This window comes from Lysobacter helvus (assembly GCF_018406645.1).
GTDB classification, from domain to species: domain Bacteria; phylum Pseudomonadota; class Gammaproteobacteria; order Xanthomonadales; family Xanthomonadaceae; genus Noviluteimonas; species Noviluteimonas caseinilytica.
This window is the reverse complement of record NZ_AP024546.1, coordinates 724264-1174839: the sequence shown is the minus strand read 5'-3', so window position 1 is coordinate 1174839 and position 450576 is coordinate 724264. Positions and strand designations below refer to the sequence as shown.

The following is a 450576-nucleotide window of genomic DNA, read 5'->3' as shown; positions in this document are numbered from 1 at the left end:
GTTCGCGCAAACCCCCGCGCGCGTCACCGAAGCGGACTACGCCCGCGCCGAGCGCATGCTCGGCCAGAACACCGGCCCGCTCGTGGACCACGCCGTCACCGGCGTGAAGTGGCTCGACGACGGCCACTTCGTCTACTTCGAATCCGATGCCAACGGCATGCACCTGCAGCGCATGGATGCGGCCACCGGCAAGGCCGCGCCCGCGTTCGACCACGTGCGCATGGGCAAGGCGCTCTCCGCCGCCACCGGCAAGCCGGTGGACGCGCGTCGCCTCGACCGGGTGATCTCGGGCATCGACGGCACCGCCGACGGCCGCCTCGACATCGCCGTGCGCGACACGCATTACCTGTGCGACGCGGTGAAGCCGCACTGCGTGGCCAAGCCCGCGCCGAAGGCGAAGGACGGCGACGGCCCCGGCAATGCCTCGCCGGACGGCAAGCGCGAAGCCTTCATCCGCGACTGGAACCTGTGGGTGCGCGAGTTGCCGAGCGGCAAGGAAACGCAGCTCACCACCGACGGCATCAAGGATTTCGGCTACGCGACCAACAACGCGGGCTGGGTGCACGACGACAGCGCGATCCTGGTGTGGTCGCCGGATTCGTCGAAGATCGCCACGTTCCAGCAGGACCAGCGCAAGACGGGCGAGATGACGCTCGTGTCGACGAAGGTCGGCCATCCGGACGTGCAGACCTGGAAGTACCCGCTGGTCGGCGACAAGGACGTCACGATGATCGAGCGCGTCGTCATCGACGTGCCCACGCATTCGGTGCTGCGCCTGAAGACGCCGCCGGACCAGCATCGTTCGACGCAGTGCGACGACGTGAGCTGCTTCGGCGGCTGGGAAGACGTACAGTGGGCGAAGGACGGCAAGACGATCGCCTTCGCCTCCACCTCGCGCGACCACACCAAGACCTGGGTGCGCATCGCCGACGTCGCCACGGGCGCCGTGCGCGACGTGTTCCAGGAAGACGCGAAGAACTGGTTCGAGTCCGGCATCAACGCGATCAACTGGCGTTACCTGTCGGAGAGCAACGAGATCCTGTGGTGGAGCCAACGCAGCAACTGGGGCCATCTCTATGTGTATGACGCGACCAACGGCAAGCTGAAGCACCAGGTGACGAAGGGCGACTGGAACGTCGCCGAACTGCTGCGCCTCGACACCGCCACGCGCACCGCGTGGTTCACCGGCGTCGGCCGCGAAGAAGGCCACCATCCGTACCACCAGCACCTGTATCGCGTGAACCTGGATTCGGGCGAGCCCGTGCTGCTGTCGCCGGAAGACGCGCAGCACACGTTCCGCCTGTCGCCCGATGGCACGCGCGTGGTCGATACGTATTCCACCACCGCCGTCGCGCCGGTCACCGTGTTGCGGGATGCCAACGACGGCAAGGTGCTCGCGCAGGTCGCGCAGGCCGACCTCGCCCGCCTGAAGCTGAGCGGCTGGGTCGCCCCGGAACCGATCGTGGTGAAGGCGCGCGACGGCAAGACCGACCTGTACGGGATGCTGTTCAAGCCGTCCAACTTCGACCCGAACAAGAAGTACCCGATCATCAACTACGTCTATCCGGGCCCGCAGGTGGGTTCGGTGCGCAGCTACGGGTTCCTGTCGGCGCACGGCGACAACCAGGCCCTGGCCGAACTGGGCTTCGTGGTCGTAGCGATCGACGGCATGGGCACGCCGTACCGCTCCAAGGCGTTCCACGACGGTTACGCGAAGAACATCGGCGACAACACGCTGCCCGACCAGGTCGCCGGCATGAAGCAGCTCGCCGCGCGCTATCCGTGGATCGACTTGTCGCGCGTGGGCATCTGGGGCCATTCCGGCGGCGGCAACGCCACGGGCACGGCGATGTTCCGCTATGGCGACTTCTTCAAGGTCGGCATCGCCGAGAGCGGCAACCACGACAACCGCAACTACGAAGACGACTGGGCGGAGAAGTGGCAGGGCCTGCTGGTGTCGGGCAAGGACGGCAAGTCCAACTACGACGACCAGGCCAACCAGAACCATGCGTCCGGCCTGAAGGGCCACCTGCTGCTCATCCATGGCCTGATGGACGACAACGTGCCGCCGTCGAGCACGCTGCTGGTCGTGGATGCGCTGATCAAGGCCAACAAGGACTTCGACCTGTTGCTGCTGCCGAACGCCCGCCACGGTTACGGCGAGTACTCGCTGTACGTGATGCGCAAGCGCTGGGATTACTTCGTCGACCACTTGCTGGGCGCTGAACATCCGGCCGCATACGCCATCAAACCGGCGAAATAATCCGCCGGTCAGCGACGGTGTAGGTCGGTGAAGAACGGGTCATCGGCGTGGTGTAAATTGCGCGCCGATGACGCCAGCAGCCGACAACGGATATCGCGATCGACTGCGCGGAGCCACCGGCACCGCGCATGTGCGCCTCGACGCACGATTCGCCCATGGCCTGCGCACCGCGCAGGAATACCGCACGTACCTGGTCGGCATGCAGGCGTTCCTCGCCAATGCCGAGCGGGCGCTGTCGGCCGCCAACCTCGGCCCGACGTGGCGCGCATGGTGCGATCCGGTGCGCACGCCCTGGATCGATGCGGATCTTGAAGCCCTCGGCCTGTCGCCGCTCGAACCCGGCCCTGCGCTCGTGGTGTCCAGCGATGCGGAAGCCGCGGGCCTGATGTACGTGATCGAAGGCTCCGCGCTGGGCGCCACGCAGCTGGTCGTGCATGCGCAGGCGCTGGGGCACACCGCCGGCGCGGGCGCCAACTTCCTGCATCGCCACGGCGGCCTCGGTGTCGGCGTGCGCTGGCGCGCCTTCGTGCGGTGCCTCGAGAACGCCGCGTTCGAAGCCAGCGACGAGAGCGCGATGATGATTGCCGCGGCACGCACGTTCGCGTCCGCCGAACACGAATTCCACCGGGCCGAACTGTCCGCACGGCCCGCCTGCTGAGGAAGCGTCCTTGGACCACGATCAAGCCACCGCGGCCGCCGCCGCCGGCGCCGCCGAATGCGCGCGGGAACCGATCCACCTGAGCGGCGCGATCCAGCCGCACGGCTACCTGCTCAGTTGCACGCTGCCGGACTGGACCATCCGCCAGGCCTCGGCCAACGTCGCCGAACTGCTCGACGTTCCGCCGGATGAAGTGCTCGGCCACAGCCTGCGCGAACACGTCGCGGACGATGTGCTGGAGCCGCTGCTCGAAGTAATCGAAATGATCGAACCGGGCGCGACGCCGCAACGCGCCGCGGTCGGCAACATCGGCGCGCTGGCGCACATGTGCGACATCGGCGTGCACGTCGCCAATGGCCTGGTGCACCTGGAGCTGGAGCCGCGCGCGGGATCGGGCAATCGGCAGACGCCCACGGTGATGGCGCAGCGCATGATCGCGCGCGTCAGCGTGGCGCCCGACATGCGCGGGTTCCACCAGCGCACCGCGGAAGAGATCCGCCGCCTCACGGGCTACGACCGCGTGATGGTGTATCGCTTCCGCCACGACGATGCGGGCGAGGTGATCGCCGAATCGCGCGCGGACGACCTCGAGCCGTTCCTCGGCCTGCGCTTCCCCGCCTCCGACATCCCCGTGCAGGCGCGCACGCTGTACGTGCGCAACCGCATCCGCGTGATCCCCGACGCCAACTACGTCGCGGTGCCGATCCTGCCGGGCGTCGATGCATCCGGTGCACCGCTCGACCTGAGCCAGCACGCGTTGCGCAGCGTCTCGCCCGTGCATTGCGAATACCTCCGCAACATGGGCGTGGCGGCGTCGATGTCGTTGTCGATCGTGAGCGGCGGGCGCCTGTGGGGCCTGATCGCCTGCCACCACCGCGAACCGCGCCTGGTGCCGCCGTCGGTGCGCGCCGCGGCCGACATGTTCAGCCTGTTCGTTTCGATGCGCGTGGCCGTGGACGAGCAGTCCATCGCCTCGCGCCAGGACGACCGCGCGCGCGACACGCGCGAACACCTCGCACTGCGGCTGTCGGCGGGCGTGGGCGAACTAGGCGCGTCGCTTGCGAACGCGCTCGATCTCGTCGTATCGATGCTGCCCTGCGATGGCGTGGCGCTGCGCAGCGACGGACAGTGGACGACGCACGGCCGCACGCCGGAGCCCGATGGCCTGGCGCACGCCGTGGGCTGGGCGCGCGCGCACGGCACCGAACGCGTGCCGACCACCGACATCGCCAGCGAATGGACGATGCCCGGTGCGCAGCACGGACTGGCCGGCGTGCTCGCGCTGTCGTTCGGGCGTCGCGATGACTGGTTGTTGTTCTTCCGCGCAGAGCAGGTGGAAGACGTGGTGTGGGCGGGCGATCCGCACAAGTCGATGGTGGCCACCGACGATGGCGTGCGCATCGCACCGCGCAAGAGTTTCGCCAGCTGGCGCGAAACCGTGCGCGGCCGCAGCCTGCCGTGGTCCGACGCCGAACGCGCGGCCGCCGATCGCCTGCGCTGGCTGCTGCAGGAACGCCTGTGGCAGCCGCTGCCGGACGAAGCCGACAACGTGAGCGACATGCGCGCGTTCCGCCGTCGCCACGTGATTGCGGAACAAAAGTCGCGCCTCGACCAGCTCAGTGGTCTGCTCGACGGCCTCGGTCACCTGGAAGACGCGGAGACCGCGCGCATCGGTGCGCGCATCGCCGAACTCGAAGCGGAGCTTCGTGCATTGCTATTGGGGCATTCCGTTACTTGACGGGAATCCTCCGCGCGTTTGGATTCCGTCCCGCGGGGACGTGATTCGCGTTGCACCCGTTGGAACTTCGGCGTAACTTCCGCGCCGTCCCCGGCCATCCCGGGCTCCAAGTCCTCCGGCCAGGTACGTCCCCCGGAGGCAGGCCAGAAGCAGCGTACGCCAGCTGCTCGCTGGCCTAGGACAACAAGCCGCCTGCAAGGGCGGCTTTCTTTTTGCAGCGCGACTCGGCACCCTCGCCGGCTGTCCCCCACGCAGGTCCCCCATGGCGAACGTCCCGCACCACAGCACGCTCAATCCCTTGTCCGCGCTGATCTTCTCGTCGCGCTGGCTGCAGTTGCCGTTGTACCTGGGGCTGATCGTGGCGCAGGGCGTGTACGTGTTCCTGTTCGCGAAGGAACTGATCCATCTCATCCACGAAACGCCGCGCCTGGGCGAGCAGCAGATCATGCTGATCGTGCTGGGCCTGATCGACGTGGTGATGATCTCCAACCTGCTGATGATGGTGATCGTGGGCGGCTACGAGACGTTCGTGTCGCGCCTGCGGCTGGAGGGCCACCCGGACCAGCCGGAGTGGCTGAGCCACGTCAACGCGAGCGTGCTGAAGGTGAAGCTGGCGATGGCGATCATCGGCATCTCCTCGATCCACCTGCTCAAGAGCTTCATCGAAGTCGGCATGGTCGACGGCTTGCCGCTGTGCAGTTCGCAGGCCGGCATCGCGGCGATGGTGGCGATGAAGCCGCTGATCGACGCGGGCGAGAACCTCAAGGCCTGCACCACCATCACCGCCACGGGCGTGCTGTGGCAGACGATCATCCACACCGTGTTCATCCTCTCGGCGATCGGCATCGCCTGGACCGACAAGCTGATGGCGGGCACGACGGTGAAGCGCGAGAAGGAAGCACACGCGCACTGATTGCCCGCGTCCACCGCAGGACCGCGCGCGCGCCCGTAAAATGCGCGCATGGATGTCTCCCACCTGCTCGACGCGCTCAACCCCGCCCAACGCGAGGCCGTGACCGCGGCCGCCGGCCACTACCTCGTGCTGGCCGGCGCGGGCAGCGGCAAGACCCGCGTGCTGATGCACCGCATCGCATGGTTGAACGAAGTGATGGGCGTGCCGCCGCACGGCATCCTCGCGGTCACCTTCACCAACAAGGCCGCCGGCGAGCTGAGACATCGCGCAGAGCACCTGCTGCGCAACGGATCGCGCGGCATGTGGATCGGCACCTTCCACGGCCTCGCCCATCGCCTGCTGCGCCTGCACTGGCAGGACGCCGGTTTGCCGGAAGGCTTCCAGGTGCTGGATTCGGACGACCAGCTGCGCCTCGTCAAGCGCGTGGTGCAACAGCTGGAACTCGACGACACGCGGTTTCCGCCGCGGCAGATCGCGTGGTGGATCAACGCGCAGAAGGATGAAGGCCGGCGCGCCGAGAACATCCAGCCGGGCAGCGACTGGTTCATGGACACGATGCGCAAGGCGTACGCGGCCTACCAGGAGCGTTGCGAACGCGCGGGCCTGGTGGATTTCGCGGAGCTGCTGCTGCGCGCGCACGAACTGCTGCGCGACAACGCGGGCTTGCTGGCGCATTACCGGCACCGGTTCGGCGAAGTGCTGGTCGACGAATTCCAGGACACCAATGCGATCCAGTACGGCTTCGTGCGCCTGCTGGCGGGCGAGACGGGCCACGTGTTCGTGGTCGGCGACGACGACCAGGCGATCTACGGCTGGCGTGGCGCGAAGGTCGAGAACGTGCAGCGTTTCCTGCGCGACTACCCGGGCGCGACCACGCTGCGCCTGGAACAGAACTACCGCTCCACGTCCAACATCCTCAACGCCGCCAACGCGGTGATCGCGCACAACCCCGATCGCCTCGGCAAACAGCTGTGGACCGACGCCGGCGAAGGCGAGCCGATCGACCTGTACGCGGCGTACAACGAAATCGACGAAGCCCGCTTCGTCGTCGAACGCATCCGCGCCTGGGTGCGCGACGGCGGCAGCCACGGCGAGTGCGCGATCCTCTATCGCAGCAACGCGCAGTCGCGTGCGTTCGAAGAAGCCTTGCTCGGCGAACAGATCCCGTACCGCGTGTACGGCGGGCAGCGCTTCTTCGAGCGCGCGGAAATCAAGGACACGCTGGCGTACCTGCGCCTGGTGACCAATCGCGCGGACGATGCCGCCTTCGAGCGCGCGGTGAACACCCCGACCCGCGGCATCGGCGAGCGCACGCTGGACGAAGTGCGTCGTCGCGCGCGCGAAGAGGCGATCTCGTTGTGGGAAGCGGCCAAGCGCGTCTCCGAAGGCACGGGCCTGGCGGCGCGCGCGCGCAACGCGATCGCGGGGTTCCTGCTGCTGGTCGAAGGCCTGCAGGTGGAAACCGACGCCTTGCCGCTGCAGGAGAAGATCGACCACGTGCTGGTGCGCAGCGGCCTGCGCGAGCACTACGCGAACGAATCACGCGGCCAGCTGGATTCGCGCACCGACAACCTCGACGAACTCGTGTCGGTCGCCTCGCGCTTCGTGCATGGCGACGACGAGGAATCGGCGGCGTTGAGCGAGCTCGTCGCGTTCCTCAGCTACGCCGCGCTGGAAGCGGGCGAGGGCCAGGCGCAATCCGGCGAGGACGGCGTGCAGCTGATGACGCTGCACAGCGCGAAGGGGCTGGAATTCCCGCTGGTGTTCCTCGCCGGCCTGGAAGAAGGCCTGTTCCCCAACACGAAGTCCTCCGAGGAGCCCGGTCGCCTCGAGGAAGAACGGCGCCTGGCGTACGTCGGCATCACGCGTGCGCGGCAGAAGCTCGTACTCACGTATGCCGAGGCGCGGCGCATCCACGGCTCGGACATGTACGGGATCCCCTCGCGCTTCCTGCGCGAGATCCCCGGCCCGCTGGTGAACGAAGTGCGGCCGCGCGTGCAGGTCTCGCGTCCCTACATGCCGCAGGGGCGGCGCAACGCGGCGATGCCGGCGATGGATCCGGCGCCCGTGAAGCTCGGCGCCAACGTGCGCCATCCGACGTTCGGTACTGGCGTGGTCATCGATTACGAAGGCACCGGCGCGCACGCACGCGTGCAGGTCAATTTCGACGACGCCGGTTCGAAATGGCTGGTGCTGGCCTACGCCAACCTGCAGCCGGCCTGACGGTCGCTTACGGTGCGTCGGCCACCGACGCCTGCAACGCGCTGGCGAGCGCGGCATCGCCGCTGACCAGCGCCGACCAGGCGAGCTCGAGGCCCTTGCGGCGTCCCTTTTCCACGAGCTTCAGGCCATCGGGACCGATGGTGAGCGTGTACACCTGGTCTCCGATCTGCAGTTCGCGGCGCATGGGTTTGTCGAGCTTGGTCATCGTGGTCCTCCGGGGGGAAGGCGGCGGGGGTCACCAGCCATAGAGCTTGAAGTAGACGGGCGCGTCGCGCGTGCCCTGGGGCGTGCGGTCCAGGCGGCCGTCGCCATCGGAATCGGTGAGGTAATACGTGGGGCCATGCGGCGGCACGATGCGGACCATCGAGATGGCGCCACCGACGCGGTACTCGGTGACGACGTCGCCGTTGGTTTCGGTCCGCGTGCTGGCCACGGCATCGGGCGGGATGGGAGGCCCACCGGCATCGGCCCCGCCATAGGTACTGCAGCCGGCGACGAGCGCGCCGGTGAAAACCGCGGCGATCGACAGCACGAGCGCGACTTGTCGCGCGGGGCGGGGAAACGCGTCCATCCGACACCTCCTGCCTGGCTCCATCCGGTCCGGATTATGCGCCCGGGATGTTGTGGCGACGTGGTCGGGGCGGGCGCGATGCGGGCGTAGAATCCCCGGATGCCAAGACTGGTCCTGATCGACGGGTCCTCGTACCTGTATCGCGCGTTCCACGCGCTTCCCCCTCTCACCAACAGCGCCGGCGAGCCCACGGGCGCCCTGTTCGGCGTCGTGAACATGCTGCGCGCCACGCTGGCCGAGCAGCCGGACTGCGCCGCCTTCGTCGTCGACGCGCCCGGCAAGACGTTCCGTGACGACCTCTATCCCGAATACAAGGCCAATCGCGCCGCGATGCCGGACGACCTGCGCGCGCAGATCGCGCCCATGTGCGAGATCGTGCAGGCGCTCGGCTTCCCCATCCTGCGCGTGGATGGCGTGGAAGCGGACGACGTGATCGGCACGCTCGCGCTGGAAGCCGCGCGCGACGGCGCGGACGTCACGATCTCCACCGGCGACAAGGACTTCGCGCAGCTGGTGCGCGTGCAGGGCGGCGGCCTCGGCGCGATCTCCCTCGTCAACACGATGAGCGGCAGCGTGCTCGACAACGACGGCAAGGTGTTCGACAAGTTCGGCGTGCACGCGCACCAGATCGTCGACATGCTCGCGCTGATGGGCGATGCGGTCGACAACGTGCCCGGCGTCGACAAGTGCGGCCCCAAGACGGCGGCGAAGTGGCTCGCCGAATACGGCTCGCTCGACGGCGTGATGGAAAACGCGGCGAAGATCGGCGGCAAGATCGGCGAGAACCTGCGCGCGGCGTTGCCGCGGCTGCCGCTGAATCGCGAACTGGTGACGATCAAGACCGACGTTGCGCTGGAATTGCCCGCAAAGGCGCTCAAGCTGCGCGCACGCGACGTCGATGCGCTGCGCGTGCTGTACGCCCGCTACGGGTTCAACGCGGCCTTGCGCGAACTCGACGGCACGCCCGCGCCCGCGGCGGCGCGCAAGACCTCGATGCGCGGCACCGAAGCTGGATACGCGCGCACGGGATCCGCGGCGCCCGACGGTGCGATCGATCCGAAGCTGTCGGAACCGGGCGAATACGAAACCATCCTCACGCGCGATCGCCTGGACGCGTGGATCGCGCAGGTGCAGGCCGCCGAGGCCTTCGCGTTCGATACGGAAACCGATTCGCTCGACGCGTTGTGCGCCAACCTGGTGGGCATCAGCCTGGCGGTGGAAGCCGGGCGCGCGTGCTACATCCCGCTCGGCCACACCTATCCGGGCGCGCCGGCGCAGTTGCCGCTCGCCGACACGCTGGATGCATTGCGTCCGCTGTTCGCGGACGCGAACAGGCGCAAGATCGGGCAGCACGGCAAGTACGACCTGCACGTCCTGCGTTGCCACGGCATGGACGTGCACGGTTACGCCGAGGACACGATGCTGGAAAGCTTCGTGTGGAACGCGGGCGCGAGCCGCCACGACATGGATTCGCTCGCCAAGCGCTACCTCGGCTACGACGCGGTCAAGTACGAAGACGTCGCGGGCAAGGGCGCCAAGCAGATCCTGTTCTCGCAGGTGTCGCTGGAAGACGGCACGCGCTACGCGGCGGAAGACGCCGACATCACCCTGCGCCTGCATTCGGTGCTGCGCCCGAAGGTGGCGTCGGAACCCACGCTCGATCGCGTCTATCGCGAAATCGAAATGCCGCTCGTGCCCGTGCTGGAGCGCGTGGAAGCCAACGGCGTGTTGGTCGACGTCGTGGAGCTCAAGCGCCAGTCCGCGGACCTCGGCAAGCGCATGCTCGACGCGCAGCAGCGCGCGACCGAACTCGCCGGCCGCACCTTCAGCCTGGACTCGCCGAAGCAGGTGGGCCAGTTGCTGTTCGAGGAATTGAAGCTGCCCGTGCAGGTGAAGACGCCGAGCGGCCAGCCCAGCGTCAACGAAGAAGCGCTGGAGGCCATCGCGGACATGCACGAGCTGCCGCGCATCATCCTGGAGTACCGCGGCCTGGCGAAGCTGCGCAGCACGTACACCGACAAGCTGCCGGACATGGTCAACCGCAACACCGGCCGCGTGCACACCAGCTACCACCAGGCGGGCGCCGCGACGGGCCGGTTGGCGTCCTCCGATCCCAACCTGCAGAACATCCCGATCCGCACCGAGGACGGCCGCCGCATCCGCCGCGCATTCATCGCCCCGGCGGGGCGCAGCATCGTGGCGTGCGACTACTCGCAGATCGAGTTGCGGATCATGGCGCACCTGTCGGAAGACGAGAACCTGCTGCGCGCATTCACCTCCGGCGCCGACATCCATCGCGCGACCGCGGCGGAAGTGTTCGGCAAGACCATCGAAGAGGTCTCCGGCAACGAGCGTCGCGCCGCGAAGGCGATCAATTTCGGCCTGATGTACGGTATGAGCGCATTCGGTTTAGCGCGCCAACTCGGCATCGGGCGCGGCGAAGCGCAGGACTACATCGCCTTGTATTTCTCGCGCTATCCGGGCGTGCGCGATTTCATGGAGCGCACGCGGCAGGAAGCGCGCGAGCGCGGCTTCGTCGAAACGGTGTTCGGGCGCCGGCTGCACCTGGAAAACATCGCCTCGCGCAACCAGGGCCTGCGCGCGGGCGCCGAACGCGCGGCGATCAACGCGCCGATGCAGGGGACTGCGGCGGATATCGTGAAGCGGGCGATGATCGAGATCGATCGCTGGCTCGCGGGCCTCGGCGGGCGCGCGCTGATGATCCTGCAGGTGCACGACGAACTCGTGTTCGACGTGGAGGACGGATTCGTGGACGATCTGGTCGATGGCGCGAAGGCGCGCATGGCCGCCGCCGCCGACTTGCGCGTGCCCCTCGTGGTCGATGCAGGCAAGGGCGCCAATTGGGATGAAGCCCACTGATGAGTCGCGGTTTGTGAGGGCGCTCCGGGCGCGATGAATTCATCCTGAATCCAACGAGTTCTTAACTGAAATCTTCACGAACCATCCATGCTTCGGGTGGTCTCATAGCCCGCGTCAGATGCAAGGTCTGACGCAGATCATCTCCCTCCCCTGGAGTGATCCCGAAGCGAAGACTCCTCCCCAAGTCCCGCTTCCCAGCCCCGCCGGTCTCCCCCTGGCCTGCGGGGCTTTTTATTGCCTTCGTTTTCATGCCCACGCGTTAAAGTCGCGCCACGCGGCCACGCAGCCTTGGGGAACCCGATGACCGACCTGTTCGACCTCGCCATGCCGTGGTGGGAATTCATCCTGCGCGCCGTGGTGGTCTACGTCGTGCTGCTGGCGATGATCCGGATCTCGGGCAAGCGGACGATGGGCCAGTTCACGCCCTTCGACGTCCTGCTGATCGTGCTGCTCGGCAACGCGGTGCAGAACTCGCTGCTCGGCGAGGACACCTCGCTGATGGGCGGGCTGTTCCTGGCGGCGATCCTGATCAGCCTGAATTGGCTCGTGGGCTACGTCAGTTCCCGCAGCCGGCGCGCCGAACGGCTGATCGAAGGCGAGCCCGTCCTGCTGGCGCGCGACGGCAAGCTGTTCAAGCGGGTCCTGCGCCGCGAACTCGTCAGCGAGAACGACTTCGACGAAGCCCTGCGCCAGAACGGCGAGCTGACGATGGAAGACGTCGCCTTCGCGCTGCTCGAGACCGACGGCCGGATCAGCGTGGTGCCGAAGAAGAAGGACTAGCCTTCGGCCAGCCAGTCGCGCGGGCGCAGGTAATCCGCCAGGCGCGCTTCCGGGCTGCCCGGTTCCGGCGCAAAGCCGTATTCCCAGCGCACCAGCGGCGGCAGGCTCATCAGGATGGATTCGGTGCGCCCGCCGCTCTGCAGGCCGAACAGCGTGCCGCGATCCAGCACCAGGTTGAATTCCACGTAGCGCCCGCGGCGATACAGCTGGAAGTCGCGCTCGCGTTCGCCCCAGGGCGTGTCGCGGCGGCGCTCGACGATCGGCAGGTAGGCGTCGAGGAACCCGTCGCCCACCGCGCGCATATAGGCGAAGTCGCGTTCGAAATCCTCGTGCAGGTCGTCGAAGAACAACCCGCCGACGCCGCGCGTCTCGTCCCGGTGCTTCAGGAAGAAGTACTCGTCGCACCAGCGCTTGTGCGCCGCGTACCGCGCTTCGCCGCCGAACGGCTCGCACAGCGCGCGTGCCGTCGCGTGCCAATGCCGCACGTCCTCGTCGACGGGATAGAACGGCGTGAGGTCGAAGCCGCCGCCGAACCACCACGCCACCGTCTTCCCGTCGCGCTGCGCCCGGAAGTGCCGCACGTTCGCATGCGTGGTGGGGATGTGCGGATTGCGCGGATGGAAGACGAGCGACATGCCGACAGCGCGCCAGGTGGCGCCGGCCAGTTCGGGGCGCGCGGCGGTCGCCGAGGGCGGGAGCTTCGATCCGGAGACATCGGAGAACCCGATGCCCGCCTGCTCGAACACCGCCCCGTCGCGCAGGATCCGCGTGCGCCCGCCGCCGCCTTCCGCGCGCTGCCAGCGGTCCTCGACGAAACGCGCGCCGCCGTCGGCGTGTTCGATCGCCGCGCAGATGCGGTCCTGCAGGTCGGTCAGGTAATCGCGGACGCGGGCAAAGCCAGCGTCGTCTTCGGTCGTCGCGTCGGTCATGCGCGGCATTCTAGCGAGGGTGCCGCGTGCGGCCCGCCGCCCCGGTCATTCGCGGAGGCGGGGCAGGCCGTGTTCGTCGCGGACCTCGATGGCGGCCTCGTCCACGATCTGTTGGCGCAGGTCGCGGTTGGGCAGCGGCTGGGGCGCTTCACCGCGCGTGGCGCGCAGCGCGTTGGCGTAGCAGCGGCGCGCGGTCTCGGGATCGCCCGCGGCGGCGTAACCCTCGCCGAGCGCTTCCCACGCCTGCGCCCCGCCCCCCTGGGCCACCGCGCGGTGCAGCGTGCCTTCCGCCACCGGCCACGGCGCGCTGGCGCGCTGGACTTGCGCGAGGGCGAGCAGGGCGGCGGGAGATTCCGGATGCGCCTGCAACCAGCGTTCGATCTGCGCGCGCCGCGCATCGGGCGTCGTCGTCGGCAACTTGCCGTACATCGCGACGAGGCCTTCGTCCCAGCGCGTCGCCAATGCCTGTTCGAGATTGCGTGCGGCCGCATCGTCCCAGCGCATCGCCGACGCGCGCGTGGCGTAGGCGCCGACGACCGACGGCTCCGATTGCAGCGGCTTGGGCAGGCTGTCCCAGCGATCGGCGAGCGCGTTGGCATCGGCCGATTCCGCCAGCGACGCCGCGGCCCAGCGCGCCTGCAGCGCATCGAGCGCCGCGGTGGGGAGCGCCTGCTGCTGGCGCAACGCACCGAGCATCCCGTAGGCCTCGTGGGAACGTCCCAGCGCCGCCAATGCATTCGCGCGGAGCACGAGGCCACGCGGCGGCAGGGGTTGCGCCGCGGGTGCGTCGAGCAACGCGAGCGTCGCCGCGGCATCGCCCGCGGCCCACGTGCGCTCGGCGCGCGCCAGCGCCGACGCGACCGGATAACGATCGCCCAATAACTCCAGCTGCCGGCTCGCCGCCGCCACATCGCCGCGCGCTTCCGCCGCCTGCGCCGCGGCCACGCGCGCCACCGGCGCCGAGGCGTCGCGCTCGGCCGCCATGTCGAGCAGCTTTTCCGCGCGCGACCAATGTCCCTGGTGCAACGCCGACATCCCGTCGACCAAACGCGCGCGCGCCTGCCTGCGTTTGAAACCCCGCCACCCGCGGAAGGGCAGCGCCAGCACCGTCCACGCCAACCACAATCCCAACAGCCCCGCGACGACCAGCAACAACGCGACGACCAGCGTGCTGCGGTAGTCGTGCCCGTGGAAGCGCACCAGCACCAGGCCCGGATCCTCCACCAGCCGCTGCGCCACCAGCGCACCGACCAGCGCGAGCACGAGCAGGAACAACAGGTTCCGGAACAGGTTCATGGCGCCTCCGTGCGGGCGCGCATCGCGCGCAATTGCGTGAGCGAACTGCCGAGCACCGGCGACCGCAACGCCAGCGACTGCGCGCGCAGCGCCTGCAACGCGCGACGTTGCGCACGCAGCGCATCGGTGTCCGGCCACAACCGCGGCAGCCACGCATCGGCGCGGCCGAGCGACGCACGCCACGTGGGCAGGTCGCGACGTTCCAGCGCGGCGCGCGCCAGCGTGAACTCGATGGCGAGCGCTTCCATGCCCGCGCTGCGATCGCTCGTCGCGCGCAGTTGCGCACGATCGCTCGGCTGGACGTCGATCAGGCGCGACGCGACGCGTTCCCACCACGAACGCTGCGACGCCTCGCGCGCATCGCGCACGAGCGGCAACGTGGGCAGGCGCGTTTCGATCGCATCGAGCTTCGCGGCCGCGGCGTGCGCCGGATCCACGCCGACGGCTTCCAGCGCCGCGCGCTCCTGCGCGAGCGTCTGGCGCAGGCTGAGGTACGCCGGATCGTCGATACCGTCGAGCATGCCCGAGGCCAACGCATACGCGCGGCGCGCACCGTCGAGGTCCGATGCGATGTCCAGGCGATTGCGCGCCATCGACAACAGCATCTCGACTTCATCCAGGCGCAGCGCCTGCGCGCCATGGCGATCGGGATCGGCGAGCTTCGACACGCTGTCTTCCAGCAGCGCCGCGCGCTGGCCGACGCCGAGCAGTTCGTCGCGCAGCACGCGGTTCGTCGCATCGGCCTGTTGCAGGCGACCGGCCTGCGCGCGCTGTTCGCGGCGCAAGGATTCCATGCGCGCTTCCAGCGCTTCGACGCGCTGTTGCGCATCGATTTCCATCGCGCGCGCGGCGGATTGGCGCTGCGTCCAGGCGTGCCAGCCCCATGCGGCGGCCAGCGCGAACAACAGCAGCACCAGCCACGCGAGCGGGGCGCGGCGGCGCGAGGGGAGGGCAGGCGATGCGTCGGGTTCGATCACGGTGTCGCCGATGACGCGGGGGGTGCGCAGATGCTACCGGATGGACCGTCGTGGGCCGCCATCACGCGCCGCGGCGACCAGCTCGGCCGGGCGCACGCCGGCCGCGATCCGCACGCGCCGGAAGCCGAGGGCCCGCGCCTCGTCCGCGAGCCGCGCGCTGCCGGCCGCGACGTCCCAGTCGAGCACCCGCGCCCGGAGATCGACCGGCGCGTGCTCGACCAACCCGCGCAGCGCATCGACGCTGCTCATCGCGATGCACGGCCGCGACGCCAGCGTGCGCAACGCAGTCCAGGCGCGCGGCGAAGGGGCGATCGGCACGCGGGCGTACACATCGGCACGCGCAAGCTTCGCGCCGCGCGCCTGCAGGCCGGGTGCCAGACGATCGCGCCCGCCGGGCGCGGTCACCAATCCCACCGTGCGGCCGGCGACATCCCGCAGCGCCGGCAGTGCCAGCACGCCTTCGCTGTCCGCGCGCGCCGGCACCACCACCTCGGACAGCCCGGCACGCCGCAACGCCGCGGCCGTTCCCGCACCGATCGCGCACACGACTTGTCCGCGCCGCGGCCGCAGCGGCGACAACATCGCCGCGCACCGCACGGCATTCGGACTGGTGAACACGACGACCGGCGCCGCCAGCGCTGCACGCAACGCTGCGCGCGTCGCCTTGTCGTTCCGCGGTGCGATGCGTGTCGTCGACACCGCGATGCATTGCGCGCCCGCATTCGCCGCCGCACGGCGCAACGCGCCATGCTGGCCGACCGGCCGCAGGGAGATCACGTACCATGCCGCGGTCCCGCGTTGGGTGTTCGGACGCATGGCGCGCAGCTTGTGGCGTGCCGCCCCGCGCCGCAACCGCTCATCGATGCGCACCGCCATGACCGATTCCCTCGCCGATCGCCTCGCCCACCTCGACGCCCACTACCAGGGCATGCCCCCGGTGGCGGCGATGGCGGTGTCGATCCACCACTTCGACGAAGAACGCCTCTCGCTCCTCGCCCCGCTGGATCGCAACGTCAACGACAAGGGCTGCGCGTTCGGCGGCAGCCTGTCGTCCCTGATGACGCTCGCCTGCTGGGGCCTCGCGACGATGCGCATCCAGGGCGCGGGCATGGAAGCCGACGTCTTCGTCGCCGACAGCCAGGTGCGCTACCTCGCGCCGCTGTACGCCGACCTGGACGCCGAAGCGCACGCCGCGCCCGACAGCGACTGGCAGGTGTTCCTGTCCACCCTCGCCGACCGCGGTCGCGCCCGCATCGAACTGCTGGCCCGCGTCCGCCTCCCCGACGGCGCCGACGCAGCGACACTGCGCGCACGTTTCGTCGCCTTCCGAAAAGGCTAGGATTCGCCGTCGCCCGAGGAGAACGGCATGTCGAACCGCAATGCAACGCTGCGCACCTGGTCCGGCGCTTTCGTGCTGGCGCTGTGCGTCCTGCTCGCCGGCTGCGCCGCCGACATCAAGCGCAACTCCATCGACCGCGTGCAGTACGCCTATTCCGCCGCCATCCGCTGGGGCGATTTCGAAGGCGCATGGCAGCTGGCCGACCCCGAATACCGCAAGGCCCACCCGATGACCGACCTGGAACTGGAGCGCTACAACCAGATCCAGGTCACCGCGTACCACGACCTCGCCTCGCAGACCCTGCCCGACGGCGACATCGTCCGCGAGGTCGAGATCAACCTGGTCAACCGCCACACCCTCGTGGAGCGCACCACGCGCTACACCGAGCGCTGGCGCTTCGACCCGGTCGCCGGGACCTGGTGGCTGGTCGGCGGCCTGCCGGATTTCTGGCAGGGCGGCTGACTGCCCGGAAGGGCCTTTTGCGCGCAGCAGCCGGGCGGGCGACAATCCCCGCCCGTTTCAAAGCAGTCCCCCACACGTGAATTTCGAAACCCTGCTGGATTTCGCCGGCCGCCACGCCATGCTCTCGATGGCCCTGGTGGGCCTGACCATCGCGCTCATCTACATGGAAGTCGCGCGCCTGTTCCGCAGCTACAAGGCGCTGCGCCCGGCTGCGCTGACCGCGCTGATCAACCGCGAGAACGCGCTGGTGGTGGACCTGTCCTCGACGGCGGAATTCGAGAAGGGCCACATCCCCGGCAGCAAGAACGTGCAGCCGAGCCAGTTCGATCCCGAGAACAAGCAGCTCGCCAACGCGAAGTCGCTGCCGGTCGTCGCGGTGTGCCGCACCGGCCAGGCGTCGGCGGCGGCGGCCAAGCGGCTGAAGCAGGCCGGCTTCGAGCAGGTGTACTGGCTGGACGGCGGCATCGCCGCCTGGCAACAGGCCGACCTGCCGCTCGTCAAAGGCCGCTGATCCGCCCTTGATTCACACACCGCGCGCCACCCGGGACGCCCCGGGTCGCGTGCCATAATCGCCCTCTTTTCCAAGCTTTCCGGAGTTGCAGCACCATGGCCGACGACATCATCAACGACACCACCCCGGCCCCGGCCGGCGCGACGTTCACCGTCGAAAAGATCTACGTCAAGGACGTGTCCTTCGAAGCGCCCGGCGCGCCGCAGGTGTTCAACGAGCAGGGCGCGCCCGAGCTGCAGATGAACCTCAACCAGAAGGTGCAGCGCCTGAGCGAAAGCGCGTTCGAAGTCATCCTCGGCATCACGCTCACCTGCAACGTCGCGGGCAAGACCGCGTACCTGGCCGAAGTGCAGCAGGCCGGCGTGTTCACGCTGGCGGGCTTCGAAGACGCCGGCATCGACGCGATGCTCGGCACGCAGTGCCCCAACCTGCTGTACCCGTACGCCGCCGCCAACGTGTCGCAGCTGATCCAGTCCGGTGGTTTCCCGCCGTTCTTCATGCAGCCGATCAACTTCGACGGCCTGTACGCCGAAAACCTGCGCCAGCGCGCCGCGCAGCAGGCGGGCGCCCTGTCGGGCGGCACCGACCTGGGCGGCACGGAGACGGTCGGGAACGCCTGACCGCCCATGGCGACCGCAGACCCGGCGCAACTGCCCGCCATCGCGGTCCTCGGCGCGGGCTCCTGGGGCACCGCGCTGGCCGCGCTGATCGCGCGGCACGGGCATCGCACGGTGTTGTGGGGCCGCGACGCGCAAGCGGTCGCGGCCATCGACGCCACGCACGAAAACGCACGCTACCTGCCCGGCATCGCATTGCCGGCGTCGTTGCGCGCCACGCACGACCTCGGCGATGCCTTGCGGCATTGCGACCTCGTGCTGGTCGTCGTGCCTTCGCACGCCTTCGCTGAAACGCTGCGTTCGCTCGCGCCGCACCGGCCCGCGCACGCGGGCGTGGCGTGGGCGACGAAGGGTTTCGAACCGGGCTCCGGGCGTTTCCTGCACGAAGTCGCGAACGAAGTCCTCGGCGACGGCGTGCCGCTCGCCGTCGTCACCGGGCCGTCGTTCGCGAAGGAAGTCGCGCAGGGATTGCCCACCGCGCTCACCGTGCACGGCGCCGATCCCGACTTCGCGCAACAAGTGGCCGACGCATTGCACGGCCCCGCATTCCGCGCCTACACGGGCGACGACATGCTGGGCGCCGAACTCGGCGGTGCGATGAAGAACGTGCTCGCGGTGGCCACCGGTGTCGCCGATGGCATGCAACTCGGCCTCAATGCGCGCGCGGGCATGATCACGCGCGGGCTCAACGAAATGCTGCGCCTGAACGCCGCGATCGGCGGCAAGGCGGAAACGCTGATGGGCCTCGCGGGCCTGGGCGACCTGGTGCTCACGTGCACCGGCGACCTGTCGCGCAATCGCCGGCTGGGCCTCGCGCTCGGGCGCGGGCAGAGCATCGAGGACGCCGTGCGCGAGATCGGGCAGGTCGTCGAATCGATCCAGACCGCGGACGAAGTGATCCGCCAGGCGGACCGGCACGGCATCGAACTGCCGATCTCCAGCGCGGTGCGTGCGGTGTTGCACGGCGAAATCACGCCGGCGGAGGGACTGCAGCGCCTGTTGTCGCGCGACCAGAAACCCGAATATCCCGACGGCCTGTTCGGCTGACGAAAAAAAAGCCCGGCATGCCGGGCTTTTTCTTTCATCGGGACGACGCGATCAGAAGTTCGCGCGCAGGCCGATCGAGTACATCTTGTTGCCGTTGCCGACTTCGGCATCGGCGACCGCGCTGAACATCGGGGTGAACTTCACTTCCACGCCGAAGCTCGGGGTGAACTCGCTCTTGAAGTCCGAACCGTCGGTGTAGTTCACCTTGAAGGTGCCGTTGACGTGTTCGTTGAACGCGCCGCGGAAACCGGCCGAAGCGCGGTAGCCGTCAGCGTGGTCGTCGGCGCTCACGCCGAGCAGCGACACGTCGACGCCCTGGCGCAGCCAGCTCAGCTCGACGATCGCGTCGGCATTGTCGGCGACCGACTTGTGCCAGCCGAAGCCGAGCTGCGTTTCGTCGAGGTCGATGTCGATGAAGTCGTTGTTGCTGGTCTTGTTGTACGCACCGAACACGTGGAACTGGTCGGCGATTTCGTACGAGCCCTTGACGCCCCAGCCCTTGAAATCGATGTCGGTGTTCATGTCCACGTCCATGTTGCGGGCAACGTAGTCGCCTTCGACGTAGGTGTAGCTGATGCCGTTGGTGTTGGCGGTGTTCTCGGCGGCAGAGGCGCCGAAGGAGGCGGCGGCCAAAACGGCGGCCGCGAGAAGCGTCTTCTTCATTTAGGTACTAAATCCTTGATTTGATTGGAACCGTCTTTTAGGCGGCGGGCGCACGGTAACAAAAAGTTCACAAGAACAAACATGCCCTTCGGCCTAGTGCCGGAACTCCGTTCAGCGTGCGCAAAAAAAGAACCCGGCCGAAGCCGGGTTCCGTTCGCGACCCCGCAGGGGGGAGGGAGCAGTGTCGCGAATCCCGTGGGTGCGATTACCAGCTCAGGCGCGGGCCGACGAACCACTGCGTGTCGCCGCTGACGAACTTGACGTCGCCGGCGATGCCCCAGTTCTGGTTGAACTTCACCTGCGTGCCGAGCTTGGCGTAGAACTCGCCGTTGCTGTGTTCCAGGTCGCCGTAGCCCGCGCCCGCATAGCCTTCGAGCATCGGCGTCAGTGCGGCGCGCACGCCGACTTCGGCGGTGTAGCCATCGTGCTTCTGCGACATGCCGCCGAAGTCGACCGATTGGTAGGCGACCTGCGAAACGAGGTCCACCTTCTGCGACAGCGTGTGGTTGTAGCCGACGCCCAGGTGCCACTGGTCGAAATCGGCGCCGTAGATGTTGTCCACGTTCTGGTCGGTGTAACCGCCGAAGACATGGAAGCTGGGGTGGAAGGCCCACGAACCATTGACCGCCCAACCATCGGCGTCGCCGCCGGTGTCGGTCTTCATGTAACCGCCTTCCACGTAGTTGTAGGAAATGCCGTCGGCGGCGGACGCAGCGAACGGCACGGCAGCAAGCAGCATCAGGGCAAGCAGGGAACGCTTCATTCGGAACCTCTTTTTTGTGGGGACTCGGCGCGAAGCGTCGAGCGGCGGCGATTCTGCGCAAGGGCACGCAACACGTGATGAACCTCACCAACGCGCTGTGCGGAACTTTCGAAACCCCTGCAGGTCGGTGGCGCTCGCTGCTCTCGGCACGTGGCGCGATGACACCACGCAGCCCCCGCGCCTCCCATGCGCCCTTGAGGCGAGAAAGTTCGTACCGGAACGCAAGCCATCCCGGCACCCGACTTCCGGCACGTTCGCATTGACGCCTGCATCGCCATCCTCCGCGCATGCCTCCGAATTCCCTGAAGGGCGCGCGCCTGCTCGCCCTGTTCATCGCGGTCGTGCCCGCGTTTTCGTCCACCGCCCTCGCCCAGGCCGCGTCCGCGCCGGCGGGCACGCCGCCCGTGGGCGAGAAAGTCGTGCGCGCGATCCCGCGCGTTGCCACGGACATCGTCGTGGACGGCGTGCTGGACGACGCCGCCTGGGCGCAGGCCGCGACCATCGACCTGCCGTTCGAGGTGACGCCCAACGACAACACGCCCGCGCCGGTGAAAACGACGGTGCGCGTCGCGTACACCACCGACGCGCTGGTCATCGCCTTCCACGCCGAGGATCCGGATCCGTCGAAAGTGCGCGCGTTCCTGCGCGATCGCGATTCGCTGTACAGCGACGACTTCGTCGGCGTGATGCTGGATACGTTCGACGACCAGCGCCGCGCGTACGAATTCTTCGTCAACCCGCTGGGCGTGCAGGCCGACCTGATCAAGGAAGAAGCCACCGGCAACGAAGACGACAGCTGGGACGGCCTGTGGACCAGCGCCGCGCGCATCACGGACCAGGGCTACGACGCCGAGATCCGCATCCCCTTCGCCACGCTGCGCTTCCGCGACACCGACGACGTGCGCCGCTGGGGCGCGACGTTCCTGCGCATCCGCCCGCGCGACTTCCGCTACCAGTACTTCAGCAATCGCGTCGAACGCGGTTCGCGCTGCCTGACCTGCACCTTCGACAAGGTGGAAGGCTTCGAAGGCGTGAAGCAGGGCAGGAACCTCGAAATCACGCCGACGCTGACGATCATCGACGCCGAAGAACGCGATCGCCCGAACGGCGAATGGCATGGCGACGGCACCAGCTTCGAACCCGGCGTCGACGTGGCGTGGGCGCCGAGCCCCAACCTCACGCTCAACGGCACGATCAATCCCGACTTCTCGCAGGTTGAAACCGACCAGGCGCAGCTCGACCTCAACACGAGTTTCGCGTTGTTCTTCCCGGAGAAGCGCCCGTTCTTCCTCGAAGGCGCGGATTACTTCACCACGCCGCTGCAGGTGCTCTACACGCGCCAGATCGCCGATCCAGACTACGGCGTGCGCGTCACCGGGCGCAACGGATCGCAGGCCTACGGCGTGATCGCCGCGCAGGACGCGACGACGCAGTTGCTGGTGCCGGGCGTGCTCGGTTCGTCGTTCCGGTTCCTCGACCAGGAAGCCACCGACTTCGTCGGCCGCTATCGCTACGACCTCGACGCGCACACCAGCATCGGCGCCGTGGCCACGTACCGCGGCGGCGACGATTACCACAATGCCGTCGGCGGCGTGGATGCGCGTTACCAGAAGGACGAACACACGCTGCGCGGCCAGTGGCTGCGCAGCGAATCCGAATATCCCGACGGCCACGCGCTACCCGACACCGCACCGAAGGGCGACGCGCTGTACCTCAACTACAGCTACGGCAACCGCACGTGGCGCGGCAACGCGACTCACGTGGCGATCGATCCGGGCTTCCGGTCGGACCTGGGCTTCATCACGCAGGTCGGATACGACAAGTCGACGATCGGCGGCGGCCACACGTGGTTCCTGCCGAAGGGCAGCACCGTCAGCCGCATCGAGTTCAACGGCGACTGGGACATCACGCATCGCTACGACGGCCAGCTGCTGGAACGCGAAGTCGAGGGCTACCTGTCCGCGCGCGCGTCGCGCCAGGGCTACTACGAACTCGGTGGCGGTTCGCGCGTGCGCTTCTGGAACGACCAGCTGTTCGACGAGGATTTCTGGTCGTTCTATTTCGAAGTGACGCCGTGGCCGTCGCTGAAGGTGGGCGGCACGTACGAAGGCGGCGATCGCCTCGACCTGGTCGCTTCGCGCGAAGGGCGCGTGTTCGAGATCGAACCGTTCGTGGAAGTCGACATCGGCCGCGGCATCAACCTCAACCTCAACTACACGCAGCAGCGCCTGCGTCGCGACGGCGGCACCGCGTTCGATGCGCGCGTCGTCGACGGCCGCGTGAGCTGGCAGTTCGATCCGCGCCAGCGCCTGCGCCTGTCGGTGCAGGGCAGCCAGGTCGATCGCAACCAAGGCCTGTACACCGTGCGCGTGCCGCAGCGCGGGCGCGACGTCGCGGGCCAGTTGCTGTATTCGTACAAGCTCAACCCGCGCAGCGCGTTGTACGCGGGCTATTCCGAAGGCGGTTACTCGGACGACGAGATCCGCGACATCTTCGACAATTCCCGCAGTCTCTTCTTCAAGGTGAGCTACGCATGGCAACCCGGCGCGTGAAGTGGATCGTGTGGTGCGGCTTGCTCGCCAGCGTCTCCGCCGGCGCGCAGGGGCAACACGCGCCCGTCGCCGCGCCGGCACCCGCCGCGCTGCCCGCCGTCACCGTGCGCGCGTTGCCGCAGGCGGTGCCGGTGTGGGAGTTCGAGCGCAACGGCAAGACGCTGCGCATCCTCGGCACGCTTTCGCCCGCGCTGCCCGACAAGCAATTGCCTAAGGAAGCGATCACGCGCGAAGTCGCGCGCGCGCAGGCCGTGCTGACGCCGATCGGATTGCGCATCACCGCCAACCCCGGCTTGTTCCAGATGGCGCTGATGCTGCCCGGCATGCGCAAGGTGGACTACAACCCCGACGACAAGACGCTGGCGGACATCCTGCCGCCCGCCGACCTCGCGCGCTGGAATGCGCTGCGCGATGCGTTCCTGAAAGGCGATCGCAACGCGGACCGCTTCCGCCCCGTGGTGGCGTCCGACAAGTTGTTCGAAGCGGCGGCGAAGCGCACCGGCCTCACCGCGTCGCACACCATCGAACGCGCCGTGTTCGACATCGCCAAGGATCGCGACATCCCGATCGAAAGCGCCGCCTATAACCTCACGCTCGACAAGCCGCGCGAAGCGCTGAAGGCGTACAACGCCAGCACCATGGATGACGTGGCGTGCCTGCGCATGGTGATGGGCCGCGTCGAGCGCGAATTGCCCACGCTGGCCGATCGCGCGGACGCGTGGGCCGTCGGCGATCTCGAAACGCTGCGCACGTTGCCGGTGCAGGACCACTTCCTCACCTGCATGAAGCCGTGGCTGGACAGCGCGGTGGCGAAGTTCGTGGACCTGAAGGACGTGGAAGCGAAGGTCGACGACACCTGGCACGCGATGGTGCTGAAGTCGCTGGCGAAGCACGATCGCGTGCTGGCGCTCGTGCCGATCGATCGCATGCTGGACAACACGGCGCTCGCCGATCGCCTGGCGCGCGAGGGGTTCAAGCTCGTGTCGGCGCCGACGCCGGCGCCCTGATCGATCAGACCTTGTAGCCGGTGTGGATCGCGACGATCCCGCCGTTGAGGTTCTTGTAGGACGTGCGCACGAAGCCCGCGGTGTCCATCATCGCTTTCAGCTGGTCCTGCGGCGGATGCTTGCGGATGGATTCGGCGAGGTACTGGTAGCTCGACGCATCCTGCGCGAACAACTGCCCGAGCTTCGGCAACACCTTGAACGAGTGGAAGTCGTAGAGCGGCTTGAACCACTGCGCCTGCACTTCGGAAAACTCGAGCACGCGCGCCTGGCCGCCGACCTTCAGCACGCGGTGCATCTCGCGCAGCGCGGCGTCCTTGTCGGTCACGTTGCGCAGGCCGAAGGCGATGGTGACGAGATCGAAGCTCGCGTCGGGGAACGGCAGCGACTCGGCATTGCATTGCACGTACGACAGGCCGCGCACGCTGCCGCGGTCGATCATGCGGTCGCGGCCCACGCGCAGCATCGCGCCGTTGATGTCGCCCAGCACCACTTCGCCCGCGTCGCCGACGCGATCGCGCAGCAACGCGGCGATGTCGCCGGTGCCACCGGCGAGGTCCAGCACGCGATCGCCAGGCGCGACTTGCGCAGTGCCGACGAAGTAGCGCTTCCACGCGCGGTGGATGCCGAGCGACATGAGGTCGTTCATCAGGTCGTACTTGCCGGCCACCGACGAGAACACCTCACCGACGAGCTTCTGCTTCTCGCCGGTGGGGACTTCGCGGAAGCCGAAGTGGGTGGTGCCGCGCGAATCGCTGGGTTCGTTCATGCGGCGGATTATCGCCCGCGGCCGGTCGTCTGCGCGTGCTGCGTTGATCCGCACACCCCACCCCGGAGGAGGAACGCCGTGAAACCGTCGATGCTCTTCACCGCCGCGCTGGTGCCGGCGCTCGCCCTGGCCCAGTCCACGCCCCCCGAGCCGCCGCCGCCCGACAAGCCCGCGATGGCCGACGCCGCCAACACGCACGCGATGGTCCATGCCGCCGACACCAAGTGGGGCCCGGCGCCGCCGGCCCTGCCGAAGGGCACGCAGGCCGCCGTGCTCTACGGCGACCCCGGCAAGGCCGGGCCGTTCACGATCCGCCTGAAATTCCCGGCCGGCGGCAAGGTGCCGCGTCACTGGCATCCCACGGATGAGCAGGTCACGGTGATCGAAGGCGACTTCGCCCTGTCGATGGGCGAGGGCGCGAACGTGCATGACGGCGCCTTCGTCGCCGGCGACTACGTCAACCTGCCCGCGAAGATGCAGCACGCCGCGTCGACGAAGGGCGGCGCTGTCGTGCAGGTGGTCTCGACTGGACCGTTCCAGATCACCTACGTCGATCCGAAGGACGATCCGCGCAACGCCAAGCCCTGAGTCAGCCCACCGGCTTGGCGATCATCAACCAGAAGATCGCCATGACCGACGCGAACGCAGGCCATCCCAGCCAGAACCACCACCGCATCGCGCGGTGGTAGGCCGGCGGCAGCGGCGCGTCGTGTTGCGCGGCGTGCCGCGCGAGATCGCGCGCGCGCACCTGCAACCACAACACCGGCAACCAGCACGCGCCGACCAACACGAACAGGAACAGGGCGCTGCGCACCCAGTACACCGACAGCGGCATGCCCAGCGCATGCGCGAGCCACAGGCCGCTCGCGAGTTGCACGACGACGGCGGGCGCGGTGAAGCACGCGTCGGCGATGACCACCGTGCGTGCGGTGTCGGCGATGGCCTTCGCATCGCCGCGCCGGTGCGCCATCCAGAAGAAGAACGCGATGCCGAGGCCCGTGCCGAAGAGCAGCGTGGACGACAGCACGTGGATCCATTTCACGAGCAGGTAGGCCGTCATGTCATCTCCGGTCCGCCAGCACCCACGCGACCGCGAGCGCAGGCAGGACGACAAGGTTCTTCGCGAGGCCGCCCAGCGGTTCGAGCCACAGCGCGGGCAGGGCGATGCCGAACACGAGCGTGTAAGCGAGCACGCTGAGCCCCATCAACCCGAGGGCGAGGCGCGGCCGCCAGCCGATCGCGAGCCAGGCCGCGAGGATCAAGTCGAGCCACGCACTCGCGCGCGCCAGCGAGACGGCGTCGCCCAGCCACGACCCCGACGCCATCGCATGGAGCTGTGCGTCGGTGGCGCGCAATCCCGCGATCCCCGACAGCACCCACAGCGCGATGATCGACGCGCGCAATGTGGGCGCCAGGAAATACAACTGCGCCTGCCAGCGATCCTGCACCTGGCTGGCCGCGCCCGCGAGCACGACATCGAGCGCGCGCGGCGCCACGCCGAAAGCATCGCGCACGTGTGCATGCGCATCCGGCTGCGTGACGTTCCCGCGCCGGAGCATGCGCCACATGGTCTCGCCCACCGGCCCGCGGCCGAGGCGTTCCCACAACCAGACCTGCGCGCTGACCAGGCCCCCGGGAACATGCACTTCGCGCGTGCCGGGAATGCGCAACCAGCGACGCCACGTCGCCTGGTAATCGGCGAGCCGCATCGGAACAGGGCCGCCGACTTCGAAGACACCTCGCACGGTGTTGCCTGCCGCCGCGACGACAAGTTCGGCGAGATCGTCCATCGCCACCGGTTGGATCGCCCATTCGCCACGCCCGGGCAACCATTGCGCGCCGGGGAAGGCGGCCAGCGCGCGCAGCAACGACGTCCCGCCATACGAACCCGCCGCTGCATACACGATGGACGGTCGCAGCACGACGGCATCGAGCGGCAACGCCAGCAATGCGTCATCGAAGGCGTGTTTCGACGCGATGAACGCGCCGTCTTCCGGCGCCCCCAGCGCGGACACCTGCACGAAGCGCCGCACGCCGCACGCGACGCAGGCTTCCGCGAGCGCCAACGGCCCGCGCACGTGCAAGGCATCGAAGGTCTGCGGCCCGGCTTCGCGCAGGATGCCGGCCGCGTTGACCACGATATCGACGCCGGCCAGCACCGGCACCCAATCTTCCGGGCGCGTCATGGTGGCGAGGTCGATGGGGCGTTCGTCCGCGGCGGGTGCGCGACCGCTGACCCGCACGCCGAGCACCACGCCGAACCCCGCGCGCCGCAGCGCCGCGGCCACGTGGCCACCCAGGAATCCATTGGCGCCGATCACCAGGACGGTGCGGCGCGGGCCCGCTTCGGGAAAGGACATGCGCGAACGCTAGCAGCGATCGCGCAGGTTGCGAAGCTCAGAGGATGTAACGCGACAGGTCCGGGTCGAGCACCAGTTCGCCCAAGTGCTGGTCCACGTAGGCGCGGTCGATCGTCAGCGACGTGCCGTCCTTGTCCGGCGCCTCGAAGCTCAGCGTGTCCAGCAAGCGCTCCAGCACGGTGTGCAGGCGGCGCGCGCCGATATTTTCCTGGCGATCGTTCACCTGTTCGGCGATGTCGGCCAGGCGCTCGATGGCATCGTCGGAGAACGTCAGTGCCACGCCTTCCGTCTTCAGCAGCTCCACGTACTGGCGCGTCAGCGCGGCGCGCGGTTCGGTCAGGATGCGCACGAAGTCGTTCTTGCTCAGCGCCGACAACTCGACGCGGATCGGGAAGCGGCCCTGCATTTCCGGAATGAGATCGCTCGGCTTGGCCAGGTGGAACGCACCGGAGGCGATGAACAGGATGTGGTCCGTCTTCACCGGCCCGTACTTGGTGCTCACCGTCGAACCTTCGACCAGCGGCAGCAGGTCGCGCTGCACGCCTTCGCGCGAGACATCCGCGCCGTAGCCTTCCGAACGCTTGGCCACCTTGTCGATCTCGTCGATGAAGACGATGCCGTGCTGTTCGCACGCGTCGATCGCGGCGGCGCGCACATCGTCTTCGTTGACCAGCTTGCCGGCTTCCTCTTCGATCAGCAGCGGGCGCGCGGCCTTGATGGTCAGGCGCTTGGCGTGCGTCTTGCCGCCCGCCACCTGCGAGAACATCTGGCGGAGCTGCTGGCCCATTTCCTCCATGCCGGGCGGCGCCATGATGTCGACGCCGACGTTCACCGCGACTTCCAGTTCGATCTCGCGCTCGTCCAGCGCACCGGAACGCAGCTGCTTGCGCAGCTTGGCGCGCGTGGCATTTTCTTCCGGCGAGACTTCCTCGGCGTGCTCGTCGTTGGTGAACCCGAACACCGTGGCGACCTGGCGCTTCGGCAGCAGCGCGGACAGCAGGCGGTCTTCCGCGCGCTCTTCGGCCTGCGTGCGCACGCGCTGCTTGGCCTGTTCGCGATACATCTTCACCGCGGTGTCGGCCAGGTCGCGCACGATCTGTTCGACGTCCTTGCCCACGTAGCCGACTTCGGTGAAGCGCGTGGCTTCCACTTTCACGAAGGGCGCGTTGGCGAGCGTCGCCAGGCGGCGCGCGATCTCGGTCTTGCCGACGCCCGTGGGACCGATCATCAGGATGTTCTTCGGCATCACTTCATCGCGCAGGTCGGGCTCCAGCTGCATGCGGCGCCAGCGATTGCGCAGCGCGATGGCGACGGCGCGCTTGGCGGCCTGCTGGCCGATGATGTGGCGGTCGAGTTCCTGCACGATCTCGCGCGGCGTCATGGTGGAGGAGGTGTGCGCAGCGAGGTTGTTCATCAGAGTTCTTCCACCACGATGTTGCGGTTCGTGTAGATGCACACGTCGCCGGCGATGTTGAGCGATTCGGTGACGATGGATTTCGCGTCCAGCGTCGTGTGGCCGACCAGCGCGCGCGCCGCGGACAGCGCGTAGGGGCCGCCGGAACCGATCGCGATGATCCCGTCCTCGGGCTCGATGACATCGCCGGTGCCGGAGATGATCAGCGAGGTTTCCTTGTCGGCCACGGCCAGCAGCGCTTCGAGCTTCCCGAGGCGACGCTCGGTGCGCCAGTCCTTGGCCAATTCCACCGCGGCGCGGGTGAGTTGCCCGTGTTTTTCGAGTTTCGATTCGAACAGTTCGAACAACGTGAACGCGTCGGCGGCCGCGCCTGCAAAACCGGCGAGCACCTGGCCGTCGCGCCCCAGGCGGCGCACCTTGCGGGCGTTCGCCTTCATCACAGTGTTGCCGAGCGTGACCTGGCCATCGCCACCGACGGCGACCTTGCCGTCGCGGCGGACGGACACGATCGTGGTGGCGTGGAAGCGGGTGGGGTCCATGGGGGGTGGGCTCCAGTGGGGGTCTGCCTGAGTTGGGGACGGGCGCGAGGGGATCAAGCGGCCACGGTCGCTTGCGCCCAGGCCTGGGTAGGGACGATTCCGATATCCGCGACGGAAAAATTGACGAAAAGCCGCCAACCGCTCGGCGTAAATTCCGCGAGGCAGGCCGGGACGGGTCCCGCAAACTTTTTCGCATGCCCACTTCCACGCCCTTGCGCCATCCCTGGCGCAGCATTGCTGCGGCCGCGCTCCTGCTCGGCGGCTGCATTGCAACTGCCGTCGCCGCGCCTCCCGGTGAAGACGACGCCCGCGCGCTGCCCGACAAGGCCGCGTCGGGCGGCCTTGTCCCGGGTGCAAAGCCGGTGGTCGATCTCGTGCAATCCCTGCTGGCGATGCCGCTCGAAGTTGCGCGCGTGACTTCAGGTTTCGCGATGCGTCGCCACCCGATCAAGAAGCATCGCCACCATCACGCCGGCGTGGACTTCGCCGCGCGACACGGCGCGCCGGTCCGCACGGTGGGCGATGGCGTGGTGGCGTTCGCGGGCACGCAGTCCGGCTACGGCAACGTCATCTACATCGAGCATGGTCTTGGTGGTCGCACCACCGTGTACGCGCACCTGGATCGCATCGACGTGCGCAAGGGCCAGCACCTCAGGCAGGGCGACACGATCGGCACGGTCGGCAGCACGGGCCTGGCCACCGGCCCGCACCTGCATTTCGAAGTGCGCGAAGGCGGCAAGCCGATCGATCCGATGTCGCTGGCCTACGAGGCCGTGATGGATCCGCGCACGCCGATGCCGCAAGCACACGACGCAATGGCGCAAGCGCTGCCCGACACACACGCAATGTCGGCGCAATGCGTCGGCCTGCTGCAGAAGGCCTCGCTCGAGGCCCTGGATTCCGACGAACTCGATCTCTTGAGACAGGGGTGTATCCGATGAAAACGATGTCCGTGAATTACGTATTCGCACTGCTGGTCATGCTGTTGTTGTCCGCGTGCGCGACGAAACCCGTTGCACCCGCGACACCGCTGCCCTTTCCGCAAGCCGTGACACAGGCGACCGATGCCCTCATGGCGCAAGCCCAGTCCGGCCCCGCGTTCCTGTCGTTCGGATCGCGCGGGGTCGTCCACGACCCGACGCTGGACGCAGAAAGCGGCCAGCAGACCGGCGTGACGCGCCAGCTCGACACCGCCATCGCCGCGCACATCGGTGCGCGCTACAAGCAATTCGACGTGCTGCCGTTCCGCTCGGCCAACCTCGCTCGCGCGGATTACCTGCTCACCAGCACGATGGCACGCGCCGCGCACGCCAGCGGCCCCGCGTTGCGCTTGGAACTCGCGCTCGTCGAACTGAAGACCGGCACCGTCGTCGCGCAGACCTCGATCCTCGCGCAGGACGCAGCCCTCGACCACGCCCCGCTGCCGTACTACCGCGACAGCCCGGTGCTGGTGAAGGACCAGGTCATCGAAGGCTACGTGCGCACCGCGTCCACGCCGCGCGGGCAACGCGGCGACGCGTACTACCTCGATCGCATCGCGACCGCCACGCAGGTGGAAGAAGCCACCGACCTCTACAACCAGGCGCGCTATCGCGAAGCGCTGGGCGAATACCGCAGCGCGCTCGCGGCCCCGGCGGGCGAACAGCTCCGCGTGCTCAACGGCATCTACCTGGCGACGGCGAAGCTGGGCCGCGCGGAAGAAGCGGAACAGGCCTTCGGCCGCGTGGTCGCCATGGGCATCGCGTATCGCCAGCTCAGCGTGAAGTTCCTCTTCAGCCCGGGCACCACGCAGTTCTGGATCGATCCGCGCATCAACAGCCCGTATCCGATGTGGTTGCGCCAGATCGCGCGCGAAAGCACCGAGGCGAAGGTGTGCATGGACATCGTCGGCCACACCAGCCGCACCGGGAAGGCGTCGGTCAACGACGCGCTGTCTTTGCGTCGCGCGAAGGACATCCAGCGCCGCCTGGTCGCCGAGTCGCGCGAGCTCGCCGCGCGCACGCACGTCAGCGGCATGGGATCGCGGCACAACCTCATCGGCAGCGGGACCGACGATGCCATCGACGTGCTGGACCGCCGCGTCGAGTTCCGCATCGTTCCCTGCAAGTAACGGGCTTACTTCTTCCGCTTCGCCCGCGGATGCGCCCCGTCGTACACCTTCGCCAGGTGCTGGAAATCCAGGTGCGTGTAGATCTGCGTCGTCGAGATGTCTGCGTGGCCGAGCAGTTCCTGGACGCCACGCAGGTCACCCGAAGACTCCAGCACGTGGCTCGCGAAACTATGTCGCAGCAGATGCGGGTGCACGCGCTTGAACAACCCTTGTCGCTGCGCGAGCGTGCGCAACCGTGCCTGCACGCCGCGCGGCGACATCCCGCCGTTGCGGCCGGGGAAGACATGCGTGTCGCCATCCGCGCGTTGATCCGCCTTCCACTCGGACAACGCCGTGCGCGCGAATGAGCCCACCGGCACGCTGCGCTGCTTGTTGCCCTTGCCGAGCACGGTGACGAGCCCGACGGTCAGATCGAGGTCGCGCCAGCGCAACGCGCACAGTTCCGACAGGCGCAGGCCGGACGAATAGAACAGCTCCAGCAACGCGCGATCGCGCAGCCCGAGCGGCGCATCGGTCGGTACTTCGACCAGCGCCTTCGCTTCGTCCGGATCCAGCACCTGCGGCAACTTGCGCGGCGCCTTCGGCGCACGGATCGGTTGCGCGGGATTCGCCTGGATGCGCCCATGCTTCAGCAACCAGCGATAGAAACTCCGGCACGCCGACAACCGCCGCTGCAAACTCTTCGGCGACAGCCCGCGGCGATGCTCGCTCGCGATGAACGCGCGCAATTGTTCCGTGTGCAGGGTCTGGACCTCCGCGCCCTGCGCGTCCGCCCACGCCTTCAGTCCATCGAGGTCGCGGCGATACCCGTCCAGCGTGTGCGGCGACATGCGCCGCTCCACTTGCAGGTGCGCGAGGTAGTCGTCGATCGACATGGCGGCGTGCGCCGCGTCAGCCCGGGTAGCGTTGCAGCGCGACCGCGAGTGCGTCGCCCATCATGCGCAGGAACAGCGTGCCCATGCCCGGGAAGAAGCGGTTGGCGTCGCGGCTGCCTACGGCGATCAGGCCGATGCCGTCGATCGACAGCAACGCGCTCGACTGTACGTCGTCCGCACGCATGCCGTACAGCAACGCGTGCTTGTCGGGGTGCAGGCGCCCGCAGATCGGTTCGCCTGCGCTGATCGCATCGCGGAACGGCGCAAGGCGCACGTCATCCGCCGGCAACACCTGCAACCAGTCCGCGTCGTCCAGTCCGGCGACCGGCTTGAACAACACCACGCGCACCAGGTCGCCCTGGAAATCTTCCTGCAACGCCGCCGCCATCGCGCGCAAAGTACCGGCCGCGCTGTCCTGCCGCATCAAGCCCAGCGCGAGCTGGTGCGTGCGCACGGCGAGGCGTTCGTTCTCCTGCGCGTTCGCGAAGAGTTCCTGCAGGCGGCGTGCGAGTTCGCGGTTCTTGTCGCGCAGCACTTCCAGCTGGTAACTGGCGAGCGACGCCGCGGGGCCTTCCTCGCGCGGCACCACCAGGCTCAGCGCCAGGTCGGGGAACTGCTTGAGGAACGTCGGATGCCGGCGCAGCCAGGCGGCGACTTCGTGCGCGCCGAGTTTCTCGGTCGTGTCGATCATGGCAACCACTCCCCTTCGAAGACGAACGTGGCCGGACCGGCCATGAAAATCGGGCCCGTTTCATCGGGCCACGCCACCTGCAACTCGCCGCCGGGCAGCGACACCACGACGTCGCGATCCACGCGCCCGCGGCGCATCAGGATCGCCGCCGCCGCGCACGCGCCGCTGCCGCACGCGAGGGTTTCGCCCACGCCGCGCTCGTACACGCGCAGGCGGATGCGGTCGCGCGATTCGATCTGCGCGAAGCCCACGTTCACCGATTCCGGGAACAACGCTTCGCGCTGCAACGCCGGCCCCTGGATGCCCACGCGCGCGGTGTCGACATCGTCGACCACGAGCAACGCATGCGGATTGCCCATCGACGCCGCGCCGATGTGCAGCGCCTGTCCGTCGAGGTGCACCGCATATTCGTCGGCGGCCTGGGCCACGCCGTGCATCGGGATGCGCGCGGGCTCGAAGTCCGGCACGCCCATCGCGATGCGATAGCGCCCGTCGGGCAACACATCGACTGCATGCGTCCCGGCCGGGCTGTCCACTTCGAACCGCGGCGCACGCGCGACACCATCGCGCACCAGCCACGCCGCAACGCAACGCGCGCCGTTGCCGCATTGCTGCGCCTGCGAGCCGTCCGCATTCCAGATGCGGTAGCTCGCCGCGGCGTTCGCGCTGCGCGGCGGCTCGATGGTGAGGATCTGGTCGCAGCCGACGCCCGCGTGCCGATCGGCGAGGCGCCGGCACAGCGCCGCATCGGGCGCCGGCTGGCCGTGGCGGAGGTCGACCACGACGAAGTCGTTGCCGGCCCCGTGCATCTTGCTGAAACGCAGGCCGTGCCCGCCTGCCGCGTGCGGTTGCGTCATCGGTGCGGGCTCAGCGGGGCTTGCCGGGGGTCCCATCGTCGTCTTCGGCGGACGGCGGTGTCGCCGGCATCGTGGTCGCGGGGGCCGCCGGCATCGTGCTCGCCGATTCGGCGGGCATGGTGCTCGCCGCTTCCGCGGGCATCGACTGGACCGGCGTTTCCGGTGGGGTCTGCGGTTTGGGCACCGGGATCAACGGCCCCTTGTTGCCGCACGCAGCGAGCGGCAACACGAGGAGCAGCAGGGAAGCGAGTCGGATCGGTTTCATGACGCGCAGTGTGTCATTTCGTGGCGGCGGCGTGTTGGGCGGGCGCCTCGGCCACGCCCAGCTGGTCGAGCAGGAACGCGTACATCTCCGACTGTTCCTTGTACCGGCGGAACCGCCCCGACTTGCCGCCATGCCCCGCATCCATGTTGATGCGGAACAGCACCGGGTGCTCCGGACCGGAGGTGTCCAGGTCGCGCAGGCGCGCCACGTACTTGGCCGGTTCGAAATACTGCACCTGCGAATCCCACAGCCCCGTGCCCACGAACATCGCCGGATACGCTTGCTTGCTCAGGTTGTCGTACGGCGAGTACGACAGCATGTAGTCGTAGTAGTCCTTCTTCTCCGGGTTGCCCCACTCGTCGTATTCGTTCGTCGTGAGCGGGATGCTCGGGTCGAGCATCGTGGTCACCACGTCGACGAAGGGCACCTGCGACAGGATCACGCGATAGCGGTCCGGCGCCATGTTCGCGATCGCGCCCATCAGCAGGCCACCGGCGCTGCCGCCGTAGGCCGCCACGCGGTCCTTCGACGCATAGCCTTCCTTGACCAGGAAATCGGTGACGTCGATGAAGTCGGTGAACGTGTTCTTCTTCTTGAACAGGTGCCCGTCGTCGTACCACTGGCGCCCCATTTCCTGGCCGCCGCGGATGTGCGCGAGCACGTACACCATACCGCGGTCGAGCAGGCTCACCACCGGCAGGTTGAAGCCCGGATCGGTCGACGAGCCATAGCTGCCGTACGCGTACTGCAACAGCGCCGCCGTGCCGTCCTTCTTGAAACCTTTCTTGTAGACGACCGACACCGGCACCTTCGTGCCGTCGCGCGCCGTCGCCCACAGGCGTTCGGTCGTGTACAGCGACGGGTCGTAGCCGATCACCGGATCGCGCTTGAGCTGCTTGCGCTCGCCGGTCTTCGTGTTGAGTTCGTACACCGTGGCCGGCGTGGTCATCGACGTGTAGGTGTAACGCAGCCAATCGGTGTTGGGCTCCGCGTTGACCGACAGGCCCATGCCGTACGCGGGTTCGTCGGCCTTCACGTATTCGGACTTGCCGTCGGCGCGCAGGAGGCGCAGGCGCTCCAGGCCGTCGCTGCGTTCGGAAATCGCGGCGAAATCGTCGAACAGCTCGAAGCTGTCGATGAACACCTTGTCGCTGTGCGGGATCCAGTCCTTCCAGTCCTTGCGCGACGTCGACCCGTCCGGTGCGGTGACGAGCTTGTAGTTCTTCGCGCCGTCGGCGTTGGTGCGGATCACCCAGCGGCCGCCATGGTGGTCGGCTTCGTATTCCACGTCGCGCTGGCGCGGGGCGAGCACGACGAATTCCTTCGGATCGGCGGCCGGCGCGCAGCGCGCTTCGCTCGACACCGTGCTGTCCACGCTGATGCACAGGTACTTGTCGTCGCGCGTGCGGCCAACGCCCATGTAGAAGCTGTCGTCCTTCTCCTCGTACACCAGCACGTCGTCCTTCGCCGGCGTGCCGACCACGTGCTTCTTCACCTTGGTGGTGAGCAGCGTGGTGGGATCGTTCTCGACGTAGAACAGCGTCCTGTTGTCGTCCGCCCAGACCAGGTTGGGCGACACGCCCGGCACTTCGTCGCTGAAGGTTTCGCCGGTGGCGAGGTTGCGGAACTTGATGACGTACTGGCGGCGGCCCACGGCGTCTTCGGCCCAGGCGAGCATCGTGTTGTCCTGGCTGACTTCCCAGTCGCCCACGCTGAAGTAGTTCTTGCCCGCGGCCATCACGTTGACGTCGAGCAGGACTTCCTCCGGCGCATCCATCGTGCCCTTGCGACGCGCGTAGATCGGATAGTCCTTGCCGGTCTCGAAGCGCGAGTAGTACCACCAGCCGCGCTCGTGGTACGGCACCGAGCTGTCGTCCTGCTTGATGCGGCCCACGATCTCCTCGTACACCTTTTCCTGCACGGGCTTCAGGCGCGCCATGTACGCGTCGGTGTACGCGTTCTCGGCGTTGAGGTACGCGAGCATCTCCGGGTTCTTGCGCGTGTCGTCGCGCAGCCAGTAGTACTCGTCATTGCGCTCCGCGCCGTGCGGCGCCTTCACGACATGCGGTTTCTTCGCCACGTCGGGCGGTTGCGGGAGGTCGGCGGCGTGCAGTTGGCTGGTTGTCATGAGGGCGATCGAAAGCAGGCAGGGGGCGATTTTCATGCGGGCTCCGTTAGCACGGGATCAGCAGCGGAAAAGACGGATCACTTCGAGAGGGTCTGCCACAGGAAGGTGTAGGCCAGCGCGTTCATGTGCGCGGACTGCGCGTTGTTCGCCGCGCCGCCATGGCCGCCTTCGATGTTCTCGAAGTAGCGCACGTCCTTCTTCGCTTCCAGCATCTTCGCCATCATCTTGCGCGCGTGCGCCGGATGGACGCGGTCGTCGGCGGTAGAGGTGAGGAAGAGCGTCGGCGGGTAATCCTTCGCCGGATCGAACAGCTGGTACGGCGAGAAGGTCTTGATGTACTCCCAGTCCGCCGTGTCCGGATCGCCGTATTCGGCCATCCACGACGCGCCGGCCAGCAGGTGGCTGTAACGCTTCATGTCGAGCAGCGGCACCTGCACCACGATCGCGCCGAACAGCTGCGGATACTGCGTGAGCATGTTGCCCATCAGCAGGCCGCCGTTGCTGCCGCCCATGATGCCGAGGCGCTTGCTGTCGGCCACGCCGGTCTTGGCGAGGTCTTCGGCCACCGCGGCGAAATCTTCGTACGCCTTGTGGCGGTTGGCCTTCAGCGCCGCCTGGTGCCAGCGCGGGCCGTACTCGCCGCCGCCGCGGATGTTGGCGACCGCATACGCGCCGCCCATCTCCAGCCAGCCCTTGCCGACGCTGCCCGAATAGGCGGGCGTCATCGAGACTTCGAAGCCGCCGTAACCGTAGAGCAGCGTCGGCGTCGAGCCATCCGCCTTCATCGCCTTCGGGCGCACGAGGAAGTACGGGATCTTCGTGCCGTCCTTCGACGTGGCGAAGTGCTGTTCGATGACGTGCGTGTCGGCGTTGAAGAACTGCGGGTTGGACTTGAGGACTTCCGGCGGCGTGTTCGTCGACACGTCGGCAAGCATCAGGCTGGTGGGCGTGAGGTAATCAGTGGAGGTGATCCACACCGCATCGCTGGTGTCGGAATCGACCGCGGAAACGCTGACCGTGCCGAGCGTCGGGGCGCCAGCGAGCGGATGGGAAATGAATCCTTCGTCGAGGTCGCGCGCGCCCGGAGCGAACCGGAACACGCTCAATTCATTGCGCACATCACGCATGACGTTCAACACCAGCGCGTTCTTCGTCCACGCATACCCGGCGAGCGAGCTGTGCTCATCGGGCGTGAACAGCTGGAAGAAACCGCGCTTGCCCGCCATGAAGTCGTCGAACTTCGTCGCGATCAGCGCGCCCGCGGGATACGTTTGGCCACCGGCTTCATAGGGATCGCGCAGTTCAAGCAACAACCACGCTCCGTGCACGGATTTATTCGCCGAATTCGGCGCATCGATCTTGACCAGCTTCCCGTCGCTGCCGCGCAGGTACAGCTCGTCGTTGTAGAACGCGATCGTGCGGCTGACGAAATCGCGCTTGAACCCCGGCGTCTGGTCGCGGAAGCCGGAGATATACATGTCTTCCGGCTGGCCCTCGTACACCTTCGTCGCGGCGGCCATCGGCGTGCCGCGCGACCACTGCTTCACGATGCGCGGATAGCCCGAGGGCGTCATGCTGTTGCCGCCGAAGTCGGTGAAGACGTACACCGTGTCCTTGTCGATCCAGCCCAGGCCGCCCTTCGCTTCGGGACGGAAGAAGCCGTCGCGGACGAACTGCTTCGTCGACAGGTCGAACTCGCGCGTCACGTCCGCATCCGAGCCGCCGTTCGACAGCGCCACGAGGCACCGCGTGTAGTCGGGCTTCAGGCAATCCGCGCCGTGCCACACCCACGCCTTGCCCTCGGCCTTGTTGAGCGCATCGAGGTCGAGCACCGTTTCCCACTGCGGGTCCGGCTTGCGGTATTCGGCCAGGGTCGTGCGACGCCACAGGCCGCGCGCGTGGTCCTTGTCCTTCCACAGGTTGTAGTAGAAGTCGCCGATCTTCTCGACGCCCGGGATCTTCGCGGTCGAATCGAGGATGGCGAGGATGTCGCGCTCGAGTTTGCGGAATTCCGGCTTGGTCGCGAGTTCCGCTTCGCTGTGCGCGTTCTGCTCGCGGACCCAGGCGATCGGCTTGTCGCCGTGCACGTCCTCGAGCCATTGATAGGGATCGTTGGCCACGGCGTCCTCCTTGGCGGGCGTGCCGTCCGCCGCGAAGGCTGCGCCACCGATCGAAACCAGGCCAAGGCCGAGCACGGCCCCGAGGACGAGACGATCAGGCGACACCTTCGGCATGCGCGACTCCGGCGACAAAAAAAGAGTCGCCAACGCTAGCACGCCACCTGCGGGGCGGACCCCTGCCGGAGGCCCGCCGGAGGGGTCAGGCCGCGCGCAGCCCGCGCAGCGCACGCGCGCCGCGATCCCGGCGGCGCATGGCCTGCGCCCCGGTGCGACGACGCTTGTACTGGCCGCCCCGCGCGACGGCCGCCGGCCAATGCGGCAGTGCAAAACGATGCAGCGCCCACAGCGCCATCGCCGGCATGGCGACGAGCCACATCGGCAGGTAGCCGAACCACGTGGTGTTTTCACGCGCGAAGGGCAGCAGGATCACGGCGGCGGCGCCCCATGCGAGCCAGGTGCGGAGGACGCGGGCGATGCGGGGGTTGGCGAGCGAGGCGTCGGTGCGGTGCATGGCGATGGCTCCGTTGGGCTTGCGACGGAGCATTGCGTGGGGTCATCTCACGGGCTGCGACCCTGCGAGGAACTCAGTACCCGGCCGCGTCGAGCGCCTTGTCCGCTTCCTGCCGCCCCACCCCGATCAATTCCTTCGCCCGCCAGAATTCGTAGAACTGGCACGCATCCCGCGGAATGCGGATCACCAGCTCCGGCGGATCCAGCGCCAGCTGCACGCGCGAGATCTGCGCCTGCATCAGGTCGAGCGAACGCGCCATCAGGTCCGTGAAGCCCAGGCGCGAGCGCGCGACGTCCGCCGTCGACGTCGCATCGTCGCTGCGCAACCACGCGCGGAACCACGAGGGCCCCCCGGATTTCGGCATGTCGCCGGACGGCGCACCTTCCTGCGCCGGCTCGCCCGGCGGACGCTGCGGCCAGCCATGCATGTCGACCGCGATCAACCGATGCGCATCCGACAGCCGCGTGGCCGCGATCGGCAACGGCGCCAGCAACCCGCCATCCACCAGCGCGCGCCCGTGGATCATGTGCGGCGTGAACAAGCCGGGGATCGCGAACGACGCGCGGATCGCATCCCACATGTCGCCCTCGCGCAACCACACCTCGCGCTGGCGCATGACATCCACCGCCACCGCGGTGAAATCGATCGGCAGGTCTTCGATCCGCGGCGAGCCCGCGATCTCGCGCAGCGCCTCGATCAGCCGCGCGCCTTCGAACAGGGCCGAACGCCCGAAGCCCGGATCGAGCAACCGCAGCATCGCGCGCCGGTCAAGCGTGAGCAGCCAGTCGCGATACGCCGGCAACTTGCCGCTCGCGTGCAGCCCGCCGACCAGCGCGCCGCTCGACGATCCCGCGATCGCGACGATGTGGATGCCGCGGGCTTCCAGCGCCTCGATCACGCCGATCTGCGCCAACCCGCGCGCGCCGCCGGCGCCGAGGACGAGCGCGACCTTCTCTTCCGGGCGGATCCTGGGTGCGTCGGCGGGCGGCGTCATCGATCGTAGTTCGAGATCGCCAGCGACAGCAGCGAACGCGCCTGTTCGCGCAGCACCGGCGGCTCGACGATCTCCGCGTCCGAGCCGTAGTGCAGCACGTCCATCAGCAGCTCGCGCGCATTGCTGTACGGGATCTTGAGTTCGTAGCGCCCGTCCGGCAGGAACCGCCCCTGCTGCTGCGAATGCCAGCGTTCGTCCGCCACCCAGCGCGCGGCCTTGGCGCTGAACAGGATGGTCGCCCAGTTCTTCGGCGGGCCGGAGAAGATGCCGTAGCTGGAGGCCAGGTGTTCGTCGAGGTCGGCGTCGCCGATGTCGCGCGCCGTGCCGTCGAGCAGCTTGGCCGCGCCGATGCGGTCCACCGCGAAGCTGCGCAGGCCCTCGCGATCCTCGTCCCAGGCATCCAGGTACCAGTTGTCGCGGTAATGGGTGATGCGCTGCGGCGACACCGTGCGGCGCGTCTTCTCGTCCGTGGAGCGCGCGCGGTAATCGAAGGACAGCTTGCGCCGCCCCAGCACCGAGGAGGCGACGACGCGGAACACATGCTCATCCAGGCGGCGCGGGCGGCTGGCGATCACGCGCACGCGCTCCACCGGCCACTTCTTGCCGCCGGCCTGTTCCTCGAGCAGCTTTTCCACGCGCTGCTGCAGCGGCGCCAGCGCCGTGGCCAGCAGGCCGCCACCGCTGCGCGCCAGCAACTGCTGCGCGGCGAGCAGCGCATGCAGCTCTTCCGAGTTCAGCCACAGGCCCGGCAGTTCGAAGCGGTCGTTCTCGGCGGCGTCGTAGCGGAAGCCGGCCTCGCCGTCGCCGATCACCGGCGCCATCAGCCCGTCGCGGAGGAAGGCCAGGTCGCGGTAGGCAGTGGCGCGCGAGCAGCCCAGTTCCTCCTGCAGCCGCGCGACGGTGACCGGATAGCGCGCCGCCTTGAGCAGGCGGTGCAGGGCGTTGATGCGTTCGTAGCGGTCCATGGCCGGGATTATGCAAGACCGCCGCTACAATGCGCCGCATGCGCGAGCCCACGCTCAATCCTTCGCCGTCGCCCGGCGACGCCGTCCACGCGACGACCTGCTACATGTGCGCGTGCCGTTGCGGCATCAAGGTGTGGACGCTCGAAGGCCGCATCCGCTACATCCAGGGCAATCCCGACCACCCCGTGAACCGCGGCGTGCTCTGCGCGAAGGGCTCGGCGGGGATCATGCAGCACTACTCGCCGGCGCGGTTGTCGCGCCCGTTGCTGCGGACGGGCGAGCGCGGCTCGGGCGAATTCAAGGAAATCAGCTGGGACGAGGCGATGGAACTCGCCACGTCGTGGCTCGCGCCCATCCGCGCACGCAACCCCGACGAACTGGCGTTCTTCACGGGGCGCGACCAGTCGCAGGCGCTCACCGGCTGGTGGGCGCAGCAGTTCGGCACGATCAACTACGCGGCGCACGGCGGCTTCTGCTCCGTGAACATGGCCGCGGGCGGGCTGTACACGCTGGGCGGTTCGTTCTGGGAATTCGGCGAACCGGACTGGGACCACACGCAATACCTGATGCTGTGGGGCGTGGCCGAAGACCACGACTCCAATCCGATCAAGCTCGGCCTCGGCAAGCTGAAGGCGCGCGGCGCCAAGGTGGTCGCGGTCAATCCGGTGCGCACGGGGTACGGCGCGATCGCGGATGAATGGATCGGGATCCGGCCCGGCACCGACGGCCTGTTCGCGTTCGCGCTGATCCACGAATTGCTGCGCAGCGACCGCATCGACCTGGAGTACCTGGTGCGCTACGCGAACGCGCACTGGCTGGTGGTGCGCAATCCGGGCGGCGCGGACGATGGCTTGTTCGCGCGCGACGGCGAAGGCCGCGCGCTGTGCTGGGATCGCGAACGCGGCGCGGTGGATGCGAACGCCGTGGACGTGGCGCCCGTCGTCATCGGCGAATACACCTTGCCCGACGGCCGCACCGCCGTCCCCGTCTTCCACCTGGTCGCCGACCGCTACCTCGATCCGCAATACGCGCCCGACGCCGTCGCCGAACGCTGCGGCATCCCCGCCGACACCATCCGCCGCATCGCGCGCGAACTGGCCGCCGCCGCCTTCGATACGAAACTCTCGCTGCCGATCGCCTGGACCGACAGCTGGGGCCGCGAACACGCGTCGATGGAAGGCCGCGCGGTGTCGATGCATGCCATGCGCGGCATCAGCGCGCATTCCAACGGCTTCCACACTTGCCGCGCGCTGCACCTGCTGCAGTTGCTGCTGGGCGCGGTGGACGTGCCGGGCTCGTTCCGCTTCCAGCCGCCGTTCCCGAAGCCGATCCCGCCGGCGAATCGCCCCGGCAAGACGCGTCGGCCCGATGGTGGCCTCGACGCCGCACCGCTCGGTTTCGTGCACACGCCCGAAGACCTCGTCGTCGACGCGCAAGGCGCCCCGCGCCGCATCGACCACGCATATTCCTGGGCGTACCCGCTCGCCGCGCACGGCATGCTGCACACCGTCATCCGCAACGCGTGGGCGGGCGACCCGTACAAGATCGACACGCTGCTGATGTTCATGGCGAACATGAGCTGGAACTCGGCGATGAACACCTCCGAGACCATGCAGTGGCTCACCGACAAGGACGAGAGCGGCGAGTACCGCATCCCGCGCATCATCTACAGCGATGCGTATGCGTCGGAAATGGTCGCCTACGCGGACCTCGTGTTGCCCGACACCACGTATCTCGAACGCTTTGATGCGATCTCGTTGCTCGATCGCCCGATCTCCGACGCCGACGGCGCGAGCGACGCGATCCGCCATCCGATCTTCGATGCGGCGACGCAACCCACCGACGACAACCGCCCGCGCGACGTGCGCGGCTTCCAGTCGGTGCTGCTCGATCTCGGCGCGCGCCTCGGATTACCCGGCTTGGTGCACGCCGATGGTTCGCCGCAATATCGCGACTACGCCGATTACATCGTCCGCCACGAGCGCGCGCCCGGCGTGGGCCTGCTGGCGGGTTGGCGCGGCGAAGATGGTACGCAGGAAGGCAAGGGCGCGCCGAATCCCGACCAGCTCAAGCGCTACATCGAACACGGCGGTTTCTGGCACACGCCGGTCCCGGAGGCGGGGCGCTATTACAAGATGGCGAATCGCGACTACCTGCAGTGGGCGCACAAGCTCGGCTTCGTCGCCAACGACCAGCCGATCGTGATGCAGCTGTATTCGGAGACGTTGCAGAAGTTCCGCCTCGCCGCGCAAGGGCACGGCACCATGCAACCGCCGGATCGCCATCGCACGCGCGTCGCCACGTATTTCGATCCGCTGCCGATCTGGTACGAACCGTTCGAGCACGACGAGACCTCGCGCGAGGCCTTCCCGCTGAGCGCGATCACGCAGCGCCCGATGTACATGTACCACGCGTGGGGATCGCAAAACGCGTGGCTGCGGCAGATCCAGGCGCGCAACGCGCTGTACGTACATCCGGCCACGGGCGCGAAATACGGTCTGGCCGAAGGCGACTGGGCCGAAGTCGATTCGCACCACGGCACGATCACCGTCGAAGTGCGTTTCGCGAAGAACGTGCAGCCCGACACCGTGTGGAGCTGGAACGCGATCGGCAAGCGGCGCGGCGCGTGGCGCCTGGCGAAGGACGCACCGGAAGGCACGAAGGGCTTCCTGCTCAATCACCTGATTTCCGACGTGACGCCGAAGGGCGATTACGCGAACGCCGATCCGGTGACCGGGCAGGCCGCGTGGTTCGACCTGCGCGTGCGCATCCGCAAGAGCGACCAGGCCGGCGAAAGCGCGCCGCAATTCCCGCCGCTGCCGTACCGCGAAGCCGACGAACGCCCGCTGCGCTACGGCGCCGCGCTGCGCAACCTCGAACATCCCGGCAAGAGCAAGCCGAACGCGAGCAAGACATGACGCAGCTGCCGCCCCCGTCGACGAAGAAGCTCGGCCTCGTCATCGATCTCGATACGTGCGTCGGGTGCCAGGCCTGCGCCGTCGGCTGCAAGCAATGGAACAGCGGCGGCATGGCCGGCCCGGTGACGGACGAACAGCCGTACGCCAAGGATCCGTCGGGCGTGTGGTTCAACCGCGTGCACAGCTACGAACTCGAGCAGGTGCCCGCCGCGGACGGCGCGCCCGCGCAACCGGCGATGACGCTGCACTTCCCGCGTTCGTGCCTGCATTGTGAAACGCCCGCGTGCGTCACCGTGTGCCCGACCGGTGCGAGCTACAAGCGCGCGTCCGACGGCATCGTGCTCGTCGACGAAGACAAGTGCATCGGCTGCAAGCTGTGTTCGTGGGCCTGCCCGTACGGCGCGCGCGAGTACAGCGAAGTAGAAGGCGTGATGAAGAAATGCACGCTGTGCGTCGACCGTATCTACAACGAGAACCTGCCCGAATCCGAGCGCGAGCCCGCGTGCGTGCAGGTGTGCCCGACGCGCGCGCGCCACTTCGGCGACCTGGGCGATCCGGAATCGGCGGTGTCCAAGCTCGTCGCCGAGCGCGGCGGCCTGCCGCTGCTGCCCGAACTCGGCTATGCGCCCGTCAATCGTTACCTGCCGCCGCGGCCGCGTCGCGCCGGCGGCGAAGAAACCGTCGTCGTTGCAGAACCCGAAGTCGATGCCACGCCGAAACGCTGGCTCGATCGCCTCCTCCGTCGCTAAGGAATCGCCATGGCCGATGAAACCCCCATCCTCGTCACCACCACGAACACCTTCGAAGGCCGCCGCATCGTGGCCTACAAGGGGCTCGTCGGCGGCGACGCGATCCTCGGCGCCAACATGTTCCGCGACTTCTTCGCCGGCATCCGCGACATCCTGGGCGGCCGCTCGGGGTCGTACGAAAAAGTGCTGCGCAAGGCGAAGACCGAAGCCGTCAACGACATGATGGAGCAGGCGCGCGAAGCGGGCGCCAACGCGGTCGTCGGCGTGGACCTCGACTACGAGACCATCCAGATCCAGGACGGCGGCAGCATGCTGATGGTGAGCGCGTCCGGCACCGCGGTCGTGCTGGAGTAACGCCGCACATGCATCCCGCGCTGTCGGTCATCTTCTTCACCACGCTGTCGGGCGCGGGATACGGGTTGTTGTTCTGGGCGGCGTGGCATGCGCTGACGGGCGTCAGTTCGGCGCGCACGCTCCTGGTGAGCATCGCGGTGTCGATCGTGCTGTCGACGATCGGGCTGCTCAGCTCGACGCTGCACCTCGGCAAGCCGATGCGCGCATGGCGCGCGTTCTCGCAGTGGCGGACCTCGTGGTTGTCGCGCGAAGGCGTCGCCGCAATGTTGACATTCGGAATCGCCCTGTTGCTCGGCGCAGCCGCGTTGCCCGGCATGCTCGATGCCAACGCAACGGGTTCGGCCGTGCAGCTGGGAATCGCAGGCATGGGCGTCGCCGCCCTCTCGATCATCGCCGCGCTCGTGACTGTCTACTGCACCGCCATGATCTACGCGTCCCTCAAGCCGATCCCCGCGTGGGGCCATCGCCTGGTGCCACGCGTGTACGTGCTGTTCGCGCTGTTCACCGGCGGCCTGTTGTTCTGCGCCATCGCCACGCTGCTGGGGCGCGAAGTCCGCAACGTCGCCGCGCTCGTCGCCATCGTTGCCGCACTGCTGCTGTGGGACCAGAAGCGTCGTTACTGGCGCGACATCGATGCGCCGCTGCCTGCAACGCGCGGCGACGCCATCGGCCTCCCGAACCGCACCGCCACCGTCTTCGAACGCCCGCACACCGAGGCGAACTACCTCACGAAGGAAATGGGCTTCGTCGTCGCGCGCAAGCACGCGAAGACGTTGCGACGTCTGGCCATCGTGCTGTTCGCCGTGCTGCCGATCCTGGCGTTGCTGCCGGTGTTCGTCTTCGTGCACCTGGACACCGCGCCCTGGTACACGGCCGCCGCGCTGTCCGCGCTGGCCGGCGCCTTCGTCGAACGTTGGCTGTTCTTCGCCGAAGCGAAGCACATGGTGACGCTCTATTACTGAGCGTCGATGAGTTCGCGGGCGCCCTGCGAGAGCAGGCGCTCGGCGACTTCGATCCCCAGCGCTTCCGGATCCGTGCCTTCGCTGGCCGCGCGCACCAGGCGCCCGTCGAGCGACGAGCCCACCAGCCCCTGCAGGTCCAGCTGCGTGCCTTCGCGTCGCGCGAACGCCGCGACCGGCACGTGGCAGCTGCCATGCAACGCACGATTCATCGCGCGCTCGGCTTCCACGCAGATGCGCGTCTCCGCATCGTCGAGCGCGGCGCACAACGCGTGGATCTCCGGCGCGTCGTCGCGGCATTCGATCGCGATCGCGCCCTGCGCGGGTGCGGGCAACCACGCCGGCGCATCCAGCCGCGCACGAATGCGCGATTCGAAGCCGAGCCGCGCAAGCCCCGCGCACGCCAGCACGATCGCGTCGTACTCGCCCGCATCGAGTTTCGCGAGCCGCGTGTTGACGTTGCCGCGCAGGTCGCGCAACACCAGGTCCGGCCGCCGCGCGCGCAACTGCGCCTGGCGACGCAACGACGACGTGCCCACCATCGCGCCCTGCGGCAACGCGTCGAGGTCGTCGTAGTGGTTGCTCACGAACGCATCGGCGTGGTCCGCGCGCGCCAGGATCGCCGGCAGCATGAAGCCCGGCTCGAGCACCATCGGCACGTCCTTCAGCGAATGCACCGCGCAATCGGCTTCGCCGCGCTGCATCGCGATCTCGAGTTCCTTGAGGAACAGGCCCTTCCCGCCGATGGCGGCCAGCGACCGGTCGAGCACTTCGTCCCCGCGCGTGCTCATGGGCACGAGGATGACGTCGAGCCCCGGATGCGCGGCGCGCAGGCGGTCGGCGACGTGTTCGCTCTGCCAGAGGGCGAGGGGGGACTTGCGGGTGGCGATGCGGAGGGGGTGATTCATGGCGGGATTATCGCCGATGGAAAAGCGGGAACAGGGAATGGGGAACAGGGAGACAGCATTCGATGCGACGGCCCCCGCGCGAGCCGAAGTCCGCCCTCAAGCTATTCGAAGCGCAACGCATCGACCTTCGGCCGGTGGGGCTGAAGCGCGGCAGCAAGCCGGTTTTCCCCGTTCCCCGTTCCCGCCGTTGCCCTACAGGTGCTTCACCGTCTCGCGCAAATGCGCCACGCACCGCCGGCTCACCTCGAGCGGATGGTTGCCGTGCCGCAGCACGGCCTGCACGTGCCCGTCGGGCGCGCGCTTGAGTTCGACGATTTCATGCCGCGCGACCAGGCAGTTGCGATGGATGCGCACGAAGCGGTCGCCGAATTCCTCTTCCAGCGACTTCAGCGATTCCTCGATCAGGTCTTCGCCGCGCGCGTGGTGCACGACCACGTATTTCTCTTCGGCCTGCAGGTAATGCACGTCCTCGACCGGGATCAGGCGCAGGCTGCCGCGCAGGCGCGCGCACAGGTGCGTGCGCAACTGGTCGCTGGCGGGCGCGCCGTCGCCGTTGGTGCGGCCGGCGGCGAAGGTGCGCGCGCGTTCGATCGCGGCGGCCAGGCGTTCGGCCCGCACGGGCTTGACGAGGTAATCGATGGCGGCCGCTTCGAACGCCGACAACGCATGCGCGTCGTACGCGGTGCAGAACACCACCGCAGGCCGTGGTTCGAATGCAGCGAGATGTCGCGCCGCTTCGAGGCCATCGATGCCGGGCATCGCGATGTCGAGCAGCACGAGGTCGGGATGATGCTGTGCGCAGGCATGCAGCGCTTCGCGCCCGTCGCCTGCTTCGGCGACCAGCTCGACGCCGGGTTGCGCGGCGAGCAGATCGCGCAGGCGTTCGCGCGCGAGGGGTTCGTCGTCGGCGATCAGCACTCTCACGATCGACCTCCTGCAGGGAGCGGGACTCGAAGCTCAGCCAGATAGTAGCCCTCGTGCCAACGCCCGTGCACGCGCGCCTTGGGTCCGAAGGTATACGCAAGGCGATGGGCGATGTTGGTTTGCGCGTGCCCGCTGCCCGCGCGGGGCTCCAGCGGCCCCCCGCCGGACATGTCGCGCTCCCGGGGCGCGGGGGCCGGATTGTGGATGCTGACCTGCAGGTGTTCGTGGTCGCAGGTCACCTCGATGTCGATGGTGCCGCCCGCGGGGAGCCTTGAAATCCCGTGCAAAACCGCGTTTTCGACGAGGGGCTGCAACACCAGGCGGGGCAACGGCAGCTGCCAGGGCAGGGGTTCGGCCTTGCGCCAGCGGACCTGCAGGCGGTCGCCCAGGCGCAGTTGTTCGATCGACAGGTAGCGCTCGGCCAGTTCCACTTCCTCGGCCAGGCTCGATTCGCCCTTGCCGGCGCCCAGGGCCGCGCGGAACAGGTCCGACAGGTCCAGCACCGCGCGCTCGGCCACGTCCGGGTCCCGGCGTACCAGGCCGACGATGGTGTTCATGCTGTTGAAAAGGAAATGCGGCTTGATGCGGGCCTGCAGCGCGTCGGCCTCGGCGCGCGCGCTGGCGCGCACCTGCGCCTGCCAGCCGTCCACCGCGTACAGGTAACGCAGCACCACGCCCACGATCAGCGAGGTGATGGCCGCGCTGCCCAGCACGAAGCGATGCAGCGTGACCGAGGTGGGCACCAGGTCCGACCCGAGGCCGTGGTCGACCGCGTGCACGAGCGCGGCACCGGAGGCAGCGATCAGCGCCGCCAGCACCACCGCGCCGGGCCCGCCGACCCAACGGCGCAAGGTCGAGAGCTTGCGACGGGACACGCACAGCACCACCGACACCGTGAGCGCGAGCCACAACGCGAACCCGCTCGCCGAGGCGAAGCGGGCCAGGGTCCATTCGGCTTCGGCCGAGGGCGAGAGCGCGATGACGGCGACCACGAGTTCGGCCACCGCGAGCACGGTGGCCAGCCGCCCGAGGCGGCACAGGTCCGGCAACCAGGGTTCGCCGGGGGCGGCCTCCATCGTCAGCCCGCGAGCCTGCGCTCGAGCCAGTCCCCGAGATCGCGGATTTCCTCCGGGCACACCGCATGCGGCATCGCATACGTGCGCCACGTGACATCGAAGCCCTGGCCCGTCAGCAGCGATGCGGTGGCATGCCCCGCCTGCACCGGGATCACCGGGTCCGCATCGCCGTGCGCGAGGAACACCGGTTGGCGCTTGGCCGCATCGGTGACCGATTCGCGCGCCATCTGCTCGGACATCGGCAGGTACGTGGACAGCGCGATGAGGCCGGCGAGGGGATGCGTGCGCTTGAGGCCCGCGGCCAGCGTGATCGCGCCGCCTTGCGAGAACCCGGCGAGGAACGTGCGTTCCGGCGGGATGCCGCGTGCATGTTCGCGATCGAGCAGCGCGCCCACCTGCGCGGACGAGACCATCACGCCATCGGCGTCGGCGCGGTTGGCCAGGTCGAAATCGCGGATGTCGTACCAGGCGCGCATGCGCATGCCGGCATTGATCGTCACCGCGCGCACCGGCGCATGCGGGAACACGAAGCGGATCGACGGCCAGCCATGGCGCACCAGTTCGGGCACCAGCGGGACGAAATCATGTCCGTCCGCGCCCAGCCCGTGCAGCCAGAGCACGCTCCAGCGCGGATCCGGCCCGGTCTCTTCCTCGATGGTTTCCAGCAGGTCGATCGCTTCCATCCGCATGCTCCTCCGAACGGCCGGAGTCTATGCCAACCGGGACCGGACGGGCCGGGAAAGCGGCAGTGTCCGTTCGCCGGCGCGCGGCACGTTGGCCCGGGGATCGACGCTGCATTCGCACGGGGAGACGGTTCGATGCTCGCGGGCCTGTTCGCCGAACTCCGCCGACGCCGCGTCTTCCGCGTTGCCCTCGTCTACGCGGTCGCGGGCTGGCTGGTGATCCAGGTGGCGGCCACGGTGCTGCCGAGCCTGCACCTGCCGTCCTGGACCGTCACCCTCGTCATCGTGCTGGTGGTGCTGGGGTTCCCGATCGCCTTCGCGATGGCGTGGATGTTCGATGCCGGCCCGCGCGGGCTGGAGCGCACGCTGCCGTTGCAGGAAGTCCCGGTCGCCGTGCCCGCGCCGGTCGCGCCGATGGCGCCGATCGCATCGCCTTCGCCCGAACCCGAAACGCCCGTCGCCGCAACGCCCGATCCGCCGCCGCAACGCGCCATCCTGCGCGACGACCGCCGCACCATCGCCGTGCTGCCCTTCGTCAACATGAGCGGCGATGCGGAGAACGAATACTTCAGCGACGGCATCGCCGAGGAAATCCTCAACCTGCTCACGCAACTGCCGCAGCTCAAAGTGGCTTCGCGCACCTCGTCGTTCGCCTACAAGGGCAAGGACGCCGCGATCCCGGTGGTCGCGCGCGAACTCGGCGTCACCACGTTGCTGGAAGGCAGCGTGCGCCGCGCCGGCGACCGCGTGCGCATCACCGCGCAGCTGATCGACACCGACAGCGATTCGCACCTGTGGTCGGAAACCTACGATCGCGAACTGAAAGACGTATTCGCGATCCAGGACGACATCGCGCACAGCATCGTCAAGGCGCTGCAGGTGACGCTGACGCCGCAGGAGCGGCGCGCGATCCAGTCGGTCGCCACCTCCGACCCCGAAGCCTACGACTACTACCTGCGCGGCCGCAGCTACATGTATTCGATGGCGCGGCGCGATTACGAACACGCGATCCGGATGTTCGAGCAGGCGATCGCGGTGGACTCGAAATACGCGCTGGCCTATGCCGGCATGGCCGACGCCTACGCCAACCTGTATCGCTACGCCGAAGCCACCACCGAGAACGTGGAGCGCGCCAACCGCGCCAGCGAACAGGCCGTCGTGCTGGATCGCGAATCCGCAGAAGCCCACGCCTCGCGCGGCCTGGCGTTGCTGATCAGCGAGCGCTACGACGAGGCCGAGGTCGAATTCGAAACCGCGACCACCAAAAACCCGAACCTCTTCGACGCGTGGCACTACCACGGCCTAGCCAGCTCCTCGCGCGGCGACTTCGAAAAAGCCGCACGCCTGTACGCGCGCGCCGCGGAAGTGAACCCGGACGACTTCCAGGTGCCAATGTTCCTGGCCATGTCGCTGGCGTCGCTGGGCCGCAAGCAGGACGAGATGCGCGTGCGCCTGGGTGCGCTCGGCACGCTGGAACGGCACATCAAGCTCAATCCGCACGACACGCGCGCGTTGTATTTCGCGGCGCAGAACCTCTACCGCGTCGGCGAGAACGAAAAGGCCCGCGCGATGGCCGAGCAGGCGCTCAAGCAGGCGCAGGATGAGCCCGTCGTGCTCTACAACGTGGCGTGCTTCTATGTCGGACAGGGCGACCTGGAGCGTGCGATCGACCTGCTCGAACGCGCCGTCAGCCTCGGCTGGGGCGACCGCGCCTGGATGGAACACGACAGCGACCTCGACCCCCTGCACGACCATCCCCGCTTCAACGCCCTGCTCGCGCGAATTCACTAGGCCGGGCCTATCCTCGGCCTCATGCGTCCTTCCCGGCGACTCCAGCGGATCGTCCTCGTCGCCTTCGTGGTGACCTTCGCCTGCACGCGGCTGCTCGTGCTGCTGATCATGGCGCGCAAGCTGCCGGACCTGTACGTGCACGTCGGCGGCACGCACGTGCACCACCTCAACTTCGGGATCGTGGTGCTCGCGGTTGTCGGCGCTGCGTTGTTGTTCGCGCAACCGCGCGGGCGATGGCGCGACGTGGTAGCGGCGGGTTACGGGATCGGGTTGGCGCTGACGTTCGATGAATTCGGCATGTGGCTGCACCTGGGCGGGAGCTACTGGCAGCGCGCCAGTTTTGATGCGATCACGATCGTGGGCGGGTTGTTGCTGCTCGCGGCCTGGGTGCCGCCGCCCGTGGAATGGACGCGGCGCGGCATCACCGCGGCGGGCCTGATGCTGGCGCTGCTGGCTGTGTTCTTCTGGCGCCTGTCGCTATCGTTGTCCCCGATCGAACAACGCGCGCTGCCGGCGCTGGAGCGGATCGAGCAACAAGGTCCGCACTGACGCCCGCGCACCCAACGACGAGGTTTGCATGCACGCCACCATCTTCACCGAACTGCGGTTCTGGCTGCTCATCGTCTTCTCGGCCGTGGTGCCGACCTGGATCTACGTCGCGCTGCTGCGCAAGCGCGCGATCTCGCGCGCCACGGTGCTGCTGTTCGGCTTCGTGCTCGTGCTGATCTCGGGGCTCGACGTGTACCTGTTGCAGAGCCTGGCCAACGCCGCCGGCAGCAGTCCGTCGCTGCAGGACGACAAGATCTTCCGGTCCGAAGTGTCGCTGGCGCTCTACCTGTTCCCGGTGATGTTCGGTGGCATCGGCATCAACATCATGTCGCACATCCTGGTGAGCCATTTGCTGGATGCGGAGGCGCGGTTCAAGCGCGGGTCGCCGGAGGAGTGAGGCGCCGGCTGCCTGGGTCCTGACCGGAGGCGGTCAGGGCGCGCCCGCGTCCTTGCAAGCCGGGTCCGACGCCGCCGAGGGCTTGTTCTCCACGAGCAATGCATGCGACGGCGTCTTGCCGGTGTTTTCGCCGGTGTGCGTCTGCGCCGGCGACCAGAGCACGTCGCCCTGCTTGAAGCTGCGATGGATCACCTTGCCGTCCGGCAAGTGGATGTCGCGTTCGAAGGGCGCAAGCGCATAGAGCACGAACGAGGGATGGTGGTGCGGGTGCGTCATCTGCCCGGGCGTGTCCTGGTAATCCAGCACGCGCACGCACGCATTCTCGAGGAGCACCTTGTACTTGTCGCCGTCGGTGACGACGGCATCCTGCGCGTGCGCGGGAAGGGCGACGAGTGCGGTGACCAACGCAACAATCCACTTGAATTGCATGTCAGGCTCCTAGGGCGCGTCGCGCACGATCTTGCCCTGCTTCATGACGAACCGCGGATGCTCGGTCGCCCGCACGTTGTCGAGCACGTTGCCCGGCACCGCCACGATGTCGGCGAACTTGCCGGCTTCCAGCGTGCCGGTCTCCGCGTCGATGCCCAGCAGCGTCGCCGCGCCCACGCTGCTGGTCATCAGCGCCTTCGCCGGGTCCATGCCCAGGTCGACGTAGTCGCCGAACTCGCGCGCGTTCTCGCCATGCGGATACACGCCGGCATCGGTGCCGTAGGCCATCCGCACGCCGATGCGCATCGCGTCGTGCATCATCCGGCCGTGCGAACCGGCCGCGGCGCGCGCCTTGTCGCCGACCTTCGGCGGATACGTGCCCGCCTGCTTCAGCACGAAGTTCACCGCCATGCGCGTCGGCACCAGGTACGTGCCCTTGCGCTGCATCAGCTGCAGTGTCTCCGGTGTGAGGAAGCTGCCGTGTTCGATGGAATCGACGCCGGCTTCCACCGCCAGCCGCGCCGCGAGATCGCCGTGCGCATGCGCAGCCACCTTGCGGCGCCAGGCGTGCGCTTCGTCGACGATGGCCGACAGTTCCGCGGGCGTGAGCTGCGGCACGTCGACCGGATCGGATTCGGACAGCACGCCGCCGGAGGCGCAGATCTTGATGACGTCCGCGCCGTACTTGAGTTGCTCGCGCACCGCGCGGCGACAGGAATCGGCGCCGTTGCACACGCCGTCCGCTTCGCCGAACGTGCGCACGGTGCCGGGCGGGAAGGCAGGTGCATCGCAATGGCCGCCGGTCGAGCCGATCGCGTGCACGGCGACGAGCATGCGCGGCCCGTCTTCGAGGCCGGCGTTGATGGCGTTGCGCAACGCGACGTCGATCAGGTCCGCGGCGCCGACTTCGCGCACGGTGGTCACGCCGGCCTGCAAGGTCGCGCGTGCATTGCGCGCGGCGTAGTACGACTGTTCCACCGGCAGCCGCATCATCGAATTGTAGAAACCGTTGGTCCAGCTGGCGTCGTAGTCGCCGGCGATGTGCGTGTGCGCATCGATGATGCCGGGCATGAGCGTGGCGTCGCCGAGGTCGATCACGCGTGCGCCGGCGGGTGCGGGCGCATCGCTGCCGATGGATTCGATCTTCGTGCCGCGCACCACGATGCGGCCGGGCGAGACAAGCTTGCCGCTGCGTCCGTCGAAGAGGTGCGCGGCCTGCAACACGATGGGCGGCGCGGCCGGCGGTGCAGGAGGATCGGATTGCGCGTGGGTGGCGAGCGCGCCCCCCAGGCAAGCCGCGAAACACACCAGGCCTCCGGCAAGACGACGCATGCGGTTCCCCTCGTGGCGCCGGCGGGCGCGGATTGGCGAATCCTACGCCGCCGGCGGTGCGATGGGCTCAGTCCGCGCGCACGGGCGCGAACTGCAGGTCCTGGTAGTCGAAGCTGAAGTCCGCGATCGGCGAGATGGCCTTCATCGTCACGCGGTCGATCTTGCCGTCGGCACCGAGGCCGAAGGTGACATAGGCCGGTTCGATGTTCGGGTCGTCCCAGATCGCGCGGAAGGTGTCGTGGTGCGCGTGTTCGAGGCGCCCGACCATGCCCGGCGTGCGCGTGAAGTCGATGCGCAGGCCGCCCTTCTCGTTGCGGATGTCGATCGGGCCGTACCAGGCGTCCTTGTAGCGGCCCGCGTAGTCGGCGATCGGCAACGAGGCCTTGCCCGGCGCGGCGCCTTGTTCCTTCGCGCTGGCATCGAGCGCGGCGACGCCACCCTGCATGCGCGTGTTGGCGAATTCGTCGAACGCCGCCATCCAGTCGGTATCCGGTGCGTCGAGGTAATGATCGACCAGCTCCATCGCGATCGCGCGCATCACCTGGAAGTCTTCGGCGTTGATCTGCACGGTGATGCCGATGTTGCGCTCCGGGATCAGCACGACGTAGGTCTGCACGCCGAACACCGCGCCGCCGTGGTCGATGAGCTTCGCGCCGCGATAGTCGCGCACGCTCCAGCCCAGCGCGTAGGACGAGAACTTCGGCGAGAACGGCGCGAGCTTGCCGGGGTACGCCGGCGTGGGCGTGAGGACCGCGGGCGTCCACATCTGCTGCGACTGCGCTTCGCTGAAGACCTTCACCTGCTTGCCGTTGGCGTCGGTCCACGTGCCGTGGCCGAGCTGCACCAGCATCCAGTGCGCCATGTCGTTGGCGCTCGACGACAGGCCACCGGCCGGCGCGGCGTTGTCGCCGAGCGTCTTGCGTTCGTCGAGCACGCGCTGCTCGCCGAGGCCGCGCACGCGGCCGCCCAGGCGCGCATGCGGCCACGCGCGGTTGGGATTGGCGAAGCGCGCGGACTGCTCGGTCACCGAACTCGTCATGCCCGCGGGCTTCAGCACGCGCTCGCGCACGAACACTTCCCACGTCTGCCCGCTCACTTCCTCGATCAGCTGGCCGGCAACGGCGTACAGCAGGTTGTCGTACGCATAGCCGCTGCGGAAACTCGTCGCGGGCTTGATGTAGCGCAACGCACGCACCGTGTCGGCGCGGCTGCGCGAGGAGCTCGGCACGAACATCAGGTCACCCGCGCCCAGGCCCAGGCCGCTGCGATGCGTGAGCAGGTCGCGCACCGTCATTTCGTTGGTGACCCACGGGTCGTACATGCGGAACCACGGCATGTGGTCGATGATCTTGTCGTCCCACTTCAGCTTGCCGTCGTCGACCAGCACCGCGATCGCCGCGGTGGTGATCGCCTTGCCGGTCGAGCCGGTGGGGAAGATCGTGTCGGCGTCCACGCGCTCGGGCGAGCCGAGCTTGCGCACGCCGTAGCCCTTGGCGAGGACGACCTTGCCGTCCTCGACGATCGCGATCGCCATGCCGGGCACGCCGTGCGACTGCATCGCGGTCTGCACTTGTGCATCGAGGTCGGCCGGCTGCGCGGCAAAACTCGCGTTGGCGACCACCAGCATGGCGGCCATCGCGAGCGCGGTCGGGACGAGACGTCGAAGCATCACGGCGTTTCCTTTCATTGGAGTGTTGGGATCAGGATTGCGGCGCGGGTACGACGCGCGGCGCGCGCTGGCGCAGGCGCCAGAGGCCGACGGTCAGCAACGGCACCACGTAAACGACGAGGAACAGCCACGCGAGCGCGCGATACCCGCGCGCGATGAGGTCGACCAGGCCGAAGCGTGCCGCGATGAAGATGGAGCCCACGAGCAGCGCGCCCGAGATGGCGAGCCGCGCGCGCTTCGGCAAATCGCTTGCGCGCCGCGCCTGCCACGCCACCGCGATGCGCTCGTTCATCGCATGCACGCAGGCGGTGCCGCTTTCCAGCAGCGCGCTGAAGATCATGGCCTGGAAGCACAGGTGGAACAGCGGCATGCCAAGCTGCCGCAGCATGAAATCCGACGGCAGCGCTTCTGCGCCGATCGCCGGGTACCACGCGATCATGCAGGTGAAGAACAGCAGGCCCGGCAGCATCGCGAGCGGGCCGGCGAGCACGCCCGCGACCACGGCATCGCGCCGCGTCAGGAAATGGCGCGCCAGCGGCAGGATCATCACCGCGCCGACGATGTTGTAGCCCGCGTACGTCAGGCCGCCCGACAGCCACCCGTCCGTGGGCACCGGCGTGGCGAATTGCTGCGACGCCTGGTGTCCGAACTTGAGGATCGTGAACAGGAAGAACAACACGTACACGCCGTACAGGAAGAACGACACCCACTTGAACAGGCGCTCGACCGACTCGTTGCCGTACGCGGTGAACGCGCCGATGCCCGCCACCAGCAGCAAGGTGCCCACCAGCGTGTGCCACCCGAACATCGCTTGCCCGATCGCGCCGGCCGCCGCGCCGAAGACGGCGAGGATCAGCACGATGAAGATGAGATAGGCCAGTTCGAACACGAACGCGAACGGCCCGAGCAGCGACGCGAAGAAGCTGCGGTAGTCATGACTGCGCGTCGCATGCGCGAACGCGAAGGTGAGCGCGCACAACGTACTCCACGCCAGCATCGCGACGACGATGCCCGCCATGCCGCCCTGCGGCCCGCTCGGGATGAAGTACTCCGCGAGTTCGCGGCCCGTCGCATAACCGCCACCGATCACCGCGGCCTTGAACGCCAGCCCCGGCAGGATCCAGCGCTGGAAGCGGGAGCTCATGCGAGGCAGGCTTTGACGAGGCGTTCGAACGCCTTGCCGCCGCGCATCGGATCGCCGACCGGCATGCCGAGGCGTTCGCTTTCGCGATCGAACAGGCGCAACGCCGCACCGGTGTCCATCTTCGCGGTGTTGAGGCTGACGCCGGCACAGCGGATGTGCGGCGACGTGCGCGATCCCAAGCGGATCGTGAGATCGATGACGTCGAGCACGTCGGGCACCGCGAAGTCCGGATGCCCTAGCACGCGATCGCGTCCCGGTTCGTGGCACACGACGAACACGTCGGGCTGGCTGCCATGCAGCAACGCGAGCGACACGCCTGCGTACGCCGGATGCAGCAACGAGCCCTGGCCTTCGATCACGTCCCAGTGCGTCGGGTCTGCATCCGGCGTCAGCAGTTCCGCCGCCCCCGCGGCGAAATCGGCCACCACCGCATCCATCGGAATGCCACCGCCGGCGATGAGGATGCCGGTCTGTCCCGTGGCACGGAACGTCGCGGCTTCGCCATGCGCCTGGAAGGCGCGCGCGAGTGCGAGCGCCGTGTACTTCTTGCCGAGCGCGCAGTCGGTGCCGACCGTCAGCAAGCGCCGACCCGTGCGTCGCCGGCCCGAGGCCACCGGGATCTTCGCGGGTGGTTCGCGCACATCGATCAGGCGCCGCCCGTATTGCATCGCGGCATCGCGCAGCACCGGGATGTCGCGCAGGCGGGCGTGCATGCCGCCGACGAGATCGAGCCCGGCCTGCATCGCTTCGAGCAGGGCGCCGATCCAGGTTTGCGGGATGAACCCGCCCGCATTCGCCACGCCGATCACCATGGCCCGTGCGCCGGCGTTGCGCGCCTGCACGGGGGTCAGGAACGGCAGGCCCGTGCTGACCGTGGCGCCCGGCAGCGAGAACTCGCCGAGGCAACGTTGCGGGGACCAGTCGCGAAGACCGAAAGCGGTCTTCGCATAGCCGGGTTCCGTGGTTTCGCCGAGGAACAACAGGTAAGGCTGGGGCAACAGGACGTTCATGCGGCGATCTTCTTCGAGGCTCAGAAGCGGTAGTCGACCTCGAGCCCGTAGGTGCGCGGCATGATCGGCGTGGCCGCGGTGTGGTGCGTGACGCCGGTGACCTGGTTGGTGATGTCGCTCATCGTCGAATACGCGCGTTCGTCCGTTGCGTTCTTCATGTAGCCGCGGATCGACCAGTGCTGGTTGGAGAAGGACAGGTAGAGGTCCAGCGCCGAGTAGCTGTCGATGTCGAGGCCGGGCGTGATTTCGGTGTCGAGCACCGTGCTGCCCACCGCGACGACCTGGCGCTGCGTGGTGGCCGTGACGCGATCGTCGACGTAGCGGAAACCGCCGCCGACGTTCATGCCCCAGTCGCCGGAGAGCGGAAGGTAGTAATCCGCCGTCGCCGACCACGTGAGGTCCGGCACGTAGGGCATGCGATCGCCCTTCAGGCCCGTGTTGATCAGCACGTTGGCGCCGCCGCCGGCGGGCACGGTGATGAGCGGGAAGTCTTCGTCGATCTTCGAATCGTTGTACGCCGCGTTGACGCCGAGCGTGAGGCCGTCGATCGGGCGGAACATCGCCGCCACTTCCAGGCCCTGGCTCGTCGCTTCGCCGCCGTTGACCAGGCCGCTGACGCCGTTGACGAGCGAGGCGACCTGGATGTCCTGCCAATGGATCTGGTAGGCCACGACATCCAGCAGCACGCGGTTGTCGTCGAACGCGGACTTCATGCCGAGCTCGTAGCTGGTAAGCGTGGAGGAATCGACCTGGCGCGGCAGGCCGTTGGCGACGATGTTCGGGCCGCCGGGCTGGTAGCCCGTCGAAACCTTGCCGTACACCATCACGTCCTTGTTGACCTGGAACTGCGGCGTGAGGCTCCAGGTGAACACGTCTTCGCTGGAGGTGTTGAACTCGGTGCCGATCGGCGCGAGCAGGCCGGCCACGACGTCCTGCGTGAACTCCTGGTCGTTCGACGCCCAGCGCACGCCCGCGCCCAGCTTGAACTGGTCGGTGAACTTGTACGCGCCGTTGGCGAACACCGCCTTCTCTTCGTACGTGCTCGGCAGGTACAGGTCGCCCAGCGAACCCACGGCCGCGGCGAACGGCGGCGGCAGCGGCTGGCCGTTGCGCTGGTTGAGCGGCACGAACTGGTGGTTGTCGCCGCGCTCGTCGTCGTAGAAGCCGCCGACCAGCCATTCTAACGCGCCATCGCCCTTCGACATCAGGCGGAATTCCTGCGTGAACTGCTTCAGCTGCAGGTCGTTGGTGAGGTACGCGCTGCCGGGCGGCAGGCCGAACAGCGTGGTGAAGTCGCCGTAGGTCAGCGTCTGGTCGGTGGTGATCGAGGTCTTGACGTCGGAGTAGCTGGTGGCCGACAGGAAGTCCGCGAAGCCGGCGTCGTAGTCGACGGTGAGCGCGTAGTTCTCGATGTTCTTCTTGAACTTTTCATCGACGAACACGAAGTTGGAAAGGCCCGAGATCGGCTCGTGCGACACCGGATCCAGCGCGATGATCGCGTTGTTCGGGCTGTCGATCTGCTGCTTCATCACGCTGAACTGCACGCTGGCCTTGTCGTTCTTCCAGAGGAACGAGGCGCGGCCGCTGCCCTGCGAGGAATCGTTGATGTCCTTGCGGCCGTCGACGAAGTTGTCGACGTAGCCGTTGGGCTCGTTGCTGGCGAAGCTGGCGCGCAGCGCGACGCTGTCCTGCGCGAGCACCAGGTTGCCGCCGATGCGCCAGTTGATCGACGCGCCGTCCGCGCCCTGCGTGTCGGCGATGCCCATGCCGACGCGGAATTCGTTCTGCGTGGTGTCGGGCTTCTTCATCACGTACTTGATCAGGCCGCCCATCGCGCCGGCGCCGTACAGCGTGCCCTGCGGACCGCGCAGCACTTCGATGCTGTCCACGTCGTAGGGCAGCAGGTCGAGCGCGAACAGCGTGGCCTGCTGGTAGAGGTTGTTGGAACCGATCGGCGTTTCGTCGACGTAGGTGCCGACGGTGGACCCCGACGACAGCGGCGCGATGCCGCGCATCGACACCTGCGTCTGGCCCGGCGAACCCGAATCCTGGACCTGCAGGCCCGGCACGTAGTTGGCGTAGTCCGACATCTGCGTGGCGTTGATGTTTTCCAGCTGCTGGTCGGTCAGCTTGGTCACGGCGACGGCGACTTCGCGGATGTTTTCCTCGCGCTTGTTCGCGGTGACGGTGACGACGTCCAGTTCCTGCGGCGTGGCCGTCGGCTGCTGCGCGGTGGCGGGCGCGGCCTGCTGCGCCAGGGCCGGCCCGGCGATGCCGAAGGCCAGCGTGAGTGCGATCGCGGACGTGAGCGTGTGGCGGCGCATCGGCGCGCGGTGGTGGTGCATGTGCATTCCCTATCTCCCCAGAAGGTGTGCTGTGACCTTTTCAGGATGTAAGCATCCTGATCGGAAAATTGTCAATCCATCAAGGATCGTTATTGCGACCGCTCGTCGGGGCTGCGGCCATTCATCACTTCGGCACGCACGACGGCGGGATGGAGCAGGCGCAACAGGACGCCCGCGAGTGCGGCGACGCCGGCCATGACGCCGAAGAACGCGCTGTGCGTCATCGCGCTCCACAACGTGCCCAGGCCGCCGGCCAGCAGGTTTCCGCCGAAGGACGCGAAGTACCAGGCGGCGATCGACGTCGCGGCATAACCCGCGGGTGCGAGGCGCGCGAACAGGCTCAGCCCGATCGGCAGGATGAAGAGCTCGCCCGCGGTGAACAGGACGAAGAACGCGGCCAGCCACACCCAGTGCGCGTGGCCTTGCGCGCTCGCATCGACGAGCGCGAGCAGCAGGAACGCGATCGATACGCCGAACGCGCCCATCGCCATCTTCTTCGCGGGCGCGGGTTCGTGGCCGGCGCGCGCCTGCTTCGTCCACAACGCAACGAGCAACGGCGTGAGGAAAATGACGAGCAGCGGATTGAGCGACTGGAACCACGTCATCGGGATGAGGAAATTCCCGGCGTGGCGATCCAGCCCCACGTCCGCCCACAACGCGATCGTGTTGCCCGATTGTTCGTAGGCGCCGCGGAAGACCATCACGCAGATCGCCACGGCCGACAGCGTGAGGATGCGTTGCTTCATCGCGGCGAAGGGCATGCGTTCGGCGGGCGCAAGGTCCTGCGCCTTCGGGCGTTCCGGCGGCAACCACTTGCCGCCGAGCGTGTAGATCGCCAGGCCCGCCAGCATGCCGACGCCCGCCGCGCCGAAGCCGTAATGCCATCCGTACAGTTCGCCCAGCGTGCCGCACACCAGCGGCGCGAGCAGTCCGCCGACATTGATGCCGACGTAGTAGAAGTTGTAGGCCGAACCGCGGCGCGGATCGTCCTTCGCATACAAATCGTCGATCTGGCTCGGCAGGCTCGGCAGGAACAGGCCGTTGCCCAACGCGATCGCCGCGAGCGCGAAATACAGCAGCGATTCGGACGCCATCAGGAAATGGCCGAGCGACATGATCGCCGCGCCGATGATCACCGACCGCTTGCGCCCCAGCCAGCGGTCGGACACCAGGCCGCCGAGGATCGGCGTGAAGTAGAACGTCGCGATGTACGCGCCGTACACCATCGAAGCATGCTGCTGCGAGAACAGCAGCTGCTTCGTCATGTAGTACACCAGCAGCGTCCGCATGCCGTAGTAGGAGAAGATCTCCCACATCTGCGTGAGGAACAGGATCGCCAGGCCCGGCGGCTGTTTCAGCCAGCTGGCCCCGGCGACCCGCTGCGTCGTTGCATTCACAGCAGCACGTCCGGCGAACCCCACACCGACGCGGGGCAATCGACGTAGCCGTCGAAATACACCACGCCCGGCGAACGGTCGCGTTGCAGGAACAACGGGCCGTCCAGGTCGACGATGTCGCAGAACTGGCCGAGCAGGAACGCCGGCGCCATCGCCAGGCTCGTGCCCACCATGTTGCCGACCATCACCTTCAGGCCCATCTCCCGTGCGCGCTGCGCCATCAACAGGCCTTCGGTTAGGCCGCCGCACTTGTCGAGCTTGATGTTGACGACATCGAACCACTGCGCGCGTTCTTCCAGCTCGGCGAGCGACAGGATGCTTTCGTCCGCGGCGATGGGCACGACGCGATCGATGCCGTCGAGCTCGCGTTCGCGGCCGCGGCGGCAGGGTTGTTCGAGCAGTGACACCTTCGCCTCGACCAGCGCGGGCAACAGGCGTTGCAGCGTGTCGGGCACGTAGCCCTGGTTGGCGTCGACGCCGATCCAGGTGTCGGGACGCACGGCGCGCACGGCCTGCAGGCGCGCGATGTCGAGGTCGACGTCGCCGGTGAGTTTCAGCTTGATGGCGCGTGCGTGCGTGTAGCCGAGCGACTTCTGCGCCATCACCTCGGGCGCATCGGCGCCGACGGTGAAAGTGGTGGTCAGCGGCTTCGGCTTGCCCATGCCGGCGAGTTGCCACGCGGGCATGCCGGCCACGCGTGCTTCGAGTTCCCACAAGGCGCAGTCGAGCGCATTGCGCGCGCCGCCGGGTGGGAGGAGTTCGAGGAGGTCTTCGCGCGTGAGGCCGTCCTCGATGCGATCGCGCATCGATTCGAGCGTGCGGAGCATGTCGCTGGGTTCGTCGCGCGTGTAGTACACGCCGGACGCTTCGCCGCGGCCGATCGCGTGGCCCTGTTGCAGGCTGACGAGCGTGACGGGCGAGGCTTCGAACACATGGCCGGAGATGCGGAAGGGTTCTGACAGGCGCAGCAGTTCATTCCGCAGCACCAGCTTGACGCGGTCGGTCTGGATCACGATGGAGTCCCGGAAAAAATGCGCGGCGGCGTGAACCGCCGCGCGGGGGTACGTCAATAGTCGGCGGAGAAGCCGAAGACGTGGCAAGCGAATCCGATGAACAGCAGCGAGAGGAAGGCGGCTGCGACCACGACGGCCCACAGCTTCGCCCACTTCCTGCGCGTGCTGGTCAGCACCTTCCAGGCATTCCACACCGCGATGACGGCGCCGATCGGCAACAGGATCGTGGTGAGCGAGCGCAGCGCGACGATCATGCCGTCCTGCGCGGGCGTCATCAGGTCGAAGTTCGACAGCATGGCGACGACCAGGCCGAACATCGCGCCGAACGAGGCGAGCACCGCGAGCGAGGCGATGCGGATCCAGCGATGCGCGCGCGCATCCTGGCCCGCCAGCGCGTAACGCACGCCATAGTGGCGACGCACCATCGCCGACACCGGCCAGGCGAGCACGGTGAGCAGCAGCACGACGAGGCTGCCGACGAGCATCGTCAGGAACACCGGCGGCGTCTGCCAGAACGCAGCGCGCTGGAACACCATGATCGAGGCATACGGTTCGGCGCTGAAGCGTGTCACCTTGCCGTCGACGACGTCGGCCGCGAGGCGATCGCCGCCGTTGGTGTCCTGCCACAGGAACGGGCTGATCTCGCGCCACTTCTTCGGGGCGCCGCTGTAGCTGGCGAACATCGGGACGCTGATGGTGCCGTCTTCGTTGGCGGTGACCTTCGTCTGGCCAAGCATGTAGACGAGATTCATGAAGTTGGAGTCGGCGCGGCGGCTGCTGTTGTACGAGCCGGCCATCATCTGTGCGTGCTGCTTGGCGGTCTTTTCATCGACGCCAGCGGCTTCCGGGGCCGGGGTCTTCGGCGGCAGGTAGCGGTTGACGAAGGCGGTGACCAGGCCGTCGCGGATCAGGCGGGCGTGGCCTTCCTTGCCGGAGCTGTTGGTCGAGACGTAGATGCCGATGTTGTCGTCGAGGAACAGCTGCAGGTCGCTGTGGAACCACTGCGTGTCGCCGCCGTGCGCGATCGCGCGGTGGCCGTTGGCGGTGGTTTCGTAGAAGCCGAGCATCATCTTGTTGAGCGGGCCGACCGACTGCTGGCCGGTTTCGTGCATCTCGCGCGCGGTGTCTTCGCGGAGGATGCGCTGGTCGCCGAACGCGCCGTTCTGCAGGTGCGCGATCATGAAGTTGCCCATGTCCGCGCCGCTGGACGTCAGGCTGCCGGCGGGGGCGAGGTTGATGTACTCGTAGGGCTTGGCCTTGCCGTCGGAGGCGGTGTCGTAGCCCTTCGACGTCATGTCGTGGAAGTTCTTCTGCACCGGCTGGCTGAAGGACGAATGCTGCATGCCCAGCGGCGCGAAGATGTGGTTGGCCACGTACTTGTCGAACGGTTCGCCCGACACGCGCTGCACGATGTAGCCGGCGATGGCGGTGGCGTAGTTGGAATACGCGGGCGTGGTGCCGGGCGCGTAGATGCGCGCGGGGATCCAGTGCTTGAGCGTGGCGTCGAGCGGCAGGATCTCGCTTTCGTTGTTGGCGATCAGGCCGCGGATCACCTCTTCCATGCCGGAGGTGTGGGTCATGATGTTGCGCAGCGTGACCGGCTTGCCTTCGTACGGCGGGATCTTGAAGTCGATGTACTGGTTGACGTCGGCGTCCAGGTCCAGCTTGCCCTGCTCGACGAGCTGCATCACCGAGGTCCAGGTGAACAGCTTGGAGATCGAACCGGGGCGGAAGAGCGTGTTGTCGGCGTCCACCGGCGTGCGCTTGGCGACGTCCGAGAAGCCGTAGCCCTTCTTCAGCAGCACCTTGCCGTCCTTGACGACGACCACCACGGAGCCGGCGACGTCGGTCTGCTCCAGCGCGTAGGGCATGAAGCCATCGAGCCAGGCTTCCAGGTCGGTCGCATTCAGGCGCTCGGCCGGCGCGGGCATGGCGTCGGCCGGCGGCGGTGCGGCGGACGTGGCCGGTGCCTGCGGCACCACCGGCGTTGCGGCGGGCTGGACCACGGGCGACTGCTGCGCCATGGCGGTCGTACACGCGAGCCCGAACGCAAGCAGCGCGGCGGACAGCGGACCTCGTTTGATCGGGTGCATCTGGTTCCTCTCCCCTCGAAAATGTCGGTGGCCCCGGGCGCCCCCTGCGCCCAATGAGCCGTTCAGGAGAATAACCATCCTGATCGGAGAATTGTCAACCTACTTTGGTCATGTAGACCTAGAATCTCCCCGAAGCTGTACTTTTGTGGCGCCCCAGGAAGGGGCCCTCTTACCAGGAGCAATGACCGGCATGACCCGACAGCACCCCACCATCGGCAGCCTCCTCAAGTCCCTGCGCGCCAGGAACGACTGGACGCTCAAGGAGATGAGCCAGCGCTGCGGGATCCCGCTGTCCACGCTGTCGAAGGTCGAGCACGACCGCCTCAGCCTCACCTACGACAAGCTGCTGCAGATCAGCCAGCGGTTGAACCTGCGCATGTCGGAGTTGTTCGCCGAAGACGAAGACGTGCACGAACAGGCGATCACCGCGCGCCGCAGCATCGGCCGCATCGACGACGCCGTGCGCGTCACCACGCCGAACTACGACTACTTCTATCTCTGCCCGGAACTGCGCCGCAAACGCATGATCCCCGTGCTCACGCGCGTGCGCGCCAAGAGCATCGAGGAGTTCGGCGAACTCGTGCGCCACCCGGGCGAGGAATACATCCACGTGCTCGAAGGTCGCGCGGAAGTGCACACCGAGTTCTACGACCCGATCGTGCTCGAGGCCGGCGAATCGGTGTACATCGATTCCAACATGGGCCATGCGTACATCGCCGCCGAAGGCTGCGAGGAAGCGCTGCTGCTGGGTGTGTGCTCCAGCGCGGACGAGCAGTTGCTGGAGTCGCTGATGAACATCCACCACGAAGAGACGGTGAAGCTGTCGGTGGTGAAGTAATCGCACCAGCTCAGAGGTGGCGCGGTACCTTCGTTTGCAACAGCGCCACCAGCGCCGGATCCATGTGGGCGTAGTCGTCCGGGATGTCCAGGCACACGATGCGCTTGCCGCCGATGTGCGCGCGGAAGCGGGTCGAGAGCTTCGCGCGATGCATGCGTTCCATGACGAACACGACGTCGGCCCACTGCAGCAACTCGGGCGACAGCGGCGTGTCCGCGTCGTGGTCCAGGCCGGCGGACGCGGTTTCGACGCCGGGCCAGTCGGCGAACACGTGTTCCGCCGTCGGGCTACGCAGCCGGTTGCGGCTGCAGACGAACAGGACGTTGCGGGTCACTAGAACTTTTCACCCGCCGGCAGGTAACGCCAATCGCCGACCGGCATCTTCGCCAGCGGCACCTTGCCGATGCGGATGCGGCGGATTGCCACGACCTCCAGCCCCACTTGCCTGCACATGTCGCGCAGCTGCCCGGACTCCGGGTTCTTGATCGCGAAGCGCAGGCGGATTTCGTTCTGCCAGCTCACCTTGCACGGCGGCAGTTCGCGGCGGCCGAAACGCAGGCCATGGTTGAGCTTGATGAGCCCGTAGGGCGCGATCTCGCCGTCGACTTCGACGATGAATTCCTGCTCGATCCGCTCGATGTCCTCGGTGAGGTGGCGCCAGATGCGCCCGTCCTGCGTGAAGACCATCAGGCCGCTGTCTTCGGTATCCAGCGGCACCAGCGGCGTGAGGCGATGGAAATGCTGGTCCAGCAGTTCGATGCCGGTGGGGTCTTCGCTCCAGCGCGCCGCGGGCTTCACGAGCCCCGCCGCCTGGCGTCGGCCTTCGATGGCATCGAAGCCAACGGGCTTGTGCAGCAGGATCGTGGCGGGGGTGGGGCGCGTGTCGTCTTGCATGGACGGAGCCTGGAGATCGGTGCGTGTAGTGTGGCGGACAACGGATCGGAGGTGATGCGATGACACGTGCGGGCCGCGCGCGACTCCCGGCCGGCGCCCTGCTGTTCGCCTGCCCGCTGGCGGCCTTCGCGCAGGCGACGACGGCGCCCACGCCCGCGATGCTCGATACGGTGGTCGTCACCGCGACGAAGCGCGCCGAACGCAGCTTCGATGTGCCCGCGTCCATCGACGTCGTCGACGGCGCCACGATCCGCGACGGCCAACCCGGCATCAATCTCTCCGAACCGCTGGTGCGCGTGTCCGGCGTGTTCGCGGCCAACCGCAACAACTACGCGCAGGACATCCAGGTCAGTTCGCGCGGTTACGGCGGGCGCGCGACGTTCGGCGTGCGCGGCGTGCGGCTGTACCAGGACTTCATTCCCGCGACGATGCCCGACGGGCAGGGCCAGACGGGGAGTTTCAGCCTGCTGTCGGCGAAAAGCATCGAAGTGCTGCGCGGTCCGTTTTCCACGCTGTATGGCAATGCGTCGGGTGGCGTCATTTCGGTGTTCACCGAAGATCCCGGCGCGTCGCCGGTGGCCGGGTTTGCGCTGAGTGCGGGCAGCGACGCGACCTACAACGCTGAGCTCAAGGCCAACGGTACCGCGGGCAAGCTTGGGTACGTGGTTGCGGCGAATCATTTCGACACCGATGGGTACCGCGAGCATTCCGCGGCGACGCGCGACGTGGTCAACGCGAAGTTCACATTCGCGCCCTCCGCGCGCACGCGCATCACGGTCATCGGAAGTTCGCAGCACCAGCCGGAATCGCAGGATCCACTCGGGCTCACGCAAGCGCAGGTCGATGCGGATCCGCGACAGGCGACATCGGTCGCAACCTTGTTCGACACGCGTAAGAGCGTGGACATGGTGCAGGGCGGCGTCGCGCTGGAGCAGGACCTGCCGGGCGATGGAATGTTGCGCGTCACTGGTTACGACGGACGACGCGAGATCCGGCAGTTCCTCGCGTTGACGGGCGTGGGGGCGACATCGTCGGGCGGCGTGGTGGACCTCGATCGTGATTTCGGCGGGCTGGGCGCGCGCTTGATCCTGCGCGGTGCCCTGGCCGACCGGCCGTGGGTACTGACGCTCGGCGTCGACGCCGACCGCATGCGCGAGACGCGCCTGGGCTTCGTCAACAATTTCGGCGTGCAGGGCGAGTTGCGGCGCAACGAAGACGACACCGTGAAGAGCACCGACGCCTACGCCGAGCTGACGTGGGATGCATTGCACGCGCTGTCGCTTACGCTGGGACTGCGCACCAGTCGCGTGGACTACGACTCGGAGGATCACTACATCGTCGGCGCCAATCCCGACGACAGCGGATCGCGCACGTACCGCGACACCAGCCCGATCGCCGGCCTCGTGTGGCATGCGAGCGATACGCTCAACGTATACGCGAGTTACGGGCAGGGCTTCGAAACGCCGACGCTCGCCGAGCTCGCGTACCGGCCGACGGGGGCGGGCTTGAACCTCGGGCTCGATTCGGCGACGTCGACGTCGTTGGAAGCCGGCATCAAGTGGCTGCCGACGGCGACGCAGCGCCTCAACCTAGCCGTGTTCGGTGCGGACACCGACCAGGAAATCGTCGTCGACACCGCGACCGGCGGCCGCACGACGTATCGCAACGCAGGCAAGACGCGACGGCGAGGATTCGAGGCCGCGTGGGACGCGGACTTCGGCACGCACTTCAACCTGCACGCCAACTATTCGTGGCTTGATGCGACCTTCAGCGAAAGCTTCTCCACCGGATCACCGCCCGTCGTCGTGCCCGCCGGCACGCGGCTGCCCGGCGTGCCGCCGAAACAGGCTTTCGGCGTGGTGACGTGGACGCCGGGGGGTTGGGCCGGCTTCAGCGCCGCGGCCGAAGTGCAGTACGTCGGGCGCTTGCAGGCCAACGATCGCAACACCGATGCCGCGCCGGCGTACACGCTCGGCAACCTGCGCGTCGGCTTCGCGCAGACCGCGGGCAAGTGGACGTGGCGCGAGTACGTGCGCGTCGACAACATCGCCGACGTGGGCTACATCGGGTCGGTCATCGTGGGCGACACGAACGGGCGCTACTTCGAGCCGGCACCGGGGCGGAACTGGTTCGCTGGCGTGAACGTCGCGCTCGCCTTCTAGCGAAAGACGGCCTTGTGCCACCATGCGCCGCATCGGGCGTGGCAGGAGCGGGCGCATGGCGACGATGTGGCGACGCGTGGCCTTCGGTCTCGGCAGGTTGGTGCGCAAGGGCGTCGTGGTGGTGGCGCTGGTCGTGCTGGTGCTGGTGGGACTGCGCGCCTGGCATTCGACGCAGGGGCCGCCACTGCGGCCGTGGCATACCTTCGCGCCGGACGAACCGAGCGCCGATGTCATCGCGCAAGATTCCTGGCAGGCGTACATCGCGGCCGAGAACGCAACGTTCGACCAGGTGCATCGCCGCCTGCAGCGCGAGATGCAACCTGCCGATCGCACGCCGCTGAATCGCTACAACGATGCGAGCAAGGCCTCGCCGCTCGCCTACGACCGCGACTGGAACCGCTCCTTCGTGCTCGAACCCGCGGGCCCGGTGCGCGGTGTGGTGGTGCTGCTGCACGGATTGTCCGATTCGCCGTACAGCATGCGCAGCCTCGCCGAGTTGTATCGACGGCAGGGCTTCGTCGCGTTCGCGCCACGCATGCCCGGCCATGGCACCGTGCCGGCGGGGCTCACGCACGAAGGCCGCGACGAATGGAACGCGGCGGTGGACATGGCGATGGCCGAAGCGCGTCGTCGCGCGGGTGGTCGCGTGCCCGTGCACCTCGTCGGCTATTCGAACGGCGGCGCGCTCGCGCTGCTGCACGTGATGCGCCGCATCGGGCGCGGCGAGGCGAGCGACGCGGACCGCATCGTGCTGCTCTCGCCGATGATCGAAGTCAGCGGCTTCGCGCGCTATGCGGGCGTGGCGGGATGGCCGTCGATGTTCGGGCGCTACGCGCGGTCGGCGTGGCTCGACCAGCTGCCCGAGTACAACCCGTTCAAGTACAACTCGTTCCCCGTGCGCGCGGCGCGCGAGTCGTACCTGGTGACCGACGACCTGCGCGTGGCGATGGACGCGGTGGCGAAGCAGCAACGCATGGACAAGGTGCCGCCGATCCTGGCGTTCCAGTCGGTGGTGGACGACACGGTGACCGCGCAAGGCGTGATGACGCAGTTGTTCGACAGGTTGCCGGACAACCGCAGCGAGCTCGTGTTGTTCGACGTCAACCACAACCGCGTGCTCGGGCCGATGCTGCGTACGGCCGGCAACGAATGGGCGCAGGCAGCGATGCAGGGGCCGGCGCATGCGTACACGCTGACGCTGGTAGGTGCGGCGTCGGATGACGATGCAAACGTGGTGGAACGCACGCGACCGGCCGGTGCGAACGCCGTGCAGGTGCAGCCAATCGGGCTCGCGTATCCGAAGGACGTGTACTCGTTGTCGCACGTCGCGTTGCCGTTTCCGGAGGACGATCCGCTCTATGGGCGGATTCCTTCGGGGCGGAACGTGCTGCAGCTGGGGGCGATCGCGGTGCGGGGCGAGCGCAATGCGCTGGTGATGTCGGAGGCGAGCTTGACGCGGCTGACGTGGAATCCGTTTTACGGATACATGGCGAAGCGCATCGCGGCGGATTTGGTGGGCCACCAGCAACCAAATTGATGGCCCTAAGCTATTGAAACACCGAGATTGAATGAACTCGGAGAATTGGACGTTACTCGCATCCTTACTCGTATCCTTCAACCTACAACAATGGATCGTTGCCTGAGTCCATTGGATCCGTTTCACACGCTACGGAGAAACGCCTCAATTTTTCCGGCCTCGTCGGCCTTGCGTGCGCCAAGAGCGCAGCTTACGGCGCGCCCTCCGCGGTGGCATTTCGGGCGGGTACTCAAGCCTGAATTGATCGCGAAGATGCCGAAAGGAAGACCTCGGCATCCCCTGCCTCAGTTTATCGAGCACAAATCGGTATCGGCACCGTCCCAAACGAACCCTGCAGCCACATGGGCACGAAAGCTTGTTCGCCTCACGCCGACGCCGCGCCAAGGCCTCCAGTGCCTGGAGAACCGCTGCGGAGCGCTCGACGCCCAGAATGGATGAGTAGTCATCCAGAAGCCCGGCCCGCCCGTGGGGCAGTTCGGCGAACGGGTACTCATTGTTTCCCTGCGCACGCCATGTGGCCGCATAAAAGAAGGGGACGACGCAACGCTCCACCAAGGCGACAAGGGACACCGGACGACCGAGAAGCTGCTGAACTCGCCACGGCGATCCAAGGCACAGCGCGCCATTCGGATTAACGTGGTGATCAGAGTCCCGAGGAATTCGCCGCCCTGTTTCGAACACTTCCGGAACGCTTTCCGTAGGACCCAGAGGCACTTCGATGCGAACCGAGTAGCAGTCGTCGACAGGTGGGAATCCGGGCGGCTCGAGTACGAACTCAAGCCGCCCCTCCAGTACGGTCGCATCAGCGCGCATGCTGGGTACGCGACGCAAGCTAGGCCATGCGTTCAGCAGGTCATCAACATTGTCCTGCGAAAAACGCACTACTCAGCGCGCCCACGGCCTGGGCGGCGCCTCGGCAGCCGCAACCACACGGACAGGCGCTTGGGCAGGCGCGGCCCCGTAGCCCAGACGCCGCAACGTGTCATCCGACAGCTTGACCGCAAGCGCGTCCTCGGCAACCTCCACCATCCGCTGCCGCGACGCATCGCTCATCACCTTAGTGAAGTCGCTGTTCGCCTGCCTCACCCAGTCATGAAAGTTCTTCTTCAACTGGAGGTGAGCGCAGTCCTGCCACCCCCAGCGATCGGCAAAGTTCTCCGCCGGGTTCACCGGGTTGAGAATCTTGTCCGTATCCGAGACCCGGATGCGCTCAAGCTCATCGAGCACGCGCCTCATCGTCTGCGAGAGGGAGTCGCCCACCTGATACACGTGGCCCGCCACGGTAGTCAGGATGATCGATGCCGGCTTGGCGTCCACCAAGTCCTTGAACATCTTGTCCCGGTGGCGCTTGAGCAGCTGCACGACCTGCTGGAGCGGACTCTTGCTGCGATACACAGGTACCGGGTCCACCTGCGCCTCCGCCAGCATGCGCTTCTCGAGAGCCCGCATCCGCGATCTGAACCAGAGCTGGTACCCGCCGGGGTTGCTCGAAGGCCACGCCGCACCGAGTGCGCGATAAGCGGGATTCCGGATGTCCGTGATCCACAAGGCCCGCCTCGCAGCCTCCTGCGCGATGGGACCTTCAACACCCTTCTGCTCCATCAGTTCGCGCAGTTCGCGCCGGCGGAGCTCGTCCGCCCGAATGCCAGGCACCACGTCCATGTGGAAAGGCATGTCATCCCGGTAGCCCAAGCGCCAGCACCGCCTCTTTTCATCAAGCCGCTTCTGGATCTGGCGCGCTACGCGGTAGGCCTCCAGTTCGCCGCCAAGCACAGCTTTAACCTGAGCCTGGCTTTGCGTGTCCCTGGAGATGCCACGCCTCAGCTTGCAGGTGAAGTCGAGGTCGTACTCCTCGCCGTCGTTCACGGGACGGATCGCGGTCCCCAGGGCGAATGAGCCTTGAACGAAGATGTGCGAGTCGTACGGCGCAAGCGCCGACCCGGGACGCCCGATCCACTCGGCGAGATCTTCATAGCGATTCTCCGCGAGCTCGTAGGCGCGCTCGGGGAGATCCACTTCTTCCAGCAATGCGGCAAGGCGGGCGTCGGCGGCGGTAGTTGTGGCGGATGTATCCATGTTGACTCCTAAGGTGAAGGGGCGTCAGCGGCGTGGACCGAGATCCATCATCGGAACAAAGCGGTTGCCGTCGCCCCGGTCATAGATTCGATAGGGATGGGCATGCTGGGTTGAGAGCAAAGCCCCAAACTCGATGGCGATCGCCGCCGGCACGGCCGCGAACAGATGGATGGGCTCGAATGTGCTCGCTTCCAGCTGGCTGAGCTGCGGCTGGAGGGCGCTGCGGAACGAGTCGATCGTGTTCCGGTTCCGCACAAGGGCATATTCCGGCAGCGGCACGGTGAACCGTGCGATGCGCGCGCCGGGCAGCGCCTGGAGAATTGCGTCGTCAGCCAGTTCCGCGGACAGCGCGAGAACAAGCGCGAGTGGTCCGTCGCCGCTCGGTGCCGGCGTGTAGGTCCAGGTCGGAGGCGGTGCATCCGGATCGGTCCAACGCAAGCCTCCGCTGCGATCCTTCGAATACAAGAAGCGATTGCTGCGGTCGCCCAGCTGGCGCCCCACCCGAATCAACGATGGGATGTCCGCGAGCCCGACAACGGCCAGGCTGAGGGGATCGCCATCGGCGCTCGTGCGCTTGCTCAGACGGTCCCGCAGCTCCTCGTCGATATCCTGTTCAACCGCACACCAGTACAGATCGTCGCGACCACGGTCACCTGGCCGGCGAAGCTTAAGAACATGGATCGGTCCTTCGGCCCATAGCCCTTCGGACAACATCGCATCCGCGAGATCCCTGGCCCGAACGACGTTCTCCGTCGCGAAATGGCCGCCCAACACGACCAAACCGGTAGCGCGCTGGGTTTCTCCCCGCCGTGCCGCAAATCGGACCCGCTCCACGTGATCCCGGTGCTGGCGCGACAAGTCCTCCAGCGGATACCCATCCGCGTCGATATCGATTTTTTCGTGACACGACGGGCACAGCAGCATCAGGTTGCCCGGGTCTGCCGTAAGGCGCTTGGCAGCGTCTTCGTCGTGGCCCAGCGTCGCGCGCGGGCCCTGAGGACTGGCCGGCAGAACATGGGCAACTTCGGCCCAGCGGAAGTTCTTGCCGGTTCGGAAATCCTGGGTGACGTCCGCGCCACACTGCTCGCAATGGCCTGCGGCCCGAACCCAAACCAACTGCCGGACCGGCTCAGGGGTCGAGAACCGTCCGGCCTTCTTATCGGCTTTCTTCACAGGCGCCACTGCACTTTCCTTGCATCATCGGCAATGGCGCATTTGTACTTGACAGCGATCGGTCGTGTCAAGCAATCTGCGCATCATGGCAAATGATGCTCTTCTAAACGAGATCGCTGACGTCCGGCTGGGGCACCCATTCCGAGGAGCGGTGCCGCAGGTCGAGGGGGGCAGCGCCCGCGTGGTTCAGATACGTGACTTAAGCCGCCACGGTCTCAGAGACTGCGACGCCCTCCTTCGCACCGAACTGGAAGGCCGAAAGGATCCTGACTGGCTGAAGGACGAAGACGTGCTCTTCGTGGCTAAGGGCTCCAATGCCTATGCCGCCCCGGTCCTTCGCGCGCCCGAGCGAACGGTCTGCTCTCAACACATCTACGTAGTGCGGGTGAAAGAACCCGGCTACGTGCTTCCGGCGTTCCTGGCCTGGCAACTCAATCAGCCACCGGCCCAGCGCTACCTCCGCCAATCGGCGGAAGGCAGCCACCAGCTCAGCGTGCGTCGCTCGGTACTCGATGCAACACAAATCCGAATTCCTCCGCTCGAGCAGCAACGTGTTGTTGTCGACCTCGAACGGCTAGCGCGCGCGGAGCGCGAAGCAATGCAATCACTCATCAAGAACCGGGAAATGGAGCTGGCGATCCTCGCCGAGCGCCTCCTCGCCTAACGACATGGAAACCCGAATGAACACGACCGACCTCACCCAGGACACCATCAACGCCGCCGTCTGGTCCGCATGCGACACCTTCCGCGGGACGGTGGACCCCAGCATCTATAAGGACTACGTCCTGACGATGCTGTTCCTCAAATATGTATCCGACGTCTGGCAGGACCATTACGACGAATACAAGGCGCAGTACGGCGACCACCCGGAGCTGATCGAGGAGATGCTCAAGAACGAGCGCTTTGTCCTGCCAGCCAGCGCCAACTTCTACGCGCTTTACGACAAGCGCCACAGCCCCGGAAACGGCGAGCGCATCGACAAGGCGCTGCACGCCATCGAGGACGCCAACATCGGCAAGCTGCGTGACGTTTTCCAGGACATCAGCTTCAACTCCAACAAGCTCGGTGAGGAGCAGCAGAAGAACGACATCCTTCGCCACCTGCTGGAGGACTTCGCCAAGCCCGAGCTCAACCTTCGACCCAGTCGCGTCGGCCAGCTGGACATCATCGGCAACGCATATGAGTTCCTGATCAAGAATTTCGCTTCCACCAGCGGCAAGAAGGCCGGCGAGTTCTACACCCCGCCCGAAGTTTCCACCCTGATGGCGCGGCTGATGACACCTCAGGAGGGCGACGAGATCTGCGATCCCGCGTGTGGCTCCGGCTCATTGCTGATGAAATGTGGCCGCCTGGTCCGCGAGCGCACGGGCTCCCGCAAGTATTCGCTCCATGGGCAGGAGGCGATCGGCAGCACCTGGGCGCTGGCTAAAATGAACATGTTCCTCCACGGCGAGGACAACCACCGCATCGAGTGGGGCGACACCATCCGCAATCCCAAGTTGCTCGACGGCGCAAACGGCCTGAAGCACTTCGACATCGTCGTAGCCAATCCCCCTTTCTCGCTGGAGAAGTGGGGCCACGAAGCTGCCGATGCCGACCCGTTCGGTCGTTTCCGTCGCGGCGTGCCGCCGCGGACCAAGGGCGACTACGCCTTCATCCTGCACATGATAGAAACCATGAAGCCGCGTAGCGGCCGCATGGCCGTGGTCGTGCCGCACGGTGTGCTGTTCCGCGGCGCCGCCGAAGGCCGTATCCGCAAGCAGCTGATCGACGAAAACCTTCTCGACATAGTGATCGGCCTGCCGGAGAAGCTGTTTTACGGCACCGGCATTCCCGCCGCTATCCTGGTTTTCCGCAAGAAGAAAGCGGACGACAACGTGCTGTTTATCGACGCAAGCCACGACTACCAAGACGGCAAGAACCAGAACTTCCTGCGCGAGACGGACCTGCAGCGAATCCTTCACACCGTTGAGGCGCGTAAGAGCGTCGATAAGTACGCCTACCTTGCGAGTTCAGACGAGGTCGCGGAGAACGACTACAACCTCAACATCCCGCGCTACGTCGACACGTTCGAGGAAGAGAAGGAGATCGACCTGATGGCTGTGCGCCGCGAGCGCTCGCAGCTCAAGGCCGAGTTAACTAGGCTGGAGGAGCGGATGGCCGGCTACCTGAAGGAACTCGGCTATGAGTGACCGGGCGCCGCTGCGCAAAGATCAGGAGGCAAGAATACTTCCTGAAGGTTGGCGCAGTCTCTTGCTCGAAACTGTTGCCAGGCGCAAAAGCGGCCACACACCGGACAAGGAGTCCCCCGCGTACTGGAACGGCGGGATCAAATGGGTGTCTCTTGCCGACTCATCGCGCCTGGACAAAGGCCTAATTTACGAAACTAACAAGGAGATTTCCGAAGAAGGCATCAAGAATTCTTCGGCTGTTTTGTTGCCAGAAGGCACTGTCGTTCTCTCGCGAGACGCGGGTGTTGGAAAGAGCGGTGTCCTTGCGTCATCGATGGCTGTGAGCCAGCATTTCATCGCGTGGGATTGCTCCAAGTCAAAGGACATCCACAACTGGTATCTGTATCACTGGCTGCAAAGGAGAAAGCCGGAATTCGAACGCGTTGCGGTGGGGTCCACAATCAAGACGATCGGACTGCCTTACTTCAAAAAGCTAGCAATTACCGCGCCTTCTATTTGGGAACAAGAGCGAATCGCGGAAATTCTGACGACGTGGGATTCCGCGATCGCCACTTCCGAGCTCTTGCTTTCCAATAGCAAAAAGCAGAAAAAAGCACTGATCGAACAATTTGTGCGCAGATCGGATGGGTGGAAATCAGAGCGACTGGACGAGATCGCCACACGGGTTCAACGCGCGTCAGATGGTAGCGACAACCCGGTGCTGATGATTTCTGCCGCCACAGGCTTTATTCCTCAAAGTGAGATGTATAGCCGGTTTATGGCGGGAAAGAGCTTGGAGAGCTACATCCTTCTGCAGCAGGGTGAGTTCGCCTATAACAAAGGGAACTCCAAGACCTACGAATTTGGCTGTATCTACCCTCTTGATGGCTTCAAGCAAGGGCTCGTTCCTCACGTCTATATTTGTTTCGTAATGGACGAACGTGCTTGCTTTCGCCCGTTCTACAAATACCTGTTCGAGTCCGACTATCTTCATGACCAGCTTGGATCTTTGGTCAACACAGGCGTTCGAAATAATGGATTGCTCAACATTCGCCCGACAGATTTCATGAGCATGACCGTTCCTGTACCGCCCATGTCGGAGCAAAAACGCATTGCGGACATTCTTGATACAGCGAGCGCGACCGTCCGAGAACTTGAACTGAGCATCGAAAGACTTAAAGTTGAAAAGGCGGCGTTGATGCAGCAACTCCTCACCGGCAAGCGTCGCGTACGCGTGCCGCTTCCCACGGAGGCACAGCCTGCATGAACGACAGCGCTCCCGACACGCGCGAGCAGGCCAGCGCGCAGATCCCCGCGCTGCACCTGCTGGCCAACCTCGGCTGGCGGTATTTGGGCGCCGCCGACTGCCTAGCCCTGCGCGGCAGCACTCGAGACGTTCTTTTAAAGCCGCGGCTGATCGAGGCACTGAAGGCGCGCCGCTTCGAATACAAGGGCGAGCAGTACCCGCTCTCGCCCAGCGCGATCGATCAAATGGTCCGCGAGCTGTCCGCCCTGCCGTTGGGCGAGGGGCTGCTGGTAGCGAACGAGCGCCTGTACCAATTGCTGATTCTTGGTATCACAGTCACCGAGTTCATGCCGGACGGCAAAAAGCATCTGCCGACTATTCCGGTGATCGACTGGACCGACCCCGCCACCAACCTGTGGGACGTCACCGAGGAATGCGAGGTGCTGTCCACCCAGGGCACGCACCACCGCACGCCGGACATCGTCTGCTACGTCAATGGCCTGCCACTCGTAGTGATCGAAGCCAAGCGCCCCGAGTCCGGTCACGCTGGCAAGGCCATGGTGACCGAGGGCATCAGCCAGCACCTACGCAACCAGCGCCAGGACGAGATTCCACAACTGTTCGCCTACGCGCAGCTACTGCTCTCGATCAGCCTGACCGACGGACGCTACGGCACCACCCATACGCCAGCCAAGTTTTGGGCGCGTTGGCGCGAAGAGGAGTTCGACGAAGCACACCTCACGGCAATCAAGAACTACACCCTACCGAGCAGCACCCTGGACGCAATACTCCGCGATAAGCCGGGCCGGGTGCGCGGCTACTGTGAGTCACTGTGGTCCCAACCCTTGCTGCCTACCGACCAAGACCGCCTGCTGGTGGGCCTGTTGACTCGCGCGAGGCTCCTCGAGTACCTGCGCTGCTTCGTTCTGTTCGACCGCAAGGTCGGCAAGGTCGTCGCGCGCTATCAGCAGTTCTTCGGCATCCGCGCGCTGCTGGCGCGGATCAGCCAGATCCGCCCAGATGGAGGTCGAGAGGGCGGCGTGCTCTGGCACACCACCGGCTCAGGCAAAAGCTTCACCATGGTTTTCCTGACCAAGGCGTTGCTGCTGGATACGGCTCTGAAGGAGTGCCGCGTCGTCGTGGTGACCGACCGCGTCGACCTGGAGACGCAGTTGTCGCGCAATTTCATCAGCGGCGGGGCGTTCGGCTCAGCCATCGCCACAAAGAAGGAAGGCGAGCGCAGCAAGGCGACGACCGGGCGCGACTTGGCCCGCCGTATCGGCCATGGAACCGAACGAATCACGTTCTCACTGGTGCAGAAGTTCAACACTGCATCGAAGCTGCCCGAGTGCCGCAATGAATCGGCTGACCTGATCGTGCTGGTGGACGAGGGTCATCGCAGCCACGGCGGCGAGACCCACGAGCGCATGCGGAGGGCTCTGCCCAAGGCCGCGTATCTTGCATTCACCGGCACGCCGCTACTCAAGGACGAAAAGACCGCCAACAAGTTTGGCCCCATCGTCCACGCTTACTCGATGCAGCGCGCGGTCGAGGACGAGACCGTCGCGCCGCTTCTGTACGAAGAGCGCGTACCCGAGCTCGACATCAACGAGGCGGCAGTTAACCGTTGGTTCGACAAGATCACTGCCGGTCTGTCCGACGCGCAGAGTTCAGATCTCAAGAAGAAGTTCGCCAGCAAGCGCGCCATCTACGGCGCGGCGAACCGCATCGAGTTGATCGCCTGGGACATCGCCACGCATTTCAACGAGAACATCAAGCAACTCGGCATGGGACTGAAGGGGCAGATTGCCACCGACAGCAAACTAGACGCCATCCGCTACAAGCGGGCGCTCGACGAAACCGGACTCGTCAGTACTGCGGTCGTCATCTCTCCACCCGACACCCGAGAGGGCAACACCGAGGTGGACGAGGAATCATTGCCCGAGGTGCAGCGGTGGTGGAAGCAGAACATCATCGACCGCAAGCTTGACCCGGAGGGCTATGAGAAGGACGTCATCCGAGACTTCGGCAGCGACGACGCGCCCGACCTCCTGATCGTCGTCGACAAACTGCTCACCGGCTTCGACGAACCGCGCAACACGGTTCTCTACATCGACAAGCCCTTGAAGGGCCACAACCTGATCCAAGCCGTTGCTCGGGTCAACCGACTGCATGATGCCAAGCGCTATGGCGTCCTGGTGGATTACCGCGGCATTCTCCCGGAGCTCGACACGGCCGTTCGGGCATACCAAGACCTGGAAGCCCAGACCCAGGCCGGCTTCGATCTGGCCGATCTCGAAGGGCTCTATCAATCCATCAGCACCGAGTACAAGCGCCTTCCGGGCCTGCATGACCGCGTCTGGTCCTACTTTAAGGGCGTTTCCAACCGCAAGGATCTCGAGCAGTACCGACAGGTCCTGAGTCCCCGCTTCGTCACAGGCGAGGACGGCGAGGAGTACGACGAGCGCCAGAAGCTGCGCGATGACTTCTCCATAGCCTTGACCGAGTTCGGCCTGTGCCTGCAGATGGCCCTGTCGTCGCGCGGCTTCTTCGAGGACGCTAGCTTCTCCGAGACAACCATTCGTCGGTACAAAGACGATCTGCGCTTCTTCTCCAGCCTTCGTCGGATCGCCCGGCAAGATGCCATGGAGACGGTCGACTACAGCGTCTATGAAGAACAGATCCGGCGACTGGTCGACAAGCAGGTCATCGGTACCGAAGTTCGGGAACCGGAAGGCGTGTACCTGGTGCATGAGTTGGGCAAGCCCGAGGATCCAGAGGGCTGGACCGAGGAAAAGACTCGCAACGAGACCGATCTGATCCGGACGCGTATCCGCAAGACCATCGAGCAGGATCTCGCTGGCGATCCCTACGCACAGAAGGTGTTCGGTGAACTGCTACGCCAAGCGATCGCTGAAGCCGAAGCGATGTTCGATCACCCGCTGAAGCAATACGCCCTGTTCAAGAAATTCGAGGATCGCCTGGAAGCCTTGCAGGTACCCGGGATACCGAATGGTCTGGAGACCAATCGGCAGGCCAAGGCCTACTACGGCGCTATCCGTCTTGAGCTTGGCGACGAAAAGATTGGCGCCATGTCTGAGGCCGAGCGCGCCAGTCTGACTGATCTCTCGCTGGAGATCGACACCGTCGTCCGTGACGCAGTCGCCGAGAACTCCCTTAATCCGCAGAGCATCGAGTCCGCGATCCGTAAGAATCTGCTGCCCAGGCTGTTCCAGTTGATCGGGCTTGATCATGCCCGCGCCGTGGTGGAGCAGGTGGTGCAAATCACCCGGATCGGGCTCAGCCGCGCATGAAGGAGGCGCAGACCAGCACCCGCTTGGTACTTCCTTACGGCGACAGTCGCATTCGCTGTGAGGTTCGGCGTTCGAAGCAACGCGTGAAGCGCAGCATCGCTATCCATGTCGAACCGGACGGGCGCGTGGTGGTCGATGCCCCCCTGCAGGCGGCCGACCCTGACATCCGCTTGGCAGTAGCGCGCCGATTGGCTTGGATCCACCGACGGATGGTGGAAGTCGAAAATCGCCAGCTAGTGGTCACCCCGCGCGAGTACGTCAGCGGAGAGACCGCGGTTTACTTGGGCCGCCGCTATCGCCTTAAGGTCGTAAGCGCCCAAGGCGGAAACCAGGTTCGCCTTCGGGCCGGCTACCTGGAGGTGGCCGTGAGCAACAGGTCTCCGGAGACCGTAAGACACGAACTCGAGCAGTGGTTCCAAGCCAGGGCAAAAGAGTTCCTGCCGACACGTCTGGCGATGATGTCAGAGCGCCTGAGATGGGTGAAGGCGATTCCACCGCTGTCGATCAGGCGCATGAGCAGGCAGTGGGGTAGTTGTTCTCCCCAAGGACGCATTTCCCTCAACGTGGGCCTAGTGCGCGTGCCTCGAGAATGCATCGACTATGTGCTGCTCCACGAGCTGACTCACCTCAGGGAGCACAACCATGGACCAGCGTTCTATCGACTACTTGACCGACACCTGCCCAATTGGAAGCGAACCAAGGCGCGGCTGGACGGGCTAGCCGAGGTAGCCCTGATTCGATAGAACGGCTGAAATGCTTTGAGACGCGCTTGAGCTTGAGCAATTCTTCGAGTGGTCGCGAGGTTGCTGGTACGTCGCAAGGGAATCCGTGAGACACGATGGATCACACTTTGCACCAGCGAATGGGTGCATTAAGGGTCTGCAGATTGTGGGCCCACCAGGACTCGAACCTGGAACCAAAGGATTATGAGTCCTCTGCTCTAACCATTGAGCTATAGGCCCGTCGCGACGCGCATCTTAGCCGTGGTTGCGACGTCAGCCTATTCGCCACCAGGCCAGGCACAACACCCCGGCAAGGGGCCACAGCACCCACGGCGACACGATCCGCCGGACCCACGCCCGATCCGGCAGATACCCGATCCCGTGGACGACCAACGCGCATACCAGGAACAACGTCGGCGTCAGCAGTCCATGTTCCGCCGACGTGAGTTCGCGCCCCCGCATCGCAGGCAACACCAGCAACGCCGCGACTGCCGCGAACGCCAGGACCAGCGACACCGCCTTCGCCATCAACGCTCCCGGTGCGGTGGCGCGTCGTCGCGCGTCCTGTCGTCGTGGATTTCGTACCACATGGCATTGAGGATCGCGAACGCGCTGGCGAACGCCAATCCCAGGATCCAGGTGAAATACCACATCTCAGTAACCCTCCTCGGACTCTTCGACATGCGCGCGCGTGACCTGCCCGCGCATCACCCGGAACGCCCACGTGCTGTACGCCAGCACCAGCGGCAGCAACACGACGGTGGCGAACAACATCGTGCCCAGCGTGCTCTTGCTCGACGACGCATCCCACACCGTCAGGCCTTGCGAGGGATCGGTGGCGGACGGCAGCAGGAACGGGAACAACGCGAAGCCGCCGGTGAACACGATCGCTGCCACCGCGATCGCGCTCGCCACGAATGCGAGACGACGCGCGCGCAACACGACGACGCCGACGAGGCCGAGGCCCGCGATCACCGCGGCGGGCCACGCCCACGGCAAGCGGCCCGCGCCGGTCATCCATCCGCCGGCGACCACGCTCACCTGCTTGTGAAGCGGATTCGACGGCCCGTTGCCATCCACCACGCTCGCGAGCACGTGCCCGGGCAGCGACGTCAGCCACAGCCCGCAGCCGATGAAGGCGACGAGCGCCACGATCGCCGCGATGCGTGCGATCCGCTGCGCGCGTGCGCCGACCGGATCCTCGATCTTCATCGCGGCAAACGTCCCGCCATGCGCCACCAGCATCGACAGGCTCAACACGCCGCACAGCAACGCGAACGGATGGAACAACCCGATGAAGCTGCCGTCGTACACCGAGCGCAGCGAGTCGGTGTAATGGAACGGCACGCCGAGGAACAGGTTGCCGAACGCCACGCCGAACACCAGCGACGGCACCGCCCCCGCGATCGTGAGCGCCCAGTCCCACGCGCCGCGCCATTGCAGCGACGTCAGCTTGTTCCGGAACGCGAAGCCCACGGGACGCAGGATCAACGCGAGCAACACCAGCAACATCGCGAAATAGAAGCCGGAGAACGCGGCCCCGTACAACAGGGGCCACGCCGCGAATACCGCGCCGCCGCCCAGCACGAACCACACCTGGTGGCCTTCCCAGTGCGGCTCGATCGCTTCGATCGCCATGCGCCGCTCGACGTCGTCGCGCGCGATCAATCGCAGGATCGCGCCGACGCCAAGGTCGTAGCCGTCGGTGACGGCGAAGCCCGCCAGCAACACGCCCAGCAGCAGCCACCACATCAGTCGCAGGGTTTCGTAGTCGAACATGACCGACTCCTCAGGCGTGCGGCAGGGTGGGCGTGCGGCGATGCGGCAGCGGCCACATCGACAATCCGTCGGGTCCGGCCATGATCGTGCGTCGCATCAACATGACGTCGAAGATCGCCAGGCCCGTGTACAGCACGACGAAGCCGATCAGGCTGCCCATCACCTGCCCCGAGCTGGTGGACGACACGCCGAGGAAGGTGGGCAGCACGCCGTCGATCGCCCAAGGCTGGCGCCCGTATTCGGCGACGATCCAGCCCAGTTCGATCGCGATCCACGGCAGCGGCAGGCTCCAGAGCGCGATGCGCAGGAACCAGGGTTTGTCGAGCTTGCGCGTGCTCGCCAGGTAGAACGCGTAGCCGAACAGGCCGATGAAGAACAACCCCAGCGCGACCATGATGCGGAACGAGAAGAACAGCACGGGCACGTTCGGCACCGTGCTCCACGCGGCGCGTTCGATCACCGATTCGTCGGCTTTCGATGGATCGCTCACGTAGCGCAAGGCCAGCAGGCCGAAGCCGAGGTCGCCTTGCAGCGCCTCGAAGGCGGCGCGTTTCTCCGGGTTCTTCGGATCCACGCGCACCGCCTGCAACGCCGAATACGCGGCGATGCCGTTGCGGATGCGTTGCCGATTGGCTTCCACCAGTTCGTGGATGCCGGGCACTTCCTCATCGAGCGAACGTGTTGCGATCAATCCCAGCGCCCACGGCACGCGGAGCGCCGGGGACGTCTCGCGCCGTTCCATGCTCGGCACGCCGATGACGGTGAACGAGGCCGGCGCTTCGTGCGTGTGCCACTCGGCTTCGATCGCGGCGACTTTCATCTTCTGGTTTTCCGACGCGGTGTAACCGCTCTCGTCGCCGAGCACGACCACCGACAACGCCGACGCCAGCCCGAAGCTCGCCGCCACCGTGAGCGAGCGCTTCGCGAACTCGATGTTGCGCCCGCGCAGCAGGTACCACGCGCTGATCGAGAGCACGAACATCGCGCCGGTCACGTAGCCCGCGCTCACCGTGTGCACGAACTTCGCCTGCGCCACCGGGTTGAACAGCACCGCCGGGAAGTCGGTGACTTCCATGCGCATGGTTTCGAAGTTGAACTTCGCGCCGACCGGGTTCTGCATCCAGCCGTTGGCTATCAGGATCCACAGCGCCGACAGGTTGGCGCCCAGGGCCGTCAGCCACGTCACGACCAGGTGCTGCAGCTTCGAGAGCTTGTTCCAGCCGAGGAAGAACAGGCCGACGAACGTGCTTTCGAGGAAGAACGCCATCAGCCCTTCGATCGCCAGCGGCGCGCCGAAGATGTCGCCGACGTAGTGCGAGTAGTACGCCCAGTTGGTGCCGAACTGGAACTCCATCGTGATGCCGGTCGCCACGCCCATCGCGAAGTTGATGCCGAACAGCACGCCCCAGAACTTCGTCATCTGCTTCCAGATCGCGCGCCCGGTCATGACGTACACGCTTTCCATGATCGCCATCATCAGCGCCAGGCCCAGCGTGAGCGGCACGAACAGGAAGTGGTACAGCGCGGTGACGGCGAACTGCAGGCGTGAGAGATCCACGACATGGAAGTCGGGCATGGGCGTCAACTCGGCAAGTGGAGGAGGTCGGACACGTCGTCGGGACCGGGCGAAGGCCGGTGCGCGGCGGAGAAGAAGAGGAAGAACAGCAGCGCGATCAGCGCCAGCTTGATGGCGATCACCGCGGCCAGGTGCCGCCGCAGCAATGCGAGCCAACCCGGAGCCCCGGGATCGGCGGATGGGTGCTGGTGGGGTCCGGGCACGCCGCGCACGATACGCCGAATCGCGGCGCAAAGAAAAAGCCCCGCGTTGGCGGGGCTTTTCCGGGTGTTGCGTGCGGCCTCGATCAATCGATGTCGAGGAAGCTCCGCAGCTGCTCCGAACGGCTCGGGTGGCGCAGCTTGCGCAGGGCCTTGGCTTCGATCTGGCGGATGCGCTCGCGGGTGACGTCGAACTGCTTGCCGACTTCCTCGAGGGTGTGGTCGGTATTCATGTCGATGCCGAAGCGCATGCGCAGCACCTTGGCTTCCCGCGGGGTCAGGCCGGCGAGGACGTCGCGCACGGTTTCCGACAGGTTGATGTTGGTGGTGGATTCGATCGGGGACTCGACGTTGGTGTCTTCGATGAAATCGCCGAGGTGCGAATCCTCGTCGTCGCCGATCGGCGTCTCCATCGAGATCGGTTCCTTGGCGATCTTCATGACCTTCCGGATCTTGTCTTCCGGCATGTCCATTTCCTTCGCAAGCTCCTCCGGCGTGGCCTCGCGGCCGAACTGCTGGAGCATCTGGCGGGAAATGCGGTTGAGCTTGTTGATCGTCTCGATCATGTGCACCGGGATGCGGATGGTGCGCGCCTGGTCGGCGATCGAACGCGTGATGGCCTGGCGGATCCACCAGGTGGCATACGTGGAGAACTTGTAGCCGCGGCGATATTCGAACTTGTCCACCGCCTTCATCAGGCCGATGTTGCCTTCCTGGATGAGGTCGAGGAACTGCAGGCCGCGGTTGGTGTACTTCTTGGCGATGGAGATCACGAGGCGCAGGTTGGCCTCCACCATTTCCTTCTTCGCCTTGCGCGCCTTGGCTTCGCCGTAGGCCATCGTGCGGCTGATGTCCTTGATGTCGGCCAGCGTCAGGTACAACGCGGATTCCACGGCGATCGTGGCTTCCTGCTCGGCGACGATCTGGTCCTTGACGTCGCGCAGGCCCGACGACCACTTCTGCTTGCGCTTGAGGACTTCATCCACCCAGCCCAGGTTGGTCTGGTTGCCTTCCCAGGCGCGCAGGAAATCCTTGCGGGGCATCTTCGCCACGCGCGTGGCGAGGTCGAGGATGCGGCGCTCGTGGTCCTTGATCTCGCCCACGACGTCGCGCAGCTTGCGCACCAGCGTGTCGGTGAGCGGCAGCGGGAGCTTGAAGGTCATGAAGACCTCGGCCATCTCCTCGCGCAGCTTGGCGACCGGCTTGGCGACGGGGCCGTTCTTCGCGTACGACTTCTGGAACTTCTGGTACAGCGCGGCCATGTTGTCCATGCGGCGCAGCACTTCGGCCGGGTCCGGGCCGGTGGGGCCGGTTTCTTCGGCTTCCTCGGCGGCGGCTTCCTCGACTTCTTCTTCTTCGGTCTCGGCGGCGTCGTCGGCCACTTCGGCCACGGCCGGGATTTCCGGCACGGGTTCCTCGATGTCGTTGAAGCCCGCGACGATTTCCGCCAGGCGCTTCTTGCCGCCCTTGTGCAGGTCGTATTCCTCCAGCAGCAGCTGGATGGACCACGGGAAGCTCGCCAGTGCGCCGAGCATCTGGTTGAGGCCTTCCTCGATGCGCTTGGCGATGGCGATTTCGCCTTCGCGCGTCAGCAGCTCGACCGTGCCCATCTCGCGCATGTACATGCGCACGGGGTCGGTGGTGCGGCCGCCTTCGGAATCCAGCGCGGTGAGCGCGGCGGCGGCTTCTTCGGCCGCGGTGTCGTCGACTTCGCGGCCGCCGCCGGACGAGCCGGCGAGGAGCAGGGTTTCAGCGTCGGGCGCAACTTCGTGCACCTCGATGCCCATGCCGTTGATCATGCCGATGATGTCTTCGATCTGTTCGGGATCGACGACGTCGTCGGGCAGGTGATCGTTGACTTCGGCGTAGGTCAGGTAACCCTGTTCCAGGCCCTTGCTGATCAGCTGCTTGATGTCGGACTGGGGGGCCTGGCGTTCGGTTGCCATGTAGGTGCGCCACCATGATGAGGGTTTGAAAGAACCCGGCATTATACGCCCGGGGGTGTCGATTCCGTCCTGACGATGACGGGTTCGAACGATCGGGTCAGGGCCGGAGGAGGAAGGTGACCGGTCCGTCGTTCACCAATCGAACGGTCATATGGGCCCCGAACCGGCCGCTTTCCACCCTGCCCGCATGCTTTTCGCGGCAGATTGCCAGCAAGCGGTTGAAGCCGGGTTCAGCGTCCGAAGGCGCGGCGGCCGTGCTGAAGCCGGGGCGCATCCCGGACCGGGTATCGGCCGCCAGGGTGAACTGGCTGACCAGCAGCAGCCCGCCGCCGGTATCGGTCACCGAGCGGTTCATCCGGCCTTCCCCGTCGTCGAACACCCGGTAGCCCAGGAGCCGATCGGCCATGCGGGCGATCTGGGCGTCGGTGTCGCCGGGCTCCATGCCGACCAGAGCCAGCAGGCCGCCATCGATGGCGCCCACCACCTGGCCCTCGACTTCCACGCTCGCGGCGGTGACGCGCTGGATCAGGACGAGCATGTCGGGGTCTCGATGTGTGGCCGCAAAACGCTAGCAGAAGCCGGGACCAGGGACCGGGGACCAGGGACCAGGCGCGGCGCTTGCTGTTGGTCCCCGGTCCCTGGTCCCCGGTCCCGGCGTCACGCAACGCTAGACTCCGCCGGTGACCGACCTTGCCGCGCGCTTCCTCCATTTCCTCGCCACCACCGTTGCCCGCCTGCCGTGGCCGCTGCTGCGCGGGTGCGCCGATGCCTTCGCCGCCCTGCAGGCGCGGGGGCAGGGCCGCATGGGCAAGGTGGTGCGGCGCAACCTCGAACTCGCCTATCCCGACCAGCTGCCCGGCCAGCGCGAAGGCCTGCGCGCCCGGGTGCTGCGCACGACCGCGCGACAACTCTTCGAAACCCTGCGCTTCTGGACGCGCCCGCATGCGAAGAACCTCGCCGCGATCCGCGAATCACACGGCGTGGACCTGTTCGATGCGGCGATCGCGTCCGGCAAGGGCGTCATCGTCGCCGCGCCGCATTACGGCAGCTGGGAATTGCTCAACCAGTGGCTCGCTGCGCGCACGCCGCTGGCGATCCTCTATGCACCGCCGGAATCGCGCATCGGCGAAGGCTTCCTGCGCCGCGTGCGCGCCGCGCACGGCGATGCCGATCGCGTGACGCAGGTGCGCGCCGAAGGCCCCGCGATCCGCCAGTTGTTCAAGCTGCTGCAGGGCGGCGGCGTGATCGGGATCCTGCCGGACCAGCAACCGAAGGCGGGCGATGGGGAGTTCGCGCCGTTCTTCGGCATTCCCGCATTGACGATGACGTTGCTGACGCGCCTCGCGCAGCGCACCGGCGCGATCGTGTTGCTGGGATATTGCGAGCGCATCGCCGAATCCGACGACGGCCCGCTGTTCGCGTTGCGCTTCGAACCGGTGCCCGATGCCGCCGACGGCGTCGCGGCCCTCAACGCCGCGGTGGAACGCGTCGCGCGCCGCGACCCTGCGCAATACCAGTGGACCTACAAGCGCTTTTCGATCCCTGCGCCCGGCTCGACGCTCGGCAATCCGTACTGGCCCGACTGCTACCCTGCGCGGGCGCAACGCGACGCGCTCAAACGACAAGCCCCGCCATGACCGACGCCGTGCCCGAAGCAGATCCCGCAGCGCACCCCGTCCTCGCCGACTGGCGCCCGCTGCCGCCGCGCGCACGTTCGCTCTTCATGCTCTCGCACGCCACGATGGGATTGGCGCTCGCCGTTCCCGTCGCAATCGTGTCGGCCTCGACGCACTACGTCCCGATGATTCCCGCCGTGCTCGGCGCGCTGGTCATCGGCGCGGGCCTCGGTGCGTGGCTCGGCGCGAAACGCTTCCGCTCCCGGGCGTGGCGGCTGGACGAGGACGGCTTCGGCTATCGCAGCGGACGCCTGTTCCATCGCGAAACCCGCGTGCCCGCCTCGCGCGTGCAGCACCTGGACCTCAGGCACGGCCCGTTCGAACGCCACTGGAAGCTCGCCACGCTCGTCATCCACACCGCGGGCAGCAAGATGAGCGCCGTGTCGGTGACGGGCCTGGACGCCGACGACGCTGAAGTCCTCCGCGACCGCCTCGCACGCCAGCTCGAAACCGATGACGCCCTCTGAATCGCGGCGCCTGCATCCGTGGTCGTGGCTGTTCGTGCTGCTGCACCAGATGCGGCAGTTCATCCTGCCGCTCATCGCCACGTTTTTCTTCAAGGGCGACCGCGACGAACTGTGGCCGCTGATCGGCGTCGGCATCCTCACGCTCACCTCGGCGCTGCAATACCTGACGTATCGCTGGCAGGTCGGCACCGACGGCCTGACGATCCGCAGCGGTTGGCTCAATCGCCAGCGGCGCGAGATTCCGTTCGCGCGCATCCATAACGTCGTCGTCGAGCAGTCGATGCTGCATCGCGTGTTCGGCGTGGCGGAAGTGCGGCTGGAATCGGCCGGCGGCGACAAGCCCGAAGCGAGCATGCGCGTCCTGCGCCTGGACGATGCGCTCGCGCTGGAACGCCTGGTGCGCCATCGCGGCGCCACGCAATCGACGGAAGCCGCGAACGTCGAAGCCACTGCGCCCGCACCGACCACGCTGCTCGCCATGGATGTGCGCGAGGTCCTGCGCTACGGCCTGATCTCCAACCGCGGCCTGCTGCTGCTCGCCGGCGCGTACGCCGCGTCGATGCAGTTCAGCCCGCGCCTGCTCGAGAACCTCTTCGAATCCTGGGTGCGCAGCCTGTTCGGCTTCGCCGATGCGCATCACTTCGGTGCGCCGACGTACGCGCTCGCCCTCGTGTCGCTGGCGGTCGTGCTCATCGCGTTGCTGCGCATGCTGTCGATCGGCTCGGCGCTGCTGCAGTACTACGGCTTCCGCCTGAGCGAAGACGGCCCGCGCCTCACGGTGGAACGCGGCCTGCTCGCGCGCACGCGCAGCAGTGCATCGCGCCGCCGCCTGCAGGCGTGGACGATGCAGGAAGGCCTGCTGCATCGCTTGCTGCATCGACGCACGTTGAAAGTGGACACCGCCGGCGCGGGCACCAGCGAACACGGCCAGCGACGCCAGCGCGCCTTCCGCGAACTCGCGCCCATCGCGACGCCCGAGAAGTGCGATGCCCTGATCGAACACCTGTTGCCGCCGGACGCGGGCTGGGGCCAGCTCGACTGGCATGGCACGCATTGGAGTACGTGGGTGCGCGCGTTCCTGCCGGGCGTCTTCATCCCGATCGCGATCGCGACGGCCCTGACCTGGAACGTCGGGCCCATCGGCCTGCTCGTGCTGCTCTGGCTCCCGTGGGCCGCGTTCGTGGCGCGCAAGCACGCCTCGCATTCGGCCTACGCGATCAACGACCGCATCGTCGCCGTGCGCGGCGGCTGGTGGTCGAAGCACTGGCGCTTCGCCGAACTCGACAAGTTGCAGGCCTTGTCGCTGTCGCGCTCGCCGTTCGACCGGCCGTGGGGCACGGCGTCGGTGTGGCTGGATACGGCGGGGGCGGGATCGTCGACGCCATTGCGCGTTGCGTGCCTGCCGGAAGCCGAAGCACGCGCCCTCGTCGATCGCCTTGCGCACGTGCTGGCGCGCCGCAAGTTGCGCTGGTGACGCCTCAGGCGTTGCGTGCGAGCGTCAGGAAGAGGTTTTCGTAGCGCGTGTGCATCAGCTCGCGGCCGTGGTCCTCGAATGCCACGCGTCGCGCCGCCGCACCCATGCCCGCGGCCAGCACGTCGTCGCGCAGCAATTGTTCGAACGCATCGGCCATCGCCACCGGATCGGATTCGGCGACCAGCCGCCCGTCGTGCCCATCCTCGATCACTTCGCGCACGCCCGGCACATCGCTGCCCACCACCGCGCAGCCCGCCGCCATGCCTTCCAGCAACGCGAGCGGCATGCCTTCGTAATGCGTGCTCAACGCGGCGATGCGATGCGACATCAGCAACTCGGGCACGTTGCGCGCGACGCCGAGGAACGACACTTGCGACGCGATGCCGAGCTCGGCGGCGAGGTTTTCGAGCGGCTTGCGATGCATCGCCTTGCCACCGCCCGCGAACAGGACCGGCGGCGTGAGGCCGCGTTCGCGCAGCAATCCCACGGCGCGCAGCAGCGTCGCGTGGTCCTTCTGCTTGGAGAAGCGCGCGACCATCACGATGCCGGGGATGCGTCCGGCGAGCGGCTGCGCTTCGGCGTCGGCGAACGGATCCAGCCGGATCCCGTTCGGGATCGCGATCGTCTTCTCCGCCGGCATGCCCATCTCCAGCAGCACGCGTCGCACGCCTTCGGAACAGCCGACGATGCGATCCGTGCGCGCGGCCAGCCAGCGCGTCTGTCGCAGCCGCCAGCGCGTGTAGCGTTCGCGCGTGTTGTGCTCGACGTGCACCAGGTGCGGCACCTGCGCCAGCAGGCCCGCGTAACGGCCCCACAGGTGTTCGCTGAAGCCGTGCGCGACCAGCACGTCGGGCTGGAACGCGCGGCACGCCTGCACGAGCGCGAAGATCGTCGCGGCATGCGACCAGCCCGGCACCACGTCCACGGGCACGCCGGCCTGTTCGAGTTCGGCGATGCGGCGCGGATCGGTGCGGCGCTTGCGGCGCAGGACCAGCAGCGGCTCGATCGCGGGGCTCGCCATGCCGGCCTGGACCAGCGCGATGGCGACCTGCGTGGCGCCGCCGGAGAACCCGCCGGTCACGAAATGCAGCACGCGGACGGGGCGCGGGTCGGGTGCGGTCGTTGGCATGCAGGGAGTCTAGCGCGGCGGCCGCGGGCATAATCCCGCGCATGCCTGAGTCCTTGCCCCTGTCCGGCGTCGTCATCACGAAGAACGAAGCCGACCGCATCGAACGCTGCGTGGCCTCGATGCGCGCGCTGTGCAGCGAAGTGATCGTGCTCGATTCCGGTTCGACCGACGACACCGTGCACCTCGCCGCGGCCGCCGGTGCGCGCGTGGAATCGATGGAATGGCAGGGCTTCGCGCTGCAGAAGAACGCGGCGATCGCGATGGCGCGCGAACCCTGGGTGTTGCTGCTGGACGCGGACGAATGGCTGGAAGCGCCGGCGCAACGCGAAGTGCGCGCGCTGTTCGCGGGCGACCTCGAGCAGGCGGACGTCTGGTTGCTGCTGCGTCGCACGCATTTCCTCGGCCACGCGCTGCGCGGCGGCAGCTTCGCGCGCGAGCCGGTGCATCGCCTGTTCCGTTCGACGCTGCGCCACGGCCTGCGCGCCGTGCACGAATACCTGGACGTCGCCGGCCGCACCGTGCGCACCTCGCGCATCGTGCTGGAACACGACACCGCGCGCAGCGCGGAGGAATACTGGTTGAAGCTCCAGCGTTACGCAGCGTTGTGGGCGGGCGAGCAGCGCGCGAAGGGGCGCAGCGCGGGCCCGATGCGCGGCGTGTTCGCCGCGACGGCGTACCTGCTCAAGAACCTCGTGCTGCGCGGCGGCTTCGTCGACGGTGCCGCCGGCCTGCGCTTCCACTGGCTGCACGCGAAGTATTCGAAGCTGAAATACGACCTGCTGGCGCGCGCTGCGTAGTCAGCGGCAACCCGCGACGGCGTTCGCGTCCACCACCCACCATGCGCGGCGGTTCGCCGTGCCGACGGGTTGCGCCTTGCTGCGATCCACGCACTTGTCGAGCGCTTCATCCAGCACGAACAGGCGCCGATGCGCGGGATCCATGCGCAACCAGGTCAAGCCCGCCGCGAACTGCACGTCGAACGGCTGGCGGAACCCGAAGTCTTCCGTCGGCCCGACCGCTTGCAGCAGGTTCTGTTCCTTCCACCCGACCAGGCCCAGCGTGGCATCGCCGGCGAGGGCACGGCCGCGTTCCATCACCGCGCGCGACGAGTTCTCCGGATCCAGCAACACCGCGGTGCCGCTGAACAACACGATCACCAGCAACGACAGCGCGACCGCAGACCCGCGCAGCGCATCGCGCCGCCACCACGCCATCGCCGCGAGCATCGCCGCACCGCAGGCGGCGAGCAGCCACCACAATGCATCGCTGGCCGGATCGAGCCCGCGCTCGCTTTCGATGCGCACCTCGAACGACGGATCGCGCAGCACGGCGAACAGGCCCGCACCGAGGAACACCAGCCCCAGCACGACGACCAGCGCGACCAGGCACGCGCGGAACCCGCGTTTGCCGACGACGTCCGCCAGGTAAGGCCCCGCCGCCAGCGCCACCATCGGCAGCATCGGCAGGATGTACATGTCGCGCTTGCCGGGACTGGCGCTGAAGAACACCAGTACCAGCACTGCCCACGCCAGCGGCAGCCACACGCGGGCATCGCGCGCGCGCCACGCATCGCGCCAGCGCGGCGCGACCCACGGCAGCGCGAGCGCGAACGGCATCCAGAAGCCCGCGATGATCGGCAGGAAATACCAGAACGGCTGCGTGTGGTGCCACGCGCTCGCATAGCGGGTGGCCGTCTGCTTGAACAGCAACTCGTGCAGGTAGGCGCGGTGTTCGGCGTCGCCGCTGGTCATCGCCGTGATCACCATCGGCGCGAACCACAGCGCGATCGCCGCGAGGAACGCCAGCGCGCCCGCACTCCAGCGCCACGCGTTGTGCGAACCGAGCTGCGCCAATCCGTCCCACTTGCGCCAGCGCATCCACGCGTACGGAACCAACATCAGCAACGCGAGGAAGCCGACGCCCTTGCTGATCACGCCCAGGCCCGCCGCGAAGCACCCGATCCAGTACCAGCGCCACGCCGGCCCGCCGTGCGACGGCCCGCGCAACACGTGCCGCGCGATCCCGTACACGCCCAGCGTGATGAAGCACACCACCGTGGGATCGATCTGCGCGCGCTTGGCCTGGTAGAGGAACTGCGCGCACGCCAGCACGCCGATCGCCGCCCACAGGCCCGCACGATGCGAGAACAAGCGCCGGCCCAAGTCGTAGGTGAGCCACAGCGTGGCCATCGCCGCGATGAGCGAGGGCAGCAGGAAGGCGATGTTCCAGTTGCGCACCACCGCGTAGCAGGCGCCGATCAGCCAGAAGAACAGGGGCGGCTTGTCCGCGTACAACTCGTGGCCGCGATGCGGGAACAACCACTGGCCCGAGTCCCACATCTGCTTGGCGACGAGCGCGAAGCGCGGTTCGTCCGCGGGCCACGGCGCGCGCAGGCCGATGCCCGCGGCCAGCACCACGAAGGCGATCGCGAGGAACCAGAAGAGTTCGCGGCGTTGGCGGGCGTCATCCATGCGGCACGCACCTTACCGGAAGCCGGTGCGGTCGAGCGTCAGGCCTTGCGCAACCTTGCGTAGAAAAAGCCGTCCATGCCGTCGTCGCCGGGGAAGCGCTGGCGGCCGGGGCCATCGAGGCGACCGAAGGCGTCGGGCAACGCATCCACCTGCGCGCCCGGCGTGCGGGCGAGGAAGGCCTCGACCTGCACGGCGTTCTCCGCGCGCAGGATCGAACACGTGGCATAGAGCAGCACGCCGCCGGGGGCGAGCATCGTCCAGCACGCATCGAACAACCCGGCCTGCGTGGCGCACAGGGCGTCGAGGTCGGACTCGCGGCGATGGAGGAGGACATCGGGCTGGCGGCGCACCACGCCGGTCGCCGAGCACGGTGCATCGAGCAGGACCGCATCGAAGGGCACGCCGTCCCACCACGCATCGGGCGTGGCGGCATCGGCCGCGCGCAACGTGGCGCGGCCCGCGAGGCCGAGGCGCGCGAGCGTGTCGCCGACGCGGCGCAGGCGCCGGGCATCGATGTCGAGCGCGAGCAGGCGCAGCGTCGGATCGCGTTCCAGCAAATGCGCGGCCTTGCCGCCCGGGGCGGCGCACGCGTCGAGCACGTGCGCGCCGGCGGCGGGCGACAACGCTTCGGCCACGGCCTGCGCGCTGCCGTCCTGCACGGAGACATCGCCCGCGTCGAAGCCGGGCAACTCGTGCACGGGCAGCGGCACGGGCAGCACGATCGCTTCGGCGAGCGCGGGCGCGGCGTGGGCTTCGATGCCCTGCGCGGTGAGCAACGCGAGATACGCATCGCGCGAGGTGCGTGCGCGATTGACGCGCAACCACATCGGCGCCGGCGTGCTGCCTGCGGCGAAGATGCGCTCGGCCTCGTCGGCCCAGTCGTGGCGCACGCGTTCGCGCAACCACTTCGGCCACGCGGCGTCGGCGGCGACCGGCGGGAAACCATCGCGCACGGCGCGCCGCAGCAACGCGTTCACCATGCCGGCCTGGTGCGCACGGCCGAGCACGCGCGCGGCTTCCACCGTGGCATCGACGGCCGCATGCGGCGGCAATTGCATGTCGATCTGCGCGAAGCCTGCATAGAGCAGCGCGCGCAAGGGTGCATCGCGTCGCCCGAGCGGGCGCGGCGTCCACGCATCGAGCGCGGCTTCGAACCGCGCGCGCTGGCGCAACGCGGTGAACGCGATCGCTTCGAGCAGCGCGCGGTCGCGCGAATCGGGAATGCCGGGCAGCACCTGCCCGAGTTCGGCCTTCAGCGAACGCCCGTGGTGCAGCACTTCGTCGAGCGAACGTGCGACCAGGACGCGCAACGCGACGCCGGGTGCGGCGTTCATGCGGTTTGCAGGTCGCGGCGGGCGTTGAGGTAATCGGCGGCGGTGATGGCCTTGCCGCCCGCGCGCTGCAGCACGCGCACGCGCAACGCGCCGGTGCCGCAGGCGATGTCGATGCCTTCGCGGCCGGTGCGCACGATGGTGCCCGGCGCGGCGTCGACGTCGCGGCCGATCGCGATCGCACCATGGATGCGCACGCGTTCGCCGGCGATGTCGCCTTCGGCGATCGGCCACGGATCGAACGCGCGCACCTTGCGGGCGAGGGCGATCGCGGGCTGCGCCCAGTCGAGCAGCGCTTCGGCCTTTTCGAGCTTGCGCGCGTACGTCGCTCCTTCGGCAGGCTGCGGGCGCGCGACCGGGCGCATGCCGGCGCGCAGCAGACCCAGTCCGTCCGCGAGCGTCTGCGCCCCGAGCGCGGCCAGGCGATCGTGCAGCTGGCCGGCGGTTTCGTCCGCGCCGATGGCCATGCGTTGTTCGAGTAGCACCGGGCCGGTGTCCAGGCCCTTTTCCATCTGCATCAGGCACGCGCCGGTTTCGGTGTCGCCGGCTTCGATCGCGCGCTGGATCGGCGCGGCGCCGCGCCAGCGCGGCAGCAGCGACGCGTGCACGTTCCAGCAGCCCAGGCGCGGGATGTCGAGGATCGATTGCGGGAGCAGCAGGCCGTAGGCGACGACGACGAGCAGGTCCGGTTGCAGCGCGCGCAAGGCATCGCGCGAGATCTGCGTCTTCAAGGTTTCCGGTTGCAGCACCGGCAGGCCGCGCTTGAGCGCTTCGAGCTTGACGGGCGAGGGCGTCAGCGCGCGGCCGCGCCCGGCGGGGCGATCGGGCTGCGTGTAGACGGCGACGACTTCATTGCGCTGCGCGGCGGCGCGCAACGACGGCACGGCGAATTCCGGCGTGCCGGCGAAGACGATGCGGAGCGACATCGGGCCGGGCGTCAGGCCGCGGCCTGGCGCTTCGCCTTCGCGAGCTTCTTGCGCACCATCTCGCGCTTGAGCGGCGAGAGGTAATCGACGAACAGCTTGCCTTCGAGGTGGTCCATCTCGTGCTGGATGCACACCGCGAGCAGGCCGTCGACGTGCATCTCGAAGGACTTGCCGTGGCGGTCCAGTGCGCGCACCGTGATCTCGTTGGCCCGCGTGACGTCCGCGAAGATGTTCGGGACGGACAGGCAGCCTTCCTGGTACACCTGCTCGCCGGCGCGCTCGAGGATCTCCGGGTTCACGAACACCAGCGGCCGGTTCTTTTCCTCCGACACGTCTATGACCATGAAGCGCTGGTGCACGTCGACCTGGCTGGCGGCCAGCCCGATGCCCGGTGCCTCGTACATGGTCTCGAACATGTCGTCGACCAGGCGCTGGAACGCGGGATCGGCCAGTTGCGCGGGTTCGAGCGTGGCGGCCTTGGTGCGCAGGCGCGGGTCGGGGAATTCGAGGATGGGGAGCAGGGCCATGGCGGGGATGTTCGAGGGCGACACGAAATGGGGGCGCCGGTCACAGGCGCAACAAAGGGGGCGTTCGACGGTCGCGATTGTAACGCCGTGCGCTTGCAAAGGCCCGCATCTTGTGGGCTATAGTGCCCCGGCTTTTAGGGGAAAAACTCAAGGGGAGCGGATACATGGCCGCCATGCTTAAACGGCTTAGTACGGTTTGTGCGGTCGCCTGCCTGACCGTTGCCACATACGCGGCCGCCGTGGAAATGCGCGGCGACCATCCGGACACCTACGTCGTCAAGAAGGGTGACACGCTGTGGGACATCTCGGGCCGCTTCCTCAAGCGCCCGTGGCTGTGGCCGGAAATCTGGCAGGCCAACCCGCAGATCCAGAACCCGCACCTGATCTATCCAGGCGACGTGATCTCGCTGGCCTACCTCGACCGCGTCGCGGTCCAGCAGGGTCCGCGCACGGAGGCCCCGGTCACCGGCGTCCCGCTGTCGGAAGTCGAGCCGTTCCTGAAGAACCTCTCGGTGGTCGACCAGTTCGACCAGCTGCCGTACGTGGTCGGCCTGGAAGACGATCGCCTGCGCGGCACGCAGGGCCAGGTCGCCTACGTGAAGGGCCTGGAGGGCGCGCAGCCCGGCCAGCGCTACGCCGTGGTGCGCCCGACCACCAAGTACACGCGCCTGGACCGCCAGGCCTGCTGCGACATCTTCTTCAATGAAGACCTCGACTTCAGCGGCCGCCAGACGGTGGACTCGGTCAACTTCTGGACCGCGGCCGTCGTCGGCGACAACGGCAGCGAAGTGCTGGGCTACGAGCTGATGCAGCAGAACGTCGGCACGGTCACGCGCGGCGAAGTGGGTGGCATCGAAGCCACCACGCTCGTGCTGGACGTGGAAGGCCGCGAAGTGCGCACCGGCGATCGCCTGGTGCCGGTGCAGATGCAGCCCTACGACCTGCAGTTCTTCCCGCACGCGCCGAAGCAACAGTTCGAGTATGGCCGCGCGCGCATCCTCGCCGTGGCGGACGCGTTGCACTACAGCGGCCCGCACGACGTGGTGGCCCTGTCGGTCGGCGCGCGCGACGGCGTCGACAACGGCACGGTGTTCTCGATCTGGCGCGTCGGCAGCGAAGTCACCGATCGCGTGAAGTTCGGCATGAACCGCGACGACGACCTGTTCTCGAAGGCCGACAAGATCCGCCTGCCCGACGAATACGCCGGCCACGTCATGGTGTTCCGCACCTTCGACAAGGTCAGCTACGGCCTGGTGATGGAAAGCATCAAGCCCTCGCGCGTCGGGTACGAACTGAAGCATCCGGACGCGCCCTACTGATCGTGTAGGGTTCTCCCGACAGCACAACGCGACGGCGCCCGAGGGCGCCGTCGTCGTTTGCGGCGCACGCTGCTGCGATGAACGCCGACGACGCGCTGCTCGCCCTGGCCCTCGACGGGGCATCCGAAAAAATCCGGCACCGCACGCACGCGTGGCTCGCACGCGACGGCCATGCGCTGCTGGGAATCCACCATCCCGACTACCCACCGCTGCTCAAGCGCAGCCCGTCGCCGCCGCAGTGGCTGTTCGTCGACGGGGACGCCAGCACGTTGTGGCATCCGGGCATCGCCATCGTCGGCACGCGCCTGCCCACGCCCGACGGGCGCGACAACGCGCGCGAGTTCGCGGCGTCGTTCGTGCAGGGCGGGCTGTGCGTCACCAGCGGGATGGCGGCGGGCATCGATTCGGCCGCGCACATCGGCGCGCTGGATGCGAAGGGCCCCACCGTCGCGGTGCTGGGCACCGGCATCGACATCGCCTTCCCGCCGGGCAACCGCCGGCTGATGGAACGCATCTCGCAGGAAGGCGTGGTGGTCAGCGAATACCCCCCGGGCACGCAAGGGCAAACGTTCACCTTTCCGCATCGCAACCGCATCGTCGCCGGGCTGTCCCTCGGTACGCTGGTGATCGAAGCGGCCTACCGTTCCGGCGCGCTCATCACCGCGCGCCTGGCCGCCGACGCCGGCCGCGAGGTGTTCGCCACCCCCGGCTCGATCCGCAACCCCATGGCCCGCGGCTGCCATCGCCTGCTGCGCGAAGGCGTCACGCTGGTGGAAACCCCGCAGGAAGTCCTGGACGCACTGGCCCCGGTCGCGACCGCCTTCGCCGACGACTTGCGCGCGCGCCTGGACGTCCCCACTTCGTCACGCATCGCGTTGCAACATTCCTTGCCCGACATGGATGTCGATACCCAGCGCTTGTGGGATGCGATCGGCCATGACCCAACCCCTATGGAAACCCTTGTCATGCGAACTGGATTGACGGCTGCGAAAGTTGCCTCCATCCTGCTGTCCATGGAGCTTGGAGGGCGTGTGGTTTCCCAGCACGGCCGCGTTACCCGCAAGTCATCCTGAACCTCCACAGCGCCCGTCGTGGCGCAGGCCGAGGGAAATGAAAGAGAGCATCCTGGACGTCCTGCTTTACCTGTTCGAGCACTACTTCACCAACGACACCGTCCCACCGGTCGGCGACCGCGACACTCTCCAGAACACCCCGCTGTTCTCCGAACTCACCGACGCCGGCTTCAGCCCGGCCGAGATCACCAAAGCCTTCGACTGGCTCGACGCCCTGGCCGAACAACGGCCGCAGACCACGGCGCCGCGCACCAACGGCCCGACCCGCGTCTTCCATGGCCCCGAACTCGAGAAGCTCGATGTCGAGAGCCGCGGGTTCCTGTTGTTCCTCGAACAGCACGGCGTCCTGGACGCCGACCAGCGCGAGCTGGTGCTGGACCGCGCGATCGCCCTGGACCAGGACGAGCTGGAGATGGACGACCTGAAATGGGTGGTCCTGATGGTCCTGTTCAACCAGCCGGGGTCCGAAGCGGCCTATGCGTGGATGGAAACGCAGATGTTCCTGGACGAGCCCGAGCCCGTGCACTGAACCCTGAATACGTGCGCCAGCGCACCCGGCGGGTGCCGGACCCGTCGGGATTCGGTCCCGGCGGGGGCAGGCGAGGGTTGACAGCGCCGCCAGCGGCGTGACACCACTAAAAAAGGAATCCATACCAACGCCCGTGGCCCCCGGCCCCGGGCGTTGCCTTCTCTGCCGGCCTTCGACGTTGGTCCTTCCAGCATCAGGTCCCCCCACCGCGCAGGCTCCATGGCCAAGAATCTCCTCATCGTCGAGTCGCCCGCCAAGGCCAAGACGATCAACAAGTACCTCGGCAAGGACTTCACCGTCCTGGCCTCCTATGGCCACGTGCGCGACCTGGTCCCGAAGGAAGGCGCGGTCGATCCCGAGAACGGGTTCGCCATGCGCTACGACCTCATCGAGAAGAACGAAAAGCACGTCGATGCGATCGCCAAGGCCGCCAAGGGCGCCGACGCGCTGTTCCTCGCGACCGACCCGGATCGCGAGGGCGAGGCCATCAGCTGGCACATCGCGGAGATCCTGCGCGAACGCGGCCTGCTGAAGGACAAGACGCTGCAGCGCGTGGTCTTCACCGAGATCACGCCGCGCGCCATCAAGGAAGCGATGACGCAGCCGCGCCAGATCGCCACGGACCTGGTCGATGCGCAGCAGGCGCGCCGCGCGCTGGATTACCTCGTCGGCTTCAACCTCTCGCCCGTGTTGTGGCGCAAGGTGCAGCGCGGCCTGTCCGCGGGCCGCGTGCAGTCGCCGGCGCTGCGCATGATCGTGGAGCGCGAGGAAGAGATCGAAGCGTTCATCGCGCGCGAGTACTGGAGCATCGAAGCCGAGCTCGCGCACGCCTCGCAGGCCTTCACCGCGAAGCTGACGAAACTCGACGGCAAGAAGTTCGAACAGTTCACCGTCACCGACGGCGACACCGCCGAAGCCGCGCGCGAACGCATCCTCAAGGCCGCCAGCGGCGCGCTGCATGTCACCGACGTGGCGAGCAAGGAGCGCAAGCGCCGTCCCGCGCCGCCGTTCACCACCTCCACGCTGCAGCAGGAAGCCGCGCGCAAGCTCGGGTTCACCACCAAGCGCACGATGCAGGTCGCGCAGAAGCTCTATGAAGGCGTGGCCATCGGCGACGAAGGCACCGTCGGCCTCATCAGCTACATGCGTACCGACTCGGTGCACCTGTCGGTGGACGCGCTGGGCGAACTGCGCGACGTGATCGCGCGCGACTTCGGCACGCGTGCGTTGCCGGACAAGCCCAATTTCTACCAGACCAAGTCGAAGAACGCGCAGGAAGCGCACGAAGCCGTGCGTCCCACCTCCGCGCTGCGCACGCCCTCGCAGGTGTCGCGCTACCTCACCGACGACGAGCGCCGCCTGTACGAACTGGTGTGGAAGCGCACCGTCGCCTCGCAGATGGTGCCGGCGATCCTCAACACCGTCAGCGTCGACCTGGCCGCCGGCAGCGAACACAGCTTCCGCGCCAGCGGCACGACCGTGATCGATCCGGGCTTCCTCGCCGTGTACGAGGAAGGCAAGGACACCAAGACCAGCGACGACGAAGACGAAGGCCGCAAGCTGCCGGCGATGAAGCCCGGCGAGCGCGTGCCGCTCGATCGCGTTCACGCCGACCAGCATTTCACCCAGCCGCCGCCGCGCTTCACCGAAGCCGCGCTGGTGAAGGCGCTCGAGGAATACGGCATCGGCCGTCCGTCCACGTACGCCTCGATCATCCAGACGCTGCTGTTCCGCAAGTACGTCGAGATGGAAAGCCGCAGCTTCCGTCCGAGCGACGTCGGCCGCGCGGTGTCCAACTTCCTCAGCAGCCACTTCACCCGCTACGTCGATTACGACTTCACCGCCAAGCTCGAAGACGAGCTGGATGCGGTGTCGCGCGGCGAGGAAAACTGGGTGCCGCTGATGGAGAAGTTCTGGGGCCCGTTCAAGGAACTGGTGGACGACAAGACCGAGAGCGTCGATCGCTCCGAGGCCACCGGCGCCCGCGAACTCGGCACCGATCCGAAATCCGGCAAGCCGGTCAGCGTGCGCCTCGGCCGTTACGGGCCGTACGCGCAGATCGGCACGGCGGACGACGAAGACAAGCCGACGTTCGCGTCGCTCCGTCCCGGCCAGAGCATGCACACGATCTCGCTCGAGGATTCGCTGGAGCTGTTCAAGCTGCCGCGCAAGCTCGGGCAGGACAAGGAAGAAGAGGTGAGCGTCGGCATCGGCCGCTTCGGCGCGTTCGCCAAGCGCGGCGCGGTGTATGCCTCGCTCAAGAAGGAAGACGATCCGTACACGATCGACCTGGCGCGCGCGGTGTTCCTGATCGAAGAGAAGGAAGAGATCGCGCGCAACCGCGTCATCAAGGCCTTCGACGGCAGCGACATCCAGGTGCTCAACGGGCGCTACGGTCCGTACATCAGCGACGGCCGCCTCAACGGGCGCATCCCGAAGGATCGCGAGCCGAGCTCGTTGACGCTCGACGAAGTGATCAAGCTGATGGAAGAAACCGGCAAGCCGATGCGCGGGCGTTTCGGGAAGAAGGTCGCCAAGAAGGCGCCGGCGAAGAAGGCCGCGGTCGCGAAGGCGCCGGCGGCGAAGAAGGCGCCTGCGAAGAAGGCCGCCAAGAAAGCCACGAAGAAGATCGCGAAGAAGTCGGCGAAGAAGGCGACCAAGAAGGTCGCGAAGAAAGCGGTCGCGAAGCAGGCCGCCGCCAACCCGGTCTGAGCGCGATGGCATCGCGCCTCACGCCATCCGCCGCCGCCGCGTTGTTGCGCGACGGCGGCGTCGTCGCCTATCCCACCGAAGCGGTGTGGGGCCTGGGTTGCGATCCGTTCGACGAAGCCGCGGTGACGCGATTGCTCGCGATCAAGCGTCGCCCGGTGGACAAGGGCGTGATCCTCATCGCCGCGTCGCTCGCGCAATTCGACGGCCTGCTCGACTGGGACGCGTTGCCACGCGATCGCGCCGAGGCCGTGCGCGCGCAATGGCCCGGCCCGCGCACCTGGACCGTGCCGGCCACCGCGCGCGTGCCGGCGTGGATCACGGGCGTGCATGCGAGTGTCGCGGTGCGCGTGACCGACCATCCCGGCGTCATCGCGTTGTGCGAGGCCTTCGGCGGACCGCTCGTCTCGACCAGCGCCAACCTCGCCGGCGAACCGCCCGCGTTCTCCCTCGACGCGTTGTCCGCGCAGGTCCTGGCCCTGGTGGACGGCTTGCTGGAAGGCGACACCGGCGGCCTGCGCGCGCCCACCGCCATCCGTGACGCCCTGACCGGCGACGAACTGCGCGCCGGCTGAGCCACGCGCCACCCCCTGTTGCACGGCCATCGGCAGGCGCAAGATGCGCGCATGCAGTCGACCCCCCGCCTCGTCGCCGCCCTGGTCCTCGCAGGCCTTGCGAGCGCCGTCCCCGTGCGCGCCTTCGCCGCCGACGTGACGATCTACCGCTGCATCGACGCCAAGGGCCACGTCACCCTGCGCGATTCGCCATGCGCGGCGGGCGAGAAACAGGAAACACGCACGATGGCCCGCCCGGTCGACGCCGCACCGCGCGCACCGCAAGCGCGCCCCGCACCCGTGGAAGCGCCCGCGCCCCGCGAACGCACCACCGTCATCTACCAGCCGCGCCCGTTGTACGAATGCATCACGCCGGACAACGTGCGTTACACCAGCGAAACCGACGAGGGCAATCCGCGCTGGGTGCCGCTGTGGACGCTCGGCTATCCCGTCTATGCGATTCCCGGCCACCATTCCGGTGCGGGGTTCGCGTTGAGCAACGGCAACATGTCGATCTCCGGCGGATCGCATTCCGTGTCCGGCCCGTACATCTCGCCCGCGGCCTACGGCGCCGGCACGTACGTGCAGGACACCTGCTACGCGTTGCCGCAGGCCGACGTGTGCGACCGCATCCGAGACCGCCGCGAGGAAATCCGTACCCGCTTCTTCAACGCGATGCCCAGCGAACGCGATGTGCTGCGCGTCGAAGAACGCAGCCTCAACGCGCGCATCGAGCAGGACTGCAGCGCGCACTGACCGCGCTTGCGCTAGGCTCCGCGCATGCCCCGCCTCCCCCTGTTCATCGTTGCTTCGTGCCTCGCGCTGTGCAGCGTCACCGCGCGCGCCACCACCATCTATCGCTGCACCGACGCCAAGGGCGCGGTCACGATGCAGAACGACGTGCCCTGCGGCCCGGGCATGAAGCAGGAAATCCGCAAGATCGGCGAGGTGCCCACCGCCGCGCCGCCGCCAAAACGCGCCGCTGCAGAGCCGCCGAAGAGCCTCCCGCCGCCGGGCGCGCAGTTCGAACTGGTGCGCGGCCCCGTCAGCGAACAATTGCCGGAACCCACCGTCCCCGTCGCAGAACGCAAGCCCCCGCCGCCCCTGTTCGAATGCAAGACGTGGGAATCGGAGGTCTACCTCAGCGACACCGCCGAACCTGAAGCGCGTTGCGCGCCCCTGAACACGACGGGCCTGGACGGCAATCCCTCCTTCGGCGCGGGCGCCGCGTGCGAAGTCAAGCGCGATACGTGCACCGCGATCGAAGGAGACGCCCTGTGCGCCGCGTGGTCGCGTCGCGTGGATGAAGCGCGCTTCCGCATGACCTACGCGGCACCGTCGGAGAAGACCGCACGCAAGGCCGAATATGACAAGCGCCTCGCCGATTACGTGGACAGCAGTTGTCGCTGAACGCGTTGCGCGAAGTTTGATGAATTGCGCCGCGTTACTTTTTCTTGACCTCGTCCAAGCATTTGCCTAACCGACGGTTCCCTATGGTCGCCATTCCCTCCACCAACCCCCGAGGTGAAGACGCATGGCGAACCAGACTCCCGGCACCACCACCAACAACAACATCAGCCGCACGAGCAATCGCGGATTCGCGAGCATGGATCCGGAAACGCAGCGCAAGATCGCGCAGAAGGGCGGCGAAGCGGTGAGCCGAGATCGTGAACACATGTCGGCGATCGGCCGCAAGGGTGGCGAAGCCTCCGGCGGCGGCAACCGCAAACTCACTCCCGAAGAACCCCAGAACCCCTGAGCGGCAGGCCAGGTTGGTTCAAAGGAAACGCCCGCATCGCGGGCGTTTTCATGTGCGCATCCCGCTATTCAGTCACGTGGCTGCGCTTGCGCGCGCATTGCTTCGTAATGCTTCCGCACGCAGGCGAAGCCTTCGCCGCCGAGGATCATGGTCTGTCCCGCCCAGCGCACGGTGCGCCCGTTCCAGGCTTCCACGCAGAAATGGCGCGCCGGTGCCTGCGCCGCGGTGCGTGGCGTGCGTGACGCGCGCGCGCTTTGCAAGGGCGAGGTCACGGGCGGTGCGGCTTCGAGGACGAAGATGTCGCCGTCGAGGTCGACGAAGTACACGTTCCCCGCCTGGTCCGTGCCGAACGAGGCGATGTTGTTGAAGGCGCCCACGTCCGGCGCGAAGTCCGTGTTGCGCACGGTGAATGCGTCGCTCGGCAGCGTCGTGCCGGGGATCAGGGAATCGACCGGCACCGACCACACGTTCGGCCGGATGAAGTCCGCGAAGATGTATTGCCCGCGCAATGAATCCACCGGCCCGCGATACACCACGCCGCCGATCACCGTCGACCCTTCGCGCGTGCCGGTGCCGTGCGAATACCGCGCGACCGGTGGCACGAGCCCGGCGGACGCGCTGCCCTTGAACGGTTGCGTGCCTTCCAGCAACGACCAGCCGAAATTCGCGCCGCCATCGGTGGGCCGCATCAGGTCCACTTCCTCGATCGCATCTTCGCCGACGTCGCCGATGAACAGATTCCCGGTCTGCGCATCGAAGCTGTTGCGGAACGGATTGCGCAAGCCGTACGCCCAGATTTCCGGCGCGCCGCCCACGCCCGCGAACGGATTGCCCGCCGGGATGCCGTAGTTGCGCGTGGGATCGCCCGGGAACTGGTCCACCGACACATCCACGCGCAGGATCTTGCCGAGCCAGGTATTGCGGTCCTGCCCGTTGTTGTCGGGATCGCCGGAGCCGCCACCGTCGCCGATTGCGATGTACAGCATCCCGTCGGGCCCGAAGCCGAGCCAGCCGCCGTTGTGGTTGGAGCGCGGGTGCGGCTGGCGCAGCACAAGTTGCATCGAGGTCGGGTCCGCGATGTCGCGATCCGCCGCGGTCGTGCGATAGCGCCGCACTTCGATGGTGCCGACCGGATCGGTCACGAACACGTAGAACACGCCCGTCGTCGCGAAGTCCGGCGCGGTCGCGAAGCCCAGCAGGCCGCGTTCGCCGTTGGTGGAGAGCTGCCCGCGCAGGTCGAGGAAATCCACCGCATCGAACGTGCCGTTGGACGGCTGCAGGATGCGGATGCGCCCCGCGAGCTCGCCGACGAACACGCGGCCCGAGTTGTCGGGCACCGGCGCGAGCAACACCGGCGAGGCCATGCCCGTCACCACGCGGCGCACGCGGAAGGCCACGCTCTCGCGATCGGTGACGCTGATCGACACGGTGAGCGTGGTCGTCGAGATCCCATCGCTCGCGCCGATCGTCACGACGTACACATTGTTGCCATCGCTGTCGGTGGGCGCTTCGAAATTGGGCGGCGTGATGAACGACAGCGCGCCTGCGGCCGTCAGGTTGAACAACGCCGCGTCCGCGCCGCCCACCTTCGAGAACGTCACCGGGTTGCCGTCCATGTCGCTCGCGGTCGCGGTGTAGATCGTGCCCGCCGAGTCTTCGAGCACGGCGACCGCGGCCGCGGAGGTGAACACCGGGGGCTGGTTACCCACGCTCACCATCAGCCCGCTGCTGGTCGCGCTGCCACTGCCGGGACAACCGGCGAGCATCGTCACCAGGCACGCGAGCGCCGCGGCCTGGAGGAGGTTCGCGATGCGGGGAAACCGATCGGACAACCGCAGCATGGCGTCACTCCGCGCGGGGGCCCGGCGATCGTGCGACGCGCACCGGCAGCGGCGGGTGAAACCGCGCGACCGTTCGTCAGGTCGGGCCGCGGCTCAGAAGCCGTAGCGCAGGAAACCCCCGTCCACCGCGATGCATTCGCCGGTGACGTAACTCGACGCGGGCAGGCACAGGAACGCGACCGCGCCCGCGACTTCCTCCGGTTCGCCGATGCGCCCGATGGGCGTGCGCAGCAGCACTTCGTCCAGGTAATCCGGATCGGAGAGCTTGGTTTGCGTGCGGCGCGTGCGGATGTACCAGGGCGCGACCGCGTTGACGCGCACGCCGTCCTCGGCCCATTCCACCGCGAGGTTGCGCGTCATCTGGTGCATCGCCGCCTTGGCCATGCCGTAGGGCGCGCCGCTGCGCACGTGCGTGCTGCCCGATACGCTGCCGACATTCACGATGGCGGACGCGGCGTGCTTCGTCAGCAGCGGGTGCGCGTAGCGCGAGAGTTCGAAGGCGGAGAACAGGTTGATCTCGAAGATCTGCCGCCATTCCTCTTCGGTGTATTCCACTGCCGCGCGCGTGAGGTTGCCGCCGGCGTTGTTGACCAGGATGTGCAGGCCTTCGCCGAAGTCTTCGACCCAGTCGAGCAATTCGCGGCGTTGCTCGTCCTCGGCCACGTCGGCGACGAAGCCTTGCACGTCGCGTTCCGGGAAATCCTCGGCCAGTTCCATGCGGGCCGATTCCAGCGCGGTGGCGTCGCGCGCGGCGAGCAGCACGTCGGCGCCGAAGCCGAGCAGTTCGCGCGCGATGGCGCGGCCGATGCCCGCGCTGCCGCCCGTCACCAGGGCCAGCTGTCCGTCCAGCCGCCAGCGCTTGGGATCCATGCGTGTTGCCCCGCGATTCCGAGTCCGGCGTAGCATAGCCGCGCCCGCCCACCGGATGCCTGCAATGAAGCGACCTGCTGTCCCGATGTTCGCCGCGCTTTGCCTGGTACTGGCCTGCACCGCGTGCTCCAAGCCCGCGCCGCCGGACAAGGACCGCCCGCCGGAACCCACCGCGCAGGCCGAACGTCCCTACGGCAACCCGCACGCGTTGCGCGATTCGATCCAGGCGCCGATCAACAAGGCGAAGTCGGCCGAAGCCGTGACGCTGGAAGCGGCGAAGCAACAGCAGGCCTCGATCGACGCGCAGATGGCGGGCGAGGATCCGGCGGCGGCGACGACGCAGTAAGCGTCGTCGCGTTGCGATCAGCGTTGCCGGCTCAGAGGCGGCAGAAGCAGTACGCCAGCGCCTTCACCGGCGCGCCGGGGCGACGCTGCATCGCGGCGTCCAGCAGTTTCAGGTCCGCATCCACGTTCGGCAGGCTGCGCGCGACCATCGTGCGCGCCACGCCCTGCGCGAACGAAGACTCGCGCAACCACGCCGCACCGGCGCGGCTTTCGACCATGCTGGCGAAGAAGCGCTCGAACGGCGTGACTTCGCGTTCGATGTAGCGCACGCGGTACGCATCGGGCTTGCCGAGCTTCGCGCGCTTGGCGGCATCGTCGATCGCGGTCTGCAAGCCACCGAAATCATCGACGAGCCCGCGTTCCTTCGCCTGCGCGCCGGTCCACACGCGACCGCGCGCGATGGCGTCGATCTCCTCGACGCTCTGCTTGCGCGCCTGCGCGACGCGGCCGGTGAAATCGCGATAGCCCTTGTCGATGACCGACTGGATGACGTCGCCGACGGCCGGGTCCAGCGGACGCGTGATGTCGAAGGCGCCCGCGAAACGCGTGGTGCCGACGCCATCGGTATGCACGCCGATCTTGTCGAGCGCGCGCGGCAGCGTGGGGATGAGGCCGAAGATGCCGATGGAGCCGGTGATCGTCGAGGGATCGGCGTAGATGCGATCGGCGTTCATCGAGATCCAGTAGCCGCCCGACGCGGCCAGGTCGCCCATCGAGACGACGACGGGCTTGCCGGCTTCCTTGAGCGCGACGATTTCGCGACGGATCTGCTCGGACGCGAACACTTCGCCGCCGGGCGAATCCACGCGCAGCACGAGCGCCTTGACGTTCTCGTCGTCGCGCGCTTCGCGTAGCAACGCCGCGGTGGACACGCCACCGATGCTGCCCGGCGGTTGTTCGCCGCCGCTGATTTCGCCCGCGGCCACGACCACGGCCACCTGCGGACGCGGATCGGTGGACGGCAGGCCCGGATCGATGTGGCGCAGGTACGTGTCGAGCGACACCTGGCGGAATCCGCCTTCGGCATCCGCGTCGGCGACGCCGCGTTGGATCAGCAGGTCGTCGACGTCTTCCTGCGTCTTCAACCCGTCGACGAGCTTCTGCTGCAACGCGTAGCGCGCCAGGTCGCCGCGCGCGGCGGCGATGCCTTCGGGCATCGTGTCGATGCCGGCGGCGAGGTCCTTCGGCGACAGCTTGCGCGCCTTGGCGACGTCGGACAGATACCGCTGCCACACGTCGTTCATCCAGAACAGGTCGGCTTCCTTCGCCTGCGGCGAGGCGGCATCGAGCACGTAGGGTTCGGCCGCCGACTTGAATTCGCCGACCTTGAACAGGTGCACGTCGACGCCGAGTTTTTCCTGCAGGCCTTCGCGGTAGTACTGGCGATAGCGATCGAGGCCTTCGAGCACCAGGCCGCCCATCGGATCCAGGTACACCTCGTCGGCCTGCGCGGCGAGCAAATACTGCTCCTGCACGAAGCTCTCGCCGAACGCGACGACGGGCTTGCCCGACGCGCGCAGGCGCGCGAGCGCCGCGGCGACTTCGCGCATCGACGCATAGCCGGACGGCTGCAGGCGATCCACGCGCAGGAACACGCGTTCGATGCGCTTGTCGGTGCGGGCCGCATCGAGCGCGCGCAGCAGGTCGCGCAGCTGGATTTCCTCGTCGCGGTCGTCGCCCAGCGCATGCGCGAGCGCGCGGCTGGCGGTGTCGCTGCTGAACTGCTCGACCAGGCGGCCTTCCGGCGCGATGACGAGCGTGGTGCGCGACTCGAGCGGGCGCAGCCCGCCGCCGGAGAACAACAACACGATCAGCAGGAACGCCAGGCTGAAGAAGACGATGTTGAAGACGAGGCGGCGGGTGAAGTTCATCGCATCCCACAGCCACACGAACAGGCTGGCGATGGGACCGCGGCGACGCACTTCGTTCATGGCAAGGCTCCGGGGCGGGCGCGTGCGCCCGTGGGACAACGTTGGACCGCCAGCCTAACGGGTGGCGTGTGTGCGATTCATGCGCCGTCGGTCATGGCGACGGGGGATGGCGTCCCTGCTTCCATGGGGATGCGGCGCGAACTGCGCAAGAAGCGGGCCGACAGGAGGAGGGCCGCGACGGACAGGCCCACGATCAGGCCGATCCACATGCCCTGCGGTCCCCAGCCCAGGCCCAGCCCGAGCCCGGCGCCCAGCGGCATGCCGACGCCCCAGTACGCGAACGCGGCGAGCAGCATCGGGCGCTGCGTGTCGCGCAGGCCGCGCAGCGCGCCGGCCGACAACACCTGCACGCCGTCGGGGAACTGGAACGCCGCTGCATACAACAACAGGTTGGCCGCGAGCATCGCCACCGCCGTGTCGCGCGTGTAGAGCCCCGCGAGCGCGTGGTTGCCCGACAGCAGCAACACGCCCGACAGCGCCTGCGTCGCGAACATCAGCGCATACCCCGCGAACGCCGCGCGCCGCACGCCCTCGCGATCGCCGCGGCCCATTGCATGCCCGACGCGCACGGTGGTGGCTTCGGCCAGGCCGAACGGGATCATGAAACACAGGCTCGCCACGTTGATCGCGATCTGGTGCGCGGCCACCGGCACGCCGCCGAGGCGACCGATGAGCAACGCGGTCGCGATGAACAAGCCGCCTTCCATCAGCACCGTCACGCCGATCGGCAGGCCCGTGCGCAACAGCGTGCGCAGCGTGTCCCATCGCGGCGGATCGAATTGCGCGAACAGGTGCAGCGGTGCGAAACGCTTCGAACGCAGCAGGTACAGCGCGAACGCGATTGCCTGGCACCACATCATCACGGCCGAGGCGATGCCGAGCCCGCCCGCGCCGAGTTCCGGCAATCCGCCCACGCCCCAGGTCAGCGCGTAGCCCAGCGGCACGAGCACGACGAGGCCGCCGAAGCCGAGCACCATCGTCGGCAGCGTCCAGTGCAGGCCGTCGCTGAGGTAGCGCATGCACAGGTACAGCGTCAGCGCGGGCACGCCCCAGCGGATGCCGTGCAGGAAGGCGATGGCCCCGGGGCGGATGTCCGGGGCGATGCCCATCGGCGCGAGCGCATGGGTCACGACCGTGAGGAACAGCGCCAATACGAGGCCCAGCGCCGCCGCCAGCCACAACGCCTGGCGGAACAGCGGGGCGATCTCGTCGCGGCGTCCGGCGCCGTCCAGCTGCGACACGGAGGGCGGCAACGCCATCAGCGTGCCCATCGGCACCATCATCGGCAGCCAGAACAACGCGGTGCCCACGGCCACCGCCGCCAGCGTGTCGGTCCCGTGGTGGCCCGCGATCACGCTGTCCACGAACCCGATCAGGCCGGTCGACAGGTGCCCGAGCACCAGCGGCGCGGCAAGCGTCGCGCTGGTGCGCAGTTCACGCGCAAAGCGCGGCGGCGGGGGTGGGGAAGCCATGCGGAAGAGCTTGATCCGGAAGGGGCAGGCGCGATCGAGGTGGCGCCGGGTCGCGCTGCGTCGCTATCTTACCGGCCAGCAAGGGGACCCAATGAGCGACACCACCATCACCGCCACGCCCGACGAAGGCATGCGACCGGAACCGCAGCAGGCCGCGTGCCAGAACTGCGGCACCCCGTTGCTGGGCGAGCACTGCTACCGGTGCGGCCAGCCGGTGAAGGGCCTGGTGCGCCATTTCAGCAGCATCATCGGGGACTTCCTGGACAGCGTGCTCAACATCGACGCGCGCGTCTTCCGCACGCTGTGGCCGCTGTTCTCCAAGCCCGGGTACCTGAGCCACGAGTATTTCGAAGGCCGCCGCGTCCGCTATGTCAGCCCGGTGCGGCTGTTCGTGTTCCTCAGCATCGTCACGTTCTTCGTCGCGCAGTTCACGCTCGACTTCAGCGGCGTGAAGATGGACGGCGACGGCAACAACGACGCCATCGCCTCGGCGAAGACGGTGCAGGAGGTCGTCCGCAACCGCGACGCCACGCTGGCCGAGCTGCAGAAAGCCCATCGCGACACCGGCGACGTGCCGGGCGTATCCGTGGGCCTGGATGCCGCCGCCACCGCCATCCGCGCCAAGGCCGACCGCCGCATCGCGGAACTCAAGGCCGTCAAGCCGGGCGATGCCGCCAGGAACAAGGCGCCCGAGCAGGACAACGATGAGGATTTGTCCTTCAACGGCAAGCCGTGGGACGCCAGGACCAACCCCATCAAGGTCCCCTGGTTCCCGGACTTCGCCAACCGCAAGCTCAACGAGATGGCCGGGCACGCGAAGGAAAACGTCCATCGCATGCAGCGCGACCCCAACCTGCTGAAGGACGCGGTCCTCAGCGTGGTGCCGTCCACGCTGTTCGTGCTGATGCCGATCTTCGCGCTGATGCTGAAGATCGTGTACGCATTCAGGCGGCGGCTCTACATGGAGCACCTGATCGTGGCGCTGCACAGCCACGCCTTCCTGTGCCTGTCGCTCCTGCTGGTATTCCTGCTGATGGCGCTGGAAGATGCGCTCGCGCCGGCCCTGCACGGAGTCTTCAAGTTCCTCCAGGTCCTGTTGTGGGTCTGGATGCCGGTGTACCTGCTGCTCATGCAGAAGCGTGTCTATGGTCAAGGCTGGGCCATGACCGTGCTGAAATACTGCCTGCTCGGTTTTTGCTACTTCATTCTGTTGTCTTTCGGTGCCGCCTTCACGATGTTGGCGGGCCTGGTCTGGATGTGAACATGGTCGTGTACGAAGTCAACCTGGAATTCGACGTGGCGATCGCCGCCGCGTATCGCGCGTGGCTGGAAGAGCACATCACCGAAATGCTGGCGCTGCCCGGGTTCGTGTCGGCGCAGGTGCACGAGGTGGTGGATCCGCTCCCCACCGCGGGTCGCCAGGGCTTGTGCGTGCGTTACCAGGTCGCCGACCTCGGTGCGCTGGAAACCTACCAGCGCGAACATGCGCCGCGCCTGCGCGCTGACGGCCTGCAGCGCTTCGGCGACGAAGGCGTGCGCACGCGCCGCCGCGTGTTGCGGGACGCCAGCTGATCTATTGATCGAGCCGCGCGTGCAGCCACGCCGCGCGGTTGTCGTCGGACGTGGATAGCAGCGTCCGCACCAGGTCTTCGCGCCCCTGCGGGGGAACGCGTTGCGCGAGCACCGCCAGGTCCGCGCGTTCGCCCGCGGTCATGCGTCGCAGCGCGCGCAGCATCGGCGCGTGCTGCGCTTCGGGCAATTGCGCCAGCAACGGTTGCAGGCGCGGATAGTCGGCGCCGATCGCGGGGCCAAGCAGCCAGCCGCGTTGCGCGATCGCATCCTGCAATTCGAATTGCGCCTGCAGGCGCGACTGGTCCATCGGCGACAGTGCATGGAAGTGCGCTGCGGCCGCCACGATCGCGTCGACGGCCACCGCGTCCAGGCGCTGCCACGCCGCGTAATCCTCGCGCAGGCGTGCGCGTTCGGAAGGATCACGCTGGTGCCATTGCGCGGCGCGTTGCACGAAGGCAGCGCGATGCGCGGCGGTCCACGCAAACCAGGCCTGGGCCTGGCGGCGCAGGTCGGGCTGCAATGCGGCGGGGAGGCGCGCGATCGCGGTTTCCGCGGTCGGCGGCAATGGCGTGCCGGCCGCGACCTGCAAGGGATCGGCGCGTTGCATCGACGGCGGCAACGGATTCGTCGGTTCGGCCAGCACGGCCGCCGGCACGATCGCGGTCGCGGCGGGGGCCACCGACGCATCGGAGGCCGGCGCGACGGCGAGTTGCGCGGCATGCCACGCGAACAACGGGAAGGATTCGGCCTGGCGCAGGCCTTCGGGATCGGCGAGGAGCTGGAAATCGCGATCGGTCCACGCGGCGAAGTCGGCGTCGTAACGCGCGACGGGATCGTCGGCGGGCGGCAGGTCGCGGACGCGCGCGCGTTCGGAATCGCGGCCGCGGACCTGGTCGATCCACTGCGGGCGCAACGTGAACACGCCGATGCCGACCCCGACGACGCTCGCGAGGGCGACGGCGAGGAGCGAGGCGATGACGATGCGCTTGCGTCCGCGTCGCGGCGGTTCCGTCGCGAACGTCGGCGCAGGCGTTGCCGCGATCGCGACGGGCGTGCGCAACGGCATGGCGGCAGGCTGCGTGCTGGCCAACGGCGCTGCGACGACCACGGGCGCGGCCTCCTGCGCCGCTTCGCGCACCGGGCGCTCGCCGGACAACCGCGCGCGCACCTCGCCCACCCAGCGTTGCCAGGCGTCGCGATCGGGCGTGTCGTCGTCGCGGTAGGGGATCGCGCGCTGCAGCGCGGCGCGGTAGGTGTCTTCGGAGACGCCGAGGGCGGCCGCGGCGGGCGCCATGTCCAGCACGGCTACCAGGCGGAGCAGCAGGGCCGCGCGCGGGCCGTTGCCCAGCGTCGCCAGCGATTCCCAGGGCGCGGGCCACGTCCCGGACGGCGAGGACCGTCGCATCGCCGGGGCCGCGAGCAGCAATCCCCAGTAGCGCGCGGGCCAGTCGGCCATCGCCTGCGCCGGCGCGACCTGCGTGAAGACGTGCGAGGTGGCCGCCACGGTCGACTCGGCGAGCGTCGGATCGCCGCACTGGAGTTCGGCGAAGAGGGTGGCGCGGCGTTCGATGCCTCGCACGAAAGCGGCGGTTGCGCCGCCCTGGAGGCTGCTGTCGGAGGTCATGCGGCAAACGTGATCATCGTCGCGATCATAGACGTGGAAGGCGTTCGAAAAACCTCTTGACCGAATGCGTTTCTCCTGCTCCGCCAAGCGCCGCAAGGCTTCCGCCGAAAATCGGTTGTGCACAGCGACAACATCTCCGTCACATGGCGTGCCACGAACGGGGGACGAGCCGGTGTTGCAAGTTTGTTTCACGCCCAAGTGATTGATTCGACAGCGTTGTTGGCTGATGGCACTTTTTTCACCAACGCGGAGCTAACACGTGTTTTTACCCTTGCGGGCAGCGCTGGAATCGCGCAATGCACAGATTTATCCACAGATCGTGTGGATAAGGCCGAAACCCGTTTCATTCCGGTGACTTGCGTTACTTTCGTCACGAAACCGGCAGCTTGTGCGCGCAAACCTTCACCACGCCGAATGCGGGCTCCGCAAAGCTCGTCGCCACGGTCGCTAGACTGCCGCGGATGTCCTCCGATCGCGCCGTTCTCCGTGTTGCCTTGCCCGTGCCGCTGGCGCGGTTGTTCGACTATCGCGCGCCGGGTGGCGCGCACGCCGAACACGCGGCCGTCGGCGGGCGCGTGCGCGTCCCGTTCGGATCGCGCGAACTCATCGGCGTGGTAGCGGAGGTGGGCGACGGCGATCCGTCGGCGCGCGAGACGCGCGAGGCGCTCGACCTCCTGGACGTCGCACCGCTGCTGCACGGCGAACTGCTCGGTTCGCTGCAATGGCTGAGCCGGTACGTGCACGCCCCGCTGGGCGAAGTGCTGGCGACGGCGCTACCCGCCGACCTGCGCCAGGGCCAGCCGCTGCCGGATACGCACATCGCCGGCTGGCGCGCGATGGCGGGTGCGCTCGAACGCGTGACGCGCGACGGTGCGCCGCGCCGGTTGCTCGCGTTGCTCGCGCAGGGCGCGTTGTCGGAAGACGCGCTCGATGACCTGCAGCCGGGCTGGCGCACGGCGGCGCGCGGATTGGCCAAGCGCGGGCTCGTCGAGGAACTCCGGATCGACGCGACCGCCGCGCCGGTCGCCACGCAACCCGCACCTGTCCTCAACGACGAACAACGCGCGGCGGCCGAGGCGATCGCCGGCATCGACGGCTTCGGCGCCGTGCTGCTCGATGGCGTGACCGGCAGCGGCAAGACCGAGGTCTACCTGCACGCGATCGCGCAATGCCTGGCGCGCGGACGGCAGGCGCTGGTGCTGGTGCCGGAAATCGGCCTTGCGCCGCAGACGCTCGCGCGCTTCCGCGCGCGCCTCGGCGTGCCGGTGCACGCGCTGCATTCGGGCTTGAACGACACCGAGCGCGCGCGCGTGTGGACGGCGGCGTGGCGCGGCGAAGCGCGCGTCATCGTCGGCACGCGTTCGGCGATCTTCACCCCGTTGCCGCACGCGGGCCTGATCGTCGTCGACGAAGAACACGACGGCAGCTACAAGCAACAGGATGGCATCCGTTACCACGCGCGGGACTTCGCGCTCGTGCGCGGCAAGGCGCTGGGCGTGCCGGTGGTGCTGGGCAGCGCGACGCCGTCGCTGGAGTCCTTGCAGAACGCGCACGCGGGCCGCTACGCGCACCTGCGCCTGATGCAACGCGCGGGCAACGCGAAGCCGCCGAGCGTGCGCGTCCTCGACATCCGCAAGCGCCAGCTCGACGCTGGGTTGTCGAACGAATTGATCGCGAAACTCGAAGCGACGCTGCAAGCCGGCGGCCAGGCGCTCGTGTTCAAGAACCGCCGCGGCTACGCACCGGTGCTGCTCTGCCACGACTGCGGCTGGAGCGCGCAATGCAAGCGTTGCGAAGCGCCGATGACGGTGCATGCGGCGGGCCGTCGCCTGCAATGCCATCACTGTGGCGCGCGGCAACCGGCGCCGCAGGCGTGCCCGGATTGCGGCGGGCTGGCGTTGCAGCCGCAAGGCGTGGGCACCGAGCGCCTGGAAGAGCGACTGATCGAACGCTTCCCGGATTTCAACGTGTTGCGTGTCGATCGCGGCAGCACGCGGCGTCGCGATGCGCTGGAAACGCTGCTCGGCGAGCTGGGTGCGCAACCCGGCGTGCTCGTCGGCACGCAGATGCTCGCGAAAGGACACGACCTGCCGAACCTCACGCTCGTCGCGGTGGTCGGCATCGACGAGGGTTTGTTTTCAGCCGATTTCCGCGCGGGCGAAAAACTCGCGCAACTGTTGATCCAGGTCGCGGGGCGCGCGGGGCGCGCCGAACGCCCGGGCGAGGTGTGGTTGCAGACGCACCATCCCGAACATCCGTTGCTGCAGACGCTGATCAACGGCGGCTACCACGCATTCGCCGATGCGGAGCTCGCGTTGCGCGAAGCCGCCGGCTTCCCGCCGTTCGCGCACCTCGCGCTGGTGCGCGCCGAAGCGAAGGACGCGGCGTCGCCGCTGGCGTTCCTCGAAGTGGCGAAGGCGGCCTTCCGCGAATGCGGTGTCGCAGGCCTTGAAGTGCACGGCCCGTTGCCTGCGCCGATGCCGCGCCGCGCGGGCTTCCAGCGATCGCAGTTGCTGGTGTCGAGCCCGCAACGCCGCGCGCTGCAGGCGGCGCTCGACATGGCGATGCCCGTGCTGCGCGACGCACCCGAAGCACGCCGCCTGCGCTGGTCGCTCGACGTGGATCCGGTCGACCTCTACTGACGCCGCAGCGCGCATGCGCGAGAATGCGCACGTTCGCAACGACCCGGGATGGAGCGCGCGATGCCAGGCAACACACCGCACGTCGTGGTCGTCGGCGGGGGATTCGCCGGCTTGTGGGCCACGCGCGCGCTCGCGTCGGCGGATGTCCGCATCACGTTGCTCGATCGCGGCAACCATCATCTCTTCCAGCCGCTGCTGTACCAGGTCGCCACCGCGGGCCTGTCGGCGCCCGACATCGCCGCGCCGCTGCGCCACATCCTGCGCAGGCAAGGCAATGCCACGGTGTTGATGGCCGAAGCGGCCGCGATCGACAAGGACGCGCGCCGCGTGCAACTGGCCAGCGGCGACGCGATCGACTACGACGCGCTGATCGTCTGCACCGGCGCCACGCACGCGTATTTCGGCAACGATGCGTGGGCGCCGTTCGCGCCGGGGTTGAAGACGCTCGACGATGCGCTCGCGATCCGCCGGCGCATCCTCACGGCATTCGAGCGCGCGGAAGCCGAGCGCGACCCGGCCGCACGCGCGGCGTGGCTGACGTTCTGCGTGGTGGGCGGCGGTCCGACCGGTGTGGAACTCGCCGGCACGCTGGCCGAAATCGCGCGCCACACCTTGCGCAAGGAATTCCGCAACATCGATCCGGGCGACTCGCGCGTGTTGCTGCTCGAAGCGGGTCCGCGCGTGCTGTCGACGTTCCCCGATGCGCTCGCGGCGAAGGCCCGTGCTTCGCTCGCACGCCTGGGCGTCGACGTGCGCACCGGCACGCCGGTCTCGCGCATCGATGCCGACGGCGTGTCGCTGGGCGAGGAACACATCGCCGCGCGCACGGTGCTGTGGGCCGCGGGCGTCGCGGCCTCACCGCTCGCGCGCACGCTCGACGTGCCGCTGGATCGCGCCGGCCGCGTGGCGGTGCAACCCGATCTCACGTTGCCCGGGCATCCGGAAGTCTTCGTCGCCGGCGACCTCGCCACGTTGCAGCGCGCCGACGGCAGGCCCGTCCCCGGCGTCGCGCCCGCGGCGAAGCAGATGGGGGCGTACATCGCGCAGGTGTTGCGCGCGCGCTTTGCAGGACGCAGCGCGCCGGCGCCGTTCCGCTACCGCGATTACGGCAACCTCGCGACGATCGGGCGTCGCGCCGCGGTCGTCGACCTGCACGGCTTCCGCTTCTCGGGCTTCCCGGCGTGGACGTTCTGGCTGCTCGCGCACGTGTTCTTCCTGATCGGCTTCCGCAACCGCGTCGTCGTGATGCTCGACTGGGCGATGGCGTACTGGACCTACCAGCGCAACGCGCGGATCGTGCTCGGGAAGGATCCAACGAAGTAAGCGCACACGAAAAGGCCCGGACATGCCGGGCCTTTCGTTGGATCCAGGGCTGCCGTGTTAGGCGGCGAACAACGCCCGCATCTTCTTGAGCGCGTTGGCTTCGACCTGGCGGATGCGTTCGGCGCTGACGCCGTATTCGTCCGCCAGTTCCTGCAACGTGACCTTGCTGTCCGGATCGAGCCAGCGGCGCTTGATGATGTCGCGCGAGCGGGCGTCGAGGCGGCCGAGGCCGGCGCGCAGCAGTTCGAGCTCGTTGTCTTCGCTGTCGGCGCGCTCGTAGGCCTGCGACGGATCTTCGTCGTTGGCCATCAGGTACGCGACCGGCGCGGGCGGGCCGAGGTCTTCGTCCTGGTCGGCGGGCGCATCGAAGCCGATGTCGCGACCCGACAGGCGCGATTCCATTTCCAGCACTTCGCGCTCGGACACGTTGAGGTCCTGCGCGACCGCGCGCACCTCTTCGGCGTTCATCCAGCCCAGGCGCGTCTTGCTCTTGCGCAGGTTGAAGAACAGCTTGCGCTGCGCCTTGGTGGTGGCGACCTTCACGATGCGCCAGTTCTTGAGGATGAACTCGTGCATCTCGGCGCGGATCCAGTGCACGGCGAAACTCACCAGGCGCACGCCGACGGTGGGATCGAAACGCTTCACCGCCTTCATCAGGCCGATGTTGCCTTCCTGGATCAGGTCGCCGATCTGCAGGCCATAGCCGTTGTAGCCACGGGCCACGTGCACGACGAAGCGCAGGTGCGAGAGCACCAGGTGCTTGGCGGCATCGAGGTCGTCGCTGTCGCGGAACGCGCGGGCGAGCGATTGTTCTTCTTCCGCCGTGAGCACCGGGATCTGGTGCACCGCACCGATGTACGCATCCAGCGAACCGAGCGCGCTCGGGATCGGGAGGTTGTTGGCGATGAGGGGGAGGGGGGAACGGATTTCGGACATGGGCGCGATTCTAGCGATGGCCATCTGTGACATGTAAGACCCCCAAAAAGTTCTGAGCGTTGCATTCATGCAACAGTCGGGGTTTGCGCACCACGCGCGACCCCGGACTGTGCCGGACTGGGCGTCTTCGAATCGTCATCGCCCCCTGGGTTCCCTGATCGGGGCGGGCCCGCACCAACACAAGGGGGTCGGTTCAGGGACGGACCGCACGCGCCGGCCTCGCGCGCCGCCGATTACACTCGGCCCCCTTTCGTCCCACACCCGGTTCCGAGGATCCCCTGCCCATGCGCCACCCGAATGCCGTGCTGACCATGACCGCCCTGGCCCTCGCCACCACGCTGGCCCTGGGCGCCTGCAAGCGCACCGAAACGCCGGCCGCCCCGGCCGCTTCGGCCACCGCCGCTTCCGCCGCCACCACCCAAGCCCCCGCGCAGGTCGCCGCCGTGAACGACGAACACTCCTACGCGCAGCCGGACAAGGTGCGCACCACCGACCTCGCGCTGGACCTGGCGGTCGACTTCGACAAGAAGACGCTGTCCGGCACCTCGACATACACCCTAGACTGGATCGATCCGGCCGCCACGCAGCTCGTCCTCGACACGCGCGACCTCACGATCGCCAAGATCGAAGGGCAGGGCGCCGACGGCCAGTGGGCGCCGCTGCAGTTCGCGCTCGCCGAAGCCGACAAGACCCTCGGCAGCAAGCTGACGATCGAAACGCCGAACCGCCCGAAGCAGGTCCGCATCACGTACACGACGTCGCCGAACGCCTCGGGCCTGCAGTGGCTCGAGCCGTCGATGACGGCGGGCAAGCAGCAGCCCTTCATGTTCAGCCAGTCGCAGCAGATCCACGCGCGTTCGTGGGTGCCGCTGCAGGACACGCCGATGGTGCGCTTCACGTATTCGGCGCACGTCACCGCGCCGAAGAACGCGATGGTGCTGATGAGCGCGGACAACGATCCGAAGGCCGCGCGCGACGGCGACTACACCTTCAAGATGCCGCAGAAGATCCCGTCGTACCTGCTTGCGATCGCGGCGGGCGACCTGGTGTTCCAGCCGATCACCGGCAACGCCGGCGTGTGGGCCGAGCCGTCGGTGGTGAAGTCGGCGGCGAAGGAATTCGACGACACCGGCAAGATGATCTCCACCGCCGAAGGCCTGTACGGCCCGTACCGCTGGGGCCGCTACGACATCCTCGTGCTGCCGCCCTCGTTCCCGTACGGCGGCATGGAAAACCCGCGCCTCACCTTCGCCACGCCCACCGTGATCGTCGGCGACAAGTCGCTCGTCTCGCTGGTCGCGCATGAACTGGCGCACAGCTGGTCGGGCAACCTGGTGACGTTCTCCACAGCGAAGGACGCGTGGTTGAACGAAGGCGTCACCAGCTACGTCGAGAACCGCATCGTCGAAGCGCTGTACGGCAAGGAACGCGCCGACATGGAGCGCGTCATCGCGCGCAACGAGCTGAAGGGCGAGTTCAACGATTCGAACAAGGCGTTGCAGCAGCTCGCGGTGAAGCCCGGCACGCTGCACGATCCCGACGACAACCTCAGCTCCACGGTCTACACGAAGGGCGCGTGGTTCATGCAGTTCCTGGAAGACCGCATCGGCCGCAAGGATTTCGATGCGTTCCTGCGCGGCTACTTCGACCACTTCGCGTTCCAGTCGATTTCGTCGGAGCAGTTCCGCGAGTACGCCAAGGCCAACCTGCTCGACAAGTACCCGGGCAAGGTGACGCAGGACGAGTTCGATGCGTGGCTGTACCAGCCGGGCGTGCCGACGACGGCGCCGCAGGTGGCCTCGCCGCGCTTCGATGCGGTCGATGCCTCGCGCAAGGCGTGGCTGGAAGACGGCACGCTGCCGGCGAAGGACGCCACCGCGAAGTGGACCACGCAGGAATGGGTGCACTTCATCGAAGGCATGCCGGAGACGCTCAACACCAAGCAGCTCGCCGAACTCGACGCCGCGTACAAGTTCACCGGCACGCCGAACGCCGAGATCGCGCAGCGCTGGTATCCGCTCGCCGTGCGCAGCGGTTACACGCAGGCCAACGATGCGATCGCCGCGTTCCTGGAGAAGATCGGCCGTCGCAAGCTGATCATGCCGACGTACAACGCGCTGGTGAAAACGCCGGAAGGCCTGAAGCTCGCCGAAGCGGTGTTCGCGAAGGCGAAGCCGGGCTACCACCCGATCACCACGGGTTCGGTGCAGGGCGTGATCGACGCGGCGAAGGCCGCGCCGCAGGAAGCACCGAAGCAGTAAGCCAATGCGCTTGCGCAACAAGCTCGCAATCGCGGCCGCCCTCGTGGCGGCCGCATTGCTTGTGGTCGTTGCGTGGATTGCGTACGACACCGACGTGCTGGTGCGTGGGGAATTCGCGCGCCAGTTGCACGCCGCGGGATTGACGAAGCAAACGCGCACCGTCGCCGGCCATCGCTGGGTGTACGCCGAACGCGCCGGCAGCGATGCGAATGCGCCCACGCTCGTCCTCGTCCATGGCTTCACCGGCAGCAAGGAAAACTTCTACCCGCTGGCACGCGCGCTCGATAGTCGCTATCGCCTGGTGATTCCCGATCTCCCCGGCTGGGGCGAAAGCGAACGCCTCCCGCGCGAAAACTACGGTTACCTCGCGCAAAGCGAGCGCCTCGCCGCGTTCATTCATGCCGTGTCGTCCGACAAGCCCGTCGTGCTCGTCGGCCATTCGATGGGCGGCGGCATCGTCGCGCTCGTCGCGGCCGGTCATCCCGAACGCGTCTCGCGCGTCGCGCTGCTCGACGCCTCCGGCGTGCGCTTCAAGGACAACCGCTTCGGCGAACAAGTCCTCGCTGGCCACAACCCGTTCGGCGTGCACGATCGCAAGAGCCTCGACGGTTACCTGCACATCCTCTTCCACGACGAAGCCAAGCAGCCCGGCATCCCGTGGCCCGCCGACACCGCGTACATCGCGCGCCGCACGCACGACGCGGCGTTCGAACAATCGGTGCTCGATCACATCGGCCGCGGCCCCGAACGCTTCCTCCCCGGCGACGAAGCCGCGCGCATCCGCCAGCCCGCGTTGCTGCTGTGGTGCCGGCAGGACCAGGTGATCGATCCCAGCGCGCTCGCGCTGTACGCTGCGCGCATCCCGCAGGCGCGGCGCGTCATGCTCGACGGCTGCGGACACATGTCGCTGGTGGAACGGCCCGACGCCGTCGCGGCCGCCATTCAATCGCTCATTGCAGAAGGTCGCCCACGATGACTGCTCGCACGCTCCCGTTGTTCATCGCCATCGCCCTGCTCGCCGCGTGTGGCCCGAAAGAGGATCCGCAGGCCGCCGCGCAAGCCGCCGCCGCGCAACAGGCGCAGGCCGAACAGGCCGCCGAAGCGCAGGCGAAGCAATTCGACGAAGCCTTCGCGAAGGAAGACTGGAAGGCCGCGCGCGGTTACGGCGACATCCTCGAACTCGACCATCCGCAATCGGCCGCCGCCAAGCGCATCCACGACAAGTTGCTGGAAGCGAAGACGCGGATCGCCGCGCAGGACGAGCAACGTCGCATGGCCGCGTTGTGGGCCTACCAGACGCAACCGGCGAAGGGCGGCAACCAGGTGTCGGCCGCGTTGTATTCGAAGGATGAAGTCGACACCGACGGCAAGGGCAAGCACCCCGTGCGCCTGATCTTCCGTGACCATCCCGAGTGGGGCCGCAGCGCCTACCTCGTGCTCGAAGCGGGCGACTTCAATTGCTACGCCGGGTGCAAGGTGAAGGTGCGCGTCGACGACGAGGCGCCGAAGACGTTCACGGGCGATCGTCCGAAGACCGACGAGGCCATCGCCATGTTCATCAAGAACGAAGGCGCCCTGTGGCGCCTGGCGAAAACGGCGAAGAACCTGACCATCGAATTCCCCGTGAAGGCCGGCGGCACGCGCACCGCGGTGTTCGTGACCGGGGGCGTGGACGCCACGAAGATGCCGAAGTGGTAACGCGCGGGTTGCCGACGAACGCTCACGCCATCTGAGCGCCCCGGGCGTACAGTCGCGTCACCCCACGGCGCGACGCAGGACGCGCGCGCAGTCCACCCGCGACGTCACGCCCCACGGGACGGAGGCCGGCGCCGAGCGGAGGCGACCATGCTGTCACCGCGCCTGCATAACTTCCTGGACCAGGAACACACGCCCTACACGACGCTGACGCACAGCCGCACCGTCACCGCGGACGAAACCGCGCACGCCACGCACCTGAGCCGGCAGCTGTTCGCCAAGACCGTGATGCTGAAGGTCGATGGCGCGCTCGCGATGATGGTGATGCCGGCCGCGTATCGCATCGACCTGGTGCGCCTGTCGCGCGCGCTCGGCGGCCCGGTCGTCGAACTCGCCGAAGAAACCGACTTCAAGGACGCCTTCCCCGACTGCGAGACCGGTGCGATGCCGCCCTTCGGCCATCTCTACGGCATGCCGGTGTACGTGGATTCGCGCCTGGCGGGGCAACCGGACATCGCGTTCAACGCCGGCACGCACACCGATGCGGTGCGCATGCCGTACGCGGAATTCGAACGCCTCGCGAAGCCCGAGCTGCTATGGCTCGCGCACGTCATGTGAATCGACGTCGCCCTTCGGGGCGGGCGGGGGCGCGTCGTCGCCGAAGACCGTGAGCGCCGCCAATGCGGCGCCCACCAGCCCGCATTTCCACCAGCCGCCGTCGAACACCAGCCATGACCAGGTCTCGTGCGGCGAACAATACCGGCGACCTGCAGGCGCGCAAAAGCGCGACACCATGTTGCATGCGAGGAAGAGCACGATCGGCGTCAGCCACCAGCGCGACAGTCCGATCTTTTCGCTCATCGCGTATTACAACGCGTAGCCGAACTGCTGCTTGAACTGTTCGGTGAACTCTTCGTGGTCGAAGCGCTGGTTCTGCGTGCCCGGATGCTCGACCTTCAGCGCGCCCATCAGGTTGCCGATGCGCCCGATCGTCATCCAGTCGTAGCCGCCCTTCTCGATGCCGAAGATCAGGCCGGCGCGGAACGCATCGCCGCAGCCCGTCGGATCGGTGACGCGGCGCTCGTGCGCCGGCGCGACGTCGTAGACCTTGCCCGGCGTGTGGATCTGCGCGCCCTGCGGGCCGCGCGTGCAGATGTAGGCCTTCACGCGCGAGACGATGTCCTTCTCGCTCCAGCCCGTGCGCTCCTGCAGCAGGTTGGACTCGTAGTCGTTCACGGTGACGTAGTCGGCCAGCTCGATGAAGTCGCGCAGCTCCTGCCCGTTGAACAGCGGCATGGCCTGGCCCGGATCGAAGATGAAGGGAATGCCGGCTTCGGCGAATTCCTTCGCGTTCTGCATCATCCCTTCGCGCCCGTCGGGGCTGACGATGCCGAACGTGACGCCCTTGACGTCCTTCACGTGGTTCTCGTACGACCGCATCATCGCGCCGGGATGGAAGGCGGTGATCTGGTTGTTGTCCAGGTCGGTCGTGATGAACGCCTGCGGCGTGAACAGCTCCTCGATCACCTTGACCTGGTCCAGGCGGATGCCCTGCTCGGTGAACCAGTCCTTGTACGGCCCGAAGTCCTGGCCCACGGTGGCCATCGGGATCGGATCGCCGCCCAGCAGCTTGAGGTTGTAGGCGATGTTGCCCGCGCAGCCGCCGAACTCGCGGCGCATGCGCGGCACCAGGAACGACACATTCAGGATGTGCACCTTGTCCGGGAGGATGTGGTTCTTGAACTGGTCGGGGAACACCATGATGGTGTCGTAGGCCAAGGAACCGCAGATCAACGCAGACATCGGGAACAGCCTCGGGTGTGGTCCGGGCCGGGGGCCCGCGGCCGCACAGGGTAGCGACCGGCGGGGCCCCAAGCCAGCGATCCTCGTGTTTTGCCCGAATTTCCCGGGGGAAAACGCGACGAGCGTGCTTGCTCGACCCCGTTGTTGAGTCTAGGCTAGCGACCCTCTGCTGCACCCTTTCCCCCGCACTTCTCTCCCAGGCGCCCCGCACGCATGTTCAAGTTCCTCGGCCGCTATTTCTCCAGCGATCTGTCCATCGACCTGGGCACGGCCAACACCCTCATCTACGTCCGCGGACAGGGCATCGTGCTGAACGAGCCGTCCGTGGTCGCCGTGCGCCAGGACCGGTTGGTCGGCGGGCAGAAGTCCGTGGCCGCCGTCGGCGCCGAAGCCAAGCAGATGCTGGGCCGCACGCCGGGCCACATCACCACCATCCGCCCGATGAAGGATGGCGTCATCGCCGACTTCACCTACACGGAAGAAATGCTCAAGCACTTCATCCGCAAGGTGCACAAGTCGCGCCTGATGCGCCCCAGCCCGCGCGTGCTGGTCTGCGTGCCCTGCGGCTCCACCCAGGTCGAGCGCCGCGCGATCAAGGAATCGGCCGAAGAAGCCGGTGCCCGCGAGGTGTACCTGATCGAAGAACCCATGGCGGCCGCGATCGGCGCCGGCATGCCGGTCACCGAGGCGCGCGGTTCGATGGTGGTCGACATCGGCGGCGGCACCACGGAAGTGGCGGTCATCGCGCTGAACGGCATCGTCTACTCGCAGTCCGTGCGCATCGGCGGCGACCGCTTCGACGAAGCGATCATCGCCTACGTCCGCCGCACGCAGGGCATGCTGATCGGCGACGCCACGGCCGAGCGCATCAAGCTCGAGATCGGCTGCGCCTACCCGCAGAAGGACGTCCGCACGCTGGAGATCTCCGGTCGCCACCTCGCCGAAGGCGTGCCGAAGATGATCACCATCACCTCCAACGAAGTGCTCGAAGCCCTGCGCGAACCGCTCGCCGGCATCGTGGCCGCGGTGAAGCAGGCGCTGGAACAGACCCCGCCGGAACTGTGCGCCGACGTCGCCGAGCGCGGCATCGTGCTCACCGGTGGCGGCGCGCTGCTGCGCGACCTGGACCGCCTGTTGAGCGAAGAAACTGGTCTGCACGTGCAGGTCGCCGACGATCCGCTCACCTGCGTCGCCCGTGGCGGCGGTCGTGCGCTCGAGTTGGTCGACATGCACGGCAACGAATTCTTCGCCCCGGAATAAGAAAGACCACCCAGCCGCGAGCCCCGCACCGTGCCCGCCTACGCCGGACCTGCCGCCGCCCGACCGGGCGACATTGCCGGCACGCTCAAGTTGCTGGCGTACCTCGGGCTCGCGTGCGTGCTGATCGTGCTCGACCACCGCGGCGGCTGGCTCACGCGCGGGCGTGAGCAGGCCCAGGTGTTCGTGCAGCCGCTGTGGGCGGTCGCGGGCTGGCCGGGCAAGGTCGTGGATTCCATCAGCGACGACGCCGGCACCCGCAGCTCGCTGATCGCCGAGAACCGCCGCTTGCGCAACGCCCTCCTCGTGAGCGGCGCGCGCATCGCGCGCCTGCAGGCCGCCACGGCGGATAACGAACGCATGCGCGGCCTGCTCGGCGCCGTCGAACGCGGCGGCCTCGACGTGCAGCTCGCCCCCGTCCTCGACATCGACCTCGATCCCACGCGCCAGCGCTTGGTGCTCGATGCCGGCGCTGGCGACGGCGTGCGCGTCGGCCAGGTCGTCATCGATGCGGGCGGTGTCGTCGGCCAGATCATTTCCGTCAACGCGATGCACGCCACCGCGCTGCTGCTCACCGATCCCGACCACGCGCTCCCCGTTGCCGTGCTGCGCAACGGCGTGCGCCTCGTGGCGTACGGCACGGGTCGCACCGATCGCCTCACGCTCGCGAGCATCCCGTTGTCGAGCGACGTGAAAGTGGGCGATGTCGTCGTCACCTCGGGTCTTGGCGAACGCTTCCCCGCCGGCTTCCCGGTGGGCACGATCTCCGCGCTGCGGCCCGACGAAAGCCGCGCGTTCCTGGTCGGCGACGTGAAGCCCGCCGCGCAATTCGATCGCGGCCGCGACGTGCTGCTGCTGCGCAGCGCACCGCAACGGCCGGTGATCGGGCCCGCGCCGGACACGACGTCCGCGCTCGCCCCGTCGGTCAGCGTCGCGCCGCCCGCCAGCGTGCGCACGACCCCTGCGGTGAAAACAGCCGCCGCGACGACCGCTGCGACGCCGCCGGCCGCCGCCACCACCACGGCGCGCGCGCCCCGCATCGAGGCCCCGCGCCCATGAGCCGCGAACGCGCCGCGTGGGTGTTGCCCGTCAGCCTGCTGGTCGCACTGGTGCTCGCGCTGTTGCCGATGCCCGCGAGCCTCGCGCCACTGCGCCCGTATTTCCTCGGCCTGGCGGTGGCGTACTGGGTGCTCGAAGAACCCGACAAAGTCGGCCTGGGCTTCGCGTTCTCGATGGGCCTGCTGGCCGACCTCGTCGTCGGCGGCCTGTTCGGCGAACAGGCCCTGCGCCTGACGATCCTCGCCTTCATCCTGCAGCGCTTCCGCGCACGCCTGCGCTTCTTCCCGATGTCGCAACAGGCGCTTGCGATCGGCGCGTTGCTGTTCAACGATCGCATCGTCGCCAGCGCCGTGCACGTGGCGCTCGGCGAACCTGCCTTCCCGCTGCTTGCGTGGGTGTCGCCCGTGATCGGCATGTTGCTGTGGGCGCCGATGTTCCTGCTCTTCGACACGTTGCGGTTGCGCACGTGGCGCCATCGTTGACGCCATGGGTCCGCGCCGCCGCCATCTGAAGAATGCGGCTGCCGAAGGGCAGCAGTTCCGGCGACGCGCGATCATCGCCTTCCTCGCCGTGCTCGGCGCGCTCGGCGGCCTGGCGAGCTGGTACTTCCGCCTGCAGGTGGTCGAGCACGCCGAATACGCCACGCGCTCGGAAGCCAACCGCATCAAGCCGCGTCCGGTGGTGCCGGGCCGCGGGCTGATCCTGGATCGCAAGGGCCGCGTGCTCGCCGACAACGTGCCCGCGTACCGCCTCGACGTCGTGCCCGACCAGGCCGGCGACATCAAGCAGACGATCGCCGCGCTCTCGCACGTCGTCGCGCTCTCGCAGGAAGACCTCGAACGCTTCGAACAACAGCGTCGCGCCGCGCGCGGGTTCCGCGCCGTCACGCTCAAGCTGCGCGTCGGCGAAGAAGAAGCCGCGCGCTTCGCGGTGGATCGCTGGCGCTTCCCCGGCGTCGAACTCGTCCCCTACCTCAACCGCCGCTACCCCTACGGTCCGTTGCTCGCGCACGTGATCGGCTACGTCGGCCGCATCGACGAAGCGGACCTGGCGAAGATGGGCGAGGTGGACGCCGCGCTCACGCACACCGGCAAGACGGGCCTGGAGCGCTATTACGAAGACGCGCTGCGCGGCAAGGTCGGCTACGAAAAGATCGAGACCAACGTGGAAGGCCGCGCGCTGCGCCGCCTCGGCTCCGTGCCCGCCACGCCCGGCGCGGACCTGAAACTCTCGATCGACCTCGACCTGCAACGCGCGATGGTCGCCGCCTTCGGCGAGAACGACGGCTCCGCCGTTGCAATCGATCCGCGCACCGGCGAAATCCTCGCGATGGTGAGCCTGCCGTCGTACGACCCCAACCTGTTCGTCAACGGCATCTCGCACAAGGATTACGCGTCGCTGATGGGCGACATGTCGCGGCCGCTGTTCAACCGCAACGTGCTGGGCGGCGGCCCGCCGGGCTCGACGGTGAAGCCGCTGATCGCGCTCGCCGGCCTCGACAGCGGCCTGCGCACGCCCGAAGACAAGGTGTTCTCGACCGGCGAATTCCACATCCCCGGCCAGAAGCGCGGCTATCGCGACGCACACGGCGGCGCGGGCTGGACCGATCTACGCAAGTCCATCGCCGCGTCGGTGAACTTCTACTACTACAAGCTCGCCTACGAGATGGGCATCACCCGCTTCGACCAGTACATGCGCAAGTACGGGTTCGGCGCGCCGACGGGCATCGACCTGGCGGGCGAAACCTCGGGCGTGGTGCCGTCGCCGGAATGGAAGGCCAAGCGTTCGAAGGACGGCTGGTATCCGGGCGAAACCGTCATCTCGGGCATCGGCCAGGGGTATTGGGTCGCCACCACGCTGCAGCTCGCGCGCGGCGTCGCGGCCATCGCCAACGGCGGCAACCTGTTGCGCCCGCATCTGGTCGCTTCGCGCCGCGACGGCTACGACACGCCGTGGGCGCCGTTGCCGCAGCCCGCGCCGTTCCGCATCACCGACAACCCCGCGCACCTGCGCGCGGTGCAGGAAGGCATGATGGGCACGATGCAGCCGGGCGGCACGGGCTACAGCCTCGTGCGCGGCGCGCCGTACCTGATGGCCGGCAAGACGGGCACCGCGCAGAACACCAGCCGCCGCGGCAACGTCAGCGTCGACCCGCACCACCTGCCGCTTTCGCTACGCCACCAGGCCTTGTTCGTCGGCTACGCGCCCGCGGACAACCCGACGATCGCGGTCGCGGTGATGGTCGAACACGGTGGCTTCGGTGCGAGCACCGCGGGCCCGATCGCACGCAAGATCTTCGACGCGTGGCTGCTCGGCACGATGCCCGAAGGCGTGCCGATGCCGACCGGTCCGCAGGATCCGAACGCACAACCCGACGTCGAACCCGCCCCCGAAGGCGCGCCGCCCGCCGTCGCCGCGGCCACGCCCGGAGTCACGCATTGAACGCGTTGCTGCGCTGGCTGTTCGACCTGCTGGTGCGCATGTTGCGCACTGTGGACTTGCCGCTGCTCGGCGCGTTGCTCGCGCTGATGGGCATCGGCCTGGCCGTGTTGTACAGCGCCGGCGCGGAAACCCCGCACCTGGTGATGGCGCAGGGCGCGCGCTTCGCCGTGGGCCTGGTCGCGATGTGGGGACTGTCGCGCATCCCGCCGACGCGCCTGCGGCACTGGTCGCCGCTCGTCTACGGCGTGTCGCTGCTGCCGCTGCTGCTGGTGCTCGCGATCGGGCAGGGCAAGCACGGCAACCACTGGATCAACCTGGGCTTCTTCTATTTCCAGCCCTCGGAAGTGATCAAGCTGAGTTTGCCGATGATGCTGGCGTGGTTCCTGCAGCGCGAACCGCTGCCGCCGAACTTCCGCGTCGTCGTCGCCTCCGGCGTGCTGATCGCGGTGCCGTTCGGGCTGATCCTGCTGCAGCCGGACTTCGGCACCGGCATGCTCGTCGCCTCGAGCGGCGTGTTCGCGCTGTTCCTCGCGGGGCTGTCGTGGTGGTGGTTCGGCGCGGCGGTGGCGGGCGTGTCGGCGGTGGCGCCGGTCGCGTGGCTCTTCATGCTGCGGCCGTACCAGAAGGACCGCATCCTCACCTTCCTCAATCCCGAATCCGATCCGCTCGGCGCGGGCTGGAACATCATCCAGTCGAAGATCGCCATCGGCGCCGGCGGCATGACCGGCAAGGGCTGGGGGCAGGGCAGCCAGTCGCACCTGGATTACCTGCCCGAGCACACCACGGATTTCATCTTCGCGGTGCTGAGCGAAGAGTTCGGCTGGATCGGCGTGGCCACGGTGCTGGCGCTGTACCTGTTCGTGATCGGCCGGTGCCTGTGGATCGCGGCCGAAGCCCGCGATGGTTACGCGCGCCTGCTCGCCGGCTCGCTGGGGCTGGCGTTCTTCGTGTACGTGATCGTCAACGGCGGGATGATCTCGGGGATGCTCCCGGTGGTGGGCGTGCCGATGCCGCTCCTGAGTTATGGCGGCACCTCGGCGGTCTCGCTGCTCGCGGGCCTGGGCCTGGTGATGGCCGTCGGCGCGCATCGCCCGCGGCACGGCGGATGAACCACGCGCAATCAAGGGTTTGCGCGAGCAACTAAAAGCAGTACATTCCGGCCAGATGACGAAACGCGCACCCACACGGGCCGTCGTCCTGCTTCCGCTGGCGCTCGCCGCCTGCGCAACGCAGGCACCGCCCACAGCTTCCCCCGTTGCGACGCCCGCGACCACGCGGCCCGCTCCCGCAACGACCGTCCCTTCGACGCCGGCCGCACCGATCCCGCCGCAACTGCGCGACATCAGCGTCGCGCGCGCGCAGTTCGTGCGCGACACCGCGGCGAAGTACGGCATCGATCCGGCGTACATCGAAGCCACGCTCGCGAAGGCCACCATCCGCGACGGCGTGATCGCCGCGATGTCGCGCCCGGCCGAAGCGAAACCCTGGCGCGATTACCGCCCGATCTTCATCACCCAGGCGCGCATCGACGGCGGCAAGGCGTTCATCGCCGCCAACGCCGATGCGCTCGCACGCAGCGAAGCGCGCTTCGGCGTGCCGCGCGAGATCGTCACCGCGATCATCGGCGTGGAAACCAGCTACGGCGGCAACAAGGGCAGCTATCCGGTCATCGATGCGCTCTACACGCTCGCGTTCAACTATCCGCGCACCGGCGATCCGGCGAAGGCCGCGCGCGAGGACACGCGCGAAGCGTTCTTCCGCGACGAACTCGGCCAGCTGTTCGCGCTCGGCAAGGAAACCGGCATGGATGTCGCCACCCTGCGCGGCAGCTATGCCGGCGCGATGGGGTGGGGCCAGTTCATGCCGTCCAGCTATCGCCAGTTCGCCGTCGACGGCGATGGCGATGGCAAGCGCGACCTGTTCAACAACATCGATGACGTCGTGGAATCGGTGGCCAACTACTTCGTGCAGAAGGGAGGTTGGGTGCGCGGCGGCCCGGTGATGGCGCCGACGCTGCGCGATGTGGCGTTCACCGACTACAACGCCGAGTCGCTCGATGCGTTCCAGCCCGTCGTGTCGTTCGCGCCGAAGGGCTATCGCCCCGCGATTACCGTGGCGGCGGACACGCCTGCGCAGATCTTGCGCCTGGATGGCGCAGGCGGCACCGAATACTGGATGGTGTTCAACAACTTCCGCGCGATCACGAAATACAACACGTCGCGCCTGTACGCGACCGCGGTGTACCAGCTCGCCGAATCGATCGCGGGCCGCGATGCGCAGGTGGCGCAGGCCACCGCGCAGGCGACGGTGCCGACGCCGATGACCATGCCGATGTCTCCCGCCACCCCCGCCGCGCCCGTCGCCACGCCTGCCGGAGCAACCCCGCCATGAAACGCATGCTGCCGGCGCTGGCCCTCTTCCTTGCCGCCTGCAGCAGTGCGCCGCCCAAAGCGTCGGCCCCGCCGCCGACGCCGGTCGCCACGCGTGCATCCCACGGCGATGCGAAACCCGCGACGCGCCGTTCGCCGTATGCGCCCGCGCAGGAAGACCTGTCGAAGCGCGGCAACTACACCGCCGGCGGCTTGTACGCGCCGGAGATCGCCGACAGCGCGCCGGATGAAATCCCCGACGTCGACCAGATCCCCGAACCCGAAGTCCGCGCCGAACCGCGTTCGCGTTACGGCAACCGCGATTACGACGTGCTCGGCAAGCACTACCACGTGCTCGACGATCCGTCGGGTTACGTCGAGACCGGCCTGGCGTCGTTTTACGGCAACAAGTTCCATGGCCGCCGCACGTCGTCGCTCGAGGTGTACGACATGTACGCGTTCAGCGCGGCGCACAAGACGTTGCCGCTGCCGTCGTTCGCGCGCGTGACCAATCTCGCGAACGGGAAGTCGGTGATCGTGCGCGTCAACGATCGCGGGCCGTTCCACGACGGGCGCGTCATCGACCTGAGTTACGCCGCCGCGGTGAAGCTGGGCGTGCATCGCGCCGGCACCGCGCGCGTGGAAGTGCGTGCGCTCACCGTCGACGATCGCGGCCCCGACATGCGCATGGCCGCAGCGCCTGCGGTTGTCGCGCCTGCCGTCGTCGCGCCGCCGGTGCCCGCACCGCCGAGCGCGCTCGATCGCGTCGTCGCCGCCTTGCCGATCGCCAGCGCCGAAGCCGGCGAACGCAAACCCGCCGCAAAGGAAGTCCAGCCCGCGCCGCCCGGCCCGTGGCGCTTCGACATGAAGCAGGACGGGAAGGCGATGACCGCCGACGAGTTCGATGCCTGGATGAAAGCGCGCCGCGTGCGCGTGGCCACGGGCAAGTCGGGCGAGCCCGATGCTGCACGCGACGCCCCGGCCCCCGTTCGCCAGGACGCGCCGCGCGTAGTCGAACGCGCGCCGTCGAAACCCGCCGCCGCGCCTGCCACGCCATCGGCCGGCGGCGACGCCGTCGTCCTCCAGGTCGCCAGCTTCGCGGCCCGCGGCAACGCCGAACGCGCGCTGGCGATGCTCGAAGGCGCCGGCATCCGCGGTGCGCGCCTGATGGATGCCGTCGCCTCGGGCAAGCCGGTCTGGCGCCTGCGCGTGGGCCCGGTCGCGTCCGATCGCGTGTCGGAACTCAGCGCCACCGTCGCCGGTCTGGGCTTCGGCCGTCCCAACATCGTGCGCGACTAACGAAATCTTTCGAGGCTTTCGGGCCGGTCGCCACTAGAATTCGTCGTCGCTTCAAACCCTGCGTCCCTTTTTCTGCCCGCGCCGCGCCCTCGCGCCCGGGCCTGTCCCCCGGAGTTGCCGTACCGATGAACCTTCGTCCCGTCGCCGCCCTCGCGCTCGCCGCCCTTGCCACCACCACGCTCGGGATCGCGATCGCGCAGACACCCGCGCCGGCCAAGCCCGCCGCACCCGCCGCGCTGAGCGATGCGCTGCCCGTGCCGCCGCCGCCGGCCGTGAGCGCGAAAGCCTGGGTGCTGATGGATTACGCCACCGGCCAGGTGCTGGCGGGCGAGCATTACGACGATCGCGTCGAACCGGCCAGCATCACCAAGGTGATGACCAGCTACGTCGTCGCCGCGGAAATGAAGTCGGGCAAGGTCAAGGCCAACGACCCGGTGATGATGAGCGAGCACGCGTGGCGCGAAGGCGGCGCCGGCACCGAAGGCAGCTACAGCGGCTTCGAAGTGAACAAGACCGCGCCGCTGGTCGAGATGGAAAAGGGCATGGTGATCCAGTCCGGCAACGACGCGGCGATCGCGCTCGCCGAACACGTCGCCGGCAGCGAAGACGCCTTCGCCTCGCTGATGAATGCCTACGGCAAGCGCATCGGCCTGAAGAACTCGCACTGGGTGAATCCGCACGGCCTGTCCGCGCCGGAGCACTACACCACCGCGCACGACCTCGCGCTGCTCGGCCGCGCGATGATCCGCGACTATCCCGAGTCGTACGCGTACAACAAGATCAAGGAATACACGGTCGGCCCGATCACGCAGCAGAACCGCAACCTGCTGCTGTGGCGCGACCCGTCGGTCGACGGCATCAAGACCGGCCACCACAGCGGCGCCGGCTACTGCCTGATGGCCTCGGCCAAGCGCGGCGACCAGCGCCTGATTTCCGTCGTCATGGGCGACACCAGCGAGAACCAGCGCGCGGTGGATTCGCAGGCGCTGCTCAACTGGGGTTTCCGCTTCTACGAAACGCACCGCCTGTACGAAGGCAGCAAGGCGATTTCGAAGCAGAAGGTGTGGAAGGGCGCCGCCGACGAAGTGCAGCTGGGCCTGGCCGAACCGATGCTCGTGAGCACGCCGCGCGGTAAGTACGCCCAGCTCAAGCCGAGCATGGAACTCCCGAAGACGCTCGTCGCCCCGATCGCGAAGGGCCAGAAGATCGGCACCGTGAAGGTGATGCTGGACGGCAAGGTGATCGCGCAGCGTCCGCTGGTGGCGCTCAATGCGGTGGAAGAAGGTGGCTTCTTCAAGCGCATGTGGGATGAGCTGATGATGTGGTGGAACAGCTGAGGCGCTAAAGGCAACGCCCGGCGGGACTCGGGGGTACGAGGATCCCGCCAGGCGTGCCACGCCCGCCCGGCCACGCATCCTGCGCAGCCGGGTGGACGCAACCGCCGCGACCGATGCGCGCGGCGGGACAGTGGCACGGCATCGCGCCTGCGCCATTCCAATCGTTTGACGATTGCGTTATCGCGGTTCTTCCCAGGCGCCCGCGATTTCCCATCCGTGCGGTGTCGCCAGCGTGCGCGCGACGCGCACTTCCTCCACCACGTCGGCGGCCCAGCGGAATCCGTAGCTCGGCACCGTGCGAATGACGCGCTGCGCCTGCCCGTTGTCGCCGAGCGCGCGCCGCGCACGCAGGACCACCTGCGCCAGTTGTGCATCGGAGACGTCGGGGCGGCCGAACACCGCGCGGACGAGTTCGTCGCGGCCCACCGCGCGATCGCGATGGGCGATCAGGTGGAGCAGGCACGTGAACACCCGTGCGGGCAAGGGCCGGTGCACGTCGTCGCACAGCAGTTCGCGGCGCGCGGGATCGAGGACGCAGGCGCCGAATCGGAAGCGGGCGGCCGGCGCATTGGGGTTCGGGGTGTGCATCGCACGAGGGGGAGCCCGCAGGAAGCGGCCGATCATAGGGGCGTGAAGGGCGCCACGCCCGCGAAATAATTAAACGCGCCGGGGCTGGCGCGCGCAGGGTTGGGTTCGCCCGGCCCCGGACCCATAATCGCCGGGCCATGGACATCAACTCCGACAATCCCGAGCACGGCTTCCAGTTCCCCGGCACCTTCGAGCTTTCGGCGATGGGCGCGGCCGACAAGGACCTGCAGGCCGAATTGCCGAAACTGCTGATCGACGCCGGCATCGACGTCGTGCACGAGTCGGTCAGCTGGAAGCATTCCTCCAACGGCAAGTACGTGTCGGTGCGCATCGCCTTCCGCGCGGAAAACCGCGCGCAGTACGACGCCGCGCACGCGGCCCTGCGCACCCATCCCGAAGTGAAGTGGACGCTGTAGTCGCGCCGCCCGAGTTGCGCGAGGCGCTGGTCCGCGACCTCGGCCGCCGCGCGTACGAACCGGTCTGGCGCGCCATGCAGGCCTTCACCGATGCGCGCACCGACGACACGCCGGATGAAATCTGGCTCGTCGAACACGATCCCGTCTTCACCCTCGGCCAGGCCGGCAAGCCCGAACACGTGCTGATGCCGGGCGACATCCCGGTCCTCCACGTCGACCGCGGCGGCCAGGTCACCTACCACGGCCCCGGCCAGATCGTGGCCTACCCGCTGCTCGACCTGAAGCGCCTGAAAGTGGGCGTGCGCGAATACGTGCACCGCATCGAGCAGGCCATCATCGACACGCTCGGCGACTGGAACATCCACGCCGTGCGCCGCGACGGCGCCCCGGGCGTCTACGTCAACGACGCCAAGGTCGCCGCGCTCGGCATCCGCGTGCGCCGCGGCTGCACCTTCCACGGCCTGGCCTTCAACATCGCGATGGACCTGAAACCCTTCCACCGCATCAATCCCTGCGGCTACGCCGGCCTGCAGGTGACCTCGATGGCGGACCTGGGCGGTCCTTCCAGCCTGGACGCGGTGAAAACGCGGCTGCTGGAACACCTCGCCGTACAATTCGGCCTGCATCCTTCGCCGGCCGCCCCCGAGCCCTTCGCATGAGCGACACCAAGTCCATCCCGCTGACCGTCATCGCCGACGCGCCGTCGCTCACGCCGGGCGCAAAGCAAGTCGCGGGCGACAAGATCGGCCGCTCGCCGGTGCAGTTCGCCGACGCGCCCGTGCTGCGCAAGCCCTCGTGGATCCGCGTGCGCATCCCGTCCGGGAATTCGGTGGCCAACCTCAAGGCCAAGCTGCGCGAAAACCGCCTGGTCACCGTGTGCGAGGAAGCCAGCTGCCCGAACATCCACGAGTGCTTCGGACACGGCACCGCGACGTTCATGATCCTCGGCGACGTGTGCACGCGCCGCTGCTCGTTCTGCGACGTGGCCCACGGCCGCCCGAAGCCGCCGGATCCGAGCGAACCGATCCACCTGGCGACCACCATCGCCGACATGGGCCTGAAGTACGTCGTGATCACCTCGGTCGATCGCGACGACCTGCGCGACGGCGGCGCCCAGCACTTCGTCGACTGCATCAACGAAGTCCGCACGCACAGCCCGCGCACGAAGATCGAAATCCTCACGCCCGACTTCCGCGGCAAGGGCCGCATGGAACGCGCGCTGGACATCCTGGCCACCAACCCGCCGGACGTCTTCAACCACAACGTGGAAACCGTCCCGGACCTGTATCCGAACGTGAGGCCGGGTGCGGATTACGCCTGGTCGCTCACGCTGCTGAAGAAGTTCAAGGCACAGCACCCGGAAGTCGCCACCAAGTCCGGGATCATGCTGGGCCTGGGCGAAACCCTGGAGCAGGTGCAGGGCACGCTGCGCGACCTGCGCGCGCACGACGTCGACATGGTGACCATCGGCCAGTACCTGCAGCCGAGCGCGCACCACCACCCGGTGCTGCGTTACTGGACGCCCGATGAGTTCAAGGCGTTCGAGGACTACGGCATGTCGCTGGGCTTCACGCACGTCGCGTCGGGCCCGCTGGTACGGTCGTCGTACCACGCCGATCGCCAAGCGGCCGACGCGGGCTTCGTGGCCGCCTGAACGGGATGCGGGATTTAACGAATCCCGAATCCCCGTCCCCGAATCCCCGCATATAAACGCTGGCGTCCCGGAGAAACTTTCGGCACTGTCGGGGCGTCGATGGCGGTCGCAGTCTGGTCCCGCACCGTCGTCGTCCCCATCTCCGCAATGCCCCTCATTCGGCCCGCCCCACCGGGCCCGGAAGCGCCCATGAAGCTCAGCTCCACCCTGCCTGTCCTGACCCTCGCCTTCGCACTCACGGCGCCGATCGCGCTGCTGGCGCGCGCCGACCACGACACCAGCGCTTTGCCGGCCGGTGCCACCGCGAGCCAGTCCACGACCGCCAAGGTCGTGTACGGCATCCTGTCCGACAGCCGCTACGCCTATCGCCCGCGCGCGCTGGACGATGCGTTGTCGCAGGAAATCTTCCGGCGCTACCTGGAATCGCTCGACCCGGGCAAGTTGTTCTACACCGCGCAGGACATCGCCAAGTTCCAGCCGTACACGACGAAGCTCGACGACGCCATCAAGGCGGGCGACCTGCAGGCGCCGTACGCCATGTTCGCCGTGTACAAGCAGCGCGTGACCGAACGCGTCGCCGCCGCGCGCGCGCAGCTGAAGACCGGCGATTTCAACTTCGCCGGCAACGATCGCTACGACTACGACCGCAAGGACGCGCCGTGGGCCGACGCGGCCGCGCTCGACACGATGTGGAAGCAGTCGGTGCGCAACGACTGGCTGCGCCTGAAGCTCGCCGGCAAGTCGCCGGACGAGATCCGCAAGACGCTCGACAAGCGTTACGCCAACATGCTGGGTTCGGTCACCGACCTCAACGGCGAGGATGTCTTCCAGACGTTCCTCAACGCGTACGCAGGCTCGATCGATCCGCACACCGATTACTTCGATCCGCGCACCGCGGAAAACTTCAACATGCAGATGTCGCTGTCGCTGGAAGGCATCGGCGCGGTGCTGCAGAAGCAGGACGAAGTCGTGGTGATCCGCGAGATCGTGCCCGGTGGTCCGGCCGCGCGAAGCGGCAAGCTCAAGCCGGGCGATCGCATCGTCGCGGTCGGGCAGGGCACGTCGGGCGAAATGAAGGACGTGGTGGGCTGGCGCATCGATGATGTCGTCGACCAGATCCGCGGCGCCAAGAACACCCCCGTGCGCCTCGACATGGTCCCCGCCGAATCGCCCGCCGACGCCAAGCCCACGCGCCTGGTGCTGGTGCGCGACAAGATCCGCCTGGAAGAACAGGCCGCCAAGGCGCAGACGATCACCGTGCCGGGCACCGGCGGTGCGGCGCCGCGCAAGATCGGCGTCATCAAACTGCCGGCGTTCTACCAGGACTTCGAAGGCCGTCGCCGCAACGCCACCGATTACGCGTCGGCCACGCGCGACGTCGGTCGCCTGCTCGCGCAGCTGAAGGTGCAGAAGGTCGATGGCGTCGTGCTCGACCTGCGCAACAACGGCGGTGGTTCGCTGACCGAAGCCGTCGAACTCACCGGCTTGTTCATCGACAAGGGCCCGGTCGTGCAGGTGCGCGAATCCGGCGGCCGCGTGCAGGTGGAAGACGACGAACAGTCCGGCGTTGCGTGGGACGGCCCGCTCGCGGTGCTGATCAACCGTGGTTCGGCCTCGGCGTCGGAAATCTTCGCCGGCGCGATCCAGGACTACGGCCGCGGCCTCGTCATCGGCGAGACCACCTTCGGCAAGGGCACCGTGCAGAACCTGATGGACCTGGACCGCTGGCCGGAGAAGGAAGGCAGCGATTTCGGCCAGATCAAGCTCACCATCGCCCAGTTCTTCCGCGTCAGTGGTGGCAGCACGCAGCACAAGGGCGTCGTCCCGGACATCCGGTTCCCGGTGACCGTCGACGCGAGCGAATTCGGCGAAAGCACCTACGACAACGCCTTGCCGTGGACGCGCATCGCCGCCGTGCAGCACACGCAGTACGGCAATTTCGCACCGCTGCTGCCGCGCCTGGATGCGATGCACGCCGCGCGCGTGGCGAAGGACAAGGAGTTCCAGTGGTGGTCGGAGGACGTCGCGCAGTTCCGCGAGGAGAACGCGAAGAAGTCCGTCTCGCTCAACGAAGCCGCCCGCCGTACCGAGCGCGATACGTTCGAAGCCAAGCGCAAGTCGCGCCAGGCCGAGCGCAAGGCGCTGGGGCTGCCGCTGGATCCGTTCGCCGCCGATCCCAGCGACGACGGCCTCCAGGCCAGCGAGCGCAACATCGCCGAAGACGCCAAGCGCGAGAAGCTGGAAGAGAAGCGTCCGGATCCGCTGCTGCGCGAATCCGCCGCGATCCTCGCCGATGCCCTCACCCTGCTCAACGGCGATCGCAAGCTGTCGCAGCAGGTGCTGCCGGCGGCGCGCGAACAGGGCCACTGGTCGGAGTAACCCGACACGGCCCCGGGCAAGAATCGGATAGCGGGCGCCCAAGGGCGCCCGTTATCGTTTCCGACATGGACAAGCACATCGCCAACGACGCCGCCCCCACCGCCGCTTCCGCCACCACCGAGATCGCGGTGAAGCTGGAGCACGTGCGCCACCTGCTCGACGACGGCGAGCATTCGCTCGAGTCCCTCGCCGAAGCAGTGGGCCTGAGCGCCTCGCACCTGCAGCGCACGTTCACCGCGCGCTTCGGCATCAGCCCCGCGCAATACCTGGCACAGCGCAAGCTCGGCACGCTCAAGGCCGCGTTGCGCGGCGGCGACGACGTCAGCGGTGCCCTGTACGACGCGGGCTACGGTTCGCCGTCGCGCGTGTACGAAGGCGGGGCCGCGCGCCTCGGCATGACGCCGGCCCGCTATCGCGCGGGCGGCGCGGGCGAACGCATCCGCTGGAGCCTCGTCGACACGGCGCTCGGCCAGGCGCTGGTCGCCACCACCGAGCGCGGCATCTGCATGGTGGAACTCGGCGCGGACGGCACGGCGCTGGAAGCGACGTTGCAGGCGGAATTCCCGCGCGCGCAGCTGGAGCGCGTGGACGCGGGCCGCGACGAATTCCTCGCACCGCGCGTGCGCGCCGTGGCCGAAGTGCTGGCGGGCAAGCGCGCCAACGTCGATGTCGACCTGCTCGGCACCGCGTTCCAGAAGAAAGTGTGGGATGCGCTGATGAAGATCCCGCGCGGCGAAACCCGCAGCTACGCCGCGCTCGCCGACGCGCTGGGCCAGCCGCGCGGCGCGCGTGCGATCGCGCGCGCCTGCGCCACCAACCGCATCGCCATCGTCGTGCCGTGCCATCGCGTGGTGCGCGGCGACGGCTCCCTCGGCGGGTATCGCTGGGGCTTGCCGCTCAAGCAGGCGCTGCTGCAGCGCGAGCGTGCTGCGTAGCGACTGCGCGGTACGGTCACTTCTTGCGGCGTGCCGCGGGCGGGCGGGTCGGCAGGTGCAATCCCAGCTTGATCGGTTCGAACACCATGCGCGTCTCGTAGCGCTTCAGCGTTTCGTCGCTGCCGAACAGCCGCTCCGCCACTTCGCGCGTGTGCGGCAAGCCGGTGGTGGCCAGGATCACCAGGTAATCCCACTCGCCCGCCAGCACGTAGCACTGCTGCACTTCCGGCGCGCTGCGCATGCGCGCGTAGAAGGCGGCATGGTGCCGCGCGGATTCGCGTTCCAGCGCCACCAGCACCGCCGCCAGCGTCACGTTGCCGAGCATCGCGGGATTCAGCACGGCCACCTGCCGCATCAATCCGGATTCGCGATACCGCTTGATGCGCCGCTGCACCGCGCTGGCGGACAGGCCCACCGCGTCGCCGAGCGCGGACAGCGTGGCGTCAGCGTCGCGTTGCAGCAGTTCCAGCAGCCGGTGGTCGAACTCGTCGAGGGCGAGGGGGGCAGACATGGCGCCTCCTTGGCGTGTGCAAGATTCTTGCGCCAATGCGCACGAATTTTCAAACGCAATGCTGGACGTCTCGCTAGGCTGTCGCCCATGCAGGACCCCACCCTCGCGGCCCTCGTGCGCTTCCCGCAGGAATTGCGCGCGCACTACGCCGTCATCCCCGAATCCCGCGCCGATTTCGTCCCGGCGTCCTGGGAAGGCTGCCCGAGCGAACGCTTCGGCCCGCTCGCGCAGCTGTGGCACGTGCACGACATCGAGCGCGAGGGTTACCACGTGCGCTTCCGTCGCACGTTGCAGGAAGCCACGCCGCTGCTCGCCGACATCGACAGCTACGCGCTCGCCGATGCGCGTGGCCAACGCGGCACGGCGGCGCAGGCGCTGGCCGACTTCGCCCAGGCGCGCGCGGAAACGATCGCGCTGCTCACCGCCTTGTCGCCCGCCGACTTCGCGCGCCCCGCGCACTTCGACGGCTACGGCCCCACCACGCTGCGCGGATTGATGCACTTCCTGTGCAGCCACGACCAGCAACACCTCGCGGGCCTGCAATGGCTCGCCGGCCAGATCGAGAGCCCGACCCGATGAGCGCGTCCCCCATCAAGCCCGCGTCCGCCCTCGCCATCGGCCTCGCGCTCGCCGCGGTGTACGTGTTGTGGGGATCGACGTACCTCGCCATCCGCTTCGCGCTGCAGGGCTATCCCCCGTTCCTGCTCGCCGCGATCCGCATGGCGCTGGCCGGTTCGCTGATGTACGCCGTGCTGCGCTTCCGCGGCACGCCGCCGCCGACGCGCAAGCAATGGATCGTGCTCGCGAAGCTCTCGATCTTCATGGTCGTGCTGTCCAACGCGATGGTGAACCTGGCGGAGACGCAGGTCGGCTCCGGCCTCGCCGCGATCGCGGTCGCGTCGATGCCGTTGTTCGCCGGCGTGTTCGCGATGCTGCGCGGCCGCCATCCCACGCGCATGGAATGGGCGGGGCTGGTGATCGGTTTCCTCGGCGTGATCTGGCTCGGCATCGGCGGAGAACTCTCCGGTTCGCCGCTCGGCCTGGTCTGCCTGATCATCGCGCCGCTCGCCTGGGCGTGGGGTTCGATCTGGAGCCGCGACCAGGACCTGCCGGAACCCTTCATGGCCGCCGCGGGCCAGATGCTCGCCGGCACCTTGTGGCTCGTGCTCGCCGCGCTGCTGCACGGCGAACGCATCACCACGATGCCGAGTGCGAGCGCGACCGCCGCGATGCTGTACCTCGTCGTCGCCGGTTCGATCTTCGGCTTCACCGCCTACATCTGGCTGCTGCACCACGTGCGGCCCGCGCTCGCCACCAGCTATGCGTACGTCAACCCGCCGCTCGCGGTGCTGATCGGCGCGCTGATCGGCGGCGAAGTGTTCACCCAGCACGACCTCGGCGCGATGGCGGTGATCCTGGTCGGCGTGGTGTTGATCACGCTGGCGAAGGCGCGCAGCGCGACGCCCGCGAAACCCGCGCGCGAGACCAACGTCGACGCCCCCGCCGAAGAGCCCGTCGCATGACCAACCCCGGCCTCGACCGCCGCGGCCTGCTGATCGCCGTCGGTTCCTTCCTGCTGTGGGGCGTGATGCCGCTGTGGTGGCACATGCTGAAGGACGTGCCGTCGCTGCAGATCGTGCTGCACCGGATTGCGTGGAGCGCGGTGATCGTCGGCGCCTACCTCACCTGGACGCAGGGCCGCGGCTGGCTGCGCGCCGCGCTCGCGAAACCGCGCGTGTGGTGGATGCTCGGGCTGAGCGGCCTGCTGATCGGGTTCAACTGGGGCCTGTACATCTGGGCCGTCAACGCGGGGCACGTCGTCGAATCGAGCCTCGGGTACTTCATCAATCCGCTGCTCAACGTGTTGCTGGGCGTCGTGCTGCTGCGCGAGCGCCTCGGCCGTGCGCAGTGGGTGTCGGTCGCGATCGCCACCGTCGGTGTTGCGTGGCTGACGTTGCGCTTCGGCCAGTTGCCGTGGATCGCGCTCGCGCTCGCCGCGTCGTTCGCGCTGTATGGCCTGATCCGCAAGCTCGCGTCGGTCGAATCGATCCCGGGCCTCGGCGTCGAAGGCGCGTACCTGCTGCTGCCGGCCATCGTGTTGCTCGGCTGGAGCCAATGGCACGGGCAGGGCGGCTTCTTCGTGGCGCAATCCGCCGGCGGTTACGGCGCGTGGACCAGCGTGCTGCTGATCGTCAGCGGTGCGCTTACCGCGCTGCCGCTGGTGGGCTTCGCGTACGCCGTGCGGCGCGTGCCGTTGTCGGTCGTCGGCCTGCTGCAGTACGTCGCGCCGACGATGCAGTTCCTGATCGGCGTGTTCGTCTTCCACGAAGCCTTCGACCGCGACCGCGCGATCGGGTTCGCCTTCATCTGGATCGCGCTGGCGATCTTCGCCATCGATGGCGTGCTGCGCTCGCGCCGCACCAGCGCGCCCACCATTGCGGCGGCGCCCGCCACCCGCTAAGGATTCCGCGAATGCTGCAGATGCGCCCGAACTGCGAATGCTGCGACAAGGACCTGCCGCCCGACGCGCACGACGCGCTGATCTGTTCGTTCGAATGCACGTTCTGCGCCGACTGCGCCACCGGCGTGCTCAAGGGCCGGTGCCCGAACTGCGGCGGGACGTTCGCGCCGCGGCCCAGGCGCGCGGCGCATCTGCTGGTGAAGTATCCGGCGTCGACGGAGCGGGTGCGCAAGCCGGATGGATGCGCGGCGGCAAGCGCCTGATGATCAGTGCGTGACCTTGATCACCAGCGCCACGAGCACCAGCGCGAACACGAATGCATTCCATAGCCAGGTCTTGCGTTGCGTTCGCTTCGCATGGACGGCGGCTTCTTCCAGTGCGGCATCGCCCTCGCGCTCCAGCACGGCGACGCGCGCCATCGCATCGCGCACCTGCGCAGGATCGCTCGAGCGCAGGGCCTGCTCGATGTCGGCCTGGCGCTGTGCGAATTCCAGCATCACATCGACCTGCCGGTCATCCATGCCCGCGCGCCATAGCATGGCCAGCGGCGGCTGCACCTGTTCGCGGAAATGCAGCACCGCGGCGTGGATGACCGCGGGCGCCTTGTCGAGCGAGTCCATCGAGAGATTGAATTCGCCGTAGCGGGGCTGCTGCGTGCGCCAGCGGCGTTTCAGCAGGCGCACGCGCCAGGGCGCGCCGTCCAGGTAGCGTGCCGGCTTGCGCAGCAGCAGTTCCAGCTGGTTGAGCTCGCCGTTCTTCACTTGGCGCACGGTCCACGCGATCGCCAGGATCTCCGTCCACGGAATGCGGCCCAGGTTGACGCAATACAGCCCGCGCGCGTCCATCGACAACATCGGTTCGTTGCGCACGATGCGCGGGATGCTCGCGAGCATCCACGCCAGCAGCGCGATGCCCGTCGACATGACGACGACGGCGCCGATCCATGTCCCGGTGCGCGTCATCACGTACGCGCCCCATCCCAGCATGACGAGCGCAATGCCGAGCACCAGCAGCGCCACGACGTTGACCCAGCGACGGCTGCGCGCCTCGAAACGCTGCGCATTCGCCAGCGCGGCGATCGATGCCGCGTTCCGGATTGCGGCGCTTGCCTTCGCCCTGCGCTGCAAGCGGAAAATCGCGAACACCGCGCCCAGCGCGCACACAACGACCAGCACCCCGCCCCAATCCTGCATTCGTCAACGCTCCCCGATCCCGTCGCGGATCGTACCGGCAATCCGCACCGCAAAAGAAAACGGGCGGCCGAGGCCGCCCGCTCTTCGACACGGTTTGCGATCAACCGGCGCGCAAGGCCTCCGTCACCGGGAGTCGCGCCGCCCGCAACGCCGGGAACAACCCACCGACCAACCCGATGCCCAGCGCCCACTTCAGTCCCGTCCACAGCAACTGCGGCGAGACGCGGAACTGGAACACCACCTGGCTGAAGTTGTTGCCCAGCGTCGACACGGTGTGGCCGTTGAACACGACCCACGCGATCAGCGCGCCGATGATGCCGCCGACCAGCGCGAGCAGCATCGTTTCCAGCATCACCGCGGTGACGACCGGCACGCCGCGGAAGCCCAGCGCACGCATCGTCGCGATTTCGCGCGAGCGACCCGCGACGGCGGCGTACATCGAGTTGAGCGCACCGAAGATCGCGCCCACCGCCATGATCGAACCGATCACGATGCCGAGGACGGAGAGGAACTTCGTCAGGCCTTCCGACTGCTTGGCGTAGTAATCGTGCGTGGTCATCGCGTCGAGCTTCAGGCGCGGATCCGCGGCGAGGCCGGCGGACAACTGCTTGAAGCCGTTCTTGCCATCCAGCTTCACGGTCACTGACTGGAAGGCCTGGCGCTGGTACGCGGGGCCGAGCACGTCGACGTCCGCCCACAGTTCCGACTCGTTCGAATCGCCCGACTCGAACGCGCCCACCACCGTCCACACCTGGTTGGCCAGCTTGACCTGCTTGCCGACGTCGAGGTTGGCGAACTGCTTCTGCGCACCGCGACCGACCACCATCTCGCGCAGGCCCGGGCCGAACTTGCGGCCTTCCACGATCTTCAGCTTCGGACGCAACGCCCATGCCGCAGGACCCACGCCGCGGAACTGCACGTTGGTGTCGGTGCCGTCGGCCTTGCTCTGCAGGTTGACCACCTGCGAGAGCTCCGGCGACGAAACCGGCTGACCGTCGGCGCCGCGCGCGATGCCCGGCAGGCCGGAAATCAGCGGCACCTGGTCGCGCGTGATCACCGAGTTGGTCTCGGCTTGCGAACCGCCGCGCAGGATGATCGCGGTGTCGGTGCCGCCGGTGTTGGACAGCGTGGCCTTGAAGCCTTCGCCCATCGCGAGCATCGCCACCAGCACGCCGACCACGCCGGCGATGCCGATCACGATCACCGACGACGCACCCCAGCGTTGCGGCAAGCCCGCGATGCCGATGCGCGTGGCGGCGAGTGCGATCGCACCGCTACGCGTGAAGGCGAGCCACGCGGCGACCGCGACCGCGATCGCGAGCACGCCGAACCACGGCAGCATCGACCACACGACGAGCGCGGCGACCAGGGCCACGATCGTGAGCAGGCCGGAGAAGAAACGTTTCGACTTCGACATAGGAGTCTCCTCAGCGGCCCGCGAGGGCATCGACGATGTTCAGGCGCATCGCACGCAATGCGGGCAGCAGGCCGGCGAGCACGCCGAAGGCCAGCATCAGCAACAGGCCGGTGACCCAGCTTTCCGGCGGCAGGCTCGACGGCAACTGGATGAAGCCGCCGCTGCCCTTCGTCGTGGCGATCATCGCCAGCGGCGCGAGCGCCAGGCCCAGCACCGCACCGATCGCCACCAGCAACACCGACTCGCCGAGCACCAGCATCAGCACGCTCCGATTGCTGAAACCGATGGTCTTGAGCACCGCCAGTTCCGGAATGCGTTCGCGCACCGCCTGCGCCATCGTGTTGCCGGTCAGCAGCAACAGGGTGAAGAACACCGCACCCATGATCGCGGTGACGATCAACCCGATGTCGCCGATCTGCTTGATGAAGGCTTGGTTGAACGCCTGTTCGGTCTGTGTCTTGGTCTCGTGGTCGGAGTTGGCCGACAACGCATCGACGGCCTTGGACACGCGGTCTGCGTGGCTGGCGTCGTCGAGCTGCAGGATGTACCAGCCCACGCGGCCCTTGACGTAGTCGTTGGCCTCGTCGAAGTAGTTCCAGTGGAAGAGCAGCACGCTTTCCTGGCCGGCCTTCTGCTTCTCGTCCTTGACCTTGAAGATGCCGTCGAGCTTGAACGACCAGTCGTTACTGCCCTTGGTCGGGAAGATCGTGGCCTGCAACGGGATCACGTCGCCGACTTTCCAGCCGTGCCGCTTCGCCAGCGTCTCGCCGACGATCGCGCCGGTGCGATCGGCTTCCCACGCCTTGCGCTGGTCGGCCGGCAGGATGAATTCCGGATACACGTCGAGGTAACCGGGGCCGACGGAGAAGTTGGGGAAGAAGTTCTTCGGATCCTTGTAGATGCCGCCGAACCACGCGGCGTACGAGGACTTCTTCACGCCCGGGATCGCGCGGATCTGCGGGTCGAGCGAGTACGGCAGCATCTGCGTCAGCGACAGGCGCGACGAGGCGATCATGCGATTGGCGCCGGTGACGCTGCCGCCGGAATTGAAGGCGACGCGCACCGAGTCGAGCATGCCGAACAGGAAGAAGGCGGTCATCACCGAGAACAGCGTGAGGAAGGTCCGCGTCCTGCTGCGGAACAGCGCCGCCCAGATCAAGTGGAAATATTTCATCGCGGGCTCCGGGCCTGGCTCAGGCGTAGTCGGCGTGCGCGGCCTGCTCGACCAGGTTGCCCTTGTCGAGGTGCAGCGTATGCGTGGCGTATTCGGCGGCCTTCGGATCGTGCGTGACCATCACGATCGTCTTGCCGTGCTCGCGGTTGAGCATCTGCAGCAGGCCCAGGATGTCTTCGGCGGACGCGCGGTCCAGGTCGCCCGTGGGTTCGTCGCAGATCAGCAGCGTGGGGTCGGAGACGATCGCGCGCGCGATCGCCACGCGCTGCTGCTGGCCGCCGGAGAGTTCGGACGGGCGATGGCCGCCGCGATCCTTCAGGCCCACCAGTTCCAGCGCGATCTCCGCGTTGCGCTTGCGCTGCGCCGACGACAGGCGCGTGAGCAGCAGCGGCAGCTCGACGTTCTTCTGCGCGGTGAGCGTGGGCATCAGGTTGTAGAACTGGAACACGAAGCCGACGTGGTTGCTGCGCCACTGCGACAACTGGCCCGAGGTGAGCGTGTCGATGCGCTGGTTGTCGACGGAGATCTCGCCGCCGGAAGGCGAGTCGAGGCCGCCGATCAAATTCAGCAGCGTGGTCTTGCCCGAACCCGACGGCCCCATCAATGCGACGAAGTCGCCCTGGGCGATGTCCAGGTCGAGGCCGTGCAGGACGTCGACGGTCTCGGGGCCGCGACGGTAGGTCTTGTGCAGGTTGCGGATGCTGACGAGGGTGGACATGCCTGGCTCCGGGGGTGCGGGGGTTCGGGAAGGGTGGAATGCGTTACTGCGATTCGGCTTCGGCGGCCTTCGGCTTGACGCGCGCGCCGTCGGCCAGCGATTCGGGCGGGGACACCACGACGGTGTCGCCGCCGCTCAGGCCTTCGGTGACTTCGCGATCGTCGCCGAGCGTGCGGCCGACCTTCACCGCGCGCAGCTGCGCCTTCTCGCCATCGACCACGAACGCCACGTCCTTGCCGTCGCGCTGCACGATCGCGCCTGCCGGCGCGAGCACGCCGGGGTTGGTCTTCTGCGCGGTGGCCGGGCGTGCCGCTTCCAGGAAGCTCACGCGCACGCCCATGTCCGGCACGATGCGCGGGTCGCGCACGTTCATGCCCACGCGCACTTTCACCGTCGCCTTGCCGCGGTCGGCGGCGGGGATGATCGCGATGACTTCGCCGGGGATCTTCCAGTCGGGATACGCGTTGAGCGTGGACTCGACCGGCATCTTCGGCTTCACGCGGCCGATGAAGGCTTCGCCGACTTCCACTTCGACTTCCAGCGAATCCATGTCGACCACGGTGCCGATGCCCGTGCGCGTGAAGCCGCCACCGGCCGACAGCGGCGAGACCATCTCGCCCGGCTGCGCGGCCTTGGCGATCACCACGCCGGCGAACGGCGCGCGCACCACGGTGTTGTCGATGTTCTGGTCGGCGATGCGCAGCTGGTTGCCGGCGACCGCGGCCTGGCGTTGCGTGGTGTTGCGCTGCGCGCGCAACGAATCGCGTTCGGCGACGGCCTGGTCGTAGGCGGCGCGCGAGACGAGCTGCTGCTTGATCAAGCCATTCAGGCGCACGACGTTCGCTTCGGCTTCGCGCAGCTGCGCATCGATGCTGCCGACCTGGCTTTGCGCCATCGCCACTTGCGACGCCGCGAGCGCGCGTTGCGCATCGGCGTCGATCGGATCGAGCGTGGCCATCACCTGGCCGGCTTCGACGTGCTGGCCTTCTTCGATCAGCACTTCGCGCACCTTGCCGGTGATCTTCGCCGACACGGTGGCCATGCGGCGCGCGACGACATAGCCGGTGGCATCGAGCACCGCCGTGGCATTGCCGCCGCCGCTGCCGCCGATCGCGGTGACCTGCGCGGTCTCCACTTCGGTCGCGCCGCCGTGGCCCATCGCGGCCCACGCGCCCACGATCGCCGCGATCGCGCCGCCGAACACGGCCAGCAACGCCCAGCGCTTGCGCGACGGCGGCGCAGGCGGCGGTGCGCTTCGGTCGATGCGCAGTTCCTTGAGGAGGTCGGCGGATGCGGGCATTGCAGGGAGCCTTGACGTGGGGAAGGGGCTTAGTGTGACCGTGGCCGGTGACACGCGCCATTGACGGGATCGCAGGCTACGGCCGGCCACCCCTCGCGTCACCTGACGTCTGTCACCTGCTTGGCGTGTGACACGCGACTGCCGCCATTGGCCCCGTGGCGGGACGATGCTTCCACCATCCAATACCGGAGCATCGCGATGCGCACCGCCGACGCCGTCCTGGCGCGCCTGCACCACGCCAGCAAGTCCTACGGGAAGATCAAGGCCCTCGACGGCGTGGACCTCGCGCTGCGCGGCGGCGAACTGCTGGCGCTGCTCGGGCCCAACGGCGCGGGCAAGACGACCGCGATCGGCCTGCTGCTCGGGCTGCTGCGCGCCGATGCGGGCACGGTCGAACTGTTCGGCCGCGATCCGCAGGACATCGCCGCGCGCCGCAACATCGGCGTGATGCTGCAGGACGCGCAGTTGCCGGCGACGTTGCGCGTCGGCGAGCTGATTCGCCTCACCGCCAGCTATTACCCGTCGCCGCGCACCGTGCAGGAAAGCGCGGACCTGGCCGGCGTGGCCGACCTGCTCAAGCGTCCGTACGGCAAGTTGTCCGGCGGCCAGCAGCGGCGCGTGCAGTTCGCGCTCGCGCTGTGCGGCCGGCCGAAGCTGCTGTTCCTCGACGAACCCACCGTCGGCATGGACATCCAGGCGCGCCAGACCTTGTGGGCCGCCATCCGCCACCTCGTCGCCGAAGGCAACGGCGTGGTGCTCACCACGCATTACCTCGAGGAAGCCGAAGCGCTGGCCGACCGCGTGTGCGTGATGGCGCGCGGCCGCATCATCAGCGAAGGCAGCGTCGATGCGTTGCGTGCGCGCGTGTCGATGAAGCGCGTGCGGTGCAACACGACGCTGTCGCCGACCGACGTGGCCGATTGGCCGGGCGTCGTCGAAGCCACGCTGGAAGGCGATCGCCTGTGCATCGCCACCGAACACGCCGAGGCCGTGGTGCGCCGCCTGCTGGCGCTCGACGACACGCTGTCCGCGCTCGAAGTGCGCGCCGCCGGCCTGGCCGAGGCCTTCACCGAACTCACCCGCGACGACGCCGTCGCCTCCCTGCGCGAGGCCGCCTGATGAACACCGTGCCCGACCTGTCGATCCTGTCCGAACGCCCCGCCGCCAGCGCCATGCCGCGTGCGCGCGTGATCGGCGCCTACCTGCAGGAAATGCGCAGCGAATGCCTGCGCTACCTCCGCAACCCGGGCTTCGTGCTGCCGACGCTGATGTTCCCGACGATCTTCTATTTGATGTTCGGCGTGTTCCTGGCGCGTTCCAATTCCGCCGAGGCCGCGCGTTATCTCCTCGCCGCGTATTCGACGTTCGGCGTGATGGCGCCGGGTTTGTTCGGCTTCGGCGTGTCGCTGGCGGCCGAACGCGAGAACGGCCTGCTCACGTTGAAGCGCGCGTTGCCGATGCCGCCGGCCGCGTACCTGGTCGGCAAGATGTCGATGGCGGTGGTGATGGCCGCCGTGGTCGTGACGTTGCTGGTGCTGATCGCCACGTTCGTCGCGCACCTGCCGCTCACCGCCACGCAGATCGCGCACCTGTACCTGGTGCAGCTGCCCGGCGTGCTGCCGTTCTGCGCGCTGGGCCTGTTGCTCGGCACGCTGGTGAAAGGCCAGGGCGCCCCCGCGATCATCAACCTGGTGTACCTGCCGATGGCGTTCCTGTCGGGCCTGTGGTTCCCGCTGTCGGGGCTGCCGCATGCGGTGCAGGCGTTCGCGCCGGTGCTCCCCGCGTTCCACCTCAACCTGCTCGCGCTGGATGCGGTGGACCTGGCGCAGGTGAACCCGCTGCCGCACGCCTTGCTCCTCGCGGCGTTCACCGTGGGCCTGCTGGCGCTGGCGGCGCGTCGCCTGCGTCGCAACGGTTGAAGGCTTCGCGCTAGCATCCTGCGCATGCACGCTGCCTCGTCCCCGTTCCCACCTGCCGTCGCGCGCCTGCTGGCGCGCTTCGGTTTTGCGCCGGCGCCCGATTCCGCGGTGGCCGACTGCATCCGCCGCGGCGTGTCGCCGTGGTCCGAAGGCGTGCACCTGCTGTGGTCGATGTGGGTGTTCATCACGCCGTTGTTCGGCGGGCAGTACTCGTGGAAGTGGGCGCTGTTCACGGGGCTGTCGTACCCGGTGTTCCTCGCGCTGTACGCGAAGGTGATGCTGTCGTCCCGGCGCATCGCCTATCGCTACGCGCTCGGCATGGCGGCGCTGTGCCTGGTGCTGATGCCCTGGTATCCCTCGGGCATCAGCTACTTCGTGTTCGGGTGCGTGATGCTGCGCACCAGCAAGCGCATTTCGCTGGTGCGTTACCTGGTGCAGATCGCCGGCTTGAACGCCGCCTTCCTCATCGTCGCCGTGGCCGTCGGCTATCCGTGGCAGGCGATGGTGTGGGTGCCGGTGATGACGCTGATCATCGGCGTGATCGTCAACGTCGAACGCACCAACAACGAGAAGGACGACGCGCTCAAGTTGTCGCACGACGAAGTGCGGCGCCTGGCCGCGACGGCGGAACGCGAACGCATCGGCCGCGACCTGCACGACCTGCTCGGCCACACGCTGTCGCTGATCACGCTGAAGCTGGAGCTGGCGCGCAAGTTGTCCGATCGCGACCCCGGCGCCTCGAAGCGCGAACTGGAGGAAGCCGAGCGCGTGGCGCGCCACGCCCTGGCCGAAGTGCGCAGCGCGGTCACCGGCATCCGCAACGCAGACCTGGCCGCGGAACTCGCCTCCGCGCGATTGATGCTCGAGTCCTCGCAGGTGCACCTGGAATACGGTGCGCCGCCGCAGGGCCTGTCGCCGGAAGTCGAGCGCGGCCTCGCGCTGATCCTGCGCGAAGCCACGACCAACATCGCGCGCCACGCCAACGCGGGCCGCGCGCACATCGGCTTCGAGCAGGACGCGCGCAGCGTGCAGCTATGCGTGGAAGACGACGGCCGCGGCGGCGTCGCCACCGATGGCAACGGGCTGGCCGGCATGCGCGATCGCGTCCGCGCGCTCGGCGGCACGCTCAGCATCGATTCGCCGCGCGGCGGCGGCACGCGCCTGCTCGTGCGCGTGGCGCTCGCATGATCCGCATCCTGCTCGCCGAGGACCAGGCGCTGGTGCGGGGCGCATTGTCCGCGTTGCTGGGACTGGAATCGGACATCGAAGTGCTGGGCGCGGCGGCGGATGGCGAAGCCGCGTGGCGCGACCTGCAGCGGTTGAAGCCGGACGTGCTGGTGACGGATATCGAGATGCCCGGCTTGTCCGGCCTCGAACTCGCGCAGCGCATCCAGCGGCAGGGCTTGCCGATCAAGGTCGTCATCGTCACGACGTTCGGGCGCGCGGGCTTTCTGCGTCGTGCGCTGGACGCGGGAGTGTCGGGTTACCTGCTGAAAGACGCACCGGCGGAAGATCTCGCCGAAGCTTTGCGCAAGGTGCATCGCGGCGGACGCGCGATCGATCCGCAGCTCGCGGTGGATGCATGGTCGGAAGCCGATCCGCTCAACGATCGCGAGCGGCAGACGCTGCGCCTGGCGGGCGAAGGTTTGTCCGCATCGGAGATCGCGACGCGGTTGAACCTGTCGAGCGGCACCGTGCGCAATTACCTGTCGGAGGCGATCGGGAAGCTTGGCGTTGGCAACCGCATCGAGGCGTATCGCCTTGCGCGGCAGAAGGGCTGGTTGTAACGCCTCAGCCGAACCGCGCCTTCAACATCGCCCACGCCGCCCGCAAGCCCTGCGCTTCGCCACCCGCCGGCTTCCCCGCGCGATCCGTGTCATTCCACGAATACACGTCGAGATGCGCCCAGGGCTGCGATTCGGGCACGAAGCGCTCCAGGTACAACGCGGCCGTGATGCTGCCCGCCATGCGCGACGGCCCACCGTTGGCGATGTCCGCGATCCCGCTGATCAGGTAACGCAGGTACGGCCGCCACAACGGCATGCGCCACACCGGGTCGCGCTGCGCGGCGGAGGCGGCGATCCATGCGCCGGCCACGCTTTCGTCGTTCGAATACAGCGCCGGCAGGTCGGGGCCCAGCGCGATGCGCGCGGCGCCCGTCAACGTGGCGAAGTCCATCAGCAACGCCGGCTTGCTTTCCGCCGCGAACGCCAGCGCATCGCACAACACGACGCGACCTTCGGCGTCGGTGTTGTCGATTTCCACCGACACGCCCAGGCGCGTCGTCAGTACGTCGCCGGGGCGGTAGGACATCGGGCCGATTGCGTTTTCCACGGCGGGCACCAGCAGCGTCATGCGCACCGGCAGCTTGCGCGCCATCACCAGTTCGGCCAGCGCGATCGCGTGCGCCGCGCCACCCATGTCCTTCTTCATGTTGCGCATGCCGTCGGCGGCTTTGATGTCCAGGCCACCGGTGTCGAAGCACACGCCCTTGCCGACGATCGCCAGGTGCGGCGCGGCGTCGTCGCCCCACTGCAGCGAAATCAACCGTGGCGCGCGATACGACGCGCGGCCGACGGCGTGGATGGCGGGGAAGTTGTGCTTGAGCAGGTCATCGCCGCTGATGACTTCGATCTTCGCGCCGAAGCGCTCGGCGAGTTCGCAGCACGCCTGTTCCAGCTGGTCGGGGCCCATGTCTTCGGTGGGCGTGTTGACCAGGTCGCGCACGCGCACGCAGGCGGCGAGGGTGTCGAGGGTTTCGTCGTCCAGCCCGTCCATCGCCAGGCGCGCCGGGGCGCGCATCGGCGCCTTGTAGCGCGCGAACTTGTACGCGCCCAGGCCCCAGCCGAGTTGCAGCGCGCGGCGCGCGTCGTCGTCGAGGTCGGTCGCCAGGTGCCAGTCGCCCGGCGGCAAGGCGAACGGCGCATGTGCGTAGGAATACGGATCGAGGCGATCGCCGATCCCGAGTACCGCGCCGGCGATGCCGTGTTCGCCCGGCAGCAGCAACACGCTGCCGGAGGTCGCGCTGAAGGTCTGCGCATCGATCCAGCCGCCGAGCGCGGGCAGTTGCAGGCGCCGCCAGTCGTCGAAGCCGGCGCGCTCGACGCAGAACAACGGCAGGCTCGTGTCGGCCGGCGCGGTGAAACCTGCGGGCAGGGAGCGGGCGGGCATCGGGCGGGCGGGCAATGCAGTCCGTGCAGTCATGCGACGTCGTCCTGGAGATGAGCGTCCAGCCAGTCGGCCAGCGCGTCGAGGGTCGGGAAAGCGAGGTCCGGGCGCACGTGCGCATGCGGCCAGACGGGATCGGGATGCAGGTCGTCGCGGTGGATCCAGCACGTGCGCAGTCCCGCGCGGTGCGCGCCGAGGACGTCGAGTTCGATGTCGTCGCCGACGTGCAGCACGTGGTGCGGTGCTTCGCCCAGGCGTTCGCACGCGGCGCGGAAGATGCCGGGATCGGGTTTCGCCGCACCGTGTTCGCTCGCGCCGAGCTGGAAGGCGAAGTGTTCGCGCAATCCGATGCGCGCCAGGTCCGCGTTGCCGTTGGTGATCGCCGCGACCGGCAGGCGCGCGGCGATGCGTTGCAGCGCGCCGATCGCGTCGGGGTAGCACTCCACGCGGTTGCGCTCGGCATAGAAGGCTTGGAACGCGGGTTCGGCGAGCGCCGGATCGTCGCCGGCCAACTCCATCGCGCGCGCCAGCGTGAGCCGGCGCAGCGTGCTGAAGTCGTGCGCGAGGTGCGGGTGTTCGGCGTTGATCGCCTCGCGCAGCACGCGCATTTCCGCCAGCGGGAAGCGCGCCGCGGTCCGCGGGCAGTGTTCGGCGAGCCAGGCGTGCTGCACCACTTCCACGCGCGCCCCGATCGGCGCGAAGGGCCAGAGCGTGTCGTCGAGGTCGAGGGTGATGGCGCGGACTTGTGGGTTCACCGCCGCATTCTAAGCCGGACGCCGGACCCGTCGAACCACCCCGGCCGCCGTCACTCCAGCAGCTTGGCCCACCCGTCCATGCCGTCGATGCGCGCGAGCACCAGCTTGACGCACACCAGCAGCGGCACCGCGAGCAGCAGGCCGATGATCCCCCACAGCCAGCCGAACACCATCAGCGACAGGATCAGCACCAGCGGCGAGAGCGCCATGCGCCGGCCCAGCACGATGGGGGTGATGATCTGCCCCTCGAGCGTGTGCAGGCCCAGGTACATCGCGGCCGGCACCAGCGATTCCAGCGGCGTGTCGAAGGTCACGAAGCCCATCAGCAGCATCACCACGATGCCGATCAGCGGGCCGACGTAGGGCGCGAAGTTGAGCAGCGCGGCCATCGTGCCCCACAGCATCGCCTCGTCCAGCGGCACGTCGAGGAAGAAGTACAGCAGGCCCGCGTAGATCAGGCCCACCAGGATGTTGATGATGCTGATCGTGAGGACGTAGCGCGAGATCTCGGCTTCGATGGCGTGGAGGATCTCCACCGTCAGCTTCTTCTGCTGTCGCCCGGGCAGCAGCGCGATCGCGTTCTTCTGCAGGTCGCCGCCGTACACCATGAAGAAGAACGTCAGCAGCACCACCGCCAGCACCGAGGCGATGATCCGCGGCGTCGACATCAGCGCCTTGTAGGGATCGTCGACCGCCGTCTTGACCACCTGCACCTTGCCGCCCGTCGTTTCGCCGCCGGCGGCGCGCGCCATGCTTTCGGCGGCCTTGTTCGCTTCGGTCACCGGCTTGGTGAGCGAACGCAGCTTGGGGGCGAGGTCGCGCATCTGGCGCGGGACTTCGCGGATCCATTCGGCGCCGGGTTGCACCAGTTCGCGCGCGAGCGTGTAGGTGCCGAAGATGCCCAGGCCGATGATCAGCAGCGCGCCGATGAAGCGCGGCACGTAGAGGCGGCGCAGCAGCCGCAGGATCGGATTGCCCACCAGCGCGAAGAACATCGCCAGCAGCACGGGCAGCAGGATGTCCTGCGCCAGGTACAGCGTGAACGCGACCGCGAGCGAGGCCAGCACGATCGCCGCGTTGGAGGATCGCGGTCGCGCGGGCGGTTGCGGTTCGCCGTCCGTTTCGAAGACGTAGCTCATGCGCCCGCCCGCGGCGCGTTGGCCGCCTGTGCGACGGCGGCGGCGCTGTTCGGATCCACGGCGGAGGCGGTCTGTTCGGCGGTGTTCGCCGCGTGCGCGGCTTCGCCCGCGGCCACTTGTGCACTGCCGCCTGCGAACAACCCCGCGGCGGCGGACAGCAGGTTGAGCAACCCGCCGCCGCTCGCGACCTTCTTGACCGGTTCCACCTTGCCCACGACGAAGCCGGACACCAGGCCCGCGATCACGATGCGCCCCGGCGTCCAGCTGGAGCGCCACGACGACTTCAATTGGCGCCAGTCGGCCGCGGCCGCGCGCTCGCGCGCTTCCAGCGCCGACTCGGCCTGGTGGACTTTCTCGATCAGTGCTTCGAAGCCCACGGGGTGCTCTGCAGTTGGAGGAGACAACGGAATCGCATGCCTGCGTTCATGGCGGCGTGACGTCGACGCCGAGCCCTTTCTTGACGCCGTTTTCGTCGGTGGCGGCGGTGACTTGCTCCGCGCCTTCCTTCGCTGTCTTGCCGGAACCGGCATCGGGCATCAGGCCGGACAGTTCGCCGATGCCGATGCGCGCCAACTGGCGACGCGTGGCCTGCAGGCGCGTGTGTTCGAAGTAGTGCATCGCCAGCCAGCCGCAGAGGATGGTGATCACCAGGCTCAATGCCGCGGTGAGCACGAGCGACAACCACCACGGCCAGCCGAGCCCGAGGCTCAGGCCCGCGATCGCCGCCGCCATCAAGAGCAACCACGCCGACGCACCGAACGCGATGGCGACGCCGGTGAACGCGAGCGTGCGCCCGAAGGCGCTGCGCGCCAGCGAGATGTCGGCCGAGACGAGGATGCGGAATGCGGTGGCCGCTTCGCGGCCGGCGGACCAGGTGGCCTTGCCCGTGGCGCCGAGTTCGCGCAATGCATCCGCGAGCCCGGGCGCGTCGCGCTCGTCGCGCGCGCCCGGATCGCCTGCGTTCCCCTCGTCGCCGGCGTTCATGCGGAGGGCAGCGACTTACTTGTCGCTGCTGCCGCGACCGAGCTTGGCGATCAGCCAGCCCGCCGCGAAGGCGACGCCGAACGACGCCAGCGGACGCTCGCGGATCAGTTCGGCGGCGCTGTCGACCAGGTCGCGGCCCTTGTCCATCAGCACGTCCATCTGTTCGCGGCTGGCCGAACCGAGGTTTTCGGCGGCGGAAATGCCGGCGAGCGTGCCGTCGGCGAGTTCGGCCTTCATCTGTGCCTTGCCCAAGCGCATTTCGTCGCCGGCGGCGGAAGCAGCACCCTTCAGCGCATCGCCCGCGGCGACGGCGGCACCCTTGAAGTGCGAGCCCGCTTCGCTGAGGTCCTGCTTCATCGCGTCGGTGGCACGACCATTGTTATCGGGGGACATCGCGTTTCTCCTTGCTGGTGGAACGTTCGGGGGATCTTTCGATCGTCATTGCATCTGCAGGTCGCCGCGCGCGTTGCCACGCAGGATGCGCAACACGAGCTGTTGCGGGGCCTGCGCGAAACTCGCGCGGAACCCGCCCAGGTCGCCGAACTCGCCGCTGGTGGCGGCGAGGACCACGTCATCCTTCTGCAGGCCATTCTGCGCCGCGCGACTGCCGCGGGATACCGCGCTGACCAGCACGCCATCCAGCCCAGACTGGCGCAAGCGCTCGGGGAGTTCGGTGAAGGTGGCCCCGGCCAGGCGCGGATCGAGGGCGCTGCCCTCGTAGGAACGGGGCTGTTCGCGCAGCGTGGCCTTGATGGCGACCGGCTTGCCGCCGCGGCGCACGTCCAGGTCGACGGTGCTGCCGACCGCCTGCAAGCCTTCGAAGTTGTGCAGCGCCTCGCGGTTGTCCATGCGCTGGCCGTTGGCCGCCAGCACCACGTCGCCCACGCGCAGGCCGGCCGCGGCGGCGCCGGAACCCGCGTAGACGCGCGTGACCACCGCACCGCGCGGCGCATCCAGGCCCAGGCCCTTCGCCAGCTGCTCGTCGACCGTCTGCGTGTCCATGCCCAGCGTGCCGCGCCGCACTTCGCCGGTGGTCGACAGCTGGCGCATCACGTTGCCCGCGAGGTTGGCGGGAATCGCGAAGCCCAGGCCGATGTCGCCGGCACGCGAGCCCTGCGGATTGAACGTGGCCGTGTTGATGCCGACCAGTTCGCCGCGCAGGTTGACCAGCGCGCCGCCGGAATTGCCCGGGTTGATCGACGCATCGGTCTGGATGAAGTTCTGGAAGCCCAGCCCCGGCAGGCCGCTGCGGCCCACCGCGGACACGATGCCCGAGGTCACCGTCTGGCTGAAACCGAAGGGATTGCCGACCGCGACGACGAAATCGCCGACGCGCAGCTGATCGGAATTGGCGAGCGGCAACGCCACGAGCTTGTCCGCCTGGATGCGCATCAACGCGACGTCGGTATCCGGATCGGAACCGACGAACGTGGCCGGGAACGTGCGCCCGTCGGACAACGTCACCGACACCTCGTCCGCGCCTTCGATCACGTGGTGGTTGGTCAGCACCAGGCCCTTGGCGGCATCGACGATCACGCCGGAACCCAGCGACTGGTTGATGCGTTCCTGCGGCACGTTGGGGAACAGGCGGCGGAACATCGGATCGTCGGCGAACGGGTTGCGGATCCGCACGCGCTGCTTGGTGTGCACGCTGACGACGGCGGGCGTGACGTGCTCCAGCATCGGCGCCAGCGACGGCATCGGCGTGCCATCGACCGCGGGCGGCATCGACGCCATCGCGGGCACGGCCGCGGCGGGCGCGGGCGGTTGCGCGTTCGCGGGCGCTTCCAGGCCCTCGCGGAGCGCGGACGCAGCGAAGCCGCCGAAGCCGGCAGCGAGGGTAAGGGCGGCAAGGGTTTTCAGGGGCGTTGGGCGCATCGTGTTCGTTGTCCCGGCGTTAGCGAATTAAATAGGGGCGTGACTATGCGATGTGAAATCGCGCCTTGGCGCAACCGGATCAAGGCCCGGAGCGCGCGAACCAGTGACTTTCGCAAAGGCCGCAAGTTCGTGTCCTGTGCGCTCGCGCAATGCCGTTTCTGCAGCCCCTCGCCCCTCGTCGGCACGGCGCGGCCGCTTCGCGCAAGCCCGTTGACAGTGCTCCGGGGCGGGCGTAGTTTCGCCTTCCATTCGCCACAACATGTTGTGGTGGTGAATGGGGAAGGCCCCAAAGGTTGTGTTCCACGCCGTTTACAGCGGGAAGCAACCGAAGAGGCCGATGGGACCGCAATCACGGTTCCGGCAGGGGAAAATCCGGCAATCGAAGGCAGCAGGAAGCACGCCCGCCCGGGCGTTTCCCGCTTCGTTCCGTGGAACCGGATGGCGACCGAACAACGACAAGAACCGGGCACGACCCGGCTACGACGAGGAGATGGAGCAGCATGAGCACGGTGCGCCTCGAGGCGGTGAAGATGGACGCAGAACAAGAGATCCCGATGCAGCCGGCCTCGGCCGATATCTGGGACAAGAAGTACCGCCTCAAGACGAAGTCCGGCGCGGCGATCGATGCCGACATCGACGGCACCTACCAGCGCGTGGCCCGCGCCCTGGCCGATGCCGAGACCTCCGCCGAGAAGCAGAAGTACTGGTACGAGCGTTTCGTGTGGGCGCTGCGCCGCGGGGCGATCCCGGCTGGCCGCATCACGTCCAACGCCGGCGCGCTCGAACACAAGCCCGCCACGTCCACGATCAACTGCACCGTGTCCGGCACCATCGAAGACTCGATGGACGGCATCCTCGACAAGGTCCACGAAGCGGGCCTGACGCTGAAGGCCGGCTGCGGCATCGGCTATGAATTCTCGACGCTCCGCCCGCGCGGCGCGTTCGTCGCCGGCGCCGGCGCGTACACGTCGGGCCCGATGTCCTTCATGGATATCTACGACAAGATGTGTTTCACCGTCTCGTCCGCCGGCGGTCGCCGCGGCGCGCAGATGGGCACGTTCGACGTCTCGCACCCGGACGTGAAGGACTTCATCCGCGCCAAGCGCGAAGACGGCCGCCTGCGCCAGTTCAACCTCTCGCTGCTGATCACCGACGGCTTCATGGAAGCGGTGGCCGACGACAGCGACTGGCCGCTCGTGTTCCCGGTCAACGCGAAGGAACAGGGCGACGTCGAGCTCGATAACCCGGAACAAGTGGTCTGGCGCGAATGGCCGACCCACAAGAACTACGTCTCGCGCGAAGACGGCCTGGTGGCCTGCAAGATCTACGGCCACATCCGCGCGCGGCACCTGTGGGACATGATCATGGTCTCCACCTACGACTACGCCGAGCCGGGCTTCATCCTGATCGACCGCGTCAACGAGATGAACAACAACTGGTGGTGCGAGACGATCCGCGCCACCAACCCGTGCGGCGAGCAGCCGCTGCCGCCGTACGGCGCGTGCCTGCTGGGCTCGGTCAACCTCACCAAGTTCGTCCGCAAGCCGTTCACCGACGAAGCCTCCTTCGACTGGGAGGAATACAAGGAAGTCGTGCGCGTGTTCACCCGCATGCTCGACAACGTGGTCGAAGTGAACGGCCTGCCGCTGCAGCAGCAGCGCGACGAGATCATGCGCAAGCGCCGCCACGGCATGGGCTTCCTGGGCCTGGGCAGCACGGTGACGATGCTGCGCATGAAGTACGGCAGCAAGGAATCCTGCGAGTTCACCGAGCGCATCGCCCGCGACATGGCCGTGGCCGGCTGGGAAACGGGCCTGACGCTCGCCAAGGAAAAGGGCGCCGCCCCGATCATGGAAGAGCGCTTCCCCGTCACCGCCGAGATGCTGCGCAAGCGCCCGGAGATGGTGAAGGACGGCTGGAAGATCGGCCAGGAAATCGAAGGCAAGATGCTGCACGCCAAGTACTCGCGCTACATGCAGCGCGTGGCCGAGGTCGCCCCGGAACTGGTGGAAGAGCTGGCCGAAGTCGGCGCGCGCTTCACCCACCACTCCTCGATCGCGCCCACCGGCACCATCTCGCTGTCGCTGGCCAACAACGCCTCCAACGGCATCGAGCCCTCGTTCGCGCACCACTACAGCCGCAACGTGATCCGCGAAGGCAAGAAGACCAAGGAGAAGGTGGACGTCTTCTCGTACGAGCTGCTGGCCTACCGCGAGCTGGTGAACCAGAAGGCCATGCCCTTCGCCGAAGACGCCGAGGGCCGCCTGCCGGACTACTTCATCTCCGCCGACGACATCTCGCCGAAGGAACACGTGGACGTCCAGGCCGCCGCCCAGAAGTGGGTGGACTCCTCGATTTCCAAGACCGCGAACGTCCCCACGGACTACCCGTACGAGGACTTCAAGGACATCTACCGCTACGCCCACGAGCAGGGCTTGAAGGGCTGCACCACGTTCCGCTTCAACCCCGCCGCCTTCCAGGGCGTGCTGGTGAAAGAGGCGGACCTGGAGAACACGACCTACCGCTTCGAGCTGGAAGACGGCACGGTGCTGGAGGTCAAGGGCAACGAGCAGATCGAGTACGACGGCGAGATGCACTCCGCCGCCAACCTGTTCGACGCGCTCAAAGAGGGTTACTACGGGAAGTTCTGAAACTCGTCTCGACTACTTGTTCACGCACGTGACGGGTATAGGATCGCGTTGTTCCACAGGCCATCCCAACGAGGAATCAAAATGAGCAATGGCAACGGGGTCACCGCGACCCTCTCCAACGCCGCCGACACCGTGGTCGAGACCGCCAAGTCCGTCGCCAAGCGCGCGGGCAAGGCAGTCACCGGCGCGAAGAAGACCGCGAAGAAAGCGACCAAGGCTGCGAAGAAGGCAGTGGGCACCGCGAAGAAGAAGCTCGCTTCCGCTTCCGCCGCCGCCAAGAAGGAAGCCGCAACCCTGAAGCGCAAGGTGGCCGGCAAGAAGGCCGCCGCCAAGCGCGCGGGCAAGAAAGCCACCAAGAAGGTCGCCGGCAAGAAGGCTGCCGCCAAGCGCACGGTCAAGAAGGCCGGCCGCAAGGTCGCCGCGAAGAAGGCCGCGACGAAGCGCACGGTCAAGAAGGTCGGCCGCAAGGTCGCCGCCAAGAAGACCGCCGTGAAGCGCGCCGTCAAGAAGGTGGGCCGCAAGGTCGCCGCCAAGAAGACGGCCGTGAAGCGCGCTGCCAAGAAGACCGGTCGCAAGACCACGGCGCGCAAGACCGGCGCCCGCAAGACCGCCCGCAAGGCGGCGAAGTAAGCAACACCACCCCTCCCGCGAAAACGCGGGAGGGGATTTCGACACACCTTAGAGAATTCCCATGGCCGTCAAAATCGACAAGAAGATCAAGGGCTACGCCGTCGTCACTCCGGAAGACAAGGCACGCGAAGCGAAAGCCGAAGCCGTCGCACGCGCGACGCTGGAAGCCGAACTGCCGACCGCCGACGTCATCCAGATGCACGAGCGCATCGAGCGTCCCGAGGTCCTCATCGGTTCGACGTACAAGATCAAGTCGCCGCTCGTCGAGCACGCGATGTACGTGACCCTCAACGACATCGTGCTCAACGCCGGCACCGAGCACGAACTGCGTCGCCCGTTCGAGATCTTCATCAACTCCAAGTCGATGGAGCACTTCCAGTGGATCGTCGCGCTGACGCGCATCATGTCCGCCGTGTTCCGCAAGGGCGGCGACGTGACGTTCCTGGTCGAAGAAATGAAGGCCGTGTTCGATCCCCGCGGCGGTTACTTCAAGGCGGGCGGCGTGTACATGCCGAGCCTGGTGGCCGAGCTGGGCGCGATCGTCGAAGACCACATGAAGTCGATCGGGCTGATCCACGATCCCGACATGTCGCCGGCGCAGCGGGCGTTGATTGCAGAGAAGCGTGCGGCGTACGAGCAGCGCTCAAAAAAAAACAGTGACGTGAGCTTCGGCGCCGCCAACGGGGCCGATGCGCGTACGGAAGAAGTGATCGAAGTGACCGGCGATGGCGCGAGTTTTCCGCCTAGCGCGACGATGTGCCACAAGTGCTCGACGAAAGCCGTGGTGATCATGGATGGGTGTGCTACTTGCTTGAATTGTGGGTATAGCAAGTGCGGATAAGCCCATGGAATCGGTGACGCAAAGCAGACGTGTCCTTTCATAGTGTCCTGGGCTCGATCAGCGTAATGCCCGAAGACAGTCCTGCAATCAGCCACTCATGATTGGAAGTCACGTCTGGAGAGTCGTCCATGAGCGCCCAGAACTCAGCATCGACGTCCTTGTTGTCAGGCGACAGCGTGATTGATACGGCGCCAACGGAAATAGAGAGCTTGTGCTCTTCAGGTCGCACGGCCTCTACGAACTGACCCATGCAGTTATAGAGACTTGCGATTGCTCTGGATCTGCGTTCGAAGAAATCCACAGGGCTATCCGGCATTGCACATGACACTTCGATCTCGCCAGAAGCGACAACCCAGATCATCTTGGGAGTACCGGCCGGCGGCTCGTCGGGGCGGAAGAATGAGAGCTCAACCAGCAGGCTGTACACGCGAATCGAGTCAAGCTGCGAGCCAACGAGCAGTTTCGAAAGAACTTTTCCAGCGTGGGGATAGGTCAGCATTTCCATGTTCGATTCCAACTCGCGTGTTGCCTAGTTCACTGCAAAGAGCTCGCCACATAGGCCAAAACGCTCAAGGGTCGTTGCTTTTTGCGACCTTCGACTGAGGCTGGTATGAGCGAATCGCTTTGTTGTAGAGAACCGCGGCTCCGAACGCAAAACCGAAGCCGGCGAGAAGCGCGGCGACGAACGTAACCATTCGAGGATAGAACCCAGGGCCATTCGGATCGTCGCCGAACACTAGAATTCCCATGGCAAAAACAGGCGCCAACGTAGTCGTGGAGATGGTGACAATCATGGCCCCGATCCAAAGGACTTCACGAACTCGGTGTTTGCCTGCCACGTAGAACTGGCTCACCGCAGACAGGACGAATCCGCCAATAACGGACACTCCGCAGACATAGCCGATGGAGATAAGTGCAGCTAGTTCACCGAAAGACATATCGGGGCTTACGAATTGAGAGATTGTTGGGCTGCAACGACAGAGTCTATTTCTTCGGCTCACGAATCAATCGAAAACAAAGCCGTCCGGCGGGCACGGGGCAAATTCGTTGGCCAGCCGATCGAGTACCCATCCCGAGGGCGCAACGCACCTCGCTTCGAGCGGTGTGTGCATACGATTTTCTTTTGCGCACCGGAGCGCCGGGTTCACGACGTTCAGCTCAAACCTGCATGTCAATCACCAAGTTTGCATTGTTGCTGATGACCCGCTCGCGGCTTCTTTCAACGAGCTCGAATGCAGCTCTGCTGGACTCTGGATGCAGTTTCACAATGATGTTGGTATTTGCTGTTGTGGGGGGGCCACTCTGCGCCAAGAATTCTTCGGAGTTCAAAAACTCCAGATAGCGCTCAATCTTGCGTAGCAAGCGCTTCAGTGATCGAGGATCATCCGCGAGTGGCGTCGCAACAATAACGAAAAGATCGGATCCGCCGTTCGTCTTGACTGTGTTGATGTCAACGACGTCCAGGTTTGGAATCGGGTGCTCGTCATCAAATTCGAAGTAGTCGTTCACTTTCATAGCGACTCCGATCAGCAGCGATCAGGCGGAACGATGGCGCCAGCCTTGTCCCCAAGTGCATTGTTGTATTTCGCAGAAGTGGCGGCGGGTGCTTGTCCCTGCGAGGCTCACGAATTGATCGAAGACAAAGCCGTCGGGATGGCACTCGACGGTTGCGAAAGCACATCGAATACGAGCCCAGTCGGCGTAAAGCACCTCACTTCATGAGTAGGGAGCGAGGCGCAGCTTGAGAATCGGTTGCTGCCCGGATGCAGATCGGCGCCGTCGCCGTAGACCCGCAAGGGAATCGGTCTGCCCTCGGGCTGCATTCACGAACGTAGAAATTGTCTGGACATTGACCAGAATGAGCGTGGAAGCTGCCGCTGTTTTCACGGAAACCAATTTGTTGCGGACTTCACCTTTACAAGAATGCTTCGCTTCATTCGCAACACCAGAACGGATGCGAGCATCGATCCTACGTACGAAATGAAGGCGCACATGGCAAGCGCCAGAAAAAACACTACGGCGTCTACCGGAGCCAGGACATCGCGCAACGGAACGTCGTCCGGGTATTCCATGAGCGCAACGAAAGCATAGCTGAGACTGGCGAAGGAGATTCCGGCAGCAATGGAGAAAACGAATCCATGGAGTTCCCAGGGATTCTCCCGCTGAAGGCTTTGGATGAATTGCTTCATTTCTGCTCCTTCCTGTCCTGCACAAGAATCTGCGCTCCGGTCACCGCGGCGCCTGTGCCCCCAGCTGTCGCGACTTCCGTCGCGTTGCGAATCGGGCCGGCTCTTGTTTCGGAGCCGGACTGTGCAATGGCACGACCTTCTCTGACGAGCGGATGGGACTGGGGTAGGCCGGGAATGTTCTTGTTCGGCACCATTCGATCAGCCACTCCCTTTGCGGCGCCACCCACGGCCATGCCTAGAACACCGGCCTTTAATGTCCTTGCGCTATCGATGTTCTTGACTCCGTTCTCTAGCGCCTGGCTTGACGCATCGCCTGCCGCAGAAGCCAACCCACTTCGAATTCCCACTGCTAAGGCGCCTCCTCCCGGAATCGTCGACAGGGTGCCGACACCGAATCCAATCAAAGTGTCCCGGATTACCGTTTTTGTGGAGTTCCCGCTCAGGTAGGAGCCACCTCCTCCAATCAGTGCACCCGCTATGCCCCCAACAATTTGGATGGCAAATCGCCCATCCGGATCTGCAAAACGATATGGGTTGTTGTTCGCGTAGCTGTAGCGGTTGAAGTTCGAACCCGTGACGAAGTCAACGGACGCCTCGTCACCTGTTAGGAACCTACCGAGTTCTTTGTCCTGCGACCGCTGCTGCATCTGCACCAACCCAGTTCCGCCATCCATCACGTGGCCGGCAAACCCGACGCCGTCATGCCCCGGCTTCCCGATCACCGCACCGAACGGCTCATACGCCAACCGCTCGATCACGTTGCCCGCTGCATCGCTGATCGCCACCGGGCTGCCCAGCGCGTCCGTGTGCTGGAACGTCGTGGTCACAGCGCCATCGCTGTGCCGATGCGCCACCGTGGCCAGCAGGCTGCCGGCCAGGTGCACGTAATCGCGATCCTCGCCCCTGATGTCATCGCGCTGGTGCGCGAGCTGGCCGTCCTGCGTGTACATGGAGAACACGCTGCGCCCGTGCGCCGCGCGATCGGCCTGCGTCCGGCGCCCGTGCGCGTCGTATCGGTAGGCTTCCTTGCCGTGCACCGACCGCAGCCGGTTTCCGTAGTCGAACGCGTACAACTGTCCGTTCTTGTTGGTCAGGTTGCCTTGCGCGTCGTACCCCAGCCCCACCACGCTGGCACCGGCGCTGTTCTGCACGTTCGCCAGGCGGTTGGTGCCGGGGTCGTAGTGGTAGTGGGCGTAGTCCTTGACGCCTGCGAGCGTCCACGACTTGAGGTTGTCCAGGACGTCGTAGGCGAAGCGATGCTTGCAGTCGCCACCGAAGCTGCAGGACGTGGCCTCGGTCAGGCGGTCCAGGCTGTCGTACGCCAACGTGCGGTCGAAGGTGCTGCCGCGGACGTGGTCGACGATGTGCGTCGGGTTGGCATGCGCGTCGTAGGTGTAGGCGTAGTCCATCGCGCCGCCGCCGTGCGTCACGCGCGCCGGGAACTGGCGGGCGTTCTGCGTCATCGCGTGCACGATGCCGTTGCCGTAGCGGAAGGCGCGGAGCGTGCCGTTGGGGTAGTACGCAAGATCGGACGCATACGTCGCACCATCGGTATCGCGGACCTGCGTGGGCTGGCCCAACGCATTCGGCGCGTACTGCAGGGCCGTGCCCTTCGGCGTGGTCAGCGCAGCGAGGTGGCCATGGCGGTCGTACCCATAACTTTGCGTCCAGCGGGTGCCGTCATCGTGTTCGAGCGTCTCTGCCGTCAGCAGCCGACGCGCGCTGTGCGCGTACGTGTTGACGACCGGCGCGCCGTTGCCGGTCGCGTTGTACGTGGTCACGCGGTGCGGCTGGCCATCGGGCCAGTACGACCACGCCTGGTTGCCGCGGCCATCGGGGAGCGCCACCGCGCGCAGGCGTCCGCGCGTGTCGTACTCGCGCGTCGTGGTCCGGCCCTGGTAGTACGCCACCACGTGGTCGCAATCGTTGGCTTGCAGCGTCACCCCGGTCGCTTGCCAGGCGAGGTTGCCCATCACGTCGTAGCCCGTGACGGTATTGCCTGTTTCCGGTTCGCTCGTGCGGCACAGGCGGCCTTCGCCGTCGTAAACGAAGGTGCGGTCGACCGATAGCGCGCCCGACGCATCGCGGCGCGTGATGCGCATCGGTTTGCCGACGGCATCGCGCCGGATCTCGGTGACCTGGCCGGCTTGCGTGATGAGGCCCGGCAGGTCGGTGGTCGGCTGGTCCCACGCGATGTAGCGGGTGAGCGTCTGCGTCCCGCGCGGCGCCGTGACACGCGTCTGGAATCCGTCGAGGTGCTCCGTCGTCGTGGCGAGCACGCCGAGTTCCGAGTCCTGCTCGACGCGCGTGACGCGGCCGATCGCGTCGTACGTCGTGCGCGTTCCCCCGGTCACGGTGTCCCAATCCACCCAGCCGGTCTGGAACAGGTTGCGCGGGTAGGACGCGAAGACCTGGCGACCCGCCGCGTCGTAACGCATCGCGGTCCAGCGGTGCGTGTCCGCCATGGCATCGACGTCGATGTCTTCGACCACGATGGGCCGAAGCAATGCGTCGTAATGCGTGACCTTCCGATGGCCGCCCGTGTCTTCCGTGCGCATCCAGTGGTCGGCGCCGATGCCGAAGAGCGCCTGCCCCGCGGGCGCGAACGTGACCGTGGTGGCGTGCCAGGCGCTGGTGTCGCAGGTGCCGGGCTGTGTCTCCGAGGGATGCGTGATCCGGCTGACGCGGCCCATCGCGTCGTAGTCGTAGCAGGTCTTCGCGCCGGTCTCGTCGGTGACCGTGCGGATCAGGCCCGCGTCGTCGACCGTCGCGAGGCGCGAGGTGCCGTCGGCGAACGTGATGCGCTGCGGCACGCCGCGTTTCCAGTCGGCATACGCGGTGGTGGTGTCGAACCCGGCGCTGTCGCGCCCGTCGGAAATCGTGGACGGCGTGCCATCGGCGTTGTAGGTGCGCGTTTCCTGCAGATGCACGTTGTTGTACACGCGCACGGGCAACGCGGTGGTCGGCTCGTAGTCCGTGCGCGCAATCCCGAAGACACCGCCCGTCACCGGGTCGTGCGTGCTGCGCATGCGGACCTGGCCCAGCACCCACGCACTGGTGTTGTGTTCGTACGTGGTCTGCTGCACGCGCTCGCGAACGGTGGCCCACTGCGCCCCCGCGGGTGCGCATGCCAGCGCGAGGGCGCCGAAGACTGCCAGGCGCAGGCGCCCGCTGGTGACGTTGATCAATGCGTTGCTCCTCATGGCGTCACCGGCGCGGACCACGCGCTGCAGGTGCCACTGGTGTTGCACGCGCGCACCTGGAACTGCCACGTGCCGCGGCGTGCGTATTCGAAGTCGGTGCCGCTGCTGCTGTAGAGCGTGGCGGGCTCACCGGACAAGGCGATGTTCTTGCCCTGCAGGTCGTATCGGGCCGCGCCCGGCATGGCAGACCACTGGCTGAAGTACGTCGTGATCGGCGAACCGGCCATGTACTCCGGCGTGACGGTCAACACGGGCACTCCGGGCACCGCCGGCGGTGGCGGCGGAGGCGGTGGCGGAGGCGGAGGCGGGGGAGGCGTCGCGGGTTCGGCCGCGCGCTCGCTGACCTGCGTCGGATACAGGTACGCATCGAACGCCAGCACTTCGCGCGTGAACGTCGCCCCCTGTTGGTGCACGACCGTCGAACGCACGGGCACCGCGTTCTCCGACTTGTAGCTGTTGCCGGAGGTCATGGCGTTGCCGTTCGGCGACGGATACGGGCGCGGGCCAGCGGGCAAGTGGTATTCGCGAAGTTCGGTGCGCTGCGCCACCCCATTCGCCAGGCCGTGGTCGACGCGCAGCAGTTCGCCTTCGGTCGCGTCGAAGCGCGTGCTGTAGGTGTAACGCGTGAGCACCCCGGCCGGATCGGTGATGTCGACGGACGTGGTGTTCTTGCACGAGGCCACCGTCGGGCAGTAGCGATCGACGCTCGCGGCGGGGGGTTCGTAGCTGTAACGCCACGTCATCGGCGAGACGCCCGGACCGGAAAAGGTCTTGTCGACCAACGCCATCGACAGGAAGTACGGGTTGCCGTTTTCGAATACTTCACCGAGGCCCGTGCACCAGCTCAGCGCGGACGTTTGCGCACGCAACCGCCACGCAACCCGGAACTGCCCGACCAGGCCCGAGGGATGGGTGACGGTGGCCGACGCATCCACATGGCCCGGCGGGGAGGAGGCGCCCGATACGTGCGGTGGGCCGCCTGCCGTAAAGCATCCATCGAGGCGCAGTGGCAGGATTTCCGGCGCGATGCCGCCCATGGCATATGTCCAGGCGGAACCATCCGGTCGGATCGCTTTCGCGAGGCGTTGACCTGCGTATTCGTAGCGCCACGTGCGTTCGCTCCCTGTGCCGGGCATCGTGCGGATCGCAGTGACCAACGGCTCCGTCGCATCCCAGTCGATCGCAACGCGACGACCATCGGTGGCGGTGATATCGGTGAGCCGATCGCCCGAGTAGTGGTAGGTGATCGCGTTGCCGAAGCGATCCTCCACGCGGCTCGCATACATGCGCGCAAGCTTGCGCGTGAGGTAGTACATGATCGGCTTGTCGCCCGATCCGTCGACTATCGCGTTCATCGTGCTGTAGGCCGAATACGCGAGATGGTCGAGGTGGTACCGCAGGCCATCGGGCGACAGCACAAGGAATCCTTCCCCCGCGTGTCCGTTGCGCGTGGATGGCAGGCAACCGATTTGCCAGTTGCCAGCCGTCACGCCTGGATAGAGGCCCGTTGCGGGCTTGCGCGTGTTGGAAGGATTGCGCAGCAGCACGTCCTGCCTGCCCGCGCCGGGCACGACGAGCTGGTAGCCGTGCCACCAGGTATCGAGTTCGACTTCGCCGTACTTCGGAGCGAGCCCGCCGGGCGGCGACCATATCGAAGAGAACTGCGAGCAGCGCTGGTCCGTGGGGAGGCCATCGGGGCCTTCGACGCGCCACGTACCGACGACGCCACCCAACTTGCTGTTGCCCGGCGTCAGCGTCGCCATGTGCGGGATTGCGAGCACCCAGTCGCTGAAGCCGCGCTGCAGGCCGAACGGCACCTGCTCGTGCGTGTCCTGACGCTGGTATTGACGCGTGATCGTGATCGTCGGCCCCAGGCCCTCGAGCACGATGTCCTCGTTGGCAAAGCTGATCTCGCCCGTGTAGAGGTTGATCGATTCGCCGAAAGGCGCCTCGCCGATCGGTTGGATCGTCTGGTGGACCTTGAGGCGCCTGGTGTACTCGTCCACGGCCGTGGATTCGATTGCGCCGACCGCTGGCGCCGCCAATCCCACGGACATTGCGAGCAGCGTTGCCCGCATCGATCTGTGCATTCGTCGTGCTCCCTTCCCTTGAAGTGCCCTGGCGCGACAAGTCGCGCGTGGGCGTTTTTCGAGGCTGGAACGACGTGGCCGCAGATGGAAGTTGGAAGCATCGCCAAATTCGAACGAATTCGAATCCAGCGCGGCAGGGGAATACGCATGACCGACGCGAAGCAGGTCCTGCGATCGAAGGATGAGGTCGCGTCTTCCGACCATGTGTCGTCCTGGCGGCGTAAACTCCCGCCCACCCCGACGGCACCCGCGGAGACGCGCCCCATGGAAGACCGCTACACCGGCCGCCCCTTCCTTCGCCTCATCGAGTGCCTGGCGCTCGATGCCATCGACGCACTCGATCCCGTGCAGCGCGAGGCGCTCGAAAAGATGGCGCCGCAGCTCGCCGAATCCCTCGACCACCAGGGCACCTGGCAGGAGATCGTCGCGGCGCAGATGCAATGGGGCGAAGGCATCGGCGATGCGATCCGCGAGGTGTGGGAGCGCAACAGCGCGCTCGCGCAGGACGTCGGCATCACGCTGACGGCGGACGAGTTCGCGATGCTGTTCGCGGACGCGAATACGGACGACGGCGAAGCCTGAGGACACGCTGCATGCGCTTGGCAGGACGGGTCGTCGAATGGCAGGACGCGCGGGGTTTCGGGTTCATCGAACCGAATGGCGGCGGGGATCGCGCCTTCGTGCATATCCGGGCATTCCCGCGGGGTCGTCGACCGGCGGAAGGCACGCGCGTGACGTACACGGTGCAGCGCGATGATCGCCAGCGCTTGAACGCGATCGACGTGCGTGTCGCGAATGCCGCGCCGAGCAAGGCGCGTTCCGAGGCGACGCCCTCGCGACTCCCGCGCAAATGGATCGGCCTCGCCGCGCTGGCCTTCTTCGCACTCGCCGTCTGGCAGCAGAAAATGCCGCCGACCGTGCTGATGGTGTACGGCGGCATGAGCCTCGTCGCTGTGCTCGTCTATGCCGCCGACAAGTCCCGCGCGCAGCGCGATGCCTGGCGCACGCCGGAATCCACGCTGCACTTCCTCGCGCTCACCGGCGGCTGGCCGGGCGCGCTCGTCGCGCAGGACCTGTTCCGGCACAAGCGCAGCAAGGCGTCGTTCCAGGCCGTGTTCTGGATCACCGTCGTTGCCAACGTCGCCGCACTCGCTTGGTGGAACGCGCACCGCTGACGCGATGGGCCCGCCTAGGCGAGCCCTTCCGCCGCCCGCACGCCCCACCACGCGGCTTCTTCGAAAATCGAATAGCCGGACAGGTCGGCATGCGCGATCCGCACCGGCCCGTCCATCGCGCGCAACGCGGCCAACCCTGCGTTATCCAGGTAACCCGGCGCAGGCACCGCCATCGCATGCCCGCGCACCGTGATCGACAACCGTTTCGTACGACGCCATAGCTGGTCGCCGTACGCCTGCAACAGATCGCTTGCGGCTTCCTCGCGCAGTGCTTCCGGCGTCGCGCGCATCAGCCACGCGCGCGCTTGCTGCGGCGACATCCGATCCAGCGATTGATACGCCGACAACACCGTGCGCGCCGTCGGCGCCACGCGCAGCATCTGGTGCGTCGACACGACGTAGCCCAGGCCGCGCCCCCCGTAAACGACGTTGTCCCACGCCAGCGCTTCCCCGGGCAGCTCGCGCGCATAGCCGTCGACGAGGAAGTTGGACACCAGCCACGCAGCGTGCGGACTGGCGTGCGTGGCGGCGTCGTAGCCGCTGCCCGCGAGCCCGGGCCAGATCCGCGCCAGCACGTGCAAGGGCATCGCGCTGACGGCGTGGCGCGCGCGGATCGTGTCGGTGGCGAGCGCGCCACCGTCGTGGCGCACTCGCACGATGTCGACGCCGCCGGCACGGTCCGCAACGCGCGCCGCGAAGCCCGGCTGCAACCAGCGTTCGTGCCCCAGGCGCCGCGTCGTCGCCGCGCGCATGCGCGCGATGAGTTCCGACAACCCACCGGGCCAGGTGAGGACCGCATCCCCCGCCGCATTCGCCGCCTTGCCGTCGCGGCTGGCGAAGTAGTGCAGCCCGGCCCACGCGGAGACGGTGTGCGTGGAAGCGCCGTAGTCGTCGCGGCAACAGTAATCCAGGTACCAGCGCAGGCTGGGCGCGGTGTAACCACGACGATCCAGCCAGTGCGCGAACGTTTCCCGATCCAGCGCGCGCCATTCCGCTTCCGCGGACGAAAGCGCGATGGGAATGGCGAACAGGCGCCGACCATCGCGCCCACGCTGCACGCGCAGTGCCGCCACTTCCGCGAAGAAACGCCGTTGCTGTTGCAGCGCTTCCGGCGGCAGGCCCTGGCTCGGAAGCAGGTCGCTTTCCCACCGCCCCGCGCGCAGCAGCCGTTCCTTCGGGGCATGCAGCAACGCGGCTTCGTCGTAATACGACGCAGGGTCGTGTTCGCCGTCCAGCAACAATCCGACATCGGCCAGCAGGCTGCGGACGTGCGTGGATTCGGTCGAAGGCAGCGGCAGGTAATGCGCGCCCAATGGACACGCCAGCACGTCGTCGCCGGGCGCCGCCAGGTTGGCCGCGGTGGCGTTGCCGCCGTATTCCGGTCCCTGCAACACCACGAAGTCGCGGCGTCCTGCGCGCGCCAGCGCCCACGCGCAGGCCATGCCAGCCACGCCGGAGCCCAGGATCGCAACGCCGACGCGCTGCTCGCCGCGCGGCGGTGGCAATGCCTTGCCGTCGCGCAGCGCATGGCCTTCGCGCATGCCCGGATACGCGATCTCCGGCGTGGTCTCCACCGCGCGATGCAACCGCGACGCAGTGAATCCCGCCGCCCCGAGCAGGCACGCGTTCCCCGCGCCGATCAGGAACGTGCGCCGCTGCATCAGCGGATCACCCGGCGCCAGTCCTCGTCGAAGTAGCGCACCAGCGTTTGTTCGTCGAGCCGGTTGGGCGGCATGGCCAGGCGTTGCATGTCCTTGGGGAAGACGAACAGTTCGCGCATCGTCTCCGTCGTCAGGTAGCGCGTGGGCACCGACAGCGTGCGCGGCACTGTGTAGTCGCGACGATGCCCGGCCAGGATGAACCCCCAGTCGCCGAACGACGGCACGTCGCAGTGGTACGCCCAGGTGTGCAGGTTGGCTTCGCGCAGCGTGGCATCGATGCTCCAGAACGAACGCGGCGCGAAGTACGGCGACGTGGACTGCACGACCATGTAGCCATTCGCCGACAGGTGCCGCGCCATCAACCGGAACATCGGCACCGAGTACAACCGCCCGATGCCGAAGTTGGACGGATCCGGGAAGTCGACGACGATGAAGTCGAACATGTCGCGGTTGGCTTCCAGCCACCGGCCGGCATCGTTGTTCACCACGGTGACGCGCGGGTTCTTGAGCGAACCGCGGTTCAACGCGACCAGCGCGGGCGACGTGGAGAACATGCCCGTCATCGCAGGATCGAGGTCCACCAGCGTCACGTGCTCGACGGACTTCACCTTCAGGATCTCGCGCACCGCCAGCCCGTCGCCGCCACCGAGCACCAGCACGCGGCGCACGCCCGGCAACGCCTGCAAGCCCGGATGCACCAGCGCCTCGTGGTAGCGGTACTCGTCGCGCGAGGAAAACTGCAGGTTGCCGTTGATGTACAGGCGCAGGTCGTCCTGCCAGCGCGTGACCACGAGGCGCTGGAACGGCGTGGACTGCGCGTGCACGATCTCGTCGCCGTAGATGCCGCGCTCGGCCCACTGCGTCATGCGGCCGGAAAACGCCAGCCCGGTGCACAGCAGGCCCAGCACCAGCACGCCGCGCATCATCTGCCGGCGCGGTTGCGTCAGTTCGTCGCGGAACGCCAGCGCGGTCCACATCGCCACGCACGTGTTGGACAGGCCGAACAGGAACGCGGTGCGCAACAACCCGAGGTAGGGCGCCAGCACCAGCGGAAACACCAGCGACACCACCAGCGCGCCGAGGTAGTCGAAGGCGAGCACGCGGCTCACGAGTTCGCGGAACTCGGTGCGGCGCCGGTTGAAGATGCGCATCACCAGCGGGATCTCCATGCCCACCATCAGGCCGAGCAGGAAGACCATCACGTACAGCGACGTGCGGAACGGTGTGGACAGCCACGCGAAGATGATGAAGAGGATCGCGGCCGACGCGCCGCCGAGCAGGCCGATCAGCATTTCCAGGTCGACGAAGCGATCCAGCACGTCGTCGTCCTCGACGTAGCGCGACGCCCACGACCCGATGCCCATCGCGAACAGGTAGCAACCGATCACCGACGAGAACTGCAGGATCGAATCGCCGAGCAGGTAGCTGGCGAGCGCGCTGCTGATCAGTTCATAGCCAAGGCCGCAGGACGCGACGATCAGGACGGAGAGGATGAGGGCGCGATCGCGCATCGTGGGCCAAGGTTCCGGTGGGGAGTTCGGCACGCGTCCCCGGGCCGGGCGGCTACTTTATCGAGTGCCGATCACCGGGCCAACCAGCCATGCCAACTCGATATACTGGCCCCGACTTTCGGGGGAGAGGCCAGGGATGCCTGATTTGAACGCGGTGGTGCCGTACCTGGCGTACCTGGTGTCGGCGCTCGCCATGCTGGCCGTCTTCGTGTTGCTGTATGCCCGCATCACGCGCTTCGACGAATGGATGCTGATCCGCGAAGGCAACGTCGCCGCGGCCCTGTCGCTGGGCGGTGCGCTGCTCGGCTTCAGCTGCACGCTCGCCTTCAGCATTGCACTGCACGCAAGCTGGCACCTGTTCATCGTGTGGTCCCTGGGCGCCATGGTCGCGCAGGTCGTCGCCTACGCCATCGTGGCGCGCGCGATGCGCCAGATGAACCAGGCCATCCACGATGGCAATACCGCCATGGGCGGCCTGATGGGCACGATCTCGCTGGGCGTGGGCATCGTCAACGCCGCCTGCCTGACCTGATCGCCCGCAACTCCTTTCCATTCGCCCGCCGAGGGTTTTCGCCATGGGTATCGGTTCCTTCATCCGCAAGCAGTTCGTCGACATCCTGCAATGGGTCGAGGAAGGCGGCGGCGTCCTCGCCTGGCGCCATCCGATGGAAGACCTCGAGATCCAGTACGGCGCCAGCCTGACGGTGCGCGATTCGCAGATGGCGGTGTTCGTCAACGAAGGCCGCATCGCCGATGTCTTCGGCCCGGGCATGTACAAGCTCACCACGAAGACGCTGCCGGTGCTCACGGCGCTGCAGCACTGGGACAAGCTGTTCGAATCGCCGTTCAAGTCGGACGTGATCTTCTTCTCCACGCGCCTGCAGCTGGGACGGCGCTGGGGCACCGCGCAACCGGTGACGATCCGCGACAGCGAATTCGGCATGGTGCGCGTGCGCGCGCACGGCGTGTACAGCTACAAGGTCGCCGACGTGGAGCGCTTCTACCGCGAGATCGCGGGCACGCGCGCCGTCTACACGGTCGACGACCTCGAAGAACAACTGCGCAACCTCGTCGTCGCCACCATGGCCGACACGCTGGGCAACGGCGGCGTGCCGTTCCTCGACCTGGCCGGCAACCAGGCGGCGATGGCGCAGAAGATGCAGGAACACCTCGCGCCGGTCTTCCAGCGCTATGGCGTCGCGCTGGAGAACTTCGCGGTCGAAAGCGTCTCGCTCCCGGAAGACCTGCAGAAGGCGCTCGACACGCGCATCGCGCTGGGCATGTCGGGCGACCTCGACAAGTTCACGAAGTACCAGGTCGCCACGGCCATCCCGATGGCGGCGCAGAACGAAGGCGGCATCGCGGGCGTGGGCGCGGGCCTGGCCGCCGGCGCCGCCATGGGCCAGGCCATGTCGCAGGGCCTGGCGCAACCGGCGAAGCCCGCCGCGGAAGCCGCGGCCGCCGCCGATCCGGTGGCGAAGCTGCAGCAGCTCAAGCGCATGCTCGAACTCGAGCTGATCACGGCGCAGGAATACGACGCCGCGAAGGCGGAGATCCTGCGCAACATGGCGGGCTGACGAATGCAGGAGTTCCTGTGCCCCCAGTGCGGGGCGTCGGTGCGCTTCGCCTCCGCGGGTGCGGTGATGGTCGTGTGCGGCACGTGCCGCAGCACGATCACGAAGGATGCCGGCGTCGCGCGCACCGTGGGGCGCATGGCCGCGGTGGTCGAGGATGGATCGCCGGTGCAGATCGGCACGCGCGGGCACCAGGGCACGCAGCGGTTCAACGTCATCGGCCGCCTGCGCATGCAATACGAGGCGGGTGGCTGGAACGAGTGGTACGTGCTGTTCGATGACGGCACCAACGGGTGGTTGTCCGATGCGTCGGACCAGTACGCGTTGACGCGTCGCCTCGATGCGCCGGTGCTCCCGGCCCCGTTGCCTGCGTTCGAAGACCTGCACGTCGGCCAGCCGGTCAAGATCGACGGCGTGTTGTACCTGGTCTCCGACAAGCGCGAGAGCCGCTGCGTGGGCGGCGAAGGCGAGTTGCCGGTCAACGCCGCCGACGGCTGGGACGCGCGCGCCGCCGATTGCCGCCGCGGTCGCGCGTTCGCCACCCTCGATTACACCGATGGCGCGCCGGTGATCTATGCCGGCAACGCGTCCGAGCGCACCGACCTGACGCCAACTACGCTGCGCAGCCCGGAATCCATCCTCGCCAGCGCGGGCCGGTATCGCGGCCAGGTGCTGCCCCTGGATTGCCCCAACTGCGGAGCCGCGATCACGATCGTCGCCGCGATGGCCACGCAGGTCGTGTGCCCGTCGTGCAGTTCGGTGGTCGACTGCACCGGCGACCGCGCCGAGGTCATCGAAGCGAACCACCGCCTCGCGCGCATCCACACCACGCTGGCGCTCGGCGCCCGCGGACAGCTGGGCGTGGAGTACACGATCATCGGCATCATGCGCTGCGAAGTGCCGGACGATGACGAGGAACCGGAGTGGACGGAGTACCTGCTGTTCAATCCCGAGCGCGGCTACCACTGGCTGGTGGAGACCGACGACGGCTGGCAGCGCGTGACCGTCAGCGACGAGTGGCCCAGCGAAGTGGGCATCGCCTCGTGCAAGTTCCGCGGCATGACGTGGCCGCAGAAGTACACCTACAACGCGCGCGTCAAGGCGGTGTTCGGTGCGTTCAACTGGCGCGTGCGCCGCGGCGACGAAACGCGGATCACCGACTTCCAGAACCTGGGCCAGACGCTGACGCGCGAGCAGACCTCGGAGGAAATCACCTGGTCGCTGGCGACGACGACATCCGCCCCCACCATCTCCAAGGCGTTCGGGGTTCCGATCGCACCGAAGCCGCGCAAGGTGGCTGCGTCGTCCGACGATTCCGTCGATGATGCGACCTCGCCCCTGAGCATTGCGATCTTTGCGTCCATGTTCCTCTGCATTTTTTCGGACATGATCTCGGGCCCCGCGATGCTGCTGGGACTCGCCCTGATCTGGGTGCCGCTCGTGGTTGGCTGGTACGTGAGCACGACTTGAGGACGCAGGAATGAGCAAACGCCTCTATTTCATCTACGTCGTCGTGGTCCTGGCCATCGTCCTCATCGCAGGACGCGAGGACGAGGATCGCAGCTGGGGCAGTTCCGCCGGGCGCTCCGGATGGACCTCCGGCGGCGGGCACAAGTAGGACGCGCGGGAGGCGCCGGTCGCCATGTCGTCGAAGACGCGCGCCGCATCGCCGGTCCTGCTCTCCGGCGGCAACCCGCAAATCGCGAAAGGCGACGGGGACACTCCCGTGCAGGCGTACATCGCCGCGATGCCCGGTTGGAAGCAAGACATCGGCCGCCGCCTCGACGCACTGATCACCCGCACGCTGCCCGACGTGCGCAAGGCCGTGAAGTACAACTCGCCGCTCTACGGCGCGGTGGTGCGCGACGACTGGTGCCTCTCGTTCCACTGCTTCGAGCGCTACATCAAGGTGGCCTTCTTCGGCGGCACGTCGCTGCGCCCGATGCCGCCCGTCGAATCGAAAACGCCCGGCACGCGTTACCTGCACCTCCACGAAGGCGAAGCGCTCGACGAAGTACAACTCGCCGACTGGATCCGGCAAGCCGGCACGCTGCCCGGACAACGCCTCTGACGCCCCCACAGCAAGGAGCACGCGCGATGAAGAAAGCGACCCCCGAAGAAGCCGCGATGGATCCGTCGGTGCTGATCGACGAGAAGATTGCTTCCCTCAACGACTGGCGCGGCAAGATGCTCGCGCGCCTGCGCGCACTGATCCACGAAGCGGTGCCCGGCGTCGTCGAGGAATGGAAGTGGCGCGTCCCCGTGTGGTCGAAGGACGGCATCCTCTGCACCGGCGAGACCTACAAGGACAAGGTGAAGCTGACGTTCGCCAAGGGCGCGTCGGTGGACGATCCCGCGGGCCTGTTCAATTCGAGCCTCGACGGCAACACGCGCCGCGCGATCGACTTCCGCGAAGGCGACAAGGTCGACGAGAAGGCGTTCAAGGCGTTGCTGCGGGCGGCGGTGGCGGTCAACAAGCGCAAGGACTGAAGCGAGACCGTCGACCGTTATCGAGGCGCCTCGCGCGGCAACCGCCAAACAGCGGACTGTCCCGCGATGAAATATGGCGAGGCCCTGCGATTGCGCAGGGCCATCATGAGCGCGGGGCTGGTGTTGTCGTCGTCGACCAGCACCCATGCGACGTCGTTCCGGATGAGCAGTTGTTCCCACCGCGCACCGCTCGCATCGCGATCGGCGGCGCGCGCAGCGGCCTGGAACTCGGGCGCATACCAACTGACGCTGGCGCCTCGTCGGCCGAACGGCGCAACGTATGGGGCGTCCGGGTCGGCCGACAGCACCATGCCTTCGCCAATCGATGGAATCTGCGCAAGGGCTGCCTGCGGCGGCAGGAACTTGCGGAGCAGCGCCGCGTCGTCGCCACCGCTCGCGACCTGGCGCACGAGGGCGCTTGTCGACAGCAACCAGTTACCCGCAGGCAACAACAGGACGTGCATCCCGATGCATGCGATGGCGAGCGCGGTGGCGTGCTGCGACCCGAGCGCGCGACCACACGCCGCCAGCGCCAGGATCGACAAACATACGATGCCGGGCAACACATAGCGCGCGTACTGCACCAACGCGAACGGAACCAGGATGAGCATTGCCGTGACCAGCAACGGTGCAATCCACGCGCGACGCCACACCATCGCGCAAGCACCACCCGCCAGTACGAAGGCGGACATGCCCAGTGCACCGTCGCCGCTCTCGAGGAACCGCGTCGTCTCGAACAACGCTTGCCATGGCGTGTGCCATCCGATGTCGTGCGTCCATCGCGGATCACGGAAGTCGACGGACACCGCGGCATCGGAACGAAAGACACCGTTCATCAGCGGGAACACGGGATTCCCCGTGGCCCGGAAGGCATGCGCATACGCGGACGCACACAACGCGAACGCCGCCAGCAGCATCGGCACGCCACGACGCCATTGCGCACGTGTGCGCCAGGTGCCCAACGCGAGCAAGGGCAATGCGGCGAGCGCATGCATGCCTTTGAGCGCAAGCAACCCGCCGGCGAGTACGGCAAGCGCCGCAGGCGTACTCGCCCGCGCCGGTGCGAACACGACGCTGCACAGCGCCAGCGTCAACGCGGTCGCGGGCAACTCCGTGTGCATGCCGGTGGCCACGCCCGGCACCATCGGCACGCTGCACGCCACCGCGACGCCGAAGTTGCAGAGCGGCGCCGCTGCCCCGAGCACGCGCATCAGGCGCCACGCCATCGCACCCACGAGCATCAGCCACAGCAGGTTCAAGGGCGCGTGCGTCAGCGCGCGGCCCAGCACCGCGACGATCCCGTGCAACGTGTCGTTCAACCAGGGCGCGTAGGCCCACACTTGTCGTCGCACGTCCGGATCGAAGACGGCGTCCTGCAGCAGCCCAGCCGGCAGTTGCAGGTGATAGGCGAGATCGTCGGCTTGCAGGTTGGGGAGCCACGTCGATGTCGATGCAAGGCCCACCGCCATGATCGCCAGCACGGACGACCTGGGCGCAGCAGCGATCCCGACCTGCCACCGATGCAGTGCGACAACGGCGATCCGTGCCATCGCGCGATGCCGCCACGCCACAAGCACCGCGACGACCGACCACCACACCCCCGCGTGATGGATCGGCAACGTCAGCACCCAGCCCGTGGTGGCGCCCAGCACGACCAATCCGCATGCGACGGCGAGCGCCACATTGCGCGTTCCGATCCGCAACAGCGTTCCCACCGCCAGCGCCGCAAGCACGAGACCGGCGAGCGCAAGACACGCCCGCCATCCTTCGAACCACGCGAACGCCAGCAGCCAGGGAAGCGTGACCGTTGATGCGAGCGGCCAGCGCGCCGCCTTCGCCACGATGAGCGCCACCGCAAGCACGACGACGGCCAGCACGAGATACACGCCGACCAGCCCGAGCGACGTCGCCGTGACCAGTTGCGTCGCAATCATTCCGGCCACCGCGATCCCGACGACACAGATCGCGATCGCGCGTGGCACTCGCGCAGCAATCGGGGAGAGGTGCATGGGCTTGGCGGGCGAGGGCGGGCGCGCACGCTAGCAACGGGTTCGTGGCCCAAAACGCCGCCGGGATGACACGCGCCGATTCCCCGGGCATCTGGCGGGTTTCACCCCGGCAGGGCCCCCGGATCCGCCTGACAGGCAGCCCGTTCCGCTCCAGCGCTACACTCCCGCCCACATCGGCCGCCGGTGCCGCAGGAGACCGTCATGCGCACGTTCCTGTTCTCGATGTTGCTGGGCCTGTTCGCCACCACGGCTTCGGCCGCGGATCCGCCCACCCTCCACCAGTACTTCGACGCCACCGGCCACGCCGATGCCTGGCAGGGCGGCGTGCGCATGATCCCGATCCACACGCCGGCGGGGGACTTCCGCGTGTGGACCAAGCGTGTCGGCAACAACCCGCGCATCAAGGTGTTGCTGCTGCACGGCGGGCCCGGTGCGACGCACGAGCCGTTCGAAGTGTTCGACAGCTTCCTGCCCTCCGACGGCGTCGAGTACTACTACTACGACCAGCTCGGCTCGTACTACAGCGACCAGCCGGACGATCCGCGCCTGCTCACCATCGATCGCTTCGTCGACGAAGTGGAGCAGGTGCGCCAGGCCCTGCACCTGGACGAAAGCAACTTCTACCTGCTGGGCCACTCGTGGGGCGGCATGCTCGCGATGGAGTACGCGCTGAAGTATCCGCAGCACCTGAAGGGACTGGTGATCTCGAACATGGTCTCCAGCATTCCCGCGTACAACAAGTACGCGAGCGAGGTGCTGATGCCGGAGCTCGACCCCGCCGCGCTCGCCGAACTCAAGCGCCTGGACGCGGCGAAGGACTACGCCAACCCGCGATTCGACGCGCTGCTGCAGCCGCATTACGAACACCACATCCTGCGCCGCCCGATGGCGGAGTGGCCGGAACCGGTGCTGCGCGGCTTCCAGCGCCACATCAACAAGAAGGTCTACGTCCCGATGCAGGGCCCGAGCGAACTCGGCGCGAGCGGCCTGCTCGTGAATTGGGATCGCACCAGCGACCTCGCGAAGATCCCCGTGCCCACGCTCGTCATCGGTGCGCGCTACGACACCATGGATCCGAAGTTCATGGAGATGATGAGCAAGCGCCTGCCGAAGGGCGAATACCTGTACTGCCCCAACGGCAGCCACATGGCGTACTACGACGACCAGCAGGTGTACTTCGCCGGCCTGCTGCGCTTCCTGCATCGCGTCGACGATGCCGGTGCGCGCACCGCGTCGACGCACTGATTCCCTGCCACGCCGCCGAGGGCCAGGACGTTACGTCTTCTTCGACTTCTTCTTCGCCTTGCCCTTCGACTTCTTGCCCTTCGCGGCCTTGGCCTTCGCATCGGCGAGCAGCTGCGCATGGACGCGCTCCACTTCCGCCGGCAGCGCTTGCTGGATGCGCGCCAGCAGGTCGGCGGCCGCGTCGCTGTCGATCGGCTTGCCGTCCTGCGTGGTGGCGGTGACGCGCGTCGTCGTCTTCCTGATCGTGTCGGACAGCAGCATCGCCTTCGTCTGCAGCATGAAGTCCTCGCCGCGATAGCGCACCGAGTAGATGTCCATCATCTGCGAGCGCCCCGCGTATTCCACGCCGGGCGTGCGCACCGCGATCTGCCCGACGGCGTTCCAGGTGTCGTTCTTGTCGGCCTCGATCAGGAATTCGCCGCGCGTCACGGCGGGCGGCGGCATGACGATCTCGGTGTCGGGTTCGGTCTTCGCGGTCTCGCGCGGCTTGGTCGCGCACGCGGCGAGCAGCAGGCCGAACGCACAGATCGCCAGGAAGTTCATCGGATGTCGTCGCATGCACGTGTTCTGCCCGGAGCGCCGTGAAGGCAGCGCCATGCCGGCAACTGCGCTAGGCTCCGCGCCGATGCGAACCCCCCGGCTCATCCTTGCGTGGCTGTTGCTGCCTCTCGTGGTCATCACGGGGGCCGCCCACGCCCGCACCGTCTACCGCTGCACGCGCGACGGCACCGTTTCGCTCTCCACGGCACCCGAGCCCGGGTCGAAGTGCGTCGCGCAACATTTCGACGACGACGCGGCGAAGGTGCCCAACCTCTGGGGCAACCTCGGCGTCGTGAAGGGCACGTTGTACGAACGCCAGCAGGATGGGAAGACGGTGTACGGCACGCGCAAGTTGCCGGGGTCGGTGCCGGTGCTCGCGTTCACCGTGCAGACACCGCCGGGATCGCCGGCGCATGAAGGCCTCGGGCAACTGGGGCCGCCGCGGCTGGATCGTTTCCCTGCGGAATTCCGCGCGGCGTCGAAGCGCAGCGGCGTGGAAGACGCGATGCTGCGCGCGTTCGCGCACGCCGAAAGCGGCTTCGATCCGAAGGCGATCTCCAGCAAGGGCGCGCAGGGCGTGATGCAGTTGATGCCGGAAGTCGCGCGCGAGTATTCGGTGGACGATCCGTTTTCGCCCGCGCAATCCATCGACGGCGGCGCACGCCACATCAAGTCGCTGCTGCGTCGCTACAAGGGCGACCTGGAACTGGCGGCCGCGGCCTACAACGCGGGCATCGGCACGGTGGCGCAGTACTCGGGCGTGCCGCCGTACAAGGAAACCGTCGCCTACGTGGCGAAGGTCCAGGCCCTCTACGAGCGCTACAAGACGGCGTTGGCGAAGGCGACGCCCGCGAAGGCGAAGCGGCGCCGCTGACGCGCCATTGCTGCAACGCACACGCGGCCTTCACGCCACGCTGAACGACACCCCGGTCTGATGTGCGCCCCATGACGCGCACGGCCGCCCTTGCTTTCGGTCTGCTGCTCCTGTTGCCCTGCAGCGGGCTGCACGCGCGCACCGTCTACGAATGCCTGCGCGACGAACGCCTGAGCTTGTCGACCGCACCCGAGCCCGGCGCCCGCTGCAAGGCCAAGCGCGTCAACGACCGCAAGGCGAAGGTCCCGAACTTCTGGGGCGACCTGGGCCCCGTGCGCGGCAACCTCTACACGACGCGCATGAACGGACGCGTGGTGTACAGCACGCGTGCGATCCCCGGCTGGAAGGAAGTGGCCGAGCCGGTGAAGATCCACGCGCCGCGCGATTCGTGGGCGCATGAAGGCCTGGGCGAATTCGGGGCGCCGCAGTTGAACGTCTTCGCTGCGCAGTTCACCGCCGCCGCGAAGCGCAACGGTGTCGAAGACGCCTGGCTGCGCGCGATCGCGCACGCCGAGAGCGGCTTCGATCCGCGCGCGCTGTCGCCGAAGGGCGCGCAGGGCCTGATGCAGCTGATGCCTGCGCTCTCGCGTGAATACGGCGTGTCCGATCCGTACTCCTCGACGCAATCCATCGATGGTGCAGCGCGCCACATCCGCAGCCTGATGCGCCGCTACAAGGGCGACCTGGTGCTGGTGGCCGCCGCCTACAACGCCGGCGTGGGCGCGGTGGAACGCTACGGGGGCGTGCCGCCGTACGCGGAAACCGAGGCCTACGTCGAGAAGGTCCAGGCCCTCGTCGAGCGCTACCGCAGCGCGTTGCAGAAACCCGTGCGCCGCGCGCGCCGTAGCTGAACAACACCGCGCGCCACGCGCCACTCACTGCGTTGGTTCTAGATTCGGGGCTGTCCATCCCCCCAGGCCGCGCCATGGCGTTCGCGCGCAACTACGAATCCACCGAGCCCGCACGACACGACGTCGATGCGCGTGCCGGCCCCGCCGTGATCGAATTCGGCGCGCCGTGGTGCGGGCATTGCATCGCGGCGCAACCGGCGATCGAAGTCGCGTTCGCCACGCACGACGACGTGCGACACGTGAAAGTCGAAGACGGACGTGGACAACCGCTCGGGCGCTCGTACCGCGTCAAGTTGTGGCCTACGTTGGTGTTCCTGCGCGATGGCGAAGAGGTGGCGCGCATCGTGCGGCCGCTCACCGCGGCGCCCGTCGCCGAGGCCCTTGCCGCGATCGATCCGCCGGCGGATGCATGACACTCCCGTCCGCCCCCGTGCCCGCGCCTGACGACGGCCGCACGCCGGATACGCCGGCGCCGTCGGAGCGGTGGCTGGAGATCGGCGATCGCGCGGACATCGGCCTGCTGCGCACCGATGCGCACGGCCGCATCGTCGACGTGAACACCGCTGCCGCGCGACTGCTCGGGCGTGGCATCGAAACATTGCGCGGCGTCGACCTGTCGCACCTCGTGGAGGACGACGCGCGCCCCGCGGTGACATCGGCGCTGCACGACCTGCGCCTGCGCCACGGCCCCATCGCGCTCGACGTGCGCCTGGCGCGCGTGCAGGGCGCGACCGCGCGCATGCTGATGCGCCTGAGCCCGGTGCGCGACACGGCCGGCGTATTGCGCGCATCGACGGTGGTGTTGCTGGAACTGGACGAGCGCGCACCGCTGGTGCACGGCGGCGACACCGAGCAGGCGATCGCCTCGTTGCGCGCGAGCGAGGAACGTTGCCGTTCGTTGTTCGCGACGATCGACCAGGGCTTCTGCGTGATCGAAGTGCTGTTCGACGGCGATCGCGCGGTGGACTACCGCTTCCTGGAAACCAACGCCGCCTTCGAGCGCCACACCGGCCTGCGCGATGCGGTGGGCAAGCGGATGCGCGAACTCGCCCCGTCGCACGAGGAGCACTGGTTCGAACTCTACGGCCGCGTGGCGCGCACGGGCCAGCCGGTGCGCGAGGTCCTGCCCGCGCGCGAGCTGGACGACCGCATGTACGAAGTGCATGCCTTCCCGTACGGCGCGCCGGGCTCGAACCGCGTGGCGGTGATGTTCGACGACATCACCCTGCGCACGCGCACGGAGCACGCGCTGCGCGTGAGCGAAGAACGCTTCCGCTACGTGGCGAACGCCACGCCGTCGATCCTGTGGAGCGCCAGCGCCGACGGCGAACTGACCTGGCTCAGCGATCGCTGGCTCGAATACACCGGCCTGCCCGTACGCGTGGATCGCGACTCGCGCAACGGCGCGATCCATCCCGCCGATCGCCACCTCGCCGCCGAAGCCTGGGCGCGCGCGCATGCCGGTGCGGATTTCGATGTCGAGCTGCGCCTGCGCCGCCGCGACGGCGCGTATCGCTGGTTCCTCGTGCGCGCCAAGGCGATGCGCGACGACGACGGCCAGGTCACTGCGTGGTACGGCTCGACCACCGACATCCACGACCACAAGCTGGCCGAAGTGGCGCTGCGCGACGTCGATCGCCGCAAGGACGAATTCCTCGCCACGCTCGCGCACGAACTGCGCAATCCGCTCGCGCCGCTGCGCAACTGCCTGCACATCCTGCGCATGGCGGACGAGGGCGATGGCGCCGCGGTGGACAGCGAGCGCCTGCACGCGGTGATGGAACGCCAGGTCGCGCAACTCGTGCGCCTGGTCGACGACCTGATGGAAGTCTCGCGCATCACGCGCGGCATGGTGCCGTTGCACCTGCAGGCGGTGACGATCCAGGACGTCGTGGAGCGCGCGGTGGAGACGAGTCGTCCGTTGCTGGATGCCGCGCACCACACGCTCGACATCGACATGCCCACGCTGCCGCTGCCGTTGCGCGCCGATCCCGTGCGCCTCGCGCAAGTGCTGTCGAACCTGTTGAACAACGCCGCCAAGTACACCAACCCCGGCGGCCACATCGTGCTGTCGGCGACGCGCCAGGACGCGGACGTGGTGCTGCGCGTGCGCGACAACGGGCTGGGCATCGAGCCGGATGAACTCGACCGCGTGTTCGACCTGTTCAACCAGGCCGAGCATTCCATCGGACACGCGGCGGGCGGCCTCGGCATCGGGCTGACGCTCGTGCGCAGCCTCGTCGAACTGCACGGCGGCACCGTGCTCGCGCGCAGCGGCGGCCTGGGGCAGGGCAGCGAGTTCGAAGTGCGCTTGCCGCTGCACGATGGCGACGCGGTGGATTTCAGCGACGACGAGGTGTCCGGCGGCCCCATGGGAGCCGCGCACCAGCGCTTGCGCTTGCTCGTGGTGGACGACAACCGCGAACACACCGATTCGCTGGCGCTCTACCTGCGCATGACAGGGCACACGGTGCGCACCGCCTACGACGCAGCGTCCGCGCTGGTATGGCAGGGCACGTTCTCGCCCGATGCGGTGTTGCTGGACCTCGGGCTGCCCGGCGTCGATGGCCTCGAAGTGTGCCGGCGCATGCGCGCTGCGGGCGGCGAGGCGCTGGTGATCGTGGCGATCACGGGGCGCGGGCAGGCGTCGGATCGACAGCGCAGCGCGGAGGCGGGATTCGACGCGCACCTGGTCAAGCCGGTGGATCCGGCGGCGCTGGTGACGCTGGTGGATTCATTGCTGCGCATCCAGCGGCGCGAAGCCTGACGCACAAAAAATCGCCGACGCGCGAGGCGTCGGCGATTCGTGTGCAACGGTGTTGCTTAGCTGGTGCGCTTGTTCGAACTGGCGTCCGAACCCTGCTTGCCCTGCTGCATGTCGCGGTCGCTGGACTGCGAGGACTGCGCGCTGCCGGCGCGTTCCCATGCGGCCTGCGCCGCCTGCTTGCCGCCGTCTTCCCACTTCAGCGCCTTGCTGTTGCTGGAAGCGGTTTTCTCGTAGTCCGCGCGCAGGTTCTTCTCGGACTGCTCGAAGGTCTGGCCGCTGGTGCCGTACTGCGAACGTCCCTGCTCACCTGTGTTGTAGGCCTGCTCGTACTCTTCGTACTGGCGGCCCTGCTGGTAATAGGGCTCGTTCTGGAACTGGCCCTTCCAGTACTGCGACTGCGAGGACTGGTTCTGCGAGGACTGGTTCTGGTTGGAAGCCTGGTTCTGCGAAGCCTGGTTCTGTGCCGGCTTGTTCTGCGACGACTGGTTCTGGGAAGACTGGTTCTGGTTCTTGTCCTGGCCCATGCCGCCGGTGGTGTTCTGACCCGCCATCTTCGTGACTCCTTGCAATTCGGCCGGCTTGGCCGATGCGACGCACGTTACGCAGCAGCGCGTTAGCGCGAGGGGCGCGTGCGGTGAAGTCGCAACTAACGGAGTTCATCGGCGTGAACACGCACGCCTGCCGCTTGCACGTTGCGTCTACGCGATGCGTTTGCGCGGCAGGCCGATCGCCGGAAATTGCGCGGTCATGCGCGAACCGCTCACGACGCCCCAGCGGATGCCCATGCGATGCAGGCGCGATTCCATCGCGGCGCGCATCGACGGCGGCGTGCGTTCGAGGATGGCGGCGTGGCGTTCGGCCCATGCGGTGGCCAGGGCGAAGATGCCCCCGGACATCGACTGCATGCGCGGCATCTCGCGGTCGAGCGCTTCCAGTTCGGCCTCGAGCTCGGGCCCCAGGTCTTCCTTGTCCATCGATGTCCCCCGTGCACCGGCCGGGCCGGCGTGGTCGCACGCTCGCGAGGACCGCGTGCATGCGCCGTGACGATGGACCTGTGAATGGTTCAGTGCTGCGACCCGGGTTGCATCGTGCCGGTGACCATGCGCACAGTTCGGACAAGGGGCGCTCTCTACCCTGTGCGCCGATCGCGCCGCGGCATGCCGCGCGAGGCCGGGGCAGGGCACCCGGGGAGCCACGGGGAACCACCATGACCGCGCCACGCGCCGGCACGACATCGCAAGCAACAGACGGGACGCCGTTGCCGGCGGCCCTGCTGGGTGCGCGCGCGCCGGCGGAGGCCATCGCAGCCTGGTTCGCGCAGGCCCCGCACCTGCCGGCCATGGGCGCCTGCGTGCTGTGGTCGACGCACTGGCCGCGCGACGTGCGCGCCTGGCCGGAAGGCCCCGTGGACCCCGGCGTCCTGGCGCGGGCGATCGATGCCGTCGCGCGCAGCCGCGCGGGCGTGAACGACGCTGCCAACCCCCGCGTGCTGCACGACGACGGCGAGGATGCCGTCGCCGTCCTGCATTGCCCGGCCGGTCCCGTGGACGCGGACCCTGCCCTGCGCCTGCGCCTGGCCGAGTTGCTGGGCATGCAGCAGATGCAGGAAAGCGTGGCGCGCCTGGAGCAGGCCGAAAAGCTGCAGCGCTCGCTCTACGCGATCGCCGACATGGCGGGGTCGGACCTCGACATGCCGGACATGCTGCGCGGCCTGCACCGCATCGTCTCCGACCTGATGTACGCGGAGAACTTCTACATCGCGCTGTACGACCGCGAACGCGATGCGTTGCGCTTCCTCTATTTCGCGGACGTGGTGGACGACCAGGACAAGCTGCTGCCGGACGAGGAGGTGCCGCTGGCGCACTTCGAGCGCGGCCTCACGTGGTACCTGGTGCGCGACAAGCGCCCGCTGATGGGCGCCACCGAGGATCTGCAGAAGCAGGTCTCCGGCCCGCTGCGCCTGCACGGCGCGGACAGCAGCGACTGGCTGGGCGTGCCCATGTTGCGCGAAGGCGAGGTCCACGGCGTGGTGGTCGTGCAGAGTTACACCGGCGATCGGTGCTACACGACGGCGGAGATGTCGCTCCTGGCCTTCGTGGCCGAGCACATCCTCACCGCGCTGGAACGCAAGCGTGGCCGCGCCGAACTCGAACAGCACGTCGTCGAGCGCACGCAGCAGCTGCAGGTGGCCAACAGCGAACTGCGCCGCGAAGTGGGCGAGCGCGAACGCGGCGAACGCCTGCAGGCCGCGCTGTACCGCATCGCCGCGCTGGCGAGCCTGGACGAAACCAGCGATGGCTTCTATCGCCACGTGCACGCGATCGTCGGCGAGCTGATCGACGCGCGCAATTTCTACATCGGCCTGTTGTCGGAGGACGGCATGGTCGTGTCGTTCCCCTACGCGGCCGATGAATTCGAACGCGACTGGAGCGCGCGCAGCTTCGGCCGCGGCCTCACCGAATTCGTGCTGCAGACCGGGCGCCCGCAATTGGTGAAGCGCCCCGATGCGATGGACATGATCACCGCCGGCTTGCTGGACCCCGCCATGATGGGCGCGCCCACGCAGGTCTGGCTCGGCGCGCCGCTGCTCAGCACCGAGGGGGCGATCGGCGTCGTCGCGGTGCAGAGCTACGAATCCAGCACCGCCTACGACGAGCGCGATGCGGAACTGCTGACGTTCGTGTCCTACCAGATCGGCAGTTCGCTGCAGCGCCGGCGCGCGGCGGAACTGCTGCGCCAGGCCAACGCCGAACTCGAGACGCGCGTCGAGGAGCGCACGGTCGAGCTGCGCGAACAGATCCAGGTGCGCCAGCACATCGAAGCGCAGCTGCAGCACCAGGTAATGCACGATGCGCTCACGGGCCTGCCGAACCGCATCTACCTGCGCGATCGCATCGAGCGCGCGATCGGCGGGCTGCGTCGCGATGTGCAGTGGGGCTTCGGCCTGCTCTACATCGACGTGGACCGCTTCAAGGTGGTCAACGACAGCCTCGGCCACAGCGCCGGCGACGCCCTGCTGAAGGAAGTGGCCAGCCGCCTGTCCGGGTGCGTGCGCGAGCCCGACGTGGTGGCGCGCATGGCGGGCGACGAATTCGTGATGCTGCTCGAACACGTGCAGCAGCCCGAAACCGCCTGCAAGGTGGCGCAGCGCGTGTTGCGCGCCTTGCAGCCGACGCTGCAGGTGGCCGGGCGCGACCTGCAGCTTTCGGCGAGCATCGGCATCGCGATCGCCGACGCAGGCTGCGAGTCCGCCGACCGCATCCTGCACGACGCCGACACCGCGCTCTATCGCGCCAAGACCGCGGGCCGCAATCGCTTCGTGCTGTTCGACGATGCGATGCACCAGACCGCGATGGGCGTGCTCGACCTCGAGCAGGCGCTGCGCGACGCCTTGCTGCGCGACGAATTCGAACCGTGGTTCCAGCCCATCGTGCGCCTGGACGATGATTCGGTGGTGGGCTACGAAGCCTTGCTGCGTTGGCGCAGTGCGTCGCGCGGCGTGCTGCGGCCGGGCGAGTTCATGAAGGTCGCAGAAGACAGCGGGCTGATCGAACCGATCGACTGGCGCATGTTCCGCCTCGCGTTGCAGGCCGGCCGCGCGCTGGTCGCGCCGCGCGGCGATGGCGTGCAGCGCTACATCACGCTCAACGTGTCGCCGCGCTTGTTCCAGCACAACGATTTCGATCGCCGCCTGCTGGACCTGGTGGCCGAGAACGGCTTCGATCCGGCGGCGCTGCGCCTGGAAGTCACCGAAGGCACGCTGCTCGGCGATCCCGAGGCGATGGTGGCCACGCTGCATCGCCTGCGCGAAGCCGGCGTGGAAGCCGCGCTCGACGATTTCGGCACGGGCTACTCCTCGCTCGGCCACGTGCATCGTTTCCCGTTGCGCATGATCAAGATCGACCAGAGCTTCGTCGCGCCGTTCGCGAACGGGGAATCGCCGCGCAGCTCTGCAGTGATCGAAGCCATCCTCGCGCTCGGCAATGCGCTGGGCGTGGAGATCGTGGCCGAGGGCATCGAGACCGCCGCGCAGCACGACGTGCTCAAGCGGATGGGCTGCACCTACGGCCAGGGCTATCGCTTCGCCGCGCCGCAGCCGGCCAGCCACTGGCTGGGATAGTGAAACCCGGGATCGCGACTGGCGGATGACGGCCGCGGGCGTACCCTGTGCGGCTTCCGGGCCACGGTGGCCCGTCGGGAGTGTTCCATGGCGTACTCGATGTACCACGCGACGGTGCCGGTGATGGTGCGTGCCCTGCGCAACCTGCGCAGCGTCCTGCAGATCGGCGAGAAGTTCGCGAACGACAAGGGCATCGCGCCCGAGGTGCTGCTGCAGTCGCGCCTCATCGCCGACATGCTGCCGCTGATCAAGCAGGTGCAGATCGCGACCGACACGTCCAAGTTCGCGGTCGCGCGGTTGACGGCGACCGATCCGGTGTCCTTCACCGACGACGAAACCACGTTCGAGCAGTTGTACGCGCGCCTGGATCGCTGCATCGAAGTGCTCGGCGCGTACAAGCCGGAGCAGTTCGACGGCGCGGAATCGCGCGAAGTGGCGTTCAAGACGCGCACGGCCGAGCTGAAGTTCACCGGCGCCGATTACCTCGGCACCTATGCGCTGCCCAACCTGTTCTTCCACGCCACCACCGCCTACGCGATCCTGCGCGTCGCCGGCGCGCCGCTGGGCAAGACGGACTACCTCGCGGGCGCGGGGCGCTGAGCCGATGCTGCCGACCGCCGACATCTCGTGTCCGTACTGCGGCGAGACGATCACGCTGGTGATCGACGATTCGGCGGGCGCGCAGCGTTACATCGAGGATTGCCACGTGTGTTGCCGGCCGATCGTGGTGGATGTGTCGATCGACGACGACGGCGATCCGGTGGTGCACGCTTCGGCCGAGGACGACGCCTGAGCCGCTAGCTCTGCAATGGCGCGTTGCAGTGTGTTGACGCGTGTTGCGTTACATGGACACCCCCGCGACCTGCGGGGGATCCATCGAGAGGAGCGCGCACATGACAGGCACGAAAACACTGCTCGGCATTGCGCTGGGTGTCTCGATCGCCGGCGTGGCGGTCGCGCAGTCCGCGTCTCCGCCGGAAACGCCGACGCCGCAGGCGAAGAAGACCGGCGGCAACCAGGAAGCGGTGAAGGCGGCCACGCCGTCACCCGACACGGCGATGGCGCGGCTGGATACCGACAAGGACGGACGCGTGAGTTCGAGCGAAGCCAGTGCGGATCCGACATTCGATTCGGGATTCGCGGCGATGGACGCCGATGGCGATGGCTACGTCACCGACAACGAGTTCCATGCGAAGGCGAAGGCGACGTCGAAGCCGAAGTCGCCCTGAGCCAACGCGCGATGCGAGCACATGCAAAGGGCGCCCTCGGGCGCCCTTTTTTTCATCACGACGATGCCAGGCATCAATGTCGGGTCGCGGTCTCGTCGTCGTCGTTCTCGCGCATCAGTTTCTCGCGCGTCCACTGGTCCCCGATGCCGCGCCCCTGCGCGCCCTGGTTTTCCAACGCGTTGCGCTGGCGATCCGTTTCTTCGACCTGCCGCTTGGTGGCCGTCAGCGCTTGCGCAGCACTCTGCTGCGCCGCGGATTGGGTGCCGTCGTTGCGGGGTTTGCTGCGTGGTGCCGGGCGCTGGGTGGGCATGGGGGAATCCTCGGAGGCGTGTGCGATGGCGTGGGTTTTCGCGATCCATCGTGGGGGCCGGGGCATTAAGCGGCGTGCATGGCGCAAGTAAAGTTTTCGTAATCCCGGGCGCCCTTCACGCAATCCGCAGCGGCCATTCGCGCGGCGATGACATCGGCCGCTGCACTCTCCATTCATCGAAGGGCTATCTGCGCGCAACGCGCGCGAACGCCCGCGATCGCCGCATCGCACGATCGCGCGCCGGCCGTTAACGCAGAACGTGCGCGCAGTGGTTAACACGATGTGGAGGCACCGATCGCGCGGTCGGTTGGATTCAGACGCGCCGGTGCAAGGTGTTCGCCGTTCCGAGGGCATCTGTCGCCCCCACCGCGAACGCACTGTTCCCCCGCAATGGAGATCGACGCATGAAGTCCAATCGCAGCCCGCTTTATTTCGCCCTGGCCCTGACGCTCGCCGCGCCGCTCGCCTTCGCGCAGTCGGCCCAGACCACGCCGCAGTCGGCGACCCCGCAGGCCACGACGACCACCGAATCCACGACGACCACGCAGTCGACGGATGCGCAGGCCAACACGAACGCGAACGTCAACGCCGCCACCCCGGCGACGCCCGCCACCCCGGCCACCCCGCAGAGCGCGACCGACGCGATGGCGCAGACGCCCGCGACGCCGGCCACGCCTGCCACGCCGCAGAAGAAGAACTGGTCGGAGCTCGACGTCGACCAGAACGGCTCGCTGAGCGTGTCGGAAGCCGCGCCGGTGCAGAGCCTGACGAAGGCGTTCACCAAGGCTGACGCCAACGCCGACGGCCAGCTGACGCAGGACGAATACAAGGCCTACCTCGCCGCCAACGGCAAGGCCAAGGCCCGCTCGGGTTCGGGCGGCTAAGCAACACCGCCCCCGGCCGGAACGCGCACCCACGCGCGCTCCGCAACAAGGCGCAACACCGGCTGGCCCTTCGGGGCCGGCCGGCTCGCCAAGGACAACAGAGGTTCCAATGAACGCCACGCTTCGCACCATCACCGCCGCCGCTTTCGTCGTCGCCTCGCTGTCCCTGGCGGCGTGCACGCACACCACGAAGGAAGAGTCGTCGACCACGACGACGTCGACCGAGCCGACCACCGGCACGGACACGTCGACCACCTCGACGACGACGACCACGACGGAATCGATGCCGCCGGCAGCCACCACGTCGGCCAATCCGCCGAGCACGCTGTAATCCTGCGCGGCCGGCCTCGCGAGGCCGGCCGCCAGCACGCGCGACAGACGAAGGGCGGCCGATGGCCGCCTTTCGCGCGCCTGCACATTTAAACTGTCGCGCCGCACGCAACGCGACCCCATGACCATGGCAACGGACGGCATCCGCCTCGTCGGATTCGACGGAGACGACACCCTGTGGCGCAGCGAGGATTACTACCGCGGCGCCCAGGCAGACTTCGAACGCATCGTGGCGCAATACGTCGACCTGCACGACACGCGCGCGCAGGAACACCTGTATTCGGTCGAGAAGCGCAACCTCGCGCTGTTCGGCTACGGCGTCAAAGGCATGGTGTTGTCGATGGTGGAAGCCGCGGTGGAAATCACGCAGGCGCGCATCTCCGCCACGGATCTCCATCGCATCGTCGCGATCGGCAAGTCATTGCTGCAACATCCGGTCGAACTGTTGCCCGACATCCGCGAGGCGGTGGAAGCGATCGGCGCGCGGCACGACGTGGTGCTGATCACCAAGGGCGACCTGTTCCACCAGGAAGCGAAGGTGCGCGAGTCGGGCCTGGCCAAGCTGTTCCGCCGCATCGAGATCGTGAGCGAGAAGGATGGGGCGACGTATGCGCGTTTGCTCGAGGAATTCGGCCTGGCACCGTCGCAGTTCGTGATGATCGGCAACTCGTTGCGTTCGGACATCGCGCCCGTGCTCGAACTCGGCGGGTGGGGCGTGTACATGCCGTACCACGTGACGTGGGCGCACGAAGCCGAAGCGGAGGTCGCCGACGACGCACCGCGCCTGCGCAAGGTGGTCGATGCATCGGGATTGCCGGCCGCCGTCGAAGACATCCACCGGCACGCGCGCGGCGCATGAATGCCCGCTTGCGCGGCGGCGGCTGAAGGCCGGCGGGTTGCACCTTGGTTCACCGATCCGGTCGCATCGTCGCCACAGCCCGCAATGGGGCGGGCCTCGAGGAGAATGACGATGGCGACCCTGCAACTGAAGCATTGGATGGCACCTGCCGTGCTCGCGGCGGGCCTGGGTTTGGGTGCACTCGTCCCCGCGCCTGCGCAGGCACAGGATTCGCTGACGCGCATTCTGGTCGACGTCGCCGACGTCGTGCTGCAGGGCGGCCAGCCTTACTACCGCTATGGCAGCTACGGTGCGAACGACCGCGTGTACGTGCAGCGCGACCGCTACGGCCGACCCGTCTATTACCGCGTCGTGCCGGCACGCCCCAACTACGGCTACTCCGGCAACCGCTACTACAACAGCAATGCCTACAACGCCGGGTACTACGACCCGCGGTTCAACACGGGTTACCCCGTGCAGACCGCGCAGCGCGTCAACTGCAGCGGCAGCGGCAACTGCACGGTGAAGTACTACGACCCGCGTTATGACCATCGCGATACGCGCGCGCGCTACGACCGCCCCCACCACGGTCGCGGCGGGCATCGCGGGCATGACGATGACGACGATTGATCGCACCATGGCTTGCAACGACGGCGCCGCGAGGCGCCGTCGTCGTTTCCGGGCCCGCGTGTGCCACGCGGCCGGTCGGTGCTAGCCTCCGCGCATCGACGCACCCCCGGAGTCGTTCCCCCATGCGCCATCCCGCAACCCCGATCCTCGCCACCCTCGCCATCCTCGCGGGGCTCGCATTCGCCGCGCCCGCCCAGGCCGGGCCCTCCATCACGTGCAAGCTGCACTTCTCGATGGCGGGCTGGTCCGTGTTCTACAAGACGGCGTCCGGCACGGGCACGGTGACGTGCAGCAACGGCCAGCACATGAGCGTGGCCATCGATGCGAAGGGCGGCGGGCTGACGTTCGGCAAATCGAACATCCAGGACGGCACCGGCGAGTTCTCCGGCGTCCATGACATCAAGGACGTGGTCGGCACCTACGTGTCCGCCGAAGCGCATGCCGGCGCGTCCAAGTCCGCGAAGGCGCAGGCGATGACGAAGGGCGAGGTGTCGCTGGCGCTCGCGGGCAAGGGCGCGGGCTGGGACCTGGGCATCGCGTTCGGGAAGTTCACGATCTCGGGGCGCTGAGCCCCGCGGTCAGTGCTTGTCGACGCTCGTCGGGACGGCCTGCAGCGTGTGGCTCATGTCATCGCGCAGGCGCGTGCCCACGTAGCCCACCGCGGCGAAGTAGCCCGCGATGAGGACGCACAGCACTGAAATCCCCAGCGCGTGTCGGCGCATGAAGTGGAAAGGAGAATGGATGTGCATGGCGAAGCCCCCGGGTTCGGCGCCATGCTCGGCGCGCGATTGTCACGGCAGCGTGCAGATCGCGTGCGGCACAATCGCCGCGTGAGCCCGATCCGCCACCGCCGCTGGATCCTCGCCCTCGCCTGCGTGCTGGCGGCCGGGTGCGGCCGCGCGCCAGGGCCGCCCCCGAAGGCCGACGATCGCCTGGGCGACGCGGACGCCGAACTTGCCTGGCAAGGCATCCTGGCCTGCGCCGACTGCGATGGCATCGACACGCGCCTGCGCCTGCAGCACGGCAATGGCGTGGTCGCGCAGTACCAGCTGGTCGAGGCCTTCCGCGACGGGCAGGGTGCCGAGTACTTCCAGGAGAGCGGTCGCTGGCGCCGCGATGGCCGCTTGCTGCGGCTGCAGCCGAGCCAGGGCGGCGAGCGCCTCTACATGTTCGACGGGGCCGGCAACCTGGTCGTCGTCGATCGTCGCGGACACGCGGTGGGGGCGGGTCGCGTGCTGTCGCCGGTCGCGCCGCCGGCGTTGTGACGCCGGTCCGCGAAACGTGACGAAGTTTCAGAACGCATTCATGGGCACGGCAGACACTGGCGGCCTCGCATTCCCCCGCATGACCGAACGGAGTCCACCCATGCATCGCACCTTCAAGATCGTCGCGCTCACGGCCGCGCTCGCCGCGATCGGCGGCACCGCCAGCGCGCAGGACTTCACCGTCGGATTCCACCCGCGCACCGGCGATGTCTGGATCGACACGACGCTGGGCGACATGAATCGCTACGGCACGCGCTACCGCGATCCCTTCGTCGACGAAATGGTCCGCTACCACGGCGCGCCGCGCGACCTGGTGTCCGACCTGCTCGGCAATCGCCGCTGGGCCCCGGGCGACGTGTACATGGCCTGCAGCATCGCGTCGATCATCGGCCGCCCGTGCCGCTACGTCGTCGACGAATACGAGCGCGACCCGGGCCAGGGTTGGGGCAACATCGCCAAGCGCATGGGCATCAAGCCGGGTTCGCCGGAATTCCATCGCCTCAAGAACGGTTTCGTGCCGACCTACGATCGCTGGTCGCGCCCGATCGTGCTCGACAGCGACCTGCAGCGCGCCTATCCCAACCACGGGAATGGCAAGGGCAAGTCCGACCACGGCAATGGCAACGGCAACCACGGCAACAGCGGCAAGTCGGGCGAACACGGCAACAGCGGCCACGGGAACGGGAACGGGAACGGGCACGGCAACGGCAACAAGGGCGGCGGCCACGGCAAGGGCAAGGGATGAGCCACGCCGCGACGCCCGCGCTGGTGACGCATCGCGGCGGCTGTCATTGCCGCCGCGTGCAGTTCGAAGTTGAAGCGCCGGCGGACGTCGAGGCGCTCGACTGCAATTGCTCCATCTGCCGCATGACCGGCTTCCTGCACCTGATCGTGCCGGCGTCGCGCTTCCGCCTGGTCGCGGGCAATGATGCGCTCACCGAATACACGTTCAACACGGGCGCCGCGAAGCATCGCTTCTGCAGCACGTGCGGCGTCAAGGCGTTCTACATCCCGCGCAGCCATCCAGATGGCGTGGACGTCAACGTGCGCTGCCTGGACGACGGCACCGTGGCCTCGCTCACGATCGTGCCGTTCGACGACAATGACCGCGAAGCGGCCACCGCCGCGCTGGCGCACCTCACGCACCAATGATCCGCATCGTCGATTTCGATCCGCGCTGGCGCGCGGAGTTTGCACGCCTCAACATCGATTGGCTCGAACGCTACTTCGTCGTCGAGCCGATCGACCGCACCGTGTTGTCGGATCCGGAATCGCACATCCTCGCGGCGGGCGGGCGCGTGCTGTTCGCGGTGGATGGGCAGGCGCGCGTCGTCGGCACCGTTGCGCTGAAGCACGAAGGCGACGGTGTGTACGAACTCACGAAGATGGCCGTGGATCCTGCGTCGCAAGGCCGCGGCATCGGTGCGCAACTGCTGGTCGGTGCGATCGCGGCGTTCGATGCGATGCAGGGCAGTGAGTTGTTCCTGGAATCCAGCAGCAAGCTCGACACCGCGCTGCGCCTCTACGAACGCCACGGATTCCATCACCGCCCCGCGCCGCGGCCGGGCTCGCACTACGCGCGCGCCGACGTCTACATGGTGTTCGAGCGAAGCTGACTGCGCCTGCGGCGCCATCACGCAACTGAATCCTGTTTGACTCGCGCCCGCGTGCACTGGCCTGCGCGCGAACCCGCCGGCGTTGGTTCGGTCATGACCCAGCTCCCGGGTCATTTTTGTTCGCCGAAGAAGAAGGTCAACGCCGTGCTTGTCACCCTGCTCCCGGGCGACCGCGAAGAATTGCGGAAGCTCACCGAATCCCTCGTCGTCCGCCATCCGGTGGACGAACACATCATGGCGCGCCTGGGCGAACAAGGCCTGGTGCGTCGCGTCTACGGTGGTTGGGAAATCACCGATGCCGGCTGGCACGCGCTGGAACGCACGCGCATCCCGGCGGCGTTGACCTGATGCGCGCTCACGCGGTGGCGAGTTTCGCCGCCGCGTTGTCCAGGTATTCGCGCACGAGCTGGTAAGCCTTCGAGCGCGACACGCCGTATTCCAGCACCAGTGTCTTGGCGTACACGCAACGCGGGCTGCCGCGTTGCACGAGTTCGTCGATGCGCCGGAAGAACCATTCCTTGCCGGGATGTTCCTCGCGTGCCCATTGCTGGTATTCGCGGACGATATCGTTGGCGATGCGGTGCGTGTCGCCGATGTCGTGCTGCAGGCGGTCGAGCGCGTTCTCGAGGCTGCGTACGCGGCGTTCGAAATATTCGATGTCCAGGGCCATGGCGTCGTGGTCTGTGTGGCGGGTGTCCGCAGCGGAACATTGGCCGTGCAACGCAGCAATTGGCCGGGCGGGCACTTGCCCTGCAGGGCAGGGACGCGGGCGAGGCCGTAGAATGCGCGGCCAATGGCCGACACGCCCGCCAGCACGATTCCCGCCGCGCAACTGCGCCTCTCCGTCGCGCCGATGATGGATTGGACGGACACGCATTGCCGCGTGTTCCATCGCCTGCTCGCGCCGCACGCGCGCCTGTACACCGAGATGGTGCATGCCAACGCCGTGGTGCTGGGCGATCGCACGCGGTTGCTCGCGATGGATCCCGTCGAGCATCCCGTCGCGCTGCAGCTGGGTGGCAGCGAACCCGCACTGCTCGCGCAAGCCGCGCGCATCGGTGAAGCGCACGGCTTCGACGAGATCAACCTCAATTGCGGCTGTCCTTCCGATCGCGTGCAGGCCGGCCGTTTCGGTGCGTGCCTGATGCGCGAACCGGTGCTCGTCGCCGAAAGCGTCGCCGCGATGCGCGAGGCCTGCGGCGTCCCGGTGACCGTGAAGTGCCGCCTGGGGGTCGACGACGACCACGACTTCGATCGCTTCCTCGCCTTCATCGACGCCGTCGCCGCCGCGGGCTGCGGGATGTTCGTCGTGCATGCGCGCAACGCGTGGCTGAAGGGTTTGTCGCCGAAGGAAAACCGCGAAGTGCCGCCGCTGCGCTACGACTGGGCGTACCGGTTGAAGCAGGAACGTCCGGACCTGCAGGTGATCGTCAACGGCGGCATCGCCGATTTCGATGAAGCGGCCGCGCACCTGGCGCACGTCGACGGCGCGATGCTCGGGCGTGCGGCGTACCACGATCCATACCTGCTGCATCGCCTCGACGCGGCGTGGTTCGGCGGCGAACTGCGCACGCGCGGCGCATTGCTGCGCGCGCTGCAGCCGTACGTCGAAGGCGAACTCGCGCGCGGCGTGTACCTCAAGCACATCACGCGCCACCTGCTTGGCCTGTTCTCCGGCGAGCGCGGCGGCCGCGCGTTCCGCCAGGTGCTGAGCGAAGGCGCGCATCGGCCCGGCGCCGATTGGTCGCTCGTCGAGCGCGCGCTCGCGTGCACCGAGTCGACGGTGTACGCCGCATGATCACGCGCGACATCGACGCGTTCGTGGCGCACGCGCGCACGCTGTCGACGGACTTCGGCGCGCCCACCGCGCGCGCGGCGTTCCTCGTCGCGCCGGACGATTTCCGCCTCGCCACCGACTCCGCGCGCGACAACCGCTACATGGCCGACGCCGATGCGTTCGATGCCCGCCGCGCGCTGGACGAACATCGCGGGCTGCATCGTGCGTTGTCGCAGGCGCTGCCGACGGTGTGTTTCCCGGGCGATCCCGAAGCGCCCGATGGCGTCTTCCCGAACAACGTCTTCGCCACCGCCGCAGGCCGCTGCATCGTCGGGCGCATGCGCCATCCCGTGCGCCAGCGCGAAGCCACGCGCGCCGATATCCGCGGCTTCTTCGGCGGCGTGCTCGACTACGCGGAGATCGACCTCTCCGAACAGGGGCATCCCTGCGAACTCACCGGCGCGCTGGTGATCGATCGCGCGCGCGGCCTGGGCTGGTGCGGCCTGTCCGAACGCTGCGACGAAGAGGGCGCGCACCTGATGCACGAGGCCTTCGGCCTGCGCGCGACGCTCCTGTTCGACCTCGCGCCCGGCGAATACCACACCAACGTCGTGCTGGCCGTCCTGGCGGGGCGCGCCGCGCTCGCCTGCCCGCGCGGGTTCGCGGACGCCGCGGTGATCGACGCGCTCGCGCAGGTGTACGGCCCGCACGCGATCGTCCTGTCGGATGCCGAGCATGCGGCTTTCGCCGGCAACGCCATCGCCCTGTCGCCGGAGACGGTCTGGATGAGCGCCAGGGCCGACGCGGCGCTCGCCCCGGCGACGCGCACCGCCCTCGCAAACGCGGGCTTCGACGTGCGGAGCGTCCCCCTGGCGGCCATCGAAGCCGCCGGCGGATCCCTGCGATGCTGCGTCGGGGAGGTCTTCTGACGGCCCCTGCAACGGGGTTTCGCCCGCGACCGGCCATGAACGGCGCGGATCCGTGAAGGAAAAGTTCAGACCGGATTCACTGCCTGATTCAAAGAATGGCGCCCGTTTCCAGCAACCCCGATCCCGGCATCGCCCAGCGCGACGTCGCGGTTTCGCATCTCCCTTCTCCAAGGCCGACCCGATGCCCCTGCTGCGCCTCCTTCGCCCGCTGTCGCTGCTCGTCGTCCTGACGGGTGCCAGCACCATGGCGTGGGCGCAGGCGCAACCGCAGCCGGCCCCGCCGCCGCGGCACGCCCCGTCGGCCGATCGCCAGAACCATTCCGACGGCGACCAGCAGGGCCTCGCCGACTCCGTGCGGCGCGCCGAACGCAACGGCCAGGTGCTCAGCGCCGAGCAGGTGCAGTACGACGGCCGCGACGTGAATCGTGTCAAGATCGTCGACGACAAGGGTCGCGTGCGCGTGTACTGGGACGATCCGGCGGCCAGGCAGCAAACCCCGCCGAATCCGCAGCAGCGTCGTGCCAAGCCCCCCAAGGGCGGCCGTACACACGACGACGACGACGGCGACCCCACCCTCTGAGCCTACGGCCGCCGGCCCAGCCTGACACGGAGTCACCATGCGCATCCTGCTCGTCGAAGACGAAGCACCGCTTCGAGAAACACTCTCTGCACGCCTGAAGCGGGAAGGCTTCGCCGTCGATTCCGCCCAGGACGGCGAGGAAGGCCTCTACATGGGCCGCGAAGTCCCGTTCGACCTCGGCATCATCGACCTGGGCCTGCCCAAGATGTCGGGCATGGAGCTGATCAAGGCGCTCCGCGACGAGGGCAAGAAATTCCCGGTGCTCATCCTCACCGCGCGTTCGAGCTGGCAGGACAAGGTCGAGGGCCTGAAGCAGGGCGCCGACGACTACCTGGTCAAGCCCTTCCACGTCGAAGAGCTGCTGGCGCGCATCAACGCGCTGGTGCGCCGCGCCGCGGGCTGGAGCAAGCCCACGCTGGAATGCGGCCCGGTGGTCCTGGACCTCGCCGCGCAGACGGTCACGGTCAACGGTTCCAACGTCGACCTCACCAGCTACGAGTACAAGGTGCTCGAGTACCTGATGATGCATGCGGGCGAGCTGGTCTCGAAGGCCGACCTCACCGAGCACATCTACCAGCAGGATTTCGACCGCGACTCCAACGTGCTCGAAGTCTTCATCGGCCGCCTGCGCAAGAAACTGGACCCGGACGGCGAACTCAAGCCGATCGAGACCGTGCGCGGCCGCGGCTATCGCTTCGCCATCCCGCGCAGCGGGGAGTGAGCCGACGTAGGATGCATGCGACCCGCGACGCGCGGGTCGCGTTCCATCCCCGTTGAAGCGAGGACCGATGCATGGCGTCTGAGCAGCCCCCCGACGCGCGCACGCGCGGCGCACTGTTCGACGATCGCTGGCGCCCGCGCTCGCTGCAGTCGCGGCAACTGCTCGCGGCCAGCCTCGGCCTCGTCGCCTTCCTCGCCCTGGCCGGCTACGCGCTGGATCGCGCGTTCCTCGAAACCGCCCGCAGCAACCTGCGCACGCGCCTGGAAAGCTACGCGCTGGCCTACGCGCGCGGCATCGAATTCCTGCGCGACGGCACCCTCTACGTCCCCGACATCCCGCCCGAAGCGCGCTTCGAACGCCCCGGCAGCGGCCTGTACGCGGAAGTAGTGCTGCCGAACGGCCACTGGGATTCCGCGTCGGCGCGCGGCCCCGACCTCCCGCTCGGCCCGATGCTCGCGCCCGCCGCCGAACGCTTCGAAGGCCCGCTCCCCATCACGCGCAGCGACGGCAAGCCCGGCGAGATCTACCGCCTCGGCAAGGGCCTGGTGTGGGCCGAGGGCGGACCGGAAGCCGAGTTCCCGTACACCGTCTACATCTCCGAAGACACCAGCGCGCTGTCGCAGCAGGTGCGCGTGTTCCGCCGCGCGTTGTGGGGCTACCTCGGCGGCGCGGGCCTCGTGCTGTTGCTGCTGCAGATGCTCGTGTTGCGCTGGAGCCTGCGTCCCTTGCGCCAGGTGGTCGCCGAACTCAAGCGCGTGCACCGCGGCCAGATCGCGCGCATGAGCGCGCGCCATCCGCGCGAACTCGAACCGCTCACCGAAAGCATCAACGCCTTCATCCAGAGCGAGCGCGAAAACCTCGACCGCCAGCGCAACACGCTGGCCGACCTCGCGCACAGCCTCAAGACGCCGCTCGCCGTGCTGCGTTCGCGCCTGGACACGCCGACGCCGGAAGCGGAGCTGCGCGAGGAAGTCGCCACGCAGTTGCGGCGCATGAACGACATGGTGGGCTACCAGCTCGCGCGCGCCGCCTCGAGCGGCCACGCCCTGTTCTCCGCGCCCATCGAAGTGGAAACGCACGCCGAGCAGATCGTGCGCGGCCTGGAAAAGGTCTACGCCGGCCGCGGCGTGCTGTGCGAATTCGATTTCGATCCCAACGCGCGCTTCCACGGCGAACCCGGCGACTTGCAGGAACTGCTGGGCAACCTGCTCGAGAACGCGTTCAAGTGGGCGCGTTCGCGCGTGCTGCTCACCGTGCGCGTGGGCGACACCTCGCCCGGGCGTCGCGACGGCTTGTTGCTGGCGGTGGACGACGACGGCCCCGGCATCGAACCCGATCGCGTGACGCAGCTCCTGCAACGCGGCGTGCGCGGCGACGAACGCGTGCAGGGCCACGGCATCGGCCTTGCGATCGTGCAGGACATCGTGCGCGGCTATCGCGGCGAGCTGGAAGTGGGGCGCTCGGAAGAACTCGGCGGCGCGCGTTTCGAAGTGCGGTTGCCGCCCGGCCTGTGACTCACGCCATCGGCGAGGCGCCGTAGAACTTCGCCAGGTGCGCCGCGACTTTCGGATACGCCTCGCGCAGCAACGCCGGCGCGCTGAAGTGGTATTCGGTGCACACCGCGAAGAATTCCTCGGGCGCTTCGGCGGCGTAGGGATCGAGCTTCGTGCGGCGGTTCGCGTCGACCTGCTTGCCCATGTGGTCGAAGGCCTGCTGGAAATCGCGCGCCCATTCTTTCTGCCACGCGCGCGGCAACGGCGGCGTGCCGTCCATCGCGCCGTCGAGCGCATCGAGCTTGTGCGCGATCTCGTGCACCGCCACGCAGCAGCCATCGCGCGGCGCGGCCAGGTCGGCCAGCACGTCCTCCATCGACAGCACCACGGGCCCGGCTTCCCATGCTTCGCCGATCAGGTCTTCGTAGCCTTCGTGCGCGGGTTGCATCACGCCGTCCCATTCCGCCATCGCATCGGCGGCATCGGTGTGCGCGCGGTGCACGCGGAACGCGCCGGGATACACGAGCAGTTGCGACCACCCGTGCAGGCCTTCTTCGCCGAATTCGATCAGCGGCAGGCAGCACAACGCGGCGAGTTGCATGCGTTGCACGTCGTCGAGCGCGAGGTCGCCGATCGGGGTGATGGTCTTGTCGTGCAAAAAGCGCGTGACCAGCGCTTGCAGTCGCGCCTTGCGCGTTGCATCCAGTGCACTGACGAAGGGAACGCCCGCGCAGGCGCGGAGCCACGAGTCGGGATCGAGGGACGCAGGGCGCAGGAAGCGCCGGAACCAGTTCCGCAATGGCTTAGCGGAACATGCCCGGCAGGAAGCTGTGCCAGCGCGGCGGCTGGATGCGCGTGCCGCTGCCATCGCTGTCGCCGGTGCTGCGCACGGCGGGCGTGGGCTTCACGGGCTTGGACGGCTTGGCTGCGGTGTGGATGGCGCGCGCGGGCTTGGCCGGCTGCGGCGTGGAATCGGCCTCGACGATCGTGTTGCTGGTGTCGGGGCAATGGCCGCCATCGCCAGTCGGGCCATCCATGCGTGCCTCGTGCGCAGCGACGGACGCGCTCGCGCAAAGCAGCAACAGGAAGAGGATGGAACGTGACATGGGGAAAGTCCTGGTGCGGGGTAGGTGCACGGCCAGGGATTCGGCGCCGCGGACTATACCGTGGATGCCGCGGGCTCGCCGAAGGTTGCATCCCGGAACGGCGCCGGCGACGAACGGCCTCGGCCATAATCCGGGCCTCCAGGCCACAACCTCACCGATGGATGACCGCGCCCTCCTGACCCGCCTCGCCGCGGGCCCCGCCAGCGGCGACGTGCTCGCCCGCGAGGCCGGGCTCGGCCGCGCCGCGGTCTGGAAGCGGATCCAGGCCCTGCGGGCCGCCGGCGTGGGGATTTCGGCCCGCCCCGGCGTCGGCTACGCGCTCGACCGGCCGCTCGATTTCCTGGACGCGCAGGCCCTGCGCGACGCCATCGCCCCGGGCGCTCGTGAGGGATTGGCCCTCCTCGAAGTGGCCTGGTCCATCGACTCGACGAGTACCGAACTGCTGCGCCGCACAACGCCCGTGCGCGGCGCCGACGTGTTGCTGGCCGAACGCCAGACCGGCGGCCGCGGCCGTCGCGGTCGCACCTGGGCCTCGCCGCTGGCCGCGCACCTCTACCTCTCGCTCGCGCGGTCCTTCAGCGGCGGCCTCGGTCGTCTCGGCGGTTTGAGCCTCGTCGCCGGCATCGCCGTGGTCGAAGCGCTGCATGCGATGGGCCACGCTTCGGTGCGACTGAAATGGCCGAACGACATCGTCGTGCCCGAGGGCGCCACGCTGCGGAAGCTGGGCGGCCTGCTCGTCGAAGGCGGTGGCGAACACGCCGGCCCCGTGCGCGCGGTGCTGGGCCTGGGCCTCAACGTGCACATGCCCGACGTGTTTGCCCGCGACATCGGGCAACCCTGGATCGACCTGGCCACGCTGGGTGAAACCCGCGCGCGCAACGCGATCGCCGCGGACGTCCTCTCGCACCTGCTGCCCGCGCTCGAAGCCTTCGATCGCGAGGGCCTCGATCCGTTCCTCCCGCGCTACGCCGCGCTCGACGCACTCGCCGGCCGCGCGATCGACCTGCACCTGCACGATGGCATCCGCCACGCCACGAGCGAGGGCCTCGCGCCCGACGGCGCATTGCGCGTGCGCCTCGACGACGGCGCGGTGCGTGTGGTCCACTCCGGCGAAGTCAGCGTCCGGATGCAGGGAGCATGACGCAGCACTGGTTGTTCGATTTCGGCAACACGCGACTGAAGGGCGCGCCGTTCGCGGCGGGCGCCGTCGGCGACGTGCGCGCGTTCGCGCCCGGCGACATGACCGCGTTGCCGTACGGCGACGTCGCGTACCTGTCGTCCGTCGCGCCCGAAGCGCATCGCGTTGCGTTGATCGACGCGCTGACGCAACGCTTCCGCCGCATCGCGATCGCGCGCACGTCCGCGCGTTTCGGTCCCTTGCGCATCGCGTACGCCGATCCGCAGAAGCTGGGCGTCGACCGCTTCCTCGCGATGGTCGCCGCGTGCGAATCGGCGCCCGCGCTGGTCGTCGGCGTCGGCACCGCGCTCACCATCGACCTCGTCGACGAACACGGCCGGCACCTCGGCGGCCGCATCGCGCCGTCGCCGACGCTGATGCGCGAAACCTTGCATGCGCGCGTGGCGCAGTTGCCGGTCGAAGGCGGTGTGTACACCGAATTCGCCGCCGACACCGAAGATGCGCTCGCGTCCGGTTGCGAAGGCGCCGCCATCGCGCTCGTCGAACGCAGCCTCGCCGTCGCCACGCAAGCCCTCGGCCGCGCCCCGCGCGTGTTGCTGCATGGCGGTGGCGCCGATGCGATGCGCGCGCACCTGGCCGGCGTCGAATCGCGCCCCGCGCTGGTGCTGGAAGGCCTCGCGCGCTGGGCCGCGCTGGAGACCGCCGCATGATGTATCGCGCGCTGCTCGTGTTGCTGGTGGCGATCAACGTCGGCGTCGTCGCGTGGTGGGCGACGCGCAAACCGCCCGCGCAGGAAACACCGATCGACATGCCGGCCGACGTGCCGCGCCTGCAGTTGCTGGAAGAAGTGCCGGCCGCGCGGCGCCCGAAGGCCACCGCAGTGGCAAAGGTGCCCGTCGCGCCGACGCAATGCGTGTCGTTCGGTCCCTTCGCCAATCCCGCTGCGCTGCGTCGCGCGCACGAACTCCTCGTGCCGCGCGTCGTGATCGCGCGCGTGCGCGAAGTGCCGCTCGGCAAGCCCACCGGATGGCGCGTCTACATCCCGGCGCTGGCGACGAAGGAAGCCGCGCAGGCAATGGCCGACCGCATCCTGGCCGCGGGCCTGGACGACCTGTTCGTCATGCCGTCCGGCCCCGACCGGAACGGCATCGCGCTGGGCCGCTTCGGCAACGAAGACGCCGCGCGCCGTCGCCTCGCGCAGCTGGAGGCCGCCGGCTTCACGGCGCAGGTCGCCCCGCTCGGGGATGTCGCCACGGAAGGCTGGATCGATGCCGGCGCCTCCGCCGCGTTCGATCCGGCGCGCGCCGCGCAGGACATCGCCGCCGCCCAGGCGCGCCCGCTGGATTGCGCGACTTTCCAACAAGCAGCGCTGCGCTAAGATGCCCGCGCGTTCGCCGGCATAGCTCAGTTGGTAGAGCAACCGCCTTGTAAGCGGTAGGTCGTCAGTTCGATTCTGACTGCCGGCACCACATCGCCCATGCAGCGAAGGAGGTCGCCCGTGCTCGTCACGCTCGCCCGGTTCCTCGATCCGTGGGAAGCGCACGTGGTGTGCGCACGCTTGCGCGCCGATGGCCTGTTCGCGGAAGTGGCCAACGACCGGATGGCGATCGTCGACTGGCCGATGGCCTACGCGCTCGGTGGCACGCAGTTGCAGGTGAAGGCCGAGGACATCGCCGAAGCGCGCGCGATCTTCGACGCGTATCGCCGCGGCGAACTCGATGTCGAACACGATTCAGCGAACGACGACGCCCACCCCGAACCCGCGTGCACGTGCCCTCCGCAAGGCCCCGTCATCCCGTGGGGCGAACGCGCGCTGGTGATCGCATTGTTCGTGCTGGGCGGCGCGACGTTCCCGACGCGCACCGTCGGCGGCCTGTGCGCCACCTGCGGGAAGACGCGGCCTGCGTGACGCACGCGCACGCATGCCTGCGAGTACCATCGGGCCCATGAGCCGCACATTCCCCCCCGTTTCGCTCCTGGGTGCGCCGACCGACGTCGGCGCCGGTCATCGCGGTGCGGGCCTCGGGCCCGAAGCGCTGCGCATCGCGGGGCTGCCCGAAGCCCTCGTCGCGCGCGGCATCGACCTCATCGATCGCGGCAACATCGACGGTCCGCGCAATCCGTGGACGCCGCCGGACGACGGCTACCGGCACCTGAAGGAAGTGACGGACTGGAACCGCATGGTCATGCACGCGGTGGAAGCCGAACTCGACGCGGGCCGCATGCCCATCCTCCTCGGCGGCGACCACTGCCTCGGCGTCGGGTCCATCACGGCGGTCGCGCGCCACTGCCGCAAGACCGGCAAGAAGCTGCGCGTGCTGTGGCTCGATGCGCACGCCGACTTCAACACGCACAACGTCACGCCGTCGGGGAACATCCACGGCATGCCCGTCGCCTGCCTGTGCGGCCTGGGCCCGCGCGAACTCACGCACCTCGGTGGCGATGCCCCCGCGATGTCGGCGGGCGACATCCGCCAGATCGGCATCCGGTCCGTCGACGAAGGCGAGAAGCGCCTGGTGAAGGAACACGGCCTCGACGTCTACGACATGCGTTACATCGACGAAGTCGGCATGAAGCGCGCGATGGAAGAAGCCCTCGACGGTGTGGACGACAACACGCACGTGCACGTGAGCTTCGACGTGGATTTCCTCGACCCCAGCATCGCGCCGGGCGTGGGCACCACCGTGCCCGGCGGCCCCAACTACCGCGAAGCGCAGCTGGTGATGGAAATGATCGCCGACAGTGGCCGCATGGGTTCGCTCGACATCGTGGAGCTCAACCCGTTGCTCGATGCGCAGAACGCCACCGCGAAGCTCGCCGTCGACCTCGTGGAAAGCCTGTTCGGCAAGTCCACGCTGATGCGCGATTGACGCGCCGCCCACGAACTGCATTTCCGGCTGAACGGAACACACCGCGCAAGCGGCAATTCGACGTGGGCTTCACGGCCGGATGGGTCTGATGCGCCCACCGGACGACACATGTCGTCCTCGAATCGTCACCCAGGAGATTTCCATGAAGCAGTCGGCCATGAAGCGCACGTTCGCCCTGATGCTCCTCGCGCTGTTCTCGATGAACATGCTTGCCGCTTGCAACACCGTTGCCGGCGCCGGCAAGGACGTCCAGAAGGCGGGCGAGAAGGTCGAGACCAAGGCCGAGGATTGCAAGGACAGCCATTGCTGATCCGCTGCACGGAGGAGTGAGCGGCGCGCCTGCGCGCCGTGGCAGGGATGCAACGACAAACGGGCCGGTCCTCCGGCCCGTTTGTCTGTCCGCGATTCAATAACGCGGCGGATCCGGCACGAACCCCGCCGGGAACGCCTGCGGCCCTTCGCGCCAGCCGTACGCTGGCGGACGACGCAGGACGCCCATCGCGAGCAATGCGTTCTCGTCGTCGTAGCGCAACTGCGTGACCTGCGTGGGCGAGCGGCTCGCGCGCACGAACTGCGTCTGTCCCACCGGCGACCATTCGCGTGCGCCGTGGCCGGTGCCGAGTTGTTGCGGCATCGCGCTGGGTGCGGCGGATTCGGCAGCGGCACCGGCGGACGCGTTGCCCTGCGCGCGCGGCGAGGCGGCCTTCGCCGCGGCCTGGTCGCGGGATTCGGCGCGCTCGTACGGCGGCACCGAAGGAGAAGGGATGTAAGGCGGCGGCGCATACGCCACCGGCCGCGCTTCGCGATACACCGCGATCCCCACCACGCCCACGTTCTGCGGCCGCCCCGTGCGCGCGGCGTACGAATCGGGCAAGTCGGTGAACACGAATTGCGCAACATCGTCCATCGACTTGCGCCAGCCGGCGATCTCGGTGCTCTGCCAGGGTTCGAGCACGTAACCGGCCTGCGAGGGATCGGCGGTCTGGCCGGTCACCGCGTTCACGCCATCGACGGACAACACGACCAGCACGCGTTCGGCCGACTGGTTGGTCAGGCGCACCGCGTAGCGATGGCCGGGAATGCCGGGCACCCAGATATCGCCGCGGTACGGGGTTTCGGAGAGCCACTGGCCGGAATCGCGATCGACCAGGTCGATGTCCACCATCGTCCGCCCCCAGGCCGAGGGGCATCCGGTGGAAGCGAGCAGGGCAGTGAGCAGCAGGGCGTGGCGCAGCATGGTCGGGCTCCGATGTGGGTGGGCAGACGTGCAACGCCCGGGCCCCGCGCGCGGGGTTGCCGCGCGTCGCGGGTACACTGGCCCGCCTGTTTCCACGCCTCCCGCGAATGAGCCCCAAGACCCGCGTCCGCGTCCTGACCGGCATCACCACGTCCGGCACGCCGCACCTCGGCAACTACGTCGGCGCCATCCGCCCAGCGGTGGAGGCCAGCCGCGTCGACGACGTGGAGAGCTTCTTCTTCCTCGCCGACTACCACGCGCTGATCAAGGTGCAGGAACCGGCGCGCGTGCAGCGCTCCACGCTGGAAATCGCCGCGGCGTGGCTCGCGTGCGGGCTGGAGCCGGACAAGGTCTGGTTCTACCGCCAGAGCGACATCCCCGAGATCCCCGAGCTCACCTGGCTGCTCACGTGCGTGGCGGGCAAGGGCCTGCTCAACCGCGCGCATGCGTACAAGGCGGCGGTGGATCGCAATCGCGTCGAACAACTCGACGACGATGCCGGCATCACCGCCGGCCTCTTCATGTATCCCGTGCTGATGGCGGCCGACATCCTGCTGTTCAACGCGCACCGCGTGCCGGTGGGCCGCGACCAGGTGCAGCACATCGAGATGGCGCGCGATTTCGGCCAGCGCTTCAACCATCTGTACGGCGAGCACTTCACGCTGCCCGAAGCGGCGGTCGAGGAGCACGTGGCCACGTTGCCCGGCCTCGACGGCCGCAAGATGAGCAAGAGCTACGACAACACCATCCCGTTGTTCGCGCCGCGCGAGCAGCTGAAGAAACTGATCTTCGCGATCAAGACCGACTCGCGCGCGCCGGGCGAAAAGAAGGACACGCAGGAGTCGGCGTTGTTCCAGTTGTACCAGGCGTTCGCCTCGGCGAGCGAAGTGGACGCGATGCGCCAGGCCTACGCCGACGGCATCGCGTGGGGCGATGCGAAGGCGATGGTGTTCGAACGCATCGACCAGGAAGTCGCGCCGATGCGCGAACGCTACGACGGCCTGATGGCCAACCCGGCGCACATCGAGGCGCTGCTGCGCGACGGCGCGCAACGCCTGCGCGCGGCGCATGCGACGCCGTTGCTGGCGCAGTTGCGCGAAGCCGTGGGCCTGCGCGATCTGTCCAAGCGCGCCGAGGCAGCAGCCAGCACCGTCGAGAAGCGCGTGGCACCGACGTTCAAGCAATATCGCGAAGCGGACGGACAGTTCTTCTTCAAGCTCGTGTCCGGCGATCGCGTGCTCCTGAAAAGCGACGGCCACGCCTCCGCGCGCGACGCGGGACAACTCGTCGCCGCCGCGAAACAGGATGCCGGTGCGTCGCTGCGTTTCGACGGCGGGCAGGTCCACCTCGGCGAGCGCGTGCTCGGCCACGTGGCGGAAGGCGTCGTGCCGGCGGACCTCATCGAAGCGATGGCCGCGTTCGCCCCGCAGGACGCGTGATGTCGCCGTTCGTCGAAGGAAACCTGGCGGCGCTTCTGTTCGCCCCGTGGTTTCTCATCCTCGGCGTGCTGTACTGGCTCTATCCGCGCCAGCCGCGTCCGTCGTGGCGTCGCGGCTTCGACATCGGCGCGCTCGTGCTCGCCGTCGTCGTGTTCGTGCTGGTCCTGCACTGGGGGCAGGGCTGGGCCGACCGCGGCTATGGCCGCATGTGGCAGCAGATCGTCGGCACCTCGGTCTCCTACGGGGCCTTCCTGAGTGTGCTGGGCATCGCAGTCTGGGTGCGCCATCGTTTGCTGGCGGGTCAACGGGACCCGCGCATGGGCGTTCGTCACGGGCCCCGACGGTAGAATCGCCGTCCGCGGGCATTCGCCCCGCCTCGGCAGGATGCCGGCCCCGTCCCCCTGCATCCATCGAGCCCGAGCGCGGCCCCCGCCGCACCCCATGTCCGCTGTCCCTTCGTCATTGCTGTTCGATGCGCGCGAAGCCGAGCGCCAGGCCGCGCTGGATCGCTATGCGATTGTCGACACCGCGCCCGAACAGGCGTTCGACGACATCGCGCGGCTCGCGGCCACGTTGTGCAACACGCCCGCCGCGGCGATCTCGCTGATCGACCACGACCGCCTGTGGTTCAAGGCGCGCCTGGGCATCGACCAGCCGCAGCTCGTGCGTTCGCGCTCGTTGTGCGGGCATGCGATCGATGCACCGGACGAAACCCTGGTCGTGCACGACCTCGCGCTGCATCCGGGTTACGCGCAGCGCCGCCGCCTCGGTGGCCAGCGCCCGCGCTTCTATGCCGGCGTGCCGCTGCTCAGCCCCGAAGGCCACGCACTCGGCGTGGTGAGCGTGGGCGATGTCGAACCGCGCACGCTCACGCCCGCGCAGCTCGAAGGGCTGCGCCTGCTCACGCGCCAGACGCAGCACCTGCTCGAACTGCGCCGCTATCTCCTCGAACAGGGCCGCCTGCTGTCCGCGCGCGACGCCGAAGCGCGCGATGCCGAACACGCGCGCGACGCCCTGCAGCGCCGCCACGACGACCTCGAATACACCGCTACGCACGATGCGCTCACCGGCCTGCTCAACCGCGCCGGCATGACGCGGCTGCGCGCGCAGGCGAAGGCGCGCGGTGCGCTGGACACCACGCGATACGTGCTCGCGTTGCTGGACATCGACCACTTCAAGCAGATCAACGATCGCCAGGGCCACCTGTTCGGCGATCGCGCGCTGTGCGCGGTGGCCGATGCGATCACGCGTGCGATCCGCGGCACCGACATCGCGGTGCGCTACGGCGGCGAAGAATTCCTCATCGTGCTGCCCGACACGCGCCTGGACGGCGGCGCGGAAATCGCCGAACGCATCCGCCGGCAAGTCGAAGCCCTGGAGATCGGCGCGATGATCACGGTGTCGGTGGGCATCGCCGATGGCGGGCCCGGTGGCGAAACGCCCGAAGCGGTGTTCGAACGTGCCGACCAGGCGCTGTATCGCGCGAAGGCGATGGGTCGCAATCGCGTCGTCGCAGACGACACGCCGCGCTAATTCACCAGTCGTTGGGCTTAACGCCTTTCCCGGGTTCGCGCATCTTCACCACGCAGAACCGCTGCCCCGTCGGCGCTTCCATCACCCACCAGCGCTTCACCCAGCCGATGCGCTTTGCGCCGAGTGCTTCCAGGCGCGCGGCTTCGGCGTCCTGGTCGTCCGCTTCGATGTCCAGGTGCACGCGCGAGGGGTGTTCGACTTTCTGCACTTCGACGTGCAGGTCGGCCGGCGTGCCGGTGAACGCGGCGTACTCGGCCGCGCCGTCGACGTAGTGCTCGCCGACGTGCAGGCCGAGGGCCTTGCTCCAGAAGTCGGTGGCGACCCCGAGGTCGTCCACCTGGCAATCGATGATGAAACCCGCCAACCGGCTGCGGTGCGCCATCGCCAACTCCTTGCGTCAGGTCAGTGCGACTTCGCCAGGTCGTCGAGCATCGCCTTGAGGAAGCGCGCCGCTTCGCCGCCCGTGCAGGCGCGGTGGTCGAAGGTGACCGACAGCGGGATGACGCGATGCGATTCGAACCCGCCCATCACCGGCGTCATCTGGTGGCGGCCCTTGCCGGCGGCGACGATCGCCACGCACGGCGGCACGATCACCGGCGTCGCGTAGCGGCCGGCGAACATGCCGAAGTTCGACAGCGAGATCGTGTAGCCGCTGAGCTCCGACATCGGGATCGAACGATCCTCGACCTGCGTGCGCAATCGATTGACGGCTTCGCGCACGCCGCGCGCATCGAGCATGTCGGCGTTGCGCAGCGCGGGCACGAACAAGCCGTCGTCGGTGTCGACCGCGATGCCGATGTCCACGTGCGGGTGCAGCGTGCGGGTCAAATTCTCGCCATCGAACCACGCGTTGAGCGCGGGCACGGCCTTCGCGCCGGCGACGATCGCGCGCACGAGGCGCCCGGTGATGTCGTTGCCCGGCACCCAGGCGTGGATGTCGGCGTCGTCGCTGAGCGTGGTCGGCACGACCTTCGCATGCGCGTCGGCCATCACGCGCGCCATGTTGCGGCGCACGCCCTTGAGTTGTTCCGGCTGGCCCGTGGCCTGCACGCCCGGCGGTTGCGTGCGCATGGGCTTGCCGGCCATGGACACGGTGCTGCGAACACTCCCCCCGGCGGGGGGAGTCGGCGCGACAGCGCCGGAGGGGGCAACGTCGCGACGCACGCCCGCCGCACTCGCGGCTTGCTGCAACGTCGACGGATCCGCCGCCGCATTCTTCACGTCTGCATTCGTCACCACGCCATCCGGCCCGGTCGCCCGCACGCGCGCGATATCCACGCCGAGCTTGCGCGCCAGCGCACGCACCGCCGGCAACGCCTTGACGCCACCGACCGCGACCGCGGATTCGCTGCGCACAGCATCGGACGACTGCATCGCGCCGACCACCGTGCCGCTGTCCTGGCGCGCTTCGGCCTTCTCGGTCTTCGGCGCTTCCGCCGTGCCGCCTTCGCTGATCACGCCGCCTTCGTCCGAGGCCACGACCTTGTCGCCGCCATCCACGTGCGCACCGGCGCCCTTCGGCGGCCCGTGGTGGTGGCCGGTGTCCTGGCCTTCGGCGCGCTGCGGCATCGACGGATCGATCTCGAACTCGGCGAGCAGCGTGCCGGTGACGATGACATCGCCCGCGCCGCCGCCGACCTTCAGCACCTTGCCCGACACGGGCGAGGGCACGTCGACCACGGCCTTCGCCGTTTCCATCGACACCAGGTTGTCGTCGAGCTTGATCGTGTCGCCGACCTTGACGTACCACTCCACGACGGTCGCGTCGGGCAGGCCTTCGCCGAGGTCGGGCAGCAGGAATTGTTTCGTCGCCATGCGGATGTCCTTAGCTGTGCGAAACCGCGCGCTTGGCGGCGGCCACGATCTTGTCCACGCTCGGCAGGTACTTCATCTCCAGGCGGAACAGCGGGATGTGCGTGTCGTAACCGGTGACGCGTTCGACCGGCGCGACGAGGTCGAACATCGACTCCTCGGCCAGGCGCGCGGCGATCTCCGCGCCGAAGCCCGCGGTCTTCGGGGCCTCGTGCACGATCACGCAGCGGCCGGTCTTGCTCACCGATTCGGCGATGGTCACGAAGTCCAGCGGACGCAGCGTGGCGACGTCGATCACTTCGGCGCTGATGCCGTCCTTCTCGAGCGCCTCGGCGGCTTCCAGGCATTCCTTCACCTGCGCGCCCCACGTGACCAAGGTGACGTCGGTACCGTCGCGCAGCACGTAGCACACGTCCAGCGGCAGCGCTTCGCCGTCGTCGGGCACGAGTTCCTTGTACTGGCGATAGATGCGCTTGGGTTCCATGAAGATCACCGGATCCGGATCGCGGATCGCAGCGAGCAACAGGCCGTACGCACGCGCTGGCGAAGACGGCAGCACGACGCGCAACCCGGGCACGTTGGTGAAGATGGATTCGTTCGCTTCGGAATGGTGTTCCGGCGCGCGGATGCCACCGCCCCACGGCACGCGCAGGACCATCGGGCACGTCAGCCGCCCGCGCGTGCGGTAACGGAAGCGCGCGGCGTGGCAGATGATGTGGTCGACCATCGGATACACGAAGCCGTCGAACTGCGCTTCGGCGACGGGCTTCATGCCCTGCGATGCGAGGCCGACCGTGAGGCCGGCGATCGTGGTTTCGTCCAGCGGCGTGTCGAGCACGCGCTCGGATCCGAACGTGGCCTGCAGGCCGGCGGTGGCGCGGAACACGCCGCCGTTGACGCCGACGTCTTCGCCCAGCACCACGACGGTCTCGTCGTTGCGCATCTCGTACGCGAGCGCCTGGGTGATCGCTTCGATCAGGGTGATCGCGGGAGCCTGCTTCTCGGTTGCTGCCTCAGCCATGACCGCGACCCTCCCACGCAATGGCCTGTTCGCGCTGCGCGAGCAGGTCCGGCGGCGGATCCCCATAGAGGAAATCGAACATCGCCGCCACCGGCTGCACCTTGCTTTCCAGGTACGCGTTGATTTCGATGTCCACCAGCTTGCCGCACTCCTCGATCCACGCCGTTTCCTGCGCTTCGGTCCACGCGCCGGCGGCGGTGAGGTAGTTGCGCAGGCGCACGTGCGGTTCGCGCGCCCAGGCCGCCTTGACTTCGTCTTCGCCGCGGTAGCGGCGCGCGTCGTCGGCGGTGGTGTGGTCGTGCAGGCGATAGGTCATGAACTCGATGCAGCTGCCGCCTTCGCCGTTGCGCGCGCGGGTGATCGCGCGACGCATGCCTTCGAGCACGGCGATGAGGTCGTTGCCGTCCACCTGCAGGCAGAACAGCCCGCCGGCGATGCCCTTCTGCGCGAGCGTCTGCGCGCCGGTCTGCGACTTGCGCGGCACCGAGATCGCCCAGCCGTTGTTGATGATGCATTGGATGAACGGCAGCGTGTACGCACCGGCGGAGTTGATCGCCGCGTACGTATCCGTCTTCGAACTGCCACCGTCGCCGCAGCACGTCACGGCCACGCGCTTCTCGCCGCGCAGCTTGAACGCGAGCGCCGCGCCCGCGGCATGCAGGCACTGCGTGGCGATCGGCACGCACCACGGATAGTCGTGCTTCGGGCCGGAGAAATCGTTGCCGCGTTCGTCGCCGCCCCAGTACATCAGGACTTCGCGCGGCTTCACGCCGCGCATGAACTGCGCGCCGTATTCGCGGTAGCTGGGGGCGAAGACGTCTTCGGGCAGCATCGAGGCGCCGATGCCCACGTGCGTGGCCTCGTGCCCGAGGCACGCGGCATACGTGCCGAGCTTGCCGGTGCGTTGCAGCGCGATGGCCTTCGCATCGAAGGTGCGCACGTACAGCATCTGCTTGAACAGCGGCACGAGCGCGGACGCATCGCGGAAGGCCTGCGGGAGTTCCGCGACGGCTTTGCCGTCCGGCCCGAGGTACTGCAGGTATTCGATCTGGAACTGTGCGGCGAGGGTCATGCGGACGTCGTCCCGGCGACAGGAGCCCGGGATCATAACCGCTGCGCGTGTTCAGGCCGCGTGCCGTCGGCCGGGGGCGCCGCCGGCCGGCCGAAAAAAAGCGCGGCCCCGGAGGGCCGCGCCGTGGTGCTGCATCGTGCCGGGATCAGCGGATGCGCGTGCTGCTCGTGGCCGTGTTGTTGCCGGTCACCGGATCGGGCGACGCCGACGTCACGTCGACCGACAGGTCGAGCAGGTCGTTGGCGGGCCGCTGCGGCGAGGTGATGGCGAGATCCACCGTCCAGACGCCGTTGCTGCCCATCGCCCCGTCCAGCGTGCAGGTGACCTGGAAGCCGACGGGCGCCGCCGACTTCGCGCAGGTCCAGCCTGCGGGCGCATTCACCACCACCGCGTTCGGGGCGACATCGCCGCTCGCGTGCAGGACGGGCTGCCATGCCGCGGCCGGGCCGGCGTTGATGATGCGCGCCGGGTAGTGCGCCACCACGTTCGGCTTCGCGCCGAGCACCGGGCCGGACACCGTGGCCCGCAGGTCGGCGCGGCCATCGATGGCCACCGTCGCCGACGCGCCGTTGTTGGCGTTGGCCGGATCGGTGATCGACGAGGCGACGCTCGCGGCCACGTGCACTGATCCGGCCACCATCGTCACCGGCACAGCGACGTCCATCCCGAAGCTCGCCGAGGCGGCCGACGCGAAGTCGGCGTTGCGGCAGAGCACGGTCGTCGTCGTCGCATCCACCAGCGGCGCATCGCACGTCCAGCCGGCCGGCACGGTCATCGTCGGCGACCACGCGCCATCCAGCACGAAGGCGACCGAGGCGTTCAACGCGGCATTCGGGCCCGCGTTGTCCACCTGCGCATCGAAGTGCGCGGTGTTGCCCGGCAGCACCGTCGCCGGCGCGGTCATCGCCATCCGCACATCGGCGCTGCGGAACGACGCCAGCGACACGCGCACGCGCACCGGGTCGTGGTCCGACACGCGCACGGGCGTGGACGCATCGCCGAAGTTGTCGACGCCGAAGTCCGCGTTGATGCGCGGATGGTCGACTTCGACATGCATCGCATCGGCGATCAGCGCCTGGTTGAGCAGCACGTGGTCCAGGCTCTGCGCGTTGCCTTCGAACACGTACGAGTAACGCTCGCGCGGCTGGGGCACGAATTCCGAGCCATCGACCAGCGGCGTCGTGAGCGGCGAGGGCACGGCGGTCAGCACTTCGGCATCCGGTGCGGGCGACCCCTTCACCACGCCGAGCACGTCCACGTAGCCGTCGTTGAACTCGAACGCATTGAAGTCGCCGACCAGCACGATGCGTTCGCCCGGGTTGGAGGACTGCATCGATTCGATCAAGCCCGCGGTGTAGGCCGCCTGCGCCGCGCGCTTGCCGCGCACGCGCGCGCCTTCGGTCGCCCAGCCGCTGCTGCCCGAGGCGCTGTCGTCCACGCCGTTGAGCGAACGCAGGTGGTTGACGACCACGCTCACCGGCCAGGTGGCGCCGTTGTCCTGGTGCACGATCGCGCGCATCACCAGCGGCGGGCGGTCGTTGAGCAGGCTGGTGGTGCCGTTCGGGTTGGCGAAGGTCGCGTCCTTGCCGAACTGCGTGACCGACGCCACTTCGACGCGCGGGACGCCCGCACCGTTGTCGCGCGTGCTGGCGAGCACGCCGACGTTGATGCCGCCCACGTCGTTGCCCGGCACCAGGTACGGCACGTAATGCGGCGCGTGCGAGGGGCACGTGGCATCGATGCGCGCCGACAGCAGTTGCAGGATGCGCAGGTTCTCCACTTCCACCACGCCCAGGATGTCCGGCGTCTTCAGGTAGTCGCAGATCGCCCATGCGGTCTTGCCCAGTCGCATGTCGAGCGCGGCGGGCGTGAGCGTCGGCGCGCCGTTGCCGTCCGGCACTTCGTCGAAGAAGCGCAGCAGGTTGAAGCCGCCGATGGTGGCTTCCTCGTAGCGCGCATCGTCGACCGCGGTGGGCACCTTGCCGCCGGCGACGACGGGCACCTTGTTCGCATCGGGCAGCAGCGCCCAGGTGCCGTCGAAGTAATCGAGCACGCCTTCGAGGTTGCCGATGGTGGCTTCGTCGTCCACCGCGATCGGCAACGCGCCGACCTGGCCACGGCTGCGCACCATCAGGCGTTCCTGGTTGGTGTCGAAGCGCGGCGGCGTCTTGCCGGCGGGGATCGCGATGGTGTCCAGCACGCCGATGCCCGGTTCGCGGAACGGCGTGGCGACGTCCGGTGCGGTGACGTAGAACACGCCGTCGGTGGTCGAGGTCGCGTTCGCTTCGTTGATGCTGCCGTCGGACGCGCCGACGACCACGGCCTGCGCCATCGACACGCGCATGCCTTCGAGGCGTTCGAGCGTGCCGGGCAGGGCGCTGGCGTTGAGCAGCGCGGAATCAAGCACGACCGGCGCCGGGATCGCGTTGCCCGTCGTCAGCACTTCGACCGTGGGCTCGATCATTTCGGTGATGCTGAGCTGGTTGAGGTTGGTCGACGGCGTGTATTCCTGCACCTTCGCCGTCACCTTGACGCGGTCGCCCACGTTGACGGTGGGCGCGGTGCTGGTGAACACGAACACGCCTTCGGACGTGGCGGGATCGGCGTCGACGTTCGCGTCTTCCACCTGCAGGAAGAAGCCGTTGTTGAACTTCTTCGCGGTGACCACGCCCTGCACTTCGACGCGCTGGTTGGCGACCGGCGACTGCAGGCCGTTGCCCTGCACGTCGTGGATCGACATCGGCGTGGCCGGATCCGGCGGCGGCGGAGGTGCGCTGCCGCTGTTGTGCGGGTCGGCAGCCAGGCCCTGGAAGTCTGCGGCGTTGTTGTTGGTGTCGGTGGTGCCGTTGTTCTTGCGTTGGTCGGATCCGAATGCCGCCACGCTCGGGGCCGGCGCCGTGCCTTCGAAGCAATTCGCGCTGCCATAACCGACGAAGTCGACCGCCGAGGCCAACGGGCATGCGCCCGACAGCGTCACCTGGTTGGCGACCAGCGCCACCTTGCCGGCCGTCCCGGACATGGCGATCGTGCCGGTGGCATCGGGTGTCGGCAGCGCGGTGCTCCCACCTGCGCCATCGGCTTCCTTCACCAGGTAATAGCCGCCCGCCGCGATCGAGCCGGTGAGATTGGTCCGCTGCCACGTGGTCCCCACGGACGAGGCGTACTGCACCGACCAGGTGGAGAGATCAACGGCCGTCGCGCCGTTGTTGCGCAACTCGATGAAGTCGCTCTTGAGCGTGGCGCCACTGTTGCCGCCCGACCCGTACACCTGGCTGATCACCACCTGCGCATGGGCTGCGCCCATCCCGCCGCAACACAGTCCTACCGCGAGCGCCAGCTGGCGCACGTGCAATTTCATCGACGATGTCCCCTGAAGTTGGAGTGCGGGCCCGAAGGCGCGCTGGTTTCTTGGTTCTTCTTGTTGGCGTGCCGCCCCGGCATGGTCCCCACCCGGTGTGACACGCGTCTTACTCTAGCCAAGCTGCGCTACCCTTGCCCGCTGCAATGCGGCAAAGACGCACATGACCATCGAAGACAACGAACGTCCGCTCGAAGCCGGCATCCATACGGACCTGTCCGGCCGGATGACCTACGGCGGGTACCTGCAGCTGGAACGCCTGCTCGGTGCGCAGGAACCACTGTCGGTGCCCCCGCACCACGACGAACTGCTCTTCATCGTCCAGCACCAGGTCTCGGAGCTGTGGATGAAGCTGCTGATCCACGAGTTGTCGTCGGCGATCGTGCACCTGCGCGAAGACCGCCTGGACGCGTGCCAGAAGATCTTCGCGCGCTGCAAGCAGGTGCTGCGCCAGCTGACCGAAATGTGGTCGGTGCTCGAAACGCTCACGCCGTCGGAATACATGGAATTCCGCGAGATCCTGGGCCCGTCGTCGGGCTTCCAGTCGCTGCAGTACCGCACCATCGAATTCCTGCTGGGCAACAAGAACGCGGCGATGCTGCGCGTGTTCGCGCACGACGAAGCGGGCCAGGCGAAGCTGCGCGCCGTGCTCGAAGCGCCCAGCCTGTACGACGAAGCGCTGCGCTACCTCGCGCGCCACGGGCATGCCGTGCCCGCGCACCACCTGGAGCGCGACTGGTCGAAGCCGCACGCGTTCTCGCCGGACCTGGTGCCGGTGTTCGAACACGTCTACGAAGACACGAAGTCGCACTGGGCCGCGTACCACCTGTGCGAAGACCTGGTGGACCTGGAAACCCAGTTCCAGCTGTGGCGCTTCCGCCACATGCGCACGGTGATGCGGATCATCGGGTTCAAGAAGGGCACGGGTGGCTCGAGCGGGGTCGGGTTCCTGCGCCAGGCGCTGGAGCTCACCTTCTTCCCGGAGCTGTTCGAGGTCCGCACGGTCATCGGCGTCCCCGGGGATGGCTACGGGCAACCTTCCGATCGAAGGTGAGCCGTATTAAGGAAACTGCTGCGCTGCACCATCACGGATGGGGGTTTGACGGCGCACGCGCCGGCCGGTGATGCTCGGCCGGATCGCCTGCCATCCCGGCACGCACTACCTTCGAACCAAACAGGGGCCACCGCATGAATACAGCGGCGACGACAGAGGGCGCGAGCGCGTCCATTCCGGAATTCCGACAGGTCATGGGGCATCCCCGGCCGTTGTGGATGCTCTTCATGACGGAGTTCTGGGAGCGCTTCGCGTTCTACGGCATCCGCTGGGCGCTGACGCTGTACATCGTGCAGGCCTTCTACGCCGGCGGCGGCGAGGGCGAAGCGCCCGCCAGCCGCATCTACGGTGCGTACCTGGCGCTGGTGTACGCCGCGGCGATCTTCGGCGGCTACGTCGCCGACAAGATCCTCGGGTACCAGCGATCCATCCTGCTCGGCGCGGTGGTGATGGCGGCGGGCCTGTTCATGATCGCCTACCCCGACGAGACGGTCTTCCGCCTGGGCCTGGCGACGGTGATCGCGGGCAACGGCCTGTTCAAGCCGAACATCTCGACGATGGTGGGCAAGCTGTACACGCCGACCGACCAGCGCCGCGATTCCGGGTTCACGCTCTTCTACATGGGCATCAACCTGGGCGCGATGGTCGCGCCGCTGCTGACGGGCTGGATGGCCGAGCACATGATGGGCGGCACGCCCACGATGCCGACCTACAAGATCGTCTTCATGGTGTCGGGCGTCGGCATGCTGATCAGCCTGGTGTGGTTCTGGTTCGGCCGCCGCCAGCTCGAAGGCATCGGCCGCCCGCCGGAAGAAGGCGCCGCCGGCAAGCGCAAGGTGCTCTACGTGCTGGCCGCGGCGATCGTCGCGATCCCGGTGATCTTCTTCCTGCTCAGCATCGACGCCGGCACGCTGCAGTACGTGCTCAGCGCGATGTTCGTCGTGCTGTGCGTGATGATCCTGATCGAAGGCGTGCGCGAAGGCCCGGTGCAACGCGACCGCGCGATCGCGATGCTGCTGATCTTCCTGTTCAACGTGCTGTTCTGGTGCTTCTTCGAACAGGCGGGCAGCTCGTTCAACTTCCTCGCCGAGAAGATCGTGGACCGCGACATGTTCGGCCACGTGTTCCCGGTGGGCTGGTTCCAGTCGGTCAACTCGCTGGCGATCATCGTGTTCGCGCCGATCCTGGCGTGGACGTGGGTGAAGATGGGCACGCGCAATCCGTCGATCCCGCGCAAGTTCGGCCTGGGCATCATCTTCAATGGCCTGGCGTTCCTGCTGCTGATGGGCGCGCTGTCGGGCATGGTGGATGCGGCCGGCAAGATCCCGTTCTGGACGCTCTTCATGGTCTACGTGATCCAGTCCATCGGCGAGCTGTGCCTGTCGCCGATCGGCCTGTCGATGACCACCAAGCTGGCGCCGCTGAAGCTCGTGGGCTTCGCGATGGGCGGATGGTTCCTGTCGACGGGCATCGGCAACAACCTGTCGGGCATCTTCGCCAGCCACGTCAGCGGCGAGACCGGCATGACCGTGGCCTCGGCGTACTCGGGTTACACGCAGGGCTTCATCATCCTGATGGTCGGCGGCGTGGGCCTGTTCCTGATCGCGCCGTTGATCCAGAAGCTGATGCACGGCGTGAAGTGACGCAGTGGCCCGCGCAAAGCGCGGCTAGCCACTGCGTCATCCCCGCGTAGGCGGGGATCCAAAAAAAGGCGGCCTCCGGGCCGCCTTTTTTCATTCCAGCATCGCGGGCAATCCGGTGTTGGCGAGCTTGTCGAGGATGCGCTCCAGTTGCGCGCGTTCGTCCGCATCCAGCGTCGCAAGCAACTTGCGTTCGCGCCCCAGCGCCAGCGGCACGATCTCGTCGTAGATCTGGTAGCCGGCTTCCGACAACGTGAGCACCGAACGCCGGCGATCGTCGCCATGCATCTCGCGCGTCAGCAATCCGCGTTCCAGCAAATGCGCGACCGCGCGGCTCACGGCCACCTTGTCCATCGCGGTGCGCTCGGCGACGGTGTTCGCCGACAACGCGGGATACCGCCCCAGCACCGCGATCACGCGCCACTCGGTGATGCCGAACCCGAAGCGCGCCTGGTACAGCCGCGCGATCGCCTGGCTGATGCGGTTGGACAGCACGCTCAGCCGGTAGGGCAGGAAGCGGTCCAGGTCGAGCTCCGCGTGGTCGTGGTCGGCGTGCGGGTCGGGCGTATTCACGAACATCCCCCGGGGTATGGTTTCAGCTGAAACTATGGAGGTGTAGGATGCGCCTCCTGCCCCCTTGTCCCCCGGAAGAATGCCATGAGCGCCCAACCCAACCTCGGCATGCAGGTCACCACCTTCGAGAACCCGATGGGGATCGATGGCTTCGAGTTCGTCGAATTCGCGGCCCCGCAAGGCCAGGGCGACCTGCTGCACGACTATTTCCGCCGCATGGGCTTCACCGCCGTGCTGCGCCACAAGACGCGCGCGCTGACCGTGTATCGCCAGGGCGGCGTCAATTTCCTGGTCAACGAAGAGCCCGATTCCTTCGCCGCCGACTTCGCCGCCGCGCACGGCCCGAGCGCCTGCGGGTTCGCGATCCGCTTCCGCAAGCCGGCCGATGAAGTCTGCAAGACCGTCCTCGGCAACGGCGGCGAAGCGATCTCGCACAAGCCGGACACGAAGGCGGTCGACGCGCCCGTGGTCAAGGGCATCGGCGATTGCATGCTGTACCTGGTCGACAAGTACGGCGACAAGGGCAGCATGTACGACGACTTCCTGCCGGTGCAGGGCGCGGATCAAAATCCGAAGGGCTTCGGCCTGACGTTCATCGACCACCTCACGCACAATCTCTACTTCGGCAACATGCAGAAGTGGTCGGATTACTACGAGCGCCTGTTCAACTTCCGCGAGATCCGCTACTTCGACATCAAGGGCAGCAAGACGGGCCTGGTGTCGAAGGCGATGACCGCGCCGGACGGCATCGTGCGCATTCCGCTCAACGAATCCAGCGATCCGAAGTCGCAGATCAACGAATACCTCGACGCCTACAAGGGCGAGGGCATCCAGCACATCGCGTGCTTCACCGACGACATCTATTCGACGGTGGAAGCGATGCGCGCCGAAGGCATCGAGTTCCTCGACACGCCGGACACGTATTTCGACGTGATCGACCAGCGCGTGCCGAACCACGGCGAAGACGTCGCGCGCCTGGCGCGCAACAAGATCCTGATCGACGCCGACGCCGAGACCAAGCAGCGCAAGCTGCTGCAGATCTTCACCCAGAACGCGATCGGCCCGATCTTCTTCGAGATCATCCAGCGCAAGGGCAACGAAGGCTTCGGCGAAGGCAACTTCCAGGCGCTGTTCGAGAGCATCGAACGCGACCAGATGCGTCGCGGCGTCCTGTAAGCGACGAATTCCAAGAATCCCCTCCCCACGCAGTGGGGAGGGCCAGGGAGGGGAAGCTTTTGATCACATCCACCGGCTACCAATCCGGCTTCGCCAACGAATACGCCACCGAAGCCGTCGCAGGCGCGCTTCCCGTCGGCCGCAATTCTCCCCAACGCGTCGCCCACGGCCTCTACGCGGAGCAGATCAGCGGCACCGCGTTCACCGCGCCGCGCCGCGAGAACCGTCGCAGCTGGCTGTATCGCATCCGCCCCGCGGCGATGCACGGCACGTTCGCGCGCTTCGACCAGCCGCATTTGCACAACGAATTCGACAACGGCCCGGTCACGCCGGACCAGCTGCGCTGGAGTCCGCTGCCGATTCCCGAAGCGCCCACCGATTTCATCGAGGGCCTCTTCACGATGGCGGGCAATGGTTCGCCCGCCGCGCAGCACGGCGTCGGCATCCACCTGTACGCCGCCAACCGCGACATGCAGGACCGTTTCTTCTACGACGCCGACGCGGAGATGTTGTTCGTCCCGCAACAGGGCCGGCTGCGCATCGAAACCGAACTCGGCGTGCTGGAAGTCGAACCGCAGGAAGTCGCGATCGTCCCGCGCGGCATCCGCTTCCGCGTCGCATTGCCCGATGGCGCGTCGCGCGGCTACGTCTGCGAGAACTTCGGCGCGCTGCTGCGCCTGCCCGACCTCGGCCCCATCGGCAGCAACGGCCTGGCGAACGCGCGCGATTTCCTCGCGCCCAACGCGGCGTTCGAGGAGCGCGAAGGCGATTTCGAGCTCATCGCGAAATTCCAAGGCCACCTGTGGCGCGCAGCGATCGGCCATTCGCCGCTCGACGTCGTCGCCTGGCACGGCAACTACGCGCCGGTGAAGTACGACCTGCGCCGCTTCAACGCGATCGGTTCCATCAGCTTCGACCATCCCGATCCGTCGATCTTCACCGTGCTCACCTCGCCCAGCGACACGCCCGGCACCGCGAACCTCGACTTCGTCGTGTTCCCGCCGCGCTGGCTCGTCGCGCAGGACACGTTCCGCCCGCCGTGGTTCCACCGCAACGTGGCGAGCGAATTCATGGGACTGGTGCACGGCGTGTACGACGCGAAGGCCGAAGGCTTCGCGCCCGGCGGCGCATCGCTGCACAACTGCATGAGCGGGCATGGGCCCGACGCGGCGACGTTCGAGAAAGCGTCCGCCGCCGACCTCGCCAAGCCCGACGTCATCAAGGACACGATGGCTTTCATGTTCGAAACGCGCGCGGTGATCCGGCCGACCGCGCAGGCGATGGACGCCGCGCATCGCCAGCGCAACTACCAGGATTGCTGGGCGGGATTGAAGAAGCAGTTCAAGGCGCCCTGAAGCAGGGCGTTGTCATTGCGTTGACGCGCGTGGTCTAGGCTGCGCGCACCATCACGAGAGGACACTGCATGCGCGCCTACCTGCGCCCGACCGCCCTGGCTTTCGCGATCACGATCGCCGCCACCGCCTGCACGGGCCGCGATGCAACGCCCGCCGACACCACCCCGTCGCCCGCCACCGTCGCCGCGCCCGCCACGATGGCGATGCCGCCGGCCGCGACCGTCGCGCCTGCACCGTCGACGACCGCGATGCCCGCACCGGCAACCACCACGATGACCGACACCGGCCCGCGTCCGGCCGAAGGCGCGATCACCTTCGCCGGCTTCGGCCCCGCGCATTGGGGCGCGAGCGAAGAGCAGGTGCGCCAGGCCTGGGGCAAGGACCTCGACGGCGCACCGTCGGAACCGAACGGCTGCTACTACCTCTTCCCGACGCCGCGCAGCGAAGGCGGCTTCCGGTTCGCCTTCATGGTCGAAGGCGGCCACTTCTCGCGCCTGGACGTGCGCGTGCCCGACATCACCGCGCCGGGCGGCGGTCGCGTCGGCATGACCACCGCGCAGATCCACGATCTGTACAAGGGCGTCGCCGAGCAGAAGCACAAGTACGTCGAGGGCGCGATGAACCTGCGCGCGACGGATCCCGACGGCGGCCCCGGCATCGCGGTGTTCGAGACCGATGCCACCGGCAAGGTCACCGCGTGGCGCCTCGGCGTGCCGCCGCAGGTGGACTACGTGGAAGGTTGCTCCTGATCGGTTGAACCGCTCCAGCCGCCCCGATGCGGGGAGGGCGCGCGCGCCGGCCGGGTTAGACTCCGGCCGGCGCACGCGAACGGAGGAGCGGCCATGCTGTTCGAAGTCTGGGGAATGTTCCTGCTCGGCCTGGTGTTCCTGATGCTCGGTGGCGATTCCGTCATCAAGGGCGCGTCGGGCCTCGCGGCGCACTACAAGCTTTCGCCGTTCGTCACGGGCCTGGTGCTCGTTGCCTTCGCCACCTCGGTGCCCGAACTCGTCGTCAACGCGCGCGCCGCGTGGGTCGGCAGCCAGTCGCTCGCCCTCGGCAACGCGGTGGGCAGCAACCTCGTGAATTTCGGACTGACCCTCGGCCTGGCCGCGCTCGCCGCGCCGCTGGTCGTGCGCTGGCGCGCGCTGTCGCCGCTGCTGGTGTGCTTCATCGTGCTCGGCATCGCGGTGGTCGGACTGGGCTGGGATGGCGTGCTCTCGCGCATCGATGGCCTCGTGCTGGTCGCGGCCTTCATCGCGGTGTTCGCGTTCGCACTCGCGCGTTCGCGCGTGGCGCAGGAAGAAGTGCGCACCGTGCTGAGCGAATACGCGACGACGCGCGGCGGACTGGGCCTCAACATCGCGCGATTCGTCATTGCCTCCATCGTGTTGTTCTTCGGCGCGAAGTGGATCGTGCATGCCGCGCCGCAAGTCGGCGCCACGCTCGGCATGGGACCGATGCTGACGGGTCTCGTGCCCGTCGCCATCGGCACCGCGTTGCCGGAAATCGCGGCGGCCGTGCTGGCCGCGCGACGCGGGCAGGGCGACGTGGTCGTGGGCCATGTCATCGGCTCTAGCCTGCTCAACCTCACGCTGGTGCTGGGCGGCATGGCGAGCTTCCGCGCATTGCCGCTGCCGTCGTCGTTCGTGCACTTCGAAGTGCCGGCGGCGATCGCGTTCGCGGTGGCGCTGTATCCGATGCTGCGCGGCGACCTGCGCATCGGCAAGGGCGAAGGCGCGATCCTCGTCGTCGCGTACCTCGCGTGGCTGGTGTTCGTGCTCGTCTCCGGCGCGCACTGACGGGCACCACGCGCGCCCGCGACGGCCGCTAGACTCCGCGCATGCCCACGCCCTCGAAAGCGCCCGGAGTCCTGACGCGCGCGCAACGCGCCCTCGTCGAATTCTTCCGGCTGGAAGCGGCCGGCGGGATCGTGCTGATCCTGGCCGCGGTGCTGGCGCTGGTCCTCGTCAACTCGCCGCTCGAAGGGCTGTACCACGCGGTCGTCGATCCCGTGCACCACTGGATCAACGACGGCCTGATGGCGGTGTTCTTCCTGCTGGTCGCGCTGGAGATCAAGCGCGAAGCCTTGAGCGGGCAACTCGCCGGCCGCGAACAACTCGTGCTGCCGCTGGTGTGCGCCGCCGCGGGCGTGCTGGTGCCGGCGCTGCTGTTCACCGCGCTCAACCACGACGATGCGTCGGCGATGCGCGGCTGGGCGGTGCCGACCGCGACGGACATCGCGTTCGCGCTCGGCGTGCTCGCGCTGCTCGGCTCGCGCGTGCCGGTGGGGATGAAGCTGCTGCTGTCGACGATCGCGGTGGTCGATGACCTCATCGCGATCCTGATCATCGCGCTCTTCTATTCGCAGGGCCTGTCGTTGCATGCGCTCGGCGCCGCGGCCGTCGCCTTGTTCGCGATGTGGATGCTCAACCGCCGCGGCGTGAAGCACCTGGCGCCGTACCTGCTGCTCGGCCTGGTGCTGTGGGTGTGCGTGCTGAAGTCGGGCGTGCATGCCACGCTCGCCGGCGTCGCGACCGGGCTGATGATCCCGCACGTCGACAAGCGGAACGCGATCGACGACGAGGTGGAACACTCGCCGCTCGAAACGCTGGAACACGCGCTGCACCCGTGGGTCGCGTTCGCGATCGTGCCGTTGTTCGCCTTCGCCAACGCGGGCCTGCCGCTGGGTGGCATGGCGCCGGCGCATGCGTTCGCTGCGTTGCCGCTGGGCATCGCGCTCGGCCTGGTGGTCGGCAAGCCGATCGGCATCCTCGGCGCGGCGTTCCTGATGCGCGCGCTGGGCTGGGCGCGCTTCCCGCAGGGCGTGGATGCGCGCGCGATGCTCGGCCTCGGCATGTTGTGCGGCATCGGCTTCACGATGAGCCTGTTCATCGCGTCGCTCGCGTACCACGACGCGGTGCGTTACGACGAAGCGGTGCTCGGCATCTTCGTCGCCTCGGTGCTGTCGGCGCTTGCGGGCCTGGCCTGGCTGCGCATCGTGCTGCCGGCGCGGAACGCAGGCTGATGCGCCACGCCCTCGTCTTCGGCGGCACGGGGCAAATCGGCGCGCCGTTGCTGGATCGCCTGCACGAGGCCGGCTGGCGCATCACGGCGGTCACGCGGGGCAACGTGCTCGATCGTCCCGGCATCCAATGGCTGCAAGGCGAATTGCCTACGCTGGCTGATGCACCACGCGACGTGGACGCGATCTTCAGTTGCGGGCCGCTGGACCTGTTCGCGCAGTGGTATGCGCAGGCGAACATCGACTGCCCGCGCGTGGTCGCGTTCGGGTCCACCAGCGTCGACGTGAAGCGCGGCTCCGCCGATCCCGCCGAACGCGCGGTGGCCGAACGCTTGCGCAAGGGCGAGACCCAGGTCTTCGAACGCGCGGCCGCCGTGGGCGCGAATGCCACGTTGCTGCGCCCCACGCTGGTCTACGGCGCCGGCCGCGACCACACGCTCACCCGCATCGCCACGCTCGCGCATCGCTGGCGGCGCTTCGTGCTCCCGCGCAACGCGAACGGCCTGCGCCAGCCCGTGCACGTGTGCGACCTGGCCGACGCGGCGTTCGATTGCTGCGATGCGCCCGCCAGTTTCGGCAAGGCCTACGCGCTGCCCGGCGGTGAACGCATCGCGTATCGCGACATGGTGGAGCGCGTGCTGATGACGCTGCATCCGCCACCGCGCTTGTACGAAGTGCCTGGCCTCGTGTTCACGGCCGCATTGCTGGGCGCACGCGCGCTCGGGAAGGTCGGTGGATTCGGTGACGCGGCGGTCGCGCGGATGCGCACCGATCTCGTGTTCGATCCGGCGCCCGCGGCAAAGGACTTCGGGTATGCCCCGCGTCGCTTCCGGCCGACGGCTGCCATGTTCAGGGCGCATGGGGCAGACTTCGACGCATGAACCTTGTCCGCCGTCGTTTCGTCGCCGCCTTCCTCGCCCTTGCCACGACCGTTGCGTTCGCCGCACCGGCGCGCACGCCCGCGCAGGAAATCGACGCCCTGATCCAGCGCGTCGCCGCCGCGCGCGGCGTCGCCTTCATCCGCAACGGCAGCGAATACACCGCGCAGGACGCGGCCAAGCACCTGCGTCGCAAGCTCGGCGCGGCGAACGGGAAGATCACGACGCCGGAGCAGTTCATCGCGGAGCTCGGCACCAAGTCGTCGATGTCCGGCAAGGTTTATCGCGTGCGCCTGGCCGATGGACGCGAGATGGATAGCGCGGTTTGGCTCAAGGGCTTGTTGCGCGACCTTCGCGCAGGCCGCTAGCGCCTCAGCATTCTTCCGCGGTCGGCAGCGGCCGCAGCTTGGCCATCGCACGCAGCGCGATCAGCAACACGCCGCCCAGCACCATCGCGCCGCCGATCCACAGGCGCGGCCCGGGCCGGTCGCCCCAGAACAGCAACCCCAGCACGACGGCCAGCACCGGCGTGAGCAACAACCACGGCGTCACCTGCGCCACGGGATGCCGCTGCACGAGCACGTAGTACAAGCCGTGCCCGAACAACGATGCGAACACGGCGGAATACAACGCGCCGCTCCAGCCGATCCAGCTCGCCTCGCGCAACGCCTGGAAGCTGCCGGGCTCGAAGATCGCGCTCAACGCCAGCAACGGCAGCACGCCGATGATCGCGGTCCAGCCTTGCTGGCTCACCATGTTCAGGCCGGTGAGCTGCCGCATCAGCACGGTGCCGATCGCGAGGAACAAGGCCGACACCAGCATCAGCACCAGCGACATCGGTTGGTCCAGCACGATCGGATCGAACCCCAGCACCAGCACGCCGGCGAAACTCACCGCGATCGCCAGCCCCGTGCGCCAGCCGAAGCGTTCGCCCAGCCACCACCACGCCAGCAACGCCGCCATCGGCACGTAGCTCTGCATCAGGATCGCGGGCGACGACAGGTCGCCTGCCAGGTGCAGCGCCCAGAAACTCAATCCGAAATGCAGCACGCCGTTGAACAGCGCCACCGCGATCAGCAACGGCCACTGCCCGGGCGCGGGCTTGCGCACGAACCACGCGAGCGCGCTCAGCAGGATCGTCAGCCGCACGGCGACGAACAGGAACGGCGGGATCTCGCGCAGCGCGAAGGCGGAGGTCAGGAAGTTGCCGGCCCACGCCAGGTTGATGACGAGGACGAGGAGCAGGTCGCGACCGCGCAATCCGCCGCCGCGCGTGGCGGGTGTCACCACGTCAGTCCGAGCTTGCGGTAGCCCTTCGCCACCACCCATGCCGGACCGATCAGCAGGTAGGTCAGGTCGGTGAGGAAACTCGGCTTGCGGCCTTCGATCTTGTGCCCGATGAACTGCGCGATCCACGCCACCACGAACACGGCGATCGCCAGGCCCAGCAACGCGCGCGCCCCGATCGTGGAATACAGCCAATGCGTGAGCCAGCCCATCGCCGCGAACACGACGAACATCCCGAGCGCCAGGCGCCGCGACGCGCGCAGGTAATAGCTCAACGCCCCGAACATCGCGAACGCCGCGACGATCCCCGGCTTGAACCAGCCGTTTTCCGGCACCGGCACGCACCACAGCAACGCGATCACGCTCCACAGGATCGCCGGCACCGCGATCACGTGGATGCGCTGGTTGACCGGATTGCGGTGGTCGTCGGAATAGCTGGCGAACCAGCGATCGATGTCGCGGGTGGTGCCGTGCGCGTTGGCGGGCGTATCCATCGCGATTCCTTCAGTCGACCGAAAGACCGGCAAGGCGCTGCAGCGCCTCGGCGTATTTGGCGCGCGTGCGTTCGATCACTTCGGCCGGCAGCTTGGGGCCGGGCGGCGTCTTGTCCCAGCCCACCTGCTCCAGGTAATCGCGCACGAACTGCTTGTCGTAGCTCGGCGGGCTGATGCCCACGCGGTATTCGTCGGCGGGCCAGTAACGCGACGAGTCGGGCGTGAGCATCTCGTCCATCACGTACAGGCGTCCGTCGGCGTCGGTGCCGAATTCGAACTTGGTGTCGGCGAGGATGATGCCGCGCTGCGCCGCGTATTCGCGCGCATGCGCATACAGGCGCAGCGTTGCGTCGCGCACCTGTTCGGCGAGATCGGCGCCGACGGTCTTCACCATCGTGTCGAAGTCGATGTTCTCGTCGTGGTCGCCGACGGCCGCCTTGGTCGACGGCGTGAAGATCGGCTGCGGCAGTTGCTCGGCCTGCTGCAGGCCGTGCGGCAGCGTGATGCCGCTGACGCGTCCGGTGCGCTGGTAATCCTTCCAGCCGCTGCCGATCAGGTAACCGCGCGCGATCGCTTCGACCGGCACGGGCTTGAGCTTCTTCGTCACCACCGCGCGTTTGGCATACAACGATGCATCCACGCCTTCGGGCAATACGCTCGCGACGTCGACGCCCGTCAAATGATTCGGCATCAGCGCGCGCGTGCGGTCGAACCAGAAGTTGCTGATCTGGCAGAGCATCTCGCCCTTGCCGGGAATCGGATCGGGCAGCACCACGTCGAACGCGGAAAGCCGGTCGGTCGCGACGATGAGCAGGCGGTCGCCGGGCAGGTCGAAGACATCGCGGACCTTGCCGCGGTGCCGCAGCACGAGGCCGGGCAGGTCGGCCTGGAGCAGAGAGGGTCGAGTCGATTCGCCGGACATCGCCACGCAGCCACCGGGGACGCAGGGCGCCGTAGTGTACGCCGGCCCGCCCGCGCGGCGGCCGGCGCCGGGCACGAACCAGTAGACTGCGCGCCATGCGCTGGTACGGAAAATTGCTGGGCGCCTTCGCCGGCGCCGCCCTGATGCGCGGCAACCCGCTGCTCGGGCTGATGATCGGGCTGCTGCTCGGGCATGCGCTGGACCAGGACTGGTTCAAGAGCCCGAGGGACAACCCCTACCGCGTGCTCGGCCTGACCGACGAGGCCACGGATGCGGAAATCGACCTCGCCTACCGCCGCCTGATCTCGCAGTACCACCCCGACCGCCTCGCCGGCGCCGCCACCGAACTGCAGCGCCAGGCCGAGGCCCGTGCGCGCGAGATCAACGGCGCCTACGACCGCATCCAGGCGCTGCGCAAGCGCCGCTGACCCACCAGGATCCCGTCCATGCAGCCCACCGTCATCGCCCCTTCGATCCTCTCGGCCAACTTCGCCCGCCTCGGCGAGGAAGTGGACAACGTGCTGAAGGCCGGCGCCGACTGGGTGCACTTCGACGTGATGGACAACCACTACGTGCCCAACCTCACGATCGGCCCGCTGGTGTGCGAAGCCCTGCGCAAGCACGGCGTGACCGCGCCGATCGACGTGCACCTGATGGTGGAACCGGTCGATCGCCTGGTGCCCGACTTCGCGAAGGCCGGCGCCACGATGATCTCCTTCCATCCCGAAGCCAGTCGCCACGTGCACCGCACCGTGCAGCTGATCAAGGCCAACGGCTGCCAGGCCGGCCTGGTGCTCAACCCGGCCACGCCGATCGAAGTGCTCGACTACGTGCTCGACGACCTCGACATGGTGCTGCTGATGTCGGTCAACCCGGGCTTCGGCGGGCAGGCCTTCATTCCCTCGGCGCTCGACAAGCTGCGCCGCGTGCGCGAGCGCATCGACCGCTCGGGCAAGGCGATCCGCCTGGAAATCGACGGGGGCGTGAAGCCGGAGAACATCGCCGAGATCGCCTCGGCCGGCGCCGATACCTTCGTCGCGGGCTCGGCCATCTTCAGCCAGCCGGACTACGCCGACGTGGTGCGCCGCATGAAGGACGCGGTGGCCGCGGTCCGCTGACGCCGCAAAAGCAAAGGCCGACACCTTTCGATGCCGGCCTTTTTGGAAGCAATCCCGCTTCCGTCCGTCTTCCCTGCGATGGCCTTCGATTTTCCGGGGCAACGGTGACGCCTGCGTGACAATCGCTGCCGCAGCGCAGCACACTGGCCCCATGCCGCACGACACGATCACCCTCGAACAATTCCAGGCCTATGCCGAAGCCGGGTACACCCGCATCCCCGTGGTGCGCGAGGTGTTGTCCGACCTCGACACGCCGCTGTCGGTGTACCTCAAGCTCGCCGACGGGCCGCATACCTACCTGTTCGAATCGGTGGAAGGCGGCGAACGCTTCGGCCGCTACTCGATCATCGGCTTGCCCGCGCGGCGCGTGTATGCGTTCGCGGGGCGCACGTTGTACGTCACCGAGCACGGGGAGCTCGCGGAGATCCGCGAGGTCGAGGATCCCTTCGCGGAAGTCGAACGCCTGCGGTCGGAGCATCGCGTGCCCGTCGTCGAAGGGCTGCCCGGGTTCACCGGCGGGCTCGTCGGCTGGTTCGGGTTCGAGTGCGTGCAGTACATCGAACCGAAGCTTGCCGCGAGTTCCGGCAAGCCCGATGAACTCGGCACGCCCGACATCCTGCTGATGTTGAGCGAAGAGGTGGCGGTCTTCGATAACCTCAAAGGCCGCCTGTACCTGATCGTGCACGCCGACCCGCGCGAACCGCAGGCATGGGCGCGCGCGCAGCGTCGCCTCGATGCATTGGCGCATCGCCTGCGCCACGCCGGCGCCGGTTATCCGGAAACGCTGGTGCCGGCCGCGCTCGACGAAAGCCACTTCGTGTCCGGCTTCACGCGCGAAGGCTTCATCGATGCGGTGGAGCAGTGCAAGGAATTGATCCGCGCGGGCGACATCTTCCAGGTCGTGTTGTCGCAGCGCTTGTCCGTGCCGTTCCAGGCGCGGCCCGTCGACGTGTATCGCGCGTTGCGCGCGCTGAATCCGTCGCCCTACATGTATTTCCTCGACGTCGGCGGCACGCAGGTGGTGGGTTCGTCGCCGGAGATCCTGGTGCGCCAGCAGGGCGGGCAGATCACCGTGCGCCCGATCGCCGGCACGCGGCCGCGCGGCAAGACGCACGAAGAAGACCTCGCGCTCGAGGCCGAACTGCTCGCCGATCCGAAGGAACGCGCCGAACATCTGATGCTGATCGACCTCGGCCGCAACGACGTCGGTCGTGTCGCGCAACCCGGCACGGTCGAAGTGGGCGAGCGTTTCATCATCGAACGCTACAGCCACGTCATGCACATCGTCAGCGAAGTCACCGGCACGCTGCAGGACGGACTGAGTTACGCCGACGTCCTGCGCGCGACGTTCCCCGCCGGCACCGTGAGCGGCGCGCCGAAAGTGCGTGCGCTGGAAGTGATCCGCGACCTCGAACCCGTCAAGCGCAACGTGTATTCCGGCGCCGTGGGCTACATCGGCTGGAACGGCGACGCCGACACCGCCATCGCCATCCGCACCGCCGTCATCCAGGACGGCCGCCTGCACGTGCAGGCCGGTGCCGGCATCGTCTACGACTCCGATCCGGCGAAGGAATGGGACGAGACGATGAACAAGGGTCGCGCGTTGTTCCGCGCGGTGGCGGAAGCGGCGAAGGGGTTGTGATGCGGCGGGCGCTCGTCACCGTCGCGCTGGTGGTCCGCGATTACGACGAAGCGATCGATTACTACACGCGCGTGCTTGGCTTCACGCTGGTCGAGGATCGCGACATGCCGGCGGAGCACAAACGCTGGGTGGTGGTGGCGCCGGGACAGGATGGCGCGCATCTGTTGCTCGCACGGGCCGCCAACGATGCGCAGCGCACGCGTGTCGGCGACCAGACCGGCGGCCGCGTGTTCCTGTTCCTGCACACCGACGACTTCCAGCGCGACTTCGACGGCTACCGTGCCCGTGGCGTGCGTTTCCTGGGCGAGCCGCGCGTCGAACCGTACGGCAAGGTCGCGGTGTTCGAGGACCTGTACGGGAATCGTTGGGACCTGATCCAGCCCGCGTGAGGATTGCGGACGGCGTCGGCCGCTCCGGCGCCGCGACCGCGTATGCATGGACAGGCGCGGCGCGCGCCTGCCGTCATCCCTGCCCGGGACCTCCCATGCCCATCACCAACACCGATTCCGGCACCAACATCCACGAAATCGCCGACCGCATCTATCGCATCAACACGCCCGTGACCTTGCCGGGTGATGCGGGGGCGTTCTCGTTCAACCAGTACCTCATCGACGACGACGAACCGCTGCTCTTCCACGCCGGGCTGCGCCAGTTGTTCCCGCTCGTACGCGACGCCGTCGCGACCGTGATGCCGGTGACGCGGCTGCGCCACATCGCGTTCTCGCACGTGGAAGCCGACGAATGCGGCGCGCTCAACCATTGGCTCGAAGCGGCACCGCAGGCGGCGCCGTTGTGCGGGACCGTTGCGGCGATGGTGTCGATCGGCGACCTGGCCGATCGCGCACCGCGTGCGCTCGCCGACGGCGAAACCATTTCGCTCGGCACGCACACGATGCGCTGGTTCGACGCGCCGCACCTCCCGCACGGCTGGGAGTGCGGGTTCATGATGGAAGAGCGCACCGGCACCTTGTTGTGCGGCGACTTGTTCACGCAACCGGGCCCCGGCACGACACCGCTCACCGAAGCCGACATCCTCGGTCCGAGCGAAGCGTTCCGCCACGTGATGGACTACTACGCGCACAGCCGCGACGCCGGCGCGCTGCTGGAAAAACTCGCCCGCACCAATCCGACGACGCTCGCCTGCATGCACGGCAGCGCGTGGCGCGGGGATGGGGCTGCGTTGTTGCGCGCACTGGCTGGCGAACTGGCCAGCTGATCGATTCGAACGAGACCGGCGCCACGCGCCCCGCAGAGGTTGCCGAATGCGCCTTCCCGACGATATCCCCGCCAGCGCTGCGCCCCGTGCGCGGCGCGTGCTCGTGGCCGACGACAACAGCGATATCACGCTCACGCTGTCCGTGCTGCTGGCGTCGATGGGGTTCGAGGTGCATTGCGCGTCCGATGGCCTGGAGGCGCTCGCCATTGCGAAGCGGCTCAGCCCTGACCTGCTGTTCCTGGATATCGGCATGCCGGGGATGGATGGCTGGGAAGTCTGTCGCCGCGTGCGGGTGCTGCAGGGCGACGCGCCCGCGATCATCGCCATCACCGGTTACGGGCAGGACGACGATCGCGCGCGCTCGCTGCAGGCGGGATTCGATGCGCATGTCACCAAGCCCTTGCAGCACGAAGCGCTGGTCGGCCTGGTCTCGCGGCTTTCGGGCGCGCGCGAACCGCGCGCCGCGCCGACGCTGCGGGTGATCGCGCAGGCGTTCCGTGATGCCCTCGCCGCGACGCGAGGGGTGTTGCAGGTCCTCCAGCGCGACGCCGCGCTTCACCGGGTGGATCCCGAGGCGGTGGAAGGCATGTCGCGCCAGCTCGATGCCCTGGAACAAAGCCTCGAAGACCTCGTCGATCCCGCGCGCCCGGCGCGCCGGGACGGCGACGCCCTGACAACGCGTTGACGATCGCGGGAGGACGCTGCGCGCCATGGCCACCACCCTCATCACCGGCGCGAACCGCGGCATCGGCCTCGCATTGGCACGGCAGTTCACCGCGCGCGGCGACGACGTGATCGCGGTGTGCCGCACGTCGAGCGATGCCCTCGATGCAACGGGCGCGCGCGTGGAAGCCGGCATCGATGTCACCGACGAAGCGGCCGTGGCTGCACTCGCAACCAAGTTGCGTGACGTGCGCCTGGACCTGCTCGTCCTCAACGCCGGCATCCTCGAACGCGATTCACTGTCGACCCTCGCGGTCGACGCGTTCCGCCGCCAGATCGAAGTCAACACGCTCGGCCCGCTGCTGGTCGTGCACGCGTTGCGCGATCGCCTCGCCGACGGCGGCAAGGTCGCGCTGATCACCAGCCGCATGGGCTCGATGGAAGACAACACGTCGGGCGGCTACTACGGCTACCGCGCGTCGAAGGCCGCGTTGAACGCGATCGGGAAATCGCTCTCCGTCGACCTGGCGCCGCGCGGGATTTCCGTCGTGCTGCTGCACCCGGGCTACGTCGCCACCGAGATGGTCGGCGGGAGCGGCGATGTCACGCCGGAGCAGGCAGCGACGCAACTGATCGCGCGGATCGATGCGTTGGTCCCCGCGCAGACGGGGACCTTCCAGCACGCGAACGGCACGTCGCTGCCCTGGTAGTCGCGGTCAGCGTTCGAACGCGCCGATGTCCGTCGCACCGACCGTGCGCGGGAACCCCGGGCCCCGCTGGTCGTAGGTGAACCCGCCGGGATTGGCGCCCGCGGAGATCGCGGGACTGCCGCTGCGCAGCGCCTGCGTCCACGTGGGACCGCCGTTGTCGGTGAGCGGTGCCAGCAGCGGATCCGCCGTCAGCGTGTCGAGCGGCGCAGGCAGGTTGGTCGACATGATCAGGTTGTGCGCACCGATCAAGCGGTCGCCCGGATCACCGAAGCCGCCGATGTCGCGGTAGGGCGCGCCGGCGCAGGTGTTCTTCGCGAAGATGCTCGACTCGATCTCCGTCTCGCCGCTGCCGGTGAACACGGTGGAGTTGAGGCATCCGCCAGCATGCCGGTTGTAGGCGACGGTGGAGTTGAAGATGGTGCGCACCCCGCGCGAGAGGTTGACGGTGTCGTAGACGCTGCGGTTGCCGGAGATGGTGCTTTCGAGGATCGCCAGCGGGACGTCGTCGAAGATGCCGTCGAGGGTCACGATCCACCACGCGTTCTTGTTGCCGGAAATCGTGGTGGTGGCGATCACCGCCTCGCCGCTGGCTTCCAGTGCGCCGCCGTCGTTGTCGGAGATGGTCGTGTCGCGCGTCATCAGCCCGTTGCCGACCCACGCACCGCCGGCACGGCTTGCGTGGTTGCTGCTGATGCGGCTGTGGACCGCGTTCAACCGCCCCAGCACGTAGATCCCGCCGCCCTCCGGCTGCCCGAATGCGCCGACGTCGAAGCCGGTGTTGCCGGTCACTCCACTGTGGTCCAGCTCGACGCGGTCGACGGCATAGATGCCGGCGCCGAACGCCCGCGCGAATCCCGTCGCGCGCACGGCGCACCAGCGCACGCGCGAGCGATTCAGGTGCACCGCGCCGGTGGAATGGATGCAGCCGCCGAACGCCGCGACGCTGCTCTGGTAGAACCCGCGCTGCAGCGTGAGATCGTTGACGGCGATGCCGCCGGCGCCGGTGTGGCGGAAGATCGAGAAGTGTTGTCCGCCATCGATGGTCAGCTTGCCGGCACCGGGCCCCGCGAACGCAAGGTTGGCTTGCGGCACGGCGATGTGGCCGCTGGTCAGCACGATGCGCCAGCACCGCAGGCCGCGCATGTCGATCACGTCGCCGTTGGCCGCGATCGCCACCGCCGCACGGAGGCTGCCGCCACCGCTGTCGTTGCAGTTGGTGACGGGGATGTTCGCGGCGCGCGCGGGCGTGGGATGGGCAGCCATGCCTGCGAGTGCCAGCGTCGCTGCGAGCATGCCGATGCGCGGATGGCGCAAGTTCGCGGAAGCGATGTGCATTCAGTTTTCTCCTTGAAAACAAAGGGCGCACGCGCGCCCGGGCCCCTGTGATGTGACCCAACGCGCACGGTGCGCGTCGCAGGCCATGCACATCGCGCGAAGAAACGGCGGAGTACGCTGTATCGATGAGCCTCCCCTTGTCCGTCCTCGACCTCGCGCCCGTCACGCAGGGGCATGTCCCCGCCGATGCGTTCGCCAATGCGGTCGACCTCGCGCGCAATGCAGAACGTTTCGGCTACGCGCGCTACTGGCTGGCCGAGCACCACAACATGCCCGGCATCGCCAGCGCGGCGACGTCGATCCTCATCGGCCACGTCGCCGGGCACACCACGACGATCCGCGTCGGCGCGGGCGGGATCATGCTGCCCAACCACGCACCGCTGCAGGTGGCCGAGCAGTTCGGCACGCTCGCATCGCTGTATCCGCAGCGCATCGACCTGGGCCTGGGCCGTGCACCCGGCACCGACCAGCCGGCCGCGAAAGCGTTGCGGCGCTATTACGCGAGCGCGGACGATTTCCCCGCCGACGTGGTGGAACTGCTGCGCTACTTCGAACCCGTGCAACCGGGCCAGGCGGTGCAGGCGGTGCCGGGCGCAGGCATCGCGGTGGAAGCCTGGATCCTCGGCTCCAGCCTGTTCGGCGCCAACCTCGCCGCGGCGCTCGGCTTGCCGTACGCATTTGCATCGCACTTCGCACCCGATGCGCTCACGCAGGCGCTCGCGCATTACCGCGCGCACTTCCGGCCCTCGGCGCGCCTTGCGCGGCCGCACGTGATGCTGGCGTTGAACGTGGTGGCCGCCGACACGGACGCGGAGGCCGCGCGCCTGTTCACCACGCAGCAGCAGGCGTTCATCAACCTGCGGCGTGGACGGCCGGGGCTGGTGCCGCCGCCGCTGGCGAGCGCCGAAGCGCTGGACGCGCTGTGCACGCCGCAGGAACGGGCGGGCGCGGACGCGGCGCTCGCGTGCCGCGTGATCGGCGCGCCCGGGACGGTGCGCGAGGGCATGCGCGCGTTCGTCGAACGTCACCAGCCCGACGAGCTGCTGCTGACCGCCAACGTGTTCGACCACGCTGCGCGCGTGCGCTCGTTCCGCCTGGCCATGGAGGCGTGGCGCACCCCGTAGGGCGCGCGGGGCTGCTGCGGGTATCCTGTGGGGCCCGCCGTGCAGCCCAGGTCCCGCCGTGCTGTTGATGATCGACAACTACGACAGCTTCACCTTCAACCTCGTGCAGTACCTGCAGACGTTGGGGGCGGAAGTGCGCGTGGTGCGCAACGACGCGATGACGGTGGCGGAGATCGCGGCGCTGGCGCCGGAGCGAATCATGATTTCGCCCGGCCCGGGCACGCCGGACCAGGCGGGCGTGTCGCTGGACGTCATCCGCGAACTCGGTCCGCGCATCCCGGTGTTCGGCGTGTGCCTGGGGCACCAGAGCCTCGGGCAGGCCTACGGCGGTGACGTCGTGCGCGCGAAGACGATCATGCACGGCAAGACCTCGCGCATCCGGCATGCGGGGAAGGGCGTGTTCGCCGGCTTGCCGGATGGCTACGAGGCCACGCGCTACCACTCGCTCGTCGTCGCGCAGGACACGCTGCCCGACTGCCTCGAAGTGACGGCGTGGACCGAAAACGATGACGGCTCGATCGACGAGATCATGGGCCTGCGCCACAAGGCGCATCCGGTGGAAGGCGTGCAGTTCCACCCGGAATCGATCCTCACCGAGCACGGCCACGCGCTGCTGAAGAATTTCCTGGAAGGCTGACCCGCATGCCCATCACGCCGCAGGAAGCGCTCCAGCGCACCATCGAACACCGCGAGATCTTCCACGACGAGATGGTCGATCTCATGCGCGCGATCATGCGCGGCGAAGTCTCGGACACCATGACCGCAGCCATCCTCACCGGCCTGCGCGTCAAGAAGGAAACCGTTGGCGAGATCGCCGGCGCGGCGTCGGTGATGCGCGAATTCGCGCGCCCGGTGCCGGTGCGCGATCGCATGCACCTCGTCGACATCGTCGGCACGGGCGGCGACGGCGCGAGCACGTTCAACATTTCCACGGCGTCCATGTTCGTCGCCGCGGCCGCCGGCGCACGCGTGGCCAAGCACGGCGGGCGCAGCGTGTCGTCGAAGTCGGGCAGCGCCGACGTGCTGGAAGCGCTCGGTGCCAGCATCGAACTCGAGCCAGAACAAGTCGCCGAATGCATCGAACGCACCGGCATCGGCTTCATGTTCGCGCCCGTGCACCATCCGGCGATGAAAGTGGTCGCGCCGGTGCGCCGCGAGATGGGCGTGCGCACGATGTTCAACATCCTCGGCCCACTGGTGAACCCGGCCGATGCGCCGAACGTGCTGATGGGCGTGTTCCATCCCGACCTCGTCGGCATCCAGGTGCGCGTGCTGCAGGAACTCGGCGTGCAACGCGCGCTGGTGGTGTGGGGCCGCGACGGCATGGACGAGTTGTCGCTCGGCGCCGGCTCGCTGGTCGGCGAACTGCGCGACGGCGTGGTGCGCGAGTACGACGTGCACCCGGAAGACTTCGGCATCGCGATGGCCGCCTCGCGCAACCTGCGCGTGGTGGATGCGAACGAATCGCGCACCTTGCTGCTCGCCGCGCTCGACGGCACGCCGGGCCTGCCGTGCGAGATCGTCGTGCTGAACGCGGGCGCGGCCTTGTACGTCGCGGGCGTCGCGCCGTCGATCGCCGAAGGCATCACGCTCGCGCGCAAGGCCATCCGCTCCGGTGCGGCGCGCGCGAAGCTCGACGAATTCCTCGCCGCCACGCGTGCGCTCGCAGGCAAGCCCGCATGAACACGTCGTTCGCGAAACTCCCGGAGCCGCCGTACTACGCGGTGATCTTTTCCTCGCAACGCAACGCCGAAGACGACGCCGGTTACGGCGCCGCCGCCGACCGCATGCTCGAACTCGCCGCGCAGCAGCCCGGCTACCTCGGCGCGGAAAGCACGCGCGGCGCCGACGGCTTCGGCATCACCGTGAGCTACTGGGCCAGCGAAGCGGCCATCCTGGCGTGGAAGCACCACGCCGAGCACGCCGCCATCCGCGCGCACGGCCGCAAGCACTGGTACGACCATTTCGAACTGCGCGTGGCGAAAGTCGAGCGCGCGTATGGCAAGCCGATCCCCCGGCCCGTGGCGTGAAAGGACACAATTCGATGCGCGACGTGCTGCAGACCATCCTCGAACGCAAGGCGGAAGAAGTCGCCGAGCGCCGCGCCCTGCGCTCGCTCGACGCGGTGCGTGAGGCGGCGCTCGCGCAACCGCCGCCGCGCGGGTTCGTCAAGGCGTTGCGGGCGAAGCGCGCGCTCGACCTGCCGGCGGTGATCGCCGAAGTGAAGAAGGCCAGCCCGTCGAAGGGCCTGATCCGCGCGGACTTCGATCCCGCCGCGATCGCGCGCAGTTACGAAGCCGGCGGCGCGGCGTGCCTGTCCGTGCTTACCGACGTCGACCATTTCCAGGGCAGCGATGCGTACCTGCAGCAAGCGCGCGCGGCGTGTTCGCTGCCGGTGCTGCGCAAGGATTTCACCATCGATGCCTACCAGGTGTACGAGGCGCGCGCGCTTGGCGCCGACTGCATCCTGCTGATCGTCGCCGCGCTCGACGACGTGCGCCTGGCCGACCTCACCGTGCTCGCGCTGGAACTGGACATGGACGTGCTGGTGGAGGTGCACGACATCGACGAACTCGAACGCGCGCTGCAGGTGCCCGCGCCGATGCTGGGCATCAACAACCGCAACCTGCGCACGTTCGACGTCAGCCTCGACACGACCATCGCCATGCGCGACGCCGTGCCGGCCGACCGCATCCTCGTCACCGAGAGCGGCATCGCGACGCGCGACGATGTGGCGCGCATGCGCGACCACGGCGTGCATTCGTTCCTGGTCGGCGAAGCCTTCATGCGCGCGCGCGATCCGGGCACCGCGCTGCGCGAGCTGTTCGCATGAGCGCGATGACGCCGATGCCGGGCGCGCCGCTGGTGGTGTTCGACTTCGACCACACGCTCTACGACGGCGATTCCGGCGGACACCTGGTGCTGTGGCTGCTCAAGCGGAGCTGGCCGCGGCGCATCGCGGCGTTGCTGGCCTTGCCGGTGTTGCTGCCGCTGGTGGCGTTCCTGCCCACGCGGCGCTACGGGATCTCCGGGTTCCTCTGGATCGGCACGCTCGGCCTGCACGCGCGCAACGACCTGGATGCGCTGATCGACGACTACGTGTCGCACGATGCGCCCAACATCCGGCGCCGCCTGTTACCCGTCGCGCTCGCCGTGCTGCAGAAGCACCGCGACGCCGGCGATCGCGTGCTGGTCGCCACGGGCGCGCCGCCGGAACTCGCGCGCGCCATCCTCGATTTCGTCGCGCACCAGGATTTGCCCGTGATCGGGAGCCTGTCGCGCCCGTTCCTCGGCGGCCTCGTGACGCGCGAACACTGCCACCACGCGAACAAGATGCGCATGGTGCGCGACGCCGGTTATGGCCCGATCGCAGTGGCGTATACGGACAGCTGGGCGGATTTGCCGTTGCTGCAGGCGGCGAAGCGCCCGGTGGTGGTGAACCCGAAGCCCGGTCGCATCGATGCTTTCCGCGCCGCGCTGCCGCCCGGGACGCCGATCCTCAACTGGGGGTGCGCGAGCCGCGGGGGCGACGCGCCGAAGGCGTCAGTCGCCTAGCAGCTTCACGAAGTGCCGCGATCCATCGGCGTAGCCGCACGCGTGGTAGAAGGCGTGCGCACCGGTACGCGAGGGGTTGCTGGTGATTTCAAGGCGCACCGCGCCCGCCTTGCGCGCACGCGATTCCACTTCGCGCAGCAGGCGGCGGCCGATGCCTTCGCCGTGGCAATCCGGCGAGACCACGAGCGCGGTGATGCGCGCGACGTCGGCGCCGCGCGTGAGCGAGTAGTTGAGCTTCACCGCGGCCAGGCCGCAGGGCGTGCCGTCGCGTTCGGCGAGCAGCAGGAACTGGCGGTCGTCGGTGCGGTAGTGCGCGATGCGCCCGACGGCTTCGGCCTCCGTGCACGGATACCCGAGGACATCCAGCAGGGTGCCGACCGCCGCGGCGTCGGTGGCTTCGACGCCGCGCACGCGGATCGTGGCGCCGGAGGCGTCGGCGCCGCCCATCTCAGCCGCGCGTCCCGTAGAGCACGACGGTCTTGCCGCGGGCGTGCAGCTTGCCCTCGGTTTCCAGCTTCTTCAGCACGCGGCCGGCCATCTCGCGGGAGCAGCCGACCAGGCGCGCGAGCTCCTGGCGCGAGACGCGCAACTGCGTGCCCTGCGGGTGGCTCATCGACTCGGGCTCGCGGGCCAGGTCGTGCAGCGTGCGCACGATGCGGTCGGTGACGTCGAGGAAGGCCAGGCGGCCGGCCTTGCGGCTGGTGTCGAGCAGGCGGCGGGAGAGCTGCGAGCCGATCATGTAGAGGATGCGCGGGGCGTCCTGCATCAGGGGGCCGAGCAGCAGCTGGTAGAGGCGCTCGTAGCTGATCTCGGCCAGTTCGCACGGGGTGCGCGTGCGCAGCGCGACTTCGCGCCGCTCGGTTTCGATGAACAGGCCCATCTCGCCGACGAACTCGCCGGTGCCGAGATAGCCGAGCACGAGCTCCCGGCCGTCGTCCTCTTCCGTGATGATGCTGGTGGAGCCGTTGACCACGTAGTACAGCGTGCCGGCCGGGTCGCCCGGGCGGAACACGTCGGTGCGGGTGGGGTAGCGGCGGCGGTGGCACTGCGCCAGGAAGCGTTCGAGCGTGGCGGCATCCGGCGCGAGCGGGCTGATCGCGCGGCGGAGCGGCGTGGCGTGCGCAGGCAGGTTGGGGCTCATGGGCACTTGGGCTTTGTTCGGGGGATCGCCGGAGCGTAGCCCCAAAGCCGAGCCAGCGGAATAGTGCGTGCACGTGACGCGATGCCCCGCGGGGGCCGCATGCCGCATAATCGCGCCCCTCGCCGGCCCCCCTTCGCCGCGCACCCTTCGAGGTCCCGACCGATGGTCAAGCCGCTGCCGCGCCTGAAGCTCCAGGGTTTCAACAACCTGACCAAGGCGCTGTCCTTCAACATCTACGACGTCTGCTACGCGGTGTCGGAAGAGCAGCGCGGACGCTACATCGAGTACATCGACGAGGAATACAACGCCGACCGCCTCACGCAGATCCTGACGGACGTGGCGGAGATCATCGGCGCCAACATCCTCAACGTGGCGCGCCAGGACTACGACCCGCAGGGCGCGTCGGTGACGATCCTGATCAGCGAACAGCCGGTGGTGGAGAAGGCGCTCGCCAAGGGCGTGATCTCCGAGGCGGTGGTCGCGCACATGGACAAGTCGCACATCACGGTCCACACGTATCCGGAAACGCATCCGGACAACGGCATCGCCACGTTCCGCGCCGACATCGACGTGGCCACGTGCGGCGTGATTTCGCCGCTGAAGGCCCTGAACTACCTGATCGAAAGCCTGGAATCGGACATCGTGGTGATGGACTACCGCGTGCGCGGCTTCACCCGCGACATCAAGGGCCGCAAGCACTACATCGACCACAAGATCAACTCGATCCAGGACTACCTGGCCAAGAACGTGAAGTCGCGCTACGAGATGCTCGACGTCAACGTCTACCAGGAAAACATCTTCCACACGAAAATGCATCTGAAGGAGTTCGACCTCGACAACTACCTGTTCGAGGAGAAGGCGAAGAATTTGTCCTTCAAGGAACGCATGAAGATCGAAGCGCGGTTGAAGCGCGAGATCGAAGAGCTCTACCACGGCCGGAACCTGGTGGAGTAAGCACCTCCCCTCCGCGGAGGTCAAAAAGAAACCCGCCATCGGCGGGTTTCTTTGGGTGGGGTCACGCCAGCCCTAGATCCGGTAGGCAATGGCCTTCATCAGGTTCGACGCCATCGCCATCACCGCAGGCACTGGCTGCGGCAGCAATCGCGCGCCCTGCGCCTCGGCGTGGTCCGCATGGCGGGCCTCGTCGGCCTTCATCGTTTCCAGGATGGCGCGGCTGCGCAGGTCGGCGGCGGGCAGTTGTTCGAGGTGCTCGTGCAGGTGGGCTTCGACCTGGCGCTCGGTTTCCACCACGAAGCCCAGGTTCCAGCCGTCGCCCCGGAGCCCGGCGAGCAGGCCGATCGCGTAGCTGCCCGCATACCAGACCGGGTTGAGCAGGCTCGGGCGCGCGTCGAGTTCGCCGAGGCGGTCGGCGCACCAGGCGAGGTGGTCGGTTTCCTCGGCGGCGGCGGCGAGCAGGGCGGCGCGGGTCACGGGGTCGCGGGCGACGGCGGCCTGGCCGACGTAGAGGGCCTGCGCGCAGACCTCCCCGACGTGGTTGATCCGCATCAGGCCGGCGGCGTGCCGGCGTTCTTCGTCGTCCAGGACCACGTCGGCGCGGTCGCCGGCGGGGTTGGCGCGGACCGCGTCCGGGCGGCCGAAGACGGTGCCCAGCGCGTTCTGCGCATCGGCGAGCAGCTGGTCGAGGGGGTTGAGTTGGCGCATGGGCGGCAGTCTAGCCGCGACCGGTGGCTGAACCCGTTCAGGCTGGGGACATGTCGGGGCGCGTTCCTGAACGGCCTCCCTATTCCTTTGTGAGGGAGTTCACGCTTAGACTCCGCGGGCCGGGGTCTCATTTGGGACCTGGGTCACAGGGGTTGGATCCGTCGTGCGCCGATGTGTGGGCGACGTCGCGGATTCGTAAAACACATCAGGGGAACAACTTGAAGATCGAACGTAACCGTGCCCGCAAGGGTGCCGTCGTCGCACGTCGTTATTCCGTTTCGCCCGTCACGCGCGCCATCCGCAGCGTCCTGACCGTCTCCACCGCCGCGCTGGCCTTCTCCGGCACCGGCCTGGCCCTGGCGAGCGCCCCCGTCCACACCACGCAAGCGCCGGCCTTCGCCGCGCAGCATGCCGACCTCTCGCAGCACGCGGCCTTCGCGCCGTCGGTGCCGGTGGTCGACCTGACGCTGGTGCGCGACGCCGATCTTCCCGCGAGCGTGGTGGGTGGCGACCTCGGCCTGACGGCCGCGCTGTCCGACACGGATCTCCAGTACGCCGGCCCGGTGGGCCCGGGCGGCGGCGATGCGTTCGATCGCGTCTTCGATATCGCCAACGTGCAGTCGTTCGTCGCGCCCGGCCCGGGCGGCGGCAGCGGCGGCCTCGACGACCAGGTGTTCTTCAGCTACAGCAACCCGGGCAATTTCCCGGGCAACTGGTACGTCTCTCCGCACGGCAACAACATAACCGTGACGTCGAACACGGGCCTCGCCGATGGCTGGTTCGTCTCGCTCGGCGGCATCGACGAGCTCGACGCCGATTGGACGATGGACATCACCGGCTACACGTGGGCCGCTGGCGTGGAAATGGAAGTCGCCGCGCAGGGTTACGTGCTGCAGACGGGCGACATCAGCGCGACCGCGACCGGCGCCTACGGCCAGGCGATGGGCGTGTACGTGTCCGCCGGTACCGACGCGACGATCAGCAACGACGGCGGCAGCATCGGGGCCCATGCGACGGGCGCCTACGGCATCGCGGCCGGCTTGTTCGGTTATGCCGTCTCCGGCACCAGCGATGTCGGCAACAACGGCCTGCTCGTCGCCGACGCCAACAACAGCGGCACCGCGATCGGCGTGACGTCGACTTCGGTGTACGGCACGGCGCTGGGCGCCAACAACGGCACGATGTCCGTCTCCGGCGGGGATTACGGCACCGGCGTCGGCGCCACGTCGTTCTACGGCACGGACGCCCGCGCGATGAACAACGGTGCGATGACCGTGTCCGGCGGCTACAGCGCGATCGGCCTCGACGCCGATGCCGCGTATGGCAACGCAATGGCGTCGAACGGCGACTCCGCCACCGTCCAGGTCACCTCGCTCGGTTACGCGCTCGGCATGCAGGCCACGGCGGGCGGCAACGCCACCGCGAACAACACGGGCAACGTCAGCGCGACCGCCCTGTTCGGCAACGCGATCGGCATGCAGGTCCTCGGCGACACGGCCAGCGGCACCAACGCCGACGGCGGGACCTTGACGGTCTCCGGCGGGTACGTCGCCATCGGCATCGATGCCGAAGGCGCCAGGTCCGCCAACGCGACCAACGGCGGCACGCTCGACGTCGACGGCAGCTTTGCCGCGATGGGCCTCTACGCGGGCGCCAACGGCACCGCGATGGCGAGCAACACCGGCACGATCACGGTCGACAGCATCGATGCCAACGCCTTCGGCCTGCTCGCCTACGGCGGCGGCAACGCCACGACGTTCAGCGACGGCTCGCTCGCCGTCACCTCGGCGTACGGCGATGCGCTGGGCCTGCAGGCGATCTCCGTGGCCGGTGACGCGAATGCCACCAACCTCGGCACGCTGAAGGTTTCCGGCGACAACGCCAAGGGCCTGTACGCGATCTCCTACGGCACCGGCACCGCGCACGCCGAGAACACCGGCACGATCAACGCCGGCGGCGTGAACAGCGCGTACGGCATGTACGCGCTGTCGGTCAACGGCGATGCCTCGATCCACAACGGCGGCAGCGTCGGCGCTTCCGCCGACGGCGCGGCGATCGGCGCGTTCGTTGGCGGCTACAACGCCAGCGTCAAGAACGACGGCGACATCGCCGCGACGTCGAACAGCTTCATCTCCGAGGGCGTTCTCGCCGTCGGTGCGTACACCGACATCACCAACAGCGGCAGCGTCTCCTCCTCGGGCCTGGTCGCGTTCGGCCTGGACAGCGAAGGCGCGTACGGCGCCGGCATCACCAACAGCCGCGACGTCACCGCCACCGGTTACTTCCGCGCGTATGGCCTGTACGCCACGTCCAGCGGCGGCAACGTCGCGATCGCCAACACCGGCAACGTGGACGTCGACGCCTTCGGCGTGGCCTACGGTGCGTTCGCCAACGGTGCGGGCGCGATCACGGTCACCAACGACAACGGCATCGATGCGCGCTCGGAATACACCGATGCGCTCGGCGTGCTCGCCGTCGGCGGCGCGGTGAACGTCACCAACACCGGCATCGTCCATGCCGACGGCTACGCCACCGGCGCCGGCATCTATGCCGCCGGCGGCTTCGTCACCGTCGACAACGACGGCGGCAACATTTCCGCGAATGCGCGCGTCGGCGACGGCTTCGCGGTCGGCGTGCTCGCCGCGGGCGGCGACGTCGCCGTCAACAACAGCGCCTTCATCGGCGCGACCGGCGCCTACGCCACCGGCATCGACATCCGCGCGGCGTACGCCGCCACGGCGACCAACAACGTCGGCGGCACGGTGCAGGTGGACGGTTCGTTCGCCACCGGCATCAGCGTGCGCAGCTCGAACGAAGGGCAGGCGGCGACGGCGACGAACGACGGCACGGTGAACGCCAGCGGCACGGCGTCCGTGAGCGGCATCGAAGCGGTCAGCCGCGCCTTCCAGGGCACGGGCGTCGTCACCAACAACGGCAGCGTCAACATCAACGCGCCGTATGCGGGCGTCGCGCAGGGCCTGGTGGCCGCCGGCGACAGCGGCGCGATCATCCACAACACGCAGTACGGCACGCTCAACGTGACCGGTGGTTCGGCGGCCTACGGCGCGCTCGCGCTGTCGGCGGACGTCGAAGGCTCCTTCACCAACGACGGCCGCGTGATCGTCAACGCGGTCTCGCGCGGCGGCACCGCGTTCGGTGCGGTCGTGCAGGGCAACACCGGCATCGCCACGGTCGACAACACCGGCACCGGGCTCATCGTGGCGCAGGGCGACAACGCGTACGGCGCCTATGCGACCGGCTTGTTCAGCCATGCCAGCGTCGACAACAGCGGCGTCATCTATGCCTTCGCCAATGCCGGCAATTCGTTCGGCGCGCTGGCGTACTCGTACAACAACCTCGCCACCACCTCCAACGCCGGCCTGCTCGTGTCGTCGGCGGCCGGTGCCTCGGTCGGCATGGAAGCGCTGACGCTCTTCGGCGATGCCAGCATCACCAACGACGGCACGCTGTTCGCCGGCGGCGGCACGCGCGCACGCGGCGAGATCGCGCGTTCGCTGTTCGGCACCGCGACGACGTCCAACGACGACACCATCATCGTGCGCTCCAACGGCGGCGCCTACGGCATGTGGTCGCGCGCCGACTACGGCGTGGCCGATGCCACCAACAACGGCGACGTCGACGTGCAGTCGTACTACAGCCGCGCCTACGGCGTGCTGTCGGGCGGCTACTACGGCGCCACGCTCACCAACACGATCGACGGCAAGGTCGACGCGCGCGGCTACACCAACGCGATCGCGGCGGCCGCGTATTCGAACTACGGCGACGTCACGATCGTCAACGACGGCTCGCTGAGCGCTTCGGCGCTCGGCCTGTCGTACGGCATCCAGGCGCTGGCCGCCTTCGATGCGACGGTGACCAACACCGGCACGATTTCCTCGATCTCCAGCGCGGCGGTCGGCGACGGCATCTACGCCAACGCGACCAACGTCGACGTCACCAACACCGGCGACATCGTGGCGAAGGGCGATTACTGGTCTGCGGGCATCGAAGGCCGCGGCGACGCGGTGTCGATCCTCAGCAGCGGCGGTTCGGTCGATGCGTACGTGTACGACGGCAACGCCTTCGGCCTGTTCGCACGCGCCAACGACGACGCCACGGTGCGCAACAACAGCGACATGTGGGCCACCGCGGAGCACGGCAACGCGTACGGCGAATTCGCCATCGCCGGCAACGGCATCGGTGACCACGCCATCACGACCAACGGCGGCGACGTGATCGTCCGCGCGTACGACGGCGCCGCCTACGGCGTGCTCGCCGCCGGCACCGACGTGGATTCGACGAACAGCGGCACGCTCGACGTGCAGGGCACCCTCGCCGCCACCGGTATGGTGGGCCTGGGCAACACGCATTCGATCCTGATCAACCACGGCGACATCGACGCGCGCGCCAGCGCCGACGGCAGCACGGCGATCGGCCTGTACGCCTACGCGGTCGGTTTCGCGCGCGGCGTCAACGACGGCACCATCTACGCGCACGCCAACAACGGCAACGCGCTCGGCATGGACGTCTACGGCGACACGGCCGTCGTGCAGAACCTGGCGGGTGGCGACGTTTCGGCCTCGGTCTACCAGGGTATGGCCATCGGCAGCTACAGCTGGGGCACGATCTCCAACACGGTGACCAACGCCGGAGTGGTCCGCGCCAGCACCGGCGACGGCAACGCCACCGGCATCATGGCGCTGGGGTACGGCGTCGTGCAGGTCAACGCTTCGGCCACCAGCCAGGTCACTGCGAGCGGCAACGGCAGCGGCACCTTCACGACCGGCATCCTCGCCGACGGCGACGTGGCGGGCGTGGACAACGCCGGCGGCGTGGCGGTGAACGGCACCGGCGCGCGCTCGGTCGGCATCCAGGTCTTCGGCGACACGTCGGCCACGATCAACACCACCGGCATCGTGAACACGAGCGCCGGCAAGTACAGCAACACCAGCGTCGTCGGCCTGCTGGCCGACGCCACCGGCGCGGTGTCGGTCACCAACGGCGGCATCGTCACGGGTGCGGGCGGCTACGACGCCACCGGCATCCTCGCGCACGCCTACGACGGCGACGTGGCCGTGTCCAACACGAGCGACGGCACGATCCAGGTGACCGATGCCTTCAACCGCAGGGTCACCGGCGTCTACGCCGCGTCGTCCTACGGCGACGTGTCGATCGACAACGCCGGCACGATCAGCGCCGGCGGCACGTTCACCTTCCCGAAGTACAACATCGACAGCACCACCGAAGTCGCGATGGGCGCGAACGCCTACGCCGCGTTCGGCAACGCTTCGATCACCAACAGCGGCACCGTCAACGTCCTCGCCGGCGTCTACGGCGCGGGCCTGGTGGCCGGTTCGTACGAGGGCGATGCCAGCGTCGTGAACACCGGCACGGTGAAGGTGACGGTCAACGGCGACTTCGCCATCGGCCTGGGCGCGCAGTCGGATGACGGCAACGCTTCGGTCAGCAACGTCCACGACCTGACGGTGACCAACAGCTACAGCGTTGCCGTGGGCGGCGCCGCCAGCGGCGACTCCGCTTCGGCCTCCAACGGCGGCAACCTCACCGTGTCCGGCGTGTCCGGCGCCGTGGGCCTCGCCGCGCATGGCAGCACGCAGGCCGATGTCCTCAACGATGGCTCGGTCCAGGTCACGCAGCTCCAGTCGGGCAACAGCCTGGCGGCCACCGGCCTGCTGGCGTACGCCTCGGTCGGCGATGCGATCGTCACCAACCACGGCAGCGTCTCGGTCAACGCCTACGATCGCGCGGTCGGCATCGACGCGTCGGCGTACGGCAACACCACGGTCACCAACGCGAACGACGTCACCGTGTTCGGCAACTACGGCTACGCGATCGGCGTGATGGCGCGCGACCTGGATGGCGCCGGCGGCGACCTGACGGCCGTCACCAACAGCGGCCAGATCCACGCCGGCTCCGGTTCTTCGTGGGCCGAAGGCGTGTTCGCCGAAGGCGAGAAGGTCAACGTCACCAACGCGCTCGGCGGCTCGGTCGAAGCCACCGGCCTGCACTTCGCCGCGGGCATCGACACGCGCGGCGACACCGTTGCGATCGCCAACGCCGGCGACGTCTCGGCCCAGGCGTTCGACAGCACCTACAGCATGGCGATGGGCATCGAGGGCTTCGCCAACGACGCGCTCGCGATCACCAACACCGGCCACGTCGATGCGACCAGCCCGTACGGCGATGCGAAGGGTGTCGCGGCCTACGGTTACGGCACCGTGCTCGTCGACAACCGCGGCAGCATCGCGGCCGGCGCCTACGGCTACGCGATGGGCATCGGCGCGGAAGGCCTGGACGGCGCCTCGGTGACGGTCCGCAACAGCGGCGACATCACCGCGACCTCCGACGACAGCTTCGCCGACGGCATCTTCTCCCGCGGCGGCGCGGTCTCGATCACCAACACCCACGCGATCGTCGCCACGGCGACGCAATGGGCGGCGGGCATGGAAGTCGACGCCGACGCGATCACCATCGCCAACGGCGGCGACATCACCGCGACCTCCACCGGCAACGGCCAGGCCTCGGGCATCTACGCCTACGGCCTGACGTCGATGGCGATCGGCAACACCGGCCACGTCATCGCCTCGGCCGTCGACGGCAACGCGTTCGGCATCTCGGCCTACGGCGAATACGCCACGACCGCGGTGACCAACGGCGGTTCGCTCAACGCGCGCAGCACCAACGGCAACGCCACGGGCGTGAACGCCTACGGCGACGCGACCACGGTGGCCAACGCCGGCACGATCGACGCGCTCGGCCACGACGCCGCGTTCGGCATCCAGGCTGGCGCGTACGGCACGGTGTCGGTCTCCGGCAACGGCACGATCCACGCGACCGCGACCCAGTACGCGCTCGGCGTCGGTGCGGACGGCGACATCGCCAACGTCAACGTCGGCGGCACGACGATCGCCGCCGCCGACCAGGCGATCGGCATCCGCGCCTCGGGCAACACCAGCGCCTCGGTCAACACGACGGGCACGGTGACGGCCACGGGCATCGCCAGCGCGTTCGGCGTGCAGGTCGATTCGGACGCCTCGTCCTTCCACAACACCAACGTGGTCCGCGCCACCGCCACCGGCGATGACGCCTTCGCCGCCGGTGCGCTGGTCTTCGGCGCCACGGCGTCGGTCAACAACGGCGCCACCCTGTCGGCGACCGCGACCGGCCACGACAGCCAGGCCATCGGCGCGTTCGTGCTCGGCGGCGACGTCTCGCTCGCCAACACCGCCACGATCACCGCCACCAGCACCTCCGGTGCGGCCGTCGGTGCGCTGGTCGGCGCGAAGTACGGCGACGGCACGGTCACCAACAGCGGCACGATCACGGCGACCGGCCACACCGGCAACACGGTCGGCCTGGTCGCGCAGTCGGCGGGCGACGTCACGGTGAACAACACCGGCACGATCAACGCGATCGACGCCGGCTACGCGATCGCCATGGGCCTGTACGCCGACGGCACGTCGGTGGTCACCAACACCGGCACGATCGTCGCGACCTCCAGCGTCGAGAACAGCGTGGCGATCGCCGGCGGCGACGGCGTCGAGGACATCCGCAACGCCGGCATGCTCAACGGCGCGCTGGTGCTCGGCGACGGCAACGACGTGCTGACCAACCAGAACCACGGCACCTGGATCGTGCGCGGCCACGGCACCGACTTCGGCGGCGGCGACGATCGCATCGTCAACGCGGCCGGCGGCACCATCGTGATGAACAACGCGGCGATCTCGCTGGGCGGCAATTCCGGCGCGGGCAACGTGTTCACCAACGCGGGCCTGGTCTCGGTCAACGGCGACAGCAGCATCGACCTCGGCACGGGCCTGTCCGCCGCGCCGCTGATGCAGAGCAACCTGCACGCCATCGCCGCGGCGCCGGTCTCGGTGCTCAACCCGATCGCCTTCACCAACAACGGCACGATCAGCTTCCTGGACGGCGCGCCGGACGACACGCTCACCATCTACGGCGACTTCGCCGGCCAGGGTGCGCTGAACGTCGACGTCAGCCTGCTCAACCGGACCAGCGACATGCTGTACATCGAAGGCAACGTGTCCGACGGCACGAAGCAGGCGCTCAACGTGCGCGTGCTCGACCTGCCGAAGACGGTGGCGGGCCTGTCGATCCCGGTGGTCTCGGTCACGGGCGAATCGAAGGCCGGCGAGTTCACGGCCGGTACCTTCTCCATCGACCGCGTGCTGCTCAACGCCAACAACTTCGTCAACCTGAAGGTCGGCGTCACCGAGCGCATCAACACCGCCAACGCCACCGCCGACCTGTTCAACATCACGGTCGCGATGGACGGCGTGAACGACACCGGTTCGCTCGCCGGCGACATCGCCACCGGCGCGCAGAGCCTGATGACCACGCAGGTCGGCACGTTCCGCCAGCGCATGGGTGTGTTCTCGCGCATGGGCGACAGCGACACCGGCGCGTGGGTCCGCGTCTTCCACGACAAGGGCACGATCACGCCGCAGTTCACGCTGGACAACATGCCGCAGAACGGCCAGTTCGGTTTCGAACAGACCAACAGCGGCGTGGAAGCGGGCGTCAACGCCTACGTGACCGATGGCTTCTTCATCGGCGCCACGCTGGGCAAGAGCGAAGGCAAGCAGTCGCTCGACAACGGCTTCGGTTCCGACAAGCTCAAGGGCGACACCGCCGGCCTGTACATGACGTACCTCTCGCCGAACGGGTTCTACGCCGACGTGTCGTACCGCTGGATGCATTTCGACGCGGACCTCACCTCGGCCGGCGGCAAGCAGGAAAGCGGCGGCGACGTGGGTGCGTTCAACGTCGAAGCGGGCTGGAACGTGTGGACTTCGGCCAGCGGCCTGAAGCTCGTGCCGCAGGTGCAGTACACGCGTTCGGAAGTCTCCAACGTCGACATCCTGCACGGCGACCTGGCGAGCTTCGAGATCCACGGCGGCACGTCCTCGCGTGGTCGCGCGGGCCTGGAGCTGGAGCAGTCGTTCACCACGGCCTCCGGCGCGAACTGGACCCCGTACGGCGCGCTGAGCGTGATCCGCGAGTTCAAGGGCGAGCAGGGCTTCACCATCGCCGACACGTTCACCGGCCACACCTCGACGCAAGGCACCAGCGGCATGCTGGAAGTCGGCGCCAACGTGAAGATGGGCAACCTCGACATCTTCGGCGGCCTGAACTGGACCGACGGCGGCGCGTTCGACAGCATCCTCGGCGGCCAGGTCGGCCTGCGCTACACCTGGTAAGGCACGCGGGCCCGGCGGATTCCGCCGGGCCCCGTCGCATCCGGGGGCGCGTTCAGCCGGGACATTCGTAACGATTCATCGCCGGCCCGCGAAAGACGCTGGCCCGCGACCGCGAAATCGTTTCAACTGTGGCGCTGGGATCGCAGACGTCATTTCGGAGAACTTCGTGGCAAGCAAGAAAAAGACTGCCGGCGCCGACACGGCCGCCGGGCAGGCAGCAGACGCCGTCGCACCGCAGGCGCCGGCCGCACCGGCCACGCCGGAACCCCGGAACGAAACCCTCAACACCGCGCAGTCGGAAAAGCCGCCGCTGGACCTGACCAAGCTGCAGGTCGAGAAGAGCTGCTCGCGCGGGCTGGCTTCGTGGCTGTCGAGCAATCGCGTGTCGCTGGCGATCTCCTCGTACCAGACCGGCCGCGTGTACCTGGTCGGCAGCGACCAGCAGGGCCGCGTGTCGTTCTTCGAGCGCATCTTCGAGCGCGCGATGGGCATCGTCGGCAACGCGCAGCGCATCTACCTCGGTGGCCTGTACCAGTTGTGGCGCTTCGAGAACATCCTGCGCCCGGGCGAATCGATCCACGGCAAGTTCGACAAGTGCTACGTGCCGCGCAATGCGCAGACGATCGGCGACCTGGACATCCACGAACTCGGCATCCGAAGCGACGGCCGCGTGGTGTTCGTCAACACCAAGTATTCGTGCCTGGCCGAGCTGAGCCAGACGCACAGCTTCAAGCCGATCTGGAAGCCGAGCTTTATCAGCAAGCTCGCGCCGGAAGATCGTTGCCACTTGAACGGCCTGGCGATGGTCGACGGCAAGCCGAAGTACGTCACCGCGGTGTGCAAGTCCGACGCGGTGGATGGCTGGCGCGATCGCCGCATGAGCGGCGGCGTGGTGATCGACGTGGAGACCGACGAGATCGTGTGCGAAGGCCTGTCGATGCCGCATTCGCCGCGCTGGGCCAACGGCAAGCTGTGGGTGCTCAACGCGGGCACCGGGCACCTGGGTTACGTGGATTTCGCGAAGAAGGCGTTCGTGCCGACCGCGTGGTTCCCGGGCTTCCTGCGCGGCCTGTCGATCGTGGGCAACGTGGCCGCGGTGGGCCTGTCGAAGCCGCGCAACCAGCGCTTCGAAGGCCTGCAGCTGGACGAAGAACTGAAGAAGCGCGACGTCGAACCGTGGTGCGGCGTGCAGATCGTCTCGCTGGCCAACGGCGACGTGCTGAACTGGATCCGCTTCGAAGGCGACATCTCCGAGATCTTCGACATCAGCTTCCTGCCCAACGTCGTCAACCCGATGATGATCGGCCTGCGCACCGCGGAGATCCGCGAGCTGATCACGTTCGAACCCGAAGCGCAGCCGGAGGTGGTGGCATGAAGACCTGGATCGTGTTGATGGCGGCGCTCGTGGCGCCGGTGGCGTTCGCGCAGCAGCAGGCGGGCAAGCCCGTCGCGGCACCGGCCGCGGCCGAGCAGGGCCAGGGCGCCGATGCGATGTTCGCCGCGTGGGATGCGAACCACGACGGTTCGATTTCGAAGGACGAGTTCCGTGCCGGCTTCGTGCAGGTGCGCGATGCGTTGACCGTGCAGCGGCTGCACGCCGAGTTCGAGCGCCGCGACGCGAACCACGACGGCAAGCTCCAGGCCAGCGAGTACGCGCAGATGATGCTCGTGCAGCGCGCCGGCAAGAACGCGCCGCCGATGTCGGCGTTCGACAAGGACAAGAACCAGTCGCTGGACTTCCCGGAATACCTGGACGCCCTGAAGACCCTGGCGAAGTCGCAGCCCGCGACCGCCGCACCGAAGAAATAAGGCAGGCCACACCGTGTCTTTCGAAACCACCAACGTCTGGCGCACCACGACGCCGGAACTGCAGGCCGAACTGGTCGATTTCTGGACGCGCCACGGCGCGCTCGCCGATCCGGCGCGTGCTGCGTTGCGCGCCAAGCAGGCCGTGGTCGTGGCCCGCGATGCCGACGGCCAGATCGTCGGCGTCGGGACCGCGTTGCTGCGGATCATCCCGCGCCTGCGCCAGCCCACGTATTACTACCGCCAGTTCTTCGCGCCGGAATTCCGCGGCAACAAGGGCGCGGTGCCGTTCTTCCAGGAAGCCCTCGACATCCTCGAAGCGGCCAACAAGGAGAAGCCCGAGAGCATCGGCGTGCTGCTGGAGCTGGAAAACGCCACGCTCAACGGCCGCTACACCCAGGCCGTCGAACCGCGCACCGGGGCCACGTTCATCGGCTACTCGCCGCGCGGGTTCCAGCTGAAAGTCGTGTATTTCAAGGACGCGGTGCTGTTCCCGCCGGCGCCGCTCCAGCGCCGCGCCCAGGCCCCGGTCCGCCGCACGGCCTGAGCGGGCAGGGGTTCACCGGGGTTGCCACGCCCCGGTGGGGCCGCTATCATTCCGCCTCTTTTGTTCCGCCCCTACATCACGCGGCGACGTTCCGCGGGGCCCTCGCGCCCCCGCAACCAGCCCGACCATGTACCCACACGAGTTACGCATGAAGACTTTCAGCGCCAAGAACGAGACCGTCCAGCGTGACTGGTACGTGGTCGATGCCGAAGGCAAGACCCTCGGCCGGCTCGCCTCCGAGCTCGCCCGCCGCCTCCGCGGCAAGCACAAGCCCGTCTATACCCCGCACGTCGATACCGGCGATTACCTCGTGGTGATCAACGCCGAGAAGATCCACGTGACCGGCAAGAAGCTGACGGACAAGATGTACCACCGGTTCACCGGTTACATCGGCAACCTGAAGACCGAGTCCCTGGGCCAGGCGCTGGAGCGCCACCCGGAACGCGTCCTCGAAACCGCCGTCAAGGGCATGCTCCCGAAGAATCCGCTCGGCCGTGCGATGTATCGCAAGCTGAAGGTTTATTCCGGTCCGAACCATCCGCACACCGCCCAGCAGCCGCAGCCGCTGGATTTCTAAGAGCTCCCTATGGCAATCCAGCAGAATTACGGCACCGGCCGCCGCAAGTCCTCCACCGCCCGCGTGTTCCTGCGCAAGGGCAACGGGACCATCACCATCAACGACCGCACGATCGAAGACTTCTTCGGCCGTGAAACCGCGCGCATGATCGTCCGCCAGCCGCTCGAGCTCACGCAGTCGACCGACAAGTTCGACATCTTCGTGACGGTGGAAGGCGGCGGCATCACCGGCCAGGCCGGCGCGATCCGCCTCGGCATCTCGCGCGCGCTGGTGGAATACGACGAGTCGCTGAAGACCGACCTGCGCAAGGCCGGCTTCATGACCCGCGACGCCCGCGAAGTCGAACGCAAGAAGGTCGGCCTCCACAAGGCCCGCCGCGCGACGCAGTTCTCCAAGCGCTGATTCTGGAAAACGCGTAAGCGGTGTGTTGACGGGTGGCCGCGCTACAATCGCGGCCGCCCGAGTTCCAAAATTGCAGCCACAGCCCCGTCGCCAAGCGGTAAGGCACCTGACTCTGACTCAGGCATTCGGTGGTTCGAATCCATCCGGGGCTGCCAAATCCGAAGAACCCGCCGCAAGGCGGGTTTTTCTTTTGCAGGATTCAAACCGGCGCGCCACAATCGCGGGCCTCGCGCTCCCCCGCGCTGCAAACGCCAAGGCCACTGCATGAAGCTCGCTTCCCTGAAGGAGGGCGGCCGCGACGGCACCCTCGTCGTCGTGTCCAAGGATCTCAAGCGCGCCGTGCGCGCCACCGCGATCGCGCCGACGTTGCAGCGCGCGCTGGAAGACTGGCAGAACGCCGCGCCGCGCCTCAACGCGTTGTACGACGTGCTCAACGGCGGCGAACCCGATGACGTGTTCGACCTGGATGTCGGTTCGCTCGCCGCGCCGTTGCCGCGCGCGTACGAATTCGTCGACGGCAGCGCGTATCTCCCGCACGTCGAACGCGTGCGCCGCGCGCGCGGCGCCGAAGTGCCGGAAAGCTTCTACGTCGATCCGCTGATGTACCAGGCCACGAGTGCCGGCTTCCTCGGCCCGCGCGATCCGGTGAAGGTGGTCGACGAGGCCTACGGCATCGACCTGGAAGCCGAAATCGTGGTGATCACCGACGACGTGCCGATGGCCGTCTCCCCCGAACGCGCGGCGATGCACCTGCAGCTCATCGGCCTCGTCAACGACGTGTCGCTGCGCAACCTCATCCCGGGCGAACTCGCGAAGGGCTTCGGCTTCCTGCAGTCCAAGCCGCGGTCGGCGTTGTCGCCGGTCTTCGTGACGCCCGACGAACTCGGCGATGCCTGGCAAGGCAACAAAGTGCACTTGCCGCTGCTCACGCACATCAACGGCCAGTGGTTCGGCGCGCCGGAAGCGGGCGTGGACATGCAGTTCGACTTCGCGCAGCTGGTCGCGCACGCCGCGAAGACGCGGCCGCTGTCGGCCGGCACCATCGTCGGCTCGGGCACCATCGCCAACGAAGACACCAGCAAGGGCGCCTCGTGCTTCGCCGAGAAGCGCACCGTGGAAACGCTGGAGCAGGGCAAGCCGGTCACGCCGTTCCTGTCATTCGGCGACAGCGTTCGCATCGAAATGCTCGACAAGGCCGGCCACAGCATCTTCGGCGCGATCGACCAGAAGATCGAACGGCAGTCGGCGGCAGGCTGACGGTCTTCCGCCCGGCAGGCGGGCAAGCTAATGTGCCTTGCCGCACCACGCGGCAGGCGCTCGGGGGAGCCTCGTGAACGATCGGTTGCGGCTGTTTTCCTATTGGCGCTCCAGCGCTGCGTACCGCGTGCGCATCGGCCTCAACCTCAAGGGACTGCCGTACGACATCGCCTCGGTGCACCTGCTGCGCGATGGCGGCGACCAGCACACGCCCGCGTTCCGCGCCGCCAATCCGCAAGGCCTGGTGCCGGTGCTCGAACACGGCCAGCGCAACCTGCGCCAGTCGATGGCCATCCTCGAATACCTGGACGAAGTGTGGCCCTCGCCGCCGCTGCTGCCCGCCACCGCGCGCGACCGCCAGCGCGTGCGCGGCCTGGCGCAGCTGATCGCGTGCGACGTGCATCCGCTCAACAACCTGCGCGTGCTGCAGTACTTCGAGCGCGAATGGCACGTGCCGCAACCCGAACGCGACGAATGGGTGCGCCACTGGATCGGCGACGGCCTGGCCGCATTCGAGTCGATGCTGGCCGACCATCCTTCGACGGGCGAATTCTGCGACGGCCACGCGCCGACGCTGGCCGACATCTGCCTGGTCCCGCAGGTCTACAACGCGCGGCGGTTCAACATCGACCTGGGCAAGTACCCGACCATCCAGCGCATCGAAGCGGCGTGCCTGGCGTTGCCGGCCTTCGACGCGGCGCGCCCGGAAATGCAACCGGACGCCCCGCAACCCACCTGAGCCGCGCTCGCGCGCGGCGGGGGTTTCAGCCGATCTTGGTTTCGAACACGTCCGCGTAGGGATCGTGTTCGCCGGTGCCGCCCTCGGAGAGGCGGAACTTCAGCGCAAGGCCATCGCGCGAGTCGGCGGCCTGCAGCGCGGCTTCCTTCTCGATGCGGCCTTCCTTGTAGAGGCGGAACAGGCACTGGTCGAACGACTCCATGCCCGCTTCCAGCGACTCTTCCATCGCCTGCTTGATCTCGTGCACCTGCCCGCGGCGCAGCAGGTCGCGGATCATCGGCGTGTTGATCAGCACTTCGGCGGCCGGCATGCGGCGGCCATCCACGCCGACCACCAGGCGCTGCGACACCACCGCCTTGAGGTTGAGCGCGAGGTTCATCAGCACGTTCTTGTGCGCGGCCTCGGGGAAGAAGTTGAGGATGCGCTCGATCGTCTGGTCGGCGTTGTTGGAGTGCAGCGTGGCCAGGCAGATGTGGCCGGTTTCGGCGAAGGCGATCGCCGCTTCCATCGTGGTGGCGTCCAGGATCTCGCCGATCAGGATGACGTCCGGCGCCTCGCGCATCGCGTTCTTGAGCGCGTTGTGGAAGGCGTGCGTGTCCAGGCCGACTTCGCGCTGGTTGACGATCGACTTCTTGTGCTTGTGCAGGTATTCGATCGGATCCTCGATGGTGAGGATGTGGCCCGACGAGGTGCTGTTGCGGTGGTCGATCATCGAGGCGAGCGTGGTCGACTTGCCCGAACCGGTGGAGCCGACGATCAGCACCAGGCCGCGCGGGGCCATGATGATTTCCTTCAGCACCTGCGGCAGCTGCAGCTCTTCGATGGACGGGATCACGCTGCGGATCGCGCGGATCACCATGCCCACCTCGCCGCGCTGCTTGAACACGTTCACGCGGAAGCGGCCGGAATCGGCCAGCGCGATCGCCATGTTCAGTTCCAGGTCGCGCTCGAACTGGGGCACCTGGCCCTCGTCCATCAGCGAATAGGCGATCTTCTTGACCATGCCCGGGGGCAGGCCGGTGTTGCCGAGGGGGTACAACTTGCCTTCGACCTTGATGTAAACGGGAGCACCGGTCGTCAGGAACATGTCCGACGCGTTCTTCTCCGTCATCAGCTTCAGGAAATAGCCGATGTCCATGTGCCGTACCCTCGTGTCTTGGCGGCCGATTGCATGCACGGCGCCGGCTTCATCACAATGACCGCGCGTCGTCCCCCTTCAGAACAGCACGGCACCCCTATGCGCCCAAGCTTCGCACACTTCCGTAAAACGCAACACGCGTGGATTTGCGGCCTTGTGATCGCGTCCGCGCTCGCGGGCTGCGCTAGCCTGCCGCCGCCCACCGGCGAGTTGTCCGCGGCGCAACAAGCGGTCTCGCGCGCGGAGAGCGCCGACGCGGACCAGTACGCATCGGCCGAACTTGCATCGGCGCGCAGCGCGTTGGGCGCTGCGCAATCGGCGATGGCCCGGGGCGACGAGGACCAGGCGCGCCTGCTGGCCGAGTCCGCGTCCACCGATGGCGAACTCGCCCTCGCACGCAGCCGCGCGGCCACCACCCAGGCCGATTACACGCAGCGCGCCAACGAAATCACCGAACTGCGCCAGCGCCTGCAACTCGGCGCCGGCGACCAACCCGCGCCGGTCGCATGGCCCGCGCCGCAGGGCGTGCCGGCCGGCACGGATCCCGCGGCCGCGCTCTCGCAGCGTCTGCTGTCGCTGGACGCCGACGCCCGCCTGCAGGGCTTCGGCGCCTACGAACGCCTGCGCGCGCGCCAGTCCATCGACGCCATCGCCACGGCGCGCAGTCGCGATCGCGCGCATGCCGTGCAGGTCGCCAGCCGCCGCACCGAAACCGCCGAACTCGCCGCGCGCACCGAAGCCGCGCGCCGCGACGTCGATCGCCTGGATCGCGAACGCAGCGAATTGCTGGTCGAAGCCAGCCGCCAGGACGCCGAACGCGCGCGCCAGGAAACCGAACGCCTGCGCGTAGAAGCGCAGATCCAGGCCGAGGAAGCCCAGCGCCTGCGCGCCGCCGCCGAAACGGAAGCCGCCGCGCGCCAGCAGGCCGAGGACGTGATCCTCGACGTCGCCGGCGACCAGGCCGCCAAACTCGCCGCGGCGCGCGAAAAAGACGCCGCCCTGGCCCGCAAGGAAGCCGAACTCACGGCTGGGGGGTCGCTGCCGCCGTCGAAGCGCGACGCCCGGGGCGAAGTCTTCACCCTCGGCGGCGACGCCTTCGCATCCGGCCAGGCCACGCTCACCGCCTCGGCCACCGCCAGCCTGCGTGCGCTGGCCGCCTACCTGCAGGCCGGCCCCGCGCCGCGCGTGAAGATCGAGGGCCATACCGACGGGCAGGGCGAAGCGGCCGCCAACCAGGCGCTGTCCGCCCGGCGGGCCAGCGCGGTACTCGCGGCCCTGGCCGCCGGTGGCGTCCCGAAGGCCCGGATGCAGTCCACGGGGTTGGGTGAATCGTCTCCGATCGCGGACGACACGACCGCCGCGGGCCGGGCGCGCAACCGCCGCGTCGAGATCATCGTGTCGGCCAAATAACCTTTTCTTTTCAATGGCTTGACGCTGCGTTGCCGAACGTCGGCGAAACCCTGCGGATCGGCGTCGGCGCCCTTGCCGAGCCACCGGCGGAGGAGTAGCGTCGAACTCCCGAGCGCACCCTCGCTCGGCCGATTCGAAACGGAAGGCCGATGACCCAGACACCTGCAGATGAGGAGCGCGCGGCCGGACTTTCCGGCGCGGGCGCCCGGATGCAGGCTCCGCGCGCCGCTCGCGCCATCCCGATCGAACTCCTGGACGCCCCGTGCCACCCGGCCCGGGGCGTTCGCGTTTTCATGCAGTAGCAAGAGGAGGCTGACCATGTTCGAAGGGCAACCACAGGCGGAACTCGAGGCATTGATCAAGGGCAACCCCGAGTTCAAGAGCCTGTACCAGCGCCACAAGGAACTCGACAAGCAGGTACTCGACGCCGAACTCGGCGTGCTCCCCGTCGACGACCTGACCCTGCAGAAGATGAAGCGCGAAAAGCTCGCTGCGAAGGATCGACTGACCAGCCTTTACGACCGGGAACACTGACCCCGGCCGCAACCACACCGTCGCGGGCGGTGCCGGCGTCCTCGTCCAGCCGGCACCGCCTGCGGTGGCATCGAATCGCACGCTGACTTTCGCGTGCGCCCCGACGGATAATCGCCCGCTCCGCCGCACGTTCGCGGCCGCACGCGGGATCCACGATGTCCACCAGCAGCACCGTGCACCAGTCCGTCCTCGAACTGATCGGCGATACGCCGGTCGTGCAGGCGCAGCGCCTCGACACCGGCAAGTGCACGCTGTTCCTGAAGCTGGAAAGCCAGAACCCGGGCGGATCGGTCAAGGACCGCATCGGCATCTCGATGATCGAGGCCGCCGAGAAGCGCGGTGACATCAAGCCCGGCGACACGCTCGTCGAAGGCACCGCCGGCAACACCGGCATCGGCCTGGCGCTCGTCGCGCAGCAGAAGGGCTACAAGCTGATCCTCGTCGTGCCCGACAAGATGAGCCGCGAGAAGATCTTCAACCTCAAGGCGATGGGCGCGCAGGTGGTGCTGACGCGCAGCGACGTGGCGAAAGGCCATCCCGATTACTACCAGGACATGGCCGAACGCATCGCGCGCGAAACGCCCGGCGCGTACTTCATCAACCAGTTCGGCAACCCCGACAACCCGGCCGCGCACGAATTCGGCACCGGCCCGGAAATCCTGCGCCAGATGGGCGGCGACCTCGACGCCATCGTCTTCGGCTGCGGCAGCTCCGGCACGATGACGGGCCTTTCGCGGTGCTTCGCGCAGCACTCGCCGAAAACCGAACTCGTGCTGGCCGATCCGGTCGGTTCGATCCTCGAGGAGTACATCAACCGCGGCACGCTGTCGGACAAGTCGGCCAGCTGGATGGTCGAAGGCATCGGCGAGGATTTCCTGCCGCCGATCTCCGACTTCACGCGCGTCAAGCAGGCCTACGCGATCTCCGACAAGGAAAGCTTCCTCACCGCGCGCGAGTTGCTGGAGAAGGAAGGCATCTTCGGCGGTTCTTCCACCGGCACGCTGCTCGCCGCCGCGCTCAAGTATTGCCGCGCGCAGACCGAGCCCAAGCGCGTGCTCGTCTTCGTGTGCGACACCGGCAACAAGTACCTGTCGAAGATGTACAACGACTACTGGATGCTGGACAACGGCTTCCTGGAGCGCGAAACGCACGGCGACCTGCGCGACCTGATCCTGCGCCCGTTCTCGCGCAAGGACACCGTGGTGGTGGCGCCGACCGACCTGCTGGTCACCGCCTACCAGCGCATGAAGCTGTACGACGTCTCCCAGCTGCCCGTGATGGACGGCGAGAAGATCGTCGGCATCGTCGACGAATCCGACGTCCTGCTGCACGTCTACGGCGACGAGGCGAAGTTCCGCGACCCGGTGTCCACCGCGATGGTGTCCAAGCTCGACATCCTCGACGTGCGCTCCCCGGTGGAGGCCCTGCTGCCCGTGTTCGACCGCGGCCACGTGGCCATCGTGACCCAGGACACCGCGTTCCTCGGCCTGATCACCCGGATCGACTTGCTGAACTGGTTGCGCCGCCGGGTGCAATAGCCCATTCGCCCGGGGGGCGGGCGAGCCGCCGATGCTAGAATCGCGCCGGTTTTTCGCATCGGATCCACGCATGAAAGAGCAGGACACGCGCGCCATGGGCCCCGGCACCAAGGCGATCCACGCCGGTCAATCGCCCGACCCGACCACCGGGGCGGTCATGCCGCCGATCTACGCCACGTCCACGTACGCCCAGTCCAGCCCCGGCGTGCACCAGGGGTTCGAGTACTCGCGCACGCACAACCCGACCCGGTTCGCCTACGAGCGCTGCATTGCCGCGCTCGAGGGCGGTACCCGCGGGTACGCGTTCGGCTCGGGCCTGGCCGCGACCTCCACGCTGCTGGAGCTGTTCGACAGCGGCGACCACATCATCGCGATGGACGACGTGTACGGCGGCACCTTCCGCCTGTTCGAACGCGTGCGCCGCCGCTCGGCGGGCCTGGACTTCAGCTGGGTCGATCTCACCGATCCGGCCAAGTTCGAAGCCGCGATCACGCCGAAGACGAAGATGGTGTGGATCGAGACCCCCACCAACCCCTTGCTGAAGATCGTCGACATCGCCGCGATCGCGAAGATCGCGAAGGCGCACGGGTTGATGGTGGTCGTCGACAACACCTTCTCCTCGCCGATGGTGCAGCGCCCGCTCGAACACGGCGCCGACATCGTCATGCACTCGGCCACCAAGTACCTCAACGGCCACTCCGACATGGTCGGCGGCATCCTCGTGGTCGGCGACAACACCGAACTCGCCGAACAGCTCGCCTTCCTGCAGAACTCGATCGGCGCGGTGCAGGGCCCGTTCGACAGCTTCCTCGCGTTGCGCGGCCTGAAGACATTGCACCTGCGCATGCGCGCGCATTGCGAGAACGCGCTCGCGCTGGCGCAGTGGCTCGAATCGCATCCGGCGATCGAACGCGTCGTCTACCCGGGCTTGCCCTCGCACCCGCACCACGCGCTGGCGAAGCAGCAGATGGACGGCTTCGGCGGCATCGTCACGATCTTCGTCAAGGGCGGGCTCGAGGCGGCGAAGCGCTTCTGCGAGCGCACGCAGCTGTTCACGCTCGCCGAATCGCTGGGCGGCGTGGAAAGCCTCGTCAACCATCCCGCGATCATGACGCACGCCTCGATCCCGCCGGAGCGTCGTGCGCAACTCGGCCTGTTCGACAACCTGGTGCGCCTGAGCGTCGGTGTCGAAGACGTCGCGGACCTGCAACGCGACCTCGCCGCGGCGCTGCAGTCGTAACGCGGCGATGGAAATCCTGGATGTCTTCGGCCGCCATCGGTCGCTTGCGGTCGAGCTGACGCGGCGCGAGATCCTCGGCCGTTACCGCGGCGCCAACTTCGGCCTGCTGTGGTCGCTGATCAGCCCGTTCCTGATGCTGCTCGTCTACACGATGGCCTTCGGCTACATCATGAAGAGCCGCTGGCCCGGCGCGTCGGGCTCGACCTTCGAGTTCGCGGTGATCCTGTTCGTCGGCCTGGTGGTGCACGGCTACTTCGCCGAATGCTTCACGCGCGCGCCGATGCTGATCGTGGGCAACGCCAACTTCGTCAAGCGCGTCGTGTTCCCGCTCGAGCTGCTCGGCTGGAGCATGTCGTTTTCCGCGTTGTTCCACCTGGCGATGAACACCGTGGTGCTGCTCGCGCTCCTGTGGTTCGCCAAGGGAGCCGTGCCGCCGACCGCGCTGCTGTTCCCGGTCGTGTTCGCGCCGCTGTTCGTGCTCACGCTCGGGGTCGGCTGGATCGTCTCGGCGCTCGGCGTGTTCCTGCGCGACATCGGGCAGATCGTGGGCGTGATCGCCACCGCGATGCTGTTCCTGTCGTCGGCGATCGTGCCCGTGGGCTCCGTGCCCGAACGCTACCGCTGGGTGTTCCACCTCAATCCGCTGACCTTCATCATCGACCAGGCGCGCGAAGTCCTGATCTGGGGCCACCTGCCCGATTGGCGCGGCCTCGGCGTCTACACCGTTTGCGCGGTGGCGGTGGCCTTCGCGGGCCACGCGATCTTCGCGAAGCTGCGCACGGGGTTCGCCGATGTCCTTTGACGGCGCGAACACCCCGCCCGCCGGCGCGCTCACGATTTCCGTGCGCAACGCCGGCAAGGCGTACCACATGTACGAAAGCCCGGCCCACCGGCTGTGGCAGAGCCTGTTCGGCCGGCGCAAGACGTTCTTCCGCAACTTCTGGGCGCTGCGCGGCATCGACATGGACGTGATGCGCGGCGAGACGATGGGCATCATCGGCCGCAACGGCTCGGGCAAGTCCACGTTGCTGCAGATGATCGCCGGCACGCTCACGCCCACCGAAGGCTCGGTGTCGATCCACGGGCGCGTCGCCGCGCTGCTCGAACTGGGCAGCGGGTTCAACCCCGAGTTCACCGGGCGCGAGAACGTCTACCTCAACGCCGCCATCTACGGCCTGACGCGCGAGGAAACCGCGCGGCGCCTGGACGACATCCTGGCCTTCGCCGACATCGGCGAGTTCATCGACCAGCCCGTGCGCAGCTATTCCAGCGGCATGGCCCTGCGCCTGGCCTTCGCGGTCATCGTGCACGTCGACGCCGACGTGCTGATCATCGACGAAGCGCTGTCGGTCGGCGATGCGTTCTTCTCGCAGAAGTGCATGCGCTTCCTGCGCGAGTTCAAGAAGCGCGGCACGTTGCTGTTCGTCAGCCACGATGCCGGCGCAGTGACGGGCCTGTGCGACCGGGCGATCTGGCTGGAGAACGGCGCGATGCGCGGCTCCGGTTCGGCGCGCGAGGTGGTGGAGGCCTACATGGCCGAGCTGCACGTCGTGGAGCGCCGTCGCGTGGCGGGCGAACGCGTCGTGGCGTCCAGGCCGGCGATTGCACCGGACGCGGTCGACCACGACGTGCGCGACGTGCGTGCGCAGGCCGACGCGCCCGTGCCCGCGGTGCGCACCTTCGCGTTCGACCCGGAGCGCTCCGGGCTGGAATTCGGCGCCGGCAAGGCGCAGATCGTCAGCGTGCGCCTGCTGCAGGCCAGTGGCGATCCGGTGCTGTTCGCCGAAGGCGGCGAAATCGTGGACCTGGTGATCACCGCGAAGCTCGGCGAGCCGCTCGACGGCCTGATCTTCGGCTTCTACGTCAAGGATCGCCTCGGCCAGCGCCTGTTCGGCGACAACTCGTACCTGGTGTACCAGGACGCGCCGGTGGCGGGCGCGGCGGGCGACATGGTGAGCGCGCGCTTCCGCTTCCGCATGCCGCACATGCCGTCGGGCTCGTACATGATCGACGCCGCGGTGGCGTCGGGCACGCAGTACGACCACACGCAACAACACTGGATCCACGACGCGCTGGAATTCCGCGCGCTGGACGAAACGATGCGGTTCGGCCTCGTGGGCATTCCCATGCTGGACATCCAGGTACGACAGGATTCGATGGAATGATGGAGTTCACGGGCGAGCGATTCATCCCCGGCGAGCTGGGCGAACTGAGCCTGGAACACTGGCATCGCTACGTGTGGTGCAACCGCGCGGTCGCCGGCCTGCGCGTGCTCGACGTCGCGTGCGGCGAAGGCTACGGCTCGGCGCTGCTCGCGCGTTCGGCCGCGCACGTGCAGGGCGTCGATATTTCCGCCGATGCCGTGCGCCATGCGCGCGAACGCTACGGCGCCGCGGGACGCGTGGAATTCACCGAGGCCAGCGCTGCGGCATTGCCGTTCGCGGACGCGACGTTCGACGCCATCATCTCGTTCGAGACGATCGAGCACATCGATGCCGACCTGCAGGCGCGCATGGTCGCCGAATTGCGGCGCGTGCTCCGGCCGGACGGCTTCCTCGTGCTGTCGTCCCCCAACCGCGCGGTCTATTCCGATCGCCGCGGCTTCCACAACGAATTCCACGTGCGCGAGCTGTACTTCGACGAGCTCGACGCGTTGCTCGCCCCGCATTTCCCCGCGCGGCACTACCACGCGCAGCGCATGGCCTCCGTGTCCATGCTCGTCCCGATGGAGGGTGCGAGCGCTGCGTACACCGCGTTCCGCGCCGACGGCGACGACGTCGCCGAGCGCACGGCCTCGCCGGGCGACGTGAAATATTTCATGGCCGTGTGCGCCGCGCGCGCGGATGCCGTGCCGACGCTGCCGGCGTCCGTGTACGACGACGCGCGCATCGACCTGTATGCGCGCCACGAAGACCTCGCCGCCTGGGCGCAGCAACTCGACCAGGACATGGCGCGCGAGCGCGCCGACTTCGGGAAGCTCCAGGCCGAACATGACGAGCGCACGCGCTGGGCGCTGTCGCTGTCGACCGAACTGGAAGAACACGCCCGCGTGGCGCAATCGCGCGATGCCTTGATCGACGAGCGCACGCGCTGGGCGCAATCGCTGGAGGCCGAAGTCGCGCAGGAACGCGCGCGGCATGCCTTCGTCAAGCGACGCGCGCTGGAACTCGAACTGGAACTGCGCGACGTGCGCCACGCCCTGCAGGAGGGCGCGAGCCGCTTCCGCAAGGCCTTCGACGCGGAAGTGGAATTGCGCATGCAGGTGCAGCGCCAGGGCCTGGAACAGGAACGGCACGCCCGCGACCTGCGTGCGATCGCCGAAGGCCTGCTGGCGTCAACGTCGTGGCGCGCGACCACGTGGCTGCGCCGCGCGGTGTCGCTGCTGCGGGGCCGCAAGCTGGCGCCGATCGCGCTGCCCGAGCCGCCCGAACGCATCGGCGCGCTCCCGCGCAGCGTCTCGGTCGACGACCTGGTGTTCGTGCGGCCGGAATCCCCGAAGTTCTCGGTGGTCATCCCGGCCTACGGCCAGTTCGCCCACACGCTGGCGTGCCTGCATTCGCTGCAGGTGGCAGGCGGCCGCGCGAGCTTCGAGGTCATCGTGATCGAGGACGCCTCCGGCGACGCGGAGATCGAGCGCCTGCGCGGGATCACCGGCCTGCGCTACGTGGCCAACCCCGCCAACATGGGCTTCCTGCGCTCGTGCAACCAGGCGCAGCAGTTGGCGCGCGGCGAGTACATCGTCTTCCTCAACAACGACACCGAAGTGCGGCCGGGTTGGCTCGACGCATTGCTCGACGTGTTCGAAGCGCATCCCGACGCCGGGATCGCCGGCTCCAAGCTCGTCTTCGCCGACGGGCGCCTGCAGGAAGCCGGCGGTATCGTGTGGCGCGACGGGTCGGCCTGGAACTACGGGCGCCTGCAGGATCCGGACGCCAGCGAATTCAACTACGTGCGCCGGGTGGATTACGTCTCGGGCGCAGCACTGATGATCCCCACCGCACTGTTCCGCAAGCTCGGTGGCTTCGATCCGATCTACGCGCCGGCCTACTGCGAAGACTCCGACCTCGCCTTCCGCGTGCGCGCCGAAGGCCTCGAGGTGTACTACACGCCGTTCTCGGAAGTCGTGCACCACGAGGGCGTTTCGCACGGCACGGACACGGGCAGCGGCATCAAGGCCTACCAGCCGATCAACCAGGCGAAATTCCTGGAACGCTGGCGCGACACGCTCGCCGCGCACTATCCCAACGCCGAGTGCGTGCCGCTCGCGCGCGACCGCGCGTTCGACGGTCCGGTGGTGCTGGTGATCGACCACTACGTGCCGCAGCCCGACCGCGACGCGGGTTCTCGCACGATGGATGCGTTCCTCGACCGCCTGCTCGAACTTGGCTGCCACGTGAAGTTCTGGCCCGAGAACCTGCACAACGACGTGCCCTACGTGCGCGCGCTGCAGGCGCGCGGCATCGAGGTCTTCCACGGCGCGCACTGGGCCGGGCGCCTGGGCGAAGTGCTCGAGCAGTGGGGCGATCGCCTCACCGCGGTGCTCGTCTCGCGCCCGCACATCGCCAGCGGCGTGCTGGCCGAGATCCGCGCCCGCACGCGCGCACGCATCGTCTACTACGGCCACGACCTGCATTTCCGCCGCATGGCGCTGGAAGCGCGGGCGCGCGGCGAAACCGACGGCGACGCCGCCACCGCGATGGAAACGATGGAACGCCACGTGTGGCGGCAGTCGGACGTGGTGCTCTATCCCTCCGACGAAGAAGCGCGCGACGTCGCGGGCCTGGAGCCCGGCGTGTCCGCGATGTCCGTCGTGCCCTACGCCTACGATCGCTTCGAAGCGCCGGTGTCGGTGGGCGATCGGCGCGACCTGGTGTTCGTCGCCGGCTTCGGCCATCCGCCGAACGTCGACGCGGCGCACTGGCTGGTGTCGGAAATCATGCCGCGCGTTTGGGCGCGCCGCCCCGACCTGCGCCTGGCGCTCGTGGGCTCCAATCCGACCGATGACGTGCGTGCGCTCGCAGGCGACCGCGTCGAAGTCACCGGCTATGTTTCGGACGAGGCGCTGCAGGCGCGCTATCGCAACGCGCGCGTGGCCGTGGTGCCGCTGCGATTCGGCGCGGGCGTGAAGAGCAAGGTCGTCGAAGCGCTGCAACTCGGCCTGCCGCTGGTCACCACGACCGTCGGCGCGCAGGGCCTGGATGGCGTCGACGCCGCATGCAGCGTCGTCGATGCCCCCGACGCCATGGCCGATGCGATCCTCGCGCTCCTCGACGACGACGCGCTGTGGCTCGCGCGTGCGCGCGCCGGCGTCGCGTTCGCCGCTGCGCGCTTCTCGCGGGAGGCGATGCGTCGATCGCTCGCCGCCGCCTTCGCGTTGACCGACGGGAGTTCCGCATGATCGTGCGTGCACGCGCACCGCTGCGCCTCGGCCTGGCCGGCGGCGGCACCGATGTTTCGCCGTACTGCGACCTGCACGGCGGTTTCGTCATGAACGCCACCATCGACAAGTACGCGCACGCGATGGTCGACGATGCGCCGGACGGCACGGTCGCGTTCGAAGTGCTCGACCACGACGAACGCATCGCGTTCGCGCCGGGTGCATGCGAGCAGCAGGACGGGAAGCTCGCGCTGCTCGTCGGCGCGTACCTGCGCATCTCGCGCGACTTCCTCGGCGGGCGCCAGCCCGCGATCCGGCTGCGCGCGCACTCCGACGCGCCCCCGGGCTCGGGCCTGGGCTCGTCGTCGACGATGATGGTCGCGCTGGTCACCGCGCTCGCGGATTATTTCTCGCTGGGCCTGGGCGAGTACGAAATCGCGCACCTGGCCTACGAGATCGAACGCAACGATCTGGCGTTGACCGGCGGCAAGCAGGACCAGTACGCCGCGGCGTTCGGCGGGTTCAACTTCATGGAGTTCCATCGCGAGGACCGCGTCATCGTCAACCCGCTGCGGATGAAGCCGTGGGTGCTGGCCGAACTGGAAGCCTCGCTGGTGCTGTACTTCACCGGCGTGTCGCGTTCCTCGGCGAGCATCATCGACGAGCAGATCCGCAACGTCGCCGGCGGCGAATCCGATTCCATCGCGGCGATGCACCGCCTGAAGGAAGAAGCCACCGCGATGAAGGAAGCGTTGCTGCGCGGCGACCTGCGCGGATTCGTGCGCACGCTGCAGGCCGGCTGGGAAGCGAAGAAGCGCATGGCCGCCTCGATCACCAACCCGCACATCGATGCGATCGAGCGCGTGGCCACCGCCAACGGCGCGCTGGCCACCAAGGTGTCCGGCGCGGGCGGCGGCGGCTTCATGATGTTCTTCTGCGCACCGCACGACCGCGTGCGCCTGTGCCGTGCGCTCGATGGCCAGGGCGGCACGCGCATGGACTTCCATTTCACCAACGAAGGGGCGATCGCATGGCGACCGACGTGATCCAGACGGTGCGCGGCGAGTTTGCCAAGTCGCTTGCGAATTTCCGCGCGATGTCCGAGGACGCCGCGCTCGAGCAGACCATCGTGCAGGCGGTGGACACCTGCGTGCGCTCGCTGCGCAACGGCGGCAAGATCCTGTTCGCCGGCAACGGCGGCAGCGCGGCCGACGCGCAGCACTGGGCGGGCGAACTCGTCAGCCGCTTCTACTACGACCGGCCCGGACTGCCGGGCATCGCGCTGACCACCGACACGAGCATCCTCACCGCGATCGGCAACGACTACGGTTACGACTACACGTTCGCGCGCCAGGTCGAAGCGCTGGGCGTGGCGGGCGACGTGTTCGTCGCGATCTCCACGTCGGGCAACTCGCCCAACATCGTGCGCGCGGCCGAAGCCTCGCGCGCGCGCGGGATCCACGTCATCGGATTCACGGGGCAGGGCGGCGGTGCGCTGTTGCCGCTGGCGGATGTCTGCTTCCGCGTGCCGTCCACCGAGACGCCGCGGATCCAGGAAGGCCACGAGTTCATCGGCCACCTGCTGTGCAGCCTGATCGAATGTGCGATGTACCCGCGCGATGCCGACTGACGAAGCGATCGTCCTCGTCGGCGGCCTCGGCACGCGGCTGCGCAGCGTCGTCAGCGACGTGCCCAAGCCGCTCGCGCCCGTGGCCGGGCGGCCGTTCCTCGCGTGGGTGCTCGACCACCTCGTCGATGCCGGGCTCGCCCGCATCATCCTTGCGGTGGGGTATCGCGGCGAGCTCGTCGAACAGGCGATCGGCGCGCGCTGGCGCACTGCAAGCGGCGCTTCCGCCGACATCGTGTACGCCCGCGAATCCGAACCGCTCGGCACCGGTGGCGCCGTGCGCAATGCCGCCGCGCAATTGGCCGGCGATGCGGTGCACGTCGTGAACGGCGATACGTTCCTGCGCTATTCGCCGGCCGCGCTGGAACGCGCGACGCGCGAGGCCGCCGCGATGCTCGGCATCGCGCTCGCGCACGTCCCGGATGCCGCGCGCTACGGCGCAGTGGTGATCGAGGACGACCTGGTGCGCGGCTTCCAGGAAAAAGGCCGCGGCGGCCCGGGCTGGATCAACGCGGGCTGCTATTTCCTCGCGCCTGCGGCGTTGGCGGCATTGCCCGCCGACCCGGTGTTCTCGTTCGAGGAAGCCGTCCTCGCGCCCGCCGCGCAAACCGGGCGCGTGGCCGCGCATACGCAGACCGAAGGCTTCATCGACATCGGCGTGCCGGACGACTACCTGCGCGCGCAATCGCTGTTCGCCTCGGAGCGCGCATGAGCGCGGCCGGGCAACGCGTCGTCGATCCGGGCCTGGACGCGCTGCTGGCGGGCCATCCCGTGCCGCGGCGCGCGCTGTTCCTCGATCGCGACGGCGTGATCAACGAGGACGACGGCTACGTGCATTCGGCGTCCGGGACACGCTGGATCCCCGGCATCTTCGCGCTCTGTCGCGCCGCGGTCGATGCGGGTTACCTGATCGTCGTCGTCACCAACCAGGCCGGCATCGCGCGCGGCCTGTACACCGACGCGCAATTCCGCGACTACACGCGCTGGATGCACGAGGCGTTCGCGGGCAGGGGCGTGCCGATCGCGGCGACGTACTACTGTCCGCACCACCCCACGGCCGGACTGCACGAAGCGCGCATCGTGTGCGAATGCCGCAAGCCGGCGCCCGGGATGTTCCTGGCTGCCTGTACCGCGCTGGGGATCGACGCCGCCGCCTCGATGCACGTCGGCGACAAGGCCAGCGATCTCGAAGCGGCACGCGCCGCGGGCGTGGCCACGCGCCTGCTGTTGGGCGATGCCCCGCTTCCCGCGGGCGAACGCCGCATCCACGCCCTCACCGAAGCAATGCCTTTCCTTGCGTACGAACCGCCCATGGCGACCGGAGTCCAAGATGGTTGACCTGCGCGCACCCTGTCCGTTCTGCCGCAACCCCTGCGCATTGCACGCCACGCTCGACGGCGTTGCGTACTTCGATTGCAGCGACTGCGATTTCATCTTTGCCGATCCAACGCTGCTGGCACGCATCGACGCCGGCGAGCCGGTGCGCGAGTACGACGACGCGTACTGGCAGATGGAGCTTGCCGCGGCACGCGACCGCTCGTGGGGGCCGTCCCTGGCGCGCACGGCGGAGGCGCTGCTGTATTGCACGATTCCGGTCCGGCGCTTCGTCGACGTCGGCGCGGGTCCGGGGTTCCTGCTCGATGCGCTGGCGACCTACCTGCCTTCGCACGTGGACACCTTCCACGGCATCGAGAAGTTCCCGCCCCCGCAGCACCTGCGCACGCAGCGCCCGAATTACATCCACGCCGACATCGCCGACGTCGACGGGACCTTCGAGTGCGGCACGTGCATCGAAGTGCTCGAACACCTCACGCCCGCCATGGCGCGTGCGCTCGCCCGCGCGTTGCGTGCGCGTTCGGTGCCCGGCTCGCTGTTCCTGTTCAACACGGGACTCACCGCCTACGTGCGCGGCGAGGACCCCGGTTACCTCGATCCGTTCGGGCGCGGGCACATCACGTGCTGGTCGGTGTCGTCGGCGCGGCGCGTGTTCGGCCCGGAAGGGTTCCTTGTCCACGCGTTGCCCGGAAAGACCTGGGCCTTCGTCATCGAAATGGGACCCGTCGCCGACAAGAACGCCATGGTCGATCGCATCTGGCATGGACCGGCGGCGAACCGGAACCTGCTGTCCGATCCCGTCATGGGCAACGTCATGTACCTGCTGGGCGTCGAAAGCGCCCGCGCCTACGGCGTCGCCCCGGTCGAACGACTGCCGTGGCAGGCGCGGCTGTGGAAGCGGCTGCGCGGGTTGGCACCGTGACCGCAGCCGGATCCTTCCCGCCCGATTCGCACGCACCTTTGTAGAGGCACACCATGCATCAGTTCGAATACGTGGATTTCGAAGCGCGCCGCGACCGGCCCGAGGTGACCGCCTGCTGGCTGGCGACGCAGCAGATGCTCGCGGCGGTGAACGACACGCTGGATGGCTACTGCGATACGTGCGGCGACCTGCGCACCTTCAATGTCGTGCGCAACGGGAACGGCGAGGTGGAAACGCGCGAAGGCCTCGTCTGCGGCGCCTGCGGTTTCAGCGCGCGGATCCGCGCCACCATCGCGATGCTGCGCGCGCGCGCGCCGGACGCGCGCGACATCTACATCACCGAGCAGTCCACGGCGGTCTTCGCGTATCTCCAGAAACAGCATCCCGGCATCCGGGGCAGCGAGTTCGAACCCGACGCGTCAAAGCGGGAATCGCTCGGCGCGTGGCTGGCGCAGATCGGGGGCCACGGGCCCGTGGAATTCCAGGACATCACGCGCCTGACCTTCGAGGACGCCAGCCAGGATGCGATCGTGTCCATGGATGTGCTCGAGCACGTGCCCGATTACGCCGCGGCGCTGCGCGAGTTCGCGCGCGTCCTGCGGCCGGGCGGCGTCGTCGTCGCGACGTTCCCGTTCATCGACGTGGCCGACACGCTCGTGCGTGCTTCGATCGGCGACGACGGCACGATCACGCACCACGAAACGCCCGAATACCACGGCGATCCGATCGGCGGCCCCGTGCTCTGCTTCCAGCATTTCGGGTGGGACGTGCTCTCCCTCGCGCGCGCGTCCGGATTTTCCGACGCCGCCATGGTGATGCCGTGGGCGCCCGAGCGGGCGTTCTACTACGGCCACTGGACGCTGGTCGCCACGCGATGACCCTTCGCCCCGACGAGACAGGCAGGCCCCCGGACCGCATCGAGTCGCTGCGCGCGTTCGCATTCTTCGCGCTGGTCGCGCTGTGCCTGTCGCTGGCCGCCTACCATCCGTACTACTTCGGCGACGAGCTGTTTTCCTTCGCCTTCGGCAAGCAGCACGGAGGCGGTTTCGCCGACGTGCTCGCGGCGCTGAACGCGTACAAGCCGCGCATCCTCATGAACGTGCTGTGGGCCGCGATCGTCGCCGGCGACTGGCCGCGTTGGGTGCCCATGCTGGTGTTCACCGCAGGCATGGCCGCGAGCGCCGGTTACGCGTGGTTGCTCGCGCGCGTTGCGATGCGTGCGACCGCCGGCGTGGCGATCGCCGCCGGGCTCCTCGTGCTGCTTTCGCGCTTCAACGTGATGCTCTACCACGACTACGTGTCGGGGACGATCGAAGCGCTCAGCCTGGCGGCGTTCCTTGCAGGCATCTACGCGATGCGCGGTGTGTTGTTTCCGGGCAGCGGCATCGTCGGCGCGCGCGCGATTGCCACGGCCCTGGCGTGCTTCCTCGTCGCGGTGCTCATCCACGAACGCTACGTGGCCGGCATCGCGGGGCTGGTGGGCGTCGTCGTCGTGTTCCAGTGGTGGCAGGCCGGCCGGCGGATTTCCGCGCGGCAGCTCGCGGCGCTTGCCGCATTGGTGCTGGTGCCGCTGATCGTGTTCGTTGCGCTGGTGAAGGGACTGTCCGACAACCCGGTGGCCATGGGCACGTCGGGCAGGGTGGTGTCGGTGGATGCGGGCACGGCGAAGGTCGCGGGCACGTATGCGCTCAATGTCCTGTCCGGCACAAACTACGGACCGGTGTGGTTCGTCGGGCGCCTCAACCAGGATGCCGTCGATGCCACGGTGACGTTCCTGGTGTGCGCGGGCGCCGCGACGATCGCGTGGTTGTTGCCGTGGGCGTTCCGCCGCTGGCGTCCGCGGCTGTCCGTCGGCGCGCTGGCCTTGCTCGCGGCGGCGTTCGGGATGATCGCGATCGCCAGCCTGCCCGGTGCCGACCGCCAGGAAGCACGCTGGATGTTGCCGGCCTATGCGCTGGTGGTGCTGTTCGCGGTTTCGAGCTATCGCGGCGCCGGACGCGCGCTGCTGTTGTTGGTGCTCGGCGCGACGCAGCTGTATTACATCGCCTACGGACGGATCGAATCGATTTCCAGCATCCTGGCCTCCGATACGGCGCGCCACCTGGGCGAGACGCTGGACAACGTCCGGTTCTCGCGGGAGGGCGGCGTGCTCGTCGGCGGCACCGAGCCCGATACGACCTGGGTGCTGGGCGGCGGCGGCGAAGTGTTCTGCGCCGTCAACCTGCATCGCAACGATTGCGTCCGCACGCCTGCGGGCGTGGCGCAATCGCCCGGCTTCGACTACGGATTCGGCCTGGCGCCGCTGGTGCCGGAAGCAGGCGGCGCCCACTTCGCATTGCTGTCGCGCCAGCAGGCGCATGCGCTCGTGGGGTCGAAACAATTGCCGCCGGGCGGGCAAACGCTGGGCGCGGCTGGCAACTGGCAGGGATGGCAGTTCGCGCGTCCCTCGGATGCGGGGCCCGATGGCCTGCGCCTGGATCGCCTCGCGGAGAACACGCTCGCGATGCCTGCGGGAGAACTGGACGGTGTTGTGCTGGTGTATCGCGCGGAAGCCGTGCGCGGCACGGACGTCCTCATGCGGCAGCAGGTCAACTGGGCGGCGGCCGATGGCGCGTTCCTCGGCGCGACGCTGAGCGTGGTGCCGGTCACTGCCGGCGTTCGCGACTATCCCGCGTATGTCGTCGCACCCCGCGGTGCGGCGAAAGGCTATGTCTACGCCACGCTGCACGACGGCGCGACCGGCGTGGTGCGCCTGGAATCGGTGCGGATCGCGCGTTGAGCGCGCGCCGCACCCGGCGCGTCAGGACTCGTCGCGCACCACGTAGAGCGGCTTGGCCTTGACCTCGTCGAGGATGCGCCAGAGGTACTCGCCCATCATCCCGAGCATCAGCATGATCATGCCGCCGATCAACAGCACGGCGACCATGATCGGCGCCCAGCCGGAGAACGGCACGTCGCCGAAGGTCCACGCCACGACGATCGCGATCGCGTACAGCACGCCCAGCAGCGCGACCGCCGCGCCGCACGCCGACATCAGGCGGATCGGAAGGTAGGAGCCATCGAGGACGAAATCGTAGAACAGCTTGAGCTTCTTGCTGAAGGTGTACTGCGATTTGCCGATCGTGCGCGCACGGCGGACGTAGGGCAGGAACGTCGTCGGCAGTCCCGCCCACACGACGTCGCCCTGGAAGAACCGGTTGCGGCCCTTGAGGCTCAGGAACAGCGTCAGCGCCTTGCGGCTCATCAGCACGAAGTCGAACCCGCCGGCCGGGATGTTGGCGTTGCCCGCGCGCACCGCGCCGTAGGCGAGCCTGGAGAACAGGCGCGCGCCGAACGAATCCTCGCGCGCTTCGCGATGGCCGATGACTACGTCCGAACCGGCCTGCCACGCCTGCACCATTTCGACAGTCAGTTCGACCGGATCCTGCAGGTCGGCGGACATGTTGATCACCGCGTCGCCGCGCGCATGGTCGTAGCCGGCGATGATCGCCGCGAGCTGGCCGAAGTTGCGGCTGAAGTCGATGGTGCGCACGCGCGGGTCGGCGGCAGCGGCCTCGCGCATCTCCGCCAGCGAGCCGTCGCGCGAGCCGTCGTTGACCAACAGGATCTCGTAGTCGTGGCCGGCGAGCGCACCGCCGTCGAACAACGCATGGATCGCATCGCAGCTCAGGCGGATGGACCCTGCGTTGTTGTAGACGGGCAGGACGTAGGAAATGGTGCTCATGCTGTCGCTCCGGCGAGTGCGATCGCGCTGGACAACGCGCGGGCGATCGCCACCACCTCGCTCTCTTCCAGGCCGATGTAGAACGGCAGGCCGAGCAGGCGTTCGCCCAGGTCTTCGGCGGCGGCGATCGATCCTGCGACCGGCACGTCGACCAGCGCGGGATGACGGTTGAGGCTCGGCGAATACCAGCGGCGCGTTTCGATGCCGTCCGCCTCGAGCGCGGCGCGGATCGCGTCCATGTCCACGCCACGCGGCAACGCCGCGACCATCAGCGGGTACACGCCGTCGGCCGACTTGTCCTGCAGCGTCACCTCCGGGCAGTGCGTCGCGAGCACGGCGAGGTATTGCGCGTGCAGGTCGCGCCGCGCGCGCTGGGTTTCATCCCAGGCATCGAACGATGCCAGGCCGATGGCGCAGTGGTATTCGCTCATCTTGCCGTTGGTGCCGACTTCGCGGAGCTGGCCGATCCGCGTGTCGATGCCGAAGTTGGCGAGGCGACGAATGGCCTCGATGCGTTCCGGCGATGCGGACACCACCGCGCCGCCTTCCGCCGCGGCGAAGGACTTGGTCGCATGGAAGCTGTACACCACGTCGGTGTTGCGGCCCGCGTGCTGGTTGCCGAAGGCGCCGGCGGCATCGATGACCACCGGGATGCCCAGGCGTTCGGACAGCGCATCCCATTCCGCCGCGTCGTGCGCGAACCCGAAGGTCGACACGGTCAGGATCGCGTCGACGCGGCCATGGCTGCAGGCGGCTTCGGCAATCGCCGGCGTCAGCACCCAACGGCGCGGATCCACGTCGCCGAGCACCGGGACCATGCCCACGCGCAACACGGCGGTCGCGGTGGCGACGAAGGTGATCGCGGGGATCAGCACGCGCGCACCGGGTTGCAGGCCGAGTGCCTGCAGCGCCAGCTCCAGGCCCACGGTGCAGTTCGACACGGTAGTGACGTGCCGCGCATCGAACCCCGGGCCGCATTCCACGGCCAGGCGCTCTTCGAAGGCGCGGCTCAGCGGACCGAAGTTGGTGTACCACCGGTTCGCGTCGATCTGGCGGAGGTAGGGAACGATGTTGTCGGCCCGCGGCACGTGCGGGACAAGTAACGGAATGCGCTTCATGTGCGACTCGCGAAGGAAAAGTGTTTGTGCACCAAGTAGGTGGCACAGGTGATGAGGACGATCGAGATGGCCTGCGCCACCAGCAACTCGCCCGTGGCGCGCGACAGCAGCGGCAGCAGGACGAGGTTGGCGGCGAACAGGATCGTGTTGGCGAAGGCGAACCGCGGGAACTGCGCGTACCACCGGCCCACGTGGCGGAAGACGATCAGGCGTTGCGTCAGGTAGGAATGGGGCAGGGCCAGGCAGTAACTCGCGAACAGCGTCCCGATCGCGCCGAGGCGCGCGCCGGCCAGTGCGTGCACGAGCACGAATGCCAGGTAGCCGATGGCGGTGTTCCAGCCACCGACGAGGAGGAAGCGGACCCGCTGGTCGTGCAGCAGCGCGCGCAGCGGATGCTTGGGGCGGCTCGTCGCGCTCACGGCTTCTGCAGCGCTCGCGCGGGATTGCCCGCATACACGCCGGCTGCCGGAAGGTCGCGCACGACCACCGCGCCCATGCCCACCGTTGCACCGGACGCGATGTTGATCCCCTCGCGCACGCAGGCATTGGTGCCGAGGTAGGCCGCTTCGCCCAGCACGCACTTGCCGCTGATGTTCACGGCCGGGCCGGTGGTGACGAAGCGTTCGAGGCGGCAGTCGTGGCCCACGGTCGTGGCCAGGTTCAACTGCGCGTGGCCGGCGAGCACGATGTCGCAGGTGAGGATCGACCCGGCGCAGATGACGCTCCCGGCGCCGATTTCCACCCGGCGTCCCATCCGCACGTTGGGATGCACGAACGTCGGATAGTGCGTGTCGGCAGGCAGCTGCGCGACCAGGTCGCGCCGCGCCGCCGGGTTGCCGATGCCGATGACGACGTGCGCATCGTGCGGCAGGCGCGAAATCGGCAGCACCGGAATGTCGGCGACGTCGCGCGCGCGCCAGATGTCATCGCTCTCGCAGAACATGGCGACGCGCCCGGCCAGGCCGAGCTCTTCGAGGAGCCAGAGCACTTCCCGGGCGAATCCGCCGGCACCGGCGATCGCGATGGGCTTGGCGCTTGCGGTCATAGGGCGGACTCGAGTTCCGGCAGCAGCTTGAACAGGTCGCCGACCAGGCCGATGTCCGCGATCTCGAAGATCGGCGCTTCCGCGTCCTTGTTGATCGCCACGATCGTGCCCGCATCCTTGATGCCGGTGAGATGCTGGATCGCGCCGCTGATGCCGATCGCGATGTACAGCTCCGGCGAGATGATCTTGCCCGTCTGGCCGACCTGCAGTTCGTTCGGCACGTAACCGGCATCCACCGCGGCGCGCGATGCGCCGACGGCCGCGCCCAGCTTGTCGGCCAGGTCGTACACGATCTTGAAGTTCTCGGCCGAACCGACACCGCGCCCACCGGACACGACGCGCCTGGCGCTCTGCAGGTCCGGGCGATCCGACTTGCCCGCGGCCAGTTCGACGAAGCGCGTGTGCGTCGGCAACGTCGCATCGACCGTCGCGGATTCAACGGCGGCACTGCCGCCGCGCGCCGCTTCCGGCCACGACGCGGTGCGCACCGTCGCGACGACGGGCTTGCCCGCCGGCGTTTCGACCGTGACGATCGCATTGCCCGCATAGATCGGGCGCTTGAACGTCGTCGGGCCTTCCACCGACATCACGTCCGACACCTGCGAGACGTGCAGCAGCGCGGCGACGCACGGCATCAGGTCCTTGCCGAACGTGGTGCTCGGGCCGAACACGTGCGTGTATCCCTCGGCCAGCTTGGCGATCTGCGGCGCGAGCACCTGCGCGATCGCGTGTTCGTTCGCGGCGTTGGCCACCGCGATCACGCGCGACACGCCGTCGATCTGCGCGGCTTCGGCGGCGACGCCGGCCGGATCCGATGCGAGCACGACCACGTCGATCGCGTCGGCGTTGACGGCCTTCGCGGCCGACACGCACTTCGCCGTCGCGGCGTTGAGCTTCCCGCCGAGATGTTCGGCAACGATGAGTACCTTGGCCATCAGAGCAACCCCTTCGCTTTCAGTGCGGCGACCAGTTCGGCCGCGTCCTTCACCATCACGCCCTTGCTGCGCTTGGCAGGCGGCGCGTAGTGCGTGGTCTTCATCGCATCGCCGGTGTCCACGCCGAGGTCGGCGAACGGGATCGACTCCATCGGCTTGCTCTTCGCCTTCATGATGTCCGGCAGCTTGATGAAGCGCGGTTCGTTGAGGCGCAGGTCGGTGGTGACGACGGCGGGCAGGTCGACTTCCAGCGTTTCCAGGCCGGCGTCGACTTCACGCGTCACCTTCGCCTTGCCGGCTTCCACGTCCAGCTTCGAGGCGAACGTGGCCTGCGGGCGGCCCCACAACGTCGCGAGCATCTGGCCCGTCTGGTTGGCGTCGTCGTCGATGGCCTGCTTGCCGAGGATCACCAGGTCCGGCTGTTCCTTCTCGACCAGCTTGAGCAGCGTGCGCGCGGCGACGATCGGATCGACCGGGCCATCCACGACCACGTGGATCGCGCGGTTGGCGCCCATCGCCAGGCCGTTGCGCAGGTGGGCCTGGGCGTCGGCGGGGGCGATGGTGGCGACGATCACTTCCGTCGCGATGCCCTTGTCGCGCAGGCGCAGCGCTTCTTCCAGCGCGATTTCGTCGAAGGGGTTGGCCGACAGCTTCACGCCATCGGTGACCACGCCGGAACCATCCGGCTTGACCTGGATGCGGACGTTGTAGTCCACCACGCGCTTGTAGCCGACGAGGATCTTCATCGTTCGGGGAATCCTGGGGGCAGGGGAGGCCCATGGAGCGGGCCGTGGGCCGGCAATTCTAACGGACCGGGGGCCCCGCACCGTCGAGGCAGGGTGCGATGCAGTACCCTTCACGCCTCGTTTTTCGAAGGAAAGGGGCGGGAATGCTGCATCCGGTGATCCTCAGCGGCGGCAGCGGTTCGCGCCTGTGGCCGCTGTCGCGGCAGAACCAGCCCAAGCAGTTCCTCTCGCTCATCGGCGAACGCTCGCTGTACCAGGAGACCCTGCGCCGCGCGGCCGCCCTGCCGGGCGCGCAGCCGCCGGTCACCGTCTGCAGCGAAGAACACCGCTTCATGGTGGGCGAGCAGCTGCAGGGCGTGGGGCTGGCCAACGGCGGGATCCTGCTCGAACCGGTCGCTCGCAACACCGCGCCGGCCATCGCGATCGCGGCCCTGCACCTGGCGGCCCGCGATCCGGACGCCGTGATGGTGGTGCTGCCCGCCGACCACCTCATCGAGGACGAAGCGGCCTTCCGCGCGGCCATCGTGCACGCGATCGGCCTGGCCGAAGCCGGTTGGCTGGTCACCTTCGGCATCGAGCCCGACGCGCCGGAAACAGGCTACGGCTACATCGCGCGCGGCGCGCCGCTGGGCGAGGACGGCTTCAAGGTGCAGCGCTTCGTCGAGAAGCCGGACCTGGCCACCGCGCAGCAATACCTCGCCGATGGCGGGTATTCGTGGAATTCCGGCATGTTCGTGTTTTCCGCGCAGCGTTACCTCGACGAACTGCTGGCCTACGCGCCGGCGATGTTCGCCGCCGCCACGGCCGCGTGCGAACGCGCGAAGCGCGACCTCGACTTCATCCGCGTCGACAAGGACGCCTTCGCGTCCAGCCCCAGCGATTCGATCGACTACGCGGTGATGGAAAAGACCGACCGCGCCGCCGTGGTGCCCGTGAGCTGCGGCTGGAGCGACATCGGCTCGTGGTCGTCGCTGTGGGCGGCCTCGCCGCGCGATGCGGACGGCAATCGCCACGAAGGCGACGTCATTTCCATCGACACGCGCGACAGCCTGGTGCGCGCGTCCGATCGTCGCCTGGTCGCGACGATCGGCGTCGACGGCCTCGTCATCGTCGACACGCCCGATGCCACGTTGATCGCGCGCAAGGATCGCGTGCAGGACGTCAAGGCGATCGTCGACCGGCTGAAGGCCGCCGGCCGCCAGGAACACCTGTTCCACCGCAAGGTGTACCGCCCGTGGGGCAGCTACGACTCGGTGGACGCGGGCCCGCGGTTCCAGGTGAAGCGCCTCGTGCTCAAGCCCGGCGCGGTGCTGAGCCTGCAGAAGCACCACAAGCGCGCCGAACACTGGGTGGTGGTGTCGGGCACGGCGGAAGTGACGTGCGACGATCGCGTGTTCGACCTGCACGAGAACCAGAGCACCTACATCCCGCTGGGCAGCGTGCATCGCCTGCGCAACAGGACGGCCGAGCCCGTGGAACTGATCGAAGTGCAATCGGGCAGCTACCTCGGCGAGGACGACATCGTCCGCCTCGAGGACGTGTACGGGCGCGAGTAGGCGCCTACGACTTTCGTACGGTGCGCGTGCAATGCGCGCCGGATAACATTTCGCACTTGCAGCACGCTGCATCGAACCAGGGAGACACGCGCATGGCGCAATCGAAGCTCTACAAGGACGCCAGGACGGCGCTCGATGGCCTCGTCGCCGACGGGCAGACGCTCGCGGTCGGGGGCTTCGGCCTGTGCGGCATCCCGGAGGCGCTGATCGAAGCGCTGCGGGATTCCGGCGCGAAATCGCTGACGGTGATTTCCAACAACGCCGGCGTCGACGGCTTCGGCCTCGGCCTGCTGCTCGGCACGCGCCAGATCCGCAAGATGATTTCGTCGTACGTGGGCGAGAACAAGGAATTCGAACGCCAGTACCTCTCCGGCGAACTCGAACTCGAATTCAACCCGCAGGGCACGCTCGCCGAACGCCTGCGCGCCGGCGGCGCAGGCATCCCCGCGTTCTTCACGCGCACCGGCTACGGCACGATCGTCGCGGACGGCAAGGAAACGCGCGAGTTCGACGGCCACCACTACGTGATGGAAACCGCGCTGAAGGCCGACGTCTCGCTGGTCAAGGCATGGAAGGCCGACAAGGCCGGCAACCTCGTGTTCCGCAAGACCGCACGCAACTTCAATCCTGCGTGCGCGATGGCGGGCAAGACGTGCGTGGCGGAAGTGGAGCAGCTGGTGGAAGTCGGGGACATCGATCCGGACCACGTGCACCTGCCCGGCATCTACGTCGACCGCATCGTCGTGAACGCGACGCCCGAAAAACGCATCGAACAGCGCACCGTGCGCCAGGGAGCCGTGTAATGGCCTGGACCCGCGACGAAATGGCGCAACGCGCCGCACAGGAACTCAGCGACGGCGCCTACGTGAACCTCGGCATCGGCCTGCCGACGCTGGTGGCCAACTACATTCCCGACGGCATGGACGTGTGGTTGCAGTCGGAGAACGGCCTGCTCGGCATCGGCCCGTTCCCGGCGGAAAACGAAGTCGACGCCGACCTGATCAACGCCGGCAAGCAGACGGTCACCGCGCGCAAGGGCGCCAGCTATTTCGGCAGCCACGATTCGTTCGCGATGATTCGCGGCGGCCACATCGACCTGGCGATCCTCGGCGCGATGCAGGTCACCGACCAGGGCGACCTGGCCAACTGGATGGTGCCCGGCAAGATGGTGAAGGGCATGGGCGGCGCGATGGACCTCGTCGCCGGCGTCAAGCGCGTGGTCGTGCTGATGGAGCACACCGCCAAGGGCGGCGAACACAAGCTGCTCCCGCAATGCACGTTGCCGCTGACGGGCGTGGGCGTGGTGAACCGCGTGATCACCGACCTCGCCGTCATGGACGTCACGCCGGACGGCCTGCACCTGGTGGAACTCGCGCCGGGCGTCTCGCGCGAAGAACTCGCGGAAAAAACCGGCGTGCCGGTGAAGTGATGCGGCATCGGCGCGCGGCCTCCCGCGCGCCCGGTCCTTGAACCTTGTGGCGTGTCCTTGGCATCTTCACGCGGTCCGGTGGAGACTCGCCGGCAACACCGGCCCCAGGGGGCGGAAGGTCACTCCGATCCGTGACTGCCCGCCGGGACGGTCCAGCGTCCGACGTGGATAATCCCGCGTCGGGGGTACGCCACCGATCATCTTTTCCACGGGACCTTGCATGCGCCACATCCTGCTAGCCGCCGCGATCCTCGCCGCGGGTGCCTGTTCGAACCAATCCACGTCGCCCCCGGCTTCGCACGCACGGGCGGCCACGCCGCCTGCCGCGTCGATGGGGTCGATCGCGCGCGGGCAACTGCCTGCCGCCCATGCCCGCGGCATCGCCTCGCTGCCCGACCGCGGCACGCTGGTCGCGTATCCCAAGGCCACGCCGATCCACGACACCGCCTACACCTGGCGTCCCGTGTCGATCAGCGAAGACCATGCCATCGCCGCCATCGCCAAGGGCGAACTCGAACTCACCGCGCCCGACGGCAGCCCGATCCGCCTGCGCTATTCGCGCCATGTCGAACACGCCGATGGCAACTGGACCTGGATCGGCAGCCCCGCCGGCGCCACGCCGGGCAACGAAGCCATCATCACGTTCGGCCCGACCGCGGTGTTCGGCACCATTCCCACCCGGTCCGGCGACACGCTGCGCCTCACCACCATCCGCGGCCGCACGTGGATGCTGGAAACCGACGGCGCGATGGAAGCCCGCCTGGGCATGACCGGCGCGGATCCGTCGGGCCGCTCCGACGTGCGCTTGCCGCCCCGCATGGCCGGCGCGCGCGCCGATGCCGCGGACATGGCCATGATCCGCCAGGCGCGCACCGCGTCGGCGGTGTCCGGCCCCCTGGCCACGGCCAACGCCACCACCGCCAACGCGTCCGCGTCGACCACGGTCGACCTGCTGGTCGGCTACACGCCGCAGTTCGCTTCGCGCTTCGGCGGCACGGCGGGTGCGAACACGCGCATCACCTTCCTCGTCGACGTCGCCAACCAGGCGTACGGGGCGAGCCAGGTCGATGCCGCGTTGCGCCTGGCCGGCACGCTGCAGGTCGACTACACCGAAGCCAATTCCAATTCCGACGCGCTGTACGACGTGACGGGCGTGGCATGCACCGAACAGAGCAACGGCTCGCTCAACTGCGACGACAAGCCCGTGCCCGCCGCGCTGGCGCCGCTCGTGGCCATGCGCGAAGCCGTGGGCGCCGACGTCGTCTCCCTCGTCCGCAACTACAGCAGCACCGCGCAGCAGGGCTGCGGCATCGCCTGGCTGGCGGGCGCGGGCCAGGCCGGCATCACCGCGACCAACGATGCGCCGTACGGCTATTCGGTGGTCAGCGATTCGAATGGCGATTCGGGCGGTGCGTTCCCGAGCAACGGCACGGTGTGCCGCGATGAAGCGCTGGCGCACGAGCTCGGCCACAACATGGGCCTGCAGCACGATCGTGAAACCGCTTCGGACACCGATGGCGTGCTGCAGCCCGAGGAATACGGCGTGCTGCCGTATTCGTTCGGCTATCGCGGCGGTTCGGCCTCCGTGTACACCGTGATGGCGTACGGCACGACGGGCCTGCACAAGGTGCGCGTGTTCTCCAACCCGAACATCCTGTGCACGTGGTCGGGCGGCCCGGCGGCGGCCCCCTGCGGCCTCGCCGACCAGGCGGACAACGCGCGCGCGCTGCGCCAGACGATCCCGGTCGTCGCCGCGTTCCGCCAGGCGCACACCTCGCACCGCAACGACTACGACGGCGACGGCATGGCCGACCTGTTGTGGCACAACGTCGCGACCGGGCAGAACACGATCTGGGGAATGATCGGCCTCGATCGCATCTGGGCGGCGCAGGTCTATCGCGAAGCGAACACCGCGTGGGACGTGGTGGCCTCGGGCGACTTCAACGGCGATGCGCATGCCGACGTCCTGTGGCGCAACCAGGTCACGGGCGAGGACTACGTGCAGCTCATGAACGGCACGCAGGTCCTTGCGGGTTCGGGCATGACCGCGCGCGTTTCCGAGCCGGAATGGAAGCTCGTGGCGCGCGGCGACTTCGACGGCGACGGCAAGACCGACCTGTACTGGCGCAACACATCCAACGGCCTGACCGCGGTGTGGTTCATGGATGGCGCGACGTTGCGCAACATGTCCTACGTCCACCGCGAAACCGACCAGGCCTGGACCGTCGTGGACACCGGCGATTTCAATGGCGACGGCTACGACGACGTGCTGTGGCGCAACACGAACACGGGCGAGAACTTCGTCCAGTTCATGCAGGTCACCACGGTGCTGCCGGGATCGCGCGCCACCACGACGGTGAACGACTTCAACTGGAAGATCGTCGCGGTCAACGACTTCGACGGCGATGGCAAGGACGACATCTACTGGCGCAATTCCGTCACCGGCGTGAACGTGCTCTGGAAGATGGATGGCGCCACGCCGACGATGCAGACGTCGTACACCGAGCGCGACGCCAACTGGACGATCGTCAACAGCGGCGACTACAACGGCGACAACCGCGCCGACCTCGTCTGGCGCAACGTCGCGACGGGCCAGGTCTACATGCAACTGATGTCGGGCGCGACGGTCCTTGCGGGCCGCGAACTCGAGCGCGTCGCCGACCTCAACTGGAAAATCGCGGGCCGCTGACGCGCCCGCCCACCCGCCGGACGGACGCGCCGGGACGACCACCGGTCGTGGAAATGCGTGATGACCCTCAGCGTCATCACGCTTTCGCGATGCCGGCTGTAAGGAAATGGATGAGCCCCCGGTTCCGAGGGCCTTCGAAACCTTACACACAGGGGTGGTGTTATGCGCGTGTCTCTTCTCGCGGCGTCTCTGCTCGCCGGCCTCGCGGTCGGCTGCACGGCAGAACGCGCTGCTTCTCCCACTACCAAGATCGGGCAAGCCGGTACGGCCAGCCCGCATGCCCGGGTCGCCTCGGCGATCGGCGGCCATTCGTCGGTCGCGACCTATCCCGACCGCGGCACGCTCTTCGGCTATGACGCCTCCCGGCCGGCGATCCACAAGGCCACGGGCACGTGGTATCCCGTCCAGGTCAGCGAGGCGCACGCCTTGCAGGCGATCGTCGACGGCGGCATGACGATCCAGGGCCCCAACGGTGCGCCGATCCGCCTGGCCTACCAGCGCCATGTCGAGCATGCCGACGGCAACTGGACGTTCATCGGTCGTCCCGAGGGCGCTGCCCCCGGCAACGATGCGGTGATCACGTTCGGACCCAAGGCCGTGTTCGGCACGCTGCCGAACGGCAAGGGCGCGCCGCTCGAGCTGACGATGTCGGCGGGCCACACGTACCTCGTCGACACCGACGAGACGAAGCTCTCCACCGCGCAGCCGTCGGCCGACGACGTCATCGTGCAGAACCAGATCGCGCAGGCCGCGCAGGCCGTTTCCAGCCAGCGTGCCGCCGGGATGAGTGCCGAGCAGATCACCGCCAACGGCACGACCGTCGACGTGCTCATCGGCTACACCAATGGCTTCGCCGCCCGCTACGGTGGCCAGTCGCAGGCCAACACGCGCCTGCAGAACATGGTGGACATCGCCAACCTCGCGTATTCCGACAGCCAGGTCGACGGCCAGATCCGCGTGGTCCACACGATGCAGGTGACCTACCCGGATGCCACGTCCAACCGTGACGCGCTGTTCGAACTGACCGGCCAGCAGTGCACGTCCGCCCCGGGCGGCCAGTTGCCGGACGGTGGCGTGAACTGCAACTTCGTCGGGCAGCCGGCGTCGCTCGAATCGCTGATCTCGGCGCGCGACCAGTACGGCGCCGACCTCGTCACCCTCGTGCGCACGTTCCAGTTCCCGGAAAACGGCAGCTGCGGCCTGGGCTGGTTGATCGGCAACTCGCAGACGCCGTTCGGCGCCGACAGCGCGAACCTCGGCTTCAGCGTCGTCAGCGATTCGGAAGGCACTGTGTACACGGATGAAGGCAACAACTGCCGTTCCGAAACGCTTGCCCACGAACTCGGCCACAACATGGGCCTGCAGCACGACCGCGAATCGGCGGCGGGCAACGACGACACGAACAACGACCAGAACCTGCTGGATCCGGAAGAATTCGGCCGCTTCCCGTATTCGTTCGGCTACAGCACGGATTCCACGCACGGCAACTTCTACACCGTGATGGCGGTGCGTCGTACGGGCCAGACCGGCTACCGCGTGTTCTCCAACCCGAACATCACCTTCTGCGGCGGCCTGCCGTGCGGCGTGGCCGACGTGGCCGACGATGCGCGCGCGCTGCGCCTGACCATGCCGATCGTGGCGACGTTCCGGGCGACGGTCGCCGCGGCACGTGCGCGCGACGACTTCGACGGTGACGGCAAGTCGGACATCTACTGGCGCAACACCGCCAACGGCTTCAATGCGCTGTGGCAGATGAACGGCACGACGATGATGGCGAGCACGTACGTGCACCGCGAGACGGACCAGAACTGGCAGGTGGTCGGTTCGGGCGACTTCAACGGCGATGGCCACGCGGACATCCTGTGGCGCAACCGCGTCACCGGCGAAAACTGGCTGCACGTGATGAACGGCACGCAGATCGTCCTGGCCCTGTCCGGCCCGCTGACCACGGTGGGCGACCTCAACTGGCGCATCGTGGCGCGCGGCGATTTCGACGGCGACGGCAAGGCCGACATCTACTGGCGCAACGCGGTGACGGGCCAGAACGCCCTGTGGCTGATGGACGGGCGCACCGTGCGTTCGATCAACTACCCCTACCGCGAAGCCGACCTGAACTGGACGATCGTGGCCGCGGGCGACTTCAACGCCGACGGCAAGGCCGACCTGTTCTGGCGCAACACCGCGACCGGCCAGAACTACCTGCAGTTCATGAACGGCGTGACCGTCATGCAGACCTCGCAGCCCACCACGACCGTCAACGACTTCAACTGGAAGATCGCGGCCATCGACGACTTCAACGGCGACGGCAAGGCGGACGTGTACTGGCGCAACTCGGTCTCGGGCGCCAACGTGCTGTGGACGATGAACGACGCGACGCCGAGCATGCAGACCGTGTACGTCGAGAGCGACCCGCATTGGCGCGTGGTCGACAGCGGCGACTACAACGGCGACGGCAATGCCGACGTCGTGTGGCGCAACAACACCACCGGCGAGAACTACATGCAGCTGATGTCCGGCGCCACCGTGCTCTCGGGTCAGGCCCTGCCCCGCGTGCAGGAACTGGAGTGGACGATCACCGGCGGCGTGCAGTAAGCGTCGAGGGTTGAAGCACCGGGGTGCCGCGCGCAAGCGCGGCACCCTTTTTCTTGCCTGCTTCCCTCGCTAGAGGTTCTGGTAGTTCGGCCCCGAGCCGCCTTCCGGCGTGACCCACGTGATGATCTCGTACGGGTCCTTGATGTCGCAGGTCTTGCAGTGCACGCAGTTCGCGCTGTTGATCTGCAGGCGCTTGCCGGAATTCGCCGGCCCATCCGGGTCGTCGACGATTTCATAGACGCCCGCCGGGCAGAAGCGCGTGCACGGGTTGCCGTATTCGGTCGCGCAGCGCGTCACGCACACGGTGGTGTCGTGCACGACCAGGTGGACGGGCTGGTCTTCGTCGTGTTCGGTGGCGGCGAAGTACACGCCGGCCAGGCGATCGCGCGGGGCGAGGTCGCGCGCCACGTACTCCTGTTCGACGGCGGCGCGCTTGTCCGCTTCGTGCGCACCGACCTTGTCGATCGAGCTCCAGTCCGCCTTGTTCTTCAGCGTCCACGGCGACAGGCCGCCGGTCAGCGTTTCCCATGCGGCGTTGAGCAATCCGAACCACAAGCCTTTCTTGAAGCCCGGCTTGATGTTGCGCACCTTGCGCAGTTCATCGCCGACCACGGACGCGCGCAGCTTTGCGTCGAAGCCGTCGGGCGAGAGTTGCGACGCCGCCAGGTGTTCGGCCGCGAGCATCGCCGAGCGCATCGCCTGGTGCGTGCCCTTGATCTTCGGCACGTTGAGCAGGCCCGCGGTGTCGCCGATCAGCAACGCGCCGGGCATGTCGCACTTCGGCAGCGATTGCCAGCCGCCCGTGACGATCGCGCGCGCGCCGGCCGAGACGATCGTGCCGCCTTCGAGCAACGCCTTCACCGACGGATGGTTCTTCCATTGCTGGAAGGCTTCCCACGGCTTGTACTGCGGATCCTTGTAATCCAGGCCGCTGATGTAGCCGAGCGCGATGCGGCCCTTGTCGAGGTGGTACAGGAAGCTGCCGCCGTAGATCTTGCTGTCGGCCGGCCAGCCGAGCGAATGCACGATCTTGCCGGGCGACACGCGTTCCTCCGGCACCTGCCACAGTTCCTTGATGCCGATCGAATAGCCCTGCGGATCGGCATCGCGCGCGAGGTCGAAGCGCTTGATCAACCGCTTGGTGAGATGGCCGCGCGCGCCTTCGGCGAGCACGGTGACCTTCGCGCGGATGTCGATGCCCTGCGTGAACCCCGGCTTGTGCGCGCCGTCCTTCGCCACGCCCATGTCGCCGATGCGCACGCCGGCCACGCGGCCGTCGTCGTCGTGCAACGTTTCGGCGGCGGCGAAGCCCGGATAGATTTCGACGCCCAACGCTTCGGCCTGCGGCGCCAGCCACGCGCACAACGCGCCGAGGCTGACGATGAAGTTGCCGTGGTTGTGCATCTGCGGCGGGACCATCGGCGCCTTGATGGAACCCGTCTTCGTGAGAAAGAGGAATTCGTCTTCGGCGGCCGGGATGCAGATCGGCGGCGGGTTGTCGCGCCAGCCGGGGAGCAGCTCGTCGAGCGGGCCCGGTTCGATCACCGCGCCCGACAGGATGTGCGCGCCGATGGTGGAGGCCTTCTCGATCACGCACACCGAGAGGTTCGGATCGAGCTGCTTGAGGCGGATCGCGAAGGCCAGGCCCGCGGGGCCCGCGCCGACGGTGACGACGTCGTACTCCATCACGTCGCGTTCGATGTCAGACATGCCGGCCTCCATTGGATCGCGGGATTTTACCCGTGCTAGCGTCCGGCGCATGGGAATGCAGGCCATCGAGCTTCCGGGCGCGGACCTGGCGTTCGACCCGGACTGGTTGCCGGGCGACGCGGCCACGGACCTGTTCACGCGCCTGCGGCACGGGATCCCGTGGGAATCGCACCGCATCCGCGTGTACGGCCGCGAGTTCGACCCGCCGCGGCTGAGTTGCTGGATCGGCGATCCCGACGCGCGCTATCGCTATTCGGGCCGCTGGTTCGAACCGCGGCCGTGGATGCCGGACCTGGCCGCGTTGCGCGACCGCCTGGCCGCCGAACTCGACGTGCCGTTCAACAGCGTGCTCGCCAACCTCTATCGCACGGGCCGCGATGCCATGGGCTTCCATCGCGATTCGGAACCCGAACTCGGCGATGCGCCGGTGATCGCGTCGATCAGCCTCGGCGCGGAACGGCGCTTCCGCCTGCGGCCGTACGCGAAGCACGCCGTCGCCGGCGCGCATTCGCTGTCGATCGATTTGCCGCACGGCAGCCTGCTGGTGATGCGGGGCACGACGCAGCGGCATTACCAGCATGCGTTGCCGAAGACGGGGCGCGCGGTGGGCGAGCGGATCAACCTGACGTTCCGCCGGATCGATCACTCCTCCGGCAACAACTCCAGCGCCATCACCAACGCATCCTCGCGACCGTCGCGCGCCGGGTAGTAGCGCGGGCGGCGGCCGATCTCGTTGAAGCCTTCGTCGTGGTACAGCGCGATCGCCGGGCCGTTGGACGGGCGCACTTCGAGGAACACGCGATGCGCGCCGCGGCCGCGCGCGAGTTGCATCAGCGCGCGCAGCAAGCGGCGGCCGTGGCCGCGGCCCTGCACTTCGGGCGCGGTGCAGAGGTTCAGCACGTGTGCTTCGTCGGCGGCGACGCTGAGCACCGCGTAGCCGATGATCGCGCCGTCCTCCACCAGCACCCACGCCGGATGGTTGGCGAGCAGGCAATCGCGGAACACGCCCTGCGTCCACGGGAACGCATACGCGCGCTGTTCGATCGCGATGACCGTGGGCAGGTCGGCCTCGCGCATCGGGCGCAGGCTGGGCGCGGGCGCCCGATCGACGGTGACGGCGCTCATCCGCGCGATGCCTTGCGCAGTGCGCGCAATGTGGGCCAGAGCGCGCGCTTGGCAGCCGGGGTGTGCAGGTGTTCGATCGGCGGCAGCGCCGGCAGTTGCGCGACGCGCGACTTCGCCGCGTGGGCGAGGGCGCGCAGCAACGGCGGCGCACCGGCATCGGCGGCGTCCGCCGCTTGCGCGGCGAGCGCATCGCGATCCTGCGCCGCATACACGACGTGCCCGAGCGCCTCGAGCATCTCGCGCTGGAACGGATCCCACGGCAGCCGGGCGTCGCTCATGCGGGCTCGGGCGCGATGCGCCGGCGCCGGATCCACAACACCGGCCCGGACAGTGCATACAAGGTGGTCGCGGCCAGCAGCACGCGCGGCGGATCGATCCACAACGCGATCAGCACCGCGACCGCGATGAGCATCGCCACGAACGGCACGCGTTCCGCGCGCGGTCCCTGGCCCGAACCCTTGAAGCTGTTGTAGCGCACGCGACTGACCATCAGCAGGCCCGCCACGATCGTGACACCGGCGGCGGCGTAGCGCATCTCGCTGCCGCTGAAGCCCAGGTCGTCGAAGGTCCACACGAAGCTGGCCATCAGGCCCGCGGCGGCGGGACTGGCCAGGCCGATGAACCAGCGCTTGTCCACCTGGCCGACCTGGCTGTTGAAGCGCGCCAGGCGCAGCGCCGCGCACGCGGCGTAGAGGAACGCGACGAGCCAGCCGATCTTGCCGAACACCGCGCCATCCAGCTTCATCGCCGACAGCGCCCAGTGGTACATCACCAGCGAGGGCGCCATGCCGAAGCTGACGAGGTCCGCCAGCGAGTCGTACTGCACGCCGAACTCGCTCTGCGTGTTGGTCATGCGCGCCACGCGCCCGTCCACGCCGTCGAGGATGGCCGCGATGAAGATGGCCACGCACGCGTGTTCGAACTTCCCCTGCGAGGCGGCGATGATCGCGAAGAACCCCCCGAACAGGCCGCCGGTGGTGAAGAGGTTGGGCAACAGGTAGATGCCGCGGGCCCTGGGGCGCGCCGTTTCGGTCGACTCCATCATGTGACCGAGTTTAGCGCTTGGCGCGCCGCCGCTTGCGCGACCCCGTCGGCGGTGCTGCAATCGCCGCCACCTTCGCCGGAGTGACCCCAATGAACGCCGCAGCCCGCACCGTGCTGGCCACGTGCATCGCCCTGGTGGGCCTTTCGACGATGGCGCCCGCCTCCGCGCAGGCCGTCTACAGCTGGAAGGACGACAAGGGGGTCACCCACTATTCCGACGCGCCGCCCGCCAAGGGCGCGGCGAAGAAGCGCGAACTCCACGCGCCGGCCCCGGCCACCGCGCCCGTCGTGGCCGCGAAGACCGAGGCCAAGGCCGACGGCAAGCTGGACGAGAAGGCCCAGGCCGAAGCCAACGCCACCGCCGCGAAGGCCCAGGCCGAGAAGCTGGCCGCCATCCGCGCCGCCAACTGCAAGACCGCGCAGTCCAACCTCGCGATGCTCCAGCAGACCGCCTCGCCCGTGGGCGTGGACGCCAACGGCGACGGCAAGATCGATTCGGAATACAGCGCCGAGCAGCGCGCCGCGCAGACGCAGTCCATGCAGGCGGCCGTCGCCTCCAACTGCGCGCAGTAAGGCACATGGAACTCCGGCCGGCCTGGATCCTCCTCGGCCTGGCCGGCGTCGCCGCGCTGGCCTGGTACGCCGCGCGCGACCCGTCGGCGGACAGCGGCCCCGCCGCCGAACGCCGCGACGCCGCGATCCGGGCCAACGCCGAAGCGGCCTCCGATGCCGGCGTCCTGTATCGCTGGCGCGACGCCCACGGCGTCCTGCAGATCACCGACACCCCGCCGAAGGGCCGCAAGTACGAGCGCGTCGAACGCGACGCCCCGCCCGCCATCGAGGTCCACGGCGAGCGCGAGTGACCCGCGGCCGGCGGGCCCCGCGCGCAAGGCATGGCAAACTGCGCGCTTTCCGCAAGTCGAAGTCCCCCCGATGCGCCTGTCGCAGTTCCACCTCCGTACCGTCAAGGAAACCCCCGCCGACGCCGAAGTCATCAGCCACCAGCTGATGCTGCGCGCGGGCATGATCCGCAAGCTCGCTTCCGGCCTGTACACGTGGTCGCCGCTCGGCCTGCGCGTGCTGCGCAAGGTGGAAGCGGTGGTGCGCGACGAAATGAATCGCAGCGGCGCGATCGAACTGCTGATGCCGTCGGTGCAGCCGAAGGAACTGTGGGAAGAAACCGGGCGCTGGCAGAAGTTCGGCGGCCAGCTGCTGAAGATCCAGGACCGCAAGGACGCCTGGTACTGCTACGGCCCCACGCACGAAGAAGTGATCACCGACTTCGCGCGCAATGAACTGGCGAGCTACAAGCAGCTGCCGGTCAATTTCTACCAGATCCAGACGAAGTTCCGCGACGAGATCCGCCCGCGCTTCGGCGTGATGCGCGCGCGCGAATTCCTGATGAAGGACGCGTACTCCTTCCACGTCGACGAAGCCTCGCTCGCCGACGAATACCGCAACATGTACGACACCTACGGCCGCATCTTCACCCGCCTCGGGCTGAAGTTCCGCGCGGTGTTCGCCGACACCGGCGCGATCGGCGGCAGCGCGTCGCACGAATTCCACGTGCTCGCCGATTCCGGCGAAGACGCGATCGCGTTCTCCGACGGCTCCGATTACGCCGCCAACGTCGAACTCGCCGAAGCGAAGGCGCCGGGTGCGCGCGCCGCGGCGTCCGAATCCCTGCGCAAGGTGGAGACGCCGACGCAGAAGACGTGCGAAGACGTCGCCGCGTTGCTGGGCATCGGGCTCGATCGCACGGTGAAGTCGGTGGCGCTGATGGGCGACGACGGGTTCGTGCTCGCGCTCGTGCGCGGCGACCACGTCGTCAACGAGATCAAGTTGTCGAAGCTCCCGGGCCTGGCCGAATACCGCCTGGCCACCGAAGCGGAAATCCTCGAGCACCTCGGCAGCGAGCCGGGCTTCCTCGGCCCCGTCGCGCCGCGCAAGGCGATCACCGTCGTCGCCGACCGCACGGTCGCGGCGATGCACGACTTCGTCGTCGGCGCCAACGCCGCCGGCTTCCACATCGCCGGCGTCAACTGGGTCCGCGACCTGCCGGAACCGGCGCACGTCGCCGACATCCGCAACGTCGTCGCCGGCGATCCCTCGCCCGACGGCCACGGCACGCTGGGCCTGGCGCGCGGCATCGAGGTGGGGCACGTGTTCCAGCTCGGCCAGAAGTACGCCGAAGCGATGAAGTGCACCGTGCTCGACATGGGCGGCAAGGCCACCGTCCCGTACATGGGCTGCTACGGCGTGGGCGTCTCGCGCATCGTGGCCGCCGCAATCGAACAGAACCACGACGAGAACGGCATCCGCTGGCCCGAGGCGATGGCGCCGTGGCAGGTCGCGGTGTGCGTGATCAATCCGAAGAACGACGGCGACGTCGCGGCCGCGGCCGAAACGCTGCACCAGGACCTGCTGGCCGCCGGCCTGGACGCGGTGCTCGACGACCGCGGCCTGCGCCCGGGCCAGATGTTCGCGGACATCGAGCTGATCGGCGTGCCGCACCGGGTCGTGGTGTCCGAGCGCGGGCTTGCGGCCGGCACGTTCGAGTATCGTGCGCGCACGGCCTCCGAAGCCGAGTCGCTGGACCGCGCCACGCTGATGGCGCGCCTGGGCGCCTGACACAAAGAATCCCCACCTCGCGGAGATTGCTGCATGTCCATCGACCTCAACGGCTTGTCGGCGAAGGAACTCGACGCGCTCATCGCGCAGGCGAAGAAGCGGCGCACCACGCTGGTCAAGCGCAAGCCGATCGCGCTGGTCCGCCAGAAGCTCACCGCGCTCGCGCGCGCCGAGGGCTACACGGTCGCCGAGTTGTTCGGGGGCGCGGCGCCCGCCGCGAAGAAAACCAGCGCGCCCGCGCAGTCCACGGGCCGCAAGTCGACCAAGGGTTACAAGCTCGGCAAGGTCGCGCCGAAGTACCGCAACCCCGCGGACCCGAGCCAGACGTGGGCCGGGCGCGGGCAGCAGCCGAAGTGGATGTCCTCGCAGATCGCCGGCGGCAAGAAGCTCGACGACTTCCTGATCAAGTGATCAGAGGTTGCGGCGCGCGCTGACCAGCAGGTTGCCGAACAGCAAGCCCGCCACCAGCGCCATCAGCGTGTTGAGCACCGCGATCGCGGCATCGCCGCCGGCGCCGACATCCTGTTGCTGCACCAGGTTCATCAGCCCGCGCAACGCGAGGCTGCCGGGCACCAGCATGATGATGCCGGGCACGCGCACCAGGGCGCCCGGCCGTTCCGCCCAGCGCGCATAGGCATTGCCCGCGGCGGACGTCACCAGCGCGGCGAGGAACACGCCGGCCGTCCCTTCGAACGCCTGGCTGCCGAAGCGCGACACCAGGTACCCGGTCGCCGCCGACAACATCACGATCCAGTAATCGCGGCGCGCGGCGCGGAACAACACTGCGAACGCGAACGCACCCACCACCAGCGCAAGGCCTTCCACCCATTCGGGCTGCGGGCGCGACGCGCGCACTTCCGCCGAGATCCCCGAGAACTGCGCGAGCTTGAACGCGATTGCCGTGCCGATGGCGAGCTTCAGGACCGTCGTCAGCGCACCGGCGAACCGCGCCGTGCCCGACACGAGGTGGCGGCTGGTGAGTTCGTTGACCGCGTTGGTGAGCGCCATACCCGGCAGCAGCACGATGAGCGCGGCGATCACCACCGTGTTGAGGTTCAACGGTGCGATGAGATGCGAGACCGCGATGGCGACGATGCCGGCGATCACGCCCGCGACGGCATCGCTTGCTTCCTGCAGGCGCGGGCGATGGTGCGAGGCGAGTTCGAGCACGCCGATCAGCAGGCCGATCAGGGCCGCGGTCGCGATGTCGAGCCACGGCAGGCGCAGCAGGCCCGCGACCGCGCCCGACGCCAGGCCGAAACCGAGCACCTGCATCGCGCGGCCACGCCAGCCCGCGGGCTTGTGGAGCGCGCGCAGTTGCGCATGGCCTTCGGCGATGCCGACGCGCCCGGCCATCACGTCCTCGGCGATGCGGTCGGCTTCGCACAACTTGTACAGGTCGGTTTCGCCGGGGGCGAGGCGGATGACGCGCGTGGTGTCCAGCAAGCCGGCGGGACCGCGCGGATCGCTGAAGGACAGGATCATGCCGGTGGGGTTGGACCACGGTTCGCAGTCCAGCCCGATGCGTTGCGACACCGCGACGATCGCGCCTTCCAGGCGTTGCGCCGTCGTGCCGTAGGCGTGCAGGTGTTCGGCCACTTCCAGCACGAACGCGATGCGTTCGGCGTAACCGGCGCCCGCGTCCGCGCGATGGCCGCCGGCCGGGGCCTGCGGCTCGGATGGGGGCGAGGGCGCGTTGGCGTGCGTCATGGGGGCGAAGCATGGCATGGCACGTGGTGTGTAGGGTCGTGCACGCGCGTGCACCATGGGGCTGTGTATGCTCCGCCGCAGCGAGGGGACCCATGCGCGACAACGACCGCCTGCCGGAGAGCCGACCGCCCGAGCTGGCCACCGATGCCACCGATGGCACGCGACTGCGCCTGCGCGGCGACTGGACGCTTGCGCACGCGCTGGCGATGGGCGAGCGCCTGCGCGCGGTGCCCGAGGGCGTCACGGCGGTGGACGCGGCCGACATCGGCCGCCTGGATTCGGCCGGCGTGCTGCAGCTGTTGCGCTTCGCGCGCCGGCATTGCCTCGAGCTGGACGTCTTCCGTTTCCGCGACGACCACCAGCCGCTGGTGGACGCAATCGAGGACGTCGCCGACGACCGCCCGAAGAAGAAGCGCGAATACGGCGTCAGCGCCGCGCTCGCGCGCCTGGGCTTCGCGGTGCAGGACAACTGGCACGAGATCCTCGCGCTGGTCGGCTTCCTCGGCGAGAACCTGCTGAAGTTCGGCCGCATGCTCGCGCAGCCGCGGCGCTTCCGCCTCACGTCCACCGTCTACCACATGGAACAGGTGGGCCTGGACGCGGTGCCGCTGGTGTTCCTGCTCGCGTATCTCGTCGGCGCGGTGATCGCGTTCCTCGGCGCGAACATCCTGCGAGACTTCGGCGCGGAGATCTACGTCGTGGAACTGGTGAACGTCGCGTTCCTGCGCGAGTTCGCCGTGCTGCTCACCGCCATCATCCTCGCCGGCCGCACCGCCAGCGCGTTCACCGCGCAGATCGGCGCGATGCAGGCGCGCGAGGAGATCGACGCGATCCGCACGCTCGGCATGGACCCGATCGACCTGCTGGTGATGCCGCGCATCATCGCGCTGCTGGTGATGCTGCCGCTGCTGACGTTCATCGCGATGATCGCCGGCATCCTGGGCGGCGCGACGGTCGGCGCGTTCAACCTCGACATCCCGCCGCAGGCGTGGCTCTCGCGCATGGACGCGACGATCGAACTGCGGCATTTCCTGGTGGGGCTGTCGAAGGCGCCGATCTTCGCGCTGATCATCGGCCTGATCGGGTGCCTGGAAGGCCTGCAGGTGAAAGGCACCGCGCAGTCGGTCGGCGAGCGCACCACCTCCAGCGTCGTGCAGTCCATCTCGCTCGTGATCGTGCTCGACGCGATGATGGCGCTGTGGTTCATGAACATGGATATCTGACGTGACCGACGAGGACATCATCATCCGCGTGCGGGGCCTGGTGAACCGCTTCGGCGAACAGGTCGTGCACGACGGCCTGGACCTCGACGTGCGCCGCGGCGAGATCCTCGGCGTGGTCGGCGGATCGGGCGCGGGCAAGTCGGTGCTGATGCGCTCGATCCTCGGCCTGCGCATTCCCGACGAGGGCGAGATCGAAGTGCTCGGCGTCGATGCGCGCAGCGAAGACGACGACGTGCGCCTGGTGATCGAACGCAACACCGGCGTGCTGTTCCAGGACGGCGCGCTGTTCTCATCGCTCACCGTCGGCGAGAACGTGCAGGTGCCGCTGAAGGAGCACCACCCCGACGTGCCCGACTCGCTGCGCTACGAACTGTCGCTGCTGAAAGTGAAACTGGCGGGCCTGCCCGCCGATGCGATCGAGAAGCTGCCGTCGCAGTTGTCCGGCGGCATGCGCAAGCGCGCGGGGCTGGCACGCGCGCTGGCGCTCGACCCGCCGCTGCTGTTCCTCGACGAACCCACCGCCGGCCTGGATCCGATCGGCGCCGCCGCGTTCGACGAACTGATCCTCACGCTGCAGCGCGCGCTGGGCCTCACCGTGTTCCTGGTCACGCACGACCTCGACACGCTCTATGCGATCTGCGATCGCGTGGCGGTCATCGCCGACCGCCGCGTGGTCATCAATGCGCCCATCGAGGAAGTCGAGCAGTTCGACCACCCGTGGGTGCGCGAATATTTCCACGGCCCCCGCGCCCGTGCCGCCCGCCCGGCGACCACGGTGCCCGCACCGGCCCCAGGAGTCTGACGATGGAAACCAAGGCCAACTACGTCCTGATCGGCGCGTTCACCATCGCGATCAGCATCTTCGGCCTGCTGTTCGCGTTGTGGGCCGCCAACTGGTCGTCCGAGCGCGAATGGAAGAATTACCGCGTCGTGTTCAACGAAGCGGTGACCGGCCTGTTCGAAGGCGGCAGCGTCCGCTACAACGGCATCAGCGTCGGCACGATCCAGCGCCTGCGCCTGGCGCCCAACGATCCGCGCAAGGTGATCGCCGAAGTACGCATCAGCGCCGACACGCCGATCAAGACCGACACGCACGCGAAGATCTCGCAGGACGGCCTGACCGGCCCCACCTTCATCCAGCTCAGCGGCGGCAGCCCGAATGCGCCGCTGCTGGCAAGCAACGATCGCGACATCGTCCCGACCATCGCCACCGAACCCTCCGCGCTGCAGAACATCGCCGACACCGCCAACCGCCTGGTCACGCGCATGGACGAGGTGCTGAGCGAGGAGAACGTGCGGCGCATTTCCGATTCGCTCGACAACATCCAGAAGCTCACCGGCGCGGTCGCCTCGCAGAAGGAAGACCTCGGCCAGCTGATCGTCAACGCACGCGAAGCCAGCGAACAGCTCAAGGTGACGCTGGTGACCACCAACGGCGCCGTCGAGCGCCTCGACAAGGACGTGATCCGCCAGTTGCCGCAGCTCGTCGACAAGCTGGACCGCACGCTGGTGCAGCTGGAGTCGGTGAGCAGCAACGCCAACGCGATGATCGCGGAGAACCGCGCGCCGCTGGCCAACTTCACCCAGAACGGGTTGCAGCAGGTCGGACCCGCGCTGACCGAACTGCGTGGCCTCGTGCGCGACCTGCGCCGCGTCGCCAGCCGCCTCGACAACAATCCGGCCGGCTACGTGCTCGGCCGCCAGCAACCGAAGGAGTTCGTGCCCGAATGAACCACGCCATCCTGACGCGCACGGCCCTGGTCCTGGCGCTGGCGTCGCTTGCCGGTTGCGGCATCGTGCCGAAGAAGGAACCCATCGCGTTGTATTCGCCCGAGGCGACGGTGCAACCCGATCCGTCCTGGCCGAACGTGCGCTGGCAGTTGCAGATCACGCGCCCGCACGCCAACGAGCTGATCGATTCGCCGCGCATCGTGGTGCGTCCGGCGACGGGCGAACTGCAGGTCTACCACGCCGCGATCTGGGCCGAGCCCGCACCGGACCTGGTGCAGGACGCGGTGCTGCGCGCCTTCGAGGACAGCGGGAAGATCCAGGGCGTCGGCCGCCGCGGCACGGGCATCGCCGGCGACTACGAACTGGCGCTCGACCTGCGCCGGTTCGAATCCGACTACGCCGGCGGCGCCACGCCGAACGCCGACATCGAAGTGGTGGTGAAACTGATCGCGCCGCGCACGAACAGCGTCATCGCGACGAAGACCATCCGCCAGCGCGTGCCCGCGGGCGGGACGGCGGTGGGCGCGGTGGCCGCGGCGTTCGACACGGCGCTGACGAACGTCGTGCAGGACATCGTCGGCTGGACGTTCATCGAAGCGCAGAAGTACGACGTGGCCCATCCGCGGCCGCCCGTCGTCAAATGACTACGTGGCGGCTTCCGGCGCCGCCGCGGGGACGCGCTTGCGTTCCTTCTTCGCCAGCATCGGCTTCTCGACGAAGTGCCACGAGGCCATCGCGAGCGGCAGCGTGCCCAGCGTCGCGAACAGGATCATCCGCTCCGGCGTGATGCCCGGCACCAGCGCCACCAGCATCTGCTGCACCGGGAACGCGTAGATGTAGATGCCGTAGCTGTAGTCGCCGAACCGGTTGAAGCCGCGGACGAACCCGCGCGGCACGTAGGCGAACCACAGCACGATGTACGTGATGACCAGCGGGTAGACCCAGAAGAAATACTTCGGCACCGCGGCGGCGGCGACCAGCGGCAGGGCCAGCGCGATCGCGATCGACGTGCGCATCGGGATGCGCGCGCGGAACAGCCAGAACGCCGCGCCGCAGAAGAACATGAAGAACAGGCGGAACGTGTGCCAGTGCTTGTAGCCGTACAGGTGCGACGCCCAGAACGACAGCAGCATCAGCGTGGTGCCGATCACGATCATCCGCGCGAACGAGCGCAGCTGCTTGTGCTTCGCGGCCGAGGCGGCCCACCACACCAGCGCGAGCAGCAGGTAACTGCGCAGCTCGAACGGCAGCGTCCACAGCGACCCGTTGATCACCTCGTCCATCGGGTGCCCGTCGAACACGCCGGGCAGCTTGAACTTCACGCCCGTCAGGATCGTGGAGTCCTTGAGGATCAGCTTGTAGACGTTCGCATCGGTGAAGTAGTCGTGCAGCGACCACGTCGTGAACACGGGCCCCAGCACGAACGCCAGCAGCAGCGACATCACGATCAGCGCCGGGAAGATGCGCAACGCGCGCGCCTTCACGAACGCCTTGAAGTTGTCCAGGCGCAGCAGGCTCGCGCACACGAGGAACCCGCTGGTGACGAAGAACACGTCCACCGCCACGCCCGCCGGCGTGTAGCCGAGCCACCGCACCCACGGTTCGTGGTTCTGCGGACCCAGCGTGATCGCGTAGCTGTGGCTCCACAGCACCGCGAACGCCGCCAGGAAGCGCACGAGGTTGAAGTTGTTGTCGCGCCCGACGGCGTAGTCCGACAGCTTCATCGTGGAAACGCGCTGCGCCTCAGGCCAGGCGCGCGCGCTGGGCGGCGAGGGCGTCGCGCTGCGCGGTCCATTCGGCCAGGCGCGTGCGCTCCTGTTCGACGACGGCCGCCGGCGCGTTGGCCACGAACGTCTCGCTGGCCAGCTTGTTGGTCGACTTCGCCAGTTCGCCTTCGACGCGCTTGAGCTCCTTGTCCAGGCGCGTGCGTTCGGCGCCGAGGTCCACCAGGCCCTCCAGCGGAACGAACAGCTTGAGTTCGCCGACGAGGCCACCGGCCGACGCCGGCGGTTCGCCGTCGATCCATTCGATGCGCTCGATGCGGTTGAGGAAGCGCAGCGGGGCATCGAAGCGGGCGATGCGCGCGCGATCGGCGGCGGTGCCGGCCTGCAGCAGCAACGCGATCTGCTTCGCGGGCGACACGCCGAGTTCGCTGCGGATGCGGCGCAGGCCGGAGACCATCGCCTTCAGCCATTCCACGTCGGCCTCGGCCGTCGCGTCGCGCGGGAAGTCCTGCGCTTCGGGATACACCTGCAGCGAAATCGTCGACGCAGCGATCGACAGGCGCGGCGCCACGCTGCGCCACAGTTCCTCGGTCACGAACGGCACCAGCGGATGCAGCAGGCGGAGCAGCGCCTCGAGCACGTGCAGCAGCGTGTGGCGCGTGCTGTCGGCCGCGGCGGCGTCGCTGCCGTTGAGCGCGGGCTTGGCGAGCTCGACGAACCAGTCGCAGAACTCGTTCCAGGCGAACTCGTACAACGCCTGCGCGAGCAGGTCGAAGCGGTAGGCGGCGAAGTGCGTCGCGGCCTGCGCCGACACCTCGGACAGGCGCGCGAGGATCCACTTCTCCGCATCCGTCACCGGCTGCGGCGCGCCGTCGAAGGTCTTGCCTTCGGTGTTCATCAGCACGAAGCGCGTGGCGTTCCACAACTTGTTGCAGAAATTCTTGTAGCCCTCGGCGCGGCCGAGGTCGAACTTGATGTCGCGGCCGGGGCCGGCCAGCGCCGTCATCGTGAAGCGCAGCGGATCGGCGCCATGCGCGACGATGCCGTCCGGGAATTCCTTGCGCGTGGCCTTCTCGATCTTCGGTGCGTCGGTCGGCTTCATCAGGCCGGTGGTGCGCTTGGCGACCAGGCTTTCCAGCGAGATGCCGTCGATGATGTCGATCGGGTCGAGGATGTTGCCCTTCGACTTCGACATCTTCTGGCCGTCCTTGTCGCGGACCAGGCCGGTGATGTAGACGTCGCGGAACGGCACGCGCCCCGTGAAGTGGTCGGTCGCCATGATCATGCGCGCGACCCAGAAGAAGATGATGTCGAAGCCGGTCACCAGCACCGAGGACGGCACGTAGCGATCGAAGCCGAGGTCGGCCATCTTCGCTTCGTCCGGCCAGCCCATCGTGCTGATCGGCCACAGCTGCGAGGAGAACCACGTCTCCAGCACGTCGTCGTCCTGGCGCAGCAGCACGTTGGTGCCGAGCTTGTTGCGCGCGCGCGCGTCCGCTTCGTCGCGGCCCACGTAGATGTTGCCGTCGGCGTCGTACCACGCTGGGATGCGATGGCCCCACCAGAGCTGACGGCTGATGCACCAGTCCTGGATGTTTTCCATCCAGTGGCGATAGGTGTTGATCCAGTTCGGCGGGACGAATTGCACGTCGCCTTTCTCGACCAGTTCCATGCCGCGCTTCGCCAGGCCGTCCATCTTCACGAACCACTGGTCCGTCAGGTACGGCTCGATCACCTGGCCCGTGCGATCGCCGCGCGGCACCTGCAGCTTGTGCGGCTTGGTCTCGAGCAGCAGGCCCAGCGCTTCGAGATCGGCGAGCACCGCCTTGCGCGCGACGTAACGATCCAGCGCGCGGTACTTCTCCGGCACGTTGTCGTTGGTGGTCGCGTCGGGCGTGAAGATGTTGATCAGCGGCAACTGGTGGCGCTGGCCGACGAGGTAATCGTTGAAGTCGTGCGCGGGCGTGACCTTGACCACGCCGGTGCCGAACTCGCGATCCACGTACGCATCGGCGATGACGGGGATTTCGCGATCGGTCAGCGGCAGCTTCACCATCTTCCCGATCAGGTGCGAATAGCGTTCGTCGTCGGGATGCACCATCACCGCGGTGTCGCCGAGCATCGTCTCCGGGCGCGTCGTCGCCACCGTCAGCGTGCCGCTGCCGTCGGACAGCGGATACGCGATCGACCACAGCGACCCGTCTTCTTCTTCGTTGGCGACTTCGAGGTCGGAGATCGCGGTCTTCAGCACCGGATCCCAGTTGACGAGGCGCTGGCCGCGATAGATCAGGCCTTCCTCGTGCAAACGCACGAACGACTCGACGACCGCATCGGCCGCCATCGGATCCATGGTGAACACGCTGCGCGACCAGTCGCCCGACGTGCCGAGGCGACGCATCTGGCGTTCGATGGTGTGGCCGCTCTGTTCGCGCCACTCCCACACCTTGTCGATGAAGCCGGCGCGGCCGAGGCCGTCGCGCGTCAGGCCTTCGCGGCCGAGGTTGCGCGCGACCACCATTTCCGTCGCGATGCCCGCGTGGTCGGTGCCCATCTGCCACAGCGCATCGAAGCCGCGCATGCGGTGGTAGCGCACCAGCGCATCCTGCAGCGTGTGCTGGAACGCGTGGCCCATGTGCAGCGTGCCGGTGACGTTCGGCGGCGGCAGCAGCACGACGTAGGGCTTGCCTTCACCGCGCGCGCGGAAGACGCCCGCGTCTTCCCACTCCGCGTACAGGCGGGATTCGAACGAAGCCGGATCGTAGCTGGGGGCGAGGGTGTCGCTCATCGGTGCGTGCTGCCTGGCGTGTGTATCGGTTGTCGCGCGTCGCGGCGGTTACATATCGTGCTTGGTGACATCGAAGCCGCGGGACTGGTACTGCTTCCAGCGTTCGCGCAGCGGGCCGCGCGCGCTTTCGTCGGCGGGCACGACTTCCAGGACGCGTTCGACCGCGCCTTCCACCGCGCCGTCGCGCAGGTTGATCACGATGGGGCGCAGCGGCGCATCGACGCCGGGCGGCGCGATGAGTACCGCGGCCTCTTCCTCGTCGACGTCTTCGCCGGCGATCTGGTGCGGGATGTAGGCGTCTTCGCCCATGTCCCACAACAGGTCATCGAGTTGTTCGGCCTGCGCCGCATCGCGCGCCAGCACCAGCGTCCAGATGCCGGCGTCGTGCGCCTTGCGCGCGAGCTCGCACACCAGGCGCAACGGTTCGGCGCGGAAGCGCGGCTTGGCGATCAGATAGAAGTCGGCGCGCGGCACTAATCAGGCGCCGCGGTCGAGCAACCACTGCGCGAGCAGGTTCACCGGGCGGCCGGTGGCCATGCCGCGCTTGCCTTCGTCGTTGGCGACGCCGGCGATGTCCAGGTGCGCCCAGCGCTGCCCTTCGGCGAAGCGTGCGAGGAAGCAGCCCGCGGTGATCGCACCGGCCCAGCGGCCGCCGATGTTGTAGACGTCGGCGAAGCTGGATTCCAGCAGCGACTGGTATTCGTCCCACAGCGGGAGGCGCCACGCGCGGTCGAAGGTGGTTTCGCCGGCGGCGGCCAGCTCGTTCGCCAGGTCGTCGTGCTTGCTCATCAGGCCGCTGGCGTACTTGCCGAGCGCGACGACGCAGGCGCCGGTGAGCGTGGCGACGTCGACCAGCGCGACGGGCTCGAAGCGCTGCGCATAGGTGAGCGCATCGCACAGGATCAGGCGGCCTTCGGCGTCGGTGTTGCCGACTTCGATGGTCTTGCCGGACATCGACGTGAGCACGTCGGACGGGCGATAGCTGTTGCCGTCGGGCATGTTCTCGACGGCGGGCACGACGACGACGAGGTTGACCGGCAACTGCATGCCGACCGCGGCGACGAAGGTGCCCATCACCGTCGCGGCGCCGCACATGTCGTACTTCATTTCCTCGATGCCGCCCTGCGTCTTCAGGTTGATGCCGCCGGTATCGAAGGTGATGCCCTTGCCGACGAGGACGTAGGGCTTGGCGTCGCCGCCGTTGTTCCACTTCATCACGACCATCTGCGGCTCGTTGGCCGAGCCCTGCGCAACGGCAAGCAGCGAGTCCATTCCGAGCGCTTCCATCTGGTCGCGGCCGAGCACGTCGCATTCGGCCTTGTCGAAGCGCGCGGTGAATTCGCGCGCCTGCTGGCCGAGGTATTGCGGGTTGCACACGTTGGGCGGCAGGTTGCCGAGTTCGCGCGCGAACGCGACGCCCGCGGCGATGGCCTTGCCCTGCGCGAGCGCATGCGCGTCGTCGCCGGCGACCGCCATCGACTTCAGGCCCGTCTCTTCGCGCTTCTTGTTCTTCGCGCCGAGCGTGGCGGTGTAGCGGTAGCACGCGTGCGAGGCGGCGACGATGGCCTGGCGGATGTTCCAGGCGGCGTCGCGCTCGAGCACCGGCACTTCCGACAGCGTGAACAACGCATGGGCGACCGGGCCCGTGCGCAGCGCGCGCGCGGCATCGCCGACGGCCTTGAGGTATTGCGCGGTGCCGAACTTGGCGCGATCGCCGAGGCCGATCACCAGCACGCGCGGCGCGGCGACGCCGGGCAGGTCGTGCAGCAACGCGGTGCGACCGGTCTTGCCGCTGACGTCGCCACGCGCGACCAGGGCGGCGAGCTTGCCGCCGCTGGCGGCGTCGAGCGCCTGCGCCGCGGGGGCAAGGCTGTCGTCGGCGAACGCGCCGACGATGATGCAGTCGGTGGCGGCGCCGGCGGGGGCGGCGGAGGACAGCGTGAATTCGAGGGACATCAGCGGATCCGGGAACGTAACGTCGTGTCGGGGGAAGCCGGGAAGACGTGGGACCGCGGAGGCAGTCCCGTACAATCGCCCGGATAACGAATGCGGAAGTCTACCGATCTCCGAGGCCCGATGCCCAAGCTTGACCGCTATCTCACGCGCGAATTCACCCAATCCGTATTCGCCGCGATGGTGGTGCTGGGCCTGGTGAGCCTGGGCGGCGTGTTCGCCGACCTGCTCGGCGAGATCGCGCGCGGCAAGGTCCCGGCGGGCCTGCTGCTCTCGCAGCTGGGCCTGCGCCTGGTGGATTTCCTGCCCATCCTGCTGCCGCTGTCGCTGATGCTCGGCCTGCTGCTGGCGCTGGGCCGGCTGTATCGCGATTCCGAAATGCCCGTGCTGGCCTCCATCGGCATCGGCCCGGGCCGCATGTTGCGTCCGCTGATGATGGTGACCTTGCCGGTCGTGGCGGTCATCGCGGTGTGCGCCCTGTGGCTGGGCCCGTCGGCCAAGCGCCTGGGCGACCAGATGGTCTACGAGGCCAACCGCAACCTGCTGATCACGGGCCTGGAGCCCGGCAAGTTCACCGCGCTGCCGAACAACGGCGGCATCGTGTACGTGGGCGGCATGAGCGCGGACGGGCGCACCTTCACGCAGATGTTCGTGCATCGGCTGGAAGGCGAGCGCGTGGACGTGAGCACGTCGGCGTCCGGGTCGCTGTACCTGGAGCGCGACGGCACGCGTTACCTGCGCCTGGACGATGGCTTCCGCGTCGAAGGCCCGGCCGGCCCCGGTCGCGATTACCGCCTGATGCGCTACAAGCGCAACGAACTGCGCCTGCCCGACGCCGACATCAAGCGCAGGAAGAACGATCCGGAACTGGAATCGACGCTGGACCTGCTGACCGACGCGCGCCCCGAAGCCGCCGCGCAACTGCACTGGCGCATCGCGCCGATCCTGTTGGCGCTCGCCTTCGCGCTGATCGCGGTGCCGATGGCGCGCAGCGCGCCGCGGCAGGCGCGTTACGGCCGCGTGCTGATGGCCTTCCTCGGATACCTCGTGGGCATGAACCTCACCATCCTCGGCACGCAGTGGATTTCCGAAGGCAAGTCGCCTGCGGCGCTGGGTCTTTGGTGGTTGTTCCTGCCGCTGCTCGCGTTCGCGGCCTGGCTGTACGTGCGCGACGGGAAGATGTCCACGCCGAAGCTGCGTCGCGCGGGAGCGTCGGCATGATGCCGTTCCCGAAGATCCACGACCTCTACATCGGGCGCGTGGTGATCGTCACCGTGCTCGCGACGTGGGGCATCGTGCTCGGCCTGGACCTGATCCAGGCCACGATCGGCGAACTCGGCGACATCGGCACGGGCCGCTACGACTTCATGCACGCGCTGGTGTCGATCCTCTACACCGCGCCGCGCCGTGCGTACACGTTGTTCCCCACCGCGGCCGTCGTCGGTGCGCTGATGGGGCTGGGCCAGCTGGCCGCCAGTTCCGAACTCACCGCGTTGCGCGCGGTGGGCCTGTCGCGCCGTCGCCTGAGCGGTGCGGTTGCGCTCGCGCTGGCGTTGCTGACGTTGCTGATGGTGGTCAACGGCGAAACGCTCGCGCCTTGGGGCCAGCGCCAGGCCGACAACGTGAAGTCGGAAGCCAAGTCCAACAACGCGATCTCCGCGCAGTACCAGGGCGTGTGGGCGCGCGAAGGCGACATGTTCCTCAACGCGCACACCGGGCAGCAGCGCACGTCGGGCGCGGACCACTGGCTCGAGCTGCGCGACGTGAGCCTGTACCAGTTCGACGAACGCGGGCGGCTGGCCTCGATCGCGCAGGCCGCGGTCGCCGAGCATCGCCAGTCCGGCTGGCTGCTGCGCGACGTGGTGCGCACGAGATTCGACGATGCCTCGGTGCGGCAGGAACACATCCCGGAGGAACGCTGGAAGACGCAGCTGGACGACGCCGCGCTCGCCGCCAGCGTCACGCGCCCGCGCTACCTGCCGTCGAAGGAACTGAAGAACAGCATCGACTACTTCAAGCGCAACGGCCTGGATTCGCTCGACTTCGAAGAGATCTACTGGAGCCGCTGGTTCTACGCGCTCAACGTGCTCGCGTTGTGCCTGGCGGCGGTGCCGTTCGCGTTCGGTTCGCTGCGCAGCGGCGGGCTGGGCAAGCGCCTGTTCATCGGCATCGTGTTCGCGCTCGGCTTCTGGATGCTGCAGACGCTGTTCGGCAACCTCGCACGCGCCTACCACATCGATTTCCGCATCGCCTACCTGTTGCCGCTGGTGGTGATGATGGGGACGTCGATGCTGTTGTTCCGGCGACGGTCGGGCTAGGCCTTCGTGCGCGGCGGCATGCGTTCCATGCGCGTGCCGCTGGCGCGGTCGTGCCAGGTGAGGCGGTCGCGATCGATCCACGCCCACCAGAAGCCCAGGCCCGCGAGCGCCAGCGACACCGCGCCCACTGCATAGCGGATCCACAGCGCGCGCCACGAGGCGAGGGCGCCCGAGGCATCCACCACGCGCAGGCGCCACGGACGCATGCCGAGCGTCTGCCCGCCGCGGTGCCAGCTCAGGACGGCGTACAGGCCGCCGATCAACCAGCACACGGCCCACAACACCCACTGCAGCGGGCTGAAGGCGGCGATGTTCTGGTGCGGGTCGTGGCCGGCGATCGTGTAGCCGAGGGTGAAGGCCAGCGACGCCAGCATCCACAGCGCGACCACCGGGAAGACGTCGTACACCAGGGCCAGCAGGCGCCAGAAGACGAGGGTGGGGCGGCGGGGCGTCGGGGCATCGGTCATGGGCGAAAGGATAGCGCGGCGCTTTCGGCAGTCCTGGTGGCTTGCGCTCGTCATCCCCGCGCAGGCGGGGATCCAGAAGCAAAAGCGTAAAGCGCATCAACCGCCTCCGGCCCGGCGCTCCGCCGCGATGAGGGCGACAGGTCCTTGCCCGGCGCGTTCCGCTGTCCCTGCTCCAAGCACCGGCCGTGCGCCATCCATGGCGCACTTCAAGGACCTATCACCCTCATCACGTCGAAGCGCTTCGCGACCTGAGCGTTGCGACGCTGCGTAGGCGTAGTGCCTCGCACCGGATCGGTAAGTGGCTGGCGAACAGCTGCACCCGGACGGATGGCGCACTGCACGCCCAGCCAATCCCGCTCCGCTGCCTCGCCATCCTTGGCTGCGAGCATCGGCGCCGTCCATCCATGGACGGCTGCGCGGGATTGGCTCGGCGTGCGGTGCGCCTCACCGCAACGTTGATGTCTGCAAATTCGGTTTGCGAAAGCAGCGCGCTGCTTATGAAGCTTGTTTGGCTGGCGCTTTGCTTGCGCAACAGAATTTGCGAACAAAACGTTTCGGTGCTTCCCATCGATGGAGAGCCCCCTTTGAGTCAAAGGGGGCGGCGCGACAGCGCGGGGGAATGTGGGTGTACAGGGCCGGGGCCCAAAGTTTTGCGCAGCAAAATTTTGGGAGCGCATTGGCGCGCCCGCGCCAAAGCGCTGCGCTAATCTGTCGCCATGCCTTCCAAGCCGTCCGAACTTCGCGCCATCGCCCTGCAGCGCGCCCCGGTGAACGCGGCCGACGAAGCGGCGATCGCGGCATTCCTCGATGCGCTGTGGTCCGAAAGCGGCGTGGCGCAGGCCACGCTCGAAAGTTATCGCAGCGACCTGGAAGGCCTGGCGCGCTGGCGCGACGGCCGCGGCGGCGGCATCGCGACCGCCGATCGCGCGGTGCTCTTCGACTATTTCGCCGAACGCACGAACGCCGGCTATTCCGCGCGCAGCAACTCGCGCCTGCTCTCCACGTTGCGCGCGTTCTACGCCCATTGCGTGCGTCGCCGCGATCGCGCGGACGATCCGACGGCATTGATCGATCCGCCGCGCCTGCCGCGTTCGTTGCCGAAGGCGCTCTCGGAATCGGAAATCGATGCGCTGCTGTCCGCGCCCGAAATCCACGACCCGATCGGCCTGCGCGACCGCGCGATGTTCGAACTGATGTACGCCTGTGGCCTGCGCGTGAGCGAGCTGTGCAACCTGCCCTCCACGGGACTCAACCTGCGCCAGGGCGTGCTGCGCGTGATGGGCAAGGGCAGCAAGGAACGCCTGGTGCCGCTGGGCGAAGAGGCGCAGCACTGGCTCGAGCGGTATCTCGCCGAAGCGCGCCCGAAGATCGCGGGCAAGCGCGCGCTCGCGTCCCTGTTCCTCGAACACAGCGGCGAGCCGCCGTCGCGCCACAAGTTCTGGATGCTGGTGAAGCAGTACGCGGTGAAGGCGGGCATCGATCCGCGCCGCATCAGCCCGCACGGCCTGCGCCACAGCTTCGCCACGCACCTGCTCAACCGCGGCGCGGACCTGCGCGCGCTGCAACTGCTGCTGGGGCACAGTTCGCTGTCGACCACGCAGATCTATACGTTGGTCGCGCGCGAACATCTCCAGAAACTGCACGCGAAACATCACCCGAGGGGATGAATCCCGCGGCATGAATGGGCCAGGCGTGTGCGAAGGCGTGACCGCCGGTACTGGTGCGTCGCGGCCGTCGTGCCAGAATCCGGCGCGTCGACCAGCCCCCGCTGGCCTCCCTTCGATTCCCAGGATCCCGATGAAGCGCCTTCCCCTCACCCTGCTCGGCGTCGCCCTCAGCCTGTCCGCCTGCGCCCAGAGCGCGGCACCGGCCACCGCGGCCAAGCCCGGCGCGCAATCCAAGCCTGCGCCGGTCACCGAACCTGCCTACGCCGCCGGCACGCCCGAAGCCCGCGCGCGCGCCGCCATCCGCAAGATCAACCCCAGCGTGTCGGTCGACCGCGTGGGCCCGGCGCCGATCCCCGGCTTCCGCCAGGCCGTGGTCGCCGGCGAAGTCTTCTACATCAGCGACGACGGCAAGTACCTGATGCAGGGCAAGCTGTTCGACATCGCCACGCGCAAGGACCTCGGCGAACCGGTGATGGAAGGCGTGCGCCGCGACCTGCTGAAGACCATCCCGATCCGCGACCGCATCGTCTTCTCGCCGCCCAACCCGAAGTACACGGTCACCGTCTTCACCGACGTGGAATGCGGCTATTGCCGCAAGTTCCACAGCCAGATCGCCGAATACAACAAGCAGGGCATCGCCGTGCAGTACGTGGCGTTCCCGCGCATGGGCCTGGGCAGCCCGGACTTCAACAAGATGGTCTCGGTGTGGTGCTCGACCGATCCGCGCCGCGCGCTCACCGACGCGAAGAACGACCGTCCGATCCCGGCGAAGACCTGCACCAACCCGGTCACGATGGAATACGACGTCGGCCGCCGCGTGGGCCTGGAAGGGACCCCGCTGGTGCTCACCCAGGACGGCGCGGAGCTGGGTGGCTACCTCCCGCCGGACCGCCTGCGCGCGGCGCTCGATGCACACGCCGCCGGCAAGCAGGCCGTGAAGCAGGGCCAGGTGGAACCGGTGGCGGCGGGCGCGGCGGGTTCGCGCTGATCGGCACGCGTTGAAGGTCGGGGCCTTGGGCCCCGCGCGGGTCCGGTAGAATGCCGGGCCCGTCCATCGGTTACCCCCAGCGATGATCGTGTTGGAGGGCCATCCGGCCCTGTCGCCGTTCCGCCGCGAACGGCTCGAAGCCCGCCTCCGCGCGATCTCGCCCGGGCTGCGCCTGCAGGGCGCGTGGTTCACCTACTGGGTCCAGCCGACGGCGGCGGACGCAGCCGGCCTCGACCGCGCCGCGCTCCACCGCATCCTCGAAGCCGGCGACGCACAGGCGCCGCGCGAATCCGGTGCCATCTCCCGCTACGTCCTCCCGCGCCTCGGCACGATCTCGCCGTGGGCGAGCAAGGCGACCGAACTGCTGCACGGCGCCGACCTGCCGGTGCAGCGCGTCGAACGCGGCCTGCGCCTGGACGTGGCCGGCTGGCCCGACGACGTCGCCACGCAATCCGCGCTCGCCCGCCTGCTGCACGATCCGATGACGCAATCGCTCGTCGCCGATCGCGACGCGGGCGCCGCGATGTTCGCCACGCCCGACAAGGCCGCGCTGGAACGCGTCCCGCTGATGCAGCTCGATGTTGCCAACGTGCGCCTCGGCCTCGCGCTGGCCGACGACGAGATCGATTACCTCCGCGACCGTTACGGCGAACTCGCGCGCGACCCGCACGACGTCGAACTGATGATGTTCGCGCAGGCCAACTCCGAGCATTGCCGCCACAAGATCTTCAACGCCGGCTGGACCATCGACGGCCGCGAACAGCACGCCAACGGCCAGGCCGTCTCGCTGTTCAAGATGATCAAGCACACGCACGCGAAGACGCCGCAGCACACGCTCTCCGCGTACAGCGACAACGCGGCGGTGGTCGAAGGCCCGGTCGCGCAGCGCTTCCGCCCGGATCCGCACACGCAGGAATACCGCGCCGAAGCGCCGCTGCCCGGCGCGTTCTGCATCAAGGTCGAAACGCACAACCATCCCACCGCGATCTCGCCGTTCCCCGGTGCATCGACGGGCGCGGGCGGCGAGATCCGCGACGAAGGCGCCACCGGTCGCGGCGGCCGCCCGAAGGCGGGCCTGTGCGGGTTCTCCGTGTCGCACCTGCGCATCCCCACGCTGCCGCAACCGTGGGAAGCGCATCGCGCGCTCAACCCGCGCATGGCGCCGGCGCTGGAGATCATGCTCGACGGCCCGCTGGGCGCGGCGGCGTTCAACAACGAATTCGGTCGCCCGAACCTCAACGGGTATTTCCGCAGCTTCGAACTCGCCGAAGGCGAAGGCCTGGCGCGCGCGTACGACAAGCCGATCATGCTGGCCGGCGGCATCGGCACGATGGATCGCGCGATGGTCGCCAAGCGTCCGCTCTCGCCGGGCGATGCGGTGATCGTGCTCGGGGGGCCGGCGATGCTGATCGGCCTGGGCGGTGGTGCGGCGAGTTCCGTGGCGTCCGGCGACAGCGCCGAAGACCTCGACTTCGCTTCCGTGCAGCGCGACAACCCGGAGATGGAACGCCGCGCGCAGGAAGTCATCGACCGCTGCGTTGCGCTCGGCGACGACAATCCGATCCTCTCGATCCACGACGTGGGCGCAGGCGGCCTGTCCAACGCGATCCCGGAATTGCTGCACGACTCCGGCGTGGGCGGCATCATCGACCTCGATCGCGTGCCGTCCGACGACCCGTCGTTGTCGCCGATGCAGTTGTGGTGCAACGAATCGCAGGAACGCTACGTGATGGGCCTGGCGCCCGAGCGCGTCGCCGAATTCGCCGCGCTGTGCCTGCGCGAGCGCTGCCCGTTCGCGGTGGTCGGCTACGCGACGGCGGAAGAACGCCTCATCGTCGCGAAGGGCGCCGCGCCCGATGCATTGCCCGATGACCGCGCGATCGATCTGCCGATGGACGTGCTGTTCGGCAAGGCGCCGAAGATGCATCGCGATACCTCGACGCCCTCGCCGCCGCGCTGGCCCGAACTCGCGCTGGGCGCACTCGACCTCAACGCCGCCGGCCTGCGCGTGCTCGCGCATCCCACCGTCGCTGCGAAAAACTTCCTGATCACCATTGGCGACCGCACCGTCGGCGGCCTCACCGCGCGCGACCAGCTGGTCGGCCCGTGGCAGATGCCCGTCGCCGATTGCGCGATCACGCTCGCCGATTACACGGGCTTCGCCGGCGAAGCGATGGCGGTGGGCGAACGCGCGCCGCTCGCGTTGCTCGACGCTGCCGCCGCCGCGCGCATGGCGGTGGGCGAAGCGATCACCAACCTGTGCGCCGCGCCCGTCGTCGCGCTCGACCAGGTCAAGCTGTCCGCCAACTGGATGGCCGCGGCCGGCCACCCGGGCGAAGACGCGAAACTGTTCGAGGCCGTGCGCGCCGTGGGCCTGGAACTGTGCCCCGCGCTCGACCTCAGTATCCCGGTCGGCAAGGACTCGCTGTCGATGCAGGCGCAGTGGCACAGCGATGGCGTGGCGCGGAAATCCGTGTCGCCGGTGTCGCTGATCGTCTCCGCCTTCGCGCCGGTCGACGACGTGCGCACGCAACTCACGCCGCTGCTGGCGCGCGACACCGAGACCGAGGTGTGGCTGATCGGCCTCGGCGGCGGCAAGCAGCGCCTCGGCGGTTCGATCCTGGCGCAGTGCCATCCCGAAGCGGGCGCGAGCAACGGCACGCTGCCGGCGTTCGCGGGCGCGGTGCCGGACCTCGACGATCCGCAGCGCCTGCGCGCGTTCTTCGAACTGATCCGCGATGCACGCGAAGCGGGCTTGCTGCTGGCGTACCACGATCGTTCCGACGGCGGCGCGTTCGCGGCGCTGTGCGAAATGGCGTTCACCTCGCACGTCGGCCTGGACATCTCGCTCGATGGCTGGGGCGAGGATCCGTTCCGCACGCTGTTCAACGAGGAGCTCGGCGCGCTGGTGCAGATCGCTTCGGAGGATCGCGCGGAATTCGCCGACCTCGTCGCGCGCCATGGCCTGATCGATTGCGCGCAGCGCATCGCGCGCCCCACCACCGGCCCCGTCGTGCGCGTGATGCGCGACAACACGCTGCTCACCGAATGGCGCTGGGATGCGTTGTTCGATGCGTGGTGGTCGGTGACGCACGCCATGCAGCGCCTGCGCGACAACCCGGAATGCGCCGACGAAGAACGCGTGTCCACGCGCCGCTTCGATGCGCCGGGCCTGCAGCCGAAGCTCACGTTCGATCCCGCCGAAGACATCGCGGCGCCGTACATCGGCACCGGCGCGCGTCCGCGCGTGGCGATCCTGCGCGAGCAGGGCGTCAACAGCCAGATCGAAACGGCGTTCGGCTTCGACCGCGCGGGCTTCGCCGCGGTCGACGTGCACATGAGCGACCTCATCGCCGGGCGCATGCGCCTGGACGATTTCACCGGCTTCGTCGCGTGCGGCGGGTTCAGCTACGGCGACGTGCTCGGCGCGGGCCGCGGCTGGGCCACGTCGATCCTGGAACGCGCGGAGATGCGCGAGGCGTTCGCGCGCTTCTTCGAACGCGGCGACACCTTCGCGCTCGGCGTGTGCAACGGTTGCCAGATGCTGGCGCAGCTCAAGCCGATCATCCCGGGCGCCGAACACTGGCCGCGCTTCCTGCGCAACCGCAGCGAACAGTACGAAGCGCGCCTGGCGATGCTGGAAGTGTTCGAGACGCCGTCGATCTTCCTGCGCGACATGGCGGGCTCGCGCATCCCGGTCGCGGTGGCGCACGGCGAAGGTCGCGCATCGTTCGACGATCCGATGGATGCGCAGGTCGCGCACATCGCGTTGCGTTACGTCGAAGGCGACGGGCGTGCGGCGGAGTTGTATCCCGCCAACCCCAACGGTTCGCCCGACGGCATCGCCGGCCTCACCACGCGCGACGGTCGCGTCACCATCCTGATGCCGCATCCGGAACGCACGTTGCGCAGCGCGAACTACAGCTGGGCGCCGCGCGAGTGGGGCCACGATTCGCCGTGGATGCGGATGTTCCGCAACGCGCGCGCCCGCGTCGGTTGAAAAAAGAAGGCCCGGTCTCGCGACCGGGCCTTCCGCCTTCCGCGCCGAATCAGGGGGTCAGCGCGTGAAGTTGAAGTTCGCCACCTTGGTGCTGCCGTCCGTGAACTTGACCTGCAACTGGCGGCACGTGCCCGCCCAGGTCTTGTCGGTCTTCCACACGTAGATGTACTGGCCGGCGCCCGCGTCGTAGCTGAGGCTGCTGCCGCCGGCGGTCACGGTTTCCTCCACCGCGTCCTGCACCGCGCCGTTGCACGTCATCACGATCGACTTCGGGAAGCCCGCGGCGAAGATCGCCAGGCCCTGGTTGCCGCCCAGCGCGAACTTCACCGGGATCGCCTGGCCCGCCTTGACCACGTTCACCACCGGCAGGTTGTCGATCGGCTTGAAGAAGCCGGTGAACGCGAAGTTGACGTTGACGTGGAAGCTGCTGGTCGACGCGTTGCCGTAGTCGTCGGTGGCCGTGCAGTTGATCGTGGTGCTGCCCGCGGCGAACGTGCTGCCCGAGGCCTGCACGCACACCACCGTGACGCTCGCATCGACGAGGTCCGTGGCGACCGGCAGCGTGTAGGTCACCACCGCGCTCGAGTTGGCCGGCGCGATCGCGTCGACGTCCGCGTGCGGTTGCAGCACCGGCGCGGTCGTGTCGCGCACCGTGACCTTGAAGCTGGTGCCCGTCGCGTGGTTGCCGTGTGCATCGGTCGCGTTGCAGGCGACGGTCGTGACGCCGAGCGGGAACGTCGTGCCCGCGGCCTGCAGGCAGGTCGCCACGCCGTTGCCGTCGACCGCGTCGCTCGTGGCGGGCGCGGTGTAGTTCACCGTCGCGCCCGCGGCGCTCGTCGCTTCGATCACCAGGTCGCTGTGCGCGGCGATCACCGGCGCGGTGGTATCGACGACGCTGGCGTTGAAGTGCGTGCCGGTCGCCGCGTTGCCCGCGTGGTCGGTCGCCGCGCAGTGCACCGTCGTGTCGCCGAGCGCGAAGGTCGCGCCGGACGCCGGCGTGCAGGTCGCCAGGCCATTGCCGTCGACGAGGTCGTGCGTCGCCGGATGCGTGTACGTCACGGTGGCGCCCGACGGGCCGGTGGCTTCGAACGGACCGATGTCGCCGTGGCCGTCGATGGTGGGCGGCGTGCTGTCGATGACCTGCACGTCGAAGTGCGTGGTCGTCGCGTGGTTGCCGTGCGCATCGATGGCGTTGCAATCCACCGCGTGCGTGCCGAGGGCGAAGGTGGCACCCGAGACAGGCGTGCAGGTCGCGGTGCCGTTGCCGTCGACCGCGTCGTGCGTGGCGGGCGCGCTATAGCTGACCGCGGCGCCGGACGGACCGGTGGCTTCGATGCCGAGGATGTCGGCGTGTCCATCGATCACCGGCGGCGTCGTGTCGACCACTTCGACATCGAAGTGCGTCTGCACCGCGTGGTTGCCGTGCGCGTCGGTGGCATCGCAATCCACGGTCGTGTGGCCGAGCGCGAACGTCGAACCGGACGCGGGCAGGCAGGTCGCGGCGCCGATGCCGTCGACGGCGTCGTGCGTCGCGGGCGCGGTGTAGCTCACCGTCGCACCGGCCGCGCTCGTGGCTTCGATCCCTGCCACTGCGTCGTGCGCGTCGATCACCGGCGGCGTCGTGTCGACCACTTCGACATCGAAGTGCGTCTGCACCGCGTGGTTGCCATGCGCGTCGGTGGCATCGCAATCCACGGTGGTGTGGCCGAGGGCGAACGTCTCGCCCGACGCCGGTGCGCAGGTCGCGGTGCCGGCGCCGTCCACCAGGTCGAGCGTGGCGGGCGCGGTGTAGTTCACTACTGCGCCGGCCGCACTGGTCGCTTCGATACCGGGAATGTCGTCGTGCGCGGCGATCGCCGGCGGCGTCGTGTCGACGACGTCCACCGTGAACGTCGTGGCGACCGCGTGATTGTGGTGCGCGTCGTCCGCGTTGCAGGTCACCAGCGTGGTGCCGAGCGCGAACGTCGCGCCGGAGACAGGCAGGCAGGTCGCGATGCCGGTGCCGTCGACCAGGTCGTGCGTGGCCGGCGCGGTGTAGGTCACGACGGCGCCCGACGGGCCCGTTGCCTCCACGTCGGCGATGTTGCCGTGCACTTCAATCGAGGGCGGCGTGGTGTCGACCACGCTGACGTCGAACGTGGTTTCGTCGGCGGCGTTGCCCGCGGCGTCGCTCTTGTTGCAGTGGACCGTCGAGGTGCCGAGCGCGAACGTCGCGCCGGAGGCGGGCAGGCAGAGCGCCAGGCCATCGCCATCGACGGCGTCGTGCGTGGCCGGCGCGGTGTAGGTCACCACGGCGCCGCTCGCGAACGACGCTTCGATCGGGCCCACGGGGTCGTGCGCATCGATGGTCGGCTTGGTCGTGTCGACCACGTGCACATCGAAGCTGGTCTGCACCGCGTGGTTGCCGTGCGCATCGGTGGCGTTGCAGTGCACGGACGAATGGCCGAGCGCGAACGTGGAACCGGACGGCGGCACGCAGCTCGCGGTGCCGGTGCCGTCGACGGCGTCATGCGACGCGGGACTGGCGTACGTCACTGCGGCGCCCGCACTGCTCGTTGCTTCGATCGGGCCGACGTCGCCGTGCGCGTCGATCGTCGGGGCCGTCGTGTCCATCACGCTGAGCACGAACGTCTGCGCCGACGCACTGTTGCCGCGCGCATCCGTCGCACCGCAGCTCACCGTGGTGTCGCCGAGCGCGAAGGTGCTGCCGCTGGACGGCGCGCACGAGGCCGTGCCCGCGCCGTCGACCGCGTCGAGCGTCGTCGCGGTGAAGTTCGCCGTCGCGCCGCTGGCGCTGGTGGCTTCCACGGCGAACGCGGCCGGCATCGTGATCACCGGCGCCGTCGTGTCGCGCACCGTGATGTTGAAGGTCTTGTGCGCTGCGTTGCCGGCGGCGTCGCTCGCATCGCACGCCACCGAGGTGATGAACGCATTGCCCGGCAAGGCGGCCAGCGCGAACGTGCTGCCCGACGGCGGCACGCAGGCGAGCGGCTCCGGGAATTCGTCTTCCACCGCGTCCTGCGACGTGGCGGTGTAGGTCACGGCGGCACCGGCGGAGGAGGTCGCTTCGGCGGTGATATCGGCGGGCACCGCGATGACGGGCGCGGTGACGTCCTTGATGAACAAGCCGCACGACGCGGACGTCGTTGCGTTCGCGGCGTCCTTCACCGTGAGCGTCAGCGTCATGCCGCCGAGCTGGTTGTAGCCCAGGTGCGGCACGCTGAAGGTGATCGAGGGCGTGGTGAGTCCGCCGATGTTGAGGTTCGGCAAGCCGGCGTTCTGGCCCCACGCGTAGGTGAGCGGGCCGCCTTCGGGATCGTTCGACGCGTTGCCGTTGAACGTGACGCCCGCGCCTTCGTTCGCGGTGATGACGCCACCGGGACACACGAGCGAGGCGATCGGCGGATCGTTCGTCCAGACCACGCTGACGGAGCGGTCGACGAAACTCGACAGGCTGCCGTCGCTCACGGTGAGCCGGAAGCCGAGCGTCGTGGTGACGGGCACGTTGGGCGCGACGAACGTGGCGGTGGCCGTGTTCGCGTTGGCCAGCGCGACCGTCGGCGAACCGGAGATCTGCGTCCACGCATAGGTGAGCGCCTGGCCATCCGGATCGGAGGAGGCGGTGCCGTTCAACGTGACGGTCTGGCCTTCGACGGGATTGAGCGGCGAGATGAAGGCGGACGCGACCGGCGGCGAGTTGGTGAACACGTCGGTGACGTTGATGACCGTGGTGATCGAACTGGTGTCGGTGCCGCATGTCACCGTGAGGCGGAACGTCAGCGCCGCACCGGCCGGGCCGACGGCGGGCGCGCTGAAGGTCGGCTTCTGCGCGGTGCTGTTGCTCAGCGTCGCCGGCAGGCCGGCGGGCGTGCTGCCGACGTACGTCCACTGGAACGCCAGGTCGTTGTTGCCGGGCGTGGACTTGCTGCCGTCCAGCGTGACCACGGTGGCGACGCCGCCGGTGCGCTCCGGCACCGTCTGGCTGGTCGGATCGATGCGGGCGTTCGGGTTGCCGTTGCAGGCGGCCCAGGCGGGCGCGGCGGCGGAGGCCAGCAAAACGGAAAGGGCAAGCGCCCATCCCCGGCGCGAGGCGAGGTGCGGATTCATTGTGGTGTCCCCCTGTAGGACTGGACGCCCGCACGCAAAATGCGAACTGGTTCACAGTTTGAGGGTGGGTGCGCCTGCAACAGAGCCGCTGTATCGGCCGGCCAGACGGCGTTCCGCCACCGCTGGTCGGCGATCCGGGCGCCACGGAGGCTCTGCTACAGTCGCGACCCGGGTCACGGAAGGACCCAAAACCGCGCATGCCAGAGGCCGAATGAACGCCATCGTCGACCCCATGCCGCCAGGCGACGGTATCGAGGCCGCGGCGGACGAACGCATCGTCGCCGCCCTCGTCGAACGCGGGCGCCTGAAGGACGCCGACCTCGCCCGTGCCCGCCGCCTGCAGGAAGAAACCGGCGGCAGCCTGCTGTCCCTGGTCGCCCGCCTGGGCCTGGTGTCCGAGCGCGACCACGCCGAAGCCGCATCTACCGTCCTCGGCCTCCCGCTGGTGAGCGCGAAGGACGCGCCCGAGCTGCCGCCGGACACCGTGGCGCTCTCGCCCAAGTTCATGAAGCAGTTCCACGTCGTGCCGCTGGCCGACCACGGCCAGGTGCTCGACGTGCTGGTCGCCGATCCGCAGGACCTGTACGCGCTCGACGCCGTGCGCCTGGCCACCGGCCGCGAGGTGCGCGCGAGCATCGCGTTGCGTTCGGAAATCGACGACCTGATCGAACGCTGGCACGGCCAGGGCCGCAGCGCGATGGGCGCGATCATCGAAACCGCCGAAGGCGAAACCGGCGACATGGACGACGTGGAGCACCTGCGCGACCTCGCGTCGGAAGCGCCCGTCATCCGCCTGGTGAACCTGGTCATCCAGCGCGCGGTGGAACTGCGCGCGTCGGACATCCACATCGAACCGTTCGAGAACCGCCTGAAGGTGCGTTACCGCGTCGACGGCGTGCTCGAGGAAGCCGAAAGCCCGCCGGCCAACCTGACGGCGGCGATCATCAGCCGCATCAAGATCATGGCGAAGCTCAACATCGCCGAGCGCCGCCTGCCGCAGGACGGCCGCATCATGTTGCGCGTGCAGGGCAAGGAACTCGACCTGCGCGTGAGCAGCGTGCCCACCGCGCACGGCGAAAGCGTCGTGATGCGCCTGCTCGACCGCGAGACGGTGGTGTTCGACTTCCACCGCCTCGGCTTCACCGACGAATTCCTGCCGCAGTTCCAGCACGTGCTCGAACAACCGCACGGCATCCTGCTGGTCACCGGCCCCACCGGTTCGGGCAAGACGACGACGCTCTACACCGCGCTGAGCAAGCTCAACACCAGCGACGTCAAGATCATCACGGTCGAGGATCCGGTCGAATACCAGATCGAAGGCATCAACCAGATCCAGGCGAAGCCGCAGATCGGCCTGGATTTCGCCAATGCCTTGCGTTCGATCGTGCGCCAGGACCCGGACATCATCATGATCGGCGAAATGCGCGACCTGGAAACCGCGCGCATCGCGATCCAGTCCGCGCTCACCGGTCACCTGGTGTTGTCGACGCTGCACACCAACAACGCCGCCGGCGGCATCACGCGCCTGCTCGACATGGGGGTGGAGGATTACCTGCTCACCTCCACCGTCAACGGCATCCTCGCGCAGCGCCTCGTGCGCCGGCTGCATCGCGAAACGGCGGAACGCTATCGCCCGTCGCCGGAAGAAATCGAAAAGTTCGGCCTGCGCCGCTGGCAGCCAGAAGGCGAGATCTACCTGTATCGCCCGCAACCGTCCGAGGTCTCGCCCACCGGATACCTCGGCCGCACGACGATCATGGAATTCCTGGTCATGGACGACGAACTGCGTCGCGCCGTGATGCGCCACGCCGGCATGGGCGAGATCGAACAGCTCGCGCGCAAGGCCGGCATGCGCACGATGTACGAAGACGGCATCACGAAGGCCCTGGCCGGCGTGACCACGATCGAAGAAGTCCTGCGCGTCACCGAGGACGCATGACCCCATGCCCCTGTATCGCTACAAGGCGCTGAATTCCCGCGGCGAGACGCTCGACGGCCAGATGGAGGCCGCGACGTCCGGCGAAGTGGTCGTGCGCCTGCAGGAGCAGGGGCACATCCCGGTCGAAGCGAAACTCGCATCCGAAGCGGGCGGCGATTCGGCGTGGCGTACGCTGTTCAAGTCCAAGCCGTTCGCGGGCGCGCGACTGGTGCAGTTCACGCAGCAGCTGGCGACGTTGCTCGCCGCGGGCCAGCCGCTCGATCGCGCGCTGACCATCCTGCTCGAACTCCCCGAAGACGAACGCGCGCGCCGCACCATCAGCGACATCCGCGATGCGGTGCGCGGCGGCAGTGCGCTGTCCACGGCGCTCGAACGCCAGCACGGCACCTTCGGCCGCCTGTACGTGAACATGGTGCGCGCCGGTGAAGCGGGCGGATCGCTGCACGAAACGCTGCAGCGCCTGGCCGAATACCTCGAACGCTCGCGCGCGATGCAGGGCCGCGTGATCAACGCGCTGATCTACCCGGCCATCCTGCTGGCGATGGTGGGCCTGAGCCTGCTGTTCCTGATGGGCTACGTCGTCCCGCAGTTCGCCACGATGTACGAAAGCCTGGACGCCGAATTGCCGTTCTTCTCGCGCATCGTCGTGGGCCTGGGCCTGTTCGTGCACGACTGGTGGTGGGTGCTGGTCGCCATTCCGGCGCTGCTGCTGTGGTGGTTCGACCGCAAGCGGCGCGACCCCGCCTTCCGCGCGCGCTTCGATGAATGGCTGTTGCGGCAGCGGTTCGCGGGCCCCCTGGTGGCGCGCATGGAAACGGCGCGCCTGGCGCGCACGCTCGGCACCCTGCTGCGAAACGGCGTCCCGCTGCTCACCGCGCTCGGCATCGGCCGCAACGTGATGGGGAACCAGACCCTCGCCGCGGATGTCGAAGCCGCCGCCGAGGAAGTGAAAGGCGGCGTCGGGCTGTCCGCCGCGCTCGGCCGCGGCAAGCGCTTCCCGCGCCTGGCGCTGCAGATGATCCAGGTGGGCGAAGAATCCGGCGCGCTGGATTCGATGCTGCTCAAGACCGCCGATACGTTCGAAACCGAAACCGGCGCCGCGATGGACCGCATGCTGGCCGCGCTGGTGCCGGTGGTGACGATGTTGCTGGCGGGCATCGTCGGCGTCGTCATCATCGCCGTGCTCTCTCCGATCTACGACCTCACCAACGCCATAGGCTGACCCATGACCCGAATGCATCGCCAACGCCGCCGCGCACCGCGCGCCGTGCAGGCCGGTTTCACCCTGATCGAGATCATTCTGGTCGTCGTGCTGATCGGTGCGATCGTGGCCTTCGCTGCCTCGCGCCTGCTCGGCGGCCGCGACAACGCCAACGTCAAGCTCACGCATTCGCAGGTCACCACGCTGGCCGACAAGATCTCGCGCTTCGAAATGGACACCGGCCAGTTGCCCGCCTCGCTGCAGGACCTGGTGCAGAGCGACGCGCAGGGCTGGCTCGGCCCGTACGCGAAGGAAGGCGAGCTCAAGGATGCCTGGGGCACGCCGTACGACTACAAGGTGCCCGGCGACAACCAGCCCTTCGACCTCATCAGCTACGGCGCCGACAAGAAGCCGGGCGGCAAGAGCGTCGACGCCGACATCAAGTTCGAATAACGCGTGCACGCGACCGGACGCCGCGGATCACATGGCCGGGCGTCCGCCCCGCCGGTGCGCGCGCGCGTGCAATCCGGTTTCACGTTGCTCGAAATGGTGGTCGTGCTGATGATCATGGCCGCGGTGAGCCTGCTCGCCGCCGCCGCGGTCACCCACGGCTTCGCCGGCACGCGCTTGCGCAGTGATGCGCAGGAGATCGCCGCGCAACTCCGCTACACGCGCGCACAGGCGATCTCCACCGGCCGCCCGCAACAGTTCTTCATCGACCCCGCCGCGCATACGTGGCGCGCGCCGAACACGCGCGACGGCAAGGTGTCCAAGCAGTTCGGCATCGTCTTCACCGGTGCACGCGAAGTGCAGCCCACGCAGGGCGTCGGCTCGATCATGTTCTTCCCCGACGGCGCGTCCACCGGCGGTCGCGTGCAACTCAACGCAAAGACCGCGGCGTGGAATGTCGACGTCGCGTGGCTGACCGGCGAAGTGAAGATCGCGCGCGGGCAGGTGGCGCAGTGAATCGCGCACGGCGCCAGCACGGATATACCTTGCTCGAAGTCGTCGTCGCCTTCGGCGTGCTCGCGGTCGCGTTGACGATCCTGCTCGGCATCCTGTCGGGCGCGACGCAGCAGGTGCGCTGGTCGGAAGACGCCGGGCGCGCTGCGTTGAACGCGGAATCCCTGCTCGACCAGGCCGGCGTCGGCACGCCGCTGGAAGCGGGCCACACCGAAGGCGTGTTCGAAGACGGCCGCTATCGCTGGACGCTCGACGTCACGCCGTGGAAGGACCCCACCGCACCGCCCGCGACCGAACAACCCGTGGATCCCGGCGCGCCGCAGATGTACGCGCTCGACCTGCAGGTGCAATGGGGCAAGGGCACGCCGCGCGAACGCCTGCAGCTGCAATCGCTGCGCCTGGCCACGCCGTCGCAGCTCGAACCGGTGGCGCCATGATGTCGACACGCATGCCATCGCCGCGCCGCGCCGCAGGCTTCACCTTGATCGAAGTGATCCTCGCCACCACGCTGCTCGCGGCGGGCCTGGCGCTCGCGTTCGCCACCTTGCGCGCGTCCACGGCGACCGCGCAACGCGGCGAACAGATCGCGCAACGCAACGAACACCTGCGCGCGGTGGAACTGTTCCTGCGTCGCCGCGTCGGCGGCGCGCGCGCGGTGATGTTCGGCATGAACAACGACACCGCGCTGCCGCGGCGCTTCGAAGGCGATCGCACCAGCATGCGCTTCGTCGCCGACCTGCCGGATTACCTCGGCCGCGGCGGCCCGTACATGCACGAGCTCACGCTGGTCGATGCGCCCGACGGCGAACGCCTCGAAGCCACGTTCACCCTGGTGCTCGCGGGCGAGACGATCCCCGAACCGCAACCGCGCCCGCCCGAAGTGCTCGCCTCGAAACTGCAATCGGCGCGCTTCCGCTACCGCGGCCTGGATGCGGAAGGAAAACTCGGCGACTGGCAGGACGAATGGACCACCGGCGACCGCTTGCCGCTGCAGGTGGAGATCGCATTGCAGGATGCCGACGGCCGCGCCTGGCCGCCGATGATCATCGCCTTGCCGCTCGCCGGCGGGTACGCGGGAGGCTCGCTGTGATCGTGCGCGCGCCCGCCCGCCAGCGCGGCGTCGCGCTGTTGCTGGTGATGTGGCTGGTGGTGCTGCTCACCGCGTTGATCGGCGCGTTCGCGCTCACCGCGAAGATCGAAGGCCTGCAAGGGCGCGTGCTGCACCGCGGCGTGATCGCCGACCAGGCCGCGCGCGCGGGCCTGGAATACGCGCTGGTGCGCGTGGCCGATCCGGATCCCAAGCGCCAGTGGCGCCCGGATGGCCAGCCGTACCAATGGGCATTCGACGGTGCGCAGGTCCAGGTCACGCTGACGGACGAGAACGGCAAGATCGACCTCAACCAGGCCGATGCCACGCTGCTGTCGAACCTGTTCATGCAGGTCGGCGGACTCGAACAACCGCAGGCCGCACTGCTTGCGTCGGCGGTGCTGGACTGGCGCGATCCCGATGGCCTGACGCAGCCCGCGGGCGGCGCGGAAGATCCCGATTACGCCGCGGCCGAACGCCATTACGGCGCGAAGGACGCCCCGTTCGAAAGCGTCGCCGAACTCGAACAGGTCCTCGGCATGACCCCCGCGCTGTACGCGAAGCTCGAACCGGAGCTCACCGTCTACAGCGGCCGCACGCGCCCCGATCCCGCGTTCGCATCGAGTGGGGTGTTGCAGGCGATGGGGGTCGATCCGGAGAGCGTGATCGGTCGGCGCCGCGCCTGGGATCCATCGTCAGGCGCGCCCGCGCCCATGCTGGAGGGCGGGGAACCGCTCGTGAGTGGTGGCAGCGGTACGTATAGTATCGACAGCCGTGCACGCCTTCGCGATGGACGCGAGGCGATGCTTCGGGTCGTGGTGCGCGCAGGCGGGAACGGCTTGCCGGGTTCCGCTTACACGCCACTGCGCTGGGAGGAGGGAGCATCGCTGCGATGAACGCACTGCGCGACCGGATCGGCCGCATCAACGCCCGTGTGCGTCCGGGCGCCGGTGGCTTTTTCGCATGGTGGTCGCGCGCACTCGCCGCGTGGCTGCCGGTGCGCTGGCGTGCTGCGCTCGGCCTGGGTCGCGATCGCCTGCTCCTGTCGCAGGAACCCGATGCGCTCACCTTGCGCCTGCAGACCGTCGACGGCATGCAGGGTCCGGTGCTGCGCGATGTCGGTCGCCTGCCCGCGGGCGAAGACCTCGGCATCGATGCCGATCCGCTCGCCGTCGTCCTGGCACCGGCCATCGTCGACCTGCCGCGCTGGCTGGTGATGCCCGCCGCCGCCGGCCTGCGTCGTCGCATGACCTTGCCCGCCGCCGCGGCCGAACGCCTGCGCGACGTGGTCTCGTTCGAGATCGACCGGCAGACCCCGTTCACCGCGCAGACCGCCGCGTTCGATGCGCGCATCCTCGATCGCCGCGCCGCCGACGGCCAGCTGGAAGTCGAACTGGTCGTCGTCCCGCTCACCTCGATCCAGCCGCGTCTCGACGCACTCGGCGGCATCGCCTCCACGCTCGCCGGCGTCGACCTGTCCGATGGCAGCGGCGCGCCGATCGGCGTCAACCTGCTTCCGCCCGCGCAGCGCCGGCATCGCGCCGATCCGTTCGCGACGTGGCATTGGGTGTTCGGTGCGGTCGCGTTGATCGCGCTCGGCGCCGGCCTGTGGCAGGTGCTCGACAACCGCCGCGCCGCGGCCGACGCATTCGAAACCGACGTCAACGCGCGCAGCGCGCAGGCGCGCACCGCGGCGATGCGTCGCCAGCGGCTCGTCGATGCGGTGGATGGCCAGACGTTCCTCGATCAATCGCGCAACGGCCGCCCGAGCGCGATCGAAGTGCTCGACGAACTCACGCGTCGCCTGCCCGACACCACGTACCTGGAAAAGGTCGCGATCGAAAACGACCGCCTCACGCTGATCGGCCTGAGCAGCGAAGCGTCCTCGCTGGTCGGTCGCCTCGAAGGCTCGCGCTTGTGGCGCGCGCCCGCGCTCACCGGCGCACTGCAGCCGGATCCGCGTTCGGGCCGCGATCGTTTCACGCTGACCGCCGAACTCGCTGTCAACGCCCCGCAAGTCCAGAACCGACAGGAGCCCGCGCGTGCCGCCGCTGCCGAATGACCGCGACCGCTGGCTCGCGCTCGGCCTGTTGCTGGCCGCGCTCGCGCTCGCCTATTTCGTGCTGCTCCACCCGTGGTGGACCGCGCCGATGCTGGAAGAAAACACGCGCATCGAGGGACTGCAGGAACGCGACCTGCGCGTGCGCACCGAGCTTGCGCAGGCGCCGGAAGTCGAGAAGCGCCTGGTGCAGGTGGAAGCCGACCAGCGCACGCGCCCCGGGTTCCTGCCCGAAGCCACGCCCGAACTCGCCACCGCCGGCCTCGTGCAACGCCTGGAAGCCGTCGTCGCGCAGGCCAGTCCCGGCAACAAGAGCTGCGCGATCACCAATCGTTCGCCGATGTCCGACGTGCGCCCCGAACGCTTCCCGCGCGTGACCGTGCAGGTGCGCCTGCGCTGCGGCGCGCCGGAACTGGCGGCGGTGATGCATTCGCTCGAAGGCGGCAGCCCGCGCGTGTTCGTCGACAACCTCAACATCCTCGCGCAGCGCTACTTCTTCATGCCCGGGCAGAATCGTTCCGGCAGCGGCGGGCTCGACGTGAGCTTCGACATGTTCGGCTACATCCGTCCGCGCCCGCCCGCGCCCACCAACCGTCGTCCGGGAGCGCCGAATGCGGTTCGCTGACGCCGGTCCGCGCACCTGGTTGCTGGCGACGGTCGCCGGCTGGGGCCTGCTCGTGTGGGTGCTCTCGCTTGCCGGCATGGGCGCGCACATCGCACGCCTGCCGGAAGATCCCTCGCTCGTGCGCAAGCTGCCCGTCGCGCCGAAGACGCAGCCCGAACGCATCGGCCCGCTGTCGCAGTACGCCGAAGTTGGCACGCGTCCGCTGTTCTCCGAGGATCGCCGCCCGCAGCCGTTCTCGCTGCAGCCCGCGGGCGAAGGCGAACCGGCGCAGGCGTTCGACTTCGTGCTCACCAGCGTGCTGCTCACGCCCGATTTCCACATGGCGATCGTGCAGCCCGCCGCGGGCGGCGAATCGATCCGCATGAAGCAGGACGAATCGCCGGCCGAAGCGCAGGGCTGGCGCCTGGTGTCGCTGGAACCGCGCGCGGCGACGTTCGAAGGCCCGCAAGGCCAGAAGCGCCTCGAACTGCGCACGTACGATGGCACCACCGGTGCACCGCCGACCGCGTCGCGCACCACGCCGACGGCTGCGGTGAATCCGGTGCAGCCCGCGCCCGACGTCGAAACCCCCGAAGTGGCGCCGCCACCGCCGACACCCGATGCCAGCGGCAAGCCGCCGACCACCGGTTCAACGCTTCCCGATGCACCCATGACACCCGAAGCGCAGATGGATGCGATCCGCAAGCGGATCGAAGCGCGCAGGGCCCAGCTGCGGCAGGAATCGCAGCAACAACAACAGCAACAGCCCCCGGCCCGGAAATGACCAGAGAGCGTGCCATGACCCTTCGAACCCAATTCGCGACGCTCGTGTTCGCCGCGACCGTGGTCGTGCTGGCCGGCTGCTCCACGACGCCGGTCGCCACGGTCTCGCGCGACGGCCGCGCCGAAGCCGCCCGCGCGAACGCGAACGCAGCCGCCGAAACGACCACCGGCAGCACCGTCCTCGATCCGCGCACCGGCACCGTCATCGCCAATGCGCCGGAGCAGCAGGCGCCCGCGTCCACCGCGGACGGCACGCCGCATGCGCAGATCCGCCGCGGCAGCGGCACGGTGATCAACCGCAGCGCGGCCAGCGCGCCACCGCCGAACCTCGGCGGGACGAGCGGCGCGGCCACGTTCAACTTCGAAGGCGAATCGCTGCAGGCCGTGGTCAAGGCGATCCTCGGCGACATGCTGGGGCAGAACTACGTGATCGCGCCGGGCGTGCAGGGCACGGTGACGCTGTCCACGCCGCGCCCGGTGAGCCCGGCGCAGGCGATGTCGCTGCTGGAACAGGTGCTGGGCTGGAACAACGCGCGCATGGTGTACGCCGACGGGCGCTACAACATCGTCGCCGCCGACAGCGCGCTGTCGGGCACCGTCGCGCCGCGCACCGGATCGCCCGCGCTCGCGCGCGGCTACGAGGCGCGCGTGGTGCCGCTGAAATACATCTCCGCCGAGGAGATGAAGAAGGTGCTTCAGCCGTACGCGCGCCCCAACGCGATCATCACCACCGACAACGCACGCAACGTCATCACCATCGGCGGCACGCGTTCGGAACTCGAAAACTACATGCGGACGATCGAGATCTTCGACGTCGACTGGTTGCAGGGCATGTCGGTGGGCGTGTTCCCGCTGAAGTCGGGCAAGGCGAGCAAGGTGGTCGCGGACCTGGAGAAGGTGTTCGGCGAAACCAGCAAGTCCCCGGTGGCGGGCATGTTCCGCTTCCTGCCGCTGGACGGCGCCAACGCCGTACTGGTGATCACCTCGCAGCCCAAGTACCTCGACGACATCCAGGCCTGGCTCGACCGCATCGAAGGCGCGGGCGGCGAAGTGCAGCTGTTCTCCTACGAGCTCAAGTACGTCAAGGCGAAGGAACTCGCCGATCGCCTGTCCGAAGTGTTCGGCGGCGGCCGCAACAACCAGAACGCCAACACCGGCGCGCCGTCGCTGATGCCGGGCCTGGAATCGACCGAGATCAAGGACAGCGGCGTCGACGACACCGGCAACAGCAGCGCCTCCCTCGGCAACGAAAGCCAGGGCAGCGGCGGCGGCCTGGGCGGCGGCTCGCTCGCGCTCGAACCGCGCACCGGCAACAACAACGGCAGCGTGACGCTGCAGGTCAACGGCGATTCGGTCGGCGTGTCCGCGGTGGACGAAACCAACACGCTGCTCGTGCGCGCCAACCCGGGCGCATGGCAGTCGATCCGCGAAGTGATCGAACGCCTCGACGTCATGCCGCTGCAGGTGCACATCGAAGCGCAGGTCGCCGAAGTGAAGCTGAGCGGCCTGCTGCGCTACGGCGTGAACTGGTTCTTCGAGAACGCGATCCCGGATCCCACGCTGCGCGCGCTGGCGCAGAACCGCACGATCGTGGGCGACACCGCCGGCAGCATCGGCGGCATCAGCCTCGACGGCGCGGGCAACTCCAGCGGCGGCCTGAGCTGGACGTTCCTCGGCCGCAACGCGCTCGCCGTGATCAGCGCGCTCGACACGGTGTCGGACGTCAACCTGCTGCAGACGCCCTCGGTGGTGGTGCGCAACAACGCCGAAGCGACGTTCAACGTCGGCAGCCGCATCCCGATCTCGTCGGTCAGCTTCAACCCCGATACCAACACCTCCGGCACGATCAGCCAGGTGCAGTACCTCGACACAGGCACGATCCTCAAGGTGCGCCCGCGCGTGACGAAGGACGGCGTGGTGTTCCTCGACCTCGTGCAGGAAGTCAGCTCGCCCGGCAGCGAGGCCGACCAGAACGGCAACGTGCGCATCGATACGCGTCGCCTGAAGACGGAAGCCGCGATCCAGAGCGGCGACACGATCATGCTCGCGGGTTTGATCAGCGACGGCGTGACGCGCGGTTCGTCCGGCGTGCCGGGCCTGAGCCGCATCCCGTGGATCGGCGGCCTGTTCGGCACGCAGACCACGCGCACCGACCGCACCGAAGTCATCGTGCTGCTGACGGCCACCGTCATCCGCAGCCCGCAGGAAGCCGCGGACCTGACGGACGAATACGGCCGTCGTTTCCGTGCGCTGGAGCCGTTGTACAAGAAGTGAGCACGCCGGCCGCGTTGCCCGTCGTGTTGCTGCCGGTAGGCGTCGACGACGACGCCCTCGATGCGTGCCTCGGCGCGCTCGAGGCCGGCTCGCCGCCGGGCACGCGCGTGTGGCTGGCCGACGATGCGCGCGCCGGCCCGCGCGCCCACGCGATCATCGAAGCCTGGCTCGCACGCACCGCGATGCAGGCGCATTACACGCGGCGGCAACGCATGGTCGGTGACGTCGCGCACCTCGACGAAGCGCTGGCCGCGTGCGGCGATGCGGACGTCGTCGTGCTCGCGCCCGATGCGCAACCCACGCCCGGCTGGCTGACGCAACTCGCCGCGTGCTTCGCGCGCGATGCGGCGATCGGTACCGCCACGCCCTGGTGCAACGCGGGCGAAACCTCCGCATGGCCCCGCATCGGGGAAATCGCACCGGTGCCCGCGGACCTCGAACGCATCGCGCGCGCGTGCGCCGCGATGCCGCCGCTGCATCCCGAACTGCCCGCCGCCGTCGGCCACGCGGTCGCCTTGCGCGGCACGGCGCGCAAGCGCGCGGGCGGACTCGATGCCGCGAGTTACGGTTCGTGGCACGCCGCGCTCGTCGACTTGTCGTTGCGCCTGTCGGGCCTGGGCTGGCGCAACGCCTTGTGCGAAACCGCGTACGTCGCGCGCGGCGGCGAAGGCCTGCCGTTCGACGGCGACATGGACGCACTCGCTGCGCGCTGGCCTGCGTGGCACGCGCGCCTGGCGAATTTCCTGATGGGCGATCCGATGCGTGCGTTGCGCGAAGACCTGCAGGCGACGCTGGCGACCATCGGCCCGCCCGCCCCGCAACGGGAACTGTTCCAGTGAGCGCGCCCTTGTCGGGCGACATCGCTGCCGTGGTCGTCGCGCACGAGAGCGGGTCGACGCTCGACGATTGCCTGCAACGCCTGCGCGATGCCGAGGATGTCGGCCAGATCCGCATCGTCGACAACGGCTCGCGCGACGACACGCTGTCGATCATGCAGCGCCACGCCGCCGCGGATCCGCGCGTGCGCTTCGTCGCCAATCCCGACAACCCGGGCTTCGGGGTCGCGTGCAACCAGGGCGCCGCCGAATGCGACCGCGCGTGGGTCGCATTCGTCAACCCGGATTGCCTCGTCGCCCCCGACACCCTGCGCCGCATGCGCGAAGCCGCCGAAGACCTCGGCGGTGCGGCGCTCGTCGGCGCGGACCAGGTGGACGAACTCGGGACGCGCGACGCCGCCGCGCGGCGCGCCGATCCCGATTTCGCGGCGATGCTGCGCGATCCGCAGCGCGCGAAGCTTGGCGTGGCGATGGATCCGGACGAACCCCTGCAACGCGTCGATGCGATTTCCGGCGCGTTGATGTTGCTCCCGCGCGCGTTGTTCGAACGGCTGGACGGCTTCGATCCCGCGTACCGCCTGCATGCCGAAGACCTCGACCTGTGCCGGCGCGCGCGGCAACTCGGTGCGACCGTCGCGGTGGCGAACGACGTGCAGGTCGTGCACTTGCGTGGCGTGTCCTCGCGCGCGCGGCCGATGTTCGTCGAATGGCACAAGCATCGCGGGCTGTGGCGGTACTTCCGCAAGTTCGAAGCGCCGCAACGCACGCTGGCGCAGCGCGCGGCGGTGTTCGCGATGATCTGGGGCCGCTTTCCGTTCGCGCTGGTGCGCGCGGTGGCGCGGGTGCGCCTGGGCGGTTAGCCGCGGGCGCGCGCGATGGTGTCGCGCAGATCCTTCGCCGCCTTCGCTGCGGCTTGCGCGTAATCCGCGCCGCTGGAGGCGTAGAGGATGGCGCGCGAGGAACTCACCAGCAGGCCCGTGCCGTCGGCCGTCGCCGCGTTGCGCACGACGGCTTCCGCATCGCCGCCCTGCGCGCCGACGCCCGGCACGAGGATCGGCATGTCGCCGATGATCGCGCGCACGTCGCGCAGTTGTTCCGGCCACGTCGCGCCGACGACCAGCGCGCAGTTGCCGTTGCCGTTCCATTCGCGCGCCACTTTCTCGGCGACGTGCCGGTACAGCGGACGGCCGTCGACGATGAGGTCCTGCAGATCGCCGGCGCCGGGATTCGACGTGCGGCACAGGATCACGACGCCGCGATCGGCGTGGTCGAGGAAGGGTTGCACCGAATCGCGACCGAGGTAGGGGTTGGCCGTCACCGCGTCGGCGGCGTAACGCTCGAAGGCTTCGCGCGCGTACTGCTGCGCCGTGCTGCCGATGTCGCCGCGCTTGGCGTCCAGGATCACCGGGATGCCCGGATGCTTGCTGTGCAAATGTGCGATGAGGCGTTCGAGCGCGCCTTCGGCACGCAGCGCCGCGAAGTGCGCGATCTGCGGCTTGAACGCGCACGCGTACTCGGCGGTGGCGTCGGCGATGGCCGCGCAGAAGTTGTAGACCGCCTCGGGGTCGCCGGCGAAGTCCTTCGGGAACTTCGCCGGCTCCGGATCGAGCCCCACGCAGACGAGGGAACCGCTGTCGGCCCATCGTGCCTTCAACGCCTGCATGAAGCCCATCGGGTGTCTCCTTATTTGAGCGCCTTGAAGCGCAGGCGATGCGGCTGCGCGCCTTCCGCGCCCATGCGGCGCTTCTTGTCTTCCTCGTACTCGCGGTAGTTGCCCTGGAAGAACTCCACGTGCGAGTCGCCTTCGAAGGCGAGGATGTGCGTGGCGATGCGATCGAGGAACCAGCGGTCGTGCGAGATCACGAACGTGTTGCCCGGGAATTCGAGCAGCGCGTCTTCGAGCGCGCGCAGCGTTTCGACGTCCAGGTCGTTCGAGGGTTCGTCGAGCAGCAGCACGTTGCCGCCCTGCAGCAGCGTCTTGGCCAGGTGCAGGCGGCCGCGTTCGCCGCCCGACAGCGTGCCGACCATCTTCTGCTGGTCCTGGCCCTTGAAGTTGAAGCGGCCGATGTAGGCGCGCGACTGGATCTCGATGCCGTTGATGTTGAGGATGTCGGCGCCGCCGGACACTTCCTGGAACACGTTGTGGTTGCCGGTGAGCGCGTCGCGGCTCTGGTCCACGTACGCCAGCTTGACCGTCGAACCCATGTCGATCGTGCCGGAGTCCGGCTTTTCCTGGCCGATGATCATGCGGAACAGCGTCGACTTGCCGGCGCCGTTGGGGCCGATGATGCCGATGATCGCGCCCGGGGGCGCGCTGAAGCTGAGGTCGTCGATCAGCAGGCGGTCGCCGAACTTCTTCGAGACGTTCTTGAACTCGACCACCTTGTTGCCCAGGCGCTCGCCCGGCGGGATGAAGATCTCGTTGGTTTCCGCGCGGCGCTGGTAGTCGACCGACTGCAGCTCTTCGATGCGGGCCAGTCGGGCCTTGCCCTTCGACCGGCCGCCCTTCGCGTTCTGGCGGGCCCACTCGAGTTCCTTCTGGATCGCCTTCTGGCGCGCCTTCTCGGAGGACTCTTCCTGCTTCAGGCGATCGCCCTTCTGGACGAGCCAGTCGGTGTAGTTGCCCTTCCACGGGATGCCGCGGCCGCGGTCGAGTTCGAGGATCCACTCGGCGGCGTTGTCGAGGAAGTAGCGGTCATGGGTGACGGCCACGACGGTGCCCGGGAAGCGCGCGAGGAACTGTTCCAGCCATTCCACCGACTCGGCGTCGAGGTGGTTGGTGGGCTCGTCGAGCAGCAGCATGTCCGGCTTCTGCAGCAGCAGGCGGCACAGCGCGACGCGGCGCTTCTCGCCACCGGAGAGCTTGCCGATGATGGCGTCCCACGGCGGCAGGCGCAGCGCGTCGGCGGCGACTTCCAGCTGGTTTTCCAGCGTATGCGCGTCGCCGGCGGCCAGGATCGACTCCAGGCGCTGCTGTTCGGCGGCCAGCTTGTCGAAGTCCGCGCCTTCCTCGGCATAGGCCTCGTAGATGCGGTCGAGCGCGGCCTGGGCCTGCAGGACTTCGCCGACGCCTTCTTCCACGGCCTCGCGGACCGTCATTTCCGGGTCCAGCTGCGGCTCCTGGGCGAGGTAGCCCACCTTGATGCCGGGCTGCGGGCGGGCTTCGCCGCTGTAGTCGGTGTCGACGCCGGCCATGATCTTCAGCACCGTCGACTTGCCCGCGCCGTTGAGGCCGAGCAGGCCGATCTTGGCGCCCGGGAAGAACGACAGCGAGATGTCCTTGATGATCTGGCGCTTCGGCGGGACCGTCTTGGACACGCCGTTCATGGTGTAGATGTATTGCATTGGAGCTCCGCAGGCGGGCGCAGGGGGTCCTGCCGGGGCAGGCCGCGCTGAGTCGAACAGGATGGCCGCGGATTATAGGGGAGGGGCTGCCCCCGGGGGCGTGGGGGGCGGGCATGCCACGGTAAACTTCGCGCCTCCCCACGCCCGACGGACAGCCGATGTTCCCCCGCGACAGCCGCATCGAAGGTTTCGACCCCGAACTCGCCCAGGCCATCGCCGGCGAGAACCGCCGCCAGGAAGACCACGTCGAGCTGATCGCGTCGGAAAACTACGCCAGCCCGCGCGTGATGGAAGCGCAGGGCAGCCAGCTCACCAACAAGTACGCCGAGGGCTACCCCGGCAAGCGCTATTACGGCGGCTGCGAATACGTCGACGTCGCCGAGCGCCTGGCGATCGACCGCTGCAAGCAGCTGTTCGGCGCCGACTACGCCAACGTGCAGCCGCATTCGGGTTCGCAGGCCAACCAGGCCGTGTACCTGGCGCTGCTGTCGCCGGGCGACACGATCCTCGGCATGTCGCTGGCGCATGGCGGCCATCTCACGCACGGTGCGAAGGTCAACATCAGCGGCAAGCTCTTCCACGCGGTGCAGTACGGCGTGGACGACAAGGGCATGATCGATTACGACGAAGTCGAACGCCTCGCGCTCGAGCACAAGCCGAAGATGGTCGTCGCCGGGTTCAGCGCGTACTCGCAGGTGGTCGACTGGGCGCGCTTCCGCGCGATCGCCGACAAGGTGGGCGCGTACCTGTTCGTCGACATGGCGCACGTCGCCGGCCTCGTCGCCGCGGGCGTGTATCCCAACCCGGTGCCGCACGCGCACGTCGTCACCTCGACCACGCACAAGACGCTGCGCGGTCCGCGCGGCGGCATCATCGTCGCCAAGGCGAACGAAGAACTCGAAAAGAAACTGCAGTCGATCGTGTTCCCGGGCATCCAGGGCGGTCCGCTGATGCACGTGATCGCGGCGAAGGCCGTGGCGTTCAAGGAAGCGCTGGAGCCGGAGTTCAAGGCGTACCAGCAGCAGGTCGTGAAGAACGCGCAGGCGATGGCGAAGACCATCATCCAGCGCGGCTACAAGATCGTCTCCGGCGGCACGGAAAACCACCTGATGCTCGTCGACATGATCGGCAAGGGCATCACCGGCAAGGACGCGGAAGCCGCGCTGGGCAAGGCGCACATCACCGTGAACAAGAACGCGGTGCCGAACGATCCGGAAAAGCCGTTCGTGACGTCGGGCCTGCGCCTGGGCACGCCGGCGGTGACGACGCGCGGCTACGGTGAAGCCGAATGCGTGGCGCTGGCGAACTGGATCTGCGACGTGCTGGATGCGCCGAAGGACGAAGACGTGATCAAGCGCGTGCGGGATGAAGTGACGAAGCAGTGCAAGGCTTATCCGGTGTACGGCTGAGCGGATGCGCGATCTCGAGCCAGTGAGCCGGGTCGCCGTCGCGGTCGAGCTGATGCTCGGCAGCTATGCGCTGGCGCTGAGCCTCATCTCGTCGGTGTTCGTGCTGATGGGCGGGCTGGCGCAAGGTCTGGCAGGGATCTCGTGGGAGGTCGTGGCGCTGGGAAGCACCGGGATCATCGCGCTGATCGGCACGAGTGTCGTATTCCGCTTCGTCTTCCGCGGGCGGGACGCCTTGCGCCGCACGCCTGCATGGATGTTCGTGGCCATGTGGATCGGTGTCGCGATGGTGGCGTGGGCGGCCGTTGCGATGATGCTAGGCGAGCAGGGCTTCAGGCCTTTCCTGCTTGCCACCCCGCTGGCCGTTGCGGCCATCCATCTCACCATCGAGCGCGCGATCGCGCGGCGGACCTGACATGCATTGTCCTTTCTGCCAGCACGTCGACACGCGCGTCATCGACTCGCGCGTGAGCGAGGATGGGGCGACGATCCGCAGGCGACGCGAGTGCGAAGCCTGCGGCGAGCGCTTTTCGACGCTCGAAACGATTGAATTGAAGTTGCCCCTGATCATCAAGGGCGACGGCCGACGCGAGGCCTTCGACGCGCGCAAGCTGCGCCTGGGCTTCGACCGGGCGCTGCAGAAGCGCCCCGTCTCCGAAGAACAGATCGAAGCGTCCGTGCGCGCTGTCGTGCACCAGCTGCGCATGACCACCGAGCGCGAGATCGCGTCGCGCCGCGTCGGCGAATTCGTCATGGCTGAATTGCGCAAGCTCGACCACGTCGGCTACGTGCGCTTCGCTTCCGTGTACCGCTCGTTCGAGGACGTCGCGGATTTCCGCGAAGAACTCGATCGGCTCGAACGCGACTTGCCCGGCGAGGGCCAGTTGCCACTGCTGGAAGGCGAACCGGTCGAAAAGACCCGACGGAGGTAGGCATGTTGCGCTGGCTCATGGTCCTGTTCCTCGCTGTGTGTGCCGCCACCCCCGTGCTGGCTGCGAAGCACGCACAAGCGACGCCCGCCCCCGCGCCCGCGAACCTCTCCGGCGAATACCACCTCGACGGCGTGATGGAGACGGGCTCCGGCCTGCTGCTCCGCGACGACAACACGTTCGCGTGGTTCTTCAGCTACGGCGCGCTGGACCTCTTCGCGAAGGGCAAGTGGCAACGCGCGGGCGACGGCATCGACCTGGTGGTCGAAGACATGGCGTTCCCCGACCAGATGCCGGAAATGAAATTCGAGCGCATGCACCTGCGCATCGACGGCAACGACCTCGTCCCCAGCTGGCCCTGGGACATGGATGCCTTCCGCAAGGGCGCCGAACGCGGCGCCTATTCGCGCAGCGAGTAACCCGTGACCGGCACCGATCCCAGCAAAGCAACGTTCTCCGCGACCGACTACGCGATGATGGCGCGGGCCCTGCGCCTCGCCGAACGTGGCGCGTACACCACGCGGCCGAACCCGATGGTCGGCTGCGTGATCGCGCAGGGCGACGAAGTCGTCGGCACCGGCTGGCATGAAAAGAAAGGCGGGCCGCACGCGGAGGTGATCGCGTTGCAGGCCGCGGGCGAACACGCGCGCGGTGCGACCGCGTACGTGACGCTGGAACCCTGCGCGCATGTCGGCAGCACGGGGCCGTGCGCCGATGCGTTGATCGCCGCCGGCGTGTCGCGCGTCGTCGGCGCGATGCGCGATCCGTTCCCGCAAGTGGACGGCGCCGGCTTCGAACGCTTGCGCGCCGCCGGCATCACGGTCGAGACCGGCTTGATGGAAGCGCAGGCGCGGGTGATGAATCGCGGGTTCCTGTCGCGCATCGAGCGCGGACGGCCGTGGGTGCGCGTGAAGTTGGCAACGAGCCTGGACGGGCGCAGCGCACTGGCGTCGGGCGATTCGAAATGGATCAGCGGCGAACCCGCGCGGCGCGACGTGCAGAAGTGGCGCGCACGCGCCGGCGCCTTGCTGACCGGTGCGGGCACCGTGCTGATCGACGATCCGCAACTCACCGTGCGCCTCGGTGACGAAACGCCATTCGTGCCGCCGGTGCGCGTGGTGCTGGATCCCGGACTGGCGACGGTGGCGCGCGGCCACATCCGCGAAGGCGGCGCGCCCACCTTGTACGTGCACGCACCCGATGCGCGCATGCCGCGCGGCGTGGAAGCCGACCACGTGGCCGTGCCGGTGCACGAGGGCAAGTTCGACCTGCAGGCGGTACTCGCGATGCTCGCCGAACGCGGCATCAACGAAGTGCAGGTGGAAGCCGGCGCGACGCTCGCCGGTGCCTTTCTCAGCGCGGGCCTGGTCGACGAACTGCTGTTGTACGTCGCGCCCGTGATGCTGGGCGAACGCGCGCGCCCCCTGTTCGACGGCCTGCAGATCGACGCGATGGCCGAACGCCTGACGTTGCGCATCGTCGAGACCCGCCGCATCGGCACCGACGTGCGCGTGTTGCTGCAACCGGAGCCCCCTGCAAGCCCATGAACATGAACGCCCCCACGTTCGCCGATCATTTCTCCGCCGTCGCCACCCAGTACGCCCACGCGCGACCCGAATACCCCGCGGCCCTGTTCGACTGGATCGCCTCCGTGGTCTCGCCGCGTGTGCTCGCGTGGGAACCGGGATGCGGCAGCGGCCAGGCCAGTCGCGATCTCGCCCCGCTGTTCGCCCGCGTGCACGCCACCGACCCGAGCGCCGCGCAGATCGCGCAGGCGCGCGGGCCCGCGAACGTCACCTTTTCCGTCGAACCGGGCGAACGCTGCGCGTTGCCGGATGCGAGCGTGGATGCGGTGTGCGTCGCGCAGGCGCTGCACTGGTTCGATCGCCCGCGCTTCTTCGCCGAATGCGTGCGCGTGCTGCGGCCCGGCGGTGTGCTGCTCGCGTGGGGTTACCAGGATCTCGTCGCGCCGCCCGGCGTCGATGGCGTCCTCGATCCGTTCCGCGACACGATCGAAGCGTACTGGCCGCCGGAGCGCGACCTGATCGATGAAGCGTATGCGTCGTTCGCGTGGCCGTTCGACGCGATCGACACGCCGACGATGGACCTCGTCGCCGAGTGGACGCTGCCGCGCATGCTCGGCTACTTCTCCAGTTACTCCGCGACGAAGCGGTATCGCGATGCGCACGGCGGCGACGATCCCGTCGCCGCATTCACGCCCGCCATCGAAGCCGCGTGGGGCGATCCCGCCACCGTGCGCACGCTGCGCTGGCCGTTGTTCGTGCATGCACGCAGGAAGGCGGGTTGATGTTCACCGGATTGATCGAAGGCGTCGGCCGGCTGGCGTCGCGCGAGATGCGCGGCGGCGATGCGCGCCTGCGCATCGACGTCGGCACGCTGGCGTGGGGCAGGGACGCGGACGTGCGGATGGGCGAAAGCATTTCCGTCAACGGCACGTGCCTCACCGTCGTGGCGTTCGACGCGCAGGGCTTCGAAGCCGATGCGTCGAACGAAACGCTCGCGCTCACCACGCTCGGCGCGTTGCCGGTCGGCCGCGCGCTCAACCTCGAACGCGCGATGCGTCCCACCGATCGCCTCGGCGGTCATCTCGTCAGCGGCCACGTCGACGGCGTCGGCAGCGTCGTGCACACGTGGGACGACGGCCGCGCGCAGCGCTGGGTGTTTGCGGCGCCTGCCGCCCTGCGACGCTACATCGCGGCGAAGGGCTCGATCTGCGTCGATGGCGTCAGCCTCACCGTCAACGCGGTGGACGACGCCGGCTTCGAAGTCGCGCTGGTGCCCCACACGCTCGGCCACACCGCGTTCGCCGAGACGCAGGAGGGCGATGCGGTCAACCTCGAAGTCGACATGCTCGCGCGCTACGTCGAACGCCTGCTTTCCGCCAAGGATGCCTCGTGAGTTTTGCTTCCATCCCCGAACTGCTGGACGAACTCCGCGCCGGCCGCATGGTCGTCATCGTCGATGACGAAGACCGCGAGAACGAAGGCGACCTGATCATGCCGGCCGAGCTCGTGCGGCCGTCCGACATCAACTTCATGGTCACGCACGCGCGTGGCCTGGTGTGCCTGTCGCTCACGCGCGAGCGTTGCCGCCAGCTCGGCCTGCCGCCGATGGTGCGCGACAACACCTCGCCGCACGGCACCAACTTCACCGTGTCGATCGAAGCGGCCGAAGGCGTGACGACGGGCATCTCCGCGTACGACCGCGCGCATACCGTGCGCACCGCGGTGCGGCCCGATGCGCAGCCGAGCGATCTCTCGCAACCGGGCCACATCTTCCCGCTGATGGCGCAGCCCGGTGGCGTGCTCAGCCGCGCGGGCCACACGGAAGCGGCGAGCGATCTGGCGCAACTCGCCGGCTTCGAACCGGCGGGCGTACTGGTGGAAATCCTCAATCCCGACGGCAGCATGGCGCGCCGGCCGGAACTGGAAGTGTTCGCGCGCGAGCACGGCCTGAAGATCGGTTCGATCGAAGACCTCATCCGCCATCGCCTCGCCACCGAACACACGGTCGAACGCGTCGACGTGCGCGCGATCGACACCGAACATGGCGCCTTCACGCTGCACACGTACCGCGACCGGCTGAGCCGCGCGCTGCACTTCGCGCTGCTGCGCGGCGAAGCGCAACGCGAGGTGCCTACGCTCGTGCGGGTGCACGCGCTCAATCCGTTGGCCGATGCGGTGCACTGGCGCCGCCCGGATTTCGGGCCCGCGGTGGGCGAAGTGCTGCAGGCCATCGCCGCCGAAGGGCGGGGCGCGCTGGTGCTGCTGGGCGAGCCGCAGGACGCCGAATCCATGCTGGCGCGCATCCGCGAACAGCCCCACGCCCCGGCCGGTCGCGCCGGTGCCCTGGCCGAATGGCGCCGCACGGGCGCGGGCTCGCAGATCCTGTCGGACCTCGGCCTGGGCCGGCTGCGCGTGATCGGCACCCCGCGCAAGCAGGTGGGGCTGGCCGGGTTCGGGCTGGAGATCGTGGCGCATGTGGAATGGCCCGCGCGCTAAACTGCCGCCCCGTTCGAACGCCCATCCCATGACTCCCCCGCATTTCGAAGGCGACCTGCGTGCCGCGCCCAGCGCGCGTTTCGCGATCATCGCCAGCCGCTGGAACCCGCGCATCACCGATGCGCTGGTGGCCGGTGCGCGGCGCGCGTTCCTCGACAACGGCGTCGACGTCGACGCGGTGGATGTCGTGCGCGTGCCCGGTGCGTGGGAACTGCCGCTCGTCGCCGCGCGCCTGGCCGCCGCCAACCGCCACGTCGCGATCGTCGCGCTGGGCTGCGTCGTGCGCGGCGACACGCGGCATTACGAACACGTCGCCGACCGCTGCGCCGAAGGCCTGATGCGCGTGTCGCTCGACCATCGCATCCCGGTGCTCAACGGCGTGCTGGCGGCCGAACGTTTCGCCGACGCCGAAGCGCGCGCCGGCGGCAGCCACGGCAACAAGGGCGAAGAAGCCGCGCTCGCGGCCATCGAGATGCACAACCTGCTGGAGAAGCTGCCTTGAACAGACGCCGTGACGGCATCGACCCGGTCCACCGTTCGCGTGCGCGCCGTCGTGCGCTGCAGGCGATCTACGCGTGGCAGATGTCCGGGGGCACCGCCGAGCAGGTGATCGCGCAGTTCGCGCACGAGCAGGCGCACGAGATCGCCGACCTGGTGTATTTCGAGGACCTGGTGCGGGGCGTGATGCAGCATCGCGCGGACATCGACGGTGCGCTGGCGGGCTTCGTGGATCGCGGCGTCGAGGAAGTCGATCCGATCGAACGCGCCGCGTTGCGCATCGCCACGTACGAACTGCGCCATCGCCCCGACGTGCCGTATCGCGTGGTGATCAACGAAGCGATCGACACCACCAAGCGCTTCGGTTCCGAACACGGCCACACCTACGTGAACGGCGTGCTCGACCATGCCGCCGCCGCGTGGCGCACGGCGGAGTTCGACGCGGCGCGCAAGTGAGCGGCGCCGGCGAATTCGACCTGATCACGCGCATCCGCGCACGCGCGGCTGCGATGGCCGAAGCGCGCGGCGACGTGGAGCTGGGCATCGGCGACGACGCGGCGGTGTTGCGCCTGCCTGCGGAGGCGTTGCTCGTCGTCGCGACCGACACGCTCAATGCGGGCGTGCATTTCCCCGTCGAAACCGTGCCTGCCGATATCGGCTGGAAGGCGCTGGCCGTGAACCTGTCCGACCTGGCGGCGATGGGTGCGCGCCCTGCGTGGGCGACGCTGTCGTTGTCGTTGCCGCAAGGCGATGCCGCGTGGGTCGATGCGTTCCTCGATGGATTCCTCGCGCTGGCGGACCAGCATCGCGTCGCGTTGGTCGGCGGCGATACGACGCGCGGGCCATTGTCGGTGTGCGTGACGGTGCATGGGTTCGTCGAAGCGGAGCGTGTGTTGCGTCGCGACGCGGCGCGCGTCGGCGACGACGTGTGGGTGAGCGGCACGCTCGGGGATGCGGCCGGTGCGTTGTCGCAATGGCGGGGCGGCGAAGGCGTGGAGACGGCGTTGCGCGCGCGGCTGGATCGGCCGACGCCGCGCGTCGCGCTCGGGCGTGCGCTGGGCGGGTTGGCGCATGCGGCCATCGATGTGTCGGATGGCTTGCTCGCGGACCTGGGGCATGTGTGCGTGGCGAGCGATGTCGGCGCGGAGCTCGAGGTCGATGCATTGCCGGCGTCCGAGGCGTTGCGCGAGGCGTTCGATGCCGAAGCGCGTCGTGCCTTGCAAGCCACGGGCGGCGACGACTACGAACTGTGCTTCACCGCGTTGCCGGCGCAGCGCGATGCGATCGTGGCGGCTGCGCGCGAGGCGGGCGTCGACGTGCATCGCATCGGACGGATCGTCGAACGGCGCGGCGTGGTCGCGTTGTCAGGCGGCCAGCCGTGGACGTCGTCGCGCGCGGGTTACACGCACTTCCGCTGACGACTCAGGGTTTCGCTTCCGCCAGCAATGGCGCGACCGCCGATGCGGCCAGCACCAGTGTCTTCCCGTCGCCCTTCAATTGCGGCTGCGCTTCCATCGGTGCGTCGGCCTTGATCGCCGCGCGCGGCGGCAGCAACGCGAAATCGATCGTGACATCGCCCGCCTGCGCTTCGCTGCCGACGACGGCGCGATAGACCTGCGCGGCCATGATCAGCGTCGCGGGCAGGCTGGGATGCACGGTGTCGGGGAACGTGTCCTTGTCGCCGTGCTTGCTCGCGTAGCGGCGCAGCGTGGCGCCCGACGGCACGATCTCCGCATCGATGCGCGCGGCCATCTGCTTCGCCGCGCGGTCCAGCTTCGCCTGCCACGCATCGTCCGGGCCCCAGGTCGCGAGCAACAGCGTGCGTGCACCGGCGGCCTGTGCGCGCGCGGCGAATTCGCGGTGGGCGCGATCGCTCAGGCGGCACTCGGTGCCCGAGCGCAATTCCTGGTCGACCATGCACGCCATCAGCCCGCCGCGTTCCTGCAGCACGATCGCATCCCAATGGCCTTGGCCGAGGGCCTTCGCTGCAGCGCCGTCCTTCCAGCGTTCCGCGAGCGAACCGCCCGGCGCCACGAACGTCTGCGTCTCGAATCGCACCGGCACGGCTTGCGCGGCGCCGAGCGCGCGCACCATCGCGGGCAGGTCGTTCACGTAGGTCAGGCTGTTGCCGACGAAGAGCACGCGGTAGGTCTTGGGCGCGGCGGGTTCGGCGGCGCGCGCGGAGGCGAACATGCCGATGGCGGTGATCAGCACCGCGAGCAGGGCGGTCAGCAGTGCAGTGGAATGGCCGCGCCTCGACATGCCGCACTCCCTGGGGGATGCGCCATGCGACGCCCGCAGGCCCGCCACGTCAAGTGCCGTTGCGCCCTTCAGGCGGAAAAGGCTGCGCGGATCCAGTGCAATCGGGGGGAATCCGGGTCGCCCTCGGCCTCGATGACATCGAACCGGCACGGCAGCATCGCCCACGCCGGGTGCCGCAGGAGGAACACCTGCGCGGCCCGCACGAGGCGCAGCTGCTTGCGCGCATCCACCGACGCCGCACCGCCGCCGAAGCGCGCGTCGCGGCGATAGCGCACTTCGACGAACACGAGGCAGTCGTGGTCGCGCATCACCAGGTCGAGTTCGCCGACGCGGAAGTTGGCGTTGCGCGCGATTTCGCGGAGGCCAGCGGCGACGAGCATGTCGCGCGCCGCACGTTCCACCGCATCGCCGCGCGCGCGGCGATACGGGATGCGACGCGCTTCAGCGGTCGGTGGCATCCGCCAGCGGCGAAGGCACGCCGCCGCTGAAGGTGGACCACACCGGCGTATGCAGCACGTTGCCGACGCCATCCAGGCGCAGCGTGCCCGTCGCGCCGCGCACTTCGCCGTTGGCGGCGAGCGCGAGCTTTTCCAGGTACGCGGTGATCAGCCACGCGTCGTAACCGAAGGCGAACAGGCGCGCCGCCGGACCGCGCGCGGTCTTCAACCGACCCGCCACGCTTGCCGCCGACGGCAGGCCCGGCACGCCGCGCGCGACCCACGGTTCGGTCGGATACGCGATGCCGTCGAGCACGGCGTCTTCGGCCGGCTTGCCGGTGCCGGCGAGCAATTGCGACGTCGCCACGCGCGGTTTGCCACCGAGGCCTGCGGACGCAAGCAACGGGGCGACTCCGCGCGCTTCGCTCGCACGCGTGGCGAAGAACACGGCATCGACCTGCCCGGCCTTCTGCACCGCCGCCTGCAGGCGCGCGAGTTGCGTGGTGGCGTCGCCACCGACGTCGAAGGTTTCCGCCACCGTGCCCCCGCGTTGCGCGAAGCGATCGCGGAACGCGACGACCGCGCGACGCATGCCTTCCTCGGAGCCGGCGAGCACGAGCACGCGCTGCGCCTTGCGCGCGAAGAGGTAATCGGCCGCGGCGATGCCGTCGTCTTCCGGCGACAGCGAGAAACTCGCGCTGCCCGCGGGCGGCGCCACCGACGTGCGATTGAGCGCCAGCATCGACGCACCGCTTTGCGCATCGCGGAACACTGCGCTGACTTCGTCGCGGCCCAGCGGACCGACCACGAAGTCGTTGCCTTCCGCGGACGCCTTGGCATACGCGGCGACGGCACCGGCGGCGGTGCCGGCGGTGTCGTAGAAGGTGACTTCCGGGCGACGGCGCGATTCGCCGTAGTAGCCGGTGAGGAAACCATCGCGCACGGGCGCGGCGGCGGGCGCCAGGCTGCCGGACAGGGGCAGCAGCACCGCGAGCTTCACCGGCGGGCGATAGCCATCGCTGTCGGCGGCGGGGCGCGCATCGAACTTCCAGCCGCCGCGATCGAACGGGCGCGGCAACGGCAGGCCGCGGCGCAGCAGCGCCTGGCCGGCATACATGTAAAGCGGATCGCCGGCGGGCAGCGCGGCGGCATCGCGCGACAGCGTGGCATCGTCCAGGCCCGCGAGGAGCTTGTTGATCTGCGCGTGGGTGTCGGCCTGCGCCTGGCCGGTCTGCTTGGCCGCCGCCTGCGCGAGTTCGCGCGCCTGGGCGAAGGCGGGATCCATCGCCTGGTGCGAGGCCTCCGCCGGACGCTGCACCGAAACCGAGGCGCAACCGGCCAGGCCGGCCGCGAACAGCGTGCCCAGCAGCAAGGCCCGCAGTGCGGGGTGGTGCGCGGAGCGCGGTGTCCGTTCGAAGCTCGCGTGCATTCGGATCCTCGGCCGCGTACGCGGCGTTCCCTGGGAAGCGGCTAGGATTCTACCCGTCGTCCGTCGAAGCCGGCCGTCGTCATTCGCGTTTCCCGACCGGATCCCCATGCAGACTGCGACACGCCCCGGAACACTTCACGTCGTCGCCACGCCGATCGGCAACCTCGGCGACCTCTCGCCGCGCGCGCTGGACACCCTGCGCGCGGTCGCGGCGATCTGTGCGGAAGACACGAGGCACACGCGCCAGCTGCTCGCGCATTACGGCGTCGAACGGCCGCTGGTGGCCCTGCACGAACACAACGAGGAGCAGTTGGCCGAGCGCCTGGTGGCGCGCCTGCTCGGCGGCGAATCGCTGGCGCTGGTGTCGGACGCGGGCACGCCGCTGGTGAGCGACCCCGGGTTCCGGCTGGTGCGCGCGGCCCGCGCGGCGGGCGTGGCGGTGAGCCCGGTGCCGGGGGCGTGTGCGTTCGTCGCTGCGCTCAGCGTGGCCGGGTTGCCGAGCGACCGGCTCGCCTTCGAAGGGTTCCTGCCCGCGAAAGCGGGCGCGCGCCGCGAACGCCTCGCACCGCTGGCCAGCGAAACGCGCACGCTCGCGTTCTACGAATCGGCACATCGCATCGAGGAAACCCTCTCCGACATGGGGACGGTGTTCGGCGGCGACCGCCGCGTGGTGGTGGCGCGCGAGCTGACGAAACTGTTCGAGACCGTCCTCGATGGCGCGCTCGATGACGTGCGCGCCCGCATTGCCGCCGATCCCAACCAGCGCAAGGGCGAATTCGTCGTGCTGGTGCAGGGCGCCGCGGACGATGCCGATGCGCGCATCGCCGAAGGCAAGCGCCTGTACGCGAAGCTCGGCGAACACCTGCCGCCGTCGACCGCGGCCAAACTCGCCGCCGACCTGAGCGGCGCGCCGCGCAAGGCGCTCTACGGCTCCTGAGCGCTGCCCGGCCGAAGCTGCCACAATCCGCCCCGGCGGAGTCGGCCAGGCAGTCGCGTCATTCGCAAGAATGCCGAGGAAAGTCCGGGCTCCACAGGGCACGGTGCCAGGTAACGCCTGGGCGGCGCGAGCCGACGGAAAGTGCAACAGAAAGATACCGCCGATGGCCCGCAAGGGATCAGGCAAGGGTGAAATGGTGCGGTAAGAGCGCACCGCGAGTCCGGCAACGGACCGGCACGGCAAACCCCACCGGGAGCAAGGCCAAATAGGGACCTCATGACGCGGCCCGCGTCGGGTCCGGGTAGGCTGCTCGAGCGTATCGGTGACGATGCGCCTAGAGGAATGACTGCTCACGACAGAACCCGGCTTATCGGCCAACTCCGCCACTAAAGAGGCTCGCGCAAGCGGGCCTTTTTAGTGGGCGGGCGATTCAGTGCTTCGACACGGGTTGCAGCGTCTGTTTGCACACCAGTTCGCCGATCTGCCGCCCTTCGATCAGCCCGTTCGTGTTCGCGATCGGGAAATGCGCGCCCGCATACAGGCGCGACATCGCCACGTCGTCCGCGGTCGCCTTGAGGCTGGTGAAATGGCGACGCTCCTGCGTGTACTTGCTGCGGCTGTCTTCGGTGGCGTCGATGCGATCGCTGCCCAGGGCGCACTGCAACGCTGCCGCGGCGGCCGCCGACAGGATGCTGTGCGTCGAGGGATATTCGGGATGCTCGGGCGTGGGGAGGAACGACATCCAGTTCGCGTCGGGCACGGTCGCGGGATTGCCGTCGAGGTCGCCGCGCGGGATCGCGGTGACGGGACGCCAGTGGCGATACTTGTACTTCGCGTTCCAGCCGGACACGTAGCCATCGGCCATCGCGATGTTGAGCATCGCGAACGTGCGCGCGTTGCGCCACAGCTGCAATGCATCGCGCCCCTGGCGTTCGCGCTGCGCGATCGTGTCGCGCGCGATGTCGTTCCAGCTGTCGCCGGCGTTGCCCGCCCACCATTGCGCCTGTTCGGTCTGCGCCGCGGTGCGCGTGCTGCCGTTCTCCGCGCCGAGCGCCTTGACCGCGTTGTATTGGCGCGCGTATTCGGCGCTCTTGAGCGCGGGTGGCGGCGGCGGCAGGAATTGATCCGCGGATTTCATCGCGAACGGCGTGACGTATTGCCAGCCGGGCAACAGCGCCTTCAAGTGATTGGGCGGCGTGGTTTCCCACTTGCCGATGCCGGGTTGGGCGACGTCCGCGACATCCGCGCGATCGCTGCCGTCGTGCGCGCGCAACGCCAGGATGTTGCGCGCGGCGTTGCGTCCGAGTTGCACGCCTTCTTCGCGCGCGGGGCCGGCGCCGACGCGATCGAGCGCGCTGGCGTAGGCGTCGTCGAGTTCCGCGCGCTTGCCGGGCACCGTTGCGACGAGCACGTCGTGCGCAGCGGCGGCGATCGCGGCTTCGGGCGACGCGTTGGGATGTTCGCCCAGGCCGGCGGCGTACGGCGCGTACACCGGGCGGATTGCATTGAGCGCGTCGTGCATCGCCAGGTGCATCATGGCCAGCTCGCGCTGTTCCGACATGCCGCGTTCGAGCGATGCGCCGGCATCGATGCCGATGGCGTTCCATTCCGACACCGCATCGGGGGCATGGCCCCGGTCCAGCGCCCGCGTCGCGACCACGCCGATCCCGAGGGCGGCCAGGCCGGCGGCGGTGAGGACGATCGCGCCGCGCTGTCGGCGGGGGCGGTCGGTGGGATGGGGCGGCGGGGTCGGCATCGGCAGGGGGACTCCGGGTCGGGCGGGGGGGAACCGACCATGGCGGGGTGTCCGTTGGCCCGGGGTGAGGGGTCGCCCATTCAGTCTGTCTCCCTCATGAACCCGCCTCCCGGGGACGGGCCCGAATCTCACAATTTGAGACGAAACAACAGCTAGTGGATAACTCTTGAACAAGACTCTGAAGTTCGTCGCAAGCCATTGATGCCAAAACGAAAAATTCACCCAACAAGCTGTTGACAACCCTGTGGGTCAAGCCTAACGTGGCGTCTCGTGGGAAAACCGGGAAATAAGTGGTTTTCCTAACTCCAAAAGCCCCCGGCAGAGGGGCGCTACCGGGCAGGGGCGATGTTCCAGGGTGAGACCGCCATCACGATCGACGACAAGGGCCGGCTGGCGATTCCCACCAGCTACCGGGACCAGGTCGTGCGCGAGTGTGGCAACCGCCTGGTCCTGACCTACAGCCCATTCGATGCCGGCTGTCTCTATCTGTATCCGCAGCCGGTCTGGGAGCGCGTGCGCGACCAGGTCAACGCGTTGCCGCGCACCAAGAGCGTCAGCCGCAACCTGCAGCTGAAGCTCGTGGGCGCGGCGACCTTCGTCGAGCCCGACGGCAGCGGCCGCATCGGCCTGCCGGCGAGCCACCGCAACGCGGTGGGCATCGAACGCAAGGCGGTGCTGCTGGGGATGGGCGACAAGTTCGAGTTGTGGAGCGAGCAGGCGCACCTCGCGCAGATCCGGCAGACCCTCACGGATGCCGACCTGGGCGACGGGCTGCTCGACCTGCAGTTGTGACCGCCGGTGGCGCGGATGCCCGGTCCGCCCACCTTCCGGTCTTGTACGCGCAGGTCATGGAAGGACTGCGGGTGTTGGCGGACGGACGTTACCTCGATGGCACTTTCGGCCGCGGCGGCCATGCGCGCGGCGTGCTCGACCAGTTGGGCCCGGGAGGGCGATTGCTGCTGATGGACAAGGATCCCGAGGCGATCGCGGTGGCCGAAGGCGCATTCGGCGCGGACCCGCGCGTCTCCATCCGTCGCGGCAGCTTCGCCCACCTGGGCGACTGGACGCTCGCGCGCGAAGGCCTCGACGGCGTGCTGCTCGACCTCGGCGTGTCTTCGCCGCAGCTGGATGTCGCCGAGCGGGGTTTCAGCTTCGGCAAGGACGGTCCGCTCGACATGCGCATGGATCCGGATTCCGGCGAGAGCGCTGCGCAGTGGCTGGCGCATGCCTCCGATCGCGACATCGCGGACGTGCTGTTCACCTACGGCGAAGAACGCCAGTCGCGCCGCATCGCGCGCGCGATCGTGGCGCGCCGCGAAACGCAGCCGCTCGAGCGCACGGGGCAACTCGCCGACCTCATCGCGTCGGTGATGCCGCGCGGCGATTCGAAGACGCACCCTGCCACGCGTTCGTTCCAGGCCATCCGCATCTTCATCAACCGCGAGCTGGCCGACCTCGAAACCGGCCTCGACGCCGCGTTCGATTGCCTCAAGCCCGGCGGGCGCCTTGCGGTGATCTCCTTCCATTCGCTGGAAGACCGCATCGTCAAGCAGTTCATCGCGCGCAAGGCGAAGGCGCCGCCGACGCACCGCCGCATGCCGGTGGTGCCCGACTTCCATCCCACGCTGCGCGCCATCGGCGATGCGCAGAAGGCGACCAGCGAAGAACTCGCCTTCAACCCGCGCGCCCGCAGCGCCGTGCTGCGCGTGGCCGAGAAACTGGCGGTGGCCGCATGAACGCGCGCGTGATCATCGCCGTGCTGATCCTGGCCAACGTCGCCTCGGCGATCGGCGTGGTCTACGCGCGCCACGAGCATCGCCAGTTGTTCGTCGTGCTCAAGCGCCTGCAGCGCGAGCGCGACGACCTCAACATCGACTTCGGCCGCCTGCAGCTGGAACAGGCCACGTGGGCCGAAAGCAACCGCATCGACCAGGTGGCGCGCAACCGCCTGGGCATGGTGTTCCCGGAAGCGGGCGAAACCGTGGTGATCCGTCCATGAGGCCGGGCATGCCGCACGCCGAGAAGCGCCCGACGGCCGGCCAGCGCGTGCGCGCGTTCTTCGGCGGCGGTCCGCGCCAGAAGCCGCGCGGCCGCGCGCAGTTCAACCTGCGCGGGCGCCTGGCGATGGTCGCCGGCACGCTGGGCCTGTGCTCGCTCGCGCTGCTGGGCCGCGCGTTCGAGATGCAGGTGATCGACAACGCGTTCTACCAGGCGCAGGGCGATGCGCGCTTCCTGCGCGAGATCCCGATCCCCACCTCGCGCGGCATGATCACCGACCGCAACGGCGAACCGCTCGCGGTGTCCACGCCGGTCGAATCGATCTGGGCCAACCCGCAGGAACTGCTCAAGCATCCGCAGCGCTTGCCGGAACTGGCGCAGGCGCTCGGCGTGCCCGCCGACCACCTCGAACGCAAGCTCTCGCAGCGCGCGAACAAGGAGTTCGTGTACCTGCAGCGGCGGATCAGCCCGGAGTTCGCGCAGTCGGTCGTCGCGCACAACATCCCCGGCGTGTTCTCGCAGCGCGAATACCGCCGCTTCTATCCGCAGGGCGATGCGATCGCGCATATCCTGGGCTTCACCAACGTCGACGACGCCGGCCAGGAAGGCCTGGAGCTCGCGTTCGACGAATGGCTGCGCGGCAAGCCCGGCGCCGAGAAGGTGATCCGCGACCGCCGCGGCCGCATCGTCGAGAACGTGGACCTGGTGCGCGCCGCCGAGCCGGGCAAGGACCTCACGCTGTCGATCGACCGGCGCATCCAGTTTCTCGCCTATCGCGAGCTGCGCAATGCGCTGCTGGAAAAGGGCGCGAGCAGCGGCTCGGCCGTGGTGCTGGACGTGACCACCGGCGAAGTGCTGGCGATGGCCAACCTGCCGTCGTTCAACCCGAACGCGGTGGAAGGCGGCGCACGCGACGCGCACCGCAACCGCGCGGTCACCGACCTCATCGAGCCCGGCTCGACGATGAAGCCCATCACGGTCGCCGCCGCGCTCGAACATCACGTCATCACGCCGCAGACCAAGTTCGACACCAACCCGGGCTGGATGCCGAACGGCCGCTACCGCACGACCGACACGCACAACTACGGCGTGCTCGACACCACGGGCGTGATCACGAAGAGCTCCAACGTGGGCGCGGCGAAGATCGTCGCGCGCCTCGACAACAACACCTTCTATGAGTACCTGCGCAAGCTCGGCTATGGCCAGAGCACCAACAGCGGCTTCCCCGGCGAATCGGCCGGTTTGCTGCCGGCGCCGGACCGCTGGAGCGGCACCACCAAGCAGACGATGTCCTACGGCTACGGCCTGAGCGTGACGCCGCTGCAGATCGCGCAGGCGTACGCTGCGATCGGAAACGGCGGCAAGCTCGTTGCCCCGACGTTCGTCAAGGGCCAGCGCAACGAGGCCCACCAGGTCATGGATCCGGGCGTTGCCCGCGAAGTGCTGCGCATGATGGAAACGGTGACGCTGCCCGGCGGCACCGCGACGCAGGCGCGCGTGCTCGGGTATCGCGTCGCCGGCAAGACCGGCACCGCGCGCAAGGCGAGCGGCGGTGGGTATTCGCGGCGTTACGTCGCATTCTTCGCAGGCCTGGTGCCGGCGAGCAATCCGCGCTTCTCGATGGTGGTGGTGATCGACGATCCCGCGCCGGAACTCGCGTACGTCGGTGGCCTCGTCTCCGCGCCGGTGTTCCGCAACGTGATGGATGGTGCGCTGCGCATGATGGACGTGGCCCCAGACGATCTCGATGCGTGGCTTGCCGCGCAGGCTGCGGCGGAAGCCAAGCGCAAGCCGGCGACGGTGGCGACGGCGCCGGTCGCCGCGCCCGCGCCGGTGACGGAGGCCGTGCAATGAGCCGCCGCATGCGCCTGTCCGAATTGCTGCCCGACATCGCGGCCGTGCCCGCCGATCTCGAAGTCACCAACCTCGTGATGGACAGCCGCGCGCTGCGCCCGGGCGACGCGTTCATCGCGATCGCGGGCTTCGGTGCGCATGGCTTGAATTTCGTCGAGCAGGCGAAGGCCGCCGGTGCGAGCGCCATCCTGTTCGAACCGCCGGCGCCCGCCGACATTCCCGCGCCCGCCGACGCAATCCCGGTGCCGGGCCTGCGCGCGCGCCTGGGCGAACTCGGCGATCACTTCCATGGCCATCCGAGCCATGCGATGACCACCGTCGGCGTGACCGGCACGAACGGCAAGACCTCGACGGTGCAGCTGCTCGCGCAGGCGTGGTCGCTGCTCGGCACGCGCGCCGGCACCATCGGCACGCTCGGTGCGGGGCTGCATGGCGCGGTGGTGCCGACGGGTTTCACCACGCCGCTCGTGTTGCAGATGCACCAGTTGCTCGGCGAGCTACGCGACGCGGGCGCCCAGGCGCTGGCGATGGAAGTCAGCTCGCATGCGCTCGACCAGGGCCGCGTGGGCGGCGTGCATTTCGATGTCGCGGTGTTCACCAACCTCACGCGCGATCATCTGGACTACCACGGCGACATGGCGAACTACGGCGCGGCGAAGGCCAAGCTGTTCGCATGGCCGGGTTTGCGCGCAGCGGTCATCAACCTCGACGACGACTACGGCCGCGCGCTGTTCGACGCCGTGCAGGCGCCGGTGCGCCGCATCGGCACGAGCGCCGCCGGTTCGACGGATGCCGCGGTGCGCGCGGACCACGTGGTGCTCGACAACCGGGGCGTCGCGTTCGATCTCATCGTGGACGGCGCCGCGCACGCGGTGCGTTCGCCGCTGCTCGGGCGCTTCAATGTCGACAACCTGCTCGCGGTCGCCGGCGCGCTCGTCGCGCTCGACATCCCGCCTGCACGCGTCGCCGACGTGCTCTCGCAGCTGCAACCGATCCACGGCCGCATGAACCGCCTCGGCGGCAATGGCGATGCACCGCTGGTCGTCATCGACTACGCGCACACGCCCGATGCGCTCGAACAGGCGCTGTCCTCGCTGCGCGCGCATGCCGCCGCCAACCTCGCCTGCGTCTTCGGCTGCGGCGGCGAACGCGACCGCGGCAAGCGCCCGCAGATGGCCGCGATCGCCGAACGCCTCGCCGACCGCGTGATCGTCACCGACGACAACCCGCGCGGCGAAGACGGCGACGCCATCGTGGCCGACATCCTCGAAGGCTTCACGCCCGGCCTGCGCAAGGATCCGGCGCGCCTGGTGGTGGAACGCGACCGCGCCGCCGCCATCGCGCGCGCGATCGGCGAAGCGGGCGCGAACGATATCGTCCTCATCGCCGGCAAGGGCCACGAGCCCTACCAGGAAATCCACGGCGTGAAGCATCCCTTCGACGACACGGACGTCGCGCGTCGCGCGCTTGGAGGCCATGCATGATCGCCATGCCGCTGTCGCGCATCGCAGCGATGACCGGGGGCCGGGTGGTCGGCGACGACATGGTGGTCGACGTGGTCGGCACCGACACGCGCGACATGCCGGCCGGCCGCGCGTTGTTCATCGCCTTGAAGGGCGAGCGTTTCGACGGGCACGAGCACGTGGCGATGGCCGCGCGCAACGGTGCGGTCGCAGCCCTGGTGTCGCGCGAAGTGGGGCATGCGATCCCGCAACTCATCGTGGCCGACACCGAACAGGCGCTCGCCGCGTTCGCCGCCGCCGTGCAGCGCGAGCGCCGCACGCGCGTGGTCGCGATCACGGGCAGCAACGGCAAGACCAGCGTGAAGACGCTCGTCCTGTCGATCCTGCGCGAAGCGATGCCGGGCGAGGGCGGCGTGTACGCCAACCCCGGCAACCGCAACAACGAAATCGGCCTGCCGCTCGCCGTGCTCGAGGCGCCGGAACACGCGCGCTTCGCGATCTACGAGATGGGCGCAGGCAAGCCCGGCGACATCGCGTACCTCACCGCGATCGCGCGGCCCGACATCGCGGTGGTCAACAACATCGCGCCTGCGCACCTGGAACGCATGGGCAGCCTGCTCGGCGTGGCCGACACCAAGGGCGCGATCTACGACGCGCTGCCCGCCGACGGCGTGGCGGTGATCAATGCCGACGATGCGTTCGCGCCGTACTTCGCCGAGCGCGCGCACGGCCGCCGCCTGATCCGCTTCGGCCTGGATGCCACCGCCGACGTCACCGCACACGCGATCGAGCTCGATGCGGAAAGCGCACGCTTCGTGCTGTCGACGCCGCTGGGCGAAGTGGACGTGGACCTGGCGATGCCGGGCCGCCACAACGTGATGAACGCGCTGGCCGCGGCTTCGATCGCGCTCGGTGCGGGCGTCGAACTCGACGCGATCGCCGCGGGCCTCGGCGCCGCGCGTCCCGTGCACGGCCGCCTCGTCACGCATCGCCTGCCGAACGGCGCGGTGCTGATCGACGACAGCTACAACGCCAATCCCGGTTCGCTCAATGCGGCGATCGACACGCTCGCTTCGAGCGGCGACACCGCGTGGCTGGTGCTCGGCGACATGCGCGAACTCGGCGCGGACGCCGAACTGCTGCACGCCGAAGCGGGCCGTCGCGCGAAGCAGGCCGGCATCGCGCGCCTGTACGCGCTCGGGCCGCTGAGCAGGCACGCGGTGGAAGCCTTCGGGGAAGACGGACACCACTTCGCCACGCATGCGGCGCTCGCCGATGCGTTGCGCGGCGGATTGCGCGAAGGCGTGCGCGTGCTGGTCAAGGGGTCGCGCGGAAGCGCGATGGACAGGATCGTGTCGGCGCTGCTGCCCGACGAGGGGAACGACCCGCATGCTGCTTGAACTCTTCCGCTGGCTGGAGCAACTGCAGAGCCTGTTCGGGCTCTTCGGTTACCTCACTTTCCGCGGCATCCTGAGCGCGCTCACCGCGCTGGCGCTGTCGTTGTGGTGGGGCCCGGCCATCATCCGCCGCCTGGCATTGCTCAAGGGCGGCCAGCCGATCCGCAAGGACGGCCCGCAATCGCATTTCTCCAAGGCCGGCACGCCGACGATGGGGGGCGCGCTGATCCTGCTGACGATCGCCGCGTCCGTGCTGCTGTGGGGCGACCTGCGCAACCGCTACGTGTGGCTGGTGCTCGCGGTGATGATCGCCTTCGGCGCGATCGGCTGGTGGGACGACTGGATCAAGATCGTCAAGCGCGATCCCAACGGGATGAAGTCGCGCTGGAAGTACCTGCTGCAGTCGCTGTTCGGGCTCGGCGCCGGCCTGTTCCTCTATTACACCGCCGACGCTCCGGCGGCGACGACGTTCTACATCCCGTTCTTCAAGGCCGTCGCGCTGCCGCTGGTGAGCATCAGCTTCGTGGCGATCTCGTACTTCTGGATCGTCGGGTTCTCCAACGCGGTCAACCTCACCGACGGCCTCGACGGCCTGGCGATCATGCCGAGCGTGCTCGTCGCGTGCGCGCTGGGCGTGTTCGCGTATGCCTCGGGCAACGTGGTGTTCTCCGAATACCTGCAGATCCCGCAGGTGCCGGGCGCGGGCGAACTCGTGATCATCTGCGCGGCCATCGCCGGCGCGGGGCTCGGGTTCCTGTGGTTCAACACCTATCCGGCGATGGTTTTCATGGGCGACATCGGTGCGCTGGCGCTGGGCGCCGTGCTCGGGTGCATCGCGGTGATCGTGCGCCAGGAACTGGTGCTCGTGATCATGGGCGGCGTGTTCGTGATCGAAACGCTGTCGGTGATGATCCAGGTCGCCTCGTTCAAGCTGACGGGCAAGCGCGTGTTCCGCATGGCCCCCATCCACCACCACTTCGAGCTCAAGGGCTGGCCCGAGCCGCGCGTGATCGTGCGCTTCTGGATCATCTCGGTGGTGCTGGTCCTCGTCGGTCTCGCCACGTTGAAGGTGCGCTGATGAACGACACGCCGCGCCAGGCCACGCGACTGGATGCCATCGAAGGCCGCTTCGATCCGTGGCTGCTGGGCACCTCGATCGCGCTCGCGTGCCTGGGCGTGGTGATGGTGGCCTCGAGCTCGATCGCGATCGGCGAAGGGCTCAACGTCGGTCCGTTCTACTTCCTCACGCGCCACATCGTGTTCCTGTGCGGCGGCGTGGCGCTGGCCGTGTGGATGATGCGCACGGAGCTGAAGACGATCGAGCAGCACAACCAGTTGCTGCTGCTCGCGTGCTTCGTGCTGTTGCTGGCGGTGTTCGTGCCGGGCATCGGCAGCCGGGTGAACGGCGCGCGGCGCTGGCTCAACCTGGGCGTGTCGAAGTTCCAGGCGGTGGAAGCGGTCAAGCTGCTCTACATCGTGTGGCTGGCGAGCTACCTCGTGCGCTTCCGCGACGAAGTCAACGCGACGTGGCGCGCGATGCTCAAGCCGCTCGGCGTGGCGGTCGCGCTGGTCGGGTTGCTGATCCTGCAGCCGGACTTCGGTTCGCTCTCGCTGATCCTGGCGATCACCGCCGGCATGCTGGTGCTCGGTGGCGTCAACATGCCGCGCATGTTCGGCCCGGTGCTGATCGGCCTGCCGGTGCTGGCGGCGATCGCGATCGCCGAACCGTATCGCGTGCGCCGCTTCACCTCGTTCCTCAATCCGTGGCAGGACCCGTTCGACAGCGGCTACCAGCTGACGAATGCGCTGATGGCGGTGGGCCGCGGCGAAATCTTCGGCGTGGGCCTGGGCGCATCGGTGCAGAAGCTGTCGTACCTGCCCGAAGCGCACACCGACTTCATCCTCGCGGTGATCGCCGAAGAACTCGGCCTGGTCGGCGTGGCGCTCGTCATCGGCCTGTATGCGCTGCTTGCGGGCCGCGCGTTCTGGGTGGGGCTGAAATGCGTCGAGATGCGCCGCCACTTCGCGGGCTACTGCGCGTTCGGCGTGGGCCTGTGGATGAGCCTGCAGAGTTTCGTGTCGATCGGCGTCAACCTCGGGCTGCTGCCGACCAAGGGCCTGACGCTGCCGCTGATTTCCTCCGGCGGTTCGAGCGTGCTGATGACGTGCATGGCGCTCGGCCTGCTGCTGCGCGTGTCGTACGAACTGGATCGCGCCGAGCGCCAGGTCGCGCGCCTGCGCGGCGAAGCGCAGCAGCCCGCGCCGGGCCACGTGCCGGCGACGGCGCAACCGGTCGGCGCGACGGCGACGTCAAGCGTGCGCGGCACCAACCGCCTGCGCCAGCGGGTCGAACCCACGTTGGGGAGGACCGCATGACGGTCGTCGACAACGCGCGCGTGCTGATCCTCGCCGGCGGCACCGGCGGCCACATCTTCCCGGGCCTCGCGGTGGCGCATGCACTGCGCGCACGCGGCGCGGAAGTGACGTGGCTCGGCGCCGACGGCGGCATGGAAACGCGCCTGGTGCCGCAGCACGACATCGCCATCGACACGATCGCGGTGAAGGGGCTGCGCGGCAAGGGCATCGCGACGTTGCTCGGTGCGCCGGTGCGCGTGCTGCGCGCGATCCGCGCGGCGGCGGAAGTCGTCGAGCGTCGTCGCCCGCGCGCGGTGATCAGCTTCGGCGGTTACGCGGCGGGGCCGGGCGGCATCGCCGCCAAGCTCGCCGGCGTGCCGCTGGTGGTGCACGAACAGAACCGCGCGCCGGGCTTCACCAACCGCGTGCTCGCGCGTTTTGCCAAGCGCGTGCTCACCGGCTTCCCGCAGACGTTCAAGCACACGATCGAAGAGCCGGTGGGCAATCCGGTGCGCAGCGAGATCGCGGCCGTGCCGTCGCCCGCGCTGCGCTTCCCGCGCGCCGATGATGGCTTGCGCCTGCTGGTGCTCGGCGGCAGCCAGGGCGCGCGCGCCTTGAACCTCGCGGTGCCGCGTGCGCTGCATGCATTGAACGATCCGCACATCACGATCCGCCACCAGTGCGGCGAGAAGCTGCGCGCCGATGCGGAACAGGCGTACGTGGACGCGGGCCTGGTCGCGAGCGTCGAGCCCTTCATCGCCGACATGGCTGCCGCGTACGGCTGGGCCGACCTCGTGGTGTGCCGCGCCGGCGCGCTGACGCTGGCCGAGTTGTGCGCCGTGGGCGTGGGCAGCGTGCTGGTGCCGTTCCCGCAGGCGGTGGACGACCACCAGACGCGCAACGCCGAATTCCTCGTCGAACGCGGCGCGGCTGTTCTGCTGAAGCAGGACGAACAGCTCGCCGATCGCCTCCAAACCGTGCTGGGCGAACTGCGCGCCGATCCCGCCCGCCGCGTCGCGATGGCCGAAGCCGCGCGCACGCTGGCGAAACCCGATGCGGCCTCGCGCGTTGCCGACATCGTGCTCGACGTGATCCGCCTGCGCGATGCGCAGCGCAAGGAGGCCGCGTGATGGCCAACGTCCAGCGCCGCCTGCAGACCTCCGGCGACCTCGCGAAGGCGTATCCGCGCGTGCACTTCATCGGCATCGGCGGCGTCGGCATGAGCGGCATCGCCGAAGTGCTGTGCACGCTCGGCTACCAGGTGTCGGGCTCCGACAACGCGGACAACGCGGTGACGCGGCGCCTGACGAGCCTCGGTGCGAAGGTGCATCGCGGCCACGCGGCGGCGAACGTGCTCGACACCGATTGCGTCGTGGTGTCCAGCGCGATCCGCAAGGACAACCCGGAACTGATGGAAGCGCGCGCGCAGCGCATCCCGATCGTGCCCCGCGCCGAAATGCTGGCCGAGCTGATGCGTTTCCGCCGCGGCATCGCGGTGGCCGGCACGCACGGCAAGACCACGACCACCTCGCTCGCCGCCAGCGTGCTGGGCGAGGGCGGGCTGGATCCGACGTTCGTCATCGGCGGCAAGCTGCTCGCGGCCGGCGCGAATGCGCGCCTGGGCCAGGGCCAGTGGCTGGTGGCGGAAGCGGACGAAAGCGATGGCAGCTTCCTGCGCCTGAATCCCGCGATCGCGGTCGTCACCAACATCGACGCCGACCATCTCGAGAACTACGGTGGCGACTTCGCGAACGTGCAGGCCGCCTTCGCCGAATTCCTGCATCGCCTGCCGTTCTACGGGCTGGCGGTGCTGTGCATCGACGATCCGGAAGTGGAAGCGCTGGCGAAGGACACGCCGCGCCACGTGTGCAGCTACGGCTTCTCTGCGCACGCCGACGTGCGCGCCGAAGACGTGACGCAGATCGGTCCGTGCATGCACTTCACGCTGCACCTGCCGGATGGTTCGCGCACGCCGGTGCAGCTCGCGCTGCCGGGGCGCCACAACGTGCAGAACGCGCTGGCCGCCGCCGCGATCGGCTGGCAGCTGGGCGTGGCGCCCGACGCGATCGCGCGTGCACTCGCGAATTTCGAAGGCATCGGCCGCCGCTTCAACCTGCTGGCGCAGCTGCGCACGCCGAAGGGCGCATTGGTGCAACTGGTGGACGACTACGGCCACCACCCGAAGGAACTGGAAGCGGTGTTCGCCGCGGCGCGCGGCGGTTGGCCGGACAAGCGCCTGGTCGTCGCGTTCCAGCCGCATCGCTACAGCCGCACGCGCGACCTGTTCGACGAGTTCGCCGCGGTGTTGTCGACGGTCGATGCGCTGGTGCTCACCGACGTGTACGCGGCGGGCGAAGCGCCGATCGCGGGCGCGGATGCGAAGGCCCTGGCGCGCGCGATCCGCACGCGGGGTCGCGTGGACCCGGTGGTCGTGGGCGCGGCGTCGGAGTTGTCGGGCTTGCTGCCCGATGTGTTGCAGGACGGCGACCTGCTGTTGCTGATGGGCGCGGGCGACATCGGCGCCGCGGCGCAGCAGTTGGCCACGCAAGGCTTTGAAGGAGTCACGAAGTGAACGGTTTCAGGTTTCCCCCGCTGCGCGTGACCGACCCGGCCGTGTTCGGCCGCGTGGCCGTGCTGATGGGCGGTACGAGTTCGGAGCGCGAGGTGTCGCTGGATTCCGGGCGCAACGTGCTGGAGGCGCTGCGCGCGCGCGGCATCGCGGCCGATGCGGTCGATGGCATCCCCAACCTCGTGCGCGAGTTGCAGGACCGCCACTTCACGCGCGTGTTCAACATCCTCCACGGCCACGCCGGTGGCGGCGAAGATGGCGTGCTGCAGGGCCTGCTCGAAGCGCTCAACGTGCCGTACACCGGCTCGGGCGTGCTCGGCTCGGCGCTGAGCATGGACAAGATCCGCACGAAGCAGGTGTGGTTGTCGGTCGGATTGCCGACGCCGCGCTACGTGCAGCTGGGCAAGGGCGCCGACGTGCACGCGGCGGCGAAGTCGCTCGGCTTGCCGGTGATCGTCAAGCCCGCTGCGGAAGGCTCGAGCGTGGGCGTGTCGCGCGTGTACTCCGAGGCCGACCTCGACGCGGCCGTCGCACTCGCCGAACGCTACATCGACCAGGAAGCGCGCGGCGAACTGTTGATGGAGCAGCTGATCGAAGGCGACGAGCTCACCGTCGCCGTGCTCGGCAACGTCGCGCTGCCGTCGATCCGCATCGTGCCGAAGGGCCAGTGGTACGACTACCACGCCAAGTACGTCGCCGAAGACACGCAGTACCTGTGCCCGGGCCTGGAAGGCGATGCGGAAGACGAGATCCGCCGCCTCGCGGTCGCCGCGTTCGAATCCGCCGGCTGCAGCGGCTGGTCGCGCGTGGACGTGATGCGCGATCGCGCGACCGGCAAGTTCTACCTGCTCGAAGTGAACACCGCGCCGGGCATGACGAGCCATTCGCTCGTGCCGAAGGCCGCGCGCCAGGTCGGCATCGAATTCGAAGAACTGTGCTGGCGCATCCTGGAAACCTCGCTCGACCGCGACGGGGGTGCACGCAAGTGAACGCCCTGCTGCGCATCCTGGCCTGGACCTTCGCGGTGGCACTCGTCGTGCTGCCCGTGGTCGCCGTGCTCAACGGCTGGATCGCCGCCGAGCGCTGGCCGTTGCGCACGCTGCGCGTGCAGGGGTCGCTGCACAACGTGGACGAACAGCTGTTGCGCGCGACGGTGCTGCCGTATGCGCGCCGCGGGTTCTTCGCGGTGCGGCTGGAAGATGCGCAGGCCGCGGTGGCGCGACTGCCGTGGGTCGAGCGTGCCGAAGTGCGCAAGCATTGGCCCGACATCCTCGAAGTGCACGTCGTCGAACATCGCCCGTTCGCGCGCTGGGGCGACGATCGCCTGTTGTCCGAGCACGGCCGTTTGTTCCCGGTGCGCGGCATCCACGTGCCGGCCAGCCTGCCGCAGCTCGGCGGGCCGGAGGCGCGCGTACCGGAAGTGGTCGCGCTCTACAACGAATCGCGCGCGCTGTTCGCCAGCACCGGCAACGACGTGCGCGCGCTGAAGCTGGACGCGCGCGGCAGCTGGTCGCTCGTGCTGTCCGACGGCACCGAAGTCATCGTGGGCCGCAGCGACGCGCGCCCGCGCATCGGTCGCTTCGCGCGCCTGCTGCCGCAACTGATCAACCAGCCGCAACGCGTCCTGCGTCGCGCGGACCTTCGCTACACCAATGGCTTCGCGCTCCAGTGGGCAACCGCCCCCGCCGCGCCGGCCAGCACGACTTCGCAAGGAAAGACATGAACCGCAAAGGCGACAAATCCCTGATCGTGGGCCTCGACATCGGCACGTCGAAGGTCACGGCGCTCGTCGGCGAGTACTCGCCCGGCAGCCCGATCGAGGTGATCGGGATCGGCACGCACGAATCGCGCGGGCTCAAGCGCGGCGTGGTCGTGGACATCGAGTCGACCGTGCAATCCATCCAGCGCGCCGTCGAAGAGGCCGAACTGATGGCCGGCTGCGAAGTGCGGTCGGTGTATGCCTCCATTTCCGGCAACCACGTGCAGTGCCGCAACTCGCAGGGCATCGCGCCGATCCGCGACGGCGAGGTGACCTACGCCGACCTCGATCGCGTGCTCGATGCCGCGAAGGCCGTCGCGATCCCGGCCGACCAGCGCATCCTCCATGCCATCCCGCGCGACTACGTGCTCGACGATTCGCAGGAAGGCATCCGCAACCCGGTCGGGATGACGGGCGTGCGCCTGGAAGTGCACGCGCACCTCGTCGTGTGCGCGCAGTCGGCCGCGGCCAACATCAGCAAGTGCGTGCAGCGTTGCGGGTTGCAGGTCGACGACCTCGTGCTCGCCTCGCTTGCGTCGAGTACCGCGGTGCTGACGCCGGACGAACGCGAACTCGGCGTCGTGCTGGTCGACCTCGGCGCGGGCACCACCGACATCGCGGTGTTCGTGCAGGGTGCGATCGCGCACAGCGCCTCGCTGCCGATCGCCGGCGACAAGGTGACCGAGGACATCGCGCACATGCTGCGCACGCCGACGCCGGAAGCCGAGCAGATCAAGGTGCGCTATGCGTGCGCGCTCGCGCAGCTGGCCACGGCGGAAGAAAGCATCCAGGTGCCGAGCGTGGGCGATCGCCCGCCGCGTCGCCTGCCGCGCCATTCGCTGGCGCAGGCGGTGCAGGCGCGCTACGAGGAAATCTTCGAGATGGTGCAGGCCGAGCTGCGTCGCAGCGGTTTCGAACAGCACGTGCGCGCGGGGATGGTGTTGACCGGCGGCGCTTCGAAGATGGAAGGCGTGGTCGAACTCGCCGAGGAAATGCTGCAGATGCCGGTGCGCGTGGGGATCCCGCAGCACGTCACCGGCCTCGGCGAAGTGGTGGGCAACCCGGTGCATGCCACCGGCGTGGGCCTGCTGCTGATGGGCAGCCAGATCGAGAACCCGCGGCGTCCGTCGATCGCGACGGGACGCGCGGGCAGTTTCTTCAACAAGGTGAAGAACTGGTATCGCGGCGAGTTTTAAGGAGCGGCACGAAAGGATTTCCTGGCGGTTGCGGCAAGTGGTTCCACAAAAACGTCGTGGGGCGCGATCCAACAAACCACGGCACCTATAACGAGGACACGGACATGGCGCATTTCGAATTGGTTGAAAAGATGGCCCCGAACGCAGTGATCAAGGTGGTTGGCGTGGGCGGCGGCGGCGGCAACGCCGTGGCGCACATGGTCAACAGCAGCGTGGACGGCGTGGAATTCATCACGGCGAACACCGACTCGCAGGCGATCAAGAACTGCGGCGCCAAGCTGCAGCTGCAGCTCGGCAGCAACGTCACGAAGGGCCTGGGCGCGGGCGCGAACCCGGAGGTTGGCCGCCAGGCCGCCCTGGAAGATCGCGAACGCATCATGGATGCCCTGCAGGGCTCCGACATGGTGTTCATCACCGCGGGCATGGGCGGCGGCACGGGCACGGGCGCGGCGCCCGTCGTGGCGCAGCTCGCCAAGGAAATGGGGATCCTGACGGTGGCCGTGGTCACCAAGCCGTTCCCGTTCGAAGGCCGTCGCCGCATGCAGGTGGCGCTCAAGGGCATCGACGAGCTCAGCCAGCATTGCGATTCGCTGATTACGATCCCGAACGAAAAACTGATCACCGTGCTCGGCCGCAACGCGACGATGATCCAGGCCTTCCGCGCGGCGAACGATGTGTTGCTGGGTGCGGTGCAGGGCATCGCCGACCTCATCGTGCGTCCGGGCCTGATCAACGTCGACTTCGCCGACGTGCGCACCGTGATGTCCGAGATGGGCCTGGCGATGATGGGCACCGGGTCGGCGCGCGGCGACGATCGCGCGCAGGCCGCCGCGGAGGCCGCGATCCAGAACCCGCTGCTCGACGACGTCAACCTCTCGGGCGCCAACGGCATCCTGGTCAACATCACGGCCGGCCCGGACTTCACGATGGCCGAGTTCGACGAAGTGGGCCGCACGATCGAGAACTTCGCTTCGGAAGACGCGACGGTCGTGATCGGCACCGTGCTGGATCCGGACATGCAGGACGAGGTCAAGGTGACCGTGGTCGCGACGGGCCTCAACCGCGCGGTCTCGCGCCAGGCGCTGCCGGCCCGCGGCTTCGAGACGGTGCAGCATTCGGTGCGTTCGCCGATCAAGCTCGTCCGCAACGCGACCACCGGCCAGCCGGACTTCGACGCGATGGCCAACCTCAACGAGCCGGTCGTGCCGAACTTCGCGAGCAGCCAGAGCCTGCGTGGCGGCACCACCCGCGCCGAGCCCGCCGCCGCCGATTTCGGCAGCGACAGCAGCTACCTCGATATCCCGGCCTTCCTCCGCCGCCAGGCGGACTGACCGGGCGCTGGTCCCCACGCCCCGGGCTGCGCCGCCCGGGGTGCGGTCTTCGGTCGGCCGACCACAAGTCGGCCGGCCCCTTTCGCCCCGGCGAACGGTGCCCCGGCCGGGCCGTGTTCATCGGGTCGCGTGGTAATCTTTGCGGCCGTTGCGCCCGCCGCACGCGCCCACGCTTCGTTCCCCCTGCCTCCGCGCGAGGCCAGAAGCAGAGGTCCGACCGATCCCGATGTTGTCCCAACGCACCCTCAAGAACGTGATCCGCGCGACCGGCGTGGGCCTGCACAGCGGAGAGAAGGTCTATCTCACGCTGCGTCCGGCCGCCGTCGACACGGGCATCGTGTTCCGGCGCGTGGACCTGGATCCGGTGGTGGAAATCCCGGCCGACGCGCAACTCGTCACCGAAACCATGTTGTGCACCGGGCTGTCGCGCGACGGCGGCAAGGTCATGACCATCGAACACCTGATGTCCGCCTTCGCGGGCCTGGGCATCGACAACGCGTACGTGGACCTGTCGGCACCGGAAGTGCCGATCATGGACGGCTCCGCCGGCCCGTTCGTGTTCCTGCTGCAATCGGCGGGGATTTCCGAGCAATCGGCGCCCAAGCGCTTCATCCGCATCCGCAAGCCCGTCGAAGTGCGCGAAGGCGACAAGATCGCCCGCTTCGAACCGCACGACGGGTTCCGCATCGGCTTCACCGTGGTCTTCGACCATCCGGCCATCCCGACGTCGCAGTCGCGGGCCGAGATCGATTTCTCGACGACCTCGTATGTAAAGGAAGTGAGCCGCGCGCGCACCTTCGGGTTCATGCGCGACCTGGAGTTCATGCGCGAGCGCAACCTCGGCCTCGGCGGCTCGATGGACAACGCGATCGTGCTGGACGAGTTCCGCGTGCTGAACGACGACGGCCTGCGCTACGCCGACGAATTCGTCCGCCACAAGATCCTCGATGCGGTGGGCGACCTGTACCTGGCCGGCCGTCCGATCATCGGCGCGTTCGAAGGCTTCAAGTCCGGCCACGCCCTCAACAACAAGCTGGTCCGCGCCCTGCTCGCCGATGCCTCGGCCTGGGACGAAGTGACTTTCGACGATCCGGCCGCCGCGCCCGTCGTCTACGGCAACCCTGCCATCGCCTGAACCTGGCCGTGTGGAATCCGTCCGGGGATGTGCGGGCTGGTGATCGATCTGTGAATCGAAACCGGCCGTTTAACGGCAATTTAACGAACCTCTAATGGTTCGTTAGCGAATCCGGGGGAAAAGGCGGGCAGTATCCCCTCCGGGCCGCTCAAGCCATCCACCGCACCACGCAATCGGATGGGTCGACCGGCCAGATTTCAGGACTCTGGTTTCCGTTTCGCATCAGGGTTTTTTTCGGATCCCGGGTGGGGATCCACCAAGGACGCCAGCGCGGCTTGCAACGCTTCTTTCGCAGCCGCCGACATCGGTTTGGCCTTCGATTCCGTCCGTTCCGACGGGTGGATCGGATAGGTCGTCGTTTTGACGACCAACTCGGCCACGCCGAGCCCGAGGGATCGGGCCGCGTCGAGGATGTCCGGAGCGACGAGCCGCAACTTGGCCCGCCACACCGGTGCATCAACGACGTAGACGAGCCTGCCGCCATCGAGGTTCGCAAGCCGCGCATGCGCGGCGAGCGACGGAGGCAGGAATGGGCGCAACCGCTGATCCAGCGCATCAAGCCACAGGGCACGGCGCAGGGGATCGAAGGCGGAATCTGCAAGCAACGCCTCAATCGGCGCCTGCGGACCCGTGTTTCGATCTGCGCGTGCGGGCTTAGGTCCGCGGTACTTGGAATCCGACATATCTATGAGCTTCAAAATCGTTCTGAATAACCGTGGCGAGCCTTCGGCCCGCCTGGTCGACAAGATCTCCGACAACGCCCAGCGTCGTCCGGGGATCACCGCAGGCATTCTGCTCTCTGCCGGCCTCGTGCTGGGGCTCGGCGCCAGCGTCGGCTTCACCGGGGTGCGCACCGCGCAACTGCAGGCGAAGGTCGAGAAGCAGCAGGCCGAGCTCGATGCCGCCCACGCCAACTCGCAGCGCGAGATCAACGCGCTGGCCGCCCGCCTCGGCGAGCTGCAGGCCCAGGCCAACCGCCTCAATGCCCTCGGCGAGCGCCTCACCCGCGCCGGCCAGCTGCAGGACGGCGAGTTCGATTTCGACCAGCCGGTCCCGACCGGTGGCGCGGGCCCCGTCCGCGACATGCCGCGCGCCGAACTCAACCGCGAGCTGTCGGTCCTGGAGCGCGAATACACCGCCTCGGGCCAGCAGCTGTCGGTGATGGAGTCGCTGCTGTTCAACCGCACGCTCGACCGCAACGCCATCCCGTCGCGCGACCCGATCGCCAACAGCTACATCACCTCCGGCTTCGGCGGCCGCGCCGATCCGATCGTCGGGGGCCACCAGTTCCACAAGGGCATCGACTTCAAGGCCAACGTGGGCGATCCCGTCCTGGCGGTGGCCGACGGCGTGGTCAGCTTCTCCGGCGTCCGCTCCGGCTACGGCAACGTGGTCGAGATCGACCACGGCAACGGCTACGTCACCCGCTACGCGCACAACTCGCGCCTGCTGGGCCGCGTGGGCGACCTCGTCCGTGCCGGGCAGCAGATCGCCAAGGCCGGCTCCACCGGCCGGTCCACCGGCGCCCACGTGCACTTCGAGGTGTGGGACAACGGCCGCGTCGTGAACCCGCGCCAGTTCCTCGGTGGCCGCAGCGCCGTCCGCGGCTGATCCATCGCCCGCACGACGCCTGCCCATTGGGGGGACGGCGTCGGAAGGAACTTGATAGGCGGCCCCGCGGTCCCCAGCTACAATGCCGCGTTGCCGAACAAAGGGCGCCCAGCGCCCTTTTTTATTGCCGCACGGCGCCCCGCGCCCATGGCCCACCCCCAAGAATTCCTCTGGTATTTCCAACGATGCTCAACAGCCTGCTTACCCGCGTTTTCGGCAGCCGCAACGAACGCCTCCTCGGACAGCTCGCGGGCATCGTCAAGAAGATCAACGCGCTCGAGCCCGAAATGCAGGGCCTCACCGACGAGCAGCTGCAGGCCAAGACGCCCGAGTTCCAGAAGCGCATCGCCGGCGGCGAATCGCTCGACAAGATCCTCCCCGAAGCCTTCGCCGTCTGTCGCGAAGCTTCGCGCCGCGTGCTCGGCATGCGCCATTACGACGTGCAGCTGATCGGCGGCATGGTGCTGCACCTGGGCAAGATCGCCGAGATGCGCACCGGTGAAGGCAAGACGCTGGTCGCCACGCTGCCGACGTACCTCAATGCGCTCGAAGGCAAGGGCACGCACGTCATCACCGTCAACGATTACCTCGCGCGCCGCGACGCCGCGTGGATGGGTCGTTTGTACAACTGGCTCGGCCTGTCGGTCGGCGTGGTCTACCCGGGCATGCCGCACAGCGACAAGCGCGCCGCGTACGGCAGCGACATCACCTACGGCACCAACAACGAGTTCGGCTTCGACTACCTGCGCGACAACATGGCGCTGGCGAAGGAAGACCGTTACCAGCGCGGCCTGCACTACGCGATCGTCGACGAAGTCGACTCCATCCTGATCGACGAAGCGCGCACGCCGCTCATCATCTCCGGCCCCGCGGACGAATCGCAGGAGCTGTACCACCAGGTCGACGGCATCGTCCCGCAGCTGTCGAAGCAGAAGGACGAAGAGTCCGAAGGCGATTACTTCGTCGACGAGAAGGGCAAGCAGGTCCACCTCTCCGAAGCCGGCATGGAACACGTCGAAGCGCTGCTGCGCCAGATCGGCGTGCTGAAGGACGACGACGATGCGCTGTACGCCGCGCACAACATCCACGTCGTGCACCATCTCAACGCCGCACTGCGCGCGCACGCGATCTACCAGCGCGACGTCGACTACATCGTGCGCGACGACGAAGTGGTGATCGTCGATGAATTCACCGGCCGCACGCTGCCGGGCCGCCGCTGGTCCGACGGCCTGCACCAGGCCGTGGAAGCGAAGGAACGCGTGGCGGTGCAGCGCGAGAACCAGACGCTCGCCTCGATCACGTTCCAGAACCTGTTCCGCATGTACAAGAAGCTGTCGGGCATGACCGGCACCGCGGACACCGAAGCCTACGAATTCCAGAACATCTACAACCTCGAAGTGGTCGTCATCCCGACGCACCGCCCGATGGTCCGCCAGGACCATTCCGACCTCGTCTTCCTCAACCGCGCCGGCAAGTACCGCGCGGTGGTCAACGAGATCAAGCAGTGCAACGCCAAGGGCCAGCCGGTCCTCGTCGGCACCACGTCCATCGAAGTCTCCGAGCTGCTGTCGGAACAGTTGAACGAATCGGGCATCGCGCACGAAGTCCTCAACGCCAAGCAGCACGAACGCGAAGCGCAGATCGTCGCCAACGCCGGTCGCCCGGGCGCGGTGACCATCGCCACCAACATGGCCGGCCGCGGTACCGACATCGTGCTCGGCGGTTCGCTCGAGGCCGAACTCACCGCGCTGGGCGAAGAGGCCAGCGAAGACGAGAAGGCGCGCATCCGCGCCGAATGGCAGCAGCGCCACGACGCGGTCAAGGCGTCGGGCGGCCTGCACATCGTCGGTACCGAACGCCACGAATCGCGCCGCATCGACAACCAGCTGCGTGGTCGTTCCGGCCGCCAGGGCGACCCGGGTTCGTCGCGCTTCTACCTGTCGCTCGAAGACAACCTGATGCGCATCTTCGCGGCCGACTGGGTGCAGCGCGTCATGGCGCGCATGGGCCTGAAGGAAGACGACATCATCGAAAGCCCGCTGGTGACCAAGCAGATCGCCAACGCGCAGCGCAAGGTCGAGGCCCACAACTTCGACATCCGCAAGAACCTGCTCGACTACGACGACGTCAACAACGACCAGCGCAAGGTGATCTACCAGCAGCGCGACGAATTGCTGGACGCCGACAGCGTGGAAGAGAACGTCGCCGGCATCCGCGAAGACGTGGTCGCCGACCTCGTCGCGCGCTTCGTCCCGCCGAACTCCATCGACGAACAGTGGGACCTGCAGGGCCTGGACGCGGAACTCGCCAACGAGTTCAACCTCGACGCCAACATCACCGGCGTGGTGAAGTCGCGCGAAGAGATCGACGCCGAGCAGATCGCCGCCGAAGTGCAGCGCGCCGTCACCGGCGTGTTCACCGACAAGGAAGCGCAGGTCGGCGGCGAGACGATGCGCATGCTCGAAAAGCACATCATGCTCAACGTGCTCGACCAGAACTGGAAGGAACACCTGGGCCGCATGGATTACCTGCGCCAGGGCATCCACCTGCGCGGTTACGCGCAGAAGCAGCCGAAGCAGGAATACAAGAAGGAAGCCTTCGAACTCTTCAGCGAAATGCTGGAGAAGGTGAAGCGCGAAGTCGTCTCGTTGCTGGCGCGCGTGCGCATCCGCAGCGAAGAGGAAGTCGCGCAGGCCGAAGCGCAGGAACGCGCGCGCGCCGAAGCCGTCGCGCGCCAGATGCAGTTCCAGCACGCCGACACCGGCGGCTACGGTGCGGGCGAAGAAGCCGCGGAAGCCTCGGCTGCCGCGCTCGCCGCCGGCGCCACGCCGCGCGTGGGCCGCAACGATCCGTGCCCGTGCGGCAGCGGCAAGAAGTTCAAGCACTGCCACGGCCAGCTGGCCTGACGTAGCGGGCCCGTGAGCGGCGAGGCCATGGTCGAGGTCGTCGCGGGCGTGATCCGCGACAAGACCGGCCGCATCCTCCTCGCGCGCCGGACCGAAGGACGCGACCTCGCCGGCCTGTGGGAATTCCCGGGCGGCAAGCGCGAGCCGGGCGAGACGCCGGAAGGTGCGCTCGCCCGCGAACTGCACGAAGAACTCGGCATCGACATCGACTGCGGCGCGCCGCTGATCGCGGTGCCGCAGCGCTATCCGCACAAGCGCCTGCGCCTGGACGTGCGCCACGTCGCCGCCTGGCGCGGCACGGTCAAGGGCCACGAAGGCCAGGCCCTCGCGTGGGTGCCGCCGCACCTGCTGGCGTCGTATGCGATGCCGTCCGCGGACATTCCCGTCGTCGCGGCGCTGTTGCAGCCCGATCGTTACCTCGTCACGCCCGCGCCCGACCTGTCGGATGCGACGTGGCTCGACGCGCTCGAACACGCGCTGGCCAACGGTGTGCGTCGCGTGCAATTGCGCGCCCCCGACAGCGAACCGCGCCGCTGGCACACGCTGGTGGACGCCGCCGTCGATGCATGCCGCCGCCACGACGTGGACGTGCTGGTCAACGGCGACATCGACCTCGCGCGCGAATTCGACATCGGCGTGCACCTGCGTGCCGCGCAATTGCCGGCACTCGCATCGCGTCCGCTGCCGGCGGATCGCCGCGTCGCCGCGTCATGCCACACGCTCGCCGAGATCCGCGAGGCCGAACGCATCGGCTGCGACTTCATCGTCGTCGGCGCAGTCGCGGGCACCCCCACGCATCCGGGCGCCACGCCACTGGGTTGGGCGGGATTCGCCGCGTTACGCGAAGACACCGCGCTGCCGATCTATGCGATCGGTGGCCTCGGCGAACAGGAACTCGACATCGCACGCGCCCACGGCGCACAAGGCATCGCTGCGATCCGCGCGTTCTGGCCCGGCACGCCCTGACTCAGTCGCGCATCGCCGCCATCGCGCGGTAACGCCGGTCGAGCGCATCGACCTCCGCGTCCAGCGCCGCCAGCGTGTCGACGTTCACCAGCACATCGTCCGCGATCGCCAGGCGCGTGCGCCGGTCGGCCTGCGCCGCCAGCATGCGTTCGGCCAGCACGCGATCGATGGCGTCGCGATGCATCACGCGCGCCACCTGCACATCGCGCGGCACGTCGACGACCAGGATGCGATCGAGCCACGGATACGCCGCGCGCCCACCGCCTTCGGCGAGCAGGGGAATCGCGACGATCACGTAGGGACTGCGCGCCGCTTCGGCCGTCGCGCGCAGGGCCAGGCGGATGCGCGGATGCAGGATGGCTTCGAGCCGCTTGCGTGCATCGTCGTTGCCGAAGACATGCCGGCGCAGCGCCGCGCGATCCAGCTGGCCATCGGCTTGCAACACATCCGGACCGAACGCTTCGGCGACTTCCGCGAGCGCCGATTGTCCCGGCTGCACGACCTCGCGCGCCGCGACATCCGCATCGGCGACGACGATCCCCTTTGCAGCGAACAAGTTCGCGACCGCGCTCTTGCCCGACGCGATGCCGCCGGTCAGCCCTACGCGCAGCGCGGGCGCCGCCATGGCGTCACCGCGCTCCGGCGAGATGCAGGTAGCCGTTGATGAGCGGCTCGCTCCAGAAGAACGCGATCCAGCCCGCGATGGCGAGGTACGGACCGAAGGGAATGGGCGTGGCGCGATCGCGACCCGCCGCGAACAACCACACCGACCCGACGATGGCGCCCACGATCGACGACACCAGGATGGTCGGCAGGATGCCTTTCAACCCGACCCACGCGCCGATGGCCGCGAGCAGCTTGAAGTCGCCGTGGCCCATGCCTTCCTTGCCCGTGAGCTGCTTGAAGACCCAGTACACGGACCAGAGGCTGAAGTAGCCCGCCATCGCGCCGAGCAGCGCGGCTTTCTGGCCGACGTAGAGGTTCTCGATGCTGGCGATCAACCCGAGCCAGAGCAGCGGCAACGTGAGCTGGTCGGGCAGCAGGCGCGTGCGCAGGTCGATGCCGGCGAGCGAGATGAGGAAGCAGGTGAAGAGGATCCCGCCGAACGCCTTCCAGCCGAACCCGAACTGCCACACGCAGGCCAGCACCAGCACCATCGTGATGAATTCGACCAGCGGGTACTGCGCCGAGATCGGCGCGTGGCAATGGCGGCACTTGCCGCGCAACGCCAGCCAGCTGATGAGCGGGATGTTCTCGTACCACGACAGCGGATGCTTGCAGTGCGGGCAGTGCGAAGGCTCGACGACGATCCCCGGCGGCGGCGGATCGTAGACCTCCGCGTCTTCGAGGATCTCGTGCGCATCCCGCCGCCACTGCCATTCCAGGCGGCGGGGGAGGCGCAGGATCACGACGTTGAGGAAGCTGCCGAGCGCAAGCCCGAAAGCGGCCGCGGCGGGAAAGCCGAGGCCGGGGTTCTGGTCCAGGAATGCCACTTAGGTGCGGGCCCGGATCAGACGACGGCGGCGAGCTTGAAGATCGGCAGGTACATGGCGACCACCATGCTGCCCACGATCACGCCCAGCATCACCACGATCAGCGGCTCCAGCAGGCTGGCGAGCGCGTCGACCGCGTTGTTGACTTCCATCTCGTAGAACTCGGCCACCTTGTACAACATGGTGTCGAGCGCGCCGGCCTCTTCGCCGATCGCGGTCATCTGCACGACCATGTGCGGGAACAGCTGCGTCTGCTTCATCGCCACGTTGACCTGGTAACCCACGGCCACGTCGTCGCGGATGCGCTTGACCGCATGTTCGTACACGGTGTTGCCGGTGGCGCCGGCCACGGTTTCCAGCGCTTCGACCAGCGGCACGCCGGCCGCGAAGGTCACCGCCAGCGTGCGCGAGAACCGCGCCAGCGCGGCCTCGTGCATGATCTTGCCGATCACGGGCAGCTTGAGGACCAGGCGGTCCAGGAAGTGCTGCACGGCGGGCGAGCGCTTCTTCGCCATGATGAAGCCGACGACGATCGCGGCCACGAAGCCGCCGATCGCCCACCACCACTTGACCATGAACTTGCTGAGGTTGATCACCATCTGGGTGAAGGCCGGCAGCTCGGCGCCGAAGTTCTTGAAGACGTCTTCGAACTGCGGCACCACGAACACGAGCAGGATGGCGCTGACGAGCAGGGCGACCGCGACGACCATCGCGGGGTAGAACATCGCCTTCTTGATCTTGCCCTTCAGCGTTTCGATGTTTTCCTTGTACGTCGCCACGGTGTCGAGCACCGTGTCGAGCACGCCCGCCGATTCGCCCGCCTTGACCAGGTTGCGATAGAGCTCGTCGAACTGCACCGGATGCTTGGTGAGCGATTCGGACAGCGACGAACCGCTTTCGATGTCGGTCCGGATCGTGTTGACCAGGTCGCGCATCTTCGGGTTCTTCTGGCCGCCCGCGATGATTTCCATCGACGTCACGATCGGCACGCCCGACTTGAGCATGGTCGCGATCTGGCGGCTGAACACCGCGATGTCCTTCGGCGTGATGCGCTTGCCGGCGCCGCCGAAGATGTCCTTCGGCTTGGGCTTGACCACGGTGGGCGTGATGCCCTGCTTGCGCAGTTCGGCGCGCAGCGCGTTGGCCGTCTTGGCCTGCTGCTCGCCCTTCATCTTCATGCCGCGCTTGTCGTTGCCCACCCAGATGAAGGTCGGCATGACATCGGCGCGACGCACGGCAGGCTTCGCGGCGGCTCGGCGGGCTGCGTTCTTGGTGACTGCCATGGTGGCGACCCCTTAGTCCTTCGTCACACGGTTGATTTCGGCGAGGCTGGTGACCCCGTTCCTGACCTTCATCAGCGCCGACTGGCGAAGGTCCCGCACGCCGGAGCGCTGGGCCGCTTCACCGATCTGCATCACGTTGCCGCCTGTGAGGATGATGTCCTGGATTTCGTCGGTCATCGGCATTACCTGGTAGATGCCGGTACGACCCTTGTAACCCTCGGTGCAGTCCGGGCACCCGACGGCTTCGTACATCTTGAAGCCGGCATGGATCTCGTCCGCGGTGAAGCCTTCGGCGAGCAGTGCGTGGTCGGGCAGGTGCACTTCGCGCTTGCAGTCGTGCAGGCGACGGGCAAGGCGCTGTGCGATGACCAGCGTGACCGAGGAGGTGATGTTGTACGGCGCCACGCCCATGTTCATCAGGCGCGCGATGGTCTGCGGGGCGTCGTTGGTGTGCAGCGTGGAGAGCACCATGTGGCCGGTCTGCGCGGCCTTGATGCCGATCTCGGCGGTTTCCAGGTCGCGGATTTCGCCGACCATGATCACGTCCGGATCCTGTCGCAGGAACGAGCGCAGCGCGGCGGCGAACGTCATGCCGCGCTTGATGTTCATCTGCACCTGGTTGATGCCCGCCACGCGGATTTCGACCGGGTCTTCGACGGTGGAGATGTTGCGCGTGTCGTCGTTGAGGATGTTGAGCGCGGTGTACAGCGAGACGGTTTTACCCGAGCCGGTGGGGCCGGTGACCAGCACCATGCCGTAGGGCTTCTGCACCGCTTCCAGGAACAGCTTCTTCTGGTCGTCTTCGTAGCCCAGCTTCTCGATGCCGAGCTTGGCGGCGCCGCCGTCGAGGATACGCAGCACCACCTTTTCGCCGAACAGCGTGGGCAGGGTGCTGACGCGGAAGTCGATCTGCTTGGTCTTGGACAGGTTGAGCTTGATGCGGCCGTCCTGCGGGACGCGCTTCTCGGCGATGTCCAGCTGCGCCATGACCTTCAGGCGCGCGGCGATGCGGGCCTGCAGCTTCACCGGGACCTTGGCGACCTGCTTGAGCAGGCCGTCGATGCGCAGGCGCACGCGGTATTCGGTTTCGTAGGGCTCGAAGTGGATGTCGGACGCGCCGCGGCGGATGGCGTCCACCAGCACCTTGTTGATGAACTTCACGACCGGCGTGTCGTCGCCCTTGGCGTCGACGCCGGTGTCGGCGTTGAGGTCTTCGTCGCCGCCCGAGGTTTCCAGGCTGTCGAGGCCTTCGCTGTCGGCGACCGCGTCGGCCAGGGCGTCGGCGTTCTCGAGCCACTGGTCGATCGTGCGGCGGATCTTCTCTTCGTCGACCAGGATCGGCTCGACGGCGAGGTTGGTGTGGAACTTGATCTCGTCCAGCGCGTGGCTGTTGGTGGGATCGGACACGCCCACGAACAACCGGCCGCCGCGCTTGAACAGCGGCAGCGCGCCATGCTTGCGGACCAGGTCTTCGCTGACCAGCTTGATGGCCGACTGGTTGGGGTCGATCGCGCTGACGTCGAAGATCGGCATGCCGAACTCGGCCGAATTGGCTGCCGCCAACTGCGCCGAGGTGACCAGCTTCTTTTCGGCCATGAACAACGCGAGCGGCTTGCGCTCCTTCGTGGCCGCTTCCATCGCCTCGCGCGCGCGCGCTTCGTCCAGCGCCCCATCCAGCACCAGGCGCCGGGCAATGCCGGTGATGCCCACCAAATTGGCGGTCGCAACGGTCGCCATCTTTACCATCCCCCATTTCGGATGCCGAAGATACCGCAATCCCTTGAAGGCACAACGGATCGCCGTCGCTATTCCGGACTTGGATTCACGGGTAACCTGTACGGGTCAGGGGGCCCACATGCGCGTTTCGATCATCCTTCCGGCCAAGAACGAAGCCGACGGCCTGCGCAAGACCCTGCCGGGCCTGCGCGTGGTCGTTCCGCAGGCCGAGGTCATCGTGGTCGACGACGGCTCCACGGACGAGACCGCCGCCGTCGCGGCTGAACACGGGGCCCGCGTCCTGTCGTCCCCGTACCCCATGGGCAACGGCGCCGCCATCAAGCGCGGGGCCCGGGCCGCGGCCGGCGATGTCCTGGTCTTCATGGACGCCGACGGCCAGCACGACGCGGCCGACATCCCCAAGCTGCTGGAGCGGCTGGAAGCCGGTTACGACATGGCGGTCGGCGCCCGCGGCGCGGGCGGCCAGGCCAACCGCAGCCGCGGCTTCGCCAACGCCTTCTACAACCACGTGGCCAGCTGGATGACCGGGCACAAGGTGGCCGACCTCACGTCCGGCTTCCGCGCCGTGCGCGCCGAACGCTTCCGCGAATTCCTGCACCTGCTGCCCAACGGCTTCAGCTATCCCACCACCAGCACGATGGCGTTCTTCCGCAGCGCCTATCCGGTGGCGTACGTGCCGATCGACGTGGCCAAGCGCATCGGCCGCAGCCACATCCGCCCGCTGCGCGACGGCGCGCGCTTCCTCGTGATCATCCTGCGCATCGCTACGCTGTATTCGCCGCTCAAGTTGTTTGCGCCGGCGTCGTTCCTGTTCGGCGCGATGGGGCTGGCGTATTACGCGTGGACCTACGCGACGCAGGAACGCTTCACCAACATGAGCGCGCTGCTGCTCAGCGCGTCGGTGATCATCTTCCTGATCGGCCTCGTGTCCGAGCAGATCACCGCGCTGACCTATCGCCGCGACCCGTGACCGCGCGCCCGTGCGCTCGCTGCTGATCACGCGCAACTTCCCGCCGCTGGTTGGCGGGATGGAGCGCTTGAACCGGCACATCGCGCAAGCGCTGGCGCGCAATGGTGCGATGGCGATGGTCGGTCCGAGCGGCGCGCGTGCGTTCGCCCCGGCAGGCATCGATTTGCGCGAAGTGCCGCATCGGCCGTTGCCGCGCTTCCTCATGGGCGCGTTCGTCGAAGGGTGGCGCAGCGCAGGACGGTTTGCGCCGACGTTGGTGCTGGCCGGCAGCGGGCTTGCGGCTCCGCAGGCGCGCCTGGCTGCGCGCCGCGCCGGGGCGCGTTGCGCGGTGTACGTGCACGGGCTCGACCTGATTGCGCCGCATCCGGTGTACCAGCGCCTGTGGTTGCCGGCGATCCGCGGGGCCGATCGCGTGATCGCGAACAGCCGCAACACCGCGCGCCTGGCCGAACAACAAGGCGTGCCGCGCGATCGCCTGCGCGTGGTCACGCCGGGGACGGAGGTATTCGACACGCCGCCGGTGGCGAGCACCACCGCCGAACGCGCGACCCTCGGATTGCAGGATGGGCCCGTGCTGCTGTCGGTCGGGCGCCTCACCGAACGCAAGGGGCTTGCCGCCTTCATCCGCGATGCGATGCCCGCGCTGGTGGCCGCGCGCCCGGATGTCCAGTTGATCATCGTCGGCAGCGACGCCAACGACGCCGTCGCCGCCGCGCGGGGGTCCGAACGCGCGCGCATCGTGGCCGAAGCAGAACGCGCCGGGGTTGCCGGCCACGTGCGGCTGTTCGGCGTCGTCGACGATGCCACGCTCGACATCCTGTATCGCAGCGCCGACCTGCACCTGTTCCCGGTGCGCGACCTGCCCGGCGACGTCGAAGGCTTCGGCATGGTCGCGCTGGAAGCCGCCTCGCGCGGCGTGCCCACGCTGGGGTACGCGGTGGGCGGCGTGCCCGATGCCGTCGAACACGGCCGCACCGGCGAACTCGTCGCGCCCGACGACGCACGCGCCCTCGCCGAAGCGACGCTCGCGTGGCTCGCGAAACCGCGCGCGCAGACCGCCGCCGATTGCCTGGCCTTCGCGGCCGCCAACGGTTGGGACATCTTCGAACGTCGCCTCGTCGAAGCGTTTGCATGACCACCGACACACGCGCACCGCACGCCGTGCAGGACCTGCCCTCGCGCCGCTGGAAGGGCGAAAAGATCCTGCGCCTGCTGAGCCTCCCGCCGCGCGACACGCCGTGGCGCGTGCTCGAAGTCGGCACGGGCAGCGGCGGCATCGCGCATTACCTCGCCACGCATCCGACGGTGCGCTGCGACGTGACCTCCGTGGATGTCGTCGACGTGCGCAGCATCCGCGAAGGCTTCGCGTTCCAGGTGGTCGATGGCACCGCGTTGCCGTTCGCCGACGACGCGTTCGACATCGTGATCACCAACCACGTCATCGAACACGTGGGCGACCGCGACGCGCAACGCGCGCACCTGCGCGAATGCAAGCGCGTGCTCGCGCCGGGCGGGCGCGGATACCTCGCCGTGCCCAATCGCTGGATGCTGGTGGAGCCGCACTTCAAGCTCGCGTTCCTGAGCTGGCTGCCGATCCCGCTGGCCGACGCATACGTGCGGCTCGCGGGGAAGGGCACGCACTACGACTGCCGGCCGCTGACGTGCCCGCAGCTGGAGCCGGAGTTGCGTGCGGCGGGATTCGTGTTCGCGCAGCACACCGGCGATGCGTTGCGGATGACGTTCGACCTGGAGCAGCCGGACGCGCCCTTGTATCGGTACGTGCTCAAGCCGATGCCGGAGTTTGTCTGGCGGATGCTGCGGCGGGTGTTCCCGACGTTGATCTATACGCTCGACCCGGTCAACCGCTGACGGCCACCAGGCTCGCACGCAAGCGCGCAGCACTGTCTTCCCACGACGCCAGCGCCGGATACGCAATCCGCCCCAAGCCCAGGTTCGCGACGATATCGTGCGCAATCGTCTCCCCGTCGTCCGGCGGGGCAAGGAAACGCATGTCGTCGCGCAGCATCCAGCGCACCGGATCGGTCGAGGTCGCCACGACCGGCACGCCGCACGCCATCGCTTCGCACAACTTCGCGGGATAGCTGTACCGGCCGAACGCGGAGTGCGTGGTGATCACGCAGGCAACGTCGAGCGCGGACAGCGCGACCGGCAGTTGCGCATCGTCGACATAACCGAGCGCGTGCACGCCTTCGACGGTGAGCGCATGCGCAGGCGGGCGACCCGTCAGCACCAGGCGCGCATCCGGCCGTTGCGCGCGCACGCGCCGGAACGCATCGAGCAATACATCCGTCCCGCGATTCGCCGCCCATCCGCCCATGTAGCCCACCAGCGGCGCATCGACCGGCAAGCCCAACGCGGCGCGCGACGCGAGGCGATCGTGCGGCACGAACGCCGGATCCGCCGCCATCGGCACGATGTCCACCTCGCGTTGCCCGTGGCGCCGCGACCGCTGCAGCAATTCCGCGAGCTGCGGCCCGGCCGCCGTCACCACGTCCGCCGCGCGCAGCGAACGCCGCCACGCGAAATGCAGCGGCACATTCCACGGCATGTAGGCTTCGTAGTTGTCGTACGCATCCACCGCCAGCCGCGCGCCCGTGCGCTGCGCGAGGCGATGCGCGAGCCACCCGTACCACGCGTCCGACATGCCCACGATCCAGTCGGGGCGGAACGCCCGCGCACGCGCATCGAGTTCGCGCAACATGCGCGGCAACCCGAGCTTCGGATTGAGCGTCGACCACCGCACGCCTTCGTGCGCGACGGTCGTTTCCGGCGAGCGCTTGTGGCTGACCAGGTGCGCTTCGACCACATCGCCGGCCGCGGCGAGCAACCGCGGCAGATGGAAGAACCGCCCGTACGGCCGCGTCACGAGGTCGCGCTGCTGCGGTTCGCGCTTGCCGACGAACAGCACCCTCACGGCGGTGCGTCGACCAGGTTGCCGGCGCTGCGCGCGCGGAACGTGCGCCACGCGCGGGACGCCCGCACGCGCCATTGGTTCAACCCCGCGCGACGCAAGCCCTGCGCGCCGATGGCCTGCGGCAAGCGCGGCGCGACGAAGGCTTCCGCACGCCGCAACGCCGCGATGTACGGCAGGAACACGCTATCGCGCAACGCCGGCGTCATGCGCGCGCCGTAGCTGGTGAGGTTGGTGTCGTACGTGTTGCCTTCGATGCGCTTCAGGCCCTGGAAATGGAAGAACACCAGGGGCTGGGCGTCGACGCACACGACGCCGTCGCGCAACGTGACCTGCGATGCGCCGACATTCCACGGCGCGAGATTCGCGCCCGGGTGCGTGATGCCGACGACGCCATCGAACAGTTCCGGGAAGCGATCGAGGTACTTCTGGTCCGCGTAGCGATCCGCTTCGACGCGATCGAAGCACCACTCGATGCACCGCGCGCGCCACCATTCCAGGCACGCCTTGCCCGGCCCATCGTTGCGGAACGTCAGCCAGCCGACGTTGTAGATCCCGTGCCTGGCATGCGACGCCGCCGAGGCGCCCGTGAACCGGTGCGCGATGATCGCCACCGACCCGTCGCCGAGTTCCTCGAACACCGGCTCCGGGCTCGAGAAAAACCACAGGTCGGAATCGAGGTAGGTGATCTCGTCGACCCCGTGCGCGCGCATCACGTAACGCGGCAAACACGGCGAGCACGTGAAGTAGTACTCCACGCGCGATCGCGTGCCTTCGACCGCCTTCAGTTCCGGATCGAACGCTTCCAGTTCGGCCAACGGCACCACGCGCACGTTCGGCAGCGCGGCGGCTTCCAGGAAATCTGCGCACTCGCGGTCGAGCGCCAGCACCCAGAGCGTGAATTCGCCGCCGTGGCGCAGCAGCGATTCGTGCAGCGCCAGCCCGAGCGGCAGGTAGCGATGGTCGAAGTAGGTGCAGTAGTGCCGGTGACGCATCAGCGTGGGCCGGCCCAACCGTTCACCGCGTCGATGACGCGCGCCACGTCTTCCGTCGGCAGTTGCGGGAACATCGGCAGGCTCAACACCGTCGCCGCCCAGCCTTCGGTGCGCGCGAGCGGCCGCGGTTGGTACGCCGCGTTGTTGTAGGCGGGCTGCTCGTGGATGGCCGCGGGATAGTGCACGAGGCTGCCGACGCCGCGCTCGGCCAGGTGCGCCTGCAGGCCATCGCGATCCGCGGCGCGGACGACGAACTGGTGGTACACGTGGCCGTCGTCGCGCCCGCGGAAGATCCGGACGTGCGCGTTGTCGATCCCGTCGCGATACAGCGCGGCGATCCTGCGACGCGCATCGTTGTCGGCGTCCAGGCGCGGGAGCTTCACGTCGAGGATGGCGGCCTGCAGTTCGTCGAGCCGGCTGTTGCCGCCCTCGACGTCGCTGATGTAGCGCGTGCGCCAGCCGTATTCGCGCAACAGCCGCGCGCGTTCGCGCAGTTCGGCGTCGTTGGTGACCAGCGCGCCGCCGTCGCCGATCGCGCCGAGGTTCTTGGTGGGATAGAAACTGAAGCTGCCGAACGCGCCGATCGTGCCCGCCACGCGGCCTTCCCAGCGCGCGCCATGCGCCTGCGCGCAATCCTCGACGATCGGCACGCCGTGCTGTCGCGCGATGGCGTCCAGCGCGCCCATGTCGGCGCAACGCCCGTACAGATGCACCGGGACGATGGCCTTGATGCGGTCGCGATGCGTCGCGAACAACGCTTCCACCTGTTCGGGATCGATCAATGCATGGTCGTCGTCGACATCCGCGAACAGCGGGAATGCACCGGCGGCGCGGATCGCCACCGCGGTGGCCACCGCACTCATGGACGTCGTGACGACGAGATCGCCTTCGCGCACGCCGAGGGCGCGCAAGGCGATGCACAACGCATCCGTGCCGTTCGCGACGCCGAGGCCATGCGTCGACCCGACCCAGCGCGCGAAATTCTGCTCGAACGCTTCGACGCGCGGTCCGAGGATGTAACGCCCGTGCTCGAGCGTCGCGCGGATCGCCGCGTCGATGTCCGCGGCCTGCGCCTGGTAGGCGGCCAGCGGACTGCATTGGGGGATCGTGCGCGTCATGTCAGGCATAGTCGCTCAAGTGGGTCCGGTAATAGGCCAACGTGCTGCGCAGGCCTTCGGCCAGGCGCACGCGCGGCGTCCAGCCGAGCGCGGCGAAGCGCGAGAAGTCCGCGTAGTAGTCGCCGATGTCGATGCGCTTGCGTTCTTCGGGGAAGGCTTGCAGCTGGTAATCCCCGCCGCCGTTGGCGTCCACCAGCAGGTCCGCCAGCGCCTTCAGCGACACCACTTCGCTGTCGCCGAGGTTGTAGACCTGGCCGATCGCGCGGTCGTCCGTCGCCGCCAGCAACATCGCATCGACGACATCATCCACGTGGTTGAAGTCGCGCAGCTGCTCGCCGCCCCACACCGAGAACGGCGCGCCTTCCAGCGCGAGCTTGATCCAGATGCCGAGGAACGTCTGCCGCGCATCGCGGATGCGCATGCCCGGGCCGTACGTGTTGGTCAGGCGCAACGCGGTAGAGCGCACGCCGTACACGTTGCTGTAGAGGATGTGGTACCACTCGCCGGCCATCTTGTTGATGCCGTTGACATCGGTGGGGCGCAGCAAGTGGGCTTCGTCCACCGGCAGGTAATCCGGGCGGCCGTACATCTGGCGCGTGCTGGCGAAGACGATGCGGATCGCCGGGTTGATGGCGCGACACGCTTCGAGGATGGCCAGCTGCGCCGTGCAGTTGATCTCCAGGTCCGTGAAGGGATCGGACATCGAATCCTGGTGGCTGGTCTGGCCCGCCAGGTTGAACAGGTAGTCCTGCCCGCGCACGAGGGCGCGGAAGCCGTGCTGGTCGCGCACGTCGGAGATGTTGACGGTGACGCGATCGCGGATGTCCTCGATGTTGCGCAGGTTGCCGCCGTATTGCGGGATCAGGCTGTCCACCAGCGTGACGTGCGCGCCCTGCGCGACGAGCCGCCGTGCCAGGTTGGATCCGATGAAGCCGATGCCGCCCGTGATGAGCACGCGCGCATCCTTCCACTGCCTGCCCGCTGCGTTCATGCCGCACCGCCTCCGTTGGGGGTCGTCCCGATCATCGCACCCGGCCGCGCGAGGATGATCGCATTGTCGAGGTACAGGTCGGGGCTGGCGGGCAGCACGCGCGCCAGCGCCAGGCCGAGCAGGTTGACCGGCGCGCTCATCGCCGCCACGACGACCTTGCGCGCCATGGAGGACGGGTTGCCGCGCCGCACCACCTTGAACCAGTACGCCAGCCACAGCTGCGCGAACAGACTCGCGTCGGCCAGCGTGCGCCGGGACTCGACCACCTCGAAGCCCGCGCTGCGCGCCAGGTGCGCGAGCCCGAACGACGAATAGCGCGCGAAGTCGTAGGGCTGCTCGTGCTCGTCCCACACGAACGGCACCGTCATCAGCAGGCGCCCGCCCGGCCGCAGCACGCGATGCAGTTCGCGCAGGAAGGGCAGGGGCTCGAACACGTGCTCGAGCACCTGGTTGCACAGCACGGCATCCACGCTCGCATCGGCGACGGGCAACGTGCGTCCGTCGAACAACAGGTCCGCGCCGCCTTTCTTGCTGCCGTATTCCGACGACGTCGCGACTTCGACGCCGAAGTACGTCGCGTGCGCGAACAACGGCCGATACGGCGCGGTGCCGCAGCCGACGTCGAGCACGACGCCCTGCGCGGCCTGCGCCATCGACGCGATCTCGGACCGCAAGGCGCGATGCGCGAGGAAGAAGGGATCGGCGAGCGTGCGCAGGCTCATGCGTTGCGCCACCACGCACCGCCTGCGTAATCCGCGTGCAAGCCCGACACGTCGATCGGATGGTCCGCCGCCGTGAACGCGACCCGCTGCGCGTACTGCGACCGCAATACATCACGCACCGCGTCGGGCGAGAGCATCCACAACGGATAACTCGCGCGCCCGTGCTTCGCCGGCACCTGCTGCGCGAGGATGTGCATGCGGCCGTCCACGGAGAAGGGCGTCCGGTCGATCACGAGCACGCGTGCATCGAGTGACGCCAGCGCACGCAGCATGTCGAGCGGCGCTTCCAGGTACTGCAGCACGCTGGACGCGAGCACCGCATTCGGTGCGATCGAGCGCGCTTCGTCGAGATCCGAGGTGAAGGCCACCTGCGGCACGTCGGCGAACAAGCGTAGCCCGGCTTCCACGAAATGCGGCTGCTCCACCACGCACCACTGCAGGTCCGGCACGTCGGCCAGGAACGGCAGCCAGCGCAGGTAGTGCGACGCGAGGCCGCCGCCGAAATCCACCACGCGCAACCGGCCGTGGTCCGCGGCCGCCGCGGCTAGCAGCGAGGCCAATGCATGGCTCGGCGGCGCGAGCCCGTGCTGCACCGTGCCGTCCTGTTCGTAATCGGCTTCGCCCGCGAGCACGCGCTGCGTCGCGGCGATCACGCGCGCGAGGATCGCGTTGTCCGCGTATCCCGCGGTCGCGCGCGTGGCGTCGGCCCAGGTTTCGAACGGGCCCTTGTACGTCGTCGCCGCGCCGAGGAGGCGATTGCCGAAGTGGCGCAACTCGGGCGGCAACCAGGATTTCGCGAAGCTCATGCGCGTTCCTCCGCGGCGCGGCGCGCAACCGCGACGGCCCAGGTGCGCAGCAACGGCCGCGACAAGGCTTCGGGCAACGGCACGTTGCGCACCGCCTGCCGGTCGAGGAAACGCGACAACGCATCGGCGGCGCGGACGTCCTGCAAGACGACATCGGGCAAACCGCCCGAGAACAGCGCCGTCGCGTCGCTGTCGTGGACGTCGCTTGCAACCGCATGCGCGCCGCTTTCGTCATTGCCGGTGTTGCGCACGAACGAATGCCCCGGATGCAGCGTGTGCCGCCCCGCGAGGAACAGGCTCGCATGCCACTGCGTCGCCCACGACTGGCTGCGGCCCTGTGCGCGTTGCACCAGTTGCAGCAGGGATTGCGCGCCGTGCGTGGCGGTGAATTCACGCAGCTTCTTCCGTTCGGCCATCGTGCGCAGCAGCGCGCGCGGATCGCGTTCGAACAATTGCCAGCGATCGGCCCACGTCGCCCAGCCCCAGCAATCGGCGCCGGCGAGGAAGAAATAGTCGGGCAGGCCCGCGATCGGCGGCGCATAGCCGTGGATCGAACCCACGCGCGGTTCGTCGCGATAGCGATCGAGTGCGGCATTCATGTAGGCCAGGAAGCCGGGCGACACCTCGACGTCGTCTTCCACCACGATGACGCGATCGTGCGCGGCCAGCACGCGCCCGACGCCGCCGGTGATCGCGGCGAACAAGCCCTGATTGGTCGGCGATGCGTGGATCTGCACATCGGCGAATCCCAGCGCATTGGCGACGACATCGCGCACATCCGCCACGCGCTCGGCTTCCGCGTCGTTGCGCGGCCCGTCGATGAAGGCATGCACCGTCGTCGCCCACGCTTCCGGGTTCGCCGCCAGCGCGCGCAGCGTTTCCGCGGCATGCGCGGCCCGGTTGAAGGCGAAGAACGCGACGGGCGCAGGCCGGGCTGCCATCACAGGCCCAGCACGTTGTCCGGACGGTAGAGGATCGCGGTGCAGCCGGGATGCTTGCTCACCGGTTGCGGGCCGTGCAGCGGCAGCACGCGGAAGCCTTGTGCGCGCAGCGCATCGATGCCGGGCGTGTATTCGGGGCGCTGTGCATCGTCGAGGATCACGATGCCGTCCGCCGCGAGCAACGCGGGCGCCGCCAGCAGGCATTCGTTGCGATGGATGCCGTCGACGATGATCACGTCGAAGTGGTCCTGTCCCCGGGTGGGCGCGATGTAGGCGCCGGGCGTGGCGCCGTCGACGCGATGCACGGTCGCGCGCGATTGCGCGGCGATCATGTCGGCCCAGCCGGCGTGGTGTTCGACCGCCACGTGTTCGGCCACGCGCGCGCTCCACCACAGCGTGCCCATGCCGCTGCCGAATTCCAGCACGCGCCAGCCGCGGTCGATGCGTGGCTCCAGCAACGCGATCGCCGGATACGTGAACCACGGGATCGGCTGCCCCTGCGCATCCAGCGCCCGCCGCGCCGCGCGCGTGCCGAACCAGCCCATCGCGTCGAAGTATCCCGACGTGGCCGCCTCGTATCGCGCGAGCATCCTGCGCGCCCACAGCATCGTCATGTCCGTCCCCAGTTCCCGGGCCACAGCGCACGGGTCTTCATCATGAACAATCCGCGCGTGTCCCGGTAGGCCGCATCGGCGAGCCACGTAGCCAGCGCCTGCGCGGCCAGCGTCGCCATCGCCGCGCCGGCGATCCCGTAAGCCGGGATCAGCCAGAAATTCAGGCCGATGTTCGCCACCGCGCCCAGCACGGTGCGGCGCAGCGCGTGGCCCGTGCGGCGTTCGAGCACCAGCCATCCCGAGCTCAGCACGCCCAGCGCCACCAGGGGCGCGGCGAGGACCTGGAGGCGGAATGCTTCGGCCGCGCCGCGATACGCCTCGCCGTAGGCCAGCACCACCAGCGGTTCGGCCAGCAGCGCCAGCACCACCGACATCGCCAGGTGCAGGTACACGCTCACGCCCATCAGGCGCACCAGCGTGCGGTCGCGCGTGAGCGGGTTGTCCATCGACTGGCGCGTCAGCGTGGGCAGCGCGGCGCGCAACAGCAGCGTCGGCACCACCAGCGGCAGTTCCGCCAGCGTCACCACCGCCGAATACAGGCCCACCTGCTGCTGCCCCAGCATCGCGGCGATCATGAACTGGTCGATGCGCATGTATGCGAATACGGCGATGCCGGCCAGCAGCAACGGCGTGCTTTCGCGCAGCAGCTCCAGGGCATCGCGCAACGCGACGGTCGCAACGCCTTCGCCGGATTGCGTGCCCAGCCCGCGCGCCAGCAAGGACAACAGGAGCGAGCGCAGCGCCCATTCGGCGACCAGCACCCAGGCGAACGCGACGACGCCGAAGCCACCGAACGCGAGCACCACGCGCACCAGCGCCGCGAGCGGCGACACCGCCACGACGGCCATCGCGACGCGCCGCCCGTGTCCGGACGCGATCAACCGCCATTCCGCGAGATCGCCCACCTGCGCGAGCGGCAACAACGCGAGGATCAACACGAGGTGCGACGCCCCGAGCGCATGCACCTGCGGCAACACCGACACCGCCAACAACGCGGCGGCGCCGAGCAACGCACCGCTCCAGCGCAACCGCCGCAACAACGCGAGCGTGCGCGCGCCCGAGTCCGCGGCCACCAGTTCACGTGTCGCGATCTGTTCCAGCCCCAGCGCCGCGATCATCGCGACGAACGATGCGATGGCGATCGCCAGCGACAACGCGCCGAATTCCACCGGCCCCAACGCACGCGCGACCGCCAGCGCGGCCGCGAGGCTCGCCACGCCCTGCACGATCTTCGCCATCGCCAGCCAGCCGAACTGGCGTGCCACCTGCGAGTCGCGCAACCAGCGCAAGGTGCGGCCCAGCGCGCCCGCCTGCGGCGTATTCACCGCGTGGCCGCGGCCGTGCGCCAGTCGGCGTACGCCAGCGCCAGCCCGTCGCGCAGCGGCACGCGCCGGCGCCAGCCCAGTGCGGCCAGGCGCGAGGAATCGAGCAGCTTGCGCGGCGTGCCGTCGGGCTTGCTCGTGTCGAACCGAATCTGGCCGGTGTAACCGACGACGTCGGCGACGAGGTGCGCGAGTTCCGCGATCGAGACTTCATCCCCCGACCCCACGTTCACCATCTGCGCGTCGCTGTAGCGATCCATCAGCAAGACCAGCGCATCGGCGAGGTCGTCCGCGTACAGCAATTCGCGCAGCGGCGTGCCCGTGCCCCACACGACGACTTCCGGCGCGTTCGCTTCGCGTGCTTCGTGGAAGCGGCGCAGCAGACCCGGCACCACGTGCGAGTTCTGCGGATGGTAGTTGTCGCCCGGGCCGTACAGGTTGGTGGGCATCGCGACGATCGCATCAAACCCGTGCTGCTTGCGGTATGCCTGGCACATCTTCAGGCCGGCGATCTTCGCGATCGCGTAGGCCTCGTTGGTCGGCTCCAGCGGGCCGGTCAGCAGCGCGTCTTCGTGCAGCGGCTGCGGCGCCAGCTTCGGATAGATGCAGGACGAGCCGAGGAACAACAACTTCCGTGCACCGTGCTTCCACGCCGAATGGATCACGTTGGTCTGGATCGCGAGGTTCTCGCGCAGGAAGTCGGCCGGATACGTGTCGTTGGCAAGGATGCCGCCCACCTTCGCCGCCGCCAGGTACACCTGGCGCGGGCGATGTTCGGCGAAGAACGCTTCCACCGCGGGCTGGTCGGTGAGATCGAGTTCGGCATGCGTGCGCAGCACGAGGTCGTCGACGCCCGACGCGCGCAGGTGGCGCACGATCGAAGCCCCCACGAGGCCGCGGTGGCCGGCGACATAGATCGGGCCGTCGCTGTGCGCCACGTCAGTCCTGCGTGCCCTGCGCGCGATAACCGGCGCCGACCACCAGCAGGTCGCGCTGCGCCAGCGCCAGGTCGTGGCGCATCATTTCCGACACGAGTTCGTCGAAGCCTGTGCGCGGCACCCAGCCGAGTTGTTCGCGCGCCTTCGTCGCATCGCCGAGCAGCGTTTCCACTTCGGCGGGGCGGTAGTAGCGCGGATCGATCGCGACCACGCGCTGCCCGATCGCCGCCTGGCTGCCTTCCGGCGCGCGCGCGACGACCGCATGTTCCTCGGCGCCATCGCCGCGCCATTCGAGCTGCAGGCCCAGTTCCGCCGCCGCGCGCTCGACGAAATCGCGCACCGAATGCTGCACGCCCGTGGCGATCACGTAATCCTCGGGCGTGGGCTGCTGCAACATCATCCACTGCATCTCCACGTAATCCCGCGCGTGGCCCCAGTCGCGGCGCGCGTCCAGGTTGCCGAGGAACAGGCACGGCTGCAGCCCGCAGTGGATGCGCGCCAGCGCGCGCGTGATCTTGCGCGTCACGAACGTCTCGCCGCGGATCGGCGACTCGTGGTTGAACAGGATCCCGTTGCACGCGTACATGCCGTACGCCTCGCGGTAGTTCACGGTGATCCAGTACGCGTACAGCTTCGCCACGCCGTACGGCGAGCGCGGATGGAACGGCGTGCGTTCGGTCTGCGGCGACTCGGCCACTTTGCCGTACAACTCCGACGTCGACGCCTGGTAGAAGCGCGTCTTCTGTTCCAGCCCCAGGATGCGGATCGCCTCGAGCAACCGCAGCGTGCCGATGCCGTCGGCGTTGGCCGTGTACTCCGGCGTTTCGAACGACACCTGCACGTGGCTCTGCGCGCCGAGGTTGTACACCTCGTCCGGCTGCACCTGCTGAAGGATGCGGATCAGGTTGGTCGCATCCGTGAGATCGCCGTAGTGCAGGAACAAGCGGCGGTCCTGCTCGTGCGGATCCTGGTACAGATGATCGATGCGTTCGGTGTTGAACGACGAGGCCCGGCGCTTGATGCCGTGGACCTCGTAGCCCTTGGCCAGCAGGAATTCGGCGAGGTAGGCGCCGTCCTGTCCGGTGATGCCCGTGATGAGCGCGCGCTTGGTCAAGGTGGTTCCCCGTTGTCGCGGCATCATCCGGGAAAGCGCAGGGCCCCGTCCAGACGACGGCCGTCGCGTTACCGCGTCGTGGCCGGCGCGGGCAGGGTTTTTTCCAGTTCGTCGGCGGCCGGGCCGTACTGGTCCAGGCGGCCGAGGGTGCGCAGGACCGCGATGTGCTGCCGCGACTCCTCCACCAGCCCCATCGAATTCAGCAGCTTGATCAGGTTGACCTGGAACTGGGCGTTGGACGGGTCCAGCGCCACCGATTCGCGCAGCAGGCGCAGGCCGAGCGGCCGGTCGCCCAGCACGTGCAGGGCGTAGTTGGCGTAGATGGTCATCACGCCGGCGTGCGGGCCGCGCTCCAGGCCGGCCTGGAAGGTGTCGAGCATTTCCTGCGGCGGGAAGGCGCACAGGTCCTGCGCGGCGCAGTTGGTCATCGCGATCAGCGACAGCTGCTCCTGCGGGCCGCCCGAGCGGATGCGCAGCTTGGCGCGCAGCGCATCCCACAGGCCTGGCGCGGGCTCGATGCCGATGCGCGCCGAGTAGATCAGCTCTGCCTGCTCGGGCAGCGTGCTGCTGCCGGGCACGCGGCGGGCGACGTCGAGGGCGCGGAAGATTTCCTTGCGCAGCGGCGACTTCGGGTCGTAGCCGCTGATGCCGATCAGCGCGCGCGCGTATTCGTACGTGGCGCGCGCGGAGTTCGGATGCTTGGTCGCCTCGCTGCGCGCGAAGCGCAGCAGCGAATCCCATTCGTTGGCGCGCATCAGCGTCGTCGCGGCGCACACCAGGATGAAGATGAGCGCGAGCGTACGCGTCACGATCGGGATGCGCTGCGCGAAGTTGGCGCACAGCAGCAGGTCGCCCAGCGCCAGCACGACGCCCAGCAGGGCGAAGTAGTTGCGGTGTTCGAACACCAGTTCCAGCGGCACCACGGTGGCCGTCATCGTGTGCGCGGCGAAGTACCAGAAGATGCCCAGCGCCACGAGCGGCCGCGACTTGCGCACCATCCAGCCGCCGACCGCCAGCGCCAGCAGCACCACCATCGCGGGAATCGGCGAGTGCGGGCCCCACCAGCTGCGCGAAATCACGTAGTCGTCGTGGTACAGCCCCATCACGCGGACGTCGGGGAACACCGTCCAGCGCAGGTAGTCCACCACGATGCGCGCTTCGGTGAGCAGGCGGTCGTGCAGGGTGAAGTCGCGCCCCGCGAACGCCGCCGGATCCATCACGCGCGGCAGCAGCCACGCCGTGCCCGCGACCAGCGGCACCGCGAGCAGCCAGATGTACAGCGTGAGCAGGTGGGGTTCGCGCTTGCCGTCGCGCCCGCGGAAGCGGAACACGAACGCTTCGATGCCCAGCGCATACAGCGGCAGCAGCAGCGCCGATTCCTTCGACAGCAGCCCCATCGCCGAACCGCCGAGGATGCCGAGCGCGATCCAGCCCCAGCCGCGCTTGCCCTGCAGGAGATTGGTACGCCCGCGCACGTAACACCACAAGCCCGCGAACACCGGCACGTGCGCGAGCACTTCCATGCGCTGCACCACGTACAGCACCGCGGTGACGTGCAGCGGATGCAACGCCCAGGCGATCGTGGCGAACCACGGCAGCGCGCGCGCCGCGCCTTCGATCGGGCCCTTCGCCGCGGCGCGTTGCAGCGCGCGCACCAGCGCGAACACCAGCAGCGCGTTGAAGGCGTGCATGCCGACGTTGGTGAGCTTCATCGCCCACGCGTCGTAGCCGGTGAAGAAATAATTGAGCGCGAAGGTGAACATCGCCAGCGGCCGCTGCAGCGAGCTGGCCGGCGAAGACAGCATCGCCGACAGCCATTGCCCGGCGTCCAGCTTGTCGACGCGCACCGCGGGGTTGTCGAGCAGGTTGGGGTAGTCGTCGAAGACGAAGCTGCCGCCCAGGCCCGGCCAGTAGATCGCCACGATGGACACCACGAGCGCGAACAGCGCCAGGCACGTCGCCAGGCGCGGGCGCGCCTGCAGGCGGGAAAACATCATTCGGCGGCGTCCTGGGATTGCGTTGCAGCGTGGGCACGGAGGCGGGCGCGCAAGTCTACGACCTCGCGCTGCCAGTAACCCTGCGACGCCAGCACGGAAGCGTGCAGGCGGGGCATGCCGAAGCGTTGGGGGCGGGGGTCCGGGTGCTTCGGGTCGAACCGGGCGAGGTGGGCCAGCGCGTGGCGCGGGGCGCCGTTGGCATCGAGCAGTGCCGCTTGGCGCAGGACCAGGTCGGGCGCTTGCGACTGGCGGTAAGCGTCGTCGAACAGGCGCAGTGCCTCGTCGAATTGCCCGCGCTGCACCGCCAGGCGCCCCAGCAACGACTGCATCGCAGCGGATTGATCCAGGTAGAACGCGGGATTGCCTGCGAGCGTGTGCATCCACGTGTCCAGCGTGTCGACGGTCAGCCCGGCGCACGGCTGGCGACGCACCATGTCCGTGCGGTACGCGAGCCAGTCCTGCGCCAGCGCGCCTGCCGTGTTGCCCATGTGCAACGACTGCGTCATCGCCACCGCATCGCCTTCGGCGAGCCCGCGACCGGCGCACGCCGCATCGATCACCGACGCACCGAGTTGCAGGTCGTTGGGACGCGCACGCCACTTCGGGCGCAGCCACGCGGCGGCGCGATCCGGGAAGCCCGCATTGATCGTCACGTCGGTCCATGTCGCATACGCGCGCGCGGAATCGGGATTGCGCGTCGCCCACAGCGCGGCAAGGCGCGCGGGATGCCCCCATGCATCGGCGCGCGCATGCGTGGTCGCCGCCAGCAACGCGAGCAAGCCCACGCCGATCGCCACCCGCGCCCAGCGCGCGATCGGCGCGCGCACGATCACGGCCGCCAGGGGCCACGCGAGCAACAGCGCAGGCACGTAGTTGCGATGTTCGAAGAACAGTTCCAGCGGCACCAGCGTCGATTCGAGCACGTGGCCGGCGAAGAAGAACAACAGCGCGGCGGACAGCCGCGGCGCCCGACGTCGCGCTACCAGCGCGCCGGCGAACAACGCGACCAGCGCTGCCCACGACAGCACCGACGACACCGGCGCGAACGGCCCATGCGACACCGCATACCCGTCGGCGAACAGGCCCGGCGACAACACGCGCGGGATCGCCAGCAGCCCGAGGTAATCGACGAGGACGCGCCCTTGCGTCCACGCGCGCTCGCCGACGGACCACATCCGGCTATCGATCCCCGTGTTCCAGGACAACGCGAAATGCGCGACGTACGCGAGCACGAGCACCGACGGCACCACGAGGAACGCGATCCGCTTCCCGCGTTCCGCAGGCGAGGCAGGCAACACCGTCGCCGACAACACCCACGCGAACATCGGCACCAGCAAGCCGTTCGCCTTGCACAGCGTCGCCGCGATCGTCGCCACGACGATGCCGCCGTAAGCGAGCCACGCCCCGCGCCGGTCCGTGCGCGCCGCACCGAGCACGTAGGCGATCAGCCCCGCGAGCGCGAACGTCCCCGGCAACATCGCCTCGCGCTGCACGATGTACAGCGTGGTCGACACGAACAGGGGATGCAGCAGCCACAGCCCCGCGCCGAGCAGCGCAATGGGCTGCCGATGCTCGCGCTGCGTCCCCAGCGTGCGCTCCATCGCGAGCAACAGCACCCACAGCAATGCGCCGTTGAGCAGGTGCAACACGAGGTTGGTGCGCAGGAACGGCGCCGGGTCGGCCGGCCAGTCGCGCGCATCGACCAGGAAGGAAAGCAACGCGAGCGGACGCCCCGTGGGATCGGACGTGCCGGACGTGATGTAGCGCCAGAAGGCGGGCGCATCGACCACGGCCCCGTGGCGGGACAGCGCGTCGAGGTTGATGTAGTCGTCGAACAGGAAGCCGCCGGACAGGCCCGGGGCATAGGCCCACGCGGCCATGGCCAGCACCAGCGCGAATGCGACCTGCCAGCGCCATGGCCATCCGATCGCTGGGGTCATCGTGCCGTCTGGTCGTGGGTCCGCCGGCATCCTAAAAGAAAAGGGGCCGCACAAGGCGGCCCCTCCGGTGTTGCTGTACTGCGATCAGCTTACGGCGAGCCGGAGCACGCGCAGCTGCTCGGGCACCACTTCTGCGGAAGCGTGGCGCTCTTGCAATGCCATTCCAGGCTGCCGGCGTTGCGGACGGCCGAGAACGACAGGGTCTTCGACGGCGCGGCCGAGAGCTTGGCGTTGGCCTTGGCGCCGGCGTACGTGGCGATGATCACGCCGGTCGTGGTGCCGACGTTGACGGCGGAGACGTATTCGCCCTTGATCGAGGTGTTCTGCGCCAGGCCGGCCGAGGAGTTGGCCGCCGGGAAGTAACCACGGTTGTTGACGAACTCACCCACCGCGGTCTTGACGCCGTCGGCGAGCGACGAGCCTTCCGAGACCTGCGAGCGGATCACGTAATCCTGGTACTGGCTGATGGCGATGGCGGCCAGGATCGCGATGATGGCGACCACGATCATCAGTTCGATGAGGGTAAAGCCCTGTTGCTTCTTCATTTGAATCCCCTAGGAGTGTTTTGAACTTCACGTGCACCGAGCGGCTCGGGGTTCCGGTCCGTTGGGCAGCCGTGCAACGCAATGCACGTGCAGGGAAGGATACGCACGATGCGTGCCAATGGGGACAGGGATGAGCATCGGAGGGCGAGGGTGCGCCCTGTCACGGAACGAGGGGGGACCGAATGCGTTGGAGACAATCGCGTCAGAAAGTGACCCGATGCGTCATTCGGTCCCCCGACAAAGCCGCTTGGCGCGGCCCGTGGTGCGGGTCTATCGGATTACGGCGTACCGCTGCACGAGCAGCTGCTCGGGCACCACTTCTGCGGCATGGTCGTGCTCTTGCAGTGCCATTCCAGGCTGCCGGCATTGCGGACGCCCGAGAAGGAGAGCGTGCGCGCCGGGGCCGCCGACAACTTGGCGTTGGCCTTCGGACCCGCGTAGGTCGCGATGATCACGCCGGTCGTGGTGCCGACGTTGACGGCACTGACGTACTCGCCCTTGATCGACACGTCCGTTGCCAGGCCTGCCGAAGAATTGGCTGCCGGGAAGTAGCCACGCGTGTTGACGAACTCGCCCACCGCCGTCTTGATGCCGTCGGCCAGCGACGAACCTTCGGACACCTGCGAACGGATCACGTAGTCCTGGTACTGGCTGATGGCGATCGCCGCGAGGATCGCGATGATGGCGACGACGATCATCAGTTCGATCAGCGTAAAGCCTTGCATCTTCTTCATGGTGGTTCCCCTCGAGTAATTGGCGGAGTGCGTCGCACTCCCTCCCCCGAGGCGTGGCGACGGCCGTGCTGCGTGCACATGCGAAGAGATAAGGTCGCACCGTCCGTGCCACGAAAGGGCAGGAAAGGCCACCTTCCGTCAGGTGACGGACGGTCATGGGCACATCGCACTTCGGCGAAGGAAGGAGACGTTGCCAGCGGCAACGAGCGGCCAGCTCAGTCGATGCCGAGCTTCTTGAGCTTGTAGCGCAGGGCCCGGAAGGTGATCCCGAGGGCCGCGGCGGCCTTGGTCTTGTTGTAGCGATTGTCTTCGAGCGCCTGCTGGATCGCGTTGCGTTCGATCTCTTCGATGTAGCTCGGCAACGCGCTGGTCATGCTGTCGCGCGGATCGGTGGTGCGCGGATCGCGCGTCATCGGTTCGCGCATCAGCGGGGCTTCGCGCACCGGTTCGCGCGCGCCGGGCTGCGCCGGCGTGGTCATCGCCGGGCCCCAGACGGGCAGGCGCAGGTCCGCGAGTTCGATGACGTCGCCTTCGGCCAGCGCCATCGCGCGCTCGAGGATGTTCTCCAGTTCGCGCACGTTGCCGGGGAAGGGATAGGTGCGCAGCGCATCCACCGCGTCCGCGCTGAGCGCGGGCAGGTGGCGGCCCTGCGCGCCGGAGAGGCGACGCAGGATCGCATCGGCCAGGCCCGGCAGGTCGTCGCGGCGTTCGCGCAGCGGCGGCACGCGCAGTTCGATGACGTTGATGCGGTAGTACAGGTCGTGGCGGAAGCGGCCTTCGTTGACGAGCGCGCCGAGATCCTTGTGCGTGGCCGAGAGGATGCGCACGTCGACGAGGACTTCGGCGTTCGCGCCGACGGGGCGGATCGATTTTTCCTGGATCGCGCGCAGCAGCTTGACCTGCATCGGCAGCGGCAGCTCGGCGACTTCGTCGAGGAACAAGGTGCCGCCGTCGGCGGCCTGGAACAGGCCGGGCTTGTCCGCGTGCGCGCCGGTGAACGACCCCTTCTTGTGTCCGAAGAATTCGCTCTCCATCAGTTCGGCGGGAATCGCACCGCAGTTGACCGGCACGAAGGGACCTGCGCCGCGTGCGCCCTGTTCGTGGATGGTGCGCGCGACGAGTTCCTTGCCCACGCCCGATTCGCCGGCGATGTACACCGGCGCCTGGCTGCGCGCGACTTTGCCGAGCGTGGCCTTGAGCGCGACGATGGCGGGCGAGTCGCCGAACAGGCGCGTTGCCAGCACGTCGCTTGCCGCCGCGATGCTCGCGCTGCGCTTGCTGCCTTTCTGCGGAAGATCCAGCGCGTGCTTCACCAGGCCGCGCAACACGGCCAGGTCCACGGGCTTGCTGACGAAGTCGAACGCGCCGGCCTTCAGGGCTTCCACCGCGGCGTCGACGTTGCCGAACGCGGTGATCATCGCGACCGGCGTGTTGGGGTATTGCTGCGTGATTTCGCCGATTAGGTCGATGCCCGAGCCGTCGGGCAGGCGCATGTCGGTGAGGCACAGGTCGAAGCGGTGCGCCGCGAGCAACGCGCGCGCCTCGCCGAGGCTCGACGCGGTTTCGGTGCGCAAGCCCATGCGACCCAGCGTGAGCACCAGCAATTCGCGGATGTCGCGCTCGTCGTCGACGATCAATGCACTGCGCTGGTCGTTCATCGTGCTCCCTTTCCCCCGGGGCACACCTTACCCGGACCGCCCCGTGAAGCGGAAGACGATGCGATCACGTCGGAAGAAGTGAATGCGGACCCGCGAGCCGGATCCGGAAACAACACCCGCCCCCCGGCACCGACAGGTATTCCAGCGTCGCCTGGTTGGCGCGGCACAACTCGCGCGCGATGTAGAGGCCCAGGCCCGTGCCGTGGCCGGAGGTCGTGAAGAACGGACGGAACAGCTGCGCGGCGACGGTCTCGGGGATGCCCGGGCCGCGATCGAGCACGTCGATTTGCGGGCCGTGCGGGTTGCCGATGTGCAGCGTCACGCGCGCCGGCTGGCCCGGCATGCGCCCGTAGGTCAGCGCGTTGTGCACCAGCGCCACGAGCACCTGGTGCAGCTGGCGCGGATCGGCCAGCGCGGGGACCGACGGGTGTTCGGACGTCACGTTGAGCGTGTCTTCTTCGAGCGGATGGTTGGTGCGGTATTCCTCGGCGAAGCGCCGCGCGAAGCCGACCAGCTCGATGTATTCCGGCTGCGCGCGTTCGCGGCGCGCCAGGCCCAGCACGTTCTCGACGATGCCGTTCATGCGCATCGTCTGCTGGTGGATGATTTCCAGCAGGCGGCGGTCGGCGTCGAGGATCTCGCGCGATTCCTCCAGCAACTGCGTCGCGTAGGAGATCGCCGCGAGCGGGTTGCGGATTTCGTGCGCGAGGCTGGCGGAGAAACGGCCGAGGGTCGCGAGCGTCATCGATTCGGCGCGGCGCGACAGCAGCGTGGTGTCGTCGAGGAACACCAGCGACTGGTCGCTGTCGGCCAGCAGGCGCGTGAAGCGCGGGACGATTTCCGGGAGGTCGGGCGCCAGTTGCAGCGGTGTGTCGTCGGACACGCCATCGTGGCGCCAGCGGCGCAGGCGGCGTTCGAGTTCCGGCGCCAGCGTTTCCAGGGTGTCGTCGCTGTGCCCGCCGATCAGCAGGCGCGCGGCTTCGTTCGCGATGCGCACGCGGCCGTCGCCGTCGATCATCAGCACGCCGGTGCGCATGCGGTGGATGATCAGCTCGCTCACCTCGGCCAGGTTCGCCGCTTCCACGCCGCGCTTTTCCGCGAGCGCCTGGCTGTCGCGCATCTGCCGGCCCAGCAGGTTGGTGAGCGTGGCCACCGCCATGAAGCTGATCGAGAACATCAGCAGTTCGGCGGTGGAGCGCAGCGACCCGCCGCTGTCGAAGGCGCTCCAGATGAATTCGCCGATCAGCGCCACGCCGCCCAGCGCCGCCGCGCCCAGGCCGTAGCGCAGCGGCAGGAACAACGACGCCGCGCCCACGTTGAACAGCAGCATCAGGGCGATGCCCGAGGCCGAGCCCGGCAAGGCATGGATCGCCACCGTGGCGGCAACGATGTCGACCAGCACGCCCCACAACGCCTGCTGCGGGAACCCGCCGCGCCGGCCGGTGATGAACAGCACGACCGCCGCGAACAGGTAGCAGGTGGCCGCGGTGCGCCCGAGCACGGGGTAGCGCGCCTGCTCGAAGAAGCCGCCGAAGGGGCTGAAGAGGACCAGCGCCAGCAATCCGGCCTCGAGGGCGCGGTAGAGCGTGAAGAAATAGAGCTCGCGGCGCAGGGCGCTTTCGGTCGTCGCGGGGGCGGCGGGCGTGCGCGGCAAGCTTCGGAATCCGGCAGAGGTTGGCCGGGAGTATAGGGGTCGGCCGCAAGGGGACGGCGGCTTTGCCCCGCGGGTGCGGCATCGGCGACAATACGCGCCCTTTTCGCGCGCCCCGGCCCATCGGCCGCCGGACGACGAGCCCCGCTCGTGGTCAGGGAGGGGTTTTTCGCGCGGGGACTCTCCCCTCATTGGTGACGCATGAACTTCCACGAATACCAGGCGAAGCAGTTGTTTGCCGACTACGGCATCGCGGTCCCGGCCGGGCGCGTTGCGCGCACGCCGGAGGAGGCCGTCGACGCGGCCAAGGCCATCGGCGGCGATTTCTGGGTGGTCAAGGCCCAGATCCACGCGGGCGGCCGCGGCAAGGCCGGCGGCGTGAAGCTCGCCAAGACCTACGACGAAGTGCGCGACTACGCCAAGGGCATGCTCGGCACGAAGATGGAAACCTACCAGTCGGCCGGCGTCGCCCTGCCGGTGGATTGCGTGCTGATCACCCAGGCCACCGACATCGCGCAGGAGCTGTACTTGTCGGTGCTGGTCGATCGCTCGAGCAAGGCGATCACCTTCATCGCCTCGGCCGACGGCGGCGTGGAAATCGAAAAGACGGCGGAAGAAAACCCGGACGCCATCAAGACGCTGCACGTGAACTACGTGCAGGGCCTGCAGCCCTACCAGTGCCGCGAGATGGGCTTCGCGCTCGGCCTGAACGCCAAGCAGGTGAACCAGCTGACGAAGATCATGCTGGGCCTGGCGAAGCTGTTCAACGAGAAGGACCTGGCGCTGGTCGAACTCAACCCGCTGGCGATCATGACCGACGGCAACCTCGCGGTCCTCGACGGCAAGATCAACTCCGACGACAACGCGACGTTCCGCCATCCGGAACTCGCCGCGATGCGCGACATCCGCCAGGAAGACGAGACCGAAGTGCTCGCCAGCCAGCACGACCTCAACTACGTGACCATGGACGGCAACATCGGCTGCATGGTCAACGGCGCGGGCCTTGCGATGGCGACGATGGACGTCATCAAGCTCAATGGCGGCGAGCCGGCCAACTTCCTCGACGTGGGCGGCGGCGCCACCAAGGAACGCGTGACCGAAGCCTTCAAGCTGATCCTGCGCGACGCGCACATCAAGGCGATCTTCGTGAACATCTTCGGCGGCATCGTCCGCTGCGACATGATCGCCGAGGGCATCATCGCGGCGGTCAAGGAAGTCGACGTCAAGGTGCCGGTGATCGTGCGCCTGGAAGGCACGAACGTCGAAGCCGGCAAGGAGATCCTCAAGAATTCGGGACTGGCGATCATCGCCGCCGACGACATCAACGACGGCGCGAAGAAGGCGGTTGCTGCCGCCGCCCGCAAGTAAGGACCCGACACATGAGCGTTTTGATCAACAAGAACACGAAGGTGATCGTGCAGGGCTTCACCGGCTCGCAGGGCACCTTCCACGCCGAACAGATGGTCGATTACGGCACCCAGGTGGTCGGCGGCGTCACGCCGGGCAAGGGCGGCACCACGCACCTGGACCTGCCGGTGTTCAACACCGTGCGCGAAGCGGTCGACGCCACCGGCGCCGATGCGTCCGTGATCTACGTGCCGCCGCCGTTCGCGGCCGACGCGATCCTGGAAGCCGCCGATGCGGGCATCAAGGTGATCGTGTGCATCACCGAAGGCATCCCGGTGCTCGACATGCTGCGCGTCAAGAACACGCTGGCCGGGTACGACGACGTCGTGCTGGTCGGTCCGAACTGCCCCGGCGTGATCACGCCCGGCGAGTGCAAGATCGGCATCATGCCGGGCCACATCCACATGCCGGGCAAGATCGGCATCGTGTCGCGCTCGGGCACGCTGACGTACGAAGCGGTGAAGCAGACCACCGACGTCGGCCTCGGCCAGTCCACCTGCATCGGCATCGGCGGCGACCCGATCAACGGCACCAACTTCATCGACGCGCTGAAGTGGTTCCAGGACGACCCGCAGACCGAAGGCATCATCATGGTCGGTGAGATCGGCGGCAGCGCCGAAGAAGAAGCGGCGGAATTCATTTCGCAGTACGTGACCAAGCCGGTCGTGGGCTTCATCGCCGGTGCCTCCGCGCCGAAGGGCAAGCGCATGGGCCACGCGGGCGCGATCGCCTCCGGCGGCAAGGGCACGGCCGAAGGCAAGTTCGAAGCGATGGAAAAGGCCGGCGTCACCACGGTGAAGTCGCCGGGCGACCTGGGTGCGGCGATCGCGGCGCGCCTGAAGAAGTAAGCCTTCCTGCTTGAGCCCCTCTCCTTCCAGGAGAGGGGTTGGGGAGAGGTCCGCCGACGAAGCAGGACACTCCGTTGACACGCCAGCCGCCACTTTGCGGCATGGCCTCGACCGACCCCAACGTCCAATCCGCCGAAGAAGGCGGCCTGGTCTACGTCTCCGACAGCGATCCGGGCCTGCGCCGCCGCCGCGCCGGCAAGGGGTTCGCATACCTCGATGCCGCCGGTCGCGTGGTCCGCGATCCCGCCACGCTGCAACGCATCCGCAAGCTCGCCATCCCGCCCGCGTATCGCGACGTGTGGATCTGCACGCGTTCCAACGGACACCTGCAGGCCACCGGGCGCGACGCGCGCGGCCGCAAGCAATACCGCTACCACGCGCGCTGGTCGGAAGTGCGCGATGCCGAAAAGTTCGACCGCATCATCGCCTTCGGCGCCGCGTTGCCGCACCTGCGCCGCGCGCTGCGCCGCGACCTCGGCCTGCCGGGATTGCCGCGCGAGAAAGTCACCGCGATCGTCGTCGGCATCATGGCCGACACGCTGGTGCGCATCGGCAACGACGAATACGCGAAGGACAACAAGTCGTTCGGCCTGACCACGCTGCGCAACCGCCACGTCGAATTCCTCAAGGGCGGACGCATGCGCATGCGCTTCCGCGGCAAGAGCGGGCTGGAGCACGACGTGGTGCTCAACGATGCGCGCCTGTCGCGCATCGTGCGCCGCATCCAGCAGCTGCGCGGGCAGCAGTTGTTCCAGTACGAAGACGACGAGGGCAATCCGCAGCCCGTCGACTCCGGCACGGTGAACGACTACCTGCAGACCGCGATGGGCGGCGAATTCACCGCGAAGGATTTCCGCACCTGGAGCGGCACGCTGAGCGCGCTGCGCCTGCTCGCCGTGCAGGAGGTCCCGCGCAAGGCCAACGGCACCGTCAACGCGCGCGTGGCGACGGCGTTGTGCAACACGGTGGTGAAGTCGGTGGCCGAGTCCCTGCGCAACACGCCGGCGGTGTGCCGGAAGTCGTACATCGATCCGGTGGTGTTCGCGGCGTGGGAAGACGGGCGCCTGCAGCGCGCGGCCGGCAACGCGAAGGGCCCGCGACAGTGGGAGCAGGCGGCGCTGCGGTTGCTGCGGGCCGCGCGGCGCGAGGCGAAGCAACGGCCCAGGGCGAAAGGCAACGGCAAATCCGCCGCGAAGTGACGCGATACACTGCGCGTCCCCGCGTGGGCAGGAGACCCGGATGACGCTTCGGATCGCGATGGCGCAGTGCGATTTCCCGGTCGGCGCGATCGCCGCCAACGCCGCGCGCATCGTGCGCCTGGCGGCGCAGGCGCGCGACGAGCACGGCGCCGACGTCATCCTGTTCCCCGAGCTCGCCCTCAGCGGCTACCCGCCGGAAGACCTCCTGCTGCGCCCGCGCTTCCTCGCCGATTGCGAGGCCGCGATGCAGGCGATCGCGAGCGAAGTGCGCGGCATCGTCGCCGTCGTCGGCTGGCCGCAGGCCGCGGGCGCGGTGGTCTACAACGCCGCCAGCGTGCTGCGCGACGGCGCGATCGAACAGACCTACCGCAAGCGCGAACTCCCCAACTACGCCGTGTTCGACGAACGCCGCTACTTCGACGTCGACCCCGACGGCGAACCGTGCATGTTCGAGCTCGACGGCGCGCGCATCGGCCTGGTGATCTGCGAAGACCTGTGGTTCCCCGAGCCGCTCGCGCGCACGGTCGACGCCGGCGCGCAACTCGTGCTGGTGCCCAACGCCTCGCCGTTCGAACGCGACAAGCACGCGCAGCGCGATGGCCTGCTGGCGGAGCGTGTCGCCGAATCCGGCGTCGCCCTCGCGTATCTCAATACGGTCGGCGGGCAGGACGCGGTCGTGTTCGATGGTGCGTCGGTGATCGCCGACGGCGACGGCACCGTGCATGCGGCGGCGCGCGCGTTCGAAAACCACCTGTTGATCGCGGACTTCGATCCGGACACGCGCAAGTTCGCGCCCGTGCACTGGCCCGCGGAAGACGACGAAGGCCGCGACGCGCTCGCCTGGCGCGCGATCGTGCGCGGCACGCGCGATTACTGCGCGAAGAACGGGTTCGACAAGGTGTGGCTGGGCCTGTCCGGCGGGCTGGATTCGTCCGTCGTGCTCGCCATCGCCGTCGATGCGATCGGCGCGGAGAACGTCACCGCCGTGCGCTTGCCGTCGCGCTTTACCGCGGACCTGTCGAACGACCTCGCCGCCGTGCAATGCAAATCGCTCGGCGTGCGGCTGGAAACCGTCTCGATCGAAGCGCCGTTCAAGGGCTTCATGGAAGCGCTGGGCCCGTTGTTCGCCGATCGCGCGCCCGACGTGGCGGAAGAGAACCTGCAATCGCGCAGCCGCGGCGTGCTGCTGATGGCGCTGTCGAACAAGTTCGGCGGCCTCCTGCTCACCACCGGCAACAAGAGCGAGTACGCGGTGGGCTACGCCACGATCTACGGCGACATGTGCGGCGGCTACGCGCCGATCAAGGACCTGTACAAGACCGAGGTGTACGACCTCGCGCGCTGGCGCAATGCCGCAGGCGGCGCGGCGCCGCATGGCGGGCTGGCGATCCCCGAGGGCGTGATCGATCGCCCGCCGTCGGCGGAGCTGCGCGAAAACCAGAAAGACCAGGATTCGCTGCCCCCCTACGACGTGCTGGACGCAATCCTCTATCGCCACATCGACCAGGAACAGGCGCGCGACGAGATCGTCGCCGCGGGCTTCGACGCCGCCACGGTGGAACGCGTGCTGCGGCTGGTGCGCATCAGCGAATGGAAGCGCCACCAGGCCGCGCCGGGCCCGAAGGTGTCGCGCCGCGCCTTCGGCCGCGAACGCCGTTATCCGATCACCAACGGATATTCGTAGCCCAAACAAAAACCCCCGCGATCGCGGGGGTTTTCAGTTCAACTCCTGGAACGACCTCAGTCGTGCCCCGCCGCGCTCTTCTCGCCCGCGAACGGGTTGAGCTTGCGGAAGTTGGACGGATAGTCCGGCCAGTCGCCCGTGAGCCACGGGTGCTTGGGATCGTTCTGCTCCAGCACGCGCCGGGCATCGTTGGCCAGCGCCGTGTTGCCGAGCTTGGTGTAGGCCTCGCCCAGCACAGCGACCGCGTCGTTCTGGTGCCTGGTCTGCGGATACGTCTCCAGCAGGTACTTCGCGCGCTCGATCGCCGCCACGTTGGCGCCGCGGCGCAGGTAGTACAGCGCCGTGTCGAGCTCGTGCTTCGCGAACAGGTTGCGCAGGTCGATCATCCGCTGGCCCGCGTCGGCGGCGTAGCGGCTGTTCGGGTAGCGCTCGGCCACGATCGAGAAGTCGTTGTAGGCCTGCATCGGCGTGGACAGGTCGCGGTTGCTCATCTGCAGGTCGAAGACCTTCGACAGGAAGATGGCGTTGCGCGTGGAGTTGGACAGCCCGCGCAGGTAATAGAAGTACGCGATGTTGCGATGCGTGGGATAGGTGCGGATGAAGCGGTCGATCGTGGAGATCGCGTCGTCGTGCTTGCCCGACTTGAACTCCGCGTACGCCATTTCCATCAGCGCCTGCTCGGTGTACGCACCGTACGGGTACTGGGCGACGAGGCGCTGGAAGGTTTCGGTCGCGCTGGCCCAGCGCTCTTCGCGCATGTAGCCGTGGGCCTTGTCGTAGATCACCTCGACCGGCTGGCCCTCGTTCTTGTTCTCGTCCTTCCACAGCTTGCTGAACTTGGAGCAGCCCGAGGTGGCCAGCACCAGGGCGATCAGCAGGAACAGCAGGGGGCGCAGCGTCATGGAGCGATGAGTCATGGACGGGAAGCCGGGTGAGGGGCGCTTGGGGCGCGAGGCGCGGATAATACCAGTCCGCCACAACTGCCCGGGGCCGACGTTCGGTACCGCGCCTGAACCGGACTTGCGCATGAGCACCCCCGAGCTGGACCCCATCAACGAGACCTCCCCGGAGGCGGAACCGCGCTTCGCGGTGGTGCCCGACAGTGCGGCGGGGCGGCGGTTCGACGCCGTGCTGGCCGAATTGTTCCCCGAGTTTTCGCGTTCGCGCCTGTCCGAGTGGATCAAGACCGGCGACGCCCTGCTGGAAGGCAAGCAGGTGCGCGGCCGCGATCCGGTGCGCGGCGGGGAGTCGGTCTCGCTGATCGTGGTCCTGGACATCCAGACCACCGCCGCCCCCGAGGACATCCCGCTCGACGTGCTCTACGAGGACGAGGCGGTGTTCGTCCTCGACAAGCCCGCCGGCCTGGTGGTGCACCCCGGGGCAGGCAATCCGACCGGCACGCTGGTGAATGCGCTGCTCCATCGCGACCCCGGCCTCTCCGCGCTGCCGCGCGCCGGCATCGTGCATCGCCTCGACAAGGACACCTCCGGCGTCATGGTGGTCGCGCGCACGCTGCCGGCGCACACCGCGCTGGTCGAACAGCTCGCCTCGCGCGGCGTGCATCGCCAGTACCTCGCCGTCGTCGTGGGTGCGCTGGTGTCCGGCGGCACCGCCAACCTGGCGATCGACCGCCATCCGCGCGACCGCATCAAGATGGCCGTGCGCGAGGACGGCCGCGAAGCCATCACGCATTACCGGCTGCGCGAACGCTTCCGCGCGCACACCGCCCTGGAATGCCGCCTGGAGACGGGCCGCACGCACCAGATCCGCGTGCACATGGCGCACCTGAAGCATCCGATCGTCGGCGATCCGCTGTACGGCGGCCCGCTGAAGCTGCCGCGCGGCGCGACGCCCGAACTGATCGAAGCCCTGCGCACGTTCAAGCGGCAGGCGCTGCATGCGGAAACGTTGGAGTTCACGCATCCCACGACGGGCGAACCGGTGCGCTGCACGGCGCCGGTGCCGGCGGACATGCGCGGCTTGATGGATGCGCTGCGCGATGACGCGCGGGCTGCGGTGGAGAAGGGCAAGTAATGCAGTCGGCCCGTCATTCCCGCGAAGGCGGGAATCCAGAGGGTGCGGTGCTACGTGCGGCGTGGCCGATGTCTCCGGGCATCGTCACCTTCACGACCCTGCGCTTCGGCGCAGGCCACTCGTTGCCGCCCTTCGACACCTTCAACCTCGGCCTCCGCAGCGGCGACGACGCCTCCTCCGTTGAACAGAACCGTCGCGACCTGATCGAACGCTTCGCCTTGCCCTCCGCGCCCCGCTGGATCCGCCAGGTGCACGGCACGCACGTCGCGGTCGAACCGGAGACCGATGAACCCGAAGCCGACGCAGCCCTCACGCGCACGCCCGGCACCGTCCTCGCCATCCTCACCGCGGATTGCATGCCGGTCGTGTTCGCCTCGCGCAACGCCGACGAACTCGCCGCCGCCCACGCCGGTTGGCGCGGCCTCGCCGCCGGCGTGCTCGAAACCACGCTCGATGCCATGCGCACGCCGCGCGAGGACATCGTCGCGTGGCTCGGGCCCGCGGCCGGCGTGGCGTCGTATGAGATCGGGGAAGAAGTGCACGACGCCTTCGTGTCGCAATCGCGCGACGCCGAACGCGCCTTCTTCGCGACACGCCCCGGCCATTGGCGCGTGGACCTCTACGCACTCGCGCGGCAACGCCTCGCCCGCGCCGGCATCACCGACATCCACGGCGGCGACTTCGACACGATCGCCGACCCGCGCTTCTACTCGCACCGCCGCGACCAGCGCACCGGTCGCATGGCGACGATCGCGTGGATCGCGCCTTGAGCACGCCGCTGTTCCGCCGGCTCCTCGGCACCAGGTTCGATACGCTTCCGCCCCAGCTCCGTGCCTTGCATGCGATCGACACGCAGGCGACCTGGCGCGGCGAAGCCTCGATCCTGCGCGGCACGAATCCGCTCGCGCGGCTGTGCGCCGCGATGACCGGCCTGCCGCCGTCGCGCCACGCCGTCCCGACCACCATCGTGTTTTCCATCCACGACGATGCAGAAACGTGGGCGCGCGATTTCGGCGGCGCCCGCCTGCGTTCGCGTTGCACCGCGCGCGACGGTTTCCTGCACGAGCGCCTCGGCCCGATGACGTTCCGCTTCGCGCTGGACGCCCGCGACGACGAGATCCATTGGCGCACCGCCGGCGTGCGGTTGCTCGGCGTTTTGCCGCTGCCCGCGCGCTGGTTCGCCGACGTGCGTTGCCGCGAGCGCGAACACGCAGGGCGCTACGAATTCCTGGTCGAAGCCGCGATGCCGGTGATCGGCCGCCTCATCCGTTACGAGGGTTGGCTTGTCCCCGCCTGACGCCCGCGCCGTGATCGTGTTCGACGGCACGTGCGTGCTGTGCAACGGCTGGATCGATTTCCTGTTGCGCCACGACCGGCGCGGGCGCTATCGCTTCGCGGCGATGCAGGCACCGTCCGGACGCACGTTGCTCGCCACGCACGGGCTGGATCCGGACGATCCGTCGTCGTTCCTGCTGATCGAAGGCGAACACGCGTATCGCGATGTCGACGGCATTCGTCGCGTGCTCACCGGCTTGGGGGGTGCGTGGCGTGCCGCGCACGTGTTGCGACTGATCCCGGGTGCGGTGGGCGATCCGCTGTATCGCATGCTCGCGCGCAACCGCTATCGCTGGTTCGGCCGCCATGCGGCGTGCCGCGTGCCGTCGCCGGCGGAGGCCGAACGCTTCCTGCAGTAGCTAGGCGCCGCCGTTCGCCATCGACACCACGCGTTCGCGCGCCTGCTGCGCCAATGCATTCCGCGCCTGCACCGACATCCCCTCGGTCGCGATCGGATCGCCGAAGCGCACCACTATCGTCCCCGGCCGCACGCGGAAGCCCGACGGCGGCAACACTGCGCCGCTGCCCGTGATCGTCACCGGCACCACCGGCACGCCTGCTTCGATCGCGACCTGGAACGCACCGCCCTTGAACGCGCCGACGTGGCCGTCCTTGCTGCGCGTGCCTTCGGGGAACGCCACCAGCGTCGCGCCGTCGCGCAACTTGTCGACGGCATCGCCGAGCTTGCGCCGCGCATCGCGCGCATTGCCGCGATCGATGAACACCATGCCCATCGCGCGCGCATACCAGCCCACGAACGGCACCATCGCCAGTTCGCGCTTGAGCATGAAACGCAACGGCGCCGGCACCGCGCGGAACAACACGACGATGTCCATCATCGACGCGTGGTTGCTGACGAGCACGAGCGGCTTGTCCCAGGCGACGCGATCGGTGCCTTCGACCACCAGGTCCACGCCCGCGCCGCCCAGCAACAACGGCGCCCAGTACCAGCGGGCCATGCGCAGCGCGGGCGCCGGGCCCCGGAGGAGGGCGACCAGCAGCGCGACCGGGATCCCGGCGACGGTGAAGACGATGAGGGCGAACAATTGCAGCGCATTGAGCGCAAACCACCCCGCGGCCGGCAGGAATGCCGGGAGCGTGGGCCGGATGACCACGGCCATGCAGCAGGACCTCAGGGAAAGACAGGACGAAAGGATGCGGAGGATACCGGGCCCGGCGCCTTGCATCCCGTCTCCACGGCCGCATCTGCAGGCTATTCGCCGGCCCGGCGCCGGGCCTCACGTTTCCAGGAGCTTCCATTCCCATGCGCATGGACAAACTCACCTCGCGCTTCCAGCAAGCGCTGTCCGACGCCCAGTCGCTGGCCGTGGGCCGCGACCACAGCGTCATCGAACCGGCGCACCTGCTCGCTGCGCTGATCGACCAGCAGGGCGGCGGCACGCGCCCGCTGCTCACCCAGGCCGGCGTGAACGTGCCGCTGCTGCGCGAACGCCTCGGCGAAGCGCTCGACAAATTGCCGAAGGTCTCCGGCCAGGCCGGCAACGTCAGCGTCTCCAACGACCTGGCGCGTTTGCTCAACGTCACCGACAAGCTCGCGCAGCAGAAGGGCGATGCGTTCATCGCGAGCGAGTTGTTCCTGCTGGCCGCCATCGATGACAACGGCGACGCCGGCCGCGCGCTGAAGGCCGCGGGCGCGACCAAGCAGAAACTCGACGCCGCCATCGACGCGATGCGCGGCGGCGAGAAAGTGCAGGACGAAAACGCCGAAGACCAGCGCCAGGCGCTGGCGAAGTACACGATCGACCTCACCACGCGCGCCGAGTCCGGCAAGCTCGATCCGGTGATTGGCCGCGACGAGGAAATCCGCCGCACCATCCAGGTCCTGCAGCGCCGCACGAAGAACAACCCCGTGCTGATCGGCGAGCCGGGCGTGGGCAAGACCGCGATCGTCGAAGGCCTGGCGCAACGCATCATCAACGGCGAAGTGCCCGAAGGATTGAAGGGCAAGCGCGTGCTGTCGCTCGACATGGGCGCGCTGATCGCCGGCGCGAAGTTCCGCGGCGAATTCGAGGAGCGCCTGAAGGCCGTCCTCAACGACCTGGCGAAGAACGAAGGCCAGATCATTCTGTTCATCGACGAGCTGCACACGATGGTCGGCGCGGGCAAGGCCGAAGGTGCGATGGATGCCGGCAACATGCTCAAGCCCGCGCTCGCGCGCGGCGAACTGCATTGCATCGGCGCCACCACGCTCGACGAATACCGCAAGTACGTCGAGAAGGACGCTGCGCTGGAGCGCCGTTTCCAGAAAGTGTTCGTCGGCGAGCCGAGCGTGGAAGACACCATCGCGATCCTGCGTGGTTTGAAGGAGCGCTATGCGGTGCACCACGGCGTGGAGATCACCGATCCCGCGATCGTCGCCGCGGCCACGCTGTCGCATCGCTACATCGCCGACCGCCAGTTGCCCGACAAGGCCATCGACCTGATGGACGAAGCGGCCTCGCGCATCCGCATGGAGATCGATTCCAAGCCGGAGGAACTGGATCGCAAGGAACGCCGCCTCATCCAGCTGAAGATCCAGCGCGAAGCCCTGAAGAAGGAAAAGGACGCCGAATCGAAGCAGCGCCTGGCGGACCTGGAAGACGAGATCGCGCGCCTGGAGCGCGAGTTCAACGATCTCGAGGAAGTGTGGAAGGCCGAGAAGGCCACGCTGCAGGGCGCAACCAAACTCAAGGAACAGATCGAGCAGGCCAAGCTCGAACTGGAAGCGGCGCAGCGCAAGCAGGACTTCGCGAAGATGAGCGAAATCCAGTACGGCCGCATCCCGGAACTGGAAAAACAATTGCAGGCCGCGCAGGAAGCCGAATCGAAGGGCTTCACGCTGCTGCAGGACAAGGTGACCGCCGAAGAAATCGCCGAAGTCGTGTCGCGCTGGACGGGCATCCCCGTCAGCAAGATGCTCGAAGGCGAGCGCGAGAAGCTGCTGAAGATGGAAGAACAGCTGCAGAAGCGCGTCATCGGCCAGGCCGAAGCGGTGCGCGCGGTGTCCGATGCGATCCGCCGTTCGCGCGCGGGGCTGAGCGATCCCAATCGCCCGAATGGGTCGTTCCTGTTCCTCGGCCCCACGGGCGTGGGCAAGACGGAACTCACGAAGGCGCTCGCGGATTTCCTGTTCGATTCGTCGGACGCGATGGTGCGCATCGACATGAGCGAGTTCATGGAGAAGCACTCGGTCGCGCGCTTGATCGGCGCGCCCCCGGGCTATGTCGGGTACGAAGAAGGCGGCTATCTCACCGAAGCGGTGCGTCGCCGCCCGTACAGCGTGATCCTGCTCGATGAAGTCGAGAAGGCGCATCCGGACGTGTTCAACATCCTGCTGCAGGTGCTCGACGACGGGCGCCTGACGGACGGGCAGGGGCGCACGGTCGATTTCCGCAACACGGTGATCGTGATGACGTCCAACCTGGGCTCGCAGATGATCCAGGAGCTGTATTCCGACGACTCGGCCGAGAGCTACACGCAGATGAAGGCCGCCGTGATGGGCGCGGTGCAGGCGCACTTCCGCCCGGAGTTCATCAACCGGCTCGACGACATCGTGGTCTTCCATCCGCTGTCGAAGGCGCAGATCCGCGAGATCGCCCGCATCCAGACGCAGTACCTGGACAAGCGCCTGGCCGAGCGCGGGATCCGCATCGAGATCGGCGATTCGGCGCTGCAGCTGCTGGGCAACGTCGGCTTCGACCCGGTCTACGGCGCGCGGCCGCTCAAGCGGGCGATCCAGCAGCAGCTGGAGAATCCGCTGGCGACGAAGATCCTGGGCGGGGAGTTCGGGAGCGGGGATTCCATCGTCGTCGAGGCGGAGGGCGGGCACCTGGTGTTCCGGAAAGCCTGAATGGCGGGACCGGGGACAGGGACCGGGGACCAGGGGGAAGCAAGAGCTGTCAAACTGCGCCCCCGCTTTTCCCCGGTCCCTGGTCCCCAGTCCCCGGTCCCGGCTCCTCTAGAATTCCGCCCCCATGATTTCCTTCCGCAATTTCGCTCTCCGCCGCGGCGAGCGCCTCCTCCTGTCCGATGTCGACCTCACCCTGCACGCCGGCTGGCGCGTGGGCGTGGTCGGCCGCAACGGCACGGGCAAGACCTCGTTGTTCGCCGCCCTGATGGGCGAGGTGGAGCCGGACAAGGGCGACCTGGACCTGCCCGGCAAGGCGCGCATCGCCTGGGTGGCGCAGGAAACCCCGTCGCTCCCGGATTCGGCGATCGACTTCGTGCTGTCCGGCGACCAGGCCGTGCACGACGCGATCCAGATGGAAGCCAACGCGTTCGCGAACGAAGACTGGGAAGCGGTCGCGGTGGCGCACCACAAGCTCGAAGAGTTGAACGGCTACGACGCCACCGCGCGCGCGGGCCGGTTGCTGCATGGCCTGGGCTTCCCCGCGGAAACGCATTCGAAGGCGGTGTCCGACTTCTCCGGCGGCTGGCGCGTGCGCCTCAACGTCGCGCGCGCGCTGATGACGCCGAGCGACCTGCTGCTGCTCGACGAACCGACGAACCACCTCGACCTCGACGCCGTGCTGTGGCTCGAACAGTGGCTGCTGCGTTATCCCGGCACGCTGCTGGTGATCTCGCACGACCGCGAGTTCCTCGACAACATCACCACGCACACGCTGCACCTGCACGAAGGCCGCGCGAAGCTCTACACCGGCGACTACACCGCGTTCGAGCGCCAGCGCGCCGAACAGCTGCGCCAGCAGCAGATCGCGCACGAGAAGGAACAGATCGAACGCGCGCACCTGCAATCCTTCATCGATCGCTTCAAGGCCAAGGCCAGCAAGGCCAAGCAGGCGCAGTCGCGCATGAAGCGCCTGGCGAAGCTGTCGGGCACCGAGGCGGTGCGCGCCGAGCGTTCGCTGCGCATCGAATTCCCCGCGCCGCAGCGCCTGCCGAATTCGCTCGTGCGTTTGAACCACGTCGATGCCGGCTATGGCGACGTGCGCATCCTGCGCGACGTGGGCTTCGGCCTCGAAGCGGGCGATCGCGTCGGCTTGCTCGGCCCGAACGGCGCGGGTAAATCGACGCTGGTGAAGACGCTGGTCGGCGAGTTGCCGTTGATCGACGGCGAACGCAACGCGCATCCCGACATGCGCATCGGCTACTTCGCGCAGCACACGGTCGAATCGCTGATGGCGGGGCAGACGCCCATCGATCATTTGCGCAAGGTGGCGGGCGACCTGCCGACGCAGCAGTTCCGCGATTTCCTCGGCAAGTGGAATTTCCCCGGCGACCGCGCGTTCGAATCGATCGACGGGTTCTCCGGCGGCGAGAAGGCGCGCCTGGCGCTCGCGATGATCGCGTTCAAGCAACCGAACGTGCTGCTGCTCGACGAACCGACGAATCACCTGGACCTCGACATGCGCGAAGCGCTGGCCGAAGCGCTCAGCGATTTCGACGGTGCGATCGTGCTCGTCTCGCACGACCGCCACTTGATCGGCCTGGTGTGCGACACCTTCGTGCGCGTGGCCGACGGCAAGGTGGAAGCCTTCGACGGCGACCTGGACGAATACGCCGCGTGGCTGCGTTCGCGCCCGGGCAGCGAATCGGCGAAGGCCGACAAGCAGGCCAAGGCCGCGCCGGCCCCCGCGCCCGCACCGGTCAAGAAGCCCGCCGGCAAGACCAATCCGCACGCGTTGGCGAAGGCCGAAGCGCGCGTGGCGGACCTGGAATCGCGCATCGCGACGTTGGATTCCAGCCTCGCCGACCCCAAGGTGTATGCCGACGCGGCGAAGGCCGCCGACCTGGGCCGCCAGCAGGCCCAGTTGCGCGAAGACCTCGCGCGCGCCGAAGCCGATTTGCTCGCCCTCTACGAAACCGCCTGATACGCCATGCCCATCTACGCCTTCGAATGCACGTCCTGCGGCCACGAGTTCGATCGCCTGCAGAAGATGTCCGACCCCGACCCGAGCGCCTGCCCGAAGTGCGAGACCGATGCGGTGAAGCGCCAGCTCACCGCGCCGTCGTTCCGCCTGTCCGGCAGCGGCTGGTACGAGACGGACTTCAAGAAGGACGGCGACAAGAAGCGCAACCTCGTCGAAGGTGCGCCGAAGCCGGTGGCGGACGCGAAGCCGGCGGAGAGCAAGCCCGCGGAATCCAAGCCGGCCGAATCCAAACCGGTGCCGAAGGCCGACTAGGCCGCGACATCCTCCGACCACTGCACGATCCGGTTCCGCCCGTTGCGCTTGGCGTTGAGCAACGCCAGGTCCGCGCGATGCAGCAGGTCCGACAGCGTTTCCCCGGGCTGCCACTCCGCGATGCCCACGCTCGCGGTGCACGCGTGGCCTTCCACCGCGATCTCCCCGATATCGGCGCACACCGACTGCAGCAGTTGTTCCGCTTCCGCCATCCGCAGCCCCGGCAGCAGCATCGCGAACTCCTCGCCGCCGAGCCGCCCGATCAAGCGGCCGTGGCCTTCCAGCTCCAGCAGGCGCCGCGCCACCGCGACCAATAGCTGGTCGCCGATGCGATGCCCGCCCTGGTCGTTCACGCGCTTGAAGTGGTCCAGGTCGATGAAGCACGCCGCCAGGTGCTGGCCCAGGCGCATGTGCGAGAGCATCAGCTCGCCCGTTTCGATGAAATGGCGGCGGTTGAGCGTGGAGGTGAGGGCATCCAGGCGCGCGCGTTCGGCCAGCTCTTCCTCGGCCAGGAAGTAGTTGCGGCGCGCGTGGTCGACGGTGGCGTGCATCGCCATCGCCACGATCCCGCCGCCGAGCGCCTGCACCCCGTAGGCCAGCCACACCGTGCTGCCGGCATGTGCGTGCCACAGCGCGAGCGCGCCGGAGAGGTATCCGAGCAGGATCGCCATCATCACCGTGGAGTTGCGCGCCCAGAACGGCGCGGTGACCAGCGGCGTGGCCACGAACATCGGCAGCAGCAGGCCCACGCCCCCGTGCCCGGGCCGCGTGCTCATCGCGCAGGACACCAGGAACAGGGTCTGCAGCGCCACGCCACCGGCGGCGAAGAGGTTGGCGTCGTGCAGGGTGCGCATCCACAGCGCCACCGCCGTCAGCACGACCAGCCCCACGTAGAGCAGCGGATCGTGCAGCCAGTCCGACAGCGGCGCGGGCATCAGCAGGGCCTGCAGCGCGACGAACAGGAACAGCAGCACGGGCGCCAGCAGCACCAGGCGGCGCAGGCGTTGCCGCTGCCAACCGAACATGCGCTGGACGTAGGCGGCCTCGCGATCCCGCGGAAACTCCATCCCTCTCCCCAAAAATGCCCGCCTTCGAGAAGCCTAACGGCCGAAAGACCCCCATTCCGGCCGTGCATCGGACCGATGCTCCCCGCGCCCCTCGGCTAAAATGCCCGGCCTCCCGGTTCGGACCCCCCCATGCGTACCCATTTCTGCGGCCTCGTCGACGAGGCGCTGGTCGGACAGACCGTCACCCTGTGCGGCTGGGCGGACGTCGCCCGCGACCTCGGCGGCCTGTGCTTCATCGACCTGCGCGACCACGAAGGCATCGTGCAGGTGGTCGCCGAACAGGCCGACGTCGCCGGCAATGCCGAAGTCGTCGAAGCCGCCGCGAAGGTGGGCTACGAGGATTGCCTGCGCATCACCGGCACCGTGCGCCGCCGTTCCAGCGTCAACCCCAAGCTCCGCACGGGCCAGGTGGAAGTGGTGGCGACGAAGATCGAGCTGTTGAACAAGGCCGAGCCGCTGCCGTTCCACGCGCACGAAAACCCGGGCGAAGACATCCGCCTGAAGTACCGCTACCTCGACATGCGCCGCCCGGAGATGCAGCAGATGATGCGCACGCGCATCCGGCTGGTGCAGTCGCTGCGCCGCTGGCTCGATGCGCGCGGGTTCCAGGACATCGAAACGCCGATCCTGACGAAGGCCACGCCCGAAGGCGCGCGCGATTTCCTGGTGCCGGCGCGCATGCATCCCGGCGAGTTCTACGCGTTGCCGCAGTCGCCGCAGCTGTTCAAGCAGATCCTGATGATGGCGGGCTTCGACCGCTACTACCAGATCGCGCGCTGCTTCCGCGACGAAGCGCTGCGCGCCGATCGCCAGCTGGAATTCACGCAGCTCGACATGGAGTTCGCGTGGGTGTCCGAGCGCGACGTGCAGGACACCGTGGAAGACATGATCCGCGTCGTGTTCCGCGAAGTGATGAACGTCGAACTGGCCAACCCGTTCCCGCGCATGACGTACGAAGAAGCCATGCGCCGCTACGGGTCGGACAAGCCGGACCTGCGCATCGCGATGGAATTCACCGACATCGCCGAGCTGGTGAAGACCTGCGAGTTCAAGGTGTTCACCGATTGGGCGAACCACGCCGACGGTCGCGTCGTGGCCTTGCGCACGCCGGGCGGCGCGCAGTTCTCGCGCAAGCAGATCGACGACTACGCCGCGCACGCCGCCAAGTACGGCGCGAAGGGCCTGGCATGGATGAAGCTCGACGAGACCGGCGCGATCAATTCGCCGATCGCCAAGTTCCTCGACGACGCCACGCAGAAAGCGATCCTCGACGCGACCGGTGCCAAGCCGGGCGATGCGATCTTCTTCGGCGCGGCCACGTACAAGAGCGCGTCGGACTTCATGGGCGCGCTGCGCCTGAAGCTCGGCAAGGACCTCGGCCTCGTCGCCGACGGTTGGGCGCCGCTGTGGGTCACCGACTTCCCGATGTTCGAGTGGGACGACGAAGAAAACCGCTTCGTCGCGCTGCACCACCCGTTCACCGCGCCGGCCGTGGACAGCATCGACGACCTGCGCGCGAACGCGAAGACCGCGGTCTCGCGCGGCTACGACATGGTGCTCAACGGCAACGAGATCGGTGGCGGTTCCATCCGCATCCACAACTCGGCGATGCAGTCGGCGGTGTTCGAACTGCTCGGCATCGGCGCGGAAGAAGCGGAAGGCAAGTTCGGCTTCCTGCTCGACGCGCTGAAGTACGGCGCGCCGCCGCACGGCGGCATCGCGTTCGGCATCGACCGCATCGCCGCGCTGATGGCGGGCACGGAATCGATCCGCGACGTCATCGCGTTCCCGAAGACCACCACCGCGCAGTGCCTGATGACCGGCGCGCCGTCGCCGGTGCCGGACAAGCAACTCGCCGAAGTGCACGTGTCGGTGCGCGAGAAGCCCGCGACGTGAGCGCGGTGGCGAGCGAAGTCGTGATCCGCCGCGCCACGCCCGACGACGCGCAGGCGTGGTCGGTGCTGGCCGAACGCGCGTTCGTGGAAGCGTTCGGGCACCTGTATCCGCCGGCGGACCTCGCGCAGTTCCTGCACGACAGCTATTCGGTCGACGTGCATCGCAAGTACCTCACCGATCCCGCGTGCGCCGTGTGGCTGGCCGAACGCGACGGCGAAGCGGTGGGCTACGCGCTCGCCGGTCGCCCGTGCACGTTGCCGCACGCGGACGTGAAGCCCGAGGACGGCGAGCTCAAGCGCATCTACCTGTTGCCGTCCGCGCAGAACGGCGGCACGGGCAGCCGCCTGATCCACACCGCGTTCGACTGGCTGGAGAAAGACGGCCCGACGACGTTGTGGATCGGTGTGTGGTCGCAGAACTTCGGTGCGCAGCGCTTCTACCAGCGCCTGGGCTTCGAGCAAGTGGGCAACTACGAATTCCTGGTCGGCAGCGTGCGCGATCCGGAATTCATCCTGCGGCGCGGCCCGAAGGCGTGAGCCCCGACGGCGCCGGCAAGCCGCGCGTCCTCCTGCTGCACGGGCTGTGGATGCCCGGCATGGCGATGCACTGGCTCGCCGGGCGCCTGCAGGCGGCGGGGTTCGACACCGAAATCTTTTCGTACGCCAGCGTCGCCGACGGCCCGGACCTCGCGGTGCCGCGCCTGATCGAAACCATCGGCGAACGCGACACCCATATCGTCGCGCACAGCCTGGGCGGCCTGATCGCCTTGCAGGCCCTGCACGACGCACCGCACCTGCCGGTGCGCCGCATCGTATGCCTGGGCGCGCCGCTCGGCGGCAGCGGCGCGGCGGCCGGGGTGCTGCGCTTCCCGATGTCCACGATGCTGCTCGGGCGCAGCGCAGCACTCCTGCGCACGGGGTTCCCCAGCTGGAACGGGCAGGCCGAGCTCGGCGTGGTCGCCGGCCGCGCGCCCCACGGGCTGGGCCGGTTCTTCGGCCATTTCGACGGGGACCACGACGGCACGGTCGCCATCGCCGAAACGCAGTTGCCGGGTCTGGCCGACCACGTGGTGGTGGATGCCAGCCACAGCGGCCTGCTCGTGTCGCACGCCGCGGCGGACCAGGCGGTGGCGTTCCTGCGCACGGGACGCTTCACCCACGAGTAGAATCTGCGCCCCCGCACCAGTCGCAGATCAGGTTCCCCATGGGTCGTGGCCCTTCCATCGAAGCCCGCAAGAACGCCGTCGATGCCCAGCGCGGCAAGATCTTCACCAAGGTGATCCGCGAGATCGGCGTCGCCGCGCGTGCCGGCGGCGGTGATCCGGCGACCAACCCGCGCCTGCGCGCGGGCATCGATCGCGGCCTGTCGGTGAACATGTCCAAGGACGTCATCGAGCGCGCGATCAAGAAGGCCACCGGCGAACTGGAAGGCGTGAGCTACGAGGAAATCCGCTACGAGGGCTACGCCCCGGGCGGCGTCGCGGTGATCGTGGACTGCCTGACGGACAACAAGGTCCGCACCGTGGCCGACGTGCGCCATGCGTTCGGCAAGTTCGGCGGCAACCTGGGCACCGATGGCTCGGTGGCCTTCATGTTCAAGAAGGTGGGCGTGCTGTCGTTCGCCGCGGGCTCGGACGAAGACCGCATCACCGAAGCGGCGATCGACGCCGGCGCCGACGACGTGGTGGTCTATCCCGACGACGGATCCATCGACGTGCTCACCGCGCCGGACGCCTTCGACGTGGTCAAGGCCGCGATGGAAGGCACGGGTTTCAAGCCCGACATCGCCGAAGTGACGATGCGCGCCGACAACGACATCGCCGTCTCCGGCGAAACCGCCCAGCAGGTGGTCAAGCTGCTGCGCTGGCTGGAAGACCTGGACGACGTCCAGAACGTCTACTCGAACGCCGACCTCGGCGCCGACGCATACGCGGCGTAGACTCGAGCGCGTGACCCGCATCCTCGGCATCGACCCCGGTTCCCAGCGCACCGGCGTCGGCGTGATCGACGTCGACGCGACGGGGCGTTGCACGTTCGTCCATGCCGAAGCCCTGGTGCTGCTGGACGCCGCGGATTTCCCCGCGCGCCTGGGCAAGTTGTGCGAAGGCCTCGAAGCGCTGATCGATGCGTGGCGGCCGGACGAAGTGGCCATCGAAACCGTCTTCATGGACAAGAACGCGAGCTCGGCGCTGAAGCTGGGGCACGCGCGCGGCGCGGCGCTGGCTACCGTGGTGCGCCGCCACCTGGCCGTGCATGAATACGCCCCGCGCCTGATCAAGCAATCGCTGGTCGGCCGCGGCGCGGCGGAAAAAGGCCAGGTGCAGCACATGGTGCGCCTGTTGCTGAAGCTGCCCGACGTGCGCCTGCAGGCCGACGCCGCCGATGCGCTCGCGGTCGCACTCACCCACGCACACATGAGCGCGACCGCGTTGCGCGCCGGCGCGAGCATCGCGCTGCTGCGTCGTCGCTGACCCATCCTGGAGCCACGCCTTGATCGGACGCCTGAAGGGAATCCTCGTGCACAAGCAGCCGCCGTGGCTGGTCGTGGACGTCAACGGCGTGGGCTACGAGCTCGAAGCGCCGATGAGCACGTTCTACGACCTGCCGGACGTCGGGCGCGAAGTCGCGTTGTTCACGCACTACGCACAGAAGGAAGACAGCGTGTCGCTGTACGGCTTCCTGCGCGAAGGCGAGCGCCGCCTGTTCCGCGACGTGCAGCGGGTGAGCGGCATCGGCGCGAAGATCGCGCTGGCCGTGCTGTCCGGCACCAGCGTCGACGAGTTCGCGCGCCTGGTGCAGACCAGCGACGTGACGGCCCTGACCCGCATCCCCGGCATCGGCAAGAAGACCGCCGAGCGCATGGTGGTCGAGCTGCGCGACCGCGCGGCCGACTTCGGCGGGGGCGGCGGGCCGATCGGGGGCAGCGTGCCGGCCGATCCCATGTCCGAAGCCGTCGTGGCCCTGCAGCAACTGGGTTACAAGCCGGCCGAAGCCGTCCGCATGGCGCGCGACGCCGCGGCCGCCGGGGACGAGGCCGCCACCATCATCCGCAAGGCGCTAAAGTCCGCGCTCCGCTGAGCCCCGGGTCCATGGCCGACACCTCTTCCAAAGCGTCCGACAACGCGCACGCGTCGCATGGCCACGGTCGCACGGGCCTGCTGGGCCTGGCCGTGGGCGCGATCGGCGTGGTCTTCGGCGACATCGGCACCAGCCCGCTGTACACGCTGAAGGAAGCGTTCTCGCCGCACTACGGGCTCACCGCCAACCACGACACGGTGCTCGGCATCCTGTCGCTGGTGTTCTGGGCGCTGATGATCGTGGTGACGCTGAAGTACGTCACGATCATCATGCGCGCCGACAACGAAGGCGAGGGCGGCATCATGGCCCTGATGGCGCTGGCGCAGCGCACGTTGCCGCGCAATTCGCGCTCGGCGTACGCCGTCGGCATCCTCGGCATCTTCGGTGCGTCGCTGTTCTTCGGCGATGGCGTGATCACGCCGGCGATCACCACGCTGTCGGCGATCGAAGGCATCACCATCGTCGCGCCCAAGCTGCACACCTGGATCGTGCCGATCACGCTCGCGGTGCTGGTGCTGCTGTTCGGCACGCAGCGCTACGGCACGCAGCGCGTCGGGCGCGTGTTCGGGCCGGTGATGCTGGTGTGGTTCGTGTCGCTGGCGGCGATCGGCGTGATGAACATCCGCCACAACCCCGAAGTCTTCCACGCGATCAATCCGTGGTGGGGCATGCAGTTCTTCATGACGCACGGCACGCACGCGATCTTCATCCTCGGCGCGGTGGTGCTGGCCGTCACCGGCGGCGAGGCGCTGTACGCCGACATGGGCCACTTCGGCGCGCGGCCGATCCGGCATGCGTGGTACTGGTTCGTCCTGCCCGCGCTGATGCTCAACTACATGGGGCAGGGCTCGCTGCTGTTGCTGGATCCGGCGATGGCGCGCAATCCCTTCTACCTGGGCGTGCCCGACTGGGCGCGCATCCCGATGATCGGGCTGGCCACCGCCGCGGCGGTGATCGCATCGCAGGCCGTGATCACCGGGGCGTACTCGGTGGCGCGCCAGGCGATGCAGCTGGGTTACATCCCGCGCATGCGCATCCAGCACACGTCCAAGGACACGATCGGGCAGATCTACATCCCGTGGATCAACTGGATCCTGATGCTGGCGGTGATCGCCCTCGTCCTGATGTTCCGCAGCTCCACCGCATTGGCCTCGGCGTACGGCGTGTCGGTGTCCGGCACGATGCTGATCGACACCCTGCTGCTGTTCCTGGTCGCGCGCGCGATGTGGCCGAAGGCGCGCCGCTGGGTGCTGCCGCTGTGCATCCTGTTCGGCATCATCGACACCGCGTTCCTGGTCGCCAACGGCGTGAAGTTCCTCGACGGCGCGTGGTTCCCGGTGGTGCTGGCGATCGTGGTGTTCACCGTGCTGCGCACCTGGCGCCGCGGGCGCACGCTGCTGTACGACGAAATCGTCAAGGACGGCATCCACATCGATACCTTCCTGCCGGGCCTGATGCTGGCGCCCCCCACGCGCGTGCCGGGCACCGCGATCTTCCTCACCGGGCAGTCGGGCATCATCCCGCATGCGCTGCTGCACAACCTCAAGCACAACAAGGTGCTGCACGAGACCAACGTGTTCCTGACGGTGGAGACGCTCAACGTGCCCACCGCGCCGAAGGACAAGCGCCTGAAGATGGAGCCCATCGGCGACGACTTCTATCGCGTGACGGTGCGCTTCGGCTTCATGGAAACGCCGGACGTGCCGCTGGCGCTGATGCGCTCGTGCGACGCCGGCGGCGGCATCCCGTTCGACCCGATGGACACCACGTATTTCGCCAGCCGCGAGAACGTGGTGGCGGGGCGCCATCGCGGCATGCCGATCTGGCGCGACCGCCTGTTCGCCTTCATGCACCGCAATGCGGCGCCGGCGACGGGCTTCTTCCGGATCCCGGGCAACCGGTTGGTGGAGTTGGGGGCGCAGGTCGAGATCTGATCCGCCCTGCGCGCCGGTGTCGTTGCCGGCCTTCCGTGCCACCATAGGCGCATGACCGAGGACCGCATCATCACCGCCGGGGCCACCCGCGAAGACGAGGCCGTCGAAGCCTCCATCCGCCCGAAGAAACTCTCGGAATACCTCGGCCAGGCGCCCGTCCGCGAGCAGATGCAGATCTACATCGAGGCGGCCAAGGCCCGCGGCGAAGCGCTGGACCACGTGCTGATCTTCGGGCCCCCCGGCCTGGGCAAGACCACGCTCTCGCACGTGATCGCCAACGAACTCGGCGTCGGCCTGCGCCAGACGTCCGGCCCCGTGATCGAGAAGGCCGGCGACCTCGCCGCGCTGCTGACCAACCTGCAGCCGCACGACGTGCTGTTCGTCGACGAGATCCATCGCCTCTCGCCCGCGATCGAAGAAGTGCTGTATCCGGCGATGGAGGATTTCCAGATCGACATCATGATCGGCGAAGGCCCCGCGGCCCGTTCGATCAAGCTCGACCTGCCACCGTTCACCCTCATCGGCGCCACCACGCGCGCGGGACTGCTCACCGCGCCGCTGCGCGACCGCTTCGGCATCGTGCAGCGGCTGGAGTTCTACACGCCGGAAGAACTCACGCGCATCGTGCGCCGCTCCGCGTCGATCCTCGGCATCGCCTGCGAAGCCGACGGCGCGGCGGAAATCGCCAACCGCGCGCGCGGCACGCCCCGCATCGCCAACCGGCTGCTGCGGCGCGTGCGCGACTTCGCGCAGGTGCGCGCGCAGGGCCACATCGACCGCAAGGTGGCCGATGACGCGATGAAGATGCTGAAGGTGGACCCGCAGGGCTTCGACGAACTCGACCGCCGCATGCTGCGCACCATCATCGACTCGTTCGACGGCGGCCCCGTCGGCGTGGAATCGCTGGCCGCCGCGCTCAGCGAAGAACGCGGCACGCTCGAGGACGTGATCGAGCCCTACCTCATCCAGCAGGGCTATCTCATCCGCACCGCGCGCGGCCGCATGGCCTCGGCGAAGGCCTATCGCCACCTCGGGCTGCGCCCGAAAACCGGCGCGCGCGAAGACCTGTTCGCCGAAGCCGAACGCACGTTGCCCGATGATGCAAGCGAAAGTTGAGCCTGTGTTCAGTTGGCCGACACGGGTGTATTGGGAGGATACCGACGCCGGTGGGGTGGTCTACCACGCGCAATACCTGGCGTTCCTCGAACGCGCACGCACCGAATGGATGCGCGCGCAGGGGCATGGCCAGGATGTCCTGCGCACGCAGCACGACCTCGTGTTCGCGGTGCGGGCCATGCGCATCGACTTCCGACTGCCGGCGCGCCTGGATGATGCGTTGCAGGTTTCCGTCTCGCTGGTGCAATGCCGCCGCGCGAGCCTGGTGATCGCGCAGTCCATCCGGTGCGGCGACACCCTGTTGCTCGATGCGGAAGTGCGCGTGGCTGCGCTGTCCGCGGCGGGCTTCAAACCCCGACCCATCCCGCAACCGTTGTTCGAAGCACTGAACGCCCTCGTGGAGACCCCCGCATGACCGCCCTGCTCGCGATGCTCGCCACCGCCCCCGCCGCGACCACCCAGGCCCTGCCGGAAGATGCGCAGGCGCGCACCGTCGAACTCGCCGGGCAGGCCGCCGCCGGCGCCGCCCCGTCGGCCAACCTCGACCTGTGGCACCTGATCACGCACGCCAGCCTGCCCGTGCAGCTGGTGATGCTGTTGCTGCTGCTGGCCTCGGTGGCCTCGTGGGTCATCATCATCCGCAAGCAGCGCGTGCTCGCGCGCGCCGAACGCGAAGCGATCCATTTCGAAGAACGCTTCTGGTCGGGCGCCGAACTCTCCAAGCTCTACTCCGGCGCCACCGAGCGCGGCCGCGCCGCCGAAGGCATGGAAGCCGTGTTCGAAGCCGGCTTCCGCGAATTCAACCGCGTGCGCCAGCGCCGCGGCGCCGACGGGCGCATGCAGCTGGAAGGCGCGCAGCGCGCGATGCGCGCCACCACCTCGCGCGAACTCGATGGCATGGAACACAACCTGGAGTTCCTCGCCAACGTCGGTTCCATCAGCCCGTACGTCGGCCTGTTCGGCACGGTGTGGGGAATCATGATCGCGTTCCAGGGCCTGGCGAACATGAAGGAAGCGACGATCGCGCAGGTCGCGCCCGGCATTTCCGAAGCCCTCATCGCCACCGCGATGGGCCTGTTCGCCGCGATCCCGGCGGTGTGGGCCTACAACCGCTTCGCGACCAAGGTCGAACGCATCGCGACGCGCTACGACGCGTTCTCCGAAGAGTTCTCGTCGATCCTGCAGCGCCAGGCGCACGTCGACGAATAAGGCGAGGGCCACCCCATGACCGCCATGTCTTCGCGCCGCAAGAAGCGCAAGCTGAAGGCCGAGATCAACGTCGTGCCGTACATCGACGTGATGCTGGTGCTGCTGATCATCTTCATGGTGACCGCGCCGCTGTTGAACCTCGGCGTCGACATCGAACTGCCGCAATCCAACGCGCGCCCGCTCGAACAGAAGAAAGACCCCGTGGTCGTCAGCCTCGATCGCGACGGCAACCTGTGGGTGGTGTTGCAGGGCGGCAAGAACACGCCGGTCACGATGGACCAGATGGTCCAGCAGGTCGGCGCGTACGCGCGCAACAACAAGGACGTGCCGGTGTACGTGGCCGCCGACAACGACGTCGCCTACCAGAAGGTCTACGACGTGCTCACCGCGCTGCAGACGCGCGCCAACGTCCCGCGCGCCGGCCTGATGAGCCAGGCGGGGGCGCCGCAACGGTGAAGGAGCGGTCGTCCGACACGACGGAGGCCATCATCGCGGCGGTCGCGTTGCACGCGGTGTTGCTCCTCCTGATGTATTTCGGCCTGCCGTGGTTCAAGGAGCCGCCGGTGAACCCGGCCGGCCCGCCGATCGAAGCCGAACTCGTCGATCCGAACGCGTTGTCCGCGTCGATGCGTCGTGCGTTGGCGTCGCGTCCGTCGCAACCGACGCCGCAGCCCGCGCCGCCGGAGGAAACGGAAGCCGCGCCGCAGGAACAACCGATTCCGGAAAAACGTCCGGAAGATGCGCCCGAGCCGCAACAGCAGACCCCGCAGGCGCCGATCGTCGAACCCGACACGCGCGAGCAGGACGCCGCGAGCGCGCAGGCCATTTCGCCCAAGCCGCCCGCGCCGAAAGAGCAGGAAGAAAAGCGCCGCCAGGAACAGATCGACGTCACCGAACAGGAACGCCAGCTCGAAGCCGAGCGCACGCGTCGCCTGTCGCAGATGGAACGCGATCGCCTCGCGCAGCTCGCCGACGTGCGCAAGCAGCGCGAGCAGAACCGCCGCGAGGCCAACCTCGCCGAACAGAAACTCCGCCAGCTCGCCGACGCGCGCAGCGCCGCCGATTCGGCCGCGCAATCCGACGCGCAGGCCAGCCCGCCGCCGGGCAACAACGGCCCGGACAACAACCTCAAGGCGCAGTACTACGCCGCGATCGCCGATGCGATCCGCATGAACTGGAACCGGCCCGAGAACATCCCGGCGGGCCAGGTCTGTCCCATCCGCATCCGCCAGGTGCCGGGCGGCGAAGTCATCGATGTCGAAGTCCTGCCGTCGTGTCCCTACGACGACCAGGGCAAGCGTTCGGTCGAGGCCGCGGTGCTCAAGGCCCAGCCGTTGCCATATGCCGGTTTCGAGTCCGTGTTCTCCCGCGACCTCAGCATCCGCTTCCGCCCCAACGACGATTGAAACCGCCGGGTGTCGGCGCGTTCATCTTTAATGCGCATTTCACGGCCAAGCTGTTAACAACACCGCTCCATTCAGGAATCCCCCGATGACCCGAACGCTGCGCCGCCTCGCCACGATCGCCCTGGTCGTCCTTTCCTTGCCGGTTTTCGCGCAGGACATCCCCCAGATCGACGTCGTCGGTGGCCGCGCGGCCGCGTTGCCCATCGCCGTGGTGCCCTTCGCGGGCAGCGCCGGCGACACGGACATCGCCAAGGTCATCGCCGCCGACTTCGAGCGCAGCGGCCAGTTCCGCACGCTGCCGGTCGCCGACATGATCGAGCGGCCCACCACCGCCGCGCAGGTCAACTACCCGACCTGGCGCACGCTCAAGCAGGACTACCTGCTGATCGGCCGCATCGACAACAGCGGCGGCAACCTGCGCGTGGAATACGAACTGTTCGACATCGCCAAGCAGCAGCGCGTGCTCGGCCAGGTGATGACGCTGCCCGCCACCGGCGCGCGCGACCTGTCGCACCAGCTCGCCGACGCGGTGTACGAAAAGATCCTCGGCGTGCGGGGCGCGTTCTGGACGCGCATCGCGTACGTCACCGCCGCGGGCACCGGCAACAATCGTTCGTACAAGCTGATGGTCGCCGACAGCGACGGCTTCAACCCGATCGCCGTGGTGAGCTCGCCGCAGCCGATCCTCTCGCCGTCGTGGAGCCCGGATGGCCGCAAGCTCGCCTACGTGAGTTTCGATCGCGGCAATTCGTCGATCTACATCCAGAACCTGACGAGCACCGGGCGCGAACTCATCGCCAGCTTCCGCGGCATCAACGGCGCACCGGCGTTCTCGCCGGACGGCACGAAGCTCGCGATGACGCTGTCGAAGAGCGGCAACCCCGAGATCTACGTGATGGACCTGGGCAGCAAGCAGTTGCGCCAGATCACCAACCATTTCGGCATCGATACCGAAGCGGTGTGGAGCGCCGATGGCGGCTCGCTGTATTTCACGTCCGACCGCGGCGGCAAGCCGCAGATCTACAAGGCCTCGGCCGCGGGCGGCGGCGCCACGCGACTGACCTTCCAGGGCAGCTACAACGCGCGCGCCACCGTGTCCCCCGATGGCAAGAAAATCGCCACCGCGCAGGGCAACGGCAACACGTATCGCATCGCGTTGTTCGATTCGAGCCTCGGCGGCGGACGCTGGACGCCGCTCTCGCCGGGTTCGCTCGACGAATCGCCGACCTTCGCCCCGAACGCCGCCATGCTGCTGTACGCAGCGAAGGAAGGCGGCCGCAGCGTCCTGTACACCGTGTCCGCCGATGGTCGCGCGCGTGCGCGCCTTCCGGTCGATGGCGCGAATGTGCAGGAACCGTCGTGGGGCCCGTTCCGACAGCGCCGCTGAACAGGCGGGCGTAGACTCCCGCGACACGAACCAACCTGGCCGCGGACCATCCCGGCCATCCCCCTGCGAGAAGACGAGGAACGACGATGAACGCAATCTCCCTGGACGCTATCGGCAAGAACCGCTTCGGCAAGGCGCTGCTGGTGGCCGTCATGTGCACCGCCGCCGTGGCCTGCAGCAAGAAGGTCAAGGAAGTCCCGCCGCCGGCCGAGCCGACCACGCAGGCCCCCGTCACCGAAGCACCGGCCACCACGCCGGGCGCCTACGGTCCGGAAGACCTGGACACCGATGCCTGCCTCCGCACGCGCATCGTGTACTTCGATTTCGACCAGGACGCGCTGCGTCCGGAATTCCAGGCCGCGATGGCCTGCCACGCCAAGTACCTGCGCGATCGTCCGTCCGCGCGCATGTCGCTGGAAGGCAACGCCGATGAACGCGGCAGCCGCGAATACAACCTCGGCCTCGGCGAGCGCCGTGGCAACGCGGTGTCCTCCGCGCTGCAGGCCAACGGCGGTTCCGGCAGCCAGATCACCGTGGTGAGCTACGGCGAAGAGCGTCCGACCTGCAACGATTCCAGCGAAGACTGCTGGGCCAAGAATCGTCGCGTCGAGATCGTCTACACCGCCAAGTGATGCAACGCATGCGCAAGACTTTCGTCCTTGCGACGCTCGCGGCAGCCCTCGTGGCTGCCGCGCCCGCGTTCGCGCAGCGCGCCAGCCTCGCCGACCGCGTGGCCGCGCTCGAACAACAGGCCGCCAACAACCAGGGCAACGTCGACCTGCTCAACCAGGTGCAACAGTTGCGCTCGGAAGTGCAGGCCCTGCGGGCGCAGCTCGAAGACCTGCAGCAGCAGAACGAACAACTCAAGCAAGCCGCGCGCAGCCAGTACCTGGACGTCGACGGGCGCCTCAACCGCCTCGAAGGCGGGGCTTCCGCCGCACCCGCGCCGGCGGCCAGCACCGCGGCGCCGCCGCGCGCATCCACGCCGCCGCGCAGCACGCCCACTACCACCGTCACGCCCGACCGCGCGCCCACCGTCCGCGGCGACGCCGGCCGGGTCGCCCAGGGCGCCGACGAACGCACCGCGTACGAAGCCGCCTTCGCCATCCTCCGCGGCGGCGACTACGTGCAGTCGGCCCAGAAATTCCAGGCCTTCCTCACCGACTACCCGGCGGGCACCTACGCGCCCAACGCCCTGTACTGGCTCGGCGAGAGCTACTACGTCACCCAGAACTACGAGCTCGCCCTCACGCAATTCCAGGCGCTGCTCGACCGCTACCCCACGCACGACAAGGCCCCCGGCGCCCTGCTGAAGGTGGGCCTGGCCGAGTACGGCCTGAAGCGCATGGAAGCCGCCGAGGCCACCCTGGCCCAGGTCTCGCAGCGCTATCCCGGCACCGACGCCGCCCGCACCGCCGAGGATCGCCTCCGCGCGATCCAGCTGGGCCGCGTCCGCTGAGTTCGCGGCCAGGCGGGCAGGGCGCGTAAAATGCGCGCCATGTCCGTTGTCCAGCCCGCGCAGGCGGCCTCCGCGCTCGCCGCGGATCGCCTCAAGCTCACCGAAATCTTCCTGTCCCTGCAGGGCGAAGCCCGCGATGCGGGCTGGCCCACCGTGTTCGTGCGCCTCACCGGCTGCCCGTTGCGCTGCCAGTACTGCGACACCGCGTACGCCTTCCACGGCGGCGACTGGTGGGACATCGACGCGATCCTGTCCGAAGTCGCACGCCACGGCGCGCGCCACGTGTGCGTCACCGGCGGCGAACCGCTCGCGCAGAAGCGCGTGATCGGTTTGCTGTCGAAACTTTGCGACGCCGGCTACATCGTCTCGCTCGAAACTTCCGGCGCCATCGACATCGGCGACGTCGACACGCGCGTGTCGCGCATCGTCGACATCAAGACGCCGGGCTCCGGCGAAGTCGCGCGCAACCTGTGGAGCAACCTCCCGCTGCTCACGCCGCACGACCAGGTGAAGTTCGTCGTCTGCAGCCGCGCCGATTTCGACTGGGCCGTCGACGTGCTGCGCGAACACGCGCTCGCCGACAAGTGCGACGTGCTGTTCTCGCCGAGCCATGCGCAGGTCTCGCCGCGCGCGCTCGCCGACTGGATCGTGGAAGAACACCTCCCGGTCCGCTTCCAGATGCAATTGCACAAGGCCCTGTGGGGCGACGAGCCGGGGCGCTGATGACGCAGGTGAAACGGGCGGTCGTCCTCGTGTCGGGCGGCATGGATTCGGCGGTCGTGCTCGCGATCGCGCGCGAACAGGGCTTCGAGCCTTACGCATTGAGCGTGAAGTATGGGCAGCGCCACACGTCCGAACTCGACGCCGCCGATCGCGTCTCCGATGCGATGGGCGCCACGCACAAGACCGTCGTGGTCGACCTGCGCCTGATCGGCGGGTCCGCGCTCACCGATGCCGGCATCGACGTGCCCGATGCGGGCGGCCCCGGCATCCCGGTCACGTACGTGCCGGCGCGCAACACGATCATGTTGTCGGTCGCGCTGGGCTGGGCCGAAGTGCTGGGCGCGGCGGACCTGTTCTGCGGCGTGAATGCCGTCGATTACTCCGGCTATCCCGATTGCCGTCCCGAATTCATCGAAGCCTTCGAGCGCCTGGCGAACGTCGCCACCAAGGCGGGCGTGGAAGGCGCCGGCATCCGCGTCCACGCCCCGCTGCTGCGCATGTCGAAGGCCGACATCGTGCGTGAAGGCATGCGCCTGGGCGTGGATTTCGCGCAGACCGTGTCGTGCTACCGCGCCGACGCCGACGGCCGCGCCTGCGGCCATTGCGACGCCTGCCGATTGCGTGCGGATGGCTTCACGGCCGCCGGCATCGCCGATCCCACGCGCTACGTAAGTTAGAATCCCGCCCCGTTACAACCCGCGTCACCCCCTGTGGGCCGTTAGCTCAGTCGGTAGAGCATCGGACTTTTAATCCGCTGGTCGATGGTTCGAATCCATCACGGCCCACCATCGATTCAATGACTTGCGCGTGCGTCGTCCGCGCTACGTAAATACCTTCATCAATCACGCCGACGGTTTCACGTGCGGCGCGCGCTTGTCGTAGCGGTTCAAGCAGGTTGGGCGCGGACTCCGAGCCCGCCATCGGTCGGGGCCTTGACCTGGATCAGGGCCGACCTGCGCGGCATCGCCGAGGATCCTCGCATCCTCAACGAGACCCGCCGCCATGCAGTACCTGATCTCGCCCTCGAGCCACGTCGCCAGCCTCGACCGGATCGCAGACCGTCTCAACGACCTGGATCCCTCCGCGCTCATCGACGTCGACGCCGCGGGGCGCCTGCGCGTTTCAACGCTGCTCCCCGACGCGGAACTCCTGCTCGCCCTCGGCATGGCCGGCCTGCTCGTCGCGCCGTGCGACGTGGAGCAACTGCCGTCGGAATGCTGTGGCGGTTGCGGGGGCTGAATCCTTCCATGGACGCCACGCTCGCTTTCGATGCCGACCTGCTGCGCCGCTACGACCGTCCCGGCCCGCGCTACACCTCGTACCCGACGGCCCCGCAATTCCATGCCGGCTTCGGCGAGCGGGAACTCCGCCAGGCCGCCGCGTCGAGCAACGGGGACCTGATCCCCAGGCGCCTGTCGCTCTACGTGCACGTCCCGTTCTGCGAGAGCCCTTGCTTCTATTGCGGCTGCAACCGCGTGATCACGCGCGACAAGACACGCGCGGACGCGTACCTCGCACGGCTGTACCGGGAGATCGCCCTCGCGGCGGACCTGTTCGATCGCGACCGCGAGCTGATCCAGGTGCACTTCGGCGGCGGCACGCCGAACTTCCTGTCTCCGGCGCAATTGTGCGAAACGGTCGACACGATCGGAACGCACTTCCGTATCGCACAGGGTGCAGATCGCGACATCTCGATCGAACTCGACCCGCGCCACGTCGACACGCACGACATCGCGCAACTCGCCGCGTGCGGCTTCAATCGGGCCAGCCTCGGCGTGCAGGATTTCGACCACGACGTCCAGGTGGCCGTCAATCGCGTCCAGGGCGTCGACGAAACGCGCGCGGTCGTCGATGCGTGCCGCGCGCAGGGATTCCGCTCCGTCAACATCGACCTGATCTACGGGTTGCCGAAGCAGACCGTGGCCGGCTTCAACCGAACCCTGGACACGGTGGTCGACATGCGGCCGGACCGCGTCGCCGCCTACGGCTACGCGCACATGCCGGCCTTGTTCAAGCCGCAACGCAGGATCGACGCATTCACGCTGCCCGATCCGGAAGCGCGCCTGGTCCTGTTGCAGCAGGCGATCGCACGCCTCACGCAGGCAGGCTATCGCTACATCGGCATGGACCACTTCGCGCTGCCGGGCGACGACCTCGCCGTCGCGCAGGGGCAGGGGGGGTTGCATCGCAACTTCATGGGGTACACGACGCATGCCGACAGCGATCTCGTCGGCGTCGGCGTGAGCGCGATCAGCCACGTCGCCGATACGTTCAGCCAGAACGCGCGCGATCTCCCGACCTGGGAAGCGATGCTCGATTCGGGCCACCTGCCCGTGTTCCGCGGCATGCAACTGAGCGAGGACGACCAACTGCGCGCGAGCCTCATCCAGTCGCTCATGTGCCAGGGCGAAGTCGCGATCGACGCGATCGAGGATCGTGCCGGCATCGACTTCCGCGCGTACTTCAGCGAAGGTCTCGAGCGACTCGCGCCGTTGGTCGCGGATGGACTGGTGCGTGTCGAAGCGCACCGCATCGAAGTGACGGGTCGCGGTCGCCTGTTCCTGCGCAACATCGCCATGTGCTTCGACCACTACCTCGATGCGACCGCCGATACGGAGAAGCCGCGCTTCTCCCGCGCCATCTGACCGTCCCCCGGCGTACCATGGCTCCCCGATGAGGCCGGCCGTCTTTCCGAACAACGACGCACGCACGCTGTCCGACGACGGCGACGCGTTGCACTTCTGTTCGACCTGCGCTTTCTCCCAGGCCTGCATGGACCAGGGCATGGACAAGAGTGCGTTGGGCGACCTCCATGTGCTGGTCGAGCATTACGGTCCGCTGGCCCCGGGAGACCACATTTTCCGCGAGGGCGATCGTTTCGATGCCATCGCGGCCGTGCGCGCGGGCACGGTGAAGACCTACGTGGTCGATCCGGACGGGCAGGAACACGTCCTCGGGTTCCATCTTCCCGGCGAGATCATCGGCCTCAACGGCATCGACGGCGAACACTACCCGTGCAATGCCGTCGCCCTCGACACCGTCATGCTGTGCCGCTTCTCGTTCCCGAAGATGGCGGTCCTCGCCGCGCGGATGCCCGGGCTGCAGCGCCAGTTGTTCCGCCTGCTCAGCCGCGACATCGGCCGCGCGGAGTTGTTGGCGGCCGATTGGTCGGCGGACCAGCGGATGGCCGCGTTCCTGGTGGGGCTGTCGCAACGCCTGCAGTCCCGGGGATTTTCCGCCCGCCGCTTCCAACTCTCGATGCCGCGCACCGACATCGGCAACTACCTGCGCCTCGCACCGGAGACCGTGAGCCGCGTGTTGCGCCGGTTCCACCAGGAGCAGCTGGTGCGCGTGGATGGCCGCGAACTCGAACTGCTCGACGCCGACGCCCTGCACGCCCTGGCCGCGCCCGTCCTCAGGAATTGACCTGTCCCGCGGCGCGGCGGCTTGACCTGGGTCAAGGCGGCCGTGAGCGCCCGCGACCAGCATGTCTCCCAAACTCAAGGGAGGCGTTATGGAGAACACGCGGAAGCTGTGGTTGGGCTTGGCGGCGCTGTTGATCGCGTCGTTCGCGGTGTTGCTGTGGGCGGGTGGGGAAATCTTCCGTGCGGCGCCGCCGATACCGGAGCGCGTCGTCGATGCCACGGGCGCGACGGTGTACACGCGCCACGACATCGAACGCGGCCGCCAGGTCTGGCAATCGATGGGCGGCATGCAGCTGGGCTCGATCTGGGGCCACGGGGGCTACGTTGCACCGGACTGGAGCGCCGACTGGCTGCATCGCGAAGCGGTTGCGATGCTGGACCAGTGGGCGCGCGCCGAGGGCAGCGCCGGATACGAACGATTGTCCGCCGAACGGCAGGCCGCGCTGCGCGGAAGATTGCAGGCGCAATTTCGCCGGAATACCTACGACGCGTCCAACGGCGTGATCACGTTGACGCGCGAGCGCGTCGTCGCGCTGTCCAACGTGGCCGCGCACTACGAGAGTCTCTTCGGCAACGATCCGGCCACCGCGAAATTGCGCGAAGCCTACGCAATGAAGGAGGGCACGGTGCCCGATGCGGCGAACCGGCGTTCGCTGACGGCCTTCTTCTGGTGGACGGCGTGGGCCGCGGGCACCGAGCGCCCGGGCGCCGGAAATGTCGCGACCGAAGCAGGCACCGCGTCGAAGCAAGTCACCTACACCAACAACTGGCCCAGCGAACCCTTGCTGGGCAATACGCCTCCGCCGTCGATGTGGGTCTGGTCGGCCTTCAGCGTGCTGTTCCTGATCGCGGGCATCGGCTTGCTCGGCTGGCACCACGCGCGGACGCATGCACGTGGCGAGAAGCCGCACGCGATTCCTGCGAGCGATCCGATGGCCGCGCTGCGCGTGACGCCGTCGATGCGCGCCACGGCGAAGTACTTCTGGGTCGTGCTCGCGCTGTTCCTCGTGCAGATCCTGCTCGGCGCGATGACGGCGCACTACCAGGTGGAAGGCCAGCAGGCCTACGGCTTCGCACTCTCGGACATCCTGCCGTACTCGATCACGCGCACCTGGCACACGCAGTTGGCGGTGTTTTGGATCGCCGTTGCGTGGCTGGGCACGGGCCTGTACATCGCACCGGCGATGTCCGGCCACGAGCCGCGGTTCCAGCGCTTCGGCGTGAACGCGCTATGGGTCTGCCTGCTGGTCATCGTGGTCGGCGCGTTCGCGGGCCAATGGCTGGCGGTGATGCAGAAGCTCGGGCTCGACCTGAATTTCTGGTGGGGCCACCAGGGCTGGGAATACGCGGACATGGGCCGCTTCTGGCAGTGGTTCCTGTTCGTCGGCCTGCTGCTGTGGCTGACCCTCGTTGGTCGCGCGTTGTGGCCGGTGTTGCGCGGTCCACGCACCGACACCAAGGCGATCGTCGCGTTGTTGTTCCTCTCCACCGTGTGCATCGGCCTGTTCTTCGGCGCCGCGCTGATGTGGGGCGAGCACACGCACATCTCCGAAGTCGAATACTGGCGGTGGTGGTTGGTGCACCTGTGGGTGGAGGGGTTCTTCGAAGTCTTCGCCACCGCGGTGATGGCGTTGATCTTCACGCGCCTGGGCCTGGTCGAGGCGAAATCCGCGACGACGGCCGTGCTGTTCGCCACGATCATCTTCATGACCGGCGGCGTGCTGGGCACGTTGCACCACCTGTACTTCGTCGGCACGCCCACCGCCGTCGTGGCACTGGGCGCGAGCTTCAGCGCGCTGGAAGTCGTGCCGCTGGCCTACATCGGCTTCGAGGCGTACCACACCTTCAAGCTGGGCAAGGCCGTGCCGTGGATGGCGCGCTATCGCTGGCCGATCCTGTTCTTCGTCGCGGTGTCGTTCTGGAACCTGGTCGGCGCGGGGCTGTTCGGCTTCCTGATCAATCCGCCGCTGTCGCTGTACTACATGCAGGGTCTCAACCTGACACCGCTGCACGGCCACACCGCGTTGTTCGGTGTCTACGGCATGCTCGGCATCGCGTTGATGCTCTTCTGCATGCGCGGGCTGCGGGGGCAGATGGCGTGGGACACGCGTGCGTTGAAGGTGGCCTTCTGGTGCTTCAACATCGGCCTGTCCCTGATGGCGCTGCTCACCTTGCTGCCCCTCGGCATCATGCAATTGCTCGCGGCCATCGAACATGGCTACGCGTATGCGCGCTCGGCGGAGTTCATGCAGCGGCCGATCGTCGACATGCTGGTGTGGATGCGCGTCCCGGGTGACACGATCTTCAGCGTCGGCGCCCTGGCGCTGGCGTGGTTCATGTTCCGCCTGTGGGTCGCGCCGAAGCGCCTGCCGGTGGCGGAAGGCGTGACGGACAGGGAGGGCTGAAGCATGGGCGAAGCCGCATCGCAGGCGCGCGCGAACCTCTCGCCGCGCCTGTTGCTCCAGGCCCCGCATCGGATGATGTTCTTCATCGGTGCGGGCAACCTGTTGCTGGCGATGGCGTGGTGGGCCGCGTGGCTGGTTTCCGCGCGTTGGTCCGAATGGCTGCGAATGCCGCAGCCCACGCCCTACGCCGGCTGGCTGCATGCGATCGTCATGCAATACCAGGTGCTGGCGAGCTTCGTCTTCGGCTTCCTGCTCACGGTGTTCCCGCGCTGGATGGGCTTGCCCGACTTGCGGCGCGCGCGTTACATCCCGGTGGGCGTCGGCGTGTTCGGCGGCCAGTTCGCAACGCTCCTCGGGGCCTGCGGATGGTCCCCGGGGATCGTGGTCGGCGCGGCGCTGACCCTCGCGGGCTGGACGTGGGCGCTTGCGAATCTCGCTTGGCTCGTCAAACGGGAACGCGGCACCACGTGGCACGCGCGTTCCTGCCTCGCCGCGCTCACGCTGGGTGCGGTCGGGCTCGGCGCGTGGACGGCGTTCGTCCTGGGTGCATCGCCGATCTGGGCGTTCGTCGCGATCAAGATCGGGACGTTCGGATTCCTGCTGCCGATGTACCTCACCGTCGCCCATCGCATGTTTCCGTTTTTCGCAAGCAATGCCGTCGCCGGTTACGTGCCCTGGCGTCCGCTTTGGTTGCTCGCGACGGCGTGGATGTTCGTTGCCTTGCACCTGGGGCTCGAACTCCTCCACGCCTACGCATGGCTGTGGATCGCGGACCTGCCCCTGCTGGCCTGCGCCGTGGTCATGTGCGTGCGGTGGTGGCCGATCGGCCCGCAACCGGCGTTGCTGCGCGTGCTGTTCATCGGGCTGGCGTGGTTGCCGATCACCTTCATCCTCTATTCGGCGCAGAGCCTCGTGTATGCGACGACGGGCGAGTTCACGCTGGGTCGCGCGCCGGCGCACGCGTTGTTCATCGGCTTCTTCGGCAGCGTGCTGGTCGCGATGGTGACGCGCGTGACGCAAGGGCATTCGGGCCGCCCGTTGCAGATGCCTGCGGCGGCGTGGTTCGCCTACGGCACGTTGCAGCTCGTGGCGATCGTTCGCGTGTATTCGGAACTCGATGCGGATCCGATGCGCTGGCACGTGGTGGCGGCCATCGGCTGGATCGTGGCGCTGGTCCCGTGGATCGCGCGCCTGGGCCGCATCTATGTCACCGCGCGTATTGACGGGAAGCCCGGATGATCGCGTTCTATCCGCAGATCAAGGCCTTCCACGTGTTCATCGCGCTGCTCAGTGGCACGTTGTTCGCGTTGCGCGGCGGCTTCGCATTGGGCGGTGCGCGCTGGCCGTACGCGGGGCCGGTGCGCTGGACGAGTTGGGCCATTGATACGGCCTTGCTCACGGCTGCACTGATGTTGCTCACCGTGTTGCCGCGCTCGGTGTTCGGCAACGGCTGGCTTGCGGTCAAGCTCGTGCTGATCGTCACCTACATCGCGCTGGGCACCATCGCATTGAAGCAGGCGCGCCTCCACCGGAGGCGCGGCGCGATCGGTTACGTCGCGGCATTGCTCGCGTTCGGCGCGATCTACGCCACGGCGCGCGCGCACGATCCGCTCGGCATGGTGCGCTGGTGGCTGTCATGACGACCGAGCGCGCGTGGATCGGCAGCGCGATGGCGGCGCTGCGCCAGGAACAGGCGCGCTCGGCCGACACGCACTTGCTCCGGCTGGACTTGCCCGCGTTCCCGGGGATCGCGTTCTACTTGAAGGACGAGGCCTCGCATCCGACCGGCAGCCTGAAGCACCGCCTCGCGCGTTCGTTGTTCCTGTATGCGTTGTGCAATGGCCGCCTGCACCGGGGCCAGACCGTCGTCGATGCATCGTCCGGCAGCACGGCGATCTCCGAGGCGTGGTTCGCGCGCCTGTTGGGCCTGCCGTTCGTCGCGGTGATGCCGGCGTGCACCGCGCCGCGCAAGATCGCCGACGTGCGCGCGCTGGGAGGCACGTGCGACCTGGTCGACGATCCCGCCGCGGTCCACGACCGCGCGCGCTGGCACGAACAACGCGGTGCCTGCCACCTGGATCAATTCGGATTGGCCGAGCGCGCCACCGACTGGCGCGGCAACAACAACATCGCGGAGTCGCTGTTGGCGCAGATGGCGCACGAGCCCGACGCCGAGCCGGCGTGGGTGGTGTGCGGCGCCGGAACGGGCGGCACGTCGGCGACGATCGGCCGCTACCTGCGCTATCGCGGATTGCAGACGCGCCTGTGCGTCGCCGAGCCTGCAGGCAGCGCCTTCGCCGAAGGATGGCGCACGCGCGATCGGAAGGCGACTGCCTCGCGCAGCACCGTCATCGAAGGGATCGGACGGCCGCGCGTCGAACCGGGGTTCGTGTTCGAGGTCGTGGACCACGTCATCGAAGTCGAGGACGCGGACTCCATCGCGGGCATGCACGCGCTGGAAGGCTTGCTCGGGCGTCGCTACGGCGGTTCGTCCGGCACGAACTTCATCGCGTGCCTGCGCCTGGCCGCGCGGATGCGCGCGCGCCGCGTGCACGGCAGCATCGTCGGCTTGCTGTGCGACCGCGGCGAGCGCTACGACGAAACGTTGTACTCGACCGCATGGTTGCGCGAGCGCGGCATCGCGCCGCCGGTGCTGCCGGCCGAGCTGGACGACGCGCTCAGCGCGACCACTCGAGCTGGAACCACAATTTCGTCGTATCCTGCGCGAAGCCGTCCGCCGCGTAGTCCGCGTACTTGACGAGCCCCTTGACGCGCTTGCCAACGGGGAAGCCGAGCGACGCATTCCACTCCGAGCCGTAATCGCCGCCGATGTCCGCGTCGTAGCGATGCCAGGCGACTTGCCATTCGAGCGTGCCGGCGCGCGCCGCGCCTTCGAGCGCGAGCCAGCGATCGTCGAGGCCGCCCGGCGGCGTCGCGTTGAACTTGTCGGCCCAACCGTTGAAGGCGTGCAGGCTGGCGAGCGGCGTCTGCAATGCATGGGCCCCGTTGCCACCCAGGTGTTCCCACCCCAGTCGCCCGGTGGCCTGCGCGAACGTCCACGCCGGCTCGATCCTCCAGTACGAATGCGCGAAGTGCAACGGGTTGTCGGCGTAGTCGCGTTGCAGGGCGTATTCCGCCGCGATCGACGGACCCGTCGTCTGCGGCTTGCGCGTCGTCGAGACCCGCAGGCCCGAGGTGGCGGTGGAGGCGGTGCGCACGTCCAGGTCGTCGTGCAACAACGCAAAGGCCTGCCACTGCCACGTCGCACCGCTCGCCCATTGCAGCCAGAACGCATGCGTCGACAGGTTGCGTTCGCGCGCCAGCGGATCGATCGCGCGATCGCCGGCGACGCGATGGACGCGATCGAACCAGGCGTAACGCACGTCGAGCTGGTCGCGCACGTGCCACTGCAGCGACAGCGCATCGAAGGTCTGCTCGTTCTGTCGCCAACCGCTGTTGCCGACCCAGCGCTGGTTGCCGAAGGTCACGCGCTGGCGACCCAGCGTTGCCTGCTTGCCGCCGCGCTTCCACGCCACCCAGGCCTGGTTCCACTCGGCGCCCTCGGGATCGACGATCGCAGGCAAGGTGCGGCGCCCGTTGGCGCCATCGTCGTGCGCGCCACCGGCCACGATGCCTTCGCCCTCGATGAGCGCGGACCATTCGTCGGACCACACGAACTTCGCGCCGAGGCGCAGACGCAACGTCGTGGCGTCGGCGTCGTGGAGGAAGGCGTGGTCCTCCACGTGCTCGTTGCGCAGGCGCACGTTCCACTCGGCCGACACCTGCGCGCACGCGAGGGTCGGTACGGCGAGGAGGAGTGCACAGCCACCGCGGAACATGTTCATCCAGGCCGTCCGGACAGGGAGTTGGCGGCAATCTCGCCGTTCCCCCTGGCCTCGGCCATGACCCAGGTCAAGGGACATCGTGCCGCCCTGCAAAGCCGCTTGCGCTTGATCCAGGTCAGGGCCACCCCGGCGCACCGGGCAGAGACTACGCCCGCAAATCTCCTTCCAACGGATGACCGGGGAAACACCATGAAAGACGTAACCCTCTATGCGCTTGTCTCTGCTTTGCTGCTCGCCGCCGCGCTTGCCGTGGCCGGACTGGTGGCTACTGCAGAGGCATCCGTTCCGCGATCCGCGAGTGCGCCAGCCGCGGACGAGATTCCGGCGCCGCACGCGATGTCTGTTCCGTTCTGACGACCGCCAGCAAACAAGGAGTCGGGAGATGATCAAGCGCTTCGCACGCGTTTTCGTGGTGGCTGCCTGCGTTGCAGCCGCTGCAGGTTGCGGCGGCAAGGAGAAGGCGGTCGATGGTGAAAAGCCCGTCGCCACCGAATCCGGTGGCTCGCTCAAGGGCGACCTCGGCCCACCCCAGGGCCCCGATGTCCGTGCGGTGCTGACGACGCCGCCGATGGTGCCGCCCGCCACGGGCCGCAAGACGCCCGCGCGGGTCATCGTCGAACTGGATGTCATCGAAAAGGAAATGCCGATTTCCGAAGGCGTGACCTACACGTTCTGGACGTTCGGCGGAACGGTGCCGGGCAGCTTCATCCGCGTGCGGCAAGGCGACACGGTGGTGTTGCACCTGCGCAACATGCCGCACAGCAAGATGCCGCACAACATCGACCTGCATGGCGTGACCGGACCGGGCGGCGGTGCTGCATCGAGCTTCACCGCGCCGGGCCACGTCTCGCGCTTCACGTTCAAGGCGCTCAATGCGGGGCTGTTCGTCTATCACTGCGCGACCGCGCCGGTGGGCATGCACATCGCCAACGGGATGTACGGCCTGATCCTGGTCGAACCGCCGGAAGGCATGCCGAAGGTCGACCGCGAGTACTACGTGATGCAGGGCGACTTCTACACGACGGGCAAGTACCGCGAGAAAGGCCTCCAGCCCTTCGACATGGAGAAGGCGATCGACGAGCGTCCGACGTACGTTTTGTTCAATGGCATGGAAGGCGCACTCACCGGCGACAAGGCGCTCACGGCGAAGACCGGCGAAACCGTGCGGTTGTACGTCGGCAACGGCGGTCCCAATCTCGTCTCGAGCTTCCACGTGATCGGCGAGATCTTCGACAAGGTGTGGTTCGAGGGCGGCACGCGGTTCCAGGAGAACGTGCAGACCACGCTGATCCCCGCGGGCGGCGCGGCGATCATGGACTTCCACATCGAGGTCCCGGGCAGTTACGTGCTCGTCGATCATTCGATCTTCCGCGCGTTCAACAAGGGCGCACTCGCGATCCTGAAAGCCGAAGGCCCCGAGCGGAAGGACATCTACTCCGGCAAGGAAGTCGATGCGATGTACATCGGCGACCGCGCCAGTGCGAACCTTTCGGCCGTGAGCCAGGCCACGACGGCCGCGAAGACCGGCGCGCTGACGGCCGAGGACCAGGTCAAGGCAGGTGAAGCCCTCTTTGCCGGCACGTGTTCGACCTGCCACCAGGCGAACGGGCAGGGCATGCCGGGCGTGTTCCCGCCGCTGGCGGGTTCGGACTTCATCGCAGCGGACCCGAAGCGCGTGCCTTCGATCATCCTGCATGGCCTGGTCGGCAAGGTCACCGTCAACGGCAAGGAGTACAACTCCAACATGCCGCCGATGAGCCAGCTCACCGACGACGAAGTGGCGAACATCGCCACGTACGTCCTCAACAGCTGGGGCAATCCGGGTGGGCGCGTGACCAAGGAAGAAGCAACCGCCTTGCGCGCCGCCAAGCCCGCCACGGCGTCCGAAGGACATTGAGATGCGTGCAGTGGTCGCCGGCGCGTGGGCGTTGACCTGTCTTGCCACGTTCGCGGTGGCGGCTGGCAACGCCGCGCCGGGCTACGCAGGACTGCCCGGTGGCACGTTCAAGTCTGCGCTCGCGTACGAGGATGCGAAGCAGGGCGTCCGGATCGCGCCGTTTTCGCTCATGCGCAAGCCGGTCACCAACGGCGAGTTCCTCGCGTTCGTGCGCGCGCACCCGGAGTGGCAGCGTGGTCGCGCACCGAAGATCTTTGCCGAGGGCCGGTACCTCGAACACTGGCAGGGACCGACCACGCTCGGCGATCGCGCACTGCCGGAGCAACCGGTGACCTGGGTCAGCTGGTTCGCCGCCGACGCCTACTGCGCGTCGGTCGGCGCGCGGTTGCCGAGCTGGAACGAATGGGAATACGCGGCGGCTGCCGACGAAACGCGCCGTGATGCGCGCAACGATCCCGCGTGGCGGGAACGCATCCTCGCGTGGCAATCGCGCCCGTCCGACGCCGCGCTTCCGCGTGCAGGATTGCAGGCACCGAATGCTTACGGGCTCCAGGACATGCATGGCCTGGTGTGGGAATGGACGGACGACTTCGCGTCGCTGCTCGTCTCCGGCGACGACCGCAACCAGGGCGATGCCGATCGGAACAAGTTCTGCGGCGCGGGGGCGCTGTCGACGGACGACCGCGACAACTACGTGGTGCTGATGCGCGTTGCGATGCTTTCGTCGCTGGAGGCACGCGATGCCACGGCCAACCTCGGATTCAGGTGTGCAAGGAGTGTTCGATGAAACACCTGCGGGCGATGGCGACCTGCGTCGCGCTGCTGTTTGCATCGATCGGCGCAGCCCAGGCCGGCACGCCTGCAGCGCGGCCGGCCGATTCGGTGTACCAGTTATCGGTGCCGCTCACCGACGCACGCGGCAAGACGCAGGACTGGCGCGCGCTGGAGGGCAAGCCGCGCATCGTCGCGATGTTCTACACCTCCTGCCCGTACATGTGCCCGCTGATCGTGGAGTCGGCCAAGGCCGTCGTCCACGCGCTGCCGGCCGCCGAACGCGAACGCGTGGGCGTGGTGCTGATCAGCCTCGACCCGGCGCGCGACACGCCGGCCGTGCTGCGTGACACGGCGACCAAGCGCAATATCGACACGACGCGCTGGCTCGTCGCCGCGCCTGCGCCAGCCGACGTGCGCAAGATCGCCGGCGTCCTCGATGTGCGTTATCGCCGACTGGCCGACGGCAACTTCAACCACACCAGCGCGCTGGTCCTGCTGGACGCGAAAGGGCGCATCGTCGCGCGCACCGAGCAGGTGGGGCCGGAGCCCGATGCGGCTTTCCTGTCGGCCGTGCGCGCGCAGCTGGCGAAGTAGCGTCCTCCCGCGGTGTAGTCGCGGCGAGGTCCGTAACCACCTCGCAACTCTCGATACCGATCGATTGGGTGCGAGTGTCGCGGGAGTCGCGCTCGGCAACACATCAGCGGCCACACCTTCACACGCCATCCACGTAATCCAACGTTCTCTAAATGCGTGCCATGGCTGCGGCGAAAAGGCCGCTATATTCCAATTCCCCGAACAAGGAGGATTGGACATGTTGACGACCAAGCAACCTCTCGCGATGGTGCGTACGCTCGGCCTGGCCATCGTCGCCACCGTGGGTCTTGCCAGCTGCGCCACCTACGACGATGAGTTCGCGACGATCAATTCGCGCCTGGATCAACTCGACACGAAGGTGCAGGGCGCCGCCCAGAGCGCCGAAGCGGCCAATCAATCGGCTCAGCAGGCCAACCAACGGCTGGATACCATTGAGAGCCGTGTCCAGGCGCTCGAAACGGCGCCGAAACGCAAGCCGCGCGGTTGATCGCTTGACCAACGGGCGACGAACGGTTCTGGCCGCTGCTGGTGCGCTCACGCTCGCGATCGCGAGCTTGGGCGTCGCCAGCGCGCAGGAGGTCGTCGCGCAACCGGTCGCGGCAGTCGACCAGCTTCCGCGTGGCCAGGAGGTCTCCCGAACGGTGATCGAGCTCGCGGGCTGGGTCGTCGCGTCCAAGGACAGTCAGGGCTATCCGTTCGCGGTCATCGACAAGGCCTCCGCACAGATCCTGGTGTTCGGCGGCGACGGCCGGCTTCGCGGCGCGGCACCGGGTCTCTTCGGCTCGGCGATCGGCGATCACGTGGCCCCCGGCATCGCCGGTCTTGCGCTTCGCGAGATTCCCGGCCGTGATCGCACGACGCCCGCGGGGCGCTTCGTGGGCGGTTTCGGGCCATCGGTCGACGCCGGACGCGTGCTGTGGGTGGACTACGATTCGGCGATCTCTATCCACCCGACGGCGACGGGTGTCCCGGCCGAGCGACGCGTGGAACGCCTGGCATCGCCTTCGCCGGGCGACAACCGCGTCACGCATGGCTGCATCAACGTCTCGCCCGAGTTCTACGAGCAGGTCATCCGTCCCACGTTTGAGCGGGGTGGCGTGTTCTACATCCTGCCGGACACGGCGTCGCTGGCGGAGACATTCCCGGAGTTCGTGCACGCTCGCGAGACTGCGGAAGGAAACGAGGGGAAACGCGGGCAGCGCGCGCGCGAGTGAATGGCGCGGCGGCGCGTTGCCGTGATGGTGCGAGGCAGCGCAACCCGGCGTCCGCTTCGGGCCGGTTCCACAGCCCCGATTCCGTAACACGATCGCGGCTAAGGCGTCATCGACGCATTAGCCATTGGCTGCATGCTGCGCACGATCAGCAAGCCCAGCAGCGGGATGCCGATGGCGTAGATGTATTGCGTTCGCGACACGCCGATGCCGAAGGGGAACCAGATGCCCGGCACGCCGATGGGATCCAGCAGTTCGCCGCCGAACAGCCCGGCCACGACCGAAGCGAGTGCGAAAAGCGCCAGGACGCGTGTCGGGCCTTCGCGGATCACTCGCACGGCGATGACGACGAACAGCACGATCGCGCCGAACCGGGCGACGCTTGTCCAATGGGGTGAATCGATCAGGACGCCGACGAGTCCGACAACCCCCAGCACGACGGCCAGCACATCGATGCTTCGCCGCGAAGGGACGCACCAGCGGTTCCACGCCAGCGCCCAAGCCACCATCGTCGGCGCCCACATGACCGACGCGAGGCGCGCATAGGTCGTCAGGGCCTGCAGGTCGGTCGACGCGACGATCGCATTGTTCAGTCGCCTCGCTGCGGTGAGTGCGAGGGCAATGCACGCAAACACCAGGAACCCCTTGCGGCGACTGCGCGGCCAGCAGCCGAGCGCCAGGCCAATGAGCGCCAGCATGCCGATCGGCTCGATCACGTCGACGACGTAACCCGCAATGGTCCTTTCCCATTGCGCCCGGTGAAGCGCGACGCCCGTTGCCTGCGGCGCAAGGATTGGCGCGCTGTGCATGCCGCCGCCGTCCGGGCTGGCTGCGGTGCCGGGCAGCATGTAAGTCCGGATGGCCAGCATGCCGCGGGTTCCCGCCGCACCTGCGGGAAGCACGAACCGCAGCGGACGGGTTCCCACGACGCGTGGATGGAGACCGAGCCTGCCCGATCCGCCAAGCCGCTCGCCGTTCCAATACAGTTCGTAGCCATCCTCGACCAGGGTGGGGCCGAGGATCTCCCACGTGGCCGGCGCGGCGGGCACCGTCACCGCGCGTCGGTACCAGGCGTAGCCGTGATACCCGGGATGGCCGTGCGCCATCCAGCCGCCCACGTAGTCGGGCAGTCCCACGTCGCCGTCATGGCTGCCTGGCAACGGTGTCATGTCGATCACCTGCCATCCGGCGTCGTCCATGTCGGCATCCGCCCAGCGGGGATCGTCACCGGTGTGGAATCGCCACGCACCATCCAGTAGGGTGGCCGCCGCGCGTAGCGCGACCGGGTCGGGACGGCCGCCGATCGCCAGGACGACGACCGAAAGCGCCATTGCCACCAGCGTCGCGATGACGATGGCGATCAGCAGTTTGCGTTGCATGGTGTCCATCGGCGGCGACGTCGAGGCCATGGCTACTGCGCGCCGAGTTTCTCGCGCAGGTCATCGACCAGGCGCTTTCGACTGCTGCGTGCATATTCCAGCGGCGAGAACGGCATCGCTGCCTGCGCATACTGGTCGATGAGCAGGCCCACGCGCGCCTTGCCCTCTGCCGAAGACCATTCGCCTTCGTCGTTGCTCAACGTGTTGAGTGCCTCCTGCAGGACTTCCTTCCGCGCGATCGACATTTCGGACGACGGGTCTGCGACACAAAGACTGTAGATCCCGTCCAGGAACGCCTCCCAGGCTTCCGCGGTCCGCGCCCCGATGCCTTCCGCGCGCAGCTGGCCTGCGTCGGTGAAACTGTCGGCCAGGCGGAAAATGGTGCGATCGCATTCGCGCAAGGCCAATGCGAAGTTGTGCTGGAATCGCGCCTTCAGCGCGTGATGCGCTTCGCGGGCACCGAGTCGTTCGCGGGCCTCCAGCGCGCGTGCAACCCAGGTTGCATTCGCGGGATGGAAGTAATCGCCCGGTGTTGCCGCGCCCGCCGGGAATTCGCCGAATGCCTTGGACAGCAGGCGTCCCTCCGCGGAGACCGAGTACGAGGGCGCAGGGACGAGTCGTTCGTCGACAAGCCGGTACAGCGCATCAGGTGCGATTGAACAGTCCGCTGCCAACTGCGGGGCAGTGCGGAAGTTGCGTTCAAGGTAGGTCGCAATATCGCCCATGACGTGTGCGCTGCCCTCTCGTTGACCCATCGGTGTCACACCATCACCCGTCCGCCGGCGACGTCGAGCACGATGCCGGTGATCCAGGACGAGGCATCGCTGAGCAGGAACAGTGATGCCTCGGCGATGTCGTCCGGCGTACCCAGGCGACCCAGGGGAAATGCGCGCAACATCTGCGCCCGCCGTTCCGGTTGAAGCGTCGCTTGCGTGCGCTCCGTCAGCACTGCGGACGGGGAAATGCAGTTCACCCGCAAGCCTCCGGGGCCGGTCTCCTGCGCCAGATGGCGCGTGAGCATGATGACGCCGGCCTTCGCCGCCCCATAGCCCGCAGGTGCACCCGACGCCATGCGGCCGCCCGCGGACGCCATCGTCAGGATGCCGCCGCTGCCGCGCGCCAGCATGCCGGGCAGGAAGCACTTGATGGTGAAGAACGTGGACGTCAGGTTGTTGTCGATGCTGGAGCGCCAATCTTCCTCGCTGACGTCCTGTACCGGCACCGGTTTGCCGGTACCGCCACCGGCGAAGGCCAGGACGAAGTCGGGTGCACCGAATTGCGCGTGGACCGCGTCGCGCATGCGCTCGACCTGCGCCAGGTCCGAGCAGTCGGCCGGAACGGCGATCGCTTCCACGCCCAGTGCCTGGACGGCGGCGAGACTGGCCTGCAAGGCCGCGACATCACGCCCGTTGATCGCCAGGCGCACGCCGTTGCGCGCCAGCGCGAGACAGGTGGCGGCGCCGATCCCGCGGGAGCCACCGGTCACGACCGCCACCTTGCCCCGCAAATCGGGGAAAACAGGGGCCACGCTCTCGGGCCCGGCAACAGCGTCAGGATTTGTCATAGGTCCTTGCTTCAATGTTGTGGTGGTCCAGGTCGTGGAAGTACAACGCGTCTCCCCAGCCGCGTGCGCCGTATTGGCGTGCCACGCGACCGTCGCGGACGAAGGCGGAACTGCCAAAGGCAACGCCGGACGCCTGCAGCCGTTCGCGCACGGTGTCGAACGCCTGCCGGCCGAGGCTGAAGGCGAGGTGCATCGTGTCCTTCGGCGCTTCGGCCAGCAGATCGATCACGCAATCGTCGTTGATGCGCAGCACCTCGAAGGGTGGTGCGCGCTCGTGTTCCAGGGCCAGGATTTGCCGATAGAAGCGCACGGAGGCTGCAGGATCGGCGACGCGCAGGATCAGATGGTCCATCTGCAGCATGGGCTTCTCGTCAAGGTGCGCAACGGCAGGTGGGATCGCCAGGGAATGCTGGATAGTCTAGGCAGCGCCCATCGCGAACGCAGTCAACGATGCGGTATGCCCGTCATTCAAAACCGTATGGACAGATGCGATGTCGATCAATTGGGATGACCTGAAAGTCGCGCTTGCCATCGTCCGCCACGGAACGCTGAGCGCCGCCGCGCGCGCATTGGGCACGACACAGCCAACGGTGAGTCGCCGGCTCGACGCACTGGAACGCAGCCTGCAGGCGAAGCTGTTCGATCGCGAGGCTGGCGGGTTGCGGCCCACGGCGCTGGTGCTCGCACTGGTCGGCGGCCTGGAACAGATGGACGCGGGCGCGTTTTCGATCCAGCGGCAGGTGGCGGCGCGCGACACCGGGCTCAGCGGCGAGATCCTCGTGACCAGCCTCGACTGGCTGGGGGACGACGTAATCGCGCCGATGCTGGCGCGGTTCGGCGCTGCACATCCGGGCGTGCAGATCGAGTTGATCAACGGGACGCGTGTGTTCAACCTGGCCCGCGGCGAGGCGGATCTTGCCTTTCGTTTCGGATCGTTCGAACAGGAAAACCTCATCGAGCGTCGCGTGGGCGAAGTCGCCTATGCGCTCTACGCATCCACGGAATACCTGCAACAGCATGGAACGCCGGATGTCGGCGACGGCTTTGAAGGTCACCGCCTCGTCTATCTCGATCGCGCCGCGGGTGAAGTGCCGCACGAAGCCTGGTTGCCGGCGCTGGCGCGTCACGCGCGCATCGTGCTGCGTTCGAATGGGTTGCGCGCACACATGGCGGCCGTGCGCGATGGCGTGGCAATGGCGGTGTTGCCCTGCCTGCTTGCGGACCGGGAGCCACGGCTGCGTCGCGTGGCATTGCCACATCCGGCGCCGGTGCGATGGGTGCGCGTGGGCTTCCATTCCGACATGCGCGACACCCCACGCATTCGCGCCCTGGTGGATCATGTCGTGGGGGAGTTCGAGCTGTTGGGGGCGTGTCTGAATCCGAAGCAGTGAGGCAGCATCCGATGCAGGCTTTGGATCCGCCGCACATTGCGGGTTCGCTGGCGGGCGTAGAATCCCGCCCATGCCGCTCCGCAACCTCGCCCGCCTCGCGCTGCACCTGGTCCTCGTCGCTTCGATGAGCCTGGCCGGGGTCGTGGCGCCCGTGGTCGCGGCGCAGGAGGCGATCGCCAGCCTCCCTGCGCCGGCCGTGCCGGCGGTGGCGATGGACATGCCGTGCGACCACATGGACGCGATGCAGCAGGCGCCCGCCACGGATCCTTGCGCGAAGGCGCATTGCAGCCTCGCGGCATGCCTGGGCGCCGCGGCGTGCTTGCCGGCGATGGCGCGCGTCTCCGCACACGTTCCGGTGCCGGATCGCTTCGTCACCATCGATGTGCTGTTCGTGCCCTCGCGCGTCCTCGAGACGCCACTCCGGCCGCCCATCGCCTGATCCCTCCGAAGTGATCCGCGGGCGCTGCGTGCGCCCGACGCCGCCGCGTGCGGCTTCCATGGAGCGATGGCATGAACCTGTTGGAACGCTGGGCAGCTTGCTTGCTGCTCGGGCTGTTGCCGCTGGCGGCGACGGCGAAGCCGATCGCGTTCGCGAAAGGCAAGACGCTGATGCTGGAGTGGGGCGCGGGCACGATGTATGAGGCGCAGATGTTCTACGCGCCGCGCTACTGGTATTCGGTCGGTGGCGGGTGGCTGGAACTCGACA

423 protein-coding genes, 4 tRNA genes, 1 other RNA gene and 7 pseudogenes (2 of these 435 cut by a window edge) are annotated in these 450576 nt (G+C 68.2%); 276 read left to right on the top strand and 159 right to left on the bottom strand.

Annotated elements, in window-relative coordinates:
* The 5 genes from LYSHEL_RS05805 to uvrD form a co-directional block, all read left to right on the top strand.
* Window positions 1-2263 carry the 3' portion of a S9 family peptidase gene (locus LYSHEL_RS05805; protein WP_213436601.1) on the top strand. 62 nt of this gene lie to the left of the window's left edge, so only the last 2263 of its 2325 coding nucleotides appear in the window; its start codon lies beyond the left edge, outside the window; it ends in the stop codon at window positions 2261-2263.
* 67 nt (window positions 2264-2330) lie between these two features.
* Window positions 2331-2921 carry a biliverdin-producing heme oxygenase gene (locus tag LYSHEL_RS05800; protein WP_213436599.1) on the top strand — a complete coding sequence of 197 codons (591 nt, stop codon included), beginning with the start codon at window positions 2331-2333 and terminating at the stop codon, window positions 2919-2921.
* A gap of 10 nt (window positions 2922-2931) precedes the next feature.
* On the top strand, window positions 2932-4659 hold the full coding sequence (locus tag LYSHEL_RS05795) for a GAF domain-containing protein (RefSeq protein WP_213436597.1): 1728 nt from the start codon (window positions 2932-2934) through the stop codon (window positions 4657-4659).
* A gap of 262 nt (window positions 4660-4921) precedes the next feature.
* A complete protein-coding gene (locus LYSHEL_RS05790; RefSeq protein WP_213436595.1) occupies window positions 4922-5572 on the top strand; it encodes a TIGR00645 family protein in 651 nt (216 codons plus the stop codon).
* A 48-nt stretch (window positions 5573-5620) separates the two neighbouring features.
* Window positions 5621-7795 (top strand): DNA helicase II, encoded by a 2175-nt coding sequence (gene uvrD, locus LYSHEL_RS05785; protein WP_213436593.1) that lies wholly within the window; start codon window positions 5621-5623, stop codon window positions 7793-7795.
* Window positions 7796-7802: 7 nt separating this feature from the next.
* Here the strand turns inward: uvrD and LYSHEL_RS05780 are convergent, their stop codons facing one another.
* Complete coding sequence (locus tag LYSHEL_RS05780; protein ID WP_213436591.1) at window positions 7803-8000, bottom strand: hypothetical protein; 198 nt, start codon at window positions 7998-8000, stop codon at window positions 7803-7805.
* Window positions 8001-8030: 30 nt separating this feature from the next.
* Entirely contained in the window at window positions 8031-8366 is a 336-nt protein-coding gene (locus tag LYSHEL_RS05775; RefSeq protein ID WP_213436589.1) for a DUF2782 domain-containing protein, read from the bottom strand.
* A gap of 99 nt (window positions 8367-8465) precedes the next feature.
* On the opposite strand from LYSHEL_RS05775, the gene polA reads away from it, so the two are divergent.
* A complete protein-coding gene (gene polA, locus LYSHEL_RS05770) occupies window positions 8466-11246 on the top strand; it encodes a DNA polymerase I (protein WP_213436587.1) in 2781 nt (926 codons plus the stop codon).
* Between the two features lie 300 nt (window positions 11247-11546).
* Complete coding sequence (locus LYSHEL_RS05765) at window positions 11547-12026, top strand: DUF421 domain-containing protein (RefSeq protein ID WP_213436585.1); 480 nt, start codon at window positions 11547-11549, stop codon at window positions 12024-12026.
* On the opposite strand, the gene hemF is transcribed toward LYSHEL_RS05765, so the two are convergent.
* From hemF to LYSHEL_RS05745, 4 genes are read right to left on the bottom strand one after another with little or no spacing between them, the layout of a single operon-like run.
* Entirely contained in the window at window positions 12023-12955 is a 933-nt protein-coding gene (hemF, locus tag LYSHEL_RS05760; protein ID WP_213436583.1) for an oxygen-dependent coproporphyrinogen oxidase, read from the bottom strand. The genes LYSHEL_RS05765 and hemF overlap by 4 nt on opposite strands.
* A 45-nt stretch (window positions 12956-13000) precedes the next feature.
* On the bottom strand, window positions 13001-14251 hold the full coding sequence (locus tag LYSHEL_RS05755) for a heme biosynthesis protein HemY (protein ID WP_213436581.1): 1251 nt from the start codon (window positions 14249-14251) through the stop codon (window positions 13001-13003).
* On the bottom strand, window positions 14248-15228 hold the full coding sequence (locus LYSHEL_RS05750; protein ID WP_244858681.1) for a uroporphyrinogen-III C-methyltransferase: 981 nt from the start codon (window positions 15226-15228) through the stop codon (window positions 14248-14250). Before LYSHEL_RS05750 ends, LYSHEL_RS05755 begins: the two co-directional genes overlap by 4 nt.
* 33 nt (window positions 15229-15261) lie before the next feature.
* Window positions 15262-16104, bottom strand: coding sequence for a uroporphyrinogen-III synthase (locus tag LYSHEL_RS05745; RefSeq protein WP_244858680.1), 843 nt, complete (start codon window positions 16102-16104; stop codon window positions 15262-15264).
* Here LYSHEL_RS05745 and LYSHEL_RS05740 point away from each other — a divergent pair.
* From LYSHEL_RS05740 to LYSHEL_RS05720, 5 genes are all read left to right on the top strand, one after another.
* On the top strand, window positions 16103-16567 hold the full coding sequence (locus tag LYSHEL_RS05740; protein WP_213436579.1) for a YiiD C-terminal domain-containing protein: 465 nt from the start codon (window positions 16103-16105) through the stop codon (window positions 16565-16567). The two genes, LYSHEL_RS05745 and LYSHEL_RS05740, sit on opposite strands and share 2 nt — an antisense overlap.
* A gap of 27 nt (window positions 16568-16594) precedes the next feature.
* Entirely contained in the window at window positions 16595-17029 is a 435-nt protein-coding gene (locus LYSHEL_RS05735) for a hypothetical protein (RefSeq protein ID WP_213436577.1), read from the top strand.
* 76 nt (window positions 17030-17105) lie between these two features.
* Window positions 17106-17540, top strand: a complete 435-nt coding sequence (locus tag LYSHEL_RS05730) for a rhodanese-like domain-containing protein (RefSeq protein WP_213436575.1) — start codon at window positions 17106-17108, stop codon at window positions 17538-17540.
* A gap of 95 nt (window positions 17541-17635) precedes the next feature.
* On the top strand, window positions 17636-18160 hold the full coding sequence (gene secB, locus LYSHEL_RS05725) for a protein-export chaperone SecB (protein ID WP_213436573.1): 525 nt from the start codon (window positions 17636-17638) through the stop codon (window positions 18158-18160).
* Between the two features lie 6 nt (window positions 18161-18166).
* On the top strand, window positions 18167-19204 hold the full coding sequence (locus tag LYSHEL_RS05720) for an NAD(P)H-dependent glycerol-3-phosphate dehydrogenase (protein WP_213436571.1): 1038 nt from the start codon (window positions 18167-18169) through the stop codon (window positions 19202-19204).
* A 51-nt stretch (window positions 19205-19255) separates the two neighbouring features.
* Here the strand turns inward: LYSHEL_RS05720 and LYSHEL_RS05715 are convergent, their stop codons facing one another.
* Window positions 19256-19867 (bottom strand): outer membrane beta-barrel protein, encoded by a 612-nt coding sequence (locus LYSHEL_RS05715; RefSeq protein ID WP_213436569.1) that lies wholly within the window; start codon window positions 19865-19867, stop codon window positions 19256-19258.
* Window positions 19868-20072: 205 nt separating this feature from the next.
* Window positions 20073-20630 carry a porin family protein gene (locus LYSHEL_RS05710; RefSeq protein ID WP_213436567.1) on the bottom strand — a complete coding sequence of 186 codons (558 nt, stop codon included), beginning with the start codon at window positions 20628-20630 and terminating at the stop codon, window positions 20073-20075.
* A 287-nt stretch (window positions 20631-20917) separates the two neighbouring features.
* Here LYSHEL_RS05710 and LYSHEL_RS05705 point away from each other — a divergent pair, with 287 nt between their 5' ends.
* Both LYSHEL_RS05705 and LYSHEL_RS05700 read left to right on the top strand, forming a co-directional pair.
* Complete coding sequence (locus LYSHEL_RS05705; protein WP_213436565.1) at window positions 20918-23182, top strand: carbohydrate binding family 9 domain-containing protein; 2265 nt, start codon at window positions 20918-20920, stop codon at window positions 23180-23182.
* Entirely contained in the window at window positions 23164-24189 is a 1026-nt protein-coding gene (locus LYSHEL_RS05700) for a TraB/GumN family protein (RefSeq protein WP_213436563.1), read from the top strand. The genes LYSHEL_RS05705 and LYSHEL_RS05700 overlap by 19 nt, the downstream gene beginning before the upstream one ends.
* 4 nt (window positions 24190-24193) lie before the next feature.
* On the opposite strand, the gene ubiE is transcribed toward LYSHEL_RS05700, so the two are convergent.
* Window positions 24194-24955, bottom strand: a complete 762-nt coding sequence (ubiE, locus tag LYSHEL_RS05695) for a bifunctional demethylmenaquinone methyltransferase/2-methoxy-6-polyprenyl-1,4-benzoquinol methylase UbiE (protein WP_213436561.1) — start codon at window positions 24953-24955, stop codon at window positions 24194-24196.
* 78 nt (window positions 24956-25033) lie between these two features.
* On the opposite strand from ubiE, the gene LYSHEL_RS05690 reads away from it, so the two are divergent.
* The gene (locus tag LYSHEL_RS05690) at window positions 25034-25543 is read left to right on the top strand and encodes a cupin domain-containing protein (protein WP_213436559.1); all 510 of its coding nucleotides are present in this window, start codon (window positions 25034-25036) and stop codon (window positions 25541-25543) included.
* A gap of 1 nt (window position 25544) precedes the next feature.
* On the opposite strand, the gene LYSHEL_RS05685 is transcribed toward LYSHEL_RS05690, so the two are convergent.
* The 4 genes from LYSHEL_RS05685 to hslV are packed head-to-tail and all read right to left on the bottom strand — an operon-like array spanning window position 25545 to window position 29268.
* Window positions 25545-26015, bottom strand: coding sequence for a DUF2269 family protein (locus LYSHEL_RS05685; protein ID WP_213436557.1), 471 nt, complete (start codon window positions 26013-26015; stop codon window positions 25545-25547).
* A 1-nt stretch (window position 26016) separates the two neighbouring features.
* Window positions 26017-27315 carry an SDR family oxidoreductase gene (locus LYSHEL_RS05680; protein WP_213436555.1) on the bottom strand — a complete coding sequence of 433 codons (1299 nt, stop codon included), beginning with the start codon at window positions 27313-27315 and terminating at the stop codon, window positions 26017-26019.
* 37 nt (window positions 27316-27352) lie between these two features.
* Window positions 27353-28729, bottom strand: a complete 1377-nt coding sequence (hslU, locus tag LYSHEL_RS05675; RefSeq protein WP_213436553.1) for an ATP-dependent protease ATPase subunit HslU — start codon at window positions 28727-28729, stop codon at window positions 27353-27355.
* Window positions 28729-29268 carry an ATP-dependent protease subunit HslV gene (gene hslV, locus LYSHEL_RS05670; RefSeq protein WP_213436551.1) on the bottom strand — a complete coding sequence of 180 codons (540 nt, stop codon included), beginning with the start codon at window positions 29266-29268 and terminating at the stop codon, window positions 28729-28731. Before hslV ends, hslU begins: the two co-directional genes overlap by 1 nt.
* 194 nt (window positions 29269-29462) lie before the next feature.
* Between hslV and LYSHEL_RS05665 the strand changes: the two genes are divergently transcribed.
* Both LYSHEL_RS05665 and LYSHEL_RS05660 read left to right on the top strand, forming a co-directional pair.
* Window positions 29463-30209: a M23 family metallopeptidase gene (locus tag LYSHEL_RS05665; protein WP_213436548.1), complete on the top strand. Its 747-nt coding sequence runs from the start codon at window positions 29463-29465 to the stop codon at window positions 30207-30209.
* A gap of 5 nt (window positions 30210-30214) precedes the next feature.
* Window positions 30215-31378 carry an OmpA family protein gene (locus tag LYSHEL_RS05660; protein WP_213436546.1) on the top strand — a complete coding sequence of 388 codons (1164 nt, stop codon included), beginning with the start codon at window positions 30215-30217 and terminating at the stop codon, window positions 31376-31378.
* A gap of 5 nt (window positions 31379-31383) precedes the next feature.
* Here LYSHEL_RS05660 and xerC read toward each other — a convergent pair whose 3' ends face one another.
* The 9 genes from xerC to LYSHEL_RS05615 form a co-directional block, all read right to left on the bottom strand.
* A complete protein-coding gene (xerC, locus tag LYSHEL_RS05655) occupies window positions 31384-32253 on the bottom strand; it encodes a tyrosine recombinase XerC (protein WP_213436544.1) in 870 nt (289 codons plus the stop codon).
* A gap of 16 nt (window positions 32254-32269) precedes the next feature.
* Entirely contained in the window at window positions 32270-32944 is a 675-nt protein-coding gene (locus LYSHEL_RS05650; RefSeq protein ID WP_213436542.1) for a DUF484 family protein, read from the bottom strand.
* Window positions 32941-33801, bottom strand: coding sequence for a diaminopimelate epimerase (gene dapF, locus LYSHEL_RS05645; RefSeq protein ID WP_213436540.1), 861 nt, complete (start codon window positions 33799-33801; stop codon window positions 32941-32943). Before dapF ends, LYSHEL_RS05650 begins: the two co-directional genes overlap by 4 nt.
* A 10-nt stretch (window positions 33802-33811) precedes the next feature.
* A complete protein-coding gene (gene lptM, locus LYSHEL_RS05640) occupies window positions 33812-34066 on the bottom strand; it encodes an LPS translocon maturation chaperone LptM (protein WP_213436538.1) in 255 nt (84 codons plus the stop codon).
* 13 nt (window positions 34067-34079) lie between these two features.
* Entirely contained in the window at window positions 34080-36230 is a 2151-nt protein-coding gene (locus LYSHEL_RS05635) for a S9 family peptidase (RefSeq protein WP_213436536.1), read from the bottom strand.
* A gap of 41 nt (window positions 36231-36271) precedes the next feature.
* Window positions 36272-38428 (bottom strand): prolyl oligopeptidase family serine peptidase, encoded by a 2157-nt coding sequence (locus LYSHEL_RS05630; protein ID WP_213436534.1) that lies wholly within the window; start codon window positions 38426-38428, stop codon window positions 36272-36274.
* Between the two features lie 85 nt (window positions 38429-38513).
* Window positions 38514-38825 carry a hypothetical protein gene (locus LYSHEL_RS05625; protein WP_213436532.1) on the bottom strand — a complete coding sequence of 104 codons (312 nt, stop codon included), beginning with the start codon at window positions 38823-38825 and terminating at the stop codon, window positions 38514-38516.
* A gap of 73 nt (window positions 38826-38898) precedes the next feature.
* Window positions 38899-39819 carry a patatin-like phospholipase family protein gene (locus LYSHEL_RS05620; RefSeq protein ID WP_213436530.1) on the bottom strand — a complete coding sequence of 307 codons (921 nt, stop codon included), beginning with the start codon at window positions 39817-39819 and terminating at the stop codon, window positions 38899-38901.
* Window positions 39816-40784, bottom strand: a complete 969-nt coding sequence (locus LYSHEL_RS05615; protein WP_213436528.1) for a helix-turn-helix transcriptional regulator — start codon at window positions 40782-40784, stop codon at window positions 39816-39818. Before LYSHEL_RS05615 ends, LYSHEL_RS05620 begins: the two co-directional genes overlap by 4 nt.
* A gap of 38 nt (window positions 40785-40822) precedes the next feature.
* Here LYSHEL_RS05615 and LYSHEL_RS05610 point away from each other — a divergent pair, with 38 nt between their 5' ends.
* From LYSHEL_RS05610 to LYSHEL_RS05595, 4 genes are read left to right on the top strand one after another with little or no spacing between them, the layout of a single operon-like run.
* Entirely contained in the window at window positions 40823-43702 is a 2880-nt protein-coding gene (locus tag LYSHEL_RS05610; RefSeq protein WP_213436526.1) for a molybdopterin oxidoreductase family protein, read from the top strand.
* The gene (locus LYSHEL_RS05605) at window positions 43699-44451 is read left to right on the top strand and encodes a 4Fe-4S dicluster domain-containing protein (protein ID WP_213436524.1); all 753 of its coding nucleotides are present in this window, start codon (window positions 43699-43701) and stop codon (window positions 44449-44451) included. The genes LYSHEL_RS05610 and LYSHEL_RS05605 overlap by 4 nt, the downstream gene beginning before the upstream one ends.
* Before the next feature lie 9 nt (window positions 44452-44460).
* Window positions 44461-44805, top strand: a complete 345-nt coding sequence (locus LYSHEL_RS05600; protein ID WP_213436522.1) for a heavy metal-binding domain-containing protein — start codon at window positions 44461-44463, stop codon at window positions 44803-44805.
* An 8-nt stretch (window positions 44806-44813) separates the two neighbouring features.
* Entirely contained in the window at window positions 44814-45767 is a 954-nt protein-coding gene (locus tag LYSHEL_RS05595) for a dimethyl sulfoxide reductase anchor subunit family protein (RefSeq protein WP_213436520.1), read from the top strand.
* Here LYSHEL_RS05595 and hemC read toward each other — a convergent pair.
* From hemC to LYSHEL_RS05575, 4 genes are all read right to left on the bottom strand, one after another.
* A complete protein-coding gene (gene hemC / locus LYSHEL_RS05590; protein WP_213436518.1) occupies window positions 45761-46672 on the bottom strand; it encodes a hydroxymethylbilane synthase in 912 nt (303 codons plus the stop codon). The two genes, LYSHEL_RS05595 and hemC, sit on opposite strands and share 7 nt — an antisense overlap.
* Before the next feature lie 192 nt (window positions 46673-46864).
* Window positions 46865-47596, bottom strand: a complete 732-nt coding sequence (locus LYSHEL_RS05585; RefSeq protein WP_213436516.1) for a LytR/AlgR family response regulator transcription factor — start codon at window positions 47594-47596, stop codon at window positions 46865-46867.
* Window positions 47593-48672 (bottom strand): sensor histidine kinase, encoded by a 1080-nt coding sequence (locus tag LYSHEL_RS05580; RefSeq protein WP_213436514.1) that lies wholly within the window; start codon window positions 48670-48672, stop codon window positions 47593-47595. The genes LYSHEL_RS05585 and LYSHEL_RS05580 overlap by 4 nt, the downstream gene beginning before the upstream one ends.
* A gap of 2 nt (window positions 48673-48674) precedes the next feature.
* Window positions 48675-49355 (bottom strand): alpha/beta hydrolase, encoded by a 681-nt coding sequence (locus tag LYSHEL_RS05575; RefSeq protein WP_213436512.1) that lies wholly within the window; start codon window positions 49353-49355, stop codon window positions 48675-48677.
* 135 nt (window positions 49356-49490) lie between these two features.
* Here LYSHEL_RS05575 and LYSHEL_RS05570 point away from each other — a divergent pair, with 135 nt between their 5' ends.
* Genes LYSHEL_RS05570 through LYSHEL_RS05560 form a run of 3 tightly spaced genes read left to right on the top strand, consistent with a single transcriptional unit; the run spans window position 49491 to window position 52092 of the window.
* Window positions 49491-51146, top strand: coding sequence for a TPR end-of-group domain-containing protein (locus LYSHEL_RS05570; RefSeq protein ID WP_213436510.1), 1656 nt, complete (start codon window positions 49491-49493; stop codon window positions 51144-51146).
* A gap of 21 nt (window positions 51147-51167) precedes the next feature.
* Window positions 51168-51695, top strand: coding sequence for a hypothetical protein (locus LYSHEL_RS05565; RefSeq protein ID WP_213436508.1), 528 nt, complete (start codon window positions 51168-51170; stop codon window positions 51693-51695).
* A gap of 28 nt (window positions 51696-51723) precedes the next feature.
* A complete protein-coding gene (locus tag LYSHEL_RS05560; RefSeq protein WP_213436506.1) occupies window positions 51724-52092 on the top strand; it encodes a hypothetical protein in 369 nt (122 codons plus the stop codon).
* A 33-nt stretch (window positions 52093-52125) separates the two neighbouring features.
* Here the strand turns inward: LYSHEL_RS05560 and LYSHEL_RS05555 are convergent, their stop codons facing one another.
* The 9 genes from LYSHEL_RS05555 to LYSHEL_RS05515 all read right to left on the bottom strand — a co-directional run bounded on the left by LYSHEL_RS05555 (window position 52126) and on the right by LYSHEL_RS05515 (window position 64524).
* The gene (locus LYSHEL_RS05555) at window positions 52126-52521 is read right to left on the bottom strand and encodes a cupin domain-containing protein (protein ID WP_213436504.1); all 396 of its coding nucleotides are present in this window, start codon (window positions 52519-52521) and stop codon (window positions 52126-52128) included.
* 9 nt (window positions 52522-52530) lie between these two features.
* Window positions 52531-53853: a metal-dependent hydrolase family protein gene (locus LYSHEL_RS05550; protein WP_213436502.1), complete on the bottom strand. Its 1323-nt coding sequence runs from the start codon at window positions 53851-53853 to the stop codon at window positions 52531-52533.
* 67 nt (window positions 53854-53920) lie between these two features.
* Window positions 53921-55522: a serine hydrolase gene (locus LYSHEL_RS05545; RefSeq protein WP_213436500.1), complete on the bottom strand. Its 1602-nt coding sequence runs from the start codon at window positions 55520-55522 to the stop codon at window positions 53921-53923.
* 31 nt (window positions 55523-55553) lie between these two features.
* The gene (locus LYSHEL_RS05540; RefSeq protein WP_213436498.1) at window positions 55554-56666 is read right to left on the bottom strand and encodes a YkvI family membrane protein; all 1113 of its coding nucleotides are present in this window, start codon (window positions 56664-56666) and stop codon (window positions 55554-55556) included.
* Window positions 56663-57676, bottom strand: a complete 1014-nt coding sequence (locus tag LYSHEL_RS05535; RefSeq protein ID WP_213436496.1) for an N-acetyltransferase DgcN family protein — start codon at window positions 57674-57676, stop codon at window positions 56663-56665. The genes LYSHEL_RS05540 and LYSHEL_RS05535 overlap by 4 nt, the downstream gene beginning before the upstream one ends.
* 20 nt (window positions 57677-57696) lie before the next feature.
* Window positions 57697-60021, bottom strand: a complete 2325-nt coding sequence (locus LYSHEL_RS05530) for a TonB-dependent receptor (RefSeq protein WP_213436494.1) — start codon at window positions 60019-60021, stop codon at window positions 57697-57699.
* An 89-nt stretch (window positions 60022-60110) separates the two neighbouring features.
* Window positions 60111-61418: a peptide MFS transporter gene (locus tag LYSHEL_RS05525; RefSeq protein ID WP_244858679.1), complete on the bottom strand. Its 1308-nt coding sequence runs from the start codon at window positions 61416-61418 to the stop codon at window positions 60111-60113.
* Window positions 61415-62431 (bottom strand): dipeptide epimerase, encoded by a 1017-nt coding sequence (locus LYSHEL_RS05520; protein WP_244858677.1) that lies wholly within the window; start codon window positions 62429-62431, stop codon window positions 61415-61417. The genes LYSHEL_RS05525 and LYSHEL_RS05520 overlap by 4 nt, the downstream gene beginning before the upstream one ends.
* Window positions 62432-62484: 53 nt before the next feature.
* A complete protein-coding gene (locus LYSHEL_RS05515; protein ID WP_213436492.1) occupies window positions 62485-64524 on the bottom strand; it encodes a serine hydrolase domain-containing protein in 2040 nt (679 codons plus the stop codon).
* 190 nt (window positions 64525-64714) lie between these two features.
* On the opposite strand from LYSHEL_RS05515, the gene LYSHEL_RS05510 reads away from it, so the two are divergent.
* Complete coding sequence (locus LYSHEL_RS05510; RefSeq protein WP_213436490.1) at window positions 64715-65362, top strand: helix-turn-helix domain-containing protein; 648 nt, start codon at window positions 64715-64717, stop codon at window positions 65360-65362.
* A 10-nt stretch (window positions 65363-65372) separates the two neighbouring features.
* Here the strand turns inward: LYSHEL_RS05510 and LYSHEL_RS05505 are convergent, their stop codons facing one another.
* Complete coding sequence (locus LYSHEL_RS05505) at window positions 65373-65696, bottom strand: low molecular weight protein tyrosine phosphatase family protein (protein WP_213436488.1); 324 nt, start codon at window positions 65694-65696, stop codon at window positions 65373-65375.
* Window positions 65696-66256: a pseudouridine synthase family protein gene (locus LYSHEL_RS05500; protein ID WP_244858676.1), complete on the bottom strand. Its 561-nt coding sequence runs from the start codon at window positions 66254-66256 to the stop codon at window positions 65696-65698. Before LYSHEL_RS05500 ends, LYSHEL_RS05505 begins: the two co-directional genes overlap by 1 nt.
* Before the next feature lie 59 nt (window positions 66257-66315).
* Here LYSHEL_RS05500 and LYSHEL_RS05495 point away from each other — a divergent pair, with 59 nt between their 5' ends.
* Window positions 66316-68418, top strand: coding sequence for a TonB-dependent receptor family protein (locus LYSHEL_RS05495; protein ID WP_213436484.1), 2103 nt, complete (start codon window positions 66316-66318; stop codon window positions 68416-68418).
* 55 nt (window positions 68419-68473) lie between these two features.
* Window positions 68474-69955 carry an alpha/beta hydrolase gene (locus LYSHEL_RS05490; RefSeq protein WP_213436482.1) on the top strand — a complete coding sequence of 494 codons (1482 nt, stop codon included), beginning with the start codon at window positions 68474-68476 and terminating at the stop codon, window positions 69953-69955.
* An 885-nt stretch (window positions 69956-70840) separates the two neighbouring features.
* Here LYSHEL_RS05490 and LYSHEL_RS05485 read toward each other — a convergent pair.
* Window positions 70841-72031, bottom strand: a complete 1191-nt coding sequence (locus LYSHEL_RS05485) for a nucleotidyltransferase domain-containing protein (RefSeq protein ID WP_213436480.1) — start codon at window positions 72029-72031, stop codon at window positions 70841-70843.
* 24 nt (window positions 72032-72055) lie between these two features.
* Window positions 72056-73213, bottom strand: a complete 1158-nt coding sequence (locus tag LYSHEL_RS05480) for an HNH endonuclease (RefSeq protein WP_213436478.1) — start codon at window positions 73211-73213, stop codon at window positions 72056-72058.
* A 55-nt stretch (window positions 73214-73268) separates the two neighbouring features.
* Here LYSHEL_RS05480 and LYSHEL_RS05475 point away from each other — a divergent pair, with 55 nt between their 5' ends.
* From LYSHEL_RS05475 to LYSHEL_RS05455, 5 genes are all read left to right on the top strand, one after another.
* Window positions 73269-73868, top strand: coding sequence for a restriction endonuclease subunit S (locus LYSHEL_RS05475; protein ID WP_244858674.1), 600 nt, complete (start codon window positions 73269-73271; stop codon window positions 73866-73868).
* 16 nt (window positions 73869-73884) lie between these two features.
* Window positions 73885-75396, top strand: a complete 1512-nt coding sequence (locus tag LYSHEL_RS05470; protein ID WP_213436476.1) for a type I restriction-modification system subunit M — start codon at window positions 73885-73887, stop codon at window positions 75394-75396.
* Window positions 75389-76642 carry a restriction endonuclease subunit S gene (locus LYSHEL_RS05465; protein ID WP_213436474.1) on the top strand — a complete coding sequence of 418 codons (1254 nt, stop codon included), beginning with the start codon at window positions 75389-75391 and terminating at the stop codon, window positions 76640-76642. Before LYSHEL_RS05470 ends, LYSHEL_RS05465 begins: the two co-directional genes overlap by 8 nt.
* A complete protein-coding gene (locus tag LYSHEL_RS05460; protein WP_213436472.1) occupies window positions 76639-79935 on the top strand; it encodes a type I restriction endonuclease subunit R in 3297 nt (1098 codons plus the stop codon). The genes LYSHEL_RS05465 and LYSHEL_RS05460 overlap by 4 nt, the downstream gene beginning before the upstream one ends.
* Before the next feature lie 83 nt (window positions 79936-80018).
* On the top strand, window positions 80019-80678 hold the full coding sequence (locus LYSHEL_RS05455; protein ID WP_244858673.1) for a YgjP family zinc-dependent metalloprotease: 660 nt from the start codon (window positions 80019-80021) through the stop codon (window positions 80676-80678).
* Between the two features lie 146 nt (window positions 80679-80824).
* Here the strand turns inward: LYSHEL_RS05455 and LYSHEL_RS05450 are convergent.
* From LYSHEL_RS05450 to dtd, 8 genes are all read right to left on the bottom strand, one after another.
* A tRNA-Ile gene (locus tag LYSHEL_RS05450) sits at window positions 80825-80897 on the bottom strand.
* A gap of 33 nt (window positions 80898-80930) precedes the next feature.
* Window positions 80931-81185, bottom strand: a complete 255-nt coding sequence (locus LYSHEL_RS05445) for a cyd operon YbgE family protein (RefSeq protein ID WP_213436468.1) — start codon at window positions 81183-81185, stop codon at window positions 80931-80933.
* Window positions 81185-81310: a cytochrome bd-I oxidase subunit CydX gene (cydX, locus tag LYSHEL_RS05440; RefSeq protein WP_213436466.1), complete on the bottom strand. Its 126-nt coding sequence runs from the start codon at window positions 81308-81310 to the stop codon at window positions 81185-81187. The genes LYSHEL_RS05445 and cydX overlap by 1 nt, the downstream gene beginning before the upstream one ends.
* A gap of 1 nt (window position 81311) precedes the next feature.
* Window positions 81312-82436 carry a cytochrome d ubiquinol oxidase subunit II gene (gene cydB / locus LYSHEL_RS05435; protein ID WP_213436464.1) on the bottom strand — a complete coding sequence of 375 codons (1125 nt, stop codon included), beginning with the start codon at window positions 82434-82436 and terminating at the stop codon, window positions 81312-81314.
* 10 nt (window positions 82437-82446) lie between these two features.
* Entirely contained in the window at window positions 82447-84012 is a 1566-nt protein-coding gene (locus tag LYSHEL_RS05430; protein ID WP_213436462.1) for a cytochrome ubiquinol oxidase subunit I, read from the bottom strand.
* Window positions 84013-84017: 5 nt separating this feature from the next.
* Window positions 84018-84302, bottom strand: a complete 285-nt coding sequence (gene cydP, locus LYSHEL_RS05425; RefSeq protein ID WP_213436460.1) for a cytochrome oxidase putative small subunit CydP — start codon at window positions 84300-84302, stop codon at window positions 84018-84020.
* Entirely contained in the window at window positions 84299-86158 is a 1860-nt protein-coding gene (rpoD, locus tag LYSHEL_RS05420) for an RNA polymerase sigma factor RpoD (RefSeq protein WP_213436458.1), read from the bottom strand. Before rpoD ends, cydP begins: the two co-directional genes overlap by 4 nt.
* A gap of 97 nt (window positions 86159-86255) precedes the next feature.
* Window positions 86256-86696: a D-aminoacyl-tRNA deacylase gene (gene dtd / locus LYSHEL_RS05415; RefSeq protein ID WP_213436456.1), complete on the bottom strand. Its 441-nt coding sequence runs from the start codon at window positions 86694-86696 to the stop codon at window positions 86256-86258.
* Window positions 86697-86838: 142 nt separating this feature from the next.
* Between dtd and LYSHEL_RS05410 the strand changes: the two genes are divergently transcribed.
* From LYSHEL_RS05410 to LYSHEL_RS05400, 3 genes are read left to right on the top strand one after another with little or no spacing between them, the layout of a single operon-like run.
* A complete protein-coding gene (locus LYSHEL_RS05410) occupies window positions 86839-87795 on the top strand; it encodes a lauroyl acyltransferase (protein ID WP_213436454.1) in 957 nt (318 codons plus the stop codon).
* Window positions 87792-88301 carry a PH domain-containing protein gene (locus LYSHEL_RS05405; protein ID WP_213436452.1) on the top strand — a complete coding sequence of 170 codons (510 nt, stop codon included), beginning with the start codon at window positions 87792-87794 and terminating at the stop codon, window positions 88299-88301. The genes LYSHEL_RS05410 and LYSHEL_RS05405 overlap by 4 nt, the downstream gene beginning before the upstream one ends.
* Window positions 88288-89775: a PH domain-containing protein gene (locus LYSHEL_RS05400; protein WP_213436450.1), complete on the top strand. Its 1488-nt coding sequence runs from the start codon at window positions 88288-88290 to the stop codon at window positions 89773-89775. Before LYSHEL_RS05405 ends, LYSHEL_RS05400 begins: the two co-directional genes overlap by 14 nt.
* A gap of 4 nt (window positions 89776-89779) precedes the next feature.
* Here LYSHEL_RS05400 and LYSHEL_RS05395 read toward each other — a convergent pair whose 3' ends face one another.
* Window positions 89780-90904, bottom strand: coding sequence for a glycosyltransferase (locus tag LYSHEL_RS05395; protein WP_213436448.1), 1125 nt, complete (start codon window positions 90902-90904; stop codon window positions 89780-89782).
* Window positions 90905-90945: 41 nt separating this feature from the next.
* Here LYSHEL_RS05395 and LYSHEL_RS05390 point away from each other — a divergent pair, with 41 nt between their 5' ends.
* Window positions 90946-91701, top strand: coding sequence for a glycosyltransferase family 2 protein (locus LYSHEL_RS05390; protein ID WP_213436446.1), 756 nt, complete (start codon window positions 90946-90948; stop codon window positions 91699-91701).
* Here LYSHEL_RS05390 and LYSHEL_RS05385 read toward each other — a convergent pair whose 3' ends face one another.
* Genes LYSHEL_RS05385 through def form a run of 4 tightly spaced genes read right to left on the bottom strand, consistent with a single transcriptional unit; the run spans window position 91702 to window position 96159 of the window.
* Window positions 91702-93375 carry an ArnT family glycosyltransferase gene (locus tag LYSHEL_RS05385; RefSeq protein WP_213436444.1) on the bottom strand — a complete coding sequence of 558 codons (1674 nt, stop codon included), beginning with the start codon at window positions 93373-93375 and terminating at the stop codon, window positions 91702-91704.
* Between the two features lie 38 nt (window positions 93376-93413).
* Window positions 93414-94709: a 16S rRNA (cytosine(967)-C(5))-methyltransferase RsmB gene (gene rsmB / locus LYSHEL_RS05380; RefSeq protein WP_213436442.1), complete on the bottom strand. Its 1296-nt coding sequence runs from the start codon at window positions 94707-94709 to the stop codon at window positions 93414-93416.
* On the bottom strand, window positions 94706-95632 hold the full coding sequence (gene fmt, locus LYSHEL_RS05375) for a methionyl-tRNA formyltransferase (RefSeq protein ID WP_213436440.1): 927 nt from the start codon (window positions 95630-95632) through the stop codon (window positions 94706-94708). Before fmt ends, rsmB begins: the two co-directional genes overlap by 4 nt.
* Before the next feature lie 11 nt (window positions 95633-95643).
* On the bottom strand, window positions 95644-96159 hold the full coding sequence (gene def, locus LYSHEL_RS05370; protein ID WP_213436438.1) for a peptide deformylase: 516 nt from the start codon (window positions 96157-96159) through the stop codon (window positions 95644-95646).
* Window positions 96160-96332: 173 nt separating this feature from the next.
* On the opposite strand from def, the gene LYSHEL_RS05365 reads away from it, so the two are divergent.
* The 8 genes from LYSHEL_RS05365 to LYSHEL_RS05330 all read left to right on the top strand — a co-directional run bounded on the left by LYSHEL_RS05365 (window position 96333) and on the right by LYSHEL_RS05330 (window position 104102).
* On the top strand, window positions 96333-97478 hold the full coding sequence (locus LYSHEL_RS05365) for a LysM peptidoglycan-binding domain-containing protein (RefSeq protein WP_213437604.1): 1146 nt from the start codon (window positions 96333-96335) through the stop codon (window positions 97476-97478).
* A gap of 77 nt (window positions 97479-97555) precedes the next feature.
* A complete protein-coding gene (gene dprA / locus LYSHEL_RS05360) occupies window positions 97556-98551 on the top strand; it encodes a DNA-processing protein DprA (RefSeq protein WP_213436436.1) in 996 nt (331 codons plus the stop codon).
* Window positions 98552-98588: 37 nt separating this feature from the next.
* Window positions 98589-99080: a DUF494 family protein gene (locus tag LYSHEL_RS05355; RefSeq protein ID WP_213436434.1), complete on the top strand. Its 492-nt coding sequence runs from the start codon at window positions 98589-98591 to the stop codon at window positions 99078-99080.
* 219 nt (window positions 99081-99299) lie between these two features.
* Window positions 99300-101792: a DNA topoisomerase I gene (locus LYSHEL_RS05350; protein ID WP_213436432.1), complete on the top strand. Its 2493-nt coding sequence runs from the start codon at window positions 99300-99302 to the stop codon at window positions 101790-101792.
* Between the two features lie 5 nt (window positions 101793-101797).
* Window positions 101798-102364 (top strand): L-threonylcarbamoyladenylate synthase type 1 TsaC, encoded by a 567-nt coding sequence (gene tsaC / locus LYSHEL_RS05345; RefSeq protein WP_213436430.1) that lies wholly within the window; start codon window positions 101798-101800, stop codon window positions 102362-102364.
* A gap of 51 nt (window positions 102365-102415) precedes the next feature.
* A complete protein-coding gene (locus LYSHEL_RS05340; protein ID WP_213436428.1) occupies window positions 102416-103099 on the top strand; it encodes a DUF4124 domain-containing protein in 684 nt (227 codons plus the stop codon).
* Window positions 103100-103123: 24 nt separating this feature from the next.
* A complete protein-coding gene (locus LYSHEL_RS05335) occupies window positions 103124-103753 on the top strand; it encodes a DUF4124 domain-containing protein (RefSeq protein ID WP_213436426.1) in 630 nt (209 codons plus the stop codon).
* A 124-nt stretch (window positions 103754-103877) separates the two neighbouring features.
* Window positions 103878-104102, top strand: coding sequence for a con-10 family general stress protein (locus tag LYSHEL_RS05330; protein WP_213436424.1), 225 nt, complete (start codon window positions 103878-103880; stop codon window positions 104100-104102).
* A 68-nt stretch (window positions 104103-104170) separates the two neighbouring features.
* Here the strand turns inward: LYSHEL_RS05330 and LYSHEL_RS05325 are convergent, their stop codons facing one another.
* Window positions 104171-105943: a PQQ-dependent sugar dehydrogenase gene (locus LYSHEL_RS05325; protein ID WP_213436422.1), complete on the bottom strand. Its 1773-nt coding sequence runs from the start codon at window positions 105941-105943 to the stop codon at window positions 104171-104173.
* Between the two features lie 93 nt (window positions 105944-106036).
* Window positions 106037-106813 carry an SDR family oxidoreductase gene (locus LYSHEL_RS05320; RefSeq protein ID WP_213436420.1) on the bottom strand — a complete coding sequence of 259 codons (777 nt, stop codon included), beginning with the start codon at window positions 106811-106813 and terminating at the stop codon, window positions 106037-106039.
* A gap of 64 nt (window positions 106814-106877) precedes the next feature.
* Here LYSHEL_RS05320 and LYSHEL_RS05315 point away from each other — a divergent pair, with 64 nt between their 5' ends.
* A complete protein-coding gene (locus tag LYSHEL_RS05315; protein ID WP_244858672.1) occupies window positions 106878-107159 on the top strand; it encodes a hypothetical protein in 282 nt (93 codons plus the stop codon).
* Between the two features lie 31 nt (window positions 107160-107190).
* Here LYSHEL_RS05315 and sppA read toward each other — a convergent pair whose 3' ends face one another.
* Both sppA and LYSHEL_RS05305 read right to left on the bottom strand, forming a co-directional pair.
* The gene (gene sppA, locus LYSHEL_RS05310) at window positions 107191-109089 is read right to left on the bottom strand and encodes a signal peptide peptidase SppA (protein ID WP_213436418.1); all 1899 of its coding nucleotides are present in this window, start codon (window positions 109087-109089) and stop codon (window positions 107191-107193) included.
* 77 nt (window positions 109090-109166) lie between these two features.
* Window positions 109167-110561 (bottom strand): MATE family efflux transporter, encoded by a 1395-nt coding sequence (locus LYSHEL_RS05305; RefSeq protein WP_213436416.1) that lies wholly within the window; start codon window positions 110559-110561, stop codon window positions 109167-109169.
* A 91-nt stretch (window positions 110562-110652) separates the two neighbouring features.
* Between LYSHEL_RS05305 and LYSHEL_RS05300 the strand changes: the two genes are divergently transcribed.
* Both LYSHEL_RS05300 and LYSHEL_RS05295 read left to right on the top strand, forming a co-directional pair.
* Window positions 110653-111822 (top strand): DUF3667 domain-containing protein, encoded by a 1170-nt coding sequence (locus LYSHEL_RS05300; protein WP_213436414.1) that lies wholly within the window; start codon window positions 110653-110655, stop codon window positions 111820-111822.
* A gap of 2 nt (window positions 111823-111824) precedes the next feature.
* Window positions 111825-112133: a DUF4286 family protein gene (locus LYSHEL_RS05295; RefSeq protein WP_213436412.1), complete on the top strand. Its 309-nt coding sequence runs from the start codon at window positions 111825-111827 to the stop codon at window positions 112131-112133.
* A gap of 1 nt (window position 112134) precedes the next feature.
* On the opposite strand, the gene LYSHEL_RS05290 is transcribed toward LYSHEL_RS05295, so the two are convergent.
* Window positions 112135-113757: a DUF3106 domain-containing protein gene (locus LYSHEL_RS05290; RefSeq protein ID WP_213436411.1), complete on the bottom strand. Its 1623-nt coding sequence runs from the start codon at window positions 113755-113757 to the stop codon at window positions 112135-112137.
* Between the two features lie 461 nt (window positions 113758-114218).
* On the opposite strand from LYSHEL_RS05290, the gene LYSHEL_RS05285 reads away from it, so the two are divergent.
* Both LYSHEL_RS05285 and LYSHEL_RS05280 read left to right on the top strand, forming a co-directional pair.
* On the top strand, window positions 114219-116399 hold the full coding sequence (locus LYSHEL_RS05285; RefSeq protein WP_213436409.1) for a primosomal protein N': 2181 nt from the start codon (window positions 114219-114221) through the stop codon (window positions 116397-116399).
* Window positions 116400-116459: 60 nt separating this feature from the next.
* Window positions 116460-117722: an NAD(P)/FAD-dependent oxidoreductase gene (locus LYSHEL_RS05280; RefSeq protein ID WP_213436407.1), complete on the top strand. Its 1263-nt coding sequence runs from the start codon at window positions 116460-116462 to the stop codon at window positions 117720-117722.
* 57 nt (window positions 117723-117779) lie between these two features.
* On the opposite strand, the gene rpoH is transcribed toward LYSHEL_RS05280, so the two are convergent.
* Window positions 117780-118658 carry an RNA polymerase sigma factor RpoH gene (gene rpoH / locus LYSHEL_RS05275; protein WP_213436405.1) on the bottom strand — a complete coding sequence of 293 codons (879 nt, stop codon included), beginning with the start codon at window positions 118656-118658 and terminating at the stop codon, window positions 117780-117782.
* A 284-nt stretch (window positions 118659-118942) separates the two neighbouring features.
* On the opposite strand from rpoH, the gene LYSHEL_RS05270 reads away from it, so the two are divergent.
* From LYSHEL_RS05270 to LYSHEL_RS05255, 4 genes are all read left to right on the top strand, one after another.
* Window positions 118943-120919 carry a M1 family metallopeptidase gene (locus tag LYSHEL_RS05270; RefSeq protein ID WP_244858670.1) on the top strand — a complete coding sequence of 659 codons (1977 nt, stop codon included), beginning with the start codon at window positions 118943-118945 and terminating at the stop codon, window positions 120917-120919.
* A 4-nt stretch (window positions 120920-120923) separates the two neighbouring features.
* Window positions 120924-121895, top strand: a complete 972-nt coding sequence (locus tag LYSHEL_RS05265) for an alpha/beta fold hydrolase (RefSeq protein WP_213436403.1) — start codon at window positions 120924-120926, stop codon at window positions 121893-121895.
* Window positions 121892-122617, top strand: coding sequence for a hypothetical protein (locus tag LYSHEL_RS05260; RefSeq protein ID WP_213436401.1), 726 nt, complete (start codon window positions 121892-121894; stop codon window positions 122615-122617). Before LYSHEL_RS05265 ends, LYSHEL_RS05260 begins: the two co-directional genes overlap by 4 nt.
* A gap of 147 nt (window positions 122618-122764) precedes the next feature.
* A complete protein-coding gene (locus tag LYSHEL_RS05255; RefSeq protein ID WP_213436399.1) occupies window positions 122765-123232 on the top strand; it encodes an aminoacyl-tRNA deacylase in 468 nt (155 codons plus the stop codon).
* On the opposite strand, the gene LYSHEL_RS05250 is transcribed toward LYSHEL_RS05255, so the two are convergent.
* Together LYSHEL_RS05250 and LYSHEL_RS05245 are read right to left on the bottom strand one after the other, a co-directional pair.
* A complete protein-coding gene (locus LYSHEL_RS05250; RefSeq protein ID WP_213436397.1) occupies window positions 123209-123475 on the bottom strand; it encodes a hypothetical protein in 267 nt (88 codons plus the stop codon). The two genes, LYSHEL_RS05255 and LYSHEL_RS05250, sit on opposite strands and share 24 nt — an antisense overlap.
* Before the next feature lie 6 nt (window positions 123476-123481).
* The gene (locus LYSHEL_RS05245; RefSeq protein WP_213436395.1) at window positions 123482-124417 is read right to left on the bottom strand and encodes a carbohydrate kinase family protein; all 936 of its coding nucleotides are present in this window, start codon (window positions 124415-124417) and stop codon (window positions 123482-123484) included.
* Window positions 124418-124630: 213 nt separating this feature from the next.
* Between LYSHEL_RS05245 and LYSHEL_RS05240 the strand changes: the two genes are divergently transcribed.
* From LYSHEL_RS05240 to LYSHEL_RS05205, 8 genes and pseudogenes are all read left to right on the top strand, one after another.
* Entirely contained in the window at window positions 124631-125677 is a 1047-nt protein-coding gene (locus LYSHEL_RS05240; protein WP_213436393.1) for a rod shape-determining protein, read from the top strand.
* 30 nt (window positions 125678-125707) lie between these two features.
* The gene (gene mreC / locus LYSHEL_RS05235) at window positions 125708-126733 is read left to right on the top strand and encodes a rod shape-determining protein MreC (protein WP_213436391.1); all 1026 of its coding nucleotides are present in this window, start codon (window positions 125708-125710) and stop codon (window positions 126731-126733) included.
* Window positions 126730-127215, top strand: coding sequence for a rod shape-determining protein MreD (gene mreD / locus LYSHEL_RS05230; protein WP_213436389.1), 486 nt, complete (start codon window positions 126730-126732; stop codon window positions 127213-127215). Before mreC ends, mreD begins: the two co-directional genes overlap by 4 nt.
* 4 nt (window positions 127216-127219) lie before the next feature.
* Window positions 127220-129067 (top strand): annotated as a pseudogene (gene mrdA / locus LYSHEL_RS05225) (penicillin-binding protein 2); the annotation flags it as partial.
* 104 nt (window positions 129068-129171) lie between these two features.
* Window positions 129172-130284 (top strand): rod shape-determining protein RodA, encoded by a 1113-nt coding sequence (rodA, locus tag LYSHEL_RS05220; protein WP_213436385.1) that lies wholly within the window; start codon window positions 129172-129174, stop codon window positions 130282-130284.
* Window positions 130285-130339: 55 nt separating this feature from the next.
* A pseudogene (gene mltB / locus LYSHEL_RS05215) lies at window positions 130340-131461 on the top strand (lytic murein transglycosylase B); the annotation flags it as partial.
* Between the two features lie 101 nt (window positions 131462-131562).
* A complete protein-coding gene (locus LYSHEL_RS05210; RefSeq protein ID WP_213436381.1) occupies window positions 131563-132843 on the top strand; it encodes a septal ring lytic transglycosylase RlpA family protein in 1281 nt (426 codons plus the stop codon).
* Between the two features lie 125 nt (window positions 132844-132968).
* Window positions 132969-134180 carry a D-alanyl-D-alanine carboxypeptidase family protein gene (locus tag LYSHEL_RS05205; RefSeq protein WP_213436379.1) on the top strand — a complete coding sequence of 404 codons (1212 nt, stop codon included), beginning with the start codon at window positions 132969-132971 and terminating at the stop codon, window positions 134178-134180.
* 177 nt (window positions 134181-134357) lie between these two features.
* Here the strand turns inward: LYSHEL_RS05205 and LYSHEL_RS05200 are convergent, their stop codons facing one another.
* Window positions 134358-134768, bottom strand: a complete 411-nt coding sequence (locus tag LYSHEL_RS05200; protein WP_213436377.1) for a winged helix-turn-helix domain-containing protein — start codon at window positions 134766-134768, stop codon at window positions 134358-134360.
* A 137-nt stretch (window positions 134769-134905) separates the two neighbouring features.
* Here LYSHEL_RS05200 and LYSHEL_RS05195 point away from each other — a divergent pair, with 137 nt between their 5' ends.
* The 5 genes from LYSHEL_RS05195 to LYSHEL_RS05175 all read left to right on the top strand — a co-directional run bounded on the left by LYSHEL_RS05195 (window position 134906) and on the right by LYSHEL_RS05175 (window position 140152).
* The gene (locus LYSHEL_RS05195) at window positions 134906-135184 is read left to right on the top strand and encodes a DUF493 family protein (RefSeq protein WP_213436375.1); all 279 of its coding nucleotides are present in this window, start codon (window positions 134906-134908) and stop codon (window positions 135182-135184) included.
* Window positions 135172-135843, top strand: coding sequence for a lipoyl(octanoyl) transferase LipB (gene lipB, locus LYSHEL_RS05190; RefSeq protein ID WP_213436373.1), 672 nt, complete (start codon window positions 135172-135174; stop codon window positions 135841-135843). Before LYSHEL_RS05195 ends, lipB begins: the two co-directional genes overlap by 13 nt.
* Window positions 135840-136838 carry a lipoyl synthase gene (gene lipA, locus LYSHEL_RS05185; RefSeq protein ID WP_213436371.1) on the top strand — a complete coding sequence of 333 codons (999 nt, stop codon included), beginning with the start codon at window positions 135840-135842 and terminating at the stop codon, window positions 136836-136838. The genes lipB and lipA overlap by 4 nt, the downstream gene beginning before the upstream one ends.
* 189 nt (window positions 136839-137027) lie before the next feature.
* The gene (locus tag LYSHEL_RS05180; RefSeq protein ID WP_213436369.1) at window positions 137028-139217 is read left to right on the top strand and encodes a carboxy terminal-processing peptidase; all 2190 of its coding nucleotides are present in this window, start codon (window positions 137028-137030) and stop codon (window positions 139215-139217) included.
* A gap of 65 nt (window positions 139218-139282) precedes the next feature.
* Window positions 139283-140152: a methylated-DNA--[protein]-cysteine S-methyltransferase gene (locus LYSHEL_RS05175; RefSeq protein WP_213436367.1), complete on the top strand. Its 870-nt coding sequence runs from the start codon at window positions 139283-139285 to the stop codon at window positions 140150-140152.
* A 16-nt stretch (window positions 140153-140168) separates the two neighbouring features.
* On the opposite strand, the gene LYSHEL_RS05170 is transcribed toward LYSHEL_RS05175, so the two are convergent.
* Window positions 140169-140663 carry an Lrp/AsnC family transcriptional regulator gene (locus LYSHEL_RS05170; RefSeq protein WP_213436365.1) on the bottom strand — a complete coding sequence of 165 codons (495 nt, stop codon included), beginning with the start codon at window positions 140661-140663 and terminating at the stop codon, window positions 140169-140171.
* A gap of 87 nt (window positions 140664-140750) precedes the next feature.
* Here LYSHEL_RS05170 and LYSHEL_RS05165 point away from each other — a divergent pair, with 87 nt between their 5' ends.
* The 4 genes and pseudogenes from LYSHEL_RS05165 to LYSHEL_RS05150 all read left to right on the top strand — a co-directional run bounded on the left by LYSHEL_RS05165 (window position 140751) and on the right by LYSHEL_RS05150 (window position 143387).
* A complete protein-coding gene (locus tag LYSHEL_RS05165; RefSeq protein WP_213436363.1) occupies window positions 140751-141242 on the top strand; it encodes a DinB family protein in 492 nt (163 codons plus the stop codon).
* Window positions 141239-142117, top strand: a pseudogene (gene yedA, locus LYSHEL_RS05160) (drug/metabolite exporter YedA); the annotation flags it as partial. The gene LYSHEL_RS05165 and the pseudogene yedA, both read left to right, overlap by 4 nt.
* Before the next feature lie 65 nt (window positions 142118-142182).
* On the top strand, window positions 142183-143124 hold the full coding sequence (gene rarD, locus LYSHEL_RS05155) for an EamA family transporter RarD (protein WP_213436359.1): 942 nt from the start codon (window positions 142183-142185) through the stop codon (window positions 143122-143124).
* Window positions 143125-143135: 11 nt separating this feature from the next.
* Window positions 143136-143387 (top strand): DUF1272 domain-containing protein, encoded by a 252-nt coding sequence (locus LYSHEL_RS05150; protein ID WP_213436357.1) that lies wholly within the window; start codon window positions 143136-143138, stop codon window positions 143385-143387.
* Window positions 143388-143390: 3 nt separating this feature from the next.
* Here the strand turns inward: LYSHEL_RS05150 and LYSHEL_RS05145 are convergent, their stop codons facing one another.
* From LYSHEL_RS05145 to LYSHEL_RS05125, 5 genes are all read right to left on the bottom strand, one after another.
* Window positions 143391-144317, bottom strand: a complete 927-nt coding sequence (locus LYSHEL_RS05145) for a hypothetical protein (protein WP_213436355.1) — start codon at window positions 144315-144317, stop codon at window positions 143391-143393.
* Window positions 144318-144417: 100 nt separating this feature from the next.
* Window positions 144418-145734 (bottom strand): ABC transporter permease, encoded by a 1317-nt coding sequence (locus tag LYSHEL_RS05140; protein WP_213436353.1) that lies wholly within the window; start codon window positions 145732-145734, stop codon window positions 144418-144420.
* Window positions 145735-145744: 10 nt separating this feature from the next.
* A complete protein-coding gene (locus LYSHEL_RS05135; protein ID WP_213436351.1) occupies window positions 145745-146908 on the bottom strand; it encodes an ABC transporter permease in 1164 nt (387 codons plus the stop codon).
* 19 nt (window positions 146909-146927) lie between these two features.
* The gene (locus LYSHEL_RS05130; RefSeq protein WP_213436349.1) at window positions 146928-147626 is read right to left on the bottom strand and encodes an ABC transporter ATP-binding protein; all 699 of its coding nucleotides are present in this window, start codon (window positions 147624-147626) and stop codon (window positions 146928-146930) included.
* A gap of 43 nt (window positions 147627-147669) precedes the next feature.
* Window positions 147670-148926, bottom strand: a complete 1257-nt coding sequence (locus LYSHEL_RS05125; RefSeq protein WP_213436347.1) for an efflux RND transporter periplasmic adaptor subunit — start codon at window positions 148924-148926, stop codon at window positions 147670-147672.
* A 198-nt stretch (window positions 148927-149124) separates the two neighbouring features.
* On the opposite strand from LYSHEL_RS05125, the gene LYSHEL_RS05120 reads away from it, so the two are divergent.
* Genes LYSHEL_RS05120 through LYSHEL_RS05105 form a run of 4 tightly spaced genes read left to right on the top strand, consistent with a single transcriptional unit; the run spans window position 149125 to window position 152632 of the window.
* Window positions 149125-150045, top strand: coding sequence for an ABC transporter ATP-binding protein (locus tag LYSHEL_RS05120; RefSeq protein ID WP_213436344.1), 921 nt, complete (start codon window positions 149125-149127; stop codon window positions 150043-150045).
* A complete protein-coding gene (locus LYSHEL_RS05115) occupies window positions 150045-150845 on the top strand; it encodes an ABC transporter permease (protein ID WP_213436342.1) in 801 nt (266 codons plus the stop codon). The genes LYSHEL_RS05120 and LYSHEL_RS05115 overlap by 1 nt, the downstream gene beginning before the upstream one ends.
* A gap of 24 nt (window positions 150846-150869) precedes the next feature.
* Entirely contained in the window at window positions 150870-152033 is a 1164-nt protein-coding gene (locus LYSHEL_RS05110) for a sensor histidine kinase (RefSeq protein ID WP_213436340.1), read from the top strand.
* On the top strand, window positions 152030-152632 hold the full coding sequence (locus tag LYSHEL_RS05105; RefSeq protein ID WP_213436338.1) for a response regulator transcription factor: 603 nt from the start codon (window positions 152030-152032) through the stop codon (window positions 152630-152632). The genes LYSHEL_RS05110 and LYSHEL_RS05105 overlap by 4 nt, the downstream gene beginning before the upstream one ends.
* Window positions 152633-152636: 4 nt before the next feature.
* On the opposite strand, the gene LYSHEL_RS05100 is transcribed toward LYSHEL_RS05105, so the two are convergent.
* The 7 genes from LYSHEL_RS05100 to LYSHEL_RS05070 are packed head-to-tail and all read right to left on the bottom strand — an operon-like array spanning window position 152637 to window position 158769.
* Entirely contained in the window at window positions 152637-154016 is a 1380-nt protein-coding gene (locus tag LYSHEL_RS05100) for a leucyl aminopeptidase family protein (protein ID WP_213437598.1), read from the bottom strand.
* Window positions 154017-154045: 29 nt separating this feature from the next.
* Window positions 154046-154768 carry an HAD family hydrolase gene (locus LYSHEL_RS05095; RefSeq protein WP_213436336.1) on the bottom strand — a complete coding sequence of 241 codons (723 nt, stop codon included), beginning with the start codon at window positions 154766-154768 and terminating at the stop codon, window positions 154046-154048.
* A 50-nt stretch (window positions 154769-154818) separates the two neighbouring features.
* A complete protein-coding gene (locus LYSHEL_RS05090; protein WP_213436334.1) occupies window positions 154819-155907 on the bottom strand; it encodes an AI-2E family transporter in 1089 nt (362 codons plus the stop codon).
* Window positions 155904-156284 carry a hypothetical protein gene (locus LYSHEL_RS05085; RefSeq protein WP_213436332.1) on the bottom strand — a complete coding sequence of 127 codons (381 nt, stop codon included), beginning with the start codon at window positions 156282-156284 and terminating at the stop codon, window positions 155904-155906. Before LYSHEL_RS05085 ends, LYSHEL_RS05090 begins: the two co-directional genes overlap by 4 nt.
* A gap of 46 nt (window positions 156285-156330) precedes the next feature.
* A complete protein-coding gene (locus LYSHEL_RS05080) occupies window positions 156331-156891 on the bottom strand; it encodes a phage holin family protein (RefSeq protein WP_213436330.1) in 561 nt (186 codons plus the stop codon).
* Between the two features lie 15 nt (window positions 156892-156906).
* Window positions 156907-157284, bottom strand: a complete 378-nt coding sequence (locus LYSHEL_RS05075; RefSeq protein WP_213436328.1) for a hypothetical protein — start codon at window positions 157282-157284, stop codon at window positions 156907-156909.
* 45 nt (window positions 157285-157329) lie between these two features.
* Entirely contained in the window at window positions 157330-158769 is a 1440-nt protein-coding gene (locus LYSHEL_RS05070; RefSeq protein WP_213436326.1) for a Do family serine endopeptidase, read from the bottom strand.
* Between the two features lie 500 nt (window positions 158770-159269).
* Between LYSHEL_RS05070 and LYSHEL_RS05065 the strand changes: the two genes are divergently transcribed.
* The 3 genes from LYSHEL_RS05065 (at window position 159270) to LYSHEL_RS05055 (ending at window position 162891) form a co-directional block, all read left to right on the top strand.
* Complete coding sequence (locus tag LYSHEL_RS05065; RefSeq protein WP_213436324.1) at window positions 159270-161420, top strand: adenosylcobalamin-dependent ribonucleoside-diphosphate reductase; 2151 nt, start codon at window positions 159270-159272, stop codon at window positions 161418-161420.
* 81 nt (window positions 161421-161501) lie between these two features.
* Window positions 161502-162050 (top strand): hypothetical protein, encoded by a 549-nt coding sequence (locus LYSHEL_RS05060; protein ID WP_213436322.1) that lies wholly within the window; start codon window positions 161502-161504, stop codon window positions 162048-162050.
* A gap of 61 nt (window positions 162051-162111) precedes the next feature.
* The gene (locus tag LYSHEL_RS05055; RefSeq protein ID WP_213436320.1) at window positions 162112-162891 is read left to right on the top strand and encodes a TSCPD domain-containing protein; all 780 of its coding nucleotides are present in this window, start codon (window positions 162112-162114) and stop codon (window positions 162889-162891) included.
* Window positions 162892-162928: 37 nt separating this feature from the next.
* Here the strand turns inward: LYSHEL_RS05055 and LYSHEL_RS05050 are convergent, their stop codons facing one another.
* The 6 genes from LYSHEL_RS05050 to LYSHEL_RS05025 form a co-directional block, all read right to left on the bottom strand.
* Window positions 162929-163396: a hypothetical protein gene (locus LYSHEL_RS05050; protein ID WP_213436318.1), complete on the bottom strand. Its 468-nt coding sequence runs from the start codon at window positions 163394-163396 to the stop codon at window positions 162929-162931.
* A gap of 64 nt (window positions 163397-163460) precedes the next feature.
* Entirely contained in the window at window positions 163461-163685 is a 225-nt protein-coding gene (locus LYSHEL_RS05045) for a hypothetical protein (RefSeq protein ID WP_213436316.1), read from the bottom strand.
* Between the two features lie 364 nt (window positions 163686-164049).
* A complete protein-coding gene (locus tag LYSHEL_RS05040) occupies window positions 164050-164406 on the bottom strand; it encodes a hypothetical protein (RefSeq protein WP_213436314.1) in 357 nt (118 codons plus the stop codon).
* A gap of 368 nt (window positions 164407-164774) precedes the next feature.
* Window positions 164775-165080 carry a hypothetical protein gene (locus LYSHEL_RS05035; protein ID WP_213436312.1) on the bottom strand — a complete coding sequence of 102 codons (306 nt, stop codon included), beginning with the start codon at window positions 165078-165080 and terminating at the stop codon, window positions 164775-164777.
* On the bottom strand, window positions 165077-168268 hold the full coding sequence (locus LYSHEL_RS05030) for an RHS repeat domain-containing protein (protein WP_213498473.1): 3192 nt from the start codon (window positions 168266-168268) through the stop codon (window positions 165077-165079). The genes LYSHEL_RS05035 and LYSHEL_RS05030 overlap by 4 nt, the downstream gene beginning before the upstream one ends.
* An 11-nt stretch (window positions 168269-168279) precedes the next feature.
* A complete protein-coding gene (locus LYSHEL_RS05025; protein ID WP_213436308.1) occupies window positions 168280-170340 on the bottom strand; it encodes an early set domain-containing protein in 2061 nt (686 codons plus the stop codon).
* Between the two features lie 297 nt (window positions 170341-170637).
* Between LYSHEL_RS05025 and LYSHEL_RS05020 the strand changes: the two genes are divergently transcribed.
* Complete coding sequence (locus tag LYSHEL_RS05020) at window positions 170638-170955, top strand: hypothetical protein (RefSeq protein ID WP_213436306.1); 318 nt, start codon at window positions 170638-170640, stop codon at window positions 170953-170955.
* Between the two features lie 11 nt (window positions 170956-170966).
* Window positions 170967-171548, top strand: a complete 582-nt coding sequence (locus LYSHEL_RS05015; RefSeq protein ID WP_213436304.1) for a DUF1294 domain-containing protein — start codon at window positions 170967-170969, stop codon at window positions 171546-171548.
* Window positions 171549-171562: 14 nt separating this feature from the next.
* On the opposite strand, the gene LYSHEL_RS05010 is transcribed toward LYSHEL_RS05015, so the two are convergent.
* The gene (locus tag LYSHEL_RS05010) at window positions 171563-173209 is read right to left on the bottom strand and encodes an NAD(P)-binding protein (protein WP_213436302.1); all 1647 of its coding nucleotides are present in this window, start codon (window positions 173207-173209) and stop codon (window positions 171563-171565) included.
* Entirely contained in the window at window positions 173209-174720 is a 1512-nt protein-coding gene (locus LYSHEL_RS05005; RefSeq protein ID WP_213436300.1) for a polyamine aminopropyltransferase, read from the bottom strand. Before LYSHEL_RS05005 ends, LYSHEL_RS05010 begins: the two co-directional genes overlap by 1 nt.
* 136 nt (window positions 174721-174856) lie before the next feature.
* Between LYSHEL_RS05005 and LYSHEL_RS05000 the strand changes: the two genes are divergently transcribed.
* From LYSHEL_RS05000 to LYSHEL_RS04975, 6 genes are read left to right on the top strand one after another with little or no spacing between them, the layout of a single operon-like run.
* Entirely contained in the window at window positions 174857-175252 is a 396-nt protein-coding gene (locus LYSHEL_RS05000; protein WP_213436293.1) for a DUF350 domain-containing protein, read from the top strand.
* Between the two features lie 43 nt (window positions 175253-175295).
* A complete protein-coding gene (locus tag LYSHEL_RS04995) occupies window positions 175296-176297 on the top strand; it encodes an SPFH domain-containing protein (protein ID WP_213436291.1) in 1002 nt (333 codons plus the stop codon).
* Between the two features lie 3 nt (window positions 176298-176300).
* Complete coding sequence (locus LYSHEL_RS04990; RefSeq protein ID WP_213436289.1) at window positions 176301-177764, top strand: DUF4178 domain-containing protein; 1464 nt, start codon at window positions 176301-176303, stop codon at window positions 177762-177764.
* A gap of 10 nt (window positions 177765-177774) precedes the next feature.
* On the top strand, window positions 177775-177912 hold the full coding sequence (locus LYSHEL_RS04985) for a hypothetical protein (protein ID WP_213436287.1): 138 nt from the start codon (window positions 177775-177777) through the stop codon (window positions 177910-177912).
* A 24-nt stretch (window positions 177913-177936) separates the two neighbouring features.
* Entirely contained in the window at window positions 177937-178365 is a 429-nt protein-coding gene (locus LYSHEL_RS04980) for a DUF1801 domain-containing protein (protein WP_213436285.1), read from the top strand.
* Window positions 178366-178391: 26 nt separating this feature from the next.
* The gene (locus LYSHEL_RS04975; protein WP_213436283.1) at window positions 178392-178784 is read left to right on the top strand and encodes a DUF1801 domain-containing protein; all 393 of its coding nucleotides are present in this window, start codon (window positions 178392-178394) and stop codon (window positions 178782-178784) included.
* Between the two features lie 17 nt (window positions 178785-178801).
* Here the strand turns inward: LYSHEL_RS04975 and LYSHEL_RS04970 are convergent, their stop codons facing one another.
* Entirely contained in the window at window positions 178802-180718 is a 1917-nt protein-coding gene (locus LYSHEL_RS04970) for a hypothetical protein (RefSeq protein WP_213436281.1), read from the bottom strand.
* Between the two features lie 276 nt (window positions 180719-180994).
* On the opposite strand from LYSHEL_RS04970, the gene LYSHEL_RS04965 reads away from it, so the two are divergent.
* Window positions 180995-182038 carry a proline iminopeptidase-family hydrolase gene (locus LYSHEL_RS04965; RefSeq protein ID WP_213436279.1) on the top strand — a complete coding sequence of 348 codons (1044 nt, stop codon included), beginning with the start codon at window positions 180995-180997 and terminating at the stop codon, window positions 182036-182038.
* A 30-nt stretch (window positions 182039-182068) separates the two neighbouring features.
* Here the strand turns inward: LYSHEL_RS04965 and LYSHEL_RS04960 are convergent, their stop codons facing one another.
* The gene (locus LYSHEL_RS04960; protein ID WP_213436277.1) at window positions 182069-182596 is read right to left on the bottom strand and encodes a hypothetical protein; all 528 of its coding nucleotides are present in this window, start codon (window positions 182594-182596) and stop codon (window positions 182069-182071) included.
* A 67-nt stretch (window positions 182597-182663) separates the two neighbouring features.
* On the opposite strand from LYSHEL_RS04960, the gene LYSHEL_RS04955 reads away from it, so the two are divergent.
* The 4 genes from LYSHEL_RS04955 to LYSHEL_RS04940 all read left to right on the top strand — a co-directional run bounded on the left by LYSHEL_RS04955 (window position 182664) and on the right by LYSHEL_RS04940 (window position 187070).
* Window positions 182664-183452, top strand: coding sequence for a lytic transglycosylase domain-containing protein (locus LYSHEL_RS04955; protein ID WP_213436275.1), 789 nt, complete (start codon window positions 182664-182666; stop codon window positions 183450-183452).
* A gap of 71 nt (window positions 183453-183523) precedes the next feature.
* A complete protein-coding gene (locus tag LYSHEL_RS04950) occupies window positions 183524-184303 on the top strand; it encodes a lytic transglycosylase domain-containing protein (RefSeq protein ID WP_213436273.1) in 780 nt (259 codons plus the stop codon).
* A 74-nt stretch (window positions 184304-184377) separates the two neighbouring features.
* Window positions 184378-184716: a thioredoxin family protein gene (locus LYSHEL_RS04945; RefSeq protein ID WP_213436271.1), complete on the top strand. Its 339-nt coding sequence runs from the start codon at window positions 184378-184380 to the stop codon at window positions 184714-184716.
* Window positions 184713-187070: an ATP-binding protein gene (locus tag LYSHEL_RS04940; protein WP_213436269.1), complete on the top strand. Its 2358-nt coding sequence runs from the start codon at window positions 184713-184715 to the stop codon at window positions 187068-187070. The genes LYSHEL_RS04945 and LYSHEL_RS04940 overlap by 4 nt, the downstream gene beginning before the upstream one ends.
* A gap of 56 nt (window positions 187071-187126) precedes the next feature.
* Here the strand turns inward: LYSHEL_RS04940 and LYSHEL_RS04935 are convergent, their stop codons facing one another.
* Entirely contained in the window at window positions 187127-187621 is a 495-nt protein-coding gene (locus LYSHEL_RS04935; RefSeq protein WP_213436267.1) for a hypothetical protein, read from the bottom strand.
* A 147-nt stretch (window positions 187622-187768) separates the two neighbouring features.
* Window positions 187769-188044 (bottom strand): hypothetical protein, encoded by a 276-nt coding sequence (locus LYSHEL_RS04930; protein WP_213436265.1) that lies wholly within the window; start codon window positions 188042-188044, stop codon window positions 187769-187771.
* 233 nt (window positions 188045-188277) lie between these two features.
* On the opposite strand from LYSHEL_RS04930, the gene LYSHEL_RS04925 reads away from it, so the two are divergent.
* The 4 genes from LYSHEL_RS04925 (at window position 188278) to LYSHEL_RS04910 (ending at window position 192419) form a co-directional block, all read left to right on the top strand.
* Window positions 188278-191190: a putative bifunctional diguanylate cyclase/phosphodiesterase gene (locus LYSHEL_RS04925; protein ID WP_213436263.1), complete on the top strand. Its 2913-nt coding sequence runs from the start codon at window positions 188278-188280 to the stop codon at window positions 191188-191190.
* A gap of 87 nt (window positions 191191-191277) precedes the next feature.
* Window positions 191278-191790 carry a DUF1993 domain-containing protein gene (locus tag LYSHEL_RS04920; RefSeq protein WP_213436261.1) on the top strand — a complete coding sequence of 171 codons (513 nt, stop codon included), beginning with the start codon at window positions 191278-191280 and terminating at the stop codon, window positions 191788-191790.
* 4 nt (window positions 191791-191794) lie between these two features.
* Complete coding sequence (locus tag LYSHEL_RS04915; RefSeq protein ID WP_213436259.1) at window positions 191795-191983, top strand: CPXCG motif-containing cysteine-rich protein; 189 nt, start codon at window positions 191795-191797, stop codon at window positions 191981-191983.
* A gap of 100 nt (window positions 191984-192083) precedes the next feature.
* A complete protein-coding gene (locus LYSHEL_RS04910) occupies window positions 192084-192419 on the top strand; it encodes an EF-hand domain-containing protein (RefSeq protein WP_213436257.1) in 336 nt (111 codons plus the stop codon).
* Between the two features lie 73 nt (window positions 192420-192492).
* Here the strand turns inward: LYSHEL_RS04910 and LYSHEL_RS04905 are convergent, their stop codons facing one another.
* Window positions 192493-192729, bottom strand: coding sequence for a hypothetical protein (locus LYSHEL_RS04905; RefSeq protein WP_213436255.1), 237 nt, complete (start codon window positions 192727-192729; stop codon window positions 192493-192495).
* Between the two features lie 404 nt (window positions 192730-193133).
* Here LYSHEL_RS04905 and LYSHEL_RS04900 point away from each other — a divergent pair, with 404 nt between their 5' ends.
* The 5 genes from LYSHEL_RS04900 (at window position 193134) to LYSHEL_RS04880 (ending at window position 195980) form a co-directional block, all read left to right on the top strand.
* On the top strand, window positions 193134-193613 hold the full coding sequence (locus tag LYSHEL_RS04900; RefSeq protein ID WP_213436253.1) for an EF-hand domain-containing protein: 480 nt from the start codon (window positions 193134-193136) through the stop codon (window positions 193611-193613).
* Window positions 193614-193722: 109 nt separating this feature from the next.
* Window positions 193723-193944: a hypothetical protein gene (locus LYSHEL_RS04895; protein ID WP_213436251.1), complete on the top strand. Its 222-nt coding sequence runs from the start codon at window positions 193723-193725 to the stop codon at window positions 193942-193944.
* A 93-nt stretch (window positions 193945-194037) separates the two neighbouring features.
* On the top strand, window positions 194038-194802 hold the full coding sequence (locus tag LYSHEL_RS04890) for an HAD family hydrolase (RefSeq protein ID WP_407075174.1): 765 nt from the start codon (window positions 194038-194040) through the stop codon (window positions 194800-194802).
* A 111-nt stretch (window positions 194803-194913) separates the two neighbouring features.
* Entirely contained in the window at window positions 194914-195411 is a 498-nt protein-coding gene (locus tag LYSHEL_RS04885; RefSeq protein WP_213436249.1) for a hypothetical protein, read from the top strand.
* Window positions 195412-195533: 122 nt separating this feature from the next.
* A complete protein-coding gene (locus LYSHEL_RS04880; protein ID WP_213436247.1) occupies window positions 195534-195980 on the top strand; it encodes a hypothetical protein in 447 nt (148 codons plus the stop codon).
* Between the two features lie 9 nt (window positions 195981-195989).
* Here the strand turns inward: LYSHEL_RS04880 and LYSHEL_RS04875 are convergent, their stop codons facing one another.
* Window positions 195990-196160 carry a hypothetical protein gene (locus LYSHEL_RS04875; protein WP_213436245.1) on the bottom strand — a complete coding sequence of 57 codons (171 nt, stop codon included), beginning with the start codon at window positions 196158-196160 and terminating at the stop codon, window positions 195990-195992.
* Window positions 196161-196241: 81 nt separating this feature from the next.
* On the opposite strand from LYSHEL_RS04875, the gene LYSHEL_RS04870 reads away from it, so the two are divergent.
* From LYSHEL_RS04870 to LYSHEL_RS04850, 5 genes are all read left to right on the top strand, one after another.
* Complete coding sequence (locus tag LYSHEL_RS04870) at window positions 196242-196676, top strand: copper resistance protein NlpE N-terminal domain-containing protein (RefSeq protein WP_213436243.1); 435 nt, start codon at window positions 196242-196244, stop codon at window positions 196674-196676.
* A 100-nt stretch (window positions 196677-196776) separates the two neighbouring features.
* Window positions 196777-197421 (top strand): hypothetical protein, encoded by a 645-nt coding sequence (locus LYSHEL_RS04865; protein ID WP_213436241.1) that lies wholly within the window; start codon window positions 196777-196779, stop codon window positions 197419-197421.
* Window positions 197418-197828: a GFA family protein gene (locus LYSHEL_RS04860; protein WP_213436239.1), complete on the top strand. Its 411-nt coding sequence runs from the start codon at window positions 197418-197420 to the stop codon at window positions 197826-197828. The genes LYSHEL_RS04865 and LYSHEL_RS04860 overlap by 4 nt, the downstream gene beginning before the upstream one ends.
* A complete protein-coding gene (locus LYSHEL_RS04855) occupies window positions 197825-198292 on the top strand; it encodes a GNAT family N-acetyltransferase (protein ID WP_213436237.1) in 468 nt (155 codons plus the stop codon). Before LYSHEL_RS04860 ends, LYSHEL_RS04855 begins: the two co-directional genes overlap by 4 nt.
* Before the next feature lie 93 nt (window positions 198293-198385).
* On the top strand, window positions 198386-198640 hold the full coding sequence (locus LYSHEL_RS04850) for a hypothetical protein (RefSeq protein ID WP_213436235.1): 255 nt from the start codon (window positions 198386-198388) through the stop codon (window positions 198638-198640).
* A gap of 7 nt (window positions 198641-198647) precedes the next feature.
* On the opposite strand, the gene LYSHEL_RS04845 is transcribed toward LYSHEL_RS04850, so the two are convergent.
* Entirely contained in the window at window positions 198648-198962 is a 315-nt protein-coding gene (locus LYSHEL_RS04845) for a hypothetical protein (protein ID WP_213436233.1), read from the bottom strand.
* A 123-nt stretch (window positions 198963-199085) separates the two neighbouring features.
* Between LYSHEL_RS04845 and dusA the strand changes: the two genes are divergently transcribed.
* The 5 genes from dusA to LYSHEL_RS04820 all read left to right on the top strand — a co-directional run bounded on the left by dusA (window position 199086) and on the right by LYSHEL_RS04820 (window position 203813).
* Window positions 199086-200090: a tRNA dihydrouridine(20/20a) synthase DusA gene (dusA, locus tag LYSHEL_RS04840; protein ID WP_213436231.1), complete on the top strand. Its 1005-nt coding sequence runs from the start codon at window positions 199086-199088 to the stop codon at window positions 200088-200090.
* Complete coding sequence (locus LYSHEL_RS04835) at window positions 200087-200998, top strand: arginine deiminase-related protein (RefSeq protein ID WP_213436228.1); 912 nt, start codon at window positions 200087-200089, stop codon at window positions 200996-200998. Before dusA ends, LYSHEL_RS04835 begins: the two co-directional genes overlap by 4 nt.
* Window positions 200999-201179: 181 nt before the next feature.
* Window positions 201180-201578, top strand: coding sequence for a hypothetical protein (locus LYSHEL_RS04830; protein WP_213436226.1), 399 nt, complete (start codon window positions 201180-201182; stop codon window positions 201576-201578).
* 37 nt (window positions 201579-201615) lie between these two features.
* Entirely contained in the window at window positions 201616-202299 is a 684-nt protein-coding gene (locus LYSHEL_RS04825; RefSeq protein ID WP_213436224.1) for a response regulator transcription factor, read from the top strand.
* A 71-nt stretch (window positions 202300-202370) separates the two neighbouring features.
* Window positions 202371-203813, top strand: coding sequence for an ATP-binding protein (locus tag LYSHEL_RS04820; protein ID WP_213436222.1), 1443 nt, complete (start codon window positions 202371-202373; stop codon window positions 203811-203813).
* A gap of 1 nt (window position 203814) precedes the next feature.
* Here the strand turns inward: LYSHEL_RS04820 and LYSHEL_RS04815 are convergent, their stop codons facing one another.
* Entirely contained in the window at window positions 203815-204591 is a 777-nt protein-coding gene (locus tag LYSHEL_RS04815; protein WP_341868567.1) for a M90 family metallopeptidase, read from the bottom strand.
* Window positions 204592-204595: 4 nt separating this feature from the next.
* Complete coding sequence (locus tag LYSHEL_RS16085) at window positions 204596-204898, bottom strand: hypothetical protein (protein WP_341868566.1); 303 nt, start codon at window positions 204896-204898, stop codon at window positions 204596-204598.
* 157 nt (window positions 204899-205055) lie between these two features.
* Here LYSHEL_RS16085 and birA point away from each other — a divergent pair, with 157 nt between their 5' ends.
* The 7 genes from birA (at window position 205056) to LYSHEL_RS04780 (ending at window position 209216) form a co-directional block, all read left to right on the top strand.
* Window positions 205056-206039, top strand: a complete 984-nt coding sequence (gene birA / locus LYSHEL_RS04810) for a bifunctional biotin--[acetyl-CoA-carboxylase] ligase/biotin operon repressor BirA (protein ID WP_213436219.1) — start codon at window positions 205056-205058, stop codon at window positions 206037-206039.
* Entirely contained in the window at window positions 206036-206746 is a 711-nt protein-coding gene (locus tag LYSHEL_RS04805) for a type III pantothenate kinase (protein WP_213436217.1), read from the top strand. Before birA ends, LYSHEL_RS04805 begins: the two co-directional genes overlap by 4 nt.
* A complete protein-coding gene (locus tag LYSHEL_RS04800; RefSeq protein ID WP_213436215.1) occupies window positions 206743-207414 on the top strand; it encodes an SPOR domain-containing protein in 672 nt (223 codons plus the stop codon). Before LYSHEL_RS04805 ends, LYSHEL_RS04800 begins: the two co-directional genes overlap by 4 nt.
* 15 nt (window positions 207415-207429) lie before the next feature.
* Window positions 207430-207505, top strand: a tRNA-Thr gene (locus LYSHEL_RS04795).
* A 29-nt stretch (window positions 207506-207534) separates the two neighbouring features.
* Entirely contained in the window at window positions 207535-207945 is a 411-nt protein-coding gene (locus tag LYSHEL_RS04790; RefSeq protein WP_213436213.1) for a hypothetical protein, read from the top strand.
* A 37-nt stretch (window positions 207946-207982) separates the two neighbouring features.
* The gene (rocF, locus tag LYSHEL_RS04785; RefSeq protein ID WP_213436211.1) at window positions 207983-208906 is read left to right on the top strand and encodes an arginase; all 924 of its coding nucleotides are present in this window, start codon (window positions 207983-207985) and stop codon (window positions 208904-208906) included.
* Window positions 208907-209063: 157 nt separating this feature from the next.
* Complete coding sequence (locus LYSHEL_RS04780) at window positions 209064-209216, top strand: entericidin A/B family lipoprotein (RefSeq protein WP_213437595.1); 153 nt, start codon at window positions 209064-209066, stop codon at window positions 209214-209216.
* Window positions 209217-209312: 96 nt separating this feature from the next.
* Here LYSHEL_RS04780 and LYSHEL_RS04775 read toward each other — a convergent pair whose 3' ends face one another.
* Window positions 209313-210143, bottom strand: coding sequence for a hypothetical protein (locus LYSHEL_RS04775; RefSeq protein ID WP_213436209.1), 831 nt, complete (start codon window positions 210141-210143; stop codon window positions 209313-209315).
* Window positions 210144-210250: 107 nt separating this feature from the next.
* Between LYSHEL_RS04775 and LYSHEL_RS04770 the strand changes: the two are divergent.
* The 3 genes and pseudogenes from LYSHEL_RS04770 to LYSHEL_RS04760 form a co-directional block, all read left to right on the top strand.
* A pseudogene (locus LYSHEL_RS04770) lies at window positions 210251-211462 on the top strand (tryptophan--tRNA ligase); the annotation flags it as partial.
* A 119-nt stretch (window positions 211463-211581) separates the two neighbouring features.
* The gene (locus tag LYSHEL_RS04765; protein WP_213436205.1) at window positions 211582-211929 is read left to right on the top strand and encodes a hypothetical protein; all 348 of its coding nucleotides are present in this window, start codon (window positions 211582-211584) and stop codon (window positions 211927-211929) included.
* A 94-nt stretch (window positions 211930-212023) separates the two neighbouring features.
* Window positions 212024-213115 carry a GGDEF domain-containing protein gene (locus LYSHEL_RS04760; protein ID WP_213436203.1) on the top strand — a complete coding sequence of 364 codons (1092 nt, stop codon included), beginning with the start codon at window positions 212024-212026 and terminating at the stop codon, window positions 213113-213115.
* A gap of 1 nt (window position 213116) precedes the next feature.
* Here the strand turns inward: LYSHEL_RS04760 and LYSHEL_RS04755 are convergent, their stop codons facing one another.
* The 5 genes from LYSHEL_RS04755 to LYSHEL_RS04735 form a co-directional block, all read right to left on the bottom strand.
* The gene (locus tag LYSHEL_RS04755; protein WP_213436201.1) at window positions 213117-213497 is read right to left on the bottom strand and encodes a VOC family protein; all 381 of its coding nucleotides are present in this window, start codon (window positions 213495-213497) and stop codon (window positions 213117-213119) included.
* A 20-nt stretch (window positions 213498-213517) separates the two neighbouring features.
* The gene (locus tag LYSHEL_RS04750; protein ID WP_213436199.1) at window positions 213518-214930 is read right to left on the bottom strand and encodes a dihydrolipoamide acetyltransferase family protein; all 1413 of its coding nucleotides are present in this window, start codon (window positions 214928-214930) and stop codon (window positions 213518-213520) included.
* Window positions 214931-214940: 10 nt separating this feature from the next.
* Window positions 214941-215948: an alpha-ketoacid dehydrogenase subunit beta gene (locus tag LYSHEL_RS04745; protein ID WP_213436197.1), complete on the bottom strand. Its 1008-nt coding sequence runs from the start codon at window positions 215946-215948 to the stop codon at window positions 214941-214943.
* Window positions 215941-217020, bottom strand: a complete 1080-nt coding sequence (locus LYSHEL_RS04740) for a thiamine pyrophosphate-dependent dehydrogenase E1 component subunit alpha (RefSeq protein ID WP_213436195.1) — start codon at window positions 217018-217020, stop codon at window positions 215941-215943. Before LYSHEL_RS04740 ends, LYSHEL_RS04745 begins: the two co-directional genes overlap by 8 nt.
* Window positions 217021-217165: 145 nt before the next feature.
* Complete coding sequence (locus tag LYSHEL_RS04735; RefSeq protein ID WP_213436193.1) at window positions 217166-220378, bottom strand: lamin tail domain-containing protein; 3213 nt, start codon at window positions 220376-220378, stop codon at window positions 217166-217168.
* A gap of 163 nt (window positions 220379-220541) precedes the next feature.
* Here LYSHEL_RS04735 and LYSHEL_RS04730 point away from each other — a divergent pair, with 163 nt between their 5' ends.
* Together LYSHEL_RS04730 and LYSHEL_RS04725 are read left to right on the top strand one after the other, a co-directional pair.
* Window positions 220542-221432: a tryptophan 2,3-dioxygenase gene (locus LYSHEL_RS04730; protein WP_213436192.1), complete on the top strand. Its 891-nt coding sequence runs from the start codon at window positions 220542-220544 to the stop codon at window positions 221430-221432.
* Window positions 221433-221566: 134 nt separating this feature from the next.
* Complete coding sequence (locus LYSHEL_RS04725; RefSeq protein WP_213436190.1) at window positions 221567-223075, top strand: peptide MFS transporter; 1509 nt, start codon at window positions 221567-221569, stop codon at window positions 223073-223075.
* A gap of 90 nt (window positions 223076-223165) precedes the next feature.
* Here the strand turns inward: LYSHEL_RS04725 and LYSHEL_RS04720 are convergent, their stop codons facing one another.
* Complete coding sequence (locus tag LYSHEL_RS04720) at window positions 223166-223651, bottom strand: MarR family winged helix-turn-helix transcriptional regulator (protein ID WP_213436188.1); 486 nt, start codon at window positions 223649-223651, stop codon at window positions 223166-223168.
* Between the two features lie 102 nt (window positions 223652-223753).
* On the opposite strand from LYSHEL_RS04720, the gene hppD reads away from it, so the two are divergent.
* The 7 genes from hppD (at window position 223754) to LYSHEL_RS04685 (ending at window position 230444) form a co-directional block, all read left to right on the top strand.
* A complete protein-coding gene (gene hppD / locus LYSHEL_RS04715; RefSeq protein ID WP_213437593.1) occupies window positions 223754-224821 on the top strand; it encodes a 4-hydroxyphenylpyruvate dioxygenase in 1068 nt (355 codons plus the stop codon).
* 59 nt (window positions 224822-224880) lie between these two features.
* Entirely contained in the window at window positions 224881-226176 is a 1296-nt protein-coding gene (gene hmgA, locus LYSHEL_RS04710) for a homogentisate 1,2-dioxygenase (protein WP_213436186.1), read from the top strand.
* 68 nt (window positions 226177-226244) lie between these two features.
* Window positions 226245-226925: a hypothetical protein gene (locus tag LYSHEL_RS04705; RefSeq protein WP_213436184.1), complete on the top strand. Its 681-nt coding sequence runs from the start codon at window positions 226245-226247 to the stop codon at window positions 226923-226925.
* A gap of 93 nt (window positions 226926-227018) precedes the next feature.
* Window positions 227019-227975 (top strand): sodium:calcium antiporter, encoded by a 957-nt coding sequence (locus tag LYSHEL_RS04700; RefSeq protein WP_213436182.1) that lies wholly within the window; start codon window positions 227019-227021, stop codon window positions 227973-227975.
* Window positions 227976-228016: 41 nt separating this feature from the next.
* Entirely contained in the window at window positions 228017-229201 is a 1185-nt protein-coding gene (gene nhaA, locus LYSHEL_RS04695) for a Na+/H+ antiporter NhaA (protein WP_213436180.1), read from the top strand.
* Window positions 229201-230079, top strand: a complete 879-nt coding sequence (locus LYSHEL_RS04690; protein WP_213436178.1) for an NAD-dependent epimerase/dehydratase family protein — start codon at window positions 229201-229203, stop codon at window positions 230077-230079. Before nhaA ends, LYSHEL_RS04690 begins: the two co-directional genes overlap by 1 nt.
* Window positions 230076-230444, top strand: coding sequence for a DUF5329 family protein (locus LYSHEL_RS04685; protein WP_213436176.1), 369 nt, complete (start codon window positions 230076-230078; stop codon window positions 230442-230444). Before LYSHEL_RS04690 ends, LYSHEL_RS04685 begins: the two co-directional genes overlap by 4 nt.
* A 4-nt stretch (window positions 230445-230448) precedes the next feature.
* Here LYSHEL_RS04685 and LYSHEL_RS04680 read toward each other — a convergent pair whose 3' ends face one another.
* The 3 genes from LYSHEL_RS04680 to LYSHEL_RS04670 are packed head-to-tail and all read right to left on the bottom strand — an operon-like array spanning window position 230449 to window position 232779.
* Complete coding sequence (locus tag LYSHEL_RS04680; protein WP_213436174.1) at window positions 230449-231363, bottom strand: DMT family transporter; 915 nt, start codon at window positions 231361-231363, stop codon at window positions 230449-230451.
* Window positions 231360-231857, bottom strand: coding sequence for an Mpo1 family 2-hydroxy fatty acid dioxygenase (locus LYSHEL_RS04675; protein WP_213436172.1), 498 nt, complete (start codon window positions 231855-231857; stop codon window positions 231360-231362). The genes LYSHEL_RS04680 and LYSHEL_RS04675 overlap by 4 nt, the downstream gene beginning before the upstream one ends.
* A 10-nt stretch (window positions 231858-231867) precedes the next feature.
* Window positions 231868-232779: a phosphoribosylaminoimidazolesuccinocarboxamide synthase gene (locus LYSHEL_RS04670; protein WP_213437591.1), complete on the bottom strand. Its 912-nt coding sequence runs from the start codon at window positions 232777-232779 to the stop codon at window positions 231868-231870.
* A 95-nt stretch (window positions 232780-232874) separates the two neighbouring features.
* Between LYSHEL_RS04670 and LYSHEL_RS04665 the strand changes: the two genes are divergently transcribed.
* The 7 genes from LYSHEL_RS04665 (at window position 232875) to LYSHEL_RS04635 (ending at window position 238128) form a co-directional block, all read left to right on the top strand.
* Window positions 232875-233207 (top strand): J domain-containing protein, encoded by a 333-nt coding sequence (locus LYSHEL_RS04665; protein ID WP_213436170.1) that lies wholly within the window; start codon window positions 232875-232877, stop codon window positions 233205-233207.
* 18 nt (window positions 233208-233225) lie between these two features.
* On the top strand, window positions 233226-233897 hold the full coding sequence (gene rpe, locus LYSHEL_RS04660) for a ribulose-phosphate 3-epimerase (protein WP_213436168.1): 672 nt from the start codon (window positions 233226-233228) through the stop codon (window positions 233895-233897).
* A gap of 151 nt (window positions 233898-234048) precedes the next feature.
* A complete protein-coding gene (gene trpE / locus LYSHEL_RS04655) occupies window positions 234049-235539 on the top strand; it encodes an anthranilate synthase component I (protein ID WP_213436166.1) in 1491 nt (496 codons plus the stop codon).
* Window positions 235539-235928 carry a VOC family protein gene (locus tag LYSHEL_RS04650; protein ID WP_213436164.1) on the top strand — a complete coding sequence of 130 codons (390 nt, stop codon included), beginning with the start codon at window positions 235539-235541 and terminating at the stop codon, window positions 235926-235928. The genes trpE and LYSHEL_RS04650 overlap by 1 nt, the downstream gene beginning before the upstream one ends.
* A 95-nt stretch (window positions 235929-236023) precedes the next feature.
* Entirely contained in the window at window positions 236024-236755 is a 732-nt protein-coding gene (locus tag LYSHEL_RS04645; protein WP_213436162.1) for an oxygen-binding di-iron domain-containing protein, read from the top strand.
* A 103-nt stretch (window positions 236756-236858) separates the two neighbouring features.
* Window positions 236859-237440, top strand: coding sequence for a response regulator (locus LYSHEL_RS04640; RefSeq protein WP_213436161.1), 582 nt, complete (start codon window positions 236859-236861; stop codon window positions 237438-237440).
* A 25-nt stretch (window positions 237441-237465) separates the two neighbouring features.
* Window positions 237466-238128, top strand: coding sequence for an SDR family oxidoreductase (locus LYSHEL_RS04635; protein ID WP_213436159.1), 663 nt, complete (start codon window positions 237466-237468; stop codon window positions 238126-238128).
* Window positions 238129-238134: 6 nt separating this feature from the next.
* On the opposite strand, the gene LYSHEL_RS04630 is transcribed toward LYSHEL_RS04635, so the two are convergent.
* A complete protein-coding gene (locus LYSHEL_RS04630; RefSeq protein WP_213436157.1) occupies window positions 238135-239463 on the bottom strand; it encodes a choice-of-anchor Q domain-containing protein in 1329 nt (442 codons plus the stop codon).
* 125 nt (window positions 239464-239588) lie between these two features.
* Here LYSHEL_RS04630 and LYSHEL_RS04625 point away from each other — a divergent pair, with 125 nt between their 5' ends.
* From LYSHEL_RS04625 to LYSHEL_RS04600, 6 genes are read left to right on the top strand one after another with little or no spacing between them, the layout of a single operon-like run.
* Window positions 239589-240587 carry an LLM class flavin-dependent oxidoreductase gene (locus LYSHEL_RS04625; protein ID WP_213436155.1) on the top strand — a complete coding sequence of 333 codons (999 nt, stop codon included), beginning with the start codon at window positions 239589-239591 and terminating at the stop codon, window positions 240585-240587.
* A 58-nt stretch (window positions 240588-240645) separates the two neighbouring features.
* The gene (locus LYSHEL_RS04620; RefSeq protein WP_213436153.1) at window positions 240646-241224 is read left to right on the top strand and encodes an anthranilate synthase component II; all 579 of its coding nucleotides are present in this window, start codon (window positions 240646-240648) and stop codon (window positions 241222-241224) included.
* 5 nt (window positions 241225-241229) lie between these two features.
* On the top strand, window positions 241230-242270 hold the full coding sequence (gene trpD / locus LYSHEL_RS04615; RefSeq protein WP_213436151.1) for an anthranilate phosphoribosyltransferase: 1041 nt from the start codon (window positions 241230-241232) through the stop codon (window positions 242268-242270).
* Entirely contained in the window at window positions 242267-242617 is a 351-nt protein-coding gene (locus LYSHEL_RS04610) for an antibiotic biosynthesis monooxygenase family protein (protein WP_213436149.1), read from the top strand. The genes trpD and LYSHEL_RS04610 overlap by 4 nt, the downstream gene beginning before the upstream one ends.
* Window positions 242618-242631: 14 nt before the next feature.
* Window positions 242632-243420, top strand: coding sequence for an indole-3-glycerol phosphate synthase TrpC (trpC, locus tag LYSHEL_RS04605; protein ID WP_213436147.1), 789 nt, complete (start codon window positions 242632-242634; stop codon window positions 243418-243420).
* Window positions 243417-244142: a haloacid dehalogenase-like hydrolase gene (locus LYSHEL_RS04600; RefSeq protein WP_213436145.1), complete on the top strand. Its 726-nt coding sequence runs from the start codon at window positions 243417-243419 to the stop codon at window positions 244140-244142. The genes trpC and LYSHEL_RS04600 overlap by 4 nt, the downstream gene beginning before the upstream one ends.
* Here the strand turns inward: LYSHEL_RS04600 and LYSHEL_RS04595 are convergent.
* Complete coding sequence (locus LYSHEL_RS04595; RefSeq protein WP_213436143.1) at window positions 244131-244589, bottom strand: GNAT family N-acetyltransferase; 459 nt, start codon at window positions 244587-244589, stop codon at window positions 244131-244133. The genes LYSHEL_RS04600 and LYSHEL_RS04595 overlap by 12 nt on opposite strands.
* Window position 244590: 1 nt before the next feature.
* Window positions 244591-245283, bottom strand: coding sequence for a cAMP-activated global transcriptional regulator CRP (gene crp, locus LYSHEL_RS04590; RefSeq protein WP_213436141.1), 693 nt, complete (start codon window positions 245281-245283; stop codon window positions 244591-244593).
* Between the two features lie 162 nt (window positions 245284-245445).
* Between crp and speD the strand changes: the two genes are divergently transcribed.
* Window positions 245446-246237: an adenosylmethionine decarboxylase gene (gene speD, locus LYSHEL_RS04585; RefSeq protein WP_213436133.1), complete on the top strand. Its 792-nt coding sequence runs from the start codon at window positions 245446-245448 to the stop codon at window positions 246235-246237.
* 72 nt (window positions 246238-246309) lie between these two features.
* Here the strand turns inward: speD and coq7 are convergent, their stop codons facing one another.
* Window positions 246310-246945: a 2-polyprenyl-3-methyl-6-methoxy-1,4-benzoquinone monooxygenase gene (gene coq7 / locus LYSHEL_RS04580; RefSeq protein ID WP_213436131.1), complete on the bottom strand. Its 636-nt coding sequence runs from the start codon at window positions 246943-246945 to the stop codon at window positions 246310-246312.
* A gap of 218 nt (window positions 246946-247163) precedes the next feature.
* On the opposite strand from coq7, the gene LYSHEL_RS04575 reads away from it, so the two are divergent.
* The 9 genes from LYSHEL_RS04575 to maiA all read left to right on the top strand — a co-directional run bounded on the left by LYSHEL_RS04575 (window position 247164) and on the right by maiA (window position 261515).
* Window positions 247164-256187, top strand: coding sequence for a beta strand repeat-containing protein (locus LYSHEL_RS04575; RefSeq protein WP_213436129.1), 9024 nt, complete (start codon window positions 247164-247166; stop codon window positions 256185-256187).
* Between the two features lie 166 nt (window positions 256188-256353).
* Window positions 256354-257562 (top strand): TIGR03032 family protein, encoded by a 1209-nt coding sequence (locus tag LYSHEL_RS04570; protein WP_244858666.1) that lies wholly within the window; start codon window positions 256354-256356, stop codon window positions 257560-257562.
* Entirely contained in the window at window positions 257559-257996 is a 438-nt protein-coding gene (locus tag LYSHEL_RS04565) for an EF-hand domain-containing protein (protein ID WP_213436127.1), read from the top strand. The genes LYSHEL_RS04570 and LYSHEL_RS04565 overlap by 4 nt, the downstream gene beginning before the upstream one ends.
* A gap of 13 nt (window positions 257997-258009) precedes the next feature.
* Window positions 258010-258540 carry a hypothetical protein gene (locus LYSHEL_RS04560; protein WP_213436125.1) on the top strand — a complete coding sequence of 177 codons (531 nt, stop codon included), beginning with the start codon at window positions 258010-258012 and terminating at the stop codon, window positions 258538-258540.
* A gap of 148 nt (window positions 258541-258688) precedes the next feature.
* A complete protein-coding gene (rplM, locus tag LYSHEL_RS04555) occupies window positions 258689-259117 on the top strand; it encodes a 50S ribosomal protein L13 (protein ID WP_213436123.1) in 429 nt (142 codons plus the stop codon).
* 9 nt (window positions 259118-259126) lie between these two features.
* A complete protein-coding gene (rpsI, locus tag LYSHEL_RS04550) occupies window positions 259127-259519 on the top strand; it encodes a 30S ribosomal protein S9 (RefSeq protein WP_213436121.1) in 393 nt (130 codons plus the stop codon).
* Between the two features lie 80 nt (window positions 259520-259599).
* Window positions 259600-259674 (top strand) — tRNA-Gln (locus LYSHEL_RS04545).
* A 109-nt stretch (window positions 259675-259783) separates the two neighbouring features.
* Entirely contained in the window at window positions 259784-260776 is a 993-nt protein-coding gene (locus LYSHEL_RS04540) for a fumarylacetoacetate hydrolase family protein (protein WP_213436119.1), read from the top strand.
* A gap of 73 nt (window positions 260777-260849) precedes the next feature.
* A complete protein-coding gene (maiA, locus tag LYSHEL_RS04535) occupies window positions 260850-261515 on the top strand; it encodes a maleylacetoacetate isomerase (protein WP_213436112.1) in 666 nt (221 codons plus the stop codon).
* Between the two features lie 25 nt (window positions 261516-261540).
* On the opposite strand, the gene LYSHEL_RS04530 is transcribed toward maiA, so the two are convergent.
* Window positions 261541-262653, bottom strand: coding sequence for a PilT/PilU family type 4a pilus ATPase (locus LYSHEL_RS04530; protein ID WP_213436110.1), 1113 nt, complete (start codon window positions 262651-262653; stop codon window positions 261541-261543).
* A gap of 156 nt (window positions 262654-262809) precedes the next feature.
* Between LYSHEL_RS04530 and LYSHEL_RS04525 the strand changes: the two genes are divergently transcribed.
* The 14 genes from LYSHEL_RS04525 (at window position 262810) to LYSHEL_RS04460 (ending at window position 279415) form a co-directional block, all read left to right on the top strand.
* Window positions 262810-264063, top strand: coding sequence for an OmpA family protein (locus tag LYSHEL_RS04525; protein WP_244858665.1), 1254 nt, complete (start codon window positions 262810-262812; stop codon window positions 264061-264063).
* A 318-nt stretch (window positions 264064-264381) separates the two neighbouring features.
* Window positions 264382-264597 carry an HP1242/YdcH family protein gene (locus tag LYSHEL_RS04520; RefSeq protein ID WP_213436108.1) on the top strand — a complete coding sequence of 72 codons (216 nt, stop codon included), beginning with the start codon at window positions 264382-264384 and terminating at the stop codon, window positions 264595-264597.
* Window positions 264598-264752: 155 nt separating this feature from the next.
* Window positions 264753-266135 (top strand): pyridoxal-phosphate dependent enzyme, encoded by a 1383-nt coding sequence (locus LYSHEL_RS04515; protein ID WP_213436106.1) that lies wholly within the window; start codon window positions 264753-264755, stop codon window positions 266133-266135.
* A gap of 70 nt (window positions 266136-266205) precedes the next feature.
* Window positions 266206-267375 (top strand): cystathionine gamma-synthase, encoded by a 1170-nt coding sequence (locus tag LYSHEL_RS04510; RefSeq protein ID WP_213436104.1) that lies wholly within the window; start codon window positions 266206-266208, stop codon window positions 267373-267375.
* Between the two features lie 7 nt (window positions 267376-267382).
* A complete protein-coding gene (locus LYSHEL_RS04505) occupies window positions 267383-268177 on the top strand; it encodes an ABC transporter permease (RefSeq protein WP_213436102.1) in 795 nt (264 codons plus the stop codon).
* Window positions 268167-269540, top strand: coding sequence for an ABC transporter ATP-binding protein (locus LYSHEL_RS04500; protein ID WP_213436100.1), 1374 nt, complete (start codon window positions 268167-268169; stop codon window positions 269538-269540). Before LYSHEL_RS04505 ends, LYSHEL_RS04500 begins: the two co-directional genes overlap by 11 nt.
* Window positions 269537-272773 carry a glycosyltransferase gene (locus tag LYSHEL_RS04495; protein WP_213436098.1) on the top strand — a complete coding sequence of 1079 codons (3237 nt, stop codon included), beginning with the start codon at window positions 269537-269539 and terminating at the stop codon, window positions 272771-272773. The genes LYSHEL_RS04500 and LYSHEL_RS04495 overlap by 4 nt, the downstream gene beginning before the upstream one ends.
* Window positions 272770-273798 carry a GHMP family kinase ATP-binding protein gene (locus tag LYSHEL_RS04490; protein WP_213436096.1) on the top strand — a complete coding sequence of 343 codons (1029 nt, stop codon included), beginning with the start codon at window positions 272770-272772 and terminating at the stop codon, window positions 273796-273798. The genes LYSHEL_RS04495 and LYSHEL_RS04490 overlap by 4 nt, the downstream gene beginning before the upstream one ends.
* A complete protein-coding gene (locus LYSHEL_RS04485; RefSeq protein WP_279640658.1) occupies window positions 273783-274382 on the top strand; it encodes a D-sedoheptulose-7-phosphate isomerase in 600 nt (199 codons plus the stop codon). The genes LYSHEL_RS04490 and LYSHEL_RS04485 overlap by 16 nt, the downstream gene beginning before the upstream one ends.
* Window positions 274372-275091 (top strand): sugar phosphate nucleotidyltransferase, encoded by a 720-nt coding sequence (locus LYSHEL_RS04480; RefSeq protein ID WP_213436094.1) that lies wholly within the window; start codon window positions 274372-274374, stop codon window positions 275089-275091. Before LYSHEL_RS04485 ends, LYSHEL_RS04480 begins: the two co-directional genes overlap by 11 nt.
* Window positions 275088-275717: a D-glycero-alpha-D-manno-heptose-1,7-bisphosphate 7-phosphatase gene (locus LYSHEL_RS04475; RefSeq protein WP_213436092.1), complete on the top strand. Its 630-nt coding sequence runs from the start codon at window positions 275088-275090 to the stop codon at window positions 275715-275717. The genes LYSHEL_RS04480 and LYSHEL_RS04475 overlap by 4 nt, the downstream gene beginning before the upstream one ends.
* Window positions 275710-276636: a methyltransferase domain-containing protein gene (locus LYSHEL_RS04470; protein WP_213436090.1), complete on the top strand. Its 927-nt coding sequence runs from the start codon at window positions 275710-275712 to the stop codon at window positions 276634-276636. The genes LYSHEL_RS04475 and LYSHEL_RS04470 overlap by 8 nt, the downstream gene beginning before the upstream one ends.
* A gap of 53 nt (window positions 276637-276689) precedes the next feature.
* A complete protein-coding gene (locus LYSHEL_RS16065) occupies window positions 276690-277514 on the top strand; it encodes a class I SAM-dependent methyltransferase (RefSeq protein ID WP_279640656.1) in 825 nt (274 codons plus the stop codon).
* Window positions 277511-279415 (top strand): hypothetical protein, encoded by a 1905-nt coding sequence (locus tag LYSHEL_RS04460; protein ID WP_213436089.1) that lies wholly within the window; start codon window positions 277511-277513, stop codon window positions 279413-279415. Before LYSHEL_RS16065 ends, LYSHEL_RS04460 begins: the two co-directional genes overlap by 4 nt.
* Before the next feature lie 21 nt (window positions 279416-279436).
* On the opposite strand, the gene LYSHEL_RS04455 is transcribed toward LYSHEL_RS04460, so the two are convergent.
* Genes LYSHEL_RS04455 through LYSHEL_RS04430 form a run of 6 tightly spaced genes read right to left on the bottom strand, consistent with a single transcriptional unit; the run spans window position 279437 to window position 284204 of the window.
* A complete protein-coding gene (locus LYSHEL_RS04455; RefSeq protein ID WP_213436087.1) occupies window positions 279437-280360 on the bottom strand; it encodes a glycosyltransferase family 2 protein in 924 nt (307 codons plus the stop codon).
* Entirely contained in the window at window positions 280357-281478 is a 1122-nt protein-coding gene (locus LYSHEL_RS04450; protein WP_213436085.1) for a DegT/DnrJ/EryC1/StrS family aminotransferase, read from the bottom strand. Before LYSHEL_RS04450 ends, LYSHEL_RS04455 begins: the two co-directional genes overlap by 4 nt.
* On the bottom strand, window positions 281475-281897 hold the full coding sequence (locus tag LYSHEL_RS04445) for a GtrA family protein (protein WP_213436083.1): 423 nt from the start codon (window positions 281895-281897) through the stop codon (window positions 281475-281477). Before LYSHEL_RS04445 ends, LYSHEL_RS04450 begins: the two co-directional genes overlap by 4 nt.
* Window positions 281894-282523, bottom strand: coding sequence for a NeuD/PglB/VioB family sugar acetyltransferase (locus tag LYSHEL_RS04440; RefSeq protein ID WP_213436081.1), 630 nt, complete (start codon window positions 282521-282523; stop codon window positions 281894-281896). The genes LYSHEL_RS04445 and LYSHEL_RS04440 overlap by 4 nt, the downstream gene beginning before the upstream one ends.
* Window positions 282520-283458, bottom strand: coding sequence for an electron transfer flavoprotein subunit alpha/FixB family protein (locus tag LYSHEL_RS04435; RefSeq protein WP_213436073.1), 939 nt, complete (start codon window positions 283456-283458; stop codon window positions 282520-282522). The genes LYSHEL_RS04440 and LYSHEL_RS04435 overlap by 4 nt, the downstream gene beginning before the upstream one ends.
* Entirely contained in the window at window positions 283458-284204 is a 747-nt protein-coding gene (locus LYSHEL_RS04430; protein ID WP_213436071.1) for an electron transfer flavoprotein subunit beta/FixA family protein, read from the bottom strand. Before LYSHEL_RS04430 ends, LYSHEL_RS04435 begins: the two co-directional genes overlap by 1 nt.
* Before the next feature lie 143 nt (window positions 284205-284347).
* On the opposite strand from LYSHEL_RS04430, the gene LYSHEL_RS04425 reads away from it, so the two are divergent.
* The 5 genes from LYSHEL_RS04425 (at window position 284348) to LYSHEL_RS04405 (ending at window position 292470) form a co-directional block, all read left to right on the top strand.
* Window positions 284348-285760 (top strand): mannose-1-phosphate guanylyltransferase/mannose-6-phosphate isomerase, encoded by a 1413-nt coding sequence (locus LYSHEL_RS04425; protein WP_213436069.1) that lies wholly within the window; start codon window positions 284348-284350, stop codon window positions 285758-285760.
* Window positions 285761-285852: 92 nt separating this feature from the next.
* Complete coding sequence (locus tag LYSHEL_RS04420; RefSeq protein WP_213436067.1) at window positions 285853-286563, top strand: CoA transferase subunit A; 711 nt, start codon at window positions 285853-285855, stop codon at window positions 286561-286563.
* Complete coding sequence (locus tag LYSHEL_RS04415; RefSeq protein ID WP_213436065.1) at window positions 286563-287189, top strand: CoA transferase subunit B; 627 nt, start codon at window positions 286563-286565, stop codon at window positions 287187-287189. The genes LYSHEL_RS04420 and LYSHEL_RS04415 overlap by 1 nt, the downstream gene beginning before the upstream one ends.
* A 220-nt stretch (window positions 287190-287409) precedes the next feature.
* Window positions 287410-289878 (top strand): reprolysin-like metallopeptidase, encoded by a 2469-nt coding sequence (locus LYSHEL_RS04410; RefSeq protein WP_213436063.1) that lies wholly within the window; start codon window positions 287410-287412, stop codon window positions 289876-289878.
* A gap of 162 nt (window positions 289879-290040) precedes the next feature.
* Window positions 290041-292470, top strand: a complete 2430-nt coding sequence (locus LYSHEL_RS04405) for an FG-GAP-like repeat-containing protein (RefSeq protein WP_213436061.1) — start codon at window positions 290041-290043, stop codon at window positions 292468-292470.
* A gap of 69 nt (window positions 292471-292539) precedes the next feature.
* Here LYSHEL_RS04405 and LYSHEL_RS04400 read toward each other — a convergent pair whose 3' ends face one another.
* Entirely contained in the window at window positions 292540-294180 is a 1641-nt protein-coding gene (locus LYSHEL_RS04400) for an electron transfer flavoprotein-ubiquinone oxidoreductase (RefSeq protein WP_244858664.1), read from the bottom strand.
* Window positions 294181-294229: 49 nt separating this feature from the next.
* Between LYSHEL_RS04400 and LYSHEL_RS04395 the strand changes: the two genes are divergently transcribed.
* Window positions 294230-294889 (top strand): alpha-ketoglutarate-dependent dioxygenase AlkB family protein, encoded by a 660-nt coding sequence (locus tag LYSHEL_RS04395; protein ID WP_213436057.1) that lies wholly within the window; start codon window positions 294230-294232, stop codon window positions 294887-294889.
* Here LYSHEL_RS04395 and rimI read toward each other — a convergent pair.
* From rimI to pssA, 3 genes are read right to left on the bottom strand one after another with little or no spacing between them, the layout of a single operon-like run.
* The gene (rimI, locus tag LYSHEL_RS04390) at window positions 294823-295305 is read right to left on the bottom strand and encodes a ribosomal protein S18-alanine N-acetyltransferase (protein WP_213436055.1); all 483 of its coding nucleotides are present in this window, start codon (window positions 295303-295305) and stop codon (window positions 294823-294825) included. The genes LYSHEL_RS04395 and rimI overlap by 67 nt on opposite strands.
* Complete coding sequence (locus LYSHEL_RS04385; protein WP_213436048.1) at window positions 295302-295583, bottom strand: hypothetical protein; 282 nt, start codon at window positions 295581-295583, stop codon at window positions 295302-295304. The genes rimI and LYSHEL_RS04385 overlap by 4 nt, the downstream gene beginning before the upstream one ends.
* Entirely contained in the window at window positions 295580-296347 is a 768-nt protein-coding gene (pssA, locus tag LYSHEL_RS04380) for a CDP-diacylglycerol--serine O-phosphatidyltransferase (protein WP_213437581.1), read from the bottom strand. The genes LYSHEL_RS04385 and pssA overlap by 4 nt, the downstream gene beginning before the upstream one ends.
* Window positions 296348-296439: 92 nt before the next feature.
* Here pssA and LYSHEL_RS04375 point away from each other — a divergent pair, with 92 nt between their 5' ends.
* From LYSHEL_RS04375 to LYSHEL_RS04360, 4 genes are all read left to right on the top strand, one after another.
* Complete coding sequence (locus LYSHEL_RS04375; RefSeq protein WP_213436046.1) at window positions 296440-296922, top strand: DUF4124 domain-containing protein; 483 nt, start codon at window positions 296440-296442, stop codon at window positions 296920-296922.
* A gap of 5 nt (window positions 296923-296927) precedes the next feature.
* Window positions 296928-297212, top strand: a complete 285-nt coding sequence (locus LYSHEL_RS04370) for a DUF4124 domain-containing protein (RefSeq protein WP_213436044.1) — start codon at window positions 296928-296930, stop codon at window positions 297210-297212.
* A gap of 70 nt (window positions 297213-297282) precedes the next feature.
* Window positions 297283-298980, top strand: a complete 1698-nt coding sequence (locus LYSHEL_RS04365; RefSeq protein ID WP_213436042.1) for a proline--tRNA ligase — start codon at window positions 297283-297285, stop codon at window positions 298978-298980.
* A gap of 33 nt (window positions 298981-299013) precedes the next feature.
* Window positions 299014-299391 (top strand): H-NS histone family protein, encoded by a 378-nt coding sequence (locus LYSHEL_RS04360; protein ID WP_213436040.1) that lies wholly within the window; start codon window positions 299014-299016, stop codon window positions 299389-299391.
* On the opposite strand, the gene LYSHEL_RS04355 is transcribed toward LYSHEL_RS04360, so the two are convergent.
* A complete protein-coding gene (locus LYSHEL_RS04355; RefSeq protein ID WP_213436038.1) occupies window positions 299392-300690 on the bottom strand; it encodes a threonine/serine exporter family protein in 1299 nt (432 codons plus the stop codon). It lies immediately after the preceding gene.
* A gap of 92 nt (window positions 300691-300782) precedes the next feature.
* On the opposite strand from LYSHEL_RS04355, the gene LYSHEL_RS04350 reads away from it, so the two are divergent.
* The 4 genes from LYSHEL_RS04350 to LYSHEL_RS04335 are packed head-to-tail and all read left to right on the top strand — an operon-like array spanning window position 300783 to window position 304288.
* Entirely contained in the window at window positions 300783-301913 is a 1131-nt protein-coding gene (locus LYSHEL_RS04350; RefSeq protein ID WP_244858662.1) for an ABC transporter permease, read from the top strand.
* The gene (locus LYSHEL_RS04345) at window positions 301906-302715 is read left to right on the top strand and encodes an ABC transporter ATP-binding protein (protein WP_213437579.1); all 810 of its coding nucleotides are present in this window, start codon (window positions 301906-301908) and stop codon (window positions 302713-302715) included. The genes LYSHEL_RS04350 and LYSHEL_RS04345 overlap by 8 nt, the downstream gene beginning before the upstream one ends.
* A 2-nt stretch (window positions 302716-302717) precedes the next feature.
* The gene (locus LYSHEL_RS04340) at window positions 302718-303644 is read left to right on the top strand and encodes an MlaD family protein (protein WP_213436034.1); all 927 of its coding nucleotides are present in this window, start codon (window positions 302718-302720) and stop codon (window positions 303642-303644) included.
* Window positions 303641-304288, top strand: a complete 648-nt coding sequence (locus LYSHEL_RS04335) for an ABC-type transport auxiliary lipoprotein family protein (RefSeq protein WP_213436032.1) — start codon at window positions 303641-303643, stop codon at window positions 304286-304288. The genes LYSHEL_RS04340 and LYSHEL_RS04335 overlap by 4 nt, the downstream gene beginning before the upstream one ends.
* Here the strand turns inward: LYSHEL_RS04335 and LYSHEL_RS04330 are convergent, their stop codons facing one another.
* From LYSHEL_RS04330 to LYSHEL_RS04315, 4 genes are read right to left on the bottom strand one after another with little or no spacing between them, the layout of a single operon-like run.
* Window positions 304289-305368: an acyltransferase family protein gene (locus LYSHEL_RS04330; protein ID WP_213436030.1), complete on the bottom strand. Its 1080-nt coding sequence runs from the start codon at window positions 305366-305368 to the stop codon at window positions 304289-304291.
* A 19-nt stretch (window positions 305369-305387) separates the two neighbouring features.
* Entirely contained in the window at window positions 305388-308153 is a 2766-nt protein-coding gene (locus LYSHEL_RS04325; protein WP_213436028.1) for a valine--tRNA ligase, read from the bottom strand.
* 48 nt (window positions 308154-308201) lie between these two features.
* Window positions 308202-308627: a DNA polymerase III subunit chi gene (locus tag LYSHEL_RS04320; RefSeq protein WP_213436020.1), complete on the bottom strand. Its 426-nt coding sequence runs from the start codon at window positions 308625-308627 to the stop codon at window positions 308202-308204.
* A 3-nt stretch (window positions 308628-308630) separates the two neighbouring features.
* A complete protein-coding gene (locus LYSHEL_RS04315) occupies window positions 308631-310109 on the bottom strand; it encodes a leucyl aminopeptidase (RefSeq protein ID WP_213436018.1) in 1479 nt (492 codons plus the stop codon).
* Between the two features lie 120 nt (window positions 310110-310229).
* Here LYSHEL_RS04315 and lptF point away from each other — a divergent pair, with 120 nt between their 5' ends.
* Together lptF and lptG are read left to right on the top strand one after the other, a co-directional pair.
* Window positions 310230-311327, top strand: a complete 1098-nt coding sequence (lptF, locus tag LYSHEL_RS04310) for an LPS export ABC transporter permease LptF (protein ID WP_213436016.1) — start codon at window positions 310230-310232, stop codon at window positions 311325-311327.
* The gene (lptG, locus tag LYSHEL_RS04305; RefSeq protein WP_407075173.1) at window positions 311261-312424 is read left to right on the top strand and encodes an LPS export ABC transporter permease LptG; all 1164 of its coding nucleotides are present in this window, start codon (window positions 311261-311263) and stop codon (window positions 312422-312424) included. The genes lptF and lptG overlap by 67 nt, the downstream gene beginning before the upstream one ends.
* On the opposite strand, the gene LYSHEL_RS04300 is transcribed toward lptG, so the two are convergent.
* The gene (locus LYSHEL_RS04300; RefSeq protein WP_213436012.1) at window positions 312421-312891 is read right to left on the bottom strand and encodes an RDD family protein; all 471 of its coding nucleotides are present in this window, start codon (window positions 312889-312891) and stop codon (window positions 312421-312423) included. The genes lptG and LYSHEL_RS04300 overlap by 4 nt on opposite strands.
* A gap of 716 nt (window positions 312892-313607) precedes the next feature.
* Between LYSHEL_RS04300 and xerD the strand changes: the two genes are divergently transcribed.
* From xerD to purL, 3 genes are all read left to right on the top strand, one after another.
* On the top strand, window positions 313608-314558 hold the full coding sequence (gene xerD / locus LYSHEL_RS04295; RefSeq protein WP_213436009.1) for a site-specific tyrosine recombinase XerD: 951 nt from the start codon (window positions 313608-313610) through the stop codon (window positions 314556-314558).
* 130 nt (window positions 314559-314688) lie between these two features.
* Window positions 314689-315546 carry a disulfide isomerase DsbC N-terminal domain-containing protein gene (locus LYSHEL_RS04290; RefSeq protein WP_213436001.1) on the top strand — a complete coding sequence of 286 codons (858 nt, stop codon included), beginning with the start codon at window positions 314689-314691 and terminating at the stop codon, window positions 315544-315546.
* A gap of 82 nt (window positions 315547-315628) precedes the next feature.
* Window positions 315629-319546 (top strand): phosphoribosylformylglycinamidine synthase, encoded by a 3918-nt coding sequence (gene purL, locus LYSHEL_RS04285; protein ID WP_213435999.1) that lies wholly within the window; start codon window positions 315629-315631, stop codon window positions 319544-319546.
* Window positions 319547-319603: 57 nt separating this feature from the next.
* On the opposite strand, the gene LYSHEL_RS04280 is transcribed toward purL, so the two are convergent.
* Window positions 319604-323653, bottom strand: a complete 4050-nt coding sequence (locus LYSHEL_RS04280) for an HYR domain-containing protein (RefSeq protein ID WP_213435997.1) — start codon at window positions 323651-323653, stop codon at window positions 319604-319606.
* Window positions 323654-323864: 211 nt separating this feature from the next.
* Between LYSHEL_RS04280 and gspE the strand changes: the two genes are divergently transcribed.
* From gspE to LYSHEL_RS04215, 13 genes are all read left to right on the top strand, one after another.
* Window positions 323865-325592, top strand: coding sequence for a type II secretion system ATPase GspE (gene gspE, locus LYSHEL_RS04275; protein WP_213435995.1), 1728 nt, complete (start codon window positions 323865-323867; stop codon window positions 325590-325592).
* 4 nt (window positions 325593-325596) lie between these two features.
* Window positions 325597-326814, top strand: coding sequence for a type II secretion system protein XpsF (xpsF, locus tag LYSHEL_RS04270; protein WP_213435993.1), 1218 nt, complete (start codon window positions 325597-325599; stop codon window positions 326812-326814).
* A gap of 3 nt (window positions 326815-326817) precedes the next feature.
* A complete protein-coding gene (gene gspG, locus LYSHEL_RS04265) occupies window positions 326818-327246 on the top strand; it encodes a type II secretion system major pseudopilin GspG (protein ID WP_407075160.1) in 429 nt (142 codons plus the stop codon).
* 93 nt (window positions 327247-327339) lie between these two features.
* A complete protein-coding gene (gene xpsH / locus LYSHEL_RS04260) occupies window positions 327340-327759 on the top strand; it encodes a type II secretion system protein XpsH (protein ID WP_213437575.1) in 420 nt (139 codons plus the stop codon).
* Window positions 327756-328193 carry a type II secretion system protein XpsI gene (xpsI, locus tag LYSHEL_RS04255; RefSeq protein WP_213435991.1) on the top strand — a complete coding sequence of 146 codons (438 nt, stop codon included), beginning with the start codon at window positions 327756-327758 and terminating at the stop codon, window positions 328191-328193. Before xpsH ends, xpsI begins: the two co-directional genes overlap by 4 nt.
* Before the next feature lie 11 nt (window positions 328194-328204).
* The gene (locus LYSHEL_RS04250; protein ID WP_213435989.1) at window positions 328205-328846 is read left to right on the top strand and encodes a prepilin-type N-terminal cleavage/methylation domain-containing protein; all 642 of its coding nucleotides are present in this window, start codon (window positions 328205-328207) and stop codon (window positions 328844-328846) included.
* Between the two features lie 47 nt (window positions 328847-328893).
* Window positions 328894-329739, top strand: a complete 846-nt coding sequence (locus LYSHEL_RS04245; RefSeq protein WP_213437573.1) for a type II secretion system minor pseudopilin — start codon at window positions 328894-328896, stop codon at window positions 329737-329739.
* On the top strand, window positions 329736-330905 hold the full coding sequence (locus LYSHEL_RS04240; protein ID WP_213435987.1) for a PilN domain-containing protein: 1170 nt from the start codon (window positions 329736-329738) through the stop codon (window positions 330903-330905). Before LYSHEL_RS04245 ends, LYSHEL_RS04240 begins: the two co-directional genes overlap by 4 nt.
* Window positions 330886-331527 carry a type II secretion system protein GspM gene (gene gspM, locus LYSHEL_RS04235; protein WP_407075159.1) on the top strand — a complete coding sequence of 214 codons (642 nt, stop codon included), beginning with the start codon at window positions 330886-330888 and terminating at the stop codon, window positions 331525-331527. The genes LYSHEL_RS04240 and gspM overlap by 20 nt, the downstream gene beginning before the upstream one ends.
* The gene (locus LYSHEL_RS04230) at window positions 331514-332290 is read left to right on the top strand and encodes a general secretion pathway protein GspN (protein ID WP_213435985.1); all 777 of its coding nucleotides are present in this window, start codon (window positions 331514-331516) and stop codon (window positions 332288-332290) included. Before gspM ends, LYSHEL_RS04230 begins: the two co-directional genes overlap by 14 nt.
* 14 nt (window positions 332291-332304) lie before the next feature.
* Entirely contained in the window at window positions 332305-334563 is a 2259-nt protein-coding gene (gspD, locus tag LYSHEL_RS04225; RefSeq protein ID WP_213435982.1) for a type II secretion system secretin GspD, read from the top strand.
* On the top strand, window positions 334560-335402 hold the full coding sequence (locus LYSHEL_RS04220; RefSeq protein ID WP_244858661.1) for a glycosyltransferase family 2 protein: 843 nt from the start codon (window positions 334560-334562) through the stop codon (window positions 335400-335402). Before gspD ends, LYSHEL_RS04220 begins: the two co-directional genes overlap by 4 nt.
* Complete coding sequence (locus LYSHEL_RS04215) at window positions 335399-336259, top strand: glycosyltransferase family 2 protein (RefSeq protein ID WP_407075158.1); 861 nt, start codon at window positions 335399-335401, stop codon at window positions 336257-336259. Before LYSHEL_RS04220 ends, LYSHEL_RS04215 begins: the two co-directional genes overlap by 4 nt.
* Here LYSHEL_RS04215 and pyrF read toward each other — a convergent pair.
* Window positions 336256-337071, bottom strand: coding sequence for an orotidine-5'-phosphate decarboxylase (gene pyrF, locus LYSHEL_RS04210; RefSeq protein ID WP_213435980.1), 816 nt, complete (start codon window positions 337069-337071; stop codon window positions 336256-336258). The genes LYSHEL_RS04215 and pyrF overlap by 4 nt on opposite strands.
* Window positions 337072-337082: 11 nt before the next feature.
* Window positions 337083-338744 (bottom strand): energy-dependent translational throttle protein EttA, encoded by a 1662-nt coding sequence (ettA, locus tag LYSHEL_RS04205; protein ID WP_213435978.1) that lies wholly within the window; start codon window positions 338742-338744, stop codon window positions 337083-337085.
* A gap of 158 nt (window positions 338745-338902) precedes the next feature.
* Here ettA and glyA point away from each other — a divergent pair, with 158 nt between their 5' ends.
* The 11 genes from glyA to thiL are packed head-to-tail and all read left to right on the top strand — an operon-like array spanning window position 338903 to window position 347017.
* A complete protein-coding gene (gene glyA, locus LYSHEL_RS04200; RefSeq protein WP_213435976.1) occupies window positions 338903-340153 on the top strand; it encodes a serine hydroxymethyltransferase in 1251 nt (416 codons plus the stop codon).
* A gap of 4 nt (window positions 340154-340157) precedes the next feature.
* Complete coding sequence (locus LYSHEL_RS04195) at window positions 340158-340565, top strand: hypothetical protein (RefSeq protein WP_213435973.1); 408 nt, start codon at window positions 340158-340160, stop codon at window positions 340563-340565.
* A gap of 1 nt (window position 340566) precedes the next feature.
* Window positions 340567-341082, top strand: a complete 516-nt coding sequence (nrdR, locus tag LYSHEL_RS04190; RefSeq protein ID WP_213435971.1) for a transcriptional regulator NrdR — start codon at window positions 340567-340569, stop codon at window positions 341080-341082.
* A gap of 2 nt (window positions 341083-341084) precedes the next feature.
* Window positions 341085-341498, top strand: coding sequence for a hypothetical protein (locus tag LYSHEL_RS04185; RefSeq protein WP_213435969.1), 414 nt, complete (start codon window positions 341085-341087; stop codon window positions 341496-341498).
* Window positions 341499-341552: 54 nt separating this feature from the next.
* A complete protein-coding gene (gene ribD, locus LYSHEL_RS04180) occupies window positions 341553-342626 on the top strand; it encodes a bifunctional diaminohydroxyphosphoribosylaminopyrimidine deaminase/5-amino-6-(5-phosphoribosylamino)uracil reductase RibD (RefSeq protein ID WP_213437569.1) in 1074 nt (357 codons plus the stop codon).
* On the top strand, window positions 342623-343387 hold the full coding sequence (locus LYSHEL_RS04175; RefSeq protein ID WP_213435967.1) for a class I SAM-dependent methyltransferase: 765 nt from the start codon (window positions 342623-342625) through the stop codon (window positions 343385-343387). The genes ribD and LYSHEL_RS04175 overlap by 4 nt, the downstream gene beginning before the upstream one ends.
* A complete protein-coding gene (locus LYSHEL_RS04170; protein ID WP_213435949.1) occupies window positions 343387-343998 on the top strand; it encodes a riboflavin synthase in 612 nt (203 codons plus the stop codon). The genes LYSHEL_RS04175 and LYSHEL_RS04170 overlap by 1 nt, the downstream gene beginning before the upstream one ends.
* On the top strand, window positions 343995-345101 hold the full coding sequence (ribB, locus tag LYSHEL_RS04165; protein WP_213435947.1) for a 3,4-dihydroxy-2-butanone-4-phosphate synthase: 1107 nt from the start codon (window positions 343995-343997) through the stop codon (window positions 345099-345101). The genes LYSHEL_RS04170 and ribB overlap by 4 nt, the downstream gene beginning before the upstream one ends.
* Before the next feature lie 28 nt (window positions 345102-345129).
* Window positions 345130-345603 (top strand): 6,7-dimethyl-8-ribityllumazine synthase, encoded by a 474-nt coding sequence (ribH, locus tag LYSHEL_RS04160; RefSeq protein ID WP_213435945.1) that lies wholly within the window; start codon window positions 345130-345132, stop codon window positions 345601-345603.
* On the top strand, window positions 345600-346055 hold the full coding sequence (nusB, locus tag LYSHEL_RS04155; protein ID WP_213435943.1) for a transcription antitermination factor NusB: 456 nt from the start codon (window positions 345600-345602) through the stop codon (window positions 346053-346055). Before ribH ends, nusB begins: the two co-directional genes overlap by 4 nt.
* Window positions 346056-346108: 53 nt before the next feature.
* Window positions 346109-347017, top strand: a complete 909-nt coding sequence (thiL, locus tag LYSHEL_RS04150) for a thiamine-phosphate kinase (protein ID WP_213437568.1) — start codon at window positions 346109-346111, stop codon at window positions 347015-347017.
* Between the two features lie 4 nt (window positions 347018-347021).
* On the opposite strand, the gene LYSHEL_RS04145 is transcribed toward thiL, so the two are convergent.
* The 3 genes and pseudogenes from LYSHEL_RS04145 to LYSHEL_RS04135 all read right to left on the bottom strand — a co-directional run.
* Complete coding sequence (locus LYSHEL_RS04145; RefSeq protein ID WP_213435941.1) at window positions 347022-347861, bottom strand: hypothetical protein; 840 nt, start codon at window positions 347859-347861, stop codon at window positions 347022-347024.
* Between the two features lie 68 nt (window positions 347862-347929).
* A complete protein-coding gene (locus LYSHEL_RS04140; protein WP_407075157.1) occupies window positions 347930-348319 on the bottom strand; it encodes a YraN family protein in 390 nt (129 codons plus the stop codon).
* Window positions 348303-349598, bottom strand: a pseudogene (locus LYSHEL_RS04135) (penicillin-binding protein activator); the annotation flags it as partial. The gene LYSHEL_RS04140 and the pseudogene LYSHEL_RS04135, both read right to left, overlap by 17 nt.
* Window positions 349599-349833: 235 nt before the next feature.
* Between LYSHEL_RS04135 and rsmI the strand changes: the two are divergent.
* Entirely contained in the window at window positions 349834-350664 is an 831-nt protein-coding gene (gene rsmI, locus LYSHEL_RS04130; RefSeq protein ID WP_213435937.1) for a 16S rRNA (cytidine(1402)-2'-O)-methyltransferase, read from the top strand.
* Window positions 350665-350701: 37 nt separating this feature from the next.
* Window positions 350702-351050: RNase P RNA component class A (gene rnpB / locus LYSHEL_RS04125), an RNA gene on the top strand.
* A gap of 44 nt (window positions 351051-351094) precedes the next feature.
* On the opposite strand, the gene LYSHEL_RS04120 is transcribed toward rnpB, so the two are convergent.
* Window positions 351095-352420, bottom strand: coding sequence for a vanadium-dependent haloperoxidase (locus LYSHEL_RS04120; protein ID WP_213435935.1), 1326 nt, complete (start codon window positions 352418-352420; stop codon window positions 351095-351097).
* A gap of 345 nt (window positions 352421-352765) precedes the next feature.
* Here LYSHEL_RS04120 and mraZ point away from each other — a divergent pair, with 345 nt between their 5' ends.
* The 15 genes and pseudogenes from mraZ to lpxC all read left to right on the top strand — a co-directional run bounded on the left by mraZ (window position 352766) and on the right by lpxC (window position 369477).
* Window positions 352766-353212: a division/cell wall cluster transcriptional repressor MraZ gene (gene mraZ / locus LYSHEL_RS04115; protein WP_213435933.1), complete on the top strand. Its 447-nt coding sequence runs from the start codon at window positions 352766-352768 to the stop codon at window positions 353210-353212.
* A 56-nt stretch (window positions 353213-353268) separates the two neighbouring features.
* A complete protein-coding gene (rsmH, locus tag LYSHEL_RS04110; RefSeq protein ID WP_213435931.1) occupies window positions 353269-354156 on the top strand; it encodes a 16S rRNA (cytosine(1402)-N(4))-methyltransferase RsmH in 888 nt (295 codons plus the stop codon).
* On the top strand, window positions 354153-354419 hold the full coding sequence (gene ftsL, locus LYSHEL_RS04105) for a cell division protein FtsL (protein WP_213435929.1): 267 nt from the start codon (window positions 354153-354155) through the stop codon (window positions 354417-354419). The genes rsmH and ftsL overlap by 4 nt, the downstream gene beginning before the upstream one ends.
* A gap of 125 nt (window positions 354420-354544) precedes the next feature.
* Complete coding sequence (locus tag LYSHEL_RS04100; RefSeq protein ID WP_341868574.1) at window positions 354545-356272, top strand: peptidoglycan D,D-transpeptidase FtsI family protein; 1728 nt, start codon at window positions 354545-354547, stop codon at window positions 356270-356272.
* Entirely contained in the window at window positions 356269-357756 is a 1488-nt protein-coding gene (locus LYSHEL_RS04095; protein ID WP_213435925.1) for a UDP-N-acetylmuramoyl-L-alanyl-D-glutamate--2,6-diaminopimelate ligase, read from the top strand. Before LYSHEL_RS04100 ends, LYSHEL_RS04095 begins: the two co-directional genes overlap by 4 nt.
* The gene (locus LYSHEL_RS04090; RefSeq protein ID WP_213435923.1) at window positions 357753-359135 is read left to right on the top strand and encodes a UDP-N-acetylmuramoyl-tripeptide--D-alanyl-D-alanine ligase; all 1383 of its coding nucleotides are present in this window, start codon (window positions 357753-357755) and stop codon (window positions 359133-359135) included. Before LYSHEL_RS04095 ends, LYSHEL_RS04090 begins: the two co-directional genes overlap by 4 nt.
* Window positions 359125-360210, top strand: coding sequence for a phospho-N-acetylmuramoyl-pentapeptide-transferase (gene mraY, locus LYSHEL_RS04085; RefSeq protein ID WP_213435921.1), 1086 nt, complete (start codon window positions 359125-359127; stop codon window positions 360208-360210). Before LYSHEL_RS04090 ends, mraY begins: the two co-directional genes overlap by 11 nt.
* Window positions 360210-361508 carry a putative lipid II flippase FtsW gene (ftsW, locus tag LYSHEL_RS04080; protein WP_213435919.1) on the top strand — a complete coding sequence of 433 codons (1299 nt, stop codon included), beginning with the start codon at window positions 360210-360212 and terminating at the stop codon, window positions 361506-361508. Before mraY ends, ftsW begins: the two co-directional genes overlap by 1 nt.
* Window positions 361505-362572, top strand: a pseudogene (gene murG, locus LYSHEL_RS04075) (undecaprenyldiphospho-muramoylpentapeptide beta-N-acetylglucosaminyltransferase); the annotation flags it as partial. The gene ftsW and the pseudogene murG, both read left to right, overlap by 4 nt.
* 44 nt (window positions 362573-362616) lie before the next feature.
* Window positions 362617-364059 carry a UDP-N-acetylmuramate--L-alanine ligase gene (murC, locus tag LYSHEL_RS04070; RefSeq protein WP_213435915.1) on the top strand — a complete coding sequence of 481 codons (1443 nt, stop codon included), beginning with the start codon at window positions 362617-362619 and terminating at the stop codon, window positions 364057-364059.
* Window positions 364056-365045, top strand: coding sequence for a D-alanine--D-alanine ligase (locus LYSHEL_RS04065; protein WP_213435913.1), 990 nt, complete (start codon window positions 364056-364058; stop codon window positions 365043-365045). Before murC ends, LYSHEL_RS04065 begins: the two co-directional genes overlap by 4 nt.
* Window positions 365042-365725 (top strand): annotated as a pseudogene (locus tag LYSHEL_RS04060) (cell division protein FtsQ/DivIB); the annotation flags it as partial. The gene LYSHEL_RS04065 and the pseudogene LYSHEL_RS04060, both read left to right, overlap by 4 nt.
* 50 nt (window positions 365726-365775) lie before the next feature.
* Entirely contained in the window at window positions 365776-367011 is a 1236-nt protein-coding gene (gene ftsA / locus LYSHEL_RS04055; RefSeq protein WP_213435909.1) for a cell division protein FtsA, read from the top strand.
* Window positions 367012-367115: 104 nt separating this feature from the next.
* On the top strand, window positions 367116-368342 hold the full coding sequence (ftsZ, locus tag LYSHEL_RS04050) for a cell division protein FtsZ (protein ID WP_213435907.1): 1227 nt from the start codon (window positions 367116-367118) through the stop codon (window positions 368340-368342).
* Window positions 368343-368568: 226 nt separating this feature from the next.
* A complete protein-coding gene (lpxC, locus tag LYSHEL_RS04045) occupies window positions 368569-369477 on the top strand; it encodes a UDP-3-O-acyl-N-acetylglucosamine deacetylase (protein ID WP_213435905.1) in 909 nt (302 codons plus the stop codon).
* Window positions 369478-369674: 197 nt separating this feature from the next.
* Here lpxC and LYSHEL_RS04040 read toward each other — a convergent pair whose 3' ends face one another.
* Window positions 369675-370160, bottom strand: coding sequence for a DciA family protein (locus LYSHEL_RS04040; RefSeq protein WP_213435903.1), 486 nt, complete (start codon window positions 370158-370160; stop codon window positions 369675-369677).
* A gap of 4 nt (window positions 370161-370164) precedes the next feature.
* Here LYSHEL_RS04040 and LYSHEL_RS04035 point away from each other — a divergent pair, with 4 nt between their 5' ends.
* The 3 genes from LYSHEL_RS04035 to LYSHEL_RS04025 all read left to right on the top strand — a co-directional run bounded on the left by LYSHEL_RS04035 (window position 370165) and on the right by LYSHEL_RS04025 (window position 374960).
* Window positions 370165-371088, top strand: coding sequence for a M23 family metallopeptidase (locus LYSHEL_RS04035; protein WP_213435901.1), 924 nt, complete (start codon window positions 370165-370167; stop codon window positions 371086-371088).
* A 185-nt stretch (window positions 371089-371273) separates the two neighbouring features.
* Window positions 371274-373994: a preprotein translocase subunit SecA gene (secA, locus tag LYSHEL_RS04030; protein ID WP_213435899.1), complete on the top strand. Its 2721-nt coding sequence runs from the start codon at window positions 371274-371276 to the stop codon at window positions 373992-373994.
* Window positions 373995-374021: 27 nt separating this feature from the next.
* Window positions 374022-374960, top strand: a complete 939-nt coding sequence (locus tag LYSHEL_RS04025; protein ID WP_213435897.1) for a Nudix family hydrolase — start codon at window positions 374022-374024, stop codon at window positions 374958-374960.
* 1 nt (window position 374961) lies between these two features.
* Here the strand turns inward: LYSHEL_RS04025 and coaE are convergent, their stop codons facing one another.
* From coaE to pilB, 4 genes are all read right to left on the bottom strand, one after another.
* Window positions 374962-375585, bottom strand: a complete 624-nt coding sequence (gene coaE, locus LYSHEL_RS04020; protein ID WP_213435895.1) for a dephospho-CoA kinase — start codon at window positions 375583-375585, stop codon at window positions 374962-374964.
* 4 nt (window positions 375586-375589) lie between these two features.
* Window positions 375590-376453, bottom strand: a complete 864-nt coding sequence (locus LYSHEL_RS04015) for a prepilin peptidase (protein WP_213435893.1) — start codon at window positions 376451-376453, stop codon at window positions 375590-375592.
* Between the two features lie 17 nt (window positions 376454-376470).
* The gene (locus tag LYSHEL_RS04010; RefSeq protein ID WP_244858717.1) at window positions 376471-377670 is read right to left on the bottom strand and encodes a type II secretion system F family protein; all 1200 of its coding nucleotides are present in this window, start codon (window positions 377668-377670) and stop codon (window positions 376471-376473) included.
* 78 nt (window positions 377671-377748) lie between these two features.
* Window positions 377749-379473, bottom strand: a complete 1725-nt coding sequence (gene pilB, locus LYSHEL_RS04005) for a type IV-A pilus assembly ATPase PilB (protein WP_213435889.1) — start codon at window positions 379471-379473, stop codon at window positions 377749-377751.
* Between the two features lie 118 nt (window positions 379474-379591).
* Between pilB and LYSHEL_RS04000 the strand changes: the two genes are divergently transcribed.
* From LYSHEL_RS04000 to LYSHEL_RS03990, 3 genes are read left to right on the top strand one after another with little or no spacing between them, the layout of a single operon-like run.
* Window positions 379592-380443 carry a glycosyltransferase family 2 protein gene (locus LYSHEL_RS04000; protein WP_213435887.1) on the top strand — a complete coding sequence of 284 codons (852 nt, stop codon included), beginning with the start codon at window positions 379592-379594 and terminating at the stop codon, window positions 380441-380443.
* A gap of 10 nt (window positions 380444-380453) precedes the next feature.
* On the top strand, window positions 380454-381578 hold the full coding sequence (locus LYSHEL_RS03995) for a glycosyltransferase family 4 protein (RefSeq protein WP_213435885.1): 1125 nt from the start codon (window positions 380454-380456) through the stop codon (window positions 381576-381578).
* Window positions 381575-382312 carry a class I SAM-dependent methyltransferase gene (locus tag LYSHEL_RS03990; RefSeq protein WP_213435883.1) on the top strand — a complete coding sequence of 246 codons (738 nt, stop codon included), beginning with the start codon at window positions 381575-381577 and terminating at the stop codon, window positions 382310-382312. The genes LYSHEL_RS03995 and LYSHEL_RS03990 overlap by 4 nt, the downstream gene beginning before the upstream one ends.
* Here LYSHEL_RS03990 and LYSHEL_RS03985 read toward each other — a convergent pair.
* The 17 genes from LYSHEL_RS03985 to LYSHEL_RS03905 form a co-directional block, all read right to left on the bottom strand.
* Window positions 382302-383378, bottom strand: coding sequence for a glycosyltransferase family 4 protein (locus LYSHEL_RS03985; protein ID WP_244858660.1), 1077 nt, complete (start codon window positions 383376-383378; stop codon window positions 382302-382304). The two genes, LYSHEL_RS03990 and LYSHEL_RS03985, sit on opposite strands and share 11 nt — an antisense overlap.
* A complete protein-coding gene (locus tag LYSHEL_RS03980) occupies window positions 383375-384370 on the bottom strand; it encodes a hypothetical protein (protein ID WP_213435881.1) in 996 nt (331 codons plus the stop codon). The genes LYSHEL_RS03985 and LYSHEL_RS03980 overlap by 4 nt, the downstream gene beginning before the upstream one ends.
* Window positions 384370-385488: a DegT/DnrJ/EryC1/StrS family aminotransferase gene (locus LYSHEL_RS03975; protein ID WP_213435879.1), complete on the bottom strand. Its 1119-nt coding sequence runs from the start codon at window positions 385486-385488 to the stop codon at window positions 384370-384372. Before LYSHEL_RS03975 ends, LYSHEL_RS03980 begins: the two co-directional genes overlap by 1 nt.
* A 1-nt stretch (window position 385489) precedes the next feature.
* Window positions 385490-386479, bottom strand: a complete 990-nt coding sequence (locus LYSHEL_RS03970; protein WP_213435877.1) for an NAD-dependent epimerase/dehydratase family protein — start codon at window positions 386477-386479, stop codon at window positions 385490-385492.
* Complete coding sequence (locus LYSHEL_RS03965) at window positions 386476-387201, bottom strand: class I SAM-dependent methyltransferase (protein ID WP_213435875.1); 726 nt, start codon at window positions 387199-387201, stop codon at window positions 386476-386478. Before LYSHEL_RS03965 ends, LYSHEL_RS03970 begins: the two co-directional genes overlap by 4 nt.
* Entirely contained in the window at window positions 387198-388007 is an 810-nt protein-coding gene (locus tag LYSHEL_RS03960; protein ID WP_213435873.1) for a methyltransferase, TIGR04325 family, read from the bottom strand. Before LYSHEL_RS03960 ends, LYSHEL_RS03965 begins: the two co-directional genes overlap by 4 nt.
* A complete protein-coding gene (locus LYSHEL_RS03955) occupies window positions 388004-388948 on the bottom strand; it encodes a hypothetical protein (protein ID WP_213435871.1) in 945 nt (314 codons plus the stop codon). The genes LYSHEL_RS03960 and LYSHEL_RS03955 overlap by 4 nt, the downstream gene beginning before the upstream one ends.
* A complete protein-coding gene (locus LYSHEL_RS03950) occupies window positions 388948-389562 on the bottom strand; it encodes a hypothetical protein (protein ID WP_213435869.1) in 615 nt (204 codons plus the stop codon). Before LYSHEL_RS03950 ends, LYSHEL_RS03955 begins: the two co-directional genes overlap by 1 nt.
* Window positions 389559-390887 carry an oligosaccharide flippase family protein gene (locus LYSHEL_RS03945; RefSeq protein ID WP_213435867.1) on the bottom strand — a complete coding sequence of 443 codons (1329 nt, stop codon included), beginning with the start codon at window positions 390885-390887 and terminating at the stop codon, window positions 389559-389561. The genes LYSHEL_RS03950 and LYSHEL_RS03945 overlap by 4 nt, the downstream gene beginning before the upstream one ends.
* Entirely contained in the window at window positions 390884-391822 is a 939-nt protein-coding gene (locus tag LYSHEL_RS03940) for an NAD-dependent epimerase/dehydratase family protein (protein WP_244858658.1), read from the bottom strand. Before LYSHEL_RS03940 ends, LYSHEL_RS03945 begins: the two co-directional genes overlap by 4 nt.
* Before the next feature lies 1 nt (window position 391823).
* A complete protein-coding gene (gene gmd, locus LYSHEL_RS03935) occupies window positions 391824-392960 on the bottom strand; it encodes a GDP-mannose 4,6-dehydratase (RefSeq protein ID WP_213437564.1) in 1137 nt (378 codons plus the stop codon).
* A gap of 44 nt (window positions 392961-393004) precedes the next feature.
* Window positions 393005-394933: a hypothetical protein gene (locus LYSHEL_RS03930; protein ID WP_213435865.1), complete on the bottom strand. Its 1929-nt coding sequence runs from the start codon at window positions 394931-394933 to the stop codon at window positions 393005-393007.
* A complete protein-coding gene (locus LYSHEL_RS03925) occupies window positions 394930-396873 on the bottom strand; it encodes a tetratricopeptide repeat protein (RefSeq protein WP_213435863.1) in 1944 nt (647 codons plus the stop codon). Before LYSHEL_RS03925 ends, LYSHEL_RS03930 begins: the two co-directional genes overlap by 4 nt.
* An 89-nt stretch (window positions 396874-396962) precedes the next feature.
* Window positions 396963-397418, bottom strand: coding sequence for a pilin (locus LYSHEL_RS03920; RefSeq protein WP_213435862.1), 456 nt, complete (start codon window positions 397416-397418; stop codon window positions 396963-396965).
* Between the two features lie 278 nt (window positions 397419-397696).
* Window positions 397697-398152, bottom strand: coding sequence for a pilin (locus tag LYSHEL_RS03915; protein WP_213435860.1), 456 nt, complete (start codon window positions 398150-398152; stop codon window positions 397697-397699).
* A 215-nt stretch (window positions 398153-398367) separates the two neighbouring features.
* Window positions 398368-399810 (bottom strand): sigma-54-dependent transcriptional regulator, encoded by a 1443-nt coding sequence (locus LYSHEL_RS03910; RefSeq protein ID WP_213435858.1) that lies wholly within the window; start codon window positions 399808-399810, stop codon window positions 398368-398370.
* A gap of 64 nt (window positions 399811-399874) precedes the next feature.
* On the bottom strand, window positions 399875-401464 hold the full coding sequence (locus LYSHEL_RS03905; protein ID WP_244858656.1) for a sensor histidine kinase: 1590 nt from the start codon (window positions 401462-401464) through the stop codon (window positions 399875-399877).
* A gap of 198 nt (window positions 401465-401662) precedes the next feature.
* Between LYSHEL_RS03905 and sucC the strand changes: the two genes are divergently transcribed.
* The 4 genes from sucC (at window position 401663) to LYSHEL_RS03885 (ending at window position 406599) form a co-directional block, all read left to right on the top strand.
* On the top strand, window positions 401663-402829 hold the full coding sequence (sucC, locus tag LYSHEL_RS03900) for an ADP-forming succinate--CoA ligase subunit beta (protein ID WP_213435854.1): 1167 nt from the start codon (window positions 401663-401665) through the stop codon (window positions 402827-402829).
* Window positions 402830-402840: 11 nt separating this feature from the next.
* Window positions 402841-403716, top strand: coding sequence for a succinate--CoA ligase subunit alpha (sucD, locus tag LYSHEL_RS03895; protein WP_213435852.1), 876 nt, complete (start codon window positions 402841-402843; stop codon window positions 403714-403716).
* Between the two features lie 101 nt (window positions 403717-403817).
* Window positions 403818-404915, top strand: coding sequence for a DNA topoisomerase IB (locus LYSHEL_RS03890; RefSeq protein WP_213435850.1), 1098 nt, complete (start codon window positions 403818-403820; stop codon window positions 404913-404915).
* A gap of 40 nt (window positions 404916-404955) precedes the next feature.
* Entirely contained in the window at window positions 404956-406599 is a 1644-nt protein-coding gene (locus tag LYSHEL_RS03885) for an NAD+ synthase (protein ID WP_213435848.1), read from the top strand.
* A gap of 56 nt (window positions 406600-406655) precedes the next feature.
* Here LYSHEL_RS03885 and LYSHEL_RS03880 read toward each other — a convergent pair whose 3' ends face one another.
* Entirely contained in the window at window positions 406656-407516 is an 861-nt protein-coding gene (locus LYSHEL_RS03880; protein ID WP_213435846.1) for an outer membrane protein assembly factor BamD, read from the bottom strand.
* A gap of 109 nt (window positions 407517-407625) precedes the next feature.
* Between LYSHEL_RS03880 and rluD the strand changes: the two genes are divergently transcribed.
* The 4 genes from rluD to LYSHEL_RS03860 are packed head-to-tail and all read left to right on the top strand — an operon-like array spanning window position 407626 to window position 410327.
* Window positions 407626-408633: a 23S rRNA pseudouridine(1911/1915/1917) synthase RluD gene (rluD, locus tag LYSHEL_RS03875; RefSeq protein WP_213435844.1), complete on the top strand. Its 1008-nt coding sequence runs from the start codon at window positions 407626-407628 to the stop codon at window positions 408631-408633.
* Complete coding sequence (gene pgeF / locus LYSHEL_RS03870) at window positions 408633-409403, top strand: peptidoglycan editing factor PgeF (RefSeq protein ID WP_407075156.1); 771 nt, start codon at window positions 408633-408635, stop codon at window positions 409401-409403. Before rluD ends, pgeF begins: the two co-directional genes overlap by 1 nt.
* Window positions 409400-409930: a DUF4166 domain-containing protein gene (locus LYSHEL_RS03865; RefSeq protein ID WP_244858654.1), complete on the top strand. Its 531-nt coding sequence runs from the start codon at window positions 409400-409402 to the stop codon at window positions 409928-409930. Before pgeF ends, LYSHEL_RS03865 begins: the two co-directional genes overlap by 4 nt.
* A complete protein-coding gene (locus LYSHEL_RS03860) occupies window positions 409917-410327 on the top strand; it encodes a thiol-disulfide oxidoreductase DCC family protein (protein ID WP_213435838.1) in 411 nt (136 codons plus the stop codon). Before LYSHEL_RS03865 ends, LYSHEL_RS03860 begins: the two co-directional genes overlap by 14 nt.
* Here the strand turns inward: LYSHEL_RS03860 and LYSHEL_RS03855 are convergent, their stop codons facing one another.
* Complete coding sequence (locus LYSHEL_RS03855) at window positions 410328-411089, bottom strand: lysophospholipid acyltransferase family protein (RefSeq protein WP_213435836.1); 762 nt, start codon at window positions 411087-411089, stop codon at window positions 410328-410330.
* A 143-nt stretch (window positions 411090-411232) separates the two neighbouring features.
* Here LYSHEL_RS03855 and clpB point away from each other — a divergent pair, with 143 nt between their 5' ends.
* The 3 genes from clpB (at window position 411233) to LYSHEL_RS03840 (ending at window position 416111) form a co-directional block, all read left to right on the top strand.
* Window positions 411233-413818 carry an ATP-dependent chaperone ClpB gene (gene clpB / locus LYSHEL_RS03850; protein WP_213435834.1) on the top strand — a complete coding sequence of 862 codons (2586 nt, stop codon included), beginning with the start codon at window positions 411233-411235 and terminating at the stop codon, window positions 413816-413818.
* 124 nt (window positions 413819-413942) lie between these two features.
* The gene (locus LYSHEL_RS03845) at window positions 413943-415799 is read left to right on the top strand and encodes an ABC-F family ATP-binding cassette domain-containing protein (protein ID WP_213435831.1); all 1857 of its coding nucleotides are present in this window, start codon (window positions 413943-413945) and stop codon (window positions 415797-415799) included.
* 6 nt (window positions 415800-415805) lie between these two features.
* A complete protein-coding gene (locus LYSHEL_RS03840; protein ID WP_213435829.1) occupies window positions 415806-416111 on the top strand; it encodes an FmdB family zinc ribbon protein in 306 nt (101 codons plus the stop codon).
* On the opposite strand, the gene LYSHEL_RS03835 is transcribed toward LYSHEL_RS03840, so the two are convergent.
* Window positions 416108-417178: a GGDEF domain-containing protein gene (locus LYSHEL_RS03835; protein WP_213435827.1), complete on the bottom strand. Its 1071-nt coding sequence runs from the start codon at window positions 417176-417178 to the stop codon at window positions 416108-416110. The two genes, LYSHEL_RS03840 and LYSHEL_RS03835, sit on opposite strands and share 4 nt — an antisense overlap.
* Before the next feature lie 129 nt (window positions 417179-417307).
* Here LYSHEL_RS03835 and aspS point away from each other — a divergent pair, with 129 nt between their 5' ends.
* The 25 genes from aspS to LYSHEL_RS03710 all read left to right on the top strand — a co-directional run bounded on the left by aspS (window position 417308) and on the right by LYSHEL_RS03710 (window position 439973).
* Window positions 417308-419074: an aspartate--tRNA ligase gene (gene aspS, locus LYSHEL_RS03830; protein WP_213435826.1), complete on the top strand. Its 1767-nt coding sequence runs from the start codon at window positions 417308-417310 to the stop codon at window positions 419072-419074.
* 5 nt (window positions 419075-419079) lie between these two features.
* Entirely contained in the window at window positions 419080-419610 is a 531-nt protein-coding gene (locus LYSHEL_RS03825) for a GNAT family N-acetyltransferase (protein WP_244858716.1), read from the top strand.
* Window positions 419611-419660: 50 nt separating this feature from the next.
* Window positions 419661-420239 carry an esterase/lipase family protein gene (locus tag LYSHEL_RS03820; RefSeq protein ID WP_213437562.1) on the top strand — a complete coding sequence of 193 codons (579 nt, stop codon included), beginning with the start codon at window positions 419661-419663 and terminating at the stop codon, window positions 420237-420239.
* Between the two features lie 38 nt (window positions 420240-420277).
* Window positions 420278-421012 (top strand): YebC/PmpR family DNA-binding transcriptional regulator, encoded by a 735-nt coding sequence (locus LYSHEL_RS03815; protein ID WP_213435824.1) that lies wholly within the window; start codon window positions 420278-420280, stop codon window positions 421010-421012.
* Between the two features lie 10 nt (window positions 421013-421022).
* Window positions 421023-421544 (top strand): crossover junction endodeoxyribonuclease RuvC, encoded by a 522-nt coding sequence (gene ruvC, locus LYSHEL_RS03810; protein ID WP_213435822.1) that lies wholly within the window; start codon window positions 421023-421025, stop codon window positions 421542-421544.
* Window positions 421545-421563: 19 nt separating this feature from the next.
* Window positions 421564-422151: a Holliday junction branch migration protein RuvA gene (gene ruvA, locus LYSHEL_RS03805; protein WP_213435819.1), complete on the top strand. Its 588-nt coding sequence runs from the start codon at window positions 421564-421566 to the stop codon at window positions 422149-422151.
* Window positions 422152-422162: 11 nt separating this feature from the next.
* Window positions 422163-424085, top strand: a complete 1923-nt coding sequence (locus tag LYSHEL_RS03800; protein ID WP_213435817.1) for a potassium transporter Kup — start codon at window positions 422163-422165, stop codon at window positions 424083-424085.
* Window positions 424086-424136: 51 nt separating this feature from the next.
* Window positions 424137-425201 (top strand): Holliday junction branch migration DNA helicase RuvB, encoded by a 1065-nt coding sequence (gene ruvB, locus LYSHEL_RS03795; RefSeq protein ID WP_213435815.1) that lies wholly within the window; start codon window positions 424137-424139, stop codon window positions 425199-425201.
* On the top strand, window positions 425182-425616 hold the full coding sequence (gene ybgC / locus LYSHEL_RS03790; RefSeq protein WP_407075155.1) for a tol-pal system-associated acyl-CoA thioesterase: 435 nt from the start codon (window positions 425182-425184) through the stop codon (window positions 425614-425616). The genes ruvB and ybgC overlap by 20 nt, the downstream gene beginning before the upstream one ends.
* Window positions 425613-426410 carry a protein TolQ gene (gene tolQ, locus LYSHEL_RS03785; RefSeq protein ID WP_244858651.1) on the top strand — a complete coding sequence of 266 codons (798 nt, stop codon included), beginning with the start codon at window positions 425613-425615 and terminating at the stop codon, window positions 426408-426410. The genes ybgC and tolQ overlap by 4 nt, the downstream gene beginning before the upstream one ends.
* A gap of 15 nt (window positions 426411-426425) precedes the next feature.
* Window positions 426426-426866: an ExbD/TolR family protein gene (locus tag LYSHEL_RS03780; RefSeq protein ID WP_213435811.1), complete on the top strand. Its 441-nt coding sequence runs from the start codon at window positions 426426-426428 to the stop codon at window positions 426864-426866.
* Complete coding sequence (locus LYSHEL_RS03775) at window positions 426863-427816, top strand: cell envelope integrity TolA family protein (RefSeq protein WP_244858649.1); 954 nt, start codon at window positions 426863-426865, stop codon at window positions 427814-427816. Before LYSHEL_RS03780 ends, LYSHEL_RS03775 begins: the two co-directional genes overlap by 4 nt.
* An 85-nt stretch (window positions 427817-427901) precedes the next feature.
* Entirely contained in the window at window positions 427902-429203 is a 1302-nt protein-coding gene (tolB, locus tag LYSHEL_RS03770; RefSeq protein ID WP_213435809.1) for a Tol-Pal system beta propeller repeat protein TolB, read from the top strand.
* 86 nt (window positions 429204-429289) lie between these two features.
* A complete protein-coding gene (gene pal / locus LYSHEL_RS03765) occupies window positions 429290-429835 on the top strand; it encodes a peptidoglycan-associated lipoprotein Pal (RefSeq protein ID WP_213435807.1) in 546 nt (181 codons plus the stop codon).
* An 8-nt stretch (window positions 429836-429843) separates the two neighbouring features.
* Window positions 429844-430662: a tol-pal system protein YbgF gene (ybgF, locus tag LYSHEL_RS03760; RefSeq protein ID WP_213435805.1), complete on the top strand. Its 819-nt coding sequence runs from the start codon at window positions 429844-429846 to the stop codon at window positions 430660-430662.
* Between the two features lie 39 nt (window positions 430663-430701).
* Window positions 430702-431385 (top strand): 7-carboxy-7-deazaguanine synthase QueE, encoded by a 684-nt coding sequence (queE, locus tag LYSHEL_RS03755; RefSeq protein ID WP_407075154.1) that lies wholly within the window; start codon window positions 430702-430704, stop codon window positions 431383-431385.
* An 8-nt stretch (window positions 431386-431393) separates the two neighbouring features.
* Window positions 431394-432062, top strand: a complete 669-nt coding sequence (gene queC, locus LYSHEL_RS03750) for a 7-cyano-7-deazaguanine synthase QueC (RefSeq protein WP_213437558.1) — start codon at window positions 431394-431396, stop codon at window positions 432060-432062.
* A gap of 35 nt (window positions 432063-432097) precedes the next feature.
* Window positions 432098-432173, top strand: a tRNA-Lys gene (locus tag LYSHEL_RS03745).
* 214 nt (window positions 432174-432387) lie between these two features.
* On the top strand, window positions 432388-432624 hold the full coding sequence (locus LYSHEL_RS03740) for a hypothetical protein (RefSeq protein WP_213435801.1): 237 nt from the start codon (window positions 432388-432390) through the stop codon (window positions 432622-432624).
* 8 nt (window positions 432625-432632) lie between these two features.
* Window positions 432633-434030, top strand: coding sequence for an oxygen-independent coproporphyrinogen III oxidase (gene hemN, locus LYSHEL_RS03735; RefSeq protein WP_213435799.1), 1398 nt, complete (start codon window positions 432633-432635; stop codon window positions 434028-434030).
* A gap of 28 nt (window positions 434031-434058) precedes the next feature.
* Window positions 434059-434811, top strand: coding sequence for a cyclic nucleotide-binding domain-containing protein (locus tag LYSHEL_RS03730; protein WP_213435797.1), 753 nt, complete (start codon window positions 434059-434061; stop codon window positions 434809-434811).
* A gap of 88 nt (window positions 434812-434899) precedes the next feature.
* Window positions 434900-437215 carry a nitric-oxide reductase large subunit gene (locus LYSHEL_RS03725; protein WP_213435795.1) on the top strand — a complete coding sequence of 772 codons (2316 nt, stop codon included), beginning with the start codon at window positions 434900-434902 and terminating at the stop codon, window positions 437213-437215.
* Window positions 437216-437218: 3 nt separating this feature from the next.
* Complete coding sequence (locus tag LYSHEL_RS03720; protein ID WP_213435793.1) at window positions 437219-438454, top strand: NnrS family protein; 1236 nt, start codon at window positions 437219-437221, stop codon at window positions 438452-438454.
* Complete coding sequence (locus LYSHEL_RS03715) at window positions 438451-438855, top strand: SirB2 family protein (RefSeq protein ID WP_213435791.1); 405 nt, start codon at window positions 438451-438453, stop codon at window positions 438853-438855. Before LYSHEL_RS03720 ends, LYSHEL_RS03715 begins: the two co-directional genes overlap by 4 nt.
* A complete protein-coding gene (locus tag LYSHEL_RS03710) occupies window positions 438852-439973 on the top strand; it encodes a PLP-dependent cysteine synthase family protein (RefSeq protein ID WP_213435789.1) in 1122 nt (373 codons plus the stop codon). Before LYSHEL_RS03715 ends, LYSHEL_RS03710 begins: the two co-directional genes overlap by 4 nt.
* Here the strand turns inward: LYSHEL_RS03710 and LYSHEL_RS03705 are convergent.
* Window positions 439894-441060, bottom strand: coding sequence for an alginate export family protein (locus tag LYSHEL_RS03705; protein WP_213435787.1), 1167 nt, complete (start codon window positions 441058-441060; stop codon window positions 439894-439896). The genes LYSHEL_RS03710 and LYSHEL_RS03705 overlap by 80 nt on opposite strands.
* A gap of 57 nt (window positions 441061-441117) precedes the next feature.
* On the opposite strand from LYSHEL_RS03705, the gene LYSHEL_RS03700 reads away from it, so the two are divergent.
* The 6 genes from LYSHEL_RS03700 to LYSHEL_RS03675 all read left to right on the top strand — a co-directional run bounded on the left by LYSHEL_RS03700 (window position 441118) and on the right by LYSHEL_RS03675 (window position 445539).
* Complete coding sequence (locus LYSHEL_RS03700; RefSeq protein WP_213435785.1) at window positions 441118-441414, top strand: hypothetical protein; 297 nt, start codon at window positions 441118-441120, stop codon at window positions 441412-441414.
* A gap of 28 nt (window positions 441415-441442) precedes the next feature.
* Window positions 441443-442957, top strand: coding sequence for a copper-containing nitrite reductase (nirK, locus tag LYSHEL_RS03695; protein WP_213435783.1), 1515 nt, complete (start codon window positions 441443-441445; stop codon window positions 442955-442957).
* A gap of 1 nt (window position 442958) precedes the next feature.
* Window positions 442959-443744, top strand: a complete 786-nt coding sequence (locus LYSHEL_RS03690; protein WP_213435781.1) for a formylglycine-generating enzyme family protein — start codon at window positions 442959-442961, stop codon at window positions 443742-443744.
* Window positions 443741-444325, top strand: a complete 585-nt coding sequence (locus LYSHEL_RS03685) for an SCO family protein (protein WP_213435779.1) — start codon at window positions 443741-443743, stop codon at window positions 444323-444325. The genes LYSHEL_RS03690 and LYSHEL_RS03685 overlap by 4 nt, the downstream gene beginning before the upstream one ends.
* Window positions 444326-444542: 217 nt before the next feature.
* Entirely contained in the window at window positions 444543-444812 is a 270-nt protein-coding gene (locus tag LYSHEL_RS03680) for a hypothetical protein (RefSeq protein WP_213435778.1), read from the top strand.
* Window positions 444813-444816: 4 nt separating this feature from the next.
* Window positions 444817-445539, top strand: coding sequence for a L,D-transpeptidase (locus tag LYSHEL_RS03675; protein WP_244858647.1), 723 nt, complete (start codon window positions 444817-444819; stop codon window positions 445537-445539).
* A gap of 98 nt (window positions 445540-445637) precedes the next feature.
* On the opposite strand, the gene LYSHEL_RS03670 is transcribed toward LYSHEL_RS03675, so the two are convergent.
* From LYSHEL_RS03670 to LYSHEL_RS03655, 4 genes are read right to left on the bottom strand one after another with little or no spacing between them, the layout of a single operon-like run.
* Complete coding sequence (locus tag LYSHEL_RS03670; RefSeq protein WP_244858646.1) at window positions 445638-446915, bottom strand: glycoside hydrolase family 2; 1278 nt, start codon at window positions 446913-446915, stop codon at window positions 445638-445640.
* Window positions 446916-446947: 32 nt separating this feature from the next.
* Window positions 446948-447640 carry a DUF6058 family natural product biosynthesis protein gene (locus LYSHEL_RS03665; RefSeq protein ID WP_213435776.1) on the bottom strand — a complete coding sequence of 231 codons (693 nt, stop codon included), beginning with the start codon at window positions 447638-447640 and terminating at the stop codon, window positions 446948-446950.
* A 35-nt stretch (window positions 447641-447675) separates the two neighbouring features.
* Entirely contained in the window at window positions 447676-448479 is an 804-nt protein-coding gene (locus LYSHEL_RS03660) for an SDR family NAD(P)-dependent oxidoreductase (RefSeq protein ID WP_213435773.1), read from the bottom strand.
* Window positions 448466-448840, bottom strand: coding sequence for a VOC family protein (locus tag LYSHEL_RS03655; protein WP_213435771.1), 375 nt, complete (start codon window positions 448838-448840; stop codon window positions 448466-448468). Before LYSHEL_RS03655 ends, LYSHEL_RS03660 begins: the two co-directional genes overlap by 14 nt.
* Before the next feature lie 130 nt (window positions 448841-448970).
* Here LYSHEL_RS03655 and LYSHEL_RS03650 point away from each other — a divergent pair, with 130 nt between their 5' ends.
* The 3 genes from LYSHEL_RS03650 to LYSHEL_RS03640 form a co-directional block, all read left to right on the top strand.
* Entirely contained in the window at window positions 448971-449870 is a 900-nt protein-coding gene (locus LYSHEL_RS03650; RefSeq protein WP_213435769.1) for a LysR family transcriptional regulator, read from the top strand.
* Between the two features lie 70 nt (window positions 449871-449940).
* On the top strand, window positions 449941-450309 hold the full coding sequence (locus LYSHEL_RS03645) for a hypothetical protein (protein ID WP_213435767.1): 369 nt from the start codon (window positions 449941-449943) through the stop codon (window positions 450307-450309).
* A 71-nt stretch (window positions 450310-450380) separates the two neighbouring features.
* Window positions 450381-450576, top strand: the beginning of a protein-coding gene (locus LYSHEL_RS03640) for a hypothetical protein (protein ID WP_213435764.1). The gene runs 458 nt beyond the window's last position; only the first 196 of its 654 coding nucleotides appear in the window; it begins with the start codon at window positions 450381-450383; its stop codon lies off the right edge, out of view.

Bases quoted from the DNA above. Each gene is read 5' to 3' on its own strand.
- secB (WP_213436573.1), top strand. From the start codon at position 17,636: ATGGCCGACGACATCATCAACGACACCACCCCGGCCCCGGCCGGCGCG.
- LYSHEL_RS05015 (WP_213436304.1), top strand. From the start codon at position 170,967: ATGCGCTTGGCAGGACGGGTCGTCGAATGGCAGGACGCGCGGGGTTTC.
- LYSHEL_RS05800 (WP_213436599.1), top strand. From the start codon at position 2,331: ATGACGCCAGCAGCCGACAACGGATATCGCGATCGACTGCGCGGAGCC.
- LYSHEL_RS04800 (WP_213436215.1), top strand. From the start codon at position 206,743: ATGATGTATCGCGCGCTGCTCGTGTTGCTGGTGGCGATCAACGTCGGC.
- dprA (WP_213436436.1), top strand. From the start codon at position 97,556: ATGAACGCCGACGACGCGCTGCTCGCCCTGGCCCTCGACGGGGCATCC.
- xerD (WP_213436009.1), top strand. From the start codon at position 313,608: ATGCCTTCCAAGCCGTCCGAACTTCGCGCCATCGCCCTGCAGCGCGCC.
- LYSHEL_RS05705 (WP_213436565.1), top strand. From the start codon at position 20,918: ATGCCTCCGAATTCCCTGAAGGGCGCGCGCCTGCTCGCCCTGTTCATC.
- LYSHEL_RS05720 (WP_213436571.1), top strand. From the start codon at position 18,167: ATGGCGACCGCAGACCCGGCGCAACTGCCCGCCATCGCGGTCCTCGGC.
- hslU (WP_213436553.1), bottom strand. From the start codon at position 28,729: ATGAACAACCTCGCTGCGCACACCTCCTCCACCATGACGCCGCGCGAG.
- fmt (WP_213436440.1), bottom strand. From the start codon at position 95,632: ATGTCGCTCCGCATCGTCTTCGCCGGCACGCCGGAATTCGCCGTGCCG.
- LYSHEL_RS05495 (WP_213436484.1), top strand. From the start codon at position 66,316: ATGACACGTGCGGGCCGCGCGCGACTCCCGGCCGGCGCCCTGCTGTTC.
- trpD (WP_213436151.1), top strand. From the start codon at position 241,230: ATGCCCATCACGCCGCAGGAAGCGCTCCAGCGCACCATCGAACACCGC.
- LYSHEL_RS03950 (WP_213435869.1), bottom strand. From the start codon at position 389,562: ATGACGATGCTGTGGGCGCGCAGGATGCTCGCGCGATACGAGGCGGCC.
- LYSHEL_RS05330 (WP_213436424.1), top strand. From the start codon at position 103,878: ATGGCGAACCAGACTCCCGGCACCACCACCAACAACAACATCAGCCGC.
- LYSHEL_RS05700 (WP_213436563.1), top strand. From the start codon at position 23,164: ATGGCAACCCGGCGCGTGAAGTGGATCGTGTGGTGCGGCTTGCTCGCC.
- LYSHEL_RS04965 (WP_213436279.1), top strand. From the start codon at position 180,995: ATGCGCACGTTCCTGTTCTCGATGTTGCTGGGCCTGTTCGCCACCACG.
- LYSHEL_RS04735 (WP_213436193.1), bottom strand. From the start codon at position 220,378: ATGAAATTGCACGTGCGCCAGCTGGCGCTCGCGGTAGGACTGTGTTGC.
- ftsW (WP_213435919.1), top strand. From the start codon at position 360,210: ATGAACGACACGCCGCGCCAGGCCACGCGACTGGATGCCATCGAAGGC.
- LYSHEL_RS05280 (WP_213436407.1), top strand. From the start codon at position 116,460: ATGCCAGGCAACACACCGCACGTCGTGGTCGTCGGCGGGGGATTCGCC.
- LYSHEL_RS05740 (WP_213436579.1), top strand. From the start codon at position 16,103: ATGACCGATTCCCTCGCCGATCGCCTCGCCCACCTCGACGCCCACTAC.
- lipA (WP_213436371.1), top strand. From the start codon at position 135,840: ATGAGCGACACCAAGTCCATCCCGCTGACCGTCATCGCCGACGCGCCG.
- LYSHEL_RS04945 (WP_213436271.1), top strand. From the start codon at position 184,378: ATGGCGTTCGCGCGCAACTACGAATCCACCGAGCCCGCACGACACGAC.
- LYSHEL_RS04250 (WP_213435989.1), top strand. From the start codon at position 328,205: ATGCCATCGCCGCGCCGCGCCGCAGGCTTCACCTTGATCGAAGTGATC.
- LYSHEL_RS05650 (WP_213436542.1), bottom strand. From the start codon at position 32,944: ATGATCGACACGACCGAGAAACTCGGCGCGCACGAAGTCGCCGCCTGG.
- LYSHEL_RS05010 (WP_213436302.1), bottom strand. From the start codon at position 173,209: ATGCAGCGGCGCACGTTCCTGATCGGCGCGGGGAACGCGTGCCTGCTC.
- LYSHEL_RS04950 (WP_213436273.1), top strand. From the start codon at position 183,524: ATGACGCGCACGGCCGCCCTTGCTTTCGGTCTGCTGCTCCTGTTGCCC.
- LYSHEL_RS05305 (WP_213436416.1), bottom strand. From the start codon at position 110,561: ATGGCTTCCCCACCCCCGCCGCCGCGCTTTGCGCGTGAACTGCGCACC.
- LYSHEL_RS03660 (WP_213435773.1), bottom strand. From the start codon at position 448,479: ATGACAAATCCTGACGCTGTTGCCGGGCCCGAGAGCGTGGCCCCTGTT.
- LYSHEL_RS04490 (WP_213436096.1), top strand. From the start codon at position 272,770: ATGATCGTGCGTGCACGCGCACCGCTGCGCCTCGGCCTGGCCGGCGGC.
- LYSHEL_RS04595 (WP_213436143.1), bottom strand. From the start codon at position 244,589: ATGGGCGGCGCCGACGCCTCCGGCGCCACGATCCGCGTGCGCGGCGTC.
- LYSHEL_RS05575 (WP_213436512.1), bottom strand. From the start codon at position 49,355: ATGGAAGCGATCGACCTGCTGGAAACCATCGAGGAAGAGACCGGGCCG.
- LYSHEL_RS03730 (WP_213435797.1), top strand. From the start codon at position 434,059: ATGAGGCCGGCCGTCTTTCCGAACAACGACGCACGCACGCTGTCCGAC.
- LYSHEL_RS04860 (WP_213436239.1), top strand. From the start codon at position 197,418: ATGAGCCACGCCGCGACGCCCGCGCTGGTGACGCATCGCGGCGGCTGT.
- uvrD (WP_213436593.1), top strand. From the start codon at position 5,621: ATGGATGTCTCCCACCTGCTCGACGCGCTCAACCCCGCCCAACGCGAG.
- LYSHEL_RS05195 (WP_213436375.1), top strand. From the start codon at position 134,906: ATGGACATCAACTCCGACAATCCCGAGCACGGCTTCCAGTTCCCCGGC.
- LYSHEL_RS04750 (WP_213436199.1), bottom strand. From the start codon at position 214,930: ATGGCGACGAAACAATTCCTGCTGCCCGACCTCGGCGAAGGCCTGCCC.
- LYSHEL_RS04880 (WP_213436247.1), top strand. From the start codon at position 195,534: ATGCGCCATCCCGCAACCCCGATCCTCGCCACCCTCGCCATCCTCGCG.
- LYSHEL_RS04315 (WP_213436018.1), bottom strand. From the start codon at position 310,109: ATGTCCCTCGAATTCACGCTGTCCTCCGCCGCCCCCGCCGGCGCCGCC.
- clpB (WP_213435834.1), top strand. From the start codon at position 411,233: ATGCGCATGGACAAACTCACCTCGCGCTTCCAGCAAGCGCTGTCCGAC.
- LYSHEL_RS03740 (WP_213435801.1), top strand. From the start codon at position 432,388: ATGCAGTACCTGATCTCGCCCTCGAGCCACGTCGCCAGCCTCGACCGG.
- LYSHEL_RS04940 (WP_213436269.1), top strand. From the start codon at position 184,713: ATGACACTCCCGTCCGCCCCCGTGCCCGCGCCTGACGACGGCCGCACG.
- LYSHEL_RS05430 (WP_213436462.1), bottom strand. From the start codon at position 84,012: ATGCCCGACTTCCATGTCGTGGATCTCTCACGCCTGCAGTTCGCCGTC.
- LYSHEL_RS04010 (WP_244858717.1), bottom strand. From the start codon at position 377,670: ATGCCGACCTTCATCTGGGTGGGCAACGACAAGCGCGGCATGAAGATG.
- LYSHEL_RS05755 (WP_213436581.1), bottom strand. From the start codon at position 14,251: ATGAACCTGTTCCGGAACCTGTTGTTCCTGCTCGTGCTCGCGCTGGTC.
- speD (WP_213436133.1), top strand. From the start codon at position 245,446: ATGGTCAAGCCGCTGCCGCGCCTGAAGCTCCAGGGTTTCAACAACCTG.
- LYSHEL_RS04635 (WP_213436159.1), top strand. From the start codon at position 237,466: ATGGCCACCACCCTCATCACCGGCGCGAACCGCGGCATCGGCCTCGCA.
- LYSHEL_RS04855 (WP_213436237.1), top strand. From the start codon at position 197,825: ATGATCCGCATCGTCGATTTCGATCCGCGCTGGCGCGCGGAGTTTGCA.
- nrdR (WP_213435971.1), top strand. From the start codon at position 340,567: ATGCATTGTCCTTTCTGCCAGCACGTCGACACGCGCGTCATCGACTCG.
- LYSHEL_RS05710 (WP_213436567.1), bottom strand. From the start codon at position 20,630: ATGAAGCGTTCCCTGCTTGCCCTGATGCTGCTTGCTGCCGTGCCGTTC.
- LYSHEL_RS03780 (WP_213435811.1), top strand. From the start codon at position 426,426: ATGACCGCCATGTCTTCGCGCCGCAAGAAGCGCAAGCTGAAGGCCGAG.
- LYSHEL_RS03655 (WP_213435771.1), bottom strand. From the start codon at position 448,840: ATGCTGCAGATGGACCATCTGATCCTGCGCGTCGCCGATCCTGCAGCC.
- LYSHEL_RS05610 (WP_213436526.1), top strand. From the start codon at position 40,823: ATGCGCGAGCCCACGCTCAATCCTTCGCCGTCGCCCGGCGACGCCGTC.
- cydX (WP_213436466.1), bottom strand. From the start codon at position 81,310: ATGTGGTATTTCACCTGGATCCTGGGATTGGCGTTCGCCAGCGCGTTC.
- LYSHEL_RS03965 (WP_213435875.1), bottom strand. From the start codon at position 387,201: ATGAGCCTGCGCACGCTCGCCGATCCCTTCTTCCTCGCGCATCGCGCC.
- LYSHEL_RS04100 (WP_341868574.1), top strand. From the start codon at position 354,545: ATGGTCGCCGGCACGCTGGGCCTGTGCTCGCTCGCGCTGCTGGGCCGC.
- LYSHEL_RS03800 (WP_213435817.1), top strand. From the start codon at position 422,163: ATGGCCGACACCTCTTCCAAAGCGTCCGACAACGCGCACGCGTCGCAT.
- LYSHEL_RS05075 (WP_213436328.1), bottom strand. From the start codon at position 157,284: ATGTCCCCCGATAACAATGGTCGTGCCACCGACGCGATGAAGCAGGAC.
- pyrF (WP_213435980.1), bottom strand. From the start codon at position 337,071: ATGGGCTTCATGCAGGCGTTGAAGGCACGATGGGCCGACAGCGGTTCC.
- def (WP_213436438.1), bottom strand. From the start codon at position 96,159: ATGGCCCTGCTCCCCATCCTCGAATTCCCCGACCCGCGCCTGCGCACC.
- LYSHEL_RS05390 (WP_213436446.1), top strand. From the start codon at position 90,946: ATGCCTGAGTCCTTGCCCCTGTCCGGCGTCGTCATCACGAAGAACGAA.
- LYSHEL_RS05175 (WP_213436367.1), top strand. From the start codon at position 139,283: ATGGACAAGCACATCGCCAACGACGCCGCCCCCACCGCCGCTTCCGCC.
- LYSHEL_RS04565 (WP_213436127.1), top strand. From the start codon at position 257,559: ATGAAGACCTGGATCGTGTTGATGGCGGCGCTCGTGGCGCCGGTGGCG.
- LYSHEL_RS03975 (WP_213435879.1), bottom strand. From the start codon at position 385,488: ATGACGCGCACGATCCCCCAATGCAGTCCGCTGGCCGCCTACCAGGCG.
- pal (WP_213435807.1), top strand. From the start codon at position 429,290: ATGAACGCAATCTCCCTGGACGCTATCGGCAAGAACCGCTTCGGCAAG.
- coq7 (WP_213436131.1), bottom strand. From the start codon at position 246,945: ATGCGCCAACTCAACCCCCTCGACCAGCTGCTCGCCGATGCGCAGAAC.
- mraZ (WP_213435933.1), top strand. From the start codon at position 352,766: ATGTTCCAGGGTGAGACCGCCATCACGATCGACGACAAGGGCCGGCTG.
- LYSHEL_RS04685 (WP_213436176.1), top strand. From the start codon at position 230,076: ATGAACCTTGTCCGCCGTCGTTTCGTCGCCGCCTTCCTCGCCCTTGCC.
- dusA (WP_213436231.1), top strand. From the start codon at position 199,086: ATGGCCGACACGCCCGCCAGCACGATTCCCGCCGCGCAACTGCGCCTC.
- LYSHEL_RS04650 (WP_213436164.1), top strand. From the start codon at position 235,539: ATGCGGCGGGCGCTCGTCACCGTCGCGCTGGTGGTCCGCGATTACGAC.
- LYSHEL_RS05125 (WP_213436347.1), bottom strand. From the start codon at position 148,926: ATGCCCGCATCCGCCGACCTCCTCAAGGAACTGCGCATCGACCGAAGC.
- LYSHEL_RS04910 (WP_213436257.1), top strand. From the start codon at position 192,084: ATGACAGGCACGAAAACACTGCTCGGCATTGCGCTGGGTGTCTCGATC.
- LYSHEL_RS04000 (WP_213435887.1), top strand. From the start codon at position 379,592: ATGCGCGTTTCGATCATCCTTCCGGCCAAGAACGAAGCCGACGGCCTG.
- LYSHEL_RS05300 (WP_213436414.1), top strand. From the start codon at position 110,653: ATGAGCGACACCACCATCACCGCCACGCCCGACGAAGGCATGCGACCG.
- LYSHEL_RS05765 (WP_213436585.1), top strand. From the start codon at position 11,547: ATGACCGACCTGTTCGACCTCGCCATGCCGTGGTGGGAATTCATCCTG.
- hemC (WP_213436518.1), bottom strand. From the start codon at position 46,672: ATGAATCACCCCCTCCGCATCGCCACCCGCAAGTCCCCCCTCGCCCTC.
- LYSHEL_RS05045 (WP_213436316.1), bottom strand. From the start codon at position 163,685: ATGATTGTCACCATCTCCACGACTACGTTGGCGCCTGTTTTTGCCATG.
- queE (WP_407075154.1), top strand. From the start codon at position 430,702: ATGTCCGTTGTCCAGCCCGCGCAGGCGGCCTCCGCGCTCGCCGCGGAT.
- LYSHEL_RS04820 (WP_213436222.1), top strand. From the start codon at position 202,371: ATGGCGTCTGAGCAGCCCCCCGACGCGCGCACGCGCGGCGCACTGTTC.
- tsaC (WP_213436430.1), top strand. From the start codon at position 101,798: ATGGCATCGCGCCTCACGCCATCCGCCGCCGCCGCGTTGTTGCGCGAC.
- LYSHEL_RS03725 (WP_213435795.1), top strand. From the start codon at position 434,900: ATGGAGAACACGCGGAAGCTGTGGTTGGGCTTGGCGGCGCTGTTGATC.
- LYSHEL_RS05005 (WP_213436300.1), bottom strand. From the start codon at position 174,720: ATGCGCGATCGCGCCCTCATCCTCTCCGTCCTGATCGTCGCGTCCTGC.
- lpxC (WP_213435905.1), top strand. From the start codon at position 368,569: ATGTTGTCCCAACGCACCCTCAAGAACGTGATCCGCGCGACCGGCGTG.
- LYSHEL_RS03920 (WP_213435862.1), bottom strand. From the start codon at position 397,418: ATGAAGAAGCAACAGGGCTTTACCCTCATCGAACTGATGATCGTGGTC.
- LYSHEL_RS05350 (WP_213436432.1), top strand. From the start codon at position 99,300: ATGGCCAAGAATCTCCTCATCGTCGAGTCGCCCGCCAAGGCCAAGACG.
- LYSHEL_RS04355 (WP_213436038.1), bottom strand. From the start codon at position 300,690: ATGACGCACGCCAACGCGCCCTCGCCCCCATCCGAGCCGCAGGCCCCG.
- tolB (WP_213435809.1), top strand. From the start codon at position 427,902: ATGACCCGAACGCTGCGCCGCCTCGCCACGATCGCCCTGGTCGTCCTT.
- LYSHEL_RS04120 (WP_213435935.1), bottom strand. From the start codon at position 352,420: ATGCCGACCCCGCCGCCCCATCCCACCGACCGCCCCCGCCGACAGCGC.
- LYSHEL_RS04970 (WP_213436281.1), bottom strand. From the start codon at position 180,718: ATGATTGCGACGCAACTGGTCACGGCGACGTCGCTCGGGCTGGTCGGC.
- LYSHEL_RS03645 (WP_213435767.1), top strand. From the start codon at position 449,941: ATGCCGCTCCGCAACCTCGCCCGCCTCGCGCTGCACCTGGTCCTCGTC.
- LYSHEL_RS03910 (WP_213435858.1), bottom strand. From the start codon at position 399,810: ATGAACGACCAGCGCAGTGCATTGATCGTCGACGACGAGCGCGACATC.
- LYSHEL_RS04470 (WP_213436090.1), top strand. From the start codon at position 275,710: ATGGTTGACCTGCGCGCACCCTGTCCGTTCTGCCGCAACCCCTGCGCA.
- LYSHEL_RS05050 (WP_213436318.1), bottom strand. From the start codon at position 163,396: ATGGAAATGCTGACCTATCCCCACGCTGGAAAAGTTCTTTCGAAACTG.
- LYSHEL_RS04975 (WP_213436283.1), top strand. From the start codon at position 178,392: ATGAAGAAAGCGACCCCCGAAGAAGCCGCGATGGATCCGTCGGTGCTG.
- ribD (WP_213437569.1), top strand. From the start codon at position 341,553: ATGATGGCGCGGGCCCTGCGCCTCGCCGAACGTGGCGCGTACACCACG.
- LYSHEL_RS03665 (WP_213435776.1), bottom strand. From the start codon at position 447,640: ATGGGCGATATTGCGACCTACCTTGAACGCAACTTCCGCACTGCCCCG.
- LYSHEL_RS04350 (WP_244858662.1), top strand. From the start codon at position 300,783: ATGCGCGACAACGACCGCCTGCCGGAGAGCCGACCGCCCGAGCTGGCC.
- LYSHEL_RS05530 (WP_213436494.1), bottom strand. From the start codon at position 60,021: ATGCACCACCACCGCGCGCCGATGCGCCGCCACACGCTCACGTCCGCG.
- LYSHEL_RS04025 (WP_213435897.1), top strand. From the start codon at position 374,022: ATGGTCGAGGTCGTCGCGGGCGTGATCCGCGACAAGACCGGCCGCATC.
- LYSHEL_RS04730 (WP_213436192.1), top strand. From the start codon at position 220,542: ATGACCATCGAAGACAACGAACGTCCGCTCGAAGCCGGCATCCATACG.
- LYSHEL_RS05120 (WP_213436344.1), top strand. From the start codon at position 149,125: ATGCGCACCGCCGACGCCGTCCTGGCGCGCCTGCACCACGCCAGCAAG.
- rpoH (WP_213436405.1), bottom strand. From the start codon at position 118,658: ATGTCCGAAATCCGTTCCCCCCTCCCCCTCATCGCCAACAACCTCCCG.
- LYSHEL_RS05510 (WP_213436490.1), top strand. From the start codon at position 64,715: ATGACCCGACAGCACCCCACCATCGGCAGCCTCCTCAAGTCCCTGCGC.
- LYSHEL_RS04475 (WP_213436092.1), top strand. From the start codon at position 275,088: ATGAGCGCGGCCGGGCAACGCGTCGTCGATCCGGGCCTGGACGCGCTG.
- ribH (WP_213435945.1), top strand. From the start codon at position 345,130: ATGACTCCCCCGCATTTCGAAGGCGACCTGCGTGCCGCGCCCAGCGCG.
- LYSHEL_RS05055 (WP_213436320.1), top strand. From the start codon at position 162,112: ATGGCCGTCAAAATCGACAAGAAGATCAAGGGCTACGCCGTCGTCACT.
- sucC (WP_213435854.1), top strand. From the start codon at position 401,663: ATGAACTTCCACGAATACCAGGCGAAGCAGTTGTTTGCCGACTACGGC.
- LYSHEL_RS05545 (WP_213436500.1), bottom strand. From the start codon at position 55,522: ATGCTTCGACGTCTCGTCCCGACCGCGCTCGCGATGGCCGCCATGCTG.
- LYSHEL_RS04330 (WP_213436030.1), bottom strand. From the start codon at position 305,368: ATGAAGCTGTCGGACTACGCCGTCGGGCGCGACAACAACTTCAACCTC.
- LYSHEL_RS05635 (WP_213436536.1), bottom strand. From the start codon at position 36,230: ATGAAAATCGCCCCCTGCCTGCTTTCGATCGCCCTCATGACAACCAGC.
- ftsA (WP_213435909.1), top strand. From the start codon at position 365,776: ATGAACCGCAAAGGCGACAAATCCCTGATCGTGGGCCTCGACATCGGC.
- LYSHEL_RS05325 (WP_213436422.1), bottom strand. From the start codon at position 105,943: ATGCTGCGGTTGTCCGATCGGTTTCCCCGCATCGCGAACCTCCTCCAG.
- LYSHEL_RS05550 (WP_213436502.1), bottom strand. From the start codon at position 53,853: ATGCGTCGTCTTGCCGGAGGCCTGGTGTGTTTCGCGGCTTGCCTGGGG.
- LYSHEL_RS05200 (WP_213436377.1), bottom strand. From the start codon at position 134,768: ATGCACACCCCGAACCCCAATGCGCCGGCCGCCCGCTTCCGATTCGGC.
- LYSHEL_RS04980 (WP_213436285.1), top strand. From the start codon at position 177,937: ATGTCGTCGAAGACGCGCGCCGCATCGCCGGTCCTGCTCTCCGGCGGC.
- LYSHEL_RS04500 (WP_213436100.1), top strand. From the start codon at position 268,167: ATGTCCTTTGACGGCGCGAACACCCCGCCCGCCGGCGCGCTCACGATT.
- rocF (WP_213436211.1), top strand. From the start codon at position 207,983: ATGAGCCGCACATTCCCCCCCGTTTCGCTCCTGGGTGCGCCGACCGAC.
- LYSHEL_RS03955 (WP_213435871.1), bottom strand. From the start codon at position 388,948: ATGGCAGCCCGGCCTGCGCCCGTCGCGTTCTTCGCCTTCAACCGGGCC.
- sucD (WP_213435852.1), top strand. From the start codon at position 402,841: ATGAGCGTTTTGATCAACAAGAACACGAAGGTGATCGTGCAGGGCTTC.
- LYSHEL_RS03680 (WP_213435778.1), top strand. From the start codon at position 444,543: ATGTTGACGACCAAGCAACCTCTCGCGATGGTGCGTACGCTCGGCCTG.
- LYSHEL_RS04245 (WP_213437573.1), top strand. From the start codon at position 328,894: ATGTGGCTGGTGGTGCTGCTCACCGCGTTGATCGGCGCGTTCGCGCTC.
- LYSHEL_RS04775 (WP_213436209.1), bottom strand. From the start codon at position 210,143: ATGCTGCGCCACGCCCTGCTGCTCACTGCCCTGCTCGCTTCCACCGGA.
- hemN (WP_213435799.1), top strand. From the start codon at position 432,633: ATGGACGCCACGCTCGCTTTCGATGCCGACCTGCTGCGCCGCTACGAC.
- ettA (WP_213435978.1), bottom strand. From the start codon at position 338,744: ATGCAATACATCTACACCATGAACGGCGTGTCCAAGACGGTCCCGCCG.
- mreD (WP_213436389.1), top strand. From the start codon at position 126,730: ATGAGCCGCGAACGCGCCGCGTGGGTGTTGCCCGTCAGCCTGCTGGTC.
- LYSHEL_RS04995 (WP_213436291.1), top strand. From the start codon at position 175,296: ATGGGTATCGGTTCCTTCATCCGCAAGCAGTTCGTCGACATCCTGCAA.
- LYSHEL_RS05605 (WP_213436524.1), top strand. From the start codon at position 43,699: ATGACGCAGCTGCCGCCCCCGTCGACGAAGAAGCTCGGCCTCGTCATC.
- LYSHEL_RS05150 (WP_213436357.1), top strand. From the start codon at position 143,136: ATGCTGCAGATGCGCCCGAACTGCGAATGCTGCGACAAGGACCTGCCG.
- LYSHEL_RS04495 (WP_213436098.1), top strand. From the start codon at position 269,537: ATGATGGAGTTCACGGGCGAGCGATTCATCCCCGGCGAGCTGGGCGAA.
- LYSHEL_RS04410 (WP_213436063.1), top strand. From the start codon at position 287,410: ATGCGCCACATCCTGCTAGCCGCCGCGATCCTCGCCGCGGGTGCCTGT.
- trpC (WP_213436147.1), top strand. From the start codon at position 242,632: ATGCGCGACGTGCTGCAGACCATCCTCGAACGCAAGGCGGAAGAAGTC.
- LYSHEL_RS04955 (WP_213436275.1), top strand. From the start codon at position 182,664: ATGCGAACCCCCCGGCTCATCCTTGCGTGGCTGTTGCTGCCTCTCGTG.
- sppA (WP_213436418.1), bottom strand. From the start codon at position 109,089: ATGAACGAAGTGCGTCGCCGCGGTCCCATCGCCAGCCTGTTCGTGTGG.
- LYSHEL_RS04370 (WP_213436044.1), top strand. From the start codon at position 296,928: ATGGAACTCCGGCCGGCCTGGATCCTCCTCGGCCTGGCCGGCGTCGCC.
- LYSHEL_RS05180 (WP_213436369.1), top strand. From the start codon at position 137,028: ATGAAGCTCAGCTCCACCCTGCCTGTCCTGACCCTCGCCTTCGCACTC.
- rsmH (WP_213435931.1), top strand. From the start codon at position 353,269: ATGGAAGGACTGCGGGTGTTGGCGGACGGACGTTACCTCGATGGCACT.
- LYSHEL_RS04435 (WP_213436073.1), bottom strand. From the start codon at position 283,458: ATGGCCAAGGTACTCATCGTTGCCGAACATCTCGGCGGGAAGCTCAAC.
- LYSHEL_RS05145 (WP_213436355.1), bottom strand. From the start codon at position 144,317: ATGCAGGATTGGGGCGGGGTGCTGGTCGTTGTGTGCGCGCTGGGCGCG.
- LYSHEL_RS05260 (WP_213436401.1), top strand. From the start codon at position 121,892: ATGACTGCTCGCACGCTCCCGTTGTTCATCGCCATCGCCCTGCTCGCC.
- LYSHEL_RS05110 (WP_213436340.1), top strand. From the start codon at position 150,870: ATGCACGCTGCCTCGTCCCCGTTCCCACCTGCCGTCGCGCGCCTGCTG.
- LYSHEL_RS05000 (WP_213436293.1), top strand. From the start codon at position 174,857: ATGCCTGATTTGAACGCGGTGGTGCCGTACCTGGCGTACCTGGTGTCG.
- LYSHEL_RS05385 (WP_213436444.1), bottom strand. From the start codon at position 93,375: ATGGATGACGCCCGCCAACGCCGCGAACTCTTCTGGTTCCTCGCGATC.
- LYSHEL_RS03885 (WP_213435848.1), top strand. From the start codon at position 404,956: ATGACGCTTCGGATCGCGATGGCGCAGTGCGATTTCCCGGTCGGCGCG.
- LYSHEL_RS05265 (WP_213436403.1), top strand. From the start codon at position 120,924: ATGCGCTTGCGCAACAAGCTCGCAATCGCGGCCGCCCTCGTGGCGGCC.
- LYSHEL_RS05535 (WP_213436496.1), bottom strand. From the start codon at position 57,676: ATGAACGTCCTGTTGCCCCAGCCTTACCTGTTGTTCCTCGGCGAAACC.
- LYSHEL_RS05515 (WP_213436492.1), bottom strand. From the start codon at position 64,524: ATGCACCCGATCAAACGAGGTCCGCTGTCCGCCGCGCTGCTTGCGTTC.
- LYSHEL_RS04915 (WP_213436259.1), top strand. From the start codon at position 191,795: ATGCTGCCGACCGCCGACATCTCGTGTCCGTACTGCGGCGAGACGATC.
- LYSHEL_RS05745 (WP_244858680.1), bottom strand. From the start codon at position 16,104: ATGGCGGTGCGCATCGATGAGCGGTTGCGGCGCGGGGCGGCACGCCAC.
- xpsF (WP_213435993.1), top strand. From the start codon at position 325,597: ATGCCCCTGTATCGCTACAAGGCGCTGAATTCCCGCGGCGAGACGCTC.
- LYSHEL_RS05630 (WP_213436534.1), bottom strand. From the start codon at position 38,428: ATGCCGAAGGTGTCGCCTGATCGTCTCGTCCTCGGGGCCGTGCTCGGC.
- lptF (WP_213436016.1), top strand. From the start codon at position 310,230: ATGCCCAAGCTTGACCGCTATCTCACGCGCGAATTCACCCAATCCGTA.
- LYSHEL_RS04440 (WP_213436081.1), bottom strand. From the start codon at position 282,523: ATGACCGCAAGCGCCAAGCCCATCGCGATCGCCGGTGCCGGCGGATTC.
- LYSHEL_RS03670 (WP_244858646.1), bottom strand. From the start codon at position 446,915: ATGCAACGCAAACTGCTGATCGCCATCGTCATCGCGACGCTGGTGGCA.
- glyA (WP_213435976.1), top strand. From the start codon at position 338,903: ATGTTCCCCCGCGACAGCCGCATCGAAGGTTTCGACCCCGAACTCGCC.
- LYSHEL_RS05165 (WP_213436363.1), top strand. From the start codon at position 140,751: ATGCAGGACCCCACCCTCGCGGCCCTCGTGCGCTTCCCGCAGGAATTG.
- tolQ (WP_244858651.1), top strand. From the start codon at position 425,613: ATGACCGCCCTGCTCGCGATGCTCGCCACCGCCCCCGCCGCGACCACC.
- LYSHEL_RS04875 (WP_213436245.1), bottom strand. From the start codon at position 196,160: ATGCACATCCATTCTCCTTTCCACTTCATGCGCCGACACGCGCTGGGG.
- LYSHEL_RS03980 (WP_213435881.1), bottom strand. From the start codon at position 384,370: ATGCGTCACCGGCACTACTGCACCTACTTCGACCATCGCTACCTGCCG.
- LYSHEL_RS04195 (WP_213435973.1), top strand. From the start codon at position 340,158: ATGCGCGATCTCGAGCCAGTGAGCCGGGTCGCCGTCGCGGTCGAGCTG.
- LYSHEL_RS05040 (WP_213436314.1), bottom strand. From the start codon at position 164,406: ATGAAAGTGAACGACTACTTCGAATTTGATGACGAGCACCCGATTCCA.
- LYSHEL_RS05570 (WP_213436510.1), top strand. From the start codon at position 49,491: ATGCTCGCGGGCCTGTTCGCCGAACTCCGCCGACGCCGCGTCTTCCGC.
- LYSHEL_RS03690 (WP_213435781.1), top strand. From the start codon at position 442,959: ATGCGTGCAGTGGTCGCCGGCGCGTGGGCGTTGACCTGTCTTGCCACG.
- LYSHEL_RS05680 (WP_213436555.1), bottom strand. From the start codon at position 27,315: ATGTCCTTTCCCGAAGCGGGCCCGCGCCGCACCGTCCTGGTGATCGGC.
- nhaA (WP_213436180.1), top strand. From the start codon at position 228,017: ATGCCCACGCCCTCGAAAGCGCCCGGAGTCCTGACGCGCGCGCAACGC.
- LYSHEL_RS05780 (WP_213436591.1), bottom strand. From the start codon at position 8,000: ATGACCAAGCTCGACAAACCCATGCGCCGCGAACTGCAGATCGGAGAC.
- LYSHEL_RS05080 (WP_213436330.1), bottom strand. From the start codon at position 156,891: ATGAACGCCGGCGACGAGGGGAACGCAGGCGATCCGGGCGCGCGCGAC.
- LYSHEL_RS05685 (WP_213436557.1), bottom strand. From the start codon at position 26,015: ATGACGGCCTACCTGCTCGTGAAATGGATCCACGTGCTGTCGTCCACG.
- LYSHEL_RS04290 (WP_213436001.1), top strand. From the start codon at position 314,689: ATGAAGCGCCTTCCCCTCACCCTGCTCGGCGTCGCCCTCAGCCTGTCC.
- LYSHEL_RS04430 (WP_213436071.1), bottom strand. From the start codon at position 284,204: ATGAAGATCCTCGTCGGCTACAAGCGCGTGGTGGACTACAACGTCCGC.
- LYSHEL_RS04725 (WP_213436190.1), top strand. From the start codon at position 221,567: ATGAATACAGCGGCGACGACAGAGGGCGCGAGCGCGTCCATTCCGGAA.
- LYSHEL_RS04935 (WP_213436267.1), bottom strand. From the start codon at position 187,621: ATGGCGGGTCAGAACACCACCGGCGGCATGGGCCAGGACAAGAACCAG.
- LYSHEL_RS05560 (WP_213436506.1), top strand. From the start codon at position 51,724: ATGCACGCCACCATCTTCACCGAACTGCGGTTCTGGCTGCTCATCGTC.
- LYSHEL_RS05400 (WP_213436450.1), top strand. From the start codon at position 88,288: ATGACGCCCTCTGAATCGCGGCGCCTGCATCCGTGGTCGTGGCTGTTC.
- LYSHEL_RS05285 (WP_213436409.1), top strand. From the start codon at position 114,219: ATGTCCTCCGATCGCGCCGTTCTCCGTGTTGCCTTGCCCGTGCCGCTG.
- gmd (WP_213437564.1), bottom strand. From the start codon at position 392,960: ATGCCGCGACAACGGGGAACCACCTTGACCAAGCGCGCGCTCATCACG.
- LYSHEL_RS05490 (WP_213436482.1), top strand. From the start codon at position 68,474: ATGGCGACGATGTGGCGACGCGTGGCCTTCGGTCTCGGCAGGTTGGTG.
- LYSHEL_RS05395 (WP_213436448.1), bottom strand. From the start codon at position 90,904: ATGCCAACGACCGCACCCGACCCGCGCCCCGTCCGCGTGCTGCATTTC.
- LYSHEL_RS05540 (WP_213436498.1), bottom strand. From the start codon at position 56,666: ATGAGCTCCCGCTTCCAGCGCTGGATCCTGCCGGGGCTGGCGTTCAAG.
- LYSHEL_RS04900 (WP_213436253.1), top strand. From the start codon at position 193,134: ATGAAGTCCAATCGCAGCCCGCTTTATTTCGCCCTGGCCCTGACGCTC.
- LYSHEL_RS05070 (WP_213436326.1), bottom strand. From the start codon at position 158,769: ATGCGCCCAACGCCCCTGAAAACCCTTGCCGCCCTTACCCTCGCTGCC.
- LYSHEL_RS05660 (WP_213436546.1), top strand. From the start codon at position 30,215: ATGTCCGTGAATTACGTATTCGCACTGCTGGTCATGCTGTTGTTGTCC.
- LYSHEL_RS04450 (WP_213436085.1), bottom strand. From the start codon at position 281,478: ATGAAGCGCATTCCGTTACTTGTCCCGCACGTGCCGCGGGCCGACAAC.
- LYSHEL_RS05270 (WP_244858670.1), top strand. From the start codon at position 118,943: ATGCGCCACCCGAATGCCGTGCTGACCATGACCGCCCTGGCCCTCGCC.
- LYSHEL_RS04690 (WP_213436178.1), top strand. From the start codon at position 229,201: ATGCGCCACGCCCTCGTCTTCGGCGGCACGGGGCAAATCGGCGCGCCG.
- ftsZ (WP_213435907.1), top strand. From the start codon at position 367,116: ATGGCGCATTTCGAATTGGTTGAAAAGATGGCCCCGAACGCAGTGATC.
- LYSHEL_RS05595 (WP_213436520.1), top strand. From the start codon at position 44,814: ATGCATCCCGCGCTGTCGGTCATCTTCTTCACCACGCTGTCGGGCGCG.
- LYSHEL_RS04375 (WP_213436046.1), top strand. From the start codon at position 296,440: ATGAACGCCGCAGCCCGCACCGTGCTGGCCACGTGCATCGCCCTGGTG.
- LYSHEL_RS05485 (WP_213436480.1), bottom strand. From the start codon at position 72,031: ATGGATACATCCGCCACAACTACCGCCGCCGACGCCCGCCTTGCCGCA.
- LYSHEL_RS04895 (WP_213436251.1), top strand. From the start codon at position 193,723: ATGAACGCCACGCTTCGCACCATCACCGCCGCCGCTTTCGTCGTCGCC.
- gspG (WP_407075160.1), top strand. From the start codon at position 326,818: ATGACCCGAATGCATCGCCAACGCCGCCGCGCACCGCGCGCCGTGCAG.
- secA (WP_213435899.1), top strand. From the start codon at position 371,274: ATGCTCAACAGCCTGCTTACCCGCGTTTTCGGCAGCCGCAACGAACGC.
- LYSHEL_RS04240 (WP_213435987.1), top strand. From the start codon at position 329,736: ATGAACGCACTGCGCGACCGGATCGGCCGCATCAACGCCCGTGTGCGT.
- LYSHEL_RS04300 (WP_213436012.1), bottom strand. From the start codon at position 312,891: ATGACCGATGCCCCGACGCCCCGCCGCCCCACCCTCGTCTTCTGGCGC.
- mraY (WP_213435921.1), top strand. From the start codon at position 359,125: ATGCTGCTTGAACTCTTCCGCTGGCTGGAGCAACTGCAGAGCCTGTTC.
- LYSHEL_RS04530 (WP_213436110.1), bottom strand. From the start codon at position 262,653: ATGGACATCGGCTATTTCCTGAAGCTGATGACGGAGAAGAACGCGTCG.
- hppD (WP_213437593.1), top strand. From the start codon at position 223,754: ATGCAGGTCACCACCTTCGAGAACCCGATGGGGATCGATGGCTTCGAG.
- pgeF (WP_407075156.1), top strand. From the start codon at position 408,633: ATGCAGTCGGCCCGTCATTCCCGCGAAGGCGGGAATCCAGAGGGTGCG.
- LYSHEL_RS04360 (WP_213436040.1), top strand. From the start codon at position 299,014: ATGTCCATCGACCTCAACGGCTTGTCGGCGAAGGAACTCGACGCGCTC.
- LYSHEL_RS04760 (WP_213436203.1), top strand. From the start codon at position 212,024: ATGTCCGCTGTCCCTTCGTCATTGCTGTTCGATGCGCGCGAAGCCGAG.
- rplM (WP_213436123.1), top strand. From the start codon at position 258,689: ATGAAGACTTTCAGCGCCAAGAACGAGACCGTCCAGCGTGACTGGTAC.
- rsmB (WP_213436442.1), bottom strand. From the start codon at position 94,709: ATGAACGCCGCACCCGGCGTCGCGTTGCGCGTCCTGGTCGCACGTTCG.
- LYSHEL_RS04665 (WP_213436170.1), top strand. From the start codon at position 232,875: ATGCGCTGGTACGGAAAATTGCTGGGCGCCTTCGCCGGCGCCGCCCTG.
- dapF (WP_213436540.1), bottom strand. From the start codon at position 33,801: ATGACGCAACCGCACGCGGCAGGCGGGCACGGCCTGCGTTTCAGCAAG.
- LYSHEL_RS05250 (WP_213436397.1), bottom strand. From the start codon at position 123,475: ATGAGCGAAAAGATCGGACTGTCGCGCTGGTGGCTGACGCCGATCGTG.
- LYSHEL_RS04365 (WP_213436042.1), top strand. From the start codon at position 297,283: ATGCGCCTGTCGCAGTTCCACCTCCGTACCGTCAAGGAAACCCCCGCC.
- LYSHEL_RS05625 (WP_213436532.1), bottom strand. From the start codon at position 38,825: ATGCACCGCACCGACGCCTCGCTCGCCAACCCCCGCATCGCCCGCGTC.
- LYSHEL_RS04140 (WP_407075157.1), bottom strand. From the start codon at position 348,319: ATGCCACCGACCGCTGAAGCGCGTCGCATCCCGTATCGCCGCGCGCGC.
- LYSHEL_RS05245 (WP_213436395.1), bottom strand. From the start codon at position 124,417: ATGTCTGCGTTGATCTGCGGTTCCTTGGCCTACGACACCATCATGGTG.
- LYSHEL_RS03915 (WP_213435860.1), bottom strand. From the start codon at position 398,152: ATGAAGAAGATGCAAGGCTTTACGCTGATCGAACTGATGATCGTCGTC.
- LYSHEL_RS05715 (WP_213436569.1), bottom strand. From the start codon at position 19,867: ATGAAGAAGACGCTTCTCGCGGCCGCCGTTTTGGCCGCCGCCTCCTTC.
- LYSHEL_RS04400 (WP_244858664.1), bottom strand. From the start codon at position 294,180: ATGTCTGACATCGAACGCGACGTGATGGAGTACGACGTCGTCACCGTC.
- LYSHEL_RS16085 (WP_341868566.1), bottom strand. From the start codon at position 204,898: ATGTCACGTTCCATCCTCTTCCTGTTGCTGCTTTGCGCGAGCGCGTCC.
- LYSHEL_RS04455 (WP_213436087.1), bottom strand. From the start codon at position 280,360: ATGAGCACCATTTCCTACGTCCTGCCCGTCTACAACAACGCAGGGTCC.
- LYSHEL_RS04905 (WP_213436255.1), bottom strand. From the start codon at position 192,729: ATGCCCACCCAGCGCCCGGCACCACGCAGCAAACCCCGCAACGACGGC.
- LYSHEL_RS04705 (WP_213436184.1), top strand. From the start codon at position 226,245: ATGCGCGCCTACCTGCGCCCGACCGCCCTGGCTTTCGCGATCACGATC.
- LYSHEL_RS04090 (WP_213435923.1), top strand. From the start codon at position 357,753: ATGATCGCCATGCCGCTGTCGCGCATCGCAGCGATGACCGGGGGCCGG.
- LYSHEL_RS04805 (WP_213436217.1), top strand. From the start codon at position 206,036: ATGACGCAGCACTGGTTGTTCGATTTCGGCAACACGCGACTGAAGGGC.
- LYSHEL_RS04675 (WP_213436172.1), bottom strand. From the start codon at position 231,857: ATGGATACGCCCGCCAACGCGCACGGCACCACCCGCGACATCGATCGC.
- LYSHEL_RS04765 (WP_213436205.1), top strand. From the start codon at position 211,582: ATGTCGCCGTTCGTCGAAGGAAACCTGGCGGCGCTTCTGTTCGCCCCG.
- gspE (WP_213435995.1), top strand. From the start codon at position 323,865: ATGAACGCCATCGTCGACCCCATGCCGCCAGGCGACGGTATCGAGGCC.
- LYSHEL_RS04625 (WP_213436155.1), top strand. From the start codon at position 239,589: ATGAGCCTCCCCTTGTCCGTCCTCGACCTCGCGCCCGTCACGCAGGGG.
- nirK (WP_213435783.1), top strand. From the start codon at position 441,443: ATGATCAAGCGCTTCGCACGCGTTTTCGTGGTGGCTGCCTGCGTTGCA.
- purL (WP_213435999.1), top strand. From the start codon at position 315,629: ATGATCGTGTTGGAGGGCCATCCGGCCCTGTCGCCGTTCCGCCGCGAA.
- LYSHEL_RS04990 (WP_213436289.1), top strand. From the start codon at position 176,301: ATGCAGGAGTTCCTGTGCCCCCAGTGCGGGGCGTCGGTGCGCTTCGCC.
- LYSHEL_RS05100 (WP_213437598.1), bottom strand. From the start codon at position 154,016: ATGCCCGCCCGCTCCCTGCCCGCAGGTTTCACCGCGCCGGCCGACACG.
- LYSHEL_RS04960 (WP_213436277.1), bottom strand. From the start codon at position 182,596: ATGCGACGACATCCGATGAACTTCCTGGCGATCTGTGCGTTCGGCCTG.
- LYSHEL_RS04405 (WP_213436061.1), top strand. From the start codon at position 290,041: ATGCGCGTGTCTCTTCTCGCGGCGTCTCTGCTCGCCGGCCTCGCGGTC.
- rpsI (WP_213436121.1), top strand. From the start codon at position 259,127: ATGGCAATCCAGCAGAATTACGGCACCGGCCGCCGCAAGTCCTCCACC.
- LYSHEL_RS04485 (WP_279640658.1), top strand. From the start codon at position 273,783: ATGGCGACCGACGTGATCCAGACGGTGCGCGGCGAGTTTGCCAAGTCG.
- LYSHEL_RS05035 (WP_213436312.1), bottom strand. From the start codon at position 165,080: ATGAAGCAATTCATCCAAAGCCTTCAGCGGGAGAATCCCTGGGAACTC.
- ybgC (WP_407075155.1), top strand. From the start codon at position 425,182: ATGATGCAAGCGAAAGTTGAGCCTGTGTTCAGTTGGCCGACACGGGTG.
- LYSHEL_RS04930 (WP_213436265.1), bottom strand. From the start codon at position 188,044: ATGGACAAGGAAGACCTGGGGCCCGAGCTCGAGGCCGAACTGGAAGCG.
- LYSHEL_RS04630 (WP_213436157.1), bottom strand. From the start codon at position 239,463: ATGCACATCGCTTCCGCGAACTTGCGCCATCCGCGCATCGGCATGCTC.
- LYSHEL_RS05565 (WP_213436508.1), top strand. From the start codon at position 51,168: ATGCGTCCTTCCCGGCGACTCCAGCGGATCGTCCTCGTCGCCTTCGTG.
- LYSHEL_RS05320 (WP_213436420.1), bottom strand. From the start codon at position 106,813: ATGGATCCCAAGCGCTGGCGGCTGGACGGACAGCTGGCCCTGGTGACG.
- LYSHEL_RS03650 (WP_213435769.1), top strand. From the start codon at position 448,971: ATGTCGATCAATTGGGATGACCTGAAAGTCGCGCTTGCCATCGTCCGC.
- rluD (WP_213435844.1), top strand. From the start codon at position 407,626: ATGAGCACCCCCGAGCTGGACCCCATCAACGAGACCTCCCCGGAGGCG.
- LYSHEL_RS05130 (WP_213436349.1), bottom strand. From the start codon at position 147,626: ATGTCCACCCTCGTCAGCATCCGCAACCTGCACAAGACCTACCGTCGC.
- LYSHEL_RS04510 (WP_213436104.1), top strand. From the start codon at position 266,206: ATGAAAGAGCAGGACACGCGCGCCATGGGCCCCGGCACCAAGGCGATC.
- pssA (WP_213437581.1), bottom strand. From the start codon at position 296,347: ATGGAGTCGACCGAAACGGCGCGCCCCAGGGCCCGCGGCATCTACCTG.
- LYSHEL_RS03930 (WP_213435865.1), bottom strand. From the start codon at position 394,933: ATGATGTTTTCCCGCCTGCAGGCGCGCCCGCGCCTGGCGACGTGCCTG.
- rpoD (WP_213436458.1), bottom strand. From the start codon at position 86,158: ATGGCAACCGAACGCCAGGCCCCCCAGTCCGACATCAAGCAGCTGATC.
- LYSHEL_RS04600 (WP_213436145.1), top strand. From the start codon at position 243,417: ATGAGCGCGATGACGCCGATGCCGGGCGCGCCGCTGGTGGTGTTCGAC.
- LYSHEL_RS03815 (WP_213435824.1), top strand. From the start codon at position 420,278: ATGGGTCGTGGCCCTTCCATCGAAGCCCGCAAGAACGCCGTCGATGCC.
- LYSHEL_RS04985 (WP_213436287.1), top strand. From the start codon at position 177,775: ATGAGCAAACGCCTCTATTTCATCTACGTCGTCGTGGTCCTGGCCATC.
- LYSHEL_RS04515 (WP_213436106.1), top strand. From the start codon at position 264,753: ATGTCCACCAGCAGCACCGTGCACCAGTCCGTCCTCGAACTGATCGGC.
- LYSHEL_RS05065 (WP_213436324.1), top strand. From the start codon at position 159,270: ATGAGCACGGTGCGCCTCGAGGCGGTGAAGATGGACGCAGAACAAGAG.
- gspD (WP_213435982.1), top strand. From the start codon at position 332,305: ATGACCCTTCGAACCCAATTCGCGACGCTCGTGTTCGCCGCGACCGTG.
- LYSHEL_RS05405 (WP_213436452.1), top strand. From the start codon at position 87,792: ATGACCGACGCCGTGCCCGAAGCAGATCCCGCAGCGCACCCCGTCCTC.
- hemF (WP_213436583.1), bottom strand. From the start codon at position 12,955: ATGACCGACGCGACGACCGAAGACGACGCTGGCTTTGCCCGCGTCCGC.
- LYSHEL_RS05445 (WP_213436468.1), bottom strand. From the start codon at position 81,185: ATGGCGAAGGCGGTGTCGCTGGTCCTGGCGTTCGCGGCAGTCGCGGCG.
- LYSHEL_RS04035 (WP_213435901.1), top strand. From the start codon at position 370,165: ATGAGCTTCAAAATCGTTCTGAATAACCGTGGCGAGCCTTCGGCCCGC.
- murC (WP_213435915.1), top strand. From the start codon at position 362,617: ATGGCCAACGTCCAGCGCCGCCTGCAGACCTCCGGCGACCTCGCGAAG.
- LYSHEL_RS05170 (WP_213436365.1), bottom strand. From the start codon at position 140,663: ATGTCTGCCCCCCTCGCCCTCGACGAGTTCGACCACCGGCTGCTGGAA.
- LYSHEL_RS05115 (WP_213436342.1), top strand. From the start codon at position 150,045: ATGAACACCGTGCCCGACCTGTCGATCCTGTCCGAACGCCCCGCCGCC.
- LYSHEL_RS04835 (WP_213436228.1), top strand. From the start codon at position 200,087: ATGATCACGCGCGACATCGACGCGTTCGTGGCGCACGCGCGCACGCTG.
- LYSHEL_RS05580 (WP_213436514.1), bottom strand. From the start codon at position 48,672: ATGGAGGCCGCCCCCGGCGAACCCTGGTTGCCGGACCTGTGCCGCCTC.
- LYSHEL_RS03990 (WP_213435883.1), top strand. From the start codon at position 381,575: ATGACCACCGACACACGCGCACCGCACGCCGTGCAGGACCTGCCCTCG.
- LYSHEL_RS05600 (WP_213436522.1), top strand. From the start codon at position 44,461: ATGGCCGATGAAACCCCCATCCTCGTCACCACCACGAACACCTTCGAA.
- LYSHEL_RS04830 (WP_213436226.1), top strand. From the start codon at position 201,180: ATGCCCCTGCTGCGCCTCCTTCGCCCGCTGTCGCTGCTCGTCGTCCTG.
- LYSHEL_RS04395 (WP_213436057.1), top strand. From the start codon at position 294,230: ATGGGAATGCAGGCCATCGAGCTTCCGGGCGCGGACCTGGCGTTCGAC.
- LYSHEL_RS04670 (WP_213437591.1), bottom strand. From the start codon at position 232,779: ATGTCCGGCGAATCGACTCGACCCTCTCTGCTCCAGGCCGACCTGCCC.
- LYSHEL_RS04700 (WP_213436182.1), top strand. From the start codon at position 227,019: ATGCTGTTCGAAGTCTGGGGAATGTTCCTGCTCGGCCTGGTGTTCCTG.
- LYSHEL_RS05255 (WP_213436399.1), top strand. From the start codon at position 122,765: ATGCTGTCACCGCGCCTGCATAACTTCCTGGACCAGGAACACACGCCC.
- rimI (WP_213436055.1), bottom strand. From the start codon at position 295,305: ATGAGCGCCGTCACCGTCGATCGGGCGCCCGCGCCCAGCCTGCGCCCG.
- birA (WP_213436219.1), top strand. From the start codon at position 205,056: ATGGATGACCGCGCCCTCCTGACCCGCCTCGCCGCGGGCCCCGCCAGC.
- LYSHEL_RS05340 (WP_213436428.1), top strand. From the start codon at position 102,416: ATGCAGTCGACCCCCCGCCTCGTCGCCGCCCTGGTCCTCGCAGGCCTT.
- pilB (WP_213435889.1), bottom strand. From the start codon at position 379,473: ATGGCGACCGTTGCGACCGCCAATTTGGTGGGCATCACCGGCATTGCC.
- LYSHEL_RS04335 (WP_213436032.1), top strand. From the start codon at position 303,641: ATGAACCACGCCATCCTGACGCGCACGGCCCTGGTCCTGGCGCTGGCG.
- LYSHEL_RS04040 (WP_213435903.1), bottom strand. From the start codon at position 370,160: ATGTCGGATTCCAAGTACCGCGGACCTAAGCCCGCACGCGCAGATCGA.
- LYSHEL_RS05355 (WP_213436434.1), top strand. From the start codon at position 98,589: ATGAAAGAGAGCATCCTGGACGTCCTGCTTTACCTGTTCGAGCACTAC.
- LYSHEL_RS05290 (WP_213436411.1), bottom strand. From the start codon at position 113,757: ATGACCTCCGACAGCAGCCTCCAGGGCGGCGCAACCGCCGCTTTCGTG.
- ftsL (WP_213435929.1), top strand. From the start codon at position 354,153: ATGAACGCGCGCGTGATCATCGCCGTGCTGATCCTGGCCAACGTCGCC.
- LYSHEL_RS05365 (WP_213437604.1), top strand. From the start codon at position 96,333: ATGCTTAAACGGCTTAGTACGGTTTGTGCGGTCGCCTGCCTGACCGTT.
- coaE (WP_213435895.1), bottom strand. From the start codon at position 375,585: ATGGCGGCGCCCGCGCTGCGCGTAGGGCTGACCGGCGGCATCGCGTCG.
- LYSHEL_RS04755 (WP_213436201.1), bottom strand. From the start codon at position 213,497: ATGGCGCACCGCAGCCGGTTGGCGGGTTTCATCATCGATTGCCAGGTG.
- ubiE (WP_213436561.1), bottom strand. From the start codon at position 24,955: ATGAACGAACCCAGCGATTCGCGCGGCACCACCCACTTCGGCTTCCGC.
- lptM (WP_213436538.1), bottom strand. From the start codon at position 34,066: ATGAAACCGATCCGACTCGCTTCCCTGCTGCTCCTCGTGTTGCCGCTC.
- LYSHEL_RS03855 (WP_213435836.1), bottom strand. From the start codon at position 411,089: ATGGCCGTGGTCATCCGGCCCACGCTCCCGGCATTCCTGCCGGCCGCG.
- LYSHEL_RS04520 (WP_213436108.1), top strand. From the start codon at position 264,382: ATGTTCGAAGGGCAACCACAGGCGGAACTCGAGGCATTGATCAAGGGC.
- LYSHEL_RS04175 (WP_213435967.1), top strand. From the start codon at position 342,623: ATGAACATGAACGCCCCCACGTTCGCCGATCATTTCTCCGCCGTCGCC.
- LYSHEL_RS05465 (WP_213436474.1), top strand. From the start codon at position 75,389: ATGAGTGACCGGGCGCCGCTGCGCAAAGATCAGGAGGCAAGAATACTT.
- LYSHEL_RS04780 (WP_213437595.1), top strand. From the start codon at position 209,064: ATGAAGCGCACGTTCGCCCTGATGCTCCTCGCGCTGTTCTCGATGAAC.
- LYSHEL_RS03820 (WP_213437562.1), top strand. From the start codon at position 419,661: ATGCCCGGCATGGCGATGCACTGGCTCGCCGGGCGCCTGCAGGCGGCG.
- LYSHEL_RS03700 (WP_213435785.1), top strand. From the start codon at position 441,118: ATGACCCAGGTCAAGGGACATCGTGCCGCCCTGCAAAGCCGCTTGCGC.
- LYSHEL_RS04340 (WP_213436034.1), top strand. From the start codon at position 302,718: ATGGAAACCAAGGCCAACTACGTCCTGATCGGCGCGTTCACCATCGCG.
- LYSHEL_RS05140 (WP_213436353.1), bottom strand. From the start codon at position 145,734: ATGTCGAAGTCGAAACGTTTCTTCTCCGGCCTGCTCACGATCGTGGCC.
- aspS (WP_213435826.1), top strand. From the start codon at position 417,308: ATGCGTACCCATTTCTGCGGCCTCGTCGACGAGGCGCTGGTCGGACAG.
- LYSHEL_RS04885 (WP_213436249.1), top strand. From the start codon at position 194,914: ATGGCGACCCTGCAACTGAAGCATTGGATGGCACCTGCCGTGCTCGCG.
- LYSHEL_RS04720 (WP_213436188.1), bottom strand. From the start codon at position 223,651: ATGTTCGTGAATACGCCCGACCCGCACGCCGACCACGACCACGCGGAG.
- LYSHEL_RS05775 (WP_213436589.1), bottom strand. From the start codon at position 8,366: ATGGACGCGTTTCCCCGCCCCGCGCGACAAGTCGCGCTCGTGCTGTCG.
- LYSHEL_RS03845 (WP_213435831.1), top strand. From the start codon at position 413,943: ATGATTTCCTTCCGCAATTTCGCTCTCCGCCGCGGCGAGCGCCTCCTC.
- LYSHEL_RS04925 (WP_213436263.1), top strand. From the start codon at position 188,278: ATGACCGCGCCACGCGCCGGCACGACATCGCAAGCAACAGACGGGACG.
- LYSHEL_RS05020 (WP_213436306.1), top strand. From the start codon at position 170,638: ATGGAAGACCGCTACACCGGCCGCCCCTTCCTTCGCCTCATCGAGTGC.
- LYSHEL_RS03970 (WP_213435877.1), bottom strand. From the start codon at position 386,479: ATGAACGCAGCGGGCAGGCAGTGGAAGGATGCGCGCGTGCTCATCACG.
- LYSHEL_RS03710 (WP_213435789.1), top strand. From the start codon at position 438,852: ATGACGACCGAGCGCGCGTGGATCGGCAGCGCGATGGCGGCGCTGCGC.
- LYSHEL_RS03840 (WP_213435829.1), top strand. From the start codon at position 415,806: ATGCCCATCTACGCCTTCGAATGCACGTCCTGCGGCCACGAGTTCGAT.
- LYSHEL_RS04385 (WP_213436048.1), bottom strand. From the start codon at position 295,583: ATGAGCGACGCCCGGCTGCCGTGGGATCCGTTCCAGCGCGAGATGCTC.
- LYSHEL_RS05470 (WP_213436476.1), top strand. From the start codon at position 73,885: ATGAACACGACCGACCTCACCCAGGACACCATCAACGCCGCCGTCTGG.
- LYSHEL_RS04145 (WP_213435941.1), bottom strand. From the start codon at position 347,861: ATGTCGAGGCGCGGCCATTCCACTGCACTGCTGACCGCCCTGCTCGCG.
- rpe (WP_213436168.1), top strand. From the start codon at position 233,226: ATGCAGCCCACCGTCATCGCCCCTTCGATCCTCTCGGCCAACTTCGCC.
- ruvB (WP_213435815.1), top strand. From the start codon at position 424,137: ATGACCGAGGACCGCATCATCACCGCCGGGGCCACCCGCGAAGACGAG.
- LYSHEL_RS05060 (WP_213436322.1), top strand. From the start codon at position 161,502: ATGAGCAATGGCAACGGGGTCACCGCGACCCTCTCCAACGCCGCCGAC.
- LYSHEL_RS03925 (WP_213435863.1), bottom strand. From the start codon at position 396,873: ATGACCCCAGCGATCGGATGGCCATGGCGCTGGCAGGTCGCATTCGCG.
- LYSHEL_RS04425 (WP_213436069.1), top strand. From the start codon at position 284,348: ATGCTGCATCCGGTGATCCTCAGCGGCGGCAGCGGTTCGCGCCTGTGG.
- LYSHEL_RS05210 (WP_213436381.1), top strand. From the start codon at position 131,563: ATGAAACGCATGCTGCCGGCGCTGGCCCTCTTCCTTGCCGCCTGCAGC.
- LYSHEL_RS03685 (WP_213435779.1), top strand. From the start codon at position 443,741: ATGAAACACCTGCGGGCGATGGCGACCTGCGTCGCGCTGCTGTTTGCA.
- LYSHEL_RS05500 (WP_244858676.1), bottom strand. From the start codon at position 66,256: ATGCAAGACGACACGCGCCCCACCCCCGCCACGATCCTGCTGCACAAG.
- dtd (WP_213436456.1), bottom strand. From the start codon at position 86,696: ATGCTCGTCCTGATCCAGCGCGTCACCGCCGCGAGCGTGGAAGTCGAG.
- cydB (WP_213436464.1), bottom strand. From the start codon at position 82,436: ATGTTCGACTACGAAACCCTGCGACTGATGTGGTGGCTGCTGCTGGGC.
- crp (WP_213436141.1), bottom strand. From the start codon at position 245,283: ATGAGCCCCAACCTGCCTGCGCACGCCACGCCGCTCCGCCGCGCGATC.
- ybgF (WP_213435805.1), top strand. From the start codon at position 429,844: ATGCGCAAGACTTTCGTCCTTGCGACGCTCGCGGCAGCCCTCGTGGCT.
- LYSHEL_RS03890 (WP_213435850.1), top strand. From the start codon at position 403,818: ATGGCCTCGACCGACCCCAACGTCCAATCCGCCGAAGAAGGCGGCCTG.
- xerC (WP_213436544.1), bottom strand. From the start codon at position 32,253: ATGTCGATCGACGACTACCTCGCGCACCTGCAAGTGGAGCGGCGCATG.
- LYSHEL_RS05460 (WP_213436472.1), top strand. From the start codon at position 76,639: ATGAACGACAGCGCTCCCGACACGCGCGAGCAGGCCAGCGCGCAGATC.
- LYSHEL_RS05335 (WP_213436426.1), top strand. From the start codon at position 103,124: ATGCCCCGCCTCCCCCTGTTCATCGTTGCTTCGTGCCTCGCGCTGTGC.
- thiL (WP_213437568.1), top strand. From the start codon at position 346,109: ATGGCCGAAGCGCGCGGCGACGTGGAGCTGGGCATCGGCGACGACGCG.
- LYSHEL_RS05315 (WP_244858672.1), top strand. From the start codon at position 106,878: ATGAAGCGACCTGCTGTCCCGATGTTCGCCGCGCTTTGCCTGGTACTG.
- LYSHEL_RS05620 (WP_213436530.1), bottom strand. From the start codon at position 39,819: ATGACGCCGCCCGCCGACGCACCCAGGATCCGCCCGGAAGAGAAGGTC.
- LYSHEL_RS05295 (WP_213436412.1), top strand. From the start codon at position 111,825: ATGGTCGTGTACGAAGTCAACCTGGAATTCGACGTGGCGATCGCCGCC.
- LYSHEL_RS04230 (WP_213435985.1), top strand. From the start codon at position 331,514: ATGCGGTTCGCTGACGCCGGTCCGCGCACCTGGTTGCTGGCGACGGTC.
- LYSHEL_RS04645 (WP_213436162.1), top strand. From the start codon at position 236,024: ATGCCCATCACCAACACCGATTCCGGCACCAACATCCACGAAATCGCC.
- LYSHEL_RS05790 (WP_213436595.1), top strand. From the start codon at position 4,922: ATGGCGAACGTCCCGCACCACAGCACGCTCAATCCCTTGTCCGCGCTG.
- LYSHEL_RS04415 (WP_213436065.1), top strand. From the start codon at position 286,563: ATGGCCTGGACCCGCGACGAAATGGCGCAACGCGCCGCACAGGAACTC.
- polA (WP_213436587.1), top strand. From the start codon at position 8,466: ATGCCAAGACTGGTCCTGATCGACGGGTCCTCGTACCTGTATCGCGCG.
- LYSHEL_RS03720 (WP_213435793.1), top strand. From the start codon at position 437,219: ATGGGCGAAGCCGCATCGCAGGCGCGCGCGAACCTCTCGCCGCGCCTG.
- xpsH (WP_213437575.1), top strand. From the start codon at position 327,340: ATGGTGGTCGTGCTGATGATCATGGCCGCGGTGAGCCTGCTCGCCGCC.
- LYSHEL_RS04850 (WP_213436235.1), top strand. From the start codon at position 198,386: ATGACCCAGCTCCCGGGTCATTTTTGTTCGCCGAAGAAGAAGGTCAAC.
- LYSHEL_RS04505 (WP_213436102.1), top strand. From the start codon at position 267,383: ATGGAAATCCTGGATGTCTTCGGCCGCCATCGGTCGCTTGCGGTCGAG.
- LYSHEL_RS04745 (WP_213436197.1), bottom strand. From the start codon at position 215,948: ATGGCTGAGGCAGCAACCGAGAAGCAGGCTCCCGCGATCACCCTGATC.
- rarD (WP_213436359.1), top strand. From the start codon at position 142,183: ATGACCAACCCCGGCCTCGACCGCCGCGGCCTGCTGATCGCCGTCGGT.
- trpE (WP_213436166.1), top strand. From the start codon at position 234,049: ATGCCGCACGACACGATCACCCTCGAACAATTCCAGGCCTATGCCGAA.
- LYSHEL_RS04920 (WP_213436261.1), top strand. From the start codon at position 191,278: ATGGCGTACTCGATGTACCACGCGACGGTGCCGGTGATGGTGCGTGCC.
- LYSHEL_RS04170 (WP_213435949.1), top strand. From the start codon at position 343,387: ATGTTCACCGGATTGATCGAAGGCGTCGGCCGGCTGGCGTCGCGCGAG.
- LYSHEL_RS04480 (WP_213436094.1), top strand. From the start codon at position 274,372: ATGCCGACTGACGAAGCGATCGTCCTCGTCGGCGGCCTCGGCACGCGG.
- LYSHEL_RS03880 (WP_213435846.1), bottom strand. From the start codon at position 407,516: ATGACTCATCGCTCCATGACGCTGCGCCCCCTGCTGTTCCTGCTGATC.
- LYSHEL_RS05555 (WP_213436504.1), bottom strand. From the start codon at position 52,521: ATGCAATTCAAGTGGATTGTTGCGTTGGTCACCGCACTCGTCGCCCTT.
- LYSHEL_RS04420 (WP_213436067.1), top strand. From the start codon at position 285,853: ATGGCGCAATCGAAGCTCTACAAGGACGCCAGGACGGCGCTCGATGGC.
- LYSHEL_RS04095 (WP_213435925.1), top strand. From the start codon at position 356,269: ATGAGCCGCCGCATGCGCCTGTCCGAATTGCTGCCCGACATCGCGGCC.
- LYSHEL_RS05090 (WP_213436334.1), bottom strand. From the start codon at position 155,907: ATGAGCTACGTCTTCGAAACGGACGGCGAACCGCAACCGCCCGCGCGA.
- LYSHEL_RS04460 (WP_213436089.1), top strand. From the start codon at position 277,511: ATGACCCTTCGCCCCGACGAGACAGGCAGGCCCCCGGACCGCATCGAG.
- LYSHEL_RS04280 (WP_213435997.1), bottom strand. From the start codon at position 323,653: ATGAATCCGCACCTCGCCTCGCGCCGGGGATGGGCGCTTGCCCTTTCC.
- LYSHEL_RS03960 (WP_213435873.1), bottom strand. From the start codon at position 388,007: ATGAGCTTCGCGAAATCCTGGTTGCCGCCCGAGTTGCGCCACTTCGGC.
- LYSHEL_RS03705 (WP_213435787.1), bottom strand. From the start codon at position 441,060: ATGAACATGTTCCGCGGTGGCTGTGCACTCCTCCTCGCCGTACCGACC.
- LYSHEL_RS04185 (WP_213435969.1), top strand. From the start codon at position 341,085: ATGTTGCGCTGGCTCATGGTCCTGTTCCTCGCTGTGTGTGCCGCCACC.
- hslV (WP_213436551.1), bottom strand. From the start codon at position 29,268: ATGGACCCCACCCGCTTCCACGCCACCACGATCGTGTCCGTCCGCCGC.
- LYSHEL_RS05135 (WP_213436351.1), bottom strand. From the start codon at position 146,908: ATGAAATATTTCCACTTGATCTGGGCGGCGCTGTTCCGCAGCAGGACG.
- LYSHEL_RS03715 (WP_213435791.1), top strand. From the start codon at position 438,451: ATGATCGCGTTCTATCCGCAGATCAAGGCCTTCCACGTGTTCATCGCG.
- LYSHEL_RS04540 (WP_213436119.1), top strand. From the start codon at position 259,784: ATGAAGCTCGCTTCCCTGAAGGAGGGCGGCCGCGACGGCACCCTCGTC.
- LYSHEL_RS04845 (WP_213436233.1), bottom strand. From the start codon at position 198,962: ATGGCCCTGGACATCGAATATTTCGAACGCCGCGTACGCAGCCTCGAG.
- LYSHEL_RS04865 (WP_213436241.1), top strand. From the start codon at position 196,777: ATGCATCGCACCTTCAAGATCGTCGCGCTCACGGCCGCGCTCGCCGCG.
- LYSHEL_RS05735 (WP_213436577.1), top strand. From the start codon at position 16,595: ATGTCGAACCGCAATGCAACGCTGCGCACCTGGTCCGGCGCTTTCGTG.
- LYSHEL_RS05665 (WP_213436548.1), top strand. From the start codon at position 29,463: ATGCCCACTTCCACGCCCTTGCGCCATCCCTGGCGCAGCATTGCTGCG.
- LYSHEL_RS05025 (WP_213436308.1), bottom strand. From the start codon at position 170,340: ATGTCCGTGGGATTGGCGGCGCCAGCGGTCGGCGCAATCGAATCCACG.
- LYSHEL_RS04825 (WP_213436224.1), top strand. From the start codon at position 201,616: ATGCGCATCCTGCTCGTCGAAGACGAAGCACCGCTTCGAGAAACACTC.
- LYSHEL_RS05205 (WP_213436379.1), top strand. From the start codon at position 132,969: ATGAACCTTCGTCCCGTCGCCGCCCTCGCGCTCGCCGCCCTTGCCACC.
- LYSHEL_RS04740 (WP_213436195.1), bottom strand. From the start codon at position 217,020: ATGACCCTCGCCGCACAGTTCCAGATCGAATACCTGCAGTACCTCGGG.
- rsmI (WP_213435937.1), top strand. From the start codon at position 349,834: ATGCAGACTGCGACACGCCCCGGAACACTTCACGTCGTCGCCACGCCG.
- LYSHEL_RS05105 (WP_213436338.1), top strand. From the start codon at position 152,030: ATGATCCGCATCCTGCTCGCCGAGGACCAGGCGCTGGTGCGGGGCGCA.
- LYSHEL_RS04325 (WP_213436028.1), bottom strand. From the start codon at position 308,153: ATGAGCGACACCCTCGCCCCCAGCTACGATCCGGCTTCGTTCGAATCC.
- LYSHEL_RS05615 (WP_213436528.1), bottom strand. From the start codon at position 40,784: ATGGACCGCTACGAACGCATCAACGCCCTGCACCGCCTGCTCAAGGCG.
- LYSHEL_RS05240 (WP_213436393.1), top strand. From the start codon at position 124,631: ATGTTCAAGTTCCTCGGCCGCTATTTCTCCAGCGATCTGTCCATCGAC.
- LYSHEL_RS16065 (WP_279640656.1), top strand. From the start codon at position 276,690: ATGCATCAGTTCGAATACGTGGATTTCGAAGCGCGCCGCGACCGGCCC.
- LYSHEL_RS03835 (WP_213435827.1), bottom strand. From the start codon at position 417,178: ATGGAGTTTCCGCGGGATCGCGAGGCCGCCTACGTCCAGCGCATGTTC.
- LYSHEL_RS04610 (WP_213436149.1), top strand. From the start codon at position 242,267: ATGAACACGTCGTTCGCGAAACTCCCGGAGCCGCCGTACTACGCGGTG.